Annotated in this window: 408 protein-coding genes, 11 tRNA genes and 1 pseudogene (1 of these 420 only partly in view); 241 read left to right on the forward strand and 179 right to left on the reverse strand. The window is 70.3% G+C overall.

The window, feature by feature from the left end:
* On the forward strand, positions 1-523 hold a 523-nt coding region (locus AAFX79_00005), incomplete at its 5' end, for a hypothetical protein (GenBank protein ID MEO1006931.1).
* Here AAFX79_00005 and AAFX79_00010 read toward each other — a convergent pair.
* The 13 genes from AAFX79_00010 to AAFX79_00070 form a co-directional block, all read right to left on the reverse strand.
* On the reverse strand, positions 520-1,104 hold the full coding sequence (locus AAFX79_00010; protein MEO1006932.1) for a tetratricopeptide repeat protein: 585 nt from the start codon (positions 1,102-1,104) through the stop codon (positions 520-522). The genes AAFX79_00005 and AAFX79_00010 overlap by 4 nt on opposite strands.
* Positions 1,101-1,622: a hypothetical protein gene (locus AAFX79_00015; protein ID MEO1006933.1), complete on the reverse strand. Its 522-nt coding sequence runs from the start codon at positions 1,620-1,622 to the stop codon at positions 1,101-1,103. The genes AAFX79_00010 and AAFX79_00015 overlap by 4 nt, the downstream gene beginning before the upstream one ends.
* Positions 1,619-2,494 (reverse strand): hypothetical protein, encoded by an 876-nt coding sequence (locus AAFX79_00020; protein MEO1006934.1) that lies wholly within the window; start codon positions 2,492-2,494, stop codon positions 1,619-1,621. The genes AAFX79_00015 and AAFX79_00020 overlap by 4 nt, the downstream gene beginning before the upstream one ends.
* A complete protein-coding gene (locus AAFX79_00025; protein ID MEO1006935.1) occupies positions 2,491-2,982 on the reverse strand; it encodes a hypothetical protein in 492 nt (163 codons plus the stop codon). Before AAFX79_00025 ends, AAFX79_00020 begins: the two co-directional genes overlap by 4 nt.
* A 23-nt stretch (positions 2,983-3,005) precedes the next feature.
* The gene (locus AAFX79_00030; GenBank protein ID MEO1006936.1) at positions 3,006-3,791 is read right to left on the reverse strand and encodes a hypothetical protein; all 786 of its coding nucleotides are present in this window, start codon (positions 3,789-3,791) and stop codon (positions 3,006-3,008) included.
* Positions 3,792-3,859: 68 nt separating this feature from the next.
* The gene (locus AAFX79_00035; protein MEO1006937.1) at positions 3,860-4,078 is read right to left on the reverse strand and encodes a hypothetical protein; all 219 of its coding nucleotides are present in this window, start codon (positions 4,076-4,078) and stop codon (positions 3,860-3,862) included.
* A 293-nt stretch (positions 4,079-4,371) separates the two neighbouring features.
* A complete protein-coding gene (locus tag AAFX79_00040) occupies positions 4,372-4,809 on the reverse strand; it encodes a prepilin-type N-terminal cleavage/methylation domain-containing protein (protein ID MEO1006938.1) in 438 nt (145 codons plus the stop codon).
* Positions 4,806-5,249 carry a prepilin-type N-terminal cleavage/methylation domain-containing protein gene (locus AAFX79_00045; GenBank protein MEO1006939.1) on the reverse strand — a complete coding sequence of 148 codons (444 nt, stop codon included), beginning with the start codon at positions 5,247-5,249 and terminating at the stop codon, positions 4,806-4,808. Before AAFX79_00045 ends, AAFX79_00040 begins: the two co-directional genes overlap by 4 nt.
* Positions 5,249-5,644 carry a type II secretion system protein GspG gene (locus tag AAFX79_00050; GenBank protein MEO1006940.1) on the reverse strand — a complete coding sequence of 132 codons (396 nt, stop codon included), beginning with the start codon at positions 5,642-5,644 and terminating at the stop codon, positions 5,249-5,251. The genes AAFX79_00045 and AAFX79_00050 overlap by 1 nt, the downstream gene beginning before the upstream one ends.
* 38 nt (positions 5,645-5,682) lie before the next feature.
* Complete coding sequence (locus tag AAFX79_00055; protein ID MEO1006941.1) at positions 5,683-6,975, reverse strand: type II secretion system F family protein; 1,293 nt, start codon at positions 6,973-6,975, stop codon at positions 5,683-5,685.
* Positions 6,972-8,519: a GspE/PulE family protein gene (locus AAFX79_00060; protein ID MEO1006942.1), complete on the reverse strand. Its 1,548-nt coding sequence runs from the start codon at positions 8,517-8,519 to the stop codon at positions 6,972-6,974. The genes AAFX79_00055 and AAFX79_00060 overlap by 4 nt, the downstream gene beginning before the upstream one ends.
* A complete protein-coding gene (locus AAFX79_00065; GenBank protein MEO1006943.1) occupies positions 8,509-10,599 on the reverse strand; it encodes a secretin N-terminal domain-containing protein in 2,091 nt (696 codons plus the stop codon). Before AAFX79_00065 ends, AAFX79_00060 begins: the two co-directional genes overlap by 11 nt.
* Before the next feature lie 31 nt (positions 10,600-10,630).
* Positions 10,631-11,269, reverse strand: coding sequence for a hypothetical protein (locus AAFX79_00070; protein ID MEO1006944.1), 639 nt, complete (start codon positions 11,267-11,269; stop codon positions 10,631-10,633).
* Between the two features lie 169 nt (positions 11,270-11,438).
* On the opposite strand from AAFX79_00070, the gene AAFX79_00075 reads away from it, so the two are divergent.
* The 4 genes from AAFX79_00075 (at position 11,439) to AAFX79_00090 (ending at position 24,306) form a co-directional block, all read left to right on the forward strand.
* The gene (locus tag AAFX79_00075; GenBank protein MEO1006945.1) at positions 11,439-20,237 is read left to right on the forward strand and encodes an RHS repeat-associated core domain-containing protein; all 8,799 of its coding nucleotides are present in this window, start codon (positions 11,439-11,441) and stop codon (positions 20,235-20,237) included.
* A gap of 478 nt (positions 20,238-20,715) precedes the next feature.
* Positions 20,716-21,618, forward strand: a complete 903-nt coding sequence (locus AAFX79_00080; GenBank protein MEO1006946.1) for an HNH/ENDO VII family nuclease — start codon at positions 20,716-20,718, stop codon at positions 21,616-21,618.
* Complete coding sequence (locus tag AAFX79_00085) at positions 21,615-22,088, forward strand: SMI1/KNR4 family protein (protein MEO1006947.1); 474 nt, start codon at positions 21,615-21,617, stop codon at positions 22,086-22,088. The genes AAFX79_00080 and AAFX79_00085 overlap by 4 nt, the downstream gene beginning before the upstream one ends.
* Positions 22,089-22,383: 295 nt before the next feature.
* Positions 22,384-24,306: an AbgT family transporter gene (locus tag AAFX79_00090; GenBank protein MEO1006948.1), complete on the forward strand. Its 1,923-nt coding sequence runs from the start codon at positions 22,384-22,386 to the stop codon at positions 24,304-24,306.
* Here the strand turns inward: AAFX79_00090 and AAFX79_00095 are convergent.
* Both AAFX79_00095 and AAFX79_00100 read right to left on the reverse strand, forming a co-directional pair.
* A complete protein-coding gene (locus tag AAFX79_00095; protein ID MEO1006949.1) occupies positions 24,303-26,861 on the reverse strand; it encodes a serine/threonine-protein kinase in 2,559 nt (852 codons plus the stop codon). The two genes, AAFX79_00090 and AAFX79_00095, sit on opposite strands and share 4 nt — an antisense overlap.
* Positions 26,851-27,444: an ECF-type sigma factor gene (locus tag AAFX79_00100; GenBank protein MEO1006950.1), complete on the reverse strand. Its 594-nt coding sequence runs from the start codon at positions 27,442-27,444 to the stop codon at positions 26,851-26,853. The genes AAFX79_00095 and AAFX79_00100 overlap by 11 nt, the downstream gene beginning before the upstream one ends.
* Positions 27,445-27,568: 124 nt before the next feature.
* Between AAFX79_00100 and AAFX79_00105 the strand changes: the two genes are divergently transcribed.
* Together AAFX79_00105 and AAFX79_00110 are read left to right on the forward strand one after the other, a co-directional pair.
* Positions 27,569-29,272, forward strand: a complete 1,704-nt coding sequence (locus AAFX79_00105; protein ID MEO1006951.1) for a GC-type dockerin domain-anchored protein — start codon at positions 27,569-27,571, stop codon at positions 29,270-29,272.
* A 132-nt stretch (positions 29,273-29,404) separates the two neighbouring features.
* Positions 29,405-31,114: a GC-type dockerin domain-anchored protein gene (locus AAFX79_00110; GenBank protein MEO1006952.1), complete on the forward strand. Its 1,710-nt coding sequence runs from the start codon at positions 29,405-29,407 to the stop codon at positions 31,112-31,114.
* 11 nt (positions 31,115-31,125) lie between these two features.
* Here the strand turns inward: AAFX79_00110 and AAFX79_00115 are convergent, their stop codons facing one another.
* Positions 31,126-32,082, reverse strand: coding sequence for an anti-sigma factor (locus AAFX79_00115; GenBank protein MEO1006953.1), 957 nt, complete (start codon positions 32,080-32,082; stop codon positions 31,126-31,128).
* Positions 32,079-32,705 (reverse strand): sigma-70 family RNA polymerase sigma factor, encoded by a 627-nt coding sequence (locus tag AAFX79_00120; GenBank protein ID MEO1006954.1) that lies wholly within the window; start codon positions 32,703-32,705, stop codon positions 32,079-32,081. The genes AAFX79_00115 and AAFX79_00120 overlap by 4 nt, the downstream gene beginning before the upstream one ends.
* Before the next feature lie 226 nt (positions 32,706-32,931).
* Between AAFX79_00120 and AAFX79_00125 the strand changes: the two genes are divergently transcribed.
* Positions 32,932-34,512, forward strand: a complete 1,581-nt coding sequence (locus tag AAFX79_00125; GenBank protein ID MEO1006955.1) for a DUF4331 domain-containing protein — start codon at positions 32,932-32,934, stop codon at positions 34,510-34,512.
* A gap of 114 nt (positions 34,513-34,626) precedes the next feature.
* Positions 34,627-35,412 (forward strand): DUF4198 domain-containing protein, encoded by a 786-nt coding sequence (locus AAFX79_00130; GenBank protein ID MEO1006956.1) that lies wholly within the window; start codon positions 34,627-34,629, stop codon positions 35,410-35,412.
* Positions 35,413-35,459: 47 nt separating this feature from the next.
* On the opposite strand, the gene AAFX79_00135 is transcribed toward AAFX79_00130, so the two are convergent.
* On the reverse strand, positions 35,460-36,761 hold the full coding sequence (locus AAFX79_00135; GenBank protein ID MEO1006957.1) for an amidohydrolase family protein: 1,302 nt from the start codon (positions 36,759-36,761) through the stop codon (positions 35,460-35,462).
* 191 nt (positions 36,762-36,952) lie between these two features.
* On the opposite strand from AAFX79_00135, the gene AAFX79_00140 reads away from it, so the two are divergent.
* A complete protein-coding gene (locus tag AAFX79_00140; protein MEO1006958.1) occupies positions 36,953-38,389 on the forward strand; it encodes an MBL fold metallo-hydrolase in 1,437 nt (478 codons plus the stop codon).
* 15 nt (positions 38,390-38,404) lie between these two features.
* Here the strand turns inward: AAFX79_00140 and AAFX79_00145 are convergent, their stop codons facing one another.
* Positions 38,405-39,070, reverse strand: a complete 666-nt coding sequence (locus AAFX79_00145) for an ABC transporter ATP-binding protein (GenBank protein ID MEO1006959.1) — start codon at positions 39,068-39,070, stop codon at positions 38,405-38,407.
* A gap of 307 nt (positions 39,071-39,377) precedes the next feature.
* Here AAFX79_00145 and AAFX79_00150 point away from each other — a divergent pair, with 307 nt between their 5' ends.
* The gene (locus tag AAFX79_00150; GenBank protein MEO1006960.1) at positions 39,378-41,144 is read left to right on the forward strand and encodes a calcineurin-like phosphoesterase family protein; all 1,767 of its coding nucleotides are present in this window, start codon (positions 39,378-39,380) and stop codon (positions 41,142-41,144) included.
* Positions 41,145-41,152: 8 nt separating this feature from the next.
* On the opposite strand, the gene AAFX79_00155 is transcribed toward AAFX79_00150, so the two are convergent.
* The gene (locus AAFX79_00155; GenBank protein MEO1006961.1) at positions 41,153-42,298 is read right to left on the reverse strand and encodes an amidohydrolase; all 1,146 of its coding nucleotides are present in this window, start codon (positions 42,296-42,298) and stop codon (positions 41,153-41,155) included.
* Between the two features lie 261 nt (positions 42,299-42,559).
* On the opposite strand from AAFX79_00155, the gene AAFX79_00160 reads away from it, so the two are divergent.
* A complete protein-coding gene (locus tag AAFX79_00160; protein MEO1006962.1) occupies positions 42,560-42,787 on the forward strand; it encodes a hypothetical protein in 228 nt (75 codons plus the stop codon).
* 121 nt (positions 42,788-42,908) lie between these two features.
* Here the strand turns inward: AAFX79_00160 and AAFX79_00165 are convergent, their stop codons facing one another.
* From AAFX79_00165 to AAFX79_00190, 6 genes are all read right to left on the reverse strand, one after another.
* Complete coding sequence (locus AAFX79_00165; GenBank protein MEO1006963.1) at positions 42,909-43,850, reverse strand: hypothetical protein; 942 nt, start codon at positions 43,848-43,850, stop codon at positions 42,909-42,911.
* 70 nt (positions 43,851-43,920) lie between these two features.
* Positions 43,921-45,450, reverse strand: coding sequence for an alkaline phosphatase (locus AAFX79_00170; protein MEO1006964.1), 1,530 nt, complete (start codon positions 45,448-45,450; stop codon positions 43,921-43,923).
* 263 nt (positions 45,451-45,713) lie between these two features.
* A complete protein-coding gene (locus AAFX79_00175; GenBank protein ID MEO1006965.1) occupies positions 45,714-46,829 on the reverse strand; it encodes an aspartate-semialdehyde dehydrogenase in 1,116 nt (371 codons plus the stop codon).
* Entirely contained in the window at positions 46,826-47,911 is a 1,086-nt protein-coding gene (gene metX / locus AAFX79_00180) for a homoserine O-acetyltransferase (protein MEO1006966.1), read from the reverse strand. The genes AAFX79_00175 and metX overlap by 4 nt, the downstream gene beginning before the upstream one ends.
* Positions 47,908-49,215 carry an O-acetylhomoserine aminocarboxypropyltransferase/cysteine synthase gene (locus tag AAFX79_00185; protein MEO1006967.1) on the reverse strand — a complete coding sequence of 436 codons (1,308 nt, stop codon included), beginning with the start codon at positions 49,213-49,215 and terminating at the stop codon, positions 47,908-47,910. The genes metX and AAFX79_00185 overlap by 4 nt, the downstream gene beginning before the upstream one ends.
* 59 nt (positions 49,216-49,274) lie before the next feature.
* Positions 49,275-51,050, reverse strand: a complete 1,776-nt coding sequence (locus AAFX79_00190) for a hypothetical protein (GenBank protein ID MEO1006968.1) — start codon at positions 51,048-51,050, stop codon at positions 49,275-49,277.
* 469 nt (positions 51,051-51,519) lie between these two features.
* Between AAFX79_00190 and AAFX79_00195 the strand changes: the two genes are divergently transcribed.
* From AAFX79_00195 to AAFX79_00210, 4 genes are all read left to right on the forward strand, one after another.
* The gene (locus AAFX79_00195; GenBank protein ID MEO1006969.1) at positions 51,520-52,299 is read left to right on the forward strand and encodes an HAD family hydrolase; all 780 of its coding nucleotides are present in this window, start codon (positions 51,520-51,522) and stop codon (positions 52,297-52,299) included.
* Entirely contained in the window at positions 52,286-53,188 is a 903-nt protein-coding gene (locus AAFX79_00200) for an aminotransferase class IV (protein MEO1006970.1), read from the forward strand. The genes AAFX79_00195 and AAFX79_00200 overlap by 14 nt, the downstream gene beginning before the upstream one ends.
* A gap of 130 nt (positions 53,189-53,318) precedes the next feature.
* Positions 53,319-57,152, forward strand: a complete 3,834-nt coding sequence (locus AAFX79_00205) for a DPP IV N-terminal domain-containing protein (GenBank protein ID MEO1006971.1) — start codon at positions 53,319-53,321, stop codon at positions 57,150-57,152.
* 162 nt (positions 57,153-57,314) lie between these two features.
* On the forward strand, positions 57,315-60,998 hold the full coding sequence (locus AAFX79_00210) for a S41 family peptidase (GenBank protein MEO1006972.1): 3,684 nt from the start codon (positions 57,315-57,317) through the stop codon (positions 60,996-60,998).
* Between the two features lie 119 nt (positions 60,999-61,117).
* Here the strand turns inward: AAFX79_00210 and AAFX79_00215 are convergent, their stop codons facing one another.
* The 3 genes from AAFX79_00215 to AAFX79_00225 form a co-directional block, all read right to left on the reverse strand.
* Positions 61,118-61,678, reverse strand: a complete 561-nt coding sequence (locus AAFX79_00215; GenBank protein ID MEO1006973.1) for a hypothetical protein — start codon at positions 61,676-61,678, stop codon at positions 61,118-61,120.
* Between the two features lie 248 nt (positions 61,679-61,926).
* On the reverse strand, positions 61,927-62,214 hold the full coding sequence (locus AAFX79_00220) for a hypothetical protein (GenBank protein ID MEO1006974.1): 288 nt from the start codon (positions 62,212-62,214) through the stop codon (positions 61,927-61,929).
* Entirely contained in the window at positions 62,186-62,785 is a 600-nt protein-coding gene (locus AAFX79_00225; protein MEO1006975.1) for an ECF-type sigma factor, read from the reverse strand. Before AAFX79_00225 ends, AAFX79_00220 begins: the two co-directional genes overlap by 29 nt.
* Positions 62,786-63,083: 298 nt before the next feature.
* On the opposite strand from AAFX79_00225, the gene AAFX79_00230 reads away from it, so the two are divergent.
* Complete coding sequence (locus AAFX79_00230; protein MEO1006976.1) at positions 63,084-67,118, forward strand: tetratricopeptide repeat protein; 4,035 nt, start codon at positions 63,084-63,086, stop codon at positions 67,116-67,118.
* 350 nt (positions 67,119-67,468) lie between these two features.
* On the opposite strand, the gene AAFX79_00235 is transcribed toward AAFX79_00230, so the two are convergent.
* Positions 67,469-67,663, reverse strand: coding sequence for a hypothetical protein (locus AAFX79_00235; protein ID MEO1006977.1), 195 nt, complete (start codon positions 67,661-67,663; stop codon positions 67,469-67,471).
* Between the two features lie 84 nt (positions 67,664-67,747).
* Positions 67,748-68,002, reverse strand: a complete 255-nt coding sequence (locus AAFX79_00240) for a hypothetical protein (GenBank protein ID MEO1006978.1) — start codon at positions 68,000-68,002, stop codon at positions 67,748-67,750.
* Positions 68,003-68,209: 207 nt separating this feature from the next.
* Between AAFX79_00240 and AAFX79_00245 the strand changes: the two genes are divergently transcribed.
* Positions 68,210-68,283: transfer RNA gene (locus AAFX79_00245), tRNA-Val, on the forward strand.
* A 48-nt stretch (positions 68,284-68,331) separates the two neighbouring features.
* Here the strand turns inward: AAFX79_00245 and AAFX79_00250 are convergent.
* The 9 genes from AAFX79_00250 to AAFX79_00290 all read right to left on the reverse strand — a co-directional run bounded on the left by AAFX79_00250 (position 68,332) and on the right by AAFX79_00290 (position 80,517).
* Complete coding sequence (locus AAFX79_00250; GenBank protein MEO1006979.1) at positions 68,332-71,484, reverse strand: efflux RND transporter permease subunit; 3,153 nt, start codon at positions 71,482-71,484, stop codon at positions 68,332-68,334.
* Entirely contained in the window at positions 71,477-72,613 is a 1,137-nt protein-coding gene (locus AAFX79_00255) for an efflux RND transporter periplasmic adaptor subunit (GenBank protein MEO1006980.1), read from the reverse strand. The genes AAFX79_00250 and AAFX79_00255 overlap by 8 nt, the downstream gene beginning before the upstream one ends.
* Before the next feature lie 82 nt (positions 72,614-72,695).
* Positions 72,696-73,421, reverse strand: coding sequence for a helix-turn-helix domain-containing protein (locus AAFX79_00260; GenBank protein ID MEO1006981.1), 726 nt, complete (start codon positions 73,419-73,421; stop codon positions 72,696-72,698).
* A 156-nt stretch (positions 73,422-73,577) separates the two neighbouring features.
* A complete protein-coding gene (locus tag AAFX79_00265) occupies positions 73,578-74,951 on the reverse strand; it encodes a metal ABC transporter permease (GenBank protein ID MEO1006982.1) in 1,374 nt (457 codons plus the stop codon).
* Positions 74,951-76,291 (reverse strand): iron chelate uptake ABC transporter family permease subunit, encoded by a 1,341-nt coding sequence (locus AAFX79_00270; GenBank protein MEO1006983.1) that lies wholly within the window; start codon positions 76,289-76,291, stop codon positions 74,951-74,953. The genes AAFX79_00265 and AAFX79_00270 overlap by 1 nt, the downstream gene beginning before the upstream one ends.
* 3 nt (positions 76,292-76,294) lie before the next feature.
* Positions 76,295-77,035, reverse strand: a complete 741-nt coding sequence (locus AAFX79_00275) for a metal ABC transporter ATP-binding protein (protein ID MEO1006984.1) — start codon at positions 77,033-77,035, stop codon at positions 76,295-76,297.
* A gap of 98 nt (positions 77,036-77,133) precedes the next feature.
* Positions 77,134-78,177: a zinc ABC transporter substrate-binding protein gene (locus AAFX79_00280; protein ID MEO1006985.1), complete on the reverse strand. Its 1,044-nt coding sequence runs from the start codon at positions 78,175-78,177 to the stop codon at positions 77,134-77,136.
* A 119-nt stretch (positions 78,178-78,296) separates the two neighbouring features.
* A complete protein-coding gene (locus AAFX79_00285) occupies positions 78,297-78,962 on the reverse strand; it encodes a metal-dependent transcriptional regulator (GenBank protein MEO1006986.1) in 666 nt (221 codons plus the stop codon).
* Positions 78,963-79,005: 43 nt separating this feature from the next.
* Positions 79,006-80,517, reverse strand: a complete 1,512-nt coding sequence (locus AAFX79_00290; GenBank protein MEO1006987.1) for a sulfotransferase — start codon at positions 80,515-80,517, stop codon at positions 79,006-79,008.
* A gap of 99 nt (positions 80,518-80,616) precedes the next feature.
* On the opposite strand from AAFX79_00290, the gene AAFX79_00295 reads away from it, so the two are divergent.
* The 3 genes from AAFX79_00295 to AAFX79_00305 all read left to right on the forward strand — a co-directional run bounded on the left by AAFX79_00295 (position 80,617) and on the right by AAFX79_00305 (position 86,621).
* A complete protein-coding gene (locus AAFX79_00295) occupies positions 80,617-81,921 on the forward strand; it encodes a glycosyltransferase family 87 protein (protein ID MEO1006988.1) in 1,305 nt (434 codons plus the stop codon).
* A gap of 206 nt (positions 81,922-82,127) precedes the next feature.
* Positions 82,128-85,862, forward strand: coding sequence for a PDZ domain-containing protein (locus AAFX79_00300; protein MEO1006989.1), 3,735 nt, complete (start codon positions 82,128-82,130; stop codon positions 85,860-85,862).
* 171 nt (positions 85,863-86,033) lie between these two features.
* Entirely contained in the window at positions 86,034-86,621 is a 588-nt protein-coding gene (locus AAFX79_00305; GenBank protein ID MEO1006990.1) for a hypothetical protein, read from the forward strand.
* 19 nt (positions 86,622-86,640) lie between these two features.
* On the opposite strand, the gene AAFX79_00310 is transcribed toward AAFX79_00305, so the two are convergent.
* From AAFX79_00310 to AAFX79_00320, 3 genes are all read right to left on the reverse strand, one after another.
* Positions 86,641-87,201: a PepSY-associated TM helix domain-containing protein gene (locus tag AAFX79_00310; protein ID MEO1006991.1), complete on the reverse strand. Its 561-nt coding sequence runs from the start codon at positions 87,199-87,201 to the stop codon at positions 86,641-86,643.
* Between the two features lie 73 nt (positions 87,202-87,274).
* Entirely contained in the window at positions 87,275-87,799 is a 525-nt protein-coding gene (locus tag AAFX79_00315; protein MEO1006992.1) for a DinB family protein, read from the reverse strand.
* Between the two features lie 59 nt (positions 87,800-87,858).
* Positions 87,859-88,266: a hypothetical protein gene (locus AAFX79_00320; GenBank protein MEO1006993.1), complete on the reverse strand. Its 408-nt coding sequence runs from the start codon at positions 88,264-88,266 to the stop codon at positions 87,859-87,861.
* Between the two features lie 82 nt (positions 88,267-88,348).
* Here AAFX79_00320 and AAFX79_00325 point away from each other — a divergent pair, with 82 nt between their 5' ends.
* The 3 genes from AAFX79_00325 (at position 88,349) to AAFX79_00335 (ending at position 90,693) form a co-directional block, all read left to right on the forward strand.
* The gene (locus AAFX79_00325; protein ID MEO1006994.1) at positions 88,349-89,320 is read left to right on the forward strand and encodes a hypothetical protein; all 972 of its coding nucleotides are present in this window, start codon (positions 88,349-88,351) and stop codon (positions 89,318-89,320) included.
* Between the two features lie 95 nt (positions 89,321-89,415).
* The gene (locus AAFX79_00330) at positions 89,416-90,117 is read left to right on the forward strand and encodes an MBL fold metallo-hydrolase (protein MEO1006995.1); all 702 of its coding nucleotides are present in this window, start codon (positions 89,416-89,418) and stop codon (positions 90,115-90,117) included.
* A 102-nt stretch (positions 90,118-90,219) separates the two neighbouring features.
* Complete coding sequence (locus tag AAFX79_00335) at positions 90,220-90,693, forward strand: BLUF domain-containing protein (protein MEO1006996.1); 474 nt, start codon at positions 90,220-90,222, stop codon at positions 90,691-90,693.
* 11 nt (positions 90,694-90,704) lie between these two features.
* Here the strand turns inward: AAFX79_00335 and AAFX79_00340 are convergent, their stop codons facing one another.
* The 3 genes from AAFX79_00340 to AAFX79_00350 form a co-directional block, all read right to left on the reverse strand.
* Positions 90,705-92,030, reverse strand: a complete 1,326-nt coding sequence (locus AAFX79_00340; GenBank protein ID MEO1006997.1) for a GC-type dockerin domain-anchored protein — start codon at positions 92,028-92,030, stop codon at positions 90,705-90,707.
* Between the two features lie 4 nt (positions 92,031-92,034).
* Positions 92,035-94,329, reverse strand: coding sequence for a trypsin-like peptidase domain-containing protein (locus AAFX79_00345; GenBank protein MEO1006998.1), 2,295 nt, complete (start codon positions 94,327-94,329; stop codon positions 92,035-92,037).
* 345 nt (positions 94,330-94,674) lie between these two features.
* Positions 94,675-94,746 (reverse strand) — tRNA-Asn (locus AAFX79_00350).
* Positions 94,747-94,874: 128 nt separating this feature from the next.
* Between AAFX79_00350 and AAFX79_00355 the strand changes: the two genes are divergently transcribed.
* A complete protein-coding gene (locus AAFX79_00355; GenBank protein MEO1006999.1) occupies positions 94,875-95,663 on the forward strand; it encodes a hypothetical protein in 789 nt (262 codons plus the stop codon).
* Positions 95,664-95,709: 46 nt separating this feature from the next.
* Here AAFX79_00355 and AAFX79_00360 read toward each other — a convergent pair whose 3' ends face one another.
* Genes AAFX79_00360 through AAFX79_00375 form a run of 4 tightly spaced genes read right to left on the reverse strand, consistent with a single transcriptional unit; the run spans position 95,710 to position 98,972 of the window.
* Entirely contained in the window at positions 95,710-96,372 is a 663-nt protein-coding gene (locus AAFX79_00360; protein MEO1007000.1) for a CoA transferase subunit B, read from the reverse strand.
* A gap of 38 nt (positions 96,373-96,410) precedes the next feature.
* Positions 96,411-96,701, reverse strand: coding sequence for a hypothetical protein (locus tag AAFX79_00365; protein ID MEO1007001.1), 291 nt, complete (start codon positions 96,699-96,701; stop codon positions 96,411-96,413).
* A complete protein-coding gene (locus AAFX79_00370; GenBank protein ID MEO1007002.1) occupies positions 96,698-96,979 on the reverse strand; it encodes a hypothetical protein in 282 nt (93 codons plus the stop codon). Before AAFX79_00370 ends, AAFX79_00365 begins: the two co-directional genes overlap by 4 nt.
* Positions 96,969-98,972: an ABC-F family ATP-binding cassette domain-containing protein gene (locus AAFX79_00375; GenBank protein MEO1007003.1), complete on the reverse strand. Its 2,004-nt coding sequence runs from the start codon at positions 98,970-98,972 to the stop codon at positions 96,969-96,971. Before AAFX79_00375 ends, AAFX79_00370 begins: the two co-directional genes overlap by 11 nt.
* Before the next feature lie 163 nt (positions 98,973-99,135).
* Here AAFX79_00375 and AAFX79_00380 point away from each other — a divergent pair, with 163 nt between their 5' ends.
* Positions 99,136-101,025 (forward strand): PDZ domain-containing protein, encoded by a 1,890-nt coding sequence (locus tag AAFX79_00380; protein MEO1007004.1) that lies wholly within the window; start codon positions 99,136-99,138, stop codon positions 101,023-101,025.
* Here the strand turns inward: AAFX79_00380 and AAFX79_00385 are convergent.
* Positions 101,022-102,491 (reverse strand): phosphoglucosamine mutase, encoded by a 1,470-nt coding sequence (locus AAFX79_00385; GenBank protein MEO1007005.1) that lies wholly within the window; start codon positions 102,489-102,491, stop codon positions 101,022-101,024. The genes AAFX79_00380 and AAFX79_00385 overlap by 4 nt on opposite strands.
* A 129-nt stretch (positions 102,492-102,620) precedes the next feature.
* Between AAFX79_00385 and AAFX79_00390 the strand changes: the two genes are divergently transcribed.
* Genes AAFX79_00390 through AAFX79_00405 form a run of 4 tightly spaced genes read left to right on the forward strand, consistent with a single transcriptional unit; the run spans position 102,621 to position 107,707 of the window.
* Positions 102,621-103,706: a hypothetical protein gene (locus AAFX79_00390; GenBank protein MEO1007006.1), complete on the forward strand. Its 1,086-nt coding sequence runs from the start codon at positions 102,621-102,623 to the stop codon at positions 103,704-103,706.
* Positions 103,707-103,710: 4 nt separating this feature from the next.
* Positions 103,711-104,301 carry a sigma-70 family RNA polymerase sigma factor gene (locus AAFX79_00395; protein MEO1007007.1) on the forward strand — a complete coding sequence of 197 codons (591 nt, stop codon included), beginning with the start codon at positions 103,711-103,713 and terminating at the stop codon, positions 104,299-104,301.
* Positions 104,294-104,671, forward strand: coding sequence for a hypothetical protein (locus tag AAFX79_00400; GenBank protein MEO1007008.1), 378 nt, complete (start codon positions 104,294-104,296; stop codon positions 104,669-104,671). The genes AAFX79_00395 and AAFX79_00400 overlap by 8 nt, the downstream gene beginning before the upstream one ends.
* Positions 104,672-104,728: 57 nt before the next feature.
* Positions 104,729-107,707 (forward strand): hypothetical protein, encoded by a 2,979-nt coding sequence (locus AAFX79_00405; GenBank protein MEO1007009.1) that lies wholly within the window; start codon positions 104,729-104,731, stop codon positions 107,705-107,707.
* Here AAFX79_00405 and AAFX79_00410 read toward each other — a convergent pair.
* Entirely contained in the window at positions 107,704-108,513 is an 810-nt protein-coding gene (locus AAFX79_00410) for a methyltransferase domain-containing protein (GenBank protein ID MEO1007010.1), read from the reverse strand. The genes AAFX79_00405 and AAFX79_00410 overlap by 4 nt on opposite strands.
* On the opposite strand from AAFX79_00410, the gene AAFX79_00415 reads away from it, so the two are divergent.
* On the forward strand, positions 108,512-109,474 hold the full coding sequence (locus AAFX79_00415) for a hypothetical protein (GenBank protein MEO1007011.1): 963 nt from the start codon (positions 108,512-108,514) through the stop codon (positions 109,472-109,474). The genes AAFX79_00410 and AAFX79_00415 overlap by 2 nt on opposite strands.
* Entirely contained in the window at positions 109,471-110,643 is a 1,173-nt protein-coding gene (locus tag AAFX79_00420; protein ID MEO1007012.1) for a C45 family peptidase, read from the forward strand. Before AAFX79_00415 ends, AAFX79_00420 begins: the two co-directional genes overlap by 4 nt.
* 16 nt (positions 110,644-110,659) lie before the next feature.
* Here AAFX79_00420 and AAFX79_00425 read toward each other — a convergent pair whose 3' ends face one another.
* Positions 110,660-111,466 (reverse strand): DUF4349 domain-containing protein, encoded by an 807-nt coding sequence (locus AAFX79_00425; GenBank protein ID MEO1007013.1) that lies wholly within the window; start codon positions 111,464-111,466, stop codon positions 110,660-110,662.
* 214 nt (positions 111,467-111,680) lie between these two features.
* On the reverse strand, positions 111,681-112,124 hold the full coding sequence (locus tag AAFX79_00430; protein MEO1007014.1) for an RNA polymerase sigma factor: 444 nt from the start codon (positions 112,122-112,124) through the stop codon (positions 111,681-111,683).
* On the opposite strand from AAFX79_00430, the gene AAFX79_00435 reads away from it, so the two are divergent.
* The gene (locus AAFX79_00435; protein MEO1007015.1) at positions 112,085-112,213 is read left to right on the forward strand and encodes a hypothetical protein; all 129 of its coding nucleotides are present in this window, start codon (positions 112,085-112,087) and stop codon (positions 112,211-112,213) included. The two genes, AAFX79_00430 and AAFX79_00435, sit on opposite strands and share 40 nt — an antisense overlap.
* A gap of 160 nt (positions 112,214-112,373) precedes the next feature.
* Here AAFX79_00435 and AAFX79_00440 read toward each other — a convergent pair whose 3' ends face one another.
* From AAFX79_00440 to AAFX79_00460, 5 genes are all read right to left on the reverse strand, one after another.
* Positions 112,374-113,402: a type I phosphomannose isomerase catalytic subunit gene (locus tag AAFX79_00440; GenBank protein ID MEO1007016.1), complete on the reverse strand. Its 1,029-nt coding sequence runs from the start codon at positions 113,400-113,402 to the stop codon at positions 112,374-112,376.
* Positions 113,403-113,410: 8 nt separating this feature from the next.
* Positions 113,411-114,004 (reverse strand): FabA/FabZ family ACP-dehydratase, encoded by a 594-nt coding sequence (locus AAFX79_00445; GenBank protein MEO1007017.1) that lies wholly within the window; start codon positions 114,002-114,004, stop codon positions 113,411-113,413.
* An 8-nt stretch (positions 114,005-114,012) separates the two neighbouring features.
* Positions 114,013-114,228 carry a histone H1 gene (locus AAFX79_00450; protein ID MEO1007018.1) on the reverse strand — a complete coding sequence of 72 codons (216 nt, stop codon included), beginning with the start codon at positions 114,226-114,228 and terminating at the stop codon, positions 114,013-114,015.
* A gap of 146 nt (positions 114,229-114,374) precedes the next feature.
* Complete coding sequence (locus AAFX79_00455; GenBank protein ID MEO1007019.1) at positions 114,375-115,388, reverse strand: aminoglycoside phosphotransferase family protein; 1,014 nt, start codon at positions 115,386-115,388, stop codon at positions 114,375-114,377.
* Positions 115,381-116,145, reverse strand: a complete 765-nt coding sequence (locus AAFX79_00460) for a gamma-glutamyl-gamma-aminobutyrate hydrolase family protein (protein ID MEO1007020.1) — start codon at positions 116,143-116,145, stop codon at positions 115,381-115,383. Before AAFX79_00460 ends, AAFX79_00455 begins: the two co-directional genes overlap by 8 nt.
* Before the next feature lie 85 nt (positions 116,146-116,230).
* Between AAFX79_00460 and AAFX79_00465 the strand changes: the two genes are divergently transcribed.
* Entirely contained in the window at positions 116,231-117,613 is a 1,383-nt protein-coding gene (locus AAFX79_00465) for a hypothetical protein (GenBank protein MEO1007021.1), read from the forward strand.
* Positions 117,614-117,658: 45 nt separating this feature from the next.
* Here the strand turns inward: AAFX79_00465 and AAFX79_00470 are convergent, their stop codons facing one another.
* On the reverse strand, positions 117,659-120,748 hold the full coding sequence (locus AAFX79_00470) for a proline dehydrogenase family protein (protein ID MEO1007022.1): 3,090 nt from the start codon (positions 120,746-120,748) through the stop codon (positions 117,659-117,661).
* Positions 120,749-120,870: 122 nt separating this feature from the next.
* Between AAFX79_00470 and ribF the strand changes: the two genes are divergently transcribed.
* The 4 genes and pseudogenes from ribF to AAFX79_00490 all read left to right on the forward strand — a co-directional run bounded on the left by ribF (position 120,871) and on the right by AAFX79_00490 (position 124,040).
* A complete protein-coding gene (gene ribF / locus AAFX79_00475; GenBank protein MEO1007023.1) occupies positions 120,871-121,830 on the forward strand; it encodes a riboflavin biosynthesis protein RibF in 960 nt (319 codons plus the stop codon).
* The gene (locus tag AAFX79_00480; GenBank protein ID MEO1007024.1) at positions 121,817-122,887 is read left to right on the forward strand and encodes a DHH family phosphoesterase; all 1,071 of its coding nucleotides are present in this window, start codon (positions 121,817-121,819) and stop codon (positions 122,885-122,887) included. Before ribF ends, AAFX79_00480 begins: the two co-directional genes overlap by 14 nt.
* A gap of 86 nt (positions 122,888-122,973) precedes the next feature.
* Complete coding sequence (locus AAFX79_00485; GenBank protein ID MEO1007025.1) at positions 122,974-123,690, forward strand: DNA methyltransferase; 717 nt, start codon at positions 122,974-122,976, stop codon at positions 123,688-123,690.
* A gap of 92 nt (positions 123,691-123,782) precedes the next feature.
* Positions 123,783-124,040: pseudogene (locus AAFX79_00490) on the forward strand (Imm53 family immunity protein).
* Here AAFX79_00490 and AAFX79_00495 read toward each other — a convergent pair.
* Positions 124,037-124,513, reverse strand: coding sequence for a hypothetical protein (locus tag AAFX79_00495; protein ID MEO1007026.1), 477 nt, complete (start codon positions 124,511-124,513; stop codon positions 124,037-124,039). The pseudogene AAFX79_00490 and the gene AAFX79_00495 overlap by 4 nt on opposite strands.
* A gap of 45 nt (positions 124,514-124,558) precedes the next feature.
* Here AAFX79_00495 and AAFX79_00500 point away from each other — a divergent pair, with 45 nt between their 5' ends.
* From AAFX79_00500 to AAFX79_00510, 3 genes are all read left to right on the forward strand, one after another.
* On the forward strand, positions 124,559-126,613 hold the full coding sequence (locus tag AAFX79_00500) for a PP2C family protein-serine/threonine phosphatase (protein MEO1007027.1): 2,055 nt from the start codon (positions 124,559-124,561) through the stop codon (positions 126,611-126,613).
* Positions 126,614-126,740: 127 nt separating this feature from the next.
* The gene (locus tag AAFX79_00505; GenBank protein ID MEO1007028.1) at positions 126,741-130,445 is read left to right on the forward strand and encodes a S41 family peptidase; all 3,705 of its coding nucleotides are present in this window, start codon (positions 126,741-126,743) and stop codon (positions 130,443-130,445) included.
* 158 nt (positions 130,446-130,603) lie between these two features.
* The gene (locus tag AAFX79_00510; GenBank protein MEO1007029.1) at positions 130,604-131,296 is read left to right on the forward strand and encodes a hypothetical protein; all 693 of its coding nucleotides are present in this window, start codon (positions 130,604-130,606) and stop codon (positions 131,294-131,296) included.
* On the opposite strand, the gene AAFX79_00515 is transcribed toward AAFX79_00510, so the two are convergent.
* From AAFX79_00515 to def, 3 genes are read right to left on the reverse strand one after another with little or no spacing between them, the layout of a single operon-like run.
* Positions 131,238-131,852 (reverse strand): hypothetical protein, encoded by a 615-nt coding sequence (locus AAFX79_00515; protein ID MEO1007030.1) that lies wholly within the window; start codon positions 131,850-131,852, stop codon positions 131,238-131,240. The genes AAFX79_00510 and AAFX79_00515 overlap by 59 nt on opposite strands.
* Positions 131,831-132,790 (reverse strand): methionyl-tRNA formyltransferase, encoded by a 960-nt coding sequence (gene fmt / locus AAFX79_00520; GenBank protein ID MEO1007031.1) that lies wholly within the window; start codon positions 132,788-132,790, stop codon positions 131,831-131,833. Before fmt ends, AAFX79_00515 begins: the two co-directional genes overlap by 22 nt.
* Positions 132,791-132,817: 27 nt before the next feature.
* A complete protein-coding gene (gene def / locus AAFX79_00525; GenBank protein MEO1007032.1) occupies positions 132,818-133,402 on the reverse strand; it encodes a peptide deformylase in 585 nt (194 codons plus the stop codon).
* Positions 133,403-133,516: 114 nt separating this feature from the next.
* Here def and AAFX79_00530 point away from each other — a divergent pair, with 114 nt between their 5' ends.
* From AAFX79_00530 to AAFX79_00540, 3 genes are read left to right on the forward strand one after another with little or no spacing between them, the layout of a single operon-like run.
* Entirely contained in the window at positions 133,517-135,097 is a 1,581-nt protein-coding gene (locus AAFX79_00530) for a tetratricopeptide repeat protein (GenBank protein MEO1007033.1), read from the forward strand.
* 3 nt (positions 135,098-135,100) lie between these two features.
* The gene (gene kdsB / locus AAFX79_00535) at positions 135,101-135,889 is read left to right on the forward strand and encodes a 3-deoxy-manno-octulosonate cytidylyltransferase (protein ID MEO1007034.1); all 789 of its coding nucleotides are present in this window, start codon (positions 135,101-135,103) and stop codon (positions 135,887-135,889) included.
* Between the two features lie 38 nt (positions 135,890-135,927).
* Positions 135,928-137,901, forward strand: coding sequence for a CTP synthase (locus tag AAFX79_00540; protein ID MEO1007035.1), 1,974 nt, complete (start codon positions 135,928-135,930; stop codon positions 137,899-137,901).
* A 4-nt stretch (positions 137,902-137,905) separates the two neighbouring features.
* On the opposite strand, the gene AAFX79_00545 is transcribed toward AAFX79_00540, so the two are convergent.
* A complete protein-coding gene (locus AAFX79_00545; GenBank protein MEO1007036.1) occupies positions 137,906-138,553 on the reverse strand; it encodes a hypothetical protein in 648 nt (215 codons plus the stop codon).
* A 118-nt stretch (positions 138,554-138,671) separates the two neighbouring features.
* Here AAFX79_00545 and AAFX79_00550 point away from each other — a divergent pair, with 118 nt between their 5' ends.
* The 3 genes from AAFX79_00550 to gcvT all read left to right on the forward strand — a co-directional run bounded on the left by AAFX79_00550 (position 138,672) and on the right by gcvT (position 141,347).
* Positions 138,672-139,235, forward strand: coding sequence for a hypothetical protein (locus AAFX79_00550; protein MEO1007037.1), 564 nt, complete (start codon positions 138,672-138,674; stop codon positions 139,233-139,235).
* Positions 139,236-139,251: 16 nt separating this feature from the next.
* The gene (gene panC, locus AAFX79_00555; protein ID MEO1007038.1) at positions 139,252-140,133 is read left to right on the forward strand and encodes a pantoate--beta-alanine ligase; all 882 of its coding nucleotides are present in this window, start codon (positions 139,252-139,254) and stop codon (positions 140,131-140,133) included.
* Between the two features lie 86 nt (positions 140,134-140,219).
* Positions 140,220-141,347 (forward strand): glycine cleavage system aminomethyltransferase GcvT, encoded by a 1,128-nt coding sequence (gene gcvT, locus AAFX79_00560; GenBank protein MEO1007039.1) that lies wholly within the window; start codon positions 140,220-140,222, stop codon positions 141,345-141,347.
* A gap of 14 nt (positions 141,348-141,361) precedes the next feature.
* Here the strand turns inward: gcvT and AAFX79_00565 are convergent, their stop codons facing one another.
* Positions 141,362-142,372 (reverse strand): sulfite exporter TauE/SafE family protein, encoded by a 1,011-nt coding sequence (locus AAFX79_00565; protein ID MEO1007040.1) that lies wholly within the window; start codon positions 142,370-142,372, stop codon positions 141,362-141,364.
* Between the two features lie 86 nt (positions 142,373-142,458).
* On the opposite strand from AAFX79_00565, the gene AAFX79_00570 reads away from it, so the two are divergent.
* A complete protein-coding gene (locus AAFX79_00570; GenBank protein MEO1007041.1) occupies positions 142,459-143,664 on the forward strand; it encodes an aminotransferase class V-fold PLP-dependent enzyme in 1,206 nt (401 codons plus the stop codon).
* A 17-nt stretch (positions 143,665-143,681) separates the two neighbouring features.
* On the opposite strand, the gene AAFX79_00575 is transcribed toward AAFX79_00570, so the two are convergent.
* A tRNA-Arg gene (locus AAFX79_00575) sits at positions 143,682-143,755 on the reverse strand.
* 201 nt (positions 143,756-143,956) lie between these two features.
* Here AAFX79_00575 and AAFX79_00580 point away from each other — a divergent pair.
* The 36 genes from AAFX79_00580 (at position 143,957) to AAFX79_00755 (ending at position 174,913) form a co-directional block, all read left to right on the forward strand.
* A complete protein-coding gene (locus AAFX79_00580; GenBank protein ID MEO1007042.1) occupies positions 143,957-144,418 on the forward strand; it encodes a hypothetical protein in 462 nt (153 codons plus the stop codon).
* Positions 144,415-145,383: an ATP-binding protein gene (locus AAFX79_00585; protein ID MEO1007043.1), complete on the forward strand. Its 969-nt coding sequence runs from the start codon at positions 144,415-144,417 to the stop codon at positions 145,381-145,383. The genes AAFX79_00580 and AAFX79_00585 overlap by 4 nt, the downstream gene beginning before the upstream one ends.
* The gene (locus tag AAFX79_00590) at positions 145,380-146,945 is read left to right on the forward strand and encodes a sigma-54 dependent transcriptional regulator (protein MEO1007044.1); all 1,566 of its coding nucleotides are present in this window, start codon (positions 145,380-145,382) and stop codon (positions 146,943-146,945) included. Before AAFX79_00585 ends, AAFX79_00590 begins: the two co-directional genes overlap by 4 nt.
* Positions 146,946-147,000: 55 nt before the next feature.
* Entirely contained in the window at positions 147,001-147,438 is a 438-nt protein-coding gene (locus AAFX79_00595) for a hypothetical protein (protein ID MEO1007045.1), read from the forward strand.
* A 12-nt stretch (positions 147,439-147,450) separates the two neighbouring features.
* Positions 147,451-147,867: a flagellar basal body rod protein FlgC gene (gene flgC / locus AAFX79_00600; protein ID MEO1007046.1), complete on the forward strand. Its 417-nt coding sequence runs from the start codon at positions 147,451-147,453 to the stop codon at positions 147,865-147,867.
* A gap of 40 nt (positions 147,868-147,907) precedes the next feature.
* On the forward strand, positions 147,908-148,210 hold the full coding sequence (gene fliE / locus AAFX79_00605) for a flagellar hook-basal body complex protein FliE (protein MEO1007047.1): 303 nt from the start codon (positions 147,908-147,910) through the stop codon (positions 148,208-148,210).
* A 167-nt stretch (positions 148,211-148,377) separates the two neighbouring features.
* Complete coding sequence (locus AAFX79_00610; protein ID MEO1007048.1) at positions 148,378-150,081, forward strand: flagellar M-ring protein FliF C-terminal domain-containing protein; 1,704 nt, start codon at positions 148,378-148,380, stop codon at positions 150,079-150,081.
* Between the two features lie 39 nt (positions 150,082-150,120).
* On the forward strand, positions 150,121-151,158 hold the full coding sequence (fliG, locus tag AAFX79_00615) for a flagellar motor switch protein FliG (GenBank protein MEO1007049.1): 1,038 nt from the start codon (positions 150,121-150,123) through the stop codon (positions 151,156-151,158).
* A gap of 13 nt (positions 151,159-151,171) precedes the next feature.
* Positions 151,172-151,933 carry a FliH/SctL family protein gene (locus tag AAFX79_00620; GenBank protein ID MEO1007050.1) on the forward strand — a complete coding sequence of 254 codons (762 nt, stop codon included), beginning with the start codon at positions 151,172-151,174 and terminating at the stop codon, positions 151,931-151,933.
* On the forward strand, positions 151,930-153,291 hold the full coding sequence (locus AAFX79_00625; protein MEO1007051.1) for a FliI/YscN family ATPase: 1,362 nt from the start codon (positions 151,930-151,932) through the stop codon (positions 153,289-153,291). Before AAFX79_00620 ends, AAFX79_00625 begins: the two co-directional genes overlap by 4 nt.
* Before the next feature lie 3 nt (positions 153,292-153,294).
* Complete coding sequence (locus AAFX79_00630; GenBank protein MEO1007052.1) at positions 153,295-153,759, forward strand: hypothetical protein; 465 nt, start codon at positions 153,295-153,297, stop codon at positions 153,757-153,759.
* A gap of 3 nt (positions 153,760-153,762) precedes the next feature.
* A complete protein-coding gene (locus AAFX79_00635) occupies positions 153,763-154,563 on the forward strand; it encodes a hypothetical protein (protein MEO1007053.1) in 801 nt (266 codons plus the stop codon).
* Positions 154,481-155,653, forward strand: coding sequence for a flagellar hook-length control protein FliK (locus AAFX79_00640; GenBank protein ID MEO1007054.1), 1,173 nt, complete (start codon positions 154,481-154,483; stop codon positions 155,651-155,653). The genes AAFX79_00635 and AAFX79_00640 overlap by 83 nt, the downstream gene beginning before the upstream one ends.
* A gap of 36 nt (positions 155,654-155,689) precedes the next feature.
* A complete protein-coding gene (locus AAFX79_00645; protein MEO1007055.1) occupies positions 155,690-156,106 on the forward strand; it encodes a flagellar hook capping FlgD N-terminal domain-containing protein in 417 nt (138 codons plus the stop codon).
* Entirely contained in the window at positions 156,103-156,543 is a 441-nt protein-coding gene (locus AAFX79_00650; GenBank protein MEO1007056.1) for a hypothetical protein, read from the forward strand. Before AAFX79_00645 ends, AAFX79_00650 begins: the two co-directional genes overlap by 4 nt.
* A 38-nt stretch (positions 156,544-156,581) precedes the next feature.
* Positions 156,582-158,333, forward strand: a complete 1,752-nt coding sequence (locus AAFX79_00655; protein MEO1007057.1) for a flagellar hook-basal body complex protein — start codon at positions 156,582-156,584, stop codon at positions 158,331-158,333.
* Positions 158,334-158,350: 17 nt separating this feature from the next.
* Entirely contained in the window at positions 158,351-158,548 is a 198-nt protein-coding gene (locus AAFX79_00660; GenBank protein ID MEO1007058.1) for a flagellar FlbD family protein, read from the forward strand.
* Positions 158,549-158,650: 102 nt separating this feature from the next.
* Complete coding sequence (locus AAFX79_00665) at positions 158,651-159,436, forward strand: MotA/TolQ/ExbB proton channel family protein (GenBank protein ID MEO1007059.1); 786 nt, start codon at positions 158,651-158,653, stop codon at positions 159,434-159,436.
* A 3-nt stretch (positions 159,437-159,439) separates the two neighbouring features.
* The gene (locus AAFX79_00670; GenBank protein ID MEO1007060.1) at positions 159,440-160,186 is read left to right on the forward strand and encodes a flagellar motor protein MotB; all 747 of its coding nucleotides are present in this window, start codon (positions 159,440-159,442) and stop codon (positions 160,184-160,186) included.
* A 36-nt stretch (positions 160,187-160,222) separates the two neighbouring features.
* Positions 160,223-160,759 (forward strand): hypothetical protein, encoded by a 537-nt coding sequence (locus tag AAFX79_00675; protein MEO1007061.1) that lies wholly within the window; start codon positions 160,223-160,225, stop codon positions 160,757-160,759.
* A gap of 155 nt (positions 160,760-160,914) precedes the next feature.
* Entirely contained in the window at positions 160,915-161,532 is a 618-nt protein-coding gene (gene fliN / locus AAFX79_00680) for a flagellar motor switch protein FliN (GenBank protein ID MEO1007062.1), read from the forward strand.
* Between the two features lie 70 nt (positions 161,533-161,602).
* The gene (locus AAFX79_00685) at positions 161,603-162,283 is read left to right on the forward strand and encodes a flagellar biosynthetic protein FliO (GenBank protein MEO1007063.1); all 681 of its coding nucleotides are present in this window, start codon (positions 161,603-161,605) and stop codon (positions 162,281-162,283) included.
* A complete protein-coding gene (gene fliP, locus AAFX79_00690) occupies positions 162,280-163,275 on the forward strand; it encodes a flagellar type III secretion system pore protein FliP (protein MEO1007064.1) in 996 nt (331 codons plus the stop codon). The genes AAFX79_00685 and fliP overlap by 4 nt, the downstream gene beginning before the upstream one ends.
* Positions 163,276-163,288: 13 nt before the next feature.
* Positions 163,289-163,549, forward strand: a complete 261-nt coding sequence (locus tag AAFX79_00695) for a flagellar biosynthetic protein FliQ (GenBank protein ID MEO1007065.1) — start codon at positions 163,289-163,291, stop codon at positions 163,547-163,549.
* 28 nt (positions 163,550-163,577) lie between these two features.
* Positions 163,578-164,393, forward strand: coding sequence for a flagellar biosynthetic protein FliR (locus tag AAFX79_00700; protein ID MEO1007066.1), 816 nt, complete (start codon positions 163,578-163,580; stop codon positions 164,391-164,393).
* The gene (gene flhB / locus AAFX79_00705; protein ID MEO1007067.1) at positions 164,383-165,483 is read left to right on the forward strand and encodes a flagellar biosynthesis protein FlhB; all 1,101 of its coding nucleotides are present in this window, start codon (positions 164,383-164,385) and stop codon (positions 165,481-165,483) included. Before AAFX79_00700 ends, flhB begins: the two co-directional genes overlap by 11 nt.
* On the forward strand, positions 165,483-167,642 hold the full coding sequence (gene flhA / locus AAFX79_00710; GenBank protein ID MEO1007068.1) for a flagellar biosynthesis protein FlhA: 2,160 nt from the start codon (positions 165,483-165,485) through the stop codon (positions 167,640-167,642). Before flhB ends, flhA begins: the two co-directional genes overlap by 1 nt.
* A gap of 72 nt (positions 167,643-167,714) precedes the next feature.
* Positions 167,715-169,292 carry a flagellar biosynthesis protein FlhF gene (gene flhF / locus AAFX79_00715; protein MEO1007069.1) on the forward strand — a complete coding sequence of 526 codons (1,578 nt, stop codon included), beginning with the start codon at positions 167,715-167,717 and terminating at the stop codon, positions 169,290-169,292.
* Positions 169,289-170,221 (forward strand): P-loop NTPase, encoded by a 933-nt coding sequence (locus tag AAFX79_00720; protein ID MEO1007070.1) that lies wholly within the window; start codon positions 169,289-169,291, stop codon positions 170,219-170,221. Before flhF ends, AAFX79_00720 begins: the two co-directional genes overlap by 4 nt.
* A gap of 88 nt (positions 170,222-170,309) precedes the next feature.
* A complete protein-coding gene (locus AAFX79_00725) occupies positions 170,310-170,609 on the forward strand; it encodes a hypothetical protein (protein MEO1007071.1) in 300 nt (99 codons plus the stop codon).
* A gap of 129 nt (positions 170,610-170,738) precedes the next feature.
* Positions 170,739-171,593 carry a FliA/WhiG family RNA polymerase sigma factor gene (locus tag AAFX79_00730; protein ID MEO1007072.1) on the forward strand — a complete coding sequence of 285 codons (855 nt, stop codon included), beginning with the start codon at positions 170,739-170,741 and terminating at the stop codon, positions 171,591-171,593.
* Between the two features lie 40 nt (positions 171,594-171,633).
* Positions 171,634-172,167 (forward strand): 2-amino-4-hydroxy-6-hydroxymethyldihydropteridine diphosphokinase, encoded by a 534-nt coding sequence (gene folK, locus AAFX79_00735; protein ID MEO1007073.1) that lies wholly within the window; start codon positions 171,634-171,636, stop codon positions 172,165-172,167.
* The gene (locus tag AAFX79_00740; protein MEO1007074.1) at positions 172,164-173,372 is read left to right on the forward strand and encodes a hypothetical protein; all 1,209 of its coding nucleotides are present in this window, start codon (positions 172,164-172,166) and stop codon (positions 173,370-173,372) included. Before folK ends, AAFX79_00740 begins: the two co-directional genes overlap by 4 nt.
* Positions 173,373-173,446: 74 nt before the next feature.
* Positions 173,447-173,830 (forward strand): helix-turn-helix transcriptional regulator, encoded by a 384-nt coding sequence (locus AAFX79_00745; GenBank protein ID MEO1007075.1) that lies wholly within the window; start codon positions 173,447-173,449, stop codon positions 173,828-173,830.
* On the forward strand, positions 173,820-174,341 hold the full coding sequence (locus AAFX79_00750) for an SRPBCC domain-containing protein (GenBank protein MEO1007076.1): 522 nt from the start codon (positions 173,820-173,822) through the stop codon (positions 174,339-174,341). Before AAFX79_00745 ends, AAFX79_00750 begins: the two co-directional genes overlap by 11 nt.
* Before the next feature lie 2 nt (positions 174,342-174,343).
* Positions 174,344-174,913: a DUF4287 domain-containing protein gene (locus AAFX79_00755; protein MEO1007077.1), complete on the forward strand. Its 570-nt coding sequence runs from the start codon at positions 174,344-174,346 to the stop codon at positions 174,911-174,913.
* Between the two features lie 12 nt (positions 174,914-174,925).
* On the opposite strand, the gene AAFX79_00760 is transcribed toward AAFX79_00755, so the two are convergent.
* A complete protein-coding gene (locus AAFX79_00760; GenBank protein MEO1007078.1) occupies positions 174,926-175,780 on the reverse strand; it encodes a hypothetical protein in 855 nt (284 codons plus the stop codon).
* A gap of 25 nt (positions 175,781-175,805) precedes the next feature.
* Positions 175,806-176,240 carry a hypothetical protein gene (locus tag AAFX79_00765; GenBank protein ID MEO1007079.1) on the reverse strand — a complete coding sequence of 145 codons (435 nt, stop codon included), beginning with the start codon at positions 176,238-176,240 and terminating at the stop codon, positions 175,806-175,808.
* A 90-nt stretch (positions 176,241-176,330) separates the two neighbouring features.
* Here AAFX79_00765 and ggt point away from each other — a divergent pair, with 90 nt between their 5' ends.
* Complete coding sequence (ggt, locus tag AAFX79_00770) at positions 176,331-178,010, forward strand: gamma-glutamyltransferase (GenBank protein MEO1007080.1); 1,680 nt, start codon at positions 176,331-176,333, stop codon at positions 178,008-178,010.
* 11 nt (positions 178,011-178,021) lie between these two features.
* Here the strand turns inward: ggt and AAFX79_00775 are convergent, their stop codons facing one another.
* The 4 genes from AAFX79_00775 to AAFX79_00790 all read right to left on the reverse strand — a co-directional run bounded on the left by AAFX79_00775 (position 178,022) and on the right by AAFX79_00790 (position 181,387).
* On the reverse strand, positions 178,022-178,513 hold the full coding sequence (locus AAFX79_00775) for a cupin domain-containing protein (GenBank protein ID MEO1007081.1): 492 nt from the start codon (positions 178,511-178,513) through the stop codon (positions 178,022-178,024).
* Positions 178,514-178,529: 16 nt separating this feature from the next.
* Entirely contained in the window at positions 178,530-179,837 is a 1,308-nt protein-coding gene (locus tag AAFX79_00780; protein ID MEO1007082.1) for a dihydrolipoamide acetyltransferase family protein, read from the reverse strand.
* A 71-nt stretch (positions 179,838-179,908) separates the two neighbouring features.
* On the reverse strand, positions 179,909-180,310 hold the full coding sequence (locus AAFX79_00785; GenBank protein MEO1007083.1) for a hypothetical protein: 402 nt from the start codon (positions 180,308-180,310) through the stop codon (positions 179,909-179,911).
* Positions 180,311-180,331: 21 nt separating this feature from the next.
* On the reverse strand, positions 180,332-181,387 hold the full coding sequence (locus AAFX79_00790; GenBank protein MEO1007084.1) for a pyruvate dehydrogenase complex E1 component subunit beta: 1,056 nt from the start codon (positions 181,385-181,387) through the stop codon (positions 180,332-180,334).
* Between the two features lie 101 nt (positions 181,388-181,488).
* Here AAFX79_00790 and AAFX79_00795 point away from each other — a divergent pair, with 101 nt between their 5' ends.
* Positions 181,489-183,543: a M1 family metallopeptidase gene (locus AAFX79_00795; protein MEO1007085.1), complete on the forward strand. Its 2,055-nt coding sequence runs from the start codon at positions 181,489-181,491 to the stop codon at positions 183,541-183,543.
* A gap of 67 nt (positions 183,544-183,610) precedes the next feature.
* A tRNA-Ser gene (locus AAFX79_00800) sits at positions 183,611-183,700 on the forward strand.
* Between the two features lie 117 nt (positions 183,701-183,817).
* Here the strand turns inward: AAFX79_00800 and AAFX79_00805 are convergent.
* On the reverse strand, positions 183,818-184,894 hold the full coding sequence (locus AAFX79_00805) for a GC-type dockerin domain-anchored protein (protein ID MEO1007086.1): 1,077 nt from the start codon (positions 184,892-184,894) through the stop codon (positions 183,818-183,820).
* A 325-nt stretch (positions 184,895-185,219) separates the two neighbouring features.
* On the opposite strand from AAFX79_00805, the gene AAFX79_00810 reads away from it, so the two are divergent.
* From AAFX79_00810 to AAFX79_00820, 3 genes are all read left to right on the forward strand, one after another.
* Positions 185,220-187,013 carry a hypothetical protein gene (locus AAFX79_00810; protein ID MEO1007087.1) on the forward strand — a complete coding sequence of 598 codons (1,794 nt, stop codon included), beginning with the start codon at positions 185,220-185,222 and terminating at the stop codon, positions 187,011-187,013.
* 61 nt (positions 187,014-187,074) lie between these two features.
* Entirely contained in the window at positions 187,075-188,325 is a 1,251-nt protein-coding gene (locus tag AAFX79_00815) for an aminotransferase class I/II-fold pyridoxal phosphate-dependent enzyme (GenBank protein MEO1007088.1), read from the forward strand.
* The gene (locus tag AAFX79_00820) at positions 188,322-188,726 is read left to right on the forward strand and encodes a RidA family protein (protein MEO1007089.1); all 405 of its coding nucleotides are present in this window, start codon (positions 188,322-188,324) and stop codon (positions 188,724-188,726) included. Before AAFX79_00815 ends, AAFX79_00820 begins: the two co-directional genes overlap by 4 nt.
* Here AAFX79_00820 and icd read toward each other — a convergent pair.
* The 3 genes from icd to AAFX79_00835 form a co-directional block, all read right to left on the reverse strand.
* On the reverse strand, positions 188,723-190,066 hold the full coding sequence (gene icd, locus AAFX79_00825) for an isocitrate dehydrogenase (NADP(+)) (GenBank protein ID MEO1007090.1): 1,344 nt from the start codon (positions 190,064-190,066) through the stop codon (positions 188,723-188,725). The genes AAFX79_00820 and icd overlap by 4 nt on opposite strands.
* 79 nt (positions 190,067-190,145) lie before the next feature.
* Positions 190,146-191,588, reverse strand: a complete 1,443-nt coding sequence (gene aroA / locus AAFX79_00830) for a 3-phosphoshikimate 1-carboxyvinyltransferase (protein ID MEO1007091.1) — start codon at positions 191,586-191,588, stop codon at positions 190,146-190,148.
* Between the two features lie 55 nt (positions 191,589-191,643).
* Positions 191,644-191,976: a co-chaperone GroES gene (locus AAFX79_00835; GenBank protein MEO1007092.1), complete on the reverse strand. Its 333-nt coding sequence runs from the start codon at positions 191,974-191,976 to the stop codon at positions 191,644-191,646.
* A gap of 104 nt (positions 191,977-192,080) precedes the next feature.
* Here AAFX79_00835 and AAFX79_00840 point away from each other — a divergent pair, with 104 nt between their 5' ends.
* On the forward strand, positions 192,081-192,602 hold the full coding sequence (locus AAFX79_00840) for an adenine phosphoribosyltransferase (GenBank protein MEO1007093.1): 522 nt from the start codon (positions 192,081-192,083) through the stop codon (positions 192,600-192,602).
* Between the two features lie 53 nt (positions 192,603-192,655).
* On the opposite strand, the gene AAFX79_00845 is transcribed toward AAFX79_00840, so the two are convergent.
* The 5 genes from AAFX79_00845 to AAFX79_00865 form a co-directional block, all read right to left on the reverse strand.
* Positions 192,656-193,228: a PEP-CTERM sorting domain-containing protein gene (locus AAFX79_00845; GenBank protein ID MEO1007094.1), complete on the reverse strand. Its 573-nt coding sequence runs from the start codon at positions 193,226-193,228 to the stop codon at positions 192,656-192,658.
* Between the two features lie 373 nt (positions 193,229-193,601).
* Positions 193,602-194,177 carry a PEP-CTERM sorting domain-containing protein gene (locus tag AAFX79_00850; GenBank protein ID MEO1007095.1) on the reverse strand — a complete coding sequence of 192 codons (576 nt, stop codon included), beginning with the start codon at positions 194,175-194,177 and terminating at the stop codon, positions 193,602-193,604.
* Positions 194,178-194,573: 396 nt separating this feature from the next.
* Positions 194,574-195,152, reverse strand: a complete 579-nt coding sequence (locus AAFX79_00855; protein ID MEO1007096.1) for a PEP-CTERM sorting domain-containing protein — start codon at positions 195,150-195,152, stop codon at positions 194,574-194,576.
* A gap of 231 nt (positions 195,153-195,383) precedes the next feature.
* The gene (locus tag AAFX79_00860; GenBank protein MEO1007097.1) at positions 195,384-198,392 is read right to left on the reverse strand and encodes a UvrD-helicase domain-containing protein; all 3,009 of its coding nucleotides are present in this window, start codon (positions 198,390-198,392) and stop codon (positions 195,384-195,386) included.
* Positions 198,389-201,172, reverse strand: a complete 2,784-nt coding sequence (locus AAFX79_00865; protein ID MEO1007098.1) for a PD-(D/E)XK nuclease family protein — start codon at positions 201,170-201,172, stop codon at positions 198,389-198,391. Before AAFX79_00865 ends, AAFX79_00860 begins: the two co-directional genes overlap by 4 nt.
* Positions 201,173-201,201: 29 nt before the next feature.
* Between AAFX79_00865 and AAFX79_00870 the strand changes: the two genes are divergently transcribed.
* The 9 genes from AAFX79_00870 (at position 201,202) to AAFX79_00910 (ending at position 210,956) form a co-directional block, all read left to right on the forward strand.
* Positions 201,202-203,709 carry a ligase-associated DNA damage response DEXH box helicase gene (locus tag AAFX79_00870; GenBank protein MEO1007099.1) on the forward strand — a complete coding sequence of 836 codons (2,508 nt, stop codon included), beginning with the start codon at positions 201,202-201,204 and terminating at the stop codon, positions 203,707-203,709.
* A gap of 41 nt (positions 203,710-203,750) precedes the next feature.
* The gene (gene pdeM, locus AAFX79_00875) at positions 203,751-204,530 is read left to right on the forward strand and encodes a ligase-associated DNA damage response endonuclease PdeM (protein MEO1007100.1); all 780 of its coding nucleotides are present in this window, start codon (positions 203,751-203,753) and stop codon (positions 204,528-204,530) included.
* Between the two features lie 216 nt (positions 204,531-204,746).
* On the forward strand, positions 204,747-205,088 hold the full coding sequence (locus AAFX79_00880; protein MEO1007101.1) for an RNA-binding protein: 342 nt from the start codon (positions 204,747-204,749) through the stop codon (positions 205,086-205,088).
* Positions 205,089-205,444: 356 nt separating this feature from the next.
* Positions 205,445-206,647, forward strand: a complete 1,203-nt coding sequence (sucC, locus tag AAFX79_00885) for an ADP-forming succinate--CoA ligase subunit beta (GenBank protein MEO1007102.1) — start codon at positions 205,445-205,447, stop codon at positions 206,645-206,647.
* 23 nt (positions 206,648-206,670) lie between these two features.
* The gene (hisN, locus tag AAFX79_00890) at positions 206,671-207,504 is read left to right on the forward strand and encodes a histidinol-phosphatase (protein ID MEO1007103.1); all 834 of its coding nucleotides are present in this window, start codon (positions 206,671-206,673) and stop codon (positions 207,502-207,504) included.
* Between the two features lie 63 nt (positions 207,505-207,567).
* A complete protein-coding gene (msrA, locus tag AAFX79_00895) occupies positions 207,568-208,059 on the forward strand; it encodes a peptide-methionine (S)-S-oxide reductase MsrA (GenBank protein MEO1007104.1) in 492 nt (163 codons plus the stop codon).
* A gap of 29 nt (positions 208,060-208,088) precedes the next feature.
* A complete protein-coding gene (locus AAFX79_00900; GenBank protein MEO1007105.1) occupies positions 208,089-208,760 on the forward strand; it encodes an FUN14 domain-containing protein in 672 nt (223 codons plus the stop codon).
* 9 nt (positions 208,761-208,769) lie between these two features.
* Positions 208,770-209,609, forward strand: coding sequence for a LytTR family DNA-binding domain-containing protein (locus tag AAFX79_00905; protein MEO1007106.1), 840 nt, complete (start codon positions 208,770-208,772; stop codon positions 209,607-209,609).
* A gap of 114 nt (positions 209,610-209,723) precedes the next feature.
* On the forward strand, positions 209,724-210,956 hold the full coding sequence (locus AAFX79_00910; protein MEO1007107.1) for a VCBS repeat-containing protein: 1,233 nt from the start codon (positions 209,724-209,726) through the stop codon (positions 210,954-210,956).
* 16 nt (positions 210,957-210,972) lie between these two features.
* On the opposite strand, the gene AAFX79_00915 is transcribed toward AAFX79_00910, so the two are convergent.
* On the reverse strand, positions 210,973-212,679 hold the full coding sequence (locus tag AAFX79_00915; protein ID MEO1007108.1) for an ATPase, T2SS/T4P/T4SS family: 1,707 nt from the start codon (positions 212,677-212,679) through the stop codon (positions 210,973-210,975).
* Between the two features lie 163 nt (positions 212,680-212,842).
* On the opposite strand from AAFX79_00915, the gene AAFX79_00920 reads away from it, so the two are divergent.
* Together AAFX79_00920 and AAFX79_00925 are read left to right on the forward strand one after the other, a co-directional pair.
* Positions 212,843-213,583 carry a 6-phosphogluconolactonase gene (locus AAFX79_00920; protein MEO1007109.1) on the forward strand — a complete coding sequence of 247 codons (741 nt, stop codon included), beginning with the start codon at positions 212,843-212,845 and terminating at the stop codon, positions 213,581-213,583.
* A gap of 4 nt (positions 213,584-213,587) precedes the next feature.
* Positions 213,588-214,367 (forward strand): RluA family pseudouridine synthase, encoded by a 780-nt coding sequence (locus AAFX79_00925; GenBank protein MEO1007110.1) that lies wholly within the window; start codon positions 213,588-213,590, stop codon positions 214,365-214,367.
* On the opposite strand, the gene hemW is transcribed toward AAFX79_00925, so the two are convergent.
* Positions 214,323-215,576 carry a radical SAM family heme chaperone HemW gene (gene hemW, locus AAFX79_00930; protein MEO1007111.1) on the reverse strand — a complete coding sequence of 418 codons (1,254 nt, stop codon included), beginning with the start codon at positions 215,574-215,576 and terminating at the stop codon, positions 214,323-214,325. The two genes, AAFX79_00925 and hemW, sit on opposite strands and share 45 nt — an antisense overlap.
* A gap of 17 nt (positions 215,577-215,593) precedes the next feature.
* Between hemW and AAFX79_00935 the strand changes: the two genes are divergently transcribed.
* Positions 215,594-216,031, forward strand: coding sequence for an FHA domain-containing protein (locus AAFX79_00935; protein ID MEO1007112.1), 438 nt, complete (start codon positions 215,594-215,596; stop codon positions 216,029-216,031).
* 25 nt (positions 216,032-216,056) lie between these two features.
* Here AAFX79_00935 and AAFX79_00940 read toward each other — a convergent pair whose 3' ends face one another.
* On the reverse strand, positions 216,057-216,218 hold the full coding sequence (locus AAFX79_00940) for a hypothetical protein (protein ID MEO1007113.1): 162 nt from the start codon (positions 216,216-216,218) through the stop codon (positions 216,057-216,059).
* A 95-nt stretch (positions 216,219-216,313) separates the two neighbouring features.
* On the opposite strand from AAFX79_00940, the gene AAFX79_00945 reads away from it, so the two are divergent.
* The 6 genes from AAFX79_00945 (at position 216,314) to AAFX79_00970 (ending at position 222,212) form a co-directional block, all read left to right on the forward strand.
* The gene (locus tag AAFX79_00945) at positions 216,314-217,654 is read left to right on the forward strand and encodes an adenylosuccinate synthase (GenBank protein ID MEO1007114.1); all 1,341 of its coding nucleotides are present in this window, start codon (positions 216,314-216,316) and stop codon (positions 217,652-217,654) included.
* Between the two features lie 117 nt (positions 217,655-217,771).
* Entirely contained in the window at positions 217,772-218,536 is a 765-nt protein-coding gene (uppS, locus tag AAFX79_00950) for a polyprenyl diphosphate synthase (GenBank protein MEO1007115.1), read from the forward strand.
* Positions 218,537-218,568: 32 nt separating this feature from the next.
* Positions 218,569-219,432 (forward strand): phosphatidate cytidylyltransferase, encoded by an 864-nt coding sequence (locus tag AAFX79_00955; GenBank protein MEO1007116.1) that lies wholly within the window; start codon positions 218,569-218,571, stop codon positions 219,430-219,432.
* Positions 219,433-219,504: 72 nt separating this feature from the next.
* Positions 219,505-220,269: a hypothetical protein gene (locus AAFX79_00960; GenBank protein MEO1007117.1), complete on the forward strand. Its 765-nt coding sequence runs from the start codon at positions 219,505-219,507 to the stop codon at positions 220,267-220,269.
* Between the two features lie 142 nt (positions 220,270-220,411).
* Positions 220,412-220,822, forward strand: coding sequence for a hypothetical protein (locus AAFX79_00965; GenBank protein MEO1007118.1), 411 nt, complete (start codon positions 220,412-220,414; stop codon positions 220,820-220,822).
* Positions 220,823-220,847: 25 nt separating this feature from the next.
* Positions 220,848-222,212, forward strand: coding sequence for a hypothetical protein (locus tag AAFX79_00970; protein ID MEO1007119.1), 1,365 nt, complete (start codon positions 220,848-220,850; stop codon positions 222,210-222,212).
* Between the two features lie 159 nt (positions 222,213-222,371).
* Here the strand turns inward: AAFX79_00970 and ruvB are convergent, their stop codons facing one another.
* Together ruvB and AAFX79_00980 are read right to left on the reverse strand one after the other, a co-directional pair.
* Positions 222,372-223,406, reverse strand: a complete 1,035-nt coding sequence (ruvB, locus tag AAFX79_00975) for a Holliday junction branch migration DNA helicase RuvB (protein ID MEO1007120.1) — start codon at positions 223,404-223,406, stop codon at positions 222,372-222,374.
* On the reverse strand, positions 223,403-224,923 hold the full coding sequence (locus AAFX79_00980) for a hypothetical protein (GenBank protein ID MEO1007121.1): 1,521 nt from the start codon (positions 224,921-224,923) through the stop codon (positions 223,403-223,405). Before AAFX79_00980 ends, ruvB begins: the two co-directional genes overlap by 4 nt.
* A 247-nt stretch (positions 224,924-225,170) precedes the next feature.
* Here AAFX79_00980 and rpsJ point away from each other — a divergent pair, with 247 nt between their 5' ends.
* The 30 genes from rpsJ (at position 225,171) to AAFX79_01130 (ending at position 243,454) form a co-directional block, all read left to right on the forward strand.
* Positions 225,171-225,479, forward strand: a complete 309-nt coding sequence (gene rpsJ, locus AAFX79_00985) for a 30S ribosomal protein S10 (GenBank protein ID MEO1007122.1) — start codon at positions 225,171-225,173, stop codon at positions 225,477-225,479.
* Between the two features lie 37 nt (positions 225,480-225,516).
* Positions 225,517-226,230: a 50S ribosomal protein L3 gene (gene rplC, locus AAFX79_00990; protein MEO1007123.1), complete on the forward strand. Its 714-nt coding sequence runs from the start codon at positions 225,517-225,519 to the stop codon at positions 226,228-226,230.
* Between the two features lie 291 nt (positions 226,231-226,521).
* A complete protein-coding gene (gene rplD / locus AAFX79_00995; GenBank protein ID MEO1007124.1) occupies positions 226,522-227,244 on the forward strand; it encodes a 50S ribosomal protein L4 in 723 nt (240 codons plus the stop codon).
* Complete coding sequence (gene rplW / locus AAFX79_01000) at positions 227,244-227,522, forward strand: 50S ribosomal protein L23 (protein MEO1007125.1); 279 nt, start codon at positions 227,244-227,246, stop codon at positions 227,520-227,522. Before rplD ends, rplW begins: the two co-directional genes overlap by 1 nt.
* A gap of 21 nt (positions 227,523-227,543) precedes the next feature.
* Positions 227,544-228,404: a 50S ribosomal protein L2 gene (rplB, locus tag AAFX79_01005; GenBank protein MEO1007126.1), complete on the forward strand. Its 861-nt coding sequence runs from the start codon at positions 227,544-227,546 to the stop codon at positions 228,402-228,404.
* Between the two features lie 42 nt (positions 228,405-228,446).
* Entirely contained in the window at positions 228,447-228,734 is a 288-nt protein-coding gene (gene rpsS, locus AAFX79_01010) for a 30S ribosomal protein S19 (GenBank protein MEO1007127.1), read from the forward strand.
* 267 nt (positions 228,735-229,001) lie between these two features.
* On the forward strand, positions 229,002-229,337 hold the full coding sequence (gene rplV, locus AAFX79_01015; GenBank protein MEO1007128.1) for a 50S ribosomal protein L22: 336 nt from the start codon (positions 229,002-229,004) through the stop codon (positions 229,335-229,337).
* A complete protein-coding gene (rpsC, locus tag AAFX79_01020) occupies positions 229,337-230,044 on the forward strand; it encodes a 30S ribosomal protein S3 (GenBank protein ID MEO1007129.1) in 708 nt (235 codons plus the stop codon). Before rplV ends, rpsC begins: the two co-directional genes overlap by 1 nt.
* An 18-nt stretch (positions 230,045-230,062) precedes the next feature.
* On the forward strand, positions 230,063-230,491 hold the full coding sequence (gene rplP, locus AAFX79_01025; protein MEO1007130.1) for a 50S ribosomal protein L16: 429 nt from the start codon (positions 230,063-230,065) through the stop codon (positions 230,489-230,491).
* Between the two features lie 61 nt (positions 230,492-230,552).
* A complete protein-coding gene (rpmC, locus tag AAFX79_01030; GenBank protein MEO1007131.1) occupies positions 230,553-230,756 on the forward strand; it encodes a 50S ribosomal protein L29 in 204 nt (67 codons plus the stop codon).
* An 85-nt stretch (positions 230,757-230,841) separates the two neighbouring features.
* A complete protein-coding gene (rpsQ, locus tag AAFX79_01035; protein ID MEO1007132.1) occupies positions 230,842-231,132 on the forward strand; it encodes a 30S ribosomal protein S17 in 291 nt (96 codons plus the stop codon).
* A 58-nt stretch (positions 231,133-231,190) separates the two neighbouring features.
* Positions 231,191-231,577, forward strand: coding sequence for a 50S ribosomal protein L14 (gene rplN, locus AAFX79_01040; GenBank protein MEO1007133.1), 387 nt, complete (start codon positions 231,191-231,193; stop codon positions 231,575-231,577).
* Complete coding sequence (gene rplX, locus AAFX79_01045) at positions 231,577-231,936, forward strand: 50S ribosomal protein L24 (protein ID MEO1007134.1); 360 nt, start codon at positions 231,577-231,579, stop codon at positions 231,934-231,936. The genes rplN and rplX overlap by 1 nt, the downstream gene beginning before the upstream one ends.
* A 73-nt stretch (positions 231,937-232,009) precedes the next feature.
* Positions 232,010-232,654, forward strand: coding sequence for a 50S ribosomal protein L5 (rplE, locus tag AAFX79_01050; protein ID MEO1007135.1), 645 nt, complete (start codon positions 232,010-232,012; stop codon positions 232,652-232,654).
* Positions 232,655-232,659: 5 nt separating this feature from the next.
* The gene (locus AAFX79_01055) at positions 232,660-232,845 is read left to right on the forward strand and encodes a type Z 30S ribosomal protein S14 (GenBank protein ID MEO1007136.1); all 186 of its coding nucleotides are present in this window, start codon (positions 232,660-232,662) and stop codon (positions 232,843-232,845) included.
* Between the two features lie 41 nt (positions 232,846-232,886).
* Positions 232,887-233,285 carry a 30S ribosomal protein S8 gene (rpsH, locus tag AAFX79_01060; protein MEO1007137.1) on the forward strand — a complete coding sequence of 133 codons (399 nt, stop codon included), beginning with the start codon at positions 232,887-232,889 and terminating at the stop codon, positions 233,283-233,285.
* A gap of 26 nt (positions 233,286-233,311) precedes the next feature.
* On the forward strand, positions 233,312-233,863 hold the full coding sequence (gene rplF, locus AAFX79_01065) for a 50S ribosomal protein L6 (protein MEO1007138.1): 552 nt from the start codon (positions 233,312-233,314) through the stop codon (positions 233,861-233,863).
* A 58-nt stretch (positions 233,864-233,921) separates the two neighbouring features.
* Positions 233,922-234,284 (forward strand): 50S ribosomal protein L18, encoded by a 363-nt coding sequence (rplR, locus tag AAFX79_01070; GenBank protein ID MEO1007139.1) that lies wholly within the window; start codon positions 233,922-233,924, stop codon positions 234,282-234,284.
* A gap of 58 nt (positions 234,285-234,342) precedes the next feature.
* Positions 234,343-234,960, forward strand: coding sequence for a 30S ribosomal protein S5 (rpsE, locus tag AAFX79_01075; GenBank protein MEO1007140.1), 618 nt, complete (start codon positions 234,343-234,345; stop codon positions 234,958-234,960).
* 69 nt (positions 234,961-235,029) lie between these two features.
* On the forward strand, positions 235,030-235,611 hold the full coding sequence (rplO, locus tag AAFX79_01080; protein MEO1007141.1) for a 50S ribosomal protein L15: 582 nt from the start codon (positions 235,030-235,032) through the stop codon (positions 235,609-235,611).
* A 69-nt stretch (positions 235,612-235,680) separates the two neighbouring features.
* Positions 235,681-237,075, forward strand: coding sequence for a preprotein translocase subunit SecY (gene secY, locus AAFX79_01085; protein ID MEO1007142.1), 1,395 nt, complete (start codon positions 235,681-235,683; stop codon positions 237,073-237,075).
* Positions 237,072-237,884 carry a methionyl aminopeptidase gene (locus AAFX79_01090; GenBank protein MEO1007143.1) on the forward strand — a complete coding sequence of 271 codons (813 nt, stop codon included), beginning with the start codon at positions 237,072-237,074 and terminating at the stop codon, positions 237,882-237,884. Before secY ends, AAFX79_01090 begins: the two co-directional genes overlap by 4 nt.
* Positions 237,885-237,958: 74 nt before the next feature.
* Positions 237,959-238,075, forward strand: coding sequence for a type B 50S ribosomal protein L36 (gene ykgO, locus AAFX79_01095; GenBank protein MEO1007144.1), 117 nt, complete (start codon positions 237,959-237,961; stop codon positions 238,073-238,075).
* 54 nt (positions 238,076-238,129) lie between these two features.
* Positions 238,130-238,507, forward strand: a complete 378-nt coding sequence (gene rpsM, locus AAFX79_01100; protein ID MEO1007145.1) for a 30S ribosomal protein S13 — start codon at positions 238,130-238,132, stop codon at positions 238,505-238,507.
* 53 nt (positions 238,508-238,560) lie between these two features.
* Positions 238,561-238,938, forward strand: coding sequence for a 30S ribosomal protein S11 (rpsK, locus tag AAFX79_01105; protein MEO1007146.1), 378 nt, complete (start codon positions 238,561-238,563; stop codon positions 238,936-238,938).
* A gap of 172 nt (positions 238,939-239,110) precedes the next feature.
* Positions 239,111-240,121: a DNA-directed RNA polymerase subunit alpha gene (locus tag AAFX79_01110; protein MEO1007147.1), complete on the forward strand. Its 1,011-nt coding sequence runs from the start codon at positions 239,111-239,113 to the stop codon at positions 240,119-240,121.
* Between the two features lie 99 nt (positions 240,122-240,220).
* A complete protein-coding gene (locus AAFX79_01115; protein ID MEO1007148.1) occupies positions 240,221-240,928 on the forward strand; it encodes a bL17 family ribosomal protein in 708 nt (235 codons plus the stop codon).
* 105 nt (positions 240,929-241,033) lie between these two features.
* A complete protein-coding gene (gene pheS, locus AAFX79_01120; protein ID MEO1007149.1) occupies positions 241,034-242,068 on the forward strand; it encodes a phenylalanine--tRNA ligase subunit alpha in 1,035 nt (344 codons plus the stop codon).
* 367 nt (positions 242,069-242,435) lie between these two features.
* A complete protein-coding gene (locus tag AAFX79_01125) occupies positions 242,436-243,020 on the forward strand; it encodes a PH domain-containing protein (protein ID MEO1007150.1) in 585 nt (194 codons plus the stop codon).
* A gap of 101 nt (positions 243,021-243,121) precedes the next feature.
* Positions 243,122-243,454, forward strand: a complete 333-nt coding sequence (locus tag AAFX79_01130; protein ID MEO1007151.1) for a hypothetical protein — start codon at positions 243,122-243,124, stop codon at positions 243,452-243,454.
* A 49-nt stretch (positions 243,455-243,503) separates the two neighbouring features.
* Here AAFX79_01130 and tig read toward each other — a convergent pair whose 3' ends face one another.
* The gene (gene tig / locus AAFX79_01135; protein ID MEO1007152.1) at positions 243,504-244,904 is read right to left on the reverse strand and encodes a trigger factor; all 1,401 of its coding nucleotides are present in this window, start codon (positions 244,902-244,904) and stop codon (positions 243,504-243,506) included.
* A 410-nt stretch (positions 244,905-245,314) separates the two neighbouring features.
* Between tig and AAFX79_01140 the strand changes: the two genes are divergently transcribed.
* The 5 genes from AAFX79_01140 (at position 245,315) to smpB (ending at position 248,995) form a co-directional block, all read left to right on the forward strand.
* Positions 245,315-246,328: a fasciclin domain-containing protein gene (locus tag AAFX79_01140; GenBank protein ID MEO1007153.1), complete on the forward strand. Its 1,014-nt coding sequence runs from the start codon at positions 245,315-245,317 to the stop codon at positions 246,326-246,328.
* Between the two features lie 121 nt (positions 246,329-246,449).
* On the forward strand, positions 246,450-247,043 hold the full coding sequence (locus tag AAFX79_01145) for a sigma-70 family RNA polymerase sigma factor (GenBank protein MEO1007154.1): 594 nt from the start codon (positions 246,450-246,452) through the stop codon (positions 247,041-247,043).
* Positions 247,040-247,729 (forward strand): anti-sigma factor, encoded by a 690-nt coding sequence (locus tag AAFX79_01150; protein MEO1007155.1) that lies wholly within the window; start codon positions 247,040-247,042, stop codon positions 247,727-247,729. The genes AAFX79_01145 and AAFX79_01150 overlap by 4 nt, the downstream gene beginning before the upstream one ends.
* Positions 247,730-247,747: 18 nt before the next feature.
* A complete protein-coding gene (locus AAFX79_01155; GenBank protein ID MEO1007156.1) occupies positions 247,748-248,482 on the forward strand; it encodes a fumarylacetoacetate hydrolase family protein in 735 nt (244 codons plus the stop codon).
* Positions 248,483-248,500: 18 nt separating this feature from the next.
* Entirely contained in the window at positions 248,501-248,995 is a 495-nt protein-coding gene (gene smpB / locus AAFX79_01160; GenBank protein ID MEO1007157.1) for an SsrA-binding protein SmpB, read from the forward strand.
* A 15-nt stretch (positions 248,996-249,010) separates the two neighbouring features.
* On the opposite strand, the gene atpC is transcribed toward smpB, so the two are convergent.
* Positions 249,011-249,427, reverse strand: coding sequence for an ATP synthase F1 subunit epsilon (atpC, locus tag AAFX79_01165; protein MEO1007158.1), 417 nt, complete (start codon positions 249,425-249,427; stop codon positions 249,011-249,013).
* Positions 249,428-249,509: 82 nt separating this feature from the next.
* Here atpC and AAFX79_01170 point away from each other — a divergent pair, with 82 nt between their 5' ends.
* The gene (locus tag AAFX79_01170; protein MEO1007159.1) at positions 249,510-250,457 is read left to right on the forward strand and encodes an iron chelate uptake ABC transporter family permease subunit; all 948 of its coding nucleotides are present in this window, start codon (positions 249,510-249,512) and stop codon (positions 250,455-250,457) included.
* A gap of 7 nt (positions 250,458-250,464) precedes the next feature.
* On the opposite strand, the gene AAFX79_01175 is transcribed toward AAFX79_01170, so the two are convergent.
* The 3 genes from AAFX79_01175 to AAFX79_01185 form a co-directional block, all read right to left on the reverse strand.
* A complete protein-coding gene (locus AAFX79_01175; protein ID MEO1007160.1) occupies positions 250,465-251,199 on the reverse strand; it encodes a putative metalloprotease CJM1_0395 family protein in 735 nt (244 codons plus the stop codon).
* Positions 251,200-251,332: 133 nt separating this feature from the next.
* Entirely contained in the window at positions 251,333-251,578 is a 246-nt protein-coding gene (rpmE, locus tag AAFX79_01180) for a 50S ribosomal protein L31 (GenBank protein MEO1007161.1), read from the reverse strand.
* A gap of 124 nt (positions 251,579-251,702) precedes the next feature.
* Positions 251,703-252,152, reverse strand: a complete 450-nt coding sequence (locus AAFX79_01185; GenBank protein MEO1007162.1) for a CBS domain-containing protein — start codon at positions 252,150-252,152, stop codon at positions 251,703-251,705.
* An 83-nt stretch (positions 252,153-252,235) separates the two neighbouring features.
* Here AAFX79_01185 and AAFX79_01190 point away from each other — a divergent pair, with 83 nt between their 5' ends.
* Positions 252,236-252,820 (forward strand): HIT domain-containing protein, encoded by a 585-nt coding sequence (locus AAFX79_01190; GenBank protein MEO1007163.1) that lies wholly within the window; start codon positions 252,236-252,238, stop codon positions 252,818-252,820.
* Between the two features lie 7 nt (positions 252,821-252,827).
* On the opposite strand, the gene AAFX79_01195 is transcribed toward AAFX79_01190, so the two are convergent.
* Positions 252,828-253,160, reverse strand: a complete 333-nt coding sequence (locus AAFX79_01195) for a PilZ domain-containing protein (protein ID MEO1007164.1) — start codon at positions 253,158-253,160, stop codon at positions 252,828-252,830.
* A 302-nt stretch (positions 253,161-253,462) separates the two neighbouring features.
* Between AAFX79_01195 and AAFX79_01200 the strand changes: the two genes are divergently transcribed.
* Positions 253,463-254,317, forward strand: a complete 855-nt coding sequence (locus AAFX79_01200) for a GC-type dockerin domain-anchored protein (GenBank protein ID MEO1007165.1) — start codon at positions 253,463-253,465, stop codon at positions 254,315-254,317.
* Positions 254,318-254,327: 10 nt separating this feature from the next.
* Here AAFX79_01200 and AAFX79_01205 read toward each other — a convergent pair whose 3' ends face one another.
* Both AAFX79_01205 and AAFX79_01210 read right to left on the reverse strand, forming a co-directional pair.
* Positions 254,328-254,984, reverse strand: coding sequence for a hypothetical protein (locus tag AAFX79_01205; GenBank protein MEO1007166.1), 657 nt, complete (start codon positions 254,982-254,984; stop codon positions 254,328-254,330).
* A gap of 143 nt (positions 254,985-255,127) precedes the next feature.
* Positions 255,128-256,780, reverse strand: a complete 1,653-nt coding sequence (locus AAFX79_01210; GenBank protein ID MEO1007167.1) for an FAD-dependent oxidoreductase — start codon at positions 256,778-256,780, stop codon at positions 255,128-255,130.
* A gap of 172 nt (positions 256,781-256,952) precedes the next feature.
* Here AAFX79_01210 and AAFX79_01215 point away from each other — a divergent pair, with 172 nt between their 5' ends.
* Positions 256,953-257,729, forward strand: coding sequence for a LuxR C-terminal-related transcriptional regulator (locus AAFX79_01215; GenBank protein ID MEO1007168.1), 777 nt, complete (start codon positions 256,953-256,955; stop codon positions 257,727-257,729).
* A gap of 29 nt (positions 257,730-257,758) precedes the next feature.
* On the opposite strand, the gene AAFX79_01220 is transcribed toward AAFX79_01215, so the two are convergent.
* Genes AAFX79_01220 through AAFX79_01230 form a run of 3 tightly spaced genes read right to left on the reverse strand, consistent with a single transcriptional unit; the run spans position 257,759 to position 262,099 of the window.
* Entirely contained in the window at positions 257,759-258,424 is a 666-nt protein-coding gene (locus tag AAFX79_01220) for a hypothetical protein (GenBank protein ID MEO1007169.1), read from the reverse strand.
* Positions 258,425-258,446: 22 nt separating this feature from the next.
* On the reverse strand, positions 258,447-259,982 hold the full coding sequence (locus AAFX79_01225) for a pyridoxal-dependent decarboxylase (GenBank protein MEO1007170.1): 1,536 nt from the start codon (positions 259,980-259,982) through the stop codon (positions 258,447-258,449).
* Complete coding sequence (locus AAFX79_01230) at positions 259,886-262,099, reverse strand: glycosyltransferase (protein MEO1007171.1); 2,214 nt, start codon at positions 262,097-262,099, stop codon at positions 259,886-259,888. The genes AAFX79_01225 and AAFX79_01230 overlap by 97 nt, the downstream gene beginning before the upstream one ends.
* 206 nt (positions 262,100-262,305) lie before the next feature.
* Here AAFX79_01230 and AAFX79_01235 point away from each other — a divergent pair, with 206 nt between their 5' ends.
* Positions 262,306-264,657, forward strand: a complete 2,352-nt coding sequence (locus AAFX79_01235) for a peptidylprolyl isomerase (GenBank protein ID MEO1007172.1) — start codon at positions 262,306-262,308, stop codon at positions 264,655-264,657.
* Positions 264,658-264,661: 4 nt separating this feature from the next.
* On the opposite strand, the gene AAFX79_01240 is transcribed toward AAFX79_01235, so the two are convergent.
* On the reverse strand, positions 264,662-265,648 hold the full coding sequence (locus AAFX79_01240) for a glycosyltransferase family A protein (GenBank protein MEO1007173.1): 987 nt from the start codon (positions 265,646-265,648) through the stop codon (positions 264,662-264,664).
* 50 nt (positions 265,649-265,698) lie between these two features.
* On the opposite strand from AAFX79_01240, the gene AAFX79_01245 reads away from it, so the two are divergent.
* The 12 genes from AAFX79_01245 (at position 265,699) to AAFX79_01300 (ending at position 283,939) form a co-directional block, all read left to right on the forward strand.
* The gene (locus AAFX79_01245) at positions 265,699-267,585 is read left to right on the forward strand and encodes an ABC transporter ATP-binding protein (protein MEO1007174.1); all 1,887 of its coding nucleotides are present in this window, start codon (positions 265,699-265,701) and stop codon (positions 267,583-267,585) included.
* 110 nt (positions 267,586-267,695) lie between these two features.
* Positions 267,696-267,767, forward strand: a tRNA-Thr gene (locus AAFX79_01250).
* 179 nt (positions 267,768-267,946) lie between these two features.
* A complete protein-coding gene (tuf, locus tag AAFX79_01255) occupies positions 267,947-269,149 on the forward strand; it encodes an elongation factor Tu (protein ID MEO1007175.1) in 1,203 nt (400 codons plus the stop codon).
* A 22-nt stretch (positions 269,150-269,171) separates the two neighbouring features.
* Complete coding sequence (gene rpmG, locus AAFX79_01260; protein MEO1007176.1) at positions 269,172-269,354, forward strand: 50S ribosomal protein L33; 183 nt, start codon at positions 269,172-269,174, stop codon at positions 269,352-269,354.
* A gap of 444 nt (positions 269,355-269,798) precedes the next feature.
* Positions 269,799-270,998 carry an FAD-binding oxidoreductase gene (locus AAFX79_01265; GenBank protein MEO1007177.1) on the forward strand — a complete coding sequence of 400 codons (1,200 nt, stop codon included), beginning with the start codon at positions 269,799-269,801 and terminating at the stop codon, positions 270,996-270,998.
* 104 nt (positions 270,999-271,102) lie between these two features.
* Positions 271,103-273,277, forward strand: coding sequence for a GC-type dockerin domain-anchored protein (locus AAFX79_01270; GenBank protein ID MEO1007178.1), 2,175 nt, complete (start codon positions 271,103-271,105; stop codon positions 273,275-273,277).
* A 149-nt stretch (positions 273,278-273,426) separates the two neighbouring features.
* Entirely contained in the window at positions 273,427-275,604 is a 2,178-nt protein-coding gene (locus AAFX79_01275) for a GC-type dockerin domain-anchored protein (protein ID MEO1007179.1), read from the forward strand.
* Positions 275,605-275,658: 54 nt separating this feature from the next.
* Entirely contained in the window at positions 275,659-276,342 is a 684-nt protein-coding gene (locus AAFX79_01280; GenBank protein ID MEO1007180.1) for an ATP-binding cassette domain-containing protein, read from the forward strand.
* Positions 276,342-277,640, forward strand: coding sequence for an ABC transporter permease (locus tag AAFX79_01285; protein MEO1007181.1), 1,299 nt, complete (start codon positions 276,342-276,344; stop codon positions 277,638-277,640). Before AAFX79_01280 ends, AAFX79_01285 begins: the two co-directional genes overlap by 1 nt.
* A gap of 30 nt (positions 277,641-277,670) precedes the next feature.
* On the forward strand, positions 277,671-279,128 hold the full coding sequence (locus AAFX79_01290; protein ID MEO1007182.1) for a hypothetical protein: 1,458 nt from the start codon (positions 277,671-277,673) through the stop codon (positions 279,126-279,128).
* Complete coding sequence (locus AAFX79_01295) at positions 279,125-280,327, forward strand: efflux RND transporter periplasmic adaptor subunit (GenBank protein ID MEO1007183.1); 1,203 nt, start codon at positions 279,125-279,127, stop codon at positions 280,325-280,327. Before AAFX79_01290 ends, AAFX79_01295 begins: the two co-directional genes overlap by 4 nt.
* A 3-nt stretch (positions 280,328-280,330) precedes the next feature.
* On the forward strand, positions 280,331-283,939 hold the full coding sequence (locus AAFX79_01300) for an efflux RND transporter permease subunit (GenBank protein MEO1007184.1): 3,609 nt from the start codon (positions 280,331-280,333) through the stop codon (positions 283,937-283,939).
* Between the two features lie 27 nt (positions 283,940-283,966).
* On the opposite strand, the gene AAFX79_01305 is transcribed toward AAFX79_01300, so the two are convergent.
* On the reverse strand, positions 283,967-284,890 hold the full coding sequence (locus tag AAFX79_01305) for an NAD(+)/NADH kinase (protein ID MEO1007185.1): 924 nt from the start codon (positions 284,888-284,890) through the stop codon (positions 283,967-283,969).
* 31 nt (positions 284,891-284,921) lie between these two features.
* Here AAFX79_01305 and AAFX79_01310 point away from each other — a divergent pair, with 31 nt between their 5' ends.
* On the forward strand, positions 284,922-285,290 hold the full coding sequence (locus AAFX79_01310; GenBank protein ID MEO1007186.1) for a hypothetical protein: 369 nt from the start codon (positions 284,922-284,924) through the stop codon (positions 285,288-285,290).
* A gap of 218 nt (positions 285,291-285,508) precedes the next feature.
* Entirely contained in the window at positions 285,509-286,291 is a 783-nt protein-coding gene (locus AAFX79_01315) for a hypothetical protein (GenBank protein ID MEO1007187.1), read from the forward strand.
* 97 nt (positions 286,292-286,388) lie between these two features.
* On the opposite strand, the gene AAFX79_01320 is transcribed toward AAFX79_01315, so the two are convergent.
* The gene (locus AAFX79_01320) at positions 286,389-287,057 is read right to left on the reverse strand and encodes a non-canonical purine NTP pyrophosphatase (GenBank protein MEO1007188.1); all 669 of its coding nucleotides are present in this window, start codon (positions 287,055-287,057) and stop codon (positions 286,389-286,391) included.
* Positions 287,058-287,131: 74 nt separating this feature from the next.
* On the opposite strand from AAFX79_01320, the gene AAFX79_01325 reads away from it, so the two are divergent.
* Both AAFX79_01325 and rpiA read left to right on the forward strand, forming a co-directional pair.
* Positions 287,132-288,676, forward strand: a complete 1,545-nt coding sequence (locus AAFX79_01325; GenBank protein MEO1007189.1) for an aldehyde dehydrogenase family protein — start codon at positions 287,132-287,134, stop codon at positions 288,674-288,676.
* On the forward strand, positions 288,669-289,382 hold the full coding sequence (gene rpiA, locus AAFX79_01330; protein ID MEO1007190.1) for a ribose 5-phosphate isomerase A: 714 nt from the start codon (positions 288,669-288,671) through the stop codon (positions 289,380-289,382). The genes AAFX79_01325 and rpiA overlap by 8 nt, the downstream gene beginning before the upstream one ends.
* Here the strand turns inward: rpiA and AAFX79_01335 are convergent.
* The 3 genes from AAFX79_01335 to AAFX79_01345 form a co-directional block, all read right to left on the reverse strand.
* Positions 289,379-291,283, reverse strand: coding sequence for a peroxidase family protein (locus tag AAFX79_01335; protein MEO1007191.1), 1,905 nt, complete (start codon positions 291,281-291,283; stop codon positions 289,379-289,381). The genes rpiA and AAFX79_01335 overlap by 4 nt on opposite strands.
* 237 nt (positions 291,284-291,520) lie before the next feature.
* A complete protein-coding gene (locus AAFX79_01340) occupies positions 291,521-292,759 on the reverse strand; it encodes an aminotransferase class I/II-fold pyridoxal phosphate-dependent enzyme (GenBank protein MEO1007192.1) in 1,239 nt (412 codons plus the stop codon).
* A 269-nt stretch (positions 292,760-293,028) separates the two neighbouring features.
* Positions 293,029-294,402, reverse strand: coding sequence for a beta-ketoacyl synthase N-terminal-like domain-containing protein (locus AAFX79_01345; GenBank protein ID MEO1007193.1), 1,374 nt, complete (start codon positions 294,400-294,402; stop codon positions 293,029-293,031).
* A 130-nt stretch (positions 294,403-294,532) separates the two neighbouring features.
* Here AAFX79_01345 and AAFX79_01350 point away from each other — a divergent pair, with 130 nt between their 5' ends.
* The 4 genes from AAFX79_01350 (at position 294,533) to AAFX79_01365 (ending at position 296,465) form a co-directional block, all read left to right on the forward strand.
* On the forward strand, positions 294,533-295,009 hold the full coding sequence (locus AAFX79_01350) for a hypothetical protein (GenBank protein MEO1007194.1): 477 nt from the start codon (positions 294,533-294,535) through the stop codon (positions 295,007-295,009).
* 18 nt (positions 295,010-295,027) lie between these two features.
* Positions 295,028-295,474, forward strand: a complete 447-nt coding sequence (gene rnpA, locus AAFX79_01355; protein MEO1007195.1) for a ribonuclease P protein component — start codon at positions 295,028-295,030, stop codon at positions 295,472-295,474.
* Entirely contained in the window at positions 295,471-295,740 is a 270-nt protein-coding gene (gene yidD, locus AAFX79_01360) for a membrane protein insertion efficiency factor YidD (GenBank protein MEO1007196.1), read from the forward strand. The genes rnpA and yidD overlap by 4 nt, the downstream gene beginning before the upstream one ends.
* 92 nt (positions 295,741-295,832) lie before the next feature.
* Entirely contained in the window at positions 295,833-296,465 is a 633-nt protein-coding gene (locus AAFX79_01365) for a TetR/AcrR family transcriptional regulator (GenBank protein ID MEO1007197.1), read from the forward strand.
* Positions 296,466-296,490: 25 nt separating this feature from the next.
* Here AAFX79_01365 and AAFX79_01370 read toward each other — a convergent pair whose 3' ends face one another.
* Genes AAFX79_01370 through AAFX79_01385 form a run of 4 tightly spaced genes read right to left on the reverse strand, consistent with a single transcriptional unit; the run spans position 296,491 to position 301,700 of the window.
* Positions 296,491-298,293: a TolC family protein gene (locus tag AAFX79_01370; protein ID MEO1007198.1), complete on the reverse strand. Its 1,803-nt coding sequence runs from the start codon at positions 298,291-298,293 to the stop codon at positions 296,491-296,493.
* Positions 298,294-298,331: 38 nt separating this feature from the next.
* The gene (locus tag AAFX79_01375; GenBank protein ID MEO1007199.1) at positions 298,332-299,573 is read right to left on the reverse strand and encodes an ABC transporter permease; all 1,242 of its coding nucleotides are present in this window, start codon (positions 299,571-299,573) and stop codon (positions 298,332-298,334) included.
* Positions 299,570-300,391: an ABC transporter ATP-binding protein gene (locus AAFX79_01380; GenBank protein ID MEO1007200.1), complete on the reverse strand. Its 822-nt coding sequence runs from the start codon at positions 300,389-300,391 to the stop codon at positions 299,570-299,572. The genes AAFX79_01375 and AAFX79_01380 overlap by 4 nt, the downstream gene beginning before the upstream one ends.
* Positions 300,369-301,700, reverse strand: coding sequence for an efflux RND transporter periplasmic adaptor subunit (locus tag AAFX79_01385; GenBank protein ID MEO1007201.1), 1,332 nt, complete (start codon positions 301,698-301,700; stop codon positions 300,369-300,371). The genes AAFX79_01380 and AAFX79_01385 overlap by 23 nt, the downstream gene beginning before the upstream one ends.
* A 223-nt stretch (positions 301,701-301,923) precedes the next feature.
* On the opposite strand from AAFX79_01385, the gene AAFX79_01390 reads away from it, so the two are divergent.
* From AAFX79_01390 to AAFX79_01415, 6 genes are all read left to right on the forward strand, one after another.
* The gene (locus tag AAFX79_01390; protein MEO1007202.1) at positions 301,924-302,649 is read left to right on the forward strand and encodes a GC-type dockerin domain-anchored protein; all 726 of its coding nucleotides are present in this window, start codon (positions 301,924-301,926) and stop codon (positions 302,647-302,649) included.
* A 139-nt stretch (positions 302,650-302,788) separates the two neighbouring features.
* Positions 302,789-303,400 carry a superoxide dismutase gene (locus AAFX79_01395; protein ID MEO1007203.1) on the forward strand — a complete coding sequence of 204 codons (612 nt, stop codon included), beginning with the start codon at positions 302,789-302,791 and terminating at the stop codon, positions 303,398-303,400.
* Between the two features lie 818 nt (positions 303,401-304,218).
* Positions 304,219-305,295 (forward strand): sigma-70 family RNA polymerase sigma factor, encoded by a 1,077-nt coding sequence (locus tag AAFX79_01400; protein MEO1007204.1) that lies wholly within the window; start codon positions 304,219-304,221, stop codon positions 305,293-305,295.
* 310 nt (positions 305,296-305,605) lie between these two features.
* Positions 305,606-306,793 (forward strand): PilT/PilU family type 4a pilus ATPase, encoded by a 1,188-nt coding sequence (locus AAFX79_01405; protein ID MEO1007205.1) that lies wholly within the window; start codon positions 305,606-305,608, stop codon positions 306,791-306,793.
* A gap of 60 nt (positions 306,794-306,853) precedes the next feature.
* A complete protein-coding gene (locus tag AAFX79_01410) occupies positions 306,854-308,578 on the forward strand; it encodes an ATPase, T2SS/T4P/T4SS family (protein ID MEO1007206.1) in 1,725 nt (574 codons plus the stop codon).
* 77 nt (positions 308,579-308,655) lie between these two features.
* Complete coding sequence (locus AAFX79_01415; protein ID MEO1007207.1) at positions 308,656-310,476, forward strand: hypothetical protein; 1,821 nt, start codon at positions 308,656-308,658, stop codon at positions 310,474-310,476.
* Between the two features lie 97 nt (positions 310,477-310,573).
* Here the strand turns inward: AAFX79_01415 and rplI are convergent, their stop codons facing one another.
* On the reverse strand, positions 310,574-311,173 hold the full coding sequence (rplI, locus tag AAFX79_01420; GenBank protein ID MEO1007208.1) for a 50S ribosomal protein L9: 600 nt from the start codon (positions 311,171-311,173) through the stop codon (positions 310,574-310,576).
* 402 nt (positions 311,174-311,575) lie between these two features.
* Here rplI and AAFX79_01425 point away from each other — a divergent pair, with 402 nt between their 5' ends.
* Entirely contained in the window at positions 311,576-312,550 is a 975-nt protein-coding gene (locus tag AAFX79_01425; GenBank protein MEO1007209.1) for a hypothetical protein, read from the forward strand.
* Between the two features lie 27 nt (positions 312,551-312,577).
* Here the strand turns inward: AAFX79_01425 and ssb are convergent, their stop codons facing one another.
* Positions 312,578-313,024: a single-stranded DNA-binding protein gene (gene ssb / locus AAFX79_01430; GenBank protein MEO1007210.1), complete on the reverse strand. Its 447-nt coding sequence runs from the start codon at positions 313,022-313,024 to the stop codon at positions 312,578-312,580.
* Between the two features lie 100 nt (positions 313,025-313,124).
* Here ssb and AAFX79_01435 point away from each other — a divergent pair, with 100 nt between their 5' ends.
* Complete coding sequence (locus AAFX79_01435) at positions 313,125-313,442, forward strand: hypothetical protein (protein MEO1007211.1); 318 nt, start codon at positions 313,125-313,127, stop codon at positions 313,440-313,442.
* Here the strand turns inward: AAFX79_01435 and rpsF are convergent.
* From rpsF to AAFX79_01465, 6 genes are all read right to left on the reverse strand, one after another.
* On the reverse strand, positions 313,439-313,999 hold the full coding sequence (rpsF, locus tag AAFX79_01440; GenBank protein MEO1007212.1) for a 30S ribosomal protein S6: 561 nt from the start codon (positions 313,997-313,999) through the stop codon (positions 313,439-313,441). The genes AAFX79_01435 and rpsF overlap by 4 nt on opposite strands.
* Positions 313,999-314,784 carry an aminoacyl-tRNA hydrolase gene (gene pth / locus AAFX79_01445; protein MEO1007213.1) on the reverse strand — a complete coding sequence of 262 codons (786 nt, stop codon included), beginning with the start codon at positions 314,782-314,784 and terminating at the stop codon, positions 313,999-314,001. The genes rpsF and pth overlap by 1 nt, the downstream gene beginning before the upstream one ends.
* Positions 314,785-314,809: 25 nt before the next feature.
* Positions 314,810-315,466: a 50S ribosomal protein L25 gene (locus AAFX79_01450; GenBank protein MEO1007214.1), complete on the reverse strand. Its 657-nt coding sequence runs from the start codon at positions 315,464-315,466 to the stop codon at positions 314,810-314,812.
* 35 nt (positions 315,467-315,501) lie between these two features.
* Complete coding sequence (locus AAFX79_01455; GenBank protein MEO1007215.1) at positions 315,502-316,482, reverse strand: ribose-phosphate pyrophosphokinase; 981 nt, start codon at positions 316,480-316,482, stop codon at positions 315,502-315,504.
* Positions 316,479-317,261, reverse strand: coding sequence for an NTP transferase domain-containing protein (locus AAFX79_01460; protein ID MEO1007216.1), 783 nt, complete (start codon positions 317,259-317,261; stop codon positions 316,479-316,481). Before AAFX79_01460 ends, AAFX79_01455 begins: the two co-directional genes overlap by 4 nt.
* Before the next feature lie 51 nt (positions 317,262-317,312).
* Positions 317,313-317,383, reverse strand: a tRNA-Gln gene (locus AAFX79_01465).
* Between the two features lie 394 nt (positions 317,384-317,777).
* Here AAFX79_01465 and AAFX79_01470 point away from each other — a divergent pair.
* The 10 genes from AAFX79_01470 to AAFX79_01515 all read left to right on the forward strand — a co-directional run bounded on the left by AAFX79_01470 (position 317,778) and on the right by AAFX79_01515 (position 325,244).
* A complete protein-coding gene (locus AAFX79_01470) occupies positions 317,778-319,022 on the forward strand; it encodes an endonuclease/exonuclease/phosphatase family protein (GenBank protein ID MEO1007217.1) in 1,245 nt (414 codons plus the stop codon).
* A 124-nt stretch (positions 319,023-319,146) separates the two neighbouring features.
* On the forward strand, positions 319,147-320,091 hold the full coding sequence (gene cyoE, locus AAFX79_01475; protein ID MEO1007218.1) for a heme o synthase: 945 nt from the start codon (positions 319,147-319,149) through the stop codon (positions 320,089-320,091).
* A 3-nt stretch (positions 320,092-320,094) separates the two neighbouring features.
* Complete coding sequence (locus tag AAFX79_01480) at positions 320,095-320,997, forward strand: ABC transporter ATP-binding protein (protein MEO1007219.1); 903 nt, start codon at positions 320,095-320,097, stop codon at positions 320,995-320,997.
* Positions 320,990-321,739: an ABC transporter permease gene (locus AAFX79_01485; GenBank protein ID MEO1007220.1), complete on the forward strand. Its 750-nt coding sequence runs from the start codon at positions 320,990-320,992 to the stop codon at positions 321,737-321,739. Before AAFX79_01480 ends, AAFX79_01485 begins: the two co-directional genes overlap by 8 nt.
* A gap of 2 nt (positions 321,740-321,741) precedes the next feature.
* Positions 321,742-322,404: an SCO family protein gene (locus AAFX79_01490; protein ID MEO1007221.1), complete on the forward strand. Its 663-nt coding sequence runs from the start codon at positions 321,742-321,744 to the stop codon at positions 322,402-322,404.
* A gap of 204 nt (positions 322,405-322,608) precedes the next feature.
* Entirely contained in the window at positions 322,609-323,256 is a 648-nt protein-coding gene (locus tag AAFX79_01495) for an NAD(P)H-binding protein (GenBank protein MEO1007222.1), read from the forward strand.
* 103 nt (positions 323,257-323,359) lie between these two features.
* Positions 323,360-323,445: transfer RNA gene (locus AAFX79_01500), tRNA-Leu, on the forward strand.
* Positions 323,446-324,511: 1,066 nt separating this feature from the next.
* Complete coding sequence (locus tag AAFX79_01505; protein ID MEO1007223.1) at positions 324,512-324,859, forward strand: hypothetical protein; 348 nt, start codon at positions 324,512-324,514, stop codon at positions 324,857-324,859.
* 51 nt (positions 324,860-324,910) lie between these two features.
* Positions 324,911-325,141 carry a hypothetical protein gene (locus AAFX79_01510; protein ID MEO1007224.1) on the forward strand — a complete coding sequence of 77 codons (231 nt, stop codon included), beginning with the start codon at positions 324,911-324,913 and terminating at the stop codon, positions 325,139-325,141.
* Positions 325,107-325,244 carry a hypothetical protein gene (locus AAFX79_01515; GenBank protein MEO1007225.1) on the forward strand — a complete coding sequence of 46 codons (138 nt, stop codon included), beginning with the start codon at positions 325,107-325,109 and terminating at the stop codon, positions 325,242-325,244. Before AAFX79_01510 ends, AAFX79_01515 begins: the two co-directional genes overlap by 35 nt.
* A 782-nt stretch (positions 325,245-326,026) precedes the next feature.
* Here AAFX79_01515 and AAFX79_01520 read toward each other — a convergent pair.
* The 3 genes from AAFX79_01520 to AAFX79_01530 all read right to left on the reverse strand — a co-directional run bounded on the left by AAFX79_01520 (position 326,027) and on the right by AAFX79_01530 (position 330,143).
* Positions 326,027-327,829 carry a GC-type dockerin domain-anchored protein gene (locus AAFX79_01520; protein ID MEO1007226.1) on the reverse strand — a complete coding sequence of 601 codons (1,803 nt, stop codon included), beginning with the start codon at positions 327,827-327,829 and terminating at the stop codon, positions 326,027-326,029.
* 414 nt (positions 327,830-328,243) lie between these two features.
* The gene (locus AAFX79_01525; protein ID MEO1007227.1) at positions 328,244-329,059 is read right to left on the reverse strand and encodes a spondin domain-containing protein; all 816 of its coding nucleotides are present in this window, start codon (positions 329,057-329,059) and stop codon (positions 328,244-328,246) included.
* A gap of 274 nt (positions 329,060-329,333) precedes the next feature.
* Positions 329,334-330,143 (reverse strand): spondin domain-containing protein, encoded by an 810-nt coding sequence (locus AAFX79_01530; protein ID MEO1007228.1) that lies wholly within the window; start codon positions 330,141-330,143, stop codon positions 329,334-329,336.
* 263 nt (positions 330,144-330,406) lie between these two features.
* Between AAFX79_01530 and AAFX79_01535 the strand changes: the two genes are divergently transcribed.
* From AAFX79_01535 to AAFX79_01565, 7 genes are all read left to right on the forward strand, one after another.
* The gene (locus AAFX79_01535; GenBank protein ID MEO1007229.1) at positions 330,407-331,861 is read left to right on the forward strand and encodes an NAD-dependent succinate-semialdehyde dehydrogenase; all 1,455 of its coding nucleotides are present in this window, start codon (positions 330,407-330,409) and stop codon (positions 331,859-331,861) included.
* A 2-nt stretch (positions 331,862-331,863) separates the two neighbouring features.
* Complete coding sequence (locus AAFX79_01540) at positions 331,864-332,382, forward strand: DUF4136 domain-containing protein (GenBank protein ID MEO1007230.1); 519 nt, start codon at positions 331,864-331,866, stop codon at positions 332,380-332,382.
* A gap of 322 nt (positions 332,383-332,704) precedes the next feature.
* Entirely contained in the window at positions 332,705-334,054 is a 1,350-nt protein-coding gene (locus tag AAFX79_01545; GenBank protein ID MEO1007231.1) for an aspartate aminotransferase family protein, read from the forward strand.
* A 72-nt stretch (positions 334,055-334,126) separates the two neighbouring features.
* Positions 334,127-335,203, forward strand: a complete 1,077-nt coding sequence (locus AAFX79_01550) for a carbon-nitrogen hydrolase family protein (GenBank protein MEO1007232.1) — start codon at positions 334,127-334,129, stop codon at positions 335,201-335,203.
* Positions 335,200-337,965, forward strand: a complete 2,766-nt coding sequence (locus tag AAFX79_01555) for an aminotransferase class I/II-fold pyridoxal phosphate-dependent enzyme (GenBank protein MEO1007233.1) — start codon at positions 335,200-335,202, stop codon at positions 337,963-337,965. The genes AAFX79_01550 and AAFX79_01555 overlap by 4 nt, the downstream gene beginning before the upstream one ends.
* An 18-nt stretch (positions 337,966-337,983) precedes the next feature.
* A complete protein-coding gene (locus AAFX79_01560) occupies positions 337,984-339,549 on the forward strand; it encodes a biotin carboxylase (GenBank protein ID MEO1007234.1) in 1,566 nt (521 codons plus the stop codon).
* Entirely contained in the window at positions 339,546-340,538 is a 993-nt protein-coding gene (locus tag AAFX79_01565) for a C45 family peptidase (protein ID MEO1007235.1), read from the forward strand. Before AAFX79_01560 ends, AAFX79_01565 begins: the two co-directional genes overlap by 4 nt.
* A gap of 45 nt (positions 340,539-340,583) precedes the next feature.
* Here AAFX79_01565 and AAFX79_01570 read toward each other — a convergent pair.
* The 4 genes from AAFX79_01570 to fahA all read right to left on the reverse strand — a co-directional run bounded on the left by AAFX79_01570 (position 340,584) and on the right by fahA (position 343,196).
* Positions 340,584-340,655, reverse strand: a tRNA-Gly gene (locus AAFX79_01570).
* Between the two features lie 19 nt (positions 340,656-340,674).
* A tRNA-Glu gene (locus tag AAFX79_01575) sits at positions 340,675-340,747 on the reverse strand.
* A gap of 63 nt (positions 340,748-340,810) precedes the next feature.
* Positions 340,811-341,788: an agmatinase gene (gene speB / locus AAFX79_01580; protein MEO1007236.1), complete on the reverse strand. Its 978-nt coding sequence runs from the start codon at positions 341,786-341,788 to the stop codon at positions 340,811-340,813.
* Between the two features lie 10 nt (positions 341,789-341,798).
* On the reverse strand, positions 341,799-343,196 hold the full coding sequence (gene fahA / locus AAFX79_01585; protein ID MEO1007237.1) for a fumarylacetoacetase: 1,398 nt from the start codon (positions 343,194-343,196) through the stop codon (positions 341,799-341,801).
* Between the two features lie 111 nt (positions 343,197-343,307).
* Here fahA and AAFX79_01590 point away from each other — a divergent pair, with 111 nt between their 5' ends.
* Positions 343,308-345,146: a chloride channel protein gene (locus tag AAFX79_01590; GenBank protein MEO1007238.1), complete on the forward strand. Its 1,839-nt coding sequence runs from the start codon at positions 343,308-343,310 to the stop codon at positions 345,144-345,146.
* A 395-nt stretch (positions 345,147-345,541) separates the two neighbouring features.
* Here AAFX79_01590 and AAFX79_01595 read toward each other — a convergent pair.
* Positions 345,542-345,613, reverse strand: a tRNA-Gly gene (locus AAFX79_01595).
* Between the two features lie 138 nt (positions 345,614-345,751).
* On the opposite strand from AAFX79_01595, the gene AAFX79_01600 reads away from it, so the two are divergent.
* Complete coding sequence (locus AAFX79_01600; GenBank protein ID MEO1007239.1) at positions 345,752-345,997, forward strand: RNA-binding protein; 246 nt, start codon at positions 345,752-345,754, stop codon at positions 345,995-345,997.
* Positions 345,998-346,006: 9 nt separating this feature from the next.
* On the opposite strand, the gene AAFX79_01605 is transcribed toward AAFX79_01600, so the two are convergent.
* From AAFX79_01605 to AAFX79_01630, 6 genes are read right to left on the reverse strand one after another with little or no spacing between them, the layout of a single operon-like run.
* Positions 346,007-347,875 (reverse strand): cation:proton antiporter, encoded by a 1,869-nt coding sequence (locus AAFX79_01605; protein ID MEO1007240.1) that lies wholly within the window; start codon positions 347,873-347,875, stop codon positions 346,007-346,009.
* A gap of 30 nt (positions 347,876-347,905) precedes the next feature.
* A complete protein-coding gene (locus AAFX79_01610; protein ID MEO1007241.1) occupies positions 347,906-348,340 on the reverse strand; it encodes a hypothetical protein in 435 nt (144 codons plus the stop codon).
* Entirely contained in the window at positions 348,337-349,821 is a 1,485-nt protein-coding gene (rfaE2, locus tag AAFX79_01615) for a D-glycero-beta-D-manno-heptose 1-phosphate adenylyltransferase (protein MEO1007242.1), read from the reverse strand. The genes AAFX79_01610 and rfaE2 overlap by 4 nt, the downstream gene beginning before the upstream one ends.
* 8 nt (positions 349,822-349,829) lie before the next feature.
* Positions 349,830-350,900: a tetraacyldisaccharide 4'-kinase gene (gene lpxK, locus AAFX79_01620; protein ID MEO1007243.1), complete on the reverse strand. Its 1,071-nt coding sequence runs from the start codon at positions 350,898-350,900 to the stop codon at positions 349,830-349,832.
* A gap of 10 nt (positions 350,901-350,910) precedes the next feature.
* On the reverse strand, positions 350,911-351,291 hold the full coding sequence (locus AAFX79_01625) for a hypothetical protein (GenBank protein MEO1007244.1): 381 nt from the start codon (positions 351,289-351,291) through the stop codon (positions 350,911-350,913).
* Complete coding sequence (locus AAFX79_01630) at positions 351,288-351,884, reverse strand: Maf family protein (protein MEO1007245.1); 597 nt, start codon at positions 351,882-351,884, stop codon at positions 351,288-351,290. The genes AAFX79_01625 and AAFX79_01630 overlap by 4 nt, the downstream gene beginning before the upstream one ends.
* A gap of 42 nt (positions 351,885-351,926) precedes the next feature.
* Here AAFX79_01630 and AAFX79_01635 point away from each other — a divergent pair, with 42 nt between their 5' ends.
* The 4 genes from AAFX79_01635 to AAFX79_01650 all read left to right on the forward strand — a co-directional run bounded on the left by AAFX79_01635 (position 351,927) and on the right by AAFX79_01650 (position 357,006).
* Positions 351,927-352,787, forward strand: coding sequence for a nitrilase-related carbon-nitrogen hydrolase (locus AAFX79_01635; GenBank protein MEO1007246.1), 861 nt, complete (start codon positions 351,927-351,929; stop codon positions 352,785-352,787).
* Positions 352,788-352,934: 147 nt separating this feature from the next.
* The gene (locus AAFX79_01640; GenBank protein ID MEO1007247.1) at positions 352,935-354,203 is read left to right on the forward strand and encodes a GAF domain-containing SpoIIE family protein phosphatase; all 1,269 of its coding nucleotides are present in this window, start codon (positions 352,935-352,937) and stop codon (positions 354,201-354,203) included.
* Between the two features lie 67 nt (positions 354,204-354,270).
* Positions 354,271-355,368, forward strand: a complete 1,098-nt coding sequence (locus AAFX79_01645) for a ligase-associated DNA damage response exonuclease (protein ID MEO1007248.1) — start codon at positions 354,271-354,273, stop codon at positions 355,366-355,368.
* Positions 355,369-355,371: 3 nt separating this feature from the next.
* The gene (locus AAFX79_01650) at positions 355,372-357,006 is read left to right on the forward strand and encodes an ATP-dependent DNA ligase (GenBank protein MEO1007249.1); all 1,635 of its coding nucleotides are present in this window, start codon (positions 355,372-355,374) and stop codon (positions 357,004-357,006) included.
* A gap of 15 nt (positions 357,007-357,021) precedes the next feature.
* Here the strand turns inward: AAFX79_01650 and AAFX79_01655 are convergent, their stop codons facing one another.
* Both AAFX79_01655 and AAFX79_01660 read right to left on the reverse strand, forming a co-directional pair.
* On the reverse strand, positions 357,022-358,038 hold the full coding sequence (locus AAFX79_01655) for an FAD-dependent oxidoreductase (GenBank protein MEO1007250.1): 1,017 nt from the start codon (positions 358,036-358,038) through the stop codon (positions 357,022-357,024).
* Positions 358,039-358,149: 111 nt separating this feature from the next.
* Complete coding sequence (locus AAFX79_01660) at positions 358,150-358,956, reverse strand: methyltransferase domain-containing protein (protein MEO1007251.1); 807 nt, start codon at positions 358,954-358,956, stop codon at positions 358,150-358,152.
* 91 nt (positions 358,957-359,047) lie between these two features.
* On the opposite strand from AAFX79_01660, the gene phoU reads away from it, so the two are divergent.
* Both phoU and AAFX79_01670 read left to right on the forward strand, forming a co-directional pair.
* Positions 359,048-359,731 carry a phosphate signaling complex protein PhoU gene (gene phoU / locus AAFX79_01665; protein MEO1007252.1) on the forward strand — a complete coding sequence of 228 codons (684 nt, stop codon included), beginning with the start codon at positions 359,048-359,050 and terminating at the stop codon, positions 359,729-359,731.
* A 144-nt stretch (positions 359,732-359,875) separates the two neighbouring features.
* Positions 359,876-360,097: a hypothetical protein gene (locus AAFX79_01670; GenBank protein ID MEO1007253.1), complete on the forward strand. Its 222-nt coding sequence runs from the start codon at positions 359,876-359,878 to the stop codon at positions 360,095-360,097.
* A gap of 10 nt (positions 360,098-360,107) precedes the next feature.
* Here the strand turns inward: AAFX79_01670 and gcvP are convergent, their stop codons facing one another.
* The 3 genes from gcvP to AAFX79_01685 form a co-directional block, all read right to left on the reverse strand.
* Positions 360,108-363,074, reverse strand: a complete 2,967-nt coding sequence (gcvP, locus tag AAFX79_01675) for an aminomethyl-transferring glycine dehydrogenase (protein MEO1007254.1) — start codon at positions 363,072-363,074, stop codon at positions 360,108-360,110.
* Between the two features lie 199 nt (positions 363,075-363,273).
* Entirely contained in the window at positions 363,274-364,737 is a 1,464-nt protein-coding gene (locus AAFX79_01680) for a right-handed parallel beta-helix repeat-containing protein (protein ID MEO1007255.1), read from the reverse strand.
* Between the two features lie 233 nt (positions 364,738-364,970).
* Positions 364,971-367,031, reverse strand: a complete 2,061-nt coding sequence (locus AAFX79_01685; GenBank protein ID MEO1007256.1) for a DUF5060 domain-containing protein — start codon at positions 367,029-367,031, stop codon at positions 364,971-364,973.
* A 295-nt stretch (positions 367,032-367,326) separates the two neighbouring features.
* On the opposite strand from AAFX79_01685, the gene AAFX79_01690 reads away from it, so the two are divergent.
* The 6 genes from AAFX79_01690 (at position 367,327) to AAFX79_01715 (ending at position 375,885) form a co-directional block, all read left to right on the forward strand.
* Entirely contained in the window at positions 367,327-369,390 is a 2,064-nt protein-coding gene (locus AAFX79_01690) for a GC-type dockerin domain-anchored protein (GenBank protein ID MEO1007257.1), read from the forward strand.
* Between the two features lie 330 nt (positions 369,391-369,720).
* Complete coding sequence (locus tag AAFX79_01695; GenBank protein ID MEO1007258.1) at positions 369,721-371,970, forward strand: FG-GAP-like repeat-containing protein; 2,250 nt, start codon at positions 369,721-369,723, stop codon at positions 371,968-371,970.
* Between the two features lie 534 nt (positions 371,971-372,504).
* Positions 372,505-373,692, forward strand: a complete 1,188-nt coding sequence (dcm, locus tag AAFX79_01700) for a DNA (cytosine-5-)-methyltransferase (GenBank protein ID MEO1007259.1) — start codon at positions 372,505-372,507, stop codon at positions 373,690-373,692.
* Positions 373,689-374,648 (forward strand): DUF4928 family protein, encoded by a 960-nt coding sequence (locus AAFX79_01705; protein MEO1007260.1) that lies wholly within the window; start codon positions 373,689-373,691, stop codon positions 374,646-374,648. Before dcm ends, AAFX79_01705 begins: the two co-directional genes overlap by 4 nt.
* Positions 374,648-375,079 (forward strand): very short patch repair endonuclease, encoded by a 432-nt coding sequence (locus AAFX79_01710; GenBank protein MEO1007261.1) that lies wholly within the window; start codon positions 374,648-374,650, stop codon positions 375,077-375,079. Before AAFX79_01705 ends, AAFX79_01710 begins: the two co-directional genes overlap by 1 nt.
* Positions 375,080-375,459: 380 nt before the next feature.
* On the forward strand, positions 375,460-375,885 hold the full coding sequence (locus AAFX79_01715) for a hypothetical protein (protein MEO1007262.1): 426 nt from the start codon (positions 375,460-375,462) through the stop codon (positions 375,883-375,885).
* An 82-nt stretch (positions 375,886-375,967) separates the two neighbouring features.
* On the opposite strand, the gene AAFX79_01720 is transcribed toward AAFX79_01715, so the two are convergent.
* From AAFX79_01720 to AAFX79_01730, 3 genes are read right to left on the reverse strand one after another with little or no spacing between them, the layout of a single operon-like run.
* Positions 375,968-376,459 carry a GNAT family N-acetyltransferase gene (locus AAFX79_01720; protein MEO1007263.1) on the reverse strand — a complete coding sequence of 164 codons (492 nt, stop codon included), beginning with the start codon at positions 376,457-376,459 and terminating at the stop codon, positions 375,968-375,970.
* A 13-nt stretch (positions 376,460-376,472) separates the two neighbouring features.
* Complete coding sequence (locus tag AAFX79_01725) at positions 376,473-377,036, reverse strand: hypothetical protein (GenBank protein ID MEO1007264.1); 564 nt, start codon at positions 377,034-377,036, stop codon at positions 376,473-376,475.
* The gene (locus AAFX79_01730) at positions 377,020-377,712 is read right to left on the reverse strand and encodes a DinB family protein (GenBank protein ID MEO1007265.1); all 693 of its coding nucleotides are present in this window, start codon (positions 377,710-377,712) and stop codon (positions 377,020-377,022) included. Before AAFX79_01730 ends, AAFX79_01725 begins: the two co-directional genes overlap by 17 nt.
* Before the next feature lie 52 nt (positions 377,713-377,764).
* Here AAFX79_01730 and AAFX79_01735 point away from each other — a divergent pair, with 52 nt between their 5' ends.
* From AAFX79_01735 to AAFX79_01765, 7 genes are all read left to right on the forward strand, one after another.
* A complete protein-coding gene (locus AAFX79_01735) occupies positions 377,765-378,211 on the forward strand; it encodes a hotdog domain-containing protein (GenBank protein ID MEO1007266.1) in 447 nt (148 codons plus the stop codon).
* Positions 378,212-378,287: 76 nt separating this feature from the next.
* A complete protein-coding gene (locus AAFX79_01740; protein MEO1007267.1) occupies positions 378,288-378,884 on the forward strand; it encodes a formyltransferase family protein in 597 nt (198 codons plus the stop codon).
* A 13-nt stretch (positions 378,885-378,897) separates the two neighbouring features.
* Positions 378,898-380,484, forward strand: a complete 1,587-nt coding sequence (locus tag AAFX79_01745) for a PDZ domain-containing protein (protein MEO1007268.1) — start codon at positions 378,898-378,900, stop codon at positions 380,482-380,484.
* A gap of 154 nt (positions 380,485-380,638) precedes the next feature.
* Positions 380,639-381,739, forward strand: a complete 1,101-nt coding sequence (locus AAFX79_01750; protein MEO1007269.1) for a TlpA disulfide reductase family protein — start codon at positions 380,639-380,641, stop codon at positions 381,737-381,739.
* Between the two features lie 88 nt (positions 381,740-381,827).
* Positions 381,828-382,787: an FAD-dependent thymidylate synthase gene (gene thyX, locus AAFX79_01755; protein MEO1007270.1), complete on the forward strand. Its 960-nt coding sequence runs from the start codon at positions 381,828-381,830 to the stop codon at positions 382,785-382,787.
* Positions 382,788-382,790: 3 nt separating this feature from the next.
* A complete protein-coding gene (locus AAFX79_01760) occupies positions 382,791-383,843 on the forward strand; it encodes a TIGR00341 family protein (GenBank protein ID MEO1007271.1) in 1,053 nt (350 codons plus the stop codon).
* A 75-nt stretch (positions 383,844-383,918) separates the two neighbouring features.
* Entirely contained in the window at positions 383,919-384,407 is a 489-nt protein-coding gene (locus tag AAFX79_01765) for a hypothetical protein (GenBank protein ID MEO1007272.1), read from the forward strand.
* Here AAFX79_01765 and AAFX79_01770 read toward each other — a convergent pair.
* Positions 384,404-385,738, reverse strand: coding sequence for a GC-type dockerin domain-anchored protein (locus AAFX79_01770; GenBank protein ID MEO1007273.1), 1,335 nt, complete (start codon positions 385,736-385,738; stop codon positions 384,404-384,406). The two genes, AAFX79_01765 and AAFX79_01770, sit on opposite strands and share 4 nt — an antisense overlap.
* A 174-nt stretch (positions 385,739-385,912) precedes the next feature.
* Between AAFX79_01770 and AAFX79_01775 the strand changes: the two genes are divergently transcribed.
* Positions 385,913-386,746, forward strand: a complete 834-nt coding sequence (locus AAFX79_01775) for a transporter (GenBank protein MEO1007274.1) — start codon at positions 385,913-385,915, stop codon at positions 386,744-386,746.
* 63 nt (positions 386,747-386,809) lie between these two features.
* A complete protein-coding gene (gene atpG, locus AAFX79_01780; GenBank protein MEO1007275.1) occupies positions 386,810-387,697 on the forward strand; it encodes an ATP synthase F1 subunit gamma in 888 nt (295 codons plus the stop codon).
* Here atpG and AAFX79_01785 read toward each other — a convergent pair.
* The 8 genes from AAFX79_01785 to arfB all read right to left on the reverse strand — a co-directional run bounded on the left by AAFX79_01785 (position 387,694) and on the right by arfB (position 395,950).
* Entirely contained in the window at positions 387,694-388,476 is a 783-nt protein-coding gene (locus tag AAFX79_01785) for an RsmD family RNA methyltransferase (GenBank protein MEO1007276.1), read from the reverse strand. The genes atpG and AAFX79_01785 overlap by 4 nt on opposite strands.
* Positions 388,477-388,484: 8 nt before the next feature.
* Positions 388,485-389,882 (reverse strand): hemolysin family protein, encoded by a 1,398-nt coding sequence (locus AAFX79_01790; protein MEO1007277.1) that lies wholly within the window; start codon positions 389,880-389,882, stop codon positions 388,485-388,487.
* Entirely contained in the window at positions 389,879-390,460 is a 582-nt protein-coding gene (ybeY, locus tag AAFX79_01795) for an rRNA maturation RNase YbeY (protein ID MEO1007278.1), read from the reverse strand. The genes AAFX79_01790 and ybeY overlap by 4 nt, the downstream gene beginning before the upstream one ends.
* A gap of 56 nt (positions 390,461-390,516) precedes the next feature.
* Complete coding sequence (locus AAFX79_01800; GenBank protein MEO1007279.1) at positions 390,517-391,557, reverse strand: hypothetical protein; 1,041 nt, start codon at positions 391,555-391,557, stop codon at positions 390,517-390,519.
* 96 nt (positions 391,558-391,653) lie between these two features.
* Positions 391,654-393,957 (reverse strand): HDOD domain-containing protein, encoded by a 2,304-nt coding sequence (locus AAFX79_01805; protein ID MEO1007280.1) that lies wholly within the window; start codon positions 393,955-393,957, stop codon positions 391,654-391,656.
* Between the two features lie 41 nt (positions 393,958-393,998).
* Positions 393,999-394,610, reverse strand: coding sequence for a response regulator (locus AAFX79_01810; GenBank protein ID MEO1007281.1), 612 nt, complete (start codon positions 394,608-394,610; stop codon positions 393,999-394,001).
* 161 nt (positions 394,611-394,771) lie between these two features.
* On the reverse strand, positions 394,772-395,464 hold the full coding sequence (locus tag AAFX79_01815) for a hypothetical protein (protein MEO1007282.1): 693 nt from the start codon (positions 395,462-395,464) through the stop codon (positions 394,772-394,774).
* Between the two features lie 18 nt (positions 395,465-395,482).
* Positions 395,483-395,950 (reverse strand): alternative ribosome rescue aminoacyl-tRNA hydrolase ArfB, encoded by a 468-nt coding sequence (gene arfB, locus AAFX79_01820; protein MEO1007283.1) that lies wholly within the window; start codon positions 395,948-395,950, stop codon positions 395,483-395,485.
* A gap of 98 nt (positions 395,951-396,048) precedes the next feature.
* On the opposite strand from arfB, the gene AAFX79_01825 reads away from it, so the two are divergent.
* The 3 genes from AAFX79_01825 to AAFX79_01835 all read left to right on the forward strand — a co-directional run bounded on the left by AAFX79_01825 (position 396,049) and on the right by AAFX79_01835 (position 401,322).
* On the forward strand, positions 396,049-397,029 hold the full coding sequence (locus tag AAFX79_01825) for a hypothetical protein (GenBank protein ID MEO1007284.1): 981 nt from the start codon (positions 396,049-396,051) through the stop codon (positions 397,027-397,029).
* On the forward strand, positions 397,029-397,925 hold the full coding sequence (locus AAFX79_01830; protein MEO1007285.1) for a hypothetical protein: 897 nt from the start codon (positions 397,029-397,031) through the stop codon (positions 397,923-397,925). Before AAFX79_01825 ends, AAFX79_01830 begins: the two co-directional genes overlap by 1 nt.
* 91 nt (positions 397,926-398,016) lie before the next feature.
* A complete protein-coding gene (locus AAFX79_01835) occupies positions 398,017-401,322 on the forward strand; it encodes a class I tRNA ligase family protein (GenBank protein ID MEO1007286.1) in 3,306 nt (1,101 codons plus the stop codon).
* A 24-nt stretch (positions 401,323-401,346) separates the two neighbouring features.
* On the opposite strand, the gene pheT is transcribed toward AAFX79_01835, so the two are convergent.
* The gene (gene pheT, locus AAFX79_01840) at positions 401,347-403,449 is read right to left on the reverse strand and encodes a phenylalanine--tRNA ligase subunit beta (protein MEO1007287.1); all 2,103 of its coding nucleotides are present in this window, start codon (positions 403,447-403,449) and stop codon (positions 401,347-401,349) included.
* Positions 403,450-403,513: 64 nt separating this feature from the next.
* Between pheT and AAFX79_01845 the strand changes: the two genes are divergently transcribed.
* The 12 genes from AAFX79_01845 to AAFX79_01900 all read left to right on the forward strand — a co-directional run bounded on the left by AAFX79_01845 (position 403,514) and on the right by AAFX79_01900 (position 414,607).
* Entirely contained in the window at positions 403,514-404,077 is a 564-nt protein-coding gene (locus tag AAFX79_01845; protein MEO1007288.1) for a hypothetical protein, read from the forward strand.
* A complete protein-coding gene (locus AAFX79_01850) occupies positions 404,029-406,047 on the forward strand; it encodes an Hsp70 family protein (GenBank protein MEO1007289.1) in 2,019 nt (672 codons plus the stop codon). Before AAFX79_01845 ends, AAFX79_01850 begins: the two co-directional genes overlap by 49 nt.
* 232 nt (positions 406,048-406,279) lie before the next feature.
* Positions 406,280-407,491, forward strand: a complete 1,212-nt coding sequence (locus AAFX79_01855; GenBank protein MEO1007290.1) for a type II secretion system F family protein — start codon at positions 406,280-406,282, stop codon at positions 407,489-407,491.
* Positions 407,492-407,550: 59 nt separating this feature from the next.
* On the forward strand, positions 407,551-407,958 hold the full coding sequence (locus AAFX79_01860; protein ID MEO1007291.1) for a type II secretion system protein GspG: 408 nt from the start codon (positions 407,551-407,553) through the stop codon (positions 407,956-407,958).
* A gap of 5 nt (positions 407,959-407,963) precedes the next feature.
* Positions 407,964-408,560, forward strand: a complete 597-nt coding sequence (locus tag AAFX79_01865; protein MEO1007292.1) for a type II secretion system protein — start codon at positions 407,964-407,966, stop codon at positions 408,558-408,560.
* Complete coding sequence (locus AAFX79_01870; GenBank protein ID MEO1007293.1) at positions 408,560-409,648, forward strand: prepilin-type N-terminal cleavage/methylation domain-containing protein; 1,089 nt, start codon at positions 408,560-408,562, stop codon at positions 409,646-409,648. The genes AAFX79_01865 and AAFX79_01870 overlap by 1 nt, the downstream gene beginning before the upstream one ends.
* A complete protein-coding gene (locus tag AAFX79_01875; protein ID MEO1007294.1) occupies positions 409,648-410,493 on the forward strand; it encodes a hypothetical protein in 846 nt (281 codons plus the stop codon). Before AAFX79_01870 ends, AAFX79_01875 begins: the two co-directional genes overlap by 1 nt.
* Positions 410,494-410,542: 49 nt before the next feature.
* Positions 410,543-411,361, forward strand: a complete 819-nt coding sequence (locus AAFX79_01880) for a hypothetical protein (protein ID MEO1007295.1) — start codon at positions 410,543-410,545, stop codon at positions 411,359-411,361.
* Complete coding sequence (locus AAFX79_01885) at positions 411,358-412,950, forward strand: hypothetical protein (GenBank protein MEO1007296.1); 1,593 nt, start codon at positions 411,358-411,360, stop codon at positions 412,948-412,950. The genes AAFX79_01880 and AAFX79_01885 overlap by 4 nt, the downstream gene beginning before the upstream one ends.
* A complete protein-coding gene (locus AAFX79_01890; GenBank protein MEO1007297.1) occupies positions 412,947-413,534 on the forward strand; it encodes a hypothetical protein in 588 nt (195 codons plus the stop codon). Before AAFX79_01885 ends, AAFX79_01890 begins: the two co-directional genes overlap by 4 nt.
* The gene (locus AAFX79_01895) at positions 413,531-414,160 is read left to right on the forward strand and encodes a tetratricopeptide repeat protein (GenBank protein ID MEO1007298.1); all 630 of its coding nucleotides are present in this window, start codon (positions 413,531-413,533) and stop codon (positions 414,158-414,160) included. The genes AAFX79_01890 and AAFX79_01895 overlap by 4 nt, the downstream gene beginning before the upstream one ends.
* Before the next feature lie 3 nt (positions 414,161-414,163).
* The gene (locus tag AAFX79_01900; GenBank protein ID MEO1007299.1) at positions 414,164-414,607 is read left to right on the forward strand and encodes a hypothetical protein; all 444 of its coding nucleotides are present in this window, start codon (positions 414,164-414,166) and stop codon (positions 414,605-414,607) included.
* A 13-nt stretch (positions 414,608-414,620) separates the two neighbouring features.
* Here the strand turns inward: AAFX79_01900 and AAFX79_01905 are convergent, their stop codons facing one another.
* The 8 genes from AAFX79_01905 to AAFX79_01940 form a co-directional block, all read right to left on the reverse strand.
* Positions 414,621-416,099, reverse strand: a complete 1,479-nt coding sequence (locus tag AAFX79_01905; GenBank protein MEO1007300.1) for a PhoH family protein — start codon at positions 416,097-416,099, stop codon at positions 414,621-414,623.
* 97 nt (positions 416,100-416,196) lie between these two features.
* Positions 416,197-416,676 carry a DUF456 domain-containing protein gene (locus tag AAFX79_01910; protein MEO1007301.1) on the reverse strand — a complete coding sequence of 160 codons (480 nt, stop codon included), beginning with the start codon at positions 416,674-416,676 and terminating at the stop codon, positions 416,197-416,199.
* A gap of 111 nt (positions 416,677-416,787) precedes the next feature.
* Entirely contained in the window at positions 416,788-417,681 is an 894-nt protein-coding gene (locus tag AAFX79_01915) for a hypothetical protein (GenBank protein ID MEO1007302.1), read from the reverse strand.
* A gap of 21 nt (positions 417,682-417,702) precedes the next feature.
* Positions 417,703-417,954 (reverse strand): hypothetical protein, encoded by a 252-nt coding sequence (locus AAFX79_01920; GenBank protein ID MEO1007303.1) that lies wholly within the window; start codon positions 417,952-417,954, stop codon positions 417,703-417,705.
* 138 nt (positions 417,955-418,092) lie between these two features.
* Complete coding sequence (locus AAFX79_01925; protein ID MEO1007304.1) at positions 418,093-419,283, reverse strand: glycosyltransferase family 2 protein; 1,191 nt, start codon at positions 419,281-419,283, stop codon at positions 418,093-418,095.
* On the reverse strand, positions 419,280-420,095 hold the full coding sequence (locus AAFX79_01930) for a lysophospholipid acyltransferase family protein (GenBank protein MEO1007305.1): 816 nt from the start codon (positions 420,093-420,095) through the stop codon (positions 419,280-419,282). The genes AAFX79_01925 and AAFX79_01930 overlap by 4 nt, the downstream gene beginning before the upstream one ends.
* Positions 420,096-420,102: 7 nt before the next feature.
* Complete coding sequence (gene crtI, locus AAFX79_01935; GenBank protein ID MEO1007306.1) at positions 420,103-421,758, reverse strand: phytoene desaturase family protein; 1,656 nt, start codon at positions 421,756-421,758, stop codon at positions 420,103-420,105.
* A gap of 71 nt (positions 421,759-421,829) precedes the next feature.
* Positions 421,830-423,704, reverse strand: a complete 1,875-nt coding sequence (locus AAFX79_01940) for a TolC family protein (protein MEO1007307.1) — start codon at positions 423,702-423,704, stop codon at positions 421,830-421,832.
* A 216-nt stretch (positions 423,705-423,920) separates the two neighbouring features.
* Here AAFX79_01940 and AAFX79_01945 point away from each other — a divergent pair, with 216 nt between their 5' ends.
* Positions 423,921-426,686, forward strand: a complete 2,766-nt coding sequence (locus AAFX79_01945; protein ID MEO1007308.1) for a beta-galactosidase — start codon at positions 423,921-423,923, stop codon at positions 426,684-426,686.
* A gap of 9 nt (positions 426,687-426,695) precedes the next feature.
* Here the strand turns inward: AAFX79_01945 and AAFX79_01950 are convergent, their stop codons facing one another.
* The 5 genes from AAFX79_01950 to tpiA form a co-directional block, all read right to left on the reverse strand.
* Entirely contained in the window at positions 426,696-427,796 is a 1,101-nt protein-coding gene (locus AAFX79_01950; protein MEO1007309.1) for a PDZ domain-containing protein, read from the reverse strand.
* A gap of 36 nt (positions 427,797-427,832) precedes the next feature.
* Entirely contained in the window at positions 427,833-428,960 is a 1,128-nt protein-coding gene (locus AAFX79_01955) for a phosphotransferase (protein MEO1007310.1), read from the reverse strand.
* 4 nt (positions 428,961-428,964) lie between these two features.
* Positions 428,965-429,828, reverse strand: a complete 864-nt coding sequence (locus tag AAFX79_01960) for a YicC/YloC family endoribonuclease (GenBank protein MEO1007311.1) — start codon at positions 429,826-429,828, stop codon at positions 428,965-428,967.
* Positions 429,829-429,860: 32 nt separating this feature from the next.
* Positions 429,861-430,385, reverse strand: a complete 525-nt coding sequence (gene secG / locus AAFX79_01965) for a preprotein translocase subunit SecG (GenBank protein MEO1007312.1) — start codon at positions 430,383-430,385, stop codon at positions 429,861-429,863.
* Positions 430,386-430,467: 82 nt separating this feature from the next.
* The gene (gene tpiA, locus AAFX79_01970; protein ID MEO1007313.1) at positions 430,468-431,229 is read right to left on the reverse strand and encodes a triose-phosphate isomerase; all 762 of its coding nucleotides are present in this window, start codon (positions 431,227-431,229) and stop codon (positions 430,468-430,470) included.
* A 127-nt stretch (positions 431,230-431,356) separates the two neighbouring features.
* Here tpiA and AAFX79_01975 point away from each other — a divergent pair, with 127 nt between their 5' ends.
* On the forward strand, positions 431,357-433,105 hold the full coding sequence (locus AAFX79_01975) for an NAD(P)/FAD-dependent oxidoreductase (GenBank protein MEO1007314.1): 1,749 nt from the start codon (positions 431,357-431,359) through the stop codon (positions 433,103-433,105).
* Positions 433,106-433,163: 58 nt separating this feature from the next.
* Positions 433,164-434,942, forward strand: a complete 1,779-nt coding sequence (locus AAFX79_01980; protein ID MEO1007315.1) for an NAD(P)/FAD-dependent oxidoreductase — start codon at positions 433,164-433,166, stop codon at positions 434,940-434,942.
* A 19-nt stretch (positions 434,943-434,961) separates the two neighbouring features.
* Here the strand turns inward: AAFX79_01980 and pckA are convergent, their stop codons facing one another.
* Positions 434,962-436,557, reverse strand: a complete 1,596-nt coding sequence (gene pckA / locus AAFX79_01985; GenBank protein MEO1007316.1) for a phosphoenolpyruvate carboxykinase (ATP) — start codon at positions 436,555-436,557, stop codon at positions 434,962-434,964.
* A gap of 184 nt (positions 436,558-436,741) precedes the next feature.
* Here pckA and AAFX79_01990 point away from each other — a divergent pair.
* Positions 436,742-436,815: transfer RNA gene (locus AAFX79_01990), tRNA-His, on the forward strand.
* A gap of 10 nt (positions 436,816-436,825) precedes the next feature.
* Here AAFX79_01990 and AAFX79_01995 read toward each other — a convergent pair.
* The 6 genes from AAFX79_01995 to AAFX79_02020 all read right to left on the reverse strand — a co-directional run bounded on the left by AAFX79_01995 (position 436,826) and on the right by AAFX79_02020 (position 445,254).
* Complete coding sequence (locus AAFX79_01995) at positions 436,826-437,707, reverse strand: fructosamine kinase family protein (protein ID MEO1007317.1); 882 nt, start codon at positions 437,705-437,707, stop codon at positions 436,826-436,828.
* A 65-nt stretch (positions 437,708-437,772) separates the two neighbouring features.
* On the reverse strand, positions 437,773-438,912 hold the full coding sequence (locus AAFX79_02000; protein MEO1007318.1) for a response regulator: 1,140 nt from the start codon (positions 438,910-438,912) through the stop codon (positions 437,773-437,775).
* 117 nt (positions 438,913-439,029) lie between these two features.
* Positions 439,030-441,720, reverse strand: coding sequence for a DNA gyrase subunit B (locus tag AAFX79_02005; protein ID MEO1007319.1), 2,691 nt, complete (start codon positions 441,718-441,720; stop codon positions 439,030-439,032).
* Between the two features lie 98 nt (positions 441,721-441,818).
* Entirely contained in the window at positions 441,819-443,036 is a 1,218-nt protein-coding gene (locus tag AAFX79_02010) for a L,D-transpeptidase family protein (protein MEO1007320.1), read from the reverse strand.
* Between the two features lie 52 nt (positions 443,037-443,088).
* Positions 443,089-443,709 carry a 5-formyltetrahydrofolate cyclo-ligase gene (locus tag AAFX79_02015; GenBank protein ID MEO1007321.1) on the reverse strand — a complete coding sequence of 207 codons (621 nt, stop codon included), beginning with the start codon at positions 443,707-443,709 and terminating at the stop codon, positions 443,089-443,091.
* Positions 443,710-443,829: 120 nt separating this feature from the next.
* Positions 443,830-445,254 carry a replication-associated recombination protein A gene (locus tag AAFX79_02020; protein ID MEO1007322.1) on the reverse strand — a complete coding sequence of 475 codons (1,425 nt, stop codon included), beginning with the start codon at positions 445,252-445,254 and terminating at the stop codon, positions 443,830-443,832.
* A gap of 72 nt (positions 445,255-445,326) precedes the next feature.
* Between AAFX79_02020 and AAFX79_02025 the strand changes: the two genes are divergently transcribed.
* Positions 445,327-446,085: a lysophospholipid acyltransferase family protein gene (locus AAFX79_02025; protein MEO1007323.1), complete on the forward strand. Its 759-nt coding sequence runs from the start codon at positions 445,327-445,329 to the stop codon at positions 446,083-446,085.
* Here AAFX79_02025 and AAFX79_02030 read toward each other — a convergent pair.
* The 5 genes from AAFX79_02030 to ruvA all read right to left on the reverse strand — a co-directional run bounded on the left by AAFX79_02030 (position 446,082) and on the right by ruvA (position 452,016).
* Positions 446,082-448,721, reverse strand: coding sequence for a hypothetical protein (locus AAFX79_02030; GenBank protein MEO1007324.1), 2,640 nt, complete (start codon positions 448,719-448,721; stop codon positions 446,082-446,084). The genes AAFX79_02025 and AAFX79_02030 overlap by 4 nt on opposite strands.
* A gap of 80 nt (positions 448,722-448,801) precedes the next feature.
* On the reverse strand, positions 448,802-449,716 hold the full coding sequence (locus tag AAFX79_02035) for a hypothetical protein (GenBank protein ID MEO1007325.1): 915 nt from the start codon (positions 449,714-449,716) through the stop codon (positions 448,802-448,804).
* Positions 449,713-450,225: a Holliday junction resolvase RuvX gene (ruvX, locus tag AAFX79_02040; GenBank protein MEO1007326.1), complete on the reverse strand. Its 513-nt coding sequence runs from the start codon at positions 450,223-450,225 to the stop codon at positions 449,713-449,715. The genes AAFX79_02035 and ruvX overlap by 4 nt, the downstream gene beginning before the upstream one ends.
* A gap of 2 nt (positions 450,226-450,227) precedes the next feature.
* Complete coding sequence (locus tag AAFX79_02045; protein MEO1007327.1) at positions 450,228-451,355, reverse strand: mannose-1-phosphate guanylyltransferase; 1,128 nt, start codon at positions 451,353-451,355, stop codon at positions 450,228-450,230.
* A 34-nt stretch (positions 451,356-451,389) separates the two neighbouring features.
* A complete protein-coding gene (gene ruvA / locus AAFX79_02050; GenBank protein MEO1007328.1) occupies positions 451,390-452,016 on the reverse strand; it encodes a Holliday junction branch migration protein RuvA in 627 nt (208 codons plus the stop codon).
* 57 nt (positions 452,017-452,073) lie between these two features.
* Here ruvA and AAFX79_02055 point away from each other — a divergent pair, with 57 nt between their 5' ends.
* The 3 genes from AAFX79_02055 (at position 452,074) to dut (ending at position 454,554) form a co-directional block, all read left to right on the forward strand.
* Positions 452,074-453,612, forward strand: coding sequence for a polysaccharide biosynthesis protein (locus AAFX79_02055; protein MEO1007329.1), 1,539 nt, complete (start codon positions 452,074-452,076; stop codon positions 453,610-453,612).
* Between the two features lie 166 nt (positions 453,613-453,778).
* Positions 453,779-454,090 carry a hypothetical protein gene (locus AAFX79_02060; GenBank protein MEO1007330.1) on the forward strand — a complete coding sequence of 104 codons (312 nt, stop codon included), beginning with the start codon at positions 453,779-453,781 and terminating at the stop codon, positions 454,088-454,090.
* A complete protein-coding gene (gene dut / locus AAFX79_02065; protein ID MEO1007331.1) occupies positions 454,087-454,554 on the forward strand; it encodes a dUTP diphosphatase in 468 nt (155 codons plus the stop codon). The genes AAFX79_02060 and dut overlap by 4 nt, the downstream gene beginning before the upstream one ends.
* Before the next feature lie 41 nt (positions 454,555-454,595).
* Here the strand turns inward: dut and AAFX79_02070 are convergent, their stop codons facing one another.
* The 6 genes from AAFX79_02070 to AAFX79_02095 all read right to left on the reverse strand — a co-directional run bounded on the left by AAFX79_02070 (position 454,596) and on the right by AAFX79_02095 (position 461,059).
* Positions 454,596-455,984, reverse strand: a complete 1,389-nt coding sequence (locus tag AAFX79_02070; protein MEO1007332.1) for a S1 RNA-binding domain-containing protein — start codon at positions 455,982-455,984, stop codon at positions 454,596-454,598.
* Between the two features lie 97 nt (positions 455,985-456,081).
* Entirely contained in the window at positions 456,082-457,173 is a 1,092-nt protein-coding gene (locus tag AAFX79_02075) for a Gfo/Idh/MocA family oxidoreductase (GenBank protein ID MEO1007333.1), read from the reverse strand.
* A 26-nt stretch (positions 457,174-457,199) separates the two neighbouring features.
* Positions 457,200-457,538 (reverse strand): thioredoxin, encoded by a 339-nt coding sequence (gene trxA / locus AAFX79_02080; GenBank protein ID MEO1007334.1) that lies wholly within the window; start codon positions 457,536-457,538, stop codon positions 457,200-457,202.
* A gap of 153 nt (positions 457,539-457,691) precedes the next feature.
* On the reverse strand, positions 457,692-458,561 hold the full coding sequence (folP, locus tag AAFX79_02085) for a dihydropteroate synthase (protein ID MEO1007335.1): 870 nt from the start codon (positions 458,559-458,561) through the stop codon (positions 457,692-457,694).
* Positions 458,562-458,590: 29 nt separating this feature from the next.
* Positions 458,591-460,321 (reverse strand): hypothetical protein, encoded by a 1,731-nt coding sequence (locus AAFX79_02090; GenBank protein MEO1007336.1) that lies wholly within the window; start codon positions 460,319-460,321, stop codon positions 458,591-458,593.
* A 213-nt stretch (positions 460,322-460,534) separates the two neighbouring features.
* Positions 460,535-461,059, reverse strand: coding sequence for a hypothetical protein (locus tag AAFX79_02095; protein MEO1007337.1), 525 nt, complete (start codon positions 461,057-461,059; stop codon positions 460,535-460,537).
* Between AAFX79_02095 and AAFX79_02100 the strand changes: the two genes are divergently transcribed.
* Positions 461,058-461,373: the start of a hypothetical protein gene (locus tag AAFX79_02100; protein MEO1007338.1), read on the forward strand. It continues 332 nt past the right edge of the window; the window shows 316 of its 648 coding nt (coding positions 1-316); its start codon is at positions 461,058-461,060; its stop codon lies beyond the right edge, outside the window. The two genes, AAFX79_02095 and AAFX79_02100, sit on opposite strands and share 2 nt — an antisense overlap.

A 461,373-nucleotide genomic window follows, 5' to 3' on the forward strand; every position in this document is an offset into this window, starting at 1 on the left:
AGCCAGGCTTCCGGACGAAGCCTGGCTGGCGTACAACGCCATCTCACTCGGCGGCGATCTAGATCTGGGCCTCGGTGAATTCGGCCAGGGCACGGCGCGCGTCGTGGCGATCGGGCCCGCTCCGGCGCACATCGACCCGAACGCGCCCGCACGCGGCACGGTGCTGATGACCAGTCGGCGGACGGACGCGCCGACGGTCGACGTGTACCTCGACGGGCAGTCCACGGCTCTGGCGATAACGGCCGAGCATCCCGTGTGGTCGCTGACGCGGGACGCGTGGGTGCCGGCCGCCTACCTGCAACCTGGCGAGCTCGTTGCAACGGCTAGCGGTTCGGCCACAGTGCTGGCCGTGGGTCGGGGCCACGATCGGACGGTCTACAATTTCGAGGTCCACGGCGATCGCACCTTCTACGCTGGTGACAGCGGGGCAGGTCAGAAACGCTCCAGAAGCCGTTTTTTGCCTCGATGCACTGCCAGGGTTCCGGGTGAGTTCTCAAACCGTCCGAATCCGCGCCTCACCTAACGCTGCTGCCCAAGCCGATCGTGGGCCCACTCTCTCCATCGCTGGCTGTCTCCGCGCAGCGCAATCTGGCCTAGGCGGATCTCGGTCTCTGGCGTCACACGACCCTCGTACATCTCCAGCCTCGTCATGGCCTGGATCGTCGGCATGTGGCCCGGATAGGCCTCGAGCGCCGTGGAATAGGTCGCGAGTGCCTCGTCGATCTGGCCGGCCTGTTCCAACGTGAGAGCGAGGTTCATCCTCGGATCGGGATGTCCGGGCATGAGCTTGCGGGCCCACTCGAACTCGCTGGCGGCCTCGTACATCTTGCCCTGCTTGAGGTAGACGACGCCGAGGTTGTTGTGCGCGGGGCCGTGGTACAGGTCGGCGTTGAGCGCCCTGCGGAGCATGTTCTCGGCGCGTTCGAGCGAATCCGGCGAATCGTCCTCGGCGATCGCTCGGGCGGTCTCCTGCGTCAGGTGCTGCGCCGTAGCCGTGTCGCGGCGCGACTCGGTCTGCGGGCGGTACGGTCCGTGGGGTCCGCTCGAGCAACCCGTGGTCGCGATGGTCGCGAGCAGGACGATTGCGCACGCGCTTCGGTTCATGGCGCATCCTCCAGATACACCGCCGACAGCGTGAGTTCGGCGGTATAGCGGTTCTCGTGGCCCCCGTCGTGGGTCAGCGAGACGTCGGTGGTGGTCCACAGCCGCTGGGCACTCCGCCAGGCGACGAGCACGCGACCGACCTCGCCCGGTGTTATGCCCCGCAGGGTCGCCCGCACGGACTGCGTCCGGTAGCGATCGGCATCATCGCCGCGGCCGATGCGGGAGGTCGTGGTTGCGTCCGCTCGCACGCCGGTGAGCTTCTGCGGCGGTACGCCAGCATCGGCCATGGCCTCACGGAGCCGCGCGATGACGTCCTGCGGCGGGCGCTGGCCAAGGGAGATGCGCTCGGCCCTCCCACGCAGATCTTCGAGTCGTTGTGCGTCCTGCTGCGCCCGAACGAGCCGGAGTTCCACCGTCTCGACGGCGGCGGCCGCTCTACTCCATCGGTGGTGTTGCAACGCGACGAGGACCGAGCACGCCACCAGCAAAAGGGCTATGGTCCAGGTTGTTTTCGTCATGGCGAGGCCCCCGCGGTGAGGGTGATCGTGGCAAGGAACGCCCCCCGCTGGGATTCGGCCCGCGGCACCTGCGCCGTCCATCGATCGTCTTCCGCGAGTGCCTGGCTCAGGAGTTCGGCACGTTCGATGGCATCAATTTCGGCGATGAGCTGGATCTGGCTCGCCGATGCGGTGAGGCGGCGCGTGCGTGCGAATAACTCCGGCGGCCAGGAAGCCAGCGCATCGGCGAGGGCCGGGGTCACGTCCTCGCCCACGCGGTTGGATCTGGCGGGACCGTCGGGCGATCGCGATCGCTCCAGCCGTCGAAGCTCGGCAAGCATCGCAAGCTCGTCCGCGACGTCGGCTTCGGGCAGAGCGATCTCGAGCACGGCTTGTTTCTGCAACATGAGATCAGCCCAAACTTCGGATAGAGCGCGAATGCGGTGCTCCATGCCCAGTAGCAGCAGCACGGTTGCGCTTCCGATCAGCAATGCGGCGGCAGCATGCAGCCGTGCGCGCGAACGCCGCACGGCGCATGGCGTGCAGTCGTGTACCAGGAGATTGATGTCGCGCGTCGGATCGAGCGACTCGCCGCACGCTTCGAGCACGAATGCCGGCGCCGAGGCCGGCCGGAGCACGAGGACCCCGTCGCCTATAGCCTCATCGGCCTTCTCGCGGGCAGTGGCGCACGCCAGCGTTCGTTGCGCATCGATGGGCGCATAGGCCGGCTGCACGCGTTCGATCGGCAGCGGTAGCTCGCCCTCGAAGGCGAAGTCCAGCCGCTGGCGGTGACGCCTCGTCGGCCGACGCGGGCAGGGCTCATCCAGGACCGCCCAGTAACATAGATCGGCGCGGCGCTCCCATCGGTTGGTTCCCTCGGGAGCAACGATCATCGTCGATCCTCCGCGTAGAGCGTGAGCAATGTCTGCGTCTGGCCGGCAGCAAACCGCACGCCCTCATCATCGATGAGTTCGACGACGTGCCCGCCTACTTTGTCTCCTTCCACCAGCGTGAGCAGGGCATCGGCGGCGGGGTCGTACATGAGTGCCGCGAGCACGTTGTCGTCGCGGCGATGCACGATCGCAAGCAACTCGACGCGGAGCGGTTCGACGCGGGTGGTCGCGATGACCGGCTCGCGTACTCGTGGAGGGGGTGGTGGCGGTGGTGGGGGCGGATTCCACAGCGCGACGTCGAAGTGCCTCGGATCGACGGCGAGCAACTCATCGCTCTCCTTGGGTGGTGCGGCCGTTCCGGATTCGATCGGTGTCGGGGCAACGAGCGGAACGCGGGGCGCGTGGCTGGAGAACGCCCATGCGGCCAGGAATGCGACGGAGCACAGGCCGGCTGCGCCAACGGCCGCCTCGGCCAGGTGCCAGCGCATCAGTGGGTGGCGACCGTGAGAAATCACTGGGCGACCTCCAGCCGCTGGACGATGCGCCATGTGCTGCCTTCCCGGAGCCACACGGTCCACCACGCACGCCGCAGGGGGCCGATGCGCAGGTCCGTGCAGATCGCCCAGCACGGGCTCGCCGCTAGCAGCTCCAATGGACCCTCGACGCGGTTGCCGTCCAACCGTGTGAGCGAGCCGAGCGGCACGCGATCCCCGCGGCTGCGTGCATCGATCACGACTTCGATGCCGCCCCGACCCGCGTCGCGCATGGCGGCCTCGACGATCCGGAGGGGGGCCGTCGCCAGATTGATGGAGGTGCGCTCGGTGCCGGCATGGGTTGCGAGTAGTTCGCCTGCGGCGAGCAGAGAATCTTGGATCGACACGCGTGGAAAGACGGCGAGATCCACTGGTGCAATCGAGGCCAGCTGATCCAGCCCCGTGGGTCCCGATGTTCGCTCGGTCGTCCAGGTTGCGCGGAGCTGCGCAATCCGAGCCGGCAGCGTGCCGCGGAGGCCGAGCGGGGCATCGCCGAGCGGCACCATGCCATGCTGATCGAAGGCCGCCAAGTTCACCGCTACGGTCTCACCAGCGAGCGGGAGTTCCTGGGACGCAATGGCGACACGCGGCGAAGCCGTCTCGGGCGGAAGCGATACGGTCAACGAATGTTCGGAGAGCCAGTCCGAGGCGATCCGATCGCATTCCAGACGCAGATCGTCGAGGATCGCGAGCCTCCGCGCGTCGCGTGTGGCGACTCGATCGAGGCTGGCGGTCGAGGCTAGCGTCGCGAGCACGGTCGTCACGAGCGCAAGGGTCGCGAGCACGATGAGGAGGGCAGCGCCGCGGCGATGTCTTGCGGGGAGCGTGTACGTCATGGTCGTACTACCAGGCCCGCGCGACCGAGCGGGCCGTCTAGTGCGAGTCGCCACGCGACAACGCGACGATCGTGCTCGATCGGTGTCGCATCGAATGATCGGACCCGACCCAGCACGAATTGCTGGCTTGCCTCGCCGGATTGCGTACGAACGCTACGGATCAAGGCCTCGTCGAGGCCATCGAGTTCGTAGCGCACGACGGTCGCCAGCGGCATGCCCCCATCGATTGCCCCTCTCGATCGAAGCTGCACGTATCCGGGACCGCGGATGATTGCGGACGCCCGCGGCTCCGCGATGTCCCGCCGGGCGAGATCGTCCGCGACGGCTTGCAGCGCCCGCCGTGCGGCCATCTGCCAACGGAGCGACGGTGTTGCTTCGGTATGCAAGGCCGAGGCCGTGCGCAGGAGGGCCGCTGACGCCGATGCGATGGCGGCAAGCAATGCGAGCGCCAGCAGCACCTCTATGAGCGTAAGACCACGGTGGCAGGCGCGACTCCTGAGGGGTGGCGTCATGGGAGCGTTTCCCGTGCGAGCCGGACGCGACGGGCGATCTGGATCGTGTTGCTGGCTTGCACGATGAGCCAGCCCGCTCGTTCGCCCTCTGGCTCGTCGGCATCGATCGGTTCGGCCGCGTGCACGCGAAGCGTGAGCATATCGAGGCCCGATGATTCGAGCGACTCCGCTCCGGTCCCGAAATCCCCGGCGAGCTGCACGTCGAGGCCGTCCCAGTTCTCGCTCGGTCCCTTGGGCAGGCCGAAGGCCTCGGGATCATCGAGCATCTGATCGGCAACGAGCGACAGCGCCGCGATGAGTTCGGCGGCCGCGGTCTCTCGGGATGCCGAGGTAACTCGAGCCGCGTTGCGGATCAGTGTTGCCGAAGAGGCCGACAGCGCGGCGAGCAGCGCGAGCGCGACGAGCGCCTCGAGCAAGGAGAAGCCGCGCCTCATGGAACGCGCTCCGCCCAGCCGGTCAGCCCCGATACACGCCATCGCTCGACAATTGATGCATCGCGTGCCCGGACCACTTCGAACTCATAATCCGGGCATCGGCCCCTGGAGTCGAATACGACTTCATCCAGCGGCGAGCCACCGGACTGGGGGCGCACGCGGACATCCAGCGGCGCCGGCATGCGGCGGTAGGAGACCGCGTTGCGGTCGTTGTTGCCGGCGTGTAGGGTGAGAACGCCATCGCTTCGGACGAGCCTCGCACCGTTTTCTCGGCTGGCGAGCTGCCTCGCCCGCCCATCGAGTTCGAAGACGGCCGAGCGCGCTTCGAGCACGCGCGACCGTTCGCCCGCTCCAGACAGCCCGACCGTAGCAAAACCGGCGAGCAGGCCGAGCAACGCGATCACGAGCAGCGTCTCGATGAGCGTCACGCCGCGGACCATCAGTTCTGTCCTCGCAGATCGATGGAACTTACATCGGCGGCCTCGCCCTCGCCTCCAAGCACGCCGTCCTGGCCGAGCGACACCACCTCGTAGGGATGGTCGTCGGGCCCGGGCACGACCAACCGGTAGGGCTGGTCCCACGGGTCGACGAGTTGGCCGGGACCGAGGTAGTACGCCGAGGACGGTGACGCCGCGGGCGCGGTGAGCGCCTCGAGCGACTCGGGCCAATCACCGTGTTCGAGTCGATAGGTCTCCAGCTTGCCCGCGACGATGCCCACGCCGGTGCGGGCCAGCTCCCGCTTGCCCTTGCCGAAGGCGCCGCTAAAGCCCACGGTGAGCGTGGCCGCGAGCAGCCCGAGGATGACCACGACCGCGAGCACCTCGACGAGCGTCATGGCGCGGGAGCATTCGATTTCACGTTTCGAATTCATGCTTACCCCAGCACGTCGCGCAACCGCACGAGCGGCAGTGCAGCCGCCATCACGACCACGCCAATGATGGCTGACAAGACCAGGATAACCGTGGGTTCTGCCAGCGCCGCCAGCCGATCGATCATGCGGTGTGCCCTGCGTTCTTCCCGCGTCGCGATGCGATCGAGCATGGCGTCTAGCTCACCCGCGGCCTCGGCGGAGGCAACGAGCCGCGTCAGCTCCGGACTGAACCACAACGGATCGTCCAACGCTTCTGCCAATGTTCCGCCCCCTTCGATGGACTTGGCGGCTTGCTTGAGCTCACGCCCTAGTGACGCGGAGATCGGGCCAGCGCAAGTCGCTGCCGAGGCTCGCAGGGCTTCGACCAGTGGTACGCCACATCGCCCCATGGCGGCCAGCTCGCCACAGATGCGAGCGACGGACCCGGCCCGAAGGGCGCTCGGGACTAAGCGCCGCAGCATCATCGGCCATGCTCGTCCCGAAGCAGCCACGGCGCGGGCGGCAGCAAATGGTGCAAACACAGCGAATGCTGACGCGGCCACGAGCAGGGGCCACCACACCGCGAGCGTCGAGCCAACGGCGATGACACCCGTGGTGAGCGTGGGTGGCTGCACGCCGGAGTCAGTTAGGACCTCGACGAGACGCGGAAGTGGTCCCAGACTGAGGAACACGACAACGACGAGACCCACGAGCGAAATCAGTGCGGGATAGGCGAGCACGCCGGCCAGCTTGCTAGCAAGTTGGCTGGAGCGGGCCTGGCGTTCACCCAGGACGCGCAGTGATGCCGACAACTCGCCCCGACGCTGGCCCGCCTCGGTGATCGCAACCTCGGACAACCCAAACCAGGCGGGCCGATCGCCCATTGCCTCGTGCAAGGGGGCGCCCTCCGACACCTTTTCCTGCAGTTCCCGGGCGAGACGCTGGATCGGTCTGGGCCGTGCGTCTCCTCCGGGATCGCCAAGCGTGGCTAGCGCTTCGGCCAGCGGCAGCCCGGCGTCGAGCATCGTGCTCAATGCGTCGTAGAGATCCGCTCGAGCCGCAGCGCGACGACTGCGGCTATATGCATCGGCGGAGTGTCGCAAAGAGGTCCATGCTCGACCAATCCAGAGCCATGCGTTTCGGTGTTCGTTCGATGCTCGAGGAGTGTTTCGGAGAGCCCCCGCAGACCTTAGATCCAGCAATCGCAGGCCCTCGCGTCGCAGAAGGGCCCTTGCTTCGGCTGCGGACGGCGCTTCGAGGTAGCCGGCCCGCACGTCGCCTCGGGAAGCGACCGCCTTGTACCGCCATGCGGTCATGCCTCATTCTCGACGACGTGTGCGGTCTTGGAAGCGCCGCTGACGCGCTGCACCTCGGCCTCGGTCGTGATGCCCAGCCGAACCAAATCCATCCCCGCTTCGTAGAGGGTTCGCATGCCGGTGTCGCACGCGAGTTCTCGGATTCGCCCGGCGTCACCGCCTCCGCCGATCACCCTGCGGATCGCGTCATCGACCAGCAAGAACTCGAACACGCCCACCCGCCCGCGATAACCCGTGCGCAGGCACCCCTCGCAGCCCCGGCCGTCGCATTCCGCGTGCACGCGGCGAACCAGCCGCTGGGCGAGCACGGCCGAGAGCGAGGCCGAAACGAGGTAGGGCTCGACGCCGAGGTCCACCAGCCGCGTCACAGCCGTCGCGGCATCGTTGGTGTGCAGCGTTGAGAACACCACGTGGCCCGTGAGCGACGCCTGGATTGCGGTCCGTGCCGTTTCCTCGTCGCGGATTTCGCCAACCATGATCACGTCGGGGTCTTGTCGGAGGATGTGCCTCAGGCCGGTTGCGAACGTCACGCCCTTCTTCGTGTTGACCTGAGCTTGGCTGATCGCCACGTCCTCGCTCGAAAGTTCGTATTCGATGGGATCCTCGATCGTCATGACATTAAGGTCTGCGGCGCTGCTGCTTGCGATCCAGCGCAGCGTGGTGTAGAGGGTTGTGGTCTTGCCACTGCCGGTCGGGCCGGTCGAAAGCACGATGCCACTGGATCGTGACGCTGCCTCCATGAACGACTCACCGATGGGCGCGGGCATGCCCAGCTGCGCGAAGTCTCCGAGTTGTTCGGCCGTATCGCCCTCCAAGAGGCGGAGCACGGCCCGTTCGCCGTGCGCAGTTGGCATCGTGCTGATTCGCATGTCGATGGTGCGAGGCTGGGAGCCGGCCGTGCCCGAGGATCCGCCGATCGTGGCCGTAGTCCGGCCGTCTTGAGGCAGCCGGTGCTCGGCAACGTCCATGCGACCCATGACCTTGATTCGGCTCGCGATGGCCTTGGCTAGCCCGGGGGGTAGGCGACGCACGGTGTGCAACGCACCATCCACCCTTGTGCGCACGAGCGTAGCGACCGCAGTCGGCTGGATGTGCAGGTCGCTCGCGCCGCGGCCGATGGCCTCGAAGAGCAAGGCGTCAACCAACCGGATCACCGGTCCCTTGCCGTGCGTGTGCAGTAGGTCCTTGTCCTCATCCAGCAACCGCACGACTTCATTCGCGTGTTCGTCGATGCCGTCGTCGTCTCCGGCATCCACATTGGCAACCGGAGTCACTGTGCTGTATGCAGTATCAATGGCACGGGCCAATGCCTCTGCGTCGATCGTCTCGATGTGCCATGCAACATCGAGGTGGACGCAGCAGTTGTGTGGAATAGAGGGTCTGGTGTTCGTACTGGTGAGCAAGCGCGGTTCACCATGCAGCACGACACCCAGGACCAAGTGCCGTCTCGCAAACTCCTCCGACACAGCATGGAGAAAGTCGTGGTGTGGTTCATAGGAGGAAGGACTGAGCACGGCGGCCTGCTCTGGCGAGTCAACTGCCATCGCGCGCCTCCAGCGATTGCGAGCCGAAGATGAGCCTTGGTTCAACCTCGGGCCAGCCATCGTCTATGCCGAGCTCGACTGACGTCCGCCGCCCCAGGTGCTTCAGGGCTTCAAACCGATCTCCGCGCACCACGCTGGCACGGACCAGCACGTAGAAGCGCGTGCGGCTCCCCGAACTCGATTGATTCTTGAAGAGTGCGCCCACCAGCGGGATGCGGCCCAGCAGCGGCAGACGCGTTTCCGAGTCGCCCTCCTGCGTCGTCTCGAGGCCTCCCAGGACGACGGCGTAGCCGTCCGGGATCGTCGCCACGCTGCTCAGCGAACTATCTTGGCGCGGCGGGGGCAATGATGGATCGCTCGAATCGCCAACAAATGCGCTCAGCGAGATGTCGTACTCCAGCAGCAGGTGATCGCCCTCGGCGATCTGCGGCCGCAGCGTCACCTGGGTCCCGGCCTGCGACGAGCCACCAAAGCTTGTCGTCGCGACGGTGTCCGAGGCGTTCACGCTGAGGAAGGGTTCTTCGGTGATCGAGTCGAGCGTGGCCTGCTCGTTGTTGTTGACCAGCAGACGGGGCGAGCTGAAGCTGCGGCCATCGGTGACCGTCTCGAGCGCGCGCACAACCACCGAAAAGTCGCCGGGGTTGAGCACGACGCCCGTGAAGCCGAGCGCATCGCCGACGACCCGGCCATCATCGCCCGAGGTGCTCAGGCCGAACAGCGAGGCTACACGGAACAGCGTGTCGCCCGACATCTCGATGGACTCGAGCTCGACGCCGAGATCGAAGGTTTGCCCCTCGTTGAGCGCCACGATCGAGACCTCGAGCATCACCTGCGGCTGCCGCTTGTCGATCGTCCCCAGCAGGCGTTCGAGCTCGTCCAGAAGCCGGGGCTCGCCAATGGCGATGATGGAACTCGTGCCGGCATCGGCGGTGAGTGCCAGGCCATCAACCGCGAGCCCGGATGGAGTCGTCGCTGGCGCCTGCGAAGCGGATGATTCTGCCGCGGGAGGCGCGAGCGCCTGGGTCACGCCGGCCTCGATAAGCTCGCCGAGCAGGCCGACGACCTCGTCAACCGGACGGTTCCGCACCGCAAACGTCCGCATCGAGCGCCTAGATGCAACGTCGACGGCATCCAGCCGATCGATCAGATCCCGGATGTCGTCGTGCTGCGAGGGCGTCGCGGTGATGAGAAGCGTTCCGGTCAGGGTGTCTTTTACTACCGAGATAGCAACGTCCTCGCTGTCGAAGAGCTGCGAGACGAGCGACTCGACCTCATCCAGTCCGAAGTGGCGCGGGCGGTACTCGCGACGTTCGCGATCTTCTTCGATATCGATCTGCGCAAGGAGGTACTCCCATGCCGGGAACTCGGTCTCCGGAGCTACGAGCAGGAGCATCTGGGTGCCATCCAGAGGCACAAGCCGCCCCACTAACGGCCGATCGGTTAGCACATCTCGAGCAGTCACCGCCTGGGTCGCGCCGGCCAAAAGACGGGAAGCCGAGACGTGTCGCGGCCGAATGCGTCGCACGATAGGAGCCGTGCTTGGTAGATCGAATTGCGACCATATGGCGACCGACTGTCTAAGGCGGTCGCGGTGGTCCCTGATGAACACGGCGCCCGTGCTTCCGAGTTCTGTTATTTGGCCGGCCTTGCTTAGCAGTGGCCGCACGAGTGCAAGCGATTGTTCTGTGGTTAGATGTTCAGGATGGAGGACCACTGCCTCGAATCCGGGCTGGACACCGGCGCCTTCCTGATCGTCACCACGCTGCGTACGAACGTACGAAAGATCCGATGCCTCGGCGACTCGCACGACACGGAGCATGTTGGTGTCCGAGATGCCAACCGTTGTCCATCCATAGCTGCCGAGCAATCCGTGAACCAGAGCCCAGAGTTCCGCATCGGCTAGCGGCGTACCGATCCGCAGAGTTACGGATTGCTGGAGCTGCGATTCGTCGTACTGGATGTCTATGCCGACGCGATCGGCCGCAACGTCCACGAGGCGCGCTAGCGATATCCGGCCGGCAAGTCGCGAATCCGATTCCTGAGACCATCCGAGCCCAGCGGCACAGGCCAGCACGATCATGCACCATGTCGCTTGCGAGCGATCCATGCCGCTAGAACCGCATCGCAGCACGAACGCCCGGAAGATCACGACGAAGTCGGGCTTCCGCGTCTAGTACGTCGGCGGACTCGGTCACCGACCGGACCAGGCCTACGGCGACTGGATCCGCCGCGCGACCTTGGCGACGCGCTCGCTCGACCTCATGTGCAGCCGCGAGGATGTCATGCCATTGATCGCGCGTTCGATCTAAGACCCTCCATGCAAGTGGTACACCCTGCGGAACATCGTTGGACGTCCGAGCAAAGCGATCTTGCACGTCGAGCGGTAGCTGGACGAACGCATCATCGCGAATTCGCATGGCTGCGTTTGCCATTGATGCCTCTATGTTGGCGATCTCCGATGCGAGCCGGGTCATTGCCAGTTCCGCGTCCGGATCCGCGGGATTATGCGTATGTGCTCGGAGGGCCCGGCGGTAATCCCCGATGAGTGCCGCCCGGCGTGCCCGGAACAGCCGAATCTCGGTGCGCTCGTCTACGCACTGGATCACGGCTTGGCGGATCGCACCGCACTCGGATGGCGCAACGCCAGCAACAGTCAGCACTTCGGGTATCAACAGAGCCGATGCAGCACCCTCGTGCGGCGATATTGGTTCGGTGCCCGCTAGCACGAACATGATCAACAAGGACAACATGGGACAGCTCCTTCATGTACACGAAGAGCATACCGAATGTCGCATCCTTGAAACAATGCAATCTGCACGACTTTAAAAAAATAGGCAAGATATTAAAATGGGGTTGCATGGCGAGTATGGTGATTTTACGATGACGTATAACAGAATCTGACGGCGCGAAGGAGAACACATGCAACGCTTGGCATGGGTCGGAGCCCTGTTGGTATCGCTGTTTGCGTCATGCGCAGCTCGAGGGCAGTGTTATGACGATCCCTGCTGCCAGTACATCTATCTGGGGCCAACGCTCGGATACACGTGCATCTGGTTCTGTCCGCCGCCGGACATGCCAGTGCCGCTGGTTCCCGAGACCGATCCGTGCAGCATCACGCTCTGCGAGTGGCTGTGTCTCATCCAGACGCCGCCTGGTGGTCCGGGCAGCGATCCGGCATTGTGTCTGGGTAGCAATCCTCTGGGAGGCAATCCTTGCGACCCATGCGCAATCGCGCACCTGATCTGTGCCTATGCGGCGGCGTGCCCTGGCGAGACCATCGAGGACTTGGTGGGCGACTTTATTAGTCCAGCCAACTGCATCGATCCGTGCCTGGTTGGTAATTGCCCGTCCTGTTACTGCACCTGGAGCCCGGAAGAGAAGGCCACCTTCTGGTCGTGCCTAGGGCAGTGCTCGGTGGCCGAGTGCGACGAGATCCCGATGGTGTGCGATACGATGCCGATCTCGAATCCCATGATGCCGGATGACGAATGCACGGGCACCTGCGAGGGGCTTGGTCGCTACATCGATCGCATAAGTGAATGCGCTCTCGACAACGGCAGCTGCCTGCTGAGCGATGAGCAGATCCTCGATCTGGTCTGCCAGTGGGCCACGGCGTGTGCCGGAGCCAGCCCGCTCGGTGTTGATTCGTCGGTCTGCCTGGATTGCGTCGAGGGTGTGCTCGGTCGGCAGCTCACGGCCGACGAGCGCCTCGAGGTCCTGCTCTGCCTCGGCTGCTACCCCTGCATCGGTAGCGGCCCGGACCCCGACCCAAGCGTCGCGTGTGACGCCGGCATGGTGACCTGCGATTCGCTGCGGGACTATCTCAGCGAGTGGATCGCGTGCCTCACGATCGATGGGACGGAGCCCACGCGCGCGGACATCCTCGCCGAGATCTGCACGCGGCTCAAGGACGCGAGCTGCATGGACACCCTCGCGAAGCGCTGCCAGGCGTTGGGCAGCATCCTCGATTCGGGCTGCCTCACGGAGCTGCTCGGCGGACCGATGACCTACGACGAGCTGTACAACCTCCTGGAGTGCAGCGGCTGCGTGCAGTGCGTGGGGTGCGATGGCGTGCCGGTGGATTGCATGCTGTGCACGGTCGACCAGCCCGGCAACTGGGACTACACCGGCGATGGGCAGGTTGGCTGCGACGACCTGTACTTCCACGTCATCGGCTACGACATCTGCCGGAAGAACGCCGGATGCGCGGTGACCGACGCCGATCGCCGCAGCCGGCTCCTGGACTTCTGGGAGAACGCTCCGCACGGCATCTCCTGCGACGAAGCCGCCAAGTGCATCCGTTCGGCCTCGCGGACGGCGCCCACCTTCGCGTGGTGGATGAGCTTCTACCAGACGCCCAAGGCGGGCGCGACGACGAACTGCTTCGACGAGTGGTGTGCGTCGCAACCCGATACCGGCTCGGTCCTGGAAGCCGCTCCGTGCGACCTGGACGGCGACTGCCGGTTCACGTCCTTCGATACCGAGCTATGGCTGGAGTTCACGCTCATCTGCCGCGGCATGACATCGTGCATGGATGGATCGGGCGGTCCCGCGTTAAGCACAGATGATATCTGTTCGTATATCCGCAAGGGATGCTACCTGCAGTATGGCTCGGGGGGCCTGACCCCCTGCGAGGTTGGTATGACCATCGTGGCCGTCATCGATCAGCGATGCGGCCTCTTGCTGGAGTCCGGGCAAGGGTCTGAGATTCTCGCGTGCGCCGGGCTGTGTGAGTCCGGCGTGCCCGAGGACGTCATCGTGAAGCTCGGACTGGATCACGGCGACCTGTTTGACGTGTGCTCTATCAAGACGCAGGACAACATAGAGAGCGCCGAGCCGGTCCACCTGTTCACGGGCGCCAAGTCCGAGCGAGTAGTCGATCTCGCCGTGGCGCTGACGGGCGAGGATTTCGAGCTCGTGCGGAGCTACACAAGCAGCACGGCCGAGAGCGTCGGGCAAGCACCAGTGGGCCGAAATTGGACCCTATCGGCGTTCCAGAAGATCGTAGCGACCGAGATAGCTCAACATATCAAAGATCTCGGCGTACCTGACGAACCGGACCTCTTGGTACGAGACGTCAGTCTCAATTCTATACACTCGTACTGGGAGGACCCGACGACGGGCCTGTTCCAGAGCAGGGGAACTACAAGCCAGTACATTGATGGAGCGGTTTCTGGACCCGGTATGCAGCATGGATCGGGACCGACTGCCGCACAGTACTTTGTCTTGTACGAGCCTGGCCACTGGGAGAAGTGGTACTACGTCAAGGACGACAATATCTTTGCAGATGATATTAAATTTCATAATGCTCTTAAAGGTCATCTGATCCGCGAAATCGATGTGTATGGCAATGAGCGTCGCTACACATATGATTGGGTTCTAGAAGACGGCGCACCGGGTACCGAGGACAAGGTCGCACGGCTCCGCAGCATCCGCTGTTATCGCTCTGGACAGCGGACCTATCCCGACGCCAATATCCAGTTCCATTGGGACTACGGCGGCGATAGCCGGCTCCGGCGCGTCGTGGTCTCGCGACCGACGGGCTTCATCGATGGTCGGCCCGAGGCGTGGGAGGAGACCCAGAGCGTTGAGTATCTCTATCGGGTGCCATCCGGAGCGGCCACGTCCCAGGATGCCAACCTCGTGCAGGTCAACTACCGCACTCGCGTCGATCGCGACGAGGCCGGCAGCGACGAACCGTTCTGGACGCGCATGCGCCAGTATCGATATCACAACGGCGAGCTTGATGCGGCGGAGCAGACCGATGAACGGCAAAATGTTCGCGGCCTGCCGCACCAGCTCAAGATGGTGATCGAGCCGGAACAGATTGAATGGGTGGCGCAGCAGCGGATGGCCGCCGACCCGAGCGACAGCCTGGAGAGCGTCGCCGCCGAGATCCGCCTGAACGGCGACGGCCACCTGATCGACGCGGCCAATGGCATCACGACCCGCGACCTCGCGGCAAAGATCATTGGATACAGGCACACGAAGACCGGGGGCACGGTTGTCTTTGAGAGCGCCAATCCACGCGTCGACGTGCAGTTCCTCCAGAGCGCGTGCGGTGGCTGCGGTAGCGGGAACCCGCAGGGGCTCAAACAGGCGTTCGAGTACATCGAGACGAGCGTTGGCGGCACCACGGCGAGCACGGTGGTCGAGGACTTCTTGGTGGATCTCGCCGGTGGCCCGGGCGAGTTCGAGACGATTGCATACCGCACGAAGTACTACGACCACGTCATCCGCGATGGATCGCCCTATCTCGAGATCGAAGCAGTCGAAGAGAACGCCCTTGAGGGAGGACGCATCTGGGCGACCAAGTATGCGTACGGGGCCGGGCAAAACAACCTGATTAGGGAGTATTCCCCGTCATCAATACTTACATACACGGTCGGTACCGCGATGATGCGGGCCTCGGCCATGATCCGTCCCGCGGACGGACTCGTGACCGAATACGGATACACCGGCGATAACCGATTGGCGCAAACCCTCCTCCGTGCGGGCGACGATACATCAACGAGGTCGCTGATCGAAGAGTTCACCTATGGCGATTCGCTTCGCCCGTGGCTGCCGACCAAGATCGAACGCATCCGGACGGAGGGACAGACGTCGGTGCCGGCGACGACCAACGACGTCGAGGAGACGACCTTCGAATACGACTTCCTTGGCGGCGCATACCCCAACGCCGTCATCTGGTCCAAGACGTCGATCGAGGCGGAACTGATCACCGAAAACGGACCCGAAGCGGCCGTGACCACCTATGGCAGCGAGGAGCTCTACGACCAATACGGCCGCAACTATGCGTCACTCGGCCTGGACGGCTGCATCACGCTGCGCGAGTTCGACGATCGGTTCGGGCTGCCGACAAAGATCAGCGTCAACGAGAGCAATGTGCTGTTCTTGGCTGCACTCGCGCCCACGCCTACGGCGCCTGGATTTGACGAGACGGCCTGGGGCGAGAGCATCGACGAACCCGGCGAAACGCTCTTTACTAAACGTGGTGGTCGCTTGGTGACCGAGATCGAGTACGACGCGCTCGGGCGACCGACCAAGACCGTGGCGCCGGACGGCGTGACCACGCGCATCGTTCGCGAAATCCGGAGCAACGGGGTCGCCGAGCGCTCGGGATTCCCTGGGTACTACGCCGAGATCATGCTTCCGCACGACATGACGGCCGACCCCGACGAAGGGGCGACGCCATTCCTCGGCATGGCCTCCATCGCGTGGCACAACGCCGGCGGCGAGCTTATCCGCACCAGCTCGTACACGCTCGATGCGGACGACATCGACTACGCGGCCGATCCGATCGAGTATGCGCTGACCGATAGCGATCTCACGGCGCCGCATGGCACGGAAAACGAGCGGGCTCGATCGACCATTGTGCACACGTACTCCGGGTTGATTGAGGAGACACGCGACTGGCACAACCTCACTGGCCTGGCGCTGATCGATCCCGGCGCGCGACCTGACGAGGCCCGCTACTTGAGCGTCCAGTTCGAGTACGACCAGCTCGGCCGTCTGACGCAATCGCGGACGCGCAATGGCACGTTCACGGGGCATGAGTACGACGTGCTCGATCGACGCGTCGCAAGCTGGACAGACACTACCGGCGGCCACGTGACGCCTCCCTACTTCGAGAAGATCTATTTCGATGGCGATCCCACGGTGTCCGACCAGGGAGTGGGCAACGGCAACATCTCCCGTATCGAGCGATTCACCGGCGAGTCGATGGTGGTCCGGGCAACCAGGTTCTACTACGACTTTCGCGATCGACTGGTGTGGACCCTGAATCCGCTCGCACCCCACACCTTCACGACGTACGACAACCTCGACCGGCCTGCGTCGGTGTCTGTGTACGAGAGCGCGACGGAGCCACCTCCATCGGCCCCGGGCGAGATCGCCCGCGGCCGGCATGCCGAGACGCAGTACAGCCAGCGTGGCTTGATCTATCGCACACGGCTGGCCATCGATCCGAAGAGCGCGACGCCGGATTTCCTGGAGACCAACCTCTTCCTGGATTCCAAGGGCCGCGCCCGCTCCGAGCAGGCGCCGTCATCACCCGGTATCAAGCGGCTCTTCGATGCGCACGATCGCGTCATTACGCGATATGTGACCGACCGCGGCGGAGATACGCCCACGGGTGGCCGCGCTCACCACTTCAACGTAACCAGTGACATCGTGCTCGAGCAGGTTACGCACGTGTACAACGCGGACACCGCCGCGGGGTTGGCCGTGCCGCTGCAGTACAACGGCCTGCTCGACAACAGTACCACCTACCTGCGCAATCCCGCGGACACCGAGACAGGATCACTCGACGGCCACACCGTCCCGCCGGTGCCACAGTTCGTCGGGTTCTACTACGACCCCGGGTCTCGCCTTCGCGCCACCATCGACTTTGGCTCGTTCCGCGCCGACGATGTATTCGCGGCAACCGAGGCGGGGCCGCAGTCCAGTCCGTTCGCGACGGGATCCTGGCCACCGGATGATCTCGCCGAACTCAACCAGGCCGCCTACAACGATGCGATCATTTCGCGTCGTGAATACAATAAGCGCGGATTGGTGAGCATCGAGGAGGATCCCGAGGGCCGAGCAACACTGTGGTACTACGACCACCTCGATCGCGTATTTGGCATTGTGGACAACTTCCTCCCGGTGTCGGGAGTTGGCGCCTACCTGGGCTGGGAGTCCGACGGAAGTGGCGGCTTTAGGTGGGTCGGTCACTACGTGGGCGGTGATCTAAGCGGGAGCCTGGACGTTGCCGTGAATCGTGCGACGTCGATCGAGTACGATGGCAGCGGGAACGCACGCCGTCGCATCGCGCACCTGCCACGATCGGGCGATCTGATGGGCACCGGCCCAGATCCCCAGCAATCAACCTTCTACGACTATGACACGTCGATTGCAGGTGCAACGTCCCTAATCAACTCGAAGGATCTGCTCGCAAGGATCCGCTACCCGGACAGCAGCGGCGACTCGGACACCGTGCGCTTTGGCTACAACCTGCTCGCCGAGCAGATCGAGTCGCTCGATCAGATGGGGACGAGCCGGGCGTTCACCCGAGACCAACTAGGGCGGATCACGGCGGACGCTGCGACGCTGACGCCGGGCTCGGGCGTCGATGGCGCCGTCACGTCTATTACGACCGGTTACGACACGCTCGGCCGCGTGACCGAGATCACGTCGCTCAACGGATCGAGCGTGGTCAACCAGGTGTCGTACACGTACGACAACCTAGACGGCCTGTGGAACATCCAGGCCATCAAGCAGAATCCTCTCGGGCCCACGTCGGATCCAATGGCTCTGACCGTTGGCTTTGATTGGGATACGGCCCGGTTCGCCGACGGCAACTACAACCGCCTGAACCGGACGGACTACCCCTACGGCAGCACGACGATCGCTTCTGCCTATGCAACAGGTGTCGATGACACCATCAGCCGGATTAGCGGCTATGACGCGCCCGGCTTCGGCCTCTCCAGCAGCCTGCTGCGGTACGAGTACACGGGCCTGGCGATGCCGACCAAGGTCGATCTCCACCCACCGGATGTCTCTCTGGATCGTGCCTACGCGAATGGCACGTCGGTGACGCACGGCTTCGCGGGCCTGGACCGTCATGGTCGGGTGCGGCGGCATACGTGGCGGTACAACGCGAGCGGCAAGACGCTCCCGCTCCTCGACGAGCTTCACGCTTACGACGACGCGAGCAACCGGCTGACGCGCGTGGATGGTCGGCCGGCGGGGGTGGATCGCCTGGCGAAGCCCGACTTCGTCTACGGCTACGACTCGAATCACCGGCTCACCGAGGTGCAGCGGGGCGACGCCGAGGGCGGCATCGCCATCGTGCAAGCCGGCTTCTATGGAGAGCTCTGGCAGCTGGACATCCTGGGCAACTGGGACACGCTCCAGCGGGACCTCGACGGCACGATGGGCGCCTTCGGCGAGTCGGGCGACATCAGCGAGGCCCGCACGCACAACGACGCCAACGAGCTCGGCGACATCGGCGCCGAGACCGCCACCTACGACGGCAACGGCAACCTTGCGACGCTGAGCTCCGGCGGGCTGACCTACGAGTACACGCACGACGCCTGGAATCGTCTGACGCGTGTGCTGCTTCGGACGTCTCCGACGTTCGGCTTCGAGCTCGGTGCGTTTGGCTACAACGGGCTGCACCACCGTGTGACGGCGCAGCGGAACGCCGCGCAGGTGCGTCTGTACTACGACGGCCGGTGGCGGATCCTCGAGGAACGCGGCGGCACGCTGAGCGGCGGGGTGTTCACCCTCCGCGACGTGGCGCAGAACTTCTACGGCAGCCGCGGGGCCGACGACCTGGTGGCCCGCCGGTGGCACCGGGATGTGGACTCGGGCGAGCCGTCGCCGCAGAACTACTTCGCTCTAGGCGACGTGCAGGGCTCGATCGTGGCGGTGCTCGATGGCACGGGCGGTTTATTAGAACGCCTGGAGTACGACGCGTACGGCCGGCACCGGCACTTCTGGTACGCGGACACGAACCGCGACGGCGAGGTGGACGACGGGACGCTGGACTGGCCGTTCTTCAGCCAGCCGCTGAGCCCGAGCACGATCCCGGACACGAGCGCTGCGTACGAGCCGGACGCGGACCTGGACTTCGACGGCGACATCGACGGGGCCGACACGGCGCTGTTCCAGGCGCATAAGAACCGCGTTCCGCTGGCGAGCAACCTGCTGGGCGACCCGGGCGGGGCCGGGCTGTCGCACGGCTACGGCGGGTACGCGTACGAGACGCTGGTGGGTCTGTACCACGCGCGGAACCGGTGGTACAGCACCGAGCTGGGCCGCTTCCTGCAGCGCGATCCCGCGGGGTATGTCGATGGGATGAACCTGTATGGGTACGGCGGATCGAGCCCGTTCGTCTTCATGGATCCGTGGGGGCTCTTCCAGCAGGCCCAGGACTTCGTGCAGCAGTGGGGGTACGACCCGGCCGCAGTGCAGGCGGATGCATGGCGGATTGGGATGGAACTTAGGCATGGCGTAACAGCATCTCCGCCACCGCAGCCGGGCCTTGTAGACCGAGCCGCACGGCGAGTAGTACGTCAGCTGCCACATGTCGTTATGGGGACTACGTCCGGAGCTACTTTTGGTAGCGCCATGGGAGGAGCGCTCGGTCTTAGCGCCGGGCCCAAGACTGCCACTCCGGGAGCGCTGCTCGGCGGTGCAATCGGCGCGACGACCGGTTTCTTCGAAGGAGTCTTCGCCGACCCGAATGAACCTTGGATCGACACGGGTAAGCGCGCAGCCGTGATGGCCATGTTCGAGAGTCTGCTGACACCGGTCCTCGGCAAGATCCTCGGTCCATTGGCGAAGACCGGTCGAATGGGACGGGCGACGGCTAGCGACTGCTTGGTCGTCGATGATGTAGCTGAGGCCGCGGCACCTCGATGGCGAGCAGGTCGCTATAGTAATAGTGCGTCTAGTCCAGGAGCCTATCTAGATTCTGGACGACGCGTATTTCCGACACGACGAAACTCCGGCCTTCGTGGTGACCAGCTACGGCAAGAGCAAGTACAGTTCACCAGAAAACGATTGGCTGAAGGGGCAGATATTGAGGAGATTCGCGGACAAGCTGCGGCCGCCGGCCTGACTCGGACATTTGCTGGCGCGACGTCGCATCTTGCAGATCCAGGGGCCGAACGCGCGGTACAGCGTGGTCTTGAGATGCTAGAGCCGGTCGTCACGCCATCTAGCCCATAGGCTTGTAGAATGAAGGAAAATATTTGCTGTGAATGACCCTGATTTCTGTGGTATTTTAGAATATTTTGTAAATAATATTGTTGGTTTTGAGATTAAGCGACCAGAGCTAGACCACTCTTGGTACTCTACAATAGTTCAAAGACATATTAAGCTATCGAGTGTTCTCTATCAGTACTTGGCAGCCGAGCCTGGTACTGGCACTATGGGCGCATCTGGTCAGTTGAATTCAGAGGAACTGACTCGTATCGGTGCTCTATGTGTATGCAAAGCAATTTTGTCTGAACTATCGTGCGACACTATGTCAACGGCACAGTACTACATTATTGAGCAATCTACACAGTTGTGTGATAAATGGATCGAGTATATAATTACATGTCCCAAACAGTAAGGCGATGCAGTAAAGTTTAAAAATAGTTTCAGCTCTATTCTTCGGCCAGTCACTTTCTGTTAATGCGATCCGGCTGGCTACTTCGACGGAATGAACCTGTACGGGTACGGCGGGTCGAGCCCGTTCGTCTTCATGGATCCGTGGGGGCTCTTCCAGCAGGCCCAGGACTTCGTGCAGCAGTGGGGGGCAAGCAACGAGGCCATCCAGTGGCAGACGGCGGAGTCGATGGCGGGATACTGGCGGGGCTACAACGACTACTTGAATCCCAGGCTGGCGATGGATGGCACGCCGCTCACGGCGGGCATGAAGGCCTCGCAGGCGAACTACAACAGGACGATCGCGCAGCAGCAGGGGATCGGCTCGGCCTCCCGGGCGGCGCAGCGGCAGATGATCGGGGAGATGGGCGTGGGGATGATCCCCGTCGTCGGCGAATTCATGGATTACCAGGTGATGACGGACCCCAACGCCGCGTGGTGGGAGCGCAGCCTGGCGGGCCTGAGCCTGGGCGTGAACTGCTTCACGGCGGGCCTGCTGCCCAACGCGGGGCCGATCATCCGATCGCTCAGGGCGGGCGATGATTTCGCCGCCTACGCGGACGATATGATGGCGAGGGCGGGAGGTGTCGCGTCATCCGGAGTTGCTTCAAGAAGATTCTGGACTAAGTCCAAGATGTTTAATGGCAACAAGGTGTTCCAACGCGACGATCTGATCGATCCGAGTCGCGTTGATGCTCGAGGGCGAACAAATCTCGAGCGAATGCAGAGGGGACTAGCACCGCTTGGTCCAGACAATAAGTCGATCAATCTGCATCACCTCACACAGACACAGGATGGTGCGATCGCGGAGGTGTCGCAGACATTCCACCAACAGAACTATGGAACGCTACACATCAACCCGAATACAATTCCATCAGGAATCGATCGCATTGAGTTTAATGCTTGGCGGGACAAGTACTGGCGCGATCGTGCAAGAGACTTTGAGGAATCGCCATGAGTATGCAGGACTTCGAAGCAGCATGCGAGTTGATCAGGCGACATGAAGAGCTTGCGGATTTTGAGGGCCCTAAGCCAGATGAGTTATTAGCGAAAGCGGAAGCTGCGATTGGACTTTCATTTCCGGCTACCTACCGGGCGTTCTTGAGCAAGTTTGGATGCGGGGACATTGCTGGCGCTGAATTTTATGGAATAATTAAAGATAACTTTGAAGAATCTGGTATACCAGATGCGATATGGTTAACATTAGATCAAAGAAAATCGTCGGAGCTTCCAAAATTCTATATACTCATCGGAGATTCCGGGAACGGCGGATTATATGCAATCGATTGCTCGGTAATTTCCGTCGCGGAATGCCCAGTAGTAGAGTGGTGGGCTGGTGCGCAGGACCAAAGAACAGTTGCTGCAGATTTTGGCGATTTCTTTTTGCGCACTGTACGAGAGGCATTGCATAATCGGCGACTCTCGTAATGATAAAAAGCTGCCGCCTTCGAGAATCACGCCGTACGATCGTCGATGGTCCGACGGCTGAGTGCTTGCCACTAGACACGAACCGCGACGGCGAGGTGGTGTTGACCTTGTTTGGTTTCTGGCATTCCAGAACCTCTTCGAGGACGGCGACCCTATCGCCGGCTTCGACGCCGACGGCGAACTGACATTCTTCGACCTCCTCGCCTTCCAGAACGCCTTCCCGGATGGATGCGAATGACGCGGCCGGCCGCGTCGTGGGCCGTGATCTCGGCCCCGCTCGCGCTACCTTAGCCGCATGGCCAACAGACGCGATGCGGCGGGTGGTGGGGCGGAGCGACCGGCGGGCGATCGGCCGTCGGGCCCGCTGGCGCGGTTCCTTGGCGTTGTCGAGTGGCTGGGCAACCTGCTGCCGCACCCGGTCACGCTGTTCGCGCTGCTCGCGCTAGCCATCGTGGTGATCTCGGCGATCGCGACCTTCCTCGAGGTCGGCGCGGATGATCCCCGCACGCTGGCCCCGAAGGCCGAGCTGACGGTCGTGTCCATCGCTGAGTCGGTTTCGCCGCCGATGCTCGTTGCCGAGAACAAGGACGAGAACTCGATCGCCTTCGACGTCCTCGACGATCCCGATGGCCGCCTGCACTCACTCATGGAGGTAACGCTCACCGTTTCCGGCGTGCGGTCCGCGCCGGACGACGAGCATCCCACCGTGACGTTCGAGAGCGACGAAGGCACGACGCTGGTTGCCAAGCAGCGCAACGCCCCCAGGCTCACCACGCAGAGCCTGCTGTCCGCCGCCGGTATCCGCTGGATCGGCCAGAACATCGTGACCAACTTCTCGAGCTTTGCACCGCTCGGCACCGTGCTGGTCGCACTGCTGGGCGTCGGCGTGGCGGAGAAGTCGGGCCTGCTGACCGCGGTCGTGCGGGGGCTGGTGCTTGGTGCACCGCCGCGGCTGGTCACCGCGGTGGTCGTGTTCTGCGGCGTACTGAGCAACACGGCCAGCGAGATGGGCTACGTCGTGCTCATCCCGCTGGCCATGGCGATCTACCACGCGCTCGGACGCCATCCGCTGGCGGGCATGGCCGCCGCGTTCGCGGGTGTGTCGGGCGGGTACAGCGCCAACCTGCTGATCGGCACGGTCGATCCGCTGCTGGCCGGCATCACCGAGGAGGCCGCGCAGCTCATCGATCCGGCCTACGAGGTGCACCCCGCGGTCAACTGGTGGTTCATGATCGCCAGCACGTTCCTCGTCACGGGCGTGTGCTGGGCGGTGTCCACCTTCATCGTCGAGCCGAGGCTCGGTGCGTACGACCCGTCCGAAGCAGAGGACGAAGTGCGGCTGGCGTCGGCCGAATCCAAGGAGATGGCGCCCGTGTCGGCACAGGAGTGGCGGGGCGTCGCCTGGGCCGCGGCGAGCGCCCTCGTGGTCGCCGTGGGTATCGTCGTGCTGGCCGGCCCGGGGGGCGAGGCCGCCCGGAGCCTGCTGGGATGGCTGCCCGGGTGGGGCGTGCTCCGCAACCCCAACCCCGATGCGACCGGGGCCGAGGCCCTCCGCCCGCTGCTGCGGAGCGTGGTGCCGATGATCGTGGTCTTCTTCGTCGTGCCGGGCTTCGTGTACGGCCGCGTCGTCGGCACGATGCGGACCGATAGGGACGTGATCCACGCGATGGCCGACGCGATGCGGAGCATGGGGCTCTACATCGTGCTGGTCTTCTTCGCGGCCCAATTCGTGGCATTCTTCGGCTACTCGGGGCTGGGGCAGATCCTCGCGGTCAAGGGCGCGGACCTGCTCATCAGCCTGAATCTCGACAACCCGCTGGTATTCCTGCCGTTCATCCTGATGTGCTGCTTCGTGAACCTGATGCTGGGGTCCGCCAGTGCGCAATGGGCGCTCACGGCGCCGATCTTCGTGCCGATGCTGATGACCATCGGCTACAGCCCCGAGGTGATCCAGGCGGCCTACCGCATCGGCGACAGCACGACCAACATCATCACGCCGATGATGAGCTACTTCGGGCTCATCCTCGCGGTCGCGACGCGGTACAAGCGGGATCTGGGCATCGGCACCATGATGGCGACGATGCTGCCGTACTCGATTGCGCTCATCATCGCGTGGACGGCGCTCTTCTACATCTGGGTGTTCGCGCTGGGAATTCCGGTGGGCCCGGATGCGCCCACGACCTACGACATCACGGCGCCGCTCGGTTCGGGCGGCTAGGGCCGCTCGCAGCGGACCAGCAACTCGTTGAGTCGCGCTTCGGTGAGCGTGTTCCGCGTCGGAACCATCTCGGATTGCCGCATCGCCGCCAGCGTTGCGGCGCTCTGCTCCAGCCAGCGGCGTGCTTCGGCTGGGTCGGCGTCAGTGGCGTCCAGATAGGAGGCGCCCATGCCCTTCTGGGCGACGCCCACTACGGTCCAGAGCCGTACGTCTCCCGGGTCGTTGTCGAGCCCGGATCGAGCGGTGGCGATGGCTTGCCGGTATCCGTCGCGGGCCTGCGCGTGCTCGCCGAGCAAGCGATCGCAGTGGGCGACGCGCTCGACCGCGATGGCGCCCGCCATCTCGTAGAGCTCATTGCCGGGGTTGTCGGCGGCCAGCTGACGCCGGCGGCGGAGTGCATCCGCGAAGCCCCGCCTCGCGTCATCCAGCAACTCGCCGTCCAGCAGCGCGTTGGCGAGCTTTTCCTCGGCCACCGATGCGTCGAACTGGGCCCTCGCGTCGGCTTCGTCGGCACCCGCGAGCGTGGCCAGGATGTCCCGAGCCGCTCGATAGTGCTCGATCGCTCCGTCTGCATCGTCGGTATCCCGGCGGACATCGCCGAGCCGGTGGTGGACGAGGGCGAGGTCCCGCTGGGCGCGGGCGCTCTGTGGGTTCAGGCGGGCCGTCTCCGCGCGGATGGCCATGGAGCGTTCGAGGTAGGGCAGCGCTTCCTCGGGACGGCCCAGCCGCACGAGCGTGAGCCCGAGGCCGTTGAGGCCGATGGTCAGGCGGCGGACCAGCATCGGGTCGCCGCCGCTCGCGAGCCGCTCGGACGCCGCGAGCGCGAGCCGGAAGTGCTCGATCGCGTCGTCGGGCTGGCCCATGTTGATGAGCGCCGTGCCGAGCCGCTGCTCCGCCGTCACGCGGAGGCCCTCTGCCTCCGGCGTCGCGACGCCCTCGATCGTCTCGATGGCGATACGAAGCTGCGCCGACAGTTCGCCGGCGCGGGTCGTGCTGGCGAGCGTCTCGGCGGCGGCGAGCTGCGTGCGCGCGAGCGCGACCGTCGATGCGTCGCTCGGCGTGATCGTCGCCAGCCGGCGGCGGAGCTCGATGCTCGTCGCGTAGCTCTGCAACGCGGCTTCGGCGTCGCCGAGGTTGGCCCGGTGCGGATTGCCCTGGATGTCGCCAATCCGGAAGTATGCCTCGGCGAGCTCCTCGAGCAGCGCCGGATCCTCGCCGGCATCCTGCGCCAGGCGATCGAGGTAGGCCAGCCCGGTCGCGACAAGCTGCCGCCGTGCGTCGACGGCGCCGGGCACCGTCTCGAGGGCATCGTGCAGGTCGAACAGCATGGTATTGGCGATCGCACGGACGTCCTCGAAGCGCTGCTCCGCCAGGCCACGCTGGCGGCCAGCCTGCACGCCGAAGGCCACGCTCACGCCGGTGCCAAGCACGAGCGTGGCCGCGATGACCCCCGCGGCAATCACCGGCCCCTTGCGCCGTTGTGCAAACTTGCGGAGTTGGTACAGCGTCGTCGCCGGCCTGGCGGCGATGGGCTCGTCGCGGAGCATCCGCCGCAGATCGTCGGCGAATGCGGCCGCGGATGCATACCGCCGCTCGGGGTCCTTGTCGATGGCCGTGGCGATGATGGTCTCGGCGTCGCCTCGCAGCCGCCGATCGAGCAGGCCGAGCCGGCGGGGCTGGTCGTCCTGGATGGCGCGCAGCGCCCCGGGCAGCGACGCGTCGCGGACGTCGATCGGAAGCTGCCCCGACAGCAGCTCGTACCCCAGCGCCCCCAGGGCGTACACGTCGGTGCGGGCGTCGATGGCGTCGGGGTCGCCCGCCGCCTGCTCGGGGCTCATGTACGCGAGCGTGCCGATGACCTGGCCGGGCAGCGTGCGAAGCGTGGAGGCCTCGGTGTCGTCGCCCGTCAGTCGCGCGATGCCGAAGTCGAGGATCTTGGGCGTGCCCTCCCCATCCACCAGGATGTTGCCGGGCTTCAGGTCGCGGTGGATGACGCCGCGCTGGTGGGCGTGCTGTACGGCGTCGGCGATGCCCGTGAGCATGGCGCAGCGATCCCGCAGCGAGGTGGCCCCATCCCCCGCCCACGCATCCAGCGCAATGCCCCGAACCAATTCCATGGCGACGTAGGGTGCGCCGCTCTCTTGATCGACGCCCGCGCCGAACACCGCCGCGATTCCGGGGTGCTGCAGCCGCGCGAGCGCGATCGATTCCTGCTCGAAACGCTGGTGGACGGACGGCGAGACTGCGCCACCGCGGACGATCTTGAGCGCCACAGCGCGCTCGGGCGTGCGCTGCCGCGCTTCGTAGACCACGCCCATGGCGCCGCTGCCGATCACGCGGACGATCTCGAATCCGCCCACGATCGTGCCGGCGGGCAGGGCGTCGCCGAAGGCGCCGTCCTCGTCGTCGTGGCGGAGCAGGCTCCCCACCTCGGCCCGCAGCTCGTCGTCGCCGCCGCAGGCCTCGTCGAGGATCGCGTCGCGGGCATCGGCCGGCGCGTCGCAGATGCGCAGGAACACGTCCTTCGCCCGCCGATAGAGATCCTCAGCCGGCATCGCCGCCTCCACTCGTGCGGCCGCCGGTCAGCGCCCGCCGAAGGAAGGCCTTCGCCGAGCGCCAGTCGCCGCGCACGGTGCGCTCGCTGACGCCCAGCACGCTCGCGGCCTCGGGTTCGGTCAGCCCGCCGAAGAACCGCAGCTCCACGACGCGGGCCGCCCGCTCGTCGACGGCGGCGAGTTCGGCGAGCGCGTCGTCCAGGTCGGCGGGGTCGAGCATCGCCGAGCCAGCTTCGAGCTGGGCGCCGTCCAGCGTGATCCGCCCCCAGCCGCCGCCCCGCTTCTGGCGGCCGCGGCGCTTGGCCTCGTCGGCGATCACCCGGCGGACCATCTCCGCGCCCAGGGCGAAGAAGTGCGTCCGGCCCCGCCAGTCGACCCGGTCCTGGTCGGCCAGGCGGAGGTAGGCCTCGTGCACGATGGCGGTGGGCTGGCACGTCCAGTCGGCGCGGTGACCCGACAGGCGGTCCGCGGCGAGGCGGCGGAGGTTGTCGTAGACCATCGGCGCCAGCCGCTCGGCCGCCCCGGCGTCGCCGTTGGCCGCGGCCTGCAGCAGCGTGGTGGATTCGGGCTGGGATACGTCCATCGCACAATCTCTACAGAGCGTTGCCGGGTGCTCTGGGCATTGTCGCGTTCCGGGTGGCGGCGTTCAAGGCCACGCGTGTGGCTCGCGATCGGCCGCGGCACGTTCTCGGACACGGAGCACACCCATGGCACGCACTTCGATGATCACGCGGACCGCCGCCGGCCTGCTCGCCGCGGCGGCGGGCGCCAACGCTCTCGCCCAGGCCCCGATCTACGTCTCCGCCTCGCTGGGCGACGACGCGAACCCGGGCACGCGGGGTGAGCCGGTGGCCACCCTGGCCACGGCGCGCACCCTGGCCGGTTCCGGGGTGATCTACCTCGACGCGGGCGAGTACTCGGATCTTCGCCTGTCCAGCGGCACCGCACTGCTGGGCGGCTTCGATGCCGGGGATGGCTGGAGCCGGGACCCGTCGCTCAACACGACGATCGTGCGGACGACCGAGCCCACGGTCGCCGCGATCGGCGTTATGGCCGATGGCATCCGATTCACGATGCAGCCGTCGACCAGCACCAGCCGCTACGGGCTGGTGCTCCGCGGCGTCGAGGACTTCTTCGCGAGCAACTGCGAGTTCGTTGCCGAGGCCGCCGGGGCGGGCCGCAACGGCGCCCGAGGCAGCAACGGCGCTCGGGGTGGCAACGGCCAGATCGGCATGCCGGGCGTCGAGAGCAGCGACGGCGGTGGCTTGCCCGGATGCACGAGCTCGCCGCGACCCCTCGGCGGGTTCGGCGGCACCGGCGCCGGCTTCCCCGGTGGCGATGGCGGGCGGCCCGGGCGTGGCAGCGACTTTGGAGATACCGGCCGAGCGGGGAGCGGCCCCGGCGGCGGCGCGGCCGGCCAGGGCTCGTTCCCGGGCCTGGGCAACTGGTGCCCCTTCCCGTTCGCGGGTCGGGACTCGGTCGGCTCCGATGGCTTGCCCGCAGCGAACGGAACTACCGGACCGGCGGGCGGTGAGGGCCGGATCGAGAGCGGCGCGTACGTCCCGGCATCCGGCGAGCTCGGTGGCAGCGGCCAGCCCGGGGCCGGCGGCGGCGGTGGCGGTGGCGGCGGCGGTGGAACCGCGAGCTGCGACAGCTATGGCGGCGGCGGCGGCGGCGGTGGTTCCGGTGGCGGGGGCGGGAGCGGTGGCAATGGCGGCCAGGGTGGCGGCGCATCCATCGGCCTGCTCGTCGAGTCGTCGTCCGACATCATCATCAGCGGCGCGTTGGTCTCCACCGGCGGCGGCGGACAGGGCGGCGACGGCGGCCAAGGCGGCACCGGCGGCCAGGGCGGCCTCGGTGGCCGGGCCATCCCGACCTGCACCGCCGGCAACTTCTACGGTGGAACCTCCCAGCAGGACGATGGCTCCAACGGCGGTGCCGGCGGCAACGGCGGCCGAGGCGGTACCGGCGGACGTGGTGGCGGCGGCGCAGGCGGGCCGAGCATCGGCCTGTGGATCATCGGTGAGGCCGTCGACGCCACGAACGTGACGTTCGACGTCGGAGATGCCGGCCTCGGCGGTCTGCCGAGCGCTCCAGCGGGCGCCCGGCTCGACCAGCGCGGCTCGACGAGCGCCGCCGGCGCCATCCCAGTCGACTGCAACGCAAACGGCGTGCACGACCTCGTCGACATCGCCAACGGCGACAGCCGCGACGCCAACCTCGACAACATCCCCGACGAGTGCCAGTGCCGCGTCGATCTGGACGGCGACGGCGAGCTCACGATCTTCGACTTCCTGCAGTTCCAGAATTTCTTCGACAGCGGTGATCCGGCTGCCGATTTCGACGGCGACGGCGTGCTAACCATCTTCGATTTCCTGGCGTTCCAGAACGCCTTCGACACCGGCTGCTGATCCTGTTAACCGGACTCCATCGCCCTGGATTTCTCGACGACCGTTGCCGGATTCGGCCGCGGTCGTCGCGTTCCGGGTGGAGCGGCGTGCGACGCCGCGAGTCCAGAGCAACTCCCAAACCGGAGCACGGCCATGCCACGCACCCTCAAGGGCACCTCCACACGCACCGCGACGCTCGTCCTCTCGGCCCTCGCCGCGACCAACGCGATCGCCCAGCAGGGGTCGGTCTACGTGTCGGCCACGCTGGGCGACGACGCGAACCCCGGCACCGCCGATGAGCCCGTCGCGACGCTCGGCCGCGCGACATCGCTGTATAGCGCCGACCGCCCGATATACCTGGACCGTGGCGTCTACGACGCGGGCTCGATCTTCAGCCAGCAACAGATCCTCGGCGGCTTCGATGCGTCCGACGGCTGGTCGCGCGATCCCGATGCGAATCGCACCGAGATCCGGCTGTCGAATCCGCTCGTGCAGGGTCGCTTCGGGATCCTGCTCGACGGCGTCAGCATGACCTCGGCCAGCACCGCCTCAAAAAGCACGTACGGCCTCTCGCTCTTCGAGTGCACCGACGTGTTCATCAGCAACTGCGAGTTCGCCGCCGCCCAGGCCCAAGATGGTCGGGACGGCGGGCTGGCGGGCGATGGCACGCGGGGCGAGAACGGTCGCCTCGGCGGGGGTGGCGTCGAGGACGACGGCGACCTGTTCTGCTCCACCGGATTCCGCCCGAACGGCGGCAGAGGCGGCATGGGCCCCGGCTTCCCCGGCGGCACCGGAGGCTTACCCGGCCGAGACGATCGAACCGGCGTGGGCGGTGGCTCGGGCCAAGGACCCCGCGGCGGTGCCGGCGGTGCAGGCGTGCTCTCGGGATTCGGGAATTGGTGCCCGTTCGACATCCCGGGGTTCCCGTCCTTCTTGGGCAGCGACGGCGGCAACGGCACGAACGGCCTGCCCGGCTTCCCCGGCGTCGAGGGCACGCTCAGCGGCGGGCTCTACGCGGGCGGCAACGGCACGGCGGGTGCGCGCGGTGAGCACGGCTCGGGCGGCGGCGGCGGTGGTGGTGGCGGTGGCGGCACCAATAGCTGCAACAGCTGGGGCGGCGCCGGTGCCGGCGGGGGCGCCGGTGGTGAAGGCGGCGGTGCCGGCCCGGGTGGATTGGGCGGAGGCGCGTCCATCGGCCTGGCGATCCAGGACTCGACCGGCGTCATCGTGACGAGTTCCACGTTTACGACTGAGGGTGGCGGCAATGGTGGCCAACGCGGCCTCGGCGGCCAAGGCGGAGAGGGCGGCAACGGCGGCGTGTGGTTCTGCACGGCCGGCAACGAGTACGGCGGTAGCAGCGAGCAGGACGACGGCTCCAACGGCGGACGTGGCGGCAACGGTGGTCGCGGTGGCAACGGCGGCAATGGTGGCGCTGGCGCGGGCGGACCGAGCATCGGCCTGTGGGTCGCCGGCAGCGGCGCGGTCGACCTCACCGACGCGACCTACGACGTTGGTCCCGCGGGCCAGGGCGGAGCCGGCGCGCCCGATGGCAGCCAGCAGCAAAGCCGCGGACCGGTCTTCATCGGCGGCGGGGTCCCCGTCGACTGCAACGCCAACGGCGTGCACGACCTCGTCGACATCGCCAATGCCACCAGCCGCGACGCCAACCTCGACAATATCCCCGACGAGTGCCAGTGCCCGGCCGACCTCGACGGCGACGGCGCGCTCACGATCTTCGATTTCCTCACCTTCCAGAACCTATTCGACGCCGGCGACCCCCTCGCCGACTTCGACCGCGACGGCGCTCTGACGATCTTCGATTTTCTGGCGTTCCAGAACGCGTTCGACGCGGGGTGCGCCTAGCCGGCGGCGAGTTAGCCCGCCTCGCGCGGCGCGACCACGACGCGTCGTCGGAGGTCGGGCACCGCGACGCCACCCGGCGGCTCGACCGTGACGGCGAAGAGCGCCACGCGGCCGAGATCGAGCGCGGGATCGACGGGCACGATGATCTCACCCTCGGCGGTGGCGTTGAACACGCCGCCGCTGACCTTCTGCTCCAGGCCCCGCTCGTCGATCACCCAGACCTGGTAGACCTCGCTCACGGGGTCGTTGGGTTCGAGGCCGACGAAGCGGAGATAGCCCTGCTCCAGCTCGTCGTTCCAGACGACATCACCGCCGATGCCCTGCTGTTCCGCCGGCGCGTCGGGAAGATCGAAGGGCGACCACGCCAGGCGGATGGTGCCCGGCACGTCCAGCAGCTTGCGGCGATCCTGGGCGAGCACGGCCGGGTCCTGCGGCTGCTCGTACCGAGCGATGCGGAGCCGGGCAGCGTCCAGATCGCTGGTTGCTTGCACCAACGCCTCGGCCAAGCGGACGTTCTCGCGGCCCGCGGCGCCGACCTCACGCCGCAGCGAAGCCACGAAGGATTCGTTCTCCGCGATCTGGTCTCGGGCGTCGGCCAATCGCTGCTCGAGCTCGCCGATGCGGTCATCGCGGTGGCCGAGCTGGGCCGCGAGCACGGCCAGGGCCGCGGACATGGCGACGGCGACGACCGCGGCGATCGTCCAGCCGATCCACGCCGGTCCGCGACGTCGTGCCGCGTCGGCGCTTCGCTCCAGATCGATGCGCAGGTCCGCGGCGGGCGGCGCCGAGTCGAGGGCTGCGCGGCCCGTGGCTTCGAGGCGATCGGCCAAGTGCGGCGGCAGCTCGGCGGGCTCGGCGAGCGCGAGGTGCAGCAACGCCGCGGCCGGCTCGTCGCGGGCGTCGCCCCGGCCATTGCCGGGCGCGGCAGGACCGCCGGCCTCGTGCATGTTGCCGGGTCGCTCGGTCATGAGGACGCCTCCCGCGAAGCCGATGGTCGTTGCTCCCCTGCCTCGAGCATCTCGCGCACCTGCGCGAGCCCGCGGCGGATGTGGCTCTTCACCGTGCCCAGCGGCACGCCCGTGGCCGCCGAGATCTGTTCGTGGGTGCGGCCTTCCACGATGAACAATCGCAGCACGCCGCGCTGCGATTGCGGCAGCGCATCGAAGCAGCGTGCGACTTCCCGGACCTGCTCATCTAGGCTGGTTGCTCCCGCAGCCGCGAGCTCGGCGGCGTCGAGCGGGGCGGCGGTTGCCGTCGGCGGCGCGGCGAGCCGCAGGCGATCGATCACCCGCCGGCGGGTGATGGTGGCGATGAACGCCTTCTCCGAGCCGCGCGCCGGATCGAAGCGGTGCGCGTCCCGCCAGACCGACGCGAACACGTCCTGGACCACCTCCTCGGCGTCGGCCGCCTGCGCCGGGCTCGAGAGGCTGGACCGCACGATGGACCAGACCAGCCCTCCATAGGCGTCGAGCACCGGGCGGACCGCCTCGGCGTCGCCCGCGGCGATGCGCTCGAGCATCGTCGGTCCCGTGCGATGGGCCGTTCGGTCCGCGGCCGGAGGGGGCTCGGGCTGGTGGACGCCGCGGGGCACGCGGCACTGTATCCGCGGGCGGCGGCGCACCGCGCAAGAAATCAGCGCGCGGCTGCATCGCGAGGCATGGATGCCCCCGAATCGGTCGGCGTCGCCCCGCATGGCACGGCGACCGGCGCGGGCCGGCCCCTTGCGCGGGCGATCTCATTTCTATGTCGGAGCGCACCGTAGTGCGGCGCGAGCGGCGCGCCCTGGCGACGCTGCGCCCCTCCAGCCGGAGACGACCATGACCACCATACGAACAGCCATCGCCTCGGCCACGGTTGCGTGCCTGCTAGCAGCATCGGGTGCAGCCCACGCCGGCGGCGCGCTGGCGGCATCGAGCCACAGCGATGCTCCACTCATCAAGCAGGACCCACAGGCCAACCTGACCGACGTGTACGCGTTCCTCGGCAGGCGGTACGACGATCCGTCGCAGACCGTGCTCAACGTCATCGCCAACGTACGACCGTTCTCCGAGCCGGGCGACGGTCCGCACTACGACCGCTTCGCGTCCGACGCCCGCTACAGCCTGCACATCACCAGCCCATCCACCGGCGAGACGCTGATCCGATACGACTTCGAATTCTCCGCGGTGGACGCGGGATTGGTGAACCCCGGCACGATCCTCTCCTACGGACTGGGCACCGAGCCCGGGCCGATCATGACCATCGGCGACGCGCGTCAGAACTTCTCGCAGACCTACACCGTGACCCGCGTCGAGGGGGCCTCGGCCGGCGCGATCATCGAGGATGCACTGGTCGGCCTGCCCAACCCGGGCAGCCGCGTGACGCCGCTGTACAACGACGACGCCGGCAAGGCCGTCTCGGGGGCGGTGTCGCTGGACGATCTCGACGCCTACACGCGGCAGGCGATCTTCGACGCCGGAGGCGGGGCGGCCGTCTTCGCAGGTCCGCGGGACGACAGCTTCTACGCCGACATACCGGGCACCTTCGACCTGCTCAACCCCCGCATCCTGGACAACAACGGCGACCTGAGCGACGGGCTCGGGCAGGACGGCGGTGGCACCGATGGCTTCCGCGGCTTCAACGTGCTGACCTTCGGCATCCAGATTCCCGTCGACGATCTGCCCGCGTCGACCTACAGCGATGCCTTCTTCGGCGAGCAGACGGGCGTGGGCGTGTTCGCATCGGTCAGCCGGCAGCAGACCCTCACGCGCATCAGCGGCGACGAATTCGAGCTGTCCGGCCCCTTCGTGCAGATCAACCGCCTGGGCAACCCGCTCTTCAACGAGGCCCTCGTCCCGCTCTCGGACAAGGACCGCTTCAACGCGACCGATCCGGTCGACGACGCGCAGTTCGCGATCTTTGCCGAGAATCCCGAACTGGCCGACCTGATCAACCTCGTGTTCGGCACGGCGTTCGAGTCGAGCAATCGCCAGGACCTCGTGGCCGTGTTCATCCCCGATGTGCTGCGGGTGGCGACCACGACCGGGCCCGTGCCGCTCGCGGGTGAGCCGGGCTTCAGCCGGTTTGGCTTCATCGGCGACGACGTGACGGGCGGTATCTCGAGCGGGTGGCCCAACGGCCGGCGCTTCGGCGACGACGTGATCGACATCGCGCTGACGGCCATCGCCAGCGGGCCGGACTACGCCGAGATCACGATCGTGGGCGACAACGTCGAGGCCAACGACATCGCCTTTAACCGCGTGTTCCCCTACGCCGCCACGCCGCACGCGGGCGCCAACAACAGCAAGGACCGCCCGCTCACCGAGTTCGAGATCGCCGACCAAGACGACGACGGCGAGATCACCATCTTCGACGTGCTGGCGTTCCTGAACATCTGGGAGCGCGTCGGCGGCTTCTAGGGCGTGCCCTCCAAGGAGAGAGCGAGAGAGATCGGGCTCACCGCCCGGAGCCGCCGCGGCGCGGAAGCGCGACGGCGGCCTTGATACCACGACCACTCCAGAAGGACAAGGAACATGACCCCATTGCACGCCATCGCGATCCTGGGGACGGTGCTCGCCGCGGCTCTGCCCGCCAGCGCCCACGAGTTCTGGATCCGGCCATCCCGATTCGTGATGCAGGCCGGACAGCCCTCCAAGGTCTACCTGCTCAACGGCCACGACGACCACCACGACGTCGTGCCCAGGAACACGCCATACATCGAGCGCTACGAGATGCTGCTGGGGGGCGACGTGCTGCCCGTCGGCGGAAGGCACGGCCGGCTCGAGAGCATGGTCCGGCCCGCTGAGCAGGGCACCGGAATCATCGTGTACCAGAGCCGCGAGGTCGAGAGCGTGCTGCCGCCCGAGCGCTTCCTGGCGTACCTGCAAGAGCAGCACCTGGAGTGGGCCGTCGAGCTGCGAGCCGAGCTGGGCGAGGCCGACCAGCCGGGCCGGGAGGTGTACGTCCGCTGCGCCAAGTCGCTGGTCTCGGTCGGCGAGGAGGCGGGCGTGCTCATCGATCGCGTCGCCGGGTTGCCCTACGAGATCGTGCTCGACGCCGCCGGCCAGGACGGCCCGATGACGCTCCGCGTGTTCTACGAGGGCCGCCCCGCGGTGCACGCCCGGATCGTGGCAACGAGCGAGCGGACACCCACGCGGCGGATCGAGCTGCGGACCGATGACCAGGGCCGGGCGACGCTGCCCGAGACGCTCGAGGGCTCGTGGCGGTTCACGTCGCTGCACATGACGCGGGTCGACGACCGCGACGCCATCCAGTGGAAGAGCTATTGGGCCTCGCTGACGGCATCTCTGGGCGAATAGCTGCTGGCGCGGAACGCCGCGGTGATGGCTTCTAGTCCAGCGGTGCGCTACTCCGCTTTGTGCACCACGCCGCCCTTCATCACGAAGCGGACGCGCTGCAGCTCGGTGATGTCGGCCAGCGGGCTGGACGCGGTCGCGATAAGGTCCGCGTGCTTGCCCGGCTCGATGGTCCCGAGCGTATCGAGCACGCCGCACAGGTCGGCCGCGTTCACCGTGGCGCTCTTGATCGCGTCAGCGTTGCTCATGCCGACCTCGGTCATGTAGACGAACTCCAGGGCGTTGGTGCCGTGCGCGCCGACGCCGACGTCGGTGCCGAAGGCGATCTTGACGCCAGCCTCGTGGGCGCGGGCGAACATCGCCTGGATCTCCGGGCCCACGCGGGAGGCCTTGATGCGGATGGCGGGGGGGTAGTAGCCCTCCTGCTCGGCCTTCTCGGCGACGAACTTGCCGGCGTGGATCGTGGGCACGAGGTACGCCCCGGTCTCGAGGAACAGCGCGATCGCCTCGTCGTCGGTGTAGGTGCCGTGCTCGATCGAGTCGACGCCCGCCCGCAGCGCCGCCTTCACCCCGTCGGCCCCGTGGGCGTGCGCCGCGACCTTGCGGCCCATGCGGTGCGCCGCCTCCACGATGGCGTCGAGCTCGTCCTGGAAGAACTGCTGGTTGACGCCCGTGCCCGTGTAGCTCAGCACGCCGCCGGTCGCGGTGATCTTGATCAGGTCGACGCCCTCGCGGATGCGGGCGCGGACGGCCTTGCGGACCTCCGCGGGCCCGTCGGAGGGACCGGTCTCGGGGCCCTGGTCGGGCCGCAGCACGGGCGAGAAGGAGTTGGTCCAGTCGCCGTGGCCGCCCGTGACGGAGACCGCCGGCCCCGAGCAGAGCATCCGCGGGCCGACGACCATGCCGGCGTTGATCCGGTCGCGCAGCGCCAGCGCCGTCCGGCCGCCCGAGCCCACGTTGCGGATGCTCGTGAAGCCCGCCATCAGCGTCTTCTCGGCGTACACGGTGCCGTCGATGGCCGCGTACTCGTAGGTCTCCTGCATCGCGCGGCGGATCCGCTCGCCCACGGGCACCGACTGCCCAGTGATGTGGGTGTGGCAGTCGAACAGCCCGGGCAGCACGAAGCGGTCCGAAAGGTCGACCTCCGCCGCACCGTCGGTGGGCCGCACCGTGCCCTCGCGGACGGACTCGATGACGCCGTCCAGGATGATGACCGTGGAGGCGCCCAGGGGGGCCTCGCCGGGAACCGCCAGCAGCTGGCCGCAGTAGACGTGGGTCCGCTCCTGGGCGTGCGAGGGGATCGCGGCGAGCGCGAGGGCGACGAGTGCGAGAACGACGCGGACAATCGGCATGGCGGGGCTCCTTGCGATCGAGAGCGTAGCGGGGGCGGCACCCCGCGGGCGGGGCCCCGCGAACCCAGATCCCGACACTCCGGGCTCGCCGGCATTAGAATCAGGAGGACGCCGGGGCGAACGGTGCCCGCAGCAAGCCGGTACGGCCAGGGCGCCCGCTTCCGACGGCCGTACTTCGACGGAGATCCGCCGTGTTCCTTCGCATGATCTACGACGAGAAGCTCGCCCAGGCGGCCTACCTGATCGGCTGCCAGCGCACCGGCGAGGCCATCATCATCGATCCCGAGCGGGACGTGGACCGCTACATCGATCTCGCCGCCGAGAACGACCTACGGATCGTCGCGGCTGCCGAGACGCACATCCATGCCGACTTCGTGTCGGGCTGCCGCGAGCTGGCCGAGCGCGTCGGGGCGAAGGTCTATCTCTCGGACGAGGGCGACGCCGACTGGAAGTACCAGTGGCTCGATGCCAAGGCCGACGAGGAACTCGACGGCGGCTCGTACGACTACCGACTGCTGAAGGACGGCGACGCGTTCACCGTCGGCAACATCGACTTCCGCGTGCTCCACACGCCGGGTCACACGCCCGAGCACATCGCCTTCCTGGTGACCGATCGCGGGGCGGGCGCCGATGCGCCGGTCGGCGTGGCGACGGGCGACTTCGTATTCGTCGGCGACTTGGGCCGCCCCGACCTGCTCGAGTCGGCCGCGGGCATCGATGGCGCCATGGAGCCCGCGGCAAGGCGCCTGCACAAGACGATCGGGAGGCTCGACGAGATCCCCGAGTTCGTGCAGGTCTGGCCGGCCCACGGCGCGGGTAGCGCCTGCGGCAAGGCCCTGGGGGCGGTGCCCACCAGCACCATCGGCTACGAGAAGCGCTTCAACCCGGCGATCCGCGCCGCCGACTCCGAGCAGGGATTCGTCGACTTCATCCTGGCCGGCCAGCCCGAGCCGCCGATGTACTTCGCCCGCATGAAGCGGGACAACAAGGCCGGCCCCGCGGTGCTCGGGTCGCTGCCCAGCCCATCAAAGATCTCGGCGGACGAGCTTCGCGCCCTCGATCCACGGCGCGTCGCCATCGTCGATACCCGGGACTGGGAGCACTTCCGCGCGGGCCACCTGCCCGGGTCGCTGTCCTTCCCGCTGATTCGGTCGTTCCCGACCGACGTGGGGTCGATGGTCCGCGACGACGAGGACGTGTACCTCGTGGTCGAGGGAGCCAATCTCGAAGAGGCCGTCCGCGATCTCGTCCGCATCGGGCTCGACAACATCCGCGGCTGGTGTCCGGCGGCAGAGATTGCGACCGCCGCGCGGCTCGACGGCATCGAGGAGGTCGCGGTCGAAGACGCCATCGGCCTCGTGGACTCGCCCGATGTCGCGGTGCTCGACGTCCGCCGCCGGACCGAATTCGCCGAGGGCCACCTGCCGGGCGCGACCAACATCGCCCACACCCGGCTCGCAGGGCGGATGGACGAAGTCCCGCGCGGATCGATGCTGCTCATCAACTGCCTCAGCGGCGAGCGATCCGCCCGCGCGTGCGGCTACCTGAAGCGTGCCGGCTTCGACGTCGCCAACCTGCGTGGCGGCATGCTGGCCTGGGAGAACGCGGCCGCCGCCGTCCAGCGTTAGAGGTGCAGGCAATCGCTACGTCGCGGTTGGCAGCGTGAGTTGCTCGTCGGCCGCCGCCGCATCGGTCGCGTCGTGCGTGACCAGCATCGTGGCCACGCCCCGCTTACGCAGCATCGCCAGCGTCTCACCGCGGAGGCTGCTCCGCAGGCCGGCGTCGAGGTTGCAGAATGGCTCGTCGAGCAGCATCACCACCGGGTCCTGCGCGAGCGCCCGCGCCAGCGCAACCCGCTGCTGCTGTCCGCCGCTGAGTGTGTGGGGCATCGCGCTCGCCTTGTCGCCCATGCCGACCTGCTCGAGCAGCTCGGCCGCCCGTCCACGTCGCTGCCGCCGGGGAAGCTCCCGCAACGCGAATCGCACGTTGCCAGCGGCGGACATGGTCGGGAACAGCGCGTAGTCCTGGAAGACCACGCCCACGCGGCGGCGGTGGGGCGGCACGAAGCTCCGCCCGCGCGCGACTTCGCGGCCATCGAGCGCAATGCTGCCCGAGGCCGGCCTCTCCAGCCCGGCGATCAGCCGCAGCAGCGTGGTCTTGCCGCAGCCCGACGGGCCGACGATGGCCAGCACGGCCCCCGGTACCACCCGGAACGAGAGGCCGCCGAGGATCTCCCGGCCGCGCCCATAAGCAAAGCGGAGATCCCGAACCTCGAGGCGGGCCGGTGGCGGCTCGGCGGGCGGGACCACTGGCCGTGATCGCGTGATCGTGGCGGTTGTCGTGATCGCGGCCCCTCCCCGGTCGTCTTCGCGCGCCACGGCAGCTAACTCCTAGAAGGATAGCAACTAGCACGTTCTTCGAGACATCGCCGGCCGGGCCGCGGGAAGACCATTGGATGGCGGAGTGCACGGCTCTGGAGGGTGCAACGGCCGTGCTGCAGGATGCTCCGTTCCGCCGGCCTTCTTTGCACAATCTGAGCGCGGCGCGGACGTCGGTCGGCCGGAGCGGGACCTTAGCATGGCACGCTCATTCCCACGGACACCGGAGATTCGTCCCATGACGCTGCGTTCCGCGATCGCCATCGCCACCGTTGCCGCCGCCGCCGGCGCCGCTCTTGCCCAGCAGACCACGACCGCCCGCGGCGTGGTGTTCCTCGATCGCAACGCCGACGGCGCGCGGCAGGATGGCGAGCCCGGCATCGCCGGCGTGGCCGTCACCGATAGCGAGCGCGTCGTGCTCACCGACGAACGGGGCAACTTCACGCTGCGGATCGATGCCGAGGACGCGATCATCTCGGTCGTGAAGCCCAAGGGCTACCAGGTCGCCCTGGATGCCCAGGGCTTGCCCCGCGGGTACTACATCCACAAGCCCAACGGCTCGCCCGACGACGGCTTCGCCTTCCGGGGCGTCGAGCCCACCGGTCCGCTGCCCGGCACCATCGCCTTCCCGCTCGTGCCCGTCGATGAGCCGACGAGCTTCACGGCCATCGTGTTCGGCGACCCGCAGCCGTACTCGCTCGAGCAGGTCGACTTCTTCCGGGCCGAGGTCATCGATCCGCTGGTGACCGCCGAGGGCAACGCGGCCGGTGCGGCATTCGGTATCAGCCTCGGTGATCTCGTTGGCGATCGCCTCGACCTCTACGGCCCGCTCAACGAGGCACAGGCCATGCTGGGCGTCCCGTGGTACAACGTCTATGGCAACCACGACATGAACTTCATGTCCGGGCACAGCGGCGTGACCCAGGCCGATCCCGACCGCTACGCCGACGAGACCTTCGAGCGCGTGTACGGCCCGCCGAACTACGCCTTCCAGTACGGCGACGTGCACTTCATCGTGCTCGACAACGTGATCTGGCAGGGCTTCGACGGATACCGCGACGAGGCCGTCGACCAGTGGCCCGCCGAGCGGCAGCCCCAGACCCGCAACTATCGCGGCGGGCTGCGCGATGAGCAGATCCGCTTTATCGAGAACTACCTCGCCGTCGTCCCGAAGGACGACCTCGTGGTGCTCGCCTTCCACATCCCCCTCGAGATGCACGGCGAGGGCGTGCATCGTGTCCCCGAGCTGACCGAACTGCTAGGCGCCCTGTCGAGCCATCCCCGCACGCTCAGCCTCTCGGGCCACACGCACCTGCAGCAGCACTGGTTCTTCGGCTCCGAGCACGGCTACGAGCCCGCGCCGGGCGCCGGCCCCAACCAGCACACGCAGGCCGACCCTGCTCGGTTCCCGCAGCCCGTACACCACCACCTCAACGCGGTCACCGCCTCGGGCTCGTGGTTCAACGGCATGCGGGACGAGATCGGCCTGCCGCACACCACGATGCGGGACGGCGCGCCCAACGGCTACACGCTCGTGCATTTCGATGGTAATCGGTACACCACCGAATTCCGCGCCGCCCGCCAGCCCGCCGATCACCAGATGAACATCCATCTCGAGACGAACGCCAGCGGCAACCTGCCGGGCGAGTTGGATGCGTCATCGACCGGCGAGGTCGTCGTCAACGTCTTCAACGGGGTCGAGGGCGATGCCGTCGAGATGCGGATCGTGCCGAACCCGGCGTTATCGGCGTCGTCGATGGCCTGGACCGCCATGCGTTTCGACGTTCGGCCCGATCCGATCTACGCGGCGACGCACGCCCGCGAACAGCAATTACCCGATGAGCTGCAGTCCAGCTGGGGCCTGCCGGAGCCTCGCGATTCGCACCACATCTGGGTCGGCGACATCCCCGCCGGCCTGCCGGCCGGCACGCACGCCGTCGAGGTCCGACACACCGATCTCTACGGCCGCACGCACGTCGATCGCCGGACGTTCCGAGTCAAGTAGCGGACTCGCTACCCACTCGAGTCGGAAGTCGTCCGCCGCACGATCGTCTCGAGCAGCCGCACGCCCAACGGGATCAACTCGTCGGGAAAGTCGTACTCGGGGTGGTGCAGCTGCGGCTGGTCGAGGCCGGCCCCGAGGCCGAACAGCACGCCCCGGCGGCCCTGCGTAAAGCGGCCGAAATCCTCCGACCAGCGGAACGGTTCGGTTCGCTCGATGGTCTCCAGCCCGAGGCGCGATGCGGCGTCGCGCACCAGCCCGACGGTGGAGGCGTCGCACGCCGCCGCGGGGAAGTCGTCGTGCCACGAGATCTCGGCCGCCATGCCGTGCGTCTCGGCGACCCGGTGGACGGTGCCCTCGGCCTCACGCGCCAGCAGCGCCATATCGCGATCGGTCGACGTGCGGAGCGTCATGCACGCGGTTCCGACTTCCGGCGATGTGCCGAACACGCGATCGTCGCCGGCGTGCACGTGGCAGACCGTCACGCAGCCGAAGGCCCCGCTCAGTGCCCGCTGCGGCAGCCCGGGCAGCGCGGCGACGAGGCTCGCGATCGCGAGCGCCGGGTTGCGAGCGTCCTCCGGATGCGCCGCGTGGCCGGCCGTCCCCGAGAGCACGACCCGCATCCCCCGCGACGCGCAGCAGAACACGCCCTCCGAAAGAACGATGCCGCCTAGCGGGTAGCCCGGAAGGTTGTGCAGTGCGATCGCGATGTCCGGCTCGAAATTCGACCAGCGATCGTCGGCCAGCACCGCGGCCGCCCCCGCCCCAGTCTCTTCGGCCGGCTGGAAGAGGAGTACGACCCGACCACGCTCGGGCGGTCGCCCAGCGAGCGCGGCCGCCAGGCCGACGAGGATCGCCATATGCCCATCGTGGCCGCAGGCGTGCATCACGCCCGCGTTCGTCGACGCGTACGGCGGCGACCCGCGCTCGATGATGGGCAGGGCATCGAGTTCGGCACGAACCATCACGCGGGGCCCAGGGGTGCCGCTGTCGTAGATCGCCGCGAGCCCGGTGCCACCGAGGCGCTCCAGCATCTGAATCGGGCCGAAGCCCCGAAGCCGGTCCCGCACCGCGTCGTGCGTGCCAATCTCGGCGCCCGAAAGCTCGGGGCGTGCGTGCAGGGAGCGGCGGAACTCGACCAGCGCAGTATTCTCCACGCGGGGAGCATAATCGCGCGGTGCCAAACCGTCCCTTGCACCGGAGTTTACTTGCGCGGCAACGCGGTCCCGCGGTCGCTACTTGTGATCTGGCACGAAGTTACGCGGCATGGCGATTCGAGCCCCGCATCGATCCCGTCCGGCGTCGCGGATCGGCATCTCGAGGGAACTCGAGCGCGTCCGCGCCGACGAAGATCTCGCCCGAGCGACCGAAGTGCCGCTGCGGACCTGGCTGCGGATGTTCTGGATTGCGTCGACGCGATGACATCGACCGTCGACGGCCTCGATGCCGTCCCCCGTGTCCCGGATGGTCGCCTGGTGTTTCCGCTAGCCGACGGTGGCGAGCCCTCAATGGGCGCGCTCGTGCACACGCTGCAGGAGTCGCGGGCGCAGCCCATCACGCGGCTGGAGGTCAAGGCCGGCCGAGTCTCGGACCGGACCATCGATCGGCTGAGGATCCTGTCGCTCGAGATCGAGGACGAATCGTGACGCCGCTGGGCGAGCGAGCAGTTCGGCATGGGAACGCGCCGGACCCCGTAGCCCGCTGCTGGTTGGTTCCGCCTTGAACGCGCACCGCTCGTGCGGGGGGCGCACGCACTCTCGATGACGACTAGCGAGCCGGCGGAGGGATCGCGGTACTCGAGGTTCCTGCGCCGCGGCCTCGCACCGCCGTCGAAAGGCCCTGCCCGGGCATCGGGCAGTCGCAGCCGAAGTGGACTTCGTACCAATCGCCGAGCGTCATACGCTGGAAGGTCCGCACGAATCGCTGCCGGGCGGGAGGCCGCAGTTCACTAGGCGTCTCGCCCGCCGGCAGGACTTCAAGGTCCTCGATGCGCTGGACCCAGCAATGGGTCGCGCCGTCCGCCGTCCGCGACAGCGTGACCTCCAGTGGCAGCAGAAGCTCCTCGCTCCACCACACCTCGCAGGTGAGTTCGCCGGTGTCCGTCGGCTCGTGTAGGTACCGGCGAAACTCGTAGCCCGACACGCTCGTCGCCTCGCCGGTGGGTCGGCACCGGTCGAGCCACGCCAGGTCGAATCCGAGCACGAGCACGTCCAGCCAATCACGGACGATGCCTCGGCTCCGCAGATCGGTGTCCTCGTGCTCCAGGATGAGCCGCCGCTCGAGGTCAATCGCGTAACCGATGGATCGCGACGGGAATGCGGTGTTGCGGGTGAACAACCAGGCCTCGCCGCCCGCGGCGGGCTGCATGCTCACGGCCTCGGACGATCGGGTCACCAGATCCTCGGTCGACGCACCCGCACGCGGGTCCGCGCCGGTGCTCTCCAGCGTGCGGATCACCCGGAAGCGGAGCGTGGGCAGGTCCTCCGCTGCCGCCGGGGTATCTCTGTAGGCGTGCGGCTCGGGCACGTCGTGCTCCAGGCGTTCCACGTGCCCGGGCCGGACGATCTCGAGCGTCGCCAGCGCATCGAGGACGGCGCGATCGCGATCGGTCATCGGCGGCGGGGGGCGGTGCTCGCGCGCCGGGTCGTTCTGGCCGAACGCGGCTGCCGTCGCCAGGGCGATGAGCGTTGCCGGTGCCAATCGTCGCATGTGTCGTGATCCCGGCCAAGAGCGCAGAGCCGCAATCGATCGGCGCGACCACGCGGTCGCGCCACGAAGCCTAGTTGGGATCGTGATTCCGCAAGCCAAGTGCATTGCGCATGACCTCGGCGATGTACGCGTTGCGGACGGTGCCGCGAAATGCGCCCGCACCACGGCCGATGGCGTAGATGGCGACGTCTTCGCCCGAATGGGTCTCGCTGGACAGCGGGATGCCGGCCTCCTGCAGGTAATCCGGATCGGTCGGCCCGCTCGGCACGGTGACGCCGTCTATGCCCGGAAAGTCGTCGCTCCGCGGGTCGGGGCGGGCTTCCTCGCCGCGGCGGAGGCCGCCCGGTCCGTTGAGGTAGCCCAGCGTGGTGTACGGGATGCCGTTGGCGTCGGTCCTATCGCTCACGAACCCGTCGCCCTGGCCGTAGGCGACGTCGAAGATGAAGCTCCGCGGGTCCGCCGACGCCGTGTCGTACTCGGGCGTCGACTCGATCAGCTCGTAGCCCAGCTCGCTCTTCGGCCGGAGGGGGTAGCCGCCGATGTTGAACACGTGGCTGTGGTCGGCGGTCACGATGATCAGCGTGTCCCGCAGGTCGACCGCCTCGATGGCGGCGGCCACGGCCTTGTCGAACGCCTCGGTGTCGTGCAGGCCCCGGAAGGCATTGGTCAGGTGATGCGCGTGGTCGATGCGGCCCGACTCCACCATCAGGAAGTAGCCGCGGTCCCGGCCTGCCGACGCGGCGTTCAGCAACTCGATCGACTTGGTCGTCATGTCGACGATGCTGGGCTCGCCGCCCGCGTCGCTGCCGCGGTCCCACTCCCACTCCATGTGGCTCCGCTCGAACAGGCCCAGCACCGGCAGGTCGCCGGGCGTGAGGGCGTCGTGCTGCGTGTCGTTCCAGATGTACGTGTAGCCGGCGTCCCGGAATTCCTGGCGGAGATCGCGGCCGTCGATCCGGCGACCGTGGCTGCCTTCCTCGTCGGTTATGGCGCGATCGATGAAGTGCCGCCGGCCGCCGCCCATCAGGATGTCCAGCCCGTCGGCCAGCCGTGCGTTGTACGAGGCGTCGGTGGGAAGGGACTGCAGCGCGATCCCGTCCTCGTCGTTGCGTTCGTTGGCGTGCGCATAGCAGGCCGCCGGGGTGGCGTGCGTCGCCCGGGCCGTCGACACGATGCCGACCTTCATGCCCGCCTGCTTCGCCAGCTCGGCGACGGTCCAGGGCCGCAGGCCGTCGCCGTCGCCATTGAAGTCGCCCCGCTCGGTGTCGGCCAGGAAGCCGACCACGCCCGAATTGCACGGCTCGCCGGTCATCATGGTCGACATCGTGCCCGACGAATCCGGGACGATGTAGTCCGCGGTGTGGGTGCGGCTGAGGGCCGTGAAGGGCATCCGATCCATCGCCAGCTCGCCGTCGACGCCTACCGAGTAGATGCGGGTAGCCGTCACGGTCGACACGCCCATGCCGTCGCCCACGAACAGGATGACGTTGCGGGTCGTGCCGTCCGCCGGGCTCAGGGAAGGTTGCACACGCGTCGCCGGCGCGCAGGCTCCGCACAGCGCGGCTCCCAGGAGCAGGAACGAGCAGGGCCTGGGCATCATCGGTGCGTCCCTCCTGACGGCCAGGCTGGAGGCGACTCATCACTCGGTCGGAAGCATCGCACGCTGCAGGAAGGTAGCGGATCCAGACGGGCAATACCATCGAGCCTTGGCAAAGACGTCGTAAAGAACGCGCTCGATTTCACCCTATACATTGATGCGATGCGCAGCAGGGTCGACGATGCCTCGGTGTCCCCAGATCCAGCGCCGCGAGGACGATATCTCGGGCGTGATCGCAGCCGCCGCGTCCGCGAACCAGGTCCGGCCTAAGGTGGGGACGGCACCGTCTGGCCGCACGAGAAGCACGCCAGCGCGTTCCACGCGGCGCCGCGGAGCAGCTGGTCGCCCGCGACGATCAGCCGGACGATGCTCCCGCCGCCGGCCGCAGGCCGGACGTGCACGCGGTCCACGAGCACGACGCACGACATGGCCGCCGCGCCGGCCGAGAGCATGCCCGCCGCCAGTCGGACGCCGGCGGCATCTCGGAGCGATCCGCGGATCTCGTCCGCCGACGCGGACGCCTCGGTATGCAGGCGCAGCACCACAACGTGGGACCGCAGCGACGCTACCCGCACGCAGCAGGCGTGTACATCGAGGTCGGGTTGGTCCAGGATGCGTCGGGTCTCGGCGGCGACCTTGGCCTCCTCGCCGCACAGGCCGCTGGTCCGGTCCACCTCGGACTCGTGCGGATAGACGTTGAACGCCATCGCCGGATTGGCCATACCTGGTTCGACACCCGCATGGGGCTCGCCGAGAACGGCCCGCGTCTCATCGATCAGCCGCCGCATCGCCGCCAGACCCGCGCCCGACTGAGATTGGTACGACACCAGCTCGAGAGAGCGCAGGCCGGTGAGATCCCGGATCGGGGCCGCGGCCATCAATGCGATCGTCGTCGTGCAATTCGGCGCAGCGATGAGACGAACGTCCGGCCCAACGCCGCCGCCATTGATCTCGGGGACCACCAGCGGCACGTCCGGGTCGCCGCGGAAGGCCGACGAGCAATCGACCACCCGCACGCCGCGCTCCGCCAGCAGCGGTGCGAGCTCGCGCGAGACCCGCGAGGGCGTCGCCAGGAGCGCGTGCGTCGGTGCGCGTCCGTGCGTCGCGCGGACCTCCAGTTGCCCGGGGCCGTACGGCACGAAGGATCCGGCCGATCGCGACGACCCCGTCGCCAGCACCCGCTCCGCCGGCACCCCAGCCTCGGCCAGCAGCGCGAACGCCTCGAGCCCGACGGCCCCGGTGGCGCCCACGACCTCGATCGTCGAGCTCTCAAGCGAACGGCGAAGCCGCTCCCGCTCGCCGGCGTCCATGCGGGGCCAGCCGCTGCCCGGCATGAGGTCGCCCAGCAACGGCGCCGCGCGGTCGGCAGTGGCAATCGTCATGGCAGCACTCTCTCGATGAGCCGGGCCACCGCGGCGGACAGCCCGTCGTGCGGTAGCAGGAAGGCGTCGTGCCCGTCGACCGAGGGCAGCAACTCCCACGACGCCGCAAGCCCCGCGTCTCGTGCGGCCGCCGCCAGCTCCTCGCCCTGCCGCGGCGGGAAGAGCCAGTCCGAATCGAACGAGGCGATGAGCACGTCCGCAGATGCACGCGACAGGGCGTTCGACAGCGATGCGTGCCCCGCCAACGCGTCGTACTGGTCCATGGCGTCCAGCAGCACGCGATAGCTCGCGGGCTCGAAGCGACCCTCGAAGCTGCGGCCGCGGTGGTGGAGGTATCGATCGACCTCGAATCCGCCGTCGTCCGCGCGTCGCCGGGCAAACTTGGCGTCGAAGGCCTCCGACGTCCTATACGTTAGGTGGGCGAGCTGCCGCGCCAACGCCATGCCGCTCTGCCCCGGCGCCGCATCGCCGGGCACCGCGCCGAGCACCCGCCGGGCGATCGAGTTGAATGCCAGCCCGAACGCACCCAGCGACGCGCCCGAGGCGATGATCCCCGCCGCCCGCACCCGGACCGGATCCTGCACCGCCCACTCGATGGCCTGGAAGCCGCCGATGGACCCGCCCAGCACGACGAGCGGACCCCGGATGTCCAGCGCATCGACCAGCCGGATCTGGGCGGCCACCATGTCGCGGATCGTGACGGGTGGGAACGCGTCGCCGTACGCCCGCCCCGTTGCCGGGTCGGTGCTCCCCGGTCCCGTCGAGCCCGAGCATCCGCCCAGCACGTTCGCGCACAGCACGCGGACGCGCCCGGTGTCGACCGCCAGGCCCGGGCCGATCAGCGTGTCCCACCAACCAGGACGGTCTTCCGGTTCGTGGCCGGTTGCATGCGCATCGCCCGTGAGCGCATGGCACGCGACGACCGTGACGGGCGCGGCCTCCGGGCCGACCAGCTCGTATGCCAGTTCGGCGTGGTCGAGCCTGCCGCCGAGTTCCAGCGCGAGCGGCCGCCCGGGCGCGGCGACGGCAACCGTGCCCGCTGCGCGATCGATCCGCCGCACGGACGGTGCCGTGGCGCTCACGGTTGCGACGCCGCCAGCGCCTGGTCGATGTCGGCCAGGATGTCGTCGAGGTTCTCCAGCCCGACCGACAGCCGCACGTATTCGGGCGTCACGCCGGTCCGCTCCTGCTCCTCGGGCGTGAGCTGCGAGTGCGTCGTCGTCGCCGGGTGGATCGCCAGGCTCTTGGCGTCGCCGATGTTCGCCAGATGGCTGAACAGCCGCGTGTGCTCGATGAATGCCTTGCCCGCCTCGGCCCCGCCGCGGATGCCGAATCCCACGATCCCGCCGTAGCCCCCGGTCAGGTAGCGATTGGCCAGCCCGTGCGAAGGATGCGATTCGAGCCCCGCGTAGTTGACCCATTCCACCGCCGGGTGGGCTTCCAGGTGGCGGGCGACCGCGAGCGCATTCTCGGTGTGCCGAGGCAGGCGGAGGTGCAGCGTCTCCAGGCCCTGGATGAACTGGAAGGACCCGAACGGGCTGAGCGTGCCGCCGAGGTCCCGGAGCAGATGCGTCCGGGCCCGGATGATGTACGAGATGTTCCCCAGCGGCGCGAGCGCCTCGGCCAGCACGATGCCGTGGTACGACGGATCGGGCTCGGTGAACTCGGGCCAGCGGCTCGCCTCGTGCGTCCAGTCGAAGCGGCCCGAATCTACGATCGCCCCGCCGATGTGCGTGCCGTGGCCGCCCAGGAACTTGGTGAGGCTGTAGACCGCGATATCGATGCCGTGGTCGAAGGGCCTGAACAGCGCGGGCGTCAGTGCCGTGTTGTCGGCGATCAGCGGCACGCCGATGCCATGAGCGGCCTCCGCCAGTCGCTCGAAGTCGGGGATGTCGTTCTTGGGGTTGCCGATGGTCTCGATGTAGACCGCCCGCGTCCGCGCGTCGGCGAGCTCGGCGATCCGCTCGGGCTCGGACGGGTCGAAGAACCGCACCTCGATGCCGAACCGCTTGAACGTCTGGCTGAACAGCGTCCAGGTGCCCCCGTACAGGCTGGTGCCGCTGATGATGTTGTCGCCCGCGCGGGCGATGTTCAGGATCGAGTAGAGGATTGCCTGCTGACCGCTGGAGACCGCCAGCGCGCCGACGCCGCCGTCGAGCGCCGCCAGTCGCTTCTCGAGCACGTCGGTCGTGGGGTTCATCAGCCTGGAATAGATGAACCCGAACTTCCGCAGCGCGAACAGGTCGGCCGCGTCGGCGGTGTCCTCGAAGACGTAACTGGTCGTGGCGTGGATCGGCACCGCCCGCGACTTGGTCGTCGGATCGACCTCCTGGCCCGCGTGCAACGCGAGCGTGCCGAGGTCGGCGTGCTGCTGGATCGTGGTCATGGCGTGTTCCTTTCGGTGGGGGTGTCGGGGGTGTCGGGGGTGTCGGGGATGCGGCCGGCCTACGCGCCGGCGGGAGTCGCCAGCGGCGCATCCGAGGCGGCAGAGGTTCGATCGGCGCGATGCGGATCGGACGCCGCCCGCACGAGTTCGGCGACGTCCGCGACGACGGCTTCGGTTGTGGGCCATCGCCCGGCGCCGGCCGCGGCCGCGGTCACCGGCGGACTTCCGTCAGCCAGGGCAATCTCGATGGCGTTCCACGCGCCCGGCAGTTCGGCAAGGAGTCGATCCGTTGCGGACTCGAACCGGACCGATGCCCGGCCCTCGGAATCGACCCGCGCGATCTGCCGGAGCGGGCCGTCGGCGATCGACCGCGAGATAACCTCGTCGGTGAGCGGCTCCCGCTCGATCAGCGCCGGGTCGAGTTCGAGCCCGAAGGCCTCGCGCGCCAGGATCGCCAGCTTCTGCGCCGCGTCATCGCCGGAGAGATCGAGCGACGGGTCCGCTTCGGCGTATCCGGCGAGCTGCGCGGCGCGGATGGCCTCTTCCAGGCCAACCGGGGTCGTGCCGGCGTTCGCCGTCCTGTTCAGGAGGTCGTTGCACGTGCCGTTGAGCACCGCGCGGATCGATGCGATCGGCCCGCGTTCTCGTGCCGCCCGCACGAGTTCGATGGCCGGCAGCGCGCCGCCGACCGCCGCCGAGTGCAGCAGCTGCGCGCCGTGCTCCCGTGCGATCGCGTGCAGCCTTGCGCCGTCCGATGCGATGAGCGCCTTGTTGGCGGTCACCACGCTGCGGCCGCCGGCGAGCGCGCGCTCGACCAGGTCGGCCGCGAGCGTGGTCCCCCCGATGAGTTCGATGACGACGTCCGGATCGGTCGCGAAGGCGTCGTCGGGGTGGTCGGTGATCCGCACCGTGGGCGGCAGGCCCGGCCGGGCGATGGCCGCATCCCGCACGAGCGCAATCTCGACGCCGTGCCGGCGGGGCTCCCGCGCCAGCCGCCGCGCCACGCCCAGCCCCACCGTGCCGATCCCGAGCAATGCGATCCGCACCGGGCGCTCGGGCGCGGAGTCCAGGCGATGGCCCTCCGCCGCGAGCCGGCTGGCCTTCCGGGTGATGCTCGTCCCCGCATCGCTCCCCGGTGCGACCACCGAGAGACGCACCGCGGTCTTCTCGGCGTGCTCCACGGCACGCGGCTGCACCGCCTGCCGGCCGACGACCAGCGCGTCCGCATACGAGATGCCTTGGTAGCGCCCGGGTGCGTCGGCGGCGACGGCGGGGTCCCGCTCGTAGACGCCGCCGACGTCCTTGATGAGGTGGACCTCCGCGTCGAGCGCGGCGCCGAGCGCGACGGCCGTTAGGTCGCTACCCCCACGCCCCAGCACCGCGGGCGAGCCGTCGGGCGCGGCGGCGACGTAGCCGGGCACGACCGCAACGCGACCATGTGCCAGGGCGCCTCGGACGGCCGCGGCGTCCACGCCAGCCACCCCCGCATTGGTCCCCGTCTCTGTGGCCCGCAGGCCGGCGGTCCTCCAGTCGAGCAGCGAGGCCGGAAGCCCCGCGTTGCCGAGCGCCGCGGCCAGGAGCGCCGCCGTCTCGGCCTCGCCCAGCCCGATCACGCCCGCCGCCGCCGGCGAGTTCGCGTCCAGATCGCACGCCGCCGCGTGCGCGATGAGGGTATCGGTGCGACCCCGGAAGGCCGACACCACCGCGACGACCCGCCGCCCCAGCCGCAGGTGCCGGTAGATCTCCGAGACGGCGAGTGGTACGTCCGCCGGCCCGCGGAGCACCGAGCTGCCGAACTTGAGAACATAAGGAGTGTCGGTGATCGTGGCTGGCATCGCGCGTCTCGCTTGCGTTGCCGCGGCGCGGTGGCGCGCCGCGTGGTTCGCGTCTTGTGTCCTGTTGATGGCGCGTAGCGCACCGATAGCGCCACGTCGGTCGGGACGTGCTCTCTCGTGCTCGGAGCGTCCGTACGCGGGGGCGGCCGACTGGTGGGTGATGCCAAACGACAAGCACCACCGCCGATGCCCGGACGGTGGTGCTCAGGTCTCTACCCTGAACTGGAGACGCGGCTATGGAGCCACGTCACCGCACGCACCGGCCGGGCGTCGCATTCGACGACACATCGGACACATGGTGGTGCGGAGCAGCTTCACACGCAACGCTATCCCCGCATAAGTGGTGTGTCCAGCGGATGTAGCATCGCGTGGGCAGAATTGTCCGGCCGCCATCGTCGACCGCACGCCGCCCGCCGGGCGTAGCGTCGCCCCGCCTGCGTGGCAGGTCTTGATCTTCGGGGAGCCTTTCGTGCCTCAGACAACGCCTCAGCCCAAGCTCATCGCCATGTGGTCGGGTCCGCGGAACATCTCCACGGCCATGATGCGATCGTGGGAGGCGCGGGGCGACACGATGGTGGTCGACGAGCCGCTGTACGCGCACTACCTACTGCAGACTCGCATCAACCACCCCGGCGCGCAGGACATCATCGCCGCCGGCGAAACTGATCTCGAACTCATCACGACGCAACTTACGTCGCCGCCGCCCGCCGGCTGCGACATCATGTACCAGAAGCACATGGCCCACCACCTGCTACCTGGCATGGATCGTGGCTGGGTGGACGGCCTCGCGAACGCGCTGCTCGTGCGGCAACCCCGCGAGATGCTCACCTCGCTCATCCAGGTGCTGCCCAATCCCGACGTGCACGCTACCGGGCTGCCCGCGCAGGTCGAACTGCTCGATCGCTTCGGTGGCGCGCTCCCCGTCGTCGAGTCGCGGATGGTCCTCGCGAATCCGCCCGGCATGCTGCGGGCGCTGTGCGGCGCGCTCGGCGTCGAATACTGCGACCGCATGCTCTCGTGGGAGCCCGGCCTCCGCGAGACCGACGGCGTGTGGGCGCCGCACTGGTATGCCAACGTCGAGCAGTCGACCGGCTTCGCGCCCTACGCGCCCAAGAACACCGAGGTGCCGGGCAGGCATCTCACCCTGCTCCGCGAGTGCGAGGCGCTCTACGAGCGGCTGATCGAGCACGCCCTGGCGCCGATCGAGTGCGGTGCCCAACGCCGGGAGACGCCCCGTGCTCCAGCGTGAGAACCCGCTCAACCAGGATCTCATCGTCAACATCAACGGCGATCTGCTGCCGAGGGACCGCGCCGGCGTCAGCCCGTTTGATTCGTCGGTGCAGAATGGCGACGCGGTGTGGGAGGGACTGCGGTTGTACGACGGGCGGATCTTCCGACTCCGCGAGCACCTCGCCAGGCTGCGGCGGTCGGCCGTCGCGCTCGCCTACGCCAGCATCCCGAGCGACGGCGAGATCACCCGCGAGGTCGCGCGCACGCTCGAGGCCAACGCCATGCGGGACGGCGTCCACGTCCGCCTCACGCTCACGCGGGGCGTCAAGTACACGTCGGGGCTCGATCCCAGGATCAACACCGCGGGGCACACGCTCATCGTGCTGGCCGAGCACAAGCCGCCGGTGTACGACAAGTCGGGCGTGACGCTCAAGACGTCGGCCCATCGCCGCCCCCCGGCCGACGTGCTCGACCAGAAGATCCACTCCTGCAACCAGCTCACGTCGATCCTCGCCAAGCTCGAGGCCAACGCTGCCGGCGCCGACGACGCGCTGATGCTCGACACGCGGGGCTTCGTCGCCGAGACCAACGCCACGCACCTGTTCTTCGTCGAGGATGGCCGCATCCGCACGCCAACCACCGCCGCCTGCCCCGAGGGCATCACCCGGTCGGCCGTTCTCGAACTGTGCGACGCCCACGGCATCGCGTGCGCTGAGGCCGACATCACGCTCGCCGAGGCCTACCGGGCCGCCGAGGCCTTTTGCACCGGCACGATGGGCGAGATCGCGCCCGTGGTCGAGATTGACGGCCGCCGCATCGGCGATGGTGCCATGGGCCCGGTTACCGCAAGGCTCGCCGCCCTATTCGACGCGCTGACCGCCGCCGAGGGCGTGCGGGTCGTGGATTGACCTCCCAGGCCGTCGATCGACCGGCCGCCGCTTGAACAGCCCGCACCGCGGTGGTACAACCGCGAGTGGAGTCGGGCCCCGATTGGTCCGAAAACACACGAGATCGCCCGATCCGGGCCCGGAGGCTTCCATGCGCACCGCATTGCTCGCCCTGGCGTGCTCGCTGGCGTCCACGGCGTGGGCGTGGCAGGACCAACGCCCGCCGCTCGTGACCGTCGCCGAGGCCACCGGCTACCAGAAGACCGGCACTTCCGCCGACGTCGAGGCCTTCCTCCGCGAACTGCACGCCGAGAGCGACCGCACGTGGCTTGGCTCCATCGGGCAGTCCAACGAGGGCAAGGACCTGCCGCTGCTGGTCGTGGCCGACCCGCCGATCGCCAGCCCCGCCGAGGCGCGCGAGAGCGGCAAGCTCGTTGTGCTGCTCTTCGGCAACATCCACTCGGGCGAGACCTGCGGCAAGGAGGCGCTCCAGATGCTCGCGCGGGAGCTCGCGCTGGGCGAGCCGTCCGAGCTGCTCGACGACCTCATCGTGTGCTTCGTGCCCAACTACAACCCCGACTCCAACGACAAGATGGCCGCCGACAACCGCCCGGGGCAGGACGGCCCCGACGAGATGGGCCTGCGCGCCAACGCCCAGGGGCTCGACCTCAACCGCGACTGGATCAAGATGGAAGCGCCCGAGACGCGCGCCCTCGTGCGGTTCATGCGGCACTGGGACCCCGCGGTCATCGTCGACTCGCACACCACCAACGGCTCCAACCACCGCTACACGCTCACCTACCAAGGGCCCAAGCACCCCGCGAGCCATCCGGACCTCGTCGAGTTCGTCCGCGACAGCTTCCTACCCGAGATCGACCAGCGCTTCGAGGACCAGACCGACTACAACGCATTCGTCTACGGCAACTTCGCCGACGGGCACACCAAGTGGACGACCTACCCCGCGTGGCCCCGCTATGGCGCGGCCTATCGCGGCCTGCGCAATCGCGTATCGATCCTGTCGGAGGCATACTCGTACGCGAGCTTCGAGGATCGCGTGCTCGCCACGCTCGAGTTCTGCCGCGCGGTCCTGCAGGAATCGGTCGAGCACCAGGCCGCCATCCGCCGCGCTATCGCGGCCGCCGACGGGTTCAACGACACCGACTCAGCGCGGACCGTCGCCCTCCGCGAGCGCGCCGTCGCGTTCCCGGGCACGCTCTCGGTGCTGGGCTACCAGGAGTACGACGACGAGGGCAACCGCGTCGCCGCGACCGACGAGGAGCGGACCTACGAGGTCCAGCTCATCAACGATTTCGAGCCCACGCTCAGCGTGCAGCGGCCGTGGGCCTACCTCATCCCCGCCGACCTCGCCGAGATCACGACGCACCTGCAGCGGCACGGCATAGAGGTGCACGAGGTCCGCGAGGGCATGGAGCTCGACGCCGAGACCTACCGCATCGACGAGGTCACGCAGTCCGCCCGGGAGTTCCAGGGCCACCACATGCTCGACATCGCGCGGGTCACGCCGCGGACGCGGGGCGTGCGGATCGAGCCGGGCTGGAGCTTGGTTCGGACCGAGCAACCGCTGGGCAACCTGGCGGCATACATGCTCGAGCCGCAGGCGACCGACGGCCTGGCGAGCTGGAACTTCCTCGACGAGCACCTGTTCGACGGGGATGTCAGGCCCGGCGGCACCTTCCCGATCTACCGCCTGCCCGAGCCGGCGCCCATCCTGGCCCGTGCCGCTCGTCCACTGGCCGAGGACCGCGAGCCGCCCAAGCGGATGACCGCGGACATGGTCGTGCACCGCCGCAACCCGCCCCCGTTGAGCGGGCCGGGCGGGGCGCAGCTCCGCTGGCTCGACGACGAGCACCTCGCCAAGACGGTGCCGGGCATCCCCGGCACCTTCCGCGTGCACGCCGAGACCGGCCGGCCCGTCGATGCCGAGCCCGAGCGGGACTGGCGGGCGGTCGCCGACACGATCGCCGAGCTGCCGACCATCGATGACGAGCGCGCCCAGCGGGTCGCCCGCAGCGGCTATCGCTTCCCGCGGGAGGACGGCCTCGTCTTCGAGCACGCCGACGACCTGTACTACGTCTCGCCCTCGGGCGATGCCGCGGTCCGGCTGACCGCCACGCCCGAGTCCGAGCAGACCTGGTCGCTGAGCCCCGACGGTGAGTTCGTCGCCTACATCCGCGACAACGACCTCTGGGTCGTCGACGTCGCGACGCAGACCTCCCGCGCCCTGACCACCGGCGGCACCGACACCATCCGCAACGGCCGCGCGAGCTGGCTCTACTTCGAGGAGCTCTTCGGCCGCAGCTGGAAGGCCTACTGGTGGAGCCCCGACTCCCGCCACATCGCCTACCTCGTAACCGATAGCTCGGCCGTGCCGACGTATACCATCGTCGATAACCAGCGCCGCGAGCAGGTCATCGAGGTCGAGCGGTACGCCCGTCCGGGCGAGCGGAACCCGAGCGTGGAGCTGGGCATCGTGTCCCGCGACGGCGGCGCCTCGCGGTTCGCCGACCTGTCGGGCTACGACGACGGCCTCTTCCTGATCAGCCACGTCTCGTGGACGCCCACCAGCCGCAACTGCGTGGTCCACGTGCAGGACCGCATCCAGACCTGGCTCGATGTCCTGCACGTATCCAACCGCGGCGGTGCGCCCCGGACGCTCTTCCGCGACCGCACCGAGGCATGGATCACTTCGCCCGGCGACGCGATCTACCTCGAGGATCACAGCTTCCTGATGTCGTCGGAGCGCGACGGCTTCGAGCATCTCTACCACTACAACAGCCGCGGCAAGCTCATCCGCCAGGTCACCGAGGGCGACTGGGAGTGCCGCAGCGTGCTCCGCATCGACGAGGACAACGGCTGGATCTACTTCACGGGCACGACCAACTCGCACATCGGCAGCGATCTCTACAAGATCCGCCTCGACGGCAGCGAGCTGACGCGGCTGACGCACGAGCGCGGCACGCACTCGGTCCGCCTCAACCCGTCGGGCACGATGTTCATCGATTCGTGGTCGACGATGCACCAACCCACGCGGGTCGCCCTCCGCTCGACGGTCGACGGCGCCCTCATCCGCTGGCTGGATACCAACCCGGTCTACGAGATCGAGGATTACGACCTCGGGCGAATCGAGCACGTCACGATCCCCACGCGGCACGATGGCATCGAGCTCGAGGGCATCCTGCACTATCCGCCGGACTTCGATCCCACGCGGACCTACCCCATCTGGGTGATGACCTACGCCGGCCCGCACGCGCCGACGGTCCGCGACAGCTGGCAGCGTGGCCGCACGTGGGAGCAACTGCTGTGCTCGGCGGGCATCGTCGTGCTCCGCACCGATCCCTACCCCGCCAGCGGCAAGGGCGCACGGAGCGCATGGACGACCTACCTCAACATGGGCGTCCGCGAGCTGCAGGACCTCGAGGACGCCGTCCGCTGGGTGCTGCGGAATGACTGGGCCGACGCGTCCCGCGTGGGCATCAACGGCCATTCCTTCGGCGGGTACATCACCGCCTATGCGCTCACGCACAGCACCTTGTTCAGTGCCGGCATCGCCGGTGCGCCCGTGACCGACTGGCGGGACTACGACACCATCTACACCGAGCGGTACATGTCGACGCCCCAGGCCAACCCCGAGGGCTACCGGCGGACCAGCGCGGTCGAGGGCGCGGGCAACCTGCACGGGCGGTTGCTCATCGCGCACGGCACCATCGACGACAACGTGCACCTGCAGAACTCCATCCTGCTGATCTCTGCCCTCCAGCGGGCCAACAAGCTGTTCGAGACCGCGATCTACCCCGGCAGCCGCCATGGCATCTGGTCCCGCCAGTACCGCATGCTGCAGTGGGACTTCATCAAGCGGACCATGGGCGTCGACGAGCCGACCGAGTACGAGGTGCCCGAGTGGCCCACGATCGACTCGCGGCCCCACGAGGCCGCAACGGGCTTGCAGGGGCCGAGCGATCGCTAGATCTGGGTCGAGAGTGGTGCCGGGGCGGCCGTCGACGCCGCACCGACGCAACCGACGAGCGGGTGGATGCAATACGGAGTGCCGCGCCGCCGCAAAACGAAGCCGGCCGCGCCCCGATAGAGAGAACGGGTGGACCTTCCAGTCATGCAGAGGAGATGCGACATGAACCTCGTGGTGGTGTGTGCGGCCGGTGCGTTGGCCGCGAGCGCGGGCAAGGCAATCGCCCAGAATCAGCCCGATGCGGGCATGCTGCGTTATCCGGACGTCAGCGGCGAGCACATCGTGTTCGTCTATGCCAACGACCTGTGGGTCGTCGATCGCAGCGGCGGCACCGCCCGGCCGCTCGCCAGCCCGCCCGGTGCCGAGGCCTTCCCCCGCTTCAGCCCCGACGGCTCCGAGATCGTCTTCCAGGGCAACTACGACGGTGATCGCGACCTGTACGTCGCGGGTCTCGACGGTGGCGTGCCCCGCAGGCTCACGCACCATCCCGCGAACGAGACGCCCACCGACTGGGACGCCGACCGCGGCATCATCTTCCACCGCAACGGCCGCAGCGGGCAGGCGCGGCAGCAGCAGCTCTACGCGGTGTCGCCCAAGGGCGGCAACCCAACCAAGCTGCCGCCGGCCTATGGCGCCAATGGCGCCATCCACGGCGACTGGCTCGCCTACACGCCCAACCAGCGGGACTTCCGCACCTGGAAGCGATACCGCGGCGGCATGGCGTCGGACGTCTGGCTCTTCAACCTCGAGTCCCTCGAGAGCGAGCAGATCACGACGTGGGAGGGCACCGACACGCTGCCCATGTGGCACGACGGCACGGTCTACTACCTCTCCGACGCCGGCCCCGAGCACCGCCTCAACATCTGGTCCTACGACCCCGATACCGGCGACCGCGAGCAGGTCACCGACTATCGCGACTACGACGTCAAGTTCCCCTCGATCGGTCCGGGGACGGACGGCCGCGGCGAGATCGTCTTCCAGAACGGGCCGGAGATCTTCCTGCTCGATCTGCGGCTGGGTCGCGCCCGCAGCGTGTCGATCACGATCCCCGGCGCCAAGCCCTCGGTGCGGCCGCGGATGGTCGATGCCGCGTCGCAGCTTCAGGCCGGCGGAATCAGCGCGACCGGCAAGCGGGCCGTCGTGGAGGCGCGAGGCGACATCTGGACGATCCCCGCCAAGGCCGGCGCCCCCCGCCAGCTGACCGACAGCTCGCGCTACGCCGAGCGGAGCCCCGCCTGGAGCCCCGACGGCCGCTGGATCGCCTACTTCTCCGATGAGAACGGCGAGTACAACCTCTACGTCACCCAGTCCGACGGCAAGGGCGAGACCCGCCGCCTGACCAACACCAGCGAGAACTACTTCTTCGACATCGCCTGGTCGCCCGACAGCGAGACGATCCTCTTCAACGACAAGGCCGGCCGCATCCACGCCGTCGACCTCGAGTCGGGCGAACGGACCGAGATCGATCGCGACGAGATGGCGGGCCGGCCCACGCTGAGCTGGTCGTCCGACAGCCGGTGGATCGCCTACGACAAGACCGACCCGGGCAACCTCGTGACCGCGGTCTGGATCTACGACACCGAGTCGGGCGAGCGTCGGCAGGTCACCAGCGGCTACTTCAACGACTCCGACCCGGCATTCGCCAACGACTACCTCTACTACGCATCCATGCGGCAGTTCACCTCGCCCCGCTACGAGGACGTCGGGTCGACCTTCGTCTACGCCGGCACCGAGGTGCTCATCGCCGTGCCGCTGAACGGCGACGTCGAGAACCCGATGCTCATCGAACCCGACGAGGAATCCTGGAACGAGGACGAAGCCACGGACGAGGAGGACGCCGGCGACGAGGACGCAACGGACGAGAATGCCGACGATGACGCCGACGCAAGCCCCATCGATGGCACCTGGTCGGGCACGGCCACGGGCCTCTCCGCGCTCGGACTGCCCGACGACCAGCTCGAGTTCACCATGTATATCCGCCGCAACGACGACGGAGGCTACGTGGGTGCGAGCGAGAGCCAGGGCCAGCTCAACCAGTACGATTCGGTGACCTTCGACGAATCCACGGGCACGCTCACGACCTCGCGTGCCGATGGCCCCATCACCACGACCATGACCGGCATGCTCAGCGGCGAGTCGCTGAGCGGCACCTGGACGATCGCCGGCCCCATCAGCGGCTCCGGCAGCTTCACGGCAACCCGCACCTCCGCGAGCGTCGCCGACGGCAAGATCGATGATGACGCCGGCAGCGGCGGGAGCGGCGATCCCGTCGAGATCGACTTCGACGGCTTCGAGGCCCGTGGCATGCAGTTGCCCGTAGCCGCCGGCTCCTTCAACGGCCTGCGGACCAACGACCGCGGCGACCTGCTGTACAACAGCTTCGCCCAGGGCGCCCCGCCCAGCGTCAAGCTCATCAATGCGGGCGACGACGAGCCCCAGGAGAAGACCGTCGTGACCGGCGCCGCCCTCGTGGGCCTCTCGGGCGATGGCAAGAAGGCGCTGCTCGCCGCGGGCAACCGCTGGAAGATCGCCGACGCCCGCCCGGGCCAGAACATGAGCGAGGCCCTCGTGCCCCGCGACCTCAACAAGATGCTCGACCCCCGCGAGGAGTGGCGGCAGCTCGTCCGGGATGCCTGGCGCCGCCACCGCGACTTCTTCTACGTCGACAACATGCACGGCGTTGATTGGGACGCCATCTACGACCGCTACAGCCGCATGGTCGACGACGCCGCGAGCCGCGAGGACGTGAGCTTCATCATCGGCGAGATGATCAGCGAGCTCAACGTCGGCCACGCCTACTACTCGGGCGGCGACGTCGATGGCCAGCCCAGCCGCAACGTCGGCATGCTCGGCGTCGACTTCGAGCTCGCCGAACAAGATGGCCAGGTCGGCTACCGCATCGCCCGCATCTACAAGGGCGCCACGTGGGACTCCGACGCCCGCAACCCGCTCACGCACCATGGCATGGATGTCGAGGTCGGCGACTTCGTGACCCACGTCAACGGCAGCCGCATCGATACCAGCAAGGACCCGTGGGCGGCCTTCGTCGGCACTGCCGGCAAGGACACCACGCTCACGATCGCCGATGCGATCGCCGGCGACGACGACGCTCGCAACGTCCGCGACTACACCATCAAGCCGCTGGGCAGCGACCAGTACCTTCGCTACCGGGACTGGGTCGAGCAGAAGCGGGCCCACGTCGATGAGGCGTCGGGCGGCGCCATCGGCTACATCCACGTGCCCGATACCGGCGTCAACGGCCAGAATGAACTGTTCCGCCAGTTCTATGGCCAGATCGGCAAGGACGCCCTGATCATCGACGACCGCTGGAACGGCGGCGGCCAGATCCCTACGCGGTTCATCGAACTGCTCAACCGCCCGCGCACCAACTACTGGTACCGCCGCGACGGCGCCGACTGGGCGTGGCCCTACGACAGCCACCAGGGCCCCAAGGCCATGCTCATCAACGGGCAGGCCGGCTCGGGCGGCGACATGTTCCCGTGGCTCTTCCGCCACAACAACCTTGGCAAGCTCATCGGCCGGCGGACGTGGGGCGGTCTCGTTGGCATCTCGGGCGTGCCACCGCTCATCGACGGCGGCTACACCGCCGTGCCCAACTTCGGCTTCTACGAGGCCGACGGCACCTGGGGCGTCGAGGGCCACGGCGTCGACCCCGACATCGAAGTCATGGACGATCCCACGCTGCTCGCACGCGGCCAGGACCCACAGCTCGATGCGGCCATCGAGCACCTCAAGGCCGAGATCAAGCAGCGCGGCTACGAGCCCCCGCGCCGCCCGGCGCCGCCCAACCGCCGCGGCATGGGCCTGCGGGACGCCGACAAGTAGGCGCCAGCGCCGAGACACGATGCGCAAGCGGGGCACTCCGTGCCCCGCTTTTCGTGCGCGAGATGAACAACCCTGATCCAACCCGTGCCGCCGCGGATCGGCAGCGCGCAACCGCCGGCCTACTGCGGCGAGTGGGCGTAATCGCCGAATATCTCGTCGTCACTCGCGTCGGCCAGCGTCCCGCCGCCCGGCTCGGTCAGCCGCCGCCAGATGGCATCCGAGAAGCGATCGATCGTCGCCCGGGCGAGCCGGATCGGCAGCGAGAGCGCGTCGGCGATTTCGTCGGCATCGCACTGTTCGGAGGCCCACAAGATGATGATCAGCCGATCGATGCCCGACAGCGCCGTGAGCTCCCGGCTGATCGCCGCATCGAGCAGGCGATCATCAATGTCGGCCCGGGTGGAGTCGGCCGCGTAGTCAATGGACGCCTGCGGTTCGACCACCTCCATGGACCGGTAGGCGGTCCACACGCTCCGCGCGGCCTCCAGCCCGGTCAACGGCCTGGCGTGATCGAGGCTCGCGACGCACGCCACGGTCAGGTCGGCCGCCTCGTTCGGTGAGCCGCACAGGTGCAACGCGAATCGATAGAGATCCGAGACGGCGGCGTCCGCGATCGCGTCACTCGATTCCTGCTGCGCCGGAAGGACGGTTCCCGGGTTGGTTCGTTGCTCGGGTTGCATCACGAATCCTCCATGGATGCCGGTGCGTCTCGGTTGATGCGGACGCCGCTCGCAGGTCCAAGCGCCCTTCCACTCGCGGGTCCATCAGCCTTTTCCCGAATCCGTGCGCCGCAATCACGAGGCAATCCGTCGCTTCGTTAGCGATTCTCCGACGCGCACGAAGAATGCGCCCCTGGACGGCATGTTCGCAGGGGCGATCGCTGCCGGACGACGTCGACGGAGCGAAGAGACGACGGCGGCGCAGCAATCTACGGCCGGAGGATCTGCTTGAGGATCCGGTGCACCGTCCGCAGCAGCGACGGCCCCGAACGACCGTTGGTCTCGCTCTCGGGGTGCTCGCCGGCGTTCGGATCGAGGCGATCTTGCTGCAGCGGCAGCTCGAGGAAGCCCTTGGCCTCCTTGTAGGCGGACAGCAGCGAGCGAACCTCGCCGACGAGGACCTCGTCTCCATCGCAGCGTTCGCGGATGAAGGAGTCGCGTTCCGTAGGGGGGACGCCGAGGGCTTCCTCAAATACCTCTTGCGTCCGAGGCCTCATCGCCATCGCCGCTCAGTTCTCGGTAGAGCCACGCCCGGGCGAAGGCCCACCTGCGGTCTACCGTGCTAGTGGACATCTCTAGAGCTGCCGCGGTCTGCTCCACCGTCAGACCCGCGAGGAACCGGAGTTGCACGACCGCGGCAGCGTCCGGCGCCACCTCCTGGAAGCGGCGAAGTGCGTCATCGAACCTCAGGATGTCCGCCGAATCCCTGTCGGCGAGCTCTAGGACATCCCGAAGCGCGAGGGGCGCCCGGCCGCCGCCGCGCTTCTGGCGGCCCCGGCTTCGGGCGTGATCGACCAGCACCCGCCGCATCGCCTCGGCCGCCGCCACGTAGAAGTGCGCCCGGTTCGCCCAGGGCAGGTCGCGGTCGCCCGTGAGCTTCAGATACGCCTCGTGGATGAGCGCGGTCGCGCCCAGCGTGTGGTTCGCTCGCTCCCCGGCGAGCAACCGCACCGCCGTCGAGTGCAGCTGCCCGTAGAGCGCCTCGACGAGGTACTTGGACCGCTCGTCAGAGCCGACCGACGGGTCTTGGAGCAGACGCGTGATGTCGCCTTCCGGGGGTGGGTTCATCCGCCGATCCCTCCCGTCGCGCGCACGCAGCCTGGCGTTGCGAGCAGTCGAGGGCTGCCGCCCGAGTCAGCGGCCGCCGTCGTGGGCCATCGTCCTATCGGAACACCAAACGACCAAAGCGTTTGGGATGTCCTGGTGTCGCGCTCTTCCAAGGAAGGGTCGGCGCAGGAATTCGGTCGGTCGAGGCGTAAGGACCTGGGGTGCGGAAACCGCTAAGAACGCTTTTGCATTTCAAGGGGAGTCCCTACTCGCACCGCGGTCAGCATGACCCCTTGTCGGATGGTGGTAGAACCTCAGCATGACAACCACAGAGTCGATCTTCTGGACCGCCCGGGACCTCTCCCCGGACGATCGCCGTTCCTTCCTGGCCCAGGCCTGTGGCGACGATGCCGAACTCCGCAAGCAGGTCGATGCGCTGCTCGCCGCCGATGCCGATGCCGACGCCGACAGCTTCCTGTCCCTCGAATCGGCCAGCCGCTTCGAGGGCGAGCACGCGGCGGGCGACCAGATCGGCCGCTACACGCTGCTCAAGGAGATCGGCTCGGGGGGCTTCGGCTCGGTGTGGCTCGCCGAGCAGAGCGAGCCGGTCGAGCGCCGGGTGGCGATCAAGATCATCAAGCTCGGCATGGACACCCGTCAGGTGATCGCGCGCTTCGAGGCCGAGCGGCAGGCCATCGCGATGATGGACCATCCCAACATTGCGCGGGTGCTCGACGCGGGCGCGACCGAAGCCGGCCGACCATTCTTCGTCATGGAACTCGTCGACGGCCGGCCCATCGTCGAGTTCTGCAACGAGCACCGGCTCGATATCCGGGCGCGGCTCGAGCTGTTCATCGGCGTGTGCCACGCGGTGCAGCACGCACACCAGAAGGGCATCATCCACCGCGACATCAAGCCGTCCAACGTCCTGACCAGCATGCACGACGGCACGCCGGTGCCCAAGATCATCGACTTCGGCATCGCCAAGGCGACGCGGGTCGAGCTCACGCAGAAGACGCTGATCACCGCGCGGGGCCAGCTGATCGGCTCACCCGCCTACATGTCGCCCGAGCAGCTCACGATGTCCGAGCTCGAGATCGACACCCGCAGCGATGTCTACGGCTTGGGCGTGCTGCTCTACGAGATGCTCACGGGCACCCGGCCCTTCCCGGGCGACGAGCTCGATTCCAAGGGATTGGCAGAACTCGTCCGCGTGCTAACGCAGGAGGACCCGCCCAAGCCCTCGGCGCGTGTGCTCAACATGGACGAGGCCGACCGCGCCGCCGGGCCGCGCCCCGGCGATCCGCACCGTGTTGCGTCGCAGCTTCGCGGCGATCTCGATTGGATCGCGATGAAGTGCCTGGAGAAGGATCGCGAGCGGCGGTACGACACCGCCAACGGCCTAGCGGTGGACATCCGCCGGCATCTCAACGACGAGCCCGTGCTCGCCGGCCCGCCCAACGCGAGCTATCGCATGCAGAAGTTCGTGCGCCGCAACCGCGCGGGCGTCGTGGCGGCCTCGCTCGTAGCGGGTGCGGTGCTGGCCGGGGGCGGTCTCGCGGGGGGCGGTCTGCTCTGGGCCCTGAGCGAGAAGGCCCGCGTCGAGCGAGCCGAGGAATCGACCCGGCGGCAGCTCACCCGGGCGACCGAGGTCAAGCAGCTGATCACGAGCATGCTCGCGAGCGTGCGGCCCGAGGACGCGGGCAGCGCCGACACGCCGATGCTGCGGTCCATCCTCGACAAGACGGTCGCGCGGCTCGACGCCGGAGAGATCGAGGATCGGATGGTGCAGGCCGAATTGCGCACGGTTACCGGCGATGCATATGGCAGCCTCGGCGACTTCCTCACCGCGACCAGCCAGTTCGAGGCCGCGTTGGAGCTCTACCGCGACGAGCTGGGTGCGGAGCATGAGAACACGCTCAACATCGCCCGCCGCCTGGGCGTGCTCTACTTCGAGCTTGCTCGGTACGACGAGGCCGAGTCGCTGATCGCGCCCGTGTACCGGACCTACCTGGAGACGCTCGGCGCTCGGTCGCAGGACGCTCGCCTCGCGGCGGTCAACCTCGGCGGCGTCTACCAGAAGCAGGCCCGATACGACGAGGCCGAGTCGCTCTTCCGGGGCGTGATCGACATGGAGGGCGAAGGAGAGGAGTTCGAGAAGAAGACCCACAACGCGATCCGGAACCTCGCGAGCCTCTACGTCCAGACTCGGCGGTTCGACGAAGCGCTGCCGCTCTTCGAGCAGACGGTCGCGTGGCGATTGGAGAAGTACGGTCCCGAGTACCCCGATACGCTCCGGTCGATCGAGGGCCTCGGCACGCTCTACATCCAGCTCCAGCGCTTCGACGAGGCCGAGCAGATGCTCGGCGATGTGCTCGAGCCGCACCGCCAGGTGTTCGGCGAGACGCATCCCGACACGCTCACGGTTGTGAACAACCTCGGCGCGCTGTACCTTCGCTCGGGCCGTCCGGCGCAGGCCAAACCACTCTTCAAGATCTCATACGACGCCAAGAGGGAACGCCTCGGCGAGCGGCACCCCGAGACGCTGCGGTCGCTCAACAACATCTCCGGCGCCCGCTTCCTCCTCGGCGAGTACGAGGCGGCCCTCGAGAGCTTCGAGGAGATGCTGGTCATGCGGACCGAGGCCCTCGGGCCCGACCACGTCGACTCCATCCGCTCCGCGGGCATGGTCGCCATGTGCCACGACCGGCTCGGCAACATCGACGAGGCCTATAGCGCCTACTCGGACATGATCGAGGCGAGCATCCGAACGCTCGGCGAGGAGCACTACGTCACCCGCACGGCCATGAACAACATGGCGCTCATGCTGGCGCCCACCGGCCGCGTGGCAAGGGCAGTGGAGGTCTCGCGTCGGGTGGCCGAACTCGAGGAAGCGACCGGCCGACCCAACTACGAGTATATCGACACCCATGCGCAGGCCCTGTTCCACGCCGGCGAGTTCGCCGAGGCCATCGAGGTGCAGCGCCGCGTGCTCGAGATCATGCCGCCGGGGGCGGACGACACCGCCTTCGATCGCCTCGCCGAGTATGAGATCGCGGACGAGCACGGCGACGAAATCGAGAGCTGGACCGAGGCTGCGCTCGGCGTCGCGCACGCCCGCCGTGGGCTCGAGGTCCGCACGGAGATGCTCGGACCCGACGCGCCGGCGACGCTCGCGGCCATGGTGGCGCTCGCCGAGGCATTCGTGGCAGCGGAGCAGATCGACGAGGCCACCGAGACGATCGCGCGTGCCAAGGACGTTGCCCGCACCGCGCACGGCGAGCCGTCCGAGCCGCTCGAGGCCGTGCTCCGCGGGGCCGGGGCGGTGTGGTACGACGCCAAGCAGCACGAACGAGCCGAGCCAGAGTACCGAGAACTGTCCCAGCTGCTGGAGTCCTCGGACCGCGGCGATACGCAGGCGGGGTTGGCCGCGCGGGCACGGCATACGCACGTGCTGGCCTGGCTCGATCGCCTCGGCGAGGCCCGGACGGTCATCGACCGCCTCCCCGAACTGAGCGCACGCGTGGGCGAGGAGCGTGCCGCGGTGTTCGTGCCCGCCATGGAGCGCTTGGTCGAGCGGCTGCGTCAGCGGGGCGAACTGGACGCGGCGATCGGCTATTGCCACCAGGCCATCGAGCTGCTTACCAACGTCCACGGCCCCGACAGCACGCCGGTCGCGAACGTGCAGCACCGCCTCTCGGTCGTCCTTTCGGATGCGAACGAACTCACTGAGGCCGTCCGGATCTCCCGGGAGGCCCTCGCCACGCACCGCCTCCGCAGCGGCGACCGCAGCCGAGAGGTCGCCACCACGCTCTACAACCTCGGACTGCTGCTCATGAAGCAACGACGGTTCGAGGACGTGCATGCCGCCCACGGCGAGTCGCTCTCGATCTTCCGGGAACTGCATGGCGACGACCACCCGCGGACCTGGAAGGCCATGATCGACCTCGGGCTCGCCAGCATCCGCAGCGGGCGGTCCGCCGAGGGCGAGGCGCTCTATCGAGACGTGATCATCGCGAGCAACCGGGAGGTCGGCCCGGGTAGTCCCCAGGCGCTGCACGCGATGAACAACCTCGCGTATCACTACGCTGGCACCGACCGCGCCCGCGAGGGGCTCGACATGATCACCGAGGTCGTTCACCTCCAGGCCGAGGCCGGCGAGGAGTCGTTCGTGTACCTCGACACGATGGCCTATGCGCTGTTCAAGGCCGGCCGCATCCGCGAGGCCCTCGAGACCCAGCGCCGCGTGGTCGAGTTGCTGCCCGAGGGTGGCGATCCAACGGTCTTCGATCGCCTCGCGCAGTACGAAGACGCCGCGAGCCGTCTAGAACTCGTCTCGAACGGCACGAAGTAGAGGCGCTGCGACCTCGCCAGCCGGGCGTGCCGCTAGGCAGGATCGGTCGGCCGATCGGGAAACCGTTGCGGCGATTGTGCATGCGGCTGGCGCCGGAGTCTACAGCGACGCATGCTCGAGCGCGTAGCTCGATTGACGAGAGGTGCATCGGTGCAACCGACCGGTGTGTCTTCCGGTTGGACCCATGACTGCGAGAGGTCACGGCGTCACTCAGAGCGACCGACGATTCGCTCCCGTCCGCAAGTGTTACGACGCCATCGGCAGTGCTAGCGCCGCCGTATTGGTGGCAGTGGCTCACGGCAACGGCTGCATCGCTCACCAAACCGAAGCTGCCAGGAGCGTGGCACACGCTACCGATCGGGCAGCGCCACGCGATGCATTCGCAGCGGATCGCCGTGGCGCAGCAGGAACTCGTCCGGGCGTCCGGATGGATATACAAAGCCGTAGGACTCATCCCCACCCGGAATCGGAGGCAACTCGATGCGACGGGGCGGGTCATCGCCGCACGTGTCGTACAGGTACATGAGCCGCTGATCGAAGGTCATGACCCAAGGCTCCACGAACGCGATCCGGACATGCAGGCCCTGTCCGGGCATGGGTAGGGCCGTCGAGGCTCGCCGGTCGGCGAGTTACACGCATACCTCCGGCTTGCCGCCAGAGAAGCCGTGGCCGGCGGCAATCAGCGCGAGCGAGCCGTCCCGCGCCACCGCCCCGTTCTGGATGGTCCCGAGCCAGTCGCGGTTGGGCCTTCGGTGGATCTCGCTGGCCACGACCGTGTCGCCGTGCTCGTCGAACTCCAGCAGGCCAGCCGACTCGTATCCCGGTGCCCATGCCCTGTCCGACTCGGGGTGGAACAGCCACTCTTCGCGAATCTCGTCCAGCATGGCACTCGCGGGGGGTAGCTCCCGCCCCTCGGGTGTGAAACACACATATTCCCTCTCAAAGCTGTGCACGACGCCGGTGCGTGACACGGCCAACTCACGCGCTGCGGGTTCCAAACCGGGTATACTCAGCCGCTTGCAGGGGCACGGCCGCCCGGGACCGCAGCAGTCCGCTGCCGGACGCACCCCGGTCGTCCACGCCCCAGGTTCGGGCGCATAGCTCAGTTGGCTAGAGCGCTGCCGTCACATGGCAGAGGTCACAGGTTCGAGTCCTGTTGCGCTCATTCGGGATCTGTGCGGATGCACGGCCACGGCGTCGCACCAAGCGGCCGCTAGACCGCGGCTCCGGCCAGCACGGGCCGGGCCGGCTCGGGCTCCCGCAGAGACGAGCCCCCGATGGACGCGCGCCGCCGAGCGGTCCCGCGCAGCGCCACCAGCCTGAACAGCCCCGGAACCAGCAGCACCGCGAGCAGCGTGGCACCCGCGATGCCGCCCGCCATCACGATCGCCAGGGACGGCCAGAAGTCCCCGCCGATGAACAGCAGCAGCGGCAGGAAGCCGCCGATGGTCGTCAGCGTCGTCGAGATGACGTGCCGCATGCAGCCCAGGATGGCTTCGGCGATGCCCCGTGGGTCGCCGAGCCGCGCGGTCGGGTGCTCCCGCAGCGATGCGAGCACGACGATGCTGTCGTTGAGCGCCACGCCGATGAGGCCCAGCGTGCCCAGGATGGAGTTGAAGCTGAAGGGGAACGAGATCGCCCACGTCGCCAGCAGCGCGAGGCCGACCGAGAGCACCGCGACGGCCCCGAGGATCGCCGCCATGGCGACGCTGCGGAACGCGAGGATCAGCGTGGCGATCATCAGCACGACGAGCACCGGCGCGTAACGCGCGAGGTTGCCCGTGGCGTCGGAGTTCTGCTCGGCCGCGCCGCCGACGCTGATGGCGTATCCCGCCGGCAGCGGGGGGCCCTGCGACTGGAGGTCCTCGAGCACCTCCGCGCCGATGGCCAGCGGCAATGCGCCCGCCCGCGTGTACGCCTTCACGCTGTTGGATCGCTGCCCCTTGTAGCGGGTGATCGCGCCGCGGGCGGGCCGCAGGCTGGCGTCGGCGATGGCCGGCAGCGGCACCGCCGTGCCGTCGGGGCCGATGATCTCGGTCGACGCGATCTCGGCGATGTCGCCCCGCGCGGCCTCGGCGTGCGACACGCGGACCGGGATCTCCTCGAGATCCTCGAGCACGGTGCCCCCGGTCACGCCCTCGTACGCGTTGCGCAGCTGCGTCGCGACGTCGACCAGCGTGAGGCCCGCCAGCTTCGCCTGCTGCTCGTCCACGTCGAACCACAGCTTCGGTTCGGCCCGCTCGATGGTCATCTGCGTGTGCAGCACGTCCGGGTGCGCCTGCAGCCGCGCGCGGAACGCCTCGCCGATGTCCTGGAGAACGTCGGGATCCGGCCCGGTCACGCGGTACTCGATGTCGGCCACCACGGGCGGTCCCTGGCCGAACGAGCGCACCACGACCTGCGCACCCGGCAGTTGATCGTCGAGCTGGGCCTGCAATTCTGTGACCAGGCGCTTGGTGGCCTCGGCGGAGGTCGTATCGACGATGCCGTGCGCATATGACGGCATCGCGTCCTTGTCCATCACCAGGTTGTACCACACGCTCGGGTAGCTTCCGCCCACCAGCCAGTGGACCCGCTCGACGCCGTCGGCATCGCGGATGATGGACTCGGCCCGCTCGGATTCCGCCCGCGTGCGCGAGAGCGAGGCGTCGCTGGGCATCCAGATCTGCACGTGGAACATGTCGCGATCCACGGGCGGGAAGAACTGGTTGCCGAGCATGGGCGCCACGGCGAATCCGGCCAGCGGGGCGATCAACGCCAGGCTGATGGCCGCCACGGGACGCTCGTAGAGCGCCCGCAGCACGCGCGCCAGCCCGCGGCCCCGGGTCCTGCTGCCGACGCCATCCTTCCACCAACGGCGGCGGGACTCGGGCGCTCTGGACACGAAGATGCCCGCGAGCGCGGCGATGATCGTCAGCGACACGCCGAAGGAGAACACGACGGCGTAGATCACGCTCTGCCCGATGGAGCCCACGAAGTCGCCCGCGCCGCCGGGCAGCAGCAGGATGGGCGCGAAGGCCAGCACGGTCGTGAGCGTCGAGGCGCCCAGCGGCCCGGCGAGGTGCCGCACGGCCGAGCCCATCGCGTCGACCCTGCTCGCGCCCGCGCGCAGCCGCGCGGTAACCTCGTCGGTCACGACGATCGCGTTGTCCACAAGCAGGCCGAGCGCGATGATCATGCCGAAGATCGACATCTGGTGCAGGCTGTTGCCGCTGGCCTGGATGGCCGCGAGCGTGAGCGAGACAACCAATGGCAGGGCCGACCCCACGATGACCGCCTGCCGCATGCCCATGGTCAGCCAGATGACCGCGAGGATCACGCCCGCGCCCGCCAGCAGGTTCAGGCCGAGCTCGGTCAGCCGCGCCGACGTGTAGCTGGTCTGCTCGAACACTCGCTGGACGTCCAGGCCCGAGCGTTCGGCCTCGAAGCTTCGCAGCACGCCGCTCGCCTGCTGGGCCCAGGCGTCGGCCTGCGCGTTCCCTGCCATGCGTGCCGCGACGAGCACGCCACGCCGGCCGTCGCTCAGCGCGAGTGCGTCCACCGGCGTGCGGATGTCCCGATCCAGTGTTGCGATGTCCGACAACCGCAGCACGCGGCCATCGGCGCCCTCGCGGAGCGGAATGGCGGCGATCCGCTCGAGCGTGTCCAGCTCGCCGGCCACCTCGATCAGCACGTCGTTCGCCGCGCCGCGCACCACGCCCGCGGAGGACCTCGAGTCCGCATCGCGGATGAGCTGCGCGATCATGCCCGCATCCAGCCCGAGCGCGGACGCCTCGTCGGCGTCGAGGCGCACGCGGATCTCCTCTCGGGCGTCGCCGTACACGCGGACCAGCTCCGTGCCCGGCACGCCCCGCAGGCGGTCGGCCAGTTCCTCGGCCTGCCTCGTGAGCACCCCGATGGATGCTGCCGAGGGCTCCCTCGAGCCGACGGACGCCACGAGCGTGTAGGCAACCGGATCCCGCTTGTCGTCCATGTCGGGCCGGCCCGCGCCCGCCGGAAGCCGCGGCTCGACGTCCCGCAGCTTGTCGCGGATCTCGCTGAAGATCTCCTGGTTTTCGCGCGCGGTGATGCGGTCCAGCAGTTCGATGGACACCACCGACATGCCCGCTCGCGACGTCGTCTCGACCTTCTTGATCTCATCGATCTCGTCCAGCGCCGTCTCGATGGGCTCTGTCACTAAGCTCTCGACGCGCTCGGCCGAGGCGCCCGGGAACGGCGTGAGCACCAGCGGCCCGCGGTTGACGATGCGCGGATCCTCGAGTCGCGGGATGGTCAGGAAGCTGGAGAGGCCCGCGACCAGCGAGACCACGATCAGCAGCCCCAGCAGGTAGCGATTCCGCATCACGAGGGTCGACCAGCTAGCCATCCCGGCGCTCCGCCTCGGATTCGACGGGCCGCACCCGGATTCCCGGCACGATCCGCTGCGTGCCGTCCTCCACGATCAGCTCGCCGCCGGCGACGGGTCCCCGGACGTATGCCCGGACGGCTTCCGGGCGGATGAGCTCTACTTCGCGTCGCTCCAGGATCCAGCCCTCGTCGGCCGGAGTGACGACGTAGAGCGCCCACAGCCCGCGATTGCTCTGCGTGAGCGCGGACAGCGGCACCCAGAAGCCACGCTCGTCGAGGCGATCCCGCAATCGGATGGATACGTTGCCGCCGTCGCGGAGCACGCCGCCGAGCGGCTCCTCGAGCGCGAGCCGCACCTCGGCGGTGCGTGTCCGCCGATCGATCGACGGCAGCACGCTCACGACGCGCGCCGGCCATGTCCGTCCCTCGCCGACGACGTCGATGCGGTCTCCAAGGGCGGCGAGCGCCCGCGGCGCCACGCCGATGCGCACCTCGGGCGATTCGGTCTCCAGCAGGCTCAGCACGCGGACGCCGGGCTGCATCACCGCGCCGACGTCGGCGTGCCGGTCGGCGACGAACCCGTCGAAGGGCGCGACGATGGTGCTCTTCGAGAGGTCCACTTCCACGAGCGCCAGGGCGGATTCGGCCTGGCCGACCCGTGCGGTCAGCGACGCCACCGAACTGATGACCTGGTCCATCTCCTGCTCGCTGACCGCATCGGCCTCGTACGAGCGGCGGGTGCGCTCGAGCGTGATCTCGGCGATCGAAAGATCGGCCCGGGCTTCCTCCAACGCGGCCCCAAGCCGGTCCCGGTCGGCTCGCAGCCGCGCGGTGTCCAGGCCGGCGATGGGATCGCCCGCGCGGACGAGATCGCCCTCGTCGGCATAGATCGCCTCGATCTTGCCGGCCAGTTCGAAGGCGGCGTCGATCCGCTGCCGGGCCTGGATCTCGCCGCGGTACCGCGTCTCGATCTCGATCGAGTCGAGCCAGCGCACCGGCGCGACCGAGACGGCGAGCGGGCGGGCCTCAACCGTGGAGTCGTCGCCGCCGGAGCGCGCGACCACCGCGGTGCCGCCGACCAGCACGAGCACGCCCAGCACCACGGCGGCGGTCGGCAGCGCCCGCCTGGCGATCTGCAGGCCATTCATGACGAACCCTCCATGGAAAAACACCGGTCAAGGAATGACGAAGCGTCAGAAGCACGACAAATAGAGAAGGCAGCCCGCGGCATCACGCCAGCCCCTCGGGCAGGCGTTCGTCGAACACCGCCTCGCAGATGCGCGCGGCCGACGCGCGGTAGTCCCACTCAGCGGCGAGCGGCCGCCATCCGTAGCCGTCGAGCATCGCGTTGTAGTTGCGCCACAGCACGGGGTGCAGGTCGATGCCCTCGAAGGGCGGCATCGGCTCGGTCGACGCGATGCGGTAGTGCCCGATCGACTGCGTCCACAATCCGTAGAGCGGCGCGCACAGCGGCAACTCGGGCGGCAGATCCAGATCGCCGGTCTCGATGGCGTCCCGCACGATGCCGGTCAGCACGTCCATCATCGCCGACTTGGTGTGCGTCCACGCGTCGCGGCGCTCCTGGCTGATCTTGTCGGCGATCGAGCGGAGATCCAGGATGCTCTCCACCGCGAAGTGGTCCGGGAATCGGCGGATGAAGATGGCATCGGCGACGCCGATGGCGAGGATCCGCTCCCGCGTCCGGCCGTCGTAGGCCGCCGCCTGGCGGAACATCTCCGCCCGCGCCAGCGCCGTGTCGTTGCACAGCGCGGCGATGAGGTCCTCCTTCGAGCTGAAGTGCTGGTACACCGTGCCCTTGGAGTACTCGATGGTCTCGGCCAGCCGGTCCATGTTCAGGCCCAGGTAGCCGCTCTCGGCGAGCATCCGTCGGGCCGTATCGAGGATGAGCTTCTCGCGGGCGATCTTCTCGCGTTGACGGCGAGCAACGGTAGCCATACCGAATTATGGTCACATTTCGACGAAGAGTCAAGAATCGACGGAGATCCAGTATTGGCGGCCGGGAATCACCGAACAGGGCCTCCTGCCGCCCTAGTGAACACCGAAGACACTGAATGTCAGCACATCGCGGGCTGGAACGGATACCGCGCGGGCTCAGCTGGGCCCGCGAGGGCCCGGAATCCGCCGGCCGTGGGGGTCCACACTCGGCCCAGCGGGCGGGGGCATGTCGAGGTGCTCGAGCTGCTCCGCGGGATCGTGGACGTGGTCGGGCGCGTAGCCGGCCTGGTCGACCAGGTAGCTCTCCCAGAGGCGGTGCCGGCGGACGAGGGCGGACGCCCGCGTGGTGCCCTCGGGCGTGAGTCGGAGGGCATCGCCGCGCCGCTCGACCATGCCCGCGCGCGTCGCAACGCGCAGCGCGCCGGCGATCCGGCGGGCCGGCAGAGCAGAGGCGAGTTCGCGCTCCGCTATCGCGTCGCGGCCAGCTTCGGCGTTGCGATAGAGGGCCGCGAGCGCATCGTCCAGGGCGACCCGCAGCGCGACCCGCCGCCGCTGCACCAGCCTAGAGACCACGCCGTGCCGCGGCGCCGCGACGATCGCGGTCACCAGCAGTCCGCCGGCCGCCACGGTCATCCCGCCGGCGGCGTTGACGGCATCCAGGCCGAACGCCGCGGGGATCGCGCTCGACCCCACGTAGCCGCCGACGGCCGACGCGATCGCGATCGCGACGCTCCAGGCGATCTGCGTCGCGAGCCGATTGGTCAGCAGCCGCGCGGTGGCGGCGGGGCACACCAGCATCGCGATGACCAGGATGGAGCCGACGGCCTCGAAGCTGGCGACGGTTGCCGCCGCCACCAGCACCATCAGCGCGTAGTGCAGCGCCGTGGCGTGGAAGCCCTGCGAGGTTGCGAGGGCGGCATCGAAGGCGGCGATCCGCAGCTCCTTGAACAACACCACGACGAACGCGATCGCTACGGCCGCCGTGATCGCCAGCACGACCACCTGCCGGGGGATCTCGCCCAGCGTCGACCAGCTGACCAGCGCCGCGAGCGTGTCGGGGGCCGAGTACCAGGCGAGGTACTCCAGCTGGCCGTGCAACACGCAGTCGGCATCGAGGTGCAGGTTGCGGGCGGCGGCCCGCTCGATGAGCAGCACGCCCAGCGCGAAGAGCACGCTGAAGACCACGCCCATGGCCGCCCCGGGCTCGATGCGTCCGAGCTTCTTGACCGCTTCGACCAGCACGACCGTGGCGATGCCCGCGATGGTCGCGCCGGCGAGCATCGCCAGCGGGCTGCTCGTGCCGGCCAGCAGGAACGCGACGACGAGCCCGGGCAGGACGCTGTGGCTGATGGCGTCGCCCATCAGGCTCAGCCGCCGCAACACCAGGAAGTTGCCGAGCACGCCGCAGCTCACGCAGGCCAGCACGCCGGCGAGCAGCGGGAACAGGTCGAGCGCGAGCAGCGTGCGCAGCGCCTCGCTGGGCTGGTGCATCCAGCCGCCGACGTTCGTTGTTGTTGCGAGTGGCACCATCACGGCGCGGCACCCCCGGCCGAGGGCACGGCGACGCCGCGGGCGGCCAGTTCGGCCTCCAGCCGCCGCACCAGATCCTCGGAGAGCGCGTGCTCCACCTGATCGACCGACCAATCGACGTGGCTGGGCGCGATGTCGGCGTGGCTGATCAGGTACTGCTCCCAGAGCGCGTGGTTGCGGGCCACGCGGGCGCCCCGGGCGAGGCCCGCGGGCGACGGCTTCACGACGCCGCTCGCGGTGTTGGCGTCGCCGCGGAGCCGCAGCGCCAAAAGCACCAGCAGCCGCAGCGCGGGCGACCAGCGTCGCCGCTCGGCCAGGCGTCCGACCTCGGCGGCGGATAGCTCGCGGGCGCCGCGCTCGTGCGCGAGCTCGAGCAGGTGGTCGCCGGCGATCCGCACGCGGAGTCGGACGCGGCGGATCAGAGCGGCGACGACGCCCCTGGCCGGCGCGGCCAGGAAGCTGATCGCGAAGATCCCGCCCGCGGCCAGCACGATGACCGCGCCCGCGGGCTTGCGGGGGAGCAACGCGGAGACCACGGACCCCAGGTAGCCGCTCGCCGCTCCGAAGGCGCCCGCGAGGACCACCAGCAGCCACAGCCGCTCGGTCCAGAAGCGGGCGGCCACGGGCGGGATGATCAGCATCGCGACGACGAGGATGAGTCCGACCGCCCGCAGCCCCGCGACGGTGACGAGCACGACCAGGCCCATCATCAGCAGATCGAGCAGGCCCACGGGCCAGCCGTCGACGCGGGCGAAGGCGTCGTTGAAGCAGGCGAGCTTGAACTCCTTGAAGAGCAGCAGCGTGGCCAGGATGGCCGCCGCGGCGATGCCCGCCATCGCCAGCACGTCGCCGGGCTGCATCGTCGCCGCCTGGCCGTAGATCAGCGCGTCGAGCCCCGCGGCGCCGGTGGCCGCGTTGGCCTGGATGTAGCTGAGCAGCACGACGCCCGCGCCGAAGAAGACGCTCAGCACAATGCCGATCGCCGCGTCCTCGCGCAGCCGTGTGTGCCGCAGGATCAGCTGGATGCACGCGACCCCAAGCACGCCGGTAGCCGCCGCGCCCACGAGCAGCAGCGGCAGCGTGCGGCCATCGAGCCCGATCGCGCCGGCGAGCAGGAAGGCGGCGGCGATGCCCGGCAGCGTCGCGTGGCTGATCGCATCGGCAACCAGCGCCCGCTTGCGCAGCAGCGCGAAGACGCCGACGACGCCTGCCGCCAGCCCGAGCAGGGAGGTGCCCGCGACCACCACGCTCGTGTTGAAGCCCGCCCGGAACGTGAGCGTGTCGACGATCTCGGCCAGGCCGACCGCGTTGCCCGGTTGCGTCAGCCCGGGGGGGCGCACGGCCTAGCGCCGCCCCGCGGCCGCGCGGGCGACGGCCTCGGCGGCCTCGGACAGCAGCGTCAGCCGGCCGCCGTAGGTCCGCTGTAGGTTCTCCGGGGTGAAGACCTCCGGCACCGGGCCCGCGGCCACGATCCGCATGTTCAGCAGCATCACGTCGTCGAAGTACTCGGGCACGGTCTGCAGGTCGTGGTGCACGGCGACGACGGTCTTGCCGGCCCGCTGCAACTCGCGGAGCACGCCGACGATGGCCCGCTCGGTGGCCGCATCGACGCCCGCGAAGGGCTCGTCCATGAAGTAGAGGTCGGCTTCCTGCGCCAGGGCGCGCGCCAGGAACACCCGCTGCTGCTGCCCGCCCGAGAGCTGGCTGATCTGCCGCCGCGCGTAGTCCCGCATGCCGACGCGTTCCAGGCACTCCAGTGCCGCGTCCTTGTGGCTCCGGGTCACCGGACGGCACCAGCCGATCCTTCGGTATCGGCCCATGCACACCACGTCGAGGGCCGACACCGGGAAGTCCCAGTCCACGCTCTCCCGCTGGGGCACGTAGCCCACGCGGGACCGCGCGCGGCGGTACGCCCCCCCCCAGAACTCGACCTGGCCCGACGCGCGTGGCACGAGGTCGAGGCAGGCCTTGATCAGCGTGCTCTTGCCCGCGCCGTTGGGGCCCACGATGGCGATCAACCGGTTGGGGGCGGCATCGAAGTCGACGTCCCACAGCACCGGCTTGCGGTCGTAGGCCACCGTCATCGCGTGCACCGAGAGCGGGCTCGCCGACGAGTGCTCGGGCCGCTCGGCCAGATCCGTGGCCGCCCGCGTCGTGGGGTGCAGGACGCTCGGCATGGCCGCTACCTGGGCGAAGCCGGCGCCGCGAGCCGGCCCTGCATGCCGCCCTCGGGCGCCTCGCCGCCCAGTGCGCGGGCGATGGTCGTCACGTTGTGGTCGATCATGCCGACGTAGGTGCCGCGGTAGGTGCCCGCATCGCCCATCGCGTCGCTGAACAGCGTGCCGCCGATGGAGACCTCGTGCCCCCGCGCCCGGGCCCCGGCTATGAGCGCCTCAACATTGCGTTGCGAGACCGTCGACTCGACGAACACCGCGGCGATCTTGCGGTCGACGAGCAGGTCGACCAGACGCTCGATGTCCCGCACGCCCGCTTCGGAATCCGTCGAGATGCCCTGGATGCCCACGACCTCGTAGCCGAAGCGGCGGCCGAAGTAGTTGAAGGCGTCGTGGGCCGTGACCAGCGCCCGCTGCTCCTCGGGAACGCTCGCCAGCACGCGGACGGCGTAGGCGTCGAGCGCGTCGAGCCGGGCGGCGTAGGCCTCGGCGTTCTCGCGGTACGCCGACGCGCCCTGCGGATCGAATTCGGTCAGCTTGTCCCGCACGACGCCGACCGCCTTGGACCACGCCAGCGGGTCCATCCACACGTGCGGGTCGTAGTGGCCCTCGAAGCCCTCGGGCTCGAGCAGGTAGGCCTCATCGAGCAGTTCGGTCACGCGGAAGACCTTCTTGCCCGCCTCGGCGGCGCGGAACAGCGAGTCGGTCATCTTGCCCTCGAGCAGCAGTCCGTTGATGAAGATCGCGTCGGCGCCCAGCAGCCGCTGCACGTCGCTCCGCGTGGGCTTGTAGAGGTGGGGGTCGACGCCCGAACCGATGAGGCCCGTCACCGTCGCCCGCTCCCCCGCGACGTTCCGCACGATGTCGGCCACCATGCCCGTGGTGGCGACGATCGAGTAGGTCGCCCCGCCGGATGCTGCGCCGCTATCGGCGGGTCCCGACGCGGGTGTGGCGGTCGTCGCGCCCTCGCCGCAGCCCAGCAGCAGCCCGAGGATCGGGAGCAACCAGAGCAGCGGGGATCGTGCCGGCGCGCGGAGCGTGGTGCCTTGCATGCGTCCTCCGAGTTGGGGGCCATCCATCATCGGCCACGGCAAGCATAGCATTCAAAGTTTGTCTAGTCAAACAATCTCGACCATGGCTTGGACGGCCGTGCCGTGTCGGTAGCGACCGGCTAGCCGACGGGATCGACGTGGATCTTCTCGGCCGCCTCAAACGACAGGCTGACGGGCGATCGCCGCATCGCCTTGACGCTCATCGACCCGGCCTCTGGTACGACCTCGACCACGCCGATCCGGGTGCCGGGCCGCAGGCCGTGCTTCGCCGCGAATCCCAGAAAATCGGGGTCTTGGTCGACGATGCGGGCGACCACGCCCCGATCCCCCGCGTGCAACTGCGAGAGGGGTGTGGACCGGTCCTCGACCAGCCGGCCGTCGGCGTCGGGTATTGGGTCGCCGTGCGGGTCGATCGAGGGATGGTCCAGGAAGGCGTCCAGGCGGTCCAGCACCTTTGCGGAGAGGGCGTGCTCCAGCCGCTCGGCCTCCTCGTGCACCTCGGCCCAATCGAAGCCCAGCGTCTCGACGAGGAAGACCTCGATGAGCCGGTGCCGGCGGATCATGTCGATCGCCAGCTTGCGGCCCCTGGCCGTCAGCCGGATGCCGCCGTACCGCTCGGCGTCCGCGAGCTTCGCTTCGCGGAGCTTGCGGACCATGGCCGTCACGCTGCCCTTAGTCACGCCCAGGGTCGCGGCGAGGCGGACGACGGTGGCCTCGCCCGTCGGCGCATCCCGCTGCAGCAGGTAGATCGCCTTGACGTAGTCTTCGACGGTCGAGGTCGGCATGCGGGCGGATGCTAGCCGGCGATCCCCGTTGCGCCGCCCGCGGTCATGCAGCGGGGTACTCGGGGAAGTCGACCCCCGCGATCTGCTCGGCGTAGTTCGCGTGCCGCCCGGCCGACGTGGTGTACAGCGGCCGGTTGACCTGGTCGTAGCTGAGCGTGCGAACGGTGCGGCGGCTCTTGTAGAACTCGCGGCAGGCGTCGTCCCACTCCAGGCCGATGAACTCGATGAGCCTCGGGAACTGCGTGCCGGGATCGCTCACGAGGTCCTCGTATCGCAGGTCTAGGATCGGGATGTCCAGTGTCTGCGCCCAGTGGGCCATCATCCGCTCGGACTGCTCCCAGGCGTGGGCGACCCAGTCCAGCCGCGTGGTCCAGGGCAGCGCGACGTTGTTGAACGCGCCCATGTAGCACGAGATCGCCACGTCCCGCGGGTCTCGCATCGCGTGGATGATCCGCGTCCTAGGGAACAGCCGCGCCAGCAGCCCGACCAGCCGGTTGTTGCCCATCGCCTTGTTGACCACGCGATCCGCGCCCGGCGCCAGCGTGCCGAGCTCCTTGACGTAGTCGTCGGCCACCCGCGTCCAGCGGAAGCGGTTGATGCTGCCGAAACGCTTGGCGGGCGCGGCGTCGGCGTTGTACGCGGCGTCGAGCTGCGCCGCGAACCGCTCGATCGACGACAGCTCGCCCACGCCCGCCGCCCGCGGGTGGGCGTCGATGATCTGGTCGATCAAGCTCGTGCCCGAGCGGGGCATGCCCGCGACGAAGATCGGCACCTCGCTCTGGCAGGTCGACAGCGGGAAGTCGGCCATGTTCTCCGCGGTCCACGTCTCGATCACCCGCGTGACCTGCTGCTCGTAGGCCGCCGGGTCCCAGGCCTCGCGGCCCTTGTCGTTGGCGATCGTGGCCGATCCGAACGCCGCGGCGTAGTCGCCCGAGCGATCCTGGGCCTTGGCCCGCAGGTAGTACCCAAGGCACGACAGCGTGCGGGGCGTGGCGGCGTCGGCGGCGAACGCATCGACGACCTCGACCGCCCGCTGGTAGTCCTTCTCGTGGATGAGCAGCTTGGCCAGCTCGTACCGCAGGTGGGGGGGCAGCGGCCGGCCCTCGGCCTCGAGCCGTTCGATCATCGGATCGATGACGGCGCGGGCCTCGTCCAGCCGACCGGCTTCCTCCAGCGTGCCCACGCGGTGCATGAGCAGGGGCAGGTCGCCCGGCACCATCTTGAGCGCGTCGTCGATCAGGTGCAGGGCGCGGTCGGTGTTGCCCGCGCGACGCTCGATGCGCGACAACGCCACGAGCGCACCAGCGTTGGGTCCCTGCTTCATCGCCTGCTCGGCGTGGTGGCGGGCGCGGTCCTCGGCGCCCATCCGCTCGGCCAGCGCCGCCATCATCAGGTGCAGCTGGGGATCGGACGGGTACCGCCGGAGGGCCGCCTGCCCGTGCTGCCACCCCTCGGCGACGCGATCGCTCTCGAGCGCCGCCTGCACGGGCTCGATCGCCTTCAGCCTGCGCTGGTCCTGCGGCTTCGCGGGCCGCGCCGCCTGCGGTGGATTCATCACGGGGCATGGTATCGGCGGCGTCGGACGCCGGCCCCAGCCGGGATCGCGGGTCCGGCGTCGCGATATCCTGTGGGTTCCGCCACCCGTGGAGACGCGATGCCGCTGCCCAAGCCACTCCGCCACCCGTTCGTGCCGATCGTCCTCTTCGCGGGGCTGATGCTGTGGCTGGCGTTCAAGACGGCGTCGTCCTTCCTGCGGGGCAAGCAGGGCGACTTCCACGTGTTCTACCAGGCGGCCGAGGCCGTGCGGGAGGGCGCCGACATCTACGCGTCGGGGGTCGGGGGCTACCTATACCCGCCGATGCTCGCGACGGCCTTCGTGCCGCTCACGTGGCTCTCGCTGGGCCAGGCCGGAGCCGTGTGGGCGATCGTCAACGGCGTGATGCTCGCCGCCGCGGCGTGGCTCATGGCCGACGAGGCGCTCCGCCGCTTCGGGCTGCCGCGATCCACGTTCACGGTCGCCAGCGCCGCGCTGCTGGGCAGCGCCGTGGTCTTCGACAAGGCCAAGTCCGCCCTCGCGATGGGCCAGACCGACCTGCTCATCCTGCTCGGGCTGGTGCTGGCGCTGCGGTGGGTCGGCCGCGCGCCGCTGCTGTGCGGCGTCGCCTTCGGCGTCGTCATGAACGTCAAGTACCTCGCGGTGATGTTCCTGCCCTACCTATTGCTGCGGCGGCGGTGGGGGGCGAGCGCCGCCTTCGTGGGCGGCACCCTGATGGTGTCGCTCTCCACCGCCCTGGTCTTCGGCTGGCAGCGCAACCTGGCGTATCTCGGCTCGTCCCTGGGCGCACTGGGCGAGGTCGTGGGCCTGGCCGACGCCGACGCGACCGTGACGAACCCCAACGCCCTCACCTGGGATCGCAGCGTCTCGGTGACCAGCGCCACGGCCCGGCTGGTCGAGGGATCGGACCACGCGACGCTCTGGTTGCTGCTCGGCGTGGGCGGCGTAGCGCTTGCAGTGACGGCGGTCTGCTGGTCGTTCTACGCCGCGAAGGGCCTGCCCGTGCTGCGGGATCGCGGCGGCCGGGGCGACGAGGCCATCCCCCGCCGCCGGGCGTTGGTGCTGCTGGAGTGGTCGGGCGTCATCGTCGCGACGCTGGCGTTCAGCCCCCAGACCGACGGGCGGCACATGGTCATCGCGCTGCCCGCGGTGATGGCGGCCTCGGTGCTGCTGCTGCACGGGAAGACCCACGCCGCCCGCGCGCTGCCCCTGGCTGGACTGGTGATCTTCGTCGCCGGCCTGTACCTGCCGCCCGGAGGCAAGACCTTCGAGGCCGCGCTCGACGGCTGGCGTTCCATCGGCGGCGCGAGCTGGTGCCTGCTGGCGATGTACCTCTGCGTCTTGTGGAGCGGCCTCGCCCGCGCCCGCACTCTCGAGAACGACGCCGAGCCGGCGAACGACTGATCGCGATTCTGCCCGGTCTTCGCTGCGATCCGTGTATCAATCTGCCGATCGTCCGCATATACCAGGGCACGCCGCGGGCGAACAACGCTTGGGTTATCGGCACGCCGAGTGGCGACCATTGGACCACGGCCGCCACGAGACGCATCCAGAGACGAGCAATCGGGAAGAGTGGGGTGATTTCGATGAGGGGAAGTCGCAGGATACTCGTGGCGCTAGCCGCGCCGTTGCTGCTCGCGACGGCCGTGCCGACGCCGGCCCAGGACGCCGGACGGGATACGGGCCCGGATGCGAGCCAGCCCGAGCCGACGCTCCGGGACAGCTGGGTCGAGCAGCTCCGCTGGCGGTCCATCGGCCCGGCGAACATGGGCGGCCGCATTGTCGACCTGGCGGTCTACGAGGACGACCCCAGCATCTGGTATGCCGCGACCGCGTCGGGCGGCATCCTCAAGACGGTCAACAACGGCACGACATTCGAGCACCAGTTCGACGACCAGAACACGGTCTCGATCGGCGACATGGACGTGGCCGCGACCGATCCCGATCTCGTCTGGGTCGGCACCGGCGAGCAGAACCCCCGCAACTCGGTCTCGTTCGGCGACGGCGTCTACAAGTCGACCGACGGCGGCGCGACCTGGGAGCACAAGGGCCTGGAGGAGACCTTCCAGGTCGGCAAGGTCATCATCCACCCCGAGGACCACGACATCGTGTACGTCGGCGCGATGGGCCGGCTGTGGGGCACCAACGAGCAGCGCGGCCTGTTCCGCACCACCGACGGCGGCGATAGCTGGGAGAAGATCCTCTACGTCGACGACACCACCGGCGTCATCGACATGGCGATGCACCCCGAGGACCCCGACGTCATCCTGGTGGCGATGTGGGAGCGGCAGCGCGACGAGTTCGACACCAACGACCCCGCCAAGCGGTGGGGCCCCGGCAGCGGGCTGTACCGCACCGACGACGGCGGCGACACCTTCGAGGAGATCACCGACGGCCTGCCATCGGTGGACATGGGCCGCATGGGCCTCAGCTGGTCCCGCAGCAACCCCGATGACGTCTACGCGCTCGTGGATAGCGTCAAGATCGGCGGCGGCATCGCCAACCCCGGCTTCATGGGCATGAGCGGGAGGGATGCCGAGGCCGGCGCCCGGTTGACCTCCATCACCGACGATGGCCCCGCCGCCGAGGCGGGCCTCGAGGTCGGCGACATTGTCGTCGGCATCGACGACGAGCGGATCGTCTCGTACGACACGCTACTGTCGGCCATCCGCATCCGCGAGGCCGGCACCGACGCGGTCGTCGAGGTCGTCCGTGATGGCGAGCTCATGGAGTTCGACATCACCTTCGGCGAGCCGCCCGAGCCCAACGAGACGCCCTTCACGAGCGATCTGGGCGGCCAGCGGGAGGACGTGCACCACCTGCAGGGCGACGAGGGCGTCGACACCGGCGGCCTCTACAAGTCGACCGATGCGGGCAAGACCTGGACCAGGCTCAACAGCATCAACCCCAGGCCCATGTACTTCAGCAAGGTCTACGTCGACCCCAGCGACGATGACTACCAGTGGGTGCTGGGCATTCGGCTGGCCAAGAGCGAGGACGGCGGCGAGAGCTGGTCCCGCAACGGCGCGCCGGGCGTCGTCCACGTCGACCACCACGCCCTGTGGATCAACCCCGACGACGGCGAGCACATCATCCTCGGCAACGACGGCGGCATCTACGTCACCTACGACCGCGGCCTGAACTGGGACCACCTCGACCACGCCGCCATCGGCCAGTTCTACCACGTCACCGTCGACAACCAGCCGCTGTACAACGTCTACGGCGGGCTGCAGGACAACGGCTCCTGGGGCGGCCCCAACCGCACGCGGACGTCCGAGGGCACGTACAACACCGACTGGTTCCGCGTGGGCGGCGGCGACGGATTCATCTGCCGCGTCGACGCCGATGATCCGAACCAGATCTACTACTCGAGCCAGAACGGCGGGCTGGCCCGCGTGCACTTGCTCACCGGCGAGCGGCGGGGCCTGCGGCCACGGGCGCCCCGGGGCACGCGGTACCGCTGGAACTGGCAGACGCCGCACATGCTCAGCCATCACAACCCCAAGATCTACTACACCGCGGGCAACGTGGTCTTCCGGTCTTTCCACAAGGGCGACGACCCCAAGGTCATCTCGCCCGAGATCACCCGCACGCGTCGCGGCGCCGCGACGGCCTTCGACGAGTCGCCGCGGGACGCCGACCTGCTGATGGTCGGCACCGACGACGGCGCCCTCTGGGTCACCCGCGACGGCGGCGAGAACTGGCAGAACATCCTGTTCCCCTACGACGAGACTGCCTTCGCCGAGGAGAACGAGGGCGACGAAGAGGGCTCCGAAGAGTCTGCGGACGAATCGGAGGGCGAAGCCGCGGAGCCCGCCGAGGGCCAGCGTGGCCAGCGTGCGGGCCGGCTCGCGCAGCTGCTCGAGCGCGTCGACGCCAACGACGACGGCAGGATCCAGCGGAGCGAGATGCCCGAGCGGATGCAGCGGATGTTCGATCGGCTCGACGCCAACGACGACGACGTGATCGACGCGAAGGAGATCGAGCAGGCCGCCGGCCGGCTCCGCCAGGAGGGCGGAGCCGATGCCGAGCGACGGGCCGAGCGCCGCCTGGTGCCCGAGGCGGGCTCGGACGACGTCGCCCAGCCCGAGACGCCCCAGGGACCCATCGACGGCGAGTGGATCGCCGAGCTGCAGGGCGAGGCCGCCGGCGGCGATCCGTTCACTCTCGACTTCAAGGACCTGGAGGAGGGCGCACTCCGCGTCTCCATCCGGTCGACGAACCTCGACGCGGACACCGAGGGCGGCAGCTTCGATGCGGACACCGGCCGCTTCCGCTTCGAAGTGAGCGGGCAGATCGGCCGCGTGGTCGTCACCGGCACGCTCGCGGAGGGAGCCATCACCGGCACCGTCGAGGCGACCGACGTCGGCTTCGCCGCGCCCTTCAAAGCCACGCGGGCCGGCGGCGAAGCGACGGAGCAGCCGGAGGGCCCCACGCTGGCGAGCTTGGTGCCCGGCCCGCGGCGCGTCAGCAGCATCGAGTGGTCGAGGTTCGAGACCAACCGCGTCTACGTCACCCTCGATGGCCACTACTACGACGACGACGCGCCGCACGTCTTCGCCAGCGAGGACGCCGGCAAGACCTGGCGCTCGCTGCGGGCCAACCTGCCCGACGGCACGACCCGCGTGATCCGTGAAGACCTCGAGAATCCCGACCTGCTCTACCTGGGCACCGAGTTCGCGCTCTGGGTCTCGATCGATCGCGGCCGGAGCTGGACCAAGCTCAACAGCAACCTGCCGACGGTGGCGATCCACGAGGTTGCCCAGCACGTCACCAGCGGCGAGGTCATCGTCGCCACGCACGGCCGCAGCATCTGGGCTCTGGACGTCACGCCGCTGCGGCAGTTCAGCGCCGAGCGGAGCGACGAGCCGGCCTGGCTGTACGAGCCCAACGACGTGATCCGCTGGCGGCTCACGGGCTCGCGGGGCCGCGGCGCCAGCCGCTGGTTCGCCGGCCAGAACCCCGGCTCGAGCGCTCAGATCTTCTACTCGCTCGGACGGGCGCAGCGGGACCTCGAGCTCACGGTGTACGACGTGGGCGGCAGGCTCGTCCGCGAGCTCTCGGTGCCGAGCACCGAGCCCGGGCTGCACCGCGTGTCGTGGGACCTCCGCCGCGAGCCGCCGGCGGGCCAGCAGGGCCGCTTCCGGCGCGGCCCGCTCGTGCCGCCAGGCGCCTACCGCGTCGTGATGTCCCACGGCGACTCGCGGGTCGGCCGCAACCTCGTCGTGCACGGCGACCCGACCGTGCCCGGAGGCGCCTTCGCCACCGAGGAGTTCCTCGCCGAGCTCTACGCCGACGAGGAGGACGAGGCCGGCGGCGACGAGGACGAGGGCCGGGCCCGGTAACCCCAGCGCCTCCGCCCCGGCCGCGAGTCCACCTGCGCGAGTCGTGCGGGCCGGGAGTGCGAGGCGCCGCGGGCAATCCGGGTCGTCCGGGTCCTCGTCATCTCGCCCGGCCGGACTACCGATGCCCTGTGCAACGGGGCGGCCGCACCGTCCCGCTCCAGGGGGCCGGCGATGCGCGAAGGGATCGGCCGCGACGTCCGTTGCCGCGGCTTCGTGAAGATTGCCTGCCTCGTGTGCGTCGTGCTCGGCCTGGGCATCCTCGCGCTGGCGACCAAGACGGTCGTCGGCGCCGTGCAGGCCCACGCCGCGGAGGTGCAGGCGGTCGACGGGCTGTCCGTCGTCGTCGATCCGCTGATCGCCGAGGATGCCCTCACCGAGGCGATCACGGATGAGCCGGCACTCCTGGGACGCATCGTGCTGGCCGACCGCGAGACCGGCGTCGTCGAGCACGACCTGTGGTCGCAGTTGCCCGACGAACTGCGGACGGTCAATCCCGACGAGGTCCGCACGGCCGTGCTCTACCGCCGCTGGCAGATGTCCGTGGGCACCGCCGGCGGGGGTGATGGGATGGATGGCGGCACGGCCTTCCGCATCGCCTACGACGTCGTGATCGTCCGCGTCGATACGCGGACCATCATCGCCCGCCACACCATCGTGGGCGACGAGCCCGCGATGCACGCCGGCTTCAACGCCGACGTCTGGGGCCCCGATCCCTGGGCGGACATGATCGCGTGGATCGACGGCTTGCCTCGTCGGTAGCCGCGGATCTCGGAGCTGGCTACGACGCCGGCGGAACGCCGCGGGCGGCCCGGGTTCGGCGGCCGCGGCGGCGGGCGCCGATGGGCAGCCACCACAGGTAGATGCCCGTGAGCCAGAGCGCCAGCAGCACTAGCCCGCTCGGCAGGAAGACCGCGAGCTTGGCCCAGTCGCCGAAGAACGCCCCGTCGTGCAGGCTCTCGATGAGGTCCGATCGCCGGTAGGCCGACTGCAGCACCTCGCCCGTTGCGGTGTCGATCTGGACCTCCCAGCGCGAGTTGGCCCGCACCTTCACGATGCCCTTGCCCGGCCGCACGTCCAGGCGATCGACGTCCTCCCAGGTGGCGATGCCGGCCTCCTCTACGGTGCGGGCGGCCGCGAGGATGGCGTCGAAGGAGATCTCCGGGTTCGGCGAGCTGCCACGCGCCGTCGGCGGCTGCACCCAGTCGGACTGCTTCTTGACCTGCAGCAGCACGCCAGAGGCGATCACCAGCAGCAACGGGAGCGCGATGGCGATCGAGCCCCAGCGGTGCAGCGTGCGGCTCCACTTGTTCCACAGCTTCGTTGTCGTGCGCCGTGCCATGCACCGCGATGATACAGCCTGCCGGCCGGGCCGCCGACGCCGCTCCGGTTCGTGAAGTCCCGATTCCCGCGGGTTATGCGGTCCATTCGCCGGCGTAGCGGCAGTCGTAGCCGGCCGCGTCGCGGAGCACGATCTGGTGCAGCCGCTTGACGATCTGCCGCGCGTGCAGCAGGTCGTGGTCGGTCCACGAGGCCAGCAGGTCGCCCGCCCGCAGGTCGCCCCTCGGATGGACGTAGGCAACGTCCCAGTCGGGCGCCGCGATTGACCGCAGCCAGGCGATGCTGTCCCGGCGTTCGCGCTCGAGGCCCGACAAGAGATCCGCGGGGTCGGCCTCGATGTACCGCTCCTCGCGGACCGACGCCTCGGGGTCGATGGGCGGCCATGGCTCGCCGGGCGATTCGAGCGTCAGCCGCAGGCGATGGCGGAAGTCGACGCGCTCTTCGTGCAGCAGATGGCCGACGACCTCCACGATCGCCCAGGACTTCGGATCGGGCCGCCAGCGCCAGTCGGCATCGGGGAGCCCCGAGACGAGCGCGTCCAGCCGCATCGGGAAGGCGGAGAGGCGGTCGACCAGAGATTGCGCAACGGCCTGATGCATCTGTCTTTGGCTATCGCGACCCGCGTATGGCCATCGCGATCAATGCCGCGGCGACCCGATCATGCCGCGCCGCGGCGACCCTTCTTCAGCTCGAGCACGCCGGTGACCACGCTGGCGATCAATGCGATGCACGCGGCGATGAACACGCCGAAGAAGTCGCCCTCCAGCCCGACCGGACCGACGACGTGGCTGCCGATGGCGCCGACCATCATCACGGCGGCCAGCCCCGCGCCGGCGATCGCCGTCCGGGGGATCAGCAGCAGCACGATGGCAACGATCTCGGCGGCCGCGATGCCGTACACCGCGGCCTGGCCCCCATAGCCCTCGAGAGCCTCGACCAGCGGCTGGCTCTGCTCGCGGAGCACCAGCTTGGGCAGCCAGCCGGTCACGCTGAAGATCGCGACGACGAGGATCTTCGTGATCCACCGCACGATCTTGGCGGGCATGGGCTCTTGCGTCGTGGCCATGGCTATTCCCTTCCCGAGCCCGGTCCGGGCCCTCGATGCGGCGGGGGTCCTAGCGGCAACCCGCCCGTTTGTATACTAAGCGGTGGAGGAGCCGTCCGCACCGCTCGAAACGACTACTGCCTGCGGCGGCACGCCCGATGCGCATGCGGTGCGTGTCGCGCGGTTCACCGAGGCCGCCCGCGCCGCACGCTCGGCGGCCGAATGGCGGGACGCCGCCGAGTTCCTGCTGTCCGACCAGCCCTGCGTCTTCCACCGCAACCTCGAGATCTCCGCCGCGTACGCATGGATGTACCTCGACCAGCCACGCCTGTTCAAGTGGGCGGGCATGGCCGCCTTTGCGTCGTACCACGCCCGGTTGCTGCTTATTCCCTTCAAGCTCAAGACGACCGCCGCCGGGGCCGTCCGCGATGAGATCGAGCCCAAGGAGGCCGGCGGCGACCAAGCGAGCACGAACGCCCGTGCGCGTCGATGGCTCGGCGTGGCGATGGAGGACGTCGAGCTCATCCGCCAGACCAACAACGCCATCTTCCGCGACATCTTCTGGGCCCACGCCGCCTACCGGGGCACCGCCGAGGGCTTCGAGCGGGTCCGCAAACTCATCACCTCGGAGGAGGATCGGCCGATGCTCCGAGGCTTCGAACTGATCGAGCGCGGCCGCCGGCTGCGGGACGACGATGCCCGCCGGGCGCAGCGGTTCATCCACGCGGGCAACATGCGGCTGCTGTGGCACGAACAGAGCCGGGTCGTGCAGCCGCGGTTTGGCCGGCTGTCGGATCGCTTCGCGCAGCTCGTGTCGGTGGGTTCGTCGCTGGATTTCGAGGCCGACCGCCTGCGGCACCGCCTTCTGCAGACGATGAGCTTCTACCTGTTCATGCTCGCGAGGCGGCCCAACGTCCTGATCCGCACGCGGTCTCTGCCGCGGATCAATAGGCTCGAGCACCGCTGGTGCTGGGCGGCCACTCGGGTCGCGGGCACCTTCGAGCGGCTGGAGGCCGAGGCCGGGGGCGAGATTCTCCGCGACCGGCTGCGTCGCATCGTCGAGGCCGCGGGCTAGACACTCGAGGCCACCCGGGTGCATGCCGGGGCCGTACGCTGCTCGGCGAGATGCCGCCGGTGGCATCCCAAACCCGCCGCCCTCTGGAGCTGCGCATGAACGCACAACGACTCGTGCTGCTGGGCCTTCTGATCGTCCCGTTGCTGGCCCTTGCTTCGGGGTGTGCGGGGCCCACGGTGGCCGGCACGGCGCCGGACTCCTTCCCGCGGGTCGTGGTGCTCGCGCACGGCTACGTCGAGCCGATCGAGGGCCGCAACCCCATCCCCGGAAGCGACGACGGCGCCCGCCGAGTCGCGAGCACGGTCGTGCTCATCGAGGCCGCGGGCGCGGTGATCGTCGCGGATCCTGGCATGGTGGCCGACCGCGCGATCATCGTCGATGCGCTGCGGGCGGAGGGCATCCTGCCGCGCGACGTCACGCATGTCTTTATCAGCCACCACCACCCCGACCACACGCTCAACGCAGCGATGTTCCCCCGGGCCGCCGTCGTCGATTTCTGGGGCGTCTACCAGGATGATCTCTGGGAGGACCATCCGGACCACTTCGAGATCGCGCCCGGCGTCCGCGTCGTCCGCACGCCCGGCCACACGCACGAGGACGCCAGCCTGCTCATCGAGGCCTCCGACGGCACCTACGCCATCACCCACCTGTGGTGGAACGAGCAGATGCAGCCCGAGGTCGATCCGCTCGCCGAGGACGCCGAGGCGATGGAGGTCCATCGCGACATGATCCTGCGCGAGGCCGACTGGATCATCCCGGGCCACGGCCGCATGTTCCGCAATCCGTCGCGGGGGTAACCGGCGGGCCTGCGGCCAGACAATCGGACCTCCGGTCGGGCCTTGGCGTCGGCGGAGCGGTAGGATCCTCTGGCCTTGGCCGGCCAGTACCGGAGGACGAGCATGCCGCCCACGCGTCCGCTCTTCCATCTCACCTACGTCAGCCACCGGGCGACCGGCGTCACCGACGACGACGTCATCGATGGCATCGTGCTCCCCGCGATGGCCAAGAACTACCGCCTGGGGGTGACCGGCTGCCTGTGGTTCGGCAGGGAGCGATTCGTGCAGGTGCTCGAGGGCGAGCGCGCGACCGTTGAGGACCTCTTCGACGCCATCCGCGTCGACGAGCGGCACTACTCGGTCGATCTGCTGGGGACCGAGCCCATCGCCGAGCGGAACTTCGCGCGATTCAGCATGCGGACGATCGCCAGCGATGCACCCGAGTCGATCGCCACGCTCATCCGCGAGGCTTCCGAGCGGCCGCCCGGACCTGCCGTAGCGTCCGAAGCCTTCCGATGCCTCGTACGCCGTGCCATCGCGGATCTAGCGGCGTGGCCGATGCGGGGCCATGTCCCGCCGGCATCGGGCACGATCTAGGTCGGCATGCGCTACACGCAGCCGGCATCGAACTCATTCTGGAACGCCAAGAAATCGAACAGCGTCAGCATGCCGTCGTCGTCGAAGTCGGCGGCGAGGTCACCCGCATCAAATGCGTTCTGGAACGCCAGGAAATCGAACAGCGTGAGTTCGCCGTCGCCGTCGACATCGGCGCGGCAGGGCGTGCCCGGTGCCGGGACGAGCACCATGGCATCGGAACGAACGGCGTCGCCCTCGGCGAACACGCCGATGTAACCCCAGGCCTCGTCGTATCGGAGCAGCGTGCCGTTGAGTGCACTCGATACGACGTGCGTGCCATCGTCGAGCGTCACCCAGTCCACGGGGCCGTTCATTGGTGCGCCTCCGTTGCGGAGATCGACGGTGCGAATCATGTCGCCCGTGTCGATGGCGTGCTCGGTCAGCGTGTTGCTTCCGAAGTTGACGGTGAGAATCGAATCGCCATCGCCGGAAATCGCGGCGCCCCACGGACGGTTCAGGCCGTCGCCGGTGACCAGCGTCGACTTCGCCGTCCCGGAGCCGCCGTCGAAGACGCGATATTCGTTACGCAGCCAGTCGCCCACGATGACGTCGCCCGAGGGCGCGAAGAGCACCGCCTCGGGGACGGCCATTCCGGTGATGAAGTCATCGATGTAATCGCCCGTCTCGGCGTCGAAGCGGAACACGGTGCCGCTCCGACCATCGGAGACATACAGCCGTCCGTCGTGGATCGCCAGCCCGGCGGGTCCGACCATGGTCGGATGGGCCGCAAAGTCGCCGAGTGGCACGCCGGTCCCGAGGTCGTAGCGGTGCACCTTGCGGCTGAGATCTCCGGAGACCAGGAGATCGCCCGCGGGGCTGATAGCGATGCCCAGCGGATCGTTCACGCCGCCGGCGCCGGCGTCGATCACGTCGCCCAGGTAGGTGCCGTCGAGGTCGTATTTTCGGACCGTATCAGCGCCGCCATCGGTGACGAGCAGGAACTGGGCAGCGGCAAGATCCGCCGTACAGGCCAGAACGACCCACACTAGAACGATACGAAGCGGGTTTGACATGGTGCTCCCCGGGTGCTCGGCGACCTGGAGAGCGACATGCTCCGCGCGGCCACGCTGCTCGGGGCATGCTACAGGCAGCACCGCATCCGGTTGCAGAACTACGGCGGAGCCAGGCAAAACTGCCGTCGACGAATATGCGGTTCGATCCGTTCCAGCCACACGTACATAGAGACTGCACTCTTGAACGCTCGTTGGTGGCCAGCTTGCTGGTTCTGGATACACGACGCCGTCGACTATGACCACGGCGCATGCGGGCGCGGCAATGCTGTCCCCTGCATTGTACAAGCCGTCACGGATCGTGTGGATTCGCCATGTCAACGACTTGCTTGACGACGTCCGCGGGCAGGACCAGCAACCAGCCGGGCCGATGCCACGCGATGGCGATGCCGAGGAGGCGTCCCTCCCGGTCGACGACGGGTCCTCCGCAGAGCGATGCGTTGGAACTCGTCATGATCCCGAATGCATCGCGAAACCCGGTGTACCGCAAGCTTTGGCCGGCGGGGTGGGGATAGAACGCCGGGGCGAGTTGCTGCAGCACGGTCATCGTTCGACCCTCGCGGATGATGTCCAGCGCGACGGTGTCCCCGGCGTTCACATCCAGATCGTCGTTGGAGTCCGACAACAGGGCCCAGCAGGACTTCGCGGTCGGCGTGGGTCGTCCCTCGAGGCCCTGGATTATGTCGCCGGTCTCCAGCATCCCCGATGCCAGATCCTGGACGCCGTCGAATGGCGAAAATTCGACAACCTCGGTGACGCGTGGGCCGTGCAGACCATCTTCGAGGTGAACCCGAAGGAAGCCCCGTTCCCGGTCGTACGATCGCTGCGGCACCGCGATGCATCCGATGGCCGGCTTCGGATCGCCGGTGGCGGTCGCGACTAGCGATCCGACGACGGATCCGACTGCGGAGTAGCGAGCATCCTCAAGTTTCAAGAAGGATGGGACCTGGTCGTCGATCCGCAGCACGGCAAGGTCGTGGCCGCGGATGCGCACCAGGACGCGTGCGGCGACCTCCCGGCCGTCGGGCAGCCGGCAGCGTGGGGCCGCAGGCAGCGTGCTCGCCTTGGTGACCAGCAGGCGTGGCCCGACGAGCGTGCCGAGCGCGACGGGCTCATCTTCTGCCAGGATCGAGACGACGGCTCCCAAGGCCTCGGCCGAGGCCTTGTCCAACGCGGCTTCGATGGCGTGGGCGTGTGGCGTCGATCTTTCCCGGAAGCTCGCCCGCAACCCCTTAGAGAGCCGCTCGATCAGCTCGATCCGCGTGTGTTCCGACGCATCGTCCGAATGCCGGATGTGGATGCCGATCAGCCGCCCCCGGGAATCGAACAATCCTCCGCCGCTATCACCGCCCACCATCGGCGTTGACGAGAACACCGAGAACGATGCGCGCTCGTTCCCATGCGCGATGCGTCCCTCGTGCATGCTCGGGTCGTGCTCCGAGAGCGGCAGTCCCCCGAAGCCGAGGGCGAAGCAGTGGTCTCCCGGCCGTGACTGCGCCGTGTTGCCCGTTTCGACGTACTCGAAGGGCCCGTCCTCGGGTCGGAGCTGCACCAGGCCGACGTCGGTAGGAAACTGAAGTCCCAAGACTTCGCCAGCCAGATCGCGGCCGTCGGGGAACGACACCGTGACCGCCGTCCCCGGCATGAAGAAGTGGTGCGCACAGGTTGCGATGAGCCCGTCGCGGCGGATGACCGTTCCGCTGACCCTCATCTGGTTCTGCCACGATTGCTCGGATGCCTGCGTGCGCCGAATGCGGACGGACGCGGCGGTGGCCCGCTTCTTGGCCTCCTCCGAGATCGGTGGGGGTTCTTTGGCGTCGCGCGGCTGGTCGTTCTCGATTGGCCCAAGATCGACCCTCTTGCCGTCCCGGAGCGTGTTCAGCGTGGACTCGATATCCGTTGTGCTGGCAAATCCCCACCCGAAATCCCGCTGTCCCGAAGAGAACGACGCAAGGCCCACGAGCCGGCCGCTCAGATCGAACGCCACGGGCCTCAAGTACGAGCCGAGGAACACGCCGTTCGTGACGAACCAATGGCCCGCGGCTGCGCCGTCCACGAACTCGATGCTCGGGAGGGGGCGGTCGAGATGCTCGCCGCTCTTGTTGAGGGGATGGCGCAGGACGAGCAGCGGCTGCCCGGCCACGAGTGGCGCCGAGCCGCCAACGGAAACGTGGGGCCATGGCCCCGGCTCCGCGAGACGTGCCAGCCCGTAGCCGCGATCCTTGGACCAGTGCAGGCGAGCCGCCCGTACCGGTCGGCCGTCGGCCAATCGAACCTCTATCTCGCCCGCTGGCACCGGCCCGCTTACCAGCAGTTCACCGGTAGAGGAGACTAGGACGCCGTGGGACAGGACCAGGCCGTTGCTAGCATCGTTGTAGCGGACGCGCACAACGGCCGACGCGACGCGAGCGTAGATGCTGCGAGCGTTCCGCTCCGAGTCCGCCAGCGATTGGTGCGCAGCGCCCGCGTCCTGGGCGACGTCCGCACCCTGGGCCGACGCAACGCCGGTGGCCGCGACGTTCCCGGCGGCGAGCAATCCAGACGAAAAAACGACGGCCATCAAATCGAAGCGGGCTTGTGCGCGCATGGGGACGTACCTCGCATAATGCCGAACCCTCGTCCTCCGCGAGAACACCAAACACGAACGTGGACTGGCCGAGGGGTGCGATTACTCCGTTGGGCGTTGATCCGGGTACGGCGCTCTCCGTCGTAGCCCCATGGGCCAACCGTCCGCTCTGGCGAGCGAACAGAGAGCCGGCGTGGTTGCAATCGAGGGGATCGCTTTGGGGCATCCGCCAACATCCTGACGCGCGAATGCGGGCAGGCCGGCACATCTCTGGCGTTGCCGGGGTCGAGCGCCGATCCGGTGCGCGATCGAGATGATCGCCCGATGCATGGACGGCTCGCGTCCAAGTGGTGCGGGCCCGCCAAACTCCCCGAACAGGACTCGAACCTGTAACCTAGCGGTTAACAGCCGCTCGCTCTACCATTGAGCTATCGGGGATCGGTTCTCCAGCGCGGTGAAAGCCTAACCCGATGATTCCCAGCGTCAAGGACGGGGCCGCACCGTCGCCCCCGACCGGCCGGCGGCCGGACGCCGCCCCGCCCCCCAGCACGGAGTACACCAGGCCCATGCCACGCCTCCCTCGATATCGCTCTACTGCCCGTAGGGGCAACCTGCTCGTTGGCTGCCTCGCCGTCGTCGGCGTCCTCGTGGTGCTGGCGATCATCGGCGCCGTGATCGTCATGATGAACTGGCGGGGCTGGACCGCCTCGGGCATGAAGGCCGGCATGACCGCGGTGGTGCAGCAGAGCGACCTGCCCGCCGACCAGAAGCGCCGCATCATCGTCCAGGTCGACCAGCTCGCCGAGGCCTTCAAGAACAAGCAGATCACGTTCGAAGAGTTCGGCCGGATCGCCGAGGCTCTCGAGGATCACCCGATCCTGCCCATCGGCGTGCTCGAGTTCGTCGAGACCAACAAGCTCCAGGCCTCTTCGCTGAGCGCCGAGGACAAGGCCGCCGGCATCCTCGCCGTGCAGCGGCTGCAGCGCGGCCTGGATGAGCGCACGCTGACGATGGACGACATCCAGCCGGTGCTCGATCCCATCAGCCAGCTCGACGACCAGGGCAACACGACGGTCATCGACAACCCGACGAACGTGCAGCTGCAGTCGTTCATCGAGGCCGCCCAGCAGAAGGCCGACGAGGCCGGCGTCCCCAACGAGCCCTTCGAGGTGGACATCGCCGCCGAGATCGAAAGCCTGATCAACGACACGCTGGGCCGCCAGGTCGTCACCACGCCGCCGCCGGCGGTCGAAGCCGAGGCGACCCCCGCCGCGCTGCCAGAAGCTCCCGCGGACGGCGATCCGGTGGAGTCGCCGGAGGATCCCGCTCCGCCCCCGGCGGAGGGTGGCGGCTAAGCCCGTCGAGATTCGTATCGAGTCGAAGAGGAGAATGCGGGCGGCGTTAGGCCGCCATTTCTCGTACGTCGTCGGCGACCAGGATCTCGGCGGCGGTCTTCTGCTTGACCTCGTCCACCGTTACGCCCGGCGCCAGTTCCGTCAGCACGAAGCGGCCCTTGTCGTGGTCCATCTCCAGCACGCACAGGTCGGTGATGACCATGTCGATGCACCGCTGGCCGGTGAGCGGCAGCGTGCAGGCCTTGACGATCTTGGGCTCGCCCTTCTTGTTGCAGTGGTCCATCGTGACGACGACCTTGCGGACGCCGGCGACGAGGTCCATCGCCCCGCCCATGCCCTTGACCATCTTGCCGGGGATCATCCAGTTGGCGATGTCGCCCTCTTCGCTGATCTCCATCGCGCCCAGGATGCACATGTCGATGTGCCCGCCGCGGATCATGCCGAAGCTCTCGGCGCTGCTGAAGAAGCTGGCGCCGGTGCGGGCGGTCACCGTCTGCTTGCCGGCGTTGATGAGGTCGGCGTCCACCTGGTCATCGGTGGGGAACGGACCGATGCCGAGCAGGCCGTTCTCCGACTGGAGCCAGACGTCCATGCCGTCGGGGATGTGGTTGGCCACGAGCGTGGGCATGCCGATGCCCAGGTTCACGACGTAGCCGTCGCGGAGCTCCTTGGCCGCCCGCCTGGTGATCTGGTCGCGGTCGAGTGCCATGCGGCAGGATACCCGTCCGCGGCCAGCGGCGTGACCGGCTAGCCGATCATCTTCCGCCGCCTCGCGTTCTTGCGGGCGATCCGTGCGATGATGAAGCCGACGATCGACAGCGGCAGCCCCGAGCCGCCGACGATCGCCCATTGGAGCATCCGATCGGCGGCGGCCCTTTCCGGCTCGGCATCCCCGGCCGCACTCTCGGCGAGCGGGTCGGCCAGGGCGCCCTGGATCATCTCGGCGTAGGTCAGCAGCGCCATCAGGAGGCCGGCGGCCATGATGAGCACGCCCAGCGCCATCGCGATGCGTCCCATCCAGCGGAGCAGCGGGCTCACGGCGCATCTCCCGGATGCCGCGCCGCCAGCAGCCGGACGCCTCCGAGGATCGCGATCGCCATGCCCGTGAGCGAGACCAGCGCGGCCACGGCGAGCGTCGCGATCGACAGCGAGCGGAGCTCCTCGAGCGGGAGCCGCGCGGCGCGGGCGCTGGTCACCCCGGCGGCCACGAGCCCAAGCAGCCCCAGCAGCAGCCAGGGCGTGCACGCCACGATGATGCCCAGCTTGATCCGCTGGGCGTGCCTGCGTCTCTCGTTGTGCGGTGCGCTATCCGACACGGTTCAGCCACTCCGATTCCAGTGCGTCCAGCTCGGCCTTGGCACCGTCCCGCTCGGCGTTGATGCCGGCCGCCCGCACCGCGTCCTTCCAGATCTCCGGGTCATCCAGCGTGCGATCGAGCCCCGCCACGGCCCCCTCCAGCTCGGCGATGCGTTCCTCCAGCGCGTCCACCGACATCCACGAGTACTTGCTCTTGCCGGGCTTCGGCCGCGCCGAGCCATTAGTCGTCGGCGTGCGTGCATTCGTGGACGCGGATCGCTCGGGCTTCTTCGGCGCGGCCCCATTGCGGGTCGACGACGCTGCGGGTGCGCGGCTCTCGAGCCACCGGCTCCAGTTGCCCAGGAAGACCTTGACGCCGCCCCTGCCGTCGAACACCAGCAGGTTGTCGCACACCGCGTCCACGAGCGCCCGGTCGTGGCTCACGATGATCAGGGTGCCCTCGAAGGCCCCGCGTTTCTTGGCCGTCGCGGGCGACAGCATCGCCTCGAGCCGCTCGGCGCTGGGGATGTCCAGGTGGTTGGTGGGCTCATCAAGCACTAGAACGTTGCGGCCGCACGCCAGCAGCCCCGCGAGGGCGGCCCGCGCCTTCTCGCCGCCCGACATCTCGAAGAGCGGTGCTTCCTGGCGATCGCCCGAGAAGAGGAACGCGCCGGCGAGGTCCCGCGACTCCTGCTCGCTGAGCGTCCTGGGCCTGTCGGGGCCCTCGTCCTCGTCGGCGATGCGGGCGACCGTCCGCTGGATGTACCGGGGCACGGTCAGCTCGGGGTCCATGTCGTCGCGGCTCTGCGAAAAGTACCCAACCTTCAGCCCCGAACCGTGCTTGACCGCGCCCGCCGTCGGCTCGCGTCGGCCCAGCAGGCACTCGACGAGCGTGCTCTTGCCCGCGCCATTGGGGCCGACGATGCCCCAGCGCTCGCCCCGCGAGATCTTGATGTCCAGGTCGCGGAAGAGCGTGAGCGTGGAGCCGTCGTCCCGCGGGAACTCCATCGCCAGGCCGCTGGCGGTCAGCACGACGTCGCCCGTCCGGGGCGCCGGCGGGATGCTGGGCTCGAAGACCGCCAACTCCACGGGGCGTTCGATGGTCGAGTCGGCGCGGGCTCGTTCGAGGCGGCTCTCGCGGCCCCGCGCCTGCTTGGCCCGCTGGCCCGCCTTGTACTTGTCGATGAAGGCCTGCTCCTGGCGGAACTTGGTCTGCTGCCGCTCCCACGCCTCCATCTGCGTGCGGAGCCGATCGACCCGCAGCGTGCGGAAGGCGTCGTAGCCGCCGGGGTAGGTGATCACGCGGCCGCGCTCGACCTCGGCGACGCGCTGGGCCACCCGCTTGAGCACCGAGCGGTCGTGGGCGATCAGCACCACCGCGCCCTTGAACGTGTCGACGAGGAACTCCTCGAGCCAGATGCGGCCGTGCACGTCGAGGTGGTTGGTGGGCTCGTCCATGAGGAGCACGTCGGGCTCGGTGAGCAGCGCCCGGGCGAGCGCGAGCCGGGCCCGCTGGCCGCCGCTGAGCTTGGCGACCGGCAGCGTGAACTGCGCATCGACGAAGCCCAGCCCGTGCAGCACCTCGTCGATGCGATGGTCGACCGCGTATCCACCGGCGGCCTGGATGCGGGACTCGAGCCGCGCTTGCTCGGCCAGCAGCTTCTGCATGGCCTCGCCGGTGGCGTCGCCGAGCTTCTCGAACACGGCCTCGAGCTGGTGGTGCAGCCGGCTGAGCTCCTCGAAGGCCTCGGCGGCGTGCTCGCGGAGCGTGACGCCCTCGGGCACCTCGGGGGTCTGCGCGAGGTAGGCGATCCGTGCGCCCCGCTGGCGGTTGACCTCGCCGGCGTCGGGCTGGAGCACGCCGGCCAGGATCTTCAGCAGGCTCGACTTGCCCGTGCCGTTGGCGCCGACGATCGCCACTCGCTCCTGCGGCTCGATCGACAGCGCGCACCCCTGCAGGATGACGTCGTCGCCGTAGGACAGCGCCAGGTTGGAGGCCGCGAGTATCGGCACGGGAGCATGGTAGAGGGCACGGCCACCCGCCCCGATCCGGAAGCCCGGCGGGGTGCGGCATCCACCGGGACGGAGGCGGATGGCCCTGGGGGTCGCTCGGTCCAACCATGCTCGGTGGCCATGCCCCGAGGCCGAGGAGGTCCGAGGCGTCCAGGAGGTGCCCATGCCCGCCCGCGTGATCGCGATCGTCGTGCTGCTGCTCGCCCTGCCCGCGTGGGCCCAGCCCTACGGGCCGGACGACCCCAGGTCGGACGTGCGCTCCTGGATCGGCGACGCCCGCACGCGGTACGACGTGGACCTCAGCCGGTCGCGTTCGCAGCTGGTCACCATCACCAAGACGATGCGGAACCTGGAGCGGGACGCCGTCGAGGTCCGGCTGCCCACCTGGCGGCCGGGCCGCTATGAGATTCTGGACCCCGCGGGCACGATCCGCACGATCGAGGGCGTCGACGGCGGCGGGAACGCCGTGCCGCACGAGCGGGTGGACAAGGCGACCTGGCGCTTCCCAACCCGCGGCGTCGACGAGCTGCGCATCACCTACACGATCTACGCCAACTCGATCAACAACCGCACGCGGCACGCCGACGCGACGCACGCCTTCCTGAGTCCGTCGTCCTGCTTCCTGTACACCGACGAACGCCGCGGCGAGCCGCTCTTGGTCGGGTTCCGCAAGCCCCGCGGCTGGAGGGTCTCGACGGGGCTGGATCCCCACCCACTCCTCGACGATACCTTTGCGGCCGTCGACTATGACACGCTGGTCGATAGCCCGTTCGAGGTCGGCGAGCACGACTACACGGGGTTTGTGGTCCGCGGCGTGCCGCACGAGATCGTCATCTGGGGCCGGCACGAGGCCGACCTCGAGGAGCTCGCGGTCGACTTCGCCAAGATCGTCGAGCACCAGGCGGAGATGTACGAGGGCGACGGCCCGCTGCCCTACGGCCGCTACGTCTTCCAGATCCACGTCGGGCCGACGCTGGGTGGCGGCACCGAGCACCTCAACTCGACCATCATGCAGGCCCGGCCGGCCAGCTTCACCGACCAGGGGCGCTACGAGGGCTTCCTCGGGCTGGTCAGCCACGAGATGTACCACGCCTGGAACGTCAAGCGGCTGCGGCCGGCGGGCCTGACGCCCTACGACTACCAGCGCGAGAACTACACCGATCTGCTCTGGGTTGCCGAGGGCACCACGAGCTACTACGACGACCTCACGCTCGTGCGGACCGGGCTGATCGACGTCCGCGAGTACCTCGACCGCATGGAGGGCACCGTGCGATCGACGCGCGCGGCGCCCGGGCTGCTCGTGCAGTCCCTCGCGGGCTCGAGCTTCGACGCCTGGATCAAGTTCAACAACCGGTCGGCCGACTGGTCCAACATCGACGTCAACTTCTACGGCCAGGGCGCGCTCGCGAGCCTCGTGCTCGACCTGTGGATCCGCGAGAACACCGCCAATCGCAGCAGCCTCGACGATGTGATGGCCGAGCTGTACCGCCGGCACCCGCTGGAGTCGGGCGGCTTCACGCTGCTCGACATGGCCGACGCGCTGTCCCGCGTGGGCAACTTCTCGCGGAGCGAGGCGGTGCGGATGCTGGCGGACGTCGCCAACACGCCGGGCGATCTGCCGCTGGAGCGGAACCTGGCGTTCGTCGGCCTCGAGCTGACGCCCCGCGAGCCCGACGACGGCGCCGATATCGGCGTGCGGTTGCGGGATCGCGACGGCTTCGCCGAGGTGCGATCGGTTGTCGATGGCCGCCCCGCCTTCGACGCCGGGCTCATCGCGGGCGACCTGATCGTCGCGGTCGGCACGCTGCGGGCGACCCCGGCCGCCATGGACGACTTGCTCGATCGCACCGAGCCCGGAGACGTCCTGTCGCTGGCCTTCTTCCGCAACGGCGAGCTGCAGACCCTCGACGTCGAGACGGTCGCGAAGCCGCCGAGCGGCTGGGACCTGGACCACGCCGACGAGCCGACCAGGCAGCAGCGCGACGCCTACGAGGCGTGGCTCGGCCTCGGGTGGCCCGGTGATGAGTCGTCCGGCACCGAGTCGGACGGCTAGTTCGGCACGAGGCCGGCCGCCTCGTCGAGTAGCGCCGCGGCGGTCGCCTCGTCGGGGGCCTCGGCGATCAGCCGCAGGATGGGCTCGGTGTTGCTCGCGCGGACGCTGAACCAGGCCCGCTGCTCCTCTAGGTCGACGCGGACGCCGTCCTGCCGGTCGACGCGGCCCCGCGCCGCGAAGGCCTCGGCGACCGCCTCGATCGCCGGTTCGGCGTCGGACTTGCGCGCCAGCGGCTGGGTCCGCTTGATGATCGCGTACCGCGGGATCTCGGCAACGATCTCGCTCAGCGGCCGCCCACGCTGGCACAGCAGCAGCACGGTGAGCGCCATGGCCGACAGCGAATCCCGCACGAAGCAGACGCTCGGCCAGATGACGCCGCCGTTGCCCTCTCCGCCCAGGATGACGTTGTCCCCGGCTTGCATGCGCTCGATCATCCGCTGCACCACGTGGGCCTCGCCCACGGGCGTCCGCTCGACCCGGGCCCCGAAGCGCGCCGCCACGTCGTCGATCATGCGGCTCGTGGACAGGTTGGCCACCAGCACCGCGTCGTCGGGTCGATCGTGCTCGAGCAGTGCGAGGGCCGCGAGCACGAAGGTGTACTCCTCGCCGATGTACGCGCCCGTTTCGTCGACGATGGCCAGCCGATCGGCATCAGGATCCTGCGCGAAGCCCGCGGCCGCCCCGACGCCGGGCACCACCGAGCACAGGCCCCCCGCGCCCGAGAGGTTCTCCCGCGTCGGCTCCGGCGTGTGCGGGAAGACGCCCGAGTTGCCGCAGTGCAGCGGGACCACCCCGCCCAGGTAGTCCAGGAAGGGCACGGCGATGGTCGAGCCCGAGCTGTTCACCGCGTCGACGACGAAGCGCAGCCCGATCGACCCCGTGTCGTTCCAGCGGTCGAGCAAGGCCTCGGGCAGCACGCCGAGCAGGCCCCCGGCTAGGCTCATCCAGTGCTCGTACGCGGCCTCGGCGTGGTCCTCCAGCGGTCGATCGGCGGCGGCCGTCTCCCAGCGGGGTTCGCCGTGGAAGCGTTCGATGATCTGGGCGGCGATGTCGGCGGGCGGCGCGCACGCAAACTCGAAGGGCTCCTCGTCGATGTCCACGCTGCCGGCGAGCAGCAGCTTCAGCCCGTTCCACGCCTGCGGGTTGTGGCTGGCGGTGACGATGATGGCGCCGTCCAGGTCGGCAGCGACGCGGCCGACCGTGGGCGTGGCCGCCACGCCGAGCCGCGTCACGGCGCAGCCCGCACCTAGCAGACCGGCGATGGCGGCCTCGTAGATCGCTTCCCCACCCCGCCGGCCGTCGCGGGCGACCGCAACCATGCCGATGCGGTCTCGCTCGCGGAGCCACCCGCCGAAGGCCGCGGCGTACCGCAGCGCGACCTCGGGCGTCAGGCTCTTCCCGACGATGCCCCGCATGCCGCTGACGCCCAGCATGAGTGGCGCTCCGGTGTCCGTGTGCGGTGCCATAGACGCCGAGGCTAGACGCCGCGAGCCGAGATTTTCCGCGCACGGCCGGACGACCGGCCCGCGGGCGGTGTCGAATGGGTAGCGGCGGAGACGCCGATTCGAATGCTCCAGTCAATCCGGAGGACGAGGATGCCCAAGCGAATTCCGAACACGATGGTCCCTCTGCTCGCGGTGCTGGCCGCGGCCTGCGGCACCGCCCTGCCGGCGGCTCACGCTCTGGCCCAGGCAGGGCCCCGCGTCGGCCAGCGGGCCGAGCTCAACGCCGCCCTGGACTACTGGCGGATCATGGAGATCCTCGGCAACGACGCCGAACTGGCCGACGCGGTCCGCGAGGCCGCCGACCGCCTCTCGCGGCAGGATGAGGACGGGGTGTCCGTCGCCGTCGACATCCCGGGCGAACTGCGGCCCGGCGGCGCCACCGCTCGGCTGCTCGTAGAGCGATCCAGCTCGGTCGCCGGGCTCATCCGCGCATCGAGCGTCCCGTCGTGCGACTTCCAGATCCGATACGAGGACGGCTTCGACGCGCTGCTGCCGCACCTGCGCTCGATGCGGCAGTCGGCGTGGTTGCTCATCGTGGATGCCCGCCGGGTGGCGGCCGCGGGCGATCTGTCCGGCGCCGCCGAGCGGCTCGCCGCGACGCTGCGCATGGCGCGGCACGTCGCGTCGGACTTCACGATGATCAGCTCGCTCGTGGCGGTCTCGATGGCGCACTCGGCGTGCGTGCAGGCCGCCTGGCTGCTCGAGCAGCCGGGCCTCGCCGATGCGCAGCGCGAGGCGCTGCACGCCGCCGCGCTCGGCTTCGATCCGGAGGACCCCTTCAACCTCGTGGGAGCGCTCACCATCGAGCAGGACATGGTCGGCCTGCTGGCGACCAAGTACCGCGGGCCCGACGCGGGTCGGCGATTCGCCGAGGGGTTCATCGGCGACAACTGGGAGGGCCTCGAGGCCGAGGAGCGAGCCGTTGCCGCCATGGATGGGCCGCGGTTCCGCGAGGCGATCGACCGCACCGTGGATGCCTACGACCTGCTGATCGATGCGTGGCTGGCCGAGGACGCGGAGGAGCGGCTTGCGGCCTGGGGTGCTCGATTGGAAGCCGGCGACTTCGGCCCCATCGCCATCCTGACCGTGCCGTCCTACGGCCAGGTGCGCACGCAGGCGGCCAAGGGGCATGCGTCGCTCCTGCGCATCCGCGACACCACCGCGCCGGACCGCTAGCCGCGTGGCCGACGTTCCGCCAGTCGGCGATTCGCGCACCGATCGCGACCTGCTGCGCGCCATGCGCCGGGGCGAGGACGCCGCGGCCCGCGCGCTCTGGGGCCGCCACGCCGGCCCGCTCGTGCGATACGCCGAGAGCATGGTGGGGGCGGCCGAGGCCGAGGACGTGGTGCAGTCGGCCTTCGTCGCCGCGCTGCAGCGGCCGCCGCGCGAGATCCGCCGCGTCCGCGACCCCGCGGCCTGGCTGTGCCGGCTGACCCGCAACGCCGCCCTGAACGCGCGGCGCGCCGCCGAGCGACGATCCCGATGGCACGATCGCGGCGGCCGTCCCGTCGGCGAGACGCCACCTACTAGGGGCGATCTGCCCGAGGCGCTCGCGCAGCTCGATCCGGAGCTACGCGACGCCGTGGTGCTCCGCCACGCGTACGGATTCACCGTCGAGCGGTTGGCCGATGCGCTGGGCGTCTCGCGGAGCACCGCGGCCGATCGCTACGCCCGGGGCCTGCGAGAAGCCCGCAACGCCCTAGACGATCGATCGAAGCCGGACGCGGCTGCGCCAATCGTCGTCCATCCGGAGGGAGTGCACCATGGCTGAGCGAGACTTCGACGCCTTCGTGCCGCCTGCGCCGCGGCCCGCGTACCCGCCTCGGGTGGCCTCGGCGGTGGCGAGGGTCCGCCGCCGGCGGTTGGTGCGGCGGACGAGCCTCGCGGCGCTGGGTACGGTGGCGCTGCTCGCCCTTGCCGCATGGCCGCTGCTGCGGCAGCCGCCGGCGGCGCACGACCATGGGCCTGGCGTCGCAGCCGCGGCCCCGCCGAGCGAGAGCCTGCTCGGCCTCCGCCGGCAGTGGCAGCGGGGGGGGGAGCTGCCAGCGCCCGCGGCCCGGCCTCCCCGCGGGAGCGATGGAGATCCCGCGCCCATCCGCGCCGGCGAGCGCGCCCGCCTGCTGGATCTCCGCGCCGGCTGATCCCGCGCCGGCTGATCCCGCGTGGAGCCCGACCGTCGCCGCCGCCGATACGGGGGCATGACGCCCGCGATCCGGCGATGGCTCCGGCTCGGTGTGCTTGCGGCCTCCATGCTGGGGGTCGCGGCCCACGCCCAGATTCCCGAGGATCTCGACGACGAGCCCGCCGACGTGCAGCGGCCCGCGGCAATCAGCCGCATCGTCCGCCACTTCGACTTCGAGGAGCAGGCGATCAACCCGATCGATGTGCCGCTCTACTGGGTCCGTGCGCAGCACGATCCCGAGGTCCGCGATCGGCCGCGCTACCCCCTCGCCAACCTCGCCGCATTGGATTACGCGGCGGCCGCCGCCAGCGGCTTCGGCTCGGCGCGTTTGCGGACCGCCGGCGGAAGCACCAGCCTCCGGCTGCAGCCCGGCGTCATCCCGGTGTTCCCCTCGGTCCGCTATGCCATCGGCGCCATGGTCCGCACCGAGGGCCTCACGCATGCGCGGCCCCGGCTCATCGGCCGGCTGCTCGATGCCGACGGCACGCCCATCCCCGGCGCGGAGGCCTCCTACACCGCACCGCTGAGCGAGAACGGCTTCACGCCGCTGCTCCTGCAGATGCCTCCGGCCCCCGAGGACGCCGTCTCGCTGCAGATCGACCTGGAGCTGGCACAGCCCCGCGAACTCGGCGGTACCCAGGCCAACGACTACACGATCTGGAACGAGGACTTCGAGGGGGCGGCCTGGTTCGATGACGTCGTCGTGGTGCAACTGCCCACCGCTTCACTCGAGCCGGCCGAGCCCACGGGGCTGTTCGTCGGCGAGGAGCGCCCGTCGGTGCGGGTCCGCGTCCGCGACCTGTCGGGCGACCCCATCACCGTCACGCTGCGCGCCGTGGACGACACCGGCCGGATCGTGGACGAGAGGATCGAGCAGATCGGAGCGGGCGTCTGGACGCTCGACTGGCGGCCGACTCTGCCGGCCCTGGGCTGGTACCACGCCGAGATGACGATCGGTGCCGGGGGCGTTCCCATGGTGCGCTCGGGCGTGTCCTTCGCCTGGATGCCCGAACTGTCGCCGCTCGCGACGCTCGGTTCGGCCGCGGCCGTGGCCGTGGACGATCCGCGCGCGACGCGGCCGGTCGTGCGGGCGGAGTTGTACGACCGCAAGCGGCTCGGCCTTGTCGCGCCCGCCACGCCCGCCGCCGCCCTCGCGGTGCTGCCCGAGTTCGTGCGGAAGTCCGGCGCCCGTGCGATCGCGCTGCGGACGCCGCTGGATGGCGAGGCAACCAGCGAAGGGTCCGGCGACGGCGACGCACCGCTGGCCTGGGCGGAGGAGGCCCAGTGGTCGCTGCAGCTGCTGCGCCGCCTCGGCGTGCAGCCGACGGCGATCCTGATGCCCAGGCCCGCCATCACCGAGGGCGAGCTGGCCAGCGACGGCGACCTGGCGCTGCGGGCCCTCGAGGATCCCACGCTGTGGACCGAACGCATCGTGCCCCTGACCGACCTCATCGGCGACGCCGTGCGGCGGTGGCACATCGGGCCGCTGGGCAGCGAGGCCCACGCCGCCGGCGACCAGAACACCGCCCGGCTCGCCGCCGCCGGCGCGCGATTGCAACGGCTCCGGCCCGGCGTGATCGTCGGCGTCCCGTGGAGCGGCGAGTTCGTGCTCGACGGCGTGCCGCTGGCCGCCACTGGCGGCGACGCCATGCTCACCGTCAGCGTGCCGGGCCACGCCAGCCCGGAGACCATCGCCGAACTCGGCGGGCGCCTGGCCGACATGGGGCCGGCCTCCGACGAGCCCACCGAGGGGCGAGCCATCCCCGCTCCCGTGCCGGCCCGTGTCGAGACCACGATGGTGCTCCAACCCATGGACGAGGAGTCGTTCGGCCGCCGGGCGGCGGTGCGGCACCTCGTCGGCCAGATGCTCGAGTTCTGGCGTGGCCTGCCCGAGACGCCGACCGATCGGCTTGAGGCCGACGGTCCCGTGCACCGCCTGGCGCTGGCGGACGGCTGGGCGTGGCGCACCGAGGGCGTGCTCCGCGCCGAGCCCACGGCCCGCCTCGCCGCCTGGCGGGCCGTGGGGGATCGCCTCGCGGGCACGCGGTTCGTCCGTGCCTTCACCACCGCGGACGGCATCGAGTGCATGGTCTTCCGCCGGCTCACCACCGGGCTGCGCGACGAGGGCGGGCTTGTCGTGCTGCGGCGCCACTCCGCGCCCCGTGGCGGCGATCCCGCGCCCTTCGAGCTCTACCTCGGAGAGGACCCTGTGACGGTGTACGACGCGTATGGCAACCACTGGGAGGTCCCCGAGATCGCCGTCCACGAGCCCTTCGCCGAGACGCCCCGGCAGGTGCACCGCATCGCCGTGGACGAGGATCCGGTGTTCGTCGAGGGCGTCGACATCGAGCTGCTGCTGTTCCTCGCCTCGCTTCGGCTAGAGCCCGACCTGCTGCCGGCCATCGACATCGAGCACGAGGTGGCGCTGGTCGTGCAGAACCAGTGGCCCACGACCACCTCGATCCGCAGCCGGATCGTCTCGCCGGGGGGCTTCGCCGGCCGATCGGTGGCCCAGCGGGACTGGGAGATCTCGCCCCGGCTCAGCGACCTGGTGCTGTCGGGAGCCGAGGAGCGCCGCGTGCCCATCACCGTGCGATTCCGGCGGTCCGAGCAAGCCGGCCGCAAGATGCTGGGGCTCGAGCTGGACGTCCGCGGCGAGCGATCGGCCGAGCGGCTGCGGGTGGACGTGCCCTTCCGCATCGGGCTGCCCTACCTGGAGGTGGACGCCACGGGGCGGCGCTCCCCTGGCGGCGGCGTCGTGGTCACCGCCGTCATCCGCAACATCGGGCAGCGCCCGCTCACGCTCGACCTCACCGCTCTTGCGCCCGGGGTTGCCCGAGCCCGCATGACCATCGCCGAGCTGCCGCCCGGGGGCACCGCCCGCCGCGAGCTCGTGCTCCGCGAGGTGCGGGGCGCGCAGGCCGGCGCGGTGACGCTCTCGGTCGAGGACGTCGCCATCGGCGCGCGATTGAACTACGACGTCGACCTGCCCTAGTGCGCCAATCCGCCTCGGCGGAGCAGCCAGAGCGCGTAGCCCGGCTCGGTGGGCTCGATGGGGCGGCCCTGCTCGTCGACGCAGCCGGCGGCCTCGAACGGCGAGCGATCGACGAGTGTTCGCCACTGGCGGAGGTCGTAGGTCCGCAGGTCGTAGTTCGTCGGCAGCACGAAGTCGCCGGCCGGCCGCTCGATGTGCAGCACGCTGGTGACCCGCTCCCGCCGTGGCGACGCGCGCCCGGGTGGCTCGTACTGCACCACCTGCGTCACGCGCAGCGGCCCGCGGGCGCCCCGCCACACGTCCTCGGAGGGCTGCTCCACGCCGTAGGCCGACAGGCTGATGCCGACGACGTACACGCCGCCGGACCGGAGCGAGGCGTGCACCAGTTCCAGGTGCCGCAGCACCGCGGCGTCGCTCGAGAGGTGGCGGATCGTGTTGATCGTGTTGAACGCCAGGCCGAAGCGCCACGCCGGCGCGAGCCGCCTCGGGTCGGCGGATTGCATGTCGCCCAGCGCGAGCCTGCAGCGGCGCGGGTCCCGCACCCGCCGCTGCGCGTAGGCGATCATCTCCGGCGAGCGATCGACGCCGAGCACGCGTATGCCCCGTCGCTCGGCGGCCCGCAGGTACCGCCCGCTGCCACAGCCCGGCTCGAACCATGCGAGACGCTCGTCGATGCCCAGCTCGCGCGCGATGCGCCGCAGACCGTCGATCTCCGCCTGCGTGCCCGCCGCGTGCAGCACGTCGTACAGCACCGGTTCGTCGTAGAATCCGTGCGCAAGCCCGTTGGCCGCAGGAGATCCGCCCATGCCACAGCGTACCGGACGAGCCCCGATCGGGCGCGTCGCCGCCGCCGCGCTCGCGTGCCTCGCCGTGACCCTCGGCGCGACGACCTCAGAGCCCGACCAGCCCGTCCGCCGGGTGCAGGCCGCCGGCGCCGAGGCGCTCGTTCTCCGCGATGGGGTACGGCACGGCGGTGTTGCGATCGAGGCGCCCTTAAGGCCCGTCGACGCGGCCGAATTCGGCGGCCTGCTGCTGGTCGCGGGCCGGGACGGGGTCGTCGACGTCTTCCGTCCGACCGACGCCGGCGCCCGGCGGGTGCACCGCGTGGAGAACCTGGGCCGGGGACTCGTCCGACTCGCGGTCGCGGACGACGTCGAGCGCGTGCTGGCGCTGGCGGCCGATTCGCTGGAGATCTTCGGCTTCATCGCCCCCGATCCCGAGCTCACCGACGAGCCCGAGGAACTCGATCCCATCATCGTCGACCACGCCCGGTTCTGCGACTTCCTCCGCGGAGACGACGGCGTCGCCGCCAGGCCGCGCACGTTTGCGCTGGGGCAGGACTACTTGGTACTCGCCACGGACGACGAGCTCCTGCAGCTCATCTACCAGGACCGCAGCTACCGCGTGCATGCGCGGCATCCGCTGCCCGACGCCATCGCGCGTGTCGAGGATCTCGCGTTCACCGGATCGCGCTGGGTGCTGGCCGGCCTCGATCGCACGGCCCGCCCGGTGCTATGGACAGCGCCCGCCGTCACCGAGGCGTGGACCGATCTCGGCGTCGATGCGCTCGATGCGGCGCTGTCGGCCGGCGGCGAGCCCATCGCCTGGCTGCCCGGCGGGCTGTCGGTGGGCGATGGCTCGATCTCGCTGGCGATCCGCGGCGAGCGGCCCGGGATCGTCGGCTGGCCCGCCGATGCCGCGTCGGTCGAGCCCGCCGAGCTCCGCGTGCGATGGCTCGACGCGACCGAGAGCGACGACGGCGGATGACGGCAGCCAGCGCCGCGCCGCACATCAACGAGGCCGCACCCGTGCCCCGGTACTGGCTGCCCGGCCGGCCGCAGGACGCCGGCTACGCGCACGGCCGGGCGATCACCGAACTGCTCGCGCCCGCCTTCGCCGATCGCTACATCGCCCGCGTTGCGCGCGCCAACCGCGTCGATCGAGCCGCGCTCGATGCGCAGGCCGCCCGCTGGATGGAGCACCTGCCCGAGCCCTACCGCCTCGAGATCGATGCCATGGCGGCGGGCGCGCGCGTGCCGGCCGACGGCGTCGCGCAGTTCCTGTACGCCGACATCGCGGGCCCCAGCTCGCCCTACGCCGCGAGGCCCGACGCCGGTGATCCGCCCGGGCCCATGTGCAGCGCCATCGCGCACCGCATCCGCGATGGGTTGCTGGTCGCCCGCAACTGCGATTGGCTGCCGGCGACGCTCTCGCGCGCCACCGCGGCGGTGGGCCACGCCCGGCCCGGCCACCTGCCCGTGCTGGCCGTCGGCATCCGCGGCGACATCGACATCGATACCGGCCTCAACGCCGCCGGCCTCTGGCTGCACCTGCACACCATGCACGCGACCGACGCCCCGGCCCTCGCCCGGCCCGGCGGCGGGCCCCGGCCGCTCATCTCGTGGCTCTTCTGGGGTCGCTACGCCCTGGAGACCTGCGAGACGCTCGACGATGTCGATCGCCTTCTGGCCAAGACCCGCCGCGACCGGGGCGTGATGGTGGTGGCCGCCCACGGCCCCAGCCGGACGGCCGCGGTCTTCGAGTGCCACCACGCGTCTCACGAGCGGCGGGACCTCGAGCCGGGCGACGCACCGTGCCTGCTGGCGACCAACCATCCCTGGCACAAGCACCCCGACCGCGCACGAGCCATGCGATCCAAGACCGGGGCCACCATCGCACGGGCCGAGCGGCTGAAGGAAGCCAGCGGCGGCCTCAACGACGCAACGACGCCCGAGCACCTTCAGCACATCCTGGCCGATGCTCGCGTCGAGATGCGGGCCGACCCGGCCACGCCCGACCGCCCGCTCAGGACCATCTACAGCAGCGTGTGCGACATCGCGTCGGGCGAGCTGCGGTTCGCATCGGGCCGCGAGGACCCCGAACGCCCCGCGGCCAGCGGGGGAGTGTTCGAGCGAGTGGAGTTGCCGTGGGGGTGATGTGGGCGATGATCGCCTACGACCAGGTCGCGCGCCACCGGAGCGTGCGGTAGACCCACACGCCGACGGCCGCCAGGCCCAGCCACGCGAGCAGGCCGCCCACGAAGACCTCGACGATCCAGGCAGCAGAGTCCGCAAGGGTGCCACCACCGCGTGCCAGCGCCTCCCGCATGGAGACGAGAAAGCTGGTCTTCCCCGCGCCGCCGGAGGAAGCGTCTGGCTCCGCCTGGACCCGCTGGATCTCGCCCCGCAGCGTCGCCAGCGCCACACGGGCGGTGGTCGCGGCGCACTGCGCCTCGAGCCGCTCGATGTCAAGCCGCACCTCGCCGAGCGCCTCGCGGACGCGCAGCACGTCGGCCAGCGGCGCTTCCGCTCGGTTCGCGAGCAATTCGAGCAGTTCGGCCTCGATGCGTTCCTCGTTGCGCAGACGCGCTTCCAGATCGGTCAGCACGTCGGTGGCGTCGCTCGCGGATCGATCCTCGCGCTCGACGGCCGCCACGCCGGGCAGGCGGCGGAGGCCTGCGAGCACGTCGTCCAGCCGAGTAGCCGTGATCCGCAGCGTGGCGCTCGCCACCATGTCGCCGCGCTGGCCGGACACCCGACTGTTTTCGACGAACTCGCCGGGTTCCAGCATCGCAATCGCGGCCTCGTAGGCGCCACGAACGTCCGCCACGCGCAGCTCGATCGTTGCGCGACGCACGATGGCGCGGCCACTGGGCGAGAGCGACCGCGGTTCGTTCGAGACGGTCCAGCCCTGTTCCACGAACGCGGACGGCACGCTGGCGAGGCGATCGAGCGTGGCGCGTTTTTCGGCCTCGCTCATGGGGACGTACGTGATGGGGCCGCTCGGCGCCAACTGGCGCGCAACGTTGCCGACGGCCCGCGTTCCGGATGGCGGCGATGCCAGCCATGACACCGCCGCCACCATGCCGCCGATTCCGCGTCGCGTTCGTCGAGTGCGGCCCGCCACAGCCGCGTGGGCTCACCCGTCCACTCGGTGCGGCGTTGCAGTTCGTTCGCCAGTGGGTCGCGATCGGTCATGGCGTGGGCTCCTCCGTCTCGAGGCTCCCGCGGAGCTGCCGCATTGCGCGGTGGACCCGTGTCTTGAGCGTGCCGAGCGGGATGCCGAGGACGGATGCCGCCTGCTCGTGGGTCATGCCCCGCATGTGGCACAGCAGCAGCGCCTCACGGTCGGGTTGCCACAAGAGACCCAGCACGTCGCCCAGCCGATCGGGCTGGGAGTCTTCGGAGGCGGCGTCAACGACCAGCGAACGCGACACGCGGCGGGCGTGCGATCCCGATTGGCTTCGGAGTACCGCGTGCCGCCCCTCGCGTCGCACTGCGTCGCGGCAGCGGTGGATCGCGATGCGGTATACCCACGTCGCGAAGCTGCTCCGCCCCCGGACTTCGCGGCGTGGCGGATCACCCGCATCCACGTCTCTTGCACGACCTCGCGGGCGAGGTCCTCGCGGCCGTTGCACAGCCCAAGCGTGAGCCCGAGCAGCCGATGCTCGTGCCGCCGGGCCAGCTCGCCGAGCGCGAGTTCGGCCGCTGCATTCGGCCGGCGTGATGCCCCGCCCGCCCCCACGAAGCGTGCGAGCAACTGCTCATCGTCCAGTTCATCGAGCTGTACGGTCTGTTCCATGGCGGCTTCGGCCATTAGACCCCGCGAAGCCGGGCACGGTTTTTCTTTTTCTGGGTTTTCTGCTGCGAGGAGGGTGCCGGCGCAGTCAGTCCGCCGCCCCGACCCCGACCCGCAGCAGCCGTGTCCGTCCGGGGGGCGTGCCCGCGTCGTTGGCGAAGCTCGCCTCGTCGGCGCAGACGGCGGGGACGACCACCGTGTGCCCGGCGTGGATCACCAGCGGCTCGCCATCGCCGAACACGACCTCGCCCATGCCCGAGACGAGCATCAGCACCTGGCAGCGGCCATCGAAGGCCAGCGGGATCTCGTCGCTCGGCGCGGGGCGGGCCTCGTCGATCGTGAAGGCGTCGAGCGCGCACAGCCGGCCGGCCTCATCGTGCCGAGGCAGCCGCGTGCTCGCGGGCGGCGGGCCCTCCAGGATGCACTCCGCGGCCTCGTCCAGGTGCAGCTCGCGGTCCGTCCGACCGAACTCGCGGGCCCAGTCGTACACGCGGAACGTCGTGTCGCTGGGCGTCTGCACCTCAGCCACGAGCGTGCCGGCCCCGAGCGCGTGGATCGTCCCCGTCGGTAGCGTGTGCAGGTCGCCCACGCGGGACGGCGCCGCGTGCAAGAGCACCGGCACGTCGCCGCCGCTCTGCGCGGCCTCGATCACATCGCTCGCCACCACGCCGGGCGCGAGTCCCTTGAGGATCCGGGCGTGCGGGTCGGCCTCCACGACGTACCAGCACTCGGTCTTCACGTGCGCACCCGGATGCCGCGTGGCGTAGCCGGCGGTGGGATGGACCTGGATCGACAGATCCTCGCGCGCGTCGAGGTACTTGATGAGCAGCGGGAAGCGGCCCTCCGGCGCGTCGACAGCGCCCAGCAGGTCCTCGCCCCAGGCTGCGACGACGTCGCGGATTGTCCGACCGCGCATGCCGCCAGTCTCGATCACGCTCGAGACCGAGCCGCCACCCGCGCCGCTGGCGCTCGTGGCGTCGAGGTCGGCCAGCTCCCAGCTCTCGCCGATGTTCGCACTGGCCGGCAGGGGCTTGCCGAACAGTTCGAGGCGTCGGCCGCCCCAGACCTTCTCGAAGAGCGTGGGTTGCAGCAGCAGTGGATGGGGGGCGGCGGACACCTGGGCCTCTAGCCGCGATCGGTGCCGTGCCCGCTGATTGCGGCGTCGGTGCCCTCGTTGGGCACCATGGCCATGCCGGAGATGGCGGCCTCGAAGGCGATCTTGTCGTTGACGACGCCCTGGATGTCCGCGCTGAAGCGGCGGCGGCCGAACTTGATCTCGCGGCCCAGGATCACCAGCTCGTCGCCCGGGGCGACCATCGAGCGGAAGGCGGCATTCTCGATGCGCAGGAAGGCCGCGATGTACGGGCGGTCCTGGCGGATCAGGAACATGAAGCAGGCCAGCTGGGCGCCGGCCTCGATCTGGAGCACGCCGGGGAAGAGGGGCTGGCCCGGGAAGTGACCCGCGACCCAGAAGTCGTCGTCCGTCAGCCGCTTGGCCGCGACGGCCTGCGTGTAGCCGTCGTTGTGCCACACGATGCGGTCGAGCAGCCGCATGTGGCCGCGATGGGGCAGCACCCGCTCCACGCCCTCGGTGTCGAAGGCCTGGGTCGCGAAGTCGATGTGGTTGATCGGGAAGAGCAGCCCCTTGGCCTCCGTGCCCGGGCCGGGCGTCGCGGGGGGTGGTCCCGCGGGCCCCGGCTCGCTCGAGATGGTCGTCATGTCCGGGCTCATTCCTGCTTGCGCATGTCCAGGACCTCCTTGCGGACCTCCTGGGCGAGGTTCTTGATGTCCTGCATCGCCGATCGGACACGCGTGCCGGCGGCCTTGTTGCCGCCCTTGGCCTTGTCGAGGTCTTCCGCGATGGACTCGAGGATCTGTTTCATCTGATCATACTTCTCCACGAGCGTGTCTCCCACGGCGAGCCGGGTTGGCGCCCCTCGCACGGGGCGGCTCACCGGCGTGATACTTCACGCCCGCCACGGGCGGGGCAAGTGCGGGGCAAGTTCGGGGCCTGAGTCGATTCCGGGCCGGCAGGCCGGGTCAGGCGGCAAATCCGAGGGCCCGGGCCGGGTGCGAAGGCTGGAAATCCCTAGCCCCCGAGGGTCCGGACGGTCCGCTCCAGGACGTCCAGAGCGCCGGCCAGGTAGGTCGCGTCGCCCTCGTGATCGAGGTTTGCGGGCGCCGCCGCCGCTGCCAGCAACCGCTTGGCGTTGGCCAGCTTGCCGTACTCGTCCTCGATGGGAAGGCCGGCCTCCCGCCGGGCCCGGGCCATGTAGGACAGCGGCCGGACGCCGTGGAGACGGTCGCGGCGACCCCAGAACTGCCGCTCGAGGTAGAGCGCGTCCTCGCTCCAGTGGCCGGGGCGGACGAGCGCCAGATCGATCAGCGCCACGTGCCGTACGCCGTCGTCGTTGGCCCGCCACATCGCATTGGCGGGGTGCAGGTCGCCGTGCAGCCAGGCGCTGGTGGGCCGCCGGAGCCACAGGTCCAGGCAGCGGGGCACGAGCCGGTGGGCGTGCTTGAGGGCGACGTGCCACTGCCGCGCGTGGTCGAAGGTGTCCTCGCGGGCCATGGCCCGGGCGTGCCCGATGAGCTTCTCCCAGTCGGGGTCCCAGGGCCGGCCGGCGGGCGGGCGGATGCGGGCGGCCCGAGCCTGGAAGCTCGCCGCCGCGTCGAGCAGCTCGGCCAGCGGCCGTTCGCCCAGTTCGGCCGACACCGGCTTGCCCTCGAACCGCTCGGTGACCAGCCAGCACATGTCGTAAGGTCCGAGAACCTCGGCAGACGCCAGCAGACGCGGCGTGGGCTTGGCCAGGCTCGCGGAGCTCGACCAGCCGTCGGCACCGCAGTCGCCCAGGGCCGAGACCCATCGCCGCTCGTCGGGACCAACGGGGACCTTGACCACGCACGGCGAATGCGAGCCGTCGGCGTGGGTCCAGGTCGCGTTGCCGGTGGCCGAACCGCCGCGCTGCCAGCTGGTGCGGAACCACTCGATCTCGCCCAGGCCGGGTCCGGCCGCCTCCCGGACGACCGGGGCGAGCATGGCCCCGAGCGCCAGCGGATCGCCGGCGTCCAGGGCCGCCGCGTTGGAGGGGGCTTCAGACATCCCGGCGACGGGCACCTCCGAGGGCCGCGTGCATCCTACCCGAAACACACTCGGAAACGAAGGCCCGGTAGACACCCAGGCCGAGCATCCGCTCGCCGCTGCGCTCGGGATGCCACTGCACGCCGACGAAGAACGTCCGAGAGGCGTCCCGGACTGCCTCGATCACGCCGTCGGGGGCTACGCCGATAACGTCGAGCGCCCCCGCGTCGGTCATCGCCTGGCGGTGCCTGCTGCAGGGCCGCTCGCCGGCCGCCTCGCGGAGCCAGGCGGGCGCGTTGCCGACGGGCTCGATCGCGTGCTCGCCCCCCCAATGGACATCGGCGGCGGCACCGAGGGTGTCGGGCAGGTGCTGGTCGAGCCGGCCGCCCGCGATCAGCGCCATCATCTGCATCCCGTAGCAGACCCCGAGCACCGGCAGCTCGGGCCGGGAGCCCAGCTCTCCAAGCAGCGCCACGTCGAAGGCCTGCCGCAGCGGGTCGACGGGCGTGACTCGAGGATCGGTGGGGACGCCGAAGGGCTCGGTCCTGGGGTCGTCGCCGCCGATGAGCAGCACGCCATCCGCGAGGCCGAGCACGTCGCCGAGGAGCTCCGCCCGCGGCGGCACGACCAGCGGCAGCCCACCGGCGGCGGCGACCGCGTCGACGTAGCCCAGCCGGCACGCGGCCCGGGGCATGGGCGGCGTGCCCGGGGCCCGATCCACGTCGCCCGCGATGGCGATGACGGGCCGCGCGGGCCGATCTTCGGGGTGCTTATCCAACCGCGGCCTCCGTGCCGATGGCGGGGGTGGCCCCGCAGCCCAGCATACTCCATCGGAAGCCGACGCCCGGAAGAATCACACGACCGTGCCCGCCCGCCCCGCCATCCTGGCCCTGCTCGTGGCGATCGCCCTCGCGGTCGGGTCCATCTGGCTGCTCGCGCCGCCGCCGCCCGAGGCCGATCGGGTGCCGCGGAGTTTGCTGGAGGTCGATGCGGCGGCCATCACGGCACTGGAGCTGTCCCGCCCGGGTGGCGCCGCGGCGCGGATCGAGCGGGGCCCGCTCGGCTGGTCGATGGCGGGCGGCACCTACCCCTGGGCGATCGACGAGACCCGCGCCCGGGCCGCGACGCGCATCCTCGCGGACCTGCGGGGTCGTCCGCTGGCCGACGCCGAGGAGGAACCGCCGCCCGTCGCCGCGACGATCACGCTCGGCGATGCCGCCGGCCGCAGCTTCGCCATCGGCGTGCGCGAGCCGGTGGTGGGCGGCCGCCGGGTGGTGGACCTCTCCATGGACGGAGCGCCCGCGGAGCGATTCGTCGTCGACGAGCCGCTCTACGAGCTGTTCGCGGTCAGCGGTCTGGACGCCTGGCGCGTGCCGCTGGCCCTGGCGGGGCTGCCGGGCCGGCCGTCGCGCGTGGCGCTGGAGTCGGCGTCGGGTCGGCTGGAGTTCGCTCGCGTCGACGGTCGCTGGGCGCTGCGGACGCCCGTGGCGGTCCGGGCCGACGAGGCCGCGGTGGACGCCCTGCTCGCGTCGCTGGCCGAGCTCCGCATCGAACGCTTCGAGCTGCCGCCGCCCGAGGGCGAGGCGAGCGCCCGCATCACGCTCGAGACTGATGCCGTCGATCGGTCCGGCGGCGAGCCGACTCGGCTCGTCGAGCGGCTCGCGATCGCGCTGCACGGCGCGGCCGACACCACGGGCACGCGGCTCGTCGCCGGGCTGGGCCGCACGCGTGAGGTCCGCGCCGCGGGCGCCGAGCCGGTAGACCTTGGCGCCGCGACGGTGGCGGTCGACGCCGCGCCGCTCGCGACGATCTCCCTAGCGCCCCGCGCCTTCGTTGCTCGCACGGCTCTGGATGGCGACGCCAGCCTCGTCGCGGCGCTCACGGTCGGCGGCGTCCGCTACGAGCGCACGAGTGCGGGCTGGGCCCCGAGCGGCGAGGCGGACGACGACGCCGCCGCCCCGCCGGGCGCGCTCGAGACGGTCGCGCGACTACTCGCCGAAGCTCCGGCAACGCGAGTGCTGATGCCAGACCAGTCGCCGCCCGAGGGCCGCCTCATCGGCTCGGTCGTCGTTTCGGCGGAAGACGCCGGCGGCACGACCATCTCGCCCGTCGGCGGCATCAGGGCGATCGTGCTCGAGCCGTCCGGCGGCGACGCCCTCGTGCTGCTGCAGAGCGAAGGCGTCACACGACAGCACTCGGGCAACGCGGCCGCCGCCATCCGCTGGGCGATCGACGAGGATGGCTAGCCAGTTCATGGCCGTCTGCGCTAAACGAGGTGGGACAAACCGAAATCAGAGTTCCGGCGCAAATCCCCGCCGCATTGTGTTCTCGCAGCTGGCACGGGGCTCGACGAACTGCAGCAGGTAGTCGCCGCCGCCGGCCTTGCTGCCCACGCCCGACATGCCGAAGCCGCCGAAGGGCTGCCGCCCGACGAGCGCGCCGGTGATGCTGCGGTTGATGTACAGGTTGCCCACACGGAGGTCCCGCTTGGCCCGCTCGATGTGCGTGGGCTTGCGGGTGAACACGCCGCCGGTCAGCTTATAGGCGTGCTGGTTGGCGATCCGCAGCGCCTCGTCGTAGTTGGCCGCGTGCATGATGGCCAGCACCGGGCCGAAGACCTCCTGCTGCGCCAGCGTGTGCCCGGCTTCGACGCCCGCGAAGACGTGCGGGCCGACGTAGGGCTTGCCGACGCGGCCGGCCAGGCCCTCGGGCGGCTGCATGCCCAGCTCGAGCGCGAGCCCCTCCCGCTGGGCGGCATCGATGTGGCGGCGGATGTTGCCGGCGGCCTCGTCGTCGATGACCGGGCCCACGTCGGTGCCGGGGTCCATGGGGTCGCCGATGACTAGCGATCGCGTCGACGCCACAAGCCGCCGCGTGAACGCGGCGATGTGCGGCCCGGTGGGTCCCTGCGGATCGACCACGATGCACCGCGAGCAAGCGCTGCACTTCTGGCCCTGGAAGCCGAAGGCGCTGCCGCGGACGCCGAGCACGGCCTCGTCGAGGTCGGCCGAGCTATCGACGATGATGGCGTTCTTGCCGCCCATCTCGCACACGACCTTCTTGACGTGCAGCTGCGCCTCGGGCGTCACGCCGGCGGCCTGGATGATGTCCAGGCCCACCGCCTTGCTCCCGGTGAAGGCCAGGATGGACACGCGGGGGTCCCGCACGAGGGCGGCGCCCGTGGTCTCGCCCGGCGCGGGGCAGAAGTGCATCGCGTCGGCGTGCGACGTGCCGAACTCGGTCCGCATCGCCCCGGCCAGGATGTCGAACAGGACCCGCGCGATGCCCGGCGTCTGCTCCGCGGGCTTGAGGATGATCGTATTGCCCGTGACCAGCGCCGCCGTCGTCATGCCGCAGGCGATCGCCAGCGGGAAGTTCCACGGAGAGATGACGACCGCGACGCCTCGCGGCTGGTACCACTGCTCGTCCAGCTCGCCGATGTACCTGCCTAGCCGCTGGCGATCGAACAGGTGGATGGCCTCGCGCGCGTAGTACTCGCAGAAGTCGATGGCCTCGGCCACGTCGGCGTCGGCGTTGCGCCAGTCCTTGCCATTCTCCTTGATGATGATGCCGCTCAGCTCGTCGCGGCGCTCTCGCATCGCCGCGGCGGCGCGCACCAGCACGGCGGCCCGCTTCCGCGGGGCCGCGTCGCGCCAGGCCGGGAAGGCCTCGTGCGCCCGCTGCACCATCTCGGCGGCCTGCTCGGGAGTGCGATCGTTGGCGACCGCGGGCACCTCGCTGGCGGCGATGGCCCGCGCGAAGGCCTCGCGGCTGCCCTTCTTCGAGAAATCCCGCAGCGGTTCGGTCGCGAACGGCCGGCCGTTGCCGACGCCAGCGTCGCTGCGGCTGAGCTGGTGACGCTCGGGTGCAATGGTGCACAAGTCGGCGGGGTCGGCCTGCCCGTTGACGCCCGCCGCCGGCGCGGGAGGCGCCAGCAGCTGCGCGGGATCGGCCTCGTCCAGGAAGCCGGCCTTCAGCCAGCTCTCGTTGCTGGTGTTCTCCAGCAATCGGCGCACGAGGTAGGCCATCCCCGGGATCATCTCGCCCACGGGCACGTACTCGCGAATACGCAGGCCCATCTCGGTCGCGGCGTGCTTGAGCTGGTCGGCCATGCCGTGCAGCATCTGCAGTTCGATGGCCTCGCGCGGCAGCTGCTTCTCGTCCATGTATGCAAGAGCGGCGGCGATGGAGCGCACGTTGTGCGAGCCGAGCGCGAGCTTCACGCCGCCCCGGCCGGGTTCCAGGCTTGTCGGGCCGAGTCCTTCGGTCGGCTCGCCGGTGGGCGTGGAGTCGAGGAACACGCGGCACATGTCCTCGAAGCACTTGTCGGTCTGCCACTTGGCGTTCCACACCGGGCAGGGCCAGCCCTCTTGCTCGGCGTGGATGGTCTCGTAGTCCCAGTATGCGCCCTTGACCAGGCGGACGGTCACAATGCGGCCCGTGCGCCCCGCCCACTCGCACACGCGGCGGGCGTCGTCGACGCCGCTCTTGAGGTAGGCCTGCATCGCCAGGCCGGCCTGGAAGTCGACGGCCTCGCAGCAGCGGAAGAACAACTCGAGCGTGAGGTCCTTGTGCTCGAACTGCTCCATGTCGAAGTTCACGAAGACGCCGCGGTCGCGGGCGCTCTCGAGGATGGGCACGATGCGGAACATCAGGTCCCCGATGGCGCCCTCGGTGTCGATCGGGTCGTCCTTGGCGCTCAGCGAGCTGATCTTGATCGACACGTTCGTCCGCGGGATGCTGCCTAGGTGGTCCCGCTCCAGCCTCGCGTTGGCCTTCCAGTCCGAGACCGAGGCGGGCAGGTTCTCGATGAGGTCGAGGTACTTGGCCTTGTAGCCGTCGGCCTCGTCGTCGCTAACGCAGGCCTCGCCCAGCAGATCCACGCTGAACGCGATGCCGTCGGCCCAGAGCTTCTTGAGCCCGGGCAGCGCACTGGCGGCGTCGGTGCCCGCGATGAACTTCCGCGCCATGCCCTCGATCTGGCCCGAGATGGTCTTGGTCATCAGGCCCTTGGCCATGCCGCCGGCCTTGAGCCCCAGGTCCATGCCGGGGGGCAGCTTGACGTGCGGCTGGTCGAGATAGTCGCTCAGGTGCTCGTGCACCATGTCGCTGGTGGTCAGCACCGGGAAGGTGTCCACGAAGCGGAACATCTCGACCTTGAAGCCGTGGTCCCGCATCGACCAGTCCATCAGCTTGTCGCTATAGAACGACTTGCTGAGCAGGCCGGCCTTGTGGTCGTGGGCGCGATCCAGCATGTCTCGGCCGATGGACTCGATGCGGGCCTCGAGGGAGGCGGCCACGCCCTCGGCCAGCCCACGCGTGGCGCGGGCGGGCCCCACGGCGGAGGCGGTCGGCTTGGGCTTGCGGGTAAAAAAGGCCATGCGGCTCGCTCCCTCGACCATGGTCCGTTGGCGGTCCGGAAGCCGCCGGATCGCAGTATATTCGCGGGGCGGACCCGGCCCGCGCACGCGGGACGCCGCCGCGGCGCTCGCTAGCATTTCTCTTGGACACGACCCGCTCGGCCATCACCATCGGCGTCTTCGACGGCGTGCACCTGGGCCACCGGGCGCTGCTGGAGCGGGCCCGCGCTCGCGCCGGCGATGGCCCGGTGCTCGCCATGGCCTTCGATCCGCATCCGCGGGCGGTGCTGCGGCCGGACGCCCCCGCGCCGCCGCCGCTCACAACCTTCGATCGGCGGGCCGACCTGCTGCTCGACGCCGGCGCCGACGAGGTGCTGCGGCTCGAGCCCACGCCGGAACTGCTGGCGCTCGCGCCCGAGGCCTTTGTCGACCAGATGCTCATGCCCCACGCGCCGGCGGCGGTGGTGGAGGGGCCCGACTTCCGCTTCGGCGCACGGCGAGCCGGCGGCGTCGACACGCTCGCGGAGCTCGGCCGCGCCCGGGGCTTCGCCGTCGAAGTTGCCGAGCCGGTGGAGGTCGACCTGCACGACCAGAGCCTCGTCCGGGCGTCCAGCAGCATCGCCCGGTGGCTGGTGTCGTACGGCCGTGTTGCCGACGCCGCCCGCGTGCTGGGCAGGCCCTACGAGTTGGCCGGCGCCGTAGTCCGGGGCGACCGCCGGGGCCGGACGATCGGTTTCCCGACCGCGAACATCGAGGCGAGCACGCTGCGGCCAGCCGAGGGCGTGTACGCCTGCCTCGCCGTGCTGCCGGACGGTCGGTCGTGCGCCGCCGCCGCCAACATCGGGTCGCGGCCCACGTTCGATGGTACCGAACCCCGCGTCGAGGCGCACCTGATCGACGCGCCGAGCGATGGGGACGCCATCGCGGGGTTGCCCGAGTACGGCTGGCAGGTGCGGCTGCAGTTCCAGGCCTATCTTCGGGATCAGGTGCGATTCGGCGGCGTCGACGCGCTCGCCGGCCAGCTCGCCCGGGACCGCGACCGGGCCCTGCGGGTCATCGAGTCGCTGGCCGCATATCGGGAGGACGGCGATGTCCCCGCCTGACGCCATCGAGCAGGCCCGCTACGAGACGAACACGTCGCCGGCGGGCCTCGTCGCGTGGATCCGCGACGCCGATCGGCTGCTGATCGTGACGCACTCGCGGCCCGACGGCGACGCGGTGGGCAGCAGCCTCGCGATCGCGCGGGCGGTGCAGCAAGCGGGAGGTTCGGCCGCGCTGGCCTACGCGGGCGAGCTGCCGGGTTGGATGGACTCGATCCTGGCGGGCACGCCCTGGCAGCACCTGGATCGGGGTGAGCCGCCGCCGCCCTTCGATCGTGCGCTGGTTTGCGATACCGGGGCGTGGAATCAGCTGGAGCCCTACAAGCCGTGGCTCGCGGGCAAGGCCGATCGCATCGCCGTGCTCGACCACCACCGCAGCGGGTCGGCCGACGCCGCGGATTTGCGGCTCGTGGATGCCGAGGCCGCCGCGACGTGCGAGCTCGCCGCGGGTGCTTGCGTGGATCTGCTCGGGCTCGCGTCCGCCTCGCAGTTGCCCACGGAGATCGCCGAGCCGCTGCTCCTCGGGCTCGGCACGGACACGGGTTGGTTCCGCCACCCGAGCGTAACGCCGGGCGTGCTCCGGCTCGCGGCCGACCTGATCGAGGCCGGCGGCGACCACGCGACCCTGGTCAAGAAGACCATGCTCAGTGATCCGCCCAACCGGGCGCGGCTCATGGCCCGGGCGCTCGCAACGCTCACGCTGCACGAGGCCGAGGGCCTGGCGACCATCAAGGTCACCGCCGCCGACCTGCGCGAGACGGGATCGAGCGTCGGCATGACCAGCGGCTTTGCCGATCCGGCGCTGGGCGTGCAGGGCATCTCGGCCGCCGCCGTGCTCACCGAGCTACCAAAGGGCCAGGGCGGCCCGGGTGTGGTCAAGATCAGCCTTCGGTCGAAGGTCGACGGCCCCGACGTGGCGAAGATGGCCGGGGCGTTCGGCGGCGGCGGGCACATCCACGCCGCCGGCGCTCGATCGGACAAGTCGCTGGCGGAGGTCGAGGCGGCGTTGCTCGAACTCGTCCGCGCCGTGCGGGACGACGCCGCGACCGGACGAGGCTAGTGGCCGGCGAGCGGCCCAGGCCCGGCCCGCCCCGCTGGCAGGACGTCGCCGGCGACCCGAAGGTCCGTCCCGGGAGGCGGCCGCCCATGCGGCTGATGACCACCACGCTGTGGGCCTACCCCAGCCAGCACTACGACGGCCGCTCCACCGAGCAGGGCGACAAGACGTACGCCGGCGGCACGCCGAGCTGGGTCATCTGGCAGCTGCTCACCCGCTACACCCGCGAGGGCGACGCCGTCCTCGACCCGATGTGCGGCGGCGGCACCACCATCGACGTGTGCGCCGACCTCGGTCGCACGCCGCTGGGCTTCGACCTGGCGCCGAGCCGGCCGGACATCCGCCAATCGGATGCGCGGTCGCTGCCGCTGGACGCGGGTTCGGCGGACTTCGTGTTCCTCGATCCGCCGTACTCGACGCACATCGAGTACAGCGACGATCCGAACTGCATCGGCAAGCTGGATGCGGCCGGTGACGATGGCGGGGAGGCGTACTACGCCGCGATGGACGCCGTCTTCGGCGAGGTGGATCGCGTGCTCAAGGACCGCCGCTACCTCGCGGTCTACATCTCGGACAGCTGGCGGAAGCAGCGGGGCGGACCGAAGGGCTCGGGCGGCGGCGTCTTCATGCCCATCGGCTTCGAGCTGTTCGCGCTGCTCCGCAAGCGATTCCGGCCCATCGACGTCGTGTGCGTGGTCCGCCGCAACGCCAAGCTCAAGCAGGGCCAGCGGCACCAGGCCGCGGCGAAGGACAACTTCTTCATCCGGGGGTTCAACTACTTGCTGATATTCAAGAAGGAGCGCTAGTGGTTCCGGACGCGCACGAGAACGCGCACGTCCTGGCCCGCCTGATGCGGTGGTACCACTCGATGTGCGACGAGGAGTGAGAGCACTCCTGCGGCATCAAGATCGACACCCTGGACAATCCAGGCTGGCGGGTGGCGATCAGTCTCGAGGGTACCGGCGTTGATCCCGCGTCCATTGCCAGAAAGAGCGTGGAACGCAGCGAAGACGACGGGTTCGAGTGCCGGACGGAGTACGACGCCGAGGCGGGAGGGCTCGGCCGTGACAACATGGGGCACTCGTTCCATGGCGCCGGCGGACCGCACAATCTGGCCGATATCCTCGCGTACTTCCTGGAGCACGCGGAGACCTAATGGAAGTGCCCCGGCTGCCGCTCCTCGCGGACCATCGCGCCGATAACCATGGCGGCGAAGAACAGCGTCGCGTCCTTGAGCAGGTACTGGCCCTGGATCGTCGGCGTCAGCACGTTGCCGGCAAAGCACACGTCGAACTTGAGCACGAGGGCCAGCAGCGTGCCCGGCAGCCGCACTAGCAGCAGCAGGATGGCCAGGCGGTTGAGCCGGCGGATGAGCAGGCACAGGCCGATGGCTACCTCCCACCAGCCCAGCAGCGGCACCATGACGGCGGGATCGCCGAAATAGATCGTGTCGGCCAGCAGGCTCGAGCCGGTCTTGAAGCCGAACTGCTTGAGCAGGCCCAGCCAGACGAAGATCACGCCAAAGGAGACGCGATGCAGCCCGTGGCCGTAGCGCCCCATGAATCGCGCGAGGCGATCATCGAAGGCGTCGACCTTCGGATGGCGGTGCAAGTGCTTCAGCCGGCGCACCGCCAATGATTGCGGGGCGTGGGCGGCCACGCGGGAGGCCGGCCGGTGGCACGAACGACGCGAGCCCCACGCACGCAGCCCATCCGCGTCAGCATGACGCTGCACGTGGTGGGCGTGATCGTCGTGCTGTCGGTGGTCGTCTTCGCGATGGCGGTGTTCGGCGCTCGCCGGGCGGTGCAGCGGCTGTCGGGCGAGGTGACCCACCAAGCCACCGAGCGGACCCGGGAGGGGCTCAACCGCTTCTTCGAGCCCGTGGGCGAGTCGCTGGGCATCGCCGCCCGCTGGAGCCAGGCCGGCCGCATCGCGCCCGAAGCGCCCCTCGAGACCCTCGCGGTGCTCGGTCCCTTGGTCCGCCAGTCGCCGTCGATCTCGTCGGCCATCATCGCCGACGAGGCCGGCCACGAGGTGCTCATCCTTGAGCTCGATGACGGCTGGCGGGTGCGGATCACCGAGCCGCCGCCGCCGGACGGCGCGGCCGAGTCGACCAACACCATCGTGCTCCTCGATCGGCAGGGACGCGAGACGCGGCGATGGCGCGAACACGGCTACACGCCGCTGGATCGGGCGTGGTTCCGCCTGGCCATGGAGCGGGCCGACGAAGACGGCTTCGACGCCCAGGGCCGCGGCTCGCTCGCGTGGACGGACGTCTATACGTTCTTCACGACCGGGGACTATGGCATTACGGCCGCCATGCCGCATCTCACGGCGGATGGCTCGCGGCGGGTGATCGCCTTCGACGTGCTGCTGCGGGACATCTCCGAGTTCACCCGCGGCATCCACGTGGTCAATGACGGCGTGGTCGTCGTGACGACGCCGCAGCGGCGGCTGATCGGGGCCCCGGGGCTATCCGAATTCGACGACGCCGAGCGGCTCCGCGGTGCGCTCGAGCGCCCGCTGGGGGACCTGGAAATCCCGCTGCTGGCCCGGGCCGACGAGACGCTGGGCGCGCTGTACTCCAGCGACGAGTTCCGGGTGCTCCGCTTCGGCGTGGGCGGCGAGCCGTGGTGGGGCGCTGCTGATCTCTACAGGCTCGGCGGCGAGCGTTCCTACTGGATCTGGGTGCTCGTGCCCGAGCGGGACATCCTGGGCGACCTGCACTGGCAGCGGGTGCTCATCCCGATCGCGGCGGGCATCGCGCTGTGCCTGGGCGTCCTGCGGGCGCTCCAACTCGCCGCGCGGTACAGCGGGCCCTTGCGACGGCTCGTCGATCAGAGCGATCGCATCAGCCGCATGGAGCTCGACGAGGGCGAGCCCATCACGTCCACGGTGGAGGAAGTCCAGCAGCTCGCCCGCGCCCAGGACCACATGCGGGCCTCGCTCCGCACGCTGGTCAAGCTCGAGCAGGACATGGCGCTCGCGCGGCGGATCCAGCAGGACACCTGGCCCGCGGCGATGCCCACCGATGACCGATTCGAGATCGACGCCTGGAGCGAGCCCGCCGACGAGACCGGCGGCGACGGCTACGACGTGGTGCCCGTCCGCATCATCGATGGCGAGCGCGAGCCGTGCGACGACCATCCCGATCGTGTCTTCTGCATGCTCGCCGACGCGACGGGCCACGGCGTGGGGCCCGCGCTCTCGGTGGCGCAGGCCCGGTCGATGTTCCGCATGGCCGTCCGGGCGGGCATGCCGCTGGACGACATCGCGCGGCACGCCAACCAGCAGCTCGGTGCCGACCTCACCGAAGGGCGCTTCATCACGGCGTGGATGGCCGAGTTCGATCCGGCGACCGGGGAGCTCTCGATGGTTAGCGCCGGGCAGGCGCCGCTCTACCTGCTGCGGTCGGGCGGCGGCATCGAGCGATTCGGCGCCTCGGTGCCGCCGATGGGCGTGCTGCCCGACCTGCCCGACATGGAGCCCGTGGTGGTGCCGCTGGGGCCCGGCGATGCCTTCGTCGTGTGCTCGGACGGCATCTACGAGGCCATGGACGAGGACCACCGCCAGCTCGGCGAGGACGCGGCCATCCGGGCGATCACCGAGGCGCAGCCGGGCGGGCTGGGGGCCATGCGGGCGGCGATCGCGGCAACCGTGGGCGGTTTCGCCGGTAGCGCTCCCGCGTCGGACGATCGCACCTGCCTGCTGATCCGGCGGGTTCGCTGACCTGGTGGTTTTGGCCGGATCGGGTGGCGTTGCGGCTGGATGCGCACACCGGCGTACCGTTGTGCGGGGAAACGCCCGCCGCCGTCGAGACGTGAACACGGTGACCAGCACGCCAAGGAGGCCATAGATGCTGCTGACGGAGATTGCACGCTGGACCATCGCGGCGGGAGTCGCGACCACGCCCACCATCGCGTTCCACGACACGCCGACCGAGACACCCCCGCCCGCGCCGCTGTGGGGTGCCGAGGCCCCGATCGATGCCCCGGTCGAATCCGCCCAGGCGATCCCGGAGCGGAGCCTGGCGATGGCGACCGCGGACGTCGCCAACGAGCCCGCGCGGGTGGGTGCCGAAGCCGCGACGATGGCCGAGAAGCTGGGCTGGTCCTTCGAGCAGAGCCGCGTGGGCTTCCCGCGGATGCCCTCGATCAGCCCGGATGGCTCGCTGATCGCCTTCAGCTGGGCGGGCGACCTCTGGGCCGTGCCCGCGGGCGGCGGGGTCGCGTCGCGGCTGACCTCGCACCCCGCCGACGAGCTGCGGTCGGCCTTTAGCCCCGATGGCAGCGTGCTGGCCTTCGAGTCGACCCGCGACGGCAGCCGCAACCTGTACGCGATGCCCGTCAGCAGCCGCGACGGCCGCGTCTTCGGCGGCGAGATCCGCCGGCTCACGCTCGGCGATCGCGCGCTCACGCTCTCGGGCTTCACCGCCGACGGCGAGGCGCTGCTGGCGCATGGCCGGCTCGATCCTGCGATGTACCGCGGAAGCTCGATGTACCGCGTGCCCCTGGCCGGTGGGCACATCCAGAAGATCACCGACGCCTACGGCACCTCGCCCACGATGTCGGCCGACGGCTCCCAGATCCTCTTCACCCGCCGGCGGGAGCTGACCGATCGTCCGGCCTACCGCGGCCCGGGCGCGGGCGACCTCTGGTCGATGTCGACCGAGACCGGCCGCTTCCGCCAGCTCACCACCTTCGACGGCAACGACCAGCACGGCTTCGTGCTGCCCAACGGCTCGGTGCTGTACTCGTCCTCGCGGCACGGCCAGAACAACCTCTGGCTGCTGCCCAGCGGCCGCACCGATGCCGCGGGGCCCAGGCGGGTCACGAGCTTCGAGCCCACCGACGAGCAGCTGAGCATCGGCCACGGCGTCCGCGGCCTGGACGTCTCCTTCGATGGCTCCACCGCGGTGTTCTGCGTGTGGGACACGCTCTACACCCTCGACCTGACGCAGCGGACACCCACGCCCAGTGCCGTGTCCATCAACGCCTCGGTCGACACCGACAGCTTGGACTCGCGGACCATCGATCTTGACCGCCAGGTCAGCGAGGCCCGCCTGAGCCCCGACGGCAAGACGCTGGCGGTCATCGCCCGCGGCGAGGTCTTCGTCCGCAGCACCGAGGATGACCGCCCGACGCGGCGCGTGACCCACACCTCGGGCCGCGAGCGCGACCTGGCGTGGTCGCCCGACAACCGCGTGCTCTACTTCGCCTCCGATGAGAGCGGCCAGTTCGCCATCCACCAGGCCTCGGTCGCCCTGGCCCGCGAGGACCTCGAGCCGCAGGCCGTGGAGGAAGCCGAGGCGGAGGGCGCCGCCGAAGAGCAGGCCTCCGACGAGGCCACCGAGGACTCGGAATCGACCGACGAGAACGCCGAGGGCGACGACGGGCAGGCCGACGAGGCCGAAGCCGACGACGCCAAGGACGAGGACGAAGAAGACGCCGTCGACCACGGCGCCCGCTGGGCCGATGCGCTCCGCTTCGAGGTCACGCCCGTCGTGGCGAGCGACGCGATGGAGATTGCGCCGTTGCCCTCGCCCGACGGCCTGCGGCTGCTGTTCGTCCGCGAGCGGGGCGACGTGTGGCTGCACGACTTCGAGACCGGCGAGGAGCGCATGCTCTTCGAGAGCTGGAATCAGCCCGAGATCCAGTGGGCCTCGGACAGCCGCCACATCGTCTACGAGGTCGGCGACCTGGACTTCAACAGCGACATCTGGATCCTCGACACCGAGGACGGCGAGCCGGTCAACGTCACCCGCCACCCCGACATCGACACCAGCCCGCGGCTGAGCCACGACGGCAAGGTGCTGACCTTCCTGAGCGACCGCGCGGGCGAGAACTGGTCCTACGACGTCTACGCGGTCATGCTCGATCGCGAGCTTGAGGGCCTGACCGAGTACGAGCTGGCGCAGTACTTCGAGGACGCCGCCAAGGCCGCCAAGAAGCTCGGCGCGATCGACACGCCGGACGTCTTCCTCGAGCGCGACGCCGATGAGGCCGCGGACGAGGAAGCCACCGACGAGGAAGAAGCCAACGACGACGGGGCGGACGATGAGGCCGAGCCGATGGAGTTCGACCTCGACGACGCCTGGAACCGCGTCCGCCGCGTCACCCGCTTCAGCGGCGTGGGCAACCACCAGCTGACGCCCGGCGGCGAGCGGGTCGTCTTCAGCACCAGCATCGACGGCAGCACCTCGCTGTTCTCGGTGGACTACCGGGGCCGCGAGCGCAAGACCGTGCAGAGCGGCGGCGTCTCGGGCGTCAGCGTGTCGACCGACGGCTCCAAGGTCGTGTACCTGCGCAGCGGGCAGCCCACCGTCGGCAAGCCCGTCGGCGGCAGCAGCGACACGATGCCCATCGACGCCACCATCCGCCTCGACGTCGAGGCCGAGCAGGCCCAGAAGTTCCGCGATGCCGCCCGCATGCTGGGCCGCGACTTCTACCACCCGACCATGAAGGACCTGGACTGGGAGGGCCTCACCAACCGCTACCTCGATCTAGCCCGCCGCACGCGGACGCCCAGCGAGTTCTACGAGGTCGCCAACATGCTCTTCGGCGAGCTCAACGGCTCGCACCTGGGCATCTGGGGTGGCGCCCAGGTCTACAGCCCGCCGAGCATCCGCACCGGCTACCTGGGCATCGACTACGTGCCCGTTGAGGGTGGCTACGAGGTGGTCTACGTCGTGCCCGAGGGGCCGGCGTCGCGGGACGCCAGCACGCTGCACGTCGGCGACGTGATCACCGCCGTCAACGGCACGCCGCTCGCGCCCGATGGCGGCATGCCGACCGTCGACCTGCGCGAGGCCATGGCGGGCACGTCGGGCCAGGAGACCCTGCTCGACGTCGACTGCCTGGCCGAGGACGGCAGCGCCTACGTGCTCATCGTGCCGACCTCGTCGGGCGGCGAGTCGGGCCTGCGGTACGAGGACGGCGTCCGCCAGCGCCGCGCGATGGTGGAGGAGATGTCCGGCGGCCGGCTGGGCTACCTGCACATCCGCGGCATGAACGAGCCGGCGCTGCGTGACTTCGAGCGGGACCTCTACGCCGCCGCGAACGGCCGCGAGGGCCTGCTCATCGACGTCCGCGACAACGGCGGCGGCTGGACGACCGACATCCTGCTTACGTCGCTCACCGCGCCGCGGCACGCCTACACGATTCCGCGCGGCGCCGACGCCGAGGACGTGCACGAGGACGCCTACCCGCGGGATCGCCGGCTGATCTACGGCTACAACCGGCCCATCGCCGTGCTGTGCAACGAGAACTCCTTCTCCAACGCGGAGATCTTCTCACACGCCATCAAGACCACCGGTCGCGGCAAGGTCATCGGTGAGCAGACCTTCGGCGGCGTGATCTCGACCGGCTCGTACCGCCTCATCGACGGCACGACCGTCCGCCGCCCATTCCGCGGCTGGTACCTGCCCGACGGCACGGACATGGAGAACAACGGCGCCATGCCCGACGTCCGCGTGATGCAGGGGCCGAGCGACGAGGCCGCAGGTCGCGACGCCCAGCTCGGGTCGGCGGTCCGCACGCTGCTCGAGGACATGGGGCGATAACGCCCCGGGGCGGCGGCGGCACGACCCGCGCGGCTTGCCCGGTCCATCCGACCGGGCCGGCCCGCAGCACCGCCGCCGCGGCCCGCTCCGCCGGCCCGCCACGATTGCCGAAGCCAGCCCCGGAGCCACCCGGCGTGGTGGCGCTCGGGGTTGCGCGCATGGAACACGATCCCTGGCTAGCGCGGTCGGCGTTCTTGATCTGGCTGGCATCGGTGCTGGCCGCCGCCGGCATTGCGCACTGGCTGCTGCCGATCGACTGGCAGGGCGGCATCCTCGCGCTCGGGCTGCTATGCATGCTCTACACGCTCGTCGCGTTCGCGCTGGCGAGGCGGCGGGCGTCGATGTCGGCCCTCATCCCGCTGGCGTGGGCGGGCGCCTTCGGCATGTGGATGCCCATCCTCCAGGATTACGCGGTCGAGCACGCGTCGGCACCGCTGATTGCGCGCGGGCTCTCGCCCGACACCGCTGCCGACTTCGCGACCGCAGCCGGCCTGCTGGCGGGCGGCGTGCTGACCGGCGCGGCGCTGTTCATCGGCACCATGTCGGCCGCGGTCATGCTGCACGTCTCGATCGTGACGGCGCTCGTCGCCGGCGCGGCGCTCTCGCGGGGCGAGGCCGCCGAGTCCTCGCTCGTGGCGATCATCGCCTGGCACGCCGGCGTCTCCGGGTCCCTGGGCTACTGGTCGGTCCGCGTCGGCCGTGCGGCCCGCGAGGGAGTCTGCCCCAAGTGCGGTGAGACGCTGCGGGGCATCGGCCGCAACGCCTGTCCGGAGTGCAACGCGGGACTGGTCTTCACCCCGCCGCCGAGGCCGCGGGAGGAGATGCCCCAGCCGCCCCGCCGGGCGGCGTAGCCGCCGGCGTGCGAGGCTCGATCACGATGGGTGTTACCGGCCCGAGCCCGTCGTAGGGCGCGAGCACCTCGGGCAGTCGCTTCAGGCCCCGCCTGCGCGCCTTGGCCACCGCATATCGCAGCGCCTCGTCGATCCGCTGGTGCACCCGCGGCGTGATCGACAGCCCGTGCTCGTGCATCTGCTCGAGCGCGAACTTCCAGGCCATGTACTCCTCGAGGCAGCGGGGGGTGTAGGTGCCCAGCCCGATGGCGTGGTGGCCGACCTCGTGCAGGAAGACCGCCGCCGAGATCGGCCCGCGGGGCCTGGGCGATTCGATGAGCCTGGATCGCGTGCCGTCGGCATAGGCGACCTCCCACGCCACGCCGCTGGTGCTGCTCCGCCATTTCCGCACCCGGATGCCGTAGCGATCGAGCATCGCCCGCGCGACGGCGTCGTACCGCTCCGCCGACCGGCGCGCCGGCGGACGCCGCCGCGGCGGAACGGGCGCGGGAACTACCGCGACCGGCGGCTCGGGCGTGGGTGAAGGGCGTCGGATCAGGTCCCAGAGGGTTCGCACGGCTTGCGCTCCGATTCCACAGTCATGCCGGCCCGGATGCCCCGGCCGTTGGCGAACGCCTCCCACGCCATGGGGCGCCCACCCGCGGGCTGGACCTCCAGAAGCCGCAGCGTCGTGCCACCCCCGCAGGCGACGACGCCGGCATCGGCGAGCAGCGTGCCCGGCGGGGAATCGAATGCGCCGCCATGTTCTTGTTCGCGCACCCGCAGCAATTTCGCGGCGTGCTCGCCCACGCGGATCGACACGCCCGGCCACGGCGTCAGCCCATGCACGCGAGCCCGGCAGGTCGCGGCGGGCTGCGCGAAGTCCACCCAGCCGTCGGCCTTGCTCAGCTTGCCCGCGAACGTCACCAGCGCGGGATCCTGCTCACGTGGCTCCAGCGTGCCGTTGGCGTGCCGTCGCAGCACCCGCCGGACGGCCTCGACGCCGTCGCGGGCCAGCACGTCGTGCAATTCCCCGGTGGTGCGATCGGGCTCGATCGCCATCGCACGCTGGCCCAGGATGAGCCCGGCGTCCATCTCGTCGGCCAGCGTGATGACGCTCACGCCGGTGGTCGTGTCGCCCGCGATGACCGCGGCATGGATGGGCGCGGCGCCCCGCCACCGGGGAAGCAGCGAGGCGTGCAGGTTCATCGCGAAGCGGTCCGCTAGCAGCTTCTGGCCCAGCTTCTGGCCGAAGGCGATGACGACCCATGCTTCGCAGTCCCACCCGCGGATCGCGTCGCGGACCGAAGGTTCGTTGACCCGCTCGGGCTTGAGCACCGGGGCCGCGATGCCGTGCTCTTGGGCGTGCGCGCCGATCGGGGTCGCCGCCAGCTTCTTGCCTCGGCCCGTCGGCTTGTCGGGCTGGGTGACGATGCCGACCAGCTCGTGCTCGGCGTGCAGCATCCGCAGCGTCGGCAGGCCGAACTCGCCGGAACCGAAGTAGGCCACGCGCATCCGTGCGGTGCTCCCGGGTCGTCGCCCTCAGGCGTTTCGCTTCTCGAGGCGGCGGAGGGCCGACCGCGTCCGCAGGCGATCGAGCTGCGCGAACTTGTCGATGATCAGCACGCCGTCGAGGTGGTCCATCTCGTGCTGCCAGCAGCGGGCCAGCAGCCCGTCGCCCCGCACCGAGAACCGCTCGCCGTCGAGGTTGGTCGCCTCAAGGCGGACGATCGGCGGCCGCTGGACCATGCCGCGGATGTCCGGCAGGCTCAGGCAGCCCTCCTCGAAGGGCGATATCGGCCCCTCGAGGCTCAGCTCGGGGTCGATGCACACCATCGGCTCGCCCTCGGTGTCGACCGGCAGGCCCGACTCGGCGGGCTCGGCGTGCGGATCCGCGGGCAGCCGGCAGACGAACATCCGCCAAGCCAGCCCGACCTGCGGGGCCGCCAGGCCGATGCCCTCCTCGGCGTGCATGATCTCCAGCATCCGCTGGGCGACCTGGCGGACCTCCTCGGTCACCTCCCCGACCGGTCGTGCGTGCTCGCGCAGGCACGGATCCGGGAACATCCGAAGCCGAAGGCTGGCCGGATCGACGGGAGCGTGGTCTGTTTCGGCGTGCGGCGGCACGACCGATGGTATTGGCGCGGACCGGGGCCCGCCCGAGGGCGGCCCTAGAATCTGGGTCCACGCAGGACGCTACGACGCCGGCCGACGCAGCCGGCACCAAACACGACGCGGGGTGTGCACTTGGCTCTATTCGGCGGGAAGAAGAAGGGCGAGCAGAAGGCCACGGACGCCGGCGGCGATCCGCGGGCCAACGGCGAGGCTTCGCCGGCCGCGCCCGACAAGTCCAAGCTCGACAAGTCCAAGCCAGATAAGGCCGAGCGTGTCAAGGGCGCCGAGCCCGGCGTGACCTTCAACCCCGAGAAGGCCGCCGCCTTCTTCGAGCACGCACGCACCGCGCACGAGACCACCAACTACGAGTACGCCATGACGCTCTGGCTGCAGGGCCTGCGGATGGACCCCAGCGACCAGACCGCCATGGAGAGCTTCTTCGAGTCGGCCCGCAAGTACGCGTCGGCCAACCCCCGCAAGAAGGCCAAGGTCAACCTCGAGAGCACCAAGGGTCCCGCCGACAAGTTCCTCGCGGCGCTGCTGGCCTGGGGCACCCGAATGGAGGACGGCGACGCCGCGATGCGGGCGGGCGATGCCGCCGCGGGCATCAACCTCCAGGAGCAGGCCTACTGGTGCCTCGAGCGGTCGATGGCGCTCCACCAGCGGGCCAAGCGGCCGACGAGCTCGGCCTTCAAGAGATTGATGCAGCTGTTCGCCAAGATCGGCGCCTACGACGAGGCCGTCCGCGCCGGCCAGATCGCCGTGCAGCTCGCGCCCGCCGACACCGACCTCGCCCACGCCGTCAAGAACTTCTCGGCCCAGGCGACCATGTCGCAGGGCGGCTACGACGAGACCGGCAAGGAGGGCGGCTTCCGCAAGAACATCCGCGACGCCGAGAAGCAGCGGCGGCTGCAGGACGAGGAGGCGATCTCCAAGGACGAGGTCACCATCGAGCGGCTCATCGCCAACGCCCGCGAGGACTACCAGCAGCGGCCCGAGGACCCCGCGACCATCAACCAGCTCGCCAAGCGGCTGCTCGAGCGCGGCACCCCGAAGGACGAGAAGGACGCCTACGAGCTGTACAAGCGGGGCTACCAGCTCACCCGCGAATTCCGCTTCCGCCAGGCCGCCGACGATATCAAGCTCCGCGCCTGGCGCCGCAAGCTCTCGAACCTCAAGAAGAAGGTGAATGCCGAGCCCGACAACGCAGAGCTACGGGCCGAGTACGAATCGGGGCTGAAGGACGTGCTCGAGGCCGAGATCAAGGTCTACGCCGCTCGCGTGGAGGCCTACCCGACGGACCTGCACCTCAAGTACGAGCTGGGCTTCCGCCACTTCGAGCTGGGCCAGCACGAGGACGCCATCACGCTGCTGCAGGCCGCCCAGGAGGAGCCCAAGCTCCGCGTCAAGGTCAAGCACATGCTCGCGCAGTCCTTCATGGCGATGGGTTGGAGCGACGAGGCCGTCGCTACCTTCCGTGACGCCCTGCAGGTGCACGGCCGCGATAGCGACGCCGTGGGCATGGACATCCGCTACGGGCTCATGAGCGCGCTGCTGGGCCGCGCCAAGGAGCGAGGCGACGCCGAGGCCGCCGCCGAGGCCGACAAGATCGCCAGCGCCATCGCCATCCGCGATCTGGGCTTCCGCGACATCCGCGACAAGCGGGCCGAGGCCAAGGAACTGCTGGGCGAGCTCCGCCAGGCCTAAGCCATGGGCCACCCGCCGCCCCCGAAGGCCACCGCCATCATCCCCGCCCGCCTGGGCTCCACCCGCTTCCCGGGCAAGGTGCTGGCCGCCGACACGGGCAGGCCCATGGTCGTGCACGTCTGCGAGCAGGCGAGCAAGGCCGAGTCGGTCGACCGGGTCGTCGTCGCCACCGATGCCGAGGAGGTCGCGTCGGCCGTCCGCGAGCACGGATTCGAGGCGGTGCTGACGAGCGCCGAGCACGCGACTGGGACGAGCCGCGTAGCGGAGGCGGCGTCACTGCTCAAGCTCGGGCTCCAAGCCTGCGTCATCAACGTCCAGGGGGACGAGCCCGAGATCGAATCCGACGCAATCGACGGCGTCCTGACGCGCTTCCATCCAATGGCGCTCGAGTGCTACACCGTGGCGACCACGATCAACGATCCTTCGGCTTCGTCGAGCCCAAGCGTGGTGAAGGTCGTGACGACCACGCCCAACGAGAAGGGCTACCGTCGAGCGCTGTACTTCTCTCGCTCATCGATTCCATTCCACCGCGATCGCGAATCGGTCGGTGACGCGGTTGCCGGGACGCTACGCCACGTCGGGATCTACGCCTACACGCCGGCGACGCTGAACGAGTTGCGTACGTTGTCGCCGACGCCCCTCGAACAAGCCGAACAGCTCGAACAGCTCCGCTGGCTCGAGCACGGCCTGCCCATCGCCGTCGCCATCCGCGAGTCCTCGCACACCGGCATCGACACGCCCGAGCAGTATGCCGCCTTCGTCGAACGCCACCGGGCGCGCCAGACGCCCTGACGCCCTGACGCCGCCGGAGCCCCCGCCTACGCTTTCTGGTGCCCGACCACCCGATCCAGCCCGGCGGCAACCTCCCCCATCTCGAGCATGACCAACCCCGGGGCGACGAGCGCCGCCGGCGGGCCGACGAGCTTCTCGTCAGCGCCGCCGAGGGCCAGCTGACCACCGAGTTCTACTCGCCGGTGCCGCCCGGGTATCGCCGGGGCCGCACGAAGTACGTCGCGGTGCTGGGCACGGTGATGAGCGGGCTGGGCAAGGGCATCTTCGCCGCCAGCGCCGCCAAGCTGCTCAAGGACAAGAGCCTCGTCGTCGCGCCCATCAAGATGGAGGGCTACCTGAACATCGATTCGGGCACGCTCAACCCGTACCGCCACGGCGAGGTCTTCGTGCTCGACGACGGCACCGAGTGCGATATGGATCTGGGCACCTACGAGCGGATGCTCGCCCAGAACCTCAGCCGCCGCAACTTCACGACGTCGGGCCAGATCTTCACCGAGGTCCTCGAGCGCGAACGGATGGGCGACTACCTGGGCCGCGACGTCCAGATGATCCCGCACGTCACCGGCGAGGTGAAGCGCAAGCTCCGCGAGCTGGCCATGCGGGGCGACGGCAGCCGCGACGGCGACGGTGACGGCCCGGGCCGGCCGGCCGACATCGTGATGATCGAGGTCGGCGGCACCGTGGGCGATTACGAGAACGGCTTCTACATCGAGGCCCTCCGCGAGCTGGCCTTCGAGGAGGGGCCCCGCTCGGTCTGCTTCGTGGCGCTCACCTACGTCATCGAGCCCCGGGCCCTGGGCGAGCAGAAGTCCAAGGCCGCCCAGCTGGGCATCCAGCGGCTCATGGAGGCGGGCATCCAGCCCCACATGATCGCCTGCCGTGCCGACAACCCGGTCACGGGCCAGGCCCTCCAGAAGATCGCCATGTACAGCAACGTGCCCATGCGGCGGGTCTTCAGCATGCACGACCGCGAGAGCATCTACTTCATCCCCGAGGAGATGCGCCGCGACGGGCTCGACCGCGAGATCCTCTCGGTGCTCGACCTGCACGACCGGGTCAACATGGCCAACGAGGACCGCGAGCGGGAGCGCTGGCAGGCGTTCGTCCGCGAGCTGACCAGCGAGCCACAGCACAAGATCACCGTCGGGCTGGCGGGCAAGTACACCGACCTCGCCGACGCCTACGCCTCGATCGACAAGGCGATCGAGCACTGCTCGGCCCACCTAGGGGCCGACATCGAGGTGCAGCGCTTCGACACGACCGACCTCAACGACGCCCGCGCCGCCAGCGACCTGGCCGACCTCGACGCCGTGATCGTGCCGGGCGGCTTCGGCACGCGGGGCGTCGAGGGCAAGCTGGCGGTGGTCAAGCACTGCCGCGAGAGCGGGCTGCCCTACCTCGGCATCTGCCTGGGCTTCCAGGTTGCCGTCATCGAGTTCGCCCGCTCGGTGCTAGGGCTGGCCGACGCATCCTCGACCGAGTTCGACTCCGAGTCGGCCGCGCCGGTCATCAGCGAACTGCCCGAGCAGAAGCGGATCGAGGGCCTCGGCGGATCGATGCGGCTGGGCGCCCAGGACGTGGACCTGCTGCCCGAGTCGCTGGCGGCCTTCCTCTTCGCCGGCAAGGCCGCCATCCGCGAGCGCTTCCGCCACCGCTACGAGGTCGACCCGGCCTTCGTCGAGCGGCTGGGCAAGGCCGGCCTGATCTTCTCGGGACGCCACCCCACGCAGCCCATCATGCAGGTGCTGGAGCTGGCCCAGCCGATCGCGGGCGATGGGGATTCGGCCGATGCCGGTCCCACGCACCCCTTCTTCATCGCCGCCCAGTTCCACCCCGAGCTGACAAGCCGACCCCTGACGCCCCAGCCGATGTTCCTCGGGCTGTGCGCCGCCGCCATCGCGAGACGGGTGGCGCTCGGGGCTCGCCCGGGCGAACCCGACGGGCCCAAGGACGTCTCGCCGCAGGTCCGCCGCTGGCTCCGCCGCCCCAAGAAGCGGATGCAGCCGGCCTAGCCGGTCACTCTCGGTCCACCGCCGCCCGAAGCGAGCGGGCCGCCGCGTGCAGGATCATCGCCGAGAAGCGACCGGGCCGGCCGGTGGCGATCGTCGCGTTGTGCAGCAGCGTCTGGGCGTACAGGTCGGCGTGGCCGTCGCCGCGGGCACCCAACCACGCGAACACGTCGATCGCCCAGGGGTGGTTGGTCGCGTTGTCGGGCTGCAGCTCCGCCACGCACCACCGGGCGGCGTCCTCGGCCCGCGTGCGGGCGTGCTCGTCGCGCCGCTCGATCCCTATCGCCCACAACGCCTGAATGGCCGACAGCTCCCGCTCGGTCCACACCTCGATGGCCACTCGTCCGGCCTCGGCCCAGGCGAAGGGCTGCAGCGATCCGCTCTCCTGCACGCCCAGTTCGCGCATCGAGCCGTCCCGGGCGGCGGCCCACAGCACGACGTCGATCGGCGCCTCGTGGATCGGTTCGGCTCCGCGATCGCCGGCGGCCACGCCCAGCAGCCAGCCGAGCAGCGGGCGATCCACGTCGCGTCGATGGCCGGCCTCGTCGGCGAAGGTGCCGATCCAACCGTCGGCCTCGGCGGGCTCGGGCAGCGGATGCGTCGACGTCGCCGCCCCGAGCACACGCAGCCACCTGTCGATCGCGTCGCGGTCCATGAGCGGCACTCCGGCGGGGGTCCGATAGCGGCATCATTCCCGCCCCGGGACGCCAGCCGCGGATCGTCAGGGGCCTCCCCGGCTCGTCTGGGGCCCGCTTCTCGCCGATGCTGAGCCCATGCCGGATGATCGCATCCAGGCCGGTCGCGCCGGGCGGCTCGCAACGATCGATGCGGGGGTGAGCGTGTGGGATCAATGGGGGGCCGTGCCCCCGCCGCCGAAGCTTCCGTCGACGGCCACGGGTGACGCCGGGCCCTCGGCCGCCGCTGCGCCGCCGGTCGCCGCGCCGCAGCCGGTTCCCGATCCCGCCGCCGCGGAGCCCATGGGCGAACCCGGTGATGACGCCGCGTCGCCCGATGCGGTGACCGCCGCCCCGACCTTCCACGACTTCGACGCCGAGGTCGACCTCGCCGAACTCGACGACCGCATCCGCCCGGTGACGACGTGGTCGGCCCGGGCGACGAGCGTCAGCCGGTCGGCCATGTCCATCCGCTCGCGGCGGATGTGCTACCGCGACAAGGTGCTGCTGATCGCCGTCCACCTCATCGACGACAAGCCCGTGGTGCTCGCCGGCCGCGTGGCGTCGTGCGACTACGGCGGCGACGGGCTCTACCTCGTCGAGCTGGACCTCATGCCCAAGCCCGAGAGCGACGAGGTCCGCGCCTGGGAGCACGAGCGCTAGCGACGTACGCTGCGGCATGCGGATCGTGCGCACGCTCGCCGAGCTGGACGCGCTCCTGCGTTCGAGCGACCGCCCCGGCGGCGTCATGGTGCCCACGATGGGGGCGCTGCACGAGGGCCATGCCGCCCTGGTCCGCCAGGCCGCCGCACTGGCACAGCATCGAGGCATCGAGGCCGGCTGCGTCGTCACGATCTTCGTGAATCCCGCGCAGTTCGACGAGTCCCACGACTACGAGCGATACCCCCGCGTGCTGGATGAAGACGCCGCGGCGTGCGCGGAGGCCGGCGCCCGCACCATCATCGCGCCGACGGTCGAGATGGTGTACCCCGATGGCGTGGAAGCGGCCGGTCCGCCGGTGCCCGCCGTCGGAGTCGGCAAGGGCCTTGAGGACGAGTACCGCCCCGGGCACTTCGAGGGTGTCGCCAAGGTCCTCGCCCGCTTGTTCGCGATGGCCCCGCCCGCCGCGGCCATCTTCGGCGAGAAGGACTACCAGCAGCTCCGCCTCGCGGGCGATCTCGTGCGGCAGCAGCGGCTCGACATCGACGTCGTCCCGGGCCCGACCGTCCGCGACGCCGACGGCCTCGCGCTCAGCAGCCGCAATCGGTTCCTCTCGCCCGAGCAGCGGCGGGCGGCGGGGGCCATCCCTCGGGCGTTGCGTGCCGCGTCGGAGGAGCCGACGCTCGCCGACGCGGAGGCCGCCATGCGGCGGACGCTCGCGGGCCTGGACATCAACTACGCCACGGTGCGGGATGCCGGGACGCTCGAACCGCTGCCCGGCGGCACCCGCGCCGGTGAGGCGCCCGCTCGGGCGCTGGTGACCTGCCGGCTGGGCGACACGCGGCTGCTCGACAACGCGCCCTGGCCGCTGCCCTCCGATTCCCCGCTGCGTTGCCCCTAGCCGAACGCCGGGCTCGCTACCCTGACGACCGCGACGCGATGGCGATCCGCCGCAGCAAGCCGCCGCGGCACAACAAGGAGGCGTGCGTGCTCACAACCCCGCTCCACAAGCTCCATCTGCAGCACGGCGGCAGGATGGTCGACTTCGCCGGCTGGGACATGCCCATCAGCTACGGTTCGATCCAGGACGAGCACGCCCAGGTCCGCACCTCGGGCGGCCTGTTCGACGTCTCGCACATGGGTCGCCTCAAGGTGCACGGCCGCCACGCCAAGCGGCTGCTCGGCCGCGTCTGCACCCGCCGCATCGGCGACATGCAGCACGGCCAGTGCCGCTACGGCCTCATCTGCAACGAGCAGGGCGGCGTGAAGGACGACGTGCTGGTCTACCGCATGGACGACACCGAGTTCGTAGTGGTCGTCAACGCCGCCAACCGCACGAAGATCGTCGATCACCTCCGGGCGGTCAAGGACGCCGGCGACCTCGTCGTCAAGATCGACGACCAGACCGAGAAGACCGCGATGGTCGCCCTGCAGGGTCCGAAGGTCATGGACCTGGTCTCGCGGGTCAGCAGCGAGGTGCCCACCCTCAAGCGGTACCGCTTCGCCGTCAAGAACCTGCTGATCGCCAAGATCATCGTGTCGCGGACGGGCTATACCGGCGAGGACGGCGTCGAGGTCATCCTGCCCGCGTCGATCGTCGAGACCGCGCTCAAGCTGCTGCTCAAGGACGTCGATCTGGCCGACGCCGGCAGCGACGTCCGCCTGGCGGGTCTCGGCGCCCGCGACACGCTGCGGCTCGAGGCCGGCATGCCCCTCTACGGCCAGGAACTCGGCGAGGACATCAACGCCCTGGCCTGCGGCATCGACTTCGCCATCAAGCTCGACAAGGACGAGGGCGACGCGCCCGAGCCCTTCATCGGCCAGGACGCCCTCAAGCGGACACGCGACGAGGGCGGCCCGCCCCGCCGGCTCGTGGCCTTCGAGGTCGAGGGCAAGCGGACCGCCCGCACCAGCATGCCCATCAAGCTCGACGGCGCGGAGATCGGCGTCGTGACCAGCGGCTGCCAGAGCCCGACGCTCGGGCGTTCGATCGCCATGGGCTTCGTCGATGCCGCCCACGCCGCCGCCGGCGCCACGGTCGCCATCGATACCGGTCGCGCCGAACTCCAGGCCCAGATCCGCGACAATCCGCTCTACAAGCGGCCCAAGGGCTGAAGTACAGGCCGCGGCTAGCCCGTTCCGGTGGCGGCGCTGCTAAGCCGCCGGCCGCCCCAGTTGTACAGCAGGTGGAAGCAGGCATTCAGCAGCAGCACGCCGCCAATGCTCAGCGCGATGCCCACTGCGCCCGGCCCCACGCGCTCGAGCGCCCAGAAGAACTGCGCCAGGCACAGCACCGAGACGAACACCAGCGTGCCACCGCGGGGCAGCACGTGCAGCATGAACGCGCCGATGGGGGCGCCCACGAGCACCACCGGCGCCGCCGCCGCCCATTTCGACAGCACCGCGGCGTCGATCTCGCCGAGCGCCGCGGCGTTGATCGTCCCGACGATCGACGTCCACGCCATCGCGATCACGCTCGTAGCGATGGCGATCCGCAGGTCGCAGCGGTACAGCAGCACCAGCACCGTGTACATCACCATGTCGATGCCCACGCCCGTTAGCGCGGCCGCTGTTCCGCCGACCACGCCCACGCACACGCCCACGATCGCATCGCCGCGGGATGAGAGCATGTCGGTGCGGTGCGTCCGCAGCAGGTCCCGCAGCTTGAAGAGTGTCATGACGCCGAAGCCCGCCCAGATGACCGCGAAGATGAGCTTGACCGCGGCGGGCGTCACCACGGGCACGAGCAGCCGATTCGCGATCGGCACGACGATCGTCGCCGTCGCCAGCGTCCACAGCAGCGGCCGCAGCGCCAGCGGCTTGCGGCTGCACAGGATCAGCAGCGTGGCCGAGCTCATCCCCACGCTCTGGATCAGGAAGCTGAAGTTGCGGCCCAGGCCCACCGGCTCGTCGAACAGCAGCACCAGGATGGGGAAGCCCACGGTGCCTCCGCCCATCGGCGTCGAGCCCGCCACGTACGAGCCCAGCGCCATCGCCAGCGCGATGGGCCATTCCCGCGCGATCGCCGCCCACAGGTCCAGGTGGACGACGGCCGCCAGCCACGCGCAATCGAACCACAGCACCCACGCGCCGAAGGGCGCGTAGCGGGCGATGCGTTCGCGTTGGCGACTCGAGAGCATCGGCTCGGACTCCCGGCCCCGAGGGGCCGCCCCAAGATACACGACGATCCGGCGGGGCCGCCAGCGTCGGGCTGTATAGTCCCCCGATGGCCGACCGTCTGTACCTGGATAACGCCGCCACGAGCTTCCCCAAGCCGCCGCGGGTCACCGAGGCGATGGTCCGATACGCCGCCGAGATTGGCGCCTCGCCCGGCCGTGGGGGCTACCGCGAGGCACAGCAGGGGTCGGCCATCCTGGTCCAGTGCCGCGCCGCGATCGCGCGGCTCATCCACGCCGGCGACCCGGACCAGATCGCCTTCGCGCTCAACACCAGCGACGCACTCAACCTGGCGATCAAGGGCCTCGTGCTGCACCGGCGCCGCCTCGATCCCGACGCCCGCATCCACCTGGTCACCACGGCCATGGACCACAACAGCGTGCTGCGGCCCTTCAACGCGCTCGCGGCGTTCGCGCCGGGCCAGATTCGCTGGACCTGCGTGCCCGTCGACGCCGACGGCGTGGCCTCGCCGCACGACATCGCCGCGGCCATGACCTCCGACACGCTGCTCGTCGCCGTGGTGCACGCCAGCAACGCGACCGGGTCCATCCAGCCCATCGCGGGCATCGGCCGGCTCTGCCGAGCCGCGGGCGTTCCGCTGCTGGTCGATGCCGCCCAGTCGCTGGGCCACCTGCCCGTCGACGTCGAGCAGGATGCCATCGACCTCCTCGCCTTCCCGGGCCACAAGGGCCTGCTCGGCCCGCTGGGCACCGGCGGGCTGTGGATCCACCCGGGCCTGGAGGAACGCATCGATCCCCTCCGCGAGGGCGGCACCGGCACCATCAGCGAGAGCGACGTGCACCCCACGGCGATGCCCGCCAAGTTCGAGCCCGGCTCGCACAACACCATCGGCATCGCCGGCCTGCTCGAGGGTGTCCGCTGGCTGCTCGATCGCGGGGTCGACGACGTCCGCAACCACGAGATCGCACTCATCGAGCGCATGATCGCGGGCCTGCGCGATCTGCCCGGCGTCCGGCTGCTCGGCCCCGCCGATCCAGCCCGCCGCGTCGGCGTCTTCGCGCTGATCTTCGAGGGCCAGGACCCGCACGCGGTGGCCGACCGCCTGGAGCGTGAATTCGGCCTGCTCGTCCGCGCCGGCATCCACTGCGCGCCACGGGCCCACGGCGCGATGGGCACTCTCGACGACGGCGGCGCCGTCCGGCTCAGCATCGGTCAGTTCACCACCGAGGCCGACGTCGACCGCGCCCTTGCGGCGATCGCCGCGATCGCGGCCGACCACCTGGCGCCCGCCTGACGCCGGGTCGACGGCAACCCGGGCGGCTGGATTCGAACCAGCGACCTGCGGATTAGAAGTCCGCTGCTCTATCCAACTGAGCTACGCCCGGAGCGATCGACCCCGCGCGGCGGACCGCACGGGCCCGCGTACGCGAGGGATCGCGAGCCGGGGATGTTAGGGCTCGGGCCCCGGCATCGATCCCGTGGCCGCCGCCGGTCGATCGGCAGATCGTGCGCGAAACTTGGAGCCGGCGTCCCATCCCGGCCGATGGCCCTCCGTGCGGCGCATGGAGTGCGCCCGGGAGGTCAGGATGACCCAGCCAGCCCGCACCCTGCTCAAGGAGCGCGTGCTGCCCGCCGTCGAGCGGCAAGCGGATCTCTACGACAGGCTGGCGGCCTTCGGTCCACGCCAGGACGCCCTCATCGCGACCGGCGACGGCGAGGGCCTGCTCCGGCTGCTCGGCGAGCGGCAGGAGGTGGTCGACGAGCTCGTCCGCGTGCACGAGGGCATCGCCGACGTCCGCGAGCAGTGGGACCGCTTCGTCGAGGGGCTGCCCGAGGACGAGCGGGCCGAACTCGCGAGGCGGCTCGATGAGCTCAAGGCCATCGCCGGCCGCGTCGACGCGCAGGACAGCCGCTCGGGAGCCGATCTGCGGGCCGCCAGCGAACGCGTGAGCGGCGAGGTGGGCCAGCTCAACCGCTCGCGGGGCGCCATGCGGGCCTACGCCGCCGCGCCCGCCGCCGCGCCACGCCACCAGGATCGCCAGGCGTGAGCGTGTCGGCGGCAGCGGAGGTCGTCCCGGCGGAGCCCATCCAGGTGGATGCGCCGGCCGCGGTCTCGCCCGAGGAACTGGCCGCGCTCATGACCGCGTTCAACGACGCGGCCAGCCAGCTCCAGCATACCCAGGTTGCTCTGCGGAGCGAGGTCGGCCGGCTCAAGGCCGAACTCAGGGATGCAAACGTTCGCCTGGAGCGATCCCGCCGGCTCGCGGCGCTCGGCGAGATGGCCGCCGGCATCGCCCATGAGGTCCGCAACCCACTGGCGGCCATCGCCCTGCACGCCGAGATGCTCCGCGCCGACCTCGAGGGGTCGGGCGACCCCCTCGCCGAACAGACCGAGACCGCCGACAAGATCCTCCGCGCCGCCCGGGAGCTGGATGGCGTGGTCGGCGACGTCCTCCGCTTCGCGCGGGAGCTGTCGCCGGGCATCGACGACGCCGATCCCGCCGAGCCCGTGCACCGCGCCGCCTCGACCTGCCGCATCCTGGCCGAGCCCGCGGGTGTCGAGCTCGAGGTGCGCAGCTCCGCGGGCGAGGATGCGAGCGTCCGCATCGATGCCGGCCTCATCGCCCAGGCGCTGATCAACCTCGTCCGCAACGCGATCGAGGCCATCGCGGACCACGGCCAGCCCGATTCCGCGGGCGATCGCCGCGTCACGCTCCGGGTCGCCATGGGCACCGATGCCGCCCTCGGCCGCGTCGTGTCCTACGCGGTCGAAGACACCGGTCCGGGCGTAGCCGCCGAGACGCTCGAACGCATGTTCAATCCGTTCTACACCACGCGTCAGGCGGGCTGCGGCCTGGGCCTGGCGATGGTGCAGCGCATCGCCGACGCCCACGGGGGGCGGGTCGATGCGGCCTCGCCCGATGCGGGCGGGGCGGTCTTTACGCTGACCGTGCCGGCCGAACCGCCGCGGGACGCACAGCACGCCGAAGCCAGCGGAGGGCTCGACCCGTGAGCACGGTGCTCGTCGTCGACGACAAGGAGATGATGCGCGACAGCGTCTGCTCGGTGCTCCGCCGGGCGGGCATGACCGCGCTGGCCGCCACCTCGGGCCAGGACGCCATCGAGCGCATGGCCACGCAGCGGCCCGACGTCATCGTCACCGATCTCAAGATGCCACGCATGACCGGCGTCGAACTGCTCGGGGCGGTCCGAGAGGTCGACGAGGACCTGCCCGTGGTCCTCATGACCGCCTTCGGCTCCGTCCAGACGGCCGTGCAGGCCATGAAGCTCGGCGCCTTCGACTACCTCACCAAGCCCTTCGAGGGCGACGAGTTGATCATCTGCGTCAAGCGGGCGCTCCAGCACGCCCGCCTCAAGCGCGACCACGACGTGCTGCGGGCCCAGGGCGGGGATGCGGCCGTCGCCGATCCGGGCCCCGAGCCGCGGGACGGCCTGTCGCGCCTCGTCGGCTCCTCCCCCGCCATGCGGAGCGTCAAGGCCCAGGTCGAGACCGTGGCCGCCTCCCACGGCACCGTGCTCATCGTGGGCGGCTCGGGCACGGGCAAGGAGGAGGTGGCCCGCGCCATCCACGAGTTGAGCCCCCGCGCGGGCGGGCCCTTCCTGGCCGTCAACTGTGCCGCGCTGAGCGAGACCCTGCTCGAGAGCGAACTGTTCGGCCACGAGAAGGGCGCCTTCACCGGCGCCGACAAGATGCGCAAGGGCCGCTTCGAGCTGGCGCACGGCGGCACGCTGCTGCTCGACGAGGTCAGCGAGGTCAGCCCGGCCATCCAGGCCAAGCTGCTCCGCGTGCTCCAGGAGCGGGCCTTCGAGCGCGTCGGCTCCAGCCGCACCCAGGCCGTCGACGTCCGCGTGCTGGCGACCAGCAACCGCGACCTGCCGCGGTCGGTCGAGGCCGGCGAGTTCCGCGAGGACCTCTTCTACCGCCTCAACGTGCTGCCCATCCACCTGCCGCCGCTCGAGGATCGCCTCGAGGACGTGCCCGCGCTGGCCGAGACCTTCCTCCGCCGCGTCGCCCGGCGGGAGGGCCGGGGCGAGGTGCGGCTCGCCCCGGACGCAGTCGACCTGCTGTGCGGCTACCGCTGGCCCGGCAACGTCCGCGAGCTGCAGAACGTCTGCGAGCGGGCCGTCGTGCTCAGCGCTGGCGGCCATCGGCGGGACGAGGTCGAGATCCAGCGCTCCATGATCGAGCCCTGGCTCGCGCTGCGGCCCGCCGACGCCGAGCGCCCGCGGGCGGTCATCGAGGCTCGCCCGGGCGAGCAGGCGACGCACCGACCGATGGACCGCGCCGCGATCGTCGCGCACGGGGCCGCGGACACGGGCGGGTTCCGCAACGGCGCCGCCGCCGCGATCGCCGCCGATCCCGCCGCGGGCATCACCTTCGCCCCGGGCTCGACCACACTCGAGGACATGGAGCGGGACGCGATCATCCGCACGCTGCACCGCTTCCAGGGCCACCGCCAGCGCACCGCCCGCGCCCTGGGCATCGGGGTGCGCACCCTCGGCGTCAAGCTCAAGAAGTGGAAGGAACAAGAACTCGTCCCGCAGGACCTCTAGCGGCCCCGCCGGGCTCCCCGCCCGAGTGGCCCGCGTTTTGCGATGGGCTCCCGCGATGCTCCAGCAGACGCTCCAATCCGGTGCCCTGCCCGCCCTGGAGACGGTGATCCGATTCGCCGGCCAGCGGCAGCGCCTGCTCGCGCACAACGTCGCCAACATGACCACGCCCAACTACCAGATGCGGGACGTCTCGCCGTTCCGATTCCAGGAAGCCCTGGGCGAGGCCATCGATCGCCGGCGGGCCCGCAACGGCGGCACCCACGGCCCGCTGCCGTTCAAGGGCAATCGCGAGGTCCGGCCCGAGGGCGGCGGCATCCGCCTGCACCCGACGACCGATCGCGGCGGCGTCCTGCTGCACGACCGCAACAATCGCGACGTCGAGCGGCTCATGCAGGCCATGACCGAGAACTACTCGGTGTACCGCGTCGCGTCGGACCTGCTCCGCAGCCGCATGGGCGTGCTGAACGCGGCCGTCAGCGAGCGGGTGGGCTAGGGGGCGTAGAGGATGTACGGCTCGCTCGATATCTCCACCAGCGGCATGATCGCCCAGCGGATCCGACTGACCGCGTCGGCGGCCAACGTCGCCAACTCGCACGTCATCGAGGACGCCGACGGCAACTATGCGCCCTATCTCCGACGCGAGGTCGTGCTCGCCGCGGGCGATCCGTCGTCGCACACCCGGGATGGCCGCTCGGGGGGCGTCCACGTCCGAGAGATCTACCAGAACGAGTCGGCCCTGCGAGCCCGCTACATGCCCAGCAGCCCGCACGCCGACGCCAACGGCTACGTCATGGTGCCCGACATCAGCAGCGTGGCCGAGCAGGTCGACGCGCTCGAGGCGTCCCGCGCCTACGAGGCCAACGTGGCGGCGGCCGAGGTCAGCAAGGCGATGGTGGCCCAGGCCCTCAGGCTCATCGCGTAGGACGGAGCGCTAGCGTGCAAGCGATATGGAGCAGGCGAGCATGAGCGATCCCATCGGGCTGATCGGAGCATCGGGCGCCTCCCCGGATAACCGCGCCGACCGCGCGTCGGATCGGGGCGACGGCGCCGCGTTCCGCGATGCGCTCTTCGGCCAGCTCCGCGAGGCCTCACAGATGCAGCAGGACGCCGACCGAGCGATCGAGGACCTCCAGACCGGCGAACGGCAGGACCTCGAGGGCGTGCTGCTGGCCACCCAGAAGGCCGACGCCGCCTTCCGCCTCCTCCAGCAGATGCGCAACAAGGTGATGGAGGCCTACCAGGAGATCCAGCAGCTCCGCGTCTGACCTCGCGCCCCCTGCCAATCTGGTAACCCGGGCAGCGCACGAAGTGCGCCCATGATCGGTTTCCTGCGCCCTCTCAAGACTTGAGGCCGTCCGTGCCGATCGACCCGGCACGCCAGGGGCGGATGCCCCGCGCGGGTAGCGCGTGGAACGCGCGAGGGAGCCGGGGCGTGGAGAACGCCGCACAGCAACAGGCCAAGGAGCGGCTCTCGGGGCTGCTCCAGCATCTGCAGCGGCTGGGGCCGACCGAGAAGCTGCTGATCGGCAGCCTTGCCGTCATACTGATGCTGGCGCTCTTCCTGGTCGCCCAGTACGCCGGCCAGCCCAGCCAGGTCGTCGCCATGACCATCTCCGACGCGGGCAACCGCGCGGCCGCGCTGACCTTCCTGCGAGGCAGCGGGATTCCCGCGACCTCCAGCGACACCGGCGAGGTCTTCGTGCCCGATGGCCAGGCCGTCATCGCCCGCGCGATGCTCCAGGAAAACCAGGTCGTGCCCATGGAGTCGATGTGGCTCGTCGACGAGCTGCGCGAGGGCCAGAACTGGATGAACTCCCGGCAGGACAACCACCAGCAGTCGGTGGCGGCTCGCGCCAAGATGCTCTCCATGGATCTCTCGCGCTGGCGGGCCCTCCGCTCGGCGGCCGTCCACCTCGACGTGCCCGAGCCCGGCGGGCTGGGCCGCACCCACCGCGACCCCAGGGCCTCGGTCATGGTGCACTCGCAGAACGGCGAGCTGTCGCCCGAGACCGTCGACGCCATCGCCGCGACGATCGTCGGCTCGGTGGCGGGCATGCGGCCCGAGCACGTGGCCATCGTCGATGGGGCGACGGGCATGGCCTATCACGCGCGGGACGCCCGCGTCCGCGACTCCCGCTTCGCCCTCGAGCAGCGCAGCCAGTACGAGGGCATCCTCGAGGACAAGATCCGCGAGCTGCTCCGCGACATCCCCGGGCTCTCGCTCAGCGTGCTCGCCCGGCTCGACAACGCCCGGCGGACGCAGCAGTCCGAGACCTTTGAGAAGCCCGTCACCGGCATCGTCAGCGAGTTCCGCAAGGAGACCAGCCAGGAGAACACCAGCCGCGGCGGCGTCGGCGGCACCCGATCCAACGAGGCGATGTCGATCTCCCAGGGTTCCGCGGCCGGAACCTCGCTCACCGAGAGCGAGGAGAAGAGCGACTTCGAGGCCCGCTTCGGCAAGACCGTCGAGCAGTCCGAGGATCCCGGCGGCGATGTCGAGAGCGTCTCGGTCATGCTCGGCGTGCCTCGCTCCTACGTGCGCCGCCTGCTCGAGCTTGAGCAGCTCCCACCCGCCGAGGGCGAGGAGCCCGCGCAGCCCAGCCCCCAGCAGATCAGCCAGCGTTTCGGCCAGGTCAGCGAGGACCTGGAGGCGACCATCCAGAAGGCCCTTGCGGTCATCGTGACCAACGAGGCCACCGGCGTGGCGGTCACCGTCTCGATGCTCAACGACGCGGGCGGCACCGCCCTAGGTGGCGCGGCGTTCGGCGCCTCCGGCCCGCTGGGCGGCGCCGGAGGCGGCGGCCTGGGCCTGGGCGGCGGGCTGATCGACAAGGCCGTGCTGGGCGTGCTCGCCGTCGTCTCCGTGGGCATGATGCTGATGCTCGTCCGCCGCGCCACCAAGAAGGCCGAGCTGCCCACGCCCGAGGAGCTCGTCGGCGTGCCGCCCGCGCTGCAGGGCGACGGCGACCTCTTCGGCGAGGCCGAGGAGGGCGAGATCGCGCTGGCCGGCATCGAGCTCGAGGACGAGAAGGTGCACGCCAGCAAGATGCTCGAGCAGGTCGGCGACCTGATCGAGAGTTCCCCCGAGATGGCCGCCGGCCTGCTCGGCAACTGGATCCGCGCCGACGACGACTAGCCCGCCCGACCCTCTGCCCGACCCAGGAGCCGCGACGCCGTGCCGCGACACCCCAACGAGAAGCTCCCGACCAGCCCCATCGACCTCGATGGCGTGACCAAGGCGGCCATCCTGCTGCTCGCGGTGGGCAGCAGCCGGGCGGCGGGGGTGCTCAAGGCGATGCTGCCCGAGACCGTGGCCGAGGTCTCGCGAGAGCTGGCGAGCCTCGGGCCCGTGCCCAGCGCCCTGCAGGAGGCGGTCGTCAAGGAGTTCTATGAGGCCACCATGGCCAGCGAGTTCGCCGGCGAGGGTGGCCTCGACTTCGCCAAGGAGTTGCTGATGGGCGCCCTCGACCCCGAGGAAGCCCAGAAGGTGCTGCACCAGATCCAGACCCAGGTGCAGAAGACGCCCTTCAGCTTCTTGCAGCGGGCCGAGAGCGAGAACCTGCTCACCTTCATCCAGGACGAGCACCCGCAGACGATCGCCCTCATCCTCTGCCATTTGAGCCACAACAAGGCGGCCGAGATCCTCGTCGGCCTGCCCATGCAGAAGCAGATCGAGGTCATCAAGCGCATCGCCAACATGGAGCAGACCAATCCCGAGGTCATCCGCGAGGTCGAGAAGGGCCTCGAGAGCCGCCTGAGCAACATGCTCATGCAGAGCATGGAGAAGTCCGGCGGCGTGCCCACCGTCGCGGAGATGCTCAACCTCGCCGACCGCTCCACCGAAAAGGCGATCATGGAGGGCCTCGAGGCCGAGGACCCCGACCTGGTCGAGCAGATCCGCCGGCTGATGTTCGTCTTCGAGGACATCATGCTCGTCAATGACAAGGGCATCCAGGCCGTGCTCAAGGAGGTCGACAACGACGAGCTGACCCTCGCGCTCAAGACGGCCACCGACGAGCTGCAGGAGAAGATCTTCAGCAACATGTCCGCCCGCGCCGCCGAGCTCATCAAGGAGGACATGGAATTCATGGGTCCGGTGCGGATCAGCGATGTCGAAGCCGCCCAGCAGCGGATCGTCGATATCGTCCGCCGCCTCGAGGAGGCCGGCGACGTGATGATCCAGGGCCGTGGCGACACCGAGCTGGTGGTCTGATGCGGGGCGCGGCATGGCGGTGATTCCGCGAGCCGATGCGGAGGCCCTCGCCCGCGACGCGATCGTGCTCGACCTGGGCGATCTCTCCCGCCAGGGCGAGGCGCTGCTCGCCCGCGCGCAGGCCGCCGCGACCCAGATCATCACCGACGCCCGCGCCGAACGCGATCGCCTGATCGAGGGCGCCGCCGAGCGCGGCCACCGAGAGGGCGACGCCCGCGGATACGCCGAGGGCCTCGCGCGGGGCCGCGAGGAGGGCAGCGCCGCGGCGGTCGCGGAGATGCGCGAGCAGGTCGACGCGTTCACCGAGGCGTGGACGCGGGCCCTCGAGGGCTTCGAGTCGCTGCGGCGGGCCATCCTGGGCGAGGCGCGGCGGGACGTGCTCCGCTTCGCGGCGCTCATGGGCGAGCGGGTCGCCAAGCGTCAGGTCGAGCTCGATCCCGATCTCGCCGCCGCCCAGCTCGACGCGGCGCTCGAACTCGTCATGCGCCCGTCGCGGGTCCGCGTGCGGGTGTCGCCGGACGGGTCCGCCGCGCTGCAGCGGGCGCTGCCCGCGCTGGCGGCGCGCCTCGACGCCTCCACCGACGTCGACGTCGTGGTCGACGAAGCGCTGTCGCCGGGCTCGGTGCTGGTCGAGGCCGACGCAACCCGCATCGACGCCACCATCGAGACGCAGGTGCAGCGGATCGTCGACGCGCTGCTGCCGGCGCGCGCGTCCGATGGCGGTGATGGCGCCGCGGACGAATCGGAGCCGCCGCGGGAGTCGGATGCTCCATGACCTCGCTGGGCCACGCGATGGCGGCGCTCGACAAGCTGCTGCCGATGCACGTGGAGGGCCGCGTCGCCACGCTGCGGGGCGCCACGCTGCTCGCCGAGGGGCTGCCGCTGCCGGTGGGCACCGTGGTCCGCGTGCACCCCACGCTCTCGGGCGGGCAGCCGCAGGAGGGCGAGATCATCGGCTTCGCGGGCGACGAGACGATCGTGATGCTCATGGGCCGCCCCGAGGGCATCCGGCCGGGCGACCCGATCTGCGCGGCCCACGCCGGTGCGAGCATCGGCGCGGGCGAGGGCCTGCTCGGCCGTGTCATCGACGCCATGGGCCGCGCCTTCGACGATCGGCCGGACCCGGCCGAGGCGGCCATGGCGCCGCTCGACGCCGCCCGCATCGGCCCGCTGGTCCGCGAGCCCATCGCCACGCCGCTGCGCACGGGCGTCCGGGCGATCGACCTCGTAACGCCCATCGGCCGCGGCCAGCGGATGGGCATCTTCGCGGGCCCGGGCGTGGGCAAGAGCACGCTGCTGGGCCAGATCACCCGGCACAGCGACGCCCAGATCATCGTCGTGGCGCTCATCGGCGAGCGCGGCCGCGAGGTCCGCGAGTTCGTCGAGGACAGCCTGGGCGAGGAGGGCCTGGCCCGCAGCGTGGTCGTGTGCGCCACCGCCGACGATTCACCGCTGATGCGCGCGCGGGCGGCGCGGTCGGCGTGCGCCATCGCCGAGCACTTCCGCGACGAGGGCTGCGACGTGCTGCTCGTGATGGACTCGTTGACCCGCTACGCGCACGCGCTGCGGCAGATCGGCCTGGCGGCGGGGGAGCCGCCGACCAGCCGCGGCTACACGCCCAGCGTCTTCGCCGCCCTCGCGCAGCTGCTCGAGCGGGCCGGCGCCGTCGGGCTGCCCGACGGCCGCGTCGGCTCCATCACCGGGCTCTACACCGTGCTCGTCGAGGGCGACGACTTCAACGAGCCGATCTCCGACGCCGTCCGCGGCATCCTCGACGGCCACCTGGAGCTGTCCCGCGAGCTGGCCAATCGCGGGCACTTCCCGGCCATCGACGTGCTGGGCTCGGTCAGCCGCCTGGCGACCAAGCTCATGGACCCGACGCATGCGGCCTCCCGCATGCAGGTGCAGCGGGTGCTCGCGGCGCGGCGAGAGGCCGAGGACCTGATCCGCATCGGCGCGTACACGCGGGGCTCGAGCCGGGAGGTCGACGCCGCGCTCGAGTTGGAGCCCCGGCTCGATGCGCTGCTCCGCCAGCCGCCGGATGCCGCCGAGCCCTTCGACTCCGCCCTCGAGCAGTTCGTCCGCTTGGGCGTGGACATCGGCCAGCTTCTCGCCGCCGAGCGGCGGGGCTAGCCCGTGGCCGCCCGCTTCCGCTTCTCGCTGCAGGTCGTCCTCGAGCAGAGACGCCGCGCCGAGCGTGCCATCCAGGTCGAGGTCGCGAAGATCCAGGCCGAGCGGAACGCCGCGCTGGCCGATATCGAGCGCGCTCGGGTGGGGGCCCAGACCGAGCGCGAGCACGTCCGCCAGCGGCTGCACGGCCGGGTCGACCCGCAGATGCTGCGGCACCACGCGATGGGGGAACTCGGCGGCCACCGCCGGGCCCGCGAAGCCGCCGTCCGGCTCGCCGCGATCGACGCGCGGCTCGGAGCCGCGCAGGAGCGGCTCCGCGGGGCGGCCGCGGCCCGCGAGGCGCTCGACCGCCTCCGCGAGCGCGAGTTCGCCCGCTGGCGCGACGCCCTGGCCCGGGCCGAAGAACGAGAGGTCGACGACATGAACCTGATGCGGCGGGGTGCGCACGCGGACGATGGATCGAGGGGCTAGCAGATGAAGAGCCTGTGGACCGTGGTATCGGTGCTGGCGCTGGCCAACCTCTTCGCGCTGGCCGGCTTCGTGGGCTGGCTGGCGGCGAGCGGCCGGCTCGACGCCGAGCGGATGGAGGACATCCGGCGTGTGCTGGGCGAGACGCCCCAAGAGCGCACCGACCGGCTCGAAGGCGGGGCCGCCGAAACCCAGGAACTGCAGGATCAGATCGAGCAGATGCAGACCCGCATCGACGAGCTCACCCAATCGCCCATGACGGCGGAGCAGCAGCTGGAGATGTCGCAGAACGCCGCGCTGATGGACGACCAGCGGGCGATCCGCGCCACGCGGGAGGTCGAGGACCTCCGCAACCTGCTGGAGCGCGAGTTGGCCGACGTCGAGCGGCGGCGAGCCGATCTTGAAGCCCGCGAGATCGCCTTCGAGCAGCGGCTGGCCGAGCGGGATCGCGTCGTCGGCGAGCAGCAGTTCGCCACGGCGGTGACCACGCTCCAGGGCATGCGTGCGCCCGCGGCGCGGAACATGCTCGCGGCGATCTGGAACGGTCAGGCCGCCTCCCCCGTGCGGGATGCGCCGGCAAAGCTCGTCGTGGTCGAGTATCTTCGGGCCCTCGACGACCGTCCGCGGAACAAGATCCTGGCCGAGTTCGAGAAGGACGATCCAACGCTGGCAGCGGAATTGCTGGAACGGTTGCGAACCGATGGCCTCAAGCCCGAGGTTGCAGATGCCAGCACCGATCCAGACGCCGATCCAGCCCCCGGCCCAGGGACAGGGGCCGACGAAGACGCGGGGCCCGGCGCGCCCTGACGATCCCGCGCGTCGCGACGACGCCGCCGTCATCGCGGCCGGGCAGGCCTTCGACGCCCTGCTCGGCGTGCTGCAGGCCGAATTCGGCACCGCCCGCGAGCCCGGTGTTGTCCGCGGTGCGTCGCGGGACGACTCCGCCGCCGAGTGGAGTGCACGATCCGCGCTCGAACGCCGGCAGCAGCCGCGCAGCGGAGCGCAGCCACCGCCGACGATCGCGCAGCGGGTGCGCGAGGACGGCGGGGTCGATCGCCCCATCGACGATCGATCGGCCACGACCGGTCGTGCTCGATTCGACACGCCCGTGTCCGACGCGCTGCGATCCGCCGCACGCGGTGCGCCCTCGCACGCGGCCGCCGCTCCACCGGACGCTCCAGCGCAGACCCAACCCGCCGAAACCCCTGTACCGCCCGCTCCGTCGCCCACCAGCACGAGCACGACCGTCGCCGCGGCGAGCGTCTCGCCGGCGGCATCGGCCGCCTCCGCGAGCGCGAGTTCGCAGGGCGGTCCGCCCACGCCGGTCGCCGCGGCCGCGTCGGCCGCACGCCGATCGCACGCCGCCAGCGCAAACAAGCCAGAGGCCCCGCCGCGGCCCGATCCTGCGCGGCTGCTCCGGCTGCAGAAGGCGTTCGAGACGCAGCTCGGCCGCGGTCTCGCGCAGGCGCTGCGTTCGGGCGACGCCGTCACGCTCCGCCTCAAGCCAGGACACCTGGGCGAGCTTCGGATAGACGTGCAGGTCCGGGGCAACACCGTGTCGGCCAGCTTCGAGGCGCAGCGGGCCGACGCCCGCACGCTGCTCGAGCAGTCCCGCGAGGCGCTGCGGGCCCAATTCGAGGGCCGCGGGCTGCAGGTCGAGCGGATCGAGGTCCGCCTGGTCGCCGACGCCGACGCCCGCCGAGATGCTGGCACGCCATCTGCGGGGGATGAGCGGGGCGGCCACGCCGACGGCCGAGGCCGATCCGCGGATGCGGAGCGGGGCCGCGACCACCCGACCGATGCCCGGGGCGGAGCCCGCGGGGATGGACTCGAGAGTGCGCGCGAGGCGGAGGACTCGCGCGGGCTCGACCTGATCGCGCTCGACACCATCGCCTAGGGCGATCGGCCGGCGCGCAACCACGGCGGGGCGGGCATGACCAGCATCGATCCGACATCGGGCCTCGCCGCGTCGGCGGCCGCGCCCAACCGCTTCAACGAGCTGGACTCCGAGGAGTTCCTGGGCATCATCCTGGCCGAGCTCCAGACGCAGGATCCGCTGGCGCCCAACGACACGTCGGCCCTGCTCGAGCAGCTCTCCAGCGTGCGATCCATCGAGTCCGACACGGCCCTGGCCGACCAACTGCGGACGCTCGTAGCGGACAACCAGCTGTCGAGCGCCGCGTCGCTCGTGGGCCGCTCCATCGAGGGCATCACCGAGCAGGGGGGCTACGCCGCGGGCCGCGTCGCGTCGGTGCGGGCGGGCGAGACCGAGCCCACGCTGCTGCTCGAGACCGGCCAGCGGGTGCCCATCGGCGGGCTCATCGGCATCAACGAGGAGGGCCTGCTATGACCGGCACCCCTCTCGACCTCCTGAAGCTCGTCGGCGCCGGCGCGCGGCTGCTGGGCGCGGGCCGCGCCGAGCAGCCCGGCGGCGCAGACTTCGAGACGGCGCTGGCGGCCGCCACGGAGGGCGGCGCCGGCACCGGCCGGGTCGTCGTCGCCGGGCCGGAGCTGGGCGTGGACCTCACGCCGAGCCAGCTCGAGCGGCTCGCGCAGGCGACGGATCGCGCCGAGGCGCGGGGCGCCGAGACCGCCGCCGTGCTGATCGACGGCATGATGATCCGCGTCGACGTCGCGTCGCGGGTGGCGCTGGAGAGCGTGCCCATCGAGGACGGCGCGCTGGCCGACATCGACGCGGTCGTCTCCGCCGGGCCCGAGCGGCCCTCGGGCGACGATCTGCTGCGGGCGCTCGGACGATCGCGGGAGGCCGGCGGCTCGGCCGCCTGACGCACGGGGACCGCCCGTCGCACCGGGAGAAAAGACTGATGGCGTCGACCACCGCCCTATTCACGAGCCTGAGCGCCCTGACCGTCGAGAGCCGCCGGCTCGACGTCATCGGCAACAACATCGCCAACACCAACACCACAGCCTTCAAGGGCAGCCGGCTGCTGCAGGCCACGCAGCTGCCCCGCACCTTCAGCGTCGGCAGCCAGCCGTCGGCCGACCTCGGCGGCACCAATCCCACCCAGGTCGGGCTTGGCACCAAGGTGGCGGCCATCCAGCGGGATACCGGTGGCGGCACGATTTCGGCGACGGGCAACCCCACCGACATCGCCATCGATGGCTCGGGGTTCTTCGCGTTGCGCCGTGGCGACGACCGCGTCTTCACCCGTGCCGGCACCTTCCAGCTCAACGAGAACAACCAGCTCGTCACGCCTTCGGGCGAGCGGGTGCTGGGCTGGGGCGTCAACGATAACTTCGAGGTGCAGCAGGGCCAGCTACAGGACGTCGAGATCCAGCTCGGCAGCCTCACGATCGCCCAGGCCACGTCGACCGTCCGCTTCGACGGCGTGCTCGACGCCGGCGGTGACGTGGCGCAGGCCGGGTCGCAGACGCGGCTCTCGGCGCCCGATGGCCTGGGCTTCGAGTCGCTCGCGGGCGACGCCGTCACGCTGGAGACCTCGCTCGTCGATCTGCTCGATCCGCTCGGCGCGGGAGACACCGGCCTCTTCGCCGAGGGCCAGACGCTGCAGCTGGGCCAGACCTCGACCGTCGGCGACGGCACGCAGACCCGCGGGGCCGAACGGGGCGGACGCACGCTGCCGGTCGCGCAGCTGGCGATCACGGCGGCGACGACGCTGTCCGATCTTGCGGGCTTCCTCTCGTCGGCACTGGGGATCCAGCCCATCGGCGGCGCGGGCGTCGCGCTCGATGACGCGACGGGCCAGCTCGTCGTCGAGGGCAACGCGGGCACGGCCAACGACCTGGACATCGAGACGGCCGACTTCGTGCTGCTGGACGAGACCGGCCAGGCCACCGGCCGCAGCCCGTTCGCCGCGCAGACGGCGCGGGAGGCCGACGGCGAGTCGCTCCGCACGCCCTTCTTCGTGTACGACTCGCTGGGCGATCTGGTCGAGGCCGAGCTGACGATGGTCCTTGAAGCCAAGACCGACGCGGGCACCACCTGGCGGTACTTCCTCGATTCGGGCGAGGCCGTCGCCGGCCCGGCGCTCTCCAGCGGCCTGGTCCAGTTCGACACCAACGGCAATCTCAGCCAGGCCGATCCGGTCCCGGTCGTGCTCGACCGCGGGCCCACGGGCGCGGGCCGGCCGCTGACCTTCGACGTGCTCTTCGAGGGCGGGGGCGCCCGGCTGCAGGCCCTCGACGTCGGCGAGGGCGAGGCCCGCATCGCCGTCGACGATCAGGACGGCCTGCCCGCCGGCACGCTCAACGGCTTCGGCATCGGCGGCGACGGCATCATCAGTGGCTCGTTCACCAATGGGCTGGCGCGGCCCATCGGCCAGATCGCCCTGGCCACCTTCGCCAACCCCGGCGGCCTGATCGAGGACGGCGGCAACACCTTCGTCTCCGGGGCCAACAGCGGCGATGCCGTCATCACCGAGCCCGGCGGCTTCGGCACGGGCCGGACCCTCGGCGGCCAGCTCGAGCTGTCCAACGTCGACCTCAGCGAGGAGTTCATTGGGCTCATCCTGGCCCAGACCGGCTACTCGGCCAACGCCCGGGTCATCCGCACGACCGACGAGCTGCTCCAGCAGCTGGTCGTGCTCGGCAGGTAGCGGGAGGGCGATGCGCGATGATCCAGCTTACGAGGCTGAACGACAAGCCCTTCGTGCTCAACGCCGAGCTTATCCGGACGATCGAGGAGCACCCCGATACGACCATCACCCTCACGACCGGCGACCACATCGTCGTCAAGGAGACCGCCCGCGACGTGGTCGAACGCTCGATCGAGTACGGCCGCACGCTGCGGCGGCTCGTCCGGCCGACATAGGGCCCCTCGGCGGGGATCGCGGCTTCAAGTAGGCTATAGGTCGTTCCGATGGAGAGTCAGCGGCCGGAGCCGCGCGCGTGGTTCGCTATCGGAGCGTTAGAGATGGATCTCGGAACGGTCGTGGGCCTCGTCGTCGCCGTGCTGGCCATCGGTATCGGCGTGGTCATCGGCGGCGGCGGCAACGTCGGCGCCCTGATCGATCCAACCTCGGTCTTCGTGGTCATCCTCGGCGCGACGGGCGCGTGCGTGATCGCGTTTCCGCTCTCCCGCATGACGGGCATCGTCGGCGTCGTCAAGAAGTCGTTCTTCAACGAGCTGGGCGACCCCGCCGAGACCATCACGGAGCTGGTTCGCTACGCCGAGGTCGCCCGCCGCGAGGGCATCCTGAGCCTCGAGAACCTCATGGGCGAGATGAAGGACCCCTTCATCGTCCGCGGCGTCAAGATGGCCGTCGACGGCACCGACCCCGAGCTCATCCGCGCGATTCTCGATACCGAGCTGGAGGCCCTTACCGAGCGGCACGGCTCGAACAAGGCCGTGCTCGACGCCTTCGCCAAGTACGCCCCGGCCTACGGCATGATCGGGACGCTGCTGGGCCTGATCTTCATGCTCCAGAGCATGGACGACCCCAGCAAGATCGGCCCGGGCATGGCCGTCGCGCTCATCACCACGCTGTACGGCGCGCTCATCGCCAACTTGTTCGCGTCGCCCATCGCCGACAAGCTCGCCGCCAAGGACGCCGAGGAGATGCTGGTGAAGACCATCATCGTGACCGGCGTGATGGCGATCCAGAGCGGCGACAACCCCCGCGTGGTCGAGAGCAAGCTGCTGACCTTCCTGCCGCCGTCCCAGCGCGACGCCTTCCTGGCCTCCCGTGAGGCCGCCTGAGCCATGGCCAAGCGCAAGAAGCGCGAGCCCGCGGCCGTCCCCGAGTGGGTGGTGACCTACGGCGACCTGATGTCGCTGCTGCTGTGCTTCTTCATCCTGCTGGCGGCCTTCAGCGAGCTCAAGCAGGAGCGCGACTACCAGGACGTGGTCCGCAGCATCCAGGAGGCCTTCGGCTACCAGGGCGGCGTGGGCAAGACCCGCGTCGAGGACGTCCCCTTCGCCACCACGCTGAGCATCGACGAGGACAACTCCGAGCGCTCGCAGCAGCCCTTCATCGAGGCCGAGACCACGCAGGATTCGATCACGGGCCGCCAGGAGAGCACCAACTCGATCCACGAGGGCAGCCGCTTCATCGTGGGTGCCAGCCTGCCCTTCGAGGCGGGCTCCTCCGAGCTCACCGCCCGCGTGCAGCGGATGCTCCGCGAGGAGATCGGCCCCGAGCTGCGGGGCCACCGCGTGAAGATCGAGATCCGCGGCCACGCCTGGGGCAGCGAGGATCGGATATCGGGCCTGGACTTCTACGACCTGTCCTACCAGCGGGCCAAGGCCGTCATGGACTACCTCGCCACCGAGGTCGGCATCGATCCCAAGCTCATGGAGCTCGAGGCGCAGGCCGATGCCGAACCCGTGGTGGCGTCCCGCGGCCCGGGCGGCGGCGCCGCTTCGAATCGGCGGGTGCAGGTGGTCCGCACCGAGATCACGCCCGAGGAGACCCACCCCGATCCAAACTGGACCGGCCGGGGTCCATAAGCCGAACTTGGTGCCAGCGGAGGTGGCAGCGACACGATGGCCGACGAGACCAAAGAATCCGATGCGCCCGCGAAGGAGAAGCCCGCGAAGAAGGGCGGACTTTCTGCCAAGGTGCTGGCGATCATCGTCGCGGTCATGGCCGTCGAGGGCGTGGGCATCTTCCTGTTCATGACCATGATGAGCGGCACGCCCCAGGACGCCGAGGCCACCGAACTGGTCAACGACGAGAACGACCCCGAGGCCCTCGTCGAGGTGCTGCTCACCGACGAGCAGTTCCAGAACATGACCAACAACCAGGTCTGGATCTGGGAGGCCGAGCTGTACCTCAAGGTCCGCCGCAAGAACCTCGAGTACGTCGAGCGAGAGCTCGAGCAGCGGCAGGCCGAGATCCGCGAGGGCGTGACGCAAATCTTCCGCCGCCTCAGCCCCACCGAGCTGAGCGAGGCCGACTTCCGCACCGGCTCAAGGCAGCTGACGGCTCTCATCAACGACGTGTTTGGCACCGATGCCGACGGCCTGCCCCGCGTCGATCGCCTGGTGATCGCCAAGCTCCGCGGCTTCCCCCGCAACTAGCCGGCGGCGGGCCCAGATCCGAATCGAGCGCAGTTGCTGCGCAGCGATGCAAAAGCTGCGGCTGCGCGCGATGCGATTCCGATGTAGCCCGGTGCCGGCGGAGCCCGGCGTCGCCGTGCGCCCGCGCGCGGTCCGGCCACACACGCGAGCGCAGGATGCCCGAAGACCCCAGCGACATCCCGAATGAGACGCCCAGCGGGGCCGAAGGCGACGCCGCACCGGAGTCCACGCCCGCCGAGCCGTCGCCCGAGCCTGCCGGTGGGGCGGACGCGGCCGATGACCAGGCCGAGGCGCTCGAGGCCGCACGCGAGGCGGTGCAGGACATCCAGGCGGAGGCGGATGCCGCGGCGTCGTCTGGCGCCACGCCAGAGTCCGCCGAACCCGGGGGCAAGGAGGCGATCGGCCAGAGCGAGATCGATGCGCTCCTGGCGGCGGCGGGCCAGCAACAACCCGGCGGCGAAGGCCTCGAACTGCCGAGCTTCGAGCGATCCGCGAGTGGTGGCGACGCGGGCGGCATCGACATGCTCGCCGACGTGCAGCTGAGCGTCCGCATCGAGCTGGGCCGCACGCGGATGCTCGTCGAAGACGTGCTCAAGCTCAACGACGGCGCAGTGGTCGAGCTCGACAAGCTCGCCGGCGATCCGGTGGACGTCTACGTTAACGATCGCCTGGTGGCACGGGGCGAGGTGCTGGTGCTCAACGACAACTTCTGCGTCCGCGTCAGCGAGATCGTGGACCACATCGGCGAGGAAGCCGCGGCAGAGAAGGCCTAGGGACGAACGCAAGCGGGAACGTGCGAGGGAGACGCCCGGCGGAGCCGGGCGGGCCAGCCAGGAAGGCGACATGGCGACACGGTGGTTGCGGCGAGCGCGGGCGGTCTCGGTGGTGGCGATCGCCCTCGCCGCTGCGCCCGCCGCCGCGCAATCGGGGCCGCCGCTGGACTGGTCGCCCCCCGTGCAGGCCGCCGCGAGCGAGCGCAGCCGGCCCGCCGAATCGAGCATGCCGCTGGTGCCGACCCCGCCTCCGGCGACCGCGCCGGGGGATGGCGGCCCGCCGGCGTCACCCGCGTCCTCGGGCTGGGCGCGGACCGTCGGCTCGGTCGCCCTGGTCGTCGGCCTGATCGTCGTGCTGGCGGCGCTGGCCCGCTTTGCGGCGCGTCGGTCGGGCTCGGTGGCGGCGATGCTGGGCCCCGGCGGCCGCGCACCCAGCGGCGTGCTCGAGGTGCTGGCCCGCTACCCAATCTCGCGGAGCCAGACGCTCGTGCTGCTCCGCGTTGATCGACGCGTGCTGCTGCTGTCGCAGTCGTCGGCGGGCCGCGGCGAGGGCTTCTCGACGCTCGCGGAGTTCGACGACCCGGGCGAGGTCGCCGCCATCCTCCAGCAGACGCGGGACGAGGCCTCCGAGTCGATCTCGACCCGCTTTCGCCAAGCGCTCGAGCAGTTCGGCCAGGGCGAGCCCTCGGACACCTACGAGCGGGGCGAGATCATTGAGGTCTCACCCCGGGGCGGAGGGGCGTGGGCGTGACGCGAATACTCGCCATCCTCGTCCTCGCGCTGGCCGCGGCGCCCGTGCAGGCCCAGCCGGTGTACGGCCCGCCCATCGCGCCGGTCTCGAGCGCGAGCGCCACCGGGCCGGGCGCGTCGCTCTCGGCCTCTCTTGCGGGGTCGGACGGCCAGCCCAACCCGCTGAGCGTACTCGGTGCGGCGGCCGAGGCGCTGCCCAACGCCGACGGCTCGCCGGCGGGCATCAGTACGGCCGTCAGCATCATGCTGGTGCTGACGGTGATCACGCTGGTGCCATCGATCATGCTCATGACGACCTCGTTCGTGCGGATCATCATCGTGCTGGGGTTGCTGCGGCAGGCCATCGGTGCCCAGAGCGTGCCGCCCGCGCAGGTCCTCACCGCGCTGTCGCTGTTCCTGACCATCTTCGTGATGGCACCGACCATCGAGCGGATCTACGGCGAGGCCGTCGTGCCCTTCGAGCAGGGCCAGATCACCGACTACGAACAGCTCTGGGAGGCCGGGAGCCGCCCGCTGCGGGACTTCATGTTCGACCAGATCGAGGCCACCGAGAACTGGTCGAGCCTGCTGACCATCATGGAGTACCGCGGCTACGACGTGTCCGATCCCTCGAAGCTCACGCGCGCCGACGTGGGCATGGCCGAGCTCATCCCGGCCTACATGCTCAGCGAGCTCAAGGTTGCCTTCCTGATGGGCTTCCGCGTGTACCTGCCGTTCCTGATCATCGACATGGTGATCGCCAGCGTGCTGATCTCGATGAGCATGATGATGCTGCCGCCGGTGCTCATCAGCCTGCCGTTCAAGCTGCTGCTATTCGTGCTGGCCGACGGCTGGCAGATGGTCGTGGGCTCGCTGCTGGAGAGCTTCGTCCTCGAGGGCCAGATCGAGCGGCTTAGCGAGCAGACCGCGACGGCCATGCCGGGCGGCGTGTCCTTGGTCGCGCCGCTCTTGTCGTCGCTGTGCGCCTGCGGACCGCCCGCGGGATTCGGATAGGGGGGCTGCGCCCATGCACTACGACGATTCGGCCGTGCAGCTCGTCCGCGACGTGCTCATCCTCGTGCTCAAGCTCGGCGGGCCCGTGCTGATCGCGGGCGTCGTGATCGGCCTGTTCATCAGCATCGTGCAATCGGTCACGTCCATCCAGGACCAGACGCTGACCTTCGTCCCCCGCATCATCGGGATGATCGGAATCGCGGTGCTGCTGCTGCCGTGGATGATCAACCGCCTGGTGGACTTCGCCCGCGAGATGTTCCTGCTCTTCGGATAGCGCCCGCGAGCGGGGCGGGAGTCGCGCGATGCCGCAACCCTGGCACGACATCCTCGCCAACCTCCTGCCGTTCTGGATGGTCGCCGCCCGGCTCAGCGGGCTGTTCCTCTTTGCTCCCATCCTCGCCAGCCAGCTCGTTGCGCGGCAGGTCCGCATCCTGCTGGTCGTCATGCTCACCGTGGCGCTGTTCCCGGCGGTGGCGTCGGCGGGCCAGCCGCTGCCGCCGCTCGAGCCGGCCGAGCTGATCTTCGTGCTCGCCGGCGAGATCCTGATCGGCCTGGCGCTGGGGCTGATGGCGTCCATGCCGCTGGTGGCCGTGCAGATCGCCGGCAGCATCGCGGGCTTCAAGCTGGGCCTGGCGATCGCCACCGTCTTCAACCCCGAGTCCAACGCCGATTCGGCGGTCATCGGCCAGTTGCTCTTCTTCGCGGCGCTGGCGCTGTTCGTGCAGGTCGGCGGGCTCGAGCTCATGCTCATCGGCGTGATGCACACCTTCGAGGTTGTCCCCCCGGCGACCGCGTGGCTCGACGTTGCGCCGGCGGAGCTGTTCGCGGCGATGCTCGACGCCGCCTTCGTCGTCGCGATGCGGATCGCGATGCCCGTGCTCGTGCTGTCCACGCTGGCGAGCCTCGCGATGGGCGTCCTGATGCGGACCATCCCGCAGATCAACGTGCTGACGATCGGCTTCGCCATCCAGATCCTGCTCGGCATGATGATCCTGGCCGTCTCGTCGGCGGCCATCGGCGACGTCATCGTCGACTCGATCGTGGAGGCCTTCGCCGCCATCGACGGCTGGGTCGAGTCGCTCACGCCCAGGCGCACCGGGGTGCACCATGGCGGATGACCCGGGCGACCGCACCGAGCAGCCCACACCCCAGCGGCTCCAGAAGGCACGCAAGCAGGGCCAGGTCGGCAAGAGCGCCGACCTGTCGGCCGTCATCCTGCTGGTTGCCTCCGCCATCCTCGTCGCCGCGGGCGGCGGGGCGGCCCTCATCCTCATGGGCACGGTGCTCCAGGGCATCCTGGACGGCAGCGCCCCGGGCGACGCCATCACCGCCGAGGGGCTCGTCCGCACCATTCGCTGGATCGCCGCCCGCGCTGCGGTCATCATCGTGCCAACGCTGGCGATCATGTTCGCGATCTCGCTGGCCGGCCAGATCGTGCAGGTCGGCTGGGTGATCTCCTTCGAGGCGATGGCCCCCAAGTTCGAGCGGCTCAATCCCATCCAGGGCGCCAAGCGGATCCTCGGCAAGAAGGGGGCCGTTAAGCTCGCGGTCGACATCGCCAAGCTCGTCGTCGTGGTCGCCATCGCCACCACGGTCATCATGAGCTGGCTGCCGGCGATCTGCACGACGCCCCGCATGGACATGATGCCCGCGATGGGCGTGGCGCTGCGATCGATGGCCGAGCTGATGGCCTGGATGCTCGCGGTCCTGCTGGTCATCGCGATCATCGACTTCCGCTACCAGAAGTGGCAGCACCGCGAAGACAACAAGATGACCAAGCAGGAGGTCAAGGAGGAACGCAAGTCCATGGAGGGCGACCCGGACATCCGCCAGCGGCGGGCCCGCATCGCCCGCGAGATCGCGCTGCAGCGCGTCCAGGCCGACGTGCCGGGGGCCGACGTCGTCATCGCCAACCCCACGCACTTCTCGGTGGCCATCCGCTACGACGCCGACGCCGGCGATGCGCCCCGCGTCGTCGCCAAGGGCGCCGACTGGCTCGCACTGCGGATCCGCGAGATCGCGCGGCTGCACGGCGTGCCCGTCGTCGAGCGGCCGCCGCTAGCGCGAGCGCTCTACCGCGGCGTCGAGGTCGGCCGGCAGATCAGCCCCGAGCACTACGAGGCCGTCGCCGAGGTGCTGGCCTATGTCTACCGCATTAGCGACCGCGCCCGCGAGCGGGCCGAGGCCATGGCGGAGGCCGCGAACTGATGGCCGATCTCGGGGCGAGCACCGGGCGGCGGACATGGACCGAGCGGCTGTCCAGCTGGCGGGGCATCATCGTGCCCGTCGGCTTCGTCGCGCTGCTGGCGGTGCTCATCGTGCCGCTGCCGCCGATGCTGCTCGATCTCATGATCTCGCTCAACGTCTCGCTGGCGGTGATCATCCTGATGACCGTGCTCTACCTCGATCGGCCGCTGAAGTTCAGCGTCTTCCCCTCGCTGCTGCTGGCCGTCACGATGCTGCGGCTCGTGCTCAACGTGGCCTCGACTCGGTTGATCCTGTCGGCCGACGCCGAGTCGCCCGAGCAGGCGCAGGAGGTGGCGGGCAAGGTCATCCAGGCCTTCGGCAACTTCGTCGCCGGCGACTCGATGTTCGTGGGCGTGGTGATCTTCCTCATCCTGGTCGCGGTGCAGTTCCTGGTGATCACCAAGGGCGCGACGCGGATCAGCGAGGTCGCGGCGCGGTTCACGCTCGACGCAATGCCCGGCAAGCAGATGGCCATCGACGCCGACCTCAACGCCGGCGCCATCAGCGAGGCCGAAGCCCGCCAGCAGCGCGAGGAAGTCCGCCGGGAGGCCGACTTCTTCGGCGCCATGGACGGCGCTAGCAAGTTCGTGCGCGGCGACGCCATCGCGGGCATCGTCATCACCGTCGTGAACATCCTGGGCGGCTTCGCCGTGGGTGCCGTCGAGCGCGGCTGGCCGGTCATGCAGACCGCCGAGACGTTCACCAAGCTGACCATCGGCGATGGACTCACCAGCCAGATCCCCTCGTTCATCATCGCGATCGCCGCGGCACTCATCGTGACACGCTCGGGCGACAAGGCCGAGCTGGGCCACGAACTCACCAGTCAGGTCTTCAGCCAGCCCCGGGGCCTGGTGATCACCTCGGTCTTCCTCGCCGCGCTCGCGCTGACCGGCCTGCCGGCGATCCCGCTGCTGGCCACCTCGCTGGGCCTCGGGGCGCTGGCCTTTGCGATGCGTCGCGCGTCCCGTCCGGCGGCCGAGCCCGAGCCCGAGCAGCCCCTGGGCCCACCGCCGCAGAAGCCCATCGAGGACCTGCTCAAGCTCGAATTGCTCGAACTCGAGGTCGGCGAATCGCTCGTGCGGATGGTGGGCGACGCGATGCAGGGTGACAGCCTCGTGTCGCGGATCGACGCCGTCCGCCGGCAGCTCGCCATCGAGACCGGCTTCGTCATGCCGCCGATGCGGATCCGCGACAACCGCATGCTCGATCGCCACGCCTACGCCATCCGCATCCGCGGCGCCGAGGTCGCCAAGGGCCAGGTCTTCCCAGACGAATTCCTCGCGATGGATCCCGGGCTGGCCACCGGCACGCTCGAGGGCCGGCCTACCCGCGAGCCGGCCTTTGGCCTCGAGGCCTGGTGGATCAGCCCCGACATGCGGGCCCGGGCCGAGGCCATGAACTACACCGTCGTCGACGCCAAGAGCGTGATCACCACGCACCTGACCGAGCTGGTCAAGGGACACGCCGCCGAGCTGCTGACGCGCGAAGAGGTCGCCAACCTCGTCGAGGGCGCCAAGCAGCGGGCCCCCAAGCTCGTCGAGGAGGCCGTGCCCGGTGTCGTCAAGCTCGCCGACCTGCAGCGGGTGATGCAGAACCTCCTGAGGGAACGGGTGCCGATCCGGGATCTGGAGACCATCCTCGAGGTGCTTGCCGACTGGGGCGGCAAGACCCGGGACGTCGACGTGCTCACCGAGTACGTCCGCAACGGGCTGCGGCGAACCATCTGCCACCAGTTTGCGGCTCCCGACGACAATGGAACCCTGACCCTCGCGTGCGTCACGCTGGATCCCGCGATGGAGGACCTGATCGCCAGCTACATCGATCGCAGCACCGAGACGACCGCGCTGACGATGCCCGCGAGCGTGACCGCCCGCGTCGTCGACGAGGTTGCGCGGGCGCTCCAGCCCGTGGTGGCGGCGGGCCGACAGGCGGTCGTCGTCGCCTCGCCGCCCGTGCGGGCGCCCGTCTTCCAGCTGGTGCATCCCCGGGTGCCGGGCATCGCGGTGCTGGGCTACAACGAGATCGAGAGCGACGTCGAGCTCGACGTCATGGGGCTGGTGCGTCCGCCCGACGCCGGGGGCGCAGCCGCCGCGCCCGCCGCGCAGGAAATGTCGGCCTAGCCGGCGGTTGCGGCCGATACCCCGGGTTCGATACGGACGGGCAGGAGGCCCGCCGCAGGGAGCCCGGAGGGCATGAGCATCCGCACGTACCGTGCCCGGTCGATGGCCGACGCCATCGATGCCGTGCAGCGCGACATGGGCCGCGACGCGGTCATCCTGCATACCCGCAACTACCGAGTTGGTGGTCTGTTCGGAATCGGCGGCCGACCAGTGGTCGAGGTTACCGCGTCGCCGGCGTCAGCGGTCCGCACTCGGCAGAAGAGCCGTGCATCGCGATCCGCGCCGGCCACGCCGCGGCCCGCTGCCGCAAGCACGCCCAAGCCCCAATCCAGACCCGGCCCCGCGGCCGACCCGCTCTCGCCGGTCCGCCGCCGCGAGCTGCTCGAGCGCTACACCGAGCTCGCGGCCGCCCGCCCCAAGCCTGCGCCCGGCGCCGCCCGTTCCGTTGAGCCCCGGGCCACCGACCAGCGAGTCGCAGAGCGACCCCGGACCAACCCGCGTCCGCGCCGCGACGAGCCTGCCGAGTCCCAGGGCCGCGCCGCCGGCGAGACGCTGCGCGTCCACCGGTCCGCCGCCGATGCGCCGGATGCCCGGGGGGTGGCCGCGGTGGCTCCGGCCGCGCCGCCGGCCGCGATCGAGCACGAGCTCAGGACGCTCCGCCGGATGGTCGGCCGCGTGCTGCGGACCCAGAGCGGCGGCCTGCCGAGCGGGCTGCCCGAGCCGCTTGCGGCCGCGTACGCGCAGCTGCTCGATGCCGATGTCGCCCAGGATCTGGCCGACGCGATCATCGACGGCGTCCGCGAGTCGCTCTCCCGCGAGGAACTGCACCAGCCCGACGTCGTTCGCGGGGCCGTGCTAGGCCAAACCGCCGCGGCGATCCCGATCGCCCGTGCGGAGTCCGCCAGGCGTCCCGAGGACGGGCGCCCCCGCACGATCGCGCTCGTCGGGCCGACCGGCGTGGGCAAGACCACGACGATCGCCAAGCTCGCCGCCGCCCACAAGCTCCGGCGTGGCCGTCGCGTCGGCCTGATCACGACCGACACGTTCCGGATCGCGGCCGTCGAGCAGCTGCGGACGTACGCCGGCATCATCAGCGTGCCGCTGCGGGTCGTCATGTCGCCGGCGGAGATGGCGTCGGCCTGCCGCAGCTTCGCGTCCTGCGATCTGGTGCTGATCGATACCGCCGGCCGATCCCCCCGCGACGGCCAGCGGCTCGACGAACTCGCGGCACACCTCGAGGCCGCCGATCCGCACGAGACCCACCTGGTGCTGTCGGCCACTTCGGGGGCCGCGACGCTGCGGGATGGCGCGCGGGGATTCGCCATCGCCGAGCCCAACCGCGTCATCCTCACCAAGCTGGACGAGGCTGCGTCGCTCGGTTCGGCGCTCTCGGCGCTGCACGGCCTCGGGCTCCCGGTGAGCTACGTGACCACCGGCCAGGAGGTGCCCGACCACATCGAGCGCGCCCGGGCCGACCGCCTCGCCCGCATGGTGCTGCGGAGTGCTGCGGGAAGCCACTCGGCCGAAGGGGCCGATGGCGAACACAGCACAGCAACACTCTCCAAGCCGCAGCTCCGTGCCGGCGAGCGCATGAGTGTGGCGGGGCAGTCGACGGCACCGAACGTCGTCGCGGCGGGCGCGACGCCGTGACCCGGGCCACGCATGACCAAGCCTCGGCGCTGCGGACGCTCGCGTCCGCACGGATCGCCGAGCCGTCCGCCCCTATGGCGTCGCCCCGCGCGCCGGTGATCGCAATCGCGTCGGGCAAGGGAGGCGTCGGCAAGACCACGATCGGCGTCAATCTCGCGATCGCGCTGTCGGGCCAGGGCGCCCGCGTTGCGCTGCTCGATGCCGATCTCGGCCTGGCCAACGCCGACCTCGCGTGCGGACTGTGCCCCACGGCGCGGCTGGGCGAGGCGATCGAGGTCGTTGCCCGCGGCAATCGCGTGACTCCCGAACTCGTGCAGCGGCTCACGCTGCCGGGGCCCCGCGGCATCGCGGTGGTGCCGGGTGTCGTCGGGCCCGTACACGGCGCGGGCATGCACGACGTCCGTCGCGCCGTGGCCGACACCACCGAACTGCTGGCGCGTTCTTCCGAGGTCGTGGTCGTGGACCACGGCGCCGGCCTCCACGGCGCAATCCGCCGCGCGCTGGCCGAGGCAACGCTGCCCATCGTCGTCGCGACGCCCGATCCGCCCGCGATCGCCGACGCCTACGCCCTCATCAAGGCGACGATGGCCGCGGCCGGCTCGATGGACATTGCCAAGCGGACCCCGTACATCCTGGTGAATCGCGCCCGCGATGCGCGGGACGCCGGCCGCGTACACGCCCGGCTCGCCGACGTCGCCGCCCGCTTCCTGGGCATCGGGCTGCCCTATCTGGGGTGGCTGCCGGACGACCCCGCAGCCGAACGGGCGACCCGCGCGCGACGTCCCGTATGCGTCGCCGCCCGGCGTTCGAGGGTCGCCCGGCGATTCCGCAGGCTCGCGCATCGCGTCCGCGAAGAACTAACACCGTCCTATCAGGATGGTGGCTTCCGCTTGGCACGCGTCGTGCGTCGTGGCGGTCGGCCTGCCTGAATCCGCCTGCGGCGCAGCAAGTGCGCGTGGATTGTTTTTCCGGGATGACGCTGCATCCGCGCGCGGCGGTGGCCGATGGAGCAGCCGCGTGGCCCAGCAGCAGATACGACAGCCCCTGCCCTCTCGCATGTGCGGGCCGATGTTCGCCCTGAGCGGCTTTGCCGTGGCGCTATCGGCGGGGATCATCGCGGGAGCGGCGGCGCGCCCGCTGCTCGTGCGGGGCATCGTGGTGCTCATCGCGTGCTACGTCATTGGGCGGCTCGCCGGCCTGGTGCTCGATCACATCGTGGCCCGCGTGCTGGCGCGCGAGCACGCGGTTGCGTCGGTCGCGCCGGTCGTGCGGGGGGCCGAAGGTCAAACAAGTGAAAATCTGGAGCGCGATTCATGAAACGCTGGTAGTTGGAATCGCTGTTCTGTATAATTGGCGTGCGTGCTCAAGGATGACGCGCACTCCACGCCACGCCCGCCGCATCTCGGCCGAGGGTGGCTCGCTGGAACCGGGGTCAGGGAGCGGACCATGGCAACCGCCGTCAAATCTGTCGTTCGGAGCCGGATGCGTTCGCGTCTGGCCGATTACGAGCCACGCGCCCGGGCGGCGTCCCGCTTCGATGCGATGGATGTCCGCGAGGTCTGGGAGCAGTACGCCGTCGAGCCGACGGAGGAGCTGCGCAACTACCTGTGGGAGCGGTACCTACCCATCGTGCGGTACAACGCCGAGCGGATCCACGCCAGGCTGCCCGACGAGGTGGACGTCGAGGATCTCGTGCAGGCCGGCATGTTCGGGCTCATGGGCGCGATCGACTCGTTCCAGCTCGAGCGCGGCGTGAAGTTCGAGACCTTTTGCGCCCGCCGCATTACGGGGGCCATACTCGATGAGCTCCGCGCGATGGACTGGGTGCCCCGCCTCGTCCGCACCCGCAGCAACGCCATGGAGCGGGCCAAGCGGAGCTTCGAGATGGAGCACGGCCGCCCCGCCACCGACGATGAGGTCGCCGGCAAGCTGGGCGTCGAGGGCGAGGAGTTCGGCAAGATCCAGCGCGACGGCCGCCCGGTCATGACCATCTCGATGACCCGCAAGGCCAGCGAGCACGATGGCGGCGAGGTCCGCGAGCTCGAGGTCATCCGCGACGTCGCCGAGAACCCCCTGCGGGCCATCCAGCGGAAGGACCTGAGGGACATGCTCACCAAGGGCCTCAGCCGCTCCGAGCGGCTGATCGTCATTCTCTACTACTACGAGAGCATGACCATGAAGGAGATCGGCGCCACGCTGGCCCTCTCCGAGTCCCGCGTCAGCCAGATGCACAGCGCCATCCTCGAGCGGCTCAAGGCCCAGATGCAGCACCGCACCCGGGAACTCGAGCCCTCGAGCTGATCCGCTTGCTGCGGCCGCCCATGCCCGCCTTTCATTGGGCGTGCCGCACCGCGAAACATCTCAGGGACCGACCCCCGACCCAACGCCTCCCGGCGAGCGGTCCTTCGTGGGCATCGGCTCGAACGTCGGCGACCGAGCTGCGCACCTCGCGTCGGCCCGCGCGGCGATGGCATCCACGCCCGGTTGGGTGCTGGTTCGGTCCTCGGCCGTGCACGAGACCGAGCCCGTGGGCGTCGCCGAACAGCCACCCTTCCTCAACCAGGTCGTCGAGCTGCGCACCAACGCCGAGCCGCGGGAGGTCCTCGATCGGTTGCTGCAGATCGAGGCCACGCGCGGGCGGCGGCGATCCGCCGAGCGGCGGTGGGGGCCCCGGACGCTCGACCTCGATCTGCTGCTCTTCGGCGATCGCGTGATCGACGAGCCGGGGCTCCGCGTGCCGCACCCGAGGCTGGCGGCGCGCGCCTTCGTGCTCGCGCCCCTGTGCGAACTCGCGGCAGAGCTGATACCGCCCGGCGAGGCGCGGTGCGTGCGTGACATGCTCGAGGCGCTGCAGCTGGCCGGAGTCCGGCCGTGATGCGGCGGGCAATCGCCTGCGTGCTGGCCGCCGCGTGCGTCTGCAACGCACAGCAGCCGGAGCCATCGGTCGACCCCGCCGAGCTGCGCGAACGCCTCGCCCAGGCCTACCGCACCGGCACGATCGCCGAGCGCGTGCGGCTCGAGCATCCGCGGCCGGGTTCCGACGCCCGCACCGCCGAGGTGGTCTTCGCGTATCGCGCAGGAGACCAGCCCGCCCTGGCGTTGCACCTGGGGGCGCTGCGCGTCGTGGCCGAATCGGGCCGGCTCGTCGCGTGGAGAGCGGATGCACCGCAGACCGTGTTCGTGACGCCGCTGGATAGGCCGTTGAACGGCTCGAGCATCGCGGCAGCCCTGCCCCCGCTTGTGTTACCCCAGATCGAACTGGCTCTCGGCCGGCGGGACGACCTGCCGAGGCCGATCCCGATGCTCGGCCGCGTGCGCTGGACGGCACCGATGGACGACGAATCCCCCGTTGGCCGGATGCTGCTGGCCCGCGATGGGTCTGGCACGCTCCGCCTCGAGATGCGCGAGGATACCGATCGTCTGCGGTCCTTCGAGCTGACGCGGCAGACCGGCGTCGTCGTGCGTGGTCTCGTCGATCCGATCGAGCCCGAGGCGGGTCTCTTCACGCCCCCCGACGTGTCGACAGCCAGGGTGGTCTCGACGCTCGGCGAACTGGGTGAACGCGCGCAATCGCTGGCGCCCGGGCGTCGCTTCGGCGGAGGCGTGGTCGTCGATGCCCGCGGCCGCACGACGTCGCTGGCATCCATGGCCGCGGGCGCGAACGAGCGTGTGGTGTTCCTGTTCTTCGCGCCCCGAGATCGCGATGATCGGGACGCCTGGACCGCGGGCGTGGCCGAGGCGGGCATCAACGGCATCGCGCGGGCGCTGGATGTCGACGTGGTTCTCGTCGGCGTCGGGGATCGCGACTTGCCCAGGCTGCTGGAGCGGGTGACGCGGCCGCCGCGGGGCCACGAGGATCGCGTGCGGGCGTGCGCGTTGTCGGGCGAGCCGGAATGGCTCAACCCGGCGTGGATCGATCGCGGCGTCGCGATCGCCGTGCACCGCCATTCCTGGATGGTCCGCGCGGTAGTGCCGCTGGGTGATGCGGCCCCGCCGCCCGGCCCGCTGGCCCTTTCGGCCGCGCCGGCGACCCGGGCGGAGCTCATCGCCGAGGCCATCGGCCGCGCCACACGCCGCTAGCTGGCATGCACTTCCGGGGCATCGCGGAGCACGCGAGCTTGACGGGGGACAAAAAGGTAATAATATAGTTACCAATGTCGCCCGACGAGCTGGATCGCATCTTCGCCGCCCTCTCGCTGGCCGTCCGCCGCGAGATCCTGGACGCCGTGGAGGCCCACCCCGGGGCGCGCGTCCGCGATATCGCCGACCGCTTCCCGATCTCGCGGGTCGCGGTCATGCGGCACCTGAGGCTGCTCGAGGAGGCCGGCCTGCTGACCTCCGAGAAGCAGGGCCGCGAGCGACGCCTGTACTTCAACCCCGTGCCCATCCAGGCGCTCCGCGACGAGTGGACGCGGCGGTACGCCTCGTTCTGGAGCGAGCGGATGGCCGACCTCAAGTCGCGGATCGAGGCGGACGCCGACGCCAGCGCCGACACACGTGGGCCGGCCAGCAGAGAGGACATCGCCGATGCCGGATGACGCACGCAACTCGCAGGAGGTGTTCCGCACGGTGATCCGCGCGGGCATCCATGACGTCTGGAAGGAGATCACGCGGACCGATGCGCCGATCCCGGCCTTCTTCAACGCGCAGATGCATACCCCGATGCTCGAGCCCGGCTCGAAGCTGGCGATGCGGACGCCCGATGGCCGGCACACCGGCGTGGTCGGCGAGATCCTCGAGGTCGTGCCGCCGACGCGGTTCGCGCACACGTTCCGCTTCACGCACCTCGATGAGGGCGAGTGCAAGGTCGTGTACGAGCTCCGGGAGGTCGAGGGCGGCACCGAGTTCACGCTGACGGTCGTCGACTCGACGCCGGGCACCAAGACCCACAAGCAGATGATGAGCGGCGGCACGATGATCGTCGGCACGCTCAAGCGGGTGATGGAGACCGGCAAGCCCAGCCTCGGCATCCGCGCACTGTACCTGCTGTTCCGCGTGATGCCCCAGCCCAAGCGATGCCGCAGCGAGCACTGGCCCGTCACGGAGTAGCGATGATGCCGCAATCCCCCGAAGAGATGGCCGCCGCCATCATCGCCAACATGCCCGAGAAGACTGGTAGACCCATCGAGCACTGGCTGGCGATCGCGAAGAAGTCGGGCCTGAGCAAGCACGGCCAGATCATCACGATGCTCAAGGCCGACCACGGCCTGACGCACGGCTACGCGAACGTCGTGGCCATCAAGCACCGCGAGGCGGCCGAGGGCGGGCCCGCCAGCCCGGACGAGCTGATCGAGGCCCAGTACGCCGGGGCCAAGGCCGGCCTCAGGCCGATCTACGACGCGATCATGGCCCGCGTGCTCGAGTTCGGCCCCGACGTCGAGGTAATTCCCAGGAAGGCCTACGCGAGCCTCCGGCGGAGCACGCAGTTCGGGCTCGTGCAGCCGTCGACCAAGACTCGCGTGGACCTGGGGCTCAAGCTGCCGGACGAAGCGGCGGGCACACGCCTCGAGGCGTCCGGCTCGTTCAGCGACATGGTGACGCATCGCGTGCGCGTGTCGGACGCCTCGCAGGTCGATGATGAACTCATCGGCTGGCTGCGGAACGCCTACGAGCGGGCCTAACCGCGGGCCGAGTCAGCCCTCGACGCCGACGATCCAGCCCTCGAGTGTGGCCCGCGGATGCCGGGGCTGCGGCAGTGCATCCAGCTCCATCATGGCGTTGCGGCTGTCGGTCACCTGCCGCGCGTCCTTGTACCAGTGCTTCGGCGCCCGCTCGGGGAACAGACTCGGGTAGATCTCGGCGACCGTGATCGCATCCGATCGATCGGGTGCGGGCTCGAAGGGCCACAGGTGCGAGCGGGGCGCGAGTTCGGCATCGGTCAGCAGCCGGTGGACGGTGGGCAGGCCCATGAGCGTCTGGGAGCCGACGTTGCCCGTCGTCCACAGCTTCCAGGCCGATTGCGGCTTCTGCTTGGATTGGCCGCGTGCGACGCCCTCGACCGCGCGGTAGCGCTCGATGTTCGTGCCGCCAGTCGGCTGTCGCTCGGGGAGATCGCCCAGATGGGACAACTCGCGGGGCCGCCCCCAATAGGGGCCGCGCTCGGCGTTGGTCGCGGCGCGGATCTCGCGGTTGAGCTGGTCGGCGACCTCGAAGCGGTTGTTGACCCCGGATGGATCGTCGCTGATCCGTCCGGCGATCATCGAGCACAGATTGCGGCCGATGGATAGCACAGGTGCACCGTCGACCGTGAGCGGATAGCCGATGCAGAAGTCGAATCCGGCCAGGCAGCGGGCGCCGGCATGCCCGGTGAGCAACTCGCGGACGCGGGCCTCGGCCTCGAGCCGCGTGGGCATGTACTCGGGATCGGGCCGGCGATCGGGCGGATCGTCGCGCGTTGCCCACGACAACCAGCACCGATTCTCGCCGGGCGTCGGCTTGCGGCCCTTTTCGCTGGACCAATCGCACGCAATGACCAGATCGAACGGCATGCCCGCATGGTTGGCGGGGCAGTGCTCAGCCGCAACCGCCCGGGCCGCAGGAGTGGCCGCCCCGGGCGCGGCGGGACATCTCGCCCACGGGCCGGGGCCCGCCGCAGGAGACCGGTCGCGCGTCGTCCAGCGGACGGGCGGGCTCGGTCTTCTTTGGCGCGGCGGTGAGGAGGGCCCCGGCCAGTATGGCGATGAACACGACCATGGCCCCCATCGGCGTGAGGATCGCGATGATCGTCGGCAGGAAGAACACCGACGCGATCGCGAGCGCGGAGATCAGCAGGCCCGCGACCAGCAGCCGGCGGCCGACGCGCGCCACGTCCTGCGGATCCTCACGCTCGAGGTCCTCGACGGCATCCCGCAGTTCGGCATCGCCGACCAGCATCAGATCGTTCTCGGACGGGGCGATGGAGGCGTCCATGGCCCAGGAGGAACCCGGTTTGGGGCCGCGCTGTTCCATGCCTACAAGATAGCGGCGGGATGTCTCCGCCGCAAGGGGGCGCGGGTGCATCCGCGGCCCGCGGCGAGCCCCCCCACGGGAGGTACGGCCATGGCGTTCTCGCGGCACGTCCGATCGTTCGTGTGCCTCGTCCTGTGGCCGGCGTTGGTGCTCGCCCAGCCCGCCCGCTTCGAGCACGGGGCGGTCGTGTCGCAGGATCGCCTCGCGTCCGAGGTCGGCGCGGCCGTGCTGCGCGACGGCGGCAACGCCATAGACGCCGCCGTCGCGACGGCCTTCGCGCTCGCCGTCACCCATCCGCCCGCGGGCAACATCGGCGGCGGGGGCTTCCTGGTCTACGCGCCCGATGGCGACGAGCCCGAGGCCTTCGACTTCCGCGAGACCGCGCCGGCGGCCGCCCACCCCGAGATGTGGCTCGTCGATGGCGAGTACGACGCGCGCCGGCACCACAACAGCCACCTCGCCGTAGGCGTGCCGGGCACCGTCGCCGGTCTGCATCTGGCTTGGCGGGAGCACGGCACCCGGCCCTGGCCCGATCTGGTCGCGCCCGCGATTGCGCTGGCCGAGGATGGCTTCGTCGTGAGTGAAGCGCTGGCATCTTCGCTACGCCGGGCGCTGCGCCGCATGCGCGCCTACCCGGCCTCGGTCGCGCACTTCACGAATCGGGGCGAGCCGTTCGAGCCCGGCGAGGTGTTCCGCCAGCCGACGCTGGCCGGCACGCTCCGCCGCATCGCCGAGCGCGGGCCCGAGGGCTTCTACGCGGGCGAGACCGCCGAAATGATCGTGGCCGAGATGCAGCGGGGCGGCGGCATCATCACCATGGACGACCTGGCGTCGTACGAGGCGAAGCGGCGCACGCCGATCCGCGGGACGTACCGGGGGCTCGAGATCATCGGCATGCCCCCGCCCAGCAGCGGCGGCATCGCGATCGTGCAGATCCTGGGCATGCTCGAGCCGCACGATCTCGGGGCGTTGGGCCACGGCTCGTCGGCCACCGTGCACCTCTACGCCGAAGCCGCCCGCCGGGCGTTCGCGGATCGGGCGCGATACCTCGGCGATCCCGAGGCCAATCCCACGATGCCCGTCGAGCGACTGATCTCGCCGGAGTACGTGCGAGAGCGGTACGGCACGATCGACGCCAATCGGGCGTCCGCGTCGTCGCCCGAGACCTTCGAGTGGCCGCCCGATCGGCCGCAGACGACGCACCTATCCGTGGTCGACGGAGATCGCAACGCCGTCTCCCTGACCTACACGCTCGAGGCGTCGTACGGGTCGGCCATCGTCGTGCCGGGCGCGGGCTTCCTGCTCAACAACGAGATGGGCGACTTCAATCCCGCGCCGGGCCGCACGACGCCGGCGGGCTCCATCGGCACCGAGCCCAACCTGACGAGACCCGGCGCGCGGATGCTGTCGTCGATGAGCCCGACCATCGTCCGCCGCGATGGCGCCGTGTACATCGTGACGGGAAGCCCCGGCGGCCGCACCATCATCAACACGGTCGCGCAGACCATCCTCAACATCGTGGACCACGGCATGGATGCGCAGGCGGCGGTCGATGCCGGCCGGATCCACCACCAGTGGCTGCCCGACGAGATCCGCCACGAGTCGCACGCCTTCCCGGCCGAGGTCGCCGAGGCGCTCGGCGCGATGGGCCACGCGCTCCGCGGCACGTCCTCGCAGGGGGTCGCCCAGGTCATCGTGGTCGAGCCCGACGGCTCGCTCTCGGCGGGGGCCGACCGCCGCTGGGCCGAGAGCGCCGCGGCGGGCCACTAGCGCCGCTCGCGTCAGCTCAGGTTCGGCGGCGGCTCCGGAAAACGGACGCCCCATTCGAGGCCCAACTCGGCGAGTTGATCCTGGTCGATTCCGCCATCGCGCGTCGCCATGTCCCGCATCGCATCAAAGAAGCCGATGAAGCGGCCCGGCGTGACCACCATGGCGGTGCGGCCGCCCTCGAAGCCATCGGCGGCTTCGACGCAGCGGAAGGCGTGGGGCACCTCGCCCGGCACGAACACCGTGTCGCCCGGGCCGACCTCCTGCACGCCGTCGTGGGTGTGGAAGGCGAAGCGGCCACCGAGGATCACGAAGGTCTCGTCGAAGGCCGGGTGGACGTGGAACGGCGGGCCGCCGCCCGCGACCGTGGTCGCGACGATCACGCCCAGCGAGCCGCTGGTGTCGCCCGGCCCGACGGCGAGCGTGCTGGTGGTGCCGCCGGCCTGGCTCCGGCCGCCCGCGGCCGTTGCCCGCGCGATCTTCACGGGTCGTGGGTGGGCATCCATGGCCGGTGCGTCCCCGTCAGACCAGCAGCGTCGCGGGCGCCTCGAGCAGGTTCTTGACGGTGCCGAGGTACTGCGCCGCCATCGCGCCATCGACGACGCGGTGGTCGCTGGACATGGTCATGCTCATCACGCTGCCGACCGCCAACTCGCCGTCGCGGATCACCGGGATCTGGCGGGCCGCGCCGACGGCCAGGATGCACACGTTCGGAGGATTGATGATCGCCGTGAAGTGCGACACGCCGAACATGCCCAGGTTGCTGATGGTGAAGGTGGCGCCGTCCATCTCGTCGACGGTCAGGCCCTTCTCGCGGGCCTTGGTGGCCAGGCGGCGGGTTTCCTGCGAGATGGTTCGAAGGCCCATGCGATCGGTGTTGCGGAGCACCGGGACCACCAGCCCGCCGCCACGTTCCTCGGGCAACGCCACCGCGACGCCGATGTTGACGTCGCCCCGCTGGAAGATCGACGGCGGCTTGGTGCTCTCGTCCCAGGAACTGTTGACGAACGGGTGCTGGTGCATCGCGAGGGCGCACGCCCGGACCAGGAAGTCGTTGACGGTCAGCTTGACGCCCTGGTCGGCCAGTTGGTCGTTGAGCTGCTTGCGCAGCACGAGCAACGCATCCATGTCGGCCTCGACGGTGACCTGGTAGTGGGGGATGCCCTGCTTGCTCTCGACGAGCCGGCGGGCGATCGTGCCCCGCATGTTGCTGAGCGTCACGACGTTGTCGCTCAGCCCATCGCCCGCGGGCGCGAGCATCGGCGTGGGCGCCGAGCGGCTCGGCGCGGACGCGCCGCCCCCGCTGCCGGTCGAGGCCTGTTCCACGTCCTTGCGGACGATCCGGCCGCTGGGGCCCGTGCCCTCGATCGACGACAGGTCGATGTTCTTTTCCTCGGCGATCTTGCGCGCCAGGGGGCTGGCGAAGATGCGGCCGCCGGTGCCGTTGGTCGATGCGGAGGCCGGCGCCGGCGGGGCGGCGGGCGCAGCCGTCGTGGTGGCGGCAGCGGCGGGTGCGTCGCCGCCGCCGGCGGCGGCCTGCTTCGGCGCGGACTCGCCCGCGGTCGCCTTCGCGGCCTCGGCGACGTCCTCGCCCTCCTCGGCAATGACCACGATTAGGTCGCCGACGGCCACGGAGTCGCCCTCGCTGGCGGCCAGCCTCGCCACCGTGCCCTCGTCGAAGGCCTCCAACTCCATGGTCGCCTTGTCGGTCTCGATGTCGGCCAGCACGTCCCCGGGGGCGACGGCGTCGCCCTCCTTGACGTGCCACTGGACGACGGTGCCGACCTCCATGGTGTCGGACATCCGGGGCATGGTGACGGTGATCGGCATGGATCAGACTCCGGGCGCGGATGGGCGGGGCTTCGGGGGGATGCTAGGGATTCGCAAGCGGATGGGCGTCCCTAATCTCCGGGCTTCGGAGGGGCAGGCAGGCGCTTCGGCTTGGGGGGTGCGGCCAGTGCCGCGCGGATCAGAGATTCGACGGTCCGGTCGTCCGGCCAAGACTCTCCGAGTGCGACAAAACGCTTGCCCCTTCGCCCGCCCTCGGACGAAAGCACGTGCTCGGGGTCATCCATGAATTCGCCGAGTGGGAAGTCCAGCCTGAGCACGCCGCGGCGATGCACTAGCTGGCAGATCGAGCCCTTGATCGGGCCACCTCGCCGCGGGTCGTAGAACGAGATCGCGTCCCAGGTCACGCGCTCGGCGGCGAAGGGGGCAAGGTCGAGTACCAGCCGCCGGAGACTCGCCGCCCGCGTGCGAACGGAGGCGGGCACTTCTAGCACGAACTCGTCCGGCGTAAGCATCGCGAACGCGGCGTGCGGTGCTCAGCCGACCACGCCCTTCACCGCTTCCACGATCCGGTCGGGGTTGGGCAGGAAGGCCTGCTCAAGCTCCTTGGCGTAGGGCGTGGGCACGTCTTGGGCGTTGACGCGGACGGGCTGGTGGTCCAGCCAGTCGAAGGCGTGCTCGACGACCTGGGTGCACACCTCGCTGGCGACGCTGCCGAAGGGCCAGCTCTGATCAACGACCACCAGGCGGTTGGTCCTCTTGAGGCTCTCGACGATCGACTCGATGTCCAGCGGGCGGATGGTCCGCATGTCCAGCAGGTCGACCTCGATGCCTTCGCCAGCCAGCCGCTCGGCCGCCTCGAGGCAGAAGTTGACCGGGCGGCCGAAGCTGACGAGCGTGCAGGCGTCGCCCTCGCGGTGCCGGTGCGCCCTTCCAAAGGGCAGGTAGTACTCCTCCTCGGGCACGTGCGCGGTGTCGCCGAGCATCCGCTCGCTCTCGAGGAAGAAGATCGGGTCGGGATCGCGGATGGCGGTCTTGAGCAGGCCCTTGGCGTCGTAGGGGTTGCTCGGGATGACGATCTTGACGCCCGGCACGTTGCTGTACAGGCCCTCGACGCTCCAGCTGTGCGTGCTGCCCAGCTGGCCGCCCGCGCCGTCGTTGCCGCGGAACACGATCGGGCAGCCCCATTGGCCGCCCGACATGTACAGCATCTTGGGCGCGTTGTTGAGGATCTGGTCCGCCGCGACCAGGCTGAACGACCAACTCATGAATTCCACGATCGGCCGCAGCCCCGCCATGGCGGCGGCGATCGACATCCCCGCGAATCCGTTCTCGCTGATGGGGCTGTCGATGATCCGCGTGGGCCCGAACTCGTCGAGCATGCCCTGGCTGACCTTGTACGCGCCGTTGTATTCGGCCACCTCCTCGCCGATCAGGAAGACCCGCTCGTCCCGCCGCATCTCCTCGCTCATGGCCTCCCGCAGCGCCTCGCGGAAGGTGATGACGCGGTCGCCGTCCCGCGGCGGCGGATCGGCGTGGACGTCGGGGTAGGTCTCGGGCTGGAGCAGGGCGGGGTGGTCGATGGTCGTCATGGCGTCCTCGAGGTGTGGAGCAAGGGCGATCCTATGCGGGCTGGGTGCCCTTCCCCTGCGGATACCATGCCGCTCGAGCGGGGAACCGGAGGCCTGCGATGATGACGATGCGTGCTCTGATGGTGGCGGCCGCCGCCGTGATGCTCTCGGATGGCCGGGCCCCGGCGCAGGACGCCGGCGATCGGCCCTACGACGCCTTCGCCCCCCTCGACCTGCCGGCGCCCAGCGAGGTGCGGCTCGGCTCGGGCGCGCCGGGTCCCGCCTACTGGCAGCAGCGGTGCGACTACCGCATCCACGCCACGCTGGATGCCGAGACCAAGCGGCTCGAGGCGACCATGGAGATCACGTACCACAACAATTCACCCCACGCGCTGGGCTACCTGTGGCTGCAGCTCGAGCAGAACCTCTTCCGGCCCGACAGCATCGGCACGCTCACCCGCACCGGCGGCGGCCCGATGCGGGCCATGGAGGAGGCCTTCGAGGGCGGCTACGACATCCCGCTGCTGCGGTCCGCGGGTGATGATCTCGAGTACCAGATCTACGACACGCTGATGCGCGTCGAGCTGCCCGAGCCCCTGGAGCCGGGCGAGCGATTCGAGTTCGAGCTGGACTTCGGCTTCGACATGCCGCCCTACCTCCGCCGCATGGGCGCCGAGGATGTCGAGCAGGGCCGCATCTTCGAGTACGCCCAGTGGTTCCCGCACGTCTGCAACTACGACGACGTGCATGGCTGGAACACGCTGCCCTACGCCGGCAGCGGCGAGTTCTACACCAACTTCGGCACGTACGAGGTCCACATCACCGTGCCTCGGAGCCACCTCGTGGCGGGCTCGGGCATGCTCCAGAACCCCCGGGACGTGCTCACCGCGACGCAGCGGGAGCGCCTGGCCGAGGCCATGACCACCCGCGAGACCGTGATGATCCGCGCGGCCGACGAGGTGGGAGATCCGGATTCGAGGCCGTCGGGCGAGGGTCCGCTGACGTGGATCTTCCGCGGCGACGACATCCGCACCTTCGCGTGGGCCTCGAGCGACGCCTTCATCTGGGACGCCTGCGGCGCGACCATCACCGACCTGGACGGCACCGAGCGGACCGTGCTGTGCCAGTCGCTCTATCCCGTCGAGGCCGAGGAGTGGAAGCCCACCGCCGAGGATGGCGGCAGCACGCAATATGTCGCGCACTCGGTCGAGTTCTACAGCGACTTCCTCTACCCGTACCCCTACCCAATCATGACCAACGTCAACGGGCCCGAGGGTGGCATGGAGTACCCCATGATCATCTTCTGCGGCGGCCGCACCGGCCGCGGGCCCTTCGGCGTGACCGATCACGAGGTCGGCCACACTTGGTTCCCCATGGTCGTCAACACCGACGAGCGGCGGTACGCCTGGATGGACGAGGGATTCAATAGCTTCGTGAACATGCACTCCCGCGCGGCGTTCTTCGGGCGGCCGCTCGACGACACCCGCGTCCGCACACAGACGATGCAGCTCGCGCTGGGCCGCAGCCAGCCGATCAACACCTTCGCCGACCGCATCCTGCCGGGGCTGCTGGGCCGCACGCAGTACCGCAAGACGGCGATGGGCATGCACCTGCTGCGGGAGGTGGTGCTCGGTCCCGAGCGGTTCGACTACGCGTTCCGCGAGTACGTCCGCCGCTGGGCCTTCAAGAGCCCGCAGCCCGGCGACTTCTACCGCACGATGGAGGACGCCGCGGGCGCGGACCTGGCGTGGTTCTTCCGCCAGTGGTTCGAGGAGGACACGCGGCTGGACCTCGCCGTCGAGGTCGCGTTCAACGAGCCATCGGCCCAGTCCGAGTCGGAGTCCGATTTGGACTCGACGGACGAACCCGGAGAGCTGTCGGCCACAATCACCATCCGCTCGCTGGGCGACATGGTCATGCCCGTGGAGGTTGCCATCCAGTTCACCGACGGCACCGGGGAGCGGCGGCGGTTCCCGGTCGAGACCTGGGCGACGACGCGGGCCAAGTCCTTCGACATCCCGCTCGCCGGCCGCGAACTGCGGCAGGTCGTCGTGGACCCCTCGGGCGTGCTACCCGACATCGATGCGGACAACAACCGCTGGCGAGACCCCGACGCGATGCCCGCCCGAGGCCGCACGCCGGCGGGGGCGAATGGGTCCACGCCGAGCGATCCCTGAGGCCGTGGCCCGCCGACCCGCGGAACGCGACAGACGGGCCCATGGCTGATACCATCGCCCCTGCCCCGGAGCGGTGCCCGAGAGGCTGAAGGGGCCGGATTGCTAATCCGGTGTACTGGTATATCCGGTACCGAGGGTTCGAATCCCTCTCGCTCCGCTTTTGCCGATGCGCGACCCGGCACGCCGCACCGTAGTGGGGCGCCACCGAACTGGTGATAGCGAGCTGGACATCGCCGCGGGGGGCGCGTGCTCGCCTCCCGGGTCGTTGGCCCGATCAGGGGCAACCGATCGCGAAGGCGGACTGGAAGTCGAGGAAGTCGAGGAGGGTGAGGTCGCCGTCTCCATCGAGGTCGGCCCGCGGATCACCGAGCGCGAACCAGTTCTGGAACTCCAGGAAATCGAGCAGGCTGAGCACCCCGTCGCCGTCGGAATCCGCGATGCAGACGTCGACCTGCGGCTTGCGGTGCGCGTAGAACCAGTCGACCGCACGCTGCGTTAGGCGGTTGTCCGAGGGGTCCTCTCCCTCGCTCGCGAGCCAGAGGGTCGGGCGGTGCAGCGAACCCTGCAACGCCCAGAGCTCGACGGTCGCGTCGTCGTCGCATCCCGAGGAGTACAGGTGGCGGATCGTCTCGTCGCCGTCGACCGCGGCGTCGATGTCGATCGGATCGCCCACGACCTCGGACGTCGGGGCGCATCCGTTGTAGCCGGCCCAGAAGCCGGCAGAATCCATCGCGCTCGGATAGCAGCCCAGGAAGCAGCCGCCGTCGAAGCGGATCACGCTGTCCCGCGTGCCGTGCAACGCGAGCACGTGCACCGGCTCGCTGGGGTTGCAGGCGGCAGGGTCCAGGAAGGTCATGCCGCCGATGGTCATGATCGAGGCGACAAGGTCCGCATGGTCGCACGCCATGCGATAGGACATGAAGCCGCCGTTCGAATAGCCCGCAAGGTGGATGCTCCGGTCGTCGACGGAATAGGTCGTGCGGATCAGGTCGATAAGGCTCCGCAGGAAGCCCGAGTGATCCAGGTCCGCCCCGTCGACGTCGCAGCACGCGTCGGTTGCGTTCCAGTAGCGGTCGCCCTGGGAGTCAACCGGACCATTCGGCGTGCAATACAGGAATCGATCGTCCTCGATCACCTCGAGGAAGTTGAGGTAGTCCTCGATCGCGGCGGCGTCGGTCGTGTAAGCGTGCAGCGCGATGATCAGCGGCAGCGGCTCGGCGGGGTCGTACGTCGACGGCCGCCAGATCGGCACCGGTTCGTCGCCGATGTCCAGGTAGTCCAGGACAGGCTGGGCCAAGGTGGGAAGGGCGCTGAGCAGCCAGGCAAGAACGAAGGCGGCGCGACTGTGCATCATTGGCTCCCCGGTGCCATATCTGAGCGGGTATTGATAGGGTATCACACTAGATCAGCATCCATACAAAATATAACGCAGAATCGCGTTGCTGGTAACGCACAACAATGAACCGATGCGTGGAGTAGGGCAAGAGATGAGGTTTGTGCGGAGCCGCGGCGTTGCGACGCTCCGCCGGGCCGAGTCCGATACGCGTGGCCGAGCGATCGCTCGGATCCGGGGAGGCCCCCGCCAACCGCCGGGTATCGGCGCACGAACAGGGACGCAACCCGAGCCGGTCCCCGATCGCATCCAGGCTGCGGCCGGCGGACCAAGGAGGGGCCCCGTGCCACCTTGCCTCTCGCTGCTGGTTGCTGCTCTCTGGATGCTCGCACCGGCGGCGGCCCACGCGCAGCAATCGGAGACGTTCCGCGGGGCCATCGAGGCCAGCCTCGACGCGATCGATCGGCGTGCGGCGGAGGACCTGGGCGATGACGCCGCCAGCCGGGCGTTGGCCGCTGATGCCGAGGAGATCGTCCGTCAGCTGGGCCGCTGGGGCGGCCGCCGGGACGGCGATCTGGCGGTCCGCGCGGCCGAAACGCACCGGCTGCTGCGGCTCGTCTCCGCTGCGCCCGCCGCCGAGCGCGCCGGCTGGCACGCTTGGCTCCGGGAGCGGGACGATCTCGCCCGCACGCTCGCCTTCGCGATGACGGATGCCGACCCGCCGGCGGGCATGGTGCGGACGCTCGGCCGGCTCCGCGAGGCCCACGGCGACGCCACGGTGGCGGCGTACCCGTCCCTCGTCGCGGCGCTGTGCGTGGTGCACGACGGGCCCAGGCTCCACGCCGTGCGCATCAACGAGAATCGCGCCGAGTCCGCCGGGCCCGTGCCGCTCTTCGGCTATTTCACGACCAACGAGCGGCGGTTGCTCTTCGGCCTCCGCGACGTGCCGCCCGAGCTGCTGGTGTTCGTCGTCGATGCCACGGGCTCCGTGGACGAGCTGGCCTGGGCCCTGGAGCGGCACGGCGGCGATCGCAGCGTCGGCACGCGGTTCTTCGACATCGAGTACGACTATGCCCACATGCGGACCGGCCAGCCCAAGCGGGTCACCGTCGAGGGCTTCACGCTGCCCAACATCCAGCGCTGCGGCGGGGTTTGCGCCGACCAGGCGTACTACGCGGCAACCGTCGGCAAGGCGATCGGCGTGCCCACCGCCTACGTCACGGGCCGCGGCGGCGAGGAGGGGCATGCCTGGGTCGGCTACCTCGAAGCCCGCGGCCGCAGCGCCGCGTGGAACTTCGACGTCGGCCGCTACCGCGAGTACCAGGGCGTGCAGGGCACGCTGCTCGATCCGCAGTCGGGGCGTCGCATCGGCGACGACGAGCTCGCGCTGCTCGGCCGGCTCGCGCAGATCCGCGCCCCGCACCGGCATGAGGCGGCCGCCTGGCTCGACGCCGCCGCGGCGCTGGAGCGATCATCGACGCCTTCGGAGCGCTCGTGGCCCGAGCGCGGCCGCCAGCGGGAGCCACGCGCCGGCCGGGCCGGCCTGCTCGAGCTCGCCGAGCTCGGCCTGCGGCGCAACCCCGGGGACCGCCGCGGCTGGGCGCTGGTCCGCCGCGCCGTCGCCGACGCCGACATGCCCATGCGGGACCGCGTCGCGTGGTCCCAGACCATCATGCGGCTGTGCGAGCAGGCCGGGGCGGAGCACTTCATGGTCTCGCTGCTGCAGCCCATGATCACCAGCATGCCCGGCGGCCGCGAGCGCAGCGGGGTGTGGGAGCGGGTGCTGGATTCGGTCAAGACCAAGAAGGACCTGCGGGCCCGCATCCGCATGATCCAGGCGCGGGACGCCCTGGGCCGCGGCGACAGGCACGCCGCCTTCTTGGCCTACCAGGACGTGTACCGCAGCTATCTCAACGACACCCGCGAGAGCCAGAACGCCGTCTTCGCCGCCGTCTCCATGCTCGAGAAGGCGGGCAAGCACCAGGACGCCGCGCAGCTGCTCGAGGACGTCCTGGCCCGCGTCGAGCGGCCGATCTCCGCCAGCACCTTCTCCAGCCACAGCAACTACGCCCGCATCCGGGCGTTCGCGGCCGAGTACGCCCAGCGGCACCGCGTCCCCATCGCCGGCGCGGGCTAGCCGGCGCGGCCGCATATGCTCGATCGGCGGCCGTCAGCCAAGGGCCGCCGGGAGCACGCCCATGACCGCCACGACCGCCGCCCGCCCCTTCGATGCCCGCACCGACGACGTCCTCCGCGCACTCGAGGCCGGTGGCCAGTACAAGCACCTGCAGATGCTCGATTCGCCCATGGGCCCGACGGTCCGCCTCCGTGATGGCGACGGCGGCACCCGCGAGGTCATCTGCATGTGCTCCAACAACTACCTCGGGCTTGCCAACCACCCCGAGGTCGTCGAGGCCGGCATCCGGGGCCTGCGGGAGTTCGGCGCGGGCACCGCCTCGGTCCGCTTCATCTGCGGCACCTTCACGCCGCACGAGACGCTCGAGGCCACCATCGCCCGCTACATGGGCACCGAGAGCAGCTACACCTTCGTCAGCTGCTGGACCGCCAACGAGGCGCTCTACCCGACCTTCGCCGAGCCGGGCGACGCGCTCATCTCCGACGAACTCAACCACGCGTGCATCATCGACGGCATCCGCCTGGCCACCGTCATCAAGAAGGGCGTCAAGAAGGGCGTCTACAGGCACAACGACCTGGATGATCTCCGCGCCAAGCTCGAGAAGCTCAAGGCCGACCCGGAGGTCACCGGCCAGCTCTGGGTCATCACCGACGGCGTGTTCAGCATGGAGGGCGATATCGCCGACCTGCCCGGGCTGCGGACGCTCTGCGACGAGTTCGAGGCGATGCTCGTGGTCGACGATTCGCACGGCCACGGCGTGATGGGACCCACCGGCCGCGGCACGCACGAGCACTACGGCATGTGCCCCGGTGCGGCCAACCACGATCCCGGCCTGGGCGAGGTCGACTTCTTTACGGGCACGCTGGGCAAGGCCCTCGGCGGCGGCGCGGGCGGCTTCATCGCCGGCAGCCGCCGCGGCACCGAACTCATGATCCAGCGCGGCCGGCCGACGCTGTTCAGCAACGCCCTGCCCTGCACCATCGCCTGCAGCGCCAACAAGGCCATCGAGATCCTGCTGAACGAGCCCGAGCGTGTGCAGACGCTGCGGGACATCGCGGCCTACGCCCGCGACAAGATCACCGCCGCCGGCTTCGAGGTCATCGAGTCGCCCACCGCCATCTGCCCCATCATCGTGGGCGAGACCGCCAAGGCCATCGCCATGAGCAAACGCCTGCTCGAGCTGGGCATCTTCGTCATCGGCTTCGGCTACCCCGTCGTGCCCGAGGGCGCTGCTCGGCTGCGGTTGCAGATGTCCGCCGCTCACACGGAGGAGCACGTGGATGCGGTGGTCGAGGCGCTGAAGAAGCTATGACCCGCACCAACATCTCCACCGGCGGCCCCTGGGAAGCAGCCAACGGCTACAGCCGCGCGGTGAAGCTCGAGCACGCCGACCACACGCGGTTCGTGTTCGCCGGCACGACGGCCGCCAATCCCGATGGCTCGATCGAGGCCGAGGGCGACGCCGGTGGACAGGCCCGGACGATCCTGGATCGCATCGGCTCGGTGCTGCGGGAGCACGGCGCTGGCCTGGAGCATGTGGTCGCTACGCGGATGTTCGTCACGAAGGCCGAGCATGCCCAAGCGGTTGGCCGCGCGCATGGCGAGATCTTCGCTGGAATTCGCCCCGCCGCCACGCTGGTTGTCGTGGCCGCTCTCGTCGATGCGCGGATGCTCGTGGAGATCGAGGCGGAGGCGGTGGTACGGAAGGCCTAGCCCATCTTCCCCACAACCGCCTCGCCGAACTCGCTGCACTTCAGCAGCGTCGCTCCCTCCATCAGCCGCTCGAAGTCGTAGGTGACCGTGCGGGCGGCGATGGCGCCCTCCATGCCCTGGATCACCAGGTCGGCGGCCTCGTGCCAGCCCATGTGGCGGAGCATCAGCTCGCCCGAGAGGATCACGCTGCCGGGGTTGACCTTGTCCTGGCCGGCGTACTTGGGGGCGGTGCCGTGGGTGGCCTCGAAGATGGCGTGGCCCGTGTCGTAGTTGATGTTGGCCCCCGGCGCGATGCCGATGCCGCCGACGCACGCCGCTAGCGCGTCGCTCACGTAGTCGCCGTTGAGGTTCATCGTGGCGATGACGTCGTACTCGGCCGGCCTCGTCAGGATCTGCTGCAGGAAGGCGTCGGCGATGACGTCCTTGATCACGACGTCGTGGGGGCACTCGCTCATGCCGGTCGCGCGGGCCGCGCCCTCGGGGAAGGTCGTGCCCTTCTTGATGACGTGCCAGGGCCCGCCATCGAGCGGTTCGGCACCGAAGCCGCCCGCGGCGAGGTTGTAGCCCCATTGCATGAAGGCGCCCTCGGTAAACTTCATGATGTTGCCCTTGTGGACCAGCGTGACCGAGTCGCGCCCGTGCTGCAGCGCGTAGACGATCGCCGCCCACACGAGCCGATCGGTGCCGATCTGCGAGACGGGCTTGATGCCCACGCCGACGTGCGGCTTGGAGCCGTAGACGCCGGGGTGCCCGATCAGTTCCTCGTGCTCGACGACGCTCTCGGTCGTGCCGAAGCGGACCTTGGCCCAGCGATCGGGGAAGGCTTCGTGGAAGAGCTTGATGAACGTGTCGTTGTCGGGCGTGCCGGCCTCGAACTCGATGCCGGCGTAGATGTCCTCGCTGTTCTCGCGGAAGATGACCATGTCGGTCTTGCTGGGGTCCTTCAGCGGGCTGGGCACGCCCTCGAACCAGCGGACCGGCCTTAGGCAGGTGTAGAGGTCGAGCTTCTGGCGCAGCGCGACGTTGAGCGAGCGGATGCCGCCGCCGGTGGGGGTGGTCAGGGGGCCCTTGATGCCGACGAGGTACTCGCGGAAGGCGTCGAGCGTGGCGTCGGGCAGCCACTCGCCGGTAGAATCGTGGGCCTTGCCGCCGGCGAGCACCTCATGCCAGTGGATCTTGCGATCGCCGCCGTAGGCCTTCTCGACCGCGGCATCGAACACGCGGACCGCGGCCGCCCAGATGTCCGGGCCCGTGCCATCGCCCTCGATGAACGGGATGATGGGGTGGGCGGGCACGCGGAGCGTGCCGTCGTCCATGGTGATGGGCTCGGCGTTGGGCATCGGCGGGTTCCTCCGTGGCTGGCACGCACGATAGGCGTTCGGCCCCGCGCGCTTGCCGGAAGATGCCGAAGTCCGCGGGTCATGACACGTAGAGCCGCGCGAGATCCGCCCAGAATCCCGCGTAGGTCTTGGCAACGCAGCCCGGATCGCGGATCGAGACGTTGGGCCGATGCAGGCCGACGAGCGCGAGCGACATCGCCATGCGATGGTCGTTGTAGGTGTCGAACTCGATCGCATCGGCCGGCGTGCGTGCCAGCAGCCCGCCCGGCGGGGGATCGATGGTGATGGCGCCGGCTTCTCCCAGCACGTCGAGCTCGACGGCGACGCCCACCTTGGCCAGCTCGGTCTGCAGCGCGTGCAGGCGGTCGGTCTCCTTGACCCGCAGCGTGTGCAGCCCGCGGATGACCGAGCGGCCGTCGGCCATGCCCGCCAGCACGGCCAGCGCGAGCGCGGCGTCTGGCATCTCCCGCATGTCGGCCATCACCGGGCCCAGCCGCTCGCCGCCCGCGACGCGGATGCTGGGCCCCTCGCTCGCGTCGCCCCGGCGGATGATCCGCACGCCCGCGCCCATCCGGGCGAGCACGCCGGGGAAGGCAAGGTCGCCCTGCAGCCCCTCGTCGTCGACGCCCGCGATCGCGACACGTCCATTCGGCTTGCTCGCGGCGGCCGCCCAGAACACCGAGGCGCCGCTCGCGTCCGGCTCGATGTCCAGCTCGAATCCCGTCTCGAGCGGCCCGCCCGGCGGTCCGGGTGCGACCCTGAGCACGCGGAGGTCGGCCGAGGACCGCAGCCGCGCGCCCAGCACGTCGAGCAGCCCCAGCGTCATGCGGACATAGGAGGCGCTGGTGACCTCTCCCTCGATCTCGATGGAGATGCCGCCTTCAAGAAACGGCCCGAGCATCAGCATCGCCGAGATGAACTGGCTCGACGGCGGCGATTCGAAGTACACCTCGGTGCACGCAGGCGGGCTGCTCGGCGGGACGATGCGGATCGGTGGGCAGCCCGGCTCGCCGAGCGCCTCGATCCGCGCGCCCATCTCGACCAGCGCGCCCGCAAGATCGCCGATCGGCCGCTGCCGCATCCGCTCGTCGCCGGTGATCGACACGGGCGAGGGGCACAGGCAGCTGCTCGCCGCCAGGAACCGAACGGCCGTGCCGGCGTTGCCCAGGTCGAGCTCGACATCTTCGCTCTGCGGCTTCCAGCAACCGCCCACGCCGCGGATGACGACCTGGTCGTCGCTCGTCGTGATGGTTGCGCCGAGCTTCCGCAGGCCGTCCATCATGACCCGCGCGTCGTCGGCGTCGAGCAGCGCGCCCCGGAGCCGCGATTCGCCGCCCGCGAGCGCCCCCAGCAGCAGCGCCCGGTTGGTCAGGCTCTTGCTGCCCGGCGGCCGGAGGAGCACGTCCATGCGTCGACCCGCACCGACCGACGCCAGTGTCGGGATCGGCAGCGGGTCCGGCAGGGTCCCGAGCGGCCCGAGCAGGTGGTCGACCGATGCTGGAGCCGTCGGCGGGGTGGGCATGGGGAGTCTGTACCTCGGCGGCGTGCGCCCACGCGGCGCACCCGCGGGCGGCCGATCAGGCCGACGATTCGTCCTCGGGCATCCGGAACACGGCGACCACGTCGTCGATGGGCACCACGAAGAGCCGGTTGTCGCCCTCGAAGTCCACCGGGATGGCCTTGGCGGGGTGGAACAGCACCCGCTGGTAGTTGCGGACCGGATAGTCGTCGTCGTGCTCCACCTGCGCGGAGATCGCGACGATGCGGCCCGTGAGCGTGGGGATCTCGAGCTTGTCGGGCAGATGCAGGCCAGCCTTGGTCTGCTTCTTGTCCTCGTCCTTGCGGATCAGGACCCGTGCGCCGATGGGCTCCACCGTCTCGATGCGACTGACCGATCCGGCCCGATCCATCCACGCCTCCATCGCGCCCGCGGGTGGCCCTCGCGTCGTGCGTGGCCCGCCTTGCTTGACGGCTATGCTAGGTCCGCCCCGGCCCGCCGCCCCCCGAACGACGCATGCACGACCATCTCCGCAGCTTCATCCGCGATGTCCCCGACTTTCCCAAGCCGGGAATCATCTTCCGCGACTTCACGCCGCTGCTGGCCGACCCCGGCGCCCTCGCGCTCGCGGTCGAGTTGATGGTCAACCCGTTCCGTGGCAAGGGGATCGACCTGGTGCTCGGGGCCGAGTCGCGGGGCTTCATCTTCGGAACCGCCATTGCCCAGGCCCTGTCCGCGGGCTTCGTGCCGATCCGCAAGCCCGGCAAGCTGCCGCGGCAGGTCCACGGCGTCGACTACGACCTGGAGTACGGCTCGGATCGCCTCGAGATGCACGCCGACGACGTGCTCAACGGAAGCCGGACGCTCATCGTCGATGACCTGCTGGCCACCGGCGGCACCATGGGCGCCTCCTACCAGCTGGCCGCGATGTCCGGGGCGCACATCGCCGGGGCGAGCGTGCTGATCGAACTCGAATCGCTCGGCGGCCGGGGACGGCTCGCCGAGATCGATCCGCTGCACTCGGTGCTCAGCCTGTAGAGAGACGAGGCGACCGAACGCCCGTCCGCGAAACGCTGGTCTTCCGGTCCGCCTTAGCGCCGCCGGCGCATTGCGGCCACGCCACCGAATGCCAGCAGGGCAAGGCTGCCCGGGGCCGGTATCCCGATGGTGGCCGAGCCCTCTACCAGGTCGTCCAGCCGGGACTCGCTGACGGAACTGCCCATGCCAACGTACACGTCGAAGCGGCTGGTCCGGGTCGAGATATCGACGACCCCGGGGCCGGGCAAGACGTCCGGCATGGTGTAGGTGGCCTGCCAGAAGACGATGGGGTTGCTCGGGTCGGCGTAGATGCCCGCCGGCGGGAAGTTCAGCTGGCCGGCGACGATGCCGTCCACGCCGGTGGCCGAGGGCGTGCCAAACGAGGTGCCGGGGCCGTCCATGGGGGCCACGAGGGCCAGATCGCTCCAGCCGGTCGAGCCGACCGAACTCACGAAGTCGGTGGCGATCCCGGCGATCGCGAAATCGCCGTCGGGGTAGCTGGCCGAGAGGGTGACGATGGTGCTCTCGCCCGGGCCCAGCGTCGGGTTGGCGACGTCGATGTTGATGCTCTGACCCGCGGCGGCGGCGGCCATGCCGGCGATGGCAATCAGTGCGCACGTCTTCATCTCGATCTCTCCTCTCAATCTCGGCAAGCCGAATACGGATGTGGACATGGGTGTCCGCTCGCACGGCTAGCCCCGCTCGCAGCGGGGCGTGCAGAGTGTAATCGATATACGCTTCGAAAGAAACACTTCTTAAGTTCCCGCTGCGGGCGTCGCTGCTGGTGCTGGATCGGCGTCCGCACAGACGACCGAGAATGGCCGGAAGCGTCTGCTACGCAGAGCCGAGCCCATGGACGGAGGGGCCTTCATCGGTGCCTCGCCGCGCCACGCGCCGAGAGTACCTGCTGCACCAAACAAAAAACACGACCCCGGCGTACGCCGGAGTCGTGTCGATTTCGGAGTATCGGCCTGAGGCCGATCGCGTGCAGCTGCCGGATTAGCGGCGGCGGCGGGCGGCGGCCAGGCCGCCGAGGCCCAGCAGCGCGAGGCTGGCCGGAGCGGGAACGACGCGGATGACGCCCGAGCCCTCGGTCAGGTCGCCGAGGCGGGACTCGCTCAGCGAGCTCATCATGTCGAGGTAGACATCGAAGCGGCTGGTGCGGGTCGACAGGTCGACGTCGAAGGGGGTGTCAACCATGTCCGGCGCGGTGTAGGTGGCCTGCCAGAAGGCGATGGGGTTGCTGGAGTCGGCGTAGATGCCGGCCGGGGGGAAGTTCAGCTGGCCGGCAACGATGCCGTCCACGCCGGTGCCCGAGGGGGCGCCGGCCGAGGTGCCGGGGCCGTCCATCGGGGCGATGAGGGCCAGGTCGCTCCAGCCGGTCGAGCCGACCGAGCTGATGAAATCGGTGGCGACGCCGGCGACGGCGAAGTCGTCAGGACCGAAGCCAGCGCTCAGCGTAACGACCACGCTCTCGCCCGGACCGATGGTCGACGAAGCGGGATCGATGCTGATCGACTGGGCGCTGGCGGCGGCAGCCATACCAGCAACGGCAACAAGGGCAACAGTCTTCATCTTGGTCTCTCCTCTTGAGCTCAAGAAACCGGGTTTCGAAAGGCACAGTTCAACAGAAATTCCGATTCGTTTGCTTGCTGACCCGCGAATCGGTGGTTCGAGTCTAACCGACCTCTCAGACCTCGGCAACACCTTTCCACGCGAATCCGCGATATTTGCCCCCTGTCGAGCGGGATCTGCGTCCGGGTAACCAGCATCGTCCGCCGCCGTTCGGGCATCGTGTTCGGTACTCGAGAGGATCCGTGTGGCCCCCACCGCGCGTGTTGCCGCAAGCACTTACGCCATCAGGGGGGCGATTGGCGATCCGAACAAATAGAAAACACGACCCCGACGTGAACCGGGATCGTGTCGATTTCGCTAAAACCGGCTCGGGGCCGGCTGAGTGCAGCTGCCGGATTAGCGGCGGCGGCGGGCGGCGGCCAGGCCGCCGAGGCCCAGCAGCGCGAGGCTGGCCGGAGCCGGGACGACGCTGATGGCGCCCGAACCCTCGACGAGGTCGCCGAGGCGGGACTCGCTGGTCGCGGCGCCCATGTCGATGTAGACATCAAAGCGGTCGGTCGCCGTCGACAGGTCGACGGTGAAGGCGTCATCGACGACGGCCGGCGCGGTGTAGGTGGCCTGCCAGAAGGCGATGGGGTTGGTGGGGTCGGCGTAGATGCCGGCCGGGGGGAAGTTCAGCTGGCCGGCGATGATGCCGTCCACGCCGGTGGCCGAGGGAGCGCCGGCCGAGGTGCCGGGGCCGTCCATCGGGGCGATGAGAGCCAGGTCGCTCCAGCCGGTCGAGCCGACCGAGCTCACGAAATCGGTGCCGATTCCGGCGATGGCGAAGTCGGTGCCGCCGAAGCCGGCGCTCAGCGTGACAACGGTGCTCTCGCCCGGGCCGAGGGTCGGGTTGGCAACGTCAATGACAACGCTCTGGGCCGAGGCGGCGGCGGCGATACCGGAAACGGCAACAAGGGCAACAGCCTTCTTCATATCTTCATCTCCTCACGCGACCGGGGCCCTGTTGCCCCGAGGCCTGATCTATCCGGTCGTCCGAGTACGACCTCTACGCAAACAAGCTACAGCCATTCCCAGGGGCCGCCAGCCACGCCTCCTCTTTTTTTCCTCGCCATCGCGAACTCGATTCGCCGGCCGCACGATGCAATGCCACGAGCCGCCGCCACGGCCCAGGGGGCCGCGGATTATCGGCGTCCGGGAATCTGGCTAAACCGGGACCGCGACCGGCCGCCGCTCGATCGCGTCCAGCGGCAGTCCAAGGCGTACGGATAATGCTCGGGCGTATAGATCGAGCTGGCCATCGCTGCGCGGATTCCGTCCGGTCTTGAAGTCCGCCACCAGGCAGCGCTCGGCCCGCCCATCCCGGCGGCCGACGACCACGCGATCGATCCGGCCGCGGACAAGCGTCGCACCGACGCCCTCGCCCAGCAGGTTCGCGATCGGCAGCTCTCGCTGCACCTCCAGGTCGAGGTCGGGGCCCCAGCGTCGCACGAAATCGGCCCGCCCAAGAACCGCCGCCAGTTCCCCCCGAGCAAGCGCACGCCGGACCGCTTCGATCGCCCGGGAGTCGCGGGACTCGGCGTCGGGCCACTCGGCCGGATCCTCGCCGGCGTTCTCCAGCCAGTCGACGCCCTCGAGCAGCGCGTGGACCTCGATGCCGAGCACCGCGGCGTCGTCGGCAAGCCCGAGGGCCCCGCGGACGGTGTCGACTCCGGCCGACGGCCGAACGACACCCGCTCGCCACGACGCCCGCTCGGGTGGGCGAGCGAGGTCCACGGCCTTCGCCCATCGCGGAACGGGCCTCGTCCCCGCTGGCTCCGCGGGCGGCTCGGCCAGCCAGGCCGCATCGCCCGCCACGATGCCGCCGGCGCCGCTCGCCTCGAGCCCATGCCAGGCCACCGCCGACAGCGTGGCGCGATCGCACGCGTCCCGCTCCACCACGATGTCGAGGTGTCGCTTCGCCCGGGTCATCGCCACGTACAAGAGGCAGAGCTCGTCGAGTATGCGGCCCGCCTTCCAGTCCTCGTGCATCGCACGCAGCGTCGGCGACAACGCTCGCGTCTTCTCATTGCATCCCAGGCTGATCGCACGGGCCGGCCGGGTGGGGTCCGCCGGATCGCGGTCGATGAGCACGCCCGGCGGCCGACCCGGAAGCCGGCCATCGAGGTCGGCCAGCACCACGGCGTCGAACTCCAGGCCCTTCGCCCCATGCACCGTGAGCACGCGTATGGGCTCATCGCCGGGCGTCCGCACGCGGGCGGCGCGCACCTCGGCGATGAGATCATCGATCGAGGTCCGCTCGCCCGGGGTGGCCTCGTAGGCGTCGGCGATCTGCACCAGGGCGTTGAGGGCCGCGCCGCCACGGGCGTTGGTTTCGGCCGCGGCGGCCGCCGCGAGCGCCTCGACGGCCCGGGCCGGCCCCGCCTCGAACCACGATCGCCGCACGCGGGCCGAGAACCGGGCGGCTCCGGCGACGTCCCGGCGGTGCGCTACGCCGGCGGCGCGGGCCAGTGGACCGGTCGCCACCGAGAACAACGCCGCGGCATCTCCCGGATGGGCCGCCAGCCGCAGCGCCGCGAGCACGGCCTCCCCGGCCGGATGCGCCGCCGGCGAGACCGCGGCATCGGTCACCACGGGGATGCCGGCGTCGGCCACGCACCGAGCGATGGCGGCGGCCCGGGCGTTGGTCCGCACCAGCACCGCGATGGTCGCGTCGCTCCGCCGCCGCCGGATCTCGGCGACCCGTGCCGCGGCGGCCTCGACGACCGCCTGGGCCTCCTCCGACGCATCGACGGCCGAGATGCGGACCAAGCCGGACTCGGACCGCGCCGCCTCGTGCGGCTCGAATACCGAGCCGAACGCGTGCGCGGCGTCGGCTGCATCGGCGAGCCCCGGATTGGCGGGCAGCCCGCCGAACACGCGGTTGACCGCCTCGACGATGGACGGCGCACAGCGGTAGGTCGTGCGGAGCGTGGTTGCTTCAACCTGCGGCCAGCGACCCGCGACGTGGCTCAGCAGGCCGGCGGCCGCGTTCCGCCACGAGTACAGCGATTGCTTCTCGTCGCCGACGACGAACACCGAGCGGTCCCGCTCGCCGCCGGCGACGGCCTCCTCCAGCAGCGGCTCGAGCACCCGCCACTGGTCCAGCGAGGTGTCCTGGAACTCGTCGATCAGGATGTGGTCGAGCCGCGCATCCAGCCTGTAGGCGACGTGCAGCCCGTCCAGGTCGGCCTCCGCGAGCAGCCGCCACAGGTCGGCCAGCGCGAACTCGCCGGCCTCCCGCCGCAGCGCCGCGTCCGCCGCGGGCAGCTGCGCCAGGGTGTCGGCCGCGGCTCGGTTGCGTCCGTGCATGCCGGCGATCACGCGGCACCGCGCGGCTTCGATCGCCACGCCGATGGCGTCCCGCAGCGGATCGGGTATGTCGACCCTCGAAAAGGTGGCCTCGCCCGCGAGCACCTTCTTGGCAAGACCGGCCTCGAGGAACGCGTCCCAGTCCGACCCGCGGACCGTCTCCCCGAGCTGCGCGATCGCCTGCGCCCACCTCTTGTTTGGCGTGCCGGCCTGCGTCGTGGGCGGGGGCCACGCCTCGATGGTGGTGGCCGCCTCCGCGAGCGCCGCGTCGCCGGGCCCGCCGCCGACCTCGCTCGCCAGGCAGTTCCATGCATCCGCGTGCCACGCGCCCGCCCCCGAGGCGAGCAATTCGCCGAGGGTTCGATCCAGGGCCGCGGCGGCCGGCACGCCCGCGATTCGCTGGGCGATGGCGGCCGCGTTGCTCGCGCCGATCGCGTCCATCCACCGCTCGATGGCGCGGATCCGCAGCTCGCCCTCGCGGTGCTCGCTCGCCAGCGTCCAGCCGCCGGCCAGCCCGATGCCCGGGCCGATCGCCTGCGCCAGCCCGACGGCGACCGCATCGAGCGTCAGGATCCGCAGGCGGTGGGCCGATCGCGCGGCGCCGGCCAGCACCGCAGCCCAGCCCGCGCGGCCGAGGCTGCACCCGGTGTGCTCGCCGAGCGATCGAGCGGCGTCGTCATCAGCCGCCGCGTCCGCCAGGCGGGCGAGCAGCCGGTCTCCGATCTCGCCGGCGGCCTTGCGGGTGAAGGTCACCGCCAGGATGCGGTCTGGCGCGACACCGCGGGCCAGCAGTGCGATAAGCCGGTTCGTGAGCCGGAACGTCTTGCCGCTGCCCGCCGAGGCCAGCACGACCTCGTGGTTCATGCCGGCCCCTCGGCCGTCGCCAGCTCGTCGTGCTCGGCGTCGAGCAGCAGGCCAACGCCCGCCAGCGGCGCCAGCGGATCGTCCTTGAAGGGCCATCGGCCGCGCTCGGCGAACACGCCGTCGCGCACCCGCGCTGCGATCTCCGCCGCCAGCGCCTGCGCACCGGCAAGGTCGTCGGCGTCCCAGTCCGCGATGTGGACACCGGAACGCTCGGACGACAACGCCACGAATCCCAGAGCCGCCGCGGACGGCACGCCGTGCTCGTCGGCCAGCTGCTGCGCGAGCAGGGCGTAGAGCGGTAGCTGCAGGTCCACCCAGGCACCGCGCGTCCGGTGCACCCGCTCGGGCGTCTTCTCCTTGGCGGCGGTCTTGTAGTCGAGCAGCGCCAGACCCTCGCGCTCGTGCAGGTCGATGCGGTCGATCGTGCCATGCACCAGCATGCCGGTCGATGCCAGCGGCACGGGCCGCGGCGGCGACCACTCCGCGGCGATCGTCCGCCAGCCAGCCGTCCGCCGAGCGGCCTCGATCGACGCAAACTCCGAGAGCCGCTTCTCGGCCGCGTCGATCTGGGCCAGCACCAGCGGAGGGGGGTGCCGCCCGAACTGGGCCTCGGCCGCCTCCCACAAGTGCGCGTAAAGCACTCGCCGGATCCGCCCGGCGTCGGCGTCCTCCCGCGTCTCTGCATCCGCGGAAAATCGACGCAGCGCCTCGTGCACCAAGCTGCCGAAGCGGGCCCCGTCCATCCGGATGGCGGCCGCCAGCGGCTCGACGGCCCGCAGCCGCGCGACGTATTTCAGGTAGAAGAGGTACGGGCTCTGGATGTAGGTCCGGAAGCTGGTGACCGCCAGCGAGCGGGGCGGCGCTGCGTCTTCCAGCCGGCCGACGCGGAAGCGGCAGGCACCCGGCGGCCGGGTGACCGGGGGCGGCTCGATGGCCGCGCGTGCGGCGGCGAGCACGTCCATCGGCGATGAGTCCGGGCCTCGGAGCAGCAGCGGGCTGGGCAGCACCGGCTCGCCCCGCGCGTCCCGCGAGCCCAGGACCACCCGCAGCCGCCCGGCGGCAGATAGCGCCGCCATGGCCGCCGCGTCGCGCGCAAGCCGGCGGCCCTCGCCGGGCAGGCCAAGCGCCCGGCGCAGCCCCTCGCCCAGGAACGCGCCAGGGGTTGCGCGGGCGGGCAGCACCCGGGCGTGAGCGCCCGCCAGCACCACCTTGTCAGACGGATCCAGGGGCAGCTCGAGCCAACCCAGCAGGTCCAGGTCCTCCCCGCCCGGCTCGATGGCCGCCCGCTCGCCCGCGAGCGCGTGAAGCACGAGATCGACCGCCTCGGCCGCACGCACCGGCTCGCCGTCCAGCGACGACAGCTCTCGAAGCGCACGGCCGGCGGCCTCGGCGCACGCCCGCGAGAGCGGACCCAATTCGCCCTCCGACGGCTCGAGCAAATCCGCCAGCACGGCGGACACCGGCTCGGCCCAGTCGGCGAGCCGCCGCCGGCCGAAGAGCGGCGCGAGCATCCGCCACAGCCGCCGCCGCGCGATGCGGACCGTCCGCCGCGCCCCGCGCACGCGGGGGTGCTCCGGGCCGGCCGGCAGCGGGCCGTGCGCGTGCGTGGGCAGCGCCGCGGCGGCGTATACATCGAGGGACCGCGCCAGCATCGCATCGCCCGCATCGATGCCGACGGCACGCTCGACGGCGGGCATCCGCAGCAGCGCATCGAGGTCGGCGTACCGCCGATCGACCATCAGCCGCCGGATCGCCGCCAGCAGCCGCGCCGGCCCGGCCTGAGCCAGCGACGAGCCGGCCGCCTCGTGCACCGTGAGTCCATGCTCCGCTGCGGCGCGGCGTACCGCGCCGGCCAGCGCCTCGTCGGCAAGGCCGATGGTCGACGTGCCCGCGTCCATGGCCGCCCGCACCGCGAGCCGCGCCTGGGCGAGTGCGGCACCACCGGCTACGCAGGCGTCCGCATCGACGGCGATGTCGGCCTCCGCCCAGTACGCCTCTCGAACGCATCCGTCGTCGTCGAGGCCTTCGACGTGCATCGCGGGCACCGTCGCGAGCACGCGTACCCGTGCAGGGGATGACTCGAGCAGCGTGCGCGCCACCGGGGAGAGATCGGTGCACGCGAGCAGCACGATGTCGCGTGGCGTGTCGGAGGATTGCGACGGATCTGCGCCGCGGCGCGCCACGTCGAGCGCCGCGAGCGCCGGGTCTTCGAGCCCCGCCTGGCCGAGCAGATCCTCATACCTGCGCTGCACGCCAGCGAGCGCACGCCACAGCTCGGGCTCCTCCTGCGGGGGCAGGTCGCCGTCCGCCGCGTCCGCGAATCGCAGCCCGCCCGAGGCCAGCTCGTCGGCAGCGCGGGCGACCTCATCGGCCCACGCGGTCGGGCGATCCGCCGCCGGAGCGATCCGCTGGATGGCCTCTGGGGGCGCGGCCTCCATCGCCCGCTGCCAGGCCCGCCGCCGTGCGATGCCACCCGCGGGCCGCGCCGCCGGGGCGAGGGCTTCTGCCAGCCGGCCCGCCGTCGTCGTGGCCGGGGGCCACAGCGCCAGGCCCGCCCGCTGGGCGGCCTCGGCGAGCAGGGCGACCATCACCCGCGACGCCCGCGCACCCGGCGTGACCAGCAGCACGCCCGACAGGTCCAGATCGGTGTCGGTCGCGAAGGTACAGACCAGCCAGTCCCGCGCGGCCAGCGGTGGCGGCAGCGATGGATCCAGGAGGTGGGGGCGGCGCGGCGCGTCGGCGTGCTGCGGCCCGGGCTTTCCCGCCGGTGGCGCGTCCATGCGGGGCAGCGTATACATTGGTAGAACGCATGTCCAAAACCCAAACAACGAGCAGCCGATCGGCAAAGGCCGGCGACCAGCGGCCCGGGCTCGATCGGCTGCGAGCCTGGTTCGGCGATCGCGGCTGGGAGCCGCACGCCTTCCAGGAGGAGGTCTGGGCGGAACACGAGCGCGGCCGCGGCGGGCTCATCCAGGTGCCCACCGGGTCCGGCAAGACCTACGCGGCCTACCTGGGTGCCCTGGCCGACCTGATCGACGAGCCCTCGCCGCCGCGCGGGCTGCGCATCCTCTATATCAGCCCGCTGCGGGCGCTCTCCCGAGACATCGAGGCCGCCCTCCGAGCGCCCGTCGAAGACCTGGGGCTGGGCCTCCGCGTCGAGAGCCGCACGGGCGACACGTCGTCGTCGGTCCGCAGCCGCCAGCGGTCGAGCCTGCCGCAGGTGCTGGTGACCACGCCCGAGTCGCTGACGCTGCTGCTCACGCAAGAGACAGCCGCGTCGAAGTTCGCGCACCTGCGCACGGTCATCGTGGACGAGTGGCACGAGCTGCTCAGCAGCAAGCGGGGCAGCCAGGTCGAACTCGCGCTGGCGCGGCTCCGCCGCTTCGCGCCGGGCGTGCAGACCTGGGCGCTGAGCGCGACCGTGGCCAACACCGACGACGCGGCCCGCGCGGCGGTGGGCGTGGATCGCGAGTTCGCCGTCGTCCGGGCCCCGATCGATCGACCAGTGGCGGTCGATGCGCTGCTGCCCGCGAGCATGGCCCGCTTCCCGTGGGCGGGGCACATGGGCCTAAGCATGCTCGATGCGGTGCTGGCCGACCTCGATCCCGGCGTGCCCACGCTGGTGTTCGTCAACACCAGGTCGCAGGCCGAGCGATGGTTCAACGCCATCAGCCTGTCGCGGCCCGAGTGGGAGGGCCGCATCGCGCTGCACCACGGCTCGATCGACAAGGCCGCCCGCGAGCGGGTCGAGGCGGGCATCCAGGACGGCCGCATCGGCATCGTGGTATGCACCAGCTCGCTCGACCTGGGCGTCGACTTCGCGCCCGTGGAACGGGTGATGCAGATCGGCTCACCCAAGGGCGTGGCACGGCTGATGCAGCGGGCCGGCCGCGCCAAGCACCGCCCCGGCGCGCCCTGTGGCGTGACCTGCGTCCCCGCGCACGCGCTGGAGCTCATCGAGATCGCCGCCGCCCGCGATGCCATCGATGCCGGCCGGGTCGAGCCGCGGGATCCGGTGTCCAGGCCGCTGGACGTCCTCGCCCAGCACATGGTCACGATCGCGCTGGGCGGGGGGTTCACGCCCGACGACCTCTTCGACGAGATCCGCGCGGCGTGGTCCTTCCGCGAGCTGACCCGGGAGGAGTTCGATTGGACGCTGCTGCTCGTCAAGGAAGGCGGCGGCACCCTGAGCGCCTATGACCGCTTCCGCAAGATCGAGGAGGTCGACGGGCTGCATCGAGTACCCAGCAAGCGCATCGCCCAGCTGCACCGCTTCAACGTCGGCACCATCACCGGGCCCACGACCATCGAGCTGAAGTACATCGGCGGGGCGTCCATCGGCCACATCGAGGACGGCTTCGTCGGCCGTCTCCGCGAGGGCGAGCACTTCTACTTCGCCGGCAAGACGCTCCGCTTCGTGCGCATGAAGGAGGACGTCGCGCTCGTCCGCAGCGGCACCAAGAAGACCAACCTCACGCCGGTCTGGGGCGGCATCCGGTTGCCGATCAGCGAGAGCCTGTCGGCCGCCGTCCGCGGCTCGCTCGACCGCCTCGCGGACGTGCTGGAGACCGGCGACGCGAGCGATCTCGCGCCCGAGCTCGAGGCGGTGCTGCCCGTGGTGCGCGCGCAGGCGAAGCTGTCGGCCGTTCCGCGGGAGGGCGAGCTGCTCGTCGAGGTCTTCAGCAGCCGCGAGGGCCACCGCGTATTCGTGTACCCCTTCGAGGGCCGGCTGGTGCACGCTGGCCTGAGCGCGCTGATGGCGCTGCGGCTGGGACGCATCCGGCCCGCGACGTTCACCGCGACGTACAACGACTACGGCTTCGAGCTGCTCTGCCCCGAGGCGTTCCCGTTTGGGGACCTCGTCACGTCCGAGCTCTTCAGCCGCGAGAACCTCGTCGAGGACGCGCTCGAGAGCGTGAACACCGCCGAGCTCGCCAAGCTGCAATTCCGCGAGATCGCGCGCGTGGCCGGCCTCGTGTTCCAGAACTACCCGGGCTCGCCCAAGGTCGGCCGGCAGCTCCAGGCGTCCAGCTCGCTGATCTTCGATGTGCTGGCCGAGTTCGACCCCGACAACCTGCTGCTGGCCCAGGCGAGGCGCGAGGTGCTCGAGAACCAGTTCGAGCAGGGGCGGCTCGCGGCGGCGCTCGATCGGCTGGGTGGGTCGGCCTTCCGGGTGGTCGAGCTCGAGCGGCCCAGCCCGCTCGCGCTGCCGCTGGTGATCGAGCGGATCGGCGCACAGACGATGTCCAGCGAGAGCCTGGAGGAGCGGGTGGCGCGGATGCAGGCCCAGCTCATCGAGGCCAGCGGCATAGGTTGACGGTCCCCGTGACGAGCACCCACGAGCCATGGAGGTCATGGATGACCCAGGCGCTGAGCGCACCCCAGGCCGCCCCGCCGGAGGACTGCGCCATCGAGTTCGGCGGGCAGCGGCTCGTGCTGATGCCCGAGCGGTGCGTGCACTGGCCCGAGCACAATTGGCTGCTGGCCGCAGATCTGCACTGGGGCAAGTGCCAGGCCTTCCGCGACGCCGGCGCGCCCCTGCCGCGGGGCGTGCTCGACGCCGATCTCGCGCAATTGACCGCCGCCCTGGCGCGCACCGGCGCGGCAAGGCTCGTCGTGCTGGGCGACCTGATCCACGCACGTGCTGCGCTGAGCGAGGCCATCGTCGACGACGTTCGGCGGTGGCGGGCCGAGACGACCGTCGAGATCGCGCTCGTGCCGGGGAACCACGATCGGGGGCTCGCGCGGACAACGGGCGCTAAGCACTGGGCAATAGGCGAGCGGCGATTGCTGGACGCGTGGGACATCGAACTGCTGCCCCCCTACGTCGAGGTGGGGTCGATCTCGCTCGTCCACGAGCCGCCGCGTGATCCGGCAGCCGGCCCCAGTGCGCAGTGCCCGGTGCCGAGTGCCCACACCATCGCCGGCCATCTCCACCCCATGCTCCGCCTCGGGGGGCGGCAGGAGCGGCTCCGTCTGCCGGCCTTCTGGGAGCAATCCCGCGGCGACGCGGCCGGATCCACGCTGGTGCTGCCGGCCTTCAGCCGCTTCGCGGATGGTGCGTCGATCGCGCCGGGCGAGGGCGATCGGCTGTGGGTCGTGGCCGGCCGGAGCGTCCGGGGCCTCGGCGAGGTCTGATCGGACTGGTCGGCACGGGCCGGCCCGGCTTGACTGGGTTCGGCCCGGTTCGGCCCGCGCTGGCGTGGCTTGGCCCGGCCGGCATCGGCGTGCATATTCTTGGGGGCATTACCTGATACGCCGGTCGACGGGCGCCTCCGCCCGGGCCGGCGAGCCCGACCCAGATCGCCCCCGAGGATCTCCGTTGGCTAGCACTCGGGCCCGGAGTTTTCCGCGATGAAGATCTATGTTGGCAACCTGTCGTACGACACCACCGAGGCCGGCCTTGCCGAGGCGTTCGCCGAGCACGGCGAGGTCAAGAGCGCCAACCTCGTCATGGACCGCGAGACCGGCCGCCCCCGCGGCTTCGGCTTCGTGGAGATGGACGACGAGGGTGCCAAGCGGGCCATGGAGGCCCTCAACGGCAAGGAGCTCGACGGCCGCTCGCTGACCGTCAACGAGGCCCGCCCCCGCGAGGGCGGCGGCGGTGGTCGCGGCGGCTTCGGCGGCGGCCGTGGCGGTGGCGGCGGCCGTGGCGGCTACGGCGGCGGCGGCGGTGGTGGTCGCGGCGGCTGGTAGTTCGCACGCAGTCGAGTGGAAGACCTAGACGCCGGCCCGCGTGAGAGCGTGGGCCGGCGTTGTTGTTTTTGGCAATGGGCAACGGGCTAGAGCACATTGAGCCAGTGGGTTCGCAACGCCGCTGAGAGCAATCGAATTGCAGGCAACGATCGAGATGCTCGAGTGTCCGTGGCCACCAACCGAACTTGACGATGCCGCCGGGGCTGAACCTCTCTCTTGACACACCATCGAAGCCAGTCCGCGACCCCAGCGCACGAGTTAGCGCGTTGTCTCCGCGACGTGCGTTGCCCGCTGCCATCCCTTGCGTACGCTCCCCAAACACACCGGCTCCACGCCCGGCCCGCACGGAGGCTCCCATGAAGATCCACGAGTACCAGGCCCGCGATCTCCTTGCCCAGTACGGCGTGCCCGTGCCGGCGGCGACGGTCATCGAGCGGTTCGAGGACGCCGCGGGGGCGTTCAAGGAGGTGACCGCGGAGTCGGCGGGCGATCCGCTGGCGGTGGTCAAGGCCCAGGTGCACGCCGGCGGGCGGGGCAAGGCGGGCTTCGTCAAGCTCGTGAAGTCGGCCGACGAGGCGACCGAGGCCGCCCGCTTCATGCTGAGCAACAAGATGGTCAGCGTGCAGACCGGGCCCGAGGGGCTGGAGGTCACCAAGCTGCTGGTGGCCAGCGGCGTGGACATTGCCCACGAGTACTACCTGGCGATCACGACCGACCGCAAGACGCGGCGGCACGTGCTGATCGCCAGCGCCGAGGGCGGCGTCGAGATCGAGACGGTCGCCAAGGAGAATCCGGACGCGATCGCCCGCGAGCCGCTGCACCCGCTGCTGGGGCTGCAGGCCTTCCAGGCGAGGCGAGTGGCCTTCAAGCTGGGCTTCAAGGGCAAGCAGGTGGGGCAGGCCGTCAGGATCATGATGGCCCTTGCGAAGGTGTTCCTCGACAAGGACTGCACGATCGCGGAGATCAATCCATTGATCGCCACGCCGGCGACCGACGAGCATCCCGACGGCCAGGTGATGGCCATCGACGCGAAGTTCAACTTCGACGACAACGCCACCTTCCGCCACAAGGACGTGCAGGCCATGTTCGACCCGGCCGAGGAGAACGCCGCCGAGCTGCGGGCGCACCGCATGGGGCTGAGCTACATCGCGCTGGACGGCAACATCGGCTGCCTCGTCAACGGCGCGGGCCTGGCGATGGCCACGATGGACACCACCAAGCTGCACGGCGGGGAGCCGGCCAACTTCCTGGACGTCGGCGGCAGCGCCAGCGAGGAGGCCGTCACCGAGGCCTTCCGCATCATCCTGGAGGACAACGCCGTCAAGGGCGTGCTGGTGAACATCTTCGGCGGCATCATGGACTGCGCGGTCATCGCCCAGGGCATCGTGAATGCGGCCAAGGAGATCGGCTTCGAGGTGCCCCTGGTGGTCCGGCTCGAGGGCACCAACGTCGAGGCGGGACGAAAGATCCTCGAGGACGCCAGCAGCGACCTCGGCACGCTGCAGGCCGCCAGCGACCTGGGCGACGCGGCCAAGAAGGTCGTGGCGGCGGTGGCCTAGCTCAAGTTCGGAGGGCCGCGGCGATGGCGACGCTCATCGAGATGCCCATCAGCGAGGGCGTCGATCGCGAGATCGCGCGGAGGCTGGAGCTGGCGATCGCCGCCGCCCAGGCCGCCGGCGGCGTCACGCTGCAGTTCTTCCAGACCGATCGGCTCGGCACGCAGACCAAGGGCGACGGCAGCCCCGTGACCGAGGCCGACCGCGGCGCCGAGCAGACGCTGCGGGCCGCGATCGAGGAGAGCTTCCCGGATGATGCGATCCTGGGCGAGGAGTTCGGCGACAAGGCCGGCTCGTCGGGCTACCGCTGGATCCTGGACCCCATCGACGGCACGATCAGCTTCGTGCACGGCGTGCCCCTGTACGGCACGCTGGTCGGCGTGCTGCGGGGCGACGAGCCGATTGCCGGCGTGGTGCACATGCCGGCGCTGGGCGAGACGGTCTACGCCGCCCGGGGCGGCGGCGCGTGGTGGGTGCCCAGGCCGGGGCAGGACGCCCGGCCCGCGGCCGTGACCGCGACGTCGACGCTGGCCGAGGCGACGCTCGTGACCACCGCGCTGGAGTACTTCACCCAGATGGACGCCGACGGCGCATTCCTGGACATCACGCGGGCGTGCGCCCGCACGCGGGGCTGGAGCGATTGCTACGCCCACGTGCTGCTGGCGACCGGCCGGTGCGACGCGGTGGTCGAGCCGACCATCAAGCCGTGGGACGTGGCTCCGCTGCCGGTGATCCTGGTGGAACTAGGCGGCGGATTCTCGGACTGGACCGGCGAGCCGCGGATCGACGGGGGGCACGCCATCGCCACCAACGGCCGCCTGCACGCCGAACTGCTCGATCTGGTTCGCCCGCACGCGTGAGGCCCGCGGTCGAAACGCGACTTACACTTGCTCCAAGAGCTAGTGGGCCAACGGAGGCGATCGATGGGCACGCAATTCGCGACCTTTGCAGCCGGGTGCTTCTGGGGCGTGGAGCACCAGTTCCGCCAGATCGAGGGCGTCGTGGATACCGCCGTGGGCTACGCCGGCGGCGGCGTCGACGACCCGACCTACGAGCAGGTGTGCCGCGAGGACACGGGCCACGCCGAGGTCGTCCGCGTCGAGTACGACCCCGAAATAGTCGAGTACGACACGCTGCTGCACCACTTCTGGCGGCTGCACGATCCCACCCAGCGGAACCGCCAGGGGCCCGACGTCGGCACCCAGTATCGCTCGGCCATCTTCTATGAGACGCCCGAGCAGCAGGCCGCGGCGCAAGACTCCAAGCGGGCCGAGGACGAGTCGGGCCGGCACGGCAGGCCGATCGCGACCGAGATCAGCCCGGCCGCGACCTTCTACCGGGCCGAGGAGTACCACCAGCGGTACCTCGAGAAGCGGGGCATGGCGACCTGCGCGATGCCCACCGGCGGGCATTAGCCGCTCGGCCGGACCAGCCGGGAGAGGCAATGAGCGACGAGGCGGCATCGGCGGCGGGTGAGGTAGCGCAGGGCGCGGCCGGCGTCATCGGCCAGATGAGCCTGGTGCAGCGGGCGCTCGTGGCGCTGTCGGGCGTGGTGATGGCCGCGGGCGTGGGCCTTGGCATCGCCGGACCGCTGGCGAGCGAGACCCCGGCGCCGCGGGCCGAGGTCGCCGCGGAGGGCCCGGGAGCGTCCGATGCGGGCGATGCGGCAGACGCGGCGAGCGGCTTCGTGGGCGATGGCGGCGGCATCGAATGGCCCGATGGTCTGCCGCGGCCGGGCCCGTCCGAGCCCGAGGCCGGCGAGGTGCCGGCGGACGCCGACGAGTTCGAGGACGGCGAGGCATCGACGGCCGATCCGTGGTCTCCGGCGATCTTCCGCATGGGCTTTAGCTTCTTCGTGGGCTTCGCGGTGGCCTACGCGGTGCGGGCCTTCGTCAAGGTCAGCCTGATCGGGCTGGGCATGGTGTTCTTGCTGCTGTTCGGCCTGCAGTACGCCGGCTTCGTCGAGGTGAAGTGGGACGTCATCGGCGACCGCTACGACTCGACGCAGGCGTGGCTGGGCGGCCAGATCAGCGGCTTTACGGCCTTCGCGACGGGCTACCTGCCCTCGGCGGGCGCCGCGGTGGGCGGCCTGGCGTTCGGCTTCAAGCGGAAGTAGGGTGCCGCAGTGGCGCACCGGCGGATCTGGCTGGCCTCGATCGTGGTGTGGTCGGTCGTCGCCGTGCTGGCCGCGACCGACCAGTGGGCCGCCTGGCGCGACACGCCCAAGGAACTGAGCTGGCTGCGGGCGCTGGGCTGGCAGGGGTCGAGCTGGCTCGTGCTGGTGCCGGTCACGCCGCTGCTGTTCGAGGTGGTGCGGCGGTGGCCGCTGGAGCGTGGGCGGCCGCGACGCCTCCTCGCGCACGTCCTGGGCGGGCTGGTGACGGGCTGCCTGTTCCTGCTGGCCTCGGTGCCGTTGCGGCTTGCGTTCCATCCCAGCCCGATGCGATGGTCGTTCTTCGGCGAGGCCTACCACAAGTCGCTGCCGCAGGCCGTGGCGATCGGCGTGGGCGTGTACTGGCTGGTGGTTGTCGTGGCGTCGCTAACGGAGACCCGGCGGCGCCTCCGCGAAGCGGACCGGCCACCAGCTGAGGTCGACCAGCCCGCACCGGCGACGGAGCACGTGCTACTCCAGACGCCGGGCGGGGTGGCGCGGCTCGCGATCGGGTCCATCTCGTGGGCCGAGCCGCACGAGCCGGGGTCGCGCGTGCACGCGGCGGGGGAGGCGCTGCTGGTCCGCCACACGCTGGCGGAGCTGGAGTCGATGCTCTCGGGCTTCGTGCGCACGCATCGCGCGTGCCTCGTCAATCCGTCGCACGTCCGGGAGGTGCTCGGGGCGTCCAGCCGCGATGGCAGCGTGCGGCTCGCGAGTGGCGAAGTGCTGCCGCTCAGCCGCCGGCGTCGTGCGGAGGTCGACGAGGCCATCGGGGCGGCACCGGCCCATTTGTCCAGACCGGCGACCGCCTGAGCCGCGCCGCTCGCCCCCGGATGTGCGCCGCTCGCCGATCGGGCGGACCGCGGCGGCCTTGGGCGTGGTATCCGATGCGGCACGCGGGCCCCGCGTGCGCAAAAGGAGACCGCCATGCCCCGAGTTCTGACGTCCGTTCCTGTCCGCCGCTCGCTCGCCCTCGCCGGGGCGCTCGCCGCCGGCATTCCGTCGTTCGCCGCGTGCGTCGGCGCGCCCCGGCCGCCGACGCACTTCGAGCTGCACGGCCAGCCCGTGCCCGTGGGCCCGATGCCGGGCGGGCTGGTGCTCGCCGACATGGACGCCGATGGCGACCTCGACGCCGTGGTGGTCTGCGGGCCGTGCTGCGGGCGGGATCCGGTGCCCGAGTCGGGCCATCTCCGGGTGCTGCTCAACGACGGCGGGGGCACGCTCCGCCCGCTCGGCGGCCGCATCCGTCTCGGAGAGACGGCCACCGGAGGCGACGTGGGCGACGTCAACGGCGACGGCATCCTCGACGTCGTGGCGCACCACCACCTGAGCTACCGCATCGCCGTGCTCCTGGGGGTGGGCGATGGTCGGCTCGCCGAACCCCGCTACGTCGAGATGCACCGGGGCGGCTCGCCGCACGTGCACGCGCTGCGGCTGGCCGACGTCGACAACGACGGCGACCTCGACGTGCTGGCCACGCTGGTCGATGACCACGCCATGGCCGTGCTGCTGGGGGACGGCGCGGGTGGATTTGCGCCCGCGCTGGGCCAGCCGTACTTCGCCCATCGGCACCCGTACGCCGGCCTCCGCGTGGCCGACCTCAACGCCGACGGCAACCTCGATGCCGTCATGACCGACGTCCGCGGCAACGGCATGACCGTGCTGCTGGGCTCGGGCACCGGCATGTTCAGCCCCCGCAACGGCTTTGACCTGAACACCACGATGCCCATCGCTTCGGCCGAGCGGCCGATGTCCTGCGACCTGGGCGACCTGGATGGCGATGGCGATCTCGATGCGCTGGCGTTCATCGACGAGAGCCCCATGGTCATCCGGCTGGAAAACACCGGCGGCGGCATGTTCGTCGAGGCCGGGGATCCCATCATCGACCTGCGGACGCCCAGCGTCGGCGGCCGGCTCGTCGACGTCTCGGGCGACGGCCTGCTTGACGTCGTCGCGTCGGGCACGGCCTCGAGGCGGGTTGCGGTGTGCTTCGGAGAGCCCGGCGGCGGCTTCTCGCCCGCGATGCACGTCGACGCCGGCGGCCGCAGCCCGGGCGTGGCGGTGGGGGACATGGACGGCGACGGCCGTCCCGACATCGTGACCGCCAACTTCGACAGCGGGACGGTCAGCGTGCTGCGAAACGTGGGGCCCAGGGGCTAGCCGGTGCGTCCGGCGCTTACCCGGTGTCGCCCGCCACCTGGTTGACCTCGTCCAGGCTCGTCACGCCCTGCGCCGCGAGCCGCAGGCCGAAGGTCCGCAGCGTCGTGAACAGGTCCTGCTCGATGATCTTCTTCATCGATTGGATCGATGGCTCGCGGAGCACGATGTCTCGCAGCTCGTCGTTGAACTCGAGCAGCTCGAAGATGGCGCGGCGGCCGATGAACCCGGTCCTGAGGCAGCTCTTGCATCCCACGGGCACGTGCACCTTGTTGCTGCGTCCCATGTGCTTGGCTAGCTCGGGGCCGAGCTTGGCGGCCTCGCCGGGCGACAGCGGCACCTCGCGGCGGCACGTCGGGCACAGCACGCGGACGAGCCGCTGGGCGAGGATGACGTTGAGCGCGTTGGCGACCAGCGAGCCCTCGAGCCCGAGGTCGAGCACCCGGAAGACGGCCGACACGGTGTCCTTGGCGTGCACCGTCGAGAAGACGAGGTGGCCGGTCATCGCCGCCTGCATCGCGGTGCGGGCGGTCTCCTCATCGCGGATTTCGCCGACGAGGATGACGTCGGGATCCTGGCGGAGCACGCTGCGGAGCAGGCCGCTGAAGCCCAGGCCCTGGCGGTCGTCGACGGGGATCTGGGTCACCCCGTCGAGCTTGTACTCGACGGGGTCCTCGATGGTGACGACGTTCTTGGCCTCGCGGTTGATCTCGCGGACGCAGTTGTGCAGCGTGGTGGTCTTGCCCGAGCCGGTGGGCCCGCAGACCAGCAGCATGCCCTGGTCCTTGAGCAGCAGCTTCTTGACGCGGGGCAGCATGTAGGGCGCCAGGCCCAGGTCGTCGACGGACTGGGGCACGCCCCGCCCGTCGAGCACCCGCATGACGAGCTTCTGGCCGCCGACGGCGGGGGTGAAGCTGACGCGGTACTCGACGCGGCGCTCGCCGCCCGCACGCTCGTTCTTGGCCGGGAAGATGGCCGATAGCGTGCCGTCGTGGATCGCCTGGCGACCGGCGACCTCCATCTCGCAGGCGGTCTTGATGAGGTTGCACGCCAGCGTGCCCGCGGCGCTGGGCAGCTCGGCCAGCGGCACCATCTGGCCGTCGACGCGGAGCCGCGCGTTGTAGGTCTCGCCGCGGGGCTCGAGGTGGATGTCGGTAGCGCGGCTTCGGTCGGCGCTGGCGAGCATCAGCCGGATGGCGACCGGGCCCGGCGACTCGCCCCTGAGCGCCTCGGTCCGCTCGCCCGACGCGTTGAGGATCGTGATCCGCTCCTCGAGCGGGCCCGCGGGCGGGATCGCCTCGACCACCCGGCGGATCTCGCGGGCCCAGGACGACCCGGCCGCTGACGACTCGGCCGCCTTCCTGCCCTTCTTGCGGCCCTTGTCTCCGATGTCGGCGGCGTCCTCGTCGGTGGCGTCCTCGGCTGGCCGCAGCTCGATGGTGAACTCGTGGTCGCCCACGCGGAGGACGTCGCCGGCGTCGAGGTAGGTCTGGTCGACCTTGACCTCGTTGACGCGGGTGCCGTTGCGGGATTGCAGGTCCTGTACCACGTAGCGACCGCTGTCGTCGGGCTTGAGCAGGCAGTGGTGGCGGCTGGTGCGATCGTCGACCAGCCGGATGGCGTTGGTGGGGTGGCGGCCGATGGTGATCTCGCGGCCGTCGAGCGGATGGGCGCGGCCCCTCCAGCCCTTGGGCCGCAGCACGAGTTGGTCGGTCGCGGTGGTCATGGTCGGTGCGTCTCGTCGGGCTGGGGTCCCGGGTCGGCGCGGGCGGGCCGCAGCAGGCAGTGTACTACCGAGAGGGGCTTCTCGTGGCGATCAGCGGCCGATGGACCCCGCCGAAGTGCCGCGGGGCGGTGGCCTTGCGGCATCAACGCCGCCACAATGCTGCGTGGCGCTGCCCCCCATCGAGCTGGAACGCGAACCCCAAGCCCCGCAGCTGCGGGACACCGTCGCGGTTCGCCCCGCGCTCGAGGAAGTCCTGGGCGTAGTCGCGTCGGACGTGGCGATGCAGGCGGCCGCCTGCGTCCGCGAGTTCGGGGCCTTCCACCTCGCGTTATCGGGTGGGCCGATGATCGAGCGGGTCTGCCGCGAGCTGATGGTCGATCCGGCCTACCGCTCACTGCCCTGGCGCGACACCCACGTGTGGACGCTCGACGACGCGGCGGTGGAGCACAACGACCCGGCCAGCACCTACGGCATGCTCCGCGACCTGCTCGTGGGGCACGCCGGCATCCCCCGGGAGCACGTCCACGAGATCGCGGCCTTCCGGCCCGCCGCCGACGCCGAGTACGAGCGGGCCCTACGCCGCGGGCTCGGCGGCCGCACGCGGGGGCACGACCGGCTCGACATGGCGCTGCTCGCGCTGGATCCGTCGGGCATCGCGGGCCGTCTCCAGCCGCCGCACGCCGACGCCGACGACCACCTCGTGGTGCGGCTCCCCGACGCCGCGGTCACGATGACGCCGCGGATGCTGTCGGGCAGCCGCTTCCTGGGGGTGCTGGCGATCGGTTCCGGCGTGCGGGGCGCGCTGGGCGTAGCCGAGCGGGGGGAGGCCACGCCCGTCCCCGAGTTGCTCGGCGGGCACACCCGCTGGTACGTCGACCACGACGCCTGCGCGGATGGGGCGTAGCGGCGTGGCCACCCTGTCCATCGAGGCCAACCCCCGCATCCGCTACCGCGTGGCGCATCGCGACGAGCACCTGCTCGTGGTCGAGAAGCCCGCGCGGCTCGCGACGACCCCGGGGAAGGGGCACGACGCCGACACGCTGCTCAACGGCCTGTTCCACGAGTTCGGGCCGCAGCTGCAGAACGTGGGCCGCTCGCGGGACTTCGGGCTCATGCACCGCCTGGACCGCATGACCAGCGGGCTGCTGATCGTCGCGCTCTCGCCCCGCGTGTACGACGCGATGGCCGACCAGTTCCGCGAGCGGCGGATCGCCAAGTTCTACTGGGCGATCACCAAGCGCGCCCCGGCCAAGGTGCCCACGGGCGCTATCAGCAAGCCCATACTCGAGGAGCAGAAGGCCAAGAAGCTCGCCCGCATCGGCTCGGGTGGCAAGCCGGCGTTCACCGCCTACCGGCTGCTGGAGGCCAACCACCTGGCCGCGTTGCTCGAGTGCCGGGCGCTCACCGGCCGGCTGCACCAGGTCCGCGTGCACCTGGCGTCCATCGGCTGCCCGATCCTGGGCGACGACCTGTACGCCAACCCCGCGGTCGCCTCGGCGGCGTCGCGGCTGATGCTCCACGCTCACCGGCTGGTGCTCGAGCACCCCGAGACGGGCGCGCAGCTCGACGTGCGGGCGCCGCTGCCCAAGGACATCGCCGCGACGCTCAAGCGGGTGGGGCTGGCCAAGCCGGGTGAGCCGGGCTCACAGCAGGGCCATCAGGTCGGCGGCGATGCCGTCGGCCCGTAGCAGGCCCGCATCTTTGAGCATCACGCGGCCGCCGGCCCGTTGCGCGAGGTCGTCGCGGACGAGCGCGTCGTAGGCCGCGTCGAGCCGCTCCCGTGCTGGCTGGTCCAGGTCCGTGGCGATCCACGCAGGGTCGATGCCCTCGCGTAGCCGCAGCCCGGTCATGAGCCGCTCGGCCGCGGCGCGATTGGCATCGGGCGGCTCGACGTCGACGGCGGGCGGCGTGCCGTGCGGACCGCGGCGGGCCAGGTAGGTGTCCAGCCGCGGCGCGTTCTTCCATCGCCATCCCCGCAGGTGGCCCGACGCGGACGGGCCGGCGGCCAGCCAGTCGTCCTGCCGCCAGTACGCCAGGTTGTGCCTGCACTCGTGGCCCGGGGCGGCGAAGTTGCTGACCTCGTACCGCTGCAGGCCGGCGGCGCCGAGCCGGTCGATGGCGGCCTGCAGCATGTCGGCCTCGAGGTCGTCGTCGGCGGACTCGAATTCGCCCCGGCCGAGCCGCGCGGTCATCGCGGTGTTGGGCTCGTACGTCAGCGCATAGCACGACGCATGCGTCACGCCCAGGTCGAGGAGGCGGCCGAGATCCCGCCGCCAGTCGTCCATGGTCTGGCCCGGGATCGCGAAGATGAGGTCCACCGACTGGCGCGCGATGCCGGCGTCGCGGGCGAGCCGGATCGATCGCTCGACGTTGGCGGGATCGTGCCGCCGCTCGAGGGTCCGCAGGTGCCGCTCGTCGAAGGATTGGGCGCCGATGCTGATGCGGTTAACGCCGCCCGCGGCGAGCACGGCGAAGAGGTCGGGGCTGGCCGTCTCGGGATTGCACTCGACCGTGAATTCGGCGCTGGCCAGATCGAAGCGGTCGTGCATCGCCGCCAGCAGCCGTCGCCAGAGGTCGGGCCGCAGCAGCGTGGGCGTGCCGCCGCCCACGAACACCGTGGCCAGCGGGCCGGCGAGGGGCGGCAGACCCCCCAACTCCTCGATGAGTCGGTCGATGAAGGCGTCCTGGCGGTCGCGGGTGTCCACGAGGCTGTAGAAGTCGCAGTAGTGGCACTTGTGCGCGCAGAAGGGCACGTGGACGTAGAGCGACGCCGCGCCGGCCGCTCCCCGCTGGGCCCGCAATCGGTCGATAGGATGCTCGTCGGGCCGGCATTGCCCCGCCACGGTGATCGGAGTACGGTCGAGTCGCGGAGGCTGGTCCAGGAGCCGGGAACGCACGCACAGGAGGCTACGCCGTGGCCGTCGAGTTGGTTTTGGTGCCCAGGTCGGGCGAGCAACGCCCCTTCAAGGTGTCCCGCCCCCGGATCATCGGCCGAGAAGAGGACTGCGACTTCCGCATCCCCGTGGCCGAGGTCTCCCGCGAGCACTGCCGGGTGGAGCCCAGCGGCGGCGGTCTGGCGATCATGGATCTGGGCTCGAGCAACGGCACCTTCGTCAACGGCCAGCAGGTCGAGGAGTCCGAACTCGGGGCGGGCGACGTCGTGAAGATCGGGCCGGCGGTGTTCGTGGTGCGGGTGGACGGCAATCCGGCGTCGATCGATGCCCAGGACGCGTGGGAGCGGGCGGGGACGGCCGTCGCCGCGGGCCAGTCGCCCCAGCAGATCGGCGGCGGCTCCCAGGCGGCCGACGACGATGACCTCTTCTCAGACTTCGACTTTGACGACGACGATTGAGCCCGCCGGGCCGCGGGAGTCTGGGCTACGCCGACTTCTTGGGCGGCGCCTTCTTCTCGGGCACGCGGATGACCGAGCCGCACGATCGGCACCGGATGGTCTTGCCGCGGGCCGAAGTGGGCACCGACAGCACCTTGCGGCAGGTGAGGCTCGGACACATGATCCGGATGTGTTCGTTATCGGCCATGGGCGTTTCGATCCGCTCCCAACACCGCGGAGATCGGCCGCGCCGGGCTCGCACTTGAGGGCGTTGGGCGGCATCGCGCCGCGGCGGGAGTCCGCGTGACCCCGGCGCACGAGTCGGGTGCGTCCCCGATCGACCCGCGGTCGTGCCCGCGAGGCTCGGCCGCGGCCGTCGTCGGCCTCCAGTGGGGCGACGAGGGCAAGGGCAAGTTCGTCGACCTGCTGGCGCCGGGATTCGCCGCGGTCGTGCGATACAACGGCGGCGCCAATGCCGGCCACACCATCGTTGCCGATGGGCGCACCTTTGCGCTGCACCTGATCCCGTCGGGCATCCTGCGCCCGGGCACGCGGGCGGTCATCGCCAACGGCGTCGTGGTTGATCCGGCCGGGCTCGTCGCCGAGCTCGAGGGCTTGGAGTCCAAGGGCGTGGACGTCTCGGGGCTGGTGGTGTCGTCGCGGGCGCACGTCGTCATGCCGTACCACCGGGCGCTCGACGAGCGGCTCGAGTCCGCGCTCGATGGCACTCCGAGAGGCACCACGACCGCCATCGGCACCACCAAGCGGGGCATCGGGCCGACCTACGCCGAGAAGGCGATCCGCATGGCCGCCGTCCGCGTGGGTGACCTGGTGCGGGGCGGCGATGTACTGCGGGACCGGGTGCAGCTCGCGCTCGGCCTGCACGATTCGTTCGCCGCGGCGTCGGGCGTGGACGGCCTGCTGGCGGACCTCGAGCCGCTGGGCGCGCGGCTGCGGCCCGTCGTCGCCGATACGACCTATCTGCTGCACGACCTGCTGAGCTCGGGCGAACGCGTGCTCTTCGAGGGCGGCAACGCCACGCTCCTCGACATCGACCACGGCACGTTCCCGTACGTCACCTCGTCCAACTGCTCGGCCCTGGGCATCCCGGCGGGCAGCGGCGTGCCGGGCACCCGGTTGGCATCGGTGGTCGGCGTCATGAAGGTCTACACCACCCGCGTCGGCCTGGGCCCGATGCCCACCGAGATCGACGGCGATCTCGCCCACGAGATCCGCGAGCGGGGCGGCGAGTACGGCACAACCACCGGACGGCCCCGGCGCATCGGCTGGCTGGACCTCGTCGCACTGCGGTATTCGGCCATGATCAACGGCGCGACGATGCTGGCCGTCACGATGCTCGATGTGCTCGCAGGCCTCGACGAGGTGCGCGTCTGCACCGCCTACGAGCTGCCCGACGGCACCCGCACCGACCGCTTCCTGCCCGACGCGGTGGACCTGGCCGGCGCCACCCCGGTGTACGAAACGCTGCCCGGATTCGAACCCGACATCGGCGGCTGCCGAAGCATGGACGAATTGCCCGCGGCCGCCCGCCGGCTGCTCGGCCGCATCGCCGAGCACGCCAGGGTGCCGGTGGGCTTCGTGGGCGTCGGGCCGGATCGCGAGCAGACGATCGCCGCCGGCTAGGTGCGCGAGAGACGAGCGATGCGCGGTCGCGTCGACCGAGCACGACCTGGCGGGGGATGCATGGGCGATCGAGCGGCACCACACGATGCGGGAGCGGGCGGCGGCGCGGATCCCGCGGTGCTGAGCACCCTCGGGCTCGATGCCGATCGCGTCCCCCGGCACGTCGCGATCATCATGGACGGCAACGGCCGCTGGGCCCAGGCGCGGGGCCTGCCCCGCATCTGGGGCCACCGTGAGGGGGCCGTCCGCGTCCGTGAGATCGTGACCCGGGCCGGCGACCTGGGCATCGAGCACCTGACCCTGTTCTCGTTCTCGAGCGAGAACTGGAAGCGGCCGAGCGAAGAGATCCGCCAGCTGATGCTGCTGTGCGTGGCCTACCTCGACGGCGAGGAGCGGCGGCTGGCCGACGAGGGCGTGCGGCTGCGGGTCATCGGCCGCCGCGCGGGCCTGCCCACCGACGTCGTCGAGGCCATCGAGCGCGTCGAGCGGACGACCGCCGGCGGCACACGGGGGCAGCTCAACCTGGCGATCAACTACGGCGGCCGCGCCGAGATCGCCGACGCCGCCCGGGCGATCGCGGCCCGGGTTGCGTCTGGCCAGCTCGATCCCGACGCCATCGACGAAGCGACGGTCGCGGACAACCTGTACACCGCGGGCATGCCCGACCCGGATTTGCTCATCCGTACCGCCGGCGAGATGCGGGTGAGCAACTACCTGCTGTGGCAGATCAGCTACGCCGAGATCCACGTCTGCGAGGCCCCCTGGCCCGAATTCGACGCCGACCGTTTCGATGCCGCCATCCGCGACTACGCCGGCCGAACACGCCGGTACGGGCTTACCGACGCGCAGCTCTCGGCCGCCGACGGCGACGCGGGTCGGTAGCCACGTCCATCCGGCTCTCTACACTCGCCGCTATGCAGAAGCGTCTTCTGTTCGGGTTTGTGCTCGTGCTCCTCGTCGCGGCGGTGGTGCTGGCCGAGGAGGGGCTCGAGGGCGAGCGCGTCGCGGGGGTCACGCTGCCCGCGGGCGTGTTCGTGCTACCCGTGATGGTGGCGCTGGCGGCGCTCGCGGCCCGGGAGCTGGCGCTGCTCTTCCGGGCCAAGGGTGCGGACATCTCGAGCGGCCTGCTGAGCGTGTCCGCCGCCGCCGGCGTGATGGCGTCGACCCCCGTGGCGACCGACCCAGTCGTCTCGACGCTCGCGGGCGTGATGGCCGTCGGTCCCGTGGTTCTGCACGGGCTGCGGCGTCGCAGCTCGGGCGTGCTCGTGGCGGTCGGCGCCTCGCTGTTCGCATTCGCATACGCCGGGCTGCTGTTCGGCTTCCTGCTCCGCATCCGCCTGGAGCACTCGATATGGGTGCTGGTGCTCGTGCTGGCGGTGGTCAAGTCGTGCGACATCTTCGCCTATTTCACGGGCCGGTTGGTGGGCCGCACGCCCTTGATCGGCTGGCTGAGCCCCGGCAAGACGCGGGAGGGCCTCGCGGGCGGGCTGGTCGGGTCGGCCGTCGTCGGGGGCGTTGGGGCGGTGCTCGTGCTGGGCGATCGCAGTGCGGGCGTCGTGGATGGGCCGGCCGCCTGGGCCATCGCGGGGGCGGCGGTGGGGGCGATGCTCGGCGGCCTGGGCCAGCTGGGCGACCTCGCCGCCAGCATGCTCAAGAGGGACGCGGGCGTGAAGGACGCCGGCCGCGCGCTGCCGGGCTTCGGCGGCGTGCTGGACATGCTGGACTCGCCCATCTTCGTCGCGCCGGTGGCCTATTGGTTGTTATCGCTGCCGGGATAGCGAACTCGCGGAGCGTTCGGGGATGTCCACGCGCCCGAGACCCGCTACACTCTCTGCGGGAGTGCGGCGTCCATGACGATGAGCGAAACCGAACGGCTACTTCGCGTCTTCCGAGTTGACAACAGCATCGAGGGCTTGCAGAGCAGGCTCAGGGCCGCAGAAAGATTCCTCGCAGAACAGGAACGCCAGCTCGGTGAGCTGGCCGATCGCCACTCCACGCTCGATGCCGAGCTGCGCAAGGCCAAGGCCAGCGCTGCCAATGCCGAGGGCGAGGCCAAGGCTCTCGACGAGAAGATCACCGACCTCCGCGAGAAGATGAACACGGCCAACTCCAACAAGGAGTACCAGGCCTACCTCGCCGAGATCTCGACCTTCAAGACCCAGAAGGACGAGCACGAGTCGGTCGCCATCGAACTGATCGCCCGGGTCGAGTCGCTGACCGCCGAGGTCGACGAGATCGACAAGGCCAAGGCCGAGCGGCAGGGCGTCCGCGGCGTCGCGACCACGCAGCGCGACGAGCGGGCCGCCGAGATCAAGGATCGCCTGGACGAGCTCAAGAAGGAGCGCGACGAGCTGATCGCCGAGGTGCCCGAGCACACGCTGAGCCACTACGTCCGCATCCGCTCGCAGCTGGGCGACGAGGCGATGGCGCCCGTCGAGGTCGTCGACGTCAAGCGGCACGAGTTCGTCTGCGGCACCAGCATGCTGGCCGTGCCCGTTGAGACGGTGGCCGCGCTGCTGAGCCACGGCCGCGTGACCACCGACCCCCAGAGCGGCGCCATCCTCTACCTCAGCGACGAGGCGAAGAAGGCGATGGAGCCGGCGGGCAAGCGGTAGGCGAGACGCCGCTCGGTGGCCGCCGCATTCCGCGGCAGCGTTTCTGCAGATAATGCAACTTCCCAGATTTCGCGCGGCACTTGCCGACGAATCTGATATGTTATTTCTCAACCAGATCGCGTGCGTTCAGCGGGAGGGATCGATGCCCAGATGCATCGCCGGTATCGTCGTGCTCCTCTTCGGGATGGCCGCCAGCGGACAGACGCTGCCGACCTACGGACACGACTTCGTGGTCATTGGGGCTCCCGGCAACCGTGCGGCGACGCCCGCGGAGGCGCCCGACTGGTCCGGGGCACCGCTCGGTGCCGTGGACTACGAGTTCCGCATCACGCGGACGGAGGTCACCAAGATCCAGTTCGCCGAGTTCGTGAACGCGTACATCCGCACGCCCGGGGCGGCGACGGCGGGCGGCTGGATCGGCCCGGGCCTCACGGTGACTCGGTTCGATCCTGAGGGCTTCCCGATCTGGGAGCCGTGGATGGGTTTCGAGTTGCATCGGTGGTCCCGGCACCCGGAGCCGGCATCATCATTGGAGTCGGCATGCTTGGATTAAGTCAAAGAAGGCGAAGGAGGTCATCATGATTCGCATTGCCATCTGCATCTTGTGCGTGCTCGTGGTACCGGTCCTCGGGGAGCCGCAGGTCGTGCGGACGCAGGGCGCGGGCACGCTCATCGAGGTCGTCACTCCCGTCCCGGGTGGCAAGTGGGACATCGACATCGACTTTGAAGCGACCAGCACGTCGTTCGTCGTGACCGTGACCGCCGATGATGATGATGACATCCGGAACGTCCAGATTACTGCCCGCGGCCCTGCGGCGGGGGCGACGACCGGGACGATCGTGTTTGACGGAGACGGTGGCACCGGCTTCATTCAGAGCATCGAGGAGATCGAGTTTCTTGGCGCTGGAACCATGGGCGCTGATCCTGCCAGGATCGTAGTCAATATTAACATTGCTTCGGAGACTGACACCGGTCGAGTGGGCGTGGCCGGCGGGGGTGGCCGACTCGAGGCTCATCGGTTTAGCCAGATTATCTGCAACGAAATCACCGCAGACATAGAGGTCATCGAAGACAACATCACTTCGAGCGGAACGATCAACTCCATCGAGATCCGGAATGGTGGCAGTCTGACCGGAAATGTCTCTGCTCGCAGCATCGGCATTCTCAACGTAGTGGACGGCGATATCGGCGCATCGGGTGCCTTGGTTGATATTGATGTCACTGCTGGCGATGCTGCGATTCAGGCAGAAAGCATCTACGCCAACATCGATGTCGCCGGCGACATCACGGTCTTCAACGTTCGAGGGACTAATCCATCGGCAAACGTGCCCGACGGCGTCTTCGACGGCACGCTGGTCTGCGACCGCTTCGACCAGCCGAGCGGATCACCCTTTGGCCTCGCCATGGCGATCTGGGGCGATCTGCTGGGCGACATCACGATCCGCGACGAAGTCAACGGCGATACGAGCCTCGCCATCGGCCGCACGATGGATGGCGATATCACCCTCGACGAGGCCGATGGCCTCGAGGGACAGGTGATCATCGGGTGGCTGTCCGCCCAGACGCCGGCGTGGAACGGCGGCGTCACCGTCGACTCGGTCGCGCTCTCGCCGAAGGGGGCGTACACGCAGACGGGTCTCGGTGGTGGAGCCGTGACCCTCGCGCCGCACGGGCTGCACTTCCAGGACTGCGATCCCGCGTACACGGCGGGCGGCGGCTACCCGGTCATCACGGCGACCACTGACCGCGAGATCGACCTCGTCCACTACGGCCAGGTCCAACTCGTCGGGGGAACGGGCATTCCATATCGCGTCGATGAGCTCCCCGGCGCGCACAACTGCAGCGGTTCCCCCTGCTTCGAAGAGGGCGGCCACCGACGTGACTTCGAGCTGGACGTTGGTGTCCGTGTCCGGCCGCATCGCGATCATCCGAGGCGATGTTGACTCCGACAAGCACTACCACATCTCGCTCAACCCGGGATCGTCGGGCTCGGAACACCCCGAAACCACGGAGCTGAGAGGCAGCCAGGTGGACCTGCCGCAATACACCTCGTCATTGGTGGGGCGCCGTAACCTGATGCTCTCGTACCGACCGCCGATGGACTAGGGCGAGAAGAGCACGTCGCTTTCTCCCTCGGACCGCACCTCCACCCCCACGTGCCGCGCCCCGGCCTCGGTCAACTCCCGTCCGCGGCGGTGCCGTGCGACGAAGCCGAGCTTGAGCAGGAAGGGCTCGATCATGTCCTCGAGGGTGCCGGGGTCCTCGTTCATGGTGGCGGCCAGGGCGTCGAGGCCGACGGGGCCGCCCTTGTAGGTCGTGCCGATGGTGGTGAGGTAGGCACGGTCGAGGTCGTCGAGGCCGAGGTCGTCCACGCTCTCCAGGGCGAGCGCCTCGTCGACGATGGTGGCCGTGGCCGCGCCGTCGCCGCGGACGGCCGCGAAGTCCCGCACGCGGCGGAGCAGCCGGTTGGCGATGCGGGGCGTGCCCCGGCTCCGGCGCGCAATGGCGGCGATGGCGGCGGCGTCGATCGCCAGGTCGAGCAGCCCCGCCGACCGCTCGACGATGGCGGCGAGCTCGGCCTCCTCGTAGAAGCGCAGGTGGTGCACCAGGCCGAATCGGGACCGCAGCGGTGCGCTCAGCAGGCCGGCCCGGGTGGTCGCGCCGATGAGCGTGAAGGGCTTGCAGCGGATCTGCACGGTGCGGGCGTTGAGGCCGGCGTCGAGCGTGACGTCGACGCGGAAGTCTTCCATGGCTGGATACACGAATTCCTCGACGGCCGCCGGCATGCGATGGACCTCGTCGATGAACAGGATGTCGCCGGCCTCCAGCTTGGTAAGGGCACCGACGAGGTCGGTGCCGCGGCTGAGCGCCGGCCCGCTGGTGACGTGCACGCGGGTGCCCATCTCGGCGGCGATGACGTGCGCGAGCGTGGTCTTGCCCAGCCCGGGCGGGCCGTGCAGCAGCACGTGGTCGAGCGATTCGCCGCGGCTGCGGGCGGCCTCGATGGCGATCGCCAGGCGTTCGAGCGTCTCGCGCTGGCCGACGTACTCGCCGATGCGCGTCGGGCGGAGCGCCCAGCCGGCGTGCTCCTCGGTGGCGCCGGCGGAGGCCGGATCGACCAGCCGCTGCACGGTCACGGGCCGCCTCCTCGACCGGTCTGGGCCGAGCCCGTGGGCAGGCCCTTGCGCCGCCAGAGGTCGAGCAGCTTGTCGCGGGTGGTCGCCTGCCAGCGGGTGCCGTCGGGTCGGTCGGTGCCGAGGGGCGTGCCGTCGCGCTCGAAGAGCGTGATGGAGGCGGCCGCGTCCTCGCCGGCCGAGCCGAAGTCGGCGACGAGCTGCCAGGCGGCGGCGCCATCGGCGGCGTCGAGCGCAAACCGCCGGAAGCGGATGCCGTCGTCACCTCCCGCGTAGGCGTAGAAGCCGTACTCCGCGGGCGCGCCCACGCCGACCAGCAGCTGGGGCAGCAGGTACAGCTCGACCTGCGACAGGTAGCCGCGGGGTGGCACCGCGGGCTTGAGCGTGTTGGAGATCGCGCCGCGGCGGGCGATGTTCATGTCGTCGCCCTGCCGCGACCCGTACTCGGTGGTCACCACGCGGCGCTCGCCGGCGGTGATGGCCGTCGAGGTGATCCACGCCTCCTCGGTGCGGTCGTACGACAGGAAGCAGGTAGACCGCGTGTCGACGATGGTCCGCACGCCGCCGGCGCCGGGCGGATCGATCAGCCGGCCGTCGAGCTGCACCAGGAACCCGGGCCGCTGCTCGTCGGCGTTCCAGCTCTCGCGGTCGGTTTCTGGGTTGATCTCGCCGCGGAAGCCCTCCCAGGCACGGATGCGGCGGTAGCCCCGCTCCGTGGCGTCTGTGTCCAGGCCCGTGGACGCCGGGGTGTACAGCCGATCCCAGCGGCCATTGACGGCCTCGAGCGCCCGGGCGTAGTCGACCTGCCCGAGGTTGCCCAGCAGCGTCATGCCCGCCTCGATGGCCAGGGCGCGCTCGGCGGCGACGGTCGCGTTCGCAGTGAACCGCGCGGTGCCCAGCGAGGCGAGGTAGGCCAGCCGCGCCTCCCGCTGGTCCTCGGGTTCGCAGGTCAGGTCGAAGCTGACCATCTGGCCCGCGCCGGCGTCGATGAGGGTGTACATGCGGATGCGCTCGCGGGCGTCGGCCCCCTCGGGGAAGGACACGTAGAACCGCGACGCCGGCCGCCCGCCGACGAGCAGCCCCGTCTCGCGGAGCAGCACGCGGGCGGCGTTGGTTTCGCGGCCGTCGTCGCCGTCCACTCGGTAGCCGGCCAGCAGCGTCTCGAGGATGCTCTCGGTCAGGTCGTCCACGAAGGTGCGACCGTCGGGCGACGGGCCCGCTCGCGCGGGCATGTCCACCCGCCGGGGCGGCGCCTGCACGATCAGGATCCAGCGGCCGTCGAAGGGCGAGACCTCGATGGTGGGGATGTTGCCTCGGTCGGCCCGGAAGGAGGTGGCGTCGGCGGGGATGTCGGCCTGGAGGCCCACCTCTGGAAGCACCAGCGGCGTGTTGCCCATGACGACGCTGCTGGGGCCGTCGGCCGCGTCCTGGGCGGCCGCCCCCGCATCCGTCGCGGCGCTGAGGACGGCCAGCGGCAGCCAGGCGATCAGCGGGCTCCATCGCGGGATCCGTGCGCGCATCGTCGAGCGTCCTTTCTGCGGCGGCGGGCGTGCGGGCGGCTGCGGACCGTAGCGCGACGGACCGGCTGCCCGCCCGATTGCGATATTCTGGAGTTGTACGCGGTTGACCGGGGGAGGTTGGCAACTATCCTTCCCTCCGCGCCGGTGGCGGGGCTTCGGCCCCTGGCGTGATGGGCAGCGTGATGGACGCCCCGGGGTCGTATCCCCCGGGTCTCCGGCACAGGTCTGGCAGGAGGTTGGCCGGCTCATGCAAGGCGGTCGCATTCGTATTCGGATGGAGGCGTACGACCACATCGCGCTCGACGCGTCGGCGCGCGAGATCGTGGATCACGCCAAGCGGACCAACGCTCGTGTCGCGGGCCCGGTGCCGCTGCCGACCCGCATCGAGCGGTACACGGTGCTCCGCGGCCCGTTCATCGACAAGAAGAGCCGCGAGCAGTTCGAGATCCGCACGCACAAGCGGATCATCGACATCCACGAGCCCAACGCCCGCACGGTCGAGGCGCTCAACCGGCTCGTCGTGCCCGCCGGCGTGTTCGTGAAGATCAAGGCCTAGGGCGCCGCAAGGGCCAAGCGTAAGGAAGTCGCGGATCATGCCACTCCCCGGTAAAGCCAGCAGCGACGTCGGCCTGATGGGCACCAAGGTCGGCATGACCCGCGTCTACACCGAGGCGGGCGTCTCGATCCCGGTGACGGCCATCGAGGTCGGGCCCTGCGTGGTCACCCAGATCCGCACGCCCGAGACCGACGGCTACTCGGCGGTGCAGATCGCCTTCGGCGACGCCAAGCCCCGTCGCGCCACCTTCCAGATGATGGGTCACGACGCCAAGGCCGGCACCGGACCCAAGCGCTTCCACGCCGAGCATCGCGTGGCCGAGGACGCCGCCGGCGAGTTCGAGCTGGGCCAGGAGCTCGGCGTCGACCGGATGCAGTCGGTCAAGTACATCGACGTGACCGCCACGAGCAAGGGCAAGGGCTTCGCCGGCACGATGAAGCGGCACAACTTCAAGGGCCTGCGGGCGAGCCACGGCGTCGAGCGGAAGCACCGCGCCCCGGGCTCCATCGGCGGCCACGCGAACAACGCGGGCAAGAGCGGCCGCATCAAGAAGGGCAAGAAGATGAACGGCCAGATGGGCAGCGAACGGGTGACCGTGCGCAACCTGGAGGTCGTGCGGGCCGAGCCCGAGCGGAACCTGCTGCTGGTCAAGGGCGCGGTGCCCGGGGCCAACGGCTCGCTGGTGCACATCCGGCCATCGGTGCGGCTGCGGCCGACGCTGGCCAAGGCCCAGGCCGAGGCGGCCGGATGAGCGTGATTCGAGGATTCGTCGGACCGTCGGCGGCGTAAGCCGGCGGCCCGGCCCGGTCGGTCGCACGAGCGATACCGCCGGGCGAGGACAAGCAACGCGGGGCTCGCGGTCGCAACCGCGGGCCCCGAGGACGGACGGCCGAGTCTGATCCGAGTTCACCCCCGCCGGCCTCTTCGAGGTGTCGGCGGGGCCGACCCCCGGGCAACCGAGGGGCGGCCCGACAGGGGCGGACCGGTGCGGCGAGGATGGTCACCACGACGGTGGCCTCGAGAGGCGTCGGGAGCGAGCACGATGGATGTGCCGGTCTACAACATGCAGGGCGACGAGGTCGGCTCCATGCCGATCGATGAGGCCGTGCTGGGCGGGAAGGTCAACCCGCAGCTCATCAAGCAGGCGTACGTGCTCTACCACGCCAACCTCCGCCAGGGTTCGGCCCGGACGCGGGGCCGCGGCGAGATCAAGGGCTCGACCCGCAAGATCTACAAGCAGAAGGGCACGGGCCGGGCCCGCCACGGCAACCGCAAGGCGCCGCAGTTCCGCAGCGGCGGCCACGCCCACGAGAAGAGCCGCGGCCGCGAGGGCTTCCGCCAGGCGATGCCCAAGAAGATGCGCCGCAAGGCCAACCTCAACGCGTTGCTGGCCAAGCTGGTCGACGGCGAGCTGAAGATCATCGACAAGATCCAGCAGGACGCCCCGTCCACCAAGGGCATGGTCGCGATGCTCCAGGCTCTCGGCATCGATCGCACGGTGCTGCTGGCGCTGCCCGAGGGCTCGATCGACTGCAGGCTCAGCGCCCGCAACATCGACGACGTCACGCTGTGCCGCAGCGACCAGCTGACGGCGTGGAACCTGCTCAACCACCGCTACGTGATCGTCGAGCGTGCCGAGCTCGAGGCCTACCTCGCCGGCCCGCACACCCAGACCGGAAAAGATGCCAAGATCGAGCCCCGCGGCCGCCAGCAGGATGGCGACGCGGGGTCTTCGGTTGATGGACGCGATGGGGGGGCCGCCTGATGCATCCCAGCCAGGTCATCAAGAAGCCCATCATCACCGAGGCCAGCACCCAGACGATGGCCGACGACAATCGCTATACGTTCCTCGTCGATCGGCGGGCCACCAAGACCGACGTCAAGCACGCCGTCGAGTCACTCTACGGCGTGAAGGTCACCGGCATCAACACCCAGGTCCGCAAGGGCAAGGTGCGTCGCCTGCGGTACGGCTACGTGCAGGAAGCGGCGACCAAGAAGGCCATCGTTCGGCTGAACGAGGGCCAGACCATCGACCTGTTCTAGGGCCCAGGGGAGAGCGCGCACATGGCCATCCGAGTCTACAAGCCGACCACGCCCGGGCGCCGCAACGCGTCGGTGAACCTGCACGTCGAGGTCGACAAGAAGAAGCCCGAGAAGTCGCTGCTGGCCCCGCTGACCAAGACCGGCGGCCGCAACCACTCGGGCAAGATCACCGTCCGCGGCCGCGGTGGTGGCGCCAAGCGGATGTATCGCAAGATCGATTTCCGCCGCGGCGATCGCGACGGCATCGCGGGCACGGTCATCGGCATCGAGTACGACCCCAACCGCTCGAGCCACATCGCCCTGGTGGAGTACACCGACGGCGTGCGGCGCTACGTCATCGCACCCAAGGGGCTCAAGACGGGCATGCCGGTGCTCTCGTCGAGCGACGAGGCAATCGAGCCCAACGTCGGCAACTGCATGCCGCTGAAGTTCATCCCCACGGGCCTCGAGGTCCACTGCGTCGAGCTGCGGCCCGGCAAGGGCGGCCAGATGTGCCGCTCGGCGGGTTCGTCGGCGCGGCTGACCAACCGTGAGGGCCGCTACGCCACGCTGGTGCTGCCCTCGGGCGAGATCCGCCGCGTGCCCATCGAGTGCCGCGCCGTGATCGGCGTGGTGGGCAATTCGGACCACCAGCAGCGGCGGCTGGGCAAGGCCGGCCTGACGCGGCACCTGGGCCGCCGGCCCATCACCCGCGGCGTCGCCAAGAGCCACCACGCCCACCCGCTGGGCGGCGGCGAGGGCCGCAGCAAGGGCAACCGCACGCCGGTGAGCCCGACGGGCGTGGACGCCAAGGGCGGCGGCACCCGCAACAAGAAGCAGCACAGCACGCAGCTGATCATCCGCCGCCGCAAGAGCAAGCGGTACGGGCAGCTGTCGAAGTAGGCCGTCGATGGGAACGCAGATGCACGCCAGGGAGCGCACGTCATGAGTCGCAGCAGCTGGAAGGGCCCGTACGTCGACGAGAAGCTCTTCAAGAAGATCATGAAGCAGGAAGAGGCGGGCGAGCGCGAGCCCATCAAGACCTGGGCCCGTCGCTGCACCATCGTTCCCGAGTTCGTGGGCCACACCTTCCAGGTGCACAACGGCCGCGTCTTCAACGAGGTGTTCGTCACCGAGGACATGGTGGGCCACAAGCTCGGCGAGTTCTCGATCACCCGCACCTTCCGCGGGCACACGAACAAGAAGGAAGGCATCAAGTCGGGCAAGAGGTAGCCCGCGGCGACGCAGCACACCGTGCGACGAGCCCCGATCCGCGATCAGGAGTGACCCGTGAGACTTCGGCACGACAGACTGAAAGCCCTGGCCGATGAGGCCGGCGCGACCGTCGAGACCCTCGCCGAGGCCGTCCGTCCGCTCGGACTGGCGGGCGACAAGGCCGACTCGGCCGTCCGCAACTGGCTGGCGGGCCGGCCCAAGCCCACGTGCAAGGCCGCCCACATCCGGGCGCTGGCTCGCGCGGTCAACGCCGAGCCCCGCGACATCGCCCGCTTCGTCAGCAAGGTCCGCGGGCACCGCGGCAGCACCCAGAAGGCGCGGCTCGTGGCCGACCTGATCCGCGGCAAGACCGTGGACGAGGCGCTCAACCTGCTGCACTTCAGCCAGAAGCGGGCGTCGGAGAATCTGTCCAAGGCGCTCAACGCCGCCATCGCCGACGCCGAGCAGGCCGACGCCGACGTGACCGAGCTGTTCGTCTCCGAGAGCCGGGTCGACGAGGGCGCCCAGATCAAGCGGTTCCGTCCGAAGGACCGCGGCCGGGCGCACCCCATCATCAAGCAGACCAGCCACATCACCGTGGGCGTCGAGGAGCGTGCCTAATGGGCCAGAAGATCCACCCATTCGGATTCCGCCTGGGCGTGACCGAGGCCCACCGCAGCCGCTGGTACGCCCCCAAGGCGATCTACGGCGAGCTTCTGGTCGAGGACCAGAAGATCCGTGAGTACCTCGACAAGCGGCTGAACCGCAACCCGGGCCGGCCGCACGCCGCGGTGGCCGCCGTGGAGATCGAGCGGACCCGCGAGGAGCTGGTCGTGCTGGTGCGCACGGCCCGTCCGGGCGTGGTGATCGGGCCGAAGGGCGCCGAGGTCGAGCGGATGACCGAGGAGCTCCAGCTGATGACGGGCCGCAAGGTCCAGATCAAGATCCTGGAGATCAAGAACCCCGACCTGAGCGCCCAGCTGGTGGCGGCCAACATCGCCGAGCAGCTCAGCCGCCGCTCCAGCTTCCGCCGCGTCGTGAAGATGCGGGCCGAGGGCGTGATGCAGAACGGCGCCAAGGGCGTGAAGATCCAGATCTCGGGACGCCTGGGCGGGGCCGAGATGAGCCGCCGCCTCGACGTGCGTCTGGGCTCGCTGCCGCTGTCGACGCTGCAGGCCAACGTGGACTACGGCTTCGAGGAGGCCCGCACCGCCGCGGGCCGCATCGGCGTCAAGGTGTGGATCTACAAGGGCGAGTACCAGCAGCAGAACGAAGAAGAGACCTCGCGTGCCGCGGGCGCCCGCGTCCGCAGCCGGGGCCGCAGGTAGGAAGGGCACGGGACCGCTATGCCGCCATACAAGATCCCAAAGCGCGTCAAGTTCCGCAAGGAGTTCCGCCGCGTCCGCGACCGCAAGGCGACGCGGGGCAACTACGTGGCCTTCGGCGACTTCGGCCTGCAGGCGATGGAGGGCTGCTGGCTGAAGAGCAACGTGATCGAGGCCGGCCGCATCGCCGCCCAGCGGGTGCTCAAGCGCGAGGGCAAGCTGTACATCCGCGTGTTCCCCGACAAGCCGGTGAGCAAGAAGCCCCTCGAGCAGCGGATGGGCAAGGGCAAGGCCGACGTGGACTACTGGGCCGCGCGGGTCCGCCCCGGCACCATGCTCTACGAGCTGGCCGGCGTGCCCGAGGAGCAGGCACGCGAGGCCATGCGCCGCATGGCCATGAAGATGCCGGTCAAGTGCCGCTTCGTGAAGCGGCGGACGACGGTGGGTTGAACGGGTGGACCGGTGGCGGGGGCGCCCCGATGCGGGTGGCCCAGGATTCGGAGATTGTGCGATGACCGGCGAAGACGTCCGCAAGCTGGAGAACAGCGAGATCCAGGCCGAATTGGTCCGCCTGCGCAAGCGGCTGTTCACCCTCCGCGTCCAGGCGACCACCGAGAAGGTGGAGGACAACAGCGAGTTCGGCAAGGTCCGCAAGGACATCGCCCGCCTGCTGACCGAGCGCAGCTCGAGGCTGCAGGCGGCCAATGCCGGCTAGCGGAATTCGGGACGGTTCTGGAGCGAGCACGCAACCGGGTACGGGACGCATCGGAGCACACCGTGGCACACGAGAACATCCACGCATGAGCGAGCACACCACCAACACCGCGACGGCCGGGGACAAGGCCAAGGGCGCCCGCGTCGGGGAGGTCACCTCGGCCGCCCGCGACAAGACCATCAAGGTCGTCGTCAGCTACGTGGCGAGGCACCCCAAGTACGGCAAGTACGTCCGCCGCCGCACGGTGCTGCACGCCCACGACGAGGACAACGCCGCCCGCGTGGGCGACCGCGTGGAGGTCGTGCCGTGCCGGCCCATGAGCAAGACCAAGTCGTGGCGCCTGTCCCGCGTCGTGCGGCAGCAGCCGGCGGACTGACCGCCCCGCGGATCCGGGGCACCACCCCGGGCCGCACGAAAGGATCCGGAGCGCAGCAATGCTTCAGCAGGAATCACGATGCGAGGTGGCGGATAACTCGGGCGCGAAGATCGCCTACGTCATCCGCGTCTACGGCCGGACGAGCGCCAGCGGCCACAACACCCGCCCCGCGGCGGGCGTGGGCGATCGCGTGCTGGTGTCGGTCAAGAAGGCGCTGCCGGGCGCGGACGTCAAGCCGGGCGACATGTCCAAGGCCGTCGTCGTCCGCACGAAGAAGAACACCCGCCGGGCCGACGGCTCGTACGTCAAGTTCGACAGCAACGCGGTGGTGCTGATCAACCCCGAGGGCAACCCGCGGGGCACCCGCATCTTCGGGCCCGTCGCCCGCGAGCTGCGCGAGAAGAACTACATGAAGATCGTTTCGCTCGCTCCGGAGGTGGTGTGATGCCTAGGCACGTCCGCAAGGGGGACCAGGTCGTGGTCACCGCCGGCGACCACAAGGGCAAGACCGGCGAGGTCATGCGGGTCGATGTCGCCCGCGACCGCGTCTACGTCAAGGGCCTGAACCTCCGCACCCGCAACGTCAAGCCCACGCGGCTCAATCCGCAGGGCGGGCAGGTGACCAAGGAGGCCCCGTTCCACTTGTCCAACGTCAGCCCCATGGCGGGCGGCAAGCCGACGCGGGTCCGCTTCGAGACCGACGGCGAGGGCCGCAAGAAGCGGGTCGCGGTCCGCACGGGCGAGACGCTCGCGGTGGTCGCCCGCCGCAAGGACGGCGAGACCGCCACGAAGGACACGCTGTAGGCACCGGGAACCAACCGGGAACCAGAGGAATCGGGACCACCTCCGAAGTCCAGCACGACGCACGAGAGCAGCCATGGCCAAGAAGAAAGACAAGCAGGACGATCCCGCGGTGCAGGAGGCCGCCTCCCCCCGGAAGGAGCCGCCGCGTCTGCGGCAGCGCTACCTGACCGAGGCCCGTGCGGCGGTCACCAAGGAGTGCGGCGTCACCAACCCGATGGCGATGCCGGTGCTCGACCGCATCGTCATCAACGTCAACATGGGCCGCTTCCTCGATGGCGCCAAGCTGCCCCCCAACGTGCGGCAGACGGTGGTCGACACGCTGACGCAGATCACCGGTCAGAAGCCCGTGGTCGTCAAGGCCAAGAAGAGCGTGTCGAACTTCAAGGTCCGCGAGGGCATGGAGACGTCGGCCATGGTCACGCTCCGCCGCGAGCGGATGTGGGACTTCCTGGACCGCTTCGTCAACCTGGCCACGCCCCGCATCAAGGACTTCCGGGGGCTCAACGAGAAGGCCTTCGACCGCGCGGGCAACTACTCGGTGGGCCTCAACGAGCAGGGCGTGTTCCCCGAGATCAACATGGCCGAGGTGAACTTCACCCACGGCATGAACATCAACTTCGTGTTCCGCAACTCGGACCGCGAGAAGAGCAGGGTGGTGCTCGAATCGCTCGGCATGCCCTTCCGCAAGCCGGTGCAACCCAAGAAGAAGGCGGGCTGATCGAGATGGCGACCAAGGCGCAGATCGCAAAGAGCAGGCGCGAGCCGAAGTTCTCGACGCGAAAGGTGAGGCGGTGCGAGCTGACCGGCCGCCCCCGCGGCGTGTACCGCAAGTTCCGCATCAGCCGCATCATGCTGCGGAAGCTCGCCCACGAGGGCAAGATCCCGGGCATGCGGAAGTCCAGCTGGTAGTGCGAGCGGTTTCGGTTCGAGCGGTTAGGTAAGGAGCCACGATGTCGGTCAACGACCCCATCTCGGACATGCTCACGCGGGTGCGCAACGCCCTGCGGAACCGCGCCAAGCGGGTGGACTGCCTCAACAGCAAGGTCTGCCGCGGCGTGGCCCAGGTGCTGCAGGACGAGGGCTACGTGGAGGGCTACGAGGTCGTCGAGGACGGCCGACAGGGCCTCATCCGCGTCAAGCTGCGGTACGGGTCCGCGGGCGAGCCCATGATCGCCTCGCTCGAGCGAGTCAGCAAGCCCGGCCGCCGGGTGTACAGCGGCGTCGACGAGTTGCCTCGCCCGCTGCAGGGCATGGGCATCGCCGTCGTCTCCACTAGCCACGGCGTGATGAGCGACCGCAAGTGCCGCGAGCGGCGCGTCGGCGGCGAGCTCCTCGCGGTCATCCAATAAGGGCAGGCAAGGGAAGGACCAGAGCCATGTCTCGCATCGGCAAGCAACCAGTCGCGGTGCCCGGCGGCGTCAAGGTCGCGGTGAGCGGCCAGACCATCACCCTCGAGGGGGCCAAGGGCACCCTTACGCACGAGGCCCACCCGCTGGTGAGCGTCGCGTGGGACGAGGGCGCCAAGACGCTCAGCTTCTCGGTGCCCGAGGGCATGGAGGGCCAGCGCGAGGCCAAGAGCCTCTGGGGCACCACGCGGTCGATCGTGAGCAACCACATCGTCGGCGTCACCAAGGGCTACCAGAAGATCCTCGACGTCCAGGGCGTGGGCTACACCGCCGCGGTGGAGGGCAACCGCCTGAAGCTCGTCGTCGGCTTCGCCAACCCGGTCTTCAAGACGATCCCCCAGGGCGTCGAGGTCAACGTCGAGAAGCAGGCGATCACGGTCACGGGCTACGACAAGCAGGCCGTCGGCCAGTTCGCCGCCGAGGTCCGCGCGGTCCGCAAGCCCGAGCCGTACAACGGCAAGGGCATCAAGTACCGCGACGAGCAGATCATCCGCAAGGAGGGCAAGACCGCCGCCGGCTGATCGCCGGCTCCGGTCGGCCCGGGCGTTGCTCCGGGACCGCAGCATCGAGGGACACCCGATGGACAGGCAGAAGGCCAAGCAAACCAGGCGGACCCGCCGACGCATCGGCATCCGCAAGCGCGTCGCCGGCACGGCGGACATCCCCCGGCTGTGCGTGTACCGCTCGCTGCGGCACACCTACGCCCAGGTCGTCGACGATCTGCAGGGCGTTACGCTCGCGTCCGCCTCGACGATGGACAAGGGCTTCTCGGCCGAGGCCACCGGCAACGTCGACGCCGCCAAGGCCGTGGGCTCGCTCATCGCCGAGCGGGCCAAGGCCAAGGGCGTCGAGAAGGTGGTCTTCGATCGTGGGGGCTTCCGCTACCACGGCCGCGTGCAGGCGCTGGCCGACGCCGCACGAGAGGGCGGCCTGAAGTTCTGATGCCCCCCGCACCCGGCCCCGCACCGCGACGCCGCACGATTCGCACGAAGGACGCACCATGCCCGAGATGATCGACGAAGCCGGACAGATCGAGTCCACGACGGTCAACATCTACCGCACCGCCGCCACCGTGAAGGGCGGCCGCCGATTCAGCTTCGGCGCGCTGGTGGTGGTGGGAGATCGCCGAGGCAAGGTCGGCTACGGCTATGCCAAGAGCAAGGAAGTGCCCCAGGCCATCGAGAAGGCCCAGCGGCAGGCCCGCCGCCAGATGGTCAGCGTGAAGCGTCTGGGCACCACCGTGCCCCACGAGATCGAGGCGACCTACTCGGCCTCCAAGATCCGGCTGATGCCCGCCACGCCCGGCACCGGCATCGTCGCGGGCGCCACCGTCCGCGCCGTGCTCGAGATGGCCGGCTTTGCCGACTGCATCACCAAGAGCCTGGGCTCGGGCAACAAGCTCAACGTCGTCAAGGCGACCATCGACGGGCTCGCCAAGATGCGCACCATCGAAGAGGTCGCCGAGCGGCGGGGCGTCGACCTGGGCCAGTCGACCATCGCCCAGCGGATCGAGCGGGCCCGCGCCCTGACCGGTGCCGGCATCGCCACGCCCGACGCGGCACCCAAGGCGACCGGCGACGGCGAAGAGGGCGGCGACGCCTCGCCGACGGACAATTAGCCAGGACACCCGCACGCCGCAGATTCGATTCCCGGAAGCCCGACTCGGAAGCCCCAGAGGATTGACGCCATGATGATCCACGAGATCACCGCACAGGCCGGCCGCTACAAGAAGCGCAAGCGCATCGGCCGCGGACCTGGCAGCGGTGGCAAGCGTGCCGGCCGCGGCCAGAAGGGCGCCGGCAGCCGCCGTGGCTATTCCAAGCGGCACCAGGACGAGGGCGGCCAGATGCCCCTGTTCCGCACGATGCCCAAGTTCGGCTTCACGAACGCCAAGTTCAAGACGCTGTTCTGGATCGTGAACATCAAGGACATCGTCGAGCACGAATCCTTCGCCAAGGGCGGCGTGGTTTCCCCCGACACGCTCATCGAGGCCGGCCTGATCCGCGACACCAGCCGCGACGTCAAGATCCTGGGCAACCCCCCGGAGGGTGGACTGTCGGTCAAGCTCGAAGTCACCGTCAGCCGCGTCAGTGGGCCGGCCCGTGCGATGATCACCGACGCGGGCGGCTCTGTGACCGAGACCGGCACCCGCCGCGATCGCGTCCGCGGCATCGACCGCAACAGCGACGACAAGACCCCGAAGAACCTGACCAAGAAGCTCCGCCGGCCTAATCTCGAGAGGCGGCAGGCGGCCAAGGCCAAGAAGTAACCGAGCGGGCCGCCGAGCCCGCCGGCCCCGCGGCGGCACGCGGGCGGCCCCGCCGGCGACGGAGCGTCGATGATCCAGGCCCTGTTCAACGTCTTCCGCATCCCCGAGCTGCGCAACAAGGTGCTCTTCACCCTGGGCATGCTCGCGGTCTATCGCATCGGCTTCTGGATCCCGCTGCCCGGCGTCGACCAGCAGCAGCTGGTCACCTACTTCGAGACCCAGCAGGAGTCCGGGGGCGCCCTCAGCCGCCTGACCGACTACATGTCGGTCTTCAGCGGCGGATCGCTCTCGCAGTCGACCATCTTCGGACTGGGCATCATGCCCTACATCTCGGCGGCCATCATCTTCCAGCTGCTGGGGTCGGTCATCCCCCGCCTCAAGGCCCTCCGCGACGAGGGGCCCACGGGCTTCCAGAAGATCCAGGAGTGGACGCGGTACACCACCGTCGGGCTGTGCATCGTGCAGGCCATCGGCTGGCTGTACTTCATCACCAGTCCGGGCAACAACCTGGTCTACGCCGAGTGGCGCTCCAACCCGCTGTGGTGGACGATGGCCGTCACGGCCCTGACCGCCGGCACCGTCTTCCTGATGTGGCTGGGCGAGCAGATCGATCGCTTCGGCATCGGCAACGGCATGTCCATGATCATCATGGCCGGCATCCTCGCGGGCATGCCCAACGCCGTGGTCTGGGTGTACGACAACTTCGATCCCACGCAGCCCGACAAGCTCAACTGGCTGAGCATCATCCTGCTGCTGGGCGGGTTCGTCGTCGTCGTGGCGGGCTCGGTGCTCATGACCGTGGCCCAGCGGCGGATCCCCATCCAGCAGGCCAAGCACACCCGCGGCCGACGCACCTTCGGCGGCCAGCGGAGCTACCTCCCGCTCAGGGTCAACCATGGCGGCGTGATGCCCATCATCTTCGCCAGCTCGCTGATGATCTTCCCGTCGGTCATCTTCCAGGGCTTCAGCGACGCCACCCGCGAGACGGGCGGCATCTTCCACGGCATCGCCAACTGGTTCAGCTCGGCCTTCCAGTACGGCCAGTTCCCCTACGTCATGGTCTTCGTGGTCATGACCTACTTCTTCAGCTACTTCTGGATCACCGTGCAGTTCAATCCAGAGGAAATCAGCAAGCAGATGCGCGACAACGGCTCGTTCATCCCGGGCCTGCGTCCCGGTCCGCGAACGGCCGAATACCTCGAGACCGTGATGGAGCGGCTGACCTACGTCGGCGGCGCGTTCCTGGCGGTCATCGCCGTGCTGCCGATGCTGGTCAGCAACGCCATGGGCATCCCCTTCTTCGTGACGCAGTTCCTGGGCGGCACCGGCCTGCTGATCGTGGTCGCCGTCATCCTGGATTTCGTCCAGCGGATCGAGGCCAACCTGCTCATGCGCAACTACGCGGGGTTCCTGGGCGGCGAGGACGGCGCCGGCAAGGGCCCGAGGCTCCGCGGACCGAGGTGAGCCCGGCCCGGGGATCCCGGCTGCGCGGCCCGCAGCTCTATTCGCCGGAGGACATCGAGTGCCTCGATCGCGTCGCCCGCCGCGCACGATCGGGGCTGTCGGCATTGCTCGAGCTGTGCAGGCCCGGAACGACGCCCGCATCCATCGCGGAGGCCTGCGCCAAGAACACGCGTCTCGCCCACGAGCGGACCCCGATGATGGGCATATCCAATCGCAAGGGCGAGGTCTTCGGCGAGCCCTGCGCGATCAGCGTCGATGACGCAGTCGCCCACGCCCGGTCCCATCGACGAAGCCTCCGACGCGGCCAGCTCGTGTCGGTCGACCTCATGCTCTCCGTCGGGGGCTGGTGCGCGGACGTGGCCGACACCGTCGTCGTTGGTGGTGTCGGACATCCGCTGCTCGAGGCCCTGGATGGCGTGTGGGAGGCCGGCCTCGCAGCGATGGCGCCGGGCCGGGACTGGGCCGAGGTGGCCCGGGCGATGGCGGACGCCGCGGAGTCCTCGGGCGTCCGGCTGGTGCGGGGGCTGGCGGGCCACGGCATCGGCCGGGCCTGCCACGAACTGCCCGTGCTGCCGCTGACGCCCGGGGACGCCGATCCGCCGATTGCGCTGCGGCCCGGGATGGTCCTGACGCTGGAGCCGGCCGTCACCACCGGCTCGGGGGAGATCGTGGAGGCCGGTGATGGGTGGGCGCTCCGGACGGCCGACGGGCATCCGGCCGCCGTCCGCGAGCGGATGGTGGCCGTCGGGGTGGGCCGCGTGCGGGTTCTGGGGGGCTCTGATGGTGACTCGGCGTCGGGTCTGGGGTAGAATCTCTTTCGCAGCCGACGGGTCGTCGTCTGCGGCAGGTATGTCGGAGCGCTCGGTTCCAGGGGTGGTGTGCGATGAAGGTCAAGGCGAGCGTCAAGCGGCGATCGAAGGACTGCCAGGTCGTTCGTCGGCGTGGCCGGGTGTACATCATCAACAAGAAGAACCCCCGCTTCAAGCAGCGCCAGGGCTGAGGGCCCGGCCCGAGGGCCGATCGGTCTGAACTCGGTCTGAACGAGGAGCATCGCGTGCCGCGTATCGCAGGTGTCGACATCCCGGATCGCAAGAAGATCTACTACGCGTTGCAGTACGTGCACGGTATTGGCCCGAAGTTCGCGGCCGACATCCTGGCCGAGGCCCAGATCGAGCCGAGCCGCAAGGCCAACGACCTGACCGAGCAGGAGGTCGCCCAGATCGGCGCGATCATCGACAACGGCTACCGCGTCGAGGGTGCGCTGCGTCGCCAGGTCGGCGAGAACATCCAGCGGATGAAGGACATCCGCTGCTACCGCGGCGAGCGGCACCGCCGGGGCCTGCCCGCCCACGGCCAGCGCACCCGCTGCAACGCCCGCACGCGGAAGGGCCGCAAGAAGACCGTGGCCGGCAAGAAGGGCGTCAAGGGCTGATCGAGTTCGTGCCGCCGCGGTGATCGCGTCGGCGTGTGCCTTGGAGGGCATCCGTGGCGAAGAAGACCAAGAAGGTCCGCAGGAACGTCGTGCGTGGCATCATCCACGTCAAGGCGACCAGCAACAACACGATGATCACCATCACCGACGCCAACGGCGAGACGCTGGCGTGGGATAGCGCGGGCACCATCGGCTTCAAGGGCGCCCGCAAGGCCACGCCCTTCGCCGCCACCCGCGCCGGCGAGAGCGTGGGCCACAAGGTCCGCAAGATGGGCATGAGCGAGGCCGAGGTCCGCATCCGCGGCACCGGCGGCGGCCGCGAGGCCGCGGTCAACGGCGTCGTCTCCACCGGCATCCGCGTGACGGCCGTCGAGGACCACACGCCCGTGCCCCACAACGGCTGCCGACCCCGCAAGAAGCGGCGCGTCTAGCTACCGATTCGGTCACTCGCCGCGGCCGATCCCGAGGATCCAGCCGCGGCCGGTTCGTGCATCGTCGCCCGGAAAGAAGAAGCATCCGGCCATTCGCCAGCGGCGCCGGGTGGATTCGTGAGCCGGGCGATCGCTCATCCAAGGGCCTCCGCTGGCGATCGAGGTAAACACCATGCGCGTTCGCTGGCGTGGCCTGGAACTCCCCACTCGTGTTGTCGCCGATGCCAAGACCAAGGCGCCCGACTTCGGCCGCTTCACGGTCGAGCCCTTCGAGCGTGGCTTCGGCACCACCATCGGCAACAGCCTCCGCCGCATCCTGCTGGGCTCCATCGAGGGCGCCGCGGTGACGGCCGTCAAGATCAAGGGTGCCGAGCACGAGTTCACGACGCTGTCGGGGGTGCTCGAGGACGTCACCGACATCGTGCTGAACGTCAAGAACCTCGTGCTGCGGCTCGAGGGCGACGAGCCCCGCGTCATGCACCTGGCGGCGCAGGGCCCCGGCGAGGTGACGGCCGACCTGATCGAGGCTGACACCAACATCACCATCGTCAACAAGGACCTGGTGCTCGCGACGCTGACCAGCGAGATCGACTTCGAGATGGAACTGCACGTCGCCAAGGGCCGCGGCTACGTGCCGGCGACCGAGCACCTGTCCCGCCGCGACGAGCAGGAGATCGGGCTGATCCCCGTCGACTCGATCTTCAGCCCCGTGCACCGCGTCCGGTACCACGTCGAGGACACCCGCGTGGGCCAGTTGACCAACTACGACAAGCTGGGCATGGACATCTGGACCGACGGCACGGTGACGCCCGAGATGGCGCTCGTCGAGGCCGCCAAGATCCTCCGCAAGCACCTCAATCCCTTCGTGCAGTACTTCGAGCTGGGCGAGCAGCGCGTCAGCGAGGAGGCCGCGGCCGCCGCGGGCGTCGACGAGGAACTCATCCGCAAGCTCAACATGCCCCTCAGCGAGCTGGAGCTGTCCGTCCGGGCCAGCAACTGCCTGGAGACCGCCCGCATCGACACCGTCGGCCAGCTGGTGCTCCAGACCGAGCAGGACCTGCTCAAGCTCCGCTCCTTCGGCCGCACCAGCCTCCGCGAGGTCAAGAAGAAGCTCACCGATCTGGGCCTCGAGCTGGGCATGGAGCTGCCCGACGGCTACACCGCCGAGGTCGCGGCCACCTGACACGGCGGGCCCCGGGGTTCGCACGGGGCCTATCATCTCGGCCCGTCGCGTGGAGGCACGCCGCGGGCCCTAAACCACACTCCGGAAGGGGTTTTGGCGATGAGACACCGCAAGGCGGGCTTCAAGCTTGGTCGCACCCGCACGCACCGCACGGCGATGCTGCGGAACATGGCCGCCTCGCTCTTCGAGCACGGCCAGATCGTGACTAGCGTGCCCAAGGCCAAGGCGCTCCAGCCCTTCGTCGAAAAGATCATCACCAAGGCCAAGAAGGGCGACCTGCACAGCCGCCGCCAGGTCGTCGCCATGCTCGGTCGCGACCGCCGCGCCTTCGACTGGCTCTACGTCTCCAAGAACGCCGAGGAGGACGAGCGCAACCGCGTGCAGGATCTGCGGGAGCGGGCCGAGAAGTTCTTCGACGTGCCCGAGAGCGACCAGGTCGAGCGCAACCGCTACGGCGAGATCCGCAAGGCGCCGCGGCTCGTCCGCCACATCTTCGAGAACGTGGCGCCGCGCTTCGAGGATCGCCCGGGCGGCTACACCCGCATCATCCGCATCGGCTACCACCGGCTGGGCGACGCGACCGAGATGTGCGTGATCCAGTTCGTCGGGGCCGAGGAGGGCCCGGAGATCGGCGGCAACCCCAGCCGCCGCCGCCGCCAGGCCGACAAGCGGGCCGCCTACAACGCCCAGCTTCGCAAGGCCCGCGGCGGGGATGAGAGGGCCGCGGCCACCGTCGCCGAGGACGCTCCGGAGCCCACCGAGCCGGCGTCCGACGAGTCGAATTCGTCGGAAGAGAAGAGCGAGTAAGGCCAATCGCGATCGTGCAGACGTAGCCGCGGGTGACCGCGGCTTTTTCATGCGCCGCGGAACCGCGTGGCCCGGAAGCACCGAGGATTGCCCCTACCCTCGCCCATGCTCGACCAACTCGACACCCTCGAACGCGATGCGCTCGCCGAGATCGGTTCGGTGGCCGACGCCGACGCGCTGGAGCGGTGGCGCATCGGCTACCTCGGGACCAAGGGCCGGCTCAAGGCCGCGATGGGCCTGATGAAGGACGTGGCCAAGGCCGACAAGCCCCGCGCCGGGCAGCGGGCCAACGAGGTCAAGACCGCCCTCGAATCCGCCTTCGAGGCGAAGAAGGGCGAACTTGCCGGGGGCGGCGGCGGGGGTGCCAGGCCGATCGTGGACCTCACCGAGCCCGGGCTGGTGCGTTCCTACGCCGTCGGCCGCCAGCACATCCTCAGCAAGGTGCGCGCGGAGCTGGTCGAGGTGTGCGCGCGGCTGGGCTTCGCGGTCGCCGACGGCCCGGAACTCGAGGACGACGAGCACAACTTCGTCAAGCTCAACATCCCCCCGGACCACCCCGCCCGCGACCCGATCGACAACTTCTACGTCGACGACCCGGCGACGACGCAGACGCCGCGGATGCTCCGCAGCCAGACGTCCACGGTGCAGATCCGCACCATGGAGCGGGCCGTCAAGGAGGGCTGGGGCCCGCCGCTGAAGGTCATCTCGCCCGGCCGCGTGTACCGGCCCGACACGGTGGACGCGACGCACAGCTTCATGTTCCACCAGCTGGAGGGCCTGTACGTCGACGAGGGCGTGTCGATGGTGGACCTCAAGACCACGCTGCTGCAGTTCGCCGAGGCCTACTTCGGCCCCGGCGCCCAGATCCGGCTTCGGCCCAGCTTCTTCCCCTTCACCGAGCCCAGCGCCGAGTTCGACATGATGATCGCGCTCCGCCCGGGCGACGAGCCCCAATGGATCGAGCTCGGCGGGTGCGGCATGGTCGACCCCAACGTGCTGGAGGCCTGCGGCATCGACCCCGAACGCTGGACGGGCTTCGCCTGGGGCTTCGGCATCGAACGCCTCGCCATGGGCAAGTACGGCATCCCGGACATCCGCATGCTGTTCGAGAACGATCTGAGGTTCCTGCGGCAGTTCTAGATGATGTTCCGGACTGCCTGGGACTACACGCTGTTCTTCCGGCAGCTTGTCGAGTCCGAGGAGTGGAAAGAAATCGCCGTGACAGGGACGACCGAATACACGCGGCATGGACTCCGCGAGCGGTGGTTCAGGCACGCGGATTCTGGAGAGATCTGGCGGTTAGTCGAACCAGATGGTCCGTTTCGTGGCGACTGGACACGGTGCCATCTGCCGTAGCCGATCGCAAGCACCGCGGCAATGCCGAAGACCGTCGGAGGCCGATAGCTCAAGCAAACGACCCCTCGGGAATCCCAATACCCGGACGGGCGATCCGCGTAGACTGCGCATCGGCGGCGGGGCGTCGTCGGGCTTTGGCAGCGAGGTGAGGATGGACGAGCGATCCAGCAACGAGCCGGTGAAGAACGAGCCGGCGGGGCGCGTGAGCGATCCGCCGCCGGACGCGCCGGTCGATCGCGCCGCCGCCGCGGGCCTGCCGCCCGATTTCGGGCCCGAGCAGCGTGTGCTCTGGCTGCGGCCGGCGATGTTCCGGGCCAAGCCCTTCTCCTTCATGGGCCTGTCGCTGGTCCTGCTGGCATCGGTGGTGGGGGCGGTGGTCCTGGCGTTCGAGACCCGGACCTTCTGGCTCAATGCGCTGCTCGTTGTCTGCGGCCTGGCCTTCCTGGCCGCCGGCATCACGCTGCTGGTGTGGTGGATCCACACGATGGGCGCGTCCCTGGAGGTCACCACCAAGCGGACCACCGAGCGGCGGGGCCTGTTCAGCCGCGCCACCAGCGAGGTGCTGCACGACAACATCCGCAACATTCAGGTCGACCAGAGCTTCATCCAGCGGATCTTCGACGTCGGGGCCATCGGCATCTCGAGTTCGGGCCAGGACGGCATCGAGGTGTCGATGAAGCACATCCGCGACCCGCACGGCGTCCGCGGGACCATCGACAAGTACCGCCCGCTCTAGGCCCCCCTTCGCCCGCGAACTCGTTGGCCCTGGCCGCCGGGCCGTCCCGGTTCGGGATACGATCCGCCGCTGGCCGATAGACACTCCATTGGAGGGTCGCCATGAGCGAACGGCGTGCCTGGCTCTCGAGATTGCGGCTCCGCGTGGCGGGCGTCACGCTGGCGATCGTGGTGACGGCCATTGCCGTCGCTTCGCTGCTCAACTTCGCGGTGGCGCCGGCCATCGGCGTGGCGGCGATCGCGGTCGCCTGGGTGGTCAACACCATGACCACCCGGCTCAGCCAGCCCGTGTGCTACCACTGCGGCGCCGACGTCGGCGCCCAGCCCAGCGGCGATCACGGCGTCATCTGCCCGGAGTGCGGCGGCCTCAGCACGCCCATCATGCTGGCGCGGGCCGAGCACCCCGCCGAAGACGCCGACCGCCGGGACGCCTGAGCGCGACCGCGTCTAATGCTGGCCCGGGAGCGCCCGGACGCGAACGGGGCTAGGCCGTCTCGGTGGCGGCCGCCTGGGCGTTGAATTCGTCGAGCGGCACGTCCTTGACGTTGGCCTTCTCGATGATCGAGTCGAGCGTCTTGTGCTCGCGGACCTGCTGGGCCACGCTCTGGATCTGGCCCGACTTGGCCAGCTCCTGCTCGAACTGCTCGGGACGCGAGCCACGCTCGAAGGCCATCTGCGCGATCCGGCCGCGGACCTCCTGCTCGGACACCACCACGCCGTGCTCCTCGGCCACGCGGCTGAGCACGAAGAAGAGCTTGAGGTTCTGCTGGGCGTCCTGGGCCGAGGCGGCCCGCAGCTCGGCCACGTGCTTCTCGATCTCGGCCTGGTCCATGCCGCGGTAGAGCAGTTCCATGCGGCGGCGCTCCATGGCGCGGGCGGCCTGCTGCGCCGTCATCCGCTCGGGCAGCGGGAAGTCCACGCTCTCGAGCAGGTGCTTGGCGACCTGCTGGCGGAGAGCGGTCCGCTGCTGCACCTCCGCACGCTGCTCCAGGCGGCTGCGGAGCTGCTGCTTGAGCTCGTCCTCGCCCGACATGCCGAAGCGGGCCACCAGCTCATCGACGGCCAGCGGGATGATCTTGTCGATGCTCGAGACCTCGAAGGTGACCGTCAGGTCCTTGCCCCGCAGCGCCTCGACCTCGTGGGTCTCGGGGCCCTTGGTAGTCACGGTCTTGGTGTCGCCGACCTTGGGCGTGCCGATCTGCGTGGCGAAGTCGTCGACGAGCACGCCGAGGATCATGCCCTTCTGGCCGTCATCGCCCTTGCCCGTGGGCACCTGCACCACGGCTCCCTCGATGTTGTAGTGCTCGGTGCCCTCGCCATCGATCATGCGTGCGTTGCCGGTCAGGTAGTCGCCCGCCTCGGACGACTCGTGGCTCTCGAGGCTGCCCTCGTTGAGGCAGATCTTCTCGACCTCCTCGTCCACGCGGGCATCGTCGATCTCGATGATGGGCTTCTTGAGGTCCAGCCCGTCCACCTTGGGCAGCTCGAACTCGGGCAGCACCTCGACGTCGAGGCCGAAGCTCAGCGGCTCGCCCGCCCGGACCTCGATCTCCTGGAGGTTGGCGCCGAAGGGATCACCCACGACCTTGAGCCCGGTCTCCTCGATGGCCTGCTGGTAGGCCTGCGTCACCAGCTGGTCGCGGGCCTCGTTGCGCAGCTCGGTGCCGAAACGCTTCTGGATGAGCTGCCGCGGCACGTGCCCGCGGCGGAAGCCGGGCAGTTCGGCCTGCTCGGCCAGCGTGTCGACCGACTCGTGCAGCCGGCGATCCACCGTCTCGGCGGCGATCTCGATGCTCAGCCGCTTGCGGCTGGGGCCGCTGTCGGCCACGTCGACCTTGTGAAGGACCCGCTGCTCAGCGGTCGCGGTTGCCGTGCTGTCGGCCATCGTGCAGCCTCCGGATGGTGCAGGACGCGCCGTCACCGCGGCGCGAAAGAGATGCTAGGGCGACCCGTGCCCCCCCGCGGCCGGCGGGCGAGATCGCGCATCGGCGCGACCATCGGGCGTCCATCCCGTCCGCGCCACGGCACTTTTTCGATGTCGACTTGCCCGCTCGACCGGGGAGGATGCCGCAGGGTGGATGCGTGGGAGCACTTACGAACGGAATCATAAAAACTGGTCTGGCGTGGCCTGAGGGCGGTCGGTGCGTGATCGAGGCTCGGATCGACGCGATTCGCACGCCGACGGGACGCGTGCTTCCATCCGTCTCCCCATGCAGAGATGCAGCCCAGTGGGGGCGCCTCACCAGCGGCGGAAGACCGCCGCCAAGGCCGAAACATCGAATGGAGATTGCACGCATGTTCCTCAGCACCCTCAGCAGCAAGACCGCCGCCCTCGGCATCGCCGCCGGCCTGGCCCTCGGCACCACCGCCATGGCCCAGTGCGGCTACTCGACGGCGAGCGCCAAGGACTCGTGCGAGAGCTACGCCTCGGACTGCTCGGGCGAGACCACCGCGACCATCACCCTGGCCTCGACCACCGCCGACCACCACAAGCAGGACATCGTCGCGACGGCGAAGGCCGCCGGCAGCTTCGGCACGCTGCTCGCCGCCGCCGAGGCCGCCGGCCTGGTCGACGCCCTCAAGGCCAAGGGCCCGCTGACCGTCTTTGCCCCGACGGATGAGGCCTTCGCCAAGCTGGGCAACAGCACCATCCAGTCGCTGCTGAAGCCCGAGAACCGCGACACGCTCACCGCCATCCTGACCTACCACGTCGTTTCGGGCCGCTTCGACGCCGAGCGGGTCATCGCGTCCAACGACGCCACCACGCTCAACGGCCAGCAGATCGACTTCCAGGTCCGCGATGGCAAGGTCATGGTCGACAACGCCACCGTCGTGAGCGCCAACGTCGAGGCCAGCAACGGCGTCATCCACGTCATCGACTCGGTCATCCTGCCCGAGAGCAAGAACCTCGTCGAGGTTGCGCAGAGCGCCGGCAGCTTCACCATCCTCGCCCAGGCCGTGCAGGCCGCCGGCCTCGCCGGCGTGCTCACCGGCGACGACGCCTACACCGTCTTCGCGCCCACCGACGAGGCGTTCCGCAAGCTGCCCGCCGGCACGCTCGAGACGCTGCTCAAGCCCGAGAATCGCGACCAGCTCGTCGCGATCCTGACCTACCACGTCGTGCCGGGCCGCGTGTACGCCCGCGATGCCGTCAACGCCCAGCGGGCCGAAACCGCCCAGGGCGGGACGGTCCGCATCGACATCGCCGACGGCCGTCTCCAGGTCAACGACGCGGGCATCGTGGCGACCGATATCGAGGCCAGCAACGGCGTGATCCATGTCATCGACTCGGTCATCCTCCCGCAGTAGCTCGGATCCACGTTCATCTCGGCCCGCCGGCGTCCAACGGCGTCGGCGGGCTTGTTCTGTTGCGCCCTGCGGGCGGGTGCATCCGGATGAGGCTCCCGGCCGAAACCGCTCAAGGGCACGCATGACCGCTCCAGCCCCCCAGCCGGATCCCGTTCTCCCCCTGGTCGCACGAGGCGAAGCCGGGGCGGCCGATGCGTTGCTGGAACGGTACGGGGGGCTGGTCTGGTCGCTGGCGTGCAGGATGACCGCCACCCGAGAAGAGGCCGAGGACGCCGTGCAGGAGATCTTCGTCGAGGTCGTTCGCAGCAGCCGCCGGTTCGATCCGGCGGTCGCCGGCGAGGCGACCTTCGTCGCGATGATCGCCCGCCGCCGGCTGGTCGATCACCTGCGTCGCCGCTCGCGGCGCATCGACGCCGAACCCCTGGCCGAGCTCCACGAATCCGACGGTTCGATCGCCGGCGGCGTCGCGCTGCCGGACGAGGATCACCGGCAGCACCTCTCGGAAGAGGCCCGCCGAGCGCTGGCCGCGATGGATCGGCTCTCGGATGCGCAGCGGCACGTGATCCTGCTGTCGGCCTACCGCGGCCTGAGCCACGAGCGGATTGCGGCGGCCACCGGAATGCCGCTGGGCACCGTCAAGGCCCACATCCGCCGCGGCATGCTCCGCCTCCGAGAGCTGCTCGGGGCCGAATCGGCCGGGAGGTCGGCACCATGACCGCGTCCGGCCGCGAGCCCGACCCGGCGCGCGACGACGCGCTGCCCCATGACGCCAGCCCCACCGCGGAGACTACCGCCGCCCTCGACGCACTCTTCGCCGAGGTGGAGGGCGCGCGGATGCCCGCCGAGGTCGCCGATCGCGTCGGTCGCGCGATGCAGCTCGAACTCGCCGGCGCTGCGCCCCGCGGCAACAGCGGTGGCTGGCCCGGCCGCAAGGCCGTCGTCGCGTTCATCGCCGGCGGCGTACTCCTGGCAGCGGCCGCCGCGGCCTTCTTCGCGATCTCGGCCGCGCTCGACAACACGACCGACCAGGACCGGTTCGTGCGGCGGCACGCCGACGCCACCGAGTTCACGCTCCGGCAGCCCGGCGGGCCCAATGGCGGCTTTACGTGCGGCTCGGTCATCTGGTCGACAGAGGCCGGCCAGGGCGTGGTGTTCTTGCCCACGCTGCCCGTCAACGCCCGCAAGTCGGGCCGCTACACGCTGTGGGCCCGTGCCCCCGATGGCGTGCACCGCCTGCACACCTTCGATCTGCGCGAGCCCGAGACCGAGATGATCGCCGTCCCGCCGCGCCCGGACGATCCGGCTGCGCTCGATGGCGTCGACGCGTTCTTCGTGACCCTGGCGCCACAGTTCTCGCCATTCCGCGAGGCGGACGTCGTCGCGCAGTCCGTCGATCCATAACGCGGCCTACGTTGGCCCATGCAGTTCATTCGACATCGCGGCATGGTCGCGGTCGAGGCGGCGGCCGGCCCGCTGCCCATCCGCTGGATCGTCGCCGTTGGCCGCAACTACGCGGACCACGCGAAGGAGATGTCGAGCGGTGCACCGGTCGAACCGCCCGCGCACCCGACGGTGTTCGCCAAGAGCCCGGCGTCGGCCATCCTCCACGGCGAGGACATCGTCATCCCCTACGCCTGCCTCGATGAGGCCACGGGCGGCGAGCAGGTCGACTACGAGGCCGAACTTGCCGTGGTGGTCGGCCGCGACGCGAAGGACGTGGCCGCCGGCGACGCGCTCGACCACGTCCTGGGCTACTGCTGCGCCAACGACGTCTCCGCCCGCTGGTGGCAGAAGCACGGCGCGGGCGGCCAGTTCGTCCGCGGCAAGAGCTTCGACACGTTCTGCCCGCTCGGCCCGCGGCTTACGCCCACGGGCGACGCGCCCGATCCGCAGTCGCTTGCGATTACCTGCCGCCTCAACGGCGAGGTCATGCAGCACGCGCACACCTCGGACATGATCTTCCCGGTCGCCGAGGTGATCGCGCGGCTCAGCCAGGGCGCCACGCTGCCAGCGGGCACCGTGATCCTGACCGGCACGCCCTCGGGTGTCGGCGCCGCCCGCACGCCGCCGCGCTTCCTGCGGGACGGCGACGTGGTCGAAGTCGAGATCGAGGGGCTGGGCACGCTGCGAAACGGCGTGCGCGTCGAATCGTGACCCTCTAGAATCCCCGCTATGGCCCGCAAGAAGGGCAGCCGGCCGGTCACCATCGAGAACCGCCGCGCCCGCCACGAGTACGAGATCCTCGAGACGCTCGAGGTCGGCATCGCGCTGCACGGCAGCGAGGTCAAGAGCGTCCGCGACGGCCGGGTCAGCCTGGGCGAGGGCTTCGTGCGGGCCGAGGAGTACCCGCTGCGGCTCGAACTCTGGCAGGTCAACATCGCCGAGTACCCGCCCGCCGCGGGCCGCCAGCACATCCCCACCCGCATCCGCCCGCTTCTGGCGCACAAGCGGGAGATCCGCCGGCTGCTCCGCGCAACCCAGGAGAAGGGCGTGACCCTAGTGCCGCTCAAGATGTACTTCGCGGGGCCTTGGGCCAAGCTGGAGATCGGGCTCGCCAAGGGCCGCGGCCGCGTCGACAAGCGGCACGCCATCGCCGAACGCGAGATGAAGCGGGACATGGACCGCGCGATGAAGAGCCGTCTGAAGGGCGGCAAGGGTGCCGTGTGACCAAGCTGCGGGCGGCTACTTCTCCCGCTCGCGAATCAGCTTCAGCTGCAGCTTTGCCCGCTCCATCTGCCGCGTGATCCGCTCCTGCTCGGCGACCGGATCGGGATGGTCGGCGGGCACGCGGCGGGCCTCGGCCTCGGCCAGCTCGGCCTTGGCGTCCTGCTCGCTCAGCTCGGCCGGCGTCTTGGCGCTGCTGGCCAGCACGCGGATGGTGCCGCCCGAGACCTGCACGAAGCCGTCCTCCACCAGGTAGACCGCCCTGGACTTGTTGGGCATCTGCAGCGCCAGCAGCCCGAGCCCCAGCTTGGCGACGATCGGCGCCCGCCCCGGCAGCACGCCGAACTGGCCGTCGAAGGCCGGGATCGACGCGTAGCTCACCTCGCCGTCGGACAGCACGCCATCGGGGGTGATCAGCTTGCAGGTCAGGGTCATGGGGCCTCCGGTGGGGGACGCATCATCGAGGGGGAGCGATGGTAGGGGCCCTGGCTGGCGGCGGCCGGTCATACGCTGCCCGATGCGGGTTCGCGTGGCCTTGCCCATGCTGCTGGCGGTGCTGGTCGCGGCCCTCGGCCTGCGGCTGGTGGTTGCGCCGGGGGGGCTGGGGCTGCCCACATCGGGCGACGTGCTGCAGCTCCGCGTCGATCGCGCCCTGGCGGCGGTCGTCGTCGGCGCGGCGCTGGCGGGCGCGGGCGTGGCGCTGCAGGCGATGCTCCGCAACCCGCTGGCTTCGCCCGACCTGCTGGGCATGTCCGCCGGTGCGGTCCTGGCGGTCACGGTCGTGCAGGCCGTCGCGCCGGGCCAGGGCCGGGAGGCTCCCGCGGCTCTCGCCGGTGCGGTGGGGGCGCTCGGCCTCGTGCTGCTGCTCGGCCGCCGCCGCGGGGCCATCGAGCCCATCACGCTGATCCTGGTCGGCGTGGCGCTGGCCATCGGGCTGGCGTCGCTGGCCGCTGCCGTCCAGGCCATGCTGCCACCCGACGCCCGGCCCGAGGGCGCGTGGCTGTTCGGATCGATCATCGACGATCTTGCACCCTGGCAGCGGTGGGGCGGGCTGGCCATCGCGATTGCCGGTGTCGCGTGGATCGCCGCCCGCGCCCGCGCCCTCGATGCCGCCTCGATGGGCGAGGATGAGTCCCGGTCGGCGGGCGTGCCGCTCGAGCGGCTCCGCCTCGAGATGGTGCTGGTGGCGGGGGTGCTGACGGCCGTCGCGGTGCTGCTCGCGGGCCCGATCGCCTTCCTGGGCCTGGTTTGCCCGCATCTGGCCCGCCTCACGCTGGGCCCGAGGCACCTGCCCCTGGTGATCGGCGCCGCGGCCGCGGGGGCCACGCTCATGCTGCTGGCCGATGCGGGCTCGCGGGCGCTGCCGCTGCAGGCCGGTCGCCTGCCGACGGGCGTGGTCGTCGCCGTGCTGGCGGCGCCCGCCTTAGTGCTCATCCTGAGGGCCGAGGCGACGCGGCCCGGCTGAGGCGTCGCTAGGCCAGCACGTCGACGCCGCCGCTGCGGCGCAGCTCGTCGAGGCGCTCGGCCGGGCTCCGCAGGTCGGACTGCGAGGCCCAGACTTCGGCGCCCAGGTCGCCCGGCGTGAGCCCGCGCTCCACGATCGCCAGGCCCCCGTCGCCGGCGTCCGGGGCGGTGAGCGTCGCCTCGGTGCCGTCGTCGTCCGCGGCCCGAATCGAATCGGGCACGTCCCGATCGGCCTGCGCCCGGCGGCCCTCGGTAGCCTGCTCGAGCTGCTCCTGCACCATGGCCTGGCGTGCGGCGGACTCCATCCGCGCCGCCTTGGCCGCGATGGCACGATCGGTGCTCGAGGGATCGGCCGGTGCGAGCGCGGCGCGGCGGATCTGGGCGGCCTTCTGCACCGTCTCCTCGGGCGTCCGCGCGGGCGAGGTGTCGATCTTCACCGAGCCCGCAACGGCATACTTCTTGCCATCCGGCCCCGTGCGGAACTTGTAGAAGGGCCCGCCCCGGAACAACGGACCCGCCGCCGCTCGGTGCGCCTCCTCGTGCCGCCGGACCCGCTGGTCGGTGCTCTCGAGCTCGCGGACCTCGCGCTGCTGGGAGTCGTCTAGCCGCTGGCCGCCGGGCGAGCGGGCTTCGGACCCACGCTCGATCGGTGCGGCCTCCTCGGCCCGCCTCGTGGCTGCGGGCCGGCCCACCCCCGGCGCGGGTGCGGCTGCGATCGGGTTGGCCGTGGAATCGACACGCATGGCTCCACCGCATCCATCGTCGAAAGAAACAGCCCCGCACTCCAGCACTTGAGCGCAGGGCCTCGATACGGACCAAGAAATGCAGGGCCGGGCCGGTCTGGATGGACCCGGGTGGTCCGAGAAGTGGGGGCGGCTAGGCCTTCTTGGACTTCTTCTTGTCCTTGCCCTTCTCGAAGTAGTTGCCGCCGAACTTCTTCTGGAATTTCTCCACGCGGCCGGCGGCGTCCACGAACGCCTGCTTGCCCGTGAAGAAGGGGTGCGAGCCGGACCACACCTCGACGTGCATCTCGGGCACCGTGGCACCCACGGTCATCACGACCTCGCCGTTGTGGTAGACCTTGCAGTTGGGGTAGTAAGTCGGGTGGGTGTCCTGCTTCATGGCACGCTCCGGCTGGGGCTCCGCTCTCGGGGACCACGATGATACCACGGCGCCACGCCGCCGGCGAGGGATCGACGGAGTCCGAATCGCGCGTAGGGCGGCCACGAGGCGGAGCTGGCTGGGCCTAGGCGGCCGGTGCGTCGGGCTGGGGCTCCTGCTCCACGCCCATGTCCCGCAGGCAGGCCCACAGCACGTCCCGCGTGGTCACCATGCCGATGAGCTCGTCCCGGGCATTGACCACCGGCAGGCACGAGACCTTGTGGTGCAGCATGATCAGGGCGCACTGCTCGACCCGTTCGTCCCGTCGGGCGATCCTGGGCAGCCGCGTCATGATCTGGTGGGCCTTCTTGCGGAGGCTGTTGGCGTCGGCCGTCCGCTCGTTGATGGTGCCCACGAACGGGCTGAGGTGCGCGAGCATGTCGCGGTCGGAGACGATCCCCGCCAGCGTGCCGTCGTCGTCGATGACCGGCAGGTGGCGGAAGCGATAGCGGTCGAACAGGTCGCGGGCGACGGAGAGATCGTCGTCCATCGTCAGCGTGACGACGTCGCGGGTCATGATGTCCTGCACCAGCATGCCGGCACCTCCTGGCGGCGCGTCTCGCCGCTGTGCCTATCGACATTTCTCGGGTGTCGTCCCAGCCGCCGCTAGAGTCGGCGATGGACGCAACGCCGGGCCGGGGCCCCGATAACCGCCCCGCGGGTCCCGAGGGCATCCACGCGCCGTGGCGGATGCGGTACCTCGAGTCGCTCGCCGACGAGCCGCCATCGGCTACCAACGATGGCGCCACCTTCCTGTCCGCGTACTGGCGGGATCCCGACGCCGACGAGCGCAACCACGTGGTCGCCCGCACGGCCCGCGGCATGATCCTCCTCAACGCCTTTCCCTACGCCAACGGCCACCTGCTGGTAGCGCTGGGCGAGCCGCGGCCCCGGCTGGTCGAGTACGCCCCCGAGGATCGCGGCCACCTGTGGATGCTCGTGGAGCTTGCGTGCGATCTCGTCGAGCGCACGCTGCAGTGCCAGGGGCTGAACGTGGGCATCAACCAGGGCCGCGCCGCGGGTGCCGGCGTGCCGAGCCACCTGCACGCGCACGTCGTGCCACGCTGGGGGGGAGACACCAACTTCATGACCGTGGTGGGCCAGATCCGCGTCGTGCCGCAGGCCCTGGACGACATGGCCCGCCGCTACCGCGACTGCTGGGCCCGCCTGCGCGAGGCCGATGCCGCCGGGCTTGACGCCTAGGGCGCGCTCAGGCTGCGATCGTCATGCGGTCGAGCGCGACGCCGATGCGCCAACCGCCGTCCATCTCGGCGCACCGCACGACGCGGCCTCGGACGAAGCCGGTCTGCCGGCCCTCGTCGTAGAGCGTGACGCGATCGTCCGCCTCCAGCGGCCGGGCCGAGCGCAGACCCAGGCCCTCGGTGCTGGCGTCGAGCAGCTCGACGGGCAGCAGGTTGCGGCCGCCCTCGACCGCGAACACCACCGCCAGTCTGCGGCCGCTGCACTCGAGGCGTTGGCAGCGGCGGCGATCGAACTTGAACGGTCCCGGTGCGGGATTGCGGCCCACCGGCCGCGCGGGCATGCGTCGGACTGCACCCATCTCCTGGCCCCACGTGGTGGCTCGGCAAGAGAGGCGGCGGGCCATCCACCCATGGCCCGCGGCCGGCTCCCCTGAACTCCTCCCCAACGCGCAACGGATCGGCCCGTCTCGCGGACCGCTCCATCCCAATCTGGGCGAAATGGGGTAGAACGGTGGATCCTGCGGTTCGTGCGCTCGGGTTTGCCGCAGGGAGGGGGCCAAACCGGCCGACCCGCTGGCGTCGCTCCCCGGTATGGTGTAGCGATTGCGCAGGTCGTGCCGTAGGCCGAGCGGGAGCGAAGACCATGCCGAGAGAGAGAGCCGTTATCGCCACCATCGCCGCCGTGCTGGGGATCGCCCCGGTTGCGGTGGCCCAGGCCGTCCTCTTCGAGAACGGCCCGTTGTCGGGCATGCCCGGCGGCCACGAGACCGGGGCCGACCTGGTCTGGTCGGTGCCCGAGGGGGCCTCCGTGGGCGTCAGCGGCCGGCGGGAGGTGGGCTATAGCCTGGCCGAGCGGATCGAGATCGACGCCGCCGGCTCCATCCGCGGCGTCACGGTGTTCGCCTACCAGCAGGGCGCCATCGCCGGCCCGACCATCGACTTCCTGGGCGTCGAGTTGTGGGATGGCCCCCCCGGTGCTCCCGGCAGCGTGCGCATCGCCGGCGACGCCGAGTCCAACGCGCTCGCCGACGCCGAGTTCGCGGGCGCCTACGCGGCGGTCTTCGGCGTGACGCACACGACCGATCGCCCGGTGTTCGCGCTCACCGCGAGCGATCTGGACTGGGACATCGACGCTGGCACCTACTGGGTCGCGTGGGAACTCGACGGCACGCTCGACGGCGGGCCGTACTCGCCCTACCTCGGATCGGCTAGCGAGCCCGTGCCCGGCGGGGCGCTCCAGCGGGTGCTGGGCGTGTGGGTGCCGGCCCGCAATGCGAGCTCCGACGGCGTGCAGGTCTCGCTGCCGATCGTGGTCTCGGGCGATTCGGCCTGCACGGGCGACTGCGACGGCGATGGGTCGCTCGCGATCTTCGACTTCCTGTGCTTCCTGAACGCCTACGAGGCCGGCGACGCGTCGGCGGATTGCACCGGCGACGGCTCGCTGACGGTCGAGGATTTCGTCTGCTTCGGTGACGCGTTCGCCGCGGGCTGCCCGTAGATGCGGTGGCCTAGGACCCGCCGCCCGGCGCAATCAGGCGGTCGATGTTGAACGCCGTCGCCGATGGCCCATCGATTCCCGTGACGACCTGCCAGAAGGGCTCGTCGAATGCGTCGGGCAGCCAGATGCGGAACTGGCCGTCCTCGTCGTCGGCGTACTGCTTGAGGGGCAGCCCGCCCACGAACACCGCCCGCTGCAGCAGCAACAGATCGTCGCTGACATACTCGGATTCGGCGGCGACGCCGATGATCGCGTCCACGAGCTCGCTGAACAGGGTGCGGTCCTGCCTGAGCAGCACGTCGGCGTCGTCCCAGAGCAGATAGCGATACCGGCTCGCCGGGCCGCAGTGCGCGGGGTCCCGGCCGCGGAGCAGCGAAACGACCCCGCGCGGGCCGTTGACGCGTCGGGCCAGGGTGGGGCCTGGCACCCCCCGCTCGAGCTGCTCGCAGAAGCTCTCGAGGTTGGTAATGTGGCGGCCCCGGAAGCAGAATACCTCGGTGTGCCGCTGGGCCTGCAGGTACTGGCCGAGCGAGGTCGCGAAGTCGATCTGGTAGCGGGGGTGGGCCGACCAGGCCACGAGGTGAGACTCGTCGGTGAGCGCGGCAACGTCGGCCTGCCACTGCCCGCTCAGCAGCGGGTTATTGGACTGGCTGGTCAGCACGCCCATGCAGCACCTAACGGTCGAACCGCCCACGGGGTGGCCAGGGGATGGCCACCGATGGCAGTAGTGTGCGCCACATTCCCGGGCGGGCCAGCAATCGCCCGAATAGGCGGCATGACCCGCATAACCGGAGGGCCCCGCGGCCCCGATTACCGGGCTTCGGGGGCCATATGGTCCGATGTGCCAGGGATGACCCGCGGGTCCGGCGGCTTCCGCGAGGCTTCTGATGAGATCTCGATCTCGACATCTGCCGGGGAATTCTGGGTCGTTCTTGCCGAGAGCCTCTTCTCGCCGGAGCCGGCCACCTCTGGCCGCGCGTGGTCGGCCGCCTGCCGGCCGTCGTCGGTGACGCGGTAGACCAGGCCGATGGTCTTCTCGGGCTTGCCCAGCAGCAGGCGATCGACTACCTCGACGCCCTGCATCAGCGTGTGGTCGGTGTTGGCGACCTCGTACTTCCACATGCCGAAGCGGCCGCGGCTGTAGATGCCGTGCCGCTCCAGCCAGGGGATGGCGACCGAGAGCCGCTCGTCGCGGTCGACCGACGGCGTCGGGTAGCTGTACTCGACGGCGTGGTGCCAGGTCGATTCGATGTCGGCCCTCTCCCCGGGCTCGAGCAGGCCGGCGTTCTCGAGGCCCGCGATGGTCTGCTCGACGATGGTCGCCGGGTCGACGGGCTTCTCCGGGCTTGCGCTGGTCTCGCACAGCAGCGAGTAATGCGTTGCATTCTCGCCGGTTTGGTCGGGCGTCATGTACGGCGAGTAGTTGCTCAGGTAGGTGACGCGGTAGAAGGGGCAGTTGCCCTCGGGGAAGTACATCCAGCTCTTGGTGCTGGGGCAGGGCCGCCGCAGCCCGATGCCCACCATGTGGCCCGCCGAATGCAGCAGGCCCCCCGCGGCGCTCGCAACGTCGTCCGGCACGTCCTGCACGATCCGGGCGCACAGCACGTCCAGCGGCATGGCCGAGATGAGCATGTCGTATCGCAGCTCCTCGGTTGTGCCGTCGGGGCGGCGCACACGGGCGATCTTCTCGGCCGGGTCGATGGACACGACCTCGGTCGACAGCCGGATGTGGTCCGACAGCGCGTCGGCCATCCGCTTGTAGAACTCGCCCGTGCCGCCACGGAGCGGAAACTTGAAGCGGTTGTTGGGGCCCCAGCCGAAGTCGTCGCGCTGCTCGACGACGTTGCGGACGGCGCGCTCGACGTCGAGCACCGCGACCCGCTCGCCGATCCAGGTCTTGTTCATCCGCTCGGGCGGGTAGGCCCAGACCTTGAAGTTGTACGGCCGCATGAATAGGCGGGCGATGCCCTCGCCGAACACGGCGTCGATGAACTCGCCAAAGTTGCGCGCATCGGCGTGGCTCGGGCCCTCGGCGCCCTGGGCCTTGATGAGTCCGACGAGGCAGTCGGCGGCATCCTGGGGCGGCAGGTAGCGGATGTTGTTCTGGAAGGGGTACGGCACCCAGGTGTCGCGGAGGCGGACCCAGCTCTCGCGATCGTTGAGCGCGAAGTCGTCGCCCATGACCTCGTCGAAGACGCGGTCGTAGTAGTCGTAGTGGCTGAACATGACGTGGCCGCCGATGTCCCAGGTGAACCCGGCGTCGTCGACGAAGGAGTGCGCCAGTCCGCCGGCGTAGGGCTTGGCCTCGAGCACCGCGAAGTTCGCGTGGCCCAGCTCGCGGAGCCGCCACGCCGCTCCCAGGCCCGTGGGCCCCGCCCCGATGATCAGCACCCGCGGAGCGTCGGCGCGCGGTCCGAGCGGGTCGGCGGGCGATGGAGCGCGGTTGGCGGTGGATTGCGGCACGAAACCTGCCTTCTTTCTTACCCGCGATGCCGGTCCGGATGGCGCTGCGGCACACGGATCCGTGCGTTCGGGGCGGACGCGCCGCTCCGAGCGGCTCAGGTCCGTGGTTGGGGGTCCGGCGGGGGCGAATCAAGGCCGAACATCCGCGCGCAGCAGGCCCGAAACTTGGGGCATGAAGGCGATGCATGAGGGTACACCGGCGGCGACGATCGAGGCTCGGCCCCTGGGGCTAGGCGGCGCATTTCGCGTGGCATGGGAGCTGGCGTCCATCCCGCCGGTGCCCATCGCCGCGATCGGAGACCGGATCGCGCACGCCCTGGCATCGGCGGCGAGCGGATCGGTCGCGGCGGTGCAGATCGGCACGCGGCGGGACGGGGAGTGGTCGTGCCTGAGCAGCGGCTGGGCGCGATCGGGCGGCTCGCTACAGGGTGGTGGTCCCGGCCGGCTCACGCAGCTGCCCTGGCTCCGCGGCTTCGAGGCGGTCAACGCCGGCGAGCCCTGCTTCGCCGAACCCGACGCCGGCGAGCCCGCGCTGTGGCCCGTCGCGGCGGCCATGCGCGGCGAGGAGCGGGAGATCGATCTGGCCGCCGTGGTCGCCTACGCGGACGCCCCGGCCCTGGTGCTGACCGCGCAGTTCGCCTTGGGCGCACGGGTGGTGGCGGCGTCGAGCCACGTGCCGCTGCTCCGCCAGGCGTTGCCGTGGGCGGCGCGGATCGCGGCCGAAGCCCTGGATTGGCCACGCGACCCCTGCTGGCTGAGCGCCCGGGAGGCCGAGGTGCTCGACCAACTCGTGCTGGGCCGCAGCGTCAATGACATCGCCGACCGCATCGAGCGGAGCCCGTACACCGTACACGACCACGTCAAGGCGCTGCACCGCAAGCTGGGCGTGCACTGCCGCGGTGCGCTGGTGGCCCGGGCGATCCGCAGCGTGCCGCCGCCGGGCCTTTAGGCCGACGAGGTGCCAGCACCGCCGTGGCGCTACGGCGGCGGGGCGAATTCGGTCTGGCTGTCGACGAGGCGATCGCGGATCGCTCGGGCCAGCACACGGGCCGCGCGGCCATCGAGGCTCCGCGGCGCGTCGTAGGAGGTGCCCAGGCCCCGCCGGAAGAGCTCTGAATTGGTGGACGTCGAGCTGTAGCCGATTGCGCTGGTCTCCAGGCGCCGCGTCGGCCGCACACGCCTCGAGACGAGCACCCGCACGCTGACGACCACGGGCCCCTCGGCCTCGGATGGTGAACGCCGCAGCCCGGGCCGGGCCAGGGCGTCGGCCGCGCCCTCGGGCGGAGCCGAGCGGTCCTCGGCGGGCTCGAAGCGGATCTCGGCGGTCCGCCGATGGGGGTTGATGGTGTCCTCGGCGGCGGTGCTGGCCGACGCGATCGTCCACGCGGCGAGCAAGCCCGCGCCCTCCCTGGGGGCCGTGGTGATGACGCCCGCCTGGGCGTCGACGCGGTCGGGCTCGTAGCGATGGTCGCGGAGCACGTCGCGGGCGATGGTGAACGCCTGGCGGTACTCGGCTGCGTCGATGACGAAGCTGGCGTCGCCGCGATCGGTCCGGCTGGCGCAGCCGCCGGCGAGGCACACGCCCGCAAGCACGGCGGCGAGCAGCCCCGGCATCGACCGGCGGCGTATGGGGCGAGAGTCCATCGCGGCAGCGTAGCCGGGCCGGCTAGCAGTCCGCCGCGAGCGTGCAGATGGCGTCCCAGGCCTCCTCGACGTGCGTGCGGCGGGTGTGCGTCGAGCCGATGGACACGCGGATGGCGTAGCGCTCGCCGCCGTCCGTCGGCAGCGTCGTGTGGGTCAGCAGCAGCCGGCCCGTGGCGTTGCACCGCTCGAGCAGCGACCGCGTCCGGGCATCGGCGTCGGCGGGAGACTCGCCATCGCGGGTGATGAGCCGGATGCACACGAGTGAGAGCGAGCGTGGCGCGGCGAGCTCGAGATCGGCGCTCGCCTCGATCTGATCCTCAAGCCAGGCCGCCCACTCGACGTGCTGGCGGATGTGGGCCCTGAGGCCGGCCAGCCCGTAGTGGCGGAGCACGAACCACAGCTTGAGCGCTCGAAATCGGCGGCCGAGGGGGATCTGCCAGTCGCGGTAATCGATGACGCCGCCGGCCTCGGTCGCGCTGTTGCGCAGATACTCCGGCGTGACGCTGAGCGCATCGGTGAGAGCGCGTCGATCGCGTGTCCAGAACAGGTCGCAGTCGAAGCTGGTCAGCAACCACTTGTGGGGGTTGAAGCAGTACGAATCGGCGTGCTCGAGGCCGCCGAGGAAGCCGCGGTGCTCGGGGCAGACGGTGGCGGCGCCGGCCCAGGCGGCGTCGACGTGCAGCCAGGCGTGGGGCGCATGATCGTTGCGGAGGCGGGCCATGGCCGCGATGGGGTCGAAGGCGCCGCTGCTGGTCGTGCCCGAGGTGGCGCACAGGTAGAACGGCCGCAGCCCGGCGTCGACGTCGCTCCGGAGCTGGGCCTCGAGGGCGTCCGCATCGAGGGCGAACGCCTCATCGACGTCCATGCTCCGCAGGTGCTCGATGCCCGCGATGCGGGCGGCCTTGAGCACCGACGAGTGGGCCTGGTTCGAGCAATATGCGACCAGCGTGCGTGGGTCGAGGGCCGGATCGAGAAGGCGGAGCCGGTCGCGGGCGGCGACGAGGGCGACGAGCGTGGCCTCGCTGGCGGTGCCCTGGATCACGCCGCCGCCGCGGGGCTCACCCGCGTGCGGGCCGTCTGCGTAGGTCGCCGTCGAGCGGAAGGCCGCGGGCAGCCCGCAGGCGTCGGCCATCCAGTCGAGCACGCGGGTCTCGAGCTCGGTGCAGGCCGGGCCGGTCTGCCAGAGCATGCCCTGCACGCCCAGCCCGGTGCTCAGCAGGTCGCCCAGCACGGCCGGCCACGACGAGTTGCACGGGAAGTAGCCGAAGAACCGCGGCGACTGCCAGTGCATGAGCGCGGGCAGCACGAGGTTCTCGACGTCGGCGAGGGCATCGTCCCATTCGCCCTCGCCCATCGCGAAGCCGGCCTCGGGCGGCGCTTCGGGCAGGGCGGCGGCGAACTCGCCCGGTTCGACGATCGCGGCTACGGGCCGCTCGCCAACGCCCGCGTGGTAGTCGCAGATCAGGTCGACAACGCGGTGGGCGAGGGCTCGGAACTCGTGCAGGTCGACGTGGCCGGGATCGGTTCGATCGTGCTTGTCGGCGGCGGTGTCCGGCATGGACCAACGTAGCGGGCGGTGGGGCCCGCCACGCGGCCCCTGCGGAGTGCCAGCATGGCCCTCCAGCCGTCGCGCCCCGGTGCCTCGGGCGGCGGCGGCGAGCCCGCGAGTCCCGAACGCACGCCCGAGGCGACCGCCCGCAGCGCACCGGGCCGCCCGCCCGCATGGCGGAACGCGGCGAGCACGCCCAAGGCGATGCCGGCCCATCGCGTCCAGCCTCGGCCGTGCCGGCGGGCCATCCAGATCCAGTTGCGGGTGGCCAGGCGGCACCAGCGTTCGCTCTTCCGGGAGGCGGCCGGGCTGTCGTGCCAGACCACCCAGCTCGGATCGAACCAGACGCCGCGGCCCAGGCCCGAGAGGGTCAGCGCGACGTCGGCGTCGTTGCGGTAGAGGAAGAACTCCTCGCAATAGCCGCCGGCGTTGCGCCAGTCGGTCGCCCGCACGAGGTTGCCGCAGCCCATGACGGGCCAACGCTCGCTGGCGAACGCGACGTGGCGGGCAAAGGGCCATTCGCTGGCGCCACCATCGGGATGCCGTGGATGCAGCGCGACGGCCGCGATGTCGGGGCGTTGCTCGAGCAGGCCGCTCGCCAGCGCGAGGCCATCGGGATCGGGCCACGAGTCGTCATCGAGGATCAGCAGCAGCGGGCGCGTCGCGGCCTCGGCCCCGCGGTTGAACGCGGCGACGCCGGTGTTCTCCTCGCACCGGATGCACCGCACCGACGGGAAGCGGTCGGCGACCATGTCCGGCGTGCCGTCCACGGAAGCGTTGTCCACGACGATGATCTCGGCGGACGCGGCGGGCTCCGCGGCAAGCAGCCGGGCGAGCGTGTGCTGTAGGGCGTCGCGGCGGTTGAACGCGACGACGACGATGCTCAGATCGGAGCCATCGGACGGATGTCGCAGTGGCGCGGGCGGCGCGTGCGCGAAGGCGCCGCTCGTGCGCGCGAGGGCGGCCGTCGACCCGAGGCCGCGGGCCAGCATCCGAAGGCCACCGACGATCTTCGAGGATCGGCTGCCCGCGAGCCGCCACGCGCCATGCTCGTCGGCCGCGACGGAGCCGATGGGGGCGAGCCAATCGGCTGGGCGACCCCGGGGCGACACGACGCGCGGGGGCGGCTCGGGCAGATCGAGCATGTCGATGCTCGGCGCGTCGGGGCGGCCGGATGGGAGGTCCACAGGCAGCGGACCCATCGTGCGGCCGGCGTCGGCGTCGGCGAGGCCGCGGAGGTGCATCTCGGCGAGCACGGGCAGCCCGGTCAGCGCCATCGTGCAGGCCCGCAGGGTTTCCCGCAGGGCCCGCGGCGCGGGATGGACGCCCGCTTCGGGCAGGGCCGCCATCGCGCTGCGAACGGCGAAGTAGCGGGCGGCCGTCCGCATGCGATCCGGGCTCGGGTGCTCGACGATCGATGCGGGGATCGCCAGCAGCCGGCGCCGCGACGCCCGGCGGAGGCGGACGCCCCAGGCGACGTCGTCGCCGTTGAGGAACAGGTCGGGCAGCAGCCCGGCGTCGCGGACGGTGCCGGCGGCGACCAGGATGCTGCACGCCGCGAGGTAGTCGCACGCCTCGGGCGCCTCTCCCGCGGGCGGTCGCTGGACGTACTCGCCCGACGCGGCCTGGATCCGCCCGCCGCACTCGAAGGGCCGGCCCGTTGCCGGGTCGACGAGGGTGGAGCCGGCGGCGGCGACGTCGGGCAGCGCGAGCGCGTCGGCGAGGTGTACGAGCGCATCGGGGTGCGGGCGGGCGTCGGAATCGAGCAGCCACACCAGGTCGTCGTCGCCTGCGCCCGATTCCGATAACGCGTGCCGCAGCCCGGCGTTGAAGCCGCCGCTGCCGCCCGTGTTGCGAGCCTGGCGGAGCAGCCGCACGGTCCAGGGCGGCGGCAGTTCCGGGGCACCAAGCGGTGGATCCGAAGCGTTGTCGACGAGCAGCAGCGTCGGGGTGGCGGCCCTAAGAAGTCGGATGGCGCGCAAGCAGGACGCGAGGCCTTGCACGTCGGCCGGCCGGTTGAAGCAGGGGCTAACGACCCAGAGCCGCCGCGGCGGCGCACCCGGGAGCCCCGACGCCGGTTCGCTGGCATGGGAGGAACCCTCGGCATCTGGTGCAAACCGCGGCATGGATGCAGCGTATAGCAAGCCGCGGGGCGGAGGGCCCCCCCGGACCTGCCCGGCCCTCCTATAGTGGAAACCCACCAACGAGCGGCGGCCGAGGACGCTCCCGCCGCCCCACGCACGTCCATGGAGAGGTAGCGATGTCGTTTTTCCGGCGAGTCATCGGATTGCGCGAATCGAGTGGCCGAGCCCAGGGCTCGTGCGAGATGGAGATGCTCGAGCAGCGCGTGCTGCTCGACGCGTCGTTCCCCGACCTGACCGACCTGGTCGATCTCCGCAACACGGTCGTCCGATTCGAAACGAGTCTGGGCGAGATCGACTTCGAGCTCTACGACGCCGTGGGCCCAGGCGGCGGCGCCGCCGCCCCGGTCACCGTTGAGAACTTCCTGAATTACATCCAGGACGGCGACTTCTTCAATTCGTTCTTCCATCGATCCGTGGACGTGTCCTCGCCGGGCTTCCCGGTCGACGGGACGGACTTCGTGCTGCAGGGCGGCGGGTTCATCTTCACCGACGAAGACGGCCTCAGCCGCGTGCCGACCGACGACCCGATTGCCAATGAGTTCTCGGCCGATCGATCCAACGTGGTGCGTTCGCTGGCGATGGCGCGGATCACCTCAATCGGACCCGATACCGCGACGAGCCAGTTCTTCGTCAACCTGCAGGACAACAACGGTTCGGTCACGGGCGGCATCGACCTGGACGCCCAGGAGTTCACGGTCTTCGGTCGCGTGGCGAACGACCGGTCGTGGGGCGTGGTGCAGGCGATCACGGGCTTGGACACGTTCGTGTTCGCCGACGTGTTCACCAACGCCGACGGCGACCTGGTGACGCCCGAGGGCTTCCCGACGAGCCAGCCGTTCCTGCTGCCCGATCCGGGTGCCGACGTGGTCTCGCTGGCGCTCACCGACGTGCCGGTGCGGGTGACGCCTCCGCCGATCACCCCGGGCGAGCTGCGGAGCACGTCGCTGGCCGAGTCGTTCCTGGTCACGGTGTCCGATGCCGAGGTGATCAAGCCGGTCGAGGCGGAGAACTACTTCACGTTCCTGGCGGCGTACCCCGAGGGCTACGCCAACGACACGAGCGTGACCTACGTGGAGGTGACCACCAACCAGGCCGGCATGATGCCCGTGGACTACCAGGTCGTGCTGCGGTACGAGACCGGCGTGCGGGACCAGGTGATCGCCACCGGCCAGCTGCAGCCCGGGCGGATCGTCCGCGTGCCGATCAGCGACCCGAGCCTGACCGATGTGGACCAGGCGCGGAAGTTCACCCCGTTCGCCATCGAGGTGCAGGGCACCGGGGCGATCTCGGCCTCGCTGACGCACACCGACCAGGGTGCGACGCAGAGCGAGTCGTTCATCAACGCGACCGACCTGGATGCCCGCGGCGCGGGCGCATTCCTGAACTGGGACTTCGCCGGCCTGCGGACGACGATCGACGCCGATTCCGACGGCGTGCCCGACAACGTCGATGCCCGCGAGTCCTACATCGTGTGGCAGAACCTGACCGACGAGCCCGGCACCGTCACGCTGACGGCGGTGCTCGACGCCGCGACCCGCCGGACAATCACCTTCGACCTCGAGGGCAACCGCCGAGGCGGCGCCGAGCTGCACAGCCTGTTTGGCTTCGAGACGCTGGGCGCGCAGGCGATCCGCGTGACGTCGAGCGTCGAGATCGTAGCGGCGATGAGCAACTACGACCGCCAGGTGGATCCGGCGGACGCGACCACGTCGGTCAACGCCTACGGCGCGCTGGGCATCCCGGGCGGCGGAACCCTCGAGGGCGTCGCCGCGGGCGTGCAGTACACCGCGGACCCCGACGACGAGGCATACGTCAGCTTCTTCTCGTTCAACCCGACGGGCGGCGCGGTTGTGCAGCTGGAGATCTCGGACAGCTCGGGCTTCGCCGCCACGACGCCGATCGTGCTGGCGCCGCGGGACGTGGGCTTCTACAACCTCAAGAACCTGCTGAGCGCCTTCGGCGGCGTGTTCACCCCCGGCGAGATGCTGACGCTCCGGTACGAATCGTCGCGGCCGATCTCGGCCCAGCTCGTGTCGACCATCGGCAACGAGACGCTCACGACAAGCTTCCAGACGCAGCTGTCGAACCTGTACGTGTTCGCGGGCGGATTCGACGCGGGCGCCGCCGGCGGCACCGAGGTGCTCTCGCTCTACAACCCGTACTCGGCAGGCACCGATACCAACATCAGCATCATCGTGCAGTTCTTCTTCGTGGATCGCAACCAGACGATCAGCTTCTCGGCGTTGCCCGAGCTCGAGCCGGGCGAGCGTGTCGATCTCTCGGCCCGCGACTTCTCGGACATCGAGTCGATCATCACGCTGGGCGAGGACTACGGCCGCTACACCATCGTGGTGTCGGGCGTGGCGCTGCCGCCCGGCGCGGGCGCCCGCATCGACGAGGGCCAGTTCGCGGCCACGCTCACCCGGATCGGCCCCGATGGCACGCTGTCGGGCGACTCGGCGACGGTCTCGACCGGGTCGTACGACGGCTTCCTCCGCGATCTCGACGACGGCCTCTTCGACGGCACCATCGGCGGCTGACGCCTCAGCCCTCGGAGGGATGACGCAGGGCATTCGGGCCTCGCCGCGCAAGCCGTGCGGCGAGGCTCTTTGCTGCGCGGCGGACCGGAGCCGGCAGCAGGCCGAGGGCCGCGTCGGCCCGACGCGCAGCGGCGATGGCCCCCGACTCGTGGTAGGCGTCCCGGATGGCGCGAAGATACTGCAGCTCGATGGGCACGCCGGTCTCGTCGACCCAGTGGGCGTCGCCGGCCCGCAGCAAGGCGTTCGCCCGGGCGGCGACGTCCACCGCGTGCCGCTCGTACAGGGCGGAGTGATTGGCGCACAGCCGGCGGTAGAGGCCCTCGTGCCGTGCGACGGCATCGTCGATCATGGTCTGCTCGGCGTGCCGTCGCCAGTTGAAGAGCGGCTCGCGGACGCGGACGCCGCTCCAGCCCAGGGCCGCGAAGCGGAGCCACAGGTCCCAGTCCTCGTAGCCGTCGGTCATGGCCTCGTCGAAGCCGCCGGCGGCCTCGAAGCGGTCGCGGCGGACCAGCGCGGTGACGGGGTGCAGGTTGGTGACCATCAGCAGGATGGGATCCCACTCGGGCACCCGCCAGACGACGTTGTTGCCCCGCTCGGTCAGACGCTCTTGGCAGTAGGCGTGCGCGTGGTTGGCCTTCTCGTCGGCTCGCGACGCCGCGTCCAGCGCGGCGTGCAGCGTCGCGACGAAGGCCGGCTCGATCCAGTCGTCGGCGTCGAGGAAGACCAGGAACTCGCCCTGGGCGAGGGCCGCCCCGGCGTTGCGGGCGGCGGGCAGCCCGCGGTTGGCCTGGTGCACAACACGGACGCGGTCGCCGGCCAGGGCGTCGCAGGCGGTGGGGGTCGAGCCGTCGTCCGAGCCGTCGTCGATCAGGACGACGTCGACCTCCGCGTCGCGCTGGGCCAGGCAGCTCGCGACGGCCTCGCCCACGAATCGGCCGTGGTTGAAGCACGGCACGACGCAGGTGGCGGTGGGCGGGCGTGGATCGGCCATTGAACGCTCCGGGTGGCGGCCCCGTGGGCGGGCCTCAATACTTCTGTTCTATGCCCGCGTTCTGGCGGCTCGCACGGCAGATGCTCGCGTTCCGCGGGCGAATCGCACTGGCGCTGCTCTGCGCCTTCTTCGCGGGCGGCAGCCTGGCGGTCGGGCTTCTGGGCTCGACGCCCATCATCGACGGCATCTTCAAGGAGCAGAAGCCGCTGCCAGAGGTGGCCCGGGCCATCAACGCCGAGGGCGGGCTGGCGCCCGGCGTCGAGATCCCCGCGTGGCTGATCGAGCGGCTGCCGGCGACGCCCTGGAATGGCATCGCCCTGCTGGTCAGCGTGCTGGCGATCATCGCCGTCGTGGGCGCGGTGTTCCAGTTCCTGCACATCTACCTCTCGCTCACGGTGGTGCACCAGACGGTGATGCGGGTGCGGCGGCGCGCGTTCCGCTCGCTGCTGTTCATGCCGCTGCTCAGCGTGCAGCAGGGCGGCGTGCCCGACGGGTCGGACCGCGAGAAGCCGCTGGGCAGCGCCGATGCCGTGAGCCGCCTCATCGCCGACGCCGAGCAGCTGTCGTATGGCCTAGAGGCGCTGCTGAGCAAGGCGGTCACGCAGATCACCAAGGGCGTGGGGGCGCTGGTGTTCGCCTTCGTGGTCAACTGGTGGCTGACGCTGATCGCGCTGCTGATCGGCCCGGCCGTCTTCGGCGTGATCCGCTACTTTGCCCGCCGCATCAAGAAGGCGGCCCGCCGTGCGATGGGTCACCGCTCCGAGATGCTCTCCATCGCGACCGAGGCCGCCCAGTCGCTGCGGGTGGTCAAAGCCTACACGGGCGAGCGCCGGGCCGCGGCGCGGTTCGGCGTGGCCAACCGCCGGGCGTACCGGCAGATGCTCAAGGCGCGCACGGCGCGGGCGCTGTCCAAGCCCCTGGTCGAGGTGCTCGGCGTGTTCATGCTGGGCTTCCTGGTGCTGGTGGCGTTCAAGGCCATCGACGATGGCCACATCGAGCCGGCCGACTTCGTGAAGGTGCTCGGTGGGCTTCTCGTCGCTGGAGCGGCCCTGAAGCCTCTGACGGGGCTGATCAACGACATCCAGATCTCGGCGGGCGCGGCCGAGCGGCTCGAGGCCCTCATCGATGCCGAGGCCGAGGCGGGCCACGAATCCGGGCTTGCACGGCTGCCCAGGCACGCGTCGTCGATCGCCTTCGAGGACGTCGCCGTGCGCTACCCGGGCGCGGCCGAGCCCGCGCTGCGGGGCGTCTCGCTCGAGATCCGCCACGGCGAGCGGGTGGCGATCGTCGGGCCCAACGGTTCGGGCAAGACCACCCTGCTCGGCCTGCTCTATCGCGTCTACGACCCGACCGACGGGACCGTCCGCATCGACGGGCACGATCTACGGGGGGTCTCGGTGCGGTCGCTGCGGCGGCAGATCGGGTTGGTCTCGCAAGAGACGGTGCTCTTCGAGGGCACCATCCGCGAGAACATCGCCTACGGCATGCCGTCGGCGGACGACGAAGAGATCGTCGACGCCCTCGAGAAGGCCCGGGCGATCGAGTTCGTCCGCGAGATGCCCGGCGGGCTGGACGCCGCGGTGGCCGAGCGGGGCGTGTCGCTCTCGGGGGGGCAGCGGCAGCGTCTGGCGATTGCGCGGGCCATCCTGCGGGATCCGAGCATCTTGATCCTCGACGAGGCCACCAGCATGGTCGATTCGGCCTCGGAGGCGGAGATCGGCCGGGCGATGGCCGGTTTTGCCCGCGGACGGACGACGATTGCGGTGGCGCACCGTCTAAGCACGGTGCGGGATGCCGATCGCATCGTCGTCATGGAGGCCGGCGGCATCGCGGACATCGGGCCGCACGGCGAGTTGCTCGCCCGATGCGAGCTGTACGCCGAGCTGGTTCGGACGCAGCTGGCCGACGACGGCGACGGAGCGGCCCGGGCCGGTTGACGCCCCGCGGAGCGGAGATACCATGTTGGCTCGCCGCTGGGCGGGGTTGGCTCGCCCTTGGGCGGGCCCTGGGCCGGCCTGCTGGGCCGGCCCGGCTCGTGCCTCGTGGTGCCGCTGTAGCTCAGTGGTAGAGCGCACCCTTGGTAAGGGTGAGGTCACGAGTTCAAGTCTCGTCAGCGGCTTTGTGCTCCAGGTCCGTCCAGGCCGACCCGGAGCGTGGTACGGGGATGGGGACCTACGCTTCCCCTCGCCCCAGCGGGCAACCACCGGCTCCGTTTGGATGCCGGCAGGACACGGGCTCTCGAACCGGCACGGTGCCGCGGAGCGGGCCGATGCGAAGGCAATGCGGAGGTAGAAGGCGATGGCGAAAGAGGTCTTCGAGCGGACCAAGCCGCACCTGAACGTCGGCACGATCGGCCACATCGACCACGGCAAGAGCACGCTGACGGCGGCGATGGCCGCGCGGTCGGCGACCAAGCGGGGCGGCAAGGCCAAGAGCTACGCCGAGATCACCAAGGGCGGCACCGTGCGTGACGCCAGCAAGACGGTGACCATCCACTCCAGCCACGTCGAGTACGAGACCGACAACCGGCACTACGCCCACGTCGACTGTCCGGGCCACGCCGACTACGTCAAGAACATGATCACCGGCGCCGCCCAGATGGACGGCGCCATCCTGGTCGTGGCGGCCGACTCGGGCCCGATGCCCCAGACCCGCGAGCACGTGCTGCTCGCTCGCCAGGTGGGCGTGCCCTACATCGTGGTGGCGCTCAACAAGGTCGACCTCGTCGACGACGAGGAGCTGCTCGAGCTGGTGGAGATGGAGGTCCGCGAACTGCTGAGCAAGTACGACTTCCCCGGCGACGACACGCCGGTCATCCACGTGCAGGCCAAGGCCGCCGTCGAGGCGCCCGACAACGACGACGCCAACAAGGGCGTCGACGAGTTGTTCGACGCGCTGGACAACTACATCCCCGAGCCGCCGCGCGAGGCCGACAAGCCGTTCCTGATGGCCGTCGAGGACGTGTTCTCGATCAAGGGCCGCGGCACGGTGTCGACAGGTCGCATCGAGCGCGGGGTGATCAAGGTCGGCGACGCCGCCGAGATCGTCGGCCTTCGGGAGGAGCCGCTGAGCACGACCATCACCGGCGTGGAGATGTTCAACAAGGAGATGCAGGAGGGCATGGCCGGCGACAACTGTGGCCTCTTGCTCCGCGGCATCGAGAAGAAAGACGTCCAGCGCGGGCAGGTCATCGTCAAGCCCGGCTCGATCAAGACCCACCGCAAGTTCAAGGGCGAGGTCTACGTACTGAGCAAGGAGGAGGGCGGCCGCCACACGCCGTTCTTCTCGGGCTACAAGCCGCAGTTCTACATGCGGACCACCGACGTCACGGGCTCGGTCAAGCTGCTGGGCGGCGCCGAGATGTGCATGCCGGGCGACAACGTCGAGTTCGAGGTGGACCTCGAGGGCAAGCCCGTCGCCATGGAGGCCGGCCTGCGGTTCGCCGTGCGTGAGGGCGGCCGCACCATCGGCTCGGGCGTCGTGACCGAGATCCTCGAGTAGGCACCACCCGGGAGGTCCAGCGATGGCCAAGAAGAAGGGCCAGGCCCGCGAGTACGTCTGGCTGCAGTGCACCGAGACGGGCGACCTGAACTATCGCACGTCGGTCAACGTCCGCGGCGGGCTGCCCGAGCGGATGAAGGACGGCATCCAGAAGTACTGCCCGCGGCTGCGCAAGCACACGACGCACAAGATCAAGCGCAAGTAGCCCGCGGACGCGTCGCCTGACGCACTAACTGCTCGTGATCGCCGAGGCCGAGACGCCTCGGCGTTTTTGTTTGGCTGTCCTTGGGCGGGGTGGGCCCTTCGCTTGCTGAGAAGGCCTTGCTCAAATGAGAATGCAGATTGAAAGCCGAATAGTGGTGCGGTAGACTCGCCGCATTCCCCGCGACCGCACCGAAGGAGCCCTTCCATGAATATCTGCCCCTCCTGCGCTTCCCACGCGTCGCAGTCTCCCGTCGCCTTCTGTGCTGACTGCGTCGCTGTCCATTCCACCGGATTCGCGCTCTCGCTCCCGATGCTGCTCGCGGGGGTGGGCGTTGGCCTCATGCTCTTCGCCGCCGCGCGGTTGTGGCGTTTCCGCCGGATGCCCCGGCTCGCGACCGCCTGATCGCGGCGGCCCCCGCCGGGCCCGCGTAGCGTCCGGCTCGACATGACCGTCAGCCTCTGGAACCGATCGCCCGCACCCCCCCCGCTCGACGCCGACCTGGCGATCATCGGCGGCGGAGTGTGCGGGCTTTCTGCTGCGCTGCACGCCCGCCGGCGGGGGCTGTCGGTGGTGGTGCTCGAGCGGCACGCGGCGGGTTCGGGGGCCAGCACCCGCAACGCGGGCTACCTGATGCGGGGCATGGCCGACAACTACGCGGCCGCCTGCGACGTGCTGGGCGATGCCCTTGCGCAGCAGGCCTGGCGGTGGACCGAGGAGAACCTCCGCGGGCTGCAGGCCGAGGGCGTGGCGTCTCTGCCGTCCTACCGCGCGACGCCCAGCTGCCTGCTGGCGCTCGATGACGACGAGGCGGCCCAGCTCCAGCGGTCGGCCGAGCTGCTGCAGCGGGACGGCTTCGGCGCGCTGCTGGTGGAGAGCGGTCCGGATAGCGCCTGGGCGAGCGGCGTGCCGCTGCTGGGGCTGGTGAATCCCGGCGACGCCACCGTGGACCCCGCGGAGCTGATCGCGATGCTGGCCGCGGGCCTGGGTGGCTCGGTGCTGCCGGGCCAGGAGGTCCACGAGATCGTGCCGGCTTCGCGCGGCGCCGCCGGCCGATGCATCGTGCGGACGGGCACGCTCGAGGTGCGTGCACCGCGGGTGCTGGCGTGCACGAATGCGTACGCCCGGCTGCTGCTGCCGCCGCTGGCGGGCCTGGTCGACCCCAGGCGGGGCCAGATGCTCGCGCTGGCGTGCGAGGGCGCGCGGCTGGACTACGCGTACTACGCCAACCACGGGCACGAGTACATCCGCCAGCTGCCCAGTGGCGTGATCATCGCCGGCGGATGCCGCGGCCAGTTCGCGGCCGAGGAGGTCGGCTACGAGGACGCCACGTCGCCGCGGGTGCAGGAGGCGATCGCGGCCTTCGCGCGGCTGCTGCTGGATCGCCCCATCCGGGTGCTGGCCCGCTGGGCGGGCACGATGGGCTTCTCGCCCGACGGCATGCCACTGGTGGGTCCGGTGAGCGAGGACGGCTCGGTGTGGTTCTGCGGCGGGTTCACGGGCCACGGCATGTCGCTGGGCTACCGGACCGCCGCCGGCGCGATCGCCGGCATGCTCGACGGCGAATCGGCCGACCCGCTCGCGACGGCCTTTGCGTTGCATCGCTGCCTGGCGCCGGGCGAGGCCCTGCCCGCGGCCGGTGGCTGAGCGGCAATTGCGGCATCGGAGCTGGTTTTGGGCTCGCGTGCGCGGGCGATCCGCGGTAGGCTGTGGTCATCGGTCCTGATGGTCGCAGGGGGAGGAGTCGTCGCATGCGCAGCTGGTTCTCGGGCGTTGGAGTCGTCGCTCTGGTCTGCTCGCTGGCGGAGCCCGCCGCGGCCTGCCCGGCGGACCTGGACGGCGATGGCACGCTGACCGTCTTCGACTTCCTGGCCTTCCAGAACCTCTTCGACGCGGGTGATCCGGCGGCGGACTTCGACGGCGATGGCGAGTTGACCATCTTCGACTTCCTGGCCTTCCAGAACGCCTTCGATGCCGGCTGCCCGAGCGGACCGATCGAGGCGGACCTGGTCGCCCGATCGCTGGCGGTCTTCCCGCACGCCGAGATCGTGGGCACGTTCGCGGCGGGGGACGCCGCGTTCGTCGCCGTCGATACCGACGCCTTCCCCGGCATCGCGGATCGCGACGTGGACCTGTTCGTGGTCGCGGCGCGATCGGCCGACGAATGGGCCGCCGACCCGATGCTGGCTGACGCGCGGGTGTCGGGATCGCAGGTCGTCCGCTTCCCGGGCGGCGCATTCGTGGACAACGTGCTGGCGATCGCCGGTGCGCCGCTGCTCACGCCGCCGTCCACCGAGGCGGCCGTCGCGCTGGGGTACGACTTGGTGCTGGATGTGGACCGCGACGGGACGCTGTCCGACGGCGATCTCGTCGACGGCGCCGGCGACGCCACGGGCTTCTGGTACGCCAAGGACCTGGTGCGGCCCGGGCCGTTCGCGACGGCGCCGGCCCTGGACTACGCGGTCAGCTGGCCCGGGCTGCCCGCGTCGCGGGTGCGGGAGCGGCTGGTGTATCCCGACGAGCCGAGCCTGACCGGCATGCCGGTGGTCATCATCGCGCACGGCAACGGGCACGACTACCGCTGGTACGACTTCGTGCAGCAGCACCTCGCATCGCACGGCTACGTCGTGATGAGCCACCAGGACGACACCATCCCGGGCATCGAGGCCGCCAGCGATTCCATCCTCCGGCACGCCGACGCCTTCCTGGGCGGCTACGCGGGCTTCGCGCCCGAGCTCGCCGGCCGGGTCGATACGAGCCGGGTGTTCTGGATCGGCCACAGCCGCGGGGGCGAGGGCGTCGTGCGGGCGACGAGCAAGATCGTCGACGGCGTGTACACCCCGACGAACTACACGCTCGACGACATCCGTATTACGTGCAGCATCGCGCCGACGGTCTGGCGGGGCACGCTGAGCCAGATCCACGGGCAGAACTACCACCTGCTCTTCGGGGCGGCGGACGGCGACGTGTGCGGCTGTCCGCACCGCGATGACCGCCAGAGCTACCAGCTCTACGAGCGGGGCACGGGCACCAAGCAGGTCACCTACGTGCACGGGGCCGACCACAACGACTTCAACTGCTGCGGCTTCGACGACTTCACCGGCCCGCCGGCGACGGAGATCGGCCGGGCCGAGGCCCAGCGGATCGCCAACGCAACCTGGCTGGCGCTGGCCGAGCGGTACCTCAAGGACCAGAGCTGGGCAGACGAGTTCCTGTGGCGGAGCCAGAAGTCGCTGCAGTCGCCATCGATCGGCCAGGCGTCGACGATCATCCGCGAGCAGGATCCCGGGCCGGCGGGCGGCGGGCTGGTCATCGACGACTACCAGAGCCAGCCGGCGACGACCGTCGCGAGCTCGGGCGCCGCCGTGAGCTTCACGGTGGCGGGTCTCACCGAGGGCCGCCTCGAGGACAACGACTCGGCGTTCACCGCCACGAGCAGCGATCCCATGAACGGCATGACGCGGGCGAGTGCGTCGGCGTCGGACGTCTCGGCGGGCGTGGTCTTCGAGTGGGACGGTGCCGACGCGGCCTACGCGTTCGCATTGCCCGCGGGCCTGCGCGACCTGTCGGACTTCGGTTCGCTGTCGATGCGGGCGGCGCAGGCGACGCGGGACCCCCTGACTACCGCGAGCCCGGCGCCCCTGTCCTTCTCGGTGACGCTCGTCGATGGCAACGGCGTCGGAAGCACCGTGTCGACGGCGGCCTATGGCAGCGCCATCCGCGATCCCTACGCCCGCACGGGCTTCGGATCGGGCGCCGGCTGGCAGAACGAGTTCGAGACCATCCGCCTCCGGCTGGTCGATTTCACCCGCGATGGGCGGGCCATCGACCTCGCGGACGTCGCCGAGATCCGGCTGGAGTTCGGGCCCTCGTTCGGCAGCACGGGCGGGCGGATCGGGCTCGACGACGTCCGCCTGCTGCCGTGAGCCCGCGGGAGCGACAACGCGGCAACGCGGCGGGTGGTTCGGGCTTATGAGAAGGAGCGGGGGGCGCCGCCGCCCGTGACGGCATTCGGTATTTGTCTCCAAGTTTGGAATCTGACCGCAAGAGAGATCGAGAGACGCGAGGAGATCCCATGCAACGCATCCGAGCACACACCCTGGCCGCCGCGGCCGGCCTTGTCATCGCCGCGCCCGCGCTGGCGCAGGACTGCCCGGCCGATCTGGACGGCGACGGCGAGCTGACCGTCTTCGACTTCCTGGAGTTCCAGAACCTGTTCGGCGCGGGCGATCCCCGCGCCGACTTCGACGGCAGCGGCGACCTGGACATCTTCGACTTCCTGGCCTTCCAGAACGCCTTCAACGACGGCTGCCCGGAGGATCCGATCGCCCTCGAGCTGGCCAGCGTCGATCTGCCCGGCTTTCCGTTCGCGACCTTCCCGCGGACGTTCGACACCGGCGAGGCGCTCTTCGTGTCGCTCGATCCCGAAGCCGTCGACATCCCCGGCGGGTTCGTGGACGTCTACATCGTCGAAGACAAGACCGCGGCCGAATGGGCCAGCGATCCGAGCCTGGCCGACGCCCGCGGCTTCCCGCAGGCCGGCAGCTTCGGCGGCGGTGCGTCGACGGCGGACAACCAGCTCGCCCAGGGCGGCGTCGCGTTGCTCGACGCCGACGCGGGCGAGAGCATCGGCGTGCCCTACGACGTCGTGATCGACGTCGACCGCGATGGTGCGCTCGGCGACGGCGACTTCATCGACGGCCTCGACGGCGTGGGCTTCTGGCTGTTCAAGGACCTGACCACCGCCGGCCCCGTCGCGACCACCCGCGTGAACACGTACACCGCGAGCTTCCCGGGCATCCCCTCCAGCCGCGACCAGCAGCGGCTGACCTACCCGACGGACATCGCCAGCAGGGACAACGTGCCGGTGGTCATCATCAGCCACGGCAACGGTCAGCAGTACGTCTGGTACGACTACATGCACGACCACTTCGCCAGCCACGGCTGGGTGGTGATGAGCCACGAGAACGACACGGTGCCGGGCATCGAGACCGCCAGCAGCACCACGCTGCGGCACACCGACTACTTCTTCGGCAACCTGGACACCATCGCCGGCGGCGCGCTGGATGGCCGTCTCGACCAGTCCCGCACGGTGTGGATCGGCCACAGCCGCGGCGGCGAGGGCGTGGTCCGCGCCTACGACCGCATCGTTACGGGCAGCTACAACCCGACCAACTACGACCTGGACGACATCCTCGTCGTGTCGAGCATCGCGCCCACCGATTTCGGCGTGCGGGCGCTGCCGGGCGATGTCAACTACCACTTCATCTACGGCTCGTCGGACGGAGACGTCCGCGGCCGTCCGGGCGGCGGCAGCAAGCCCTTCGCGATCTACGAGCGGGGCACGGGCAACAAGCAGGTGACCTACATCCAGGGGGCCGACCACAACGACTTCAATTGCTGCGGCTTCAACGATTTCCAGGGTCCCCCGGCGACGCAGATCGGCCGCGCCGAGGTCCAGCAGGTCGCGAAGATCGACTGGCTGGCGACCATCCAGCACTACGTGCGGGACAACGAGCCGGCTCTGGACATCTTCGAGCGGCAGTGGGAGAGCATGGCGCTCCCGGGCGTCCGCGAGTCCACCGTCGTCGACAACGAGTACCAGCCGGTGACGGCCGCGACCCGGCTGGTGATCGACGACTTCCAGACGCAGCCGTCGACCACGCGGGCGAGCTCCGGCGCCGACGTCAGCTTCACGGTGTCCAACCTCGTTGAGGCCCAGATGCGGGACGTCGACGGCTCGCTCACCTGGTCGCCCTCGGACCCCATGAACGGCATGACCCGCGTGCGGCCGAGCTCCCCCGATAACCCCCGGGGCGTGGTGTTTGATTGGTCGGTGGGTTCGCCGGCCAGCATCACCTACGGCCTCGTGGGCGGGCAGGTGGACGTCAGCGGCTTCGAGTCGCTGGCCTTCCGCGCCTGCCAGGGCACCCGCCATCCCGAGACCGTGGCCGAGCTGGGCGACCTGAGCTTCACCGTCACGCTCGTGGACGCCTCGGGCACCAGCAGCTCGATCGACTTCGGCGTGTACGGCGGCGGCGTCGAGGAGCCCTACCAGCGGACGGGCGAGGGCAGCGGCGCGGGCTGGGCCAACGAGTTCGAGACCATCGTGCTGCCCCTGGCCGACTTCCTCCGCGATGGATCGGGGCTGGACCTCACCGAGATCGCCACCATCCGCTTCGAGTTCGGGGCGGCCTTCGGCTCGGCGCGCGGCCGGGTGGCGATGGACGACATCGAGTTCCGGGGCAATTAGCGCCGCAGGGGCGACGGGCTCGGACACGGTGCGCGTCCGCGTATCATCGTGGCGATGCCCGCGGCCCTGGCCATCCACGATCTCAGCTTCCGCTACGACCGGTCGGCGTCCGACGCGCCGCCGGTCGTTCGCGTTGGGGCCTTCGAGCTGGCGGCGGGCGAGCACGCCCTGCTGCGGGGCGCGTCGGGGCTGGGCAAGACGACGCTGCTGCAGCTGATCGCCGGCCTGCTCGAGCCCACGCTCGGCACCGTCGAGATTGCGGGCCGGGATATCCACGGGCTGCGGGGCGCCACCCGGGACCGCTTCCGCGGCCGGCACGTCGGCATGGTGTTCCAGACCTTCAACTTGCTGCACGGCTTCACCGCGCGGGAGAACGTGCTGGCGGCGCTCATGTTCGGCGATCTGTCCGCACGCGAGCACGATGGTCGAGCCGACGAGCTCCTCGGCCGGCTGGGCATCGAGCGCGGCGACGCGCTGCCCGAGACGCTGAGTGTCGGCCAGCAGCAGCGGGTCGCGGTGGCGCGGGCGATCGCGGCCCGACCCACGCTCGTGCTGGCCGACGAGCCGACCGCGAGCCTGGACCCCGAGAACGCGGGCGTAGCCATGGAGTTGCTCCGCTCGACCTGCGAGGCTGAGGGCGCCTCGCTGCTGTGCGTCAGCCACGACCCCGAGGCCGCTCGCTGGTTCGAGCGCGTCGAGGACTTGCGGGACCTCGCCGGCCGATCGGAGGCGGCCTGATGCCGCTGTCCGATGGCCGCGTGGTGGCGCGGAGCCTGCTGGGCCGGCGGTTCTCGTCGATCACCACGGTGCTGACCGTCTCGATCGCGGTGGCGCTCTTGCTGACCATCCTGAGCATGCGGGATGCGGCCAAGCAGACGCTCCAGCGGGGCGCGGGCAACATGCACCTCGTCGTGTCGGCCGAGCCCTCGCCGCTGGTGTCGGTGCTCAACGGGCTGTTCCACGCCGGCACGCCGAGCCAGGTGCTGACCTGGGTGCAGGTGCAGCAGCTCCAGCGGGACCCGAGGCTGGCCTACGCCATCCCCATCCAGCAGGGCGACAGCTACGCGGACTATCCCGTCACCGCGGTGCCGGCGGAGTTCTTCGAGAAGTTCAGCCCGGATGCGGGCTTCGATCCCGATGCCCCCGATGCCGGTCGGCGGTGGGGCCTATCGCAGGGTCGTGGCATCGCGGATCGCTTCGAGGTCGTGCTGGGCGATCGGGTGGCGCGGGAGACCGGGCTGGACCTGGGCGACACCATCGTGCTGACCTGCGGCCTGGCGGGCGCGGGCTTCGTGCACGGCGACTTCGAGTACGAGGTCGTCGGCGTGCTCGAGCCCAGCGGCACCTCGCACGACCGCGTGGTCTTCGCGGATCTCGTTTCCGGCTGGATCATCCATGCGCACGATCGGCTGCAGCGGCAGAACCCCGGTGAGACCATCGAGCTGACCGAGGAGTCGCTCACGACGGCCGACCGCCTGGTGACGGGCGTGTACGTCCGCGGCGTGGTGCGGCCCGGCCGCCAGGCGTCGGCGGCGATCGCGGAGCTGGCGGCGGAGCTCCGCCGCAACCCGACGATCACCGTGGCGTCGCCGTCGGCTGAGATCGACGCGCTCTTTCGCATCGTCAGCCGCGTGGACCAGGTGCTGCTGGCGATGGCCGCCGCGGTACTGGTCGCCGGCGCGGTCTCGATCATGCTCGCGCTCTACTCGGCCACCGAGCAGCGACGTCGTGAGATCGCCACCTTCCGGGTGCTGGGCGCCAGCGGCGGACGGATCGTGCGATGGGTGCTGGCCGAGGCCGTGCTGCTCGGGTGCGCGGGTGTCGTGCTGGGCGTCGTGCTCAGCCTCGCGGGCGGCTGGGCGGTGGCCGCGGCGCTCAAGGCCCAGCTCGGGCTCGTGGTCGACCCCACGGTTTCCCCGGCCGCGATCGGGTGGATCGGCATCGCGGCCGTCCTGCTGGCCGCGCTCGCGGGGATCGCGCCGGCGCTGCTCGCGTATCGGACCAGCGTGGCGATGAATCTGCGTCCGCTGGGCTAGCCTTGGTGCATCATGGAAGGAAGCGATGGCATGCAACGCGAGGCGCGATCCCGGCTCTCGCCGGCGGTGTTGATCTCTGGTGTCCTGGGAACGTGCGTGGTCGTTGTGGCGGCGGTCGCGGTCGTCGCGGCCACGGCCGGCGGCTCGCGCAGCGACGCGGCGACGGCCGCCACCGGGGCGTCCGCGACGGCGGAGCGTCCCCGCGCGCGGCTGTCCGATCTGGAGCCCAAGCCCGAGGCGGACGCGATCCACACCCGCATGCGGCAGATCGCGGCGCAGGCCGAATCCCCGCTCGAGGTGATGGCGCCGCTGTACGAGCCCGCCATCGTCACCGTAGAGCTGCAGCAGGCCGGCGAGGACCACGAGCAGGCCAGCAGCGCGGTGACCGGCTTCTTCATCGGCCCGGGCAAGGTCGCCGCGCCCCGGTCGGCGGTCTTCGGCTCGAATGCCGCCACGATCGTGTACAACGGCGGCCAGCGGTTCCCCGTCAATCGCGTGATCTTCGAGGACGAGACCACCGACCTGGTGCTGCTGTCCGTGCAGGTGCCCTCCGAGCTGCTCCGCGGCTTGCGGGTCGCGCCGCTCGAGCCCTTCCCGGGCCGCAAGCTGCTCGTGCTGGGCGCCGCGGAGGATCCCGGGGCCGAGACGCCGACGCATCCCAACGCGGTGCTCGAGGTACAACGCGTCCGCGTGAACGAGAAGGGCATCGACATCGTGCCGGCCGAGCCGCTGCCCGAGTGGTCGCTGGGCGCGCCCGCGATCGACGAAGACGGCAGGCTCGCCGGGTTCGTATCCCGCGGCGGCGACGGCTCGACACGGATCGCGGGGGCCGAGGTGCTCGTGCGGAAGGACCCGCTGCCGGGGCTGACGCTCGCGGCGTGGTCGGCGGGCACGAGCGTGGCGTCCACCAAGCCGCCGCCGGAGAGCGAGGACCTGTGGGCCGAGATCCGCAACCTGCCGCGGCCGGCGGGCTTCGGGCCGGCGCCCGAGGAGTTCGCCGGGTACCGCATCCGTCCGGCGAAGATCGATCGGACCGGCGACGGCCTGCGGATCGACGACCGATTCACCGTCACCGGCTCGGGCACCGCGGACGATCCCTACATCGTGCCGTGGGACCTCTTCGTGTCGGCCAACGAGACCTTCAACCCGTCGCGCGGCAAGCTCGTGCTGCCCGAGCGGGTCACCATGTTCGATGGCACGTGGGTGCAGTTGCAGGGCAACCTCGCGATCCCCTTCGCGGAGCGGCAGGTCACCGAGGTGCTGCTGATGCAGCATCCCTGGGACGGCTGCTGCCTGGGCGTGCCGCCCTCGCCCTACGACGCCGTCGAGGTCGCGCTGGCCGCGCCCATCCTGACCCGGCCGCAGTACGGACTGGTCACGGGTACGCTCGACGTCGACCCATTCGTGCGCGGCGAGTGGCTCTTCGGCATGTACGTGCTGGATGGGGCGAAGCTGTCGATGCCCGTCGATGAGGAGGCCGACCGTTGAGGTGCCGTGCTGCATTGCTCGCTCTCGTCGCGTTGATCGCGGCCGGCCCCGCGATTGCGCAGGGCCCGCCCGCCACGGTCCGCGTGGATCTCGCCCGGATGGAGCCGCTCGAGACCTGGCGGCAGTCGACCGGCGAGATCCGCGCCATCCGCCGCAGCGTGCTGGCTTCCGAGGAGGAGGGCCTGGTCATCGAGATCATGGTCCGCGAGGGCGACGCGGTCCGGGCGGGTGAGGTCATCGCGGCCCTGGACGACACCCGCGCGGCGCTCTCGCTCCGGCGGGCCGAGGCGGCGGTCGCCACGTCGCGGGCGGTCATCGCCGAGCGGCGGGCGCTCGTCGAGAACGCCACCCGCGATCTCGACCGCACGCGGCGGAGCTACGAGAGCGGCGGCGGCAACCTCCGCGAGATCGACAACGCCGAGACCGCGCTGGCAACCGCCAACGCTCGGCTGGCGGCGGCCGAGGCCACGCTTGCGCTCGACGAGGCCGAGGTCGCCCTGGCGGCGCAGCGGGTCTCCGACATGAAGATTGTCGCGCCCTTCGCGGGCCGGGTCGTGTCGAAGCGGGCCGAGGCGGGCCAGTGGGTCGCCCAGGGCGACGCCGTGGCCGAGATCGTCGCCCTCGACGTGGTCGAGGCCTGGATCGATGTGCCCGAGCGGCTGATCGATCGCCTGGCGGGGGAGGGCGGCCAGGTCCGCGTGCGGGTGCCCGCCCTTGATCGCGAGGTCGCGTCGCGGTCCTTTGTGATCGTCCCCGATGCAGACCCGCGGTCCCGGCTATTCCCGGTCCGCATCCGCATGGAGAACGCCGGCGAGCGGCTGCGTCCGGGCATGGGCGTCGTCGGACTCACGCCCACGGGCGTCACCGAGCCTACGACGACGGTGCACAAGGACGCGATGCTCCGCGACGACGCGGGCGAGTTCGTGTTCTTCGCCGTGCCGGGCGAGGATGGAGGCCACATCGGCGTGCCCGCTCGCGTGACCCGCCTGTTCAGCGCGGGCGACCGAGTGGCGGTCCGCGGCGGTGCGCTCCCGCCCGGCGCGATGGTCGTCGTCGAGGGCAACGAGCGGATGTTCCCAACCCAGCCGCTGCAGATCCTCAACCTGAGCAACCCAACGATCGGCGCGCCGCCCGAAGGTGGGGCACCCGACGGGGGCGTGGCCGACCGGGGCGAGCCCGCAGCGGCCGGGGGCGCCTAGTCCATGGATCTCGTCCGCCTTGCCATCCAGCGTCCCGTCGGCGTCGTGGTCGGCGTCATCCTCGTGGTCATGTTCGGCCTGATCGGCGTCCGCGAGATCCCCATCCAGCTCACGCCGACGGTCGACCGGCCCGTCATCACGGTCACGACGAACTGGCCCGGCCGCAGCCCGCAGGAGATCGTTGACGAGATCACCAAGGAGCAGGAGGAGCGGCTCAAGAACGTGGCCGATCTCAAGTCGATGCGCTCGCTCAGCAGCGAGGGGTCGGCGGTCATCACGCTGGAGTACTTCATCGGCACGGACGTCGATCGTGCGCTCCAGGAGGTGTCCGACGCGCTCCGCCAGGTGCCGGAGTACCCCGAAGAGGTCGACGAGCCCATCGTCACCGACTCCACGGGCGCCGCCGAGAACGCGATCGCCTGGATCATCCTCGACATCGATCCCGACCGGCTCGACGAGTTCGCCGACTTCGACATCACGACGCTCTTCGACCCTGTCGACCGCGAGATCCGCCCGTTCCTGGAGCGCGTCGGCGGCGTTGCGGAGGTGAACGTCTACGGCGGCCGCGAGCGCGAGGTCCGCGTGCTGCTCGACCCCTACGCCATGGCGCAGCGGGGCGTCAACCACGTGGACGTGCTCGGCGCACTGCGGGGCGAGAACCGCAACGTGTCGGCGGGCACGATCGCCGAGGGCAAGCGGGACTACCGCGTTCGTGTCGTGGGCCAGTTCACCCAGAGCGAGCAGGTGCTCGACACCATCGTGGCCTCGCCCGACGGCAAGCCGGTGTACGTCCGCGACATCGGTACGCTGGAGGTTGGCCACGAGAAGTCGCGCGGCTTCGTGCGGTCCCTCGGGCAGCCGTGCCTGGCGATCAACGCCCTGCGGCAGACCGGCGCCAACGTGGTGGAGGTCATGGATGGCCTGCGGGCGGAACTCGACAGCGTCCGGGCCGACGTGCTGCCCAACCTGCATCCCGAGGTCGGGCCCGCGCTGCGGCTTCGGCAGGTCTACGACGAGACGACCTACATCGATTCGGCGATCTCGCTGGTGCTGCAGAACCTGTGGATCGGCGGCATCATCGCGGGCGTCGTGCTGCTGATCTTCCTGCGATCCGTGCCCGCGACGCTCGTCATCGCGCTGGCGATCCCGATCTCGGTGATCGGCACCTTCCTGGTGCTGCTGGGGCTGGGGCGGACGCTCAACGTCGTGTCGCTGGCGGGGCTGGCTTTCGCCGTAGGCATGGTGGTCGACAACGCCATCGTCGTGCTCGAGAACATCGACCGCCACCGCAATTCGGGCGAGCCGCCGGCGCAGGCGGCCTACAACGGCGCACGGGAGGTCTGGGGCGCCATCATCGCGTCGACGCTCACGACCGTGGCGGTCTTCATCCCGGTGCTGACGATCCAGGAGGAGGCCGGCCAGCTGTTCCGCGACATCTCGCTGGCCATCGTGGGGGCGGTCCTGTTGTCGCTGATCGTGTCGATCACCGTGATCCCATCGGCCTGCGCGAGCTGGCTGGGCACCCGGCGGGAGCCGACGAACCCGGCCGTCCGCGTCGCTCGGAGCCTGGGCGGCCTGGCGACGCTCGCCGGCGCCTTCGCGCAGGGCGTGGGCGTAGCGGCCCGCTGGCTCATGGGCTCGTGGCGGGGCTGGACGCTGCGGCCGCTGGTGATCCTGCTGCTGACCGCGGCCAGCCTGCTGCTCGCCCGGAGCCTCGCGCCGCCGCTGGACTACCTGCCCGCGGGCAACCGCAACCTCGTGTTCGGCGGGCTGCTGCTGCCGCCGGGAATGTCCGTCGAGGCGCGGACGGAGCTGGCCGAGCGGATGGAGTCGGTGGTGGGGCCCTACACCACCCAAGAACTCGGCGACGTCGCGCGGGTCGCCGAACTGCCCCAGATCGATCGCGGCGGCGAGTTCGATGCCGAAACCGGCGAGTTCCGCCCGATCCCGCCGTTCGAGCCGGTGCCCGTCGAGAACTTCTTCATTGGCGCCTTCGGCGGCGGCATGTTCGCCGGCGCGACGAGCGCCGAGGAGCAGGTGGTCATCCCCGTTGGGCAGCTGCTGTCCAATTCGATGACGGGGCTGAACTCCGACATCTTCGGCGGCGCGAGCCAGTCGAGCCTCTTCGGCCGCGGCATCGGCGGCGGCGGCACCGTCGACATCGAGATCTCGGGGCCCAACCTCGACAAGGTCAAGGGCGTCGCCTTCCAGGTGTTCATGCAGGCGGCCGGCCAGTACGGCTACGACCGCGTGCGGCCCAACCCGGCCAATTTCACGATCGAGCAGCCCGAGATCCGCGCCGAGATCAACGAGGTCGGCCGCGATCTGGGTCTGACGACCGAGGGCATCGGCACCGCCGTCCGCGGCCTGTTCGACGGCGTCTTCGTGGGCGACTACCAGCTCAACGGCGAGCCGGTGGATCTGGTGCTGCTGCCCTTCGGCGGGCGGCTGGCCTACGTCGAGCAGATGCTCAGCGTGCCCATCGCGACGCCCGCGGGTCCGGTGGTGCCCGTCGACAGCGTCGTCGACATCGTCCGCGGCACCGCGCCCCAGGAGATCAGCCGCGTCGAGGAGCTGCCCAGCGTCTCGGTGCAGGTGCGGCCGCCCGAGGACCTGCCGCTGGGCGAGCTGATCGCGGCGCTCCAGGGCGAGATCATCCAGCCGCTCCGCGACAGCGGCCAGATCGACTCGACAATGCGCGTTCGATTGGAGGGCACGGCAGCCCAGCTCGACGAGGTGCAGGCCGCGCTCTTCGGGGCCCGCGATGAGGGCGGCGACACCAACGCGACGGTGCTCGGCGGCGGCCTGCTCGTCTGGATCGCCGGCATGGCGGCGTCGCTATGCACCGTTGTCATCTCGATGCGGCGTGGGCGGCCCTGGCTGCTCTACGGCAGCGCGGGCCTACTGGTGCTCGGCGGGCTCCTCCTCGCGATGTCCTGGGGCCTCGCCTCCCAGCCGCAGCTGCTGACCGCACGCTTCGTGTGGGCCCTGGCCGTCGTGTACCTACTGATGTGCGCTCTCTTCGAGAGCTTCCTGTATCCACTGGTGATCATGTTCACCGTGCCGCTCGCGATCGTCGGCGGCTTTGCGGCTCTCAAGCTCGTCCACGATCGAAGCGTGGCCGACCCCACGATCGCGCCCCAGAACCTCGACGTGCTGACCATCCTGGGCTTCGTGATCCTGATCGGCATCGTGGTCAACAACGCGATCCTGATCGTGCACCAGGCACTCAACTTCATGGGCAAGGCCGGCCGCAGCGGTTCGCCCGAGGACATCGCCCTGGCGCACGACGCCATCGCCCGCGCCACGACCAGCCGCGTGCGGCCGATCTTCATGGGCACGCTCACCAGCGTGGGTGGCATGATGCCGCTGGTGCTCTTCCCCGGAGCGGGCTCCGAGATGTACCGAGGGCTTGGCTCGGTGGTCGTCGGCGGGCTGCTGGTCTCGACGATCTTCACGCTGGTGCTCACGCCGCTGCTGTTCAGCCTCGCCCTGGACATGCAGGCGGCCGCGCGGCGGGCGTTCACTCGGCTGGACGCCGCGCCCGCCGACCGCGCCGCACGTGCTCCATCGCCCGTGGCTGCGCCAGCCACCGAGCCGCAGCCGGCGTGAGTGCTCGATGCGAGCCAGCAGTCCGGTTCAGCCCGAGCCCGGCCGCTCGGCCCATCGCATCTTGGAGATCAGCCGCTCCCAGTAGCCCATATCCGGGTTGACGACGAGCCGCAGAGGACGCCCGGCAACGCGGACGCGGACGACGTCACCCGGCTCGAGCGGCTCGACCCGCTGCCCGTCGAGCACCGCCGACGTCCCGAGGCCGTCGTTCTCGTTGATGCGCTCGGCGCCGATGCTGATCGTGCTGGCCGCGGGCACCACGATGGGCCGGAAGCTCAGCGAGTGGGCCGCGATGGGCGTCATGACCATCGCCGGCAGCGTGGGTTCGAGGATCGGCCCGCCCGCAGCGGCGTTGTAGGCGGTGCTGCCCGTGGGCGTGGACACGATCAGGCCGTCGCCCGCCACGCGTGGGCCGGGCTGCCCGTCGATCTCGACCCGCAGGTCGATCATGCGGAAGGGCGCCCCGTTGCAGATCGCCACGTCATTCAGCACCGTGGCCCGCAGGGCGGCCTCGCCGTTGCGGACGATCTCGACCTCGAGTGCGGCCACATCGCGGAGCGGCATCGTCTCGCTGAGCACCCGCGGCGCATGGCGGAGGAACCCATCCAGGTCGAACTCTGCAAGAAAGCCGAGCTTGCCGAAGTTCACGCCGAGCAGGGCCGCGCCCGTCTCGACCGCCCGCGATCCCAGCCCGAGCAGCGTGCCGTCGCCGCCGAGCACGATGGCCAGGTCGGCACGCGGCGCACCACCGACGCCACCGAGCGACGCGCCGTCATCGAGCGTGTCGTAGCGGCCTAGCAGCTCGGCGTGGGATTCGATGGCCTCCCGCACGACCGGGGCGGCATCCACCGCGTCGGGCTTGCCGGCGTTGACCACCAACGCCACGCGGAGGCGACGTCCGTCGAGGCGCTCCGCGTCGGTATCGGCGGGCTGGGTGGTCTGCGGGGCCATCGTCCATGGTATCGGCCGGTACCATCGGGCCATGCACCGACCGGGCAGCAACCCGCTGGACATGCAGCCGCAGGACTTCGTGTGCGACTTTACGGGCCGCACCTGGGACGGCACGTTCCCGCTGGTCGAGGGGCACCAGGGCAGCCTGATCTGCGGCGACGCACTCGCGGTGGCGTATACCGAGGTGGTGCTGCACGGCCAGTCGAGCATGCCCCAGGGTGCGACCTGCACGATGTGCCTAGAGGTCCGCGAGGAGCCGGGCTGGCAGAGCCCGGTGCCCGTAGGCGACCGCGACACGGGGGCGGTGATCTGCCGTCGCTGCATCCGCCAGAGCGCCACGCGGCTGCACAAGGACGCGGACTGGACCTGGACGAAGCCCGAATCCGCCGGGAAAAGTTGACGCGAACAATACCCTATTCTAGTGGGGCACGGGCGGACGCATCTTTCCTAGCTTGAACTGTGTATTGTCCTATAATAACCAATCTGACAGGCTCTCATAGATTCTCTCGCCATTTGGCAGGTACACGCTTGCCCTAATGTCGGCTGGCGGTATTCTTCGCCCACTCGCGCCTATTGAGGCGCGGCTTGCGTTCTCGGAGCAGAGAGAGGAAATCAAAGATGAAGACGCGCCTCATTGCCGTGGCGGTGCTTGCCGCAGCGGGCACCGCGGTCGCCCAGCCGAAGGAGTACACCTTCAACTGGAACTTCGGCGACACCAGCCATAACGACCGCGGCGGCCGCATCGACTCGATCACCAGCACCTACAACGAGAAGACCGAGCGGTTCACGTGGGACGTGACGTTCAGCGACCAGATCACCGACGGCTACACGCTCGTCGTGAGCCCGGGCGACAACCCCAAGGGCATCACGGGCGAGCTGGCGATGATCTACCTCGACGCGTCCGAGTTCGTCGACGGCGGCTCGGGTGACATCGTCACCAGCGTCTACGGCTACAACGGCCAGAACGGGGCCACAAGCCACATCGACGGCGACGCCTCCACTCCCGGCACGCAGACTCCCGGCCGCATCCAGACGTCGATCTACGACAGCTTCGTCAACGGCGTCTCGGTCGTCGACAACGTCGACGGCAGCCGCACCTTCTCGCTGGATATTGACGCGAGCGTCATCCAGGACGCGTTCCCGCCGCCCCCCGGTGGCGACTGGACGGGCGTGGCCTTCGGTGAGGAGATCGGCGTCTGGTTCCACCCGTTCAAGAACCTGGACACGACCTACTTCGGCGCGGGTGATGCCGGCGACGGCTTCCTGAACACTTGGTCGGGCAGGGACGGCTGGCTGGACCTGCGCGATCAGGGCACGTCCTTTGTCATCGTGCCGCTGCCGACCTCCGCGGCCCTCGCCGCCGTCGGCCTCGGCATCGTGGGCCTGCGTCGCCGCCGCTAGTCACCAGATCTTCCGTTCCGGCGAACGCAACGAACGCCCCCGCCAGCTGGTGGGGGCGTTTTGCGTAGTGCGCTCTCGGGCCGCCCGGCGATGCGAGCTACCGAGCAATCCTCGGCTGGAGCTCGCGAACAAGATTCCCTGCTGCCGCGGCGCGATGGCTGATGCGGTTCTTCTCGGCGACGCCGAGTTGTGCGCTGGTGGCGTTGAACGCCGGCGCGACCAAGAACAACGGGTCGTAGCCGAAGCCACCGTCCCCGGCGGGCACCGCGGGCGGCACGCCGATGCGTCCCTCGAACGTGCCCTCGGCGGTCGCCAACAGGCCGCCCGCTGCGTCGACGAGCACCATCGCGCACACGAACCTGGCGGACCGCGCGTCGGCGGGCACGCCCTCGAGTTCCCGCAGCAGCCGGGCGTTGTTGGCCGCGTCCCGCTCGCCGCGGCTCGCGCCGGTCTCGCGGCCGTCGGTCGCGAAGTGGCTCGAGATGACGCCGGGCCGGCCGCCCAGTGCATCGACGATGAGGCCCGAATCGTCGGCGAGGCACGGCCTGCCGACCTGCACTGCGTAGCCGCGCGCCTTGATGGTCGCATTCTCCAGGAAGGTGGTTCCGTCCTCCGCGGGCTCGGTGGTCGGGGTTGCGACCTCGCCCAGCCCGATGACGCGGAGGCCGAGCGCCGCGAAGATGGGCCGCAGCTCCGCGACCTTGCCCGGGTTGTTCGTCGCGAGCACGACGTCGATGGCGGGATCGAGGGATGCCGGGCGGGCCATTGGATCCAGCGTAGCCGGCGACGCGAGCACGTCCGGCCGGCGGCGCGTCGTTCGGGTCGGCCTACACTCGCGCAATGCCCACGCTGACCGAGCCCGATCTGTTCGACGAGCTGCGCCTCGCGGACGATCCTCGCGTCCTCGTGGACGCCTCGGCGTCCGCCGATGCCATCCAGAGCACGAACCCCACCACGGGCGCCCCGCTCGCGGGCGTGCGCAGCAACACGAGCAGCGATCTCGAGGACGCCATCGAGCGCAGCCGCGAGGCCTTCCGCCGTTGGCGGGAGGTCCCGGCGCCGAAGCGGGGCGAGGTCGTGCGCGCCATCGGCGACGAGCTGCGCGCTCATCGGACCGCGCTGGGACGCCTCGTGAGCCTGGAGGTCGGCAAGATCGCCAGCGAGGGCGTCGGCGAGGTGCAGGAGACCATCGACATCGCCGACTACGCGGTCGGGCTGTCCCGCATGCTCGGCGGCCGCACGATCCCCAGCGAGCGCGAGGGCCACCGGCTCATGGAGCAATGGCACCCGCTCGGTCCCGTCGGCGTCATTACGGCGTTCAACTTCCCCAACGCGGTGTGGGGGTGGAACGCGATGATCGCGGCGGTGTGCGGCGACACGGTGCTGTGGAAGCCCAGCCTGCTGGCGCCGCTCACGGCCATCGCCACCAACGCCATCGCCGATCGTGTCGCGCGGGACATGGGCCACGACGGCGTGTTCCAGCTGATCATCGGGACCGACGACGAGATCGGCGAGCCGATGGTCGGCGATCGTCGGCTGCCCTTGATCAGCGCGACGGGCTCGTGCCGGATGGGACGCCACGTCGGCGCGCGGGTCGCCGAACGGCTCGGCCGCTGCCTGCTGGAACTCGGGGGCAACAACGCGGCGATCGTCGAGCCCGACGCCGACCTGGATCTCGCCGTCCCGACCCTGCTGTTCGGCGCCGTGGGCACCGCCGGCCAGCGCTGCACGACGACCCGCCGGCTGCTCGTGCACGAGAGCATCGCCGACGAGCTGCTGCCCAGGCTGGTGGAGGGCTACGAGCATGCGGCCATCGGCGATCCGCTGGCCGAGGGCACGCTCGTCGGGCCGCTCATCCACGCCGAAGCGGGCGATGCATTCGACCGGGCGATCGAGGTGGCGCGGGCGCAGGGGGGCGAGGTGCTCGCCGGCGGCCGCCGCGCCCAGCCCGTGGGTGGCGATGGCACGCCGCTGGGCGGCTGCTTCGTCGAGCCGACGATCATCCGCGCGCCCGCCGGCGGCGCCCTGCCGATCGCCGACGAGGAGACCTTCGCGCCGATCCTGTACGTGTTCACGTACCGCGATCTCGACGAGGCCATCGCCATGCAGAACGCCGTGGACCAGGGGCTGAGCTCGGCCATCCTGACGTCGTCCATCGCGGCGGGCGAGCGATTCCTCTCGCACGCGGGCAGCGACTGCGGCATCGCCAACGTCAACGTGGGCACGAGCGGGGCCGAGATCGGCGGGGCCTTCGGCGGCGAGAAGGACACCGGCGGCGGACGCGAAGCCGGCTCGGATTCGTGGAAGGCCTACATGCGTCGGCAGACGTGCACGATCAACTACGGCGGTCGGCTGCGGCTGGCCCAGGGGGTGCGCTTTGGCTGACTCCGGGCAGCAGACCGATCCGACCGCCGACGCGTTGGCCTGGGCGGCCGTTGCCGACGTGCAATCCGGGCAGGTCGTGGGATTGGGATCCGGACGCACTGCGCGGCGGGGCATCCAGGCGCTGGCGCACCGCATCCACCACGAGGGGCTCGACATCGCGTGCGTGTCGACCAGCGAGGCGAGCACCGTCTACGCCCACGAGCTGGACATCACCATCAGCGAATTCGCGACCATCGAACGGGTCGACTACCTCTTCGACGGCGCCGACGAGGTCGACGACGAGCTGCGGATGCTCAAGGGCGCGGGCGGCTCGGTCACGCGCGAGCGGCTGGTGGCGCGAGCCGCCGAACGCCGCGTCTACCTGGTCGAGGAGGTCAAGCTCGTTGAGGCCCTGGGCGAGCGTACGCCGCTGGCCGTTGCGATCATGGCCTTCGGCCTCGCGTCCATCCGGGCGGCGCTGCGAGACCTCGGGTTGTCGGGGGTCATCCGCCGCTCGATGGACGGCTCGCTCTACCTGACCGACAACGGCAATTTAATCCTCGACGTCGATCTCAAGAACGGCGGGCACGACCACGAGCGACTCGCCCGGGCCCTGACGTGCACGCCGGGCGTCATCGACCACGGCATGTTCCTCCACGAGGCTTCAGAGGTGCTCGTGCAGCGCGAGGACGGCTCGATTGAGCGGCTCATGCGGCCGCTCGGCTAGCAGCCCGCGTCGAAAGCCGTCTGGAACGCCAGGAAGTCGAAGATCGTCAGCACGCCGTCGGCGTCGAAGTCGGCCCGCGGGTCACCCGCGTCGAACAGGGTGCTGAAGGCCAGGAAATCGAAGAGCGTCAGCTTGCCGTCGCCGTCGAGGTCGGCGTCGCACGCGCGCACCATGAAGGGCGTGTGGCCGATCTCATCGTCCAGCCCGGTGTTCCGCCGCAGGATGGTCGCGAGCGTCTGCCGCTCGACCAGCCGCACCATGTCGCTGGGCAGATACGCCTCGTACCAGAAGCGATCGCCGTCGCGCAGCCGGGCGAACTGGTCGGCCAGCACCCGCCGAAGCGTCTTGCCCGCCATCGCGCCGGGCTCGTGGGGCTCGGCGAGCATCCCGATCCACGGATCGATGTGGTCGACCTTGTCATAGGCGACGGCCAGCCGGGCCCACACGGCGGGGTCCGGGTTGATCTGGTCGAATTGGCCGACGGACGGGTAGCCGCACTCGACGCGGACGTCGTTGTAGCCGGGAAGGCCGTGGTCGCGGCCCCGCTGCAGGTTGAGGGCCGCCAGATCGAATCCGCCCGCGCCCGGCGGGCCGAACAGGAAGTTGCGGACCTCGTCGACGACCATGGTGTCGATCTCCTGGGCGCGCTGCATCGCCAGGCCGCGGAGCACCGAGTCCACGCCGTGGTCGACGATCTCGGCGGGGTTGAAGAATGCGCCCGCCAGCGAGATGTCGCCCTCGGCCGCGGGCTCGCCCGAGCGGTCCCGTCGCAGCAGCACGCCCGAGAGCATGCTGTGCCCGAAGCGGTACGCCGCCGCGGCGAACACGTTGGTGATGCTCGGATCGACGTCCGGGTCGTAGCCCGCGTAGGGCGGGATGGCGTCGGGCCCCAGCAGTAGCGGCAGGAACTCGTTGTAGGTGATCGCCTGCATTTCGGCGGCCACGATCGCCCGCGCCCGCTCGTAGATCTCGTCGCCAGACAGCGTCGGGTCGGCCGCACGGATCTCGATCGCCCAGTGGTTGTGCTCCCGCACGAAGAGCGTGTGCATCGCGATCAACCCGATCTGCTCGTTCGCGCGGACGTCGCCGCCCAGGAAGAGCGTCGGGTCGTCGGCGGTGGGGGCGTTGGGGAAGCCGTTGACGTTGAACGGCATGAGATCGCCGTCGCTGGTCTTGAGCATGCCGGTGCCGTCGAGGGTGCGCAGCTCGGCGGCGCGGGCGGCATCCGAGCCATACACGTTCGAGGCATCGATGAACGCCGTGATGTGGTTGACCTGCTCGCGGCGACCTTCGACCACCTCGTAGCCCGAGCGATCGAGCGGAATGCGGACCGCGCCGGTGCCCATCGGATCGAACCATGGGTCGCCGCTGGGCACCACGACGTCGAACGCCTCGATCGGGTCGGCGATGGGCGTCTCGGTGATGTCGTGGTCCAGGAACTGGCCCCACTGCCACAGGTAGTCCGAGACGCCGCGCAGGTTGGGCACATCGCCGGTGTCGAGCGCCGCGGCGTTGCTCACGCGGCGGGGGCTCGGGCCGTCCAGGCGGGCGGGCACGTCGCCGGCCGCATCGCCGTAGGCGGGGGCCATCTGCCGCAGGAAGGGCGTGCCCGCCGACCCCAGCAGCGGCCTTGTGGGGTTGTTGAAGGTGCCGTCGATGGTGCGGAACTCGTCGGGGAAGACGGCGGGGCCGCCGGGCGGGGCGTCGATGCCGATCCGCGGCGCGAGCAGCGACCGATCGTCGCTCCGCGTGAGGTACGGCCGCTGCACCAGCGAACTGCGGCGCGGCGCGAGGTCCGTGTGATCGGCTGGGTCGCCGCCCGCGGTCTGGGCCACGCCCGGCGAGGACAGCAGGAGGATCGGACAGGCGAGTCCAGCGAGCGCGCAGCGAGCATTGATCATCTCTGTTCTCCTCCATCCCCCGTCGCGTCGCCGAGTTGAAGTATGCCCCAGGCCGCCGCAAGGGGTCGCAATCGCGGAACCCGGAGTTGGCGTTTGTCGGGCATATCCGGCCGCTCGCGGGGTTATCGGGGTCGGCGTCCTCCGCACCCGGTCCGCGTTGCGGCGGATCGGGATTCTCTGAATTGTACTCGGGAAAACGCCAATCTCGGCGCGCGATTGTGGTTCGCCCGCCGCCGGCTAGCAGGCCGTCAGGGCGGAGGATGGGGCGGCGCTCGTCCCGGCGGCCGCGTCGAGGGCCTGGCTCAGGTCGGCGAGGATCGCCTCGGGCGGCTCTAGCCCTACCGACAGCCGCAGCAGGCCCTCCGAGATGCCGCACGCCAGCCGCTGCTCGGGTGGCACGTCGGCGTGGGTCATGCTGGCCGAATGGGTCACGAGCGTCTCGACCGACCCGACGTGCTCGACGAGCGTGCACAGCTCCAGCCGCTCGGCAACCCGCCGCGCTGACTCGAGGCCGCCGGCGACCTCGAAGGAGACGACGCCGCCGTGCGCCCCGGCGTGCTGGGTTTCCGCCAGAGTGCGCTGCTGGCCCTCCGCGAGCGACGGGTGCCGCACCCGTTCGACGGCGTCGTGCTGCGCGAGCCACTCGGCGATCCGCTGCGCGCTCGCCGACTGCCGCTCGAGCCGGAGGGGCAGCGTCTTGAGTCCGTTGATGGTCAGCCACGCGTTGAAGGGCGTCTGGATCGCGCCGGTGCACTTGCGGATGAAGCGGATGCGCTCCAGCAGGTCCGTGTCGCGGCTCACGAGCGCGCCGCCGAGCGCCACCGAGTGGCCGTCGACGAACTTCGTCGTCGAATAAACCGAGACGTCGGCGCCGAGATCGAGCGGCTGCTGCAGTGCGGCGGTGAGGAACGTGTTGTCGACGGCGAGCAACGCGCCCGCCTGCCGCGCGATCGAGGCCACGCCGGCGATGTCGGTGATCTCCAGCGTCGGGTTCGAGGGCGTCTCGACGAAGACCAGCCGCGTGTTCGGCCGGACGGCCGTGCGCACGGCGTCGAGGTCGGTCGTGTCTACGAAGGTCGTCTCGACGCCGAGCTCGGGCAGGACCTGCTGCAGCAGCCGGACGGTCCCGCCGTAGACCGATCGCCCGCAGATCGCGTGGTCGTGGGCCCGCAGAACGGCGAGGAAGAGCGCGGTTTCGGCGGCCAGGCCCGTCGTGAAGCACGCGGCGGGCGGCGCGTGCTCGAGGCGGCCGAGTGCTTGCTCCAGCGTCGCGACGGTCGGGTTGGACACCCTCGAGTACTGGTGCTCGGGGTCGGTGCCCACGCGGCTGCGGCCGTAGGTGGTGCTCTGCACGAGCGGGGCCACCAGCGGATCGCCGTCGGCGGGTCCGTGGCCGACGCCGGGGCACAGCGCGGCAGCCCGCTCGTGCGGATCGTGACTTAGATCAAATGGCTCGAATGCGATGGATCGTCCCATGCCGTGAACTCCTCACAGCATCGAAAGCGTCCAGTGCTGGCGTGGAACGCGGCGACATCGCCGCTGCTGTTTTGGCGTCGGCTGCACGCCGCTCGCCCGCATCGCTCCCCACGCCGGGGCTGGCCTCGGCACCGCGACTCGCGTGAGCGAGCTCGGTTGCCGCCCGGAACCTGTCGGAGGCATTCCGGGACTCTTGATGCGCCGCAAATGTAGACCGGCGGCTCGCCGAGCGTCAAGCAACCCCTTGCGGTCGAGTGGCCGGCGTCGCGTTACGCGCGGCCGATGACGACCGCGCCGCACTGGCCGCCCAGCCCGTGCGTGCACACGAGCACACGTCCGAGCTCGGCATCGCGCGCGGGGGCCGCCGCGGCGTTCAGGCCGTCGGCGGGAGAGCCCGTCTGGACGCGGGCGGGCAGCCGCTGGTGTTGCACGGAGAGTGCGGCGGCGGCCGCCTGCAGCGCGCCGGTGGCGGCCATGCACTCGCCAACGCACGGCGTGATCCACGCCAGCTCGACCGTCTCGGCGTGTTCGCCCAGGGCCAGCCGCAGGCCGTGCATCTCCGCCTCGTCCATCGCGGGCTCGCAGGCGGCGTGGCAGAAGACCGCGTCGATGCTGCCGGCGCTCACGCCCGCGTCGTCGAGGGCGCCGGTGATCGCGCGGGCGAGGCCCTCGTCCAGCCCGTCGGGCCGGCCCCCTGCGCGGCGACCGAGGCCGGCGATCGGCGGCGAGCCCGCGTCGCCCCAGCCCTCGGGCACCGCCTGGGCCGATCCGAAGCCCAGGATCATCGCCCGCGGCGTGGCGCCCGCACGCGCGGCCTGCGGCGTGCCGGGCCGCTCGAGCACCAGGATCGCCGCCCCCTCGCCCGGCACGGCGCCCGCCGCGCTCGGGTCGAAGGGCCGCATCCAGGCGTCCACCGGCCGGTCGTCGCCCCGCGTGTCGGCGTAGCGGCCCGCCAGAAAGACCCGTTGGGATGCGACCGGGTTGACGCGGGAATCGCCGCTGCCGGCGAAGCATGCGTCGGCCATGCCCCGCTCGATGATCCGCACCGACTCGCCCAGGCTCAGCAGGCCGCTGGCCTCGGCGCACAGCAGGGTGTTGCTGGGGCCCTTGGCCTGGTGCAGGATCGAGATGTGGCACGCGAGCATGTTGGGCAGGTACTTGAGCATCCACAGCGGGCTGAGGGCATCCATGCCGCCCTGCCCCCACGCGGCCATGTCCCAGTTGCCGTCGGCGTCCGCGGAGCCGGCCATCGCCCGCGCCAGCTCCCCGGGGTCGGTCGCGATCAGGCCCGCTCCCACGTGCGTGCCCAGCCGGTGCGACGCGTAGGTCGGGTCGGCGGCCTCGCCCTCGCTCGCGGGCGTGACGAGCGCCGCGTCGTGGACGGCGTTGGCCGCCGCGGCCACCGCAAGCCCAACGTCCCGCACCATCACCTTCGCGGCCTTGCGGTAGTGCTTGGGCAGGTGGTCGCGGATGGCGAAGCCGGGCGTCTCGGCCGCCAGCGTGCAGTGCATCTTCGACGCGTCGAACAGCGTCGGTGGGGCAATGGGCACGCGGCCCTCGCACAGGCCCGTCCAGAACGCGTCGGCTCCGATGCCCAGGGCGCTCGCCACGCCGATGCCGGTAATCGCGATGGGTTCCGCCACGGCCCAGTGTACCGCGGCTGCTCGCGGGCGGGCACGCCGCCCGCGCGGCGGCGGGTCATCCGCCGAGGGCATGCCTGCCGATATCCAACCCGGTGGCGGGCGCCTCGGCGGCGCTCCTCGGGGTGATCGCATGGGCCGATCGGGGCGTGGCATCGATGCGGGGTGGCCGCTGCTGGTCGCCGGGCTTGCGCTCGTGGCGGCGGTGGTGCTTGTGCCCGCGCACGAATCGCTCCGCCAGACGCGGTTCGAGCGGGACAAGCTGCTGGCGATGGACGCCCAGGGCCGCGAGCGGGTCCGCCGGCTGGCCCGCTACCTCGCCGCCCTCGAGCGGGGTGAGCCCGGCCTGGTCCGGTCGCTGGCCTTCGACCAGATGCGGCTGATCCCCGAGGGCCGCACGCCGCTGCTACCCCCGGCTCCGCTCGGCCCGGTGGACGTGTTCGACGCGCTCGACCCGCCGCCGGTGACGGTGCCCGCCGTCCAGCCGATCGACTCGATGCTCGGCCGGTGGGCGCTTGACCGCGGGCTGCGGCCCTGGCTGCTGGCCGCGGGGGCCATGATGGCCTTCGTGGGCGTGCTGCCGCAGAGCCGTCCTAGGGCCGGCCGCTGACCGCTTACCATTACCCCGGTGACGCAAGCCAGCGAGACATCGAGGGTCGAGGGGCCGCGATTCGCCTTCCGGCGGCGGCACCGGCTGAGCGGATCCAGGGCGTTCCAGGCCGTCTACGCCGGCAAGGTTCGCAAGGCCTCGGGCCCGCTGGTCGTCTTCCTGACGCCCAACGAGATCGGCCAGCCGAGGCTGGGGCTCTCGGTGGGCCGCCGGGTGGGCCGGGCGCACGCCCGCGTCGCGATCAAGCGCCGCCTCCGCGAGGCCTTCCGCACGGCCCAGCACGACCTGCCCGGCTGGACGGACGCGGGGCGGCCGTGCAGCTACGACGTCATCATCCAGGTACGGCCGCACGAGCCGCTCGGCACCGGCGAATACGCCGCGCTGCTCGGCCGCCTCGCCGCGCAGGGCCACGAGGTCTGGGAGCGTCGGCGGGCTAGGCATTCGCCCGGCAAGGACCGATCGTGAGCGGCGGCCGCCGCATCCCGCCGGCGTCGCTGCCATTCGTGGTGCTCATCCGGGCGTACCAGGCGATCCTCTCGCCCTTCCTGGGCGGGCAATGCCGCTTCTATCCCACCTGCAGCGAGTACGCCATCGAGGCCTACGTGCGGCGCGGGCCCGTCGTCGGCACTCTGCTGACGGTGCGGCGGCTGCTGCGGTGCCAGCCGTGCTGCCGCGGCGGCTACGACCCGGTGCCCTATCCGCCAAGTTACCGGTCCCGTAGCGGGGGCTAACATCCCCCACGCGAAGCGATCTCGTGCGGTGCGGCGCCGGCTCCGGGGGAGATGAGCGGGCGGCGTGGCGCGAGCCCGATCGGAGGCCGGCCTTGCCCAGGTTGCCCGCAGCCCAGCGTCGGGCGCAGCTGCTGGATACCGCCGCCGAGCTATTCGCGACCCGGGGCTACGCGAAGGCGACCACCTCCGAGCTCGCGCGCGCCGCGGGCGTCACCGAGCCGATCATCTATCGCCACTTCGGCTCCAAGCGGGAGCTCTTCGTCGCGCTCATCCAGCGGACGAGCGAGGAGACCATCGCGTTCTGGGAGCAGCAGCTGGCGTCGACCGACACGCCCGCGGAGCGCCTGGCGACGCTCGTCGACGGCAATCCGATGGTGCACGAGCGATTCCAGGATGCCTACCGCGTCATCCTGCAGGCTATCACCGAGGTCGACGACGAGGGCATCCAGCGGGCGCTCCAGGAGCACATGGCCGCGGTGCACGCCTTCCTCGCCCGCGAGATCGAGGCCGCCCAGGACGCCCACCAGGTCACCAAGAAGTACAGCCCCGAGATCATCGGCTGGCTGCTGATCGATCTCGGCCTGGGCTTCGGCGTGCTCTCGGCGTGGGGCGTGGAGGGCCACGGCCGCGACGTGCGGGGCCGCCACGTCTCGGACGCCATCAAGCGAATGCTGGTGGGCAAGGAAGCGCCGGTCGCCCGCGGCAGCAGCAAGAAGCCGGCCTAGCCGGAAGCCGTCGTGTGCCGCCCGGTCAGTGGCCCACCGGCCGCGTCTGCCGTCCGCGCTCGCCGGCCAGTTCCTCGGCGGGCGTCGGCGGGCGGCTGAGCCGGGCGCCCTCCACGGGCTCGCTGGCCGGCCCGGTGGCCCGAGGCGTGTACCGCGAGCCGTCGAGCGTCGGCCGCGGTGCGAACTCCAGGCCGACGCGGGCCTGTCCCAGCAGCGTGCCCGTGGCCGACGCGAGATCGACCTGCGCGATCTGGTAATCCACCAGAGCGGACAGCTCGCTGAGCTGCGCGTCGGCCAGCCGCGTGGAGGCGTCGAGCACGTCGGTCGACGTCGAGCGGCCCACGGCGAATTGCCTTTCCTCGGCTCGCAGCGTCCGGGTGCTCAGGGCGACCCGCTCGCGGGCGGCGAGGATCCGTTGCCAGCTGGTCGTCAGGTTGTCGATGGCGTCGAGCACCTCCTGGCGGATGGTCTGCTCGCGGCCCGCGGTGGTGGCCAGTCGTTGCAGCCGGCTGAGCACCGCGCGGCGGAGGTTGGACAGCGCCGCCTCGTTGCCGATGGGCACCACCGCGGTGACGCCGACCCGCCAGTCCTCGAAGCGGTTGGCTGCGGCCTCCTCGACGGCCTCGCCGAAGGTGCCGCCCAGCCCGTTGATGCGGTAGAGCGCATCGAGGTTGAGCTGCGGCAGCGACTGGTTCTCGGCCAGGTCGATGCGGACGAGGTCCTGCGAGAGCTGCAGTTCGGCCTCGAGCAGTTCCATCCGGGTGGCCATCGCGGTGGTGAGCATGGCGTCGGGGTCGAAGTCGTAGAGCGCCGGATCGGGCGTGCTCTCGAGGGCGACGGCCGTCTCGGACTCAACGTCCAGCCCGGGGATGTTCAGCAGCCGCTTGAGCTCTCGCTCGCGGGTGGCGGCGGTGTTCTCGGCGCGGATGATGGCCTCGGCTTGGTCGGCGACGCCCGACTCGGCCCGCAGCACCTCGATCTCCGAGACCGAGCCGGCGTTGAGCAGCCGCTCGGCCCGCTCGAGCTGGAGGATCGCCAGGTCCCGCTGGCGGACGCGGACCTCGATCTCCTGCCGCGCGGCGTACAGCCGCCAGTAGGCGCGGTCCACCGCCGACAGCTGGGTGATCACGTCGAGCTTCGTGCGGGCCTCGGCGATCTGCTGGTCGTACGCGGCGATGCGCAGCGCGGCGGTGGTGGACCGCCGGCCGGCGCCGCGGAGCAGCGGCTGGCTGAGCGAGAACTCCAGGTCCTGCGTGAACGATGGGTTGAGCGTCGCGAACACGTTGCTCGTGCTGTTGCGGGTGAAGGGCGCCGTGACCGCGACGTTGCCGCCCAGCCGCGTCGGGAGCGTCAGCGAGGGATTGAGCGAGCGGAAGGTCTGTTGCGCGTCGGCGAGCGTCGTGGAGGTGGGCGTGTCGGTGTCCTGGGCGACGCCGGTGACGCGGAAGACCGCCTCGAAGGCCGCCTCCTCGCGCGAGACCTGCTCGGCGGCGATCGATGGCGAGATGAGCGCGACGCGGACGGCCAGGTTGTTCTCCAGCGCGGCGGCGCGGGCGGCCTCGATGCTGATGGGCACGCTCGGCTCGCTCGCATCGATGACGACGGCCCGTGGCAGCTCGGGTGGCGGCTCCGCGGCGACCGCGGCGTCGCCGAGCTGCTCGACCTCTCGCAGTGGCAGCGTGCGGATGGTCTGCAGCTCGGCCCGCGGCGCGAGCAGGCCCAGGTCGCTCTGCGAGGTCTCGAAGACGCTGGTGCAGCCAACGCCGCACGCAAGCAGGAGCACGAGGGCCGGCCGCGCCGGTGTGCGAATGAAGATGGCGATGGCCATGCGTCGTAGCTCCTGGAGGACCGTGCCCGCGGGGCGTGCTAGTCGTGCCGCAGCGCGACGATGGGGTCGAGCCGCGCGGCCTTGAGCGCGGGGAACACGCCGAAGACGATGCCCGTGACGGCGCAGAAGCCGACCGCGAGTCCGATGGCCCAGACCGGCACGTTGGCCTCGTCGAGCGGCGCATCGGGGATCTGCTTGAGCGCCAGGATGATGCCCTGCCCGATGATGATGCCGACGGCGCCGCCCATCATGCACAGCACCACGGCCTCGGTGAGGAACTGCGTCAGGATGACGGCGGGCCGTGCGCCGACGGCCTTGCGGAGCCCGATCTCGCGGGTGCGCTCCGAGACCGACACGAGCATGATGTTCATGATGCCGATGCCGCCCACCAGCAGGCTGATGCCCACGATGCCCGCGGCGCCGGCGACGAGCCCGGCCGATAGCGTCCGGAATTGCTCGATGTACTCCTGGGGGATCTCCACGTCGAAGGTCGACTCGTCCTCGGGCGAGATGTTGCGGATGCTGCGGAGCACGAAGGTGATCTCGGCCCGCGTGTCCTCGGCCCGCTCCGGGTCGTGCATCAGGCCGACGGCGTAGTTGATCCACCCGTTGGGGTTGAGGATCATCGCGGTGCTCATGGGCACGTAGAACTCGGCCCGGCTGTCCCCGCCGCCGAACATGCCGCTGAGCTCGATGGTCTCGACCACCCCGACGACGCGGAACCGGCGGCCGGCGAAGAGCAGGTCCTCGCCGATGGGGTTGGTCGGCATGTTCAGCTCTTCGATCGCCTGCTCGTTGATGAGGCAGACGTACCGCCGCTGGTCGAGGTCGATCGAGTTGAACGGCCGTCCCTGGATGACCTGGCGGTTCTCGACCTCGTGCCATACCGGCCGGATGCCGACGACGCGGGCCGATTCGATGGTCGAATTCTCGTAGTCCACGCGGGGCGACGTGAACCAGAGGGGGCTCATCGCCTTGATCGATGGGGCGTGCTCCTCGATCGCGTCGATCTCCTCGGGCTTGAGCTGGACCTCGCGCCAGCCGATGCGGCCCCGCCAGCTCTGCGGGCGGTCGCCGTCGACGTAGACCTTGGCGGCGCCGAAGGTCTCGAACTCGGTGAGCACGAAGCCGCGGAGGCCCTCGATCGCCGCCACGGTGGCGACCACCGCCGCGACGCCGATGACGATGCCCAGCGTCGTCAACAGCGAGCGCATCTTGTTGGCCCAGATCTGGCCGATGGCCAGCACGACCGTCTGCGACAGCAGCCGCACCAGGATCATGATGCGGCCTCCTGCGGTTCGGGTGCCGCCGATTGCTTCGCCCGCCGGGCGGCGGTCTGGGCGATGGAATTGAGGAAGGCCAGGTGCATCGGGTCGTCGCCCGTGGGCATGTCCGAGTCCACGCGGCCGTCGCGGAGCCGGACGATTCGCTCGGCGTGGCCGGCGACCTCTTCTTCGTGCGTCACGATGACGATGGTCTGGCCCTCGCGATGGAGTTCTTCGAAGAGCTTGATGATCTCGGCGGTCGTGGCCGAATCCAGGTTCCCCGTGGGCTCGTCGGCCAGCAGGATGGCCGGGTCGTTGACCAGCGCGCGAGCCACGGCGACGCGCTGCCGCTGGCCGCCCGAGAGCTGGTTGGGCCGGTGCCGCATGCGATCGCCCAGGCCCACGCGCCGCAGCGCCGCCTTCGCGCGCGCTCGGGCGGTGAACAGGTGCCGGGGCGAGTAGATCATCGGCAGCATGACGTTGGCGATGGCCGACGCGCGGGGCAGCAGCTCGAAGGTCTGGAAGATGAACCCGATCTGCTCGTTGCGGACCCGTGCGAGCGCCGAGGCCGACATCTTGCGGGTGCGCCGGCCGGCGAGTTCGTACTCGCCGGTGGTGGGGCGGTCGAGGCATCCCAGCACGTTCATCAGCGTGCTCTTGCCCGAGCCCGAGGCGCCCATGATCGCGACGAACTCGCCCCGCTTGACCACGAGGTCGACGCCGGCGAGGGCGTGGACGCGCTCGACGCCCATCTTGTAGATCTTCTCGATGCCGCGGATCCGGATGGCCGGAGCATCGGCGTCGGGCTTCTTACCCCGCTTCAGACCCAGCATCGCCGCCGCCCTCCGCGAGTTCGTCCGCCTGCTCGTCCTCGTTCGCCGCGTCGTCCGACTCCCCGGCTTCTTGCGAGCCTTCCTCGACGACCTGCTGGCCGTCGTCCATGTCCTGCAGGGCGCGGAATGGCCCGGTGATGACCCGCTCGCCCTCGCTCAGCCCCGACAGGATCACCGTGCTCGAGAGGTCGCTCACGCCCGCCCGCACCGGCCGAACGCGGACGCGGCCGTCCTCGACGACGTAGACCACGGTGGCGAACGTCCGGGTGCGATCGACCTCCTCGGCCCCGCGGACGGCGGGCGGCAGGCTCTCGGTGCGGCGGTCGAGCACCGCCTGGCTCGGCACGCGGATGGCGTCCCGCACGGTCTCGACCTGGATGTCGGCGTTGGCGGTCAGCCCGGTGCGGAGCAGGTCGCCCTCGGCCTGGCGGACGAGCACCTCGGCCTCGACGTAGCTCGTGCCATCGGTGTACACGCGGCGCTGCAGCCCGACGCGCTCGACGACGCCGTCGAACACGCGGTCGGCGTAGGCCAGCAGCCTCACCTGGGCCGCCTGCCCCTCGCGGACGAGCGAGACGCTGGTCTCGTCGACGCGGGCCCGCATGACCATGGTGCCCAGGTCGGCGATCTCCATGATCAGCGAGCCCTGGTTGTTGAAGGTGCCCAGCACGGTTTCGCCGACCTCGACGGGCAGCGCAACGATGTGGCCGTCGATGGGGCTCGAGATGACGGCGTTGTCCAGATCCCGCTGCGCGGCGCGAACGTCGGCCTGGGCCGCCTCGATGCCCGCCTCGATCACCGCCAGGCTGCTCTCGGCCTGCAGCTTGCGGGCGGTCGTGGCGTCGTACTCGGTCTTGGGGATGTCGCGGGTGTCGTAGAGTTCCTGCACCCGTCCCATCTCCAGCAGCGACAGCTCGAGTTCGGCCTCGGCGCCGCGGAGCTGGGCCTGCTGGGATCGCAGCCTCGACTGCGCGGCGTCGAGCCTCGCCTGCAGGTCCTCGGCGTCCAGCCGGCAGACGATGTCGCCCGCGCGCACGGTCTGGCCCTCCTCGAAGGGCAGCGCGACGATCCGGGCGCTCACCTCGGCGCTGATCTGCACCCGGCTGCTGGGCTCGACCGAGCCCGGCGCGTTGACGGTCCGCAGCAGATCGCCCCGCGAGACCGTCTCGATGATCACCTCGGTGGCGTTGTCGGTGGGCTGGAATCGGGCCTGGATCGCGCCCGGTCCGCCGAGCTGCCCGATCGCGAGCACGCCCACGCCGCCGAGCAGGAGGAGGACCACGACAACCGCTATGAGCCACTTGACCACGATGCTCCTCCGCGGGTGACACGTCCCCGGTTGGTTCCCGGGCATTGTTGGGCGTCGGCGGCGCTGATTGCGGATGGGCCCCGGTCGGTCCGAGAATGACCGGTGCCGACGGGTTTTTCGGCTATGCTCTCCGAAGAGGCGGAGCTTGGGTCCGCCCGGCACGGATTTCCGCGGCGATCGGGCATTCCGCCGGCCGCAAGCATCACCAGCAAGGGGGTACCCGATGACCTGCAAGACGACCGCGGCACTCGCCGGCGTGGCGCTCGCCGCGACGGCCGCCCAGGCCCAGTTCGATGCCTTCGACGACCGGGTGGCGTGGGAAGACGCCGCCGGCGGCGTGGTCGAACTCGAGGACTTCGACTCGTTCGACATCGGCAGCCTGCAGCCCTCCCTGGGAGACATCCCGTTCGAGGGCGGCGTGCTGCGGGTCGAGGGCGTGGATTCCACCACGGGCGGACCGGCGATCGACGGCGGCGAGTTCCAGGGTTCCATCTTCCCGGCGACGGGCCACACCGCTTACGTGTTCACCTTCGACACGCCCATCAAGGCGTTCGGCTGGGACACCTTCGGCGCGGCAACGGGCATCGGCATCGCCATCGAGACCGACGCCGGGGTCGTGGACATCTTCGACTTCTTCACCGGCACGGGCGACTCGTTCCTGGGATTCGTCGCCACGAGTCCGGTGACCGAGGTCCGCATCGTCGAGTCACCCAGCTTTGGCGGCACGGCCGTCGGAGAGATCTTCGAGGCGGACAATCTCGTCTTCGTGAGCGGCGAGCCGTGCATCCCCGACTTCGATCTGGACGGCGAGCTGACCATCTTCGACTTCCTGGCCTTCCAGAACGCCTTCGACGCCGGTGATCTGATCGCCGACCTCGACGGCGACGGCGAGCTGACGATCTTCGACTTCCTCGAGTTCCAGAACCTCTTCGACGTCGGCTGCGAGTAACCCGCGGCCAAGCCAGGGAAGCCTCAGGCGACGCCCCCGCGGGCGTCGTTTTCGTTGAGGCGCGGTATCATGCCAACCGGGGCGGCCTGCCAAGATCGTCCCGATTCGCCGCTCGCGCTTCCGCCGGAAGGAGACCACGATGCCGTACACGCTGCCCGACCTGCCGTACGCCTTCAACGCCCTCGAGCCGCACGTGGACGCCCGGACGATGGAGATCCACCACGGCAAGCACCACCAGGGCTACGTGACGAAGGTCAACGACGCCCTCGAGGGGCATCCATTCGCCGACCGGCCGATCGAGGAGGTGCTCCGCAGCATCAACGAGGTGCCCGAGGGCAAGCGGCAGGCGGTGATCAACAACGGCGGCGGGCACGCCAACCACAGCCTGTTCTGGCAGATCATGGGCCCGAGCGGGGGCGGCGAGCCCGGCGGGGGCCTGGCCGAGGCCATGTCGAGCGAACTCGGCGGCTTCCAGAAGTTCAAGGACGACTTCGCCACCGCGGCGGCGACCCGCTTCGGCTCGGGCTGGGCCTGGCTGGTCGTCGATGGCGGCGGTAAGCTGCACGTGACCAGCACCGCCAACCAGGACAGCCCGCTCATGGACGGCCACACGCCCATCCTGGGCCTCGACGTCTGGGAGCACGCCTACTACCTGAACTACCAGAACCGCCGGCCCGACTACGTGTCGGCCTGGTGGAACGTGGTCAATTGGGATCGGGTGGGCGAGCTGTACCAGGCGGCCCGGGGATAGCCGCGGCCCCCGGCGTCGCCGGGGGTGGAGGCCCGGTCCGGCGCTCGCGGGCGAGCTCCGAGGCGTAGGCGTCCGCCAGCAGCCACACGATCAGGGCCAGGACCGCCACGGGCGAGAAGATTACGGCCGCGAGCAGCAGCTTTTTGTGCACGCCGTGGAGCCGTCGGGGTGGGCCGGATCGCTTCGCCATTCGGTCGGATCATTGGTCCCATGAGGCGGCCACCGGGGTGTCGCCTGGCTGTCGCTAATGGGAATCGGTTGAGATTTTCTGGATTCGTGGGGTGGATTCCATTAGGATCTCGGCTGGCGCTCGGGGCGGTCGTCGCAGGGATGGCGATACCACGTCCCTCCGAGCATGGCTGGATCGACACGCCAGATGGCGGATGTATAGGTAGTTTCCCGCTCGTTGTGCGGATCCTCGGCGGATCGGCGTGAGTTGGGAAACTTCGAAAACGTGGGGCTCGTACTACATCCGTGCGTTCCGGAGGCCGGCAGGCCCGTTCCATTATTGGTTGCCGTCCTGAGAGGGCTTCGCCGATCGCAATCGGCACCCTCCAACCCCGGAAACGCAAACAGGTCGGTGCATGCCCGAATCACCCCGGGGTGGGTGGAGTAGGCCCAGAGGCCGTTGTTGTGGCGGTCGGGGCACCGGGCGAGCGCTTGGTGGTTAGTGCGGTGGACTCTCGGACACGGATGGGCTCTGCCGCCGCGGCGGCAACCGTTCGGCGTCCTGCGAGGTGTGTGGCATGGGATGGTCGCTCGCGGCCGCCACACGTAGAGGCCGGCGGCCCTCGCCGGCCATCGAAGGGAAGTACTCGATGAGGCAAAAGCGAAGCCAGGGACCGACTCCGCTGGAGCAGGCTCGCCGCCGGCAGCACGCCGGCGCGTCCAGCCCGGGTGTCGTCGCGCGCGGAGCGCGGCGTCGGCTGAGCCCTGAGGACGAGCGGCTGCTCGACCAGATCATGGCCCAGGAGATGGACTACATCGACAGCCCGGCCTTCTACGAGGAGAAGGCCGAGGACCAGATCTACGACGAGGCGCCCGACATCCAGAAGCCCGACACCGCGTGGTACCACCCGGTGATGGACGACCTGTCGGCCACGCGGACCCGCACGGTGAAGAGCAGCCAGCAGGTCATCCTGACGGCGGCGGAGGAGAAGGTCCTCTTCCACCAGTTCAACTACGCGCGGCACCGCGTGTGGATGCTGCAGGAAGAGGTCTGGAAGAATCCGAACCGCAAGCCGACGCCCGAGCAGGCCGAGGCGATCCTGTACTGGTATCGCAGGGCCGATCGCATCCGCGAGCAGATTGCCGAGACGAACCTCGCGCTGGTGCTGGCGATGGCCAAACGCACCCGCATGAGCGAGGTGGACTTCGCCGACCTGGTCAGCGAGGGCAACATGGCGCTGCTGCGTGCCGTGGACAAGTTCGACGCGGGCCGGGGCTACAAGTTCTCGACCTATGCGTGCCGAGCGATCCTCAAGGCCTTCAGCCGCCAGGGCATGAAGCTGAGCAAGTACCGCCAGCGCTTCCCGACGGACTTCGACCCCAAGCTCGAGAAGTCCAACTTCCTCGAGACCAAGCGGGCCGACTTCGAGCGGGATGCCGCCGAGGAGGTCAAGCGGATCGTGATGGATAACCGCGCCGACCTCACCGATGTCGAGCGGACCGTGATCGAGCACCGCTTCGGGCTCGAGAGCGGCGAGGAGAAGCCCATGACCCTCGAGCAGGTCGGCCAGATCATTGGCGTGACCAAGGAGCGGGTGCGGCAGATCCAGAACAAGGCCATGGAGAAGCTCCGCGTGGAGCTGGAGGCCAACTTCCTGGGCGTCAATCCCGAGCCCGAAGCCGAGGAGCAGGATGCCGAGGCCGGCGAGGTCGCCCCGGTGGCCTAGCCCGACCGCGATCCACGGGGCCCGAACGGGCCCCGTTTTCGTGCGCTCGCGGGATCTCGGCCGGCGGCCCATTCTTTGCCCGCCGAGGGCGGTGCCGCCCGGGTCCGAGCGGGAACTCCGGCCTCGGCCGGGTCGAACAGTCTGGGGGTTGCGGCTCGCGGCCGAATGGCCGCGAAGCGATCGATGCACGGAACGCGTAAACGGTCCGGCGAGGCTACATTTGCCGCCAGCGCGGCGGGGTGACGCGTCGGCTTCTCGAACCCGGCCCAGCCGGACGTATGCGGCCGCGTGGCGGTGGGAGCAAAGCGGCATGAGCGGTACAGAAACGTCAGTCAACGGCAGGACCGAGGTTGAGGAGCACGTGTCGCCCGTGCCGGGCCTCGACGGCAAGGACCACGATCCGCACGCGACGCGCTTCGGCGAATTCCTGAAGGCGTGCGTGAAGTTTGCCGCCTCGGACCTGATCATCAAGACCGATCAGCCGCCCAAGCTGCGGATGCGTGGTGCGCTCAAGCCCCTGGACACCGCGCCGGTGACCATGGACGAGTGGCACCAGGTTATCGAGCACATCCTCGACGACGAGCAGAAGAAGGACCTGCAGCACTACGGCCACGTCGATTTCGCGTACGACTACAGCGACGACGCCCGCTTCCGCGTCAACCTGTTCCAGGCCCGCGGTCGCATCTCGGTGGCGGCCCGGCTGATCACCAGCAACATCCTGCCCTTCGAGAAGCTGCACCTGCCCGACTCGATGGCCAAGATCGCCATGCAGCCGCAGGGCCTGGTGCTGCTCTCGGGCGTGACCGGCTCGGGCAAGAGCACGACGATCGCGTCAATGATCCAGTACGTGAACGAGCGCAAGCCCGTGCACATCCTCACGATCGAGGATCCGATCGAGTACATCTTCAATGATGACAAGGCGACCATCAACCAGCGCGAGATCGGCATCGACGTGCTGGACTTCAAGATCGCGCTGAAGGCCCTCGTCCGCGAGAATCCCGACGTCGTGCTCATCGGCGAGATGCGCGACAAGGACACCTTCGAGGCGGCCCTCAACGCCGCCGAGACCGGCCACCTCGTGTACGGCACCATCCACGCGTCGAGCACCACGCAGACCTTCAGCCGCATCTACGGCCTCTTCGAGACCGAGGAGGTCGAGCAGATCCGCCGGATGCTGGCCTACCAGATGCGTGCGTTCGTCTACCAGAAGCTGCTGCCGACGCTGCACGAGAACATCCCGCGGATTCCGGGCATCGAGATCCTCATCAACGATGCCGTGGTGCAGAAGCACATCCTCGAGGAGCGCGAGGGCGAGCTGCGCGAGTACCTGAATTCCATCGAGGCGCAGCAGCAGGGCATGGTGGACTTCAACGCGTGGCTGGTGAAGCTGATCGAGGAGGAGTACATCCACCAGCGGATCGCGATGGAGGCGAGCCCCAACAAGGACGACCTGTCGATGCGGCTCAAGAAGTTCGGCGGGGCGTCGTCGAAGCGATGACCGGTGGCCGGGCGATCGACCGGCCGACCGCCTTCGGTGCGTGAATAAGGAACGCAGCTCGTGGATGCAACAAGCCTGCTCAACGCGGCCGCGCCGGCCGTCCTCCTCGCCGAGACCACGCCGTTCGTGCTGGTGTCCTGGTGGAAGGCGCTGCTCGTCGTGGCGACCTTTGCCGGGTGGGCGTGGTTCATCTCGACGGTCGCCGACAAGCACGCCGCTCGCTTCTACCTCCCACGGGAGCAGTGGAACCTGGCGTACATGGTCACGGGCCTGCTCGCGATCGCGGTGATCCTGGCCAACCCGGTGCACTCGATCTGGGGCTTCTTCGTGGCCTGGCCGGTCGCCGTGCTGCTGCTGGCGGTGCCGCCACTGGTCTACGTGCAGAAGGCCAACTCCGACGAGCGTGTGCCCGAGGAGCATCGCATCACGCTGAACATCAGCCAGTGGGCCGCCGAGCGCAAGGTCGCCAAGGAGGCCCGCAAGGCCGGCCGAGTGGAGCTGGCGATCGTCAAGCCCGACGGCGTCACTCTGCAGCCGCCCGAGCAGGAAACGCCCGAGTTCGTCGTCCGCACGACGGCCGAGAAGGTGTACATCGATGGCGTGTCGGCCCGGGCGCAGAAGATCGAACTGCTGCCGGCGGGCGACAAGGGCTACGCGGTCGCACACACCGTGGACGGCGTGCGGACCGTGGTGGGCGAGCCGATGGCGCCCGCCGAGGCGATGCGGGTCATCGCGTTCTGGCAGACGGCGTCGGGGCTGGAGGCGGGCGAGCGGCGGCGCCAGGTCGGCGAGCCCGACGTCTCGCGGGACGGCGACCGGCACCACCTGCGGGTGATTACGAGCGGCGGGCAGCAGGGCCTGAAGATGACCATCGTGGTGGACCCCGCCAAGTCGGTCCGCCGCACGCCGGAGAATCTGGGCTTGCTGCCCATGCAGATGCAGCTCATGGAGGAGCTCGCCGGGGAGGGCTCGGGCGTGGTGCTGCTGGCGGCGCCGCGGGGCATGGGCCGCACGACCCAGCTCTACACGGCCCTCAAGCTGCACGACGCGTACACCTCCAACATCCAGACGCTTGAGCTGGAGCCGCAGGACACACTGGAGGGCATCCGCCAGAACGTCTGGAGCCCGACCGCCGACGCGGCCGACCACGGCACGATGCTGCGGTCGATCATCCGCCGCGACCCGGATGTGGTCGGCGTCGCGGAGCTGCTCGACGAGGGCACCGCCAACGAGATCGCCCGCGGCGACACGCAGACCACCCGCGTCTATGCGAGCCTTGCCGCGGATTCCGCGGTGGTGGCGGTGGCCAAGTACGTGCAGGTCGTCGGCGACCCGGCGGCGGCCGCCGCCTCGCTCAAGGGCGTCCTGGCGGGCAAGCTCGTCCGCCGGCTGGCCGAAACCAGCCGCGAAGCTTACGTCCCAAGCCCCGACATGCTTAAGAAGCTGGGGCTCTCGGCGGATAAGGTCGGCACGCTCTACCGCCATCGCGAGATGGTCGAGGTCAACAAGAAGGTGGTGCCCTGCCCCGAGAGCGGCGGCACGGGGTACGTCGGACAGATCGGCGTCTTCGAGGTGTTCCGCATCGGCGATGAGGAGCGGGGGCTGATCGAACGCAACGAGCTGCAGCAGCTGGGGGCGGCCTTCCGCAAGCAGGGGCTGCCGACCATCCAGCAGGCCGCCATCGCCCGGCTGGTGGAGGGCGTGACCGACGTGGACGAGGTGGTTCGCGTGACGGTTCCGGCCAAGAAGCCGCAAGCGGCGAAACCGGCGCCGGCCCCCGCCTGAACAAGTATCACGAGACGGGACGTGCGTCGATCGCCCGTCCTGGTGCCCCCAGGACCCCTCCGCGGAGGATTCGAGCCATGTTGGGAACCGCAATCGCACTCGTAGGCGTGCTGATCTTCACCTGGGTATGGGTCATCCGCGGCTTCTTTAGTGCGTTCCTGCACCTGCTGTGCGTGCTGGCAGCCGGTGCGGTTGCGTTCGCGGTGTACGAGCCCCTGACGGTGCTGCTGCTGACGCAGGCCCCCGAGCGTGGCATCGGGACCATCCTCCGCGATACCGCCCACGGCATCTCGCTGGGCGTCAGCTTCGCGGCGTCGCTCGCGGTGCTGCGGGCCCTCGTGGACAAGGCGGTGCCCGCCAACCTCAAGTTCAACGACACCGTGGAGTACGTCGGTGCGGGCGTGTGCGGCCTGGCGACCGCGATCGTCACGATGGGCATCCTGACGCTGTCGCTGGGCATGATGCGATTCGGCCCCGGCACGCCGACGCAGACGCTGGTGTACACCGAGGAGGGCAGTGGCGCCCGCGGCAGCCTGGTCCGCAACACCTCGCCCATCCGCCCCTACGTCGACGAGTGGACGGCCTCCCTATACGAGTGGGCCTCGCGTGGGTCGCTGGCGACCTCCCAGCCGCTGGCCCGCTGGCACCCCGACTTCCACGAACTCGGGTCGGCGATGCGGATCACCTACGACGGCAAGAGCCGCAACGCCTCGAGGCCCGACGAGTTCGAGGTCGTCCGCTGGTACTCGCTCGGCAATGCCGAAACGGGTGGGCCCATTACGCAGCTCATGACCGATCGCTGGCGGGATACCCAGCAGCGGGTCATCGGGCTCGACGGCCGCGAAATCTCGCGGGGCTACCTCGCCGGCGTAGTGCTGAAGATGGATCCTTCGGCCCGCGAGATCAGCGCGGGCGCCAAGGTCGTCGTGGGCAACTCACAGGTGCGGCTGGTCACCGAGAACAAGGCGACCGGTGCGACCCGGGCGTACCACCCCTCGGCCGTCATCTCACAGGCCGAGGGCGACGATCCGTCGCTGGTGCGCTTCCGATACGACAGTGACGAGCTGTTCATTGCCTCGGTGGGCGGCAGCGGCGAGCCCGTCATGGTGTTCGAGTTCGCCGTCGAGCCGGGCTTCCACCCCATCGCGATCTACTTCCGCGGTGCGCGGCAGCAGCTCTCCGGGGAGCCCGGGGCCGAGTACGACAGCCCGGTGCAGCGCGACAATGCGGTCGGCACGCTGGGCCTCGCGGCGATCAACCTGGCCGAGCTGGATGATTCCTACTCGGTCGAGCTGGCGACCACGCGGGGCCGGCAGGTCCTCCAGCCGGCCGACTACCACGTGTACTTGCAGAACGCCTTCGCGGGCCGCCGCACGACGCTCAAGAAGGGCCAGGAGCAGGGCCTCGAGGTCGAGCAGCTCGATTCCCGGCGCGGCGGCTACGTGGTCGTGGGCGGCGTATCGCAGTTCCTAACGTCCTCGCTGCAGTCGGCTTTCGTCGAGCCCAATCTCCGCGTCGTCGGCTTCGCCGAACCCACCGACATCCGCACGGTGCAGGTCGACGTCGGCCGCGATTCGCCGCTCGCGCTCAACGGCCGGGTCTTCCAGGAGGTCTCGGGTGATGCCGCCCCGGTGCTGGTCGACGACCGGGGCCAGGTCTATCCGCCCGTGGGCTATACCTGCCAGGAGGACCAGTACACCTACATCGGCTTCACGCCAGGCCAGCCGATCGCCCGGCTAGGGGCGCTGCCCTTCAACGTGAGCACGAGCAAGGCGACGCAGGACGTCCGCCTGGTCTATCGCGTGAGCACCCGGGTCAACGTGGTGGCGATGGTGGCGGGCGATAAGCTCGTGGCCACCTGGGAGCCGGGCATCGAGATCACCAGCCGGCGGCGCTAGGCGACGACCAACGAAACGCGTGTCCACCGGCTGTCTTGCTGGTGGACACGCATCCTTGAGTCAACGGTCGTCTGAATGGGCTGGGCGTTCGCTGGCCTTACTTGGCCGCGGGCGTAGGCGTTTCGCCCGCCGCCTGCCCTTCGGCAGCCGCGGCGGGCGGCTCGGGCTTGGCTTCGGTCTTCTCGATGAGGTTGCCCTCGTTGTCGAACTCCATCTCCTCGCGCTCGTCGTCGTCGATGGTGCGATCGGGCTCGACGAACACGCGGATATGGCTCTCCAGGTCGCTGGCGAACTTGAGCAGCACGTCGTAGTTGTCGATCCGCTTCATCGCGAAGGGCAGCCGCACCTCGCGGGGCTTCACGTCGAACCCGAGGGTCTGGAGGGCGCTGGCGATGTCCTGCTGCGTGACCGCGCCATAGAGCACGCCCTGGTCGTTGCAGGCGCGGACCATCGTGATCTCCTGGCCGTCCAGCTTGCCGGCCATCTCCTCACGCTGCGATCGGAGCTGGGCGACCTCCTTCTCGGCCACCTTCCGCTTCTCGGCCAGGTCGGCGATGAGCTTCTCGTCCGGCTCGGTGGCCAGCCCGCGGGGCAGCAGGAAGTTGCGGGCGTAGCCCGCCCGCACCTTGACCACGTCCCCGACGATGCCGAGGTTGTCGACGTTCTCGACCAGCAGCAGATTGAGATCGCGTGCCATGTCGCTGTCCTTCCTGGCCCTACTTCGGGGCCAACTGGCCCCTGGCGAGGAGCCGAAGTTGAGGAGCCCCGGACAAGACCGGGACCCCAGCGTCTGGGTTCGGATGTGAGCCGGAAGGATAGGCGGCAGATGGCCACTAGATCCAGGGGTGCCATGGCGGCCGATGTCTGACATCGCATGAAGTAACAACGAGAGTTTCCAGTATCGCACTGTCAGCGACAATCGCTACCGTCGACTCATGTTAGACTGGAGCTAGATTAGGTCGGTCCTTGTGGGAGGTAGGCGGGTATGTCGCGGAGGTCTTCATCAAGTGTTGCGTGCGGGTGGGTCGCCCTGCTGGCGATTGGGGTCGTGGTGTCCGGTTGTGGTCCGGCACGCAGATCGCTCGGGTTCATCCCCGTAATGGGGGCCTTTGGTCCGGCGGCCATCGGCAAGCAGGGTGAGCCTCTCGATCCGGATCTGTTCATCGTTTTGGACTCGGGCGGCACTGGCAACGAACAAGGCGGTTCCGAAGAGCAGCAACCGGGTGCCGACGAGCCGCAAACCGACGCCGGCGGAACGCAAGAGCCCGCCGACCGGCGGCAAGACGGGGCGGACGACCGAAGAGGCCAGCGGAGCCCGCTGGTTCGCATCGGCTACCGGGAGGCCGGCGTTCGCGGTGCGCTGACGGAGGACTTCCTCAATGAACGCGACGAGGGTGGCGACTGGTCGAAGCGTGAAGTCTACATGGTCATCGATGTATACAACCTGTTGCGGTATCCGAGCCTCGGCGTGCGGTCCGACGCACCACCCGATGACCAGACACGCGACTTCCGGAGGAAGCTCCGCAAGATTGCGGCCCTTCTCCTGACCGCCGCCGATTGGAACGGCGAAGTGTATTGGAGGCGGCTGGTTGCGTTCCTGGAGTTCTACCGTTCCTCGAACGATGCTGCCGGCGCGCTCGTCGGCGCCGGCATCGGCACGTCGTTCGTGTCGCCGCCCCTCGGTGCCGCCATAGCCGGGTCGGGACTAGCGATCGACACGTTTGTGACTGGCGCCACCGATCAACTCGACGTTGACGAGTACGCCGCGCTCCGCCGGGCGTCGGCGGTGTACCGCCGCAAGCTTGCCGAGCAGATCGATCAGGAGATCGACAAGGCAGAACCCGGCGGCCTGGCCGTCCAATTGGTGCTCCGGCTCGCCAACGAGTACGCGTTCTCGTACTCCATCAAGGGCTCGATCGACGCCGTGACACAGGTGGGCGAGCAGCTGGAGAACGTGCTCGAAGGCGGAGAGTCGGCCTGGCAAAAGTACTTCGAGAGGCCTCCAACCGGCGAGGTCACGACGACCGAAGACGACCCGACGACCGAAGACGACCAGACGGGGCCAGGCAACTGACAACACGATCGCGGGCGTTTGTGGTCTCTAGAACGGAATGTCGTCGTCGGGCGGCACGGGCTGGGCGTCGTAGTTGCCCTGCTGGCCGCCGCCACTCGAGGCGCTCGAGTAGTCACCCCCGCCTCCACCGCCCCCGCCCTCGCGGCTGTCGACGAACTGGAAGTTCTCGATCACGACCTTCAGCTTGCTGCGGTTGTTGCCCTGCTGGTCCTGCCACTGGTCGAGCTTGAGGCGGCCCTCGACGAACACCGGCCGGCCCTTCTTGAGGTACTGGGCCATCACCTCGGCGCTGCGGCCCCAGGCCTCGCAGTCCACGAAGGTCGTCTCCTCGCGGTTCTCGCCCGACTGGGTGCGGTAGCGGCGGTTGACCGCAAGCCCGATGTTGGCGACCGCGGTGTTCTGCGGCGTGTGCCGGACTTCGGGGTCCCGCGTCAGGTTGCCCATGAGGAAGACTCGGTTGAAGCTGCCGGCCATGAGAGCCTCCAATATCCCCGTGCGTCCGGGGCGTGCGTGGCGTGTTCCGCGGGCAGGCTAGGGCGCGGGATGTTCTAGGGCCCGCCTCGTACCCTTGCCCATGGCCCTCGATTGGCGGGTGCAGCTGCTCTGCGTCCTGGGCACGTGCGTGCTGGCGGTCCTGGTGGGCGCCCTTCTGGACAATCTGCTGGGCGGCGGATCGCGTTTCACGCTGCTTGTGGGGTTCTGCGGCGCGACCGCGGTCGCCGCGGGCTTCGTCTTCGGCCAGGACGCACCGCTACCGCCGCCGGGCGCGTGTTCCGGCTGCGGCTACCCCACGGAGGGGCTGCTCCGCGGGGTGTGCCCCGAGTGCGGCGGCGCGGTGGCGCCCCCGGAGGACGCACGCCGCTGGACGACGAGACCCAAGACTCGGCTTTAGGCCTGGGCGGGCTCGGCCGGGGTCTGGGTCTCGGCGGCAGCGCTTCCTTCGCTCTTGGCCTCGCCCTTGGCCTCGCCGCCCTCGGTCGCGTCGGCGGGCTTCTCGGCGGGCTTCTCGGCGGGCTTGTCCTCGACGGGTCGGCCGAGGCGGACCGAGGTGTCCTGGGCCTTTTCTTCCTCGCCGGCCTTCTCGGCGCGGAGCTTGGCCTCGCTCAGCAGCGCATCGCGGCCGTCCTTGGACTGGATCTCCTCGGCCGTCAGATGGTCGGCGCGGGTGAACATCACGCGCATGATGGTCTCGGAGAGCTGGCACTCGCGGTCGAGCTGGGCGATGTTCTGCGCCGGCGCCTCGAAGTAGGCCAGGATGTACAGGCCGCGCTTCTGCTTGTCGATCTCGTAGGCGAGCCGCCGCTCGTCCCACTTGGCCATCGAGATGAGCGTGGCGCCGGCGCGGGCCAGCAGGTCATCGATGTGCGAGACGACGCCGCCGAGGTCGGCCGCGGTCGCCTGGCCGACGAGGAACATGGCCTCGTACGTGTTGGTGCGCTCTGGGGGCATTAGCTGTCCTTCGCCGGGTGTTCCGGCTGTGGGTGACCGGCGAGTGCACGCGAACCCGGCTGGGTGCCGCCGTCGCCATGGGATTGATCACCGGGGCCGGCCGCCCCGCTCGCCGAGCGAGGGGTCGGATCCTCCGGACTGGATTCGTGGTTCTTGGGATCTCTATTCGCGTGGCGATTCGCGTCGCCCGCGGCCTTCCTGGGCTGCTTGGGTTCGGGTGGTGCGTTGAAGGCGTTCATGGCGGCGTCGATGCCCTCGGCCGCCCAGCGTTCGGCGGCGTCGGCGGCCTTCTCGATGCCCGGGCGAATGGCCTCGAGTTGCTCGACCGTGAATCGGCCCAGCACGTAGCCGACCTGGCTGGAGCCGGCGGGCTTGTTGTCCACGCCCACGCGGAGGCGGGCGTAGTGGGGGCCGCCGACGGCCCGCTCGACGTCGGCCAAGCCGTTGTGGCCGCCGCCGCCGCCCCTAGCCCGCAGCCGGATCGCGCCCAGGGGTAGCGCGATGTCGTCCACAACGATGAGCAGGTCGTCGGCCGGCTGGAGCTTGAAGAACCGAACGGCCTCGCCCACGGTCAGGCCCGAGCGATTCATGAAGGTCGTCGGCTTGGCGAGCAGCACCTTCTCGCCGGCCATGCGGGCCTCGAGCACGGCGGCGTGGAACTTGCCCTGGGCGCGCTCGCCCGGCGCATGCCGCCTCGCGAGCTCGTCGAGCACCATGTATCCCGCGTTGTGGCGGGTGTTGTGGTAGTCGCTGCCCGGGTTGCCAAGACCGACGATGAGCTTCATGGGTGGAGCGGGGCCCGCAGGGGGGCTATTCGTCGCCCTCCTCCTTCTTCTTCTCGGTGAGCACCTCGGGCTGGGTCGACGCCTCGACGGTCTCGCCCTCGGCGGAGCCCTCGTCCTCGGTCTCGGCCTTCACGGTGATGAGCGCGATCGTCGTCTCGGGCGGCGTCCGCAGCTTCATGGTCTCCTTGGGCAGCGTGACCTCGCCCGCGGTAAGGTGGTCGCCCACGTCCAGGTGCGAGACGTCGACCTCGATCACCTCGGGCAGGTTGGTCACCGCGCACTCGAGCTCGATGTCGTTGACCGGGTGCACCAGGATCGCGCCGGCGGTCTTGAGGCCCTTGGCGTTGCCGACGAACTCCAGCGGCACAGTCACGTCGACCCGCTCGGAGAGGTCCACGCGGCGGAAGTCGGCGTGCACGACCTCCGTGCCCAGGTAGTCGAACTGGAGGTCCTGCAGCAGGATGAGCCCGCCCTCGGCACCCTCCACGGCGATGCTGAACACGCGCTCGCCCTTGTCGAAGTGCAGCCGGGCCTCGTGGGCGTCCAGCTCGATGGCGACGGGCTCCTCGCCGTGGCCGTAGACGATCGCGGGCAGCCCGCCGCGCTGGCGGACCCGCTGGGCGTACCGGCTGCCGACGCGGTCGCGCTTCTTGGCGGTTAGGGTGGGGGCGTCTTCGTGCATCGCGGGACTCCTCGTCCGGGGCGCAGCCCGGGGTGTTACCTCTTGGCGCCGGCCGCGTCGCGCAGCAGGGCGCTGACGGACTGGTCGTGGTGGATGTTGTGGATCGCGTCGCCCAGCAGCGGGCCGAGGTTCAGCTCGACCAGGCGATCGCCCAGCCGCAGGGCTTCGGGCGTTAGCGGGATGGTGTTGGTCACGATGACCTTGGAGATCGGCGACTCCATGAGCCGCCCGATCGCGGGGCCGACCAGGATCGGGTGCGTGGCGGCGACCAGCACATCGGTGGCGCCCTGCTCCTTCACGAAGCGGGCGGCCTCGCACACCGTGCCGGCGGTCGAGATCATGTCATCGAACATCAGCACGTTCTTGCCGTCGACCGAGCCGATGAGCGTGTCGGTCACGACCTCGCTGCCGCCCAGGCGCCGCTTGTTGATGATCGCAAGATCGGCGTTGAGCAGATTCTGGAGCGCCTCGGCCACCTTGACGTTGCCGACGTCTGGGCTCACCAGGCACAGGTCGCCCAGCTGGTCGCGATGGTCGCGGAAGTAGTCCAGGAAGACCGGCGTGGCCGACAGGTGGTCCATCGGCAGGTCGAAGAAGCCCTGGATCTGCGCGGCGTGCAGGTCGACGGCCAGCACGCGGTCCGCGCCCGCGGCGTCGATCAGGTTGGCCACCAGCTTGGCGGTGATGGGCACGCGACCCTCGTCCTTGCGGTCCTGGCGGCCGTAGCCGTAATAAGGAATCACGAGCGTGATCCGCTTGGCCGACGCGCGGCGGAGGCAGTCGATGAAGATGAACAGCTCCATCATGTTGTCGTTGACCGGCTGCCCGGTCGACAGGATCACGAAGCAGTCGCGGCCGCGGACGTCCTCGTCGAGCTTTACGAACAGCTCACCGTCTGGGAAGATGCTCGTGCGGGCCTCGCCCAGCGGCAGATCAAGGTGGGCGCACACGTGCTCGGCCAGCGCGATGCTGTTGCGGCCCGCGAAGATCTTCATCGAGTCGGCGTCGCCCTTCATGTCGGTGCTCCTTGGCGGGTGCGGGCGCGATAGATGCGATCCACCGCGGCGAGCTGCTCGGGCGTGTTGATGCTCAGCACGTCCTCGGGCGGCACGGCATCGACGACCTCGACCGCCAGGCCGTCCCCCTGCAGCAGCGCGGGCACGTCGGTCAGGTAGTACTCGCCGGTCTTTGGGTTCCGCTCGATGCGGCGGAGCGCGTCCAGCAACGCTCCCAGCTTGAAGCAGTAGTAGCTGGGGTTGATCTCCCGGATGTCCAGCTCGTCGGCGGTTGCGTTCTTCTGCTCGACGATCCGCTCGAAGCGGCCGCTCGGGCCCCGGACGATCCGGCCGTAGCCGTCGGGGTCATCGACCGTGGAGGTTGCCAGCGTGGCGGCCGCGGCGTGCTCGCGATGGGTCGCCAGCAGCGTGCGGAGCGTCTGGTCGCGGATGAGCGGCCCGTCGCCGCACAGCACCAGCACGTCCCGGTCGTGGTCGATGCCGGCCAGCTCCGCTTCGGCCGCCAGCACCGCGTGTCCCGTGCCCAGCTGCTCGGCCTGGAGCGCGAAGTGGGCGGGCGGATCCAGGCCCTCGAGCGCCGACTCGACGTGCTCTCGACCATGGCCCACGACGGCGATGACTGGCTCGCAACCGACGGCGACGCACGCCTCGGCAACGATGCGGACCATCGGCTGGTCGCCCACGGGGTGGACCACCTTGGGCAGGTCGGAGTTCATCCGCGTGCCCTTGCCGGCGGCGAGGATGATGGCGCAGGGCCGTGAGTCAGCCGACGCTGGCATGCCGCCTCCGGGGTGCTCGGAGCGGGTCCACCGTGCGAACGAGGGGCGAAGCTACCCGACCAGGACTCGAACCTGGACTCTCAGTACCAAAAACTGATGTGCTGCCATTACACCATCGGGCAGTGTGGCCGATCTGGCCGGTGCCGGATCTGGCCGGTGCTGGTGGTCGCCTCGTGTCGCCGGTGTGCTCCCGCTCAAATCCGCTCGTCCCCCGCCGGACCGTCCGGCGGATGCTCTGCGGTGGCACGGGGCAACGCATGGCGCACGCGGGCGATGGTGCCGCGTGGCGTTCGGAGCTGGATCCCCGGTCGGCGATGGCTCGCATCCCCGCCGGCAACCCCTGCCTGCGCCTCGGCTTCGGTGCAGAGTCCCCTGGACCCGCTCCCGGAGCGTCATCGCAGCCGGCTCCCGTCCTGCCGCTTGGACCAAATAGTAGACCGAGGCATGCGTCCAGGATCGCCGACGGCCGGCCGGTAGTTGCCCCGCCCCGGACCATCGAGCCGATACGCTCGGGCCATGGAACGCCACCGCTCGCCGGACTGGTCCACGCTCGCGTCGGTCACCCTCGCCCTGGCGGTGCTTGCGTCCGTGGCTACGGCCCGGCAGCCCGGGGACGGCGAGGTCGCGCTGCGCGTGGCGACGTTCAACGTCGAGGACGTGCGTACGACCGATCTGCTCTCGGGCGACCAGCCGCGGGTGCGGCGGCTGGCCGAGGTGCTCCAGCGGCTGCGGCCGACGATCGTGCTGATCAACGAGATCGCGTACGACGCTTCGGGCGTTCCGGGCACGCCGGCGGACGAATCGCCCGGCGGCAACGGCGGGCGATTCGCTCGGCGGTATCTCGGGGTGCCGCAGGCCGAGGGCCTGGCGCCGCTGCGCTACCGGGCGATCATGCTGCCGACCAACACCGGCATGGCCAGCGGCCTGGACCTCGACAAGAGCGGCGAAGCGGTGACGAGCTACCCGCCGCCCCGCGAGGCCGGTTCGAGCGGTGCGGTCGTCGGGCAGACCGAGGCCGGCCGTGCGTACGGCAACGATGCCTGGGGTTTTGGGACCTTTCCGGGCCAGTACGGCATGGCGTTGCTGGTCGATGAGCGGCTCGAGGTGCTCGAGGACCAGATCCGCACGTTCCGCTTGCTGCCCTGGAGCGCGATGCCCGACGCCCGGCGTCCGCACGAGGACGGAGCACCCTGGCACGACGACGCCGTCTGGGACGCGATGCGGCTGAGTTCCAAGAGTCATTGGGACGTGCCGGTGCGGCTGCCCAACGGGTCGGTCGTGCACCTGCTGTGCAGCCATCCGACGCCGCCGGCCTTCGACGGGCCCGAGGGCCGCAACAGGGCGCGCAACCACGACGAGATCCGCTTCTGGGAGGACTATCTCGACCATCGCTCGTGGATCGCCGACGATCGCGGCCGCACCGGCGGGCTGGAGCCCGGGCGGCATTTCGTCATGCTGGGCGACCTGAACGCCGACCCCGATGAAGGGGCCGCCGTCGGCGGGGCGATCGAGCGGCTGCTGGCCCATCCGCGGGTGGCGGCGGCCGCCGCTCCCCGTATGGACTCGGCGATCGAGGGCCTGGACGCCGACGACACGGCGCGGTTCGGCCTCCGCGTGGACTACGTGCTGCCGAGCCAGGGGCTCGAGTTGCTGCGGTCGGGGGTGTGGACCAACATGCCGCCAGCCCGGGGTGGCAGCACGGGATTCCCGAGCGATCATTTCCCTGTCTGGGTTGACGTCGCGGTGCCCGGGGGTCGCTAGCTGGTTAGCATTGTCCTGTGCGGCGAGAACGATTCTCGTCTGCCAGAAGTCTTGTGCGACAGGGGCCCGTGCTTCCAGGGTTCCTATGTTCGGAGAGCACGTCGGCGTGTCAGGTTCATACGGCATGGCGAGCACGGTGGCCCGGGACTCGGTGTCCGGGTCGATCGCGGCGGGGGCGCTCTACGAGGCGACCAAGCCTGGCATTACGCGGCTGGTGACCATCACGAGCGCACTCGGGTTCGGTCTGGCGGCGCTAGCGCTCCCGATGGATGCCCGCCGGCTGGTGCTCGGCGCGCTCGCCGCGACGGTGGGCACGGGGCTGGCGGCGGCGGGTGCGAATGCGCTCAACCAGTGGATGGAGCATGTGCGTGATGCGCGGATGCCGCGGACGGCCCGACGGCCGCTGCCGTCGGGCCGTGCGACGCCGCCGCAGGTGGCCGCGATGGGCTGCGTGCTTTCGGTGCTGGGCGTCGGCTGCGCCGCGGTCGCGTGCGGCGTCGTGCCGGCGGCCCTGATCGCCTTTACCATCCTGAGCTACTTGCTGCTCTATACGCCGAGCAAGCCGATGACCTGGACGAGCACGTGGATCGGCGCCGTCCCGGGCGCCATGCCTCCGGTCATCGGCTGGGCGTGCGCGGACCCGCACTGGAGTGGCCTGGCCAACCCGGTGCCGTGGACGCTCTTCGCGATCATGTTCGTCTGGCAGATCCCGCACTTCCTGGCCATCGCGTGGATGTACCGCGCGGACTACGCGGCGGGTGGCTACCGCGTGCTGCCCGTGCTGGATCCCTCGGGCCGATTCACGTCGGCGGCGATGCTCGCGTTCGCGGGGTTGCTCATCCCGGTGTCGGTCTCCCCGGCGTTCTTCTCGGCGGAGATGGTCGGCTGGGTGAGCGTGCCGGTGGCGCTCGGCACGAGCGCGGTGTTCGCGGCGATGGCGATCGGGCTGGCCCGCACGCGGACGACCGCGAGTGCGCGTCGGCTATTCTTTGCGTCGATCATCCACCTGCCGGTGCTGCTGGCCGCCGTCGTGCTCGATGCCGGCGTCGCCGCCCTGCTGGGTGGTTAGCGCGTGGCCCTGATCCAGATTCGTGGCGCCACCGTGACACTGGGCGGTCGCCGCCGGTCGATCCGCGCCCTCGATGGCCTGGACCTGGACGTCGACGCGGGCGAGCACGTCGCGCTGCTCGGGGCCAACGGATCGGGCAAGACCACGTTGCTGCGGGCGCTCGCGGGCACGCAGCCGCTGGATGCCGGAACCATCGAGCGGCCGGCCAACCTGCGGCTTGGCGTCGTCTTCCAGCGGCCCGCGCTCGACCCGCTGCTGACGGTCCGCGAGAACTTGCGGCTGCAAGCGGTGCTGTTCGGCCTGGGCTCGGCGCGCGATCGCATCGAGTCCGCGTGCGGGGCGCACGGGCTGGCCGATCGCATCGATGATCGGGTGTCGTCGCTCTCGGGCGGCCTGGCGCGGCGCGTCGAGTTCGTGCGGGCGACGCTGTGCGAGCCGGATCTGCTGTTGCTCGACGAGCCCACGGTTGGGCTCGATCTGCCCGCGCGGCGGGCGCTCCACGAGGCCCTCGATCGCATGCGGGAGGATCGCCCTCGGACGGCGGTGCTGATGACGACCCACCTGATGACCGATGCCGAGCGGCTGGATCGCGTCGCGATGATCGCGGCCGGCCGGGTGGTCGCGTCGGGCACGCCCGATGAGCTGACGCGCTCGGTGTCGGGCGGCGCGTTGGTGCGTGTGCCGGCCGAGGCGGATTGGACTCCCGACGAGCGATTCCGCGAGCGAGCGGACGGCTCGTGGGTGGCGCAGGTCGACGGCGACGAGGCGTTGGCCGAGATCGCCCGGGAGCTTGCCGGCGACGCGGTGCCGTTCTTCGTCGGTCGGCCGACGCTCGCGGATGCGTACCTGGCAATGGCGCAGGGCCGCCTGGATGCGGTCGCTCCCGCGGGGGCAACGCATGGGTAAGGGCCTCCATGCGACGCGGGCGTTGGCGATGCGCGAGCTGCTCCGTGTGGTTCGCCAGCCGCTGCGGATCGCGGTTGCGATCGCGACGCCGGTGATGGTGTGGTTGCTGTTCGCAGGTGGCTTCGCCAATGGCCTGCGGAGCGACGCGGTTCCGGGTGAGTCGTTCGCGCTGTACTTGCTTCCCGGGATGGCGTCGCTCGTCGTGCTGTTCAATGCGGTCTTCGCGTCGATCTCGCTCATCGAGGACCGCCACTCGGGGCTGCTGCAGGCCGTCCTCGCGAGCCCGGCGCCGCGGTGGTCCGTGGTGTGGGGCAAGCTGCTGGGCGGCGGCGCGACGGGCTTTGCGCAGGCGGTGGTGCTGCTCGCCGGCGCACCGCTTCTGGGCGCCGACCTGTCGGCGGTGGGGGTGCTCTCGATCGCTACCGGCCTTGCGTTCCTGTCGTTCGGCATCACCGGGCTGGGGCTGGCGGCGGCGTGGTTCGTGGATTCGACGGCGGGATTCCACGGCATCATGAATCTCGTGTTCATGCCCATGTGGCTGCTGAGCGGATCGGTCTTCCCGGTGGACGGCTCCAGCGCCTGGATGCGTATCGTGGCGGGCGCGAATCCGATCGCGTGGTGCCAGCGGGCCACGCGGACGGGCCTCGACGGCGGAGTTGATGGCGGCGCCCTGCTCGCGTCGCTGGCGTTTGCAGCAGTGGCCGTGCTGCTGGCGGCCCTGGTGATGCGGCGGAGGAGCTAGGCGTGCAGAAGGTTCTCTTGATCGCGATCGCGCTCGTCGCGGTCGTCCTTGTGGCCCTCATCGCGATGCTGGTGACCTGGCCGGCATCGGGCCCGGCTGCGGCGCCGGTGGCCGAACTCGGACCGCTCGAGCCCGAGGTGCCGGGCTACGTTGTGCCCGAGTTCGCCATGGTGGACCAGGACGGGCAGCCGACCGACCAATCGGTCCTGGAGGGCGAGGTGACGGTGCTGGCGTTCATCTTCACGAACTGCCCGTTCGCGTGCCCGGGCATGACCGGCCAGATGATCGGTCTGCAGCAGCGGCTCGACGGCACGGGCGTGCGGCTGCTGAGCATCAGCGTGGATCCAGCAAACGACACGCCCGAGGTGCTCCGCGCCTACGCCGATCGCGTCGGTGCGGATCGAGCCAACTGGCGATTCCTGACGGGTGACTTCGAGGTCGTCCAGGGCGTCGTCAGGGACGGGCTGGACTTCGAGATCGGCCTCGACGAGACGCGGATGATCAGCCTGCCAAGCGGCGGCCAGATCGCCAACGTCCGCCACCCCGAGCACCTGATCCTGGTGGGGCCCGATCGGGAGGTGCTGGGCATCTACCACTACACCGACGCCGAGCGGATGCGGGTGCTGGCGAGCCGAGCCCGGCGTGCGGCGGACGAGGTGTACTAGGGGACGCCGTTCTCGAGCGCGGGAACGCGGGCCTGCGGGCTTCCCTAGGTAGTCTCTGCAGATGTCCCGATGCCGGGCGACCGCGGCCGGCGGCGACCAGCGGGGTGTTATTGTTGTTTAAACAAGTAGTATGAGCCCGGCTCACGGACCGGGCATCGAATCAAGCCTCGCTATGACAAGCCTGGCCATGAAAGGAACACGGACATGCTGGCAGAACAAGGATCTCCGGTGGTGGTCTTCGGAGCGACGGGCCGCACCGGCCTCGCCTTCCTCGAACGGGCTCGTCTGGCGGGCACGCCGGTGCGGGCCGTCGTCCGAGACGCCGCCCGGCTCGGCCGCTTCGCCGATGATCCGCTCGTCGAGTCGTCTCGGGCCGCCATCGACGATCCAAACGCGATCGCCTCCGTGCTCGCCGGGGCGTCGGCGGTCGTGTCGTGCCTTGGTCCGAAGGGCACCGATCCCCAGGGGTTGTACACGCGAGCCTTTGCGGCCATCGCCGAGGGAATGAAGATGGCCGGGCTCCGCCGGCTGCTGGTGGTGACGTCATCGGGTCACGAGACAGATCCGACGTTTCCGCTCTTCTTCCGCGCCTTCGTGAAGCCGATTATCCTCAAGAAGCTGTATGCCAACATGGCGGATGCAGAGAAGGTCATCGAGGCGTGCGATCTGGATTGGACGATCGTCCGCCCATCGATGTTCGTCGCGCATCGGATCGGCGAGCCCTATCGGGTGCGTGAGGGCTTGAATCCGGAGGGGGGCTGGAAGATCTCGCGGGAGCACGCCGCGGAGTTCATGCTGCGCGAACTGGGGGAGAATGCCTGGGTGGGCGGACATCCGGCGCTGGCCTATTGAATCCCACGACCCGGCGAGGCCTCTCGCGTTCGTCCCGCAGGAGACGCGGGCGACCAATGCTACTAGTCTCTACCCGAGGTCTCTACGCGAGATCTCGGCATCTGGGCCCGTGGCGGAACTGGCAGACGCGGCGGACTTAAAATCCGCTTCCCGGAAACGGGAGTGAGGGTTCGAGTCCCTCCGGGCCCATTCTTCTTTGGTGCTGAATCCCACTCGACCGGGGAAGCCCGAGCCGGTATTACGTGTCGATAGGCATCGCCGCGGCAGGATTTTTCTGCAGTATCTGTTTTTAGAACGGACCGATATTGGTTGTCGGAGTGCGTGCTCCGGCGATCGCCGCTTTCTGGCTAGCAGCCATTATGCACGGGGGTGGCCGACCCTGCATCTGGCGGATGCAGGACTTGCAGGTAGAGCATTCGTCGACGGATCCCGTGCTCGGTTTACGGCTTCTCCTTGGGCGCAAATGCCGTGTCGTGCTGCGCACGTGAGTCGTCAATAAGATGCGGTCGGGCTTCAGGGAAAGAAGGTGTTGCCTTGGTCATCGGCGGCGTTGCATGCATCTTATGTATTGCGTGTGCGGCACTTGCACGGCAGGGTCAGGGCGAACTGGACTTGCGCGTGCCGGTGCTGCAGCCGCATCACGAGCCGCTTGTTGGGGATGTGTCAAAGGAGTGGCCGACGATCTCGCACTCAACGGAGTGCAATACGTGTACGCCGACGCGAGCGATCTGTTCCGTGAGAACATCGAGGTGTTCCCCAGCGGGTTTACGGGCAAGACCTGGTCGGAGCGGAGGCTGCGGACGGATCGATCACGCCGAGGTTCGTGGCGGCGGTCACGCGGATTCGGTCTCATGAGGACGGATCGTGCGGCGAGCCGCCGGTCGAGAACGCGAGCGCGTACGCCTGTCGCTGCGCGCTGCACGCGACGGTGCTGGCGGCGAGTGCAAGCCCGACTACATCGGCTCGGCCATGCAATCACTGTACTTTGCGGAGATCGTCGACCACATCGGGGTTGTCGCGGGAGCGTCTACCGATGCCAACGCGGTCCTCGACGGCGCCGGCGTACCCGGCGACTTCGAGCCCATCGGCGGCGTCGTGCCGTCGCGGCATCCCACGGATGCGGTAGACTTCTACCCGCTGCCGGCCGGCGATCTCCGTCGGCTGGCCGAGACGATCTACAACGCGGGGCGAGGTCGAGGAGGTCCGCGAGTACGACCTCGACCAGCCAGGCGTCGTGGGCTCCCTGGCGACGCGGATGTTTTGCGACCACGAGGGCCAGCAGCTCGGGTCGGATGCGCCGGGTGGTGGCACGGCACGGACGATCTACGAGGCGTTCGCGAATCCGGCCGTTCGCTCGCCGGCCTGGAACTCGCCTCCGAGCGAACCACCTGCGAAGCTCGAGAACGCCGCCTGGCAATTCGCACCCTCGGCCTCGACCGACTACGCCCACGCCCCGATCACGGCGTACGCCTACGACGAGGCCGGCAACCAGGAATACGTGCTCCACCCCGATCGCACCGTGACGCGGTCTCGCTACGACGGCTGGGGCAACGTGGTTCTCGCGCAGGAGGGCGTCACCCTGGACGTCAGCGGTGGGATGTAGGACGCCGAGCGTGCCCCGTTCTGCGAATACGAGGCGGTCCGCCTTCGCCTCGTGGGCCTGCTGCAGGCGTCGCACGCCGCGACGCGGAACGCATACTCGGAGGACGAGTTCACCACACTCGATGGCTACCAGGTCACCGAGGTCATCTACGGGGCCGACATTGTCAAGCCGGACTTTGCTTCGGCGACGCCCGTGCTCGATGTGATGAGCGGGAACAACCAGTGGATCCGCGAGATCCGCTTCCCAGGTGACGAGGATCCCACGGATCTGGCGAGCTACTGAGTACTCGTACTACTTCGATGATTCGCTGGCGGGCCGCAGGGATGCCCGCGGCGTGCAGTTCATCCACCGCTACGACGACCAAGGAAGGTGGATCGAGACCTAGGTGATCTGCGGCGACGAGGGTTCGTCGGCGCCGATGCCGCCGCCGTTCGACGGCGGAGCTGTGCGGCCGGCCGATCGCGTGGCCTACGCGTACAGCGACGCGACGGGCGATCTGCTCCAGCCACCATTGGCGGGACGGATCGGGGACGACGCAGTACCACTCGTCGCGCACGCTGGATGCGGTGGGCAACTGGACGGGCGACGATGCGTCGCCGGGATTGTCGATCACGGGTGCCGGCGCGCGACATCACGCACACGGCGGGCGCGTTCAACAAGATCTCGACGCGGACGGTGGACGGCTCGTCGACGGCTTGGTGTACGACGCGTCGGGCAATCTCGTATTCGACGGGGACTGCTGGTACCGCTACGAGGCGTGGCAGCGTTTGGTGCAGGGAGTCGAGGAGGACCCGGCGTCGCCGTTCGTGTTCGACGCCGACGGCGAGATGGAGGGCGTGGGCCCGTTGTTCGGCGACGTCGTGGCGGTATTCGCCTACGACGCGCTGGGGTGGCTGATTGGTTGGCAGTCACCGTACCCGGGGACGGCGATGAGTGGCGGACCGAAACCCAGTATTATGATGGCTCGCGTCGGATCGCCGAGCGGTGGCGGGATCCGATTATCACGCAAGACGGCGGGGGCAGCAACGGCAACCAGCAGCAGCAGGTGGGGCAACGCACCTGGTGTGGACGCAGCTGATCTTGGATCGGTAGAAACAGCCCGGGGCGCTGTGTCCAGCGCCCCGGGCCACTCAGAGACGGGCTATACGGATCGCCGCTCGAATCTGGTTACGGGCATCCCAGTGCGAACTCGTTCTGGAACGCCAGGAAGTCGAAGAGGGTGAGCATGCCGTCGCCGTCGAAGTCGGCGCAGAGGTCGCCGGAGGCGAAGAGGTTCTGGTACCCAAGGAAGTCGAAGATGGTGAGCACGCCGTCGCCGTCGATGTCGGCGCGGCAGTCGCCGAAGCCGCAGGGATCGCCGCCATCGCACACCTTGCGGATCATGTTGCCCCACAGGCGGACCGCCTCGGGACGCACGGGCCACTCGTCGATGAGGAACGAGCCGATCGTGCGGCGGGCGTTGGAGATCCACATGACCGGGCGGCCGGCGCCGCCGAGCTGGGCGAGGCCCTCGGAGCCCACCGCGAGGGTTGCGCGGCAGCCGTCGCTGCCCCACGGCCCGACGAACCCGCCCGCGGGCAGCGGGATGCCGGCGAACACCTGGTCGGCGCAGGGCGTCCGGGTCGAGGTGACATCGGGCGTGGCCTGGTGCGAGAAGCTCTCGCCGCTCGAGGCGCCCAGTGGCGCGAGCAGGCTCTGCCATCCACCGAAGCCGTCATCGCCCCAGGTCGATACGACGGCGGCGCCGCCCTCGTCGACGTAGTTGATGAAGGGGCCAAAGTCGGTCAGCAGTGTGCTGGGCATGTCGAGCAGGACGACATCCCACACACCGCTCAGCAGGGCCGCATTGAAGCCCGACTCGCCGACGACGGTCGCCGCGCCCAGGAAGTCGGCCGCCTCGGCCGCGTACCCGTTCACGGTGTTCTCGTCGTAGACCAGGATGCGCTTGTCGCCATCCCCCTCGCACAAGCGGTAGCCGGCGCCACCGCTGCCGAAGGGCGATGCGGTCACGCGGACCTCGACGCGGTAGGAGCCCGGGGCAAGCAGCACAGATCCACTGGACCAGCGCAGGTCGCCGAAGGCCTCGTCGAAGTCGCCCGTGGAGTCGCCGACGACAGTGGGATCGCTGCACGAGAACTGCGCCACGGTTGAGCCGCCCTGCGAGATCCGGACGTCGAAGCGATCGCCCGAGAGGAAGCTGTCGGTGATCTTGAAGATCTGGCAGCCCTCGGACACGTCGAGCGGGAACGTGACGACGTCGCCGACATCACCGAATGAGAAGTTGGTCCAGTCCAGGCAGGGCGAACTGCACAGCCAGCGGAGCTGCGAGGTCACCAGCTCGACGACCTGGGGCTCGACGAGGCTGTCGTAGTCGAAGCCGTTGGCCAGCGTGCGGTCGCCGTTGGCGACAACCGTGGCGCCCGGACCGACCGGGCTGTCGTGCGTGGATACGACGGTGGCGCCGCCTCCGGGCGTGAGCTCGTCGCCGTTGTCGGCCCAGAAGCCGTCGCTATCAACCATCACGGGGCTGGCGGCCCCCGCCCACGATGGGTGGCCGGCGTTGTCGTGCACCTCGCGGGGGGCGAAGAAGTCGACGGTTGCCGAGATGCCCATCGCGGCCTGGATAGCCGGGTCGGCGTCGGTGTTCCAGAAGGTCTGGTGGACCTTGGCGCCGTCGTCGATGCGATCCTGGAGGGCGGCGGCGTAGCCCGCACCGAAGAAGCAGCAGTTGTTGTCGATGATGAGTGCCGTGGTCGTCGGGTCGGCCGCGGCCGCATCGAGGGCGACGAAGTCGTCCAGGATGAATGTGTCAACGACGACGCCGGCGGCGGCGGCGGCGTCCTGGAGCACGGTGCGGCCCGAGGTCGCCGACGAGGAATCGAACAGCACGGTGCCCTGACCGAATGCCGTGCCCGCAGCGGCGAGCATCGCCAGAACGGAGAGTCGTTTCTCGATCTTCTCTAGTTGCATCTCAATATTCTCCAGTGATGTGGATGCGACACGGCGCAGCGACCTGCGTCGCGCGTCGGTGCGAAGGATCCCCGCTTCGGCGGGGCGAAACCGTCGATGTACGACAGGCAGAAGCCACGCCGGAACTGGCGTACAGCCGAGGTGTGCAAGGCGCGAGTTGGCTTCGTGTTGGGTGCATGGCCTCCCCGAGACGGAGGGAACTCATGCACTCCTCGCAGGGAATAGCCTACCCGCAAAGGTCGGGCGTGCGCGTCAAAAACGCCGCGAGCCTCGAGAAAAGCCGCGTGGTATCGGAGCTAGCAATCCAATCGCAAAACACCGCGACGAGCGCGGCGTTCGAGGTGGATCCGTATGTCTGCATGTTGCAACGACTAAAGCATGCGCTGCAAATCGGGAGTCATCACGCAGTCGCGATTAGCAGCCGATCTGGAAGGCGTTCTGGAATGCGAGAAAATCGAAGATCGTGAACTCGCCATCGCCGTCGAAGTCGGCCATGGGGTCTCGGGCGTCGAAGTCGTTGAGGAACTCGAGGAAGTCGAAGATCGTCAGGAGGCCGTCGCCGCCATAATCGGCCGGGCAACGGGTCGAGGTCCGCGTGAGCACGAAGCGGCCGAGTGCCGGCGTGCCGGTGAACGGGAATTCGCTGGCAATCAAGCGGATCGGCTCGGGCGGCACCGTGTCCATGTTGGGGCTGGTGTAGCTGGGGCCCGAATCGGTGCCGGAGTCGTAGGGCCGCAGGTCGAACTCGAGCGTCTCGACCCAGGTCCCGAGCTGACGCAGCGAGAGGCTCCGGGTGCCCACGAACCAGTCGGGGCTCGGGGCGATCATCGAGACGACGGTGACCAGCGGAAAGTCCTGCCGGACCTCGAACTCGACCGTCACCGAGCCGGGCGAGAGCGGGATGCCGCCACCGGAGATCACCGACAGCGCGTCGCCCGCGTCGATCAGGTCGTTGACCTCGCCGATCAGCAGCGTCTTGCTGCCGGTCTCGGCCATCGACTCCATGCCGTCGCTCGCCAGCGCGCCGGCTTCCCACAGCACGCCGTCCTCGTTATGGACCGCGCCGACGAGACCCGAGAAGTGCGGCCGGGGCGGGAAGGCCGTCGGGTGCGTGGCGGCCGACCAGTCGGCCTGGAACTCGAGGCGGTAGGTCGCCGAGCCGAGCCACGGCTGGGCCGAGGCGGCGGCGGCGAGTCCGAGGATGGCGGCGGTTGCGGTCGCGGCGTGCATGGATGGAGTCTCCGGTGGTGCTGCGTGCGGTCGATCACGAGTCCGGCCCGCATCTCTGCCTCGGAGGACGGGGTTCGCCGCGAACGCGATTGGTTCGCGCGATTGGCCGGGCCTTGCACCAAGCCTACCGCACGAGCCGGAGAAATCCATGGCCAGAATTGCGTAAACTCATACCTCTGAAAGGTTTAGAGTTTGTTCAAAGATCCATCCAAAGACTGAACTTGGCTGATGCCTCGCGGGCTAGCTTCGCCCGCGGCTTCGTGTCTCGCCGCGTTCAGCAGCCGGCGTCGAAGGCGTTCTGGAACGCCAGGAAATCGAACAGCGTGAGCGCCCCGTCGCCGTCGAAGTCGGCGGCGATATCGCCCGCATCGAAGGCGTTCTGGAACATCAGGAAGTCGAAGATGGTCAGCGTGCCGTCGCTATCCATGTCGGCGGCACACTCCACGGAGAGCAGCTCGAGCGTGTAGGTGCCGATCCTCGGCGCATCGGTGAACGGGAACTCGCCCACGAGACGGCGGATGGGCTCGGGCGGGACCGTGTCGACATCCCTCGAGCGGTAGCTCGCACCCGAGTCGGTGCCCGAGTCGTACGGCCACAGATCGAAGATGATCTCGTCGATCCACCCGGCGCCGTCACGGAGCGACAGGCTCTGGGTCCCCACGAACCAGTCGGGACTCGGGGCGATCATGGTCACCACGCTGAGCAGCGGGAAGTCGCTGGAGGTCTCGAAGGTGACCGACACGCTCCCGGGCGAGAGGGGAATGCCGCCCCCGGAGATCAGCGTCTGGGCCGTGCCATCGGCGATGTAGCCGTTGACCTCGGTCACCAGCCGAACCTTGCTGCCGGTCTCGGCCATGAGTTCGATGCCGGGGGTGGCGAGCTGGCCGGCCTCCCAGAGCTGCACGCCATCGTTGTGGGTGCCCCCGATCAGCCCGGAGAAGTGGGGGTCGGGGGGGAAGGCGCTGGGGTGGGTCGCACTTGACCACTCGGCGTCGAAGGTCAGGCGGTAGGTGGCGGTGCTGCCCTGGGCCGACGCGGTGGCGGCGGCGGCGAGGAGCGACAAGCAGGCGGCGGTGCGGAGCATCTGTCTTCCTTCTGGCTGGACCATGCCTGGCTGAGCCAGGCCTAGCTGAATCATGCGTGGCTGAATCCTGGGTGGCTTGGCCGATTCGGTCGGTGCCACGCCCTCCATCGTGGTTACGGACTTGGTCGGGTCTCCCCTCGGGGTAGCCCTCCATTGTGTCGGGGGCGTCCAGCATTCCTTGCATCCGAGAATCCTGCAAACCTCCAGCAAGGGACCGCGGCGCCCCATGCTGAAGACGCCCGGCCGGGCGGCTAGCGTTTCGCGTGACGCTCATACAAGACCAGATCCAGACCCGGAACCTCATCGATGGCCAGTGGACGGATGCCGACGGCGGTGCGACGTTCGCGGTCACCAATCCCGCCACCGATTCCCACATCGCCGACGTACCCGATGGTGGCGAGGATGATGCCCGCCGAGCGATCGATGCGGCCCACGGCGCGTTCGAACCCTGGGCGGGCCTGGCCGCGTCCGATCGGTGCGAGAAGATCGCTCGGCTGGCCGAGTTGATGCACCGGGATGCCGACCGCCTCGCGACGCTGATGACCACCGAGCAGGGCAAGCCGCTGGGCGAGTCCCGCGGCGAGATCGCCTACGCCGCCAGCTTCCTCGAGTGGGCCGCGGGCGAGGGCCGCCGGCTCTACGGCGACATCGTGCCCGCGTCCGCTGCCGACAAGCGGATCCTCGTGCTCAGGCAGCCCGTGGGCGTGGCGGCGATCATCACGCCCTGGAACTTCCCCGCCGCGATGATCACCCGCAAGCTGGGCCCCGCGCTCGCCTGCGGCTGCACCACGGTCATCAAGCCCGCCGAGGACACCCCGCTGAGCGCCCTGGCCATCGGCGAGCTGGCGCTCGAGGCCGGCATCCCGCCCGGCGTGGTCAACATCCTGACGGGCGACCCCAGGAAGATCGGCAAGGCGATCTTCTCCGACAGCCGCGTTCGCAAGCTGAGCTTCACGGGCTCCACCGAGGTCGGCCGCACGCTGATGGAGCAGTCGGCCGAGAACCTGCTGCGGCTGTCGATGGAGCTGGGTGGGCACGCGCCCTTCCTGGTGTTCGATGACGCCGACGTGGACAAGGCCGTCAGTGCCGCGGTGGCCTGCAAGTTCCGCAACGCGGGGCAGACCTGCATCTGCGCTAACCGCTTCTACGTGCAGAACGGCGTCTACGACGCCTTTATGAAGGGCTTCGCCGAGGCCATCGAGTCCCTCGAGGTCGGCGAGGGTCTGCAGGACGGCGTCAACATCGGCCCGCTCATCAACGACGGCGCCGTCGAGAAGGTGGAGACGCACGTGGCCGACGCCAACGACAAGGGTGCCACCGTCCGCGTGGGGGGGCACAAGGTCCGCGTCGACGGCCTCGCCGATCGCTTCTATGCGCCCACCCTGCTGGACGGCATGACCAGCGAGATGCTGTGCGCCACCGAGGAGACCTTCGGCCCCGTTGCGCCGGTAGCCCGCTTCGCCAAGGAGGACGAGGCCATCGCCGCCGCCAACGACTCGCCCTTCGGCCTGGCGGCCTACTTCTTCACGGGCAACGCCTCGCGGCTTATCCGCGTGGCCGAGGCGCTCGAGTACGGCATCGTGGGGGCCAACGATGCCGCACCCTCGACCGCGCAGGCGCCCTTCGGCGGCGTCAAGCACTCGGGCTTCGGCCGCGAGGGCGGCAGGTACGTGATGGACGAATACACGAACACGAAGTACGTGAGCTGGGGACTCTGACCATGCCGACGACATTCCGCGTGATTGCCGCTGCCGCCGTGGCCGCATCGGCCGCCGTCCTGCTGGCGGGCTGCAGTTCGGGGCCCTCGGTGCGGGCCGAGACGCTCGACGCCGATGCGCTGCGATCCGCCCGCACGCTGGGAGCGGCGGAAGCCGGCGTGGCCGCGCCGCCCGGCGTGCCCGCCGAGGTCAGCGAGTGGGTCGTCGCCGCCGTCACCCGAGAGCTGGGCGACCGCGGCTACCGCACCGGGCCCGAGCCCGACCTGCTGGGCCGTGCCTTCGTCGCCGTCGACGACCAGGTGGTCGAGTTCGTCAACTGGGACCGCTTCAACTGGGGCGAGGGCAGCTACGTCTACGCCTACCAGGAGGGCGAGCTGGTCATCGAGTTCGTCGACGCCCGCACGGGCGACCTGGTGTGGCGGGGCATGGCCGAGGGCGTGGTGAACGCCGACGCGGTCAAGGCCGACATCGACGACGCAGTGGCGGCGATGTTCGAGCGGTGGCCGACGCTGAAGGGCTAGCGGGACCGCGCGACGGCTTACCCCCCGATCGCGCAATGGCCAAACGCGACCAAGGCGCCCGGTCCGCCGGGCGGCTCGGTCGCGTTCGATCATCGGGCGGCGGTCGGCCTCTGCCGCGTGCCGAACCCCGGGTGCCGCCTCCCTGACTTTCTCCCCCTCCGCCCCATTGCCCACTCCCCATTGCCCACTCCCCATTGCCCGCTCCGCACTCCCATTGTCCGGGCGTGGGTCCGCGTGCTCACGCACGCGGCTCGGTTGAGGCCGGCCCGTCGGGTGCCGAGGCCCGCCCTTCTACAATCTTCCACGCATCACGGAGGAAGCCATGCCCACCAACTCGGAGTCGCTCGTCGCCCGCCGCCAGGCCGTGGTGTGTCCCGGCGTGGGCATGCTCAGCCCGATGACCGCCGCCTCGGCCGCCGGGGCGATCATCACCGACGCCGACGGCCGCGAGTTCATCGACCTGGCCAGCGGCATCGGCGTGATGAACGTCGGCCATAGCGACCCGGCCGTCGTCGAGGCCATCCGGGCCCAGGCCGGCGCGCTGCAGCACGCCTGCATCCACGTGGCGACCTACGAGCCCTACGTCGCCCTCTGCGAGAAGCTCGTCGAGCTGTTCCCGCACCACGAGCAGCCGGGCGACTCGACCAAGGCCATGCTCGTCAACACCGGGGCCGAGGCGGTCGAGAACTCGATCAAGATCGCGCGGCAGGCGACCGGCCGGCAGGCGGTCATCTGCTACACCGGCGCCTTCCACGGGCGGACGCTGCTGGCCGCCACGCTGACGAGCAAGGTCGGCCTCAAGCAGCACTGCGGGCCGTACGCGCCGGAGGTCTACCGGCTGCCCTTCCCCGCGCCGCTGCCGGGCGAGGATCTCTTGGAGGATGCCGTCGCCGAGCGGGAGCTGCGGCGGCTGCGGCGGTCCTTCCAGGACACGATCCACGCCGACCAAGTGGCGGCGATCATCATCGAGGTGGTGCAGGGCGAGGGCGGCTTCCGCGTCGCGCCGGCGGCCTACCTGCACGAGCTGCGGCAGATCTGCGACGAGCACGGCATCGTGCTGATCCTCGACGAGGTGCAGGCGGGCTTCTGCCGCACCGGGAGGTGGGCGGGCTACGACCACTTCGGCGTCAAGCCCGACCTCTCGCCCTGGGCCAAGGCCATGGGCGGAGGCATGCCCATCTCGTGCGTCATCGGCAAGGCCAGCGTGATGGACCGCGTCGCTCCGGGCACGCTGGGGGGCACCTACGGCGGCAACCCGGTCGCCTGCGCCGCGGCGCTCGCGACGATCCGCCGGATGGAGGAGCTGGATCTCAACGCCCGCTCGACGGCCATCGGCCACCAGATCCGCGACGCCTTCGAGGGCCTCCGCGACCGATTCGACGAGGTGACCGACGTGCGGGGCCTGGGCTCGATGATGGCCGTCGAGTTCCATGAGGGCGGCGATCCGCACCGGCCGGCCGGGCGGCTGGTCAAGTCGATCATCGACCGTTGCCGGGCCGAGGGGGTGCTGGTCATCGCCGCCGGCGTGGACGGCAACTGCATCCGCGTGCTCGCGCCGCTGGTGATCACCGACGAGCAGCTCGGCCGGGCGCTGGGCGTGCTGGTCGGAGCGGCGGAGTCGTGCATCGCCGCATCCCGCGAGTCGGGCCGGCCGGCGGCCGCAAGCGCTTAAGATGCCCGGGCTCGCCGGCCGATGCCGGTAGCCGTGCTTCTTGGGCCTCGGAATCTCCCTCGGAAGGAACGCATGCGTCCGTTCGCCATCGCCGGGTTGCAGCTGGAAGTCTCGGGCCGTCGCTCGAACCTCGCGCACATCACCGATCGCATCGAGATGGTCATGCACCTGTACCCGTGGGTGCAGATGGTGCTGGTCAGCGAGCTGGCGACCTTCGGCGGCTGGACCGGCCACGCCATGCCGCTACCCAGCGAGGTCGAGGATGCGTACCGCCGGCTCGCCGCTCGGCACGAGGTCTGGCTCGTGCCCGGCTCGCTCTACGAGCAGACCGACGCGGGCATCTACAACACGGCGCCGGTGATCAACCCCGCCGGCGAGGTCGTGGCACGGTACCGCAAGATGTTCCCCTTCCTGCCCTACGAGGCGGGCGTGCAATCGGGCACCGAGTTCTGCGTGTTCGACGTGCCCGAGATCGGCCGCTTCGGCCTGAGCATCTGCTACGACATGTGGTTCCCCGAGACCAGCCGCACGCTGGCGGCGATGGGGGCCGAGGTCATCCTGCACCCCACGCTGACGCCGACGATCGACCGCGACGTGGAGCTGTCGATCGTGCGGGCGACGGCGGCCATGAACCAGTGCTTCGTCGTGGACATCAACGGCGTGGGCGACGGCGGCAACGGCCGATCGATCCTGTGCGCGCCCTCGGGCGACGTGCTCTACCAGGCCGGCAGCCACGAGGAACTGCTGCCCATCGAGATCGACCTGGATCGCGTGCGTCGCAGCCGCGAGGTGGGGCTCAAGGGGCTGGGCCAGCCGCTCAAGAGCTTCCGCGATCGGCATGTGGAGTTCGGCGTCTATCAGAAGGACTGGCGGGACGGCGGCTACCTCGACACGCTCGGCTCGCTGGAGATGATGGCCCGCGGCAGCCGCGCGGGCATCGCCTTCGGCCAGAACCATCCGCACGCCGACGCCAGCGTACCTCCGCCCGCGGAGGATCCCGGCGTCCAGGCCATGGGCGACACCACCCGCCCGCCCGGCACGGGCAAGGAGGCCACCGCGCTCGAGCCGCCGGTCCACGCCGACGCGGCTCCGTCCCACGGCGTCGGCCCCGCCGCGACCCCGACACCCGGCGGCGCGGTGACGCCGTGAGCATCGCTACGGGCCGCCAGTACAGCGCCTTCCAGCTGCGGAGCGACACCTGGAATGAGCTGCAGGTCGCCTGCACGCGACTGCTCGATGGCACGCTCGATCCCGAGCACGAGCAGGTCGTCGCCACCGTCGCCCAGCGGCTGGACGTGCTGGCGCATCTGGAGCCCTACTGGGCCTTCCCGGGCCCGTCGTACATGGCGCGGCTGTCGCAGCTGTTCGCCACCCGCTCCTTCGGGGAGCTGGCGAGCACGGTCGCCTCGCTCAGCCGACAACTCATCGGCGACACCTACCGGGCCCGGGGCGGATCAACGCAGGATGATCCCTCCGAGGCGTTCGGCCGCTACGCCCACGCCGCCCACGCGTCTCGCTGGTCGTCGCCGGACGGCCGGCACGTGGCCCGCGACTCCCGCGGCGGGCCGGCGGACATGCTGTACTTCGAGGTGCTCATCGTCGACGGCATCGATGCCTACGACCATGACGAGCTCCGCGACGGCCTGCTGGCCTGCCGGCGGGAGAGCGACCCCTTCGTCTACGACGTCGTCACCGTGCCGAGCTTCGAGGACGCGGTGATCGCCGCCCTCTTCAACCCGACCATCCAGGTCGCGTTCCTTCGGTACAACTACGCGATGCAGACCCAGAACCACCACCCCGCGCTCAAACGCTACCTGGACCGCTTGGCGGCCGAGGGCGTACCGGTGTGCCACGGCGTGCAGCGGAGCGTGCAGCTGGCCAGGGTGCTCAAGACGCTCCGCCCCGAGCTCGACCTGTACCTCGTCACCGACACGCCGCTGGAGGACGTCGCCGGCAGCCTCGGGGCCAACTTCCGGCGGACGTTCTACCGCCTGGAGAACTACATGGAGCAGCACCTCAGCGTGCTGCGGGGCGTGCAGGAGCGTTACGGCACGCCGTTCTTCGATGCGCTGCGGAAGTACAGCGCCAAGCCCACCGGCGTGTTCCACGCGCTGCCCATCGCACGCGGCAAGTCGATGGCCAATTCGCACTGGGCCAAGGACTTCTACGAGTTCTACGGGCAGAACCTGTTCCTGGCCGAGACCAGCGCGACCAGCGGCGGGCTCGATTCGCTGCTGCAGCCCCGCGGGCCCATCAAGCGTGCCCAGGACATGGCGGCGCGGGCCTTTGGCGCCCGGCAGACCTTCTTCGTGACCAACGGCACGTCGACGGCCAACAAGATCGTGCTGCAGGCGCTGATCAATCCCGGCGACATCGTGCTGGTCGACCGCGATTGCCACAAGAGCCACCACTACGCCTTCGTGCTCAACGGCGCGATGCCCGTCTACCTCGATTCCTATCCGCTGCAGCGGTACAGCATGTACGGTGCGGTGCCGCTCGAGGAGATCGAGCAGCGGCTGATCCAGCTGCGGGATGCGGGCAAGCTCGATCGCGTCAAGATGCTGCTGCTCACCAATTGCACCTTCGACGGGCTGACTTACGACCCCGAGCGAGTGATGCGCCGGGTGCTGGCGATCAAGCCCGACATGGTGTTCCTGTGGGACGAGGCCTGGTTCGCCTACGCCCGGTTCAGCGACACCCTCCGTGGCCGCACCGCGATGGCCGGCGCCCGCACGCTGCGGCGGGAATTCCGCAGCGACGAGTACGCCGAGGCCTACCGCCGTGCGAGCGCATCGGGCGATCCCATCGACGCAAACGGTGAGCCGATGCCCGACCCGGATCGCGTTCGGGTGCGGGTCTACGCCACCCAGTCGACGCACAAGACGCTGACCTCGCTGCGGCAGGGCTCGATGATCCACGTCTACGACGAGGACTTCGAGCAGCGTGTCGGCGAGTCGTTCCACGAGGCGTTCATGACGCACACGTCGACGTCGCCTAACTACCAGATCATCGCCTCACTCGACGTCGGCCGCCGCCAGGTCGAGATGGAGGGCTACGAGCTCGTCGAGCGGACGGTCGACCTGGCCATGACGCTCCGCAAGCGCGTCAGCGAGCATCCCGACATCCAGCGGTTCTTCCGCGTGCTGCGGCCGGCCGACATGATCCCCGCCGACCGCCGGCCCTCGGGGCTGGAGTTCTACTTCGACCCCGAGCAGGGGTGGGGGCGGATGGACCGGGCGTGGCGGATGGACGAGTTCACGCTCGATCCGACGCGGGTGACCCTCGATGTATCGGCGACCGGGGTCGACGGGGACACCATGCGGCACCTGCTCATGGATCGCTTCGACATCCAGATCAACAAGACCTCCCGCAACACCGCGCTGTTCATGCCCAACATCGGAACAACGAGGGGCGACATCGCCTATCTCGTCGAGACGCTGGCGGCGCTCTCGCGGGAGTTCGAGGATCGGCTGTCGACCGAGAGCGCCGCGGGCCTGAGCATCCACAGTGCGCGGGTCGATTCGCTGTGCCAGGGGCCCGCGCTGCCCAACTTCAGCCGGTTCCACGAGGCCTTCGGCTCGCCCGATTCGCCCGAGGGCGACCTGCGGCGGGCATACTTCCTGGCCAGCGATGGCGCCAACATCCAGTGGACGCCGCTCGACCGGGCGCTCTGGAGCCGCATCGGCTCGGGTGAGGAGCTGGTCTCGGCAGCATTCGTCACGCCCTATCCGCCGGGCTTTCCGATCCTGGTCCCCGGGCAGGTGCTCAGCGCGGAGATCGTGGAGTACCTGCTGGCGCTGGACGTCAAGGAGATCCACGGCTACCACCCAACGTACGGCCTGCGCGTATTCGTGGAGGATGCGCTGGACCGCGCCCGCGAGCGGGAGGCCCCGATCGCGCAGGGTGCCTAGCCGAAAGGACCGTCCGCCATGAGCCAGACGAGCACGATCGACGCACCGACCGACGCCGCGTCGACCGAGGAGCGCCACGCCGCGGTGGCCAAGGCCAAGCCGCTGCGGTCCAACCGGGCGACGCGGCGGAAGCCCAAGACGCTGCGTGGCATCTCGGAGATCCGCCGCTTCTTCCACCGCAACGACGAGCCGATCTACTTCATCAGCGCGACCAACTTCAACCTGCTCGGCATGGACGAATGGATCCGCAACTTTACCTTCATCTGCTACATCGATTGCTTCGACGGGCAGCATCCCAACGTCTTCGTGCCGCCCGAGCGGCCGCACGAACCCTTCGAGTCCATCGAGGACATCAACAACTACCTGCTGCGGCACCCGGCCGTCAAGAAACTGATCCGTGATCGAGGTAGCGAATCCAAGAGCAACGGCAAGGCCGTGTTCCTGATGTTCGACGAGACGACCGAGAAGCTCTGCGCAGAGCTCGGTGTCGAGGTGTGCTTCCCGTCCGCATCGCTGCGGAACGCCGTCGACGACAAGATGGAGACCACCCGCATCGGCAACAAGGCCCGCGTGTACAGCGTGCCCAACAAGCTCGCGAAGGTCCGCAGCTACGAGCATCTTCGCAAGGCTGCCGGGCGGCTGGGCGACGATCTCGTGATCCAGACCGCCTACGGCGACTCGGGGCACACGACCTTCTTCGTGTCCAGCGAGAAGGACTTCGCGAAGCACGAGGCCGACATCGTCTCGGCCCCCGAGGTCAAGATCATGAAGCGGATCCGCTGCCGCGGCAGCGCCCTCGAGGCGTGCGTCACACGGCACGGTACCATCGTGGGCCCGCTGATGACCGAGCTCGTCGGCTTCTCTGAGCTGACGCCCTACAAGGGTGGCTGGTGCGGCAACGAGGTGTTCGCGGATGCCTTTGACCGCCGCATCCGCCGCAACGCGAGGCGGGCGGCGGCGGCCTTCGGCGACCAGCTCCGCGAGATGGGTTATCGCGGCTACTTCGAGCTGGACTTCCTGACCGACCTCGACACGGGCCGCGTCTACCTGGGCGAGTGCAACCCGCGGATCACAGGCGCCAGCAGCATGACCAACCTGGCGGCCTTTGCGCACGCCGACGCGCCGCTGTTCCTCTTCCACCTGCTCGAGTGGATGGGCATCGACTACGAGCTGGACGTCGAGGAGCTGAACGAACGCTGGGCCGATCCGGACAACATCGATAGCTGGAGCCAGCTGGTGCTCAAGAGCACCGACGACACGGTCGACCAGATCACCCAGGCCCCGCCCTCGGGCATCTACGAGCTCGACGGTCGCGGCCAGATGCGGTACGTCCGCATGCAGACGCACCGCCGCACTGTGCAGTACGAGAACCGGGCGTTCTACCTGCGGATTGCCGGCGTGGGCGACTACCGCTACGAGGGCGCGGACCTGGGCATCCTCGTCAGCCCGGGCCGCTTCATGGACGACGACTTCAAGCTCACCCGCCGCGCCCGCCAGTGGATCGCCGGCCTGCGGGGCATGTACGGCGGCGAGGGCGTCGCCCCCGCCGAGCAGCCCGAGCCCACGGGCTTCAAGCTCCTGTGAACCCGCCGGCCGACACGCGGCCCCGCTTGCTCTTCCGCGCGCTCGATGAGGCCGAGCACCGCGACGAGGTGCGCGACGTGTTCTATGCGTACTGGCCGTCCTACCGCTCGTGGATCGCTCGCAGCGGCCGCACGCCGTCGGCCCGCCGATCGCGCGAGGCCTACCTCGGCTGCATGCCCGAGATGGAACCCGTGCTGGAGCACCAGCGCGACGCCTTCGGCACAGAGGCCGAGGTCCTGCGGCTCCTGACGCTCTATGCGCCGCCGCCGATGGTCCGGGGCTGCTCGCAGGCGGTCTGGATCGGCGATGGGGACGCGGCGCTCGTCCGCAACTACGACCACGCGCCGCAGCTCTCCGATGGCCTCGTGCTCCGCGCCAACTGGGGCGGCACACGCACGCTCGCCATGACCGATTGCCTCGTGGGCGCCCTCGACGGCATCAACGAGCACGGCGTGGCGATCGCGCTGGCCTTCGGCGGCCGACCGGCGCACGGCGATGGATTCGCCGCCTCCATGCTCGTGCGTTACGCCCTCCAGGTCGCATCCACAACCGATGAGGCGGTCGACGCGATGCGGCGGGTGCCGTGTGCGATGACCTATACGTTCCTCATCATCGATGCCCAAGCGCACCACGCGACGGTGTACGCCGCCCCGGACCGCCTACCGAAGATCGACCACCTGCCCGCCTCGACCAACCACCAGGGCAGGATTGAGTGGCCCCGCTACGCGGCGTTCTCGAAGACGGCCGAGCGGCTCGCGCACCTGCGGGCGTGCCTGGATGCGAACCCGTCGCTGCACGAGCTGCAGCGGGCCCTGCTCGAGCCGCCGCTGCACCGCACCGGCTACGAACGCGGCTCGGGCACCCTCTACACGGCGACCTACCGCACCGCCGACCGCTGCCTGGAATTGCACTGGCCCGATGCTCGCATGGCCATCGGCCTCGAGGGCGATATGCCCGAGCCGCACCTGGCGGTGTATGACACTTCGTAGCGTCGTACCAGGCTCAGCGTGCACGGTCATGCGGGGTGGGACGAAAGCGGGCGACGCGACTCGAACGCGCAACATTCAGCTTGGAAGGCTGACGCTCTACCATTGAGCTACGCCCGCGGAAGCGTTCAAAGGCAAGTGACCCCGACGGGATTCGAACCCGTGTTGCCGCCGTGAAAGGGCGGAGTCCTAAACCACTAGACGACGGGGCCACAGCGATCGATCTGCAGGCAAGGAGGATAGCAAGGCCGACCCGGAACGTCCCGAGGAATTGGCTACTCCGCGGGACCGCGCTGCGCCGCATCGAGGCACAGGATCTCGAAGGCCACGTGGGCCGCCAGCAGCGCCGTGTAGCCACCGGGGTCGCGCTCGGGCAGGACCTCGACGATGTCGGCCCCGACGATCGATGCCCCCCGCATCCGCCGCAGCAGCGCGAATGCCTCGCGCGGCGTGAGTCCGCCCGGGCAGGGCGTCCCCGTGCCCGGTGCGTAGGCGGGATCGATGCAATCCACATCGAAGGTGGCGTACGTCGCCGAGCCCGCGGTGCGATCCAGGAAGCCGCGGATGGCCGCCTCGCCCTCGCCCGCATCGAGGTCGTCCTGGCTCACGATCGTGATGCCGTGGTCGCGGGCGTAGGCCAGGTCGTCCTTGCTGTTCAGCGGCCCCTTGATGCCGATCGAGATCATCCGCTTCGGATCGATCAACCCATCCTCGATCGCCCGGACGAACGGCGAGGCGTGCCCCCATCGCTCGCCCCAGACCGCGTCGACCGTGTCGAGGTGGGTATCGAAGTGGACGGCCGCTAGCGCCTCGCCCCCGCGCCGCTCGAAGGTCGCCCGCATGTTGGCGTAGGCGATGGAGTGATCCCCGCCGATGGCCAGCAGCTTCGTATGCGTCGGGTCGGGCAAGGCGCGTGCAAACCCGGCCACGGCATCGAGGGTGCCCCTGCAGTCGTAGGGCTCGACGGGCGCATCGCCGGCGTCCGCGAGCGACAGCACCTCCGGCACGTCCACGTCGTGCGGCATCGAGTAGTGCTTGAGGTACTGCGACTCCGCCCGGATCGCCCGAGGGCCGAAGCGAGTGCCCGGCCGGTAGGTCACGCCCGAGTCGTACGGCACGCCGTAGACCAGCCAGTCGATCGGCCGAGCCTCGGACTCGACGTCCTCGAGCCTGGGATACCGACCGAACGTGCAGATGCCGCCGAAGCGGGGTTGCAGCCGCGGGTTGGGGAGCTGGGTGCGTCGCTCGTTCATCAAGCCTCCCTCACAGGCTCCGCGCCGGCGTGATCACGCCGCGGCACTCGCCGAAACCGATGCGGCGGAAGCCCTCTCGCTGGCAGTAGCCCTTGATGATGACCTCGTCGCCGTCGGCCAGGAACTTGCGTTCTTCGCCGGTGGGCAGGGTGATGGGCGTGCGATCGGTACCGGGGACGAGCTTCGGCGGATCGGCGAACGCGTCGCCGTTCCAGGTCAGCTCGAGCAGGCAGCCGCGGCTGTCGCGCGTCTTGCCCGAGACGGTGCCGCTGGCCAGCAGGTCGCCGGGCTGCATGTTGCAGCCGTTGGAGCTGTGGTGGGCGAGCATCTGGGCGAGGGTCCAGTACATGTCGCGGAAGTTGCCCGTGCTCAGCTTGACGGGATCCATCTTCTTCTGCCGCATCTGCTCGGAGGCGAGGTACACCTCCAGCGTGATGTCGAAGCCGCCGGCCGACGTGTTTGCCTCGCTGGTGAGGTAGGGCAGCGGCTGCGGATCGCCAGCCTGTCTGGAGAAGGCCGGCGTGCGGAAGGGCGCGAGCGCTTCCATCGTCACGATGTACGGGCTCACGCTGGTCGCGAAGCTCTTGGCCAAGAAGGGGCCCAGCGGCTGGTACTCCCACTTCTGCAGGTCGCGCGCGGACCAATCGTTGACCAAGCACAGCCCGAGCATGTGCTCCTCGGCCTGTTCGATCGAGATGGCCTCGCCCAGCGCGTTGCCGCGGCCGACGACCACGCCCATCTCCAGCTCGTAGTCCAGCAGCTTGCAGGGGCCGAAGGCGGGAGACCCGCCGTCCTCGGCCGGCGCCTGCTGGCCGACGGGCCGGCGCACGTCGGTGCCGCTGGCGATGATGCTCGACGCCCGGCCGTGGTAGCCGATGGGGATGTGCTTGTAGTTGGGCAGCAGCGGGTTGTCGGGGCGGAACATGCTGCCGACGCTTGTTGCGTGGTAGAGGGAGGCGTAGAAGTCGGTGTAGTTCGGCACCGTGGTGAACGTCGAGTACATCTGCACCGACTCCGCGGCCCACACATGTGGTTCGACTGCCGCGTGGTCCGGCGATCCGGCACGAAGCCAGCGCACCATAGCGTTACGAAGCGCTCGTCGAGCGACTGGGGAAGCCTCGGCTAGTCCGTGCAGATCGACCGAGTTGAATACGTCGAATCCGTCGATGTCGTGCTCGTGCTCCCATTCCTTGGTCAATCCAGCGAGATGACAGCCGGTGAGCGACAGAAAATGGTCGCCGATGGGTACTCCGACGTGCACACCCACGGAACCATCGTCTTCTCGAAGATCCGGTGAGAACGCGCACAGCGGCAGATTCTGGATCGGAAAGTCCGTCCCCGGGTCATTCGCGCTCTCGACCCAGCTCTCCAGGCTCGGGTCGTGGGTCTCGTCGATGGCGTAGGGCATGCGTTCTCCGTCTCTGGGCGAGCCGCAGTGTACGGGCCGTCGGCGCCGACGCGGAGCACGCCGGCTTGCGCAGCGAAGCGGACGGAACCTCTGGCTATCCTGCCGATCCCGATGCGTCGCCGCTACGCCCAGATCGCCGGCTCCATCGCCACGCGGCTCCGCCTGCGGCGGGACTGGTACATGGTCGCCTTGGGCGCCGCCGTCGGCACGCTGACGGGCTTCGGCACGCTGGGCTTCGCCGAGGCGCTGCACCTGGCCGAGCACTGGGTGCACGAGGCCCAGGTCGCCCTGCCGCTGGGGCTGCTCTGGCTCATGCCCTTGATCGGGATGACCATCACCGGCGTGCTGGTGCGGGCCTTCGCGGCCGAGGCCAAGGGCCACGGCGTGCCGCAGGTCATCCGCGCCCTGATCGAGAAGGGCGGCCGCATCCCCGCCCGCGTCGGGCTCACCAAGGTGGCCGCCAGCATCGCAACGGTCGCCAGCGGCGGGTCGGCGGGCACCGAGGGGCCCATCGTGCAGATCGGGGCGACCGCGGGCTCGGTCGTGGGGGGCTGGCTGCGGCTCAATAAGGAGCAGATGGGCACGCTGCTGGGCTGCGGGGCGGCCGCGGGCATCGCGGGCATCTTCAACGCGCCCATCGCCGGCGTCTTCTTCGCCCTCGAGATCCTGCTGCGGGACTTCTCGCTGCGGACCTTCACGCCCATCATCGTCGCCGCGGTGTTCAGCGCCGCGGTGACGCACGCCTTCACGGGCGAGAACGAGGCCATCTTCAGCGTGGCCGAGCTGCAATCCCGCGACGTCCAGTTCACCGCGTTCGAGATCCCCAGCTACATCCTGCTCGGCGTCCTCTGCGGCATGGTGGCGGTGGGCTTCAACCGCATGCTGCACGCCTGCGAGGCCATCTACGACCGCCTGCCGATCCACTGGCTGCTCAAGCCCATGTCCGGCGCCATGCTGCTGGGCGGGCTGGGCATCGCGTGGGTGCTGATGTCCCGGGCCGGCGGCACGCCGATGGAGGTGCCCAGCTTCTTCGGCAACGGCTACGAGACGATCCGCAGCCTGCTGGACCCGGGGTGCTACGACGGCTCGCTCGCGCCGGGCGAGGGACCCTCTCGGGCCTTCTGGCTCATCGCGCTGCTGGTGCTCTTCAAGGCGATGGCGACCAGCCTGACGCTCTCGAGCGGTGGCTCGGGCGGCGTGTTCGCGCCCAGCCTGTTCCTCGGGGCGGCCACCGGCGCGGCGCTGGGCACGGCGCTCTTCCACGTCGGCCTGCTGCCCGAGAACAGCAGCCCCGCGGCCTACGCCCTGGTGGGCATGGCGGCGGTCGTCGCGGGCTCCACGCACGGCCCGCTGACGGCCATCCTGATCCTCTTCGAGCTGACCCGCGACGTCTACGTGCTGCTGCCGATCATGCTGGCGGCCGTCATCGCCACCCTGATCGCGCAGGCCTTCGACCGCGACAGCATCTACACCTATCCGCTCCGAAAGGCGGGGCTGCGGGTCGGCCGCACGGGCGATCTGGCGATCCTCCGCAAGATCTCCGTCGCCAGCGTGCCGGTTGCCGCTCTGCCCGGCGAGCCGGTGTACGCCAGCGATCCGCTCAGCAAGCTCATCACCATGCACGCCCAGCAGCGGGTGCCCGACTTCATTGTCGTGGGCCAGGATGGCGGCTACATCGGCATGGTCACGGGCCACGACATGCGGACCGCGTTGATCGACCGCGAGGCCATCCCGCTGCTGCTCGTCGCCGAGCTGATGCGCGACGACTTGCCGGTCATCCACATCGGCGACACGCTCGACGTCGTGCTCGATCGCTTCGCCGCCGACGACGTGTCAAGCCTCGCGCTCGTCGGGCCTCCAGACGTCGCGGGCAATCGCCGGCCGCTGGGCCTGATCACCCGGGCCGCCGTGCTCGAGCGGTACAGGCAGGCCCTCGAGGACATCGCCTGAAGGGCCCTCCTCGCGCATGGGAACCGGCCGAAGGGCGCCGCGTGTGCGGGCACCGATCGGCCGGCCCAACTCGCCGCGCCGCGGCCCGGCGTGCGAGCACCGGGCGTTGGTCCGCCGAAGATCGGCGGTCGACGGGCGGGCGAGGCATCGGCGGGGCTCTCCCTCAGTCCACCGCCACCACCGCGAGCGCCGCCGCCCGGTGCGGCTCACGCCGATGGCGAGATTTCTTTGTCGTGCTTGCTGCCGCCGGCACCCGCAGAGAACCAAAACCCCTGGGCTCAACGAAAAGAGCCGCCCGCAGGCGGCCCGAAGCATCGCTCTTCCTCGACATTCGTGCTACGCCTCGGCGTTGCGTCCCGTATCACGGGGCCGCTTCTAGAGCCACTCGGCGTGAAAGCGGGTGAGCGGATTCGAACCGCCGACATTCACGTTGGCAACGTGACGCTCTACCACTGAGCTACACCCGCGAGCGGCCGAGACGATACCCATCGGGGTGCCATGCGTCAACGCAGCGGCCGGATTCGTGCTCCCGTTTTCGCATTTGGTTTGGCATGCACGCCTTGACGTAAATCGGGTATCATGAGGATCTTGGGAGGCAAGACCGCATGATGCGCATCTACGCCGGCAACCTGCCGCGGAGCGTCGACGACGATGCCCTTGCGAACCTGTTCTCGCCCTTCGGCGACGTCGCCTCCGCGGGCGTGGTGCTCGATCGCGAGACCGGCCAGAGCCGCTGCTTCGGCTTCGTCGAGATGGGTGAGGACGCGGCCCGGGCGGCGATCGGCGGCCTCAATGGCTCGGAGTTCGCCGGCCAGCGGCTCATCATCAACGAGGCGCGCCCCCGCACCTGACCCGGGGGCCTAGCTGCCCTCGTCGGAATCCGCGTTCCTCTTGGCGGGCTTGGGCGGGGGGCCGATCACCACGCCGACGAATCGCGTGCCCTCGGGCGGGTCGCCGTCGAAGGCCGACGCGGCATCGCCCCCGTCGATGAGCCGGATGTCCCCGCCGGGCAGCAGGGCGGCCGCGGCCACGGCCCCGGTGCTCGGCGGATCCTCGGCGCTCCACGTCGTGCACCGCGCCAGGTCGGAATCCATCTGGAAGAGCAGGTGCCGCAGCGGGCGGCCCCATTGCAATGCGGTGCCGGGCCGATCGCCGTCGCCCAGCTTGGAGGGGTCGTCTCGTCGCCACACCAGCACGCGGCCCGCTCCGAATCGAGCGGCAGCCCACCGCGTCACCACGCCGTCGACGTCGTCGTTATCGGTGAGGGCGATGAGGCGGCCAAATTCGGGCGTCGCGACCTCTTCCTCCATCCAGCGGGCGTCGGTCGCATTGCCGAGGGCCGTCGGCACGCCCCAGGAGGTCGCCCGCGCGATGTTCGCGGCGTTCGTGTCTACGAGCTTCACGGGCACCCTCTGGGCGATCAGTTCCCGCGCCAGTTCGCGGCCCAGCCGGTGCCCGCCCACGACGAGCACGCCGTTGGGCTCGCCCGCCCGCACGCCCAGGATGGAGGCCAGCGGTCCCGCCACCGCGCCCGCCAGGGCCACCGTCGCAACGATGACGAGCAGCACCAGCGACTCGATGCGCTGGGCGTTCTCGGCCAGATCGGGGCGGCCCTGGACCTCGGCCGCCAGGGCCGTCAGTTCGATGGCCACGATGGAGCCAAGCGAGGCCGCCACGATGCCCCGCGGCGCGATCACCGACGCGAACAGCTTCTCGCGGAAGCCCAGCATCGTCCGCACCGTTGCGGCGAACACCGCGATCGGCCGCACGACCACGATCAGCAGCAGCACGAAGAGCCCGTCGGACCACTGCAGCGACCGGACCCGTTCCAGTTCGACGCGGGAGGCCAGCAGGATGAACAGCGCGCCCACCAGGATGACCGAGGTGGTCTCCTTGAACCGGCGCATCTCCTCCGCGCTCGCCGACGCGGCGTTGGCCAGCAGCATGCCGCACACGGTGGCGGCCACGAGCCCGGCCTCCTTGGCGACGACTTCCGCGGCGCCGAACGAGATCATGCAGGCCGCCAGGCCCATGAGCACGAGTGTCTGGTCCTTGAGCTGCTGCGTCCGCCGTGCGCGGCGGAGCCACCACGCCGCGGCTGCCCCCGCGAGCGCGCCGAAGCCCAGCCCGGCGATCGCTGGCACGCCGTACTGCTCCAGCAGCATGAGCGGCCCCGTCGCTCCGGGCCGCGAGATGCTCAGCCGGACGATCTCCAGCGTCGAGACGGCGGCCACGACGCCGATGGGGTCGATCAGGATGCCCTCGGCCGTGAGCGCCGAGTGCAGGCCGGGCCGCAGCGGCGTCCGCCGCAGGATCGGCTGGATCACCGTTGGCCCGGTGACCACCAGCATGCTGCCCAGCAGGATCGACAGGTCCCACGGCAGGCCGATGACGTAGCGGCCAAGCACAGCCGTGAGCGCCCAGCTGACGATGATGCCCACGGTCAGCAGGCCGCGCACGGCGCCTGGCGCGCGCGCGAGCGTCCGCCGATCGAGCCCGAGCCCGCCCTCGAAGACCAGCAGCCCCACCGAGACCGACACGACGGCCAGCAGGCCGGAGGTGCCCATGGCGTCGCCGTTGATCAGGCCCAGGCCGCTAGCCCCGAATGCGAAGCCCGCCACCAGCAGGAACAGGATGGGCGGCTGCTTGAGGCGATCACCCAGCAGGGTGATCGCGGCTCCCACGCCGAACGCCAACGCCAGACTCTGGACCGCACCTCCGCTCGCCATCGGCCCGGAGTGTACCGAGGCCGTGGGCGGTCATCCCGCCGCCGCGGGCGACCCACGACGCGGCGCGAACCAGGCCCGGCGGTCGCCCGGCCGCCTATGCAGCGGTGGGCCCGTGCTCACCCGGTGGATATCGCCCAGCCACGCGAGCGTTGCAAAGCGGGCCCGCCGGGCGACCTCCCAGTAGGCGTCGTCTCCGCCGATCGCCGCCCGGTGGTTCGCTTCGATGTCGGCGACCGCGGCCGCGTCCAGTCCCTCATAGCTTGCCACGTCGACCACCGAGGCGCGGAGCACGTAGCCGCCGCCGGTGACCCGGAAGTAGACCTGCTCGCCGATCTCCAGGCAGCCGAAGGGCTCCCGCCTGGTGCGGCTGAAGCGGCTCTCGATGGTCTTCGAGCCGCCGAGGATCGCGTCGGCGACCCATGGTCGCACGATGGCGACGTGGCCGCGGGGCGGTCGAGCTGTCACGGGCCGGTCCCGGCGGACATCCGCCGCAGCGCGCTGGTGGTGCTCAGGCCCTCGACCAGGTCGAGCAGCTCGACCCGGCCGCCGGCGGCCTCCACGATGGACTGTCCGGCCACCTCCCGGCCCCGGTAGTCCGCGCCCTTGACGAGCACGTCGGGCACAAGGTCTCCGATGAGCCGCTCGGGCGTGTCCTCCGAGAACAGCACCACCGCGTCGACCGATTCGAGCGCGCCCAGCACCCGGCCCCGGTCGTCGGCGCCGTGCACGGGCCGGCCCTCGCCCTTGAGCCGCCGCACCGATTCGTCGTCGTTGAGCCCGACGACCAGATAGTCGCCGAGCGTCGCGGCCCGCTCGAGCAGCGACACGTGGCCGGCGTGCAGCACGTCGAAGCAGCCGTTGGTGAACACGACGGTGCCGCCGCGGCGGTGGACGGCCGCCAGATCGCCCCGCAGTTCCTCCACCGTGCGGACCTTGCCCGACAGCCGGCCCGCCTGCCGGAGCAGCTCGCGGTGCACGTCGGCCAGCGGGATGGGCTTGACCCCGAAGACCTGCACCTCCAGCCCCGCCGCGGCGTTGGCGAATCGGACGGCGTCGGGCCAGTCCACACCGTTGGCCCGCGCCGCGGCCAGCCCGGCCAGCATCATGTCGCCCGCGCCGGTGACGTCGTAGACCTCGCGTGCGACGGTGGGGATGGTGATCGGCTCGCCGCCCCGCTCCAGCAGCAGCGCCCCGTCTCGGTCGAGCGTGAGCACCAGCGCGTCGCAGTTCAGCCGCTCCGAGAGCGTCCGGGCCAGCGCCTCTCGCTGCTCGGCTGCCTCGGTGCTCGGCACCCCCGCGGCCCGCTCGGCCTCGCTGCGGTTGGGCGTGATCGACGTGCAGCCGGCGTACCGCGAGAAGTCGTCGCGGGCGGCGGGATCCACCAGCACCGGCACGCCGTGCCGACCGGCCAGCGCGATCACGTCGCGGCACATCTGCGCGTCGCACACGCCCTTGTCGTAGTCCTCGAGGCACAGCACGTCGGTCGCAGGAAGTGCCCGCTCCAGATCGGCGAGCAGCCGCGCCCGGGCCTCGTCCCCCAGCGGCTCGCGGGACTCGAAGTCCACGCGGAACATCTTCTGCGGGTGGCGGTGCTGCGCGAGACCGATGAGGTTGCGCTTGACCGTGGTCGGTCGCGATGCGTCGGCAACCAGCCCCGCGACGTCGACCCCCCGGGCCCGCAGGCTGTCGCAGAGCTGCGCGCCCTCGTCGTCCTCGCCGCGGACACCGAAGGCCCGCACCGTGCCGCCCAGCGCCACCAGGTCCTCGGCCAGGTTGCCCGCGCCGCCCGGCATCGATTCGCTGCGGCGGACGCGGAGCACCGGGACGGGCGCATCGGCGCTGAGCCGCTCGGCGTCGCCGTACAACTGCTGGTCGAGCATGTAATCGCCCACGACGGCGGCCGAAAAGGGCTTCCAGCTCTCGATCGCGCGCAGCAGCGGATCCATGGCGGAGTCTATCGACCGTCGCTCGGGCCGTCGTCCAGCGGATCCTGCCACAGCGCCGCCTCGAGCGCCAGGGCCTGCAGCGCCTCGCCGCCCGAATCCAGGGACAGCTCCAGCCGGGGTCGCGCCACCGGGCACGGCCAGGCCGCCGGGTCGATGCGACGCAGCTTGGCCCAGTCCTTCTGGGTCACCAGCAGCGCGTCGGCGTCGGCCGCCCGCGCAAGCAGCCGCCGCATCGTCGCCGGCGCGTACGGATCGTGGTCCCGCAGCACCTCGGCGTGCATCGGCGGGCCGAAGCGGCGGGTGGCCTCGGCGATGAACGCATCGGGATTGCCAATGGCGCACGCGATGGCGTACCGCTTGCCACGGAGCCATCGATCCTCGCGGGCGTGGTCGCCGGTCGCATCCAGCACGTCGAGCGCCGCCCAGCCGTGGCGGGCGGACACGCAGATGGCGTGCGGCGCGGCGTCGAGCAGCCGGCGACGCAGGTCGGCCAGCGCGGACGGCTGCACCGCCTCGGCGTGCGTCAGCACGATGGCGTCCGCCCGGGCGAGCGCGTCCACTGGCTCGCGGAGCCACCCCGCGGGCAGCATCCGATCGGCGAACGGGTCGCGCGTGGCATCGATCAGGACGACGTCCAGCTGCCGTGCCAGACGCCGGTGCTGGAATCCATCGTCGAGTACGACGACGTCGACGTCCGCGCCGTGGTCCTCGGCGAAGAGCTCGATCAGGCCCGCGATGCGATCGCCCCGGACGGCGAGCGGGACGTCGGGCAGCACCTCGCGGTGCACGGCTGCCTCGTCCGACAGCCCATCGCGGGCGGCGTAGCCCCGCATGGCGATCGCGGGGCGGTGCCCGGCCTCAACGAGCCATCGGCAGATGAGCTGGACGGCCGGCGTCTTGCCGGTGCCCCCGACGCTCAGGTTGCCCACCGAGATCACGGGGCGGTCCATCGTGACCACGCCGCGGCCGGAATCGTACTTGGCGTTGCGGCGCGCGATGATCGAGCCGTACGGCCAGCGCGCCAGCAGCGCGAGCGGCAGCAGCACGCCGGGCAGTGGTCCGCGCAGCGGCCCGGGCATGGGCCCCGGATCACCCCTCACGGCCGTTCCCCGGCATCAGCGTGCGCCGCAGCGACTCGTGGACCTCGCGGCGCATCTCTTCGCGCTTCTGCCGCGCGATGCGGACGTTGTTGGCCATGTCGACGAAGGCTAGCGCGATGACGAGGCACAGCAGCGCCGTGGCGATCAACCAGACCATCGCGAACGACCGCGGCTGCGCCGTCGACACCACGCCGAAGGCGACCGCGAGCGTCGGCACCGCGATGAGCATCACCCAGCCGTTGGCGGTGCGGATCCGCCGCCGGCTCTCGGGCATGTGCGCCGTGCGCAGCACGATGAGGTGCCCGGCGACCACCACCAGCGTGAACATCGCCATGGGCACCACAAGCCAGATCGGCAGCAGCCCGCTCACGCCGCGCACTCCGGGCCGGCGGTCGCCGCGGCGATCATCCGCTGCAGCACACGGATCGGCAGACCCACGACCGCCTCGGGGTCGCCCTCGACGGCGATGGGCCAGCCGTCCGCCAGCCGTTCGGTCAGGTTGTAGCCGCCGGCCTTGCCCCGCCAGGAGCCCGACTCGATGTACGCGTCGAGGGTACGAGGCTCGATCGGCCCGAAGGCCACGGTGGCAACTTCCGCGGCCAGCACCCGGCCGCCGCCCGGCGTGAGCAGCGCGAGCCCCGTCACAACACGCTGTGCGCCGCCGACCATCCGCTCGAGCATCCGGCGGGCCGCTCCGGCGTCTCTCGGCTTGCCCACGATCTCGCCGCCGACCTCGCACACGGTATCGGCACCCAGGACCCAGCCCAGACCGCGACACTCGCGATCCACGGCCCACGCCTTCAGGTAGGCGAGCGCCACGGTCCACGCCGCCGCGGGCGTGCCGGGCGGGGGGCGGAGATGGCCGTCGTCAAGGGCCGCCGGCCGCTGCTCGAAGGGGATGCCCGCGCCGCGGAGTATCTCGGCGCGGCGGACACTCCCGCTGGCGAGCACCAGCGGCGGCATTCCGACCGCCGGCGTCGCCAGAAGCGGATCTACAGTCCCCGGATGCGAGCGCACATCGTCCAACCCGACATCATATGGGAAGATCGGGAGGCCAACTTCCGCAAGGTCGAGGCCCTGCTGGAGTCCACCGACGTTGCCCGGGGCGATCTCGTCCTGCTGCCCGAGATGTTCGACAGCGGCTTCTCGCTGCACGCCGACGACACCGCCGACGAGGACGGACGGACCCGGGCCTTCCTCGAGCGGCTGGCCGAGGACTATGACGCCACCGTGCAGGCCGGCCGGACGATGCACGCCTGCCCCGGCGGCCGGTGCGACAAGGCCCGCAACAACGCGCTGGCGATCGCACCCGACGACCGCGGCGACGCCCGCGTCTTGGCCGACTACGACAAGATCCATCCCTTCAGCTTCGGCCGCGAGCACGAGGTGTTCGCCGGCGGCCGCGACGTGGCGGTCTACCGCTGGGCCTCGGACGCCGACGCTCTCGTGGTCTGTCCGGCCATCTGCTACGACCTGCGATTCCCCGAGCTGTTCCGCCGCGGCCTGCAACGCGGGGCGGAGCTCTTCGCGGTGATCGCGAACTGGCCCGCCGCCCGGCAGCACCACTGGCGGACGCTGCTGCTCGCCCGCGCCATCGAGAACCAGGCCTTCGTGCTGGCTTCGAACCGGACGGGCCGCGACCCGCACCTGGAGTACGCGGGCGGCTCCATCGCCGTCGATCCACGGGGCGAGGTGCTCGGCGAGCTGGGCGACGAGGAAGCCGTGCTGACCGTCGGCGTGGATCCCGAGGCACTCCGGCAGTGGCGTTCGGCCTTCCCGGCGTGGCGGGACGCCCGGCTGCCAGGAGCACCGGCCGCCACCCCGTCCGGTGATTCCCCGGCCCGGAGCACCCATAGATCCGGTTGACTACCTTGTTTGGGGATTCTCACGCGCGCATCGCAGCTGCGAGATTGCTCGGGATGGGGTCCTTGGTTCGCGGGTGCCGCTTTGTGAGGTTGGAGCCGGACACCCGGGGCCCAGGGACGACGTACAGATGCGAAAGGCGGCACGCCCGTGATCTCGCCGGCGACCCCGACCAACGAGGCCGAGCGGCTGGCAGAACTGCGGGCGTTGCAGCTGCTGGATACGCCCCCCGAGGAGCGGTTCGATCGCATCGTGCGGCTGGCGTCGCGGATGTTCGATCTGCCGATCGCCTACGTCGCCCTGGTCGACGCCGACCGCCAGTGGTTCAAGGCGACCTGCGGCCTTGAGACGACATCGACCGAGCGGAGCATCTCGTTCTGCGGACACACGATCCTGCAGCGCACGCCCCTGGTCATCGCCGATACGCTGGATGATGCCCGCTTCTTCGACAGCCCGCTGGTCACCGAGCAACCGGGTGTCCGCTTCTACGCGGGCCATCCGCTCCGCGGCCCGGGCGGCCACAACGTGGGCACGCTCTGCGTCGCGGACCATGTGCCCCGGCCCGCCGCTAGCGTGCCGCTCGATAGCTTCGGCGACCTCGCCGGGATCGCCGAGCACGAGCTGGGCATGCTCGACGTCATCGAGGCCCAGCGGGAACTGTTAGACGCGAAGCGGCAGCTGCTCGTCGCCACCCGCCGGCTCGAGCACGAGATCCGCAACGCAGCGGACTACATCCAGTCCCTGCTCCCCGAAGACATCGAGCGGCCCTGCCTCCGCATCACGTCGCGGTTCGAACCGTCGTCCGAATTGGGCGGTGACTTCATCGGCTGCGTGCCGCTGGACGAGGCCCGCGTGGCCGTGTTCCTGCTGGATGTTGCCGGGCACGGTGTGGCGGCGTCGCTGCTGGCGGTCTCCATCGGGCAGGCCATCCGCGAGCATCTCGGCGATCCGGACCTGGCCGCCGATCCCGGTGCGCTGATGTCCCGCGTGAACGCGTCCTTCCCGATGGAGCGGCACGGCAACCGCTTCGCGACGGCGTGGCTCGGGATCGTCGACGAGGTCGAGGCCACCGTTCGCTACGCCTGCGGTGGGCATCACCCCGCGCTGGTGATCGGCCAGCACGGCACGCGGCATCTCGCCGCCTCCGATCTACCGCTCGGCGTGCTCGACGGCACCGAGTACGAAACCGCCCAGGCCTCGCTCGCCCCGGGCGATCGGCTGTACTTGTTCTCCGACGGCGTGTTCGAGGTCGAACTGCCCGGCGGCTCCCAGATGGGCCTTGGATCCTTCGAGGCCCTCGCGGAGCGCACCGTGCGGGGCGGCGGCCGCATCGGCGACCTCATCGAGGCCGTCCGTTCGCGTGGGGGCTCCGAGGACTTCGCGGACGATGTCACCGTCATCGAGGTCGCCCTCCGCTAGACGACCGCGAGGCCCCGCGCGGGCTAGGACATCACGCCCGCCACCGGGGGCCGCCGTACGCTGCGCGATGATGCCGCCCAAGCCACTGCTGAGGCCGACCGATCGTGGTCTCGCCTGCGCCGTCGGCGGCTTGCTCGTCGATCCGTGGCAGCCAGCGCCCGTCGCGGTCGTCACGCACGCGCACGCCGACCACGCGTGCCGCGGCTGCGGCCGCTACTACTGCGCCGCCGCCGGCGCTGGCGTGCTCCGCACCCGCATGGGGGCCGACGCCGAGATCCACGCCATCGAATACGGCACGCGCTTCACGCTGGCCGACGAGTCGGGCGAGGCCGAACTGTCCTTCCATCCGGCGGGCCACGTGCTCGGCTCGGCTCAGGTCCGCATACGGGCGATGCGTGGTGCCCAGGACGACCGCGTCTGGGTCGCAAGCGGAGACTACGCCACGCTGCCCAACCCAACCTGCGACGCCTTCGAGCCCGTCGCGTGCGACGTGTTCCTCACCGAGAGCACCTTCGGGCTGCCGATCTATCGGTGGAGGCCGCCCGCCGAGGTGCACGCCCGCATCAACGACTGGTGGCGGGAGAACGCCGGGGCAGGCCGCACCAGCGTCGTGTTCGCCTACGGGCTGGGCAAGGCGCAGCGGGTGCTCGCGGGCCTGGACGCGTCGATCGGCCCCATCGGTGTGCACGGCGCCGTCGATGGCTTGCTGGGCGACTACGCCGATGCTGGCGTCGCGCTGCCCGAGACGGTGCGGGCCGTCGGCGAGCACAAGGCGGCGCTCAAGGGCCGGGGCATGATCGTCGCGCCGCCCTCGACTATGGGCACGCCTTGGCTGCGTTCGCTCGCCGGCGGCCGCAGGGAGGGCGGAGGCATGCGGACGGCGATGGCCAGCGGCTGGATGGCCGTCCGCGGTCGGCGCCGCTGGCGATCGGTCGACGCCGGCTTCGTGCTCAGCGACCACGCCGACTGGCCCGGCCTGCTCGATGCCATCGAGCGGACCGGCGCCCGCAGCATCGGCGTGACCCACGGTAGCAGCGAGGCGCTCGCCCGCTACGTCCGCGAGGTCCGGGGCCTGGACGCCTTCGTCGTGCCGACGCGATACACCGCCGAGGACGACGCGAACGCGGAATCCGACGACACCCCCGACGACGGCGGAGGAGCGTGACCCGTGCGGCGCTTCACGCAGCTCTACGACGAGCTCGACTCGACCACCGCGACGAGTGGCAAGGTGGCCGCAATCGCGGCGTACTTCGGTGAAGTCCCATCCGCCGACGCCGCCGTAGCGCTGTACTTCCTGTGCGGCGAGCGGGTCAAGCGGGCCATCCCAAGCGCGCTGCTGCGCGACCTGGCCATCGAGGCGACCGGCTATCCGCCTTGGCTGGTGGGCGCGTGCTATGAGCAGGTCGGCGACCTGTCGGAGACCGTCGCGCTGCTGCTGCCCGAGGCCGAATCGCCCGGCGAACCCATCCCGCTGCACGAGATCTACGGGCGGTCCATCGAGCCGTTCGGCGGGGCCAGCGACGCCGAGCGGGCGGACAGCATCCGCCAGGCCTGGGCCCGGCTGCACGCCCGCGAGCGGCTGGTGTTCCACAAGCTCATCCGCGGTGGATTCCGCGTCGGCGTCCAGAAGAAGCTGGTCGTGCGGGCGCTAGCCGAGGCGACCGGCCTGGACGCCGCGATACTCGCACAGCGGCTAACCGGCCGGCTCGAGCCGACGCCGGAGTTCTACGCCTCGGTGGTCGCGCCCGCGGGCCACGCCGCCGACGCCGTGCGGCCCCTGCCCTTCTACCTCGCCCACCAGCTCGACGGCTCGCCCGCCGATACGCTCGGCGAGGCCACGGACTGGATCGCCGAGTGGAAGTACGACGGCATCCGCGCGCAGCTCGTGCGCGATCGCGAGCCGCTGCTGTGGTCCCGCGGCGAGGAGATCGTGTCCGAGCAGTTCCCGGAGATCGTCGCCGCGGCGCGCGGCCTGCCCGAGGGACTCATCCTGGACGGCGAGGTTCTCGGCTTCGACGGCGACCAGCCGGCGCCCTTCGCTTACCTGCAGACCAGGCTCAACCGGCTGCCCAGGTCCGCGAGCCAGATGGGGCTGTTCGATCGGCGGCGGATCGCGTTCGTCGCGTTCGACGTCCTGCGGGCGGGCGAAGGCGACCTGCGCGATACGCCGTTCGAAGTACGCCGCAATCGACTCGACGTCGTGCTGCCGCACGGGGACGAGGCACTCCGCCGCAGTGCGCCGATCGCCTTCGAGTCATGGAATGAGCTCGCCGAGCTGCGTCAGCAATCCAGGCAGCGGGGCGTCGAGGGCGTGATGCTCAAGCACCGCCGCGGCGTCTACGGCCTCGGCAGGACCAAGCCGGGCGACGGCACGGGCTGGTGGAAGTGGAAGGTGGATCCCTATTCGCTCGACGCGGTGCTCGTTATGGCGCAGATCGGCAGCGGCCGCCGCGCCGGGCTGTTCACCGACTACACCTTTGCGCTGTGGGATCGGGCGGACGGCGTACGGCAGCTCGTGCCGTTCGCCAAGGCGTACAGCGGCCTGACGCAGCAGGAAATCGAGCGCGTCGACGCATTCGTGCGCGGCAACACGATCAAACGCATGGGCCCCGTCCGCGAGGTCAGGCCCACGCTGGTGTTCGAGCTGGGATTCGAGGGCGTCCAGATCAGCCAGCGGCACCGCTCGGGGCTTGCCGTCCGCTTCCCGCGGATGCTCCGCTGGCGGCACGACAAGAAACCCGACGAGGCCGACACGCTCGATGCGCTGCGGGCCATGCTGCCGCCCGGGGACCGGCCGAGCTAGCACAGCGCGTAGCCCTCAGGTTCCGAGCAGCCGCTCGGCCGCGTCGATGCCGCTGAGGTAGGCACCCTCGATCCGCCCGCCGCGGCACCAGTCGCCCGCGAGCGCGAGCCCGTCGCCGTGCAGCGGAGCCTCGAGAGCATCGCCGCCGGCCAGCGCGTATCGCCAGCGATGGGCCGCTGCGTGGACGATCAAGGGACGCTCCACGTCGAGTGCCGACGCAAACGCATCGACGAGATCACCCGCGACATCCGCCGGTTCGCGGTCGATCGATGCCCGGGACCAGTCGCCCCCGGCGTGCAGCACCCACCGCTGGCCCGGGGCGCGTCCGGGCTTGCTGGCCTCGCGGCTGGCCCATGACAGCGGGTTGCCCTCGATGTTGACAAAGAGACCGTCGCCGGGCGCCGCGATCGGCTCGGCGGATTCGATCATCGCCGCCCAGCATGGTGCCATGTCGATCGAGGTCGCGACGCGTTGCAACGCCGGCATTGCGACGAGCAGCGCGGCGGCCTGCGGCGCGGGGACGGCCACGACGACCGCGTCGCACCGCAGCAGCGACTCGCCATCCTTACCGCTCAGCAGCCAGCCAACACCGTCGCGCTCGATGGCGGCCACGCGGACGCCGAACCGTACCGCGAGGTCCTTTGCGGTCCGCTTCACGATGGCGTTCATGCCGGGCGTGCCGACGTAGCGGGCGGGGCCGTCGGGCTTGGGCGTGGCTTCGCCGGGCGCGTCGATGGCGACGATCGTGCCGGTCCACTGCTGCGCGGCTCCGGCTTCGACCCACCGGTCGACTACGGCGGCGAAGCGATCGTCTCGCACGGTGAAGTACTGCGCCCCGTGATCGAACGTCAGCGCGCGATCATCGGCATCGTGCCGCCGGGTCGAGGCGCGGCCGCCCGGGCCGCGGCCCTTGTCGAACACCCGAACCTCGACGCCGGCGGCCCGCAGCCGCTCGGCGGCGGCCAGCCCCGCCAGCCCGCCGCCGACGATGCCCACGATGCCGGGCGAGCCGGCCGAACGATCATCGCTCATGCGGCACGCTAGAGCGCGCGACGGCCGCAGCTCGTCGGGGCCCTCCCGGGCCGGGTATACCGCCAGCACGACGCGGAGCAGGAACGATGCAGGCTCGTGCGTTGGCCCTGATTAGGGCCTCGGCCGTCGCCGAGCGAGCACCCGCATCTCGGCCGTCGCCTCGGGGTTCGATGCGTGCCCGCCGACGCGTTCCCGCACGATCTCCATCGCGTGGTCGACGAGCATCCGCGTCAGCCGCTCGGGCGTAAAGGGGTGGGGATGCAGGTCGTCGGGCTCGTCCCGCAGATCGACCAGCAGCCACGCGAAACCGCCATCGACGAGCAGCCGCGCGATCTCGGCGACGACCCGGCCCGGATCGGCGACGTGGTCCAGGCAGTTGTCGCACGCGACGACGTCCGCGATCGCCGTCGGCAGCGGCACGACCTCACCCGGCGCCGCGATCGGCACGAATCCGAGCGGCGACCGGGGGAACAGGTTGCACGCGCGATAGCCATCGCTCAGCGGATCGATGCTCGCCGCCCACCGCCAGCCGCCGAGCGCCGCGAATGGATGCGGTCCGCCGCCGATCTCGACCAGCATTCGCGACGCCGCCCAGTCGTCGAAGTCCGCGACGGCGATCTCGTCATTGAGCCACGCGGCGAGTTCGTCCCGCCGGCCCCGCTGCCAGCGCGCGAAGGCCTCGTGGAAGTCGCCGTCGATGGCCGGGTGCGAGCCGGGCACGCGGACGGTCCGCTCCCAGAAGGCCAGCTCGTCGCGGAGGCGGCGTTCGAGGTGGGCATCGCCCAGCGGCGCGACGAGCGAGCCATCCAACCCGCCCCGCCAGGCGTGCCATCCGCCAGCACCGGCGATGGCCGCCTCGATCGGGGCGAGCCCGGGCCGCATGATGCGTCGAACGAGCTGCTTCGCCAGCGATCGCACCGCCCAGCGTACGCCGCCGCGGGGGGCAACCCATGGTGGTGTCTATACTGACCGATGGCGCCCGCCGCAGGCGCTTCGGAACGCGACCATCGTGAGCCTGGAACCAGCACCACGCAATCCCGATCGCCTCGATCTGCCCAAGCAGATCGTGGTGCTCAAGCGGCAACTGATCCACGAGGCGTCAGTGGCCGTCTCCATGATCGAGCAGTCGGTCGATGCCCTGCTGCGGCTCGACCGTCCGCAAGCCAAGGCCGTCCGCCAGCAGGACGAGATCGTCGATCGCCAGGAGATCGAGATCGAGCAGGCCTGCCTCAACCTGCTGCTCATGAACCAGCCCGTCGCGCGGGACTTTCGGGCCGTGCTGTTCGTCATGAAGGTCAATACCCAGATCGAGCGTGTGGGGGACCACGCGACCTCGATCGCCAAGGTCGCCAATCGCATCGCCAAGCTGGGCCTCGAGCCGCGCTGGCCCACGGCCCTCATCGATCTGGCCCATCGCGTGCCCGCCTGCTGCCACCGCACGCTGCGGGTGGTGCTGGACGACGACGTCGACGCGGCCCGGTCCATCATCGCCGAGGACGAGATCATCGATGATCTCGAGAAGTCCCTGTTCGGCGAGACCATCGACCTCATCCGCGACGATCCCGACGGCGACATCGCCGGCCTCTACATCTATCGCGTCGGCCGCGAACTCGAACGCACCGCCGACGTGATGGCGGGCATCTGCCGGGACCTGATCTATCGGGATACCGGCGAGAATCTGCGGCATCGCTAGGGTTCGCGCATGCCCGGCTTCTTCGACGGTACCAGCTTAGAGCGTCCTGTGACCTGCGAGCGTTGCAGACAGCCGCACGCGGCGTGTGCGTGCCCGCGCGATGCCAAAGGCAGGGTGGTCGACCCGAGCGCGCAGCATCCCCGCGTGCGTCGCGAGAAGCGGCGGGGCAAGTGGGCGACCATCGTTGCCGACCACGGGCTGCGGGAGGCCGACTCGAAGGCACTGCTCAAGGAGCTGCGCACGAGGCTCGGCACCGGGGGGGGCCTCGGCGACGATGGCGAACTCGTGCTGCAGGGCGACCACCGCGACGCCGTCGTCGCCCGGCTCGTCGAGATGGGCTACAGGGCGAAGGCGGCGGGCGGCTGAGGTTGGTGGACTAGACCGCCATCTCCTCCACGCTCGGGCACGTGCACACGAGGTGCCGGTCGCCGTAGGCGTTGTCGACGCGGCCGACGCTGGCCCAGAACTTGCCGTCGCGGAGCCACGGCAGCGGGTAGGCCGCCCGCTCGCGCGGGTACGGGTGCGTCCATTCGTCGCCGATCAGCGAGGCCTGGGTGTGCGGGGCGTTCTTGAGCAGGTTGTCCTCGCGGTCGGCCTCGCCCCGCTCGATCTCGGCGATCTCCTCGCGGATGGCGATGAGCGCGTCGCAGTAGCGGTCCAGCTCGGCCTTGCTCTCGCTCTCGGTGGGCTCGATCATCAGCGTGCCGGGCACGGGCCACGCCATGGTGGGGGCGTGGAAGCCGTAGTCCATCAGCCGCTTGGCGATGTCGTCGATCTTGATGCCCGCGGACTTGTCGCCGCCCTTATCAAAAGCACGGCAATCGATGATGAACTCGTGCGCCACCAGGCCCTTCGCCCCGCGGTAGAGCACGTCGTAGTGGCCCTCGAGCCGCTTGGCCATGTAGTTGGCGCTCAGGATGGCGACCTCCGTCGCCCGCTTCAGCCCGGCCGACCCCATGAGGGCCATGTAGACCCACGAGATCGTCAGGATGCTCGGCGAGCCGTACGGCGCGGCGCTTACCGGGCCGATGGCCCGCTCGCCCGCGCTCTCGGGCCGCCGCACCGGATGGCCCGGCAGGAAGGCCGCGAGCTCGTCGGTGCAGGCGATCGGGCCCATGCCCGGGCCGCCGCCGCCGTGGGGGATGCAGAAGGTCTTGTGGAGGTTGAGGTGGATGACGTCGGCGCCGAGTTCGCCGGGGCGGCAGAGCCCGACCTGGGCGTTCAGGTTCGCGCCATCCATGTACACCCGGCCGCCGTGCTCGTGCACGATCGCGCAGATGTCCTTGATCGTCGGCTCGAAGACGCCGTGCGTGCTGGGGTAGGTGATCATCAGGGCCGACAGCGTGTGGGCGTGCTGCTCGGCCTTGGCCCGCAGGTCGGCCATGTCGATGTTGCCGTCGCCGTCGCACTTGATCGCGACCACCCGCATGCCGGCGATCACCGCGCTGGCCGGATTGGTGCCGTGGGCGCTCGTAGGGATGAGGCACACGTCGCGGTGGCCCTCGCCCCTGCTCTCGTGGAGGGCACGGATCACCAGCAGTCCCGTGTACTCGCCCTGGCTGCCCGCGTTGGGCTGCAGGCTGACGGCGGGCAGGGCGCAGATGTCGGCGATCCACCCCTCGAGTTGCGCGAAGAGTTCCTGGTAGCCCCGCGTCTGCTCCGCCGGCGCGAAGGGATGCAGGCCGCCGAACTCGGGCCAGGTCACCGGCAGCATCTCGCTGGTGGCGTTGAGCTTCATGGTGCACGAGCCGAGCGGGATCATGCTGTCGGCCAGCGAGAGGTCACGCCGCTGCAGCGCCGCCATGTAGCGCAGCATCTCGGTCTCGCTGTGGTGCGTGTTGAAGACCGGGTGGGTGAGGTAGCCGCTCTGCCGCTGGAACGCCGCCGGGATGTCCACCCGGGCGTCCTCGGCCAGTCGATCGAGCGTTGCGGCGTCCGGCCGATCGCCGAAGCACGCGAGCAGGTCCGCGAGGTCGTCGAGCGTCGTCGTCTCGTCGAGCGTGACGCCGATGCTGCCCTCGCCGAAGTCCCGCAGATTCAGTCCCAGCTCGTTCGCACGGGCCACGATGCCGCCGGCGTCGATGCCCGAGGGCCGGATCCGCAGCGCATCGAAGACCAGGTCCTCGTCGACGGCGTGGCCCTGGCCGAGCAGCCCCCCTCGGAGCGTCTGCGTGAGTGCCCGAATGCGGGCGGCGATCCGCCGGAGCCCCTCTGGCCCGTGGTAGACGGCGTACATGCTCGCCATGATGGCCAGCAGCGCCTGGGCGGTGCAGATGTTGCTGGTCGCGCGGTCCCGCTTGATGTGCTGCTCGCGGGTCTGGATCGCCATGCGGTAGGCGTTGTTGCCGTGCGCGTCCTTGCTCACGCCGATGATCCGGCCCGGCATCTTGCGGGCGTAGCTCTCCTTGGTCGCGAAGAACGCCGCGTGCGGCCCGCCGAAGCCCATCGGCACGCCGAAACGCTGCGCGCTGCCCAGGGCCACGTCGGCCCCGAATTCGCCCGGCGGCTTGAGCAGCGTGAGCGCCAGCAGGTCGCACGCACAGATGAGCATGCCGCCCGCCTCGTGCACGCTCTTCGCCAGCGCCTCGTAGCACTCGATGCGGCCGTCGGTCGCGGGGTACTGCACGAGCACGCCGCACACCGCCGAAAGGTCCACGCCGTCGAGGTCGAGCGGCCCGCCGTCGCCCCGGCCGGGTTGGCCCTCCGCGATGACCAGTTCGATGCCCAGCGACTCTGCCCGGGTCCGCACGACGGCGATGGTCTGCGGGTGGCAGTCGCTGGCCACCACGAAGCGCGGCTTCTTGGGTGACACGGACAGGCACATCGCCATCGCCTCGGCCGCCGCCGTGCCCTCGTCCAGCAGGCTCGCGCCCGCCAGCGGCAGCGCCGTCAGGTCGCTCACCATCGTCTGGAAGTTGAGCAGCGCCTCGAGGCGGCCCTGGCTGATTTCGGCCTGGTAGGGCGTGTACTGCGTATACCAGCCCGGATGCTCGAGCACGTTCCGCTGGATGACGGGCGGCACGATGGTGCCGTGGTAGCCCATGCCGATGTAGCTGCGGCGGACCTCGTTCTTGGATGCGAGTTGCCGCAGCTCGGCCAGCAGCTCGTGCTCGCCCCGCGCGGGACCGACATCGAGCGGCGCATTGGTGCGGATCTGCGCGGGCACCGCGGCCTCGATGAGGGCGTCGAGGGATGCATATCCCAGCGTACCGAGCATGTCGGCCACCTCGGCCTCGTCGGGGCCGATATGCCGATGCACGAACGTATCGGTCGGACCGAGGGGGCGGCCGGCCCGCTCGCGCGCGTCGTCGGTGGTCCGCCGGGCCGTGGACGGGCTATCCATGCTGGTCGTCAATGGGCGATCCTCGCGGGGCACGTGTGTTGCGATGCCGACGCGGCGGCGGAGCGTCCGGGCTCCGCCCGCGTCGCCTCAATGATAGGAAAGCGGCCGCCCGATTCCGACCGCAGGGGGGCGATCCGGGGCAGCCGCATGCCGGGCCGGGCAAACGCGAAGGTCCGAGTTCTCGCGCCGAGCGCTTGCCTCAGGGGCAGCCGACGGCGAAGGCGGTTTGGAACGCCAGGAAGTCGAAGACGGTGAGGCGTCCGTCGGCATCGAAGTCCGCGGCGAGGTCGCCCAGATCGAAGGCGCCCTGGAAGCCAAGGAAGTCGAAGATCGTCAGCTCGCCGTCGCCGTCGAAGTCGGCCCGGCACGGGCCGGCCTGCCCGCCGCCGAACTCGATGGCCCCGAGGTCGACGATCGGGGCCGTGCCGGCACCCGTGTCGGGCGTATCCGGATCGTCGAAGAACCGCACGCCGCCGAGCAGGTCGGCCGTGATGCCACCGGGCACGCCCGCGTTGTCGCCGGCGTCGATGGTCGGCGAGCCGGGAAGCGGGGCGAAGGCATCATCGAGCCGCGGATCGGCGAACACCACGCCATCACCGATGGTTGCCGACGCCGTGCCATCCACAATCGAGAAGGCCACATCGGCGATGCCGGGCCCGCCGATCTCGATGCTGCGCGGATAGACCTCGTTGCCGCTGAACACGCTGTTGCGCACGATGGGCCTCGACTCACGCTGGGCGAAGAGCCCCCAGTCCTCGTTGTCCACGATGGTCGAGTTCGCGATGATCGGGGCCGATGCGTTGGTATAGATTGCGCCCGTGCCGGTCAGGCTGTCGGCGATGAGGGTGTTGACGACCTCGAGCGTGCCGCCAGCGGCGATGTACAGGCCACCGCCAAACGCGGCCTTGCTAGCGATGATGCGCGCCGAATCGATGCGTCCGTTCACGTTGCTGGTGTAGATCGCCCCGCCACCGAACGTCCCAAAGACACGCGGTGGTACGCTGGCGGCGCCGCCGCTATCTCGAATCTCGCCGTCGCCGTTGTCGATCATGTCCAAGCCGCGCGCGTCCAGAGTGGCGCTCCGGACCGCGATGGCGCCGCCCAGGCCGCGGCCCAGGTTGCCCCGGAAGCTCGTGCCGTCGATGGTCAGGCTCCCGCCGAGCACGTAGACGCCCGCGCCGCCGTTCGCGGCCAAGTTGTCCGTGAACGAGCCGCCGCGGACGGTGACGTCGGTCGCCAGGGCGTCGATGCCACGATTGGTGTTGGCCACGAAGGCCGAGTCGATGACGACCAACGAGCCACCGTCGGCGTCGATGGCCCCGCCGAAGCCCGCACCGGTGAACGTGAAGCCCTCGACCGTCAGCGTGCCGACCGTGGTCAGGATGGGCGCGTCCAGGCCCGAGCCGTTCAGCGTCGTCGCGCCGGCACCATCTTCGGAACGGAGCGTGACGGCCAACTCGCCAACCAGCAGCGCCTCGTTGTAGCTGCCGGCCGCCACCAGTACGGTGTCCCCGTCCACGGCCAGATCGATGGCAGCCTGGATGGTCGCCGCGTCCGCGGGCACGCGGATCGTTGTCTGCGCCACGGCAGCGCCCGCGGCCAGCAGCACGGCCAGGGCACCTGCGGCGGTGGTCGTTCTTCTCTTCGCTTCGATCTTCATCATGGTTGTTCTCCCCTGCGGCGGTGTTGCCGCCCTGCTGTCCTTCGATATCCATGCTGAACCGGACGAATTCGCCCGACGCGGGCGGCCCGGCCGTACCGATCGCCCGAGATGAGCGTTCGATCGCTCCCTATGCGTGGAATCGTCGATGCGGGAATCCTGGATGCATCCAGCCGGAAGATTTAGCGCTCGAGTGCGCCCGCGAGGAATCGCAGTGTCAGCGGATTGCGGGACGGCTACGCGCACCCTGCATCGAAGGCGTTCTGGAACGCCAGGAAGTCGAACAGCGTGAGGTCGCCGTCGCCGTCGAAGTCCGCCGCCGGATCGCCCGCGTCGAAGAGGTTCTGGAAGGCGAAGAAGTCGAAGATGGTTAGCTCGCCGTCGCCGTCGAGGTCGCCCGCGCAGGGCACCGGCGTGATCAGCAGCGCCCAGTCCTGGTCGGGCAACGAGGGTGGCTCGCCCAGCGGCACGCTCGACGCCGCCGGCGCCCGCCTCGGCTCGCCCGCGAAGGCGCCGAGCCTCGGATCGAACCACCGCAGCTCGGCCTCGAGATCGGCGTACGAATCGAGGTCGATCGAGCCCGAGGGGCTCGCATCGGGCAGGTACACCCCTATGGGCCCGGGCCCGCCGTCGGCCGGCGCGAGCACGACCGCGCCGCCCCAGAGCCCGTCCTCGCCGCTGACGAGCGAGGCGTCGGGCGCCATCGCCCAGAACGGCAGGTTGTCCTCGATGAACCGCCGCGCGATGGTCGTCTCCCGCCAGACCTGCTCGAACTCGCGGAAGTCCTCGAGCGACTGGTCGCGGTTGTTGATGAACCACTCGACGCCGCCGCCGGCCAGCAGCACGTCCCACGTCATCCGCCGCCGCACCTGGTCGAAGTCGTCGCCCGTGTCGCGGGTGATCGAGCCCGGCTCGTCGATGTGCACCACCAGCGGCCGGCCCTGCATGGTCGAGAACGTACGGTAGTCGGCCACCACGTCATCCCACCCGTCAAGCTGCCGGGCCCGCTGCAGGCTCGTCAGGTCGAAGTCGGCCTCGCCCACGAAGGGCGCCCACGGCCCGCTCGATGGATCGAACGGGTTGCCCGCGTTGTGCACCGTTAGCGGATGGTCGTAGGGGTCGACCGCGGACAGGTACTCGGCGAACTCCTTTATCGCGGCGACGTCGAAGAGCGGCGAACCCAGGTTGTACTCCTCGCTCATGTTCCACGTCAGCGCGTTGTGGTAGCCGAAGCGGGCGACCAGCTCGCGGTAGAACAGCTTCCGTTCCACGCCCAGTGTGCCGTCGTCGAGCTCCTGCTTGTTGGGCTGCTCGGCCTCGTTGAGCACGAAGTGCAGCTTGATGCCCAGCCGCTGTGCGTGGCCAAACACGATGTCCCACTGCGCCAGCTTGCTAATGTCGTGGCGCAGGTTGTCGTTGCCCGTCGCGCCCGCGGGGTTCACGGGACCAACGTACGGCCAGCTGTCCCGCGCATCGCCGCCGATGTTCATCGGCAGGAAGTAGATGCTGTTGATGCCCTGGCTCTCCAGGTAGTTGAGCGCGCCGATGATCGCCCGCCCGGCGTTGGCCATCGGCGGATCGGTGCGATCCCAGTCGGGGTCGCCGGCGTTCCAGTCGCCCGGATGGCCGCTGAACTCGTGCAGGCCCGACGGCGTCGACGGCCCGGCGCCGCCGTCGAAGGTGTTGTCGAAGCCGACGTAGCCCAGCCAGTTCTCGGGGCTGTCGGCGCCGCCCTTGATGTAGTACGAGCCGTCCGCGAATCGCAGGTAGTGCTCGCCCGTGTAATCCAAGCGTCCCTTCGCGAGGAACCCCGGCGCGTCGGCATCGGGCGCATCCACGGTGAAGGTGCCGGACGCGCTGTCAAACGCCAGCGGCGCGCCCGCGTCCGGGTCCAGGTCGACGGCGACCTCGTCCCCGCCGCGGAAGCTGGCGACCCAGGTCCAGTCGCCCGTCGCATCGGGCGCGAAGCGGACCCGCCACGCGTCGCCCTCGAAGCTGGTGGCGGTGGGGCCCGTGCCGTCGCCGGCGAAGAAGCCCGGCACGTCGAACACCCGGCCATCGGGCGCGGTGAAGGCGACCTGCAGCCGCCGATCGAGGAACGGGCTGGGGTCGCTCAAGGTCTCGCTGAGCACCTCGCCCGAGGCGAAGTCGATCGCCAGCGGCTGGTAGGCGATGGGCTCTGGCGGGTCGAGCGTCTGTCCGTGGGTGGGGGTGATGAAGCAGGCCCCAGCCACCGCGGTGATGACGGCCAGGGGCAGCGGACGCGCGGACGACAACGGACTCTGGCGGCTCGCCATGGCGGACTCCTCCTGCTTGCCAGAATCCTGCATATTGCCCAATATGTCAATAGATCCGGCCTTGTGCACGGGGAAGCCCGATCCCGGCCGCGGCCATGTTCGGCGGCCGGCCGCCGGACAGGACCCGGCTCCGCTCCCGGTAGTCGCTGCGTCGGGCGACTCCACGCCCGGGGGTGCCTTGGGCGGAGGCTGCGCCGCGCGTGAGGCGGATGCGCGGTTGCCGCTCTGAGCACGGGTGCGCTCCGTGCGCCCATCGACGCCCCTCGCGGCCCTACATCCAGAGCAGGAGGCAGCCATGCCGTTGCAGCTCCCGTCGTGCGCGTCCGCCCGCACCTCCGCGTGGAAGGAGGGCCGACGCGCATCGCGAACGCACCGGGGTGCGCACCGCCGGGTAACCGGCGGACGCCGCGCTGTCGCGCTGCTGGTCACCGTTGCGGCCGTGCTCGCCGCCGGCGATGCCGCGCACGCCGACCAGATCACTTGGACGGGCCTGGGCACGCCGGGCGACTGGAGCGACCCGGCCAACTGGTCGCCCACGGGCCCGCCCGATGAGGACGACGACGTCGTCATCCCCAACGTGGTGCCCTTTCCCGAGCTGCCCGAGATGGTGTGCGTCAACTCGATCACGGTCGCCGGCGGCGTCACGATGGAGGGACCGGATGGCGGCGCCAAGATCACCATCAAGGCCGCCGAGGCCGTCGTCATCGGCGAGTCGGACTCGCCCGCGGCCATCTGCGCGACCGATGGCACGCCGCGGAGCATCCACGGCGGCGGCGTGTGCATCGAGGGCTCGACGGTCGCGATCTGCGGCACGATCAAGGCGGGCGACGGCTTCGAGGCCCGCGGCGTGCCGCAGGGACGCGGCGGCTCGATCGACATCTGCGGCACCGGCGACGTCGCGATCAAGACCAACGGCGGCGGCACCGTCGCCGGGGGCAAGGGCGGCGGCGGCCAGCGCAACGGCGATGGCGGCGGCGGCGTCACCATCGCATCCAAGCAGGGCAGCGTCACCGTGTGCGGCGACGTCCGCGGCGGCGACGGCTACGACCGGCCGGCCGACTCGCGCGATCCCGCGGGCGACGGCGGCGACGTGGCGATCTGCGCCCGGGGCGACGTCACCATCAAGCAGATCGCCGATGACGACCTCGTCAAGGGCGGCGACGGCGGCGACGGCCAGGTGCCCGGCGCGGGCGGCGACGTCGAGGGCAAGACCGAGACCGACAGCGTCGTCGACACCGGAGAGGGCAAGGTCCGCGGCGGCGACGGCGGCAACCACGTCAAGCGCGACGCCAGCGACCCGACGAAGAAGGGCGGCGACGGCGGCGACGTGGCCCTCAAGGGCGACCAGGACGGCGAGAAGGTCGGCGTCATCCGCCGCGGCGACGTCAAGGGCGGCCAGGGCGGCGCCGACGACCCCAACGATCCCGCCACGCCCGACAAGGACCGCGGGCCCGATGGCGACGAGGACATCTGCGGCCGCAGGATCCTGGCCGAGGTGCCCGACGAGGACGACGGTACGCAATCCCGCTCCATCGACTGGCGGGCCGACGAGGCGATCGCGCTCGGCCAGTTCGCCGGCCGCCCGCTCCGCGCCGCCGAGACCATCGTGATGCTCGCCCCCGAGATCGACCTGACCGCCGACGTGCGGGGGCGCATCCTCGACCCCGGCGTCCAGGCCATCCTGGCGGGGCCGCTGGTGGTCGATCCCGGCACGCCGCTGGACGAGTTGGTCGGCGGCACGATCCTGCGGGACCCGCCGTGGATCGACGGCCTCGACCAGTCGATCGCCATCGAGCCCGAGCCCTGCCCCGACTCGCGCAACTCCGGCTGCGACGCCGCGGAGGCCGCGCTCGGCGGCGGCGTGTGGGGCTCGCCCATCGGCGGCGGCGTCTGGGCCCGCGGCGGAGACGCCGACGCCGACTGGTATCTACTCAGCGGCGGCGAGCCAGGCGCGACCGCCGAGGTCCGCTTCGACGCGCCCTTCGACGCGCTCGTGACGGCGCTCGACGGGCCGACCTGCGATGCGCCGGCCGTGCTCGAGGCCTTCGTGCCCCGGGGCGAGCCGCTCCGCGCCACCGTGGAGTTCCGGAGCGACGAGATCGTGCTGTCGGTGCGGCCGGTCGTGCTCGATCTGGACTGCGATCGCGGCAACCGCTACACCGCGGCCGTGGCGTTCGCGGTCCGGCCGCCGTGCTACGCCGACTTCGACGGCGACGGCGAGCTGACAGTGTTCGACTTCCTGGCCTTCCAGAACGCCTTCGGTGCCGGCGACGCCGCGGCCGACTGCGACGGCAGCGGGTCCCTCAACATCTTCGACTTCCTGTGCTTCCAGAACGCCTTCCTGGCCGGCTGCCCGTAGGGCGGGCGCCGCGTCGGCGGGCCGCCGCCGGCCGTTCGCAGAAGAGGGCCACCCGGCGACCCCGGCCGGCCGAGGATCGCCGGGCGGCCGCCCCCGATCGCGGGGGCATTGCCCCTCTTCACCAGAGCACCGCTTTCGATCGACCGACCGCGGCCTCGGATCGCCGAAACGCGACCACCCGGGCGTCGCCCCGGATCGATCGGAGACGGCATCCGAGGCGTGGGAAGCCGCTTTCGATGCGTAGCGATGATCCACATCGCTCGGGCGATCTTGGGTGCCCGATGTCCCGCAACTTGGTGTACACTCTGCACACAGCAAAGGACATAACACATGCGTTACCTGATCTCGGCGGCCGTTTTCATGCTCGCGTGTTGTACCGGCACGACCGCGCAGCCGTGCCGCGGGCCGATCTTCCACACGCAGGTCTACGGCCCGGGGGCGAGCGATATCGAACTCGCTGATGTGGATGGCGACGGCGACCTTGACAAGGTCGTCACGGGCGACCGCCGCACCGCTGCGGTCGCCATCTGGCTCAACCGCGGCGATGGCGTGTTCGGATTCGACGGGGAGTACGGCACCTTCGACCACGCGGCCGACGCTGCCTGCTCGGACATCGATCGCGACGGGGATGTAGACATCGTCGTTGCCCATCCGTTCGAGAAGGTCATCCGCGTGCTCATCAACGACGGCGAGGGGCGTTTCGCCAATGGCGGCGAGATCATGTTCTACTTCCAGGTGCTACGCGTCGAACTCGCCGACCTAAACGGTGACGGCCTCCCCGACGTGCTGGCGTGGAGGGACGGCCTCACCGTCGTGCACAACCTGGGCGGAGGCACGTTCGAGCCGCCGCCATACGAGTCGGTTGGCATCGATCTGGCGGATCTCGGCGATGTCGACGGTGATGGTGACATCGACCTGCTCGGGCGCTCGACTCGGCCGCCGCGCCACGACGTGGCGCTCTTTCGCAACGACGGGAGCGGCCAATTCGAGGACGTCCCGCTGGCCGACACTCCAAGGTCCCTGGCGGCGGCGGCCTTTGCGGACATAACCGGCGATGGCAGGCAGGATGTCGTATACTGGCCCGAGTACCAGATGGCCTCCGTCGTGCTTCAGCGGGCCGATGGCACGTTCGATCCCCCCATCCCGGACGCCGGACCGCTCGGTACCTCGTGGACAACGGTCACCGATTTGGATCTCGATGGCCTCGACGATGTCGTGCTCGCCCACGGCGATGTTCGCCTGGTTCGTTCGTTGGGCGGAGGCCTGCTCGATGAGCCCGTGTCGATCGACGCCGGCCAGACCGCCTACTCGGTGGCCGTCGGCGACCTCAACGGCGACGGCTACCCGGATCTCGCGGCTGCAAGCGCCGCCGCGGTCGTGCTGAGCGATGGAGCCGGGGGCTACGGGCAGCGGCTGGCGTCGCCGAGCGGCGAACTGCTCGAGCGCATGACCACGGCGGACTTCAACGGCGACGGCATCCCGGATGTTGCGGGCATCCGCGAGTATCTCGGCGAGTGCTGGGTGCTCCTCGGGCTGGGGGACGGGCGGTTCGGCGAGCCGCGGCTCGTCGCGGAGAACCACGAGCCCATCGACGTGCTAGCCCACGACGTCAACGAGGACGGCGCGTCCGATCTGCTGATCACAAACACCCGGTGGCAGGTGGGCCTGCTGCTCAACGACGGGGCCGGCAACTTCGGCGCCGAGATGCACCACGAATCGGGCGAACGAGTCGGGCGCATGGCTCTGGGCGACCTGGACGGCGATGCCCGCGAGGACCTCGTCGTCGTCAACCATGAAAGCAATAGCCTCGGCATGTTCTTCCTCGACGGCGGCGAATCGCTCGGCACGGTCTTCGAGATCGCCGTGCCGCTGCGACCGATCGACGTCGAGATCGTCGACCTAGACGGCGACGGCGACAACGATCTGCTCGTCGGTCACCAGATCCTCTCCTCTCCGACGGTGCTGCTCAACGATGGCCCTCGGACGTACCGCCAGCTGCCGCCGATCGACGTGCAGTACGACATGCTCTTCGTAGACTCGGCCGACTTCGATCGGGACGGCGACGCCGATGTCTTGGTGACCCACGACGGCGCCTTCCGACTGCTGTACAACCGGGGCGACGCGACCTTCTCCGTTGGCGACCTGTTTAGCTGGGGGTCACGCATCGAAGAGGTGCACGTCGAGGACATCGACACCGACGGCTACCCCGATATCGCCTACATCAACGACGACTACCCCTGCGTGCTCTGGAACACCGCGGGCTCGTTTACGTCTGAGAGCTGCTTCGATTCGGCGGGCTCCTACCCGGACGGCCTGACGGTCGCGGACGCGAACCTGGACGGTCGGCCCGATCTGCTGGTGGGCGAGACGTGGGATAACGTGGTCACCACGCTGCTCAACCAGTGTTCGCGGGCCTGCGCCGCCGACATGGACGGCGACGGCGAGTTGACCCTCCTCGACTTCCTGGCATTCCGCGATCTCTTCGACGCGGGCGAACCCGCGGCCGACCTGGACCACGACGGCGAGCTGACGCTCGTCGACTTCCTGGCCTTCCAGAACCACTTCGCGGCGGGCTGCTGAGGCCGTGGCGCCGCGGGCGGCGGCCGACGCTCGCTCCGTCGGATCGGGCGGTGGAAATGCCCAGTGCGGAGCCGCCGGTGCGGCGTCGCGGGTCCGATCGGTCTCACCGGGAGCCCAAGACGCGGCATGCAGAGCCCGTCAAGCGGCATTGAGACCGCAATGCGCAGCATCCGGAGCTCGGCGCGCGGCGTGCCGAACTCGCGATGTCACATACCGCGCGCTGAAGACGGCATATCCGGCGCGATTGGCCTCGGTTTGGGCCGCCAAGACCGCCCTGAGAGGCCCCCGGGGACGTGGCCTTGGGTCGCAGAATCGCTGTACAGACTGACGCTCCGCAGGCCGGGGCGGGCAATCACTCATTGCCAACTGGCGGTTAGCGGGCGTGCAACTCTCGATAAGCTGGCACAGCGGGACAGCAAGGGTCGAGCCCAGCGAGGTCGGCCCTATGCTCGCTTGCTCCCCCGACGCGCATGGGCATACGGTACTTGATCGGTGTGTTCGAACGCGCAGGAGCGTCGCGAGGGGAGCACAGCCATGGATGGCCGCCAACGCACACTCCCGTTCCGCCGGCCGCGTTCGGCAGCCGGCCCACGCTTCGCGGAGTTCTTCGCGGGCATTGGCTTGGTCCGCCTGGGACTGGAAGCCGCGGGCTGGTCGCTGGCATACGCCAACGACATCGACGCGGGCAAGCTGGCGATGTACGACGCTCACTTCGGCGATGCGGACGAGCACTTCCATCTCGGAGACGTGCACGCTATCGACGGCTCGACGCTGCCGGACATCGAACTCGCTATGGCCTCGTTCCCGTGCACGGACCTGTCGCTGGCCGGTGGGCGGCTGGGCTTCGGCGGGCCGCAGTCCTCGGCGTTCTGGGGTTTCATCAACGCGCTCAAGGGCATGGGCGAGCGCCGGCCGCCGCTGGTGATGCTGGAGAACGTGGTCGGCTTCCTCACTTCGCACGGTGGCAACGACTTCGCCGAGGCCATCGCGGCGCTCAACGAGTTGGGATACTCGGCCGACGTGTTCACGCTGGACGCGAAGTGGTTCGTGCCGCAGAGCCGGCCACGATTGTTCGTCATCGGCTCGACCATCGACGATCCAACGGCCACAAGCACGCCCTCTGAGTCGCGCATACGCCCGAAGCTCGTCACCGACTTCGTCGAGTCGCACCCTGATTTACGATGGGGCTTCCGCGATCTGCCCGAGCCGCCGCTGCGATCCGAGAAGTCGCTCGCGGACATCTTGGAGAACCTTGACCCGCGCGACGCCCGGTGGTGGAGCGGCGAGCGAGCTGAGTACCTTTACAACCAGTTCTCCGATCGCCATCGCGAGATCGCCGACGCGATGATTCGCAAGCGAAAGTGGTCCTACGGCACGGTGTTCCGCCGCGTGCGCATGCAGCCCGACGGCGAGAAACGGTCGATGGGCGAGCTGCGCACCGACGGCGTAGCTGGTTGCCTGCGCACGCCCAAGGGCGGCAGCGGGCGCCAGATCCTCTTCAAGGCTGGCTACGGCCGCTACGCCGCGCGCCTGCTCAGCCCCCGCGAGTGCGCCCGCTTGATGGGCGCTGACGACTTTGTGATCGAGACCGGTGACAACCCGGCGTTCTTCGGCTTCGGCGACGCTGTGTGCGTGCCAGCGATCACGTGGATCGGGGAGCAGTATCTGAATCCGATACTGCCGGGGCGATCAGGGCGGCGGGCGAAGGCGGCGATGGCATGACCCAGACTGATTTGCGCGGCTTGCTCCTTCTCATTGACCAAAAGATGAAGCAGGCCGAACGTCTTGTACCGGCCCGTTTACAAGCAGCGTTGGCGCTTCTCGAACGCTTGCGTAGCGAGGCATCGCTTGATCTTGGCCGACATCTGACGAAGTCGGGGCATTCAATCAAATCGCAAGAGACGCTCGCTCAGAAAGCACTTGAGAGATTCGACTTGCCCTTGGTGAACAAGACTTCGGGGAGGCGCTCGTCAAACCTTCACGACTGGGCCCCGGACGTTTTAGCTTGGCTCGATAGCATTGGGTTCGAGCAAGCATCTTCAGCAAGGCAGACCGAGATACTCGAAGCGTCCCAGCAGGTGCTTGCCGAGCGAATTCGCCAAGTGCTTGAGGTCGATCCGCTCAAGCTGCGAGTGGAAGATCGCACGGCTGAATTCGCAATCAGCGACGTACTTGATCAGGCTGCGCAACGCGGAAAAGTGGGCGATGTTGCTCAGTATTTGGTTGGAGCAAAACTTCACCTGCGCTTTCCAGAACGAGCCGCAGACATTCTTGTTTCGAGCGCATTTCAAGGCAATCGACGATCGCACACCGATGCGGAAGCTCGCCTAGGGGACTTTGAGTTTTCTGACTGCATCTTCGAGGTGGCTTCTGGAAGGCCAGATGAGGCGCATCTTGACCAAGTCGCTACGGCACTTGCTGAATCAAGGCGGCAGTTCTGGTTGCTCGTTCGTTCACAACGATTGAGCGCCTGGCGGCAGGAGTTGATCGCTTTTGACGTCGATCTGCGTCGCGTTGTTGTCGCTTCAATCGAGCAGTTCGTCGGCCAAAATCTGTCAGAACTGGGCGAGTGTTCATCCGCGGGTACCCGAGAGCAGATTGAGAATCTGATCCAGATTTATCACGAGTCTTGGGTCGGGCCACTAGCGGCGACAGGAATCGACATCGAGATTGTGTAATGGCGCTTTCACGCAGCCAAGTCATGGCCCGCGTGCGTGCCTCAGATACAAGGCCAGAGCGAGTCGTACGCTCGATTGTGCACAATCTCGGCTACCGCTTCCGACTCGACGGACGGCACCGAGGCCAGAAGCTACCCGGCAAACCCGACCTCGTCCTGGCCCGCCTGCGCGCCGCCATCTTCGTCCATGGCTGCTTTTGGCACCAGCACGACTGCCCCCGTGGCGATCGGCGGCCTGCGACGAACGCAGAATACTGGAACGCTAAATTACAACGCAACATCGAGCGCGATGCTCGGGTGCAACGTAAACTGCGATCGGCGCGCTGGCGCGTGCTCGTCGTGTGGGAGTGCGAGCTCAAGGACGCCGACAAACTGAGGCGGCGAATCCGGGCGTTCCTTCAAAGGTCCGAGCGTGCGGTGGCATCGCCATAGTCATTGCTTTGGCGTTCGTTGCTCTGTTGCCCTCAAGCCACCCCCGCCCCACGCCGATGCCGCCCCAAAAGCACCGGCGGCGCGACGCTGCGGAGGGGTCCCGGCGGACGCGTTGCCCACTCGTGGAGACACCCATGCGTTACCCGACCCGCGACGCGGACTTCCTCCAGTAGGCCCGCGACCACGCCACGCTCTGGCTCGGCAACGGCACGCCGCCCGACATCGGCATCTCCGCCGCCCAGGCCGCCGCCATCGAGGCCCTCGTCACCTCCGCCGAGACCGCCTACTCCGGCCAGCAGACGGCGCGGGACGCCACCGAGGCCTCGACCGTCGTCAAGAAGGACGCCTTCGAGGTCCTCAAGACCAACCTCGGCGCCGCGGTGACCACCATCGAGGCCTACGCCAAGACCACCGGCGACGAGGGCGTCTACGCCCGCGCCAACATCGCCCCGCCCAAGCCCGCCGCCCCCCGCACCGACCCGGTGCAGCCCGGCGACCTGAGCACCCGCCTGCTAACCGACGGCTCCATCGAGCTGAAGTTCAAAGCCGCCACCGGCGGCGGCGCCACCTTCACCGTCGAGCGGCAGACGATCGCCGGCGACGGCACCATCTCCGGCTTCGCCTACGCGGGCCAGGCCGACGACAAGACCTTCGTCGACAACGCCATCCCCGCCGGCCTGAGCACCATCAACTACCGCGTCCGCACCCGGCTGACCAACGGCGAGGTCAGCGAGTGGAGCCAGCCCGCGGCCGTCCGCTTCGGCAGCACCGGCAGCGGCGGCGGCCCCCTCTCGATCGCGGCCTAGCACGCAAGTCGGCACACAACCAAGCACGTACCGGGGCCGCCGATCGCCCCCGTTTTCGTTAGAGGCGTGGAGCGCCGCCCGCTCACCCAAGCGGGAACACGTACACGACCACCGCCTCGTCCTCGGTCGCGCCGGCGTGCGCCGCCCGCTCGGCCAGCACCCGCTTGTAGACCGCGCGGGCGGGGGCGTTGTCGTGCTCGGTGGCGAGCCAGGCCTCGGCGTAGCCGCGGTCGCGCAGCAGCGCCAGCATCCGGCGGACCAGCTCGGCGCCGATGCCGCGGTTGCGGTGGGCCTCCAGCGTCGATAGCTCGTTGATCCACGCCTGCGGCGGCTTGTCGGGGTGCAGGTAGCCGTTGGCGGTCGCGAAGCCGACGGGCACGCCGACGTCGAGCGCCACGATGATGTGGTGCCGCCCATCGGCGAGGAACGCGTCGCACTGCTCGGGGTCGATCGGGTTGTCGAACAGCTCCGGCGGCGCGGCGAGCAGCAGCGGTGCGTCGGCTGGGCCAAGTTCGCGATACTCGATGCCCAGGACGATCCCTCGCTTCTGCGTCGACTGTTCGTCGCGGCGCATCCGCTCCGCTGCCTCAGCCGAACCACCGCAGCCGCCAGCTGCCCTCCTCGAGCACCATGTCCATGAACGTCCAGCGGAGGCCCTGCTGGGCCATGCCCGTCAGGCGGATCCGCATGACGTGGCCGCCCTGGGGCTCCATGAACACCATGGGCGAGTGCTCGCCGAAGGGGCCGATCCTGCCGAAGAACTGCATGACGTCCCGCTGGCGGGCCTTGAGCTCGTCGAAGGCGGCCTCGGGATCGACGTTGCGGTCGAGGAACTCCTCGCGGGTCATGTCGCTGAGGATCTGCTCGGTGAACAGGTCCCGCTCGTTCTGGATGAGCGTCTGGCGGATGTGCACCATCAGGTCGCGGCCCGACCTCGAGAACAGCGTGATGGTGCCGTCGGGGTGTTCCACGCGGATCGGCGAGGGCTCGAGGCTCCGCGCCGTGCCGTTCGATGGCGCCTCGCCGCTCAGCCTGTGGAACAGCGAGTTGCGGGGCGTGACCGAGAGCTCCTGGTATTCGCACGCCGGCACCGCCGCGAGGATCGCGACGAGGCCTCCGAGGATCGCCGTCCTGTTAGGTCCCCGCGTCATGCGTCGCCCCGGGCGCCGCGGCGCGGCTCGCGCAGCCGCACGCCGGCCCGCACGGTTCGCGGACGGCCTCGGCCGGATCCGGCAGCGGGCCCGCGAGGTGCACGATCTTGCGATTCAGGAAGTCGGCGTGGTGCTCCAGGTGCCAGGTGGTCGTCGCCAGCATGCCCCGCACGCTCAGCTCGCCGTGCTCGGGGTGCAGCGCGAGGCGATCCCGGCCGCCTTCGGCGAGGTCCCAGAGCCAATCCAGGGTCCACCGCCGCAGGGTGTGCACGACGGCGATCGAGCCGGCCACCGGCGGCGACACCGCGTCCTTCCGTGTGCCGGGCCCGTACAGCGGGCCGTCGATGAATGCCTCGTAGTCGAACATCCCCAGCATGGGCCGATCCTCGGAGATCGCCTGGCGGATGCGATGCAGCCAGACCATCTCGGCGTCGGCGAGGTGGGCGGCCAGCGCGCGGATCGGCCAGCGGCCGCACCCGGCCCGCGGGTCGAACGCCAGGTCCATGTCGGCCTCGGCCAGGTGGAACAGCCTCGGATCGAACCACTCCACGCCCACCGAGAACCGGCGGAGCAGGTCCTCCCACGACAGGGCGCGCAGGGCATCGGTCTGGGCGACCTCGAGCTGCCCGCACAGCGGGCCGTCGCACGCGGTCAACCCCTGGGGCTTTAGGGACATGGAAGCACCTCCGCAGCCATGCTACCGCCATCGGACGACGCTAGCCTGCCGCGTGAGCCCCGCAAATGCAAGCCCCAACGAGGTTTCCAATGATCGTGCGCCCGCGGGCGAGGACGGCTGGTCGCTCGGCCTGCGGGTCATGACGATGCCCCGCGACACCAACCAGTACGGCACGATCTTCGGCGGCGTGATCCTGAGCTACATCGACCAGGCCGCGTTCGCGGAGGCCCGCCGGCATGGGCTGCACCGCTGGGTGACCGCCAAGCTCGAGCAGGTTGAGTTCCGCCAGCCCGTGAAGGTGGGGGACCTGGTCACCCTCGAGACCCGGACGACACGCTGCGGCACCTCCAGCGTGGGCGTACACGTCCGCGTCACCGCGCAGCGTTACGGCAGCCACGAGGTCGTCGACGTCACCGAGGCGCAGCTCACGATGGTGGCCGTCGGCCCCGACGGCCGCCCGGTGCCCATGGCCGACGCCCCAACGGCACACCTAACATAGGACGTGCAAAGGCCCGCCGGTTTCTCGCCCGCGGTGGACCCGTCGGCCCCCGCCGCACGAACAGGAGACCGCCCGCATGCCGCGTGAGACCCGGAGGACGTCGTTCCTGGCGATGCTCTCCGGTGGGGGTCGGACGCTCATGAACCTGCTCGATGCCATCGACGACGGCCGGCTGGATGCCCGCGTCGGGGGCGTGGTCGCTTCTCGCGAGTGTCCCGGAGCCGATCGGGCCCGCGATCGCGGCCTGCGCGTCGCCGTCGAGACCGGCGAGATCCCCGCCGAGCGGCTGTGCGAGCTGGCCGGCGCGGCCGACGCCGAGTGGATCGTGCTCTGCGGGTACCTGCGGCGGGTCGCGATCCCGCGTGAGCCCGGGCAGCCGTGCGACTTCTCGGATCGCGTGGTCAACATCCACCCGGCCCTGCTCCCAAGGCACGGGGGGCCGGGCATGTATGGCGAGCGGGTGCACCGGGCCGTGCTCGAGGCGGGGGATGCACATAGCGGTTGCACGGTGCACCTGTGCGATGACCGATACGACACCGGGCCGATCCTCCGGCGGGCGCGCTGCCCCGTGCTGCCGGATGACACGCCCGATTCGCTCGCCGCACGGGTCTTCGCGCTCGAGTGCGAGGCGTACCCGGCGGCGCTGCAGGAGCTGTTCGCCGCGAGCGCATGAGGGAGGGGCAGCGTTGAACTTCAGCACTCCGTGGACCATCGGGCGGGTGGCGACCATGGCCGCCGGCGCGCTCGTGCTCACGCTGAGCGCGCCGGCAAGCCGCGGTGCGTCGGCCGCGTATGCGGCCTTGCATGTCGTACCGGCGGAGGCCGCGCCGCGCACTCCGCTCGACCGAACGAAGAGCGACGAGGACATCGAGGCCGAGGCCGCTGCACTCGCGGCCTCTGGCGATTTCGCCGGCGCCGCGATCCGCTATCGGGAGCTGACCAAGCGCCGGCCCGATTCGTTCGTGGCGTGGTACAACCTCGCCTGTGCGCTCGCCCAGCTGGAGCACCCCGACGAGGCCTGGGGCGCGCTCGAGAGGTCCATCGAGCTGGGCATGAACGACCTGACGCACCTGCGGCTCGATCCGCACATCGAGCCCCTCCGAGGCGGCGAGCGCTTCGCCGACCTCGAGGCCCGCTGGCCGGAGATCATGGAGCGGCAGGCCGAGGTCCGCTTCGCCCGGGCCATCGAGCGCTTCGGCCGCGGCTACCACACCCAGCGGGACGACCTGCTACGCGTGCGATTCGCCGTCGGGCAGCCGCGGCAGACCTTCGACATGGCGCACGAGGAATTGCACATCGTCTCGCGGTGGGCCATGGAGCACCTGTTCGCCAACCTCGCGGACGCCGAGGACGGCACGGTGCCGTGGGTTACCGTCGTCATCCCGACCGACGCGGACTTCGCGTCCTGGGCCCGGGAGCGGCACGGCGATGCGGCCCGCGGCCCCACGCAACAAATCGCCGGCACCTACGACCACGACCGCAAGGAACTGGTCTGCAAGGACCTGGGCTCGACGCTGCGGCACGAGGTCTTCCACGCGCTGCACTACCGCAGCCAGTCGCTGCACGCCCAGCGGCACGCGGCCTGGGTGCTCGAAGGCCTCGCGGCGCTCGTCGAGGACTTCGACCTGGACTATCAGGGCACGCCGGTGTTCGTGCCCTCGTGGCGGACCAACGCTGCGCGGCGCGCATTCCGCGGCGGCCGGCTGAAGACCATCGAGCAGCTCACGTCGATGCCCGACCACATCTTCGTCGGCCAGTCGCCGCTGCTGCACTACGCCGAGGCCCGCACGCTCATGCTCTACATGTACGCGGCCGGCCGCTTGGCCGAGTTCTATCGCAACTACGTGGACACGTGGGAGGAGGATCGCACGGGCCTGGCGGCCATCCTTCGGACCTTCGACGCCACGCTGCCGCAGATCGAGGCGTCCTACCGCCGCTGGGTGCAGAGCCTACCCACCGCGCCCGAGCAGATGCACCCACCCGCGGCGACGCTGGGCATCGACGTCGACCCCGAGCGGGGCGAGGGGCTCGCGGTGATCCGCACCGTCCGCGGATCGCCGGGCCGCCGCGCGGGCCTGCGGCCCCGCGACGTGCTCGTCGCCGTCAACGGCCAGGGCACCCGCGACATCAACGAGCTCTACCGCGTGCTGGGCCGCTACACGCCCGGCAACCTCGTGGTCCTGACCGTCCGCCGGGGCCGGGAGATCCTGGAGCTGAACGCCCGCTTGGGCCGCAGCTCGGATTACGAACAGATCGTCGTGCCCGGCGGCTGATGAGCGCCCAAAAGGTGCGTGCATTCCCGGGAACGAAACGGGCGTGCTTCCGATATACTCCCTCGTACGAGGATGCCGCATCGCGACGCGGTGCGGGCATCCGGCACCCGCAGGCCCCGCGAGCACGCCGGGCCCCAACCGCAAGGAGTCCCGCATGCCGACGAATCGAATCCGCCGCCTGACCGCGCTGGGCAGTGCCGCCGTCGCGCTGGCGCTCTGCGTCGCGCAGCCCGCCCTCGCGGATGACCGACCCGCCGCCGAGATCCTCGCGGATCTCGCCGGCACGCAGATGCCGCAGTTCGATCGCGCACGCGCGGACGCCGAGGGCGCCGAGTACGTCGCCGCCTTCCGCGCGCAGAGCGAGGAGGCCGGCCGCGCCCGTGCGGTGCTCATCGGCGAGCTGCACCAGGCCCACCCGGGCCACGAGCAGCTCGACGAGCTGCTGCCCGAGCGCTGGCAGCTGCTGCTCAGCGGCGGCGAGCTGGATGTTGCGGCCGCGGAGACCGAGCGCGTCGCGTCCGATTCCCAAGGCGACCTGGCCGTCGACGCCCTGTACTTCCACGCGATGACGACCGTGTACAAGACGCAGGCCGAGGACAGCTCGGCGGTGCTCGCCGCCGCGGCGAAGTTCCGCCAGGCCGCGCCCGCGGATCAGCGTAACGCCGAGCTGCTCGGCTACGCCACCTACGGCGATGCGGACGATGCCACGCTGCTGACCATCTACAAGGACATCCAGGCCAACTTCCCCGACGCCCGCGAGGCCCGCTCGGCCGCCTCGAAGATCTTCCAGCTCGAGCGCGTCGGCAAGCCCTTCGAGCTGTCCTTCCAGGACGCCATCACGGGCGAGACCGTGGACATGAGCCAGCTCCGTGGCAAGGTCGTGGTCATCGATTTCTGGGCGACCTGGTGCGGCCCGTGCATCGCCGAGCTTCCGCACATGAAGGAGCTCTACGCGACGTACAAGGACAAGGGCGTCGAGTTCGTGGGCATCAGCCTCGATGCGCCACGGAACGAGAGCGACCCCTCCAAGGACGGCCTCAAGAAGCTCCGCGACTTCGTGGCCGACCGAGAGCTGCCCTGGCCGCAGTACTACCAGGGCAATGGCTGGGAAAGCGAGTTCTCGACGGGCTGGAAGGTCCGCTCGATTCCGACCATCTTCCTGGTCGACCAGCAGGGCCGGCTGGTGACGCCCAACGCGCGGGGCAAGCTCGACACGCTGATCCCCGAAACGCTGGGCATCGAGAAGGCCGGCTGAGCGCAGCCGACAGCTAAGCGACATCCAATCCGGATCTGTACGGACAACGCCCGCCACCAGCGGGCGTTGTCGTGTCTACCTTCGTCGCATGACCGAGCACGGAAGCGCCATCGAATCCAAGCCCCTGGCCGCGCCGCCACAGGCCGAGCGCATCGACCCTGAGGCGGTCCTCGTCGACGCCATGGATGGTGCCGCGCGGTGGACCATCCCGGTCCACGAGCACGGCTTCGTCGCGCTGGTCGACGCCATGCCCCGGCTTGTGCCCGAGGGCCAGACCGCGGATAGCGCCATCGTGCAGGCCGCCCGGGTGAGCTACGGCGCGGGCACCAAGCGGGTGCACGAGGACTGGGGGTTGCTTCGATACCTGCTCCGCCACGAGCACACCACGCCCTTCGAGATGGTGGAGTTCAAGTTCCACATGGCGATGCCCATCTTCGTGGCCCGCCAGTGGATCCGCCACCGCACCGCCAACGTCAACGAGTACTCGGGCCGCTATTCGGTCATGCCCGACCGCTTCTACCGCGTGCCGCTCGAGGCCGTCCGCAAGCAGAGCACGAGCAACCGCCAGGGGGGCGAAGAGGTCTTCGATACCACCGACGAGCAGCAGCTGCGGACCGCGCAGGAGTTCGTGGCCTACATCGATCGCGTCGAGGCGCTCTACGCGCAGTACGAGCAGCTCATCGAGGCCGGCGTCAGCCGCGAGCTCGCCCGCGTCGGCCTGCCCACGAGCCAGTACACCCAGTGGTACTGGAAGTGCGACCTGCACAACATCCTGCGCTTCCTGAAGCTGAGGCTCGACTCCCACGCCCAACTCGAGATTCGCGCCTTCGCGCAGGCCATGCTCGCGCTCATCGAGCCCATCGTGCCCGCCACCATCGAGGCGTGGCGGGACTACCACCAGCACTCCCTGCGGCTCACGCGGCTCGAGATCGACGCGCTCCGCGACGAGCTGGGCGGCGGCCCGGGGGAACTCGCAACCAAGAACACTCGCGAGCGGGCCGAGTGGGAGGCCAAGCGGGCCGGCCTTGGCCTGCCGACGCGGGGCTAGCCCATGGCGCTACGGCTCGTCCAGATCGTGCTGCCCAAGCGCCACGACGTGGAGGTGCGCGAGGTCATCGGCCGCCGCGACGCGTCCACGCTGTGGGTCGAGCCCGCCGCCGACGACCGCATCCGCGTCAGCGTGCTGCTGCCCAAGGAGGAGTGCGACGACCTCGTCCAGCGGATCGACGGGCAGTACTCGGCCGTCGAGGGCTACCGCCTCGTGCTCGCCGCCATCGAGGGCACGCGGCCCAAGATCGAGGAGCCCGCCGAGCCGAAGGCCGGCGAGGATGGCGAGGACGAGGCGCCCCGGCGTCGCAAGCCCTTCTTCGGGTCGCGTGTCGCGTCGGACGAACTCGTGCAGGAGGTCGCGTCGGGCGCGAAGCTCACGCGGGTGTACGTGGCGATGGTGGTGCTGTCGGCCGTCGTAGCGGCGGCGGGGCTGATCCAGGGCAGCGCGGCGGTCATCATCGGGGCCATGGTCATCGCGCCGCTGCTGGGGCCCAACATGGCCCTGGCCCTGGCGCTGACGATCGGCGATCTCAAGCTCGCCCGCCGGGCGCTGCTGACCAACTTCGTTGGTTTCGTGGTGGCCGGCGGCCTGGCGGCGGGCATCGGCGTGCTCGCCCAAGCGGATCCGCAGTCGCCCGAGATCGCCGCGCGGGTGTCGCCCAAGGCCACCGACATCGCCATCGCGCTGGCCGCCGGCGCCGCGGGCACGCTTGCGGCGACCACGGGCGTGCCGGCCATCCTCGTGGGCGTGATGGTGGCCGTCGCGCTCATGCCGCCGCTGGTGACCTCGGGGCTGCTGCTCGCCAGCGCGGCGGCCGAACCCGTGCAGGCCCTTGGCGCGCTGCTGCTGGCGATCCTCAACGTGATCTGCATCAACGCGTCGGCCATGGCGATGTTCCGCCTGCAGGGCGTGGCGCCCTACTCGCTCTACGACGAGCGCCGGGCCCGCCGCTCGTCGACCTACGCCATCCTCTGCTGGGGCCTGCTGCTTGCCGCCCTGACCGCGATCGTTCTGCTATGGTCTCGCGGCGTGCAGCCCCACGCCGATGGATAGCGGCAACGCGGGCCACCCGGCGTCGCGCATGCCGCACGGCGATCATCGCAGCGATGCACGCGAGGGAGACCACCGATGAGCATCGCGAGGGACAACCGTTGCCGAATCCTGGCCGCCTTGGGGCTGGCCTGCGCCTCCGCAGTCGCAGGCGGCTGCATCGCGGCCGCGGCCGTACCCGTCATCGCCGCCGGTGCAGTCGCGGGCGAGAAGGGCTACGCGTTCTGGGATAGCGGCACGCTCAAGTACGTCGACGAAGCCAGCTTCGAGGAGATGAGCAGCGCCGTCGACGCCACCAACGAACGCTTGGCCCTCGTCACCGAGGACCGCATCGACGTCCCTCGCAAGAAGGGCGAGCAAGGGGCGGCCATCAAGCGCCGGGTCTGGACGCTCAGCTCGGACAACGGCAGGGTCCTGGAGGTCACCATCGCCCCCATCACCGAACGCATGGTGAGCGTGTCGGTCGAGTCCGGCCTGCTCGGCAGCCGCCCGGCGGCCCGCATGTACGCCGATCGCCTCAAGGCCGAACTCGAAGAGCGGCGGATGCCCGTGGACTCACGCTCCTAGCCGCACCCCACGCCGAAGGCGTTCTGGAACGCGAGGAAGTCGAACAGCGTGAGCTCGCCGTCGCCGTCGAAATCGGCGGCGGGGTCGCCCAGCGCGAACAGGTTCTGGAATGCAAGGAAGTCGAAGACGGTCAGCTCTCCGTCGCCATCGAGGTCGGGCGGGCAGTCGATGGTCGCGGGCTCCCACACGACGAAGTTGTCCGGCTGGCTGCCCTGCGTGGGCACGATGTCGCCGACCTGTACGAGCGCTCCGTCGTTTTCGACGCGGAACGCGTAGATGCCGCTGAGCCCGTCGAACACCGTCGAGTTATCGGTGACGTAGAGGAACTCGCCGGCCGGCAGCGTTAGTGTGCCCACGGTGCCCAGTGTGCCCTGGCTGCCGACATCGAAGCTCGCGCCGGTCGCGCTGAGTGCACCGGTGACGGCGTCGGTGGCGAAGCCCTGCACCGTGGCATCCCGGCCGTGACCCGCGAAGACGTAGCGGCTGTCGCCCGTAACCGTGACCCACGCGGGCGAGTCGCCCGGGCTCGCGAAGGGCGAACCGCCGATGAAGCCGAGGCCACCCCCGGACGCCACCGAGAACCCGAGCACGTCGCTGCCCGTGCCGCTGATGCCGCCGCCGGCGTACAGCCAGTCGCCGTTGGGCGCCAGCGCCATGTCGAGGGCGAAATTGGGGCTGGTGAAGACGCGATCGACGAGCAGCAGTTCGCCGTCATCGTCGACTTCGTAGCTGGCGACGTTCGCGGCGCCGCCGCCGAAGTCCGAGTCCTGCACGAACAGCAGCCGGCGCCGCGGATCGCTCTCCAGGTTGGTGATGAAGGTGCCGGTCTCGGTCGCGTCGGTCTGCACCAGCGAGCCCTGCCCGGGCTCGGCACCCGGGGTATACCGGTACACGCGGGCGGTCGAGTCGCCCAGGGCGCTCTCGGCGACGGCCACCAGGTCATCGGCGACCCACGCGATGCCGAGCGGCGCGTTCGGAACGAGGAATTCGTCGAGCTGCTGCAGCGTGCCGTCTCGTCGAACCTCGATGATCGTCAGCTGCTCGGGGTCGAGCGCCGTCGCGTGGCCCGTCGCCAGGAATCGACCGCCGGGCGAGAGGGCGATGCCCTCGACGTTGGTGCCGCGCTCGGCGGGGTCGCCGGCGGGGCGCTCGTCGATCACCAGGTAGTCCACCTCGACCAGCCCGCCGTCGGGCCCGGGCTGGAAGCTCGTTACCGCGCCGAGCAGGTTGCCGTTGTTCGCGACGAGCACGGTCGGGTCGGCGGCCTGGCCCAGTGCAAGCGGGGCGGGCACGAAGGCCACGATGAGCGACGCACGGAAGCATCCACGCATGGGGTGATCTCTCCTGGTCTGTGGGGTCCATGGAGCATACCGCGGGCCGCCGACCGCGTGCTCCTGCTGCACCGCCGGTGGGCACGAAACTGCGGCAGTGCCGCGTTATCGGGTTCGCATGGCATCCGAATCGCACCGGCGCGCCCACGACGCCCGGGGCGGCAAGCATGCGGCATGCTCCTGCCGCTCCCGACGCTCCCTCCGCCCGCCCTCGTCGAACCCACGGCGGTCCAGGAAGCGCAGGACTCCCCGGACGCCGCCGACCTCCCCGCGCAGGACGCCTTCGACGAAGCGACGGGCCCCTACGACTTCACCAACCCCGAGCCGCTCTCTGGTACGATCTTCACCGGCCGGCCCAGCTTCGGCGTGGGCATCCGCACCGTGCCCATCGGCCGTTTCCAGATCGAGACCGGTTATACCTTCACCCAGGACGAGGGCGACTCGTCGCACACGCTGCCGACCACGCTGCTCCGCGTCGGGCTGACCGACACGATCGAGGGCAGGCTGTCGACGCCGGGCTTCACCGCTGCCGAAGGTGCCGACAACGGCTTCGGCGACCTCGTCCTGGGCGTCCGCTTCGAGGTCCAGCCGCCCGATGGCTGGGTGCCCGGTGTTGCGCTGCAGCCCCAGGTCACGCTGCCCACCGGCGACGCCTCGCCGTCCGACGACGTTGATCCATCCGTGATCATCCCGCTGGCCTGGACGATCGACGAGCGGACCTCCGTGGGCTCGAACCTGGGCCTGCTGGCGGTGACCGATGATTCGGGCGACACCGAGGCGACCTTCACGATGTCGGCGCTCATCAGCCGGGCCGCCACCGATCGGCTGTCGTTCTTCGGGGAGTACTTCGCGGTGTATCCGGGCAGCGGGGGCGACCAGCAATCGCTGGACTTCGGCGCCCTCTACCTGCTGACGCCCAACGTGCAGCTCGACGCGGTGGTGGGCTTCGGGCTGAACGAGGCCGCCGCCGACTTCTTCACCGGGGCCGGCGTGTCGTTTAGGTTCTGATCGGATGGGCGGAGCCATCCCCGGCGCCTCCTGCGGCCGTCCGGCGACCTATCCTGTCCGCCTATGGCCAAGACCCGCGAGATCAAGAAGCGCATCAAGGCGGTCAAGAACATCCAGCGGATCACCCGCACGATGCAGATGATCGCCACCAGCAAGTTCGCCAAGGCCCAGGGCCGGGCCGAGTCGACCAAGCCCTACACCGAGGGCATCTTCGAGCTGGTGCAGGAGCTCGCGGCCACCGCCGGCAACGTCGACCACCCGCTCATCAGCGGGCCCGACGGCGGCTTCCGGGACGACGCCAGGCCGCTCACGCTCGTGCTCACCAGCGACCGCGGGCTCTGCGGCCCGTACAACGGCTCGGTCCTCCGCACCGCGATGAAGCACCTTCGCAGCGACCCGGCCATCCGCGAGGGCGACATCGACCTCGTGGGCAAGAAGGGCGCCGCCTTCCTGAAGTTCAACGGCCTGCCCATCGCCCGCCAGCACACCCAATTCGGCGACCGCCCCGAGTTCGAGGACGTGCAGGAGCTGGCCCAGAGCTACATCGAACGGTTCGAGGCCGGCCGCATCACCGGCGTCACCGTGATCTACATGCGGTACATCACCGTCGCCCGCCAGACGCCCGAGGTGCTGCAGCTGCTGCCCCTCAAGCCGCCGACGATCGACAACGCCGCGAAGGACGGTGCGTTCTCGGCCGAGTACGAGTTCAGCCCCGACGCCGACGAGCTGCTGGCCGACCTGCTGCCCGAGACGGTGAAGGCCACGCTCTTCCAGGCGTTCAACGATGCGGTGGTCAGCGAGAACATCGCCCGCATGGTGGCGATGAAGGCCGCGACGGACAACGCCGGCAAGATGGGCAAGGCCCTCAAGCGCAAGTTCAACCGCGCCCGCCAGAGCCAGATCACCACGGAGCTGACCGAGATCGTGAGCGGAGCGGCGGCGCTGGGCTAGCCGTCAGCTTGTCGCTGATACCAATGCACCGCCGTCGTGCCGTACTCGTGGGTCTCGGGGCCGACGGTGCCATCGATCTCCAGCGAGCCGCGCACGAACTCGGGCTTGGCCGGCTCGTTGGCGTCGGCTGATGCGATCGCCTCGAACAGCGCCTCGATCTCGTCGGCGTCCTGGCTCTCCAGCGAGCCGTCGTCCAGGCTCAGCTCGATGACCTCTTCCTGGGCCGGCGTGGGGCGTTCCCCCTTGCTGCGGCGGCGGGTGGGCGGCTGCGGTTCGTCGATCTCGGCGATCTGCAGAAACGGCCAGGGCGTCCGCAGCAGCAGGTAGCCGTCCTCGGTCAGCCGCTCGGCGAACCTGGAAGCCTGCCGGAGCACCCGCTGCCAGGCCTTGGGGTCCCGGGCGATCGCGTAGGGCGGGTCCATCATGACGATGGTGACGGGATCGGGGCACCGCGCGAGCGCGAGCGGGCCCAGCGCGTCGGCCTCGATCACCTCGCAGCGGTCGGCGACGCCCACGGCCTCGATGTTGCCCCGCAGCAGCCCCTCGATCCTGCGGTCCCGCTCGACGAAGACCGCCCTGCGGGCCCCGCGGCTCAGGGCCTCGAGCCCGAACGAGCCGGTGCCCGCGAAGCAGTCGAGCACGGTTGGCTGCTCCTGCATGTGGCCCGACAGCATGTTGAAGATCGACTCGCGGACGCGGTCGGGGAGGGGCCGGGTGGTCCTCTCGTCGGGCGGGCCCTTGATGGGCGTTCGCTTGAACTCCCCGCCGATGATCCGCATGCCCACGCCTAGGCGTCCGGGTCCCGGGCCTCGGCGTCGTCGCGCTCGGCGACGGTCTCGGGCTCGCCCGGGTCGCCGTTGAGGTCGACAACCTCCAGCCGTACGCGGCGGACGCGGGTCTGCTCCGCAGAGGTCACCACCAGCCGCAGGCCGTTCTCGGCCCAGACGTCGCCGATGTCGGGGATGCGTCCGAGCCGCGTCGACACGTAGCCGCCCACGGTGTCGAAGTCCTCGTCCTCGGGCAACTCGACCGCGAGGGGGCGGAGGGCGTCGTTCGCGTCGTCGATGCGCATCTGGGCGTCGATGTCCGCGGCGCGGTGCTCGGCGTGCACCAGCACCTCGGGCTCGTCCTCGGGCGTGTCCTCGTACTCGTCGTGGATCTCGCCGAAGACCTCCTCGACGATGTCCTCGATGGTGACCAGCCCCGCCGTGCCGCCGTACTCGTCGGCGACCATCGCGATGTGGACCCGCTCGGCGATCATCTCGCGGAGCAGCTCCCGCACGGTCTTGGTCTCGGGTATGAAGAGCGCCTCGCGGAGGATGTTCTGCAGCGTGAAGTGGCCGGCGTCGTCGTTGCCGGGTTCGGCGAGCCACTTGAGCAGGTCCTTGGCGTAGAGGAATCCGGCGATCTCGTCGAGGTTTCCGCGGTAGACCGGGATGCGGCTGTGGTGGCTGTCGCGGACGTACCGCTTGACGGCCTCGAGGTCGTCGGTGTACTCGAGCGCCTCGATGGTCGTGCGTGGCGTCATGATCTCGTCGACGGCGGTCGAGCGGAACTCGACGACGGCCTCGATCATGTCGCGCTCGGTGGGGTCGACGCCGCCCGACCGCTCGGCCTGCTCGACGGCGCTGAGGATCTCGGCCTCGCCCCGCCGCGCCTCGGCGTCGGCGCCGGCGAGCCGCCGCACGACCTCGTCGACGAAGTGGTAGGTGATCAGCATGGGCGCCAGCGGGATGACCAGCACGCGGATGACCGGGGCCATCGTTCGCAGGGTGGGGCTCCAGGCGTGCCGCGCTATGCCCGCGGGCAGCGCGACGTTCGCGAGCCACAGCACGATCGCCCCGAGGCCCACGCCCAGCAGCGGCGCGAGCCAGGAGCCGATGGGCAGCGTGCCGTCCTCGTTGGGCACCAGCCTGGAGTCGAGCGCGATGGCGAAATCCATCGCCAGCGCGATGGGCACGATCAGGCTCGATGCGATCCGAGGCAACGCCAGGGCGGCCGCGAAGGCGTCCGCGTCGTCGAGCAGGTGCCGCAGGTCGTCCCGCTGCTTGTCGCTGGGGATCGTCCGCAGCCAATCCTCGCCCGCCGTCCGGTGCGCATGGCGGAGGGTGTGGTGCAGCGTCGCTAGCACGCCCGCACTTAGCGCCGCGCCCACCGCGATCAGGAACCACACCGTCGCGGTCACGACGCGGCCTCCGTATCGGTACGCGCGAACGTCGCGCCCACGCCGATGGCGGCGAGGATTTCATCCTCACGGGCGTGCATGCGGGCGTAGCTCGCGTCGTCGGCATCGTCGTAGCCGCAGCAGTGCAGCAGCCCGTGGATGACGTAGAGCAGCAGCTCCCGTGCGGTGTCGTGCCCGCGGGCGTCGGCCTGCCGGGCGGCCTCGTCGAGGCACACCAGGATGTCGGCGTCGACCGCGTCCCCCCCGGCCGATAGATCGAACGTCAGCACGTCCGTGGTGCTGCCGATGCCGAGGTGCCGCTCGTGGGCTGCCGCCATCTCGTCGTCGGCGATCACGCGAACCCGGGCCTCGCCGGAGGTGCGGAGCTCGACGGCGGCCGCGGTGGCGTGCGCCCGCAGCCAGCGGAGCGCACCGGCATCGAGCCGGTGCGTGGCGTCCGTGATGTCGACAACGAGCGCAGCGGGTCGGCCGGCGCCATATGCCGAAGACGGAGGTTCGGGCGGATCCTCGCTGGGACTGGCTGGCTCTGGATCGTCGCCGGCCGTGGCGGGGCTCTCGTGGTCCGCGGTGGGTGTCATCGCTGCGTCGATTCCTCCGCGGCAAGTCTAACCGCGTCGGCGCGGGCGGGCCGGGCTCAGGCGGCCAGCCCCGGTTCGTCGCTCTGGTCCTCGGAGGCGTCCCACGGGTCCGCCGGCAGGTGGCGGTGGTGGACGCGGACGATGCGGGCCAGCTGGGCCGCCAGGATGGAGGAGATCTCCGCGAGCCGGGCCATGGTGCGGCCATCGAAGGGGTCGCGATCGTCGCGGAAGAGCGCGACCGACGCCAGCAGCTCGTCCTCGTGCTCGCAGGCGAAGGTCACCGCCTCGCAGCCCGTCAGCCACGCGGCGTGGGGGCCCAGAAGCCGGTCCATGGCGTCGTCGCCGCGATGCCGGCGGAGCTCTGGGTGCCGCTCGACCGCGGGCGCGACCATGCTGGCCATGTGGTCCAGCAGCATGTCGACGCTGTCGCGGGGGCAGTCGTAGTTGACGTAGGCCCCCAGGGTGAAGTCCTCGCCGCCCGTGGGCAGGAAGATGGTCGCGTTGGTCGGACCGATCTTGTGCAGCACATACTCGAGCGTCGTTCGCAGCAGCGACTCGACGTCCAGCTCCAGCTGCGCCAGCACGCGGAATTCGGCCCGCGTCGTTGCGAGGTCGATCTCGTCGGCGTCATGGTCGTTCGGCGTCGCCACGAGCTCGAGGGGTGCCGGTCGTGCCGCGTCGTGGGCGGCCTGCACCAAGCGGCGGATGTGGGCGGCGATCTCGCCCCGCGAGACATCCAGCCGCAGCAGATCGACCAGGCCCAGCCGCAGCGCGTCGGTGGCGTCGTCCAGCGTCGGCTCGGCGCTGGCGAGCGCGATGCGCCGGATGGCGCTGGCGTCGCGGGCCAGCGCCCGCCATTGGGTGCCCTCGGCGTCGGCCACCACTAGGATCAGGTCGCAGTCGCGGACCAGCAGCTCGTCGGCGTCCTCGAAATGGAGGATCGCGGGCGTGCTGCCCGTGGCGGCCCGCACGTCGGCGGCGAGCACGCGGGCCAGCTCCATCTCGCCGGCGACGATCGCGATGTCGGCCGGGGGCAGGTGGCGTACGGCCGCGGCGTGCGGCGATGGCCGCTCAGGTTGCTTCGCTCCTCCGGGCATGCCGCGTTCCTTCCGATCCGGGCGGGGCTCGATGCACGCCCCGCGTCTGGGCCTTCGATCGGATGTCTGGGGCGGCATGTTGACCGCAATCCGCGATCAGCCGACGGCTTCGGGATGCTGGCTCACGAGGTCCTCGCCCGCGGTATCCGGACCGCCGGGCGGCCGCCAGCCGGGCAGCGTGCAGGTCGCCACGGCGCCGCCCGTTCGGGCGTTCTCGATCGACAGCCCGCCGCCTAGCAGGTCCACCAGGCGGCGCGCCAGCGTGAGGCCCAGCCCGGGCTGCCGTCCCGCGGGCTTCTCGGAAAAGAACGGATCGAAGGCGTGCTTGAGGGCCTTCTCGCTGAGCCCCGGGCCCGCGTCGGAGACCTCCAGCACGAGCATGTCGTCGATCGGGTCTACCCGGGCGGCCACCGAGACCCGCGAGCCGGTCTCGGCGGCGTTGCGGCACAGCTCCAGCAGCACCCGGCCCACGAGTTCCTTGTCCACGATCGCGTCCTGGATCGAGGGATCGAGCGACGTCGCCACCTCGATCGCGCCACCGAGCTGGGCCCGGAGCGCGTCGACGGCGTGGCGGACCAGTGGGGCCAGCGGGACGGCCGCCGGCGAGGGGTGGGGCGGATCGGCGAAGACGTGCAGCGTGGTGATGAGTCCGGATAACCGGTCGGCGGCGTCCACGATCGCCGCCGCCGCCGATCGCGCCTCGGCGTTCTCGAGCGTGGCGTCGAGCAGCTGTGCCCGCCCGCTGATGACCGCCAGGGGCGTGTTCATCTCGTGGGCGGCGCCCGCGGTCATCCGGCCCAGGCGGACCATCGACTCGGACTCGGCCAGCCGCTCCTGGGCCTCCCGCAGCGCCCGGTTGGCGTCGGCCAGCCGCTCGCTGAGCCGGCGGGAGCGGTCGTGCCGGGCGGCGGCGTGGATGGCGGTCGCCCAGGTCGCGATGAGCGGCTGGAGGTCGTCGCCCGCCGGCTGGCCGTCGTGCACCAGCACGGCGTCCGGGGCGTCTCGGTCCCAGTCGCAGGCCACGGGCAGCAGCCGCCAGGACGCCGGGTCGGCCCCGTCGGGGAGCGTCTGGGCGAGCCAGTCGGCCAGCGGGGTCGCGCCGAGCGCGACGTCGCCCGCGGCGGCCTGGCGGACCACGGCCTCGATGCCGTCGCCCTCCGCCGGCGCGGCCAGCCGCGTCGTGCCCGTGATGCCGCCCCGCTCGTCGACGAAGACGAATTGCCAGGGGTCGGCCGGTCCCTGCTTGAGTAGCGCCCCGGTGGTCGAGGCGCCGAGCACGCCCGCCGCGGAGTGCGCCGCGGCGGCGGTTGCCCCTAGCACGCTCTCGCCCACGAGGCTCGCCCGGTGGAAGCGGGAGACGGCATCGAGCAGTGTCCGCTGCCGCCGGGCCGAGGCCGCAGTCTGCCGCAGCTGCAGGTTGGTCTCGCTAAGCCAGCCGTTGGCGCGGGCGATGGCCTCCATCAGCAGCGTCGGGCTGTCGGGCGCGTCGAGGCCGAGATCCCCGCACCGCTCGGACATCGCCGCGGGCAGCGCCAGGGCGACCTCCTGGACGCGGTCGGGATCAAGGCCATACCGGAGGGCGCTGTCGGCCGCGTCGGGGGGCGCGTCGTGCTCGCCCGACCAACCCAGGTGTAGGCCGCGAGCGGCGTCCCGGCCGGCGGTCACCGAGGCGATGGTGGCCGCGTGCGGCAGGTCGGCGAGGCTCTCGGCGGGCTGGCCGTGCAGCCACATGGCATCGCGGACGACGGTGGGCAGCGACCAGTGCTCGGCCAGCCGCTTGCCGGCGACGTGGTGGTCGAGCCCGATGATCCGCTTGGCCGCCGCCGCCGCCGACAGCCGCCGCTGCTCGGCCATCCGCAGCACGCGGCCATAGCTCTTGGGCAGCACGAAGTCGAGCGCGAGCTTGCCGAGGTCGTGCAGCAGTCCGCAGACGAAGGCCTCCTCGGGTGGCACGCGGAGCTCGGCGTGGGCGCGGGCGATGGCCTCGGCGGCGCAGGCCGACGCGATGCAGTGCTTCCAGAATCCGTCGCGCTGGAAGCCGCCCGCGTCGTCGCGTTCCTCGATCCTCGCTCCGTCGCCGGCCATGACGTCGAAGACCGCGACGGCCAGGATGGCCGATCGCACCGCCTCGAAGCCGAGCATGACGGTCGCCCGCTCGACGGTGGTGATCCGCTCGCCCAGGCCGTGCTCGGCGCGGCGGCACAGCGACAGGATGCGGCCCGTCAGCGCGGGGTCGGATTCGATGATCCGGACGATGTCGGCCAGCTCGGCCTCATCGGCACTGCCCAGGGAGAGCACCCGCTGGGCGATGGGCGAGAGCGTGGGCAGCTGGTCGATCCGGCGGAGCACCAGCTCGACGCGGGCCGGATCGGCCGCGGGGTCGATCGCCGAGTCGATCACGGAGCTGGCCGCAGCTGGGCCCGGCGCGGTGGCCACGGCGGTCACCGCTCGGCGGGGGCGAGGTCGAGCAGGCGGTTGACCTCCTCGAGCAGCTGGTTGAGCGAGAAGGGCTTGCGGAGAAAGGCCGTGCCGCCGGCCCGCAGCAGCCGATCGATCTCGTTCCGCTCGACGACGCCCGAGACGAACAGGATCGCCACGTCCTTGGTGTCCTCGTTGCTGCGGATGCGTTCGCAGACCACGTCGCCGTTGAGGTCGGGCAGCATGTAGTCCAGGATGATCAGGTGCGGCCGGAACCGCTCGGTCAGCAGGCCGGCGTCGTAGCCCGTGCAGGCGGTCTGGACCTCGAAGCGGTCGTCCTGCTTGAGCATCTCCTGGAACATGTCGAGGATGGCCTGGTCGTCATCGACGACGAGGATCCGCTTGCGGGCGCCCTCCAGGGCGTCGGTGGGGATCTCGTTGGCCCGCATGAAGCGCAGCAATTCGTCGCGGGGGATGCGACGGAACCGCGAGCCGGGCACCCGGAAGCCGTTGAGGCGGCCGCTGTCGAAGCAGCGGATGATGGTCTGCTGGCTGACGCGGCAGATCGAGGCGGCCTCGCCGGTGGTGAAGACCTTCTTCTCGGCCCAGTTGGGTTGTTGTTCCCGTGCCGCCAAGGCCATGCCTCCGGTCGCTGCTGTCCGATCCGAACCGGTATCGTCGCCAGATCCGCCCAACTTCACCCAGCCGCGCGAACGGGCGCACTTCTCTGGCCCGCGCAGACCAGATAAATCCACAAGGGGCCGATTCGTCCGCCGCTCGGAGGGCGATGCCGCGGTCAGTCGCCCGGGGCGCGGCCGTGGCGGGCACGCCACTGGGTGACGGCCTCCGGCTCGCGGGGGTATATCGGGCGTAGGTGCGCAGGATCGATCCGCGCGGCGACGGGCCGGCAGGCCAGCAGGCCCCTGGGCGTCAGCGAGATCGGCTCGATCGCGAGGCCCAATTGCCGGGCCCGCTCGGCGATCGGCTCGGGCAGGTGCTCGTCGGCCAGCACGGCGTCGCCGGCCTCGACCAGATCCGCGAATCCGTCGGCGTCGACCGTGCGGCCGGCGGCGGTCATCGAGCCATCCACGCGGGTGGCGTAGGCGGTGTCGCGCTTGCCGGCGAGTAGGACGATCGCCGCCCGACCCGGCGCCGCCCCGCCGCCGCGGGCGGCCACCAGGGCCGCGGGGCAGGCCAGGAGCGCGGCGCCGGCGAGTTCGGCCAGCGTCGCCGCGGTGGCGCACGCGATCCGCGTGGCCGTGAAGCCGCCGGGCCCGATGGACACCAGCACCTCGTCGACGTCCGAGGGTGGCACGCCGCCGCAGGCTTCGGCGATCGCGGGCATCAGCGGATCATCGTGGCGGCCGGACTTGGTGGCGAGGTGGCGTTCGCCGAGGACCTCGGGGCGGCCGTCGGCATCGATGCGCGCCAGCAGCACGCCGGGCGTCGGGATGCTCGGGTTGGTCGCCTCGATGCACAGGCACAGCACGCTGCGAGCGTAGAGCGGCTAGTCGGCGTCGGGCTTGCCTCGCAGCCGCTTGCGCTCGCCGGTGGCCCGCTTGGCCCGCAGCCGCCGCTCGTTGGCCCCGCGGCTGGGCTTGGTGGCGATGCGGCGCTTGGGCTCGACCAAGGCCCGCCGGCAGAGGTCGCGGAGCCGCTCGAGGCAGTCGGCACGATTGCGGGCGGCCGACCGCGTCTTCTCGCAGGCGAGGATGAGCACCCCGTCGGCGGTCATCCGCTCGCCGGCGAGCCGCCGGAGCCGGTGCCGCGCCCGCACCGGCATGCGGATGTCGATGAGGGCGACCCGCAGCTCGGCCCGCGTCTGCCGCTTGTTGACGTGCTGGCCGCCGGGGCCCGATGAACCGGTCTGACGGAAGCGCAGGGCGCCCGGCCGCACCACCGCGCCCGGCGCGAGCACGACCACGCCGGCGTCGCCGGGAATCTCTGGGTCGTGCTGCGGTTCGGCGGGAGCCATCGTGCGTCGGGCATCGTACGGCGTTCGGTGGTGGTACCCTGCCGCCACGCGGGCTCGGCCGGCCCGCTTGGCTCCGCCATCAGCCCCGAGGAATCACGGTGCCCGCGACGCCCGCTCCGACATTCTGCGCCCCGGCGATGCTTGCCGCGATGGCCGTGCTCGGCACGGTGGCCTGCTGGATGGCGCCGTCGTCCGCGACCGGACAGGCGGCGACCCGCGACGACGGCGGGCGACTGGCATTCGTGCACGAGCGGCCGCAGGTCGATACGACGACGCTGCCGCCCGCCCCCGGCGCCAACGAGGATGACGACGGTACGCGTACCGAATGGCACTTCCAGTTCGAGCCGCAGGTGCGCTTCACCGGCCCGGGCGGCGAGATCCGGCTTCCGGGCGGCGCCACCTCGGGCACACGTATCGAGCTGGAGGACATCAACCTCGATAGCCCCCGGCTCTTCCCGGGCTTCGACGCCAGCATCCGGCGGGGCCCCTGGCGGTTCAACGTCATCGGCCTCTTCTACGACACCGACGGCCGCGGCGCCATCGCCACCGAGGACGCCACCGCGGGCGCCGTGGTGATCAACGAGGGCGACCGCACGGTCGCCTCGCACAGCTACACCCAGCTGGACTTTCGTTTGGCCCGGACGGTGAGCGACATCGCCATCAGCCCGCTCAGCCGCCGCACGGGCCATCGCGTGCGGCTTCGCACCGACGCCGAGGTCGGCGTGCGGGTGTACGACCTCGAGTTCGCGATCACCAACGAGGACGCCGTCGGTGGGCCGGCGACCGTCGTTGTCGACGAGGTCTTCATCGAGCCGCATGCCGGCGTGAAGGCGGGCTTCAACATCGTCGAGGACGTGACCATCGACCTGTACACCAACTTCGGCCTGTTCCCATTCGAGCGGCAGGCCTTCAGCTGGGACATCGGCGTGGGTTTCCAGTGGCGGCCGGTGGACCACGTCGGCGTGCAGATCGGCTATCGCAGCACGATCTTCCTGCTCCAGACCGGGTCCGGGGCCGACGAGTTCGAGTGGGCCGGGTCGTACCAGGGCTTGTACGCGGGCCTGGCGGTCCGCTTCTGATGCGTCGCCGCCGCGTGCTCCACGGGCTGCCCATCGCGTGCGCCGTGGTAGCCGCCGCAACCGGGAGCGCCCTGGCGCAGGACGAGCTGCTCGACTTCGAGCACCAGAATCCTGCCCGTGACCCGGTGCTCAACCTGCGGTACGAGGCCATCTTCATGGCGCCCGGTGGACGCGTGTTCTTCCCGGGCAGCGCGATCCGCGGCGACATCGACCTCGAGGTGGTGGGCATCGACGGGCCCCAGCTGTCGCCCACATTCCGCCTCGCGGTCAACGAGGGCTTCGATCCCGACGCGGGCTTCGTCGATCGGCTGTCGGGCTCCATCCAGATCATGCACTTCGATACCGACGTGCTGGGCACGGTGACGCTGCCCCGGCTCGCGGGGCCGATCGCGCTCAGCCCGGGCGACCGCGTTCGCGCGCAGTACGACTTCCTGGGCGTCGACGCCCGCCTGGGCTGGGATCCCATCCGCTGGACGCCCGAGACGCGGGACGGCACCAGGCGGCTGCAGTTTGCGGGCACGGGCGGCGTCGGATTTCGCGTGCACCAGTATGACATCTCGGTCCGCCGGCTGAGCGACGGCGCGATGGTGGCCGACGGGGGCACGTTCTTCGAGCCGCTGATCTTCGTGCAGGGCCGCGCTGAGCTCTACGAGCGATTCGAGCTCTCGGTGGGCGGCTCCTTTGGCACGACGTTCGACCAGGACGCCGGCGGCAACGGCACCAGCTCGTCGTGGGACCTGGCGGCCCGCATGGGCATCCACCTGACGCCCTACGCCACGGTCGGCTTCGGCTACCGCATCCTGGAGTTCGACGTCGAGCAGGGCGAAGGCATCAATGCCTCGGGGCTCAACGGCTCGTTCGCGGGCATCGGCTTCGACGTCTCGCTGCGGTTCTAGCGGCCGCCCTGGCCGACCGGCGGAGCGGGGGCGTTCCCTATCCTTTGCCCTCCCGAACGCAGCCGCCGCGGCCCAACACGCCAGGACGACCATGCCCGACGACGCAACAACGCAGGCCTCGCCGATCGCCGCCCACCGCTACACCGCGCGGCTCGCGGGCGAGATCGAGACGCGCTGGCAGCGGCTGTGGGCCGAGTCGGCCGCCTTCCGCTGCCCCAACCCCGGCGACCCCGGCTTCGACGCGAGCCGCGACAAGTTCTTCGTGCTCGACATGTTCCCCTACCCGTCCGGAGCGGGCCTGCACGTCGGCCATCCCGAGGGCTATACCGCCACCGACATCCTGGGCCGCTACAAGAAGATGACCGGCCACAACGTGCTGCACGTCATGGGCTGGGACGCCTTCGGCCTGCCCGCCGAGCAGCACGCGATCAACACCGGCGAGCACCCCGCGACCTTCACCCGCGGCACGATCGATACGTTCCGCCGGCAGCTGCAGATGTTCGGATTCGCGTACGACTGGTCCCGCGAGGTCGCGACCATCGACGAGGACTTCTACCGCTGGACGCAGTGGATCTTCCTGCAGATCTACGACTCGTGGTTCGACCCCTGGCAGAAGAAGGCCCGGCCCATCGCCGACCTCATCGCCGAGCTGGAGAACGGCGACCTGCGGATCGGCGTCGGCGGCGACCTCGTGCACGTCGGCCGCAGCGCCAAGGCGTTGCGGGCCCTGGGCGGCGAGGCGCCCACGCTGCGGGCGTGGCACGAGCTGGACGACGCCGACCAGCGGACGTTCATCGACGAGCGGCGGCTGGCCTACATCGGCGAGCAGACCGTCAACTGGTGCCCCAAGCTGGGCACCGTGCTGGCCAACGAGGAGGTCATCGACGGCCGCAGCGAGCGCGGCGGCCACCCGGTGTTCCGCAAGCCGCTCCGCCAGTGGATGCTGCGGATCACCGCGTACGCCGAGCGGCTGCTGGCGGGCCTCGAGGACCTGGACTGGCCCGAGGACACGCGCACCAAGCAGCGCAACTGGATCGGCCGCAGCGAGGGCGCCGAGATCGACTTCGCGCTGGACGTGGACACCGAGGATCCGGACATCGACGCCGACCTGCCGCCAGCGCTGCGGGTGTTCACGACGCGGCCCGACACCGTGTTCGGGGCGACCTTCATGGTGATCGCGCCCGAGCACCCCGTCGTCGACGCGGTGCTCGGCACGCCGCGCCCCGAGACGCCCGCGGACGACCTGCGTCGCTACGTCGATGAGGCCCGCAACAAGGCCGACGTCGATCGCCAGGCCGCCAAGGACAAGACCGGCGTGTTCACCGGCTTGTACGCGATCAACCCGGCGACGGGCGATCGCGTCCCGGTCTGGGTGGCCGACTACGTACTCATGGGCTATGGCTACGGGGCGATCATGGCCGTGCCCGCCCACGACGAGCGGGACTTCGAGTTCGCGCGGGCGTTCGATCTGCCCATCCGCGACGTGGTGTACTCGGTCCCCGTTTCGGCGATGGCCTACTACGCCCGGCACGCGACCGAGGCCGAGATCGCCGACGGAGACAAGTGGACGCAGATCCTCGCCGACCTGCTGGGCTACGTGACGGCCAACGAGCTGACTCCCCGGGACTTCGACCACGCGCTCACGCACGTCCGCATCAACCGGCGGGGCGAGCGGCCCGTGCCCGATGACCGCGCGGCGCACGCGGCGCCTCCCCCGGCCGACGCCGGCGCCCCCGGGGCGGCGGGCACGCGGCGGGGCGTCGTGCAGATGACCTGGCTCGAGACGATCGAGAGCGACTTCGCCAACGACTTCGAGACGCTGCGGTCGACCTTCGAGGGCGGCGCCTTCTACGCGCGGCGGGGGCAGGCCTACCCGGGCCAGGGCTTCGCCGCCCGGTCGACGGCCGAGGCCGAAGGCTACCGCATCGCGCTCGACGGGCTGCCCACCGCAACGGCGATGGCGCAGGTCGGCGACTGGCTCGAGGCCACGGGAATCGGCCGCCGCCGGGTGAACTACAAGCTGCGGGATTGGCTCTTCAGCCGCCAGCGGTACTGGGGCGAGCCCTTCCCCGTCGTCTTTACCGAGGACGGCAACCACTACCCGCTGGACGCCTCCGCGCTGCCCCTGACGCTGCCCGACGTGGCCGACTACTTGCCCGAGGAGAGCGAGGAACCAAGGCCGCTGCTGGCCAAGGCGAGCGACTGGGTCCGCACGACGGCGGGCCAGGCGGGCTGCTCGATGCTGGCGTCGGACACGCCGGTGTCCCGCGAGACCAACACCATGCCCGGGTGGGCTGGCAGCTGCTGGTACTACCTGCGCTACGCCGACCCGAAGAACGACCAAGCGTTGTGCTCGCGGGAGGCCCAGGCCTACTGGCTGGGTGACCGCGGCGTGGACCTGTACGTCGGCGGCTCGGAGCACGCCGTGCTGCACCTTCTGTACGCCCGCTTCTGGCACATGGTGCTGCACGACCTGGGCCACGTCGATGCGCCCGAGCCCTTCCGCAAGCTGTTCCACCAGGGCATGATCACCAGCTACGCCTACCAGCGGAAGGACAAGCAACTGGTCGCCGTCGACGCGGTGGACTCCGCCGGCACCCCAGACGAGCCTCGATTCGTCGAGCGCGAGACCGGCGAGCCCGTGCACCAGGTCGTCGCCAAGATGTCCAAGAGCCTCAAGAACGTCATCAACCCCGATGACGTGATCGAGCAGTTCGGCGCGGACACCTTCCGCCTCTACGAGATGTACATGGGCCCGCTGGAGGCCAGCAAGCCCTGGAACACGAGGGACATCCACGGCCTGCACCGCTTCCTGCAGCGCGCCTGGCGGCTGGTGATCGACGAGGATACGGGCGAGCCCCGGCTGGCCGCCGACGCCGATGCCGACGTCGAGCGCCAGCTGCACCGCACCATTGCGAAGGCGGGCGAGGACATCGAGCGGCTGGCCTTCAACACCGCCATCGCCGCGCTCATCGAGCTAGTGAACCTCGCGACCGGCAAGGCCGCGGGCACGGGAGGCGGCGACACCGCGCCGGTGTTCACGATCGACCAGGCGCGGCGGTTCGTTGCGATCCTCTCGCCATTCGCGCCGCACGCCGCCGACGAGATGCACGCCAGGCTCGGCGGGGTCGACCACGCCGGTAGTCGCGTCGAGACGCTCTACCTCTCGAGCTGGCCGCCCTTCGACGAGACCCAGCTCGTCGACGACGAGGTCGAGATCGCCGTGCAGCTGCTGGGCAAGGTCAAGGCCCGCATCCGCGTGCCGGCCGATGCCGATGCCCAGCGGCTCGAACGCATCGCGCTGGGACACGCCGAGATCGAGCCGCTGCTGGAGGGCAAGACCGTCCGCAAGGTCATCGCCGTGCCCGGGCGGCTGGTCAACATCGTTGCGAACTAGCCGTCGCAGCACGCGCCGTGCTGGCTAGGTCCGCAATTCGGCGGCGAGTCGTTCGCGCAGCGCGGCCACGGCGCGATCGACCTGCGGATCCACCTCGTCGTGCCGCAGCGTGCGGTCCGCGTCGCGGAAGGCCAAGGTCAGCGTGACGGACTTCTTGCCCCGACCGACCTGCTTGCCGGCGTAGGTGCCGACGAATCCGACGCGCTCCAGCCGTTCCAGTTCGAGCGATTCGATCACCGATTCGATGTCCGCCCACGGCGTCTCCGCCGGCACGATGACCGACAAGTCGCGCTCGATGCCGGGGAAGGCCGGCAGCGACTCGACGCGGGGCGTCGCCGGGTAGGCATCCAGGAGCGCCCGCGCATCCAACTCCGCAAGCACCACGGGCCGATCGAGATCGTGCACCCGCAGCGTTGCCTCGGTCGGCAGGCCGAGGAAGCCGAGTTCGACACCGGTGCCGCCCACGCGGCGAACGACGAGCCGTCCGGTGTTGGCCGCATCCATGGCCGGGGGTGCGTCGCCGGTCTTAATCACCAGCCGGGCATCGCGGCCGAAGCACGCGGCGACCAGAGCCTCGATGGCGCCCTTCGCGGAGCGCACGCCCTCCTGGATCTGCTCGGGCGTGGGGTTGGGTCCGTCACCGGCGGCGTCGACAAGCATCGCCAGCCGCCGGACCTCCTCGTTGCTCGACGGCCCGCTCGCCCAGTACGCCGCCGCCATCTCGAAGAGCCGCACGCCGCCGGGCTGGTGGACCTGGGCGTCGCGGTTGAGCGCGCGGCACGCCAGCAGGCTGGGCAGCGGACTGGGCCGCAGCGTTGGCTCGGCGCCCCGGCGGTCGTCGTCGACGTCGACCGCGCCCGCCGCGCCCGGCGGCAGGAACGGTGCGGCCTTCTCGGGGCTCACGAAGCTGAAGGTCACCGTCTCGAAGAACCCGAGCCCCGCGAGCGTCGAGCGGATCTCGGCCGCCGCTCGTTCCGCGGGCTGCGGGGGCTGCACCCGGATGGGTAGCCGCTCGGCCATGGGCACGGCATCGAAGCCCCGCAATCGGACGATCTCCTCGATCAGGTCGGCCTCGCGGGTGACGTCGTGGGCCCGCCAGGGCGGCACCGTGCACGCCAGCGCGTCGCCGTCGGGCCTCGCGGCGATGTCCACGCCCGCCAGCAGCCGCACGATCTCGTCGGCGGGCGTCTCGATGCCTAGCACGCGGGCGCACCGCTCGGGCCTTAGCGGGATCGTCGTCGCCTCGGGCATCGCCGTGCCCCCGATGAGCATCCCCTCGCAGAGCGTGCCGCCGGCCAGGTGGGCGATGAGGCGAGCGGCGGCGTCGGCGGCGGAAGCGCAGGTCCTGGGATCGACCACCCGCTCGAAGCGGTGGCTCGCGTCGGTCCGCACCGCGTGGGCACGGGCCGCGGCCCGCACCCGCGCGGGGTCCCAGGTCGCGACCTCGAGCACGATGCTGGTCGTGCCGTCGTGCACCTGGCTGGCGGCGCCGCCGATGACGCCCGCGAGCGAGGTGGCCCGCTCCGCGTCCGCGACGACGATCTCGCCGGCGTGCAGCTCCCGCTTGATGCCGTCCAGCGTCTCCAGCGGCTCGCCCTTCGCGGCCTCCCGCACCACCAGCGTGCGGCCCGCGAGCGCGTCGAGGTCGAAGACGTGGCTCGGGTTGCCGAGTTCGAGGTTCAGCCAGTTGGTCACGTCGACGGCGTTGTTGATCGACCGCTGGCCGACGCGCTCGAGCAGCTCGCGGAGCCACGCCGGGCTCGGGCCGATGCTGCAGCCGAGGATGACGTGGGCGGTGAAGATCGGGCAGGCCGGCCGCCCGCCCGCGGCGCAGCGGTTCTCGAGCGTCAGGTGCGTACCCACCGGCTCGCCGCGGCCGGGTTCGGGCAGGTCTCGCGGCGTCAGCACGCGGCCGGTGAGCGCCGCGATCTCGCGGGCCAGGCCCAGGTGGCACAGGCAGTCGCCGCGGTTGGAGGTGACCTCGACGTCGAGCAGCGCGTCACCGTCCCGCGGATCGACGCCGTCAAGCGGGAAGCCGGCGGCGGTCAGCGCGCGGTCGGCCTCCTCGACGGTGAGCGGCGCTTCGCCCCGCATCAGGGAAGAGAGCCATGTGAGGCTGGCGTCCATAGGGGCCAAGCCTAGCCGGATGATCGCCGCGGATCGGTGCGGCCGGCTCGGATAGGCTGCCCCGATGGCTCGACGGCTTGGGTTGCTCGTGCTCGCGATGGTCCTGCTGGGCGGCTGCCGCGCTGCGCCCGAGGCCGAGAGCTCCCGCTCGAGCGGGCCGCCGGCGGGGATGTCGATCCGCGCCGAGGTCCACGTCTTCGATGCGGCCACCGCGGATCGCTATGCCCCGGGCGTGTACCTGCTGGAGCCCGATGGCACCCTCCGCGTGGGCCCCGCTCCCGACCGTCCGAGAGGCATCGTGGCCCCGCCTAGGGCGCCCTATCCGCCGGTGCTGCGGACGATTGGCTCCGCCGACGCCGAGCGGCTCTGGCGTCTGGTGCGGTCGTCGAGCCTCGACGATCCAGACGACCCCGAGCGCATCTCGCACGACGCGGGCTGGGCGCCGCTCGACGGCCGCAGCGCCGTGCTGGTCGATATCAGCGACGATCAGGGCCGCCGCCGCTACGCCACCGCGCTGCTGGGCGCGACGCCGGCGGCGACCGACGCCCGGGCGCTGGTCGAGCGTCTCCAGGCGCTCGCGTGGCGCACGCCCCGGCCGTCCTCGCCGCGGCGGGTGGGCACGCCCTGATGGCCGAGAACGCCGAGAACGAGCGCGACGAACCCATCATCGGCATCGACCTTGGAACCACCAACTCGCTTGCGGCGTTCGCCGACGTGCGCGGTCCGCGCACGCTCGGTAGCCGGGCGACCGGCGGGGACTCTGATGGGCCGGCGGGCGACATCATCCCCAGCGTCGTCCGCTACGAGCCCGCGGCCGATGGGTCGCTGTCGGCGGTTGTCGGCGAGACGGCCCGCGACGCCGCGATGGACCATCCCCTCCACACCATCACGAGCGTCAAGCGGCTCATGGGTCGATCGCACGAGGAGGCGGCCGACGCGGGCTTCCGGCCCTACGCGATCGTGGCCGGCGAGCGCGCGATGGCCGCGGTCGCCATCCCGATGCCCGATGGCACGACGCGGATCCGCACGCCCCAGGAGGTCTCGGCCGACATCCTGCGGGCGGTCCGCGCCCGCGCGGAGCACGCGCTGGGCCGGCCGGTGCGTCGGGCCGTGGTCACCGTGCCGGCCTATTTCGACGACCCCCAGCGGCAGGCGACCCGCGACGCCGGACGCCTCGCGGGGCTCGAGGTCGTCCGCATCGTCAGCGAGCCCACGGCCGCGGCGCTCGCCTACGGCCTCGGCGCCGGCCAGCGGGCTAAACGGCAGCCCTCGACGGTGGCGATCTACGACCTGGGCGGGGGCACCTTCGACGTCTCCATCCTCCGCATCACGCCGGGCGCCGCTCCCGACGCGCCGGCCATCTTCCAGGTGCTGGCCGTCGACGGCGATACCCGCCTCGGAGGCGACGACGCGGACCACTTGCTCGTCGACCTCTTCGTCCGCGAGATGGACGGGCGGCTGGGGCTGGGCCTGCCCGAGGCCGGCGACCGGCTGGGCGCGCTGCCGCCCGATGTCCGCCGGGCACTGGTCGGCTTCGCTCAGGGCGTCAAGCACCGCCTGAGCGAGCAGGCGTCGGCATCCATCTCGATCGACGTCGGCGGGCGGGGGGCATACGAGCGCGAAGTCACGCGCGAGGAGTTCGAGGCCTTGATCCAGCCCTGGATCGACCGATCGATCCGCGCGTGCGAGCGGGCCCGGCACGCTGCAAAGAAGAAGCCCGGCGGCGACGCCATCGACGCGGTGGTGCTCGTGGGCGGGTCGACTCGGATCCCCGCGGTGCGGCGCGCCGTCGCGGAGGGCTTCGGCCTGGAGCCCTACACCGCGCTCGATCCCGATCGCGTCGTAGCGCTCGGCGCCGCGGTGCAGGCGTCGATCCTGCAGGGCACCTCCCGCGGGTCGCTGCTGCTCGACGCCATCCCGCTGGGCCTGGGCATCGAGACGGTGGGGGGCGCGGTGGCGAAGCTCATCGTGGCCAACAGCACCGTGCCGGCCCGCGCCACCGAGACCTTCTCGACCAGCGTCGATAACCAGACCGCCATCGTGCTGCGCGTGCGGCAGGGCGAGCGGGAGATGGCCGAGGACTGCCGGCTGCTCGGCGAGTTCCACCTCCGAGGCATCCCGCCGATGCCCGCGGGCGTGCCGCAGCTCCAGGTCGAATTCCTGGTGGATGCCAACGGTGTGCTGAGCGTGTCGGCCGTCGAGCAGCGTTCGGGCCAGCAGGCCTCGCTCCAGATCGTGCCCAACCACGGGCTGACCAGCGAGGAAGTCGATCGCATCGAGGCCGAGGCGCTCGAGCACGCCCGCGACGACATGGCCCGCCACCGCGTCGTCGATCTGGTGTCGCACTCGAAGCTGGACCTCAAGTGGATCGACGAGGCCATGGCCCGCGCGGGCGACGCGATCGATGCCGCCGTGGCCCAGAAGATCGCCTCGGCGGCCGACGGGGTCCGCGAACTCATCCGCCGCGCCGAGGCCGACTGGCGGAGCGTGGAGCCCGAGTCCTTCGCGCGGGCCAAGCAGGCGATGGACGAGGCCAGCGTGCCGCTGCACGAGGCGTCGATCGCCCGGTCGCTCCGCGGCACGCGCGGCGACGGGTAGCGGCGGCCCGAGCATCCAGGGAAGCCGGAGCGGTCGTGCGGGTTTGGCCCCGTGCGGCAGGCCGCCCGGCCCGTGGAGGGAACTTGCGGGCCGCCGGCATCGCACTAAACTTCGGTTTGCTCCGGGGCGTGCCCGGCCGCGGCCGGCGCGAATTGCGCGCCGCGGCGCTGGGTTCGTCCGATAGGGACTCGTCCGGGTATCCGGCAAGTCGGAACGGGAGGCACGCTCGCAGATGTCCAGGGCCGCACGCGGAACCAGCCCGTACCTCTTCCTGGCGAGCAGCGCCAAGGGCGGCCGCAAGGTCGGCGTGCGCAGCGCCAGCAGCGAGCGCTCGCTGGCGTCGGGGCTCAGCCGCGAGCGACTCGTGCTCGTGCGGGCGTTCAAGCTGCCGGCCTGGATGTCGGGCGGCGGCCGGATGGGCCTCAAGGACCAGGCACGATTCAACAGTGTGCTGGCGCAGCTCGTCTCGCGGGGCGTGCCGCTGGTCGAGGCGCTGGACGTGACGGCGTCCTCGATCGACCGCCGGCACGCCTCCAAGGTCCGCCGCGCCCGGGCGATGGTCGCGGGCGGCTCGATGTTCGCCGAGGCCTGCGGCCGCGTGGGCATCGTCGATCCGGTGACCGCGGCTGTCTACCGCGCCGCGGAGCGCACGGGCGACCTCGGCGGCGCGTGCGACCAGCTGGCCCGCACGGCGGAGCGGCAGCTCAAGGTCCGCAGCAAGGCCGTCACGCTGCTGTTCTACCCGCTGATCGTGCTGGCCGTCAGCCTGCTGGTGGGCTGGGCGATGCTGACCTTCATCGTGCCGATGATCGGCTCCAACCTCGAGGGCCTGGGCGGCGAGCTGCCGCTGGTCACCGTGGTGCTCATGACCGTCGGCGACGCCATCCGCGGCAACCTGCCGCTCTTCTTCCTGGGTCTGCTCGTGCTCGTCGTACTGGCCGCGGTGTTCCGCGCACCGCTATGGCGGGGCCTCTGGAGCGTCGTCCGCCGGCTGCCGGCGATGCGGCAGCTGGTGCTGGCGCAGGAATCCACGCAGTTCTTCTCGGTGATGGCGGCCATGACCCGCTCGGGCGTGACGCTGGCCGATGCGCTGGTCGTCGGCTACCGCACGGTGAGCCACACGAAGCTCCGCCGCCAGCTCCAGACGCTCCAGCGGCGGCTGGTCGAGGGCGGCCAGCTCGCGCGGCTGCTCGAGGACGTCGAGGCCGTCCCGCTAAGCGTCCGCAAGCTGCTGATCGCCGCCGAACGCTCGGGCGACATCGAGAAGGCCTTCGACAGCCTCGCCGACGATATGGCCGAGGAGGTCGAGCGCCGCAGCGAGCGGGCGCTGGCGGTGCTCGAGCCGGCGCTGATCATCTTCATGTTCCTGATGATCGGCACGATGGTGATCGCGATCATGCTGCCGTTGTTTACGGCGACGGCCAACATGGATCTAGGGGGGTGAGCGCCGGGCGGCAATCCCGCTCTCGCGCATCGGGTGAAGAAAGACACGAGGTGGACGACATGCACACGAAACAACGAACGCATCGCGCCGCACGCGGCTTCTCGCTGCTGGAGATCACGCTGGTGGTGCTGATCATCGGCGTGCTGATGGGCATCGCGGGCGTGGCCTTCCTGCCGCGTTTGCTGCAGGCCCAGTCAACGGCGACCGAGTCGACCATGACCACGGTCAAGCAGTCGCTGGAACAGTACAAGGCCCAGAATAACGCCTATCCGACGCAGCTGGCCCAGCTGGTGCCAAACTATCTATCCGACCCGCCGACCGATGGCTGGGACCGCCAGTTCTGGTACGCCACGCCGGGCCAGGCCGGCCGGCCGTTCGACCTGATTAGCGCAGGCGAGGACGGAAACTACAGCACGGCCGACGACATCAGCGTCTGGACCCTCGGCCAGGACGGGCAGGCGAACTGAAAGGCATGCCCACCTGCCGCACCCTGCGCACGAGCCGCCGTGGCATCACCTTCCTCGAGGTGGTGCTGGCGTCGGCGTTGCTCGGCATCGTGTCGATGGGCATCTTCAGCGCGATGAACTACGTCGTGCTGCAGCAGCGGCGGGCCGAGCAAGCACTCGGCGCCGCCGAGGTCGCCAACCGCGTCGTGGTCATGTTCCTGGACAACCCCGACGACATGCCCTCGAACGGCCAGCCGATCGCCTACGGACGGCACCTGTACCACTGGGACTACGCCGCCGCCCCGATCACGCTCTACGACCCGCAGGCCACCGACGACATCGCGCCGCTGCGGCTCGATCGGCTGCGCGAGCTCACGGTGACGGTGTGGCTGCACGAGGACACCGGCGGGGCCCGGCGGCCCGGCCCCGACGCGCCGACCATCACCGTCCGCCGCATGCTCGATCCCGCGCCGACCCGTAACCCCGACACCCTGGCCCGTGCGATGGACGCCGGCCGCGTCGGCGGCATCTGGTTTGGCGACGGCGGCGGCACGCGATCCGGCGGTTCGCGGGGCGGGACGGCGGACGGCGGAGGGGGCGGCGGCCTCGGGGGCGGCAACTGATGCGGCGGGCCGGCTTCACGCTGATCGAGGTCTCGCTGGCCGTGATGGTCGGCGCGGTCATCCTCGCCGCCGCCGTGGGCATGTTCACGACGATGGAGCGGGCGGACGCCATCGCGACGGTCCGCGCCGAGGAGACCTTCCACCTCGAGCGGATGCAGCGGGTGGCGACGCAGGCGATGGGCTCGCTGCTGATCGCCACCCGTGAGGAGGCCGACGAGGCCGCCGAGGCCGAGGCCGAAGCCGGCCAGGCCGCGTCCCAGACCGACGGCCAGCCCGGCGGTCAGGCCGATGTGCTCGACGACGGGCTGGACGAGGACGGCCAGCCGCTCGACGACGACGAGGAGTCCATGATCCGCCCCCGCGTGCTGCTCGAGCGCGACCCGGTGCTCGCCGGCCGCCCGATGACCCGCCGGGTGCGCATCGGCCATCAGGGGCTGGGGCCCGCCGAGTCGGCGATGGCCCAGCGGCTGGAGCTGACGCTGAGCGCCCCGCCCGTGCAGCAATCGATCGAGGACATGGAGCGCCGGTGGGATCTCGCCTTGCTGGGCGCACGGCCGCTCGATGCGGGCGATAACATCGACGATCTGGGCGCCATCCGCGGCGCCTTCGTGCTCCGCGACGAGCGGCGGGTGAACGAGCTGGGGCTGCCGGTGTTCAGCATGTGGTGGCGGCCGGTCGCCGCGGGCCTCGAGGCGGATCCGCGGCTGGCCTACGCGGTCGATCCCGCGGCCGTCGACGGCGCGGTGCTGCTCGTCGAGAACCTGGTTTGGGCCAGGTGGCGCTTCTACAAGCAGGGCGGGTGGCGGGAGGAATTCGACGCCTACGGCGAGATCGACCTGGCCGCGTATGCCGAGCTAGAGCTGACCACGACGCAGAACCAGACGGTCGCGTGGATCTTCGAGCTGGCCTGGACGCTCGGGCTCGATCCCGACGCCGAGGACGAAGGGGAAGGGGACGGCGCGGACGGCGAGGGTGAGCCCGACGAGATCGACCCCACCGACGAACCGGGCGATGGCGGCGGTAGTCGGCCGCCGGCGGGTCGCGGTCCGCGCGATGGCCACGGCGGCGGCGTGGCGGGGGGCAACTGATGCGGGGTTGCGTACCGATCCGCCGCGGGTTCGCGCTGCCGCTGGTCGTGCTGCTGGCGATGGTGGCCACGATCGCCATGGCGGTGATGATGCAGCGGCAAGGCCAGCAGAACCTGACGCTCGTGCGGCAGGTGCAGTGGACCAAGGACCGCCACCTCGAGCGCGGGCTGCGGGAGGTCATCGGCGCGTGGCTGCCCAGCGCCGGCCGCCGGCTGGGCGAGATCTCGAGCCAGGGCGGGCATGCGCTGGACATCCAGTTCGACGACGGGCGGTCGGTCCGCGTCGAGGTCTTCGACGCCCAGGGCTCGGCACTCGCGAACTTCGACGGCATCCGTGAGTCGCAGCTCGACGAGGCCGTCACGGTGCTCGAGGCGGTCGAGGAAGCCGCCGGCGGCGGAGACACCTTCGAACGCTGGACCCGCGACATCGGGCCGCTGCAGATCAGTGCCCGTACCGCGCCCGAGCCGCTGATCGCGGCGGCGGCGTCCGCGGCACTCAGCCCGGGCCGAGCCGCCGATCTGGCCCGCGATCTCGTGCTCGCTCGCGAGGAACCCGACGCGGCCGGCGGCAGCCACTGGATGCGGCGGCTGATCTCCGATTACTCGGAGACCGGCCAGGAGCGCACCCTGCTCACGGCGGTGTTCACCGCCGAGGCGGATCTGTGGAGCCTGCGCATCACGGTGTACGACCAGGACGGCGATCCCCGCGACCGCTACGAGGCGCTCGTCGAGGTCGACGGGCGGGAGATCCGCCGCCGGACCGATAGCGGACAGTTCGCACCCCTCGGCCCGTTCCAGCGGTGGCGCCGCGTGCCGAGCATCGAGGACGGACGCGTCCCACGCTAAGCTTCGGGGTGCCGCGTTGACGCACCCCCCATCGCCGGGAGAGACCGCCATGGCAGACCGCTCGGACAGGGCCGGACACCTCAGGCAGCGGCGGATCATGCAGGCCTCGGCCGCGGGCGTGGCGGGCGTGTGCGCCCTCATCGCCGTGGGGGCCGTGTTCGCCGACAAGTCGGTCACCCCCTACGAGGTGCAGCCGCCCGTGGTGCCCGAGGTGGAGGCGGCCTCCGCCGGCGCGGTCGACGTCTGGCGGGTCTCGCCCGACGCCATGGAGGTCAGCCTCGCCCGCGTGCACGAGATGGAGCCCGAGCCCACCCAGAGCGAGCAGGGCGGCGACGAGGGCGACCAGGCTCCGCCCCCACCCCAGGACGTCAAGCTCGTCGCGACCATCGGCGCCGGCGAGAACCTGTCGGCCGTCATCCGCGAGGGCGCCACGCAGCTGGTGCTCCGCAAGGGCGAGCGGGCGGGGGGGTGGCAGGCCCTCGACGTCCAGTCCAGGTCGGCCCGCATCCGCAAGGGCCGCGTTACCAAGGACCTCACGCTGGATCCGCCCATGCTGCTCGTGAGCGACATCGGCTTCGGCGGGGGCGGCGACGTGGGCACCCAGGGCGTTGCCCAGCCCGGCCAGCGCGCCCGCACGACCGTCAGCGGCGTGGGCGAGGACCGCACGGTCTCGCCCACGACCACACGCTTCTCGCGCCGGCAGCCGGGCACCGCCTCGAGCGGCGGCCGGCAGGGCCAGGGGGGCCAGGGCCAGGGCGGCCGCGACCGACGACAGCAGGAGCAAGAGCAGGGACAGCCGCGGGCGCGCACCGGCGGTGGCAACGGCGGCGGTAATGGCGGCAATGTGGGCGGCGGGGGGAACAATTGACCGACCGCGTCTGCTTCATCGAGCGCGACGCGCGGGGTGACCGCGTCCAGGCGGTGCGGCTCGTGAGCCCGCACGCCGAGGCGCGATGGGATAATCCCGCCGCCGGCGTGGCCGACGCCTCGGATCCACTCGGCGACGCCGATGCCGCCGCCGAGTGGATCGCCGAGCGACTCGCCGCCGACGGAGTCCGCCTGTCGGCGATCGCGATGGATGCCGCGGGCGCCCAGTGCGGCTGGATCTACGCGGGATCGGCCGAGCCCGCCGCGGTGAGGGCCGCCTACCTCCGCAGCAGCGAATCCGACTCGGACGACCTCGAATTCGACGAGGGCTTCGACGACGAGCAGGCAGCGCCCGAGGGCCTGGGCGGCATCGCCGAGCCCATGGACGCCTCGATCGAGCCGCTGGCGCCGGCCGCCCGGGACGAGCACGGCGCCCGCGTCGGCGTCGTGGTCGCGCCCGATGCCATCGTCCGTCTTGTGCTGGATGGGCTGGACCGCCGACGCGTCGACTTCGATGCCGTGCTCTCGCTCTGGCACGCCCTGGCGCTCGCCTGCGAGCCCGCGGGCGGTGCACGGCCCGATCGAGTCGTCGCCGAGAGCCCCGTCGTGTGCGGCGGCGTGCTGGTGACGCCCGACGGCCGGTTGCTGTGGTGCTGGTCGCGAGAGCGGACGCTGCTGGCGGCGGGCTCGGTCCGCCTCGTGCCGCACGACGACGGCCCGATCGTGACGCCGGCCGACGTCGCCCGCGTCGCCAACGACTGGGTCGCCTGGAGCGCGCAGCTGGGAGTCTCGCCCGGCCGCCTTGCGCTCTTCCTGTGCCCGATGGCGGGGCCCGACGCCGTCGGCGACGACGCGGCGCTCACCGCGCCCGGGCTGGCAAACGCGCTGGCCGATGCCTGGCCCGATGCCGTCGCCGACGTCGAGATCGACGACGATCCCATCCTCCGCGTGCTGCGAGCGATCGATGCCGGCGACGGCGACCTCGCGGCCGGGCACGGCATGGCCTCGCTCGCGACGCGGCCCGGGCGCTCGACCCGCCGCGTGTACACCCTCGCGGGCGTGGCGCTCATGGCACTCGGGGTCGCGCTCGGGGCCCTGGGATTCCGCTGGCAGGCCAAGGTCGGCGCCATGGAGGCCGACGGCCAGAGGCTCCGCGAGGCCTGGCTGGCCGACGCCGCCGAGATCGAGCAGATGCTCGAGGAACCCGAGGGCACCATCACGGCCAGCGTAGCGCCGCTGCTGCAGCTCAACACGCTGGTGAGCAACGCGACGCGGGCCCGCAGCGTCGATCGCGCGCCGCCCAAGCCCGTCCTCCAGGAACTCGAGACGCTGACCTTCATGCTCGGCGAACTGGGTGACGAGGTCGAGCTCCAGGACCTGTTGATCGCCGACGTGGCGCTCACGGTCAAGCTGACGACCGAGGATCCGACCGTGGCCGGCCGCATCAATGTGCTCATGGAGGACCTCGGGCTCACCGGCGAGGACGCCAACGTGGATTGGACGCTCCGATCCGACCAGCGTGGGGACCGCTACGAGGTCTCGCTCGCCGGCCTTTGGGTCCAGCGTCGATCCACCGGGGGACAGCCATGAGCGGCCTCGCACCCCATCCCGAGGCCGACGGTCCGCCGCCCGTCGATCGCACCGAGTTGAGCGCCCGCGCGGCCGCCAACGAACAGCGGAGCAAGCCCAAGGGCCTGATCGTTGCCGGATTGCTCGTGCTGCTCGTGGGCGTCGTCTACATGGCCGTCGGGTGGTCGTCGCTCTCGTCCGCGGCGACCAATCGGCGGAACGAGGCGGCCACCACGCGGAACGTCGCCTTCCAGAAGGCCGCTCTGGAGCGTGCGCTCCGCGACGGCGTCGCCGGCGGCGGCGACTACGCGCCCTTCGAACAATTCGCCCAGGAGGCCGACCTGGTGGCGCAGAGCGTCGGGCTGACGCCCGCGCCCCAGCTCAGGAGCCAGATCTCGACCGACGACCAGCGGACCGACCTGGTGCTGCAGACCTATCGCTACGAGAACATCCGTTCGCGGGACCTCGGCGCGCTGCTGGCGTGGGTCTCGGAGGTTCCCGAGCGCGTCCCGGGCATCGTCGAGATATCCCGCCTCGAGTTGACGCCCCGTCCGCGGGACTGGGAGCTGGACGTGACATTCGTGAAGCCGGAGTTCCCCCGATGAGCGTTCGCCCCGTGTCCCTGTGTCTCGCCGTGCTCGCCGGGGCGTTGCTGCTCGCGGGCTGCGCGTCCGATGGACGCCGCTCGGCCGCCGAATTCGATCTGGGCATCCCGGATACCACCGCCCAGCAGCGACAGGCGATCGAGCTGGTCAATCGCGGCTACGAGCTGTACCACGACGAGGACCGCGACTACGAGAAACGCAGCCGGGAGGCCGCCGAGCTGTTCCGCAGGGCGATTTCGCTCGATCCGGGCTTCGCGTCGGCCCACTTCAATCTGGGCGTCTTCTACCTCGACAACCAGGCCTACCCGTCGGCCATCCAGTCGTTCCGCACGGCGCAGATCCTGACGCCGGCCGACTCCCGGGCCGCCTACCACCTGGGCGTGGCCTACGCGAGCATGCGGCGGCACGACCGCGCCATCGAGGCCTACCAGGATGCGCTGCTGGTCAATCCGAACGATCTGCTGGCGATGCGGGGGCTGATGGCCTCGTGCCGGCGGAGCCTCTACGCCGACCACGCCACCCTCGAGGCCATCCGCCGCGGGCTGGAGCTCGAGACCAGCCGCGAGTGGCGGGGGCACATGGAGCGCGAGGTGACCCGCCAGGAGCAGTTGCTGGAGCTGGGCTGAGCGATGGATCCCGCCGCGGCCGCCATACCGAACGCCCGTGGAGGCGTGCTCCGCGTCGTGCTGGGGGTCATCGCGGCGCTCGCCATTGCTGGCGTCGCCACCGCGATCTTCTACACCAAGCTCACGCCGACAGCCCCGGGCCCGGCGCGGGTCGTGCTCGTCAACGCGACCGGGGCGTCACTGATCGATCCCGGCATGACCCTGCGCGTGCCCGATGGCGGCACCGTGGCCGTCGCGCCGCCGCTGCTCGACGACGGCGACACCTGGCGGGTCTACGACGGACCGGGCCCGATCGAGATCGAGATGGTCCAGTTCGTGGACGCCGCGTCGGGCGCACCGGTGCAGCTTGACTCGCCGCTCGACGGGCCGGCCACCGGCGTGCTGACCCTGACCGTGGGCGCGGGCGGTGCGCTGTCGGTCGAACGCGGACCGCTGCCGCCCGAGTAGCCCGGGTGGAACGCTACAGCCGCTCGGCCGCGAGGCTCGCCAGCGTCGAGCGCTCGCTGCGCTGCAGCGTGACGTGGCCGACGACGCCGAGGCCCTTCATCTTCTCGACGGCGTACGAGAGGCCGTTGGACGAGCTATCGAGGTACGGGTTGTCGATCTGGCCGATGTCGCCGGTGAGCACGAGCTTGGTGCCCTCGCCCACGCGGCTGGCGATGGTCTTGACCTCGTGCGGCGTGAGGTTCTGGGCCTCGTCGACGATCATGAACTGGTGGGGGATCGAGCGGCCTCGGATGTAGGTCAGCGGCTCGAGCACCAGCTTGCCGTCGGCGATCATCTTGTCGATCCGTTGCTCGTTGGTCTGGCTGTCGGCCTGCTGGCCGTGCGCCCCGCGGGTGCTCAGCAGGTACTCGAGGTTGTCGAAGATCGGCTGCATCCAGGCGAAGAGCTTCTCGTCCTTGTCGCCCGGCAGGTAGCCGATGTCGCGGCCCATGGGCATGATCGGGCGGGCGACCAGCAGCTTGTCGTAGCGGCCCTCCTGGAAGATCTTGGCCATGCCCGCCGCGAGCGCGAGCAGCGTCTTGCCGGTGCCGGCGCTGCCTAGCAGCGTGATCATCTGGATCTCGTCGTCCATCAGCAGGTCCAGGGCCATCGTCTGCTGCACGTTGCGGGCCATCAGCCCGAAGATGGGCTTGCGGGGCGGCGAGATGGGGATGCAGTGCTGCGTGTCGGCCAGCCGCCGAGCGAGGCCCGTGTGGTTCTCGTCCTGCTCGTTGCGGAGCAGCACGAACTGGTTGGGCCGGATCTCGGGCGCCGTTCGCATCTGCGTGGGGTCGCCCGTGTCGGCCTGCTCCGACATCGCGGCCAGTACGGGCTCGAGGTCGAGCATCCGCTCGTCGTAGAGCGCATCGATGAGGTCGCCCGCGACGTCCACCGACTCGAAGCCCGTGTACAGACGGTCGGCGTCCACCTTCTGGTTCTGGAAGTCCTCGGTCTGGATGCCCAGCGCATCGCTCTTGATGCGGGCGTTGAGGTCCTTGGAGACGAACACGACACGGTCGCCGCGGTCGTGGATATCCCAGGCGACGGCGATGATGCGGTTGTCCTTGGTGTCCTCGCGTAGCGCGTAGGGCCGCGAGCCGTCGGTGATGGCGATGCGGATGCAGCCCGTGACGCCGTTGCCGGCCGTGGAGGCGGCCGCGCCCGCCTGCGGCGTTGCATCGCCCCAGCGGACGCCCTCGGTCAGGGTGCCCAGCGCCCGCAGGCGATCGAGCCGGCGGATGACCTCGCGGGCGTTGCGGCCGATGTCGTCTTCTTGCCGCTTGAGCTTGTCGAGCTCCTCGATCACCGCGAAGGGGATGACGACGTCGTTCTCCTGGAACACGAAGAGTGCGTTGGGGTTGTGCAGCAGCACGTTGGTGTCCAGCACGAACTGCTTGACGCCGACGGCGGTGTCGTCGGGCGTCATCGCGTGCTCCAGGCGTGTGGGTGGCATGCCTCGCTCCAATCCCGCGGGTTGATCCCGCGTGCTCTCTCTTTCGCGAAGGTGCAGGGTTCGAGTTCGCGGTCTACGCGGGTCGGGCTCACCAGGCCTACCAAGCCGACCAGCTGGCGACGACGAGCAGGACCGCCGACAGCGTGCACAGCACGAGCTTGAAGACCACCGCGACGACCCATCCCGCGCTGGCACCCGCGCCAACCTTGGCCGACGAGCGCCAGGTCTGCTCGGCGTTGGTCCGCTGCAGCAGCGTGGCGGCCAGGCCCGCGCCGAGCGCACCGCCGATGAGCGTGCCGACGATCGGGACGACCAGGCTGCCGGTGATTGCGCCGACCAGCCCGCCCGCGAAGGCTCCGGCCATGGCTCGCCGCGTGCCGCCCGCCCGCTTGGCCCCCAGCACGCCGGCGATCCAGTCCATCACGTCCGACGCCAGCGTGCTCAGCAGGATGAACGCGAAGGCGTACCAGCCCACCAGCGGCGCCCCCAGCGGCCACGCGCCAAGCCAAGAGCCCACGACGTTCACGAGCAACGCCGACAGCGTCAGCAGCCACAGGCCGGGGAGCCCGATCAGCACGAGCAGCGGGGCGCAGATCGCCAGGATGGTCAGCAGGATGGCGGCCGCGATCGAGATGCGGTGGCTCCGGATCGGCCAGCGGGTGCGGGGCCGGGTTGGGGGGTGCTCGCCTCAACCTTGCTGGGAACTCTCGGGTGCTGGTGTCGGGTCCTTTTCGTCGCCGGGATTCTCCGAGTCGTCCGCGGGCGGTGCGTCGTCGTCCTGGCCGCGATCGGGGAAGCGGATTCGCTCGAGCTCCAGGATCCACTGCTCCACCGGCTCGTGCTTGTACAGGTCGACCTTGACCGACTGGCCGGCGTGGCTCGGGTGGTCCTTGGTGAGCTGCAGCTCGACGTAGAAGCGGTGCCACTTGCGCTTGTCGAACTCCTCGATGTGCTCGGGTGCGACATCGATGCCGCCGGGGAGGGTCAGCTTCTTGGCGTCGGCGTCCCACGCGTAGCGGGTGCCGACGGCCCGCGCAAGCCCGAAGAAGCACACCGCCGCGCCGCCGACGCCGATCAGGAAGATCGGCCACTGAACCGCGAAGTCGAATTCGCTCTTGCGCTTTGGTGCGCGGCTGCGGTCGACGCCCTGCCATTCCGCGGCGAGTTCGTCGTAGCGGTCGTAGGGCGAGCCGATCTCGCCCTCGTCGGGGTTCTCGCGCGGGTAGGTCGTGTACGCGGCGTCGAGCGTGTAGGCGATGCTCACGGCGTCCAGCCAGTTGCCGCGGTGGTCGCCCAGGTCCTCGGGGTTGCGGTTGTAGCCCGGCTGGCCCAGCTCATCGAGCGTCTGCTGCGGGTCGGGCACGCTGGCGATGCCGAGGTTCACGCCGGCACCCGATCCCGGATCGTTCAGGAAGTCGAGGTACCGCCATTCCATGTACTGGGCGAAGCCGCGGGCCCGCTCGGGGTAGATCCAGAACAGGTCCAGCAGGCCCCAGAGCCCGATGCCCAGGGCCACCAGGCCGATGAGCGTCTGTTTGATCCAGTACCTCGGGCTGAGCCGCGCCGATTGGGTCTCCGCCATGTCGCCTCCGTGTGCGTGCACTCACCGATCGGCCGGATCCGCGTCGCGGTCCATCGCGCGGAAGGTATCGTGCCACCACTGGTCGGCCCAGGCCCGGCCCAGCGGTGTGCCGGTGAGCCGCTCAAATCCACCCGCGTCCACCCGGATGGCCGGGATGACCGGATAGGGCCGCCGCCGGCGGATGGCCCGGTTGAGCCACCGCTCGTGCGTCCTGCGAAAGGCCTCCGCGAGGGACGCCGGGCGATTCCGTCTCGGCAAGGGGTTCGGGTGCATGCGTCGCTATTCTACCGGCTTCTCCAATCACCCCAGATCGCATTCCAGGGGTCATGCGGGGCCTCCAGGATCCATCGGCACGGTTCCCGGGCCTTCCGCAGCAATCCCGGGAAGCGGCGTGGCGCTCCCGGCTGCGACTCAGGCGCCGGCGACCCGCCCCCGCCAGGATCGCGTGCCCGTGGCGTGCCGCCGCAAGCTGTCCCACTGGACGGCGGTCATCGCCAGCACGCCGAGTGGATGGAGCACCGCCGTCGCCAGCGGCAGGCGGAAGCGGGCGGCGAGCAGCAGCCGCTGGAGCACCTGCAACGCGATCGCCACGCCGGCGAGCACGAGGCCCGGGGATGGATCGGCCCACTGGCCCCGGATCACGCCCGCCAGCCCGACGAGCCATGGCAGCGCATGGCCCAGGAGGTGCATGACGGTGAGCGCGACAAGCAGGCCGAGCGAGCCGAGCCCCTCGAAGGCGTTCTTGGCGAATCCGCGCCAGGTGGCCGTCCAGCCCGCGTACATGCGGACGCTGGCCAGGTCCGTGCCGTCGAAGAGATCCGTTCGGTAGCCAGCGCGTCGCGCCGCCCGGGGCATCATGACGCCGTCGTGCATGGTGTCCTTGAAGGCCGTGTGCCCGCCGAGGGCGTCGTAGCAGCCCCGCGAGACCAGCAGGAACTGGCCGCACGCCGCCGACGCCGCGGGGTCGGTCGTGCCCCGCATGCGGAACATCGGGAGGTAGGCAAACAGCACGAAGAAGATCATGGGCACGAGCAGCGCTTCTCCCAGGCTCGCGGTGATCTGCCGGGGGAAGGTCGACACCAGCCCGAGCGGCGCCTCGGGCTCGCGGCCGCCGGGGCCCTTCGCGTCGTCGAGCGCTCGCCACGCGGCCAGCGCGCGGCGGATGCAATCCGGCTCGAAGCGGACGTCGGCATCGGTGAACAGCAGCATCGAGCCGCGCGCCTCGGCGGCACACCGCCAGCACGCGTGCTGCTTGCCGTTCCAGCCCTCGGGGAGCGGCACGGCCGCCAGCGGCCGCACGCGGTGATCCTCGGCGGCCAGCCGTTCCAGGATGCGCGGCGTGTCGTCGTCGCTCTGGTCGTCGTAGACCAGCACCTCGATCCGCTCGACGTCGCCCGCCAGCAGCGAGCGGACGCAGGCCTCGATGTTGGCCTCCTCGTTCCGGGCGGGCACGCACACGCTCACCAAGGGAGCGTCGCTGTCGGATTCGGGGGACGTCGCGTCCGCCGGCGAGGGGCAATACAGCCGCAGGTTGGCCAACGTCAGCGCTAGCGCGCCCACGCTCAGCAGCACCGCGAGGCCCATGGCTACCACGAGGATCATGGTGCCACCTCGGCGGCGTCGCGGCGGTCCCGGACGCGGGCCTCCTTGCCGATGGCGCGGAGGTAGAGGTCGTACACGGGGTGCATGCCCGCGTCGCCGCGGCCGACGATAGTCTCGAAGGCCGACGCATCGCGGGCGATGGAGCGTTCGGCCAGATCGCCGGCGGCCGCGCGCAGCGCATCGGTCATGGCCCGTTGCCACTCGCCGGTAGACGGCCGCATCGGTGCGGGGCACGGCCTCGCGAGCGTGAGCAACTCGGGCGTTCGTTCCCCCCAGAACACCAGCTCGATCGCGACGCAGGCCACCCGCGGCGGCATGCCCTCTCGCCCGAGCCGCGCGGCGATCGCCGCCGCCCCCGGCCGCAGCTCGATCGGCTCGCGAACATCGGTGAAGCCGCCCTGCGGCGTGAGCCAGAACGACGGGTTGGGCAGCTGTGCGCACTCGTCGGCGGCATAGCGGACCATGTCGCGGAAGGCCGCCGGGTCGTCGGGATCCACGCCAAAGAGCCCCAGCCGCCGCATGAACTCGAAGCGTTCGAGCATGGCGCGGTCCATCGGCGCGATGACCTGCCGCCGCGGGGCGAAGCGATCGACGAGCACGACGGAGATGATCGGGTCCCACCAGCTGGAGTGGGTGAGCAGCACCATCGTGGGGCCGTCGTGGGTATCGAGGTTGCGCAGCACGTCGGCGCCGGCGCGGTCGATCCGCATCGCGTTGAAGGACTTGCGGATGAGCCTCCGCGTGTACCAGCGGAACAGCCGGCACATCCACTCGCGCCGCTGGTGGGGGACGATTGTGGGCGGGACGTTCACGGGTGGGCTAGGCCGCCGGCTCGGCGGCGCGGGCCGTCTTCTCCTTCGCGGCGTGATCGATGCCCGCATCCTCGAGCGCCGCCCACGCCGCGGTGACGCCGCTCATCAGCACCATGGGAACGCCGGGCCCGGGGTTGACGCTGCCGCCGGCGAGATACAGCCCCTTCGCCACGCGGGAGCGGTTGCGGGGCTTGAAGCCCCCCTTCAGCCGGCCATGCGACGCCAGCCCGTAGATCGCGCCGCCCTCGGCGTTGTACATGCGGTCGATCTGCGGCGGCGTGAGGTACCGCTCGACGGCGATGTGCTCCTCGATGTCCTCCATGCCATGCTGCTTGAGCTTGTCGAGCACGACGGGGCGGTACTCGGTGAGCGTCGGGCCCGGCGAGCCGTCCCGCTCCAGCCAGCGATGTTCGTCGCGGAGGGCGGCCGTATGGATGAGGATGTAGAGGGCCTCGCCGCCCTCGGGGGCCTGGTCGGCGTCGGTCCGAGAGGGCGCGGCGATGTACAGCGTCGGGTCCCGGGCCGGCACGCCCCGCTCGTAGATGTCCGCGAATTCGTTGCGGCTATCGCGGGAGAACAAGAAGTTGTGGTGGGCCAGGTGCTCGTACTGCCGACGCAGCCCGAGGTACAGCACCAGTCCGCTGCACGCCGGCTGGTACGAGCCGCCCACGCGTCCGAGTTCGCCCGACGCGCCGGGCACGCCCTTCAGCAGGTCGCGGTTCGTCCGCTGCACGTCGCAGTTGGAGACCACCGCGTCGGCGGCGATCTCGCGGCCGTCGTCGAGCCGTACGCCGACGGTACGGTCGCCCTCGACCAGGATCTCGCTCACGCGGCGGCCCGCGACGCGCTCGACGCCCAGCTCCTCCGCAATCCGCTCCAGCGAGCGGGCGACCTGCCGCGTGCCGCCCATGGGGTACCAGCAGCCGTGGTCGAGCTGGGCCGAGGCGATGAGGCTCAGCACCGCGGGCGCTAGGAACGGGCTCGATCCGACGTACTGCAGGAAGTGCTCGCACACCTGCCGCACGTGCGGCTCGGGGATCATCTTCTCGATCGTTGCGCCGACGGTGGAGTGCAGCCGCATGCCCAGCGCGTCCATGCCCACGCCGGGGTCGGTGGGGGGCTTGCGGAGCAGGTCGCCGATGCCGCCGAGGTCCTTGTAGAAGAAGACCTTCTCGCTCAGGCGGTACATCTTGCGGCTGAACTCGTAGAATCGCAGGAATCCATCGCCCGGTCGGACGTCGGGGAACTGTGCGTCCAGCTCGCGCGCGAACACCCTCGGGTCGCGCCGCAGGTTGATCGTGACGCCGTCGTCGAAGAAGCACCGCCACTGCGGGTCGAGGTCGATCAGGTCGATGTAGTCGGCCGGATCGCGCCCGGTCCGCTCGATGATGCCCTTGAGCACCTGGGGCAGCGTGATGATCGTGGGGCCCATATCGAACTTGAAGCCGTCGGCCTCGAGCACGTTCATCTTGCCGCCGACGTGGGGGTTGGGATCGACGACGACGACGCGGACGCCGGTGCGGGCGATCTCGACCGCCGCCGCAAGCCCGGCCAATCCGCCGCCGACGACCACTACTCCGTCGCGATCCAGGCCCCGTCCATGGCCGCCGCCGCGGGCATTGTCGCGGCTGGTTCCGTTGCTCGTTTCGCTCGCTGAGATCACGCCCGCCGCTCCGTGTTGCCTTCGAAGTTGGCGGCCCTCGGAGCCGCCCGAGCAGGATATACCGGGCGGGGCTAGGGCGCGACCCCCTGCGGCGGGGTCAGGTCCATTCCCGGCAGCGGGAGGAGGTTCCCATCCCGGCCGACGCGGAGCTGCCCGGTCGTCAGCAGGTAGGCCAAGATGGCGTTGCGGAGGTCGGCCTCGGCGGCCGTGCGTGCGTTGCGGGCATCTAGCAGCTCGGCCTGGGTGTCGACCAGCTCCTGGGGCGTGACCTCGTCCTCCTTGATGAGTTGCTCCTCGAAGCGCAGCTCGTTGATCTCGACCTGCCGCTCGGCCAGGATGAGCTGGAAGCGGGCGACCTCGATGCTCCGCAGGGCCGACCGGGACGCCACGACGATGCTGTCGCGGAATTCCTCGAAGTCGCGGATCTCCCGCTCCAGGGCGATCTGGCTCGAACGCACGGCGAGCCGCTCGATGCGGCGATCCAGCGGCAGGCTGAATCGAAAGCCCGCGGAGTAGCCGAAGTCGTCGGGGTCGAACGCGAGCCCGCCCTCGCGGACGTCGGGGTCGGTCGGGAGGCTGGCCTGTCCGAAGAAATCGAAGTCCGGCAGCACCTCGTTGCGAGCGTTGTACACCGCGCGGCGGGCATCGAGCACCTCGTCCCGCTCGGTCTGCAGGTCGAGGCGGTACAGCAGCGCGGCGGCGGCGGCCTCGGTCGGCGTTGCGACCGGGTCGTTGAGCTCCAGCTCAAGCGGCGCTAGCACCACCGGCGTGCGGGGATCGAGCCCGAGCAGGATCTTGAAGCTGTCCAGCGACAGGATGAACGACTCGAGCGTGCCCTGCAGCGAATTGTTGGCCGCCAGCACGCTGCTTCGCGTGATGTTCAGCTCGAAGAGCGCGATCTCGCCGGCCTCCTGCCGCGCCTGCTGCCGCTCGAGCGTCCGACGCAGGTTCCGCAGCTGCTCGGAGAGGTTGCGGATTGCCGACGCGTCCTGCAGCAGCGAGAAGTAGGTCGACGCAACGGTGACGAGGAACTCCCGCCGGAAGCGTTCGAAGTCCCGGGCGGCGTAGACCAGGTCGCGTTCGGCCTGGATGAGGTCCTCGCGGGCGACGGAGCCGGCGCCGCGGAACAGCGGGATGTTCGCATCCAGCACCAGCTCCGAGGACTGCACGTACTGCCCGCTCACCTCGTTGCGGAGCTGCTCGGTGGCGCTCACGATCCAGCTCGCGGCGATGTCGCCACCGTTGGGCAGCAGCTGCGTCACGCGGAGCTCGTTCATGAGGTCGATGACGCCATCCAGCTGGCCGTCGTCGGCCCCGCCGCTGAAGGTCGCCATCGTGTCATTGAAGAAGCGGGGCGACCACAGGTGCCGCTCGGACAGCAGCGCGATCGCCGCGAGCAGGTAGTCCTCCTGGGCGAACAGGAAGTCGCGACCCGTGATCTGCGCCTGCCGGAGCGCCGTCGGCAGGTCCAGCCGCATCACGTCGCTCGGGATGTCGAGGTCCGGGCGTTCTTCTCCCTCCACGCCCTCGTCGTAGCCGTAGCCCACCAGGCCGGTGTCGATGCCCAGGGCCTCGCCGAAGAACTGCTGCAGGCGGCCCTCGACCGATGCGGCCTCGAGGCGAGCGGCCTCGGCCTGCACGTAGCGGAGCTGCTCGGCGTCGGGGTTGTTCGTCGGGGGCGACTTGTCCAGCTGGAGATCGCGGTCCAGCTTCGAGACGCCCTCGGTCCGGTAGCGGCGCTCGGCGGGCGCCGCATCGGTGCCGAGCAGCATCGATTGATCGAGCGTGAGCGCATCGATGCGTCGATTGATGCGATCCTCGACGCGGCGGTCGTAGCCGCCCAGTCCGCCACACGCGGGCAGCCAGGCCAGCGCAGCGACCGGGGTCACCAGGAGCGCGAGGCGTCGGCCGCGGGCCCGGGCATCGAGGAGGAGCGGGCAAGACATGGGCGGCGATGGTACGTCGCGCGCCGCCCGAGGTTGCATCCGTTGCGACCATCGCGCAGCGTTGCGAGCGTGTTGCAGGATCGCCGCAAGGTTGTCGCGACAGGATTCGGCGTCTATCATCGGGGCTCATCCGAGTCGGCGACGATCGTTTGGTATTCGATTGGTATCGCGGCTCCCCAGCACCAAACTCACGACACCCAACGGGAGCGCCGCTCCATGCCCACCGTGACGTTCGATAGCCGCAGCTTCATGCTCGATGGCCGCCGCATCTGGATCGTCGGTGGCACGATCTCCTACGCCCACCTGCCCCGGGCGGAATGGGCCGACCGGCTGCACGCCGCCAAGCTCGCGGGCCTCAACACGGTGCAGGTGCCCGTGCTGTGGGCCCGCCACGAGCCCCTGGCCGGCCAGTTCGATTTTGCCGACGACGCCGACCTGCGGGCCTTCGTCGAGATGGCCCACGACGCGGGCCTGTACGTCATCCTCAGGCTCGGTCCGGCGCAGGGCCAAGACCACGACTTCGGCGGCCTGCCGACCTGGCTGACGCAGCTGCCCGCCCACGAATTGCGGTCCAACAGCGGGGCGTTCCTCGAGGCGTGCTCGCGATACATCACGGCAGTGGCCGACCAGGTGCGGGACCTGCAGATCAACGCGGCGGGCAAGGGCGGCCCGATCCTGCTCATCCAGAACGAGCATCTGTGGACCTGCGGCGCGCAGGACCTCGCGCAGTCCTACCTCGGCGAACTCTATCGCTACATCCGCGAGGCGGGCCTCAGCGTACCGGTCATCAACGCCAACAACCTGTGGGCGAGCGTGGAGGGCGAGGTCGACTGCTGGGTGGGCAACGAGGACCTGCTGGCCACCCTCCGCCAGCTGTCGGAGGTCCGCCCGGACCACCCCAGGCTCGTGCTCGACCTGGCGACCAGCGAGCCGCCGACCTGGGGCGGCAAGCCCGAGCCGCAGGACGGCCGCGACCTGCTGCGGCTGCTGGTGGAGATCATCTCGGGCGCCGGCCAGTTCACGCTCAGCCGCTTCGCGCCGGGCACCAACCTGGGCTTTAGCGGCGGCAAGCTGGGCGGATACGCGGAGGCATTCGCGGCGACCGACCGCGGCGGCCTCGTCGACGCCTCGGGCCAGTCGACCGATGCCCTCAAGATGGCCCGCCGCGCATGCATGTTTGCGTCGGCGTTCGGCCGCACGCTGGCGCACCTGCACCCCGAGTCGAGGCCCATCGTCGTCCATCCGGGTGATGCCCCCCGCGAGGGCAAGGGCTACCTCTCGATCGTGCAGCTCGGGGGGAGCTTCGGCGGCGTCGCCTGCGTGTTCGAGCTGGGCAGCGCCAACCGCGGCAAGACCTCCCGCACGCTGCTGCTGGCCGACGGCACGCCCGTGCCGCTCACGATCGGCGAGCAGGGCGTCGCGTGGCTGCTGCACGGCGTCAACCTGACCAGCAAGCACACCCTGGACTACACCAATCTCAACGTGCTGACCATCTCGGGCACGACGCTCGTGTGCTTCGGGCCGGCGGCCACCGAGGGCATCGTGTGCATCAATGGCTCGCCGCTGAGCGTGACCGTGCCCCGTGGCAAGTCGCCCCAGGCCGTCGAGCACGAGGGCATGCTCGTGGTCGTGTGCTCCGAGGCCCAGGTCGACGAGTGCTTCGTGGCCGACGGCATGGTCTACGCCGGCGTCGCGGGCGTGCGGGCCGACGGCTCGCCCATAGCGCTGCCCGACAGCAAGACCTGCCAGGTCGTTGATTCGGACGGCACGCTGCGGACCCACCCGGTCGATGCGCCGCCCAAGACCCCCAAGCGAGTGGCCCTCGAGTGGTCGGAGTGCTCGACCCAGGACTACGCCGAGGGCGAGAGCGCCAAGTACGCGAGCATCGACGGGCCCGCCGACCTGGCGACGCTGGGCGCCGCCTCGGGCTACGGCTGGTACCGGCTGAGCGGCAAGATCCCCGCGGGCTCGGGCGCGCTGAGCTTCCCCGAGGCCGCCGACCGCCTGCAGGTCTTCGTCGGCGGCGAGTCATCGGCCGTGCTCGGCGCGGGCCCCGGCGCACAGCCGGCCATCAAGGCCCGCGGGCTCAAGGGCGAGGCGACCATCGTGGTGCTGGCCGAGAACCTCGGCCGCGCTGCGTCGGGCATCCTCTTCGGCGAGCGCAAGGGCGTGTTCGGCGACGGCTTCGAGCTCGCGCCGGTCGAGCTGCAGGGCCCGGAGGTCGAGACCCATCCGCCCACCGACCTGCTGGCCTTCCGCACGCCCATGTGGCTCGTGCACCAGAACGACCACACCTCGCCGCACCGCTACGTCTGGTCGTTCACGCACCGCCGCAAATCGCCGCTGTTCCTGTCGGTGTCGGAGGGGCTGGGTCGCGGCCTGCTGATCCTCAACGACGTGCCCATCGCGTGCTTCGACGACGCGGGCTTCAGCGGCCTGCGGCTGGAGACCGACGAGCTCAAGCGGGGCGTCAACGTGCTGCACCTGGCGATGCACGACGACGGCCTCTCCGGTGCGCCAGACGCCGAGGCCGCCGGCGAGCGGCTGGCCGACATCGCGAAGGCCGTCCGCATCGACGAGGGCCGCGCCGATCTCACCGGCAAGCTCGATTGGGCCTTCGCCAAGTGGGAGCGGCCCGCGCCGGCGGCCTACGAGCCCGTCGCCAAGGCCCAGCTCAAGGCACGGAACTGGCCGACGTGGTGGCGGGCGTCCTTCCAGGCCGCCGACACGCAGGCGCCCCTGGAGCTGGACCTCACCGGCATGACCAAGGGCCAGGCCTATGTGAACGGCAACCACCTGGGCCGCTACTTCGTGCAGGCGCCGGGCAACAAGGCCCCGCTCTCAGACGGGCGGCTGCGTGTGCCCGAGTCGTGGCTGGAGCCGGGCAAGCACAACGAGGTCGTGCTCTTCGACGAGCACGGCGCGGCCCCGTCCCGCGTGCGGCTGGCCTACTCGGCGGGGTCGGCGGTCCTGCGCGTGTAGGCGTGCCCGCTATTCGTTGAGGCGTCGCAGGATCCGGGCTCGCTCGCGGTTGAGCGTCCGCGCTTCCTGCTGCAGGCTGCGCAGCAGCTCGTCCAGTTCGGCGACCTGCTCGGTGATCAGGGCCCGCCGCGCCCGTCCCGCGTCGGTGTCGGGCAGGGCCCGCATCTCGGCCTGCAGGGTCGTCCGTTGCGAGCGGGCGCGGGTGAGGCCGGCCTGCGTTGTGGCGAGGTTGCGATCGAGCCGGAGCAATTCGGCGCGGAGCTGCCTCTCGACGCCGCCGTCGCCCTCGCCGACGATCGTCACGCCCGGCCGCCGGGTCGAGGCCGACGCCGGCTCGCCGCCCAGGGCGACGCCCGGCGCGTGCACGCGGCGTCGCATGGGCTCGCGGGCGTTGGGCGCCCGGACCGAGGCCCGCGCATCCATCCAGCCCAGGCTGCCCCCGCCGTGATCGCCGCGGAGCCGCTCGAGGCGCAGGGCCCACGCCCGCAGCAGCTGGGCGTCGCTGAGCTGCCGCGGCGTCTGCAGCCGGGCGCGGTCGCCGAAGGTGACCGCAACCCGCATCGGCTCGCCGTCACGCTTGAGGTCGATCTGGGCGGACTCGCCGGGCATGTGCGACACGATCGCGACGGTGACGCCGTCGTCGCGGCCGTGGATGGGCACGCCGGCGATGGCGGTGATGACATCGTTCTCGCGGAGCTTGGTGTACGCATCGAAGCCCGGGATCACGTTGCCCAGCCGGAGCCCCTCGCCGCTGTTGGTGCTGAAGCTCACGCCCAGGCCCGCCTTGGGGCTGAGCACGAAGACGCGGGCGGCCAGGTCCTCGAAGCGGCGGGTCGCCTCGGCGTGGCCCGCCGGATCGACGTCGGACTCGAGCGCCTCGGTGTACGCCCGCTCGAGCGTCGCCAGCGCATGCCCGGGTTCGAGCTCGCGGACGAGGTCGGCCAGCCGCTGCGCCGCCGCGGCGCGGGCCGGCCAGCTGTCGACGGCCATCTCGGCCATCGCCTCGCGGAGTGCCGCGACGTCCTCGTCGCGCTGCGCGGTGGCTGCGGGGGAGGCCGCGCCGATCAGCGCGAGCCACGAGAGTGCGATCACGAGGCCGCGAACTGCCATAGACCATGCTAGCGGCGGGCGGCGAGGCCGTGCGGCCTAGCCGGTGCCGAGTGCGAGCACGTCGCCTGCGTGGTCGGTGAACCACTGGCTCTTGCGGGCCACCATCCGCAGGAAGGTCGCCGGCTCGCGGCCGTGGAAGGTCCCGGTGCCGGCGATCGGGATGGCCGCCTCGGCGATCAGCGCCTCGGCCATCAGCCAGGGCAGGGCCGCCCAGACCTCTTCCGAGAGCCCCCGGGAGCCCACGATCGCCCGCCCACTCCGCACGCCTTCCAGGAAGGCGCCCAGCAGGCCCTGATCTGGAGCGGTCGGCCACCGCTTCGGATCGGGTCCCTCGGCCGTCAGCGAGAACTGCAGCGCACCGTTGGCGACGTCCAGCATGCTCGGGGCGATGCCCGCCGACTCGTGGTCGAGCACCGCGGCGATGCGATCGCCCCGATAGATGAGGTTCCCCGGATGCCAATCGCCGTGGACGATCTGGGCATCGCTGCCCGCCAGCGTGTTGCGTGCGCGGGCGGCCGCCGCTTCGTAGAGCGCCCCGACGCGGGCGGCCAGGTCCTTGCCGTCGTCGCCCTCGATCGCCGAGGGCAGCCGTGCGAGGCTCTGCCGCACCCGGATGTCGTCGTGGTAGACGCCGGTGCGGGGTTCGCCGATGGTGCGGCCGATGCCCTGGAGGTGGTCGTGCGCGTTGCCCAGCAGCGCGTGGTAGCGGCCCAGGGCCTCGCCCGCCTCGCGGGTCTGCGCGGGGGTCCGGTCGCAGCGTTTGCCCGCCACGAAGCGCAGCACCTCGAAGGTGCGGCCCCCCAGCCGCAGCGCCGTGGCGCCCTTCTTGGTGGCCAGCAGTTCGGCGACCGGGAACCCATGCGCCGCGAGCCGGCGGTGGATCGAATGGGTGACGTGCACGAAGCCCGGATCGTCCGCGCCCGGAGCCAGCCGCTTGAGCACCACGAGGCCGGAGATCGAGCCGCGCAGGAGCATCTTGGGGGCCAGCGGCGAGCCCGCCATCAGCGGCTGGGCCCGCAGCAGTGCGCCGATGGCGTACTGGACGCGGACGCGGTGGATCTCTCCGGGCGCGAAGCCTGCGTCGGCCTCTGCGGCCCGGAGCGCCGCGGGCGAGATGTGGCCCGCGTCGCCTTCGCCGGCGTGCTGCTCGCGCATCCGGCTCATGCCCCTACTCGACGTTCTGGACCTGTTCTTTGATGCGGTCGATGGCCGCCTTCGCCTCGATGATCGAACGCGCGATCTCGGCGTCGGGGCTCTTGCTGGCGATGGTGTTGGCTTCGCGGAGCATCTCCTGGGCGATGAAGTCCAGCTTGCGGCCCACGGTGCCGCCGCCGGCCCGCAGCGCATCGAGGAACTGCTCGACGTGCCCGCCCAGCCGCGAGACCTCCTCGTTGACGTCGCACCGCTCGGCGTAGGCCGCGACCTCTCGGACCACGTCTACCGCGTCGGCCTGGGGCAGCATGCCCTCGATCCGCGACCGCAGCCGACGCTCGTACTCCGCGCTGGCAAGCGGCGCCCGCTCCCGCACGACCGCGAGGCTCTCGGTGATGACCCGGCACAGGTCGGCCAGCTCGTCGGCGAGGGCCGCTCCCTCGCGCTCCCGCATCGCGATGAGCGCCCGGCACGCCTCGGGCAGCAGGCCCAGCAGGCTCGATCGCGCCTCGGCGATGCGTTCGGTCATGGGCGGCGGCACGAGCACGCCGGGCAGCGTCATCAGCGACGCCAGATCGATCGTCGCGCCGTCGACGCCCATTGCTCCCGGCACCTCGCGGAGCTGCTCGGCGTACTTCCGCAACGCGGCGGCATTGACGCTGTGTGCCTCGTGATCGCCCCGCAGCACGCACACGCCGCGGACCGTCACCGACCCGCGGGTCAGCATGCCGCGGATGGCCTCCTCGAGTTCGGCCTCGAGCGGCGCGAGCTCCTCGGGCAGTCGCACGGAGGTCTTGAGGTAGCGGTGGTTAACCGAGCGAACCTCGACGAAGTAGGCCGAGCCGTCCACCTCCGCGGAGGCCTCTCCATAGCCGGTCATGCTGCGGATCACGCTTCCCCCGGTATGCGAGGCTACCGACCGGGCGGCGCGGGATCGGGCGTCGAGGGATCGGTCGCGGGTTCACCCGGTGGTTCCTCGGCGGGTGGCACCTCGGCGGGCTGCTCGCTCTCGGGATCCGGAGGCGATTGGTCCGGGCCGCCGGACGAGCCCGTGCCCTCGTCTCCATCGCCGGCGGCGCTCTCCGCGGGTTCATCATCTGCGGGCGGCGAGTCGGCGTCGGCGGCCACCTGCGGCTGGGCGGCGCCGGCGGTCGGCTGCGTGGCCTGCTGCGTGTCGGGGCGGCTGACGAACACCAGGAGGATCGCCAGGCCGACGAACATCACGAAGGCGCCGATGGTCATGTACGTCAGGGCGTCGCCGGTCTTGGCGCCGAAGGCCGTCTGGCCCGATCCGCTCGATGCGCCGAAGGCCCCGCTCAGGCCGCCGCCCGAGGGCCGCTGGATGAGTACCACCAGGATGAGCACCACCGCCACCGCCAGGAACAGCAGCGTCAGCAGATTCTCGATGATCGGGCTGAGCCCGAGGGTCAGCGTCATGCGTGCCTCCCGCGTCGGCCGTCTCGGCCAGTGGCAACTCTAGACGCCCCGCCACGCGGCAAGTCTGCCGCGTGAGGGTGGTTCAGGCGTTCGCGGTGGCGGCCGACCGCGTGATCTCGGCGAAGTCCGCGGCCGCGAGCGACGCACCGCCGACGAGCCCGCCGTCGACGTCGGGCTCGGCCAGCAGGGCGGCGGCATTGGCGGCCTTCATCGAGCCGCCGTAGATGATCCGCATCGCGTCCGCCGCGCCACCGCCTAGCACGCCGGCGATCACGCCCCGCGCCGCCGCGTGTGCCGCCTGGGCATCCGCAGGCGATGCGGTCCGTCCCGTGCCAATGGCCCACACGGGTTCGTAGGCGATGACAAGCCGGTCGGCCGCCGCCCCGGGCAGCCCGTCGAGAGCCGACCGCAGCTGCCGCTCGTTGACGGCATCGGTCTGGCCGGCCTCACGCTGCTCGAGCGTCTCGCCGATGCACAGCACGCCCGTGAGGCCCGCGTCGAGCACCGCGGCGAGCTTGGCCCGCACGAGGTCGTCCGGCTCGCCAACGTCGTGCCGCCGCTCGGAGTGGCCCACCAGCACCGCGGCCACGCCCAGCTCGGCCAGCATCGAGGCCGAGACCTCACCAGTATGGGCGCCGTTCTGGTGCTGCGAGCAGTCCTGGGCGCCTAGGGCCACCGGCGAGCCCGCCAGGGCGTCGCCAACGGCGTTGAGCCAGACGAACGGCGGGAACACGGCCACGTCCACGCCCGAGAACGCGTCGCGGGCGACGGCTCGGCCGAGCTCCGCCGCCTCGGCCCGGGTGGTGTTCATCTTCCAGTTGCCGCCGAAGAAGGGCCTTCGCATCGGGGAGGGTACCAACGGTGCCGGCGGATGGGGATGTAGGGATCGGAACTAGGCCTAACCTCATTGCCAGCAACGGCGTTTGCGGGTAGCTTCTATCACCCGTACCTGGAGAGGGAGCGCTTCATCTATGTCCGATAATACTCCGTACGACATCGCCATCGTCGGCGGCGGGCCCGCGGGCTCGACCGTCGGCGGCCTCATGAAGATCCACAATCCCGATCTGCGGGTGCTCATCGTCGAGCGGGAGGTCTTCCCGCGGGAGCACGTCGGCGAGAGCCAGCTGCCCGCGATCAACCCCATCCTGGACGAGCTCGGCGTGTGGGAGCGGGTCGAGGCCGCCAACTTCCCCATCAAGATCGGCGCCAGCTACACCTGGGGCAAGGACGCCGAGCAGTGGGACTTCGACCTGTACCCGCTCGAGCAATTCGTCGAGGCGCCCCGCCCGGGCAGCCTCGAGGGCCAGCGGCGATCCACGACGTTCCAGGTCGAGCGGTCGATCTACGACAAGATCCTGCTGGATCGGGCCGAGGAGGTCGGCTGCGAGGTCCGACAGGGCACCAAGGTCACGAAGGTCGCGTCCGAGGGCGACCGCATCGAGCACCTCGAGCTCAGCGACGGCACGAGCGTACAGGCCGAGGATTACGTGGACGCCTCGGGTACCGTCGGCCTCCTCCGCCGGGCGATGGGCGTGGAGAGCGACGCCCCCAAGGCCCTGCGCAACATCGCGATCTGGGACTACTGGGACGGCGTCGACTGGGCCGTCGAGATCGGCAACGCCACGCGGGTGCAGGTCCGCAGCATCGGCTACGGCTGGCTGTGGTACATCCCCTTAAGCGAGACCCGCGCCAGCTGCGGCCTGGTGTGCCCCAGCGAGTACTACAAGAAGCGCGGCCTCAGCCCCGAGGAACTCTACCTCGAGGCCATCTCCAAGGAGCCGCGGATCTCCGAGCTGACCGCGCCGGGAACCCGGTCGGGCACCGTGCAGACCACCAAGGACTGGTCGCACCTGGCCGACCGGCTCGTCGGCGAGAACTGGTGGCTCGTGGGCGAGGCGGCGGGCTTCGCCGATCCCATCCTGGCCGCCGGCATGACGCTGGCGCACGGGTCGGGCCGCGACGTGGCCTGCACGCTGCTCGAGAAGCGGCGGGGCCAGCTCTCCGAGAAATGGCTCGCCCGCAACTACAACGATCGCACGCGGCGATCCATCCGCCAGCACATCCAGTTCGCGCAGTACTGGTACGCCGCCAACGGCAACTTCACCGACCTGCAGGAGCACTGCACGGAGATCGCCGACGAAGCCGGCCTGTCGCTCGATCCCAAGCAGGCCTGGGCCTGGCTGGCGCAGGGTGGCTTCACCAACAGCAACGCGCTGCAGCCCGTCTTCGGCAGCTACGACCTGACCGCGGCCCGCCGCGTGATGGAGATCTTCGCGGGCGAGCAGCACAAGTACACCTTCCACCAGTACAACACGCTGCGGCCCGACATCGAGGGGGCGGAGAATTCCAGCGTGCCGCACTACGGCGCGGGCCGCGTCGAGAAGGTCGAGGGCCTCCGCCGGGGCAACTACTTCGTGCCCTTCGGCGGCGTGCACGGCGAGATCATGAAGATCGCCACGCGGGTGCATGACATCAACCAGATCTTCGCGGGCATCCAGCAGGTGGTGAACCAGCAGGTGCCCGAGGAGCACCGCAGCCTGGGCCGCAACCGCTTCTTCCAGACGCTCGAGACGCTCGTGCTCGAGGGCTGGCTGAAGGGCAGCGTCGATCCGACGCGGCCGATGCTCCAGTGGGACTACGTGCCCAGCAAGCAGATCCGCTGGGCGACCGATAGCGACGAGGCGCTCCGCAAGCGCAACGAGGCAATGGCCTCCAACTAGCACGCGCGTCCCGTTGGGTGGATCACGGCGTGGCGAGCAAACTCCGAGGAGCGAGTGCATGGTGACCGCAACGACCGAACGGGCGTGCGACGTGGCGATCGTGGGCGGCGGGCCCGCGGGCAGCACCATCGCCTGCCTGCTCAAGAAGTACAAGCCCGCCCTCGACGTACTCATCGTCGAAAAGGAGTCCTTCCCGCGGGAGCACGTCGGCGAGAGCCAGCTGCCGGCCATCGGCGTCGTGCTGCACGAGATGGGCGTGTGGGACAAGGTCGAGGCCGCCGGGTTCCCCGTGAAGCTCGGCGCCAGCCTCACCTGGGGCCGCGACAAGGAACGCTGGGACTTCGACTTCTACCCCGTCGAGGAATTCAAGGACGAGCCCCGCCCCGCGCGGTTCGAGGGCCAGCGGACCCGCACCGCCTTCCAGGTCGAGCGCTCGATCTACGACAAGATCCTGCTCGACCATGCTCGCGAGATGGGCACCGCGGTGCTCGAGGAGACCGCCGTCCGCGAGGTGCTCAAGACCGGCGATCGCGTCGACGGCATGCATCTGTCCGATGGCAGCACCGTGCGGGCCCGCCATTACGTCGATGCGAGCGGCGCCATCGCCCTGCTCCGCCGCGCGATGGGCGTCGAGAGCGAGGCGCCCAAGGCCCTCCGCAACGTCGCGTTCTGGAGCTACTGGGACAACGTCAAGTGGGCCGTCGAGATTGGCGTGGGCGGCACCCGCGTGCAGGTCCGCAGCCTGCCCTACGGCTGGATCTGGTTCATCCCGCTCTCGGCCACGCGCGCCAGCGTCGGGTTGATCTGTCCGGCCGAGTACTACAAGCAGTCGGGGCTCAAGCCCGCGGAGATCTACCACAAGGCGCTGGCCGAGCAGCAAGAGATCTCCGAGCTGATGGCTAGCTCCGAGCAGACCGACGAGGTCCGCTCGACCAAGGACTGGTCGCACGTCGCCGACCGCGTGGTGGGGGAGAACTGGTACGTCTGCGGCGAGGCGGCCGGCTTCGCCGACCCCATCCTGGCCGCGGGCATGACGCTGGCGCACACGTCGGCTCGCGAGCTGGCGTACACCATCCTCGAGATGGAGCGGGAGGAGTACAACGAATCGTGGCTGGCCTCGAGCTACGACCGCAAGACCCGCCGCAACATTACCCAGCACATCCGCTTCGCGCAGTACTGGTACGCCTCCAACGGCAACTTCACCGACCTGCAGGAGCACTGCCAGGCCATCGCCGAGGAGGCCGGCCTGGAGCTTACGCCCCAGGACGCCTGGCGCTGGCTCGCGCAGGGCGGCTTCACCAACCAGACACTGCACTCGGCCAACCTCGGGTCGTTCGACCTGGGCACCGCGCGGCAGATCGTCGGCAAGTTCGGCGACGCCGAGCTGGACCTGGCCAGTGAGACCTTTACCTTCATGGACGCCAACACGCTCGTACTCGATCTCGAGGGCGCCACCGAGGAGCGGGTGGCCGAGTACGACAGCGGCCGCGTCAAGCCCATCGACTGCTTCACGCGGAATGGCAAGGTGCTGCCCAAGACCGGGGCGTACGCCGTGCTGGTGTCGATGCTTCGCCAGAGCGACGACGCGAACCAGATCTTCGGCTACCTGCAGAACCACCTGCGCACCAACCACACGCCCGCCGACGCCAAGCGATACATGAACGAGTCCGTCCAGGCGATGGAAGTGATGGTGGTCGATGGCTGGGTGAAGGCCAAGGTCGACCCCGATCGCCCGATGCCGCAGTGGTCGCTGGGCACCAACCGCCAGCTGCGGAGCACCGAGGAAGGGCTCCGGGCCTACGAAGCCTCCCGGGGGGCGAGCACCACCGCGGGCTGAAAAACCGGAGCGTACGGCGCTACGCGTTCGGGCCCGACGCCCGCACGGCGTCCGCCATGTCGTACTTGGCGTCGTTGGCTCGGAAGCGCTGGGCGAGGTCCTTCGCCTTGGCGTCGTAGGCGGCGCCGTCGCTCCACGTGTTCCGCGGGTCGAGCACCTCCGACGGCACACCCGCCACGGCGGTAGGCATCCGCAGGCCCAGGATCGGGTGTTCGGCGTACTCCGCCTTCGCGAGCTCGCCCGAGAGGATGGCCGACACCATCGCACGGGTATACGCCAGCTCGAAGCGGTGGCCCGTGCCGTGGGGGCCGCCCGTCCAGCCCGTGTTGAGCAGCCAGACGTCGGCGTCGTGCTTCTTGATCCGCTCGGCGAGCATGCCGGCGTACTCGGCGGGCGGCCTCGGCATGAATGGGGCGCCGAAGCACGCGCTGAAGTTGGGCTGGGGCTCCGTGACGCCGGCCTCGGTGCCCGCCAGCTTGCTGGTGTAGCCGTTGATGAAGTAGTACATCGCCTGCTCGGCCGTCAGCTTGGACACGGGCGGCATTACACCGAACGCGTCGGCCGTCAGGAAGATGACGTTCTTGGGGTGCGCGCCCGTCGATGGGATCACCGCGCCCGGGATGTACTCCACCGGGTAGGTCACGCGGGTGTTCTCGGTGATCGAGCCATCGTCGTAGTCGGGCTCGCGGGTCTCGTCGTCGACGACGGTGTTCTCGAGCACGCTGCCGAAGCGGATGGCGTCCCAGATCTGCGGCTCGCCCTCCTTCGAGAGCTTGATGCACTTGGCGTAGCAGCCACCCTCGAAGTTGAACACGCCCTTGTCGCTCCAGCCGTGCTCGTCGTCGCCGATGAGGGCGCGGTCGGGGTCGGCGCTCAGCGTCGTCTTGCCCGTGCCGCTGAGGCCAAAGAACAGCGCGACATTGCTCGGATCGTCCTTGGCCACGTTGGCCGAGCAGTGCATGGGGAACACGCCGACCTCGGGCATGTCGAAGTTCATGGCGTAGAAGATGCTCTTCTTGATCTCGCCGGCGTACTCGGTGCCGAGGATCACCACCGTCTTGCGCTCGAGCGACTGGGCGATCAGGATCGGCCCGGGCACGCCGAACTGGCGGGCCTCGTCCTCGGTCAGCCCGCGGCGGCCCGCATTCAGGATCGTCCAGTCGTGGTTCCAGTCCGTCGAGCCGCCGGCGGCCTCGGTGCCCTGGCGGATGAACAGCGTGCTTGCGAAGAGGTTGTGCCACGCCTGCTCGGTCACCACGCGGACGCCCAGGCGATACTCGGGGTCGGCCCCGGCGAAGCCCTCGAAGCAGTACAGCCGATCCTGGGCGTTGAGGTGCTCGGTGGCGATCGCCTCGGCCAGTTCGAACTGGTCGGCGGTCATCGGCTGGTTGACCTTGCCCCAGTCGATCTTGCCGTGGATGGCCGGTGTGTCCTCGAGGTACTTGTCGGTGGGGCTGCGGCCGGTCCGGTCGCCGGTCATGCACACGAGCGCGCCGTTGGATGCCAGCGTGCCCTCGCCGGCGGCCAGCGCCAGCTCGACGAGCCGCGCCGGTGGCAGATTGCGGAGGGTGCGGGCGGCCGAGAGGTCGAGGGCGGTGGCGGTCTTCGTCGGCATGGGCGCTCCATCTCCAGCCTGCGTGAACGTCCCGATGCCGCGTGCCGAGAGGCCGGGCGGAGGGAAAGAGGGATGCTAGCTCGCCGTCGCCCGATCCGCCAGCCGCTTGCCCCGTCCGGCGAGCGTGCTAGCGTTACCGCTCGGCGGTAGCCGGCCCGAATACCGGACGTACGTCGTTCGCACGGTGGCTGTAGCTCAGTTGGTTAGAGCACCAGGTTGTGGTCCTGGGGGTCGCGGGTTCGAATCCCGTCAGTCACCCTTCGCCCCGCTACGCACGCCCCAGGACGCGCGCCATTGCGGCCTCGGCTTGCGCTCCGTAGCCCCCGCCGAAGAGCGTGGCGTGCACCAGCAGCGGGTAGATCGTGTACAGGTCGCGTCGGAACTCCCAGAAGCCGGGCTGGATGGGCCGCAGCTCCCCGTAGCGCCCAAAGAACGCGTCGCCCACGCACCCGAACAGGGTCACGAACGCCAGCTCGATCTCGCGGTCGGCGAAGTAGATGGCCGGGTCGATCAGCCCGGTGACCCGGCCTCCGTCTGACAGCATGTTGCCCGACCAGAGATCGCCGTGGATGAGCACGGGGTCCTCTCCCGGCGCCACGTACCGCTCGGGCGACGACCGGATCGCGTCGGCGAGCGCGTGGGCCGTACGCAGGCCCGCCTCCGAGATCGACCCGCGAGTCCGCGCTCTCGTGGCGAAGGCCCGAACTCGGTGTTCGGCGAAGAAGTCCGCCCAGCAGCCGGGCCGCGACCCGGCCGCGTTGGGCTGGGGCAGCGAGCCGATAAGTGTGTCTCGTGGGTAGCCGAACTTCGGCGCCGTTACGCCGTGAAGCTCGGCCAGCAGCTCGGCGAGGTGCGGCTGGGCATCGATGCCGATGCCCGTCGACCCCGGCAGCCGCTCCATGATCAGCAGGCCGGCGTCGGCGTAGTAGATCTCGGGATTGGGCAGGAATGGCGCGCGTACGGCGAGATCGCGGAGCATGCCGGCCTCGACGTCCAGCGTGCCGTCCGAGCCCGCCAGCTTGGCGACGATCGGTCCGTGGTGCCGCGTTGTTGTTGCGACGACGTCGGCGATGCAGCCGCCCGCCAGCCGCTCCAGCGGCTCGATCTCGGTGCCGAGCGCCGCCGCGATGCGTTCGCGTCCCGATGCCATGGCGGATCATCGCGGGCCGCGGGCGGCGTGTCGAGTGCGTCGCGCCCTCGCGCGGTTGGGCCGCTTCAGCCGGCCTTGGCTCGGTTGCATTGGTCGATCAGGGCGTGGATCTCGCTGACGGCGAAGCTCACCTCGCCGGTCTCGGCCAGCATCGCCAGCACGCGATCCGCCGCCGCCGCCGCCATCCCGTGCCCGAGCAGCGGCCCGGTGCCGCGGATGCGTGCGCAGATGTACCGCACCTTCTGGGCGTCGTTCTCTTCCTGGCACTTCTCGAGCTCGCCCGCGAAGTTCTGTAGGTCCTCGGCGAACATCTCGGCCAGGCCGTCGAGCTCGGGGTTCTGGCCCTCGGCGGTGGCCTCTACCTCGTCGACGGCCGTGGCGTGCAGCACCATGAACTCGCCCAGCGCCCGCAGCAGGTTGCCCCGCTGCAGCGGCTTGGACAGGAAGCCGGTGGCCTCGGACTGTCGGACCGCCGCCCGTCCCCGGTTGCTGGAATCCGACGACAGCGCGATCAGCGGCATCACGCGGCCCTGCGAACGCAGCTGCCGGACCATGTCCCGCGCTTCGTTGGCGTCGAGGTCGAAGTCGCACAAGACGACATCGAAGGGCTCGGACAGCAGCGGCTCGGCCTCCTCGTAGTCCTTGGCGGTGACCAGGCGGATATTGGTCTCCGAGAGGTACACCTCGACCAGCTTGCGATCCAGGTCGTACCCGGTGATCAGCAGCACGCGGCCGCGCAGCTCGGCGGGGTCGACGTTCTCGAGGGAGTACTCCTCGTTGAGGCGGTCGACGGCGACGAAGTCCTGCACGTCGACCTCGCCGGCGAACCGCAGGCCGACCTCGTGCACGCGGCCCGAGACGTGCCGGCACTGCACGACGCTGGCCGAGAGCCAGACGTCCTCGGCGCCCTTGAGCGGCCGCAGCCGCACCTTGCAGGTCGTCCCGAGGTGCATGTACGCGCTGTGCAGCACGCTCATGCCGCCGCGGGAGAGGTTGCGGCACGCCACGTGGATCGTGACCGACCCACCGCTGGGCTGCATGACCTCCATCTCGATGCCGCGGGTGCGGAACGGCAGCCGGGCGTGGCCCCGCCGGGGCGACGAGCCCGCGGAGTCGGCATCGAGCTTGTCGAGCAACGCATCGAGGCGGTCGGTCGCCATGCGGATGCTGGACGGCGTCGGATCGGCATCTGGCTGCTTGGGCATACCGCTTCTCCCGACGGCAACATCGGGAGCTTGGCGGCCCCGCTTGGGCCCGGACGCCGAAATGGGGGTCGGCCCGGTGCGGATCCGCGGGCGGGCGAGCGGTCCTATCGGACGCCGCTAGACGTCGAGGTTCTTGGCCTCGAGGGCGTGGTCCTCGATGAACTTGCGGCGGGGCTCTACCTGCTCGCCCATCAGCGTCGTGAAGAGCGTCTCGGCCTTGGCGGCTTGGTCGAGCGTCACCCGCAGCAGCGTGCGGACCTCGGGGTCCATCGTGGTCTCCCAGAGCTGTTCGGCGTCCATCTCGCCGAGGCCCTTGAACCGCTTGACATCCATGCCGCGGCGTCCCACGTCGTGCAGCGTGGGCACGATGCTGGCGAGGCTGGGCGCCTCGTACACCCGCTCGCCGCCGTCCTCGCCCGCCTTGCCGGCCTGCTGCATGACCCAGGCGAAGCGGGCCGGCAGCTTCTCGCCGGTCACGGCCTCCTCCTGCCGCAGGTCCCAGTCGGCGATGTCGAGTCCGAGCTCGGCGAGCTGGTCGAAGATCGAATCCAGCTCGCGGTTCTCGTGGAGCTCGCGGATGGTCGCGATGGGCTTGGGCTCGCCGCCGGCCGCCGCGCCGTTGGGCGTGGCCGCCCCGTTGGCGGTCGCGCTCGGGGGCTGCTCGTTCTTCGCGTCGGCGTGCTCCTCGTTCTCGGCGAGCCGGAGCCCCTCGCGCTCGACGATGCCGATGGCCTGCTCCTCGGACCACGACCACGAGGCCCCGCCGCGCCACGACACGCGGTGCGTCGGCAGCGTCCCGCCGCCGTCGGGCGCCTCGACCCGCGTGCCGAGCAGCGTCATGAAGCGGACGCCGCGGCGTTCGGCCACCACGACCAGCTCCGCGAGGCGGTCGAGCAGCTTGACGGCCCGCTTGACGTCGTCGCCCTCGATGCGGTGCAGGATGGTCGGCTCGCCGTCGACCGTCAGCGTGTCGGCGTCGTAGGCCTCGCGGACGACCAACGCGGCGTCCTCGATGGCCTGCTCGGCCAGCACGTCGCTCAGCTCCCGCTCGTTGAGCACGTAGCGGCTCTTCTTGCCGCGGATGATCTGGAAGAGCGGCGGCTGGGCGACGAACACCCGGCCCCGCCGGATCAACTCTGGCATCTGGCGGAAGAAGAACGTGAGCAGCAGCGTGCGGATGTGGCTGCCGTCCACGTCGGCGTCGGTCATGATCACGACCTTGCCGTACCGCAGCTTGCTGATGTCGAAGTCCGGCCCGATGCCGCAGCGCAGGGCGGCGACGAGCGTGCGGATCTCCTCGAAGCCCAGCACCTTGTCGATGCGGGCCTTCTCGACGTTGAGGATCTTGCCCTTGAGCGGCAGGACGGCCTGCGTCTCGACGTCGCGGCACTGCTTGGCGCTGCCGCCGGCCGAATCGCCCTCGACCAGGTACAGCTCGCTCCGCTCGACGTCCTTGGTCTTGCAGTCGCTGAGCTTGTGGGGCATGCTGCCCGAGTCGAGGGCGCTCTTGCGGCGGGTCAGCTCGCGGGCCTTGCGGGCGGCTTCGCGGGCCTGCGCCGCCAGGATGCCCTTCTGGCACAGCTTCTTGGCCTCGCTCGGGTGCTCCTCGAGCCAGGTGCCCAGCGCCTCGCCGACGGCCTGGGCCGCGAACGCCTCGATCTCGGGGTTGAGCAGCTTCTCCTTGGGCTGGTTGTTGAACGTGGGGTCGGGCAGCTTGACCGACACGATCGCGATCAGCCCCTCGCGGAGGTCCTCGCCGCTGGGCGTGGGGTCCTTCTCGCGGATGATGCCGGCCTTGCGGGCGTAGGCGTTCAGCGTGCGGGTGAGCGCGACGCGGAAGCCCTGGGCGTGCGTGCCGCCGTCGACGTTGTTGATGTTGTTGGCGAAGGTCAGCAGCGTCTCGTTGTATCCGTCGTGGTACTGCAGCGCGACCTCGCACACCAGTTCTCGCTCACCGTCGGTGCGCTGGATGTGCACGGGGCTGGAGACCGCCGACTTGCCCCGCATCAGGTGCTGCACGTAGGCCAGCAGCCCTTCGTCGGCGTGGAACACCTCGTCGCGGACCTCGCCCGACGCGTCGACCCGCTCGTCCCGCAGGCGGATCACCACGCCAGGGTTCAGGAAGCTCAGTTCGCGCAGCCGGTCGGCCAGCGTGTCGTAGCTGAATTCGGTAACCGGGAAGATCTCGGTATCGGGCAGGAACGTCACCCGCGTGCCTGTCGAGCGTTTGGTGTCGGCCGGCAGCGGCCCCACCTGCCGCAGCGGCTCGGAGACCCGGCCCCGCGAGAACGCCATGGCGTGGATGACGCCGTCGCGGTAGACCTCGACCTCCAGCAGGCTGCTGAGCGCGTTGACGCAGCTCACGCCCACGCCGTGCAGGCCGCCCGAGACCTTGTACGCGCTGCCCTCCTGGCCAAACTTGCCGCCCGCGTGCAGCTTGGTCATCACGATCTCGACCGCGGGCTTGCCGTCGAGCTGGGGGTCGGCGTGCTTGACGGGATCCACCGGGATGCCGCGGCCGTCGTCGGTCACGCTCACGGCGCCGTCGGCCTGGATCGTGACCTGTACCGCCGTGGCGTGGCCCGCCATCGCCTCGTCGATCGAGTTGTCCACCACCTCGTACACCAGGTGGTGCAGCGCGTTGACGCCGGTGCCGCCGATGTACATGCCCGGCCGCTTGCGGACGGCCTCGAGCCCCTCGAGCACGCGGATCTGGTCGGCCCCGTAGCCGCCGTTCGGTCGTGCGTCGGCGGGCGTCGTCGTCGGGTCGTTCTCGGCCATGGAACCTCGCAGAACGGGGGCCGTCATGGCTCCCTCGGGCGGACGCGAATCGTAGGTTGGCACCACGAAAAAGGCCCCGGATTTGGCCGGGGCCCGGGGCTGTTTTTTGCGGCGTTGCGGCCCGCTCAGGGCACGATGTGCACCTGGCTGATTTCCTCGGCCAGCATCTCGTAGATGGTCGCCACGTCGTCGGGCAGCATGCGGACGCAGCCCATGGACTTCTCGTGGCCGATGCTCTCGGGCTCGATGGTGCCGTGGATGCCGTAGCCCGTGAATACGGACGCCTCGCCGAGCCCTCGCAGGCCGATCCACCGCTCACCGATGGGGTTCTCCGGGTCGCTGTTGCTGAAGCGTTCGCCGGTGCGGGGGTTGACCCAGTGGGGGTCGATCAGCTTGCTGTGCCGCTTGACCTCGAACGCGCCCACGGGCGTGCCGTCGTACTCGCCCAGCCCGACGTCGTAGGAGCGGATGAACATCCAGTCGGTGGGCTCGTCGGGCGGGCCGGCGTAGAGGTCGAGGCGGAATTCGCTCTTGTCGACGACGGCGTTGAACGGCCCGCGGACCAGCTTGAGCCGCTGGCCGCCGCGGATGCCGTCGCTGGCCAGCCGGTTGATCCGCACCAGCAGCCGCCAGTCGACCGCGAGCCCCTCGCGCTGCGTGATGGTGCTGAGGTAATCGCCGTTCTGCACGATGTAGGTGGCGGTGAACGGATCGCCCTCGTAGACGCGGGGCGAGAACAGCAGGTCCTGGTTGATCGCCCCCATCCGCTGGCGGATGGTCGCACGCTCGGCCTCGGTCGCCTGCTCGCTCATCAGGGCGCGGTTGTAGAGCTCGCGGGCCTGCAGCGGGTCGTTGGCTTTCAGTTCTTGCTCGGCCCGGGCGATCAGCGACGCGACGGCGCTCGCGCGGGGCGTCGAGGCCGGGGTATCCCGCCGGTCGTCGAGCTCGATGGCCGCCGGCGGGGGCGCTGCCTGGCGTACCTCGCGGGCGCCGTCGGGAGAGGGGCGTCGTGGCTCGGCAGCAGGCGTCCGTCCCTGGGTGTCCGATCGAGCCGCAGATCCCGCGGGAACCTGCGGCGAGGCCTCGGCCTGCGGAGGCCGTGCCGCCAGTTCGATCGGCGACAGGGGTTCGGCCCGGTCCGTTGCCGCCAGCCGCGTCTCGGAGGCGTCCCGCTGCGGCTCGCCGGCCGACGACGAGTTCGGGGGCAGGAAGGCCCACACCATGCCTCCGGCGACGCCTACGAGCAGCAGCACGCCGACGACGCGGCGCATCGGCCGGCGTCCGCGGCGGCGCTTCCGCGTCGCGCCCCCGAATCCGAATCCACCCTGTGATGGCAGCGACATGCGACCTCCTTGCGCGTGCGCGATCCAAAGATCTTGCGCGGGCCGGCTCGGGCTAGCGGCCCACGTCGTCCAGCACGGCGGCGATCCGCGGGCCGTTGATCTCCAGCAGCCGCCGCTCGGTCGCGACCGCATCCAGGCGGGCGTCGTGCGGTTCGGTCGGCACCCGGGAGATCAGCTGGGCCTCCAGAGCGAGGCCCAGTGCGAGCCCACGGCGATCGGGCCGTGCCAGCAGGCGATCATAGAACCCGCCGCCCCGGCCCAGCCTGAAGCCGCGGAGGTCGAACGCGACGCCCGGCACCAGCACGACGTCCACCGACGCCATCGCGACCGCGGGCGCATGGGGCGCGGGCTCGGGCACGCCGTGGCGGCCCTCGACGATGTCGGCTTCCGCGTCCCGCAGCTCCGCGGGCGTCAGCACGCGACCATCCCAATCCACGCGGGGCACGGCCACCTTCACGCCGCGGGCCATCAGGCGATGCACCAGCTCGGCCGTGTCGGCCTCCCCCGGCATCGACAGGAAGACCATCACGCAGCGGGCGTGCTCGATGGGCGTCCACGCCAGCACCCGCTCGGCCAGCCGGTCCGAGGCCTGCCGGAGGTCGGCCTGCGGCACCCGCTCCACGATCTGGCGGACCCGCGTGCGAACGAGCGACTTGTCTTCTTCGTCGGGCATCGCGGGCATCGTCGGCGGCCACGCGGGGCCGTACGAACGGCGTGCGGGGCGACGTGGGGCGGGAACGCTCACAGCCACGATATCGGGTCGCCGCGGAGGGGGGCTGCACCCGGAACCCCCTCAGCCCGGTGGCGCACCACCGACCGGCCCGGCGGGCCCCGCCGGCTCGCCACCGGGATTGGCCGAGGCACGCCGTTCCCGGCGTCTGCGGCGGACCTCCTCGAGCCGCTCCCGCATCGCCGCTTCGGCGCCGGCGTCGGTCGGTTCGTAGTAGGCCTTCTCGACGCCTAGGTAGTCCTGCCCGGTCAGGGCGTCCTCGTGGCCGTGGCTGTACTCGTAGCGCTCGCCGCCGGCCTGCTTGGTCCGCACGCCGGCGCCCTCGCCCGCCGACACCGGGGACGAGTTGGGATCCCGCAGGTACAGCGGCACGGGCACGGTGCGGCCCTCGCGGACATCCTCCAGCGCCGCCCGGATCGCCATGTAGCTCGCGTTGCTCTTGGGCGCCAGGGCGAGGTAGCAGGCGGCCTGCCCCAGCGTGATCCGCGCCTCGGGCATGCCGATCCGCTCGACGAGCGACCACGCCGAGGCGGCCACGGTGATCGCCTCGGGATCGGCATTGCCGATGTCCTCGCTGGCCAGGATCGCCATGCGCCGCGCGATGAACCTCGGGTCCTCGCCGCCCTCGAGCATCCGCGCGATCCAGTAGAGCGCCGCGTCGGGGTCGCCGCCCCGCATCGCCTTGATCATGGCCGACGCCGCGTCGTAGTGCTCGTCATCGCCGTAGACCATCGCCTTCTGCTGGATCGACTCCTCGGCGACCGCCCGGTCGATCACGATCACGCCCTGGGGTTCGCGATCCTCGGGCAACGAGCTGAGCACCGCGACCTCGAGGGCCGTCAGCGCCCGTCGCGCATCCCCGTCGCACTTGGTGGCCCACACCACGAGCGCGTCGTCGCGGACATCGAGCGGCAGCGCTCCGAAGCCCCGCGGCTCGTCGGCGATGGCGTGCCGCAGCACGGCGACGATTTCGTCCTCGCCGAGCGGTTCCAGCCGGAACAGCGTGCTGCGGCTCACCAGCGCGGCGTTGCACGCGAACAACGGGTTCTCCGTCGTCGCGCCCACGAGGGTGAGCACGCCGGCCTCTACGTCGCCCAGCAGCACGTCCTGCTGGCTCCGCGTGAACCGGTGGATCTCGTCGAGGAAGAGCACCGTCCGCGGGCCGCCGTCCTCCAGCCGGCTGCGGGCGACGTCGGCGATCTCGCGGACCCGCTTCACGCCGACGGAGGCCGCGTTGGCCTGCTCGAAGTGCCGCTTGGTGTGCGCCGCGATCAGCTGGGCCAGCGTCGTCTTGCCCGTGCCGGGCGGGCCGTGCAGCACCAGGCTCGTGATCGCGTCGGCCTCGAGCATCCGCCGCAGCAGCTTGCCGGGAGCCAGGATGTGCCGCTGGCCCGCGAACTCGTCGAGGGAACGCGGCCGCATCCGCATCGCCAGGGGCTCGGCCAGCCGCCGGCGACGCTCGCGGGCGGCACCAAACAAAGTGCTCATATCCGGATGATACAAAGCTGCGCGGGGCGGGCAAGCCGCCGGCCAAAGCTACTCCGTGCTAACCTCCCGCCCGTGTTCTGGCTCGCCGCCGCCATCGTGCTCTGGATCGTGGTGGCCCTGCTCGCCGGCCCGCTGCTGCGCAATCCGCGGGACGACGTCGAGGGCGGGCTGGTCTACCACACGCTGCGGCTGTACGTCTGGCTGCTGCACCGGCCGGCCGTCGCGGGCCGCGAGCACGTGCCCCGGACCAACGCTCCGGGCTCGATGATCGTCGTGGCCAATCACGCGTCGGGCGTCGATCCGCTGCTCGTGCAGTACGTGCTGCCCTTCGAGCCCCGCTGGATGATGGCCGCCCACATGCGCCATCCCCTCGGCGAGGGCCTGTGGCGCTGGGCCAGGATCATCTTCGTCTCGCAGCGCGAGCGGGATGCCGCCGGCGTCCGCGACGCGCTGCGGCACCTGGCCGACGGGGGCGTGCTGGGCCTCTTCCCCGAGGGCGGCATCGAGCGTCGGAAGCGGACGCTTCGGCCCTTCCAGCCCGGTATTGGCATGCTCATACGCCGCAGCAACGCGCCGGTGCTGCCCATCGTGATCGAGGATGCGCCCATGGCGTCCACGGCGTGGGCGAGCCTGGCCAAGCCCAGCCGGCCGCGCATCCGCATCCTGCCGCCGGTGCAGTACGACCGCACGACGCCGCCCGCCGAGATCGCCGCGGACCTGCAAGCCAGGTTCGAGAAATGGACCGGCTGGGCGGTCGAGGGCAAGCCCGATGACGCACCCGAGGATGATGCCCGGGCGGAGAACGGTGCATCGGCCGGGGTGGCGGTCTAGCGATCGAGCCGCGCGTTAATGGCGTCGAGCCGCTGCTGGTGGATGGCGCGGCCGGGCTCGATTGCGATCAGCGCCTCGACGTGCAGCCGTGCTTCGCGGAGATCGCCGGCGCGGATGGCCGCCATCGCCGCCAGCTCGCGGGTCGGCGCGTCGAAGGGTTCGATGCGGACCGCCCGCTTCGCCCAGTGCAGTCCGTCGCCGAAGTCGCCCCGTCGCATCGCCAGCCGCGAGAGCTCGGTCGCGAAGGCCGCCGAGTACTGCTCGCGGGCATCCAGGTGCCGCAGGTGGTCCGCCGCCTCGGCATCCGCCGGATCGATGCCGCCGTCCCGCCGGGCGAGTAGCACCAGCATCCGCCGGGGCTGGTCGGCGATGGGCTGCACACGGGCCCAGGTCCGCAGCAGGTCGGCCATCTCGGGCGCGGGCCGGCCGCTACGGCGGTCCAACTCGGCCTTCGCCCGCATCTCGACCAGCTGCGGGTGCTCGGGGTGCTGCACCAGCAGGTCATCGAGGGTCTCGATCGACACCGACCCATCGCCCTCGTACTGCTCGAGCAACTCGCCGGCGCTCGGCACGCCGTCGGCGGGCAGCAGCCCCCACGCGCGGGCGCGGCCGTGGGCCCAGTTGAGGAACTCGGCCTCGAGGTCGTCCTGGGGCAGCCCGAGCACGTCCTCGAACGCCTCTCGCTGCGTGAGGCCCTGCGCGTAGCCGTCCATCAGCCGCAGCGGCGCCTCGCTCCCAAAGCGTTCAACGATGAACTCGTACACCCAGGCCGACTGCGCGTACGCGAGCGCCCGGCCGTTGGGGCGATCGGGCCGGATAAACCCCAGGCTGAGCGTGTCCAGCGGGTAGAGCGTGTCGTCCCGCAGCGACGCCACCAGCATGCGGGCCCGCCGCTCGTCCCACGGCGCGTCCTCGAGGTAGACCGCGGCGGCCTCCGTAAACCAGTGGGGGATGCGGTTGCTGGTCCGAGAAAGGCTGACGGTGTGCACGTACTCATGCTGCAGGACGCGGGCCCAGTCGTAGCCTCGCTGGGTGCGGCCCGGTCCGGGGCGAGGGCTCTCCATCGCGATGGCCGGACCGGTGCTGGCGGCGATGGTGAAGATGTCGGGCATGCCGGTGATCCGCACCGCGAAGGTTGCGTGGTCGGGCATGAGGTCGATGACGGTCCGCTCGGCGGGTTCGTGATCGAGGCCGTCGCGTGCCGCGCCGGACACGCGGTCGTGGATGCGCTCGAGCTCGGGCCCCATGACACGGGCGAGCAGCTCGTCCGGGCCCGCCTCGTAGCGGATCAGGAAGTGGTCGGTCTCGATGGTCTCGAAGCCCGCGAGCTTCTGGGCCAGCGTCAGGCTATTGCGCGCACGGCGGTTGAAGGGGTCCAGCTCCGTGGCGCGTGTCAGCGCGGCGATCGCCTCGCCATCGTCGGCGGCCTGCATCGCCAGCAGCCCCAGCTCGATCCACGCCTCGGGCCACGCCGGCTGGAGCTCGGTGGCTGCGCGGAGGTGGGCCGCGGCGGGGGCGTACTGCCGCCAGTCGCTGAGCTGCACGCCCGCCTCGTAGTGGCCCAGCGCCGTCCCGGGCGACAGCTCGTCGAGCCGCGCCAGCAGCGCGGCCTCCGTGGCGGCGTCGTTGTACACCGCGGCGACGGCGGCCCGCAGCGCGAGCGCACCGCGCATCGCGGGGTAGGCCGTGAGCACCCCGTCGGCGTGTTCGGCAGCCTTCGCGGGCTCGCGTTGCCGCAGCATCGCCCGGGCGCGGATCAGGCCCGCGTGCGGCGATTGCGCACCTTCCCGGAGCGTGCCGGTAATCGAATCGAGCCTGTCGGCGATCGCGTCGGCTTGGTCGAAGTTGAAGCCGCGCACCTGCAGCTCGCCGAGCGTTGCCCACGCCTCGGCGGCCCGCGGGTTGAGCGCGAGCGCCTCGGTGATGGCCTGCTGCGCGCCCAGGCGGTTGTCGCGGGCGTCGAGCAGCTGCGCTTCGGCCAGCCGCGCGGGCCAATGCAGCCGGTCCAGATCGTCGCGAACGCGCGCAAGCAGGCTGGTGATCAGTTCGTACTCGCCCGCGCCGGGATCGACGCCGATGGTCCGCGCGCGGATCGCCAGCAGCCGCGCGCCGTCCGTCAGCGCGGCGGGATCCTCGATGGCCTCGCTCGCCAGCCGCTCGACGCCGGCGTCCGTAACGCGGGCCACGCCCGCGAGGTCGCCGAGGAGTTCGAGGCCGCGTGCCCGCAGCCGCAGCGCGCGGAGCGAGTCGTTGTCCTCGATCAGCGCGAGCGCATCGCGGACGTCGCCCCGCAGCACCATCGCCTCGGCCCGGTCGAGCGGGTCGACGCCCTCCGCATCGAACGCGGGGCTGCCATAGTCACCGGCGAGGAGTGCCGCACGCGCCGCCAACGCCGGCTCGACTAGGTCGGCGTCGGTCCACTGGCCGTGGAACACCCGCAGCGCGGCTCGCTCGGAGTCGCTCAGGTAGTCGGCGGCGATCGCTCGCTCGACGGCTGGCGAGAGCGCGGGCTCGCCCGGCTGACCCTGCTGCGCGAGCGACGGCACCGCGAGCCCCGCGAGCAAGAGCATCGCAAGCAGCCTGGACCCGCGCAGCTTGGAACCGTTGGACCGCATCACCTGATTAACGCGTGGCATCTCGCTTTTCTTCGCGTCCCGGGCCGTCCGGGGTTGAGCATCGGCCCGCTGTCCCGGGCAGCCCCGAACGGATGTAGCGATTACCCGTTTCCGCCGGCGGGCTCGCCCGGTCCGTCCTGCAGCCGCCGCTCGGTCACGGCCCAGCCCTCGGGGATGGCGGTGGAGAGCAGTTCGCCGCGGATGGGCTCGTTGATCGACAGCGGGTGTGCCAGTTCCACGATCGAGACGTCGCCGCGGCGGTCGACCGTGCGGGACATCCGCGGCAGCAGCCGGCCCGACGCGTCGGACTTGTACCACAGCCGGATCTCGGCGAAGCGCTCGTCGCCCAACCCCGCCCGGGGCACGAGCAGCAGCTGCGTCGCGCCCTCCGCGAACCGCATGAGCTGGGCGGCGTGGTCGTACTCGGCCTTGTCCAGCTCGGGGTCGAGGTCGGGATCGGGCTCGAGGCCATCGGTCGCCGACACGAGCCGGATCACGTAGCGGCGCTGCAGGTCGTCGGCGCGCTGGCCGATGGGCAGCGGCGGGAAGAACCCGGTGCCCATCTCGAAGGGGTCCGCGATCTCGCCCTCGGCCACGATTTCGTAGCGGTTGATCTGCCGCTGGCCGGCGAACTTCTCGGCGAACCATCGGCCATCGAAGGTGATCGCCTGCTGCGCGTTCTCGTCGTCGAAGATCTGGTCGCCCACCCAGACGCGGACGAACTCGACGCCGAAGCGGCGGCGGGGGGCGCCGTCGTCCCGGGGCTCGACCTCGAAGACCAGCGTGCCGACGCGCTGGCGGAACGCGCCTCCCAGATCGGCGATCGTCGTATACCGCACCTGGGCCGAGAACGTCCGCAGCCCATCGCCTGCGCGCTCGAGGCGGCGGAGCACGTCGTCGAGCGGTTCGCGTTCGGCGACAACGCGGTCCGGGTCGGGCGCCTGCGCCGTGGACGAGGCACACCCGCACGCGATGGCGACCGCCGACACGATGCACTGCACGAAGAACCTTCTCATGGATCGCGTCCTTTCGCCTCGTTGTTCGGATGCGCGGCCGGGGGGTTGCCGTCGGCGTCCCCGTCCGCGGCACGCAGGAAGCCGGCGAGGATGCCCGCCGCCGCGATCGCGTCCCGCCGCATCTTCTTCTGCTTGTGGGTGAGCCCCGAGCCGCCCAGGGCCCAGTCGGCCTGCTTGCTGGTGAGCCGCTCGTCGGCCAGGTGCACGGCGACGCCCAGCCGCTTGGCGAGCCGGCCCGCGAAGCTGCGAGCCAGCCGCGCCCGGTCGCCCTCGGCGCCATCCATGTGCAGCGGCAGCCCCACGACGACCTCCATCGGCGGGGCGGAGCCGAACTCGCCACGGATCGCCCGCTCGATCGCGGCCAGCAGCGCATCGCCGCCCTGGTGCGCGAGGGGCACCTCCAGGACGGTCCAGGGCGCGGGGAGCCTCGTGAGGCTGTCGGCGAGCGCCAGCCCGGTCCGCTTGTCGCCCAGGTCGACGCCCACGTACCGGATGACGCGCGCCGCCACGGTCAGCGCAGCTCCGCCGGAAGCCGGCCGTGCAGGTCCTTGAGCCGTTCGGCCTTGTCGCGGGGCATGATGAGCGTGGCGCCCGGCGTGTGCACCACCACCAGCCCCTCGCAGCCCAGCAGCGCGACGGCGTGCCCCGCCTCGTCGTTGACCACCAGGTTGCGCTCGCTGTCGACCAGCACCGCGTGGCCCGCTCCGGCGGTGTGCGCCACGCCGTTGCCAGTGTCGTCGGCCTCGAGCGTCTCGGCGTAGCTCGTCCACGAGCCGACATCGAGCCACGACACGTCCATCCGCAGCGTAGCGACGTTCACGCCGACCTCCGCCGTCCGCTCGCCCGTTGCGGGTTCCATGATCGCGTAGTCGACACTGGTCTTGGGCAGGGTCGGGTACACCCGCTCGAGCGTTGCGCGGCGCTGCGGCGTATCCCAGGCGGCTGCGATCTCCGAGAGCCCCGCGTGGGCCTCGGGGGTGAAAGCTCTGAGGCAGGCCAGGAAGGTGTCGGCCCTCCAGACGAACATGCCGCTGTTCCAGCCGTAGCCGCCGGAGTCGAGATAGCCGCGAGCGGTTTCGGCGTCGGGCTTCTCGACGAATCGCTCGACGCGAGAGCCGAGCCCGCCGGTGCCGTCGATGGCCCCACCCCGCTTCACATAGCCGTAGCCGGTGGCCGGGAAGGTCGGCTCGATGGCGAAGGTGACCAGCGTCCGCGGGCTGCGGTCCACGAGATCGAAGCCCGCACGCACGATCTCGGCGAACCGGTCAACGGGCTGGATGATGTGGTCGGCGGTCATGACGCAGAAGGTCGCATCGGCATCGCGTTGTGCCAGCACCGCCGCCGTCAGCCCCACGGCGTTCACGGTGTCCCGGCCGACCGGCTCGCCGAGGATCTGGTCGTCCGAGAGCGTCGGCAGCGCGGCCCGCACGGCGTCGCGGTAGCGCTCCTGGGTGCACACCAGCACACGGCCGTGGTCCACGACGTCCGTGAGTCGATTTGCCGAGATCTCCAGCAGGCTGCGGGGCGCGTCGCCGCCGCGATCAATGATGAACGGCAGGAGTTGCTTGGGCCGCTCGACGCGGCTCATGGGCCACAGCCGAGTGCCGCTGCCACCGGCCATGATCATCGCGTATCGCATCGACGCAGCCTATGCGCTCTGCATGGGCGGGCGGTCAGAGGCTCAGCGCGGTGGCGACGAGGTCGCCCGCCTCGGCGTCCGGTCCCATGCTGCGGGACGCCTGCTCGACCTTCCGCTCGGCGTTGGCCGCCTGCTCGCCGAGCGACACGAGCGCCCGGATCGCGTCGGCGACGGCGGGGGAGGCGTGCTTTGGCTCGGGCGTCGACGCACGCTCGACCTCCTCGATCGCCAGCCGATCGCGGAGCGTCGGGCCCAGTGCCTCCACGATGGCCTTGGCCAGCTTGGCCCCGATCTCGGGCAGCCGGCGGAGGCTCACCTCATCGCCCCGTGCGATCGCGGCGGCGATCTCCTGCGGCGGCTCGGCGATCGCCCGCAGCGCCCGGCGGTGGCCGAGCCCCTTCACCGTCGTCAGCAGTTCGAACACGTCGCGGTCGGCCTCCGTCGCGAAGCCCATGAGCCGCGGCAGCAGCGTTACGCCCTGGTTGGGGGACTCCATCAGGCAGACGGTGTGCAGAGTCGCGGGCGAGCCGGCATCCGCCGCCCGCAGCGTGGCCTCGAGGTAGGGCGGCAGCAGCACGGCGAAGGCAACGCCCGAGTCGGTCTGGATCAGCGCCCGCTGGTCGTCGACCGCCGCCAGCCGCCCCGTGATGCACGCGATCATGCCGCGGAGCGTAGCGGCGGCCAATGGCGCGGGCCGCCGGTGGCCGATACACCGCCCATGACCGCCGCCCCCGCCCAGCACGCCACGCACGCCCGGATCGCATCCTCGGCGCCGCCCGCGGTGCTCATCGGCACGCCGAGAACGCTCTCGGAGGCCGTGCGGCTGCTGCCCGACGGCGGGCCGCACGTCGCCGGCATGGTGCTGGTCGCCGACCCCGAGGCCGACGCCGGGCCGGCTCCCGAGATCGTCGGCTTGCCCACGCTCGGTTCGCTGGAAGCGCTGGGGGACCTGCACGACCGGCTGGGCGTGGCGATGGCGATCGTCTGCCTGCCCCTCGACGAGGCCGACCTCATCGCCCGCGTGCGGGCCGAGATCGGCCGCGCGGGGCTCGAGGAACGCTTCGTGCCCGCCATCGCCGACCTGCTGACGCGTCGGCCGCCCGTGCTCGTGGGCGTCGGGTCTTCGGGGCCCACGATGGCGACCACGCCGCGGATCGATCTGCAGTCGCTCATAGGCCGGCCGATGCGCACGCCAGACCCCGAGCCGCTGCGGGATCTGCTGCGGGGCAAGCGGGTGCTCGTGACCGGCGCGGGCGGGTCGATCGGCGCCGAACTCGCCACGCTGTGCGGCAGCTTCGAGCCCTCCGCGATCATGCTGATGGAGCGGGCCGAGAATGCGCTGTTCGAGATCGATCGCCGGCTGGCCACGCGGTTCCCGCAGGTCCGCCGTGCAGCGCTGCTGCACGACGTGGTCGATGCCGACGGCACGCGACGATTGGTGACCCGCCACCGGCCCGACGTCGTCTTCCACGCCGCAGCGCACAAGCACGTGCCGCTCATGGAGGACCACCCCAGGGCCGCCATCGAGAACAACGTCTTCGGCACGCGCTCGATCGTCGATGCGGCGTGCGACGCCAACGCGGGCCGCGTGGTGCTGGTGTCGACCGACAAGGCCGTGCAGCCGCGGTCGGTGATGGGGGCGACCAAGCGGATCGCCGAGGCCTACACGCTGAGCGCGGACGCTCGGTGCCGTGCCGATGGCCGGCGCACGCGGACGGCGATCGTCCGATTCGGAAACGTGCTCGGGTCGTCGGCCAGCGTGCTGCGGATCTGGAGCGCGCAGCTCGCCGACGGCCAGCCCATCACCCTGACCGATCGCCGCATGTCGCGGTACTTCATGACGATCCCCGAGGCGGCGCTGCTGGTCGCCCACGCGGCCGCCATCGAGCCCGGGGATGCCGCCGGCATCTTCGTGCTCGATATGGCCGATCCCGTGCCCATCGCCGATCTCGCCGACCGCTTCGTACGGGCCCATGGCCTCGAGGTCGCGGGCGCCGCCCAGGCCGGCCCGGGCCGCGTCGAGATCGCCGAGACGGGCATCCGCCCGGGCGAGAAGCTCCACGAGGCGCTTGTGCACGCGGCCGAGCGGCTGCGGCCGACCGGCGTGGACGGCGTGCTCCGCCTGTCGGGTACCGACGATTTGCTCGACGGTGAGGCCGCTCTGGACGAACTGCGTGGCCTTGGTCCCCGGCCAACGCCCGAAGATGTTGTCGCAGCTCTCGTGCGGCTCGTTCCCAGCCTCGCGCGCACCCAGTAGCTCGGGATGCCCCGCACGGCGAAACCGGATCGTCTCCAACCGGTTTGAAGAAGGAAGCACCTAGAAACCGTTTGATTCGAGTAAATGGGCGGCGCAGAATCATGATCATCACGCCGGTGCACACCGGCGCCTTCCGACGGCGATCGCCAGACAGCGAAGGAGAGCGATGCCAGCAACCCTTTCGAAGGCCGCAGACGCCGGCGAGATCCTCCGCTCGCTCCGTGCGCACCGCGCCCAGGCGCGGGCGTGCTTCGAGGAGATCCGCGAGGCCCAGCGCCTCAGCCGAGAGAACCTAGCGACCATCGAGGCGAGCGACCTGGTCAAGAGCGTGACCGGGCACTCGTCCCTAGAGCGCGCCATCGCGAGGCTCGAGCGGCTGATCGAGTCGACCGACCGGCAGATCGCCGACGCCTCCGCCCGGCTCGCCCGCGTGGAGCACGGGCCGGAGTCTTCGGCCTGGATCGGCCGCGTCCGGTGAGCGAGCCGCTCCGGGTCCGCACCCTCGACGCCCGGGCGACCGTGCCGCGTCGGCACTCCGCGGACGCCGCGGGGGTCGACCTCGCGGCCTGCCTGCCGGCGGATGCGCCCGCCATCGTGATCGAACCCCGGGCCATCGTCGTCGTGCCCACGGGCCTTGCCGTGGCGATCCCGCGGGGCTGCGAGGGCCAGGTGCGGCCCCGCTCGGGCCTGGCGACCACCCGGGGCATCACGCTGCCCAACTCGCCGGGCACGATCGACGCCGACTACCGCGGCGAGCTCCGCGTGGCTCTCATCAATCTATCCGAGCGGCCACAGCGCATCGAGCACGGCGACCGCATCGCGCAACTCGTGATCGCGCCGGTCGTGATGTGCGAGGTCGAGGAAGTCGACGAACTCGAGGCGACCGCCCGTGGCGAGGGTGGCTTCGGCTCCACCGGCGTATCGGCGGCCACCACGTCCTGATCACCGGTCGATCGCTTTCGATCGCAATGCGAACGTGACGCCTAGCCCAGGCCGCCCTTGAGGTTGCCGCCGAATTTCTCGCGCAACCGCCGCAGCGCGGGCGTCTCCTTGAGGATCTCGTCGGCCGACGGCCCCCGCTCGCCCCGGCCCCGCTGGCCCGCGGGCGGCTCCTTGAGCGCCTTGATGCTCAGCGAGATCCGCCGCTTGCCGTGGTCGATGCCTAGCACCTTGACCTTGACGACCTCGTCGACGCTCACAGCATCACCGACCGAGCGGACCCGCTTGTGGTCCAGCTCCGAGATGTGCACGAGCCCCTCGACGCCCGGCGCGACCTCGACGAAGGCGCCGAACTCCAGGATCTTGGTCACCCGGCCCGACAGTTCCGCGCCCTCCTCGACCTTCTCCTGGGCTTCGGAGAACGGGTCGGCCTCGAGCTGCTTCATGCCCAGCGAGATGCGGTTGTTGTCCCAGTCGACCTTGAGCACCTCGACGCGGACCCGCTGGCCCTCCGAGACGACCTTGCGGACGGCGTTCTCGCCCTGGCCGATGCGGTTGTGCGACAGGTCGCTCACGTGCACGAGGCCGTCGATGCCGCCGATGTCGACGAAGGCGCCGAAGGGCGCGACGCGCCGCACCACCCCCTCGATCTTCTGGCCTGGTGCGAGCGTGTCCTTGAGCGCTTCGGCGGCCTTGGCCCGCTCCCGCTCCAGGACAGCGCGCCGCGAGAGCACGACGTTGCCGCCGCCGCGGCGTTCGACCCGCTGCACCTCGCACTCGAGCTTCTGGCCCACGAATGTGGACAGATCCTCGATCCGCTCGAGCGCGGCCTGGCTCGCGGGCAGGAACGCCCGGTGCCCGCCGGCGAGCTCCATCTCCAGCCCGCCCTTGTTGGTGCCCGTGCACGTGGCTTCGATGACCATGCCCGGTCGCAGCTGGTCCCACACCGCCTTGCGGATGGCGCCGGGCCGCGAGCAGACGTTGATGTTCTCCTTCTCGTCGTAGCGATCGACGAGCACCTCGAGGCTCTGGTCGACCTGTGGCACGTTCTCGCCCTCGCGCCATTGGTCCCGCGGCACGATGCCCAGGTCCTTGGGGCCGAACTCCAGGAAGACGTCCGTGTCGGTCACGTTGACGACCCGGCCGGTCCGCGTCTCCCGCGCGGGCGCACCGCCGACGACGCGCGGACCGCGGATCTTGGGTTGGGCCGCGGGCGGCGCCGACGCCTCCATTGCCGCGTCGATCTGCGCGGAGAGTTCGGCACCGAGCTCCGGGGCCGCCTGCTGCGTTGCGGCCGCGGCGGGCGCGACCGTCGATTGCTGCCCACCGGCATCCTCGGGCTTGGGCGGGGCCTCGGTTGCAGGCGGTTCGCTCGCGGGTGCGGCGTGCTCGGGCGTCTCGGTCGACGTCTGCTGCTCGGTCTGATCGGACATGGCGTGGAATCCGTCCGCCGCCGGACCGGCCGGCGGGGCGCTCGGGGTGGATCGGTGCGGCAAGTCTAGCGAAGCTCCGGGCCGATGCGACCGGACGCTATCCGCCCGACGGCGTCAACGCCGGGCTGGCGCCCATCGTCTCGGCGATCGAATCGACGATCCGCTGGGCGGTCCGCACGTTCGCGAAGCCCGCGCGGGCATCGATCGGCGGGGGCGTGCCGGTCCGGACGGCGTCGAGGAAGGCCTCGATCTCCATGACGATGGGCTCGCCGTTGTCGATCTCTAGGTTCTCCACGTTCACCAGTTCGTCCCACTTCAGGTCGGTGAGGTCCACGCCGTCGCGCAGCTGCTGGCGAATCTCCTGCATCTGCAGCTCGTTGGCGGTGCGGCGGATGATGACGCCCGCCTTGGCGGCGTAGTCCATCTTGATGTAGGCGTTCTCGCCGGTGATCCGGGTGACCCGCTCGGTCTTGAGCGCCAGCCGGCTTGCGGTGATGTTCGCCACGCACGTGCCCGTGGGCCGCCGCCACGTCAGGCGGGCGTTGCAGATGTCCTCGTGCTCGGAGACGACCGCGACGCCGGCGGCCTGGATGTCGTCGGGCTCCTCGCCGCCCATGAGCATCAGCACCACGTCCAGGTCGTGGATCATCATGTCCATGACCACGCCGATGTCGACCGAGCGGAAGGTCATCGGGCTGACGCGGTGCACCTCGATGAAGCGGGGCGTGATCGACTCGTCGGCCGCGGTCGCCCGCTGCATCGCCCGCATGATGGGATTGAAGCGTTCGATGTGGCCGACCATCAGCACCGTGCCGCGCTTCTCCGCCAGGTCGCGGATGGCGTCGGCGTCCTCGGCCGTGCCGGCGAGGGGCTTCTCGATCAGGCAGTGCACGCCCGCCTCGATGCACCGCTCGGCCAGCGCCCGGTGCGCCGATGTCGGGGCCGCGATGGACACCGCGTCGACGCCCTTCTCGATGAGCGCGTCGAGCGACTCGAACACCTCGGCGTTGTGGGTCTCGGCGATGTCGGCGGCGCGATCGGGATGGGGATCGACGATGCCGACGAGCTTGGTTGTGGGCAGCTGCGCATATACGCGGGCGTGGTGGCGGCCCATGCGGCCAACACCAACGGCCCCGCATCGGAGCACGGGGCCGTTGGACGACTGCGATTGGTTGCCGTGGTCAGCCACTCGGATGGATCGCGCGGAGGCCGGCCTCAGGCGGCACCCACGGCGCCCTCGATGGCCGCCGCCAGCTCGTCGCGGCTCTTGAGCCCGACGAAGCGCTCCACCGGTTCGCCGTCCTTGAACAAGATGACCGTCGGGATCGCGTGGATGCCGTACTTGACGGCAACCTCGCGGTTGGCGTCGGTATCGAGCTTGCCGATCTTGGCCTTGCCGTCGAACTCCTCGGCCAGCTGGTCGACGATGGGAGCCAGCAGCCGGCAGGGCATGCACCACTCGGCCCAGAAATCGACCAGCACGGGCTGGTCGCTTCCGAGCACCTCGGACTCGAAGTTGCCATCGGAGAACTCGCGGACGTGCTCGTTGGCCATCGTGCCGACTCCTTAGGTTGATGCACTACCTCGCGGCCGAGCCTCAACCCATCCCGTGAGCGCGGCTCGCGGGATACTAGCTCGGCCGCCTGTCGCTTCCAACGGCGGCAACCCGCCGCACCGCAAACCCGGGGAACCGCGCCGCGGTCGATTTCATTCCCGCCCCGCGACCCGGCAGAGCCGCAAGGCCTGCACATGCGGGGCCGCGTCATGCACCCGGTGCAGCAGGGCGCCGCCCCGCGCCGCCAGCACCGTTGCCGCGATCGAGCCCGCGAGCCGCTCAGCGGGATCGCTCTCGCGGTCCAGCGACACGCGGCCCACAAAGCTCTTGCGGCTGGCCCCGACGAGCACCGGGAAGCCCCGCCCGGCCAGCTCCGCGATGCCCGTCAGCAGTTCCATGTTCTGCTCCACCGACTTGCCGAAGCCCAGCCCCGGATCGATGGCGATGTTGCCGCGGGGCACGCCCGCGGTAATGGCGTCGGCCGCACACTCATCCAGCGCCGCCGCCACCATGCGCACGACGCCTCCCTCGTACGCGGGGTCGTGTTCGTAGGCGTCCGAGAATCGATCGCGCTCCGGCCGCACACGGCGGTGCATCAGCACGAGTCCGGCGCCGAGTTCCGCGACGGTCGAGCACATCGCCGGGTCGGCGGTGCCGCCCGAGACGTCGTTCGCCGCATCTGCGCCCGCCTCGATGCACGCGCGCGCCACCGCCGCGCTCGTCGTGTCCACGCTAATGGGCACGTCCGCGAGCGCCGCATCGCCCGCCGAGCGGATCGCCTCGACGATCGGTCGCACGCGGCGGATCTGCTCGTCGGGGTTGACGGCGTGCGCGCCCGGTCGCGTCGATTCGCCGCCGATATCGAGCATCGCGGCGCCGTCGGCAACCGCTCGCGCGCACAGATTCAGCGCATCATCGAGCGATCGCAGCACGCCGCCGTCGTAGAAGCTGTCGGGCGTCGCGTTGACGATGGCAACGACGCGCGGCCGATCGAGATCGACCACGCGTCCGTGAGCCAGCACCCATCGGGCGGGTTGTGCGGGCGGCGTGGTCAGAAGTCGATCGAGTCGTCCTGGCCGCCGCCGCCGAACTGCGGCCCCATGGCGCCGAAGAGCGTGCCCAGCTCGACGCCCTTGGCGATCACCGCCGGGGGCAGGTGGAGTGCGATCTCGGCCGTGCCGCTGCCGCTGGCGGCGACAAAGCCGATCGGCGGCATCGGATCGACCGGCCCGAGGAACGCCTGCGCGGCCCCGAGCAGCTGGTCGGCGTCGATGTAGAGCTCCAGCGCCCGGTTGCCCGGAAGCTTCGACGAGATCGCCCGCAGCTCTGCGTCGCTTGCCAGGCCGCCCCCGGCGTTGGCCGATGCCACGGCGCTCGACAGCATCTCGCTGTTGCGGGCCATCGTCATCACGATGCCATCCTCGGTCTGGGCGACGTACCCGCCCGGTCCCGAGAGGCCGAACATCAGCCCGACGACCTGCTGGGCCTGCGCAGCGGCCTGCAGGGCCTCGGGGCCCGCGCCCTCGGCGGGCTGGAAGCTCGACATGGTCGACCATTCGTCCACATCGATGTCGCCGATCTTCCGGGCGTTCTCGGTGTAGCTGGCCGTCGTGGTGACCACCAGGCCCTGCTGCTCCTGGACCTGGCCGTCGGCCGCCCGCGTTGCGGTCGCCAGGCTATCGCGCAGCGCCGCGGGATCATCGCCCCGGAAGTACGCCGCCGAGCCCACGAACATGCCCGCGCCGATGGTGAGCTGCTGGGGCGTTGGTGCGCCCATGACGAACGCGGCGCCGGACGAGTTGTTGATGAGCTCGAGCCCGGCCTGGAGGTTGGCGTTGTCCTGCGGCAGGCCCTGCGCGAGCAGGCCCACGACCGACTTGAACGCCGGCGACGACGTGTCGTACGCCAGCGCCAGCCCGAAGTCCTGCTTGGGCAGGTGGGCCATCAGATCGTCGGTGTTCGAGCCGCCGTTGAACAGGCTCGCGAGCAGCGAGCCCTCCTTGAATCGGCTGAGCACGCGGGCGGTGACGCCGTCGGCCTCGAAGTCGATGGCGATCGTGCCGGCACCAGCGTCGTTGAGGAAGGCGCTGGCGATCGGGTCGATGGCCGCGAAGCCCTGGGCCGCCTCGGGCCCGCCGAACATCGCCGCCATCTGCTTGACGCCCTCGTAGCCCTCGCGCCACTCGGCCGTGAGTGATGCGAGGTTGCCGACGATGATGACGTCGGCATCTCCCGCCGCTGCTGCGGCCCGTGCACCCGCCGCTGCCCCGTGCGCCGCCAGGTTGCCCCCGGCCGGCTCCCACGCGTCCAGCAGGTCGCCGGCGTCCGAGATCGCAGCGTGGCCGTTACCCGCCCTGCGGACGAAGACCTCCTCACCCGCAAATTCGATCTCCTCGACCCCCGCGCCCACGCCGCCGCGCGCGCCCACGAACGCGCCGTAGTCATCCACGGGCATCAGCAGCACGACCTGCGGCTCCCGCTCGCCCGGCAGGAAGAACAGTGCCGCCGATCCATCGCCGTTGATCGCATCCCCATCGAGCTCGCCCATGACCGCCTCGAGGGCGCCGCCGCCGAGCGGCAGTTGGGCCGCGCCCGCGAACGCCTGGAGGTCGGCCATCGCCGAGCCGAGATTGGCCACCGCGATCGCGCCGGCGGCCTGCGTGGGCACGAAGTCCAGCGACGACGGCAGCGATTGGGCCGACGCCGACGCGGCGAGCCCGCACGCGGCGACCGTGGCACTGGCAACGAACGAGAGCTTGGGCGATCGGCCTTGCATCGGCATGGGGTTCTCCTGGGTGGCTCCGGCCGATGGTCGGCGGCGAGCCGGGATGTTCCTCTTCGCGAACATGCGGCGCGTTCCGTCCGCCGCGGCACCACTGTATCGGAGGCTCGGTAGCCGGATTTCCGGTCGCTGGGGGCTCCGGCCATGCTTTGATGCATGCGGATCCGTACAGAATGCTGACACATGCCCGTGTCCGGCGACTCCGAGCCCTTTCTAGCCGCGGTCCGCGGCGAGCGCCCGCGTGATCGCCTCGTGCGATCGATTCGCGCCCTCGAGCGTGGTCGCCCGGGCCTGGCGGAGCATCCACCACCACGTAGGCGCGATCGGCAGGATCGTGAGCGGGTAGTACCACCACATGATCGAGCCCAAGCCCCACGATCCTGGGATCATCTGCTCGAGCAGGTACCGCCCGGGCTCGACCGTCACGATCATCACGATCGCGTAGACGACGGGCATCCGCAGCCGCCATCGCAGGTGGAAGCGCAGCCGCGTCTTCGGACCCTCGTCCGCCGCGGTTGACACGAGATCGCGATCGAACGGGGCGCCAAGCGCCCCGGCCATGAACAGGGCGTCGTGCGGACCACCCCGCCGGAACTCGGGCAGGTCCCCCCGCCGCGCGGCCCGCTCGAGCGTGTCGACGATCTCGGCGGGCGACGCATCCACGTAGAGGTCCGGGAGCGTCGTGTCGGCGGCGGGTGGCGCATCGGCGTCGGGTTTTGTTGTCGGAGCCGCCGGCATGGACGCCGAGTGTATCAGCCGACCGGCGCCCCGCTGGCCCAGCGGCGGCACGCCGTCTGCACAAGGCCCCGGAGCCATGGCCGACGAGCCGCGAGATCGGGTGACGTTGCGTCTTGCGGGCACGCCGCGTCGCGAGTCCGCAACATCGTTGCGCGCTGGCAACGCCCAGGGCCCACGCAGTGGCGGTGCTCCGAAGGCGTCCCTCCGCCCGGCGTTCGGGGCCGGTGCGGGTCCGCATACCGCCGGCGACGCCGCCGCCCGCGCCATCGAGGTCGCTCGGGCGAATCGTGAGGCCTCGGCCCTCGATGCCCTGG

The organism is Planctomycetota bacterium, assembly GCA_039819165.1.
Classification (GTDB): Bacteria; Planctomycetota; Phycisphaerae; order Phycisphaerales; family UBA1924; genus JAHCJI01.

Coding starts and splice junctions, on each gene's coding strand:
- AAFX79_00010 (MEO1006932.1), bottom strand. CDS start 1,104: ATGAACCGAAGCGCGTGCGCAATCGTCCTGCTCGCGACCATCGCGACC.
- AAFX79_00015 (MEO1006933.1), bottom strand. CDS start 1,622: ATGACGAAAACAACCTGGACCATAGCCCTTTTGCTGGTGGCGTGCTCG.
- AAFX79_00020 (MEO1006934.1), bottom strand. CDS start 2,494: ATGATCGTTGCTCCCGAGGGAACCAACCGATGGGAGCGCCGCGCCGAT.
- AAFX79_00025 (MEO1006935.1), bottom strand. CDS start 2,982: ATGCGCTGGCACCTGGCCGAGGCGGCCGTTGGCGCAGCCGGCCTGTGC.
- AAFX79_00035 (MEO1006937.1), bottom strand. CDS start 4,078: ATGCCGCTGGCGACCGTCGTGCGCTACGAACTCGATGGCCTCGACGAG.
- AAFX79_00040 (MEO1006938.1), bottom strand. CDS start 4,809: ATGAGGCGCGGCTTCTCCTTGCTCGAGGCGCTCGTCGCGCTCGCGCTG.
- AAFX79_00045 (MEO1006939.1), bottom strand. CDS start 5,249: ATGGTCCGCGGCGTGACGCTCATCGAGACGCTGCTCGTGATCGCGTTG.
- AAFX79_00050 (MEO1006940.1), bottom strand. CDS start 5,644: ATGACGCTCGTCGAGGTGCTCGCGGTCGTGGTCATCCTCGGGCTGCTC.
- AAFX79_00055 (MEO1006941.1), bottom strand. CDS start 6,975: ATGACCGCATGGCGGTACAAGGCGGTCGCTTCCCGAGGCGACGTGCGG.
- AAFX79_00060 (MEO1006942.1), bottom strand. CDS start 8,519: ATGGCAGTTGACTCGCCAGAGCAGGCCGCCGTGCTCAGTCCTTCCTCC.
- AAFX79_00065 (MEO1006943.1), bottom strand. CDS start 10,599: ATGATCGTGCTGGCCTGTGCCGCTGGGCTCGGATGGTCTCAGGAATCG.
- AAFX79_00070 (MEO1006944.1), bottom strand. CDS start 11,269: ATGTTGTCCTTGTTGATCATGTTCGTGCTAGCGGGCACCGAACCAATA.
- AAFX79_00075 (MEO1006945.1), top strand. CDS start 11,439: ATGCAACGCTTGGCATGGGTCGGAGCCCTGTTGGTATCGCTGTTTGCG.
- AAFX79_00080 (MEO1006946.1), top strand. CDS start 20,716: ATGAACCTGTACGGGTACGGCGGGTCGAGCCCGTTCGTCTTCATGGAT.
- AAFX79_00085 (MEO1006947.1), top strand. CDS start 21,615: ATGAGTATGCAGGACTTCGAAGCAGCATGCGAGTTGATCAGGCGACAT.
- AAFX79_00090 (MEO1006948.1), top strand. CDS start 22,384: ATGGCCAACAGACGCGATGCGGCGGGTGGTGGGGCGGAGCGACCGGCG.
- AAFX79_00095 (MEO1006949.1), bottom strand. CDS start 26,861: ATGCCGGCTGAGGATCTCTATCGGCGGGCGAAGGACGTGTTCCTGCGC.
- AAFX79_00100 (MEO1006950.1), bottom strand. CDS start 27,444: ATGGACGTATCCCAGCCCGAATCCACCACGCTGCTGCAGGCCGCGGCC.
- AAFX79_00105 (MEO1006951.1), top strand. CDS start 27,569: ATGGCACGCACTTCGATGATCACGCGGACCGCCGCCGGCCTGCTCGCC.
- AAFX79_00110 (MEO1006952.1), top strand. CDS start 29,405: ATGCCACGCACCCTCAAGGGCACCTCCACACGCACCGCGACGCTCGTC.
- AAFX79_00115 (MEO1006953.1), bottom strand. CDS start 32,082: ATGACCGAGCGACCCGGCAACATGCACGAGGCCGGCGGTCCTGCCGCG.
- AAFX79_00125 (MEO1006955.1), top strand. CDS start 32,932: ATGACCACCATACGAACAGCCATCGCCTCGGCCACGGTTGCGTGCCTG.
- AAFX79_00130 (MEO1006956.1), top strand. CDS start 34,627: ATGACCCCATTGCACGCCATCGCGATCCTGGGGACGGTGCTCGCCGCG.
- AAFX79_00135 (MEO1006957.1), bottom strand. CDS start 36,761: ATGCCGATTGTCCGCGTCGTTCTCGCACTCGTCGCCCTCGCGCTCGCC.
- AAFX79_00150 (MEO1006960.1), top strand. CDS start 39,378: ATGACGCTGCGTTCCGCGATCGCCATCGCCACCGTTGCCGCCGCCGCC.
- AAFX79_00160 (MEO1006962.1), top strand. CDS start 42,560: ATGACATCGACCGTCGACGGCCTCGATGCCGTCCCCCGTGTCCCGGAT.
- AAFX79_00165 (MEO1006963.1), bottom strand. CDS start 43,850: ATGCGACGATTGGCACCGGCAACGCTCATCGCCCTGGCGACGGCAGCC.
- AAFX79_00170 (MEO1006964.1), bottom strand. CDS start 45,450: ATGATGCCCAGGCCCTGCTCGTTCCTGCTCCTGGGAGCCGCGCTGTGC.
- AAFX79_00175 (MEO1006965.1), bottom strand. CDS start 46,829: ATGACGATTGCCACTGCCGACCGCGCGGCGCCGTTGCTGGGCGACCTC.
- AAFX79_00185 (MEO1006967.1), bottom strand. CDS start 49,215: ATGACCACGATCCAGCAGCACGCCGACCTCGGCACGCTCGCGTTGCAC.
- AAFX79_00190 (MEO1006968.1), bottom strand. CDS start 51,050: ATGCCAGCCACGATCACCGACACTCCTTATGTTCTCAAGTTCGGCAGC.
- AAFX79_00205 (MEO1006971.1), top strand. CDS start 53,319: ATGCGCACCGCATTGCTCGCCCTGGCGTGCTCGCTGGCGTCCACGGCG.
- AAFX79_00210 (MEO1006972.1), top strand. CDS start 57,315: ATGAACCTCGTGGTGGTGTGTGCGGCCGGTGCGTTGGCCGCGAGCGCG.
- AAFX79_00215 (MEO1006973.1), bottom strand. CDS start 61,678: ATGCAACCCGAGCAACGAACCAACCCGGGAACCGTCCTTCCGGCGCAG.
- AAFX79_00220 (MEO1006974.1), bottom strand. CDS start 62,214: ATGAGGCCTCGGACGCAAGAGGTATTTGAGGAAGCCCTCGGCGTCCCC.
- AAFX79_00225 (MEO1006975.1), bottom strand. CDS start 62,785: ATGAACCCACCCCCGGAAGGCGACATCACGCGTCTGCTCCAAGACCCG.
- AAFX79_00230 (MEO1006976.1), top strand. CDS start 63,084: ATGACAACCACAGAGTCGATCTTCTGGACCGCCCGGGACCTCTCCCCG.
- AAFX79_00235 (MEO1006977.1), bottom strand. CDS start 67,663: ATGACCTTCGATCAGCGGCTCATGTACCTGTACGACACGTGCGGCGAT.
- AAFX79_00240 (MEO1006978.1), bottom strand. CDS start 68,002: ATGCTGGACGAGATTCGCGAAGAGTGGCTGTTCCACCCCGAGTCGGAC.
- AAFX79_00250 (MEO1006979.1), bottom strand. CDS start 71,484: ATGGCTAGCTGGTCGACCCTCGTGATGCGGAATCGCTACCTGCTGGGG.
- AAFX79_00255 (MEO1006980.1), bottom strand. CDS start 72,613: ATGAATGGCCTGCAGATCGCCAGGCGGGCGCTGCCGACCGCCGCCGTG.
- AAFX79_00260 (MEO1006981.1), bottom strand. CDS start 73,421: ATGGCTACCGTTGCTCGCCGTCAACGCGAGAAGATCGCCCGCGAGAAG.
- AAFX79_00265 (MEO1006982.1), bottom strand. CDS start 74,951: ATGGTGCCACTCGCAACAACAACGAACGTCGGCGGCTGGATGCACCAG.
- AAFX79_00275 (MEO1006984.1), bottom strand. CDS start 77,035: ATGACGGTGGCCTACGACCGCAAGCCGGTGCTGTGGGACGTCGACTTC.
- AAFX79_00280 (MEO1006985.1), bottom strand. CDS start 78,177: ATGCAAGGCACCACGCTCCGCGCGCCGGCACGATCCCCGCTGCTCTGG.
- AAFX79_00285 (MEO1006986.1), bottom strand. CDS start 78,962: ATGCCGACCTCGACCGTCGAAGACTACGTCAAGGCGATCTACCTGCTG.
- AAFX79_00290 (MEO1006987.1), bottom strand. CDS start 80,517: ATGAATCCACCGCAGGCGGCGCGGCCCGCGAAGCCGCAGGACCAGCGC.
- AAFX79_00295 (MEO1006988.1), top strand. CDS start 80,617: ATGCCGCTGCCCAAGCCACTCCGCCACCCGTTCGTGCCGATCGTCCTC.
- AAFX79_00305 (MEO1006990.1), top strand. CDS start 86,034: ATGCGCGAAGGGATCGGCCGCGACGTCCGTTGCCGCGGCTTCGTGAAG.
- AAFX79_00310 (MEO1006991.1), bottom strand. CDS start 87,201: ATGGCACGGCGCACGACAACGAAGCTGTGGAACAAGTGGAGCCGCACG.
- AAFX79_00315 (MEO1006992.1), bottom strand. CDS start 87,799: ATGCATCAGGCCGTTGCGCAATCTCTGGTCGACCGCCTCTCCGCCTTC.
- AAFX79_00320 (MEO1006993.1), bottom strand. CDS start 88,266: ATGGCCACGACGCAAGAGCCCATGCCCGCCAAGATCGTGCGGTGGATC.
- AAFX79_00330 (MEO1006995.1), top strand. CDS start 89,416: ATGAACGCACAACGACTCGTGCTGCTGGGCCTTCTGATCGTCCCGTTG.
- AAFX79_00335 (MEO1006996.1), top strand. CDS start 90,220: ATGCCGCCCACGCGTCCGCTCTTCCATCTCACCTACGTCAGCCACCGG.
- AAFX79_00345 (MEO1006998.1), bottom strand. CDS start 94,329: ATGCGCGCACAAGCCCGCTTCGATTTGATGGCCGTCGTTTTTTCGTCT.
- AAFX79_00355 (MEO1006999.1), top strand. CDS start 94,875: ATGCCACGCCTCCCTCGATATCGCTCTACTGCCCGTAGGGGCAACCTG.
- AAFX79_00360 (MEO1007000.1), bottom strand. CDS start 96,372: ATGGCACTCGACCGCGACCAGATCACCAGGCGGGCGGCCAAGGAGCTC.
- AAFX79_00380 (MEO1007004.1), top strand. CDS start 99,136: ATGCCCGCCCGCGTGATCGCGATCGTCGTGCTGCTGCTCGCCCTGCCC.
- AAFX79_00385 (MEO1007005.1), bottom strand. CDS start 102,491: ATGGCACCGCACACGGACACCGGAGCGCCACTCATGCTGGGCGTCAGC.
- AAFX79_00390 (MEO1007006.1), top strand. CDS start 102,621: ATGCCCAAGCGAATTCCGAACACGATGGTCCCTCTGCTCGCGGTGCTG.
- AAFX79_00400 (MEO1007008.1), top strand. CDS start 104,294: ATGGCTGAGCGAGACTTCGACGCCTTCGTGCCGCCTGCGCCGCGGCCC.
- AAFX79_00405 (MEO1007009.1), top strand. CDS start 104,729: ATGACGCCCGCGATCCGGCGATGGCTCCGGCTCGGTGTGCTTGCGGCC.
- AAFX79_00415 (MEO1007011.1), top strand. CDS start 108,512: ATGCCACAGCGTACCGGACGAGCCCCGATCGGGCGCGTCGCCGCCGCC.
- AAFX79_00410 (MEO1007010.1), bottom strand. CDS start 108,513: ATGGGCGGATCTCCTGCGGCCAACGGGCTTGCGCACGGATTCTACGAC.
- AAFX79_00420 (MEO1007012.1), top strand. CDS start 109,471: ATGACGGCAGCCAGCGCCGCGCCGCACATCAACGAGGCCGCACCCGTG.
- AAFX79_00425 (MEO1007013.1), bottom strand. CDS start 111,466: ATGAGCGAGGCCGAAAAACGCGCCACGCTCGATCGCCTCGCCAGCGTG.
- AAFX79_00445 (MEO1007017.1), bottom strand. CDS start 114,004: ATGACGACCATCTCGAGCGAGCCGGGGCCCGCGGGACCACCCCCCGCG.
- AAFX79_00455 (MEO1007019.1), bottom strand. CDS start 115,388: ATGTCTGAAGCCCCCTCCAACGCGGCGGCCCTGGACGCCGGCGATCCG.
- AAFX79_00470 (MEO1007022.1), bottom strand. CDS start 120,748: ATGGCCTTTTTTACCCGCAAGCCCAAGCCGACCGCCTCCGCCGTGGGG.
- AAFX79_00480 (MEO1007024.1), top strand. CDS start 121,817: ATGTCCCCGCCTGACGCCATCGAGCAGGCCCGCTACGAGACGAACACG.
- AAFX79_00485 (MEO1007025.1), top strand. CDS start 122,974: ATGCGGCTGATGACCACCACGCTGTGGGCCTACCCCAGCCAGCACTAC.
- AAFX79_00505 (MEO1007028.1), top strand. CDS start 126,741: ATGCTGCTGACGGAGATTGCACGCTGGACCATCGCGGCGGGAGTCGCG.
- AAFX79_00510 (MEO1007029.1), top strand. CDS start 130,604: ATGGAACACGATCCCTGGCTAGCGCGGTCGGCGTTCTTGATCTGGCTG.
- fmt (MEO1007031.1), bottom strand. CDS start 132,790: ATGCGCGTGGCCTACTTCGGTTCCGGCGAGTTCGGCCTGCCGACGCTG.
- kdsB (MEO1007034.1), top strand. CDS start 135,101: ATGGGCCACCCGCCGCCCCCGAAGGCCACCGCCATCATCCCCGCCCGC.
- AAFX79_00545 (MEO1007036.1), bottom strand. CDS start 138,553: ATGGACCGCGACGCGATCGACAGGTGGCTGCGTGTGCTCGGGGCGGCG.
- AAFX79_00550 (MEO1007037.1), top strand. CDS start 138,672: ATGCCGGATGATCGCATCCAGGCCGGTCGCGCCGGGCGGCTCGCAACG.
- panC (MEO1007038.1), top strand. CDS start 139,252: ATGCGGATCGTGCGCACGCTCGCCGAGCTGGACGCGCTCCTGCGTTCG.
- AAFX79_00565 (MEO1007040.1), bottom strand. CDS start 142,372: ATGCTCTCGAGTCGCCAACGCGAACGCATCGCCCGCTACGCGCCCTTC.
- AAFX79_00570 (MEO1007041.1), top strand. CDS start 142,459: ATGGCCGACCGTCTGTACCTGGATAACGCCGCCACGAGCTTCCCCAAG.
- AAFX79_00580 (MEO1007042.1), top strand. CDS start 143,957: ATGACCCAGCCAGCCCGCACCCTGCTCAAGGAGCGCGTGCTGCCCGCC.
- AAFX79_00595 (MEO1007045.1), top strand. CDS start 147,001: ATGCTCCAGCAGACGCTCCAATCCGGTGCCCTGCCCGCCCTGGAGACG.
- flgC (MEO1007046.1), top strand. CDS start 147,451: ATGTACGGCTCGCTCGATATCTCCACCAGCGGCATGATCGCCCAGCGG.
- fliE (MEO1007047.1), top strand. CDS start 147,908: ATGAGCGATCCCATCGGGCTGATCGGAGCATCGGGCGCCTCCCCGGAT.
- AAFX79_00620 (MEO1007050.1), top strand. CDS start 151,172: ATGGCGGTGATTCCGCGAGCCGATGCGGAGGCCCTCGCCCGCGACGCG.
- AAFX79_00625 (MEO1007051.1), top strand. CDS start 151,930: ATGACCTCGCTGGGCCACGCGATGGCGGCGCTCGACAAGCTGCTGCCG.
- AAFX79_00635 (MEO1007053.1), top strand. CDS start 153,763: ATGAAGAGCCTGTGGACCGTGGTATCGGTGCTGGCGCTGGCCAACCTC.
- AAFX79_00640 (MEO1007054.1), top strand. CDS start 154,481: ATGCCAGCACCGATCCAGACGCCGATCCAGCCCCCGGCCCAGGGACAG.
- AAFX79_00645 (MEO1007055.1), top strand. CDS start 155,690: ATGACCAGCATCGATCCGACATCGGGCCTCGCCGCGTCGGCGGCCGCG.
- AAFX79_00650 (MEO1007056.1), top strand. CDS start 156,103: ATGACCGGCACCCCTCTCGACCTCCTGAAGCTCGTCGGCGCCGGCGCG.
- AAFX79_00655 (MEO1007057.1), top strand. CDS start 156,582: ATGGCGTCGACCACCGCCCTATTCACGAGCCTGAGCGCCCTGACCGTC.
- AAFX79_00660 (MEO1007058.1), top strand. CDS start 158,351: ATGATCCAGCTTACGAGGCTGAACGACAAGCCCTTCGTGCTCAACGCC.
- AAFX79_00665 (MEO1007059.1), top strand. CDS start 158,651: ATGGATCTCGGAACGGTCGTGGGCCTCGTCGTCGCCGTGCTGGCCATC.
- AAFX79_00670 (MEO1007060.1), top strand. CDS start 159,440: ATGGCCAAGCGCAAGAAGCGCGAGCCCGCGGCCGTCCCCGAGTGGGTG.
- AAFX79_00675 (MEO1007061.1), top strand. CDS start 160,223: ATGGCCGACGAGACCAAAGAATCCGATGCGCCCGCGAAGGAGAAGCCC.
- fliN (MEO1007062.1), top strand. CDS start 160,915: ATGCCCGAAGACCCCAGCGACATCCCGAATGAGACGCCCAGCGGGGCC.
- AAFX79_00685 (MEO1007063.1), top strand. CDS start 161,603: ATGGCGACACGGTGGTTGCGGCGAGCGCGGGCGGTCTCGGTGGTGGCG.
- AAFX79_00695 (MEO1007065.1), top strand. CDS start 163,289: ATGCACTACGACGATTCGGCCGTGCAGCTCGTCCGCGACGTGCTCATC.
- AAFX79_00700 (MEO1007066.1), top strand. CDS start 163,578: ATGCCGCAACCCTGGCACGACATCCTCGCCAACCTCCTGCCGTTCTGG.
- flhB (MEO1007067.1), top strand. CDS start 164,383: ATGGCGGATGACCCGGGCGACCGCACCGAGCAGCCCACACCCCAGCGG.
- flhA (MEO1007068.1), top strand. CDS start 165,483: ATGGCCGATCTCGGGGCGAGCACCGGGCGGCGGACATGGACCGAGCGG.
- flhF (MEO1007069.1), top strand. CDS start 167,715: ATGAGCATCCGCACGTACCGTGCCCGGTCGATGGCCGACGCCATCGAT.
- AAFX79_00730 (MEO1007072.1), top strand. CDS start 170,739: ATGGCAACCGCCGTCAAATCTGTCGTTCGGAGCCGGATGCGTTCGCGT.
- AAFX79_00745 (MEO1007075.1), top strand. CDS start 173,447: ATGTCGCCCGACGAGCTGGATCGCATCTTCGCCGCCCTCTCGCTGGCC.
- AAFX79_00750 (MEO1007076.1), top strand. CDS start 173,820: ATGCCGGATGACGCACGCAACTCGCAGGAGGTGTTCCGCACGGTGATC.
- AAFX79_00755 (MEO1007077.1), top strand. CDS start 174,344: ATGATGCCGCAATCCCCCGAAGAGATGGCCGCCGCCATCATCGCCAAC.
- AAFX79_00760 (MEO1007078.1), bottom strand. CDS start 175,780: ATGCCGTTCGATCTGGTCATTGCGTGCGATTGGTCCAGCGAAAAGGGC.
- AAFX79_00765 (MEO1007079.1), bottom strand. CDS start 176,240: ATGGAACAGCGCGGCCCCAAACCGGGTTCCTCCTGGGCCATGGACGCC.
- ggt (MEO1007080.1), top strand. CDS start 176,331: ATGGCGTTCTCGCGGCACGTCCGATCGTTCGTGTGCCTCGTCCTGTGG.
- AAFX79_00775 (MEO1007081.1), bottom strand. CDS start 178,513: ATGGATGCCCACCCACGACCCGTGAAGATCGCGCGGGCAACGGCCGCG.
- AAFX79_00780 (MEO1007082.1), bottom strand. CDS start 179,837: ATGCCGATCACCGTCACCATGCCCCGGATGTCCGACACCATGGAGGTC.
- AAFX79_00785 (MEO1007083.1), bottom strand. CDS start 180,310: ATGCTTACGCCGGACGAGTTCGTGCTAGAAGTGCCCGCCTCCGTTCGC.
- AAFX79_00790 (MEO1007084.1), bottom strand. CDS start 181,387: ATGACGACCATCGACCACCCCGCCCTGCTCCAGCCCGAGACCTACCCC.
- AAFX79_00795 (MEO1007085.1), top strand. CDS start 181,489: ATGACGATGCGTGCTCTGATGGTGGCGGCCGCCGCCGTGATGCTCTCG.
- AAFX79_00805 (MEO1007086.1), bottom strand. CDS start 184,894: ATGCACAGTCGCGCCGCCTTCGTTCTTGCCTGGCTGCTCAGCGCCCTT.
- AAFX79_00815 (MEO1007088.1), top strand. CDS start 187,075: ATGACCGCCACGACCGCCGCCCGCCCCTTCGATGCCCGCACCGACGAC.
- AAFX79_00820 (MEO1007089.1), top strand. CDS start 188,322: ATGACCCGCACCAACATCTCCACCGGCGGCCCCTGGGAAGCAGCCAAC.
- icd (MEO1007090.1), bottom strand. CDS start 190,066: ATGCCCAACGCCGAGCCCATCACCATGGACGACGGCACGCTCCGCGTG.
- aroA (MEO1007091.1), bottom strand. CDS start 191,588: ATGCCCACCCCGCCGACGGCTCCAGCATCGGTCGACCACCTGCTCGGG.
- AAFX79_00835 (MEO1007092.1), bottom strand. CDS start 191,976: ATGGATCGGGCCGGATCGGTCAGTCGCATCGAGACGGTGGAGCCCATC.
- AAFX79_00840 (MEO1007093.1), top strand. CDS start 192,081: ATGCACGACCATCTCCGCAGCTTCATCCGCGATGTCCCCGACTTTCCC.
- AAFX79_00845 (MEO1007094.1), bottom strand. CDS start 193,228: ATGAAGACGTGCGCACTGATTGCCATCGCCGGCATGGCCGCCGCCGCC.
- AAFX79_00850 (MEO1007095.1), bottom strand. CDS start 194,177: ATGAAGACTGTTGCCCTTGTTGCCGTTGCTGGTATGGCTGCCGCCGCC.
- AAFX79_00855 (MEO1007096.1), bottom strand. CDS start 195,152: ATGAAGAAGGCTGTTGCCCTTGTTGCCGTTTCCGGTATCGCCGCCGCC.
- AAFX79_00860 (MEO1007097.1), bottom strand. CDS start 198,392: ATGAACCACGAGGTCGTGCTGGCCTCGGCGGGCAGCGGCAAGACGTTC.
- AAFX79_00865 (MEO1007098.1), bottom strand. CDS start 201,172: ATGGACGCGCCACCGGCGGGAAAGCCCGGGCCGCAGCACGCCGACGCG.
- AAFX79_00870 (MEO1007099.1), top strand. CDS start 201,202: ATGTCCAAAACCCAAACAACGAGCAGCCGATCGGCAAAGGCCGGCGAC.
- pdeM (MEO1007100.1), top strand. CDS start 203,751: ATGACCCAGGCGCTGAGCGCACCCCAGGCCGCCCCGCCGGAGGACTGC.
- AAFX79_00880 (MEO1007101.1), top strand. CDS start 204,747: ATGAAGATCTATGTTGGCAACCTGTCGTACGACACCACCGAGGCCGGC.
- sucC (MEO1007102.1), top strand. CDS start 205,445: ATGAAGATCCACGAGTACCAGGCCCGCGATCTCCTTGCCCAGTACGGC.
- hisN (MEO1007103.1), top strand. CDS start 206,671: ATGGCGACGCTCATCGAGATGCCCATCAGCGAGGGCGTCGATCGCGAG.
- msrA (MEO1007104.1), top strand. CDS start 207,568: ATGGGCACGCAATTCGCGACCTTTGCAGCCGGGTGCTTCTGGGGCGTG.
- AAFX79_00900 (MEO1007105.1), top strand. CDS start 208,089: ATGAGCGACGAGGCGGCATCGGCGGCGGGTGAGGTAGCGCAGGGCGCG.
- AAFX79_00910 (MEO1007107.1), top strand. CDS start 209,724: ATGCCCCGAGTTCTGACGTCCGTTCCTGTCCGCCGCTCGCTCGCCCTC.
- AAFX79_00915 (MEO1007108.1), bottom strand. CDS start 212,679: ATGACCACCGCGACCGACCAACTCGTGCTGCGGCCCAAGGGCTGGAGG.
- AAFX79_00940 (MEO1007113.1), bottom strand. CDS start 216,218: ATGGCCGATAACGAACACATCCGGATCATGTGTCCGAGCCTCACCTGC.
- AAFX79_00955 (MEO1007116.1), top strand. CDS start 218,569: ATGCAGAAGCGTCTTCTGTTCGGGTTTGTGCTCGTGCTCCTCGTCGCG.
- AAFX79_00960 (MEO1007117.1), top strand. CDS start 219,505: ATGACGATGAGCGAAACCGAACGGCTACTTCGCGTCTTCCGAGTTGAC.
- AAFX79_00965 (MEO1007118.1), top strand. CDS start 220,412: ATGCCCAGATGCATCGCCGGTATCGTCGTGCTCCTCTTCGGGATGGCC.
- AAFX79_00970 (MEO1007119.1), top strand. CDS start 220,848: ATGATTCGCATTGCCATCTGCATCTTGTGCGTGCTCGTGGTACCGGTC.
- AAFX79_00980 (MEO1007121.1), bottom strand. CDS start 224,923: ATGCGCGCACGGATCCCGCGATGGAGCCCGCTGATCGCCTGGCTGCCG.
- rpsJ (MEO1007122.1), top strand. CDS start 225,171: ATGCAAGGCGGTCGCATTCGTATTCGGATGGAGGCGTACGACCACATC.
- rplC (MEO1007123.1), top strand. CDS start 225,517: ATGCCACTCCCCGGTAAAGCCAGCAGCGACGTCGGCCTGATGGGCACC.
- rplD (MEO1007124.1), top strand. CDS start 226,522: ATGGATGTGCCGGTCTACAACATGCAGGGCGACGAGGTCGGCTCCATG.
- rplW (MEO1007125.1), top strand. CDS start 227,244: ATGCATCCCAGCCAGGTCATCAAGAAGCCCATCATCACCGAGGCCAGC.
- rplB (MEO1007126.1), top strand. CDS start 227,544: ATGGCCATCCGAGTCTACAAGCCGACCACGCCCGGGCGCCGCAACGCG.
- rpsS (MEO1007127.1), top strand. CDS start 228,447: ATGAGTCGCAGCAGCTGGAAGGGCCCGTACGTCGACGAGAAGCTCTTC.
- rpsC (MEO1007129.1), top strand. CDS start 229,337: ATGGGCCAGAAGATCCACCCATTCGGATTCCGCCTGGGCGTGACCGAG.
- rplP (MEO1007130.1), top strand. CDS start 230,063: ATGCCGCCATACAAGATCCCAAAGCGCGTCAAGTTCCGCAAGGAGTTC.
- rpmC (MEO1007131.1), top strand. CDS start 230,553: ATGACCGGCGAAGACGTCCGCAAGCTGGAGAACAGCGAGATCCAGGCC.
- rpsQ (MEO1007132.1), top strand. CDS start 230,842: ATGAGCGAGCACACCACCAACACCGCGACGGCCGGGGACAAGGCCAAG.
- rplN (MEO1007133.1), top strand. CDS start 231,191: ATGCTTCAGCAGGAATCACGATGCGAGGTGGCGGATAACTCGGGCGCG.
- rplX (MEO1007134.1), top strand. CDS start 231,577: ATGCCTAGGCACGTCCGCAAGGGGGACCAGGTCGTGGTCACCGCCGGC.
- rplE (MEO1007135.1), top strand. CDS start 232,010: ATGGCCAAGAAGAAAGACAAGCAGGACGATCCCGCGGTGCAGGAGGCC.
- AAFX79_01055 (MEO1007136.1), top strand. CDS start 232,660: ATGGCGACCAAGGCGCAGATCGCAAAGAGCAGGCGCGAGCCGAAGTTC.
- rpsH (MEO1007137.1), top strand. CDS start 232,887: ATGTCGGTCAACGACCCCATCTCGGACATGCTCACGCGGGTGCGCAAC.
- rplF (MEO1007138.1), top strand. CDS start 233,312: ATGTCTCGCATCGGCAAGCAACCAGTCGCGGTGCCCGGCGGCGTCAAG.
- rplR (MEO1007139.1), top strand. CDS start 233,922: ATGGACAGGCAGAAGGCCAAGCAAACCAGGCGGACCCGCCGACGCATC.
- rpsE (MEO1007140.1), top strand. CDS start 234,343: ATGCCCGAGATGATCGACGAAGCCGGACAGATCGAGTCCACGACGGTC.
- rplO (MEO1007141.1), top strand. CDS start 235,030: ATGATGATCCACGAGATCACCGCACAGGCCGGCCGCTACAAGAAGCGC.
- secY (MEO1007142.1), top strand. CDS start 235,681: ATGATCCAGGCCCTGTTCAACGTCTTCCGCATCCCCGAGCTGCGCAAC.
- ykgO (MEO1007144.1), top strand. CDS start 237,959: ATGAAGGTCAAGGCGAGCGTCAAGCGGCGATCGAAGGACTGCCAGGTC.
- AAFX79_01110 (MEO1007147.1), top strand. CDS start 239,111: ATGCGCGTTCGCTGGCGTGGCCTGGAACTCCCCACTCGTGTTGTCGCC.
- AAFX79_01115 (MEO1007148.1), top strand. CDS start 240,221: ATGAGACACCGCAAGGCGGGCTTCAAGCTTGGTCGCACCCGCACGCAC.
- pheS (MEO1007149.1), top strand. CDS start 241,034: ATGCTCGACCAACTCGACACCCTCGAACGCGATGCGCTCGCCGAGATC.
- AAFX79_01125 (MEO1007150.1), top strand. CDS start 242,436: ATGGACGAGCGATCCAGCAACGAGCCGGTGAAGAACGAGCCGGCGGGG.
- AAFX79_01130 (MEO1007151.1), top strand. CDS start 243,122: ATGAGCGAACGGCGTGCCTGGCTCTCGAGATTGCGGCTCCGCGTGGCG.
- tig (MEO1007152.1), bottom strand. CDS start 244,904: ATGGCCGACAGCACGGCAACCGCGACCGCTGAGCAGCGGGTCCTTCAC.
- AAFX79_01140 (MEO1007153.1), top strand. CDS start 245,315: ATGTTCCTCAGCACCCTCAGCAGCAAGACCGCCGCCCTCGGCATCGCC.
- AAFX79_01145 (MEO1007154.1), top strand. CDS start 246,450: ATGACCGCTCCAGCCCCCCAGCCGGATCCCGTTCTCCCCCTGGTCGCA.
- AAFX79_01150 (MEO1007155.1), top strand. CDS start 247,040: ATGACCGCGTCCGGCCGCGAGCCCGACCCGGCGCGCGACGACGCGCTG.
- AAFX79_01155 (MEO1007156.1), top strand. CDS start 247,748: ATGCAGTTCATTCGACATCGCGGCATGGTCGCGGTCGAGGCGGCGGCC.
- smpB (MEO1007157.1), top strand. CDS start 248,501: ATGGCCCGCAAGAAGGGCAGCCGGCCGGTCACCATCGAGAACCGCCGC.
- atpC (MEO1007158.1), bottom strand. CDS start 249,427: ATGACCCTGACCTGCAAGCTGATCACCCCCGATGGCGTGCTGTCCGAC.
- AAFX79_01170 (MEO1007159.1), top strand. CDS start 249,510: ATGCGGGTTCGCGTGGCCTTGCCCATGCTGCTGGCGGTGCTGGTCGCG.
- AAFX79_01175 (MEO1007160.1), bottom strand. CDS start 251,199: ATGCGTGTCGATTCCACGGCCAACCCGATCGCAGCCGCACCCGCGCCG.
- rpmE (MEO1007161.1), bottom strand. CDS start 251,578: ATGAAGCAGGACACCCACCCGACTTACTACCCCAACTGCAAGGTCTAC.
- AAFX79_01185 (MEO1007162.1), bottom strand. CDS start 252,152: ATGCTGGTGCAGGACATCATGACCCGCGACGTCGTCACGCTGACGATG.
- AAFX79_01190 (MEO1007163.1), top strand. CDS start 252,236: ATGGACGCAACGCCGGGCCGGGGCCCCGATAACCGCCCCGCGGGTCCC.
- AAFX79_01195 (MEO1007164.1), bottom strand. CDS start 253,160: ATGCCCGCGCGGCCGGTGGGCCGCAATCCCGCACCGGGACCGTTCAAG.
- AAFX79_01200 (MEO1007165.1), top strand. CDS start 253,463: ATGCCGAGAGAGAGAGCCGTTATCGCCACCATCGCCGCCGTGCTGGGG.
- AAFX79_01205 (MEO1007166.1), bottom strand. CDS start 254,984: ATGGGCGTGCTGACCAGCCAGTCCAATAACCCGCTGCTGAGCGGGCAG.
- AAFX79_01215 (MEO1007168.1), top strand. CDS start 256,953: ATGAAGGCGATGCATGAGGGTACACCGGCGGCGACGATCGAGGCTCGG.
- AAFX79_01220 (MEO1007169.1), bottom strand. CDS start 258,424: ATGGACTCTCGCCCCATACGCCGCCGGTCGATGCCGGGGCTGCTCGCC.
- AAFX79_01225 (MEO1007170.1), bottom strand. CDS start 259,982: ATGCCGGACACCGCCGCCGACAAGCACGATCGAACCGATCCCGGCCAC.
- AAFX79_01230 (MEO1007171.1), bottom strand. CDS start 262,099: ATGCCGCGGTTTGCACCAGATGCCGAGGGTTCCTCCCATGCCAGCGAA.
- AAFX79_01235 (MEO1007172.1), top strand. CDS start 262,306: ATGCTCGAGCAGCGCGTGCTGCTCGACGCGTCGTTCCCCGACCTGACC.
- AAFX79_01240 (MEO1007173.1), bottom strand. CDS start 265,648: ATGGCCGATCCACGCCCGCCCACCGCCACCTGCGTCGTGCCGTGCTTC.
- AAFX79_01245 (MEO1007174.1), top strand. CDS start 265,699: ATGCCCGCGTTCTGGCGGCTCGCACGGCAGATGCTCGCGTTCCGCGGG.
- tuf (MEO1007175.1), top strand. CDS start 267,947: ATGGCGAAAGAGGTCTTCGAGCGGACCAAGCCGCACCTGAACGTCGGC.
- rpmG (MEO1007176.1), top strand. CDS start 269,172: ATGGCCAAGAAGAAGGGCCAGGCCCGCGAGTACGTCTGGCTGCAGTGC.
- AAFX79_01265 (MEO1007177.1), top strand. CDS start 269,799: ATGACCGTCAGCCTCTGGAACCGATCGCCCGCACCCCCCCCGCTCGAC.
- AAFX79_01270 (MEO1007178.1), top strand. CDS start 271,103: ATGCGCAGCTGGTTCTCGGGCGTTGGAGTCGTCGCTCTGGTCTGCTCG.
- AAFX79_01275 (MEO1007179.1), top strand. CDS start 273,427: ATGCAACGCATCCGAGCACACACCCTGGCCGCCGCGGCCGGCCTTGTC.
- AAFX79_01280 (MEO1007180.1), top strand. CDS start 275,659: ATGCCCGCGGCCCTGGCCATCCACGATCTCAGCTTCCGCTACGACCGG.
- AAFX79_01285 (MEO1007181.1), top strand. CDS start 276,342: ATGCCGCTGTCCGATGGCCGCGTGGTGGCGCGGAGCCTGCTGGGCCGG.
- AAFX79_01290 (MEO1007182.1), top strand. CDS start 277,671: ATGCAACGCGAGGCGCGATCCCGGCTCTCGCCGGCGGTGTTGATCTCT.
- AAFX79_01300 (MEO1007184.1), top strand. CDS start 280,331: ATGGATCTCGTCCGCCTTGCCATCCAGCGTCCCGTCGGCGTCGTGGTC.
- AAFX79_01305 (MEO1007185.1), bottom strand. CDS start 284,890: ATGGCCCCGCAGACCACCCAGCCCGCCGATACCGACGCGGAGCGCCTC.
- AAFX79_01310 (MEO1007186.1), top strand. CDS start 284,922: ATGCACCGACCGGGCAGCAACCCGCTGGACATGCAGCCGCAGGACTTC.
- AAFX79_01315 (MEO1007187.1), top strand. CDS start 285,509: ATGAAGACGCGCCTCATTGCCGTGGCGGTGCTTGCCGCAGCGGGCACC.
- AAFX79_01320 (MEO1007188.1), bottom strand. CDS start 287,057: ATGGCCCGCCCGGCATCCCTCGATCCCGCCATCGACGTCGTGCTCGCG.
- AAFX79_01325 (MEO1007189.1), top strand. CDS start 287,132: ATGCCCACGCTGACCGAGCCCGATCTGTTCGACGAGCTGCGCCTCGCG.
- AAFX79_01335 (MEO1007191.1), bottom strand. CDS start 291,283: ATGATCAATGCTCGCTGCGCGCTCGCTGGACTCGCCTGTCCGATCCTC.
- AAFX79_01340 (MEO1007192.1), bottom strand. CDS start 292,759: ATGGGACGATCCATCGCATTCGAGCCATTTGATCTAAGTCACGATCCG.
- AAFX79_01350 (MEO1007194.1), top strand. CDS start 294,533: ATGGGCCGATCGGGGCGTGGCATCGATGCGGGGTGGCCGCTGCTGGTC.
- AAFX79_01370 (MEO1007198.1), bottom strand. CDS start 298,293: ATGGCCATCGCCATCTTCATTCGCACACCGGCGCGGCCGGCCCTCGTG.
- AAFX79_01375 (MEO1007199.1), bottom strand. CDS start 299,573: ATGATCCTGGTGCGGCTGCTGTCGCAGACGGTCGTGCTGGCCATCGGC.
- AAFX79_01380 (MEO1007200.1), bottom strand. CDS start 300,391: ATGCTGGGTCTGAAGCGGGGTAAGAAGCCCGACGCCGATGCTCCGGCC.
- AAFX79_01390 (MEO1007202.1), top strand. CDS start 301,924: ATGACCTGCAAGACGACCGCGGCACTCGCCGGCGTGGCGCTCGCCGCG.
- AAFX79_01395 (MEO1007203.1), top strand. CDS start 302,789: ATGCCGTACACGCTGCCCGACCTGCCGTACGCCTTCAACGCCCTCGAG.
- AAFX79_01400 (MEO1007204.1), top strand. CDS start 304,219: ATGAGGCAAAAGCGAAGCCAGGGACCGACTCCGCTGGAGCAGGCTCGC.
- AAFX79_01405 (MEO1007205.1), top strand. CDS start 305,606: ATGAGCGGTACAGAAACGTCAGTCAACGGCAGGACCGAGGTTGAGGAG.
- AAFX79_01415 (MEO1007207.1), top strand. CDS start 308,656: ATGTTGGGAACCGCAATCGCACTCGTAGGCGTGCTGATCTTCACCTGG.
- rplI (MEO1007208.1), bottom strand. CDS start 311,173: ATGGCACGCGATCTCAATCTGCTGCTGGTCGAGAACGTCGACAACCTC.
- AAFX79_01425 (MEO1007209.1), top strand. CDS start 311,576: ATGGGGGCCTTTGGTCCGGCGGCCATCGGCAAGCAGGGTGAGCCTCTC.
- ssb (MEO1007210.1), bottom strand. CDS start 313,024: ATGGCCGGCAGCTTCAACCGAGTCTTCCTCATGGGCAACCTGACGCGG.
- AAFX79_01435 (MEO1007211.1), top strand. CDS start 313,125: ATGGCCCTCGATTGGCGGGTGCAGCTGCTCTGCGTCCTGGGCACGTGC.
- rpsF (MEO1007212.1), bottom strand. CDS start 313,999: ATGCCCCCAGAGCGCACCAACACGTACGAGGCCATGTTCCTCGTCGGC.
- pth (MEO1007213.1), bottom strand. CDS start 314,784: ATGAAGCTCATCGTCGGTCTTGGCAACCCGGGCAGCGACTACCACAAC.
- AAFX79_01450 (MEO1007214.1), bottom strand. CDS start 315,466: ATGCACGAAGACGCCCCCACCCTAACCGCCAAGAAGCGCGACCGCGTC.
- AAFX79_01455 (MEO1007215.1), bottom strand. CDS start 316,482: ATGAAGGGCGACGCCGACTCGATGAAGATCTTCGCGGGCCGCAACAGC.
- AAFX79_01460 (MEO1007216.1), bottom strand. CDS start 317,261: ATGCCAGCGTCGGCTGACTCACGGCCCTGCGCCATCATCCTCGCCGCC.
- AAFX79_01470 (MEO1007217.1), top strand. CDS start 317,778: ATGGAACGCCACCGCTCGCCGGACTGGTCCACGCTCGCGTCGGTCACC.
- cyoE (MEO1007218.1), top strand. CDS start 319,147: ATGGCGAGCACGGTGGCCCGGGACTCGGTGTCCGGGTCGATCGCGGCG.
- AAFX79_01485 (MEO1007220.1), top strand. CDS start 320,990: ATGGGTAAGGGCCTCCATGCGACGCGGGCGTTGGCGATGCGCGAGCTG.
- AAFX79_01495 (MEO1007222.1), top strand. CDS start 322,609: ATGCTGGCAGAACAAGGATCTCCGGTGGTGGTCTTCGGAGCGACGGGC.
- AAFX79_01505 (MEO1007223.1), top strand. CDS start 324,512: ATGTTTTGCGACCACGAGGGCCAGCAGCTCGGGTCGGATGCGCCGGGT.
- AAFX79_01520 (MEO1007226.1), bottom strand. CDS start 327,829: ATGCAACTAGAGAAGATCGAGAAACGACTCTCCGTTCTGGCGATGCTC.
- AAFX79_01525 (MEO1007227.1), bottom strand. CDS start 329,059: ATGCACGCCGCGACCGCAACCGCCGCCATCCTCGGACTCGCCGCCGCC.
- AAFX79_01530 (MEO1007228.1), bottom strand. CDS start 330,143: ATGCTCCGCACCGCCGCCTGCTTGTCGCTCCTCGCCGCCGCCGCCACC.
- AAFX79_01540 (MEO1007230.1), top strand. CDS start 331,864: ATGCCGACGACATTCCGCGTGATTGCCGCTGCCGCCGTGGCCGCATCG.
- AAFX79_01545 (MEO1007231.1), top strand. CDS start 332,705: ATGCCCACCAACTCGGAGTCGCTCGTCGCCCGCCGCCAGGCCGTGGTG.
- AAFX79_01550 (MEO1007232.1), top strand. CDS start 334,127: ATGCGTCCGTTCGCCATCGCCGGGTTGCAGCTGGAAGTCTCGGGCCGT.
- AAFX79_01560 (MEO1007234.1), top strand. CDS start 337,984: ATGAGCCAGACGAGCACGATCGACGCACCGACCGACGCCGCGTCGACC.
- speB (MEO1007236.1), bottom strand. CDS start 341,788: ATGAACGAGCGACGCACCCAGCTCCCCAACCCGCGGCTGCAACCCCGC.
- fahA (MEO1007237.1), bottom strand. CDS start 343,196: ATGCCCTACGCCATCGACGAGACCCACGACCCGAGCCTGGAGAGCTGG.
- AAFX79_01590 (MEO1007238.1), top strand. CDS start 343,308: ATGCGTCGCCGCTACGCCCAGATCGCCGGCTCCATCGCCACGCGGCTC.
- AAFX79_01600 (MEO1007239.1), top strand. CDS start 345,752: ATGATGCGCATCTACGCCGGCAACCTGCCGCGGAGCGTCGACGACGAT.
- AAFX79_01605 (MEO1007240.1), bottom strand. CDS start 347,875: ATGGCGAGCGGAGGTGCGGTCCAGAGTCTGGCGTTGGCGTTCGGCGTG.
- rfaE2 (MEO1007242.1), bottom strand. CDS start 349,821: ATGGATCCGCTGCTGCGCGCGATCGAGAGCTGGAAGCCCTTTTCGGCC.
- lpxK (MEO1007243.1), bottom strand. CDS start 350,900: ATGCCCGGGCCGCTGCGCGGACCACTGCCCGGCGTGCTGCTGCCGCTC.
- AAFX79_01630 (MEO1007245.1), bottom strand. CDS start 351,884: ATGCCGCCGCTGGTGCTCGCCAGCGGGAGTGTCCGCCGCGCCGAGATA.
- AAFX79_01635 (MEO1007246.1), top strand. CDS start 351,927: ATGCGAGCGCACATCGTCCAACCCGACATCATATGGGAAGATCGGGAG.
- AAFX79_01645 (MEO1007248.1), top strand. CDS start 354,271: ATGATGCCGCCCAAGCCACTGCTGAGGCCGACCGATCGTGGTCTCGCC.
- AAFX79_01655 (MEO1007250.1), bottom strand. CDS start 358,038: ATGAGCGATGATCGTTCGGCCGGCTCGCCCGGCATCGTGGGCATCGTC.
- gcvP (MEO1007254.1), bottom strand. CDS start 363,074: ATGGATAGCCCGTCCACGGCCCGGCGGACCACCGACGACGCGCGCGAG.
- AAFX79_01680 (MEO1007255.1), bottom strand. CDS start 364,737: ATGATGAAGATCGAAGCGAAGAGAAGAACGACCACCGCCGCAGGTGCC.
- AAFX79_01685 (MEO1007256.1), bottom strand. CDS start 367,031: ATGGCGAGCCGCCAGAGTCCGTTGTCGTCCGCGCGTCCGCTGCCCCTG.
- AAFX79_01690 (MEO1007257.1), top strand. CDS start 367,327: ATGCCGTTGCAGCTCCCGTCGTGCGCGTCCGCCCGCACCTCCGCGTGG.
- AAFX79_01695 (MEO1007258.1), top strand. CDS start 369,721: ATGCGTTACCTGATCTCGGCGGCCGTTTTCATGCTCGCGTGTTGTACC.
- dcm (MEO1007259.1), top strand. CDS start 372,505: ATGGATGGCCGCCAACGCACACTCCCGTTCCGCCGGCCGCGTTCGGCA.
- AAFX79_01705 (MEO1007260.1), top strand. CDS start 373,689: ATGACCCAGACTGATTTGCGCGGCTTGCTCCTTCTCATTGACCAAAAG.
- AAFX79_01710 (MEO1007261.1), top strand. CDS start 374,648: ATGGCGCTTTCACGCAGCCAAGTCATGGCCCGCGTGCGTGCCTCAGAT.
- AAFX79_01720 (MEO1007263.1), bottom strand. CDS start 376,459: ATGCGCCGCGACGAACAGTCGACGCAGAAGCGAGGGATCGTCCTGGGC.
- AAFX79_01725 (MEO1007264.1), bottom strand. CDS start 377,036: ATGACGCGGGGACCTAACAGGACGGCGATCCTCGGAGGCCTCGTCGCG.
- AAFX79_01730 (MEO1007265.1), bottom strand. CDS start 377,712: ATGTCCCTAAAGCCCCAGGGGTTGACCGCGTGCGACGGCCCGCTGTGC.
- AAFX79_01740 (MEO1007267.1), top strand. CDS start 378,288: ATGCCGCGTGAGACCCGGAGGACGTCGTTCCTGGCGATGCTCTCCGGT.
- AAFX79_01750 (MEO1007269.1), top strand. CDS start 380,639: ATGCCGACGAATCGAATCCGCCGCCTGACCGCGCTGGGCAGTGCCGCC.
- thyX (MEO1007270.1), top strand. CDS start 381,828: ATGACCGAGCACGGAAGCGCCATCGAATCCAAGCCCCTGGCCGCGCCG.
- AAFX79_01760 (MEO1007271.1), top strand. CDS start 382,791: ATGGCGCTACGGCTCGTCCAGATCGTGCTGCCCAAGCGCCACGACGTG.
- AAFX79_01765 (MEO1007272.1), top strand. CDS start 383,919: ATGAGCATCGCGAGGGACAACCGTTGCCGAATCCTGGCCGCCTTGGGG.
- AAFX79_01770 (MEO1007273.1), bottom strand. CDS start 385,738: ATGCGTGGATGCTTCCGTGCGTCGCTCATCGTGGCCTTCGTGCCCGCC.
- AAFX79_01775 (MEO1007274.1), top strand. CDS start 385,913: ATGCTCCTGCCGCTCCCGACGCTCCCTCCGCCCGCCCTCGTCGAACCC.
- atpG (MEO1007275.1), top strand. CDS start 386,810: ATGGCCAAGACCCGCGAGATCAAGAAGCGCATCAAGGCGGTCAAGAAC.
- AAFX79_01785 (MEO1007276.1), bottom strand. CDS start 388,476: ATGCGGATCATCGGCGGGGAGTTCAAGCGAACGCCCATCAAGGGCCCG.
- ybeY (MEO1007278.1), bottom strand. CDS start 390,460: ATGACACCCACCGCGGACCACGAGAGCCCCGCCACGGCCGGCGACGAT.
- AAFX79_01800 (MEO1007279.1), bottom strand. CDS start 391,557: ATGCCCGGAGGAGCGAAGCAACCTGAGCGGCCATCGCCGCACGCCGCG.
- arfB (MEO1007283.1), bottom strand. CDS start 395,950: ATGGCTCCCGCCGAACCGCAGCACGACCCAGAGATTCCCGGCGACGCC.
- AAFX79_01830 (MEO1007285.1), top strand. CDS start 397,029: ATGCGTCGCCGCCGCGTGCTCCACGGGCTGCCCATCGCGTGCGCCGTG.
- AAFX79_01835 (MEO1007286.1), top strand. CDS start 398,017: ATGCCCGACGACGCAACAACGCAGGCCTCGCCGATCGCCGCCCACCGC.
- pheT (MEO1007287.1), bottom strand. CDS start 403,449: ATGGACGCCAGCCTCACATGGCTCTCTTCCCTGATGCGGGGCGAAGCG.
- AAFX79_01845 (MEO1007288.1), top strand. CDS start 403,514: ATGGCTCGACGGCTTGGGTTGCTCGTGCTCGCGATGGTCCTGCTGGGC.
- AAFX79_01855 (MEO1007290.1), top strand. CDS start 406,280: ATGTCCAGGGCCGCACGCGGAACCAGCCCGTACCTCTTCCTGGCGAGC.
- AAFX79_01860 (MEO1007291.1), top strand. CDS start 407,551: ATGCACACGAAACAACGAACGCATCGCGCCGCACGCGGCTTCTCGCTG.
- AAFX79_01865 (MEO1007292.1), top strand. CDS start 407,964: ATGCCCACCTGCCGCACCCTGCGCACGAGCCGCCGTGGCATCACCTTC.
- AAFX79_01870 (MEO1007293.1), top strand. CDS start 408,560: ATGCGGCGGGCCGGCTTCACGCTGATCGAGGTCTCGCTGGCCGTGATG.
- AAFX79_01875 (MEO1007294.1), top strand. CDS start 409,648: ATGCGGGGTTGCGTACCGATCCGCCGCGGGTTCGCGCTGCCGCTGGTC.
- AAFX79_01880 (MEO1007295.1), top strand. CDS start 410,543: ATGGCAGACCGCTCGGACAGGGCCGGACACCTCAGGCAGCGGCGGATC.
- AAFX79_01890 (MEO1007297.1), top strand. CDS start 412,947: ATGAGCGGCCTCGCACCCCATCCCGAGGCCGACGGTCCGCCGCCCGTC.
- AAFX79_01895 (MEO1007298.1), top strand. CDS start 413,531: ATGAGCGTTCGCCCCGTGTCCCTGTGTCTCGCCGTGCTCGCCGGGGCG.
- AAFX79_01900 (MEO1007299.1), top strand. CDS start 414,164: ATGGATCCCGCCGCGGCCGCCATACCGAACGCCCGTGGAGGCGTGCTC.
- AAFX79_01905 (MEO1007300.1), bottom strand. CDS start 416,099: ATGCCACCCACACGCCTGGAGCACGCGATGACGCCCGACGACACCGCC.
- AAFX79_01915 (MEO1007302.1), bottom strand. CDS start 417,681: ATGGCGGAGACCCAATCGGCGCGGCTCAGCCCGAGGTACTGGATCAAA.
- AAFX79_01920 (MEO1007303.1), bottom strand. CDS start 417,954: ATGCACCCGAACCCCTTGCCGAGACGGAATCGCCCGGCGTCCCTCGCG.
- AAFX79_01925 (MEO1007304.1), bottom strand. CDS start 419,283: ATGATCCTCGTGGTAGCCATGGGCCTCGCGGTGCTGCTGAGCGTGGGC.
- AAFX79_01940 (MEO1007307.1), bottom strand. CDS start 423,704: ATGTCTTGCCCGCTCCTCCTCGATGCCCGGGCCCGCGGCCGACGCCTC.
- AAFX79_01945 (MEO1007308.1), top strand. CDS start 423,921: ATGCCCACCGTGACGTTCGATAGCCGCAGCTTCATGCTCGATGGCCGC.
- AAFX79_01950 (MEO1007309.1), bottom strand. CDS start 427,796: ATGGCAGTTCGCGGCCTCGTGATCGCACTCTCGTGGCTCGCGCTGATC.
- AAFX79_01955 (MEO1007310.1), bottom strand. CDS start 428,960: ATGAGCCGGATGCGCGAGCAGCACGCCGGCGAAGGCGACGCGGGCCAC.
- AAFX79_01960 (MEO1007311.1), bottom strand. CDS start 429,828: ATGACCGGCTATGGAGAGGCCTCCGCGGAGGTGGACGGCTCGGCCTAC.
- secG (MEO1007312.1), bottom strand. CDS start 430,385: ATGACGCTGACCCTCGGGCTCAGCCCGATCATCGAGAATCTGCTGACG.
- tpiA (MEO1007313.1), bottom strand. CDS start 431,229: ATGCGAAGGCCCTTCTTCGGCGGCAACTGGAAGATGAACACCACCCGG.
- AAFX79_01975 (MEO1007314.1), top strand. CDS start 431,357: ATGTCCGATAATACTCCGTACGACATCGCCATCGTCGGCGGCGGGCCC.
- AAFX79_01980 (MEO1007315.1), top strand. CDS start 433,164: ATGGTGACCGCAACGACCGAACGGGCGTGCGACGTGGCGATCGTGGGC.
- pckA (MEO1007316.1), bottom strand. CDS start 436,557: ATGCCGACGAAGACCGCCACCGCCCTCGACCTCTCGGCCGCCCGCACC.
- AAFX79_01995 (MEO1007317.1), bottom strand. CDS start 437,707: ATGGCATCGGGACGCGAACGCATCGCGGCGGCGCTCGGCACCGAGATC.
- AAFX79_02000 (MEO1007318.1), bottom strand. CDS start 438,912: ATGCCCAAGCAGCCAGATGCCGATCCGACGCCGTCCAGCATCCGCATG.
- AAFX79_02005 (MEO1007319.1), bottom strand. CDS start 441,720: ATGACGGCCCCCGTTCTGCGAGGTTCCATGGCCGAGAACGACCCGACG.
- AAFX79_02010 (MEO1007320.1), bottom strand. CDS start 443,036: ATGTCGCTGCCATCACAGGGTGGATTCGGATTCGGGGGCGCGACGCGG.
- AAFX79_02015 (MEO1007321.1), bottom strand. CDS start 443,709: ATGCCCGACGAAGAAGACAAGTCGCTCGTTCGCACGCGGGTCCGCCAG.
- AAFX79_02020 (MEO1007322.1), bottom strand. CDS start 445,254: ATGAGCACTTTGTTTGGTGCCGCCCGCGAGCGTCGCCGGCGGCTGGCC.
- AAFX79_02030 (MEO1007324.1), bottom strand. CDS start 448,721: ATGCCACGCGTTAATCAGGTGATGCGGTCCAACGGTTCCAAGCTGCGC.
- AAFX79_02035 (MEO1007325.1), bottom strand. CDS start 449,716: ATGAGAAGGTTCTTCGTGCAGTGCATCGTGTCGGCGGTCGCCATCGCG.
- AAFX79_02045 (MEO1007327.1), bottom strand. CDS start 451,355: ATGCGATACGCGATGATCATGGCCGGTGGCAGCGGCACTCGGCTGTGG.
- ruvA (MEO1007328.1), bottom strand. CDS start 452,016: ATGATCGCGTGCATCACGGGGCGGCTGGCGGCGGTCGACGACCAGCGG.
- AAFX79_02055 (MEO1007329.1), top strand. CDS start 452,074: ATGACCGCCGCCCCCGCCCAGCACGCCACGCACGCCCGGATCGCATCC.
- AAFX79_02060 (MEO1007330.1), top strand. CDS start 453,779: ATGCCAGCAACCCTTTCGAAGGCCGCAGACGCCGGCGAGATCCTCCGC.
- AAFX79_02070 (MEO1007332.1), bottom strand. CDS start 455,984: ATGTCCGATCAGACCGAGCAGCAGACGTCGACCGAGACGCCCGAGCAC.
- trxA (MEO1007334.1), bottom strand. CDS start 457,538: ATGGCCAACGAGCACGTCCGCGAGTTCTCCGATGGCAACTTCGAGTCC.
- AAFX79_02090 (MEO1007336.1), bottom strand. CDS start 460,321: ATGCCGATGCAAGGCCGATCGCCCAAGCTCTCGTTCGTTGCCAGTGCC.
- AAFX79_02095 (MEO1007337.1), bottom strand. CDS start 461,059: ATGCCGGCGGCTCCGACAACAAAACCCGACGCCGATGCGCCACCCGCC.